General features: G+C 50.7%; 441 protein-coding genes, 1 tRNA gene, 1 other RNA gene, 4 pseudogenes, 2 riboswitches and 5 other annotated features (1 of these 454 cut by a window edge). Of the genes and pseudogenes, 363 read left to right on the forward strand and 84 right to left on the reverse strand.

The features are described 5' to 3' along the window. From ACFSDB_RS13170 to ACFSDB_RS13180, 3 genes are all read left to right on the forward strand, one after another. Positions 1-126, forward strand: partial view of a M1 family metallopeptidase gene (locus tag ACFSDB_RS13170; protein ID WP_204890259.1) — the 3' portion only. 1,263 nt of this gene lie to the left of the window's left edge; 126 of the gene's 1,389 nt are visible here — the last part of the coding sequence; the start codon falls outside the window, past its left edge; it ends in the stop codon at positions 124-126. A 64-nt stretch (positions 127-190) separates the two neighbouring features. Continuing rightward, on the forward strand, positions 191-622 hold the full coding sequence (locus ACFSDB_RS13175; protein ID WP_204890260.1) for a DUF4362 domain-containing protein: 432 nt from the start codon (positions 191-193) through the stop codon (positions 620-622). 250 nt (positions 623-872) lie between these two features. After that, entirely contained in the window at positions 873-2,408 is a 1,536-nt protein-coding gene (locus ACFSDB_RS13180; RefSeq protein ID WP_204890261.1) for a gluzincin family metallopeptidase, read from the forward strand. 58 nt (positions 2,409-2,466) lie between these two features. Here the strand turns inward: ACFSDB_RS13180 and ACFSDB_RS13185 are convergent, their stop codons facing one another. Beyond that, positions 2,467-3,021, reverse strand: coding sequence for a universal stress protein (locus tag ACFSDB_RS13185; protein WP_204890262.1), 555 nt, complete (start codon positions 3,019-3,021; stop codon positions 2,467-2,469). Positions 3,022-3,299: 278 nt separating this feature from the next. On the opposite strand from ACFSDB_RS13185, the gene ald reads away from it, so the two are divergent. Beyond that, positions 3,300-4,415 (forward strand): alanine dehydrogenase, encoded by a 1,116-nt coding sequence (gene ald, locus ACFSDB_RS13190; protein WP_204890263.1) that lies wholly within the window; start codon positions 3,300-3,302, stop codon positions 4,413-4,415. 369 nt (positions 4,416-4,784) lie between these two features. Here the strand turns inward: ald and ACFSDB_RS13195 are convergent, their stop codons facing one another. Further along, the gene (locus ACFSDB_RS13195) at positions 4,785-5,882 is read right to left on the reverse strand and encodes a M24 family metallopeptidase (protein WP_204890264.1); all 1,098 of its coding nucleotides are present in this window, start codon (positions 5,880-5,882) and stop codon (positions 4,785-4,787) included. Between the two features lie 86 nt (positions 5,883-5,968). Between ACFSDB_RS13195 and ACFSDB_RS13200 the strand changes: the two genes are divergently transcribed. Both ACFSDB_RS13200 and ACFSDB_RS13205 read left to right on the forward strand, forming a co-directional pair. Beyond that, positions 5,969-6,649: a metal-dependent hydrolase gene (locus tag ACFSDB_RS13200; protein ID WP_204890265.1), complete on the forward strand. Its 681-nt coding sequence runs from the start codon at positions 5,969-5,971 to the stop codon at positions 6,647-6,649. A gap of 146 nt (positions 6,650-6,795) precedes the next feature. Further along, positions 6,796-8,103 carry a DRTGG domain-containing protein gene (locus ACFSDB_RS13205; protein WP_204890266.1) on the forward strand — a complete coding sequence of 436 codons (1,308 nt, stop codon included), beginning with the start codon at positions 6,796-6,798 and terminating at the stop codon, positions 8,101-8,103. 41 nt (positions 8,104-8,144) lie between these two features. On the opposite strand, the gene ACFSDB_RS13210 is transcribed toward ACFSDB_RS13205, so the two are convergent. Continuing rightward, complete coding sequence (locus tag ACFSDB_RS13210; protein ID WP_204890267.1) at positions 8,145-8,444, reverse strand: YtpI family protein; 300 nt, start codon at positions 8,442-8,444, stop codon at positions 8,145-8,147. Positions 8,445-8,538: 94 nt separating this feature from the next. Between ACFSDB_RS13210 and ACFSDB_RS13215 the strand changes: the two genes are divergently transcribed. The 28 genes from ACFSDB_RS13215 to ACFSDB_RS13350 all read left to right on the forward strand — a co-directional run bounded on the left by ACFSDB_RS13215 (position 8,539) and on the right by ACFSDB_RS13350 (position 40,600). Beyond that, a complete protein-coding gene (locus tag ACFSDB_RS13215) occupies positions 8,539-9,477 on the forward strand; it encodes a DHH family phosphoesterase (protein ID WP_204890268.1) in 939 nt (312 codons plus the stop codon). Between the two features lie 22 nt (positions 9,478-9,499). Further along, positions 9,500-12,559, forward strand: a complete 3,060-nt coding sequence (gene dnaE, locus ACFSDB_RS13220; protein WP_377340524.1) for a DNA polymerase III subunit alpha — start codon at positions 9,500-9,502, stop codon at positions 12,557-12,559. Between the two features lie 114 nt (positions 12,560-12,673). After that, positions 12,674-13,324, forward strand: a complete 651-nt coding sequence (locus ACFSDB_RS13225; protein WP_204890270.1) for a FadR/GntR family transcriptional regulator — start codon at positions 12,674-12,676, stop codon at positions 13,322-13,324. Then, positions 13,308-14,180, forward strand: a complete 873-nt coding sequence (gene accD, locus ACFSDB_RS13230; protein ID WP_204890271.1) for an acetyl-CoA carboxylase, carboxyltransferase subunit beta — start codon at positions 13,308-13,310, stop codon at positions 14,178-14,180. The genes ACFSDB_RS13225 and accD overlap by 17 nt, the downstream gene beginning before the upstream one ends. Further along, complete coding sequence (gene accA / locus ACFSDB_RS13235; RefSeq protein WP_204890272.1) at positions 14,173-15,156, forward strand: acetyl-CoA carboxylase carboxyl transferase subunit alpha; 984 nt, start codon at positions 14,173-14,175, stop codon at positions 15,154-15,156. Before accD ends, accA begins: the two co-directional genes overlap by 8 nt. Before the next feature lie 135 nt (positions 15,157-15,291). Then, complete coding sequence (pfkA, locus tag ACFSDB_RS13240) at positions 15,292-16,251, forward strand: 6-phosphofructokinase (protein ID WP_204890273.1); 960 nt, start codon at positions 15,292-15,294, stop codon at positions 16,249-16,251. Between the two features lie 21 nt (positions 16,252-16,272). Next, complete coding sequence (gene pyk / locus ACFSDB_RS13245) at positions 16,273-18,033, forward strand: pyruvate kinase (protein ID WP_204890274.1); 1,761 nt, start codon at positions 16,273-16,275, stop codon at positions 18,031-18,033. A gap of 26 nt (positions 18,034-18,059) precedes the next feature. Further along, complete coding sequence (locus ACFSDB_RS13250; protein WP_204890275.1) at positions 18,060-18,443, forward strand: FxsA family protein; 384 nt, start codon at positions 18,060-18,062, stop codon at positions 18,441-18,443. 184 nt (positions 18,444-18,627) lie between these two features. Further along, on the forward strand, positions 18,628-19,743 hold the full coding sequence (citZ, locus tag ACFSDB_RS13255) for a citrate synthase (protein WP_204890276.1): 1,116 nt from the start codon (positions 18,628-18,630) through the stop codon (positions 19,741-19,743). 245 nt (positions 19,744-19,988) lie between these two features. Then, positions 19,989-21,257 (forward strand): NADP-dependent isocitrate dehydrogenase, encoded by a 1,269-nt coding sequence (gene icd / locus ACFSDB_RS13260; RefSeq protein WP_204890277.1) that lies wholly within the window; start codon positions 19,989-19,991, stop codon positions 21,255-21,257. Positions 21,258-21,318: 61 nt separating this feature from the next. Then, positions 21,319-22,257, forward strand: a complete 939-nt coding sequence (gene mdh / locus ACFSDB_RS13265; protein ID WP_204890278.1) for a malate dehydrogenase — start codon at positions 21,319-21,321, stop codon at positions 22,255-22,257. Between the two features lie 172 nt (positions 22,258-22,429). Next, positions 22,430-22,906 carry a MaoC/PaaZ C-terminal domain-containing protein gene (locus tag ACFSDB_RS13270; protein WP_204890279.1) on the forward strand — a complete coding sequence of 159 codons (477 nt, stop codon included), beginning with the start codon at positions 22,430-22,432 and terminating at the stop codon, positions 22,904-22,906. Positions 22,907-22,951: 45 nt separating this feature from the next. Beyond that, positions 22,952-23,659 carry a response regulator transcription factor gene (locus tag ACFSDB_RS13275; RefSeq protein WP_204890280.1) on the forward strand — a complete coding sequence of 236 codons (708 nt, stop codon included), beginning with the start codon at positions 22,952-22,954 and terminating at the stop codon, positions 23,657-23,659. Further along, complete coding sequence (gene pnpS / locus ACFSDB_RS13280) at positions 23,656-25,053, forward strand: two-component system histidine kinase PnpS (protein WP_204890281.1); 1,398 nt, start codon at positions 23,656-23,658, stop codon at positions 25,051-25,053. The genes ACFSDB_RS13275 and pnpS overlap by 4 nt, the downstream gene beginning before the upstream one ends. Positions 25,054-25,066: 13 nt before the next feature. After that, positions 25,067-26,281, forward strand: coding sequence for a carboxylate--amine ligase (locus tag ACFSDB_RS13285; protein ID WP_204890282.1), 1,215 nt, complete (start codon positions 25,067-25,069; stop codon positions 26,279-26,281). A gap of 468 nt (positions 26,282-26,749) precedes the next feature. Next, entirely contained in the window at positions 26,750-29,401 is a 2,652-nt protein-coding gene (gene polA / locus ACFSDB_RS13290; RefSeq protein ID WP_204890283.1) for a DNA polymerase I, read from the forward strand. A gap of 15 nt (positions 29,402-29,416) precedes the next feature. Further along, complete coding sequence (gene mutM / locus ACFSDB_RS13295) at positions 29,417-30,286, forward strand: bifunctional DNA-formamidopyrimidine glycosylase/DNA-(apurinic or apyrimidinic site) lyase (protein WP_204890284.1); 870 nt, start codon at positions 29,417-29,419, stop codon at positions 30,284-30,286. A gap of 9 nt (positions 30,287-30,295) precedes the next feature. Continuing rightward, positions 30,296-30,895, forward strand: coding sequence for a dephospho-CoA kinase (gene coaE, locus ACFSDB_RS13300; RefSeq protein WP_204890285.1), 600 nt, complete (start codon positions 30,296-30,298; stop codon positions 30,893-30,895). Positions 30,896-31,001: 106 nt separating this feature from the next. Beyond that, positions 31,002-32,015 carry a glyceraldehyde-3-phosphate dehydrogenase gene (locus ACFSDB_RS13305; protein ID WP_204890286.1) on the forward strand — a complete coding sequence of 338 codons (1,014 nt, stop codon included), beginning with the start codon at positions 31,002-31,004 and terminating at the stop codon, positions 32,013-32,015. A gap of 315 nt (positions 32,016-32,330) precedes the next feature. Continuing rightward, the gene (gene speD, locus ACFSDB_RS13310) at positions 32,331-32,714 is read left to right on the forward strand and encodes an adenosylmethionine decarboxylase (RefSeq protein WP_135500321.1); all 384 of its coding nucleotides are present in this window, start codon (positions 32,331-32,333) and stop codon (positions 32,712-32,714) included. Positions 32,715-32,934: 220 nt separating this feature from the next. Then, on the forward strand, positions 32,935-33,411 hold the full coding sequence (gene nrdR / locus ACFSDB_RS13315; protein ID WP_204890287.1) for a transcriptional regulator NrdR: 477 nt from the start codon (positions 32,935-32,937) through the stop codon (positions 33,409-33,411). An 11-nt stretch (positions 33,412-33,422) separates the two neighbouring features. Next, a complete protein-coding gene (locus ACFSDB_RS13320) occupies positions 33,423-34,790 on the forward strand; it encodes a replication initiation and membrane attachment family protein (protein ID WP_204890288.1) in 1,368 nt (455 codons plus the stop codon). Next, positions 34,791-35,726 (forward strand): primosomal protein DnaI, encoded by a 936-nt coding sequence (gene dnaI / locus ACFSDB_RS13325; RefSeq protein WP_204890289.1) that lies wholly within the window; start codon positions 34,791-34,793, stop codon positions 35,724-35,726. Between the two features lie 398 nt (positions 35,727-36,124). Further along, a complete protein-coding gene (gene thrS, locus ACFSDB_RS13330; protein ID WP_204890290.1) occupies positions 36,125-38,053 on the forward strand; it encodes a threonine--tRNA ligase in 1,929 nt (642 codons plus the stop codon). A 725-nt stretch (positions 38,054-38,778) separates the two neighbouring features. Next, positions 38,779-38,917: a sequence feature (ribosomal protein L20 leader region), on the forward strand. A gap of 84 nt (positions 38,918-39,001) precedes the next feature. Beyond that, entirely contained in the window at positions 39,002-39,508 is a 507-nt protein-coding gene (gene infC / locus ACFSDB_RS13335) for a translation initiation factor IF-3 (RefSeq protein ID WP_040852855.1), read from the forward strand. A 28-nt stretch (positions 39,509-39,536) separates the two neighbouring features. Then, positions 39,537-39,737, forward strand: coding sequence for a 50S ribosomal protein L35 (rpmI, locus tag ACFSDB_RS13340; protein ID WP_204890291.1), 201 nt, complete (start codon positions 39,537-39,539; stop codon positions 39,735-39,737). Between the two features lie 171 nt (positions 39,738-39,908). After that, entirely contained in the window at positions 39,909-40,268 is a 360-nt protein-coding gene (rplT, locus tag ACFSDB_RS13345; protein ID WP_204890292.1) for a 50S ribosomal protein L20, read from the forward strand. A 59-nt stretch (positions 40,269-40,327) separates the two neighbouring features. After that, a complete protein-coding gene (locus ACFSDB_RS13350; RefSeq protein ID WP_204890293.1) occupies positions 40,328-40,600 on the forward strand; it encodes a DUF1294 domain-containing protein in 273 nt (90 codons plus the stop codon). 14 nt (positions 40,601-40,614) lie between these two features. Here ACFSDB_RS13350 and ACFSDB_RS13355 read toward each other — a convergent pair whose 3' ends face one another. Continuing rightward, on the reverse strand, positions 40,615-41,001 hold the full coding sequence (locus ACFSDB_RS13355; RefSeq protein ID WP_204890294.1) for a sigma-w pathway protein ysdB: 387 nt from the start codon (positions 40,999-41,001) through the stop codon (positions 40,615-40,617). A 91-nt stretch (positions 41,002-41,092) separates the two neighbouring features. Between ACFSDB_RS13355 and ACFSDB_RS13360 the strand changes: the two genes are divergently transcribed. The 9 genes from ACFSDB_RS13360 (at position 41,093) to pheT (ending at position 50,144) form a co-directional block, all read left to right on the forward strand. Continuing rightward, the gene (locus tag ACFSDB_RS13360; RefSeq protein ID WP_204890295.1) at positions 41,093-41,578 is read left to right on the forward strand and encodes a dUTP diphosphatase; all 486 of its coding nucleotides are present in this window, start codon (positions 41,093-41,095) and stop codon (positions 41,576-41,578) included. Positions 41,579-41,646: 68 nt separating this feature from the next. Then, complete coding sequence (locus ACFSDB_RS13365) at positions 41,647-42,735, forward strand: M42 family metallopeptidase (protein ID WP_204890296.1); 1,089 nt, start codon at positions 41,647-41,649, stop codon at positions 42,733-42,735. A gap of 343 nt (positions 42,736-43,078) precedes the next feature. Continuing rightward, entirely contained in the window at positions 43,079-44,044 is a 966-nt protein-coding gene (locus tag ACFSDB_RS13370) for a nuclease-related domain-containing protein (RefSeq protein WP_204890297.1), read from the forward strand. Between the two features lie 368 nt (positions 44,045-44,412). Beyond that, a complete protein-coding gene (locus ACFSDB_RS13375; RefSeq protein ID WP_204890298.1) occupies positions 44,413-44,628 on the forward strand; it encodes a helix-turn-helix transcriptional regulator in 216 nt (71 codons plus the stop codon). Continuing rightward, on the forward strand, positions 44,618-45,118 hold the full coding sequence (locus ACFSDB_RS13380) for a hypothetical protein (RefSeq protein ID WP_204890299.1): 501 nt from the start codon (positions 44,618-44,620) through the stop codon (positions 45,116-45,118). The genes ACFSDB_RS13375 and ACFSDB_RS13380 overlap by 11 nt, the downstream gene beginning before the upstream one ends. Continuing rightward, positions 45,118-45,558 carry a small multi-drug export protein gene (locus ACFSDB_RS13385; RefSeq protein WP_204890677.1) on the forward strand — a complete coding sequence of 147 codons (441 nt, stop codon included), beginning with the start codon at positions 45,118-45,120 and terminating at the stop codon, positions 45,556-45,558. Before ACFSDB_RS13380 ends, ACFSDB_RS13385 begins: the two co-directional genes overlap by 1 nt. A 53-nt stretch (positions 45,559-45,611) precedes the next feature. Next, entirely contained in the window at positions 45,612-46,379 is a 768-nt protein-coding gene (locus tag ACFSDB_RS13390; protein WP_204890300.1) for a TrmH family RNA methyltransferase, read from the forward strand. A gap of 45 nt (positions 46,380-46,424) precedes the next feature. Then, positions 46,425-46,653 (forward strand) — a binding site (T-box leader). 39 nt (positions 46,654-46,692) lie between these two features. After that, complete coding sequence (gene pheS, locus ACFSDB_RS13395) at positions 46,693-47,730, forward strand: phenylalanine--tRNA ligase subunit alpha (protein WP_204890301.1); 1,038 nt, start codon at positions 46,693-46,695, stop codon at positions 47,728-47,730. Positions 47,731-47,744: 14 nt separating this feature from the next. Continuing rightward, entirely contained in the window at positions 47,745-50,144 is a 2,400-nt protein-coding gene (pheT, locus tag ACFSDB_RS13400; protein ID WP_204890302.1) for a phenylalanine--tRNA ligase subunit beta, read from the forward strand. 156 nt (positions 50,145-50,300) lie between these two features. Here the strand turns inward: pheT and rnhC are convergent, their stop codons facing one another. Continuing rightward, entirely contained in the window at positions 50,301-51,233 is a 933-nt protein-coding gene (rnhC, locus tag ACFSDB_RS13405; RefSeq protein WP_204890303.1) for a ribonuclease HIII, read from the reverse strand. Positions 51,234-51,317: 84 nt separating this feature from the next. Here rnhC and zapA point away from each other — a divergent pair, with 84 nt between their 5' ends. The 13 genes from zapA to ACFSDB_RS13470 all read left to right on the forward strand — a co-directional run bounded on the left by zapA (position 51,318) and on the right by ACFSDB_RS13470 (position 66,542). Continuing rightward, the gene (gene zapA, locus ACFSDB_RS13410) at positions 51,318-51,578 is read left to right on the forward strand and encodes a cell division protein ZapA (RefSeq protein WP_204890304.1); all 261 of its coding nucleotides are present in this window, start codon (positions 51,318-51,320) and stop codon (positions 51,576-51,578) included. A 5-nt stretch (positions 51,579-51,583) separates the two neighbouring features. Further along, positions 51,584-52,120, forward strand: a complete 537-nt coding sequence (locus ACFSDB_RS13415) for a CvpA family protein (RefSeq protein WP_204890305.1) — start codon at positions 51,584-51,586, stop codon at positions 52,118-52,120. 60 nt (positions 52,121-52,180) lie between these two features. Then, a complete protein-coding gene (polX, locus tag ACFSDB_RS13420; protein WP_204890306.1) occupies positions 52,181-53,884 on the forward strand; it encodes a DNA polymerase/3'-5' exonuclease PolX in 1,704 nt (567 codons plus the stop codon). Positions 53,885-53,896: 12 nt separating this feature from the next. Beyond that, complete coding sequence (locus tag ACFSDB_RS13425; RefSeq protein WP_204890307.1) at positions 53,897-56,257, forward strand: endonuclease MutS2; 2,361 nt, start codon at positions 53,897-53,899, stop codon at positions 56,255-56,257. Between the two features lie 23 nt (positions 56,258-56,280). Then, positions 56,281-56,694 carry a DUF350 domain-containing protein gene (locus ACFSDB_RS13430; RefSeq protein ID WP_204890678.1) on the forward strand — a complete coding sequence of 138 codons (414 nt, stop codon included), beginning with the start codon at positions 56,281-56,283 and terminating at the stop codon, positions 56,692-56,694. Between the two features lie 621 nt (positions 56,695-57,315). Beyond that, positions 57,316-59,007, forward strand: a complete 1,692-nt coding sequence (locus ACFSDB_RS13435; protein ID WP_204890308.1) for a long-chain-fatty-acid--CoA ligase — start codon at positions 57,316-57,318, stop codon at positions 59,005-59,007. A gap of 64 nt (positions 59,008-59,071) precedes the next feature. Further along, a complete protein-coding gene (locus ACFSDB_RS13440; protein ID WP_204890309.1) occupies positions 59,072-59,701 on the forward strand; it encodes a TetR/AcrR family transcriptional regulator in 630 nt (209 codons plus the stop codon). A 16-nt stretch (positions 59,702-59,717) separates the two neighbouring features. Next, positions 59,718-60,491 carry an enoyl-CoA hydratase gene (locus ACFSDB_RS13445; protein ID WP_204890310.1) on the forward strand — a complete coding sequence of 258 codons (774 nt, stop codon included), beginning with the start codon at positions 59,718-59,720 and terminating at the stop codon, positions 60,489-60,491. 20 nt (positions 60,492-60,511) lie between these two features. Beyond that, positions 60,512-61,285 carry an electron transfer flavoprotein subunit beta/FixA family protein gene (locus ACFSDB_RS13450; protein ID WP_204890311.1) on the forward strand — a complete coding sequence of 258 codons (774 nt, stop codon included), beginning with the start codon at positions 60,512-60,514 and terminating at the stop codon, positions 61,283-61,285. 112 nt (positions 61,286-61,397) lie between these two features. Continuing rightward, complete coding sequence (locus ACFSDB_RS13455; protein WP_204890312.1) at positions 61,398-62,363, forward strand: electron transfer flavoprotein subunit alpha/FixB family protein; 966 nt, start codon at positions 61,398-61,400, stop codon at positions 62,361-62,363. Positions 62,364-62,814: 451 nt separating this feature from the next. Next, positions 62,815-63,129: a thioredoxin gene (gene trxA / locus ACFSDB_RS13460; RefSeq protein ID WP_204890313.1), complete on the forward strand. Its 315-nt coding sequence runs from the start codon at positions 62,815-62,817 to the stop codon at positions 63,127-63,129. A gap of 50 nt (positions 63,130-63,179) precedes the next feature. Beyond that, on the forward strand, positions 63,180-64,976 hold the full coding sequence (uvrC, locus tag ACFSDB_RS13465; RefSeq protein WP_204890314.1) for an excinuclease ABC subunit UvrC: 1,797 nt from the start codon (positions 63,180-63,182) through the stop codon (positions 64,974-64,976). Between the two features lie 37 nt (positions 64,977-65,013). After that, positions 65,014-65,188, forward strand: a riboswitch (Lysine riboswitch). 139 nt (positions 65,189-65,327) lie between these two features. Beyond that, positions 65,328-66,542 (forward strand): aspartate kinase, encoded by a 1,215-nt coding sequence (locus tag ACFSDB_RS13470; protein WP_204890315.1) that lies wholly within the window; start codon positions 65,328-65,330, stop codon positions 66,540-66,542. Positions 66,543-66,588: 46 nt separating this feature from the next. Here the strand turns inward: ACFSDB_RS13470 and ACFSDB_RS13475 are convergent, their stop codons facing one another. Together ACFSDB_RS13475 and ACFSDB_RS13480 are read right to left on the reverse strand one after the other, a co-directional pair. After that, on the reverse strand, positions 66,589-67,581 hold the full coding sequence (locus ACFSDB_RS13475; protein ID WP_204890316.1) for a glycosyltransferase family 2 protein: 993 nt from the start codon (positions 67,579-67,581) through the stop codon (positions 66,589-66,591). Positions 67,582-67,757: 176 nt separating this feature from the next. Then, positions 67,758-68,159, reverse strand: a complete 402-nt coding sequence (locus ACFSDB_RS13480) for a YslB family protein (RefSeq protein WP_204890317.1) — start codon at positions 68,157-68,159, stop codon at positions 67,758-67,760. 197 nt (positions 68,160-68,356) lie between these two features. Here ACFSDB_RS13480 and ACFSDB_RS13485 point away from each other — a divergent pair, with 197 nt between their 5' ends. From ACFSDB_RS13485 to ACFSDB_RS13620, 28 genes are all read left to right on the forward strand, one after another. Continuing rightward, complete coding sequence (locus ACFSDB_RS13485; RefSeq protein ID WP_377340527.1) at positions 68,357-68,971, forward strand: succinate dehydrogenase cytochrome b558 subunit; 615 nt, start codon at positions 68,357-68,359, stop codon at positions 68,969-68,971. Between the two features lie 45 nt (positions 68,972-69,016). Further along, on the forward strand, positions 69,017-70,765 hold the full coding sequence (gene sdhA / locus ACFSDB_RS13490) for a succinate dehydrogenase flavoprotein subunit (RefSeq protein ID WP_204890319.1): 1,749 nt from the start codon (positions 69,017-69,019) through the stop codon (positions 70,763-70,765). Positions 70,766-70,789: 24 nt separating this feature from the next. Beyond that, positions 70,790-71,560 carry a succinate dehydrogenase iron-sulfur subunit gene (gene sdhB / locus ACFSDB_RS13495; RefSeq protein WP_204890320.1) on the forward strand — a complete coding sequence of 257 codons (771 nt, stop codon included), beginning with the start codon at positions 70,790-70,792 and terminating at the stop codon, positions 71,558-71,560. 118 nt (positions 71,561-71,678) lie between these two features. After that, the gene (locus ACFSDB_RS13500) at positions 71,679-72,146 is read left to right on the forward strand and encodes an acyl-CoA thioesterase (RefSeq protein ID WP_204890321.1); all 468 of its coding nucleotides are present in this window, start codon (positions 71,679-71,681) and stop codon (positions 72,144-72,146) included. A 74-nt stretch (positions 72,147-72,220) separates the two neighbouring features. Next, positions 72,221-72,673 (forward strand): MarR family winged helix-turn-helix transcriptional regulator, encoded by a 453-nt coding sequence (locus tag ACFSDB_RS13505; RefSeq protein WP_204890322.1) that lies wholly within the window; start codon positions 72,221-72,223, stop codon positions 72,671-72,673. Between the two features lie 17 nt (positions 72,674-72,690). Beyond that, positions 72,691-73,494: a glutamate racemase gene (gene racE / locus ACFSDB_RS13510; protein ID WP_377340337.1), complete on the forward strand. Its 804-nt coding sequence runs from the start codon at positions 72,691-72,693 to the stop codon at positions 73,492-73,494. Between the two features lie 77 nt (positions 73,495-73,571). Then, the gene (gene rph / locus ACFSDB_RS13515; protein WP_204890324.1) at positions 73,572-74,321 is read left to right on the forward strand and encodes a ribonuclease PH; all 750 of its coding nucleotides are present in this window, start codon (positions 73,572-73,574) and stop codon (positions 74,319-74,321) included. Continuing rightward, a complete protein-coding gene (locus ACFSDB_RS13520) occupies positions 74,318-74,923 on the forward strand; it encodes an XTP/dITP diphosphatase (protein WP_204890325.1) in 606 nt (201 codons plus the stop codon). Before rph ends, ACFSDB_RS13520 begins: the two co-directional genes overlap by 4 nt. Before the next feature lie 116 nt (positions 74,924-75,039). After that, positions 75,040-75,113: transfer RNA gene (locus ACFSDB_RS13525), tRNA-Arg, on the forward strand. 161 nt (positions 75,114-75,274) lie between these two features. After that, positions 75,275-75,712, forward strand: a complete 438-nt coding sequence (locus ACFSDB_RS13530) for an OsmC family protein (protein ID WP_204890326.1) — start codon at positions 75,275-75,277, stop codon at positions 75,710-75,712. A 109-nt stretch (positions 75,713-75,821) separates the two neighbouring features. Then, entirely contained in the window at positions 75,822-76,475 is a 654-nt protein-coding gene (locus tag ACFSDB_RS13535) for a TetR/AcrR family transcriptional regulator (RefSeq protein ID WP_204890327.1), read from the forward strand. Between the two features lie 5 nt (positions 76,476-76,480). Continuing rightward, positions 76,481-76,873: a transcriptional regulator Spx gene (spx, locus tag ACFSDB_RS13540; protein WP_204890328.1), complete on the forward strand. Its 393-nt coding sequence runs from the start codon at positions 76,481-76,483 to the stop codon at positions 76,871-76,873. A 104-nt stretch (positions 76,874-76,977) separates the two neighbouring features. Then, positions 76,978-77,958, forward strand: a complete 981-nt coding sequence (locus tag ACFSDB_RS13545; RefSeq protein WP_204890329.1) for a tetratricopeptide repeat protein — start codon at positions 76,978-76,980, stop codon at positions 77,956-77,958. A 101-nt stretch (positions 77,959-78,059) separates the two neighbouring features. Beyond that, positions 78,060-79,373 carry a trigger factor gene (tig, locus tag ACFSDB_RS13550; RefSeq protein ID WP_204890330.1) on the forward strand — a complete coding sequence of 438 codons (1,314 nt, stop codon included), beginning with the start codon at positions 78,060-78,062 and terminating at the stop codon, positions 79,371-79,373. Between the two features lie 576 nt (positions 79,374-79,949). Then, positions 79,950-81,221 (forward strand): ATP-dependent protease ATP-binding subunit ClpX, encoded by a 1,272-nt coding sequence (clpX, locus tag ACFSDB_RS13555; RefSeq protein WP_204890331.1) that lies wholly within the window; start codon positions 79,950-79,952, stop codon positions 81,219-81,221. A 215-nt stretch (positions 81,222-81,436) separates the two neighbouring features. Further along, on the forward strand, positions 81,437-83,764 hold the full coding sequence (lon, locus tag ACFSDB_RS13560) for an endopeptidase La (RefSeq protein WP_204890332.1): 2,328 nt from the start codon (positions 81,437-81,439) through the stop codon (positions 83,762-83,764). Continuing rightward, positions 83,761-84,342 carry a ribosome biogenesis GTP-binding protein YihA/YsxC gene (gene yihA / locus ACFSDB_RS13565; RefSeq protein WP_204890333.1) on the forward strand — a complete coding sequence of 194 codons (582 nt, stop codon included), beginning with the start codon at positions 83,761-83,763 and terminating at the stop codon, positions 84,340-84,342. Before lon ends, yihA begins: the two co-directional genes overlap by 4 nt. Before the next feature lie 787 nt (positions 84,343-85,129). Next, positions 85,130-86,500 (forward strand): glutamyl-tRNA reductase, encoded by a 1,371-nt coding sequence (gene hemA, locus ACFSDB_RS13570; protein WP_204890334.1) that lies wholly within the window; start codon positions 85,130-85,132, stop codon positions 86,498-86,500. A 75-nt stretch (positions 86,501-86,575) separates the two neighbouring features. After that, positions 86,576-87,406 (forward strand): cytochrome c biogenesis protein CcsA, encoded by an 831-nt coding sequence (gene ccsA, locus ACFSDB_RS13575; protein ID WP_204890335.1) that lies wholly within the window; start codon positions 86,576-86,578, stop codon positions 87,404-87,406. A 17-nt stretch (positions 87,407-87,423) separates the two neighbouring features. Further along, complete coding sequence (gene hemC / locus ACFSDB_RS13580; RefSeq protein WP_204890336.1) at positions 87,424-88,353, forward strand: hydroxymethylbilane synthase; 930 nt, start codon at positions 87,424-87,426, stop codon at positions 88,351-88,353. Then, positions 88,346-89,047, forward strand: a complete 702-nt coding sequence (locus tag ACFSDB_RS13585; protein WP_204890337.1) for a uroporphyrinogen-III synthase — start codon at positions 88,346-88,348, stop codon at positions 89,045-89,047. The genes hemC and ACFSDB_RS13585 overlap by 8 nt, the downstream gene beginning before the upstream one ends. Next, positions 89,040-90,020: a porphobilinogen synthase gene (hemB, locus tag ACFSDB_RS13590; protein WP_204890338.1), complete on the forward strand. Its 981-nt coding sequence runs from the start codon at positions 89,040-89,042 to the stop codon at positions 90,018-90,020. Before ACFSDB_RS13585 ends, hemB begins: the two co-directional genes overlap by 8 nt. Further along, positions 90,021-91,307, forward strand: a complete 1,287-nt coding sequence (hemL, locus tag ACFSDB_RS13595) for a glutamate-1-semialdehyde 2,1-aminomutase (RefSeq protein ID WP_204890339.1) — start codon at positions 90,021-90,023, stop codon at positions 91,305-91,307. It abuts the gene before it with no gap. A gap of 668 nt (positions 91,308-91,975) precedes the next feature. Then, positions 91,976-93,025 carry an AbrB family transcriptional regulator gene (locus ACFSDB_RS13600; RefSeq protein ID WP_204890340.1) on the forward strand — a complete coding sequence of 350 codons (1,050 nt, stop codon included), beginning with the start codon at positions 91,976-91,978 and terminating at the stop codon, positions 93,023-93,025. 22 nt (positions 93,026-93,047) lie between these two features. Next, positions 93,048-93,268 (forward strand) — a binding site (T-box leader). A 69-nt stretch (positions 93,269-93,337) separates the two neighbouring features. Then, positions 93,338-95,968, forward strand: a complete 2,631-nt coding sequence (locus ACFSDB_RS13605; protein WP_377340344.1) for a valine--tRNA ligase — start codon at positions 93,338-93,340, stop codon at positions 95,966-95,968. Positions 95,969-96,476: 508 nt separating this feature from the next. Beyond that, positions 96,477-97,085, forward strand: a complete 609-nt coding sequence (locus ACFSDB_RS13610) for a TetR/AcrR family transcriptional regulator (RefSeq protein WP_204890341.1) — start codon at positions 96,477-96,479, stop codon at positions 97,083-97,085. Next, on the forward strand, positions 97,082-97,423 hold the full coding sequence (locus ACFSDB_RS13615) for a DMT family transporter (RefSeq protein WP_204890342.1): 342 nt from the start codon (positions 97,082-97,084) through the stop codon (positions 97,421-97,423). Before ACFSDB_RS13610 ends, ACFSDB_RS13615 begins: the two co-directional genes overlap by 4 nt. 1 nt (position 97,424) lies before the next feature. Continuing rightward, on the forward strand, positions 97,425-97,739 hold the full coding sequence (locus ACFSDB_RS13620; RefSeq protein WP_204890343.1) for a DMT family transporter: 315 nt from the start codon (positions 97,425-97,427) through the stop codon (positions 97,737-97,739). Between the two features lie 46 nt (positions 97,740-97,785). On the opposite strand, the gene ACFSDB_RS13625 is transcribed toward ACFSDB_RS13620, so the two are convergent. The 3 genes from ACFSDB_RS13625 to ACFSDB_RS13635 all read right to left on the reverse strand — a co-directional run bounded on the left by ACFSDB_RS13625 (position 97,786) and on the right by ACFSDB_RS13635 (position 101,051). After that, positions 97,786-98,874 (reverse strand): NAD(P)-dependent alcohol dehydrogenase, encoded by a 1,089-nt coding sequence (locus tag ACFSDB_RS13625; protein WP_204890344.1) that lies wholly within the window; start codon positions 98,872-98,874, stop codon positions 97,786-97,788. Positions 98,875-99,402: 528 nt separating this feature from the next. Continuing rightward, positions 99,403-100,191: an ATP-grasp domain-containing protein gene (locus tag ACFSDB_RS13630; protein ID WP_204890345.1), complete on the reverse strand. Its 789-nt coding sequence runs from the start codon at positions 100,189-100,191 to the stop codon at positions 99,403-99,405. Beyond that, positions 100,188-101,051, reverse strand: coding sequence for an ATP-grasp domain-containing protein (locus tag ACFSDB_RS13635; protein WP_204890346.1), 864 nt, complete (start codon positions 101,049-101,051; stop codon positions 100,188-100,190). The genes ACFSDB_RS13630 and ACFSDB_RS13635 overlap by 4 nt, the downstream gene beginning before the upstream one ends. A 72-nt stretch (positions 101,052-101,123) precedes the next feature. Between ACFSDB_RS13635 and ACFSDB_RS13640 the strand changes: the two genes are divergently transcribed. The 29 genes from ACFSDB_RS13640 to pheA all read left to right on the forward strand — a co-directional run bounded on the left by ACFSDB_RS13640 (position 101,124) and on the right by pheA (position 127,899). Next, complete coding sequence (locus tag ACFSDB_RS13640; protein WP_204890347.1) at positions 101,124-102,317, forward strand: bifunctional folylpolyglutamate synthase/dihydrofolate synthase; 1,194 nt, start codon at positions 101,124-101,126, stop codon at positions 102,315-102,317. Positions 102,318-102,360: 43 nt separating this feature from the next. Beyond that, the gene (locus ACFSDB_RS13645) at positions 102,361-104,064 is read left to right on the forward strand and encodes a sensor domain-containing diguanylate cyclase (RefSeq protein ID WP_204890348.1); all 1,704 of its coding nucleotides are present in this window, start codon (positions 102,361-102,363) and stop codon (positions 104,062-104,064) included. Between the two features lie 222 nt (positions 104,065-104,286). After that, a complete protein-coding gene (locus ACFSDB_RS13650; protein WP_204890349.1) occupies positions 104,287-104,862 on the forward strand; it encodes a type IV pilus modification PilV family protein in 576 nt (191 codons plus the stop codon). After that, positions 104,852-105,352, forward strand: coding sequence for a prepilin-type N-terminal cleavage/methylation domain-containing protein (locus ACFSDB_RS13655; protein WP_204890350.1), 501 nt, complete (start codon positions 104,852-104,854; stop codon positions 105,350-105,352). Before ACFSDB_RS13650 ends, ACFSDB_RS13655 begins: the two co-directional genes overlap by 11 nt. Positions 105,353-105,371: 19 nt before the next feature. Then, on the forward strand, positions 105,372-106,889 hold the full coding sequence (locus ACFSDB_RS13660; protein WP_204890351.1) for a hypothetical protein: 1,518 nt from the start codon (positions 105,372-105,374) through the stop codon (positions 106,887-106,889). Positions 106,890-106,932: 43 nt separating this feature from the next. Further along, a complete protein-coding gene (locus ACFSDB_RS13665; RefSeq protein WP_204890352.1) occupies positions 106,933-107,514 on the forward strand; it encodes a hypothetical protein in 582 nt (193 codons plus the stop codon). Position 107,515: 1 nt separating this feature from the next. Further along, positions 107,516-109,027, forward strand: coding sequence for a VanW family protein (locus ACFSDB_RS13670; RefSeq protein WP_204890353.1), 1,512 nt, complete (start codon positions 107,516-107,518; stop codon positions 109,025-109,027). Positions 109,028-109,049: 22 nt separating this feature from the next. After that, complete coding sequence (locus ACFSDB_RS13675) at positions 109,050-110,705, forward strand: GspE/PulE family protein (RefSeq protein WP_204890354.1); 1,656 nt, start codon at positions 109,050-109,052, stop codon at positions 110,703-110,705. A 3-nt stretch (positions 110,706-110,708) separates the two neighbouring features. Further along, positions 110,709-111,749: a type IV pilus twitching motility protein PilT gene (locus ACFSDB_RS13680; protein WP_204890355.1), complete on the forward strand. Its 1,041-nt coding sequence runs from the start codon at positions 110,709-110,711 to the stop codon at positions 111,747-111,749. A gap of 1 nt (position 111,750) precedes the next feature. Next, complete coding sequence (locus tag ACFSDB_RS13685; RefSeq protein ID WP_204890356.1) at positions 111,751-112,962, forward strand: type II secretion system F family protein; 1,212 nt, start codon at positions 111,751-111,753, stop codon at positions 112,960-112,962. Between the two features lie 128 nt (positions 112,963-113,090). Continuing rightward, positions 113,091-113,573: a prepilin-type N-terminal cleavage/methylation domain-containing protein gene (locus ACFSDB_RS13690; protein WP_377340350.1), complete on the forward strand. Its 483-nt coding sequence runs from the start codon at positions 113,091-113,093 to the stop codon at positions 113,571-113,573. A gap of 24 nt (positions 113,574-113,597) precedes the next feature. Beyond that, positions 113,598-114,536 carry a type IV pilus biogenesis protein PilM gene (gene pilM, locus ACFSDB_RS13695; RefSeq protein WP_204890357.1) on the forward strand — a complete coding sequence of 313 codons (939 nt, stop codon included), beginning with the start codon at positions 113,598-113,600 and terminating at the stop codon, positions 114,534-114,536. 3 nt (positions 114,537-114,539) lie between these two features. Then, positions 114,540-115,340: a PilN domain-containing protein gene (locus ACFSDB_RS13700; protein ID WP_204890358.1), complete on the forward strand. Its 801-nt coding sequence runs from the start codon at positions 114,540-114,542 to the stop codon at positions 115,338-115,340. Next, positions 115,337-116,296, forward strand: a complete 960-nt coding sequence (locus ACFSDB_RS13705; protein WP_204890359.1) for a LysM peptidoglycan-binding domain-containing protein — start codon at positions 115,337-115,339, stop codon at positions 116,294-116,296. Before ACFSDB_RS13700 ends, ACFSDB_RS13705 begins: the two co-directional genes overlap by 4 nt. A 64-nt stretch (positions 116,297-116,360) precedes the next feature. Continuing rightward, positions 116,361-117,116: a prepilin peptidase gene (locus ACFSDB_RS13710; protein WP_204890360.1), complete on the forward strand. Its 756-nt coding sequence runs from the start codon at positions 116,361-116,363 to the stop codon at positions 117,114-117,116. Between the two features lie 376 nt (positions 117,117-117,492). Then, complete coding sequence (locus tag ACFSDB_RS13715; RefSeq protein ID WP_204890361.1) at positions 117,493-118,101, forward strand: Maf family protein; 609 nt, start codon at positions 117,493-117,495, stop codon at positions 118,099-118,101. Next, entirely contained in the window at positions 118,095-118,787 is a 693-nt protein-coding gene (radC, locus tag ACFSDB_RS13720) for a RadC family protein (RefSeq protein ID WP_204890362.1), read from the forward strand. Before ACFSDB_RS13715 ends, radC begins: the two co-directional genes overlap by 7 nt. Positions 118,788-118,876: 89 nt before the next feature. Next, entirely contained in the window at positions 118,877-119,905 is a 1,029-nt protein-coding gene (locus tag ACFSDB_RS13725; RefSeq protein ID WP_377340354.1) for a rod shape-determining protein, read from the forward strand. Positions 119,906-119,919: 14 nt separating this feature from the next. Next, positions 119,920-120,807 (forward strand): rod shape-determining protein MreC, encoded by an 888-nt coding sequence (mreC, locus tag ACFSDB_RS13730; protein ID WP_204890364.1) that lies wholly within the window; start codon positions 119,920-119,922, stop codon positions 120,805-120,807. Then, complete coding sequence (mreD, locus tag ACFSDB_RS13735; RefSeq protein ID WP_204890365.1) at positions 120,804-121,334, forward strand: rod shape-determining protein MreD; 531 nt, start codon at positions 120,804-120,806, stop codon at positions 121,332-121,334. Before mreC ends, mreD begins: the two co-directional genes overlap by 4 nt. Before the next feature lie 21 nt (positions 121,335-121,355). After that, positions 121,356-122,021: a septum site-determining protein MinC gene (gene minC, locus ACFSDB_RS13740; protein ID WP_204890366.1), complete on the forward strand. Its 666-nt coding sequence runs from the start codon at positions 121,356-121,358 to the stop codon at positions 122,019-122,021. A gap of 1 nt (position 122,022) precedes the next feature. Then, the gene (gene minD / locus ACFSDB_RS13745) at positions 122,023-122,823 is read left to right on the forward strand and encodes a septum site-determining protein MinD (RefSeq protein ID WP_204890367.1); all 801 of its coding nucleotides are present in this window, start codon (positions 122,023-122,025) and stop codon (positions 122,821-122,823) included. Between the two features lie 734 nt (positions 122,824-123,557). Further along, positions 123,558-123,637 (forward strand) — a sequence feature (ribosomal protein L21 leader region). A 14-nt stretch (positions 123,638-123,651) separates the two neighbouring features. Further along, on the forward strand, positions 123,652-123,960 hold the full coding sequence (gene rplU, locus ACFSDB_RS13750) for a 50S ribosomal protein L21 (RefSeq protein ID WP_204890368.1): 309 nt from the start codon (positions 123,652-123,654) through the stop codon (positions 123,958-123,960). Between the two features lie 2 nt (positions 123,961-123,962). Then, positions 123,963-124,292, forward strand: a complete 330-nt coding sequence (locus tag ACFSDB_RS13755) for a ribosomal-processing cysteine protease Prp (RefSeq protein WP_204890369.1) — start codon at positions 123,963-123,965, stop codon at positions 124,290-124,292. A 13-nt stretch (positions 124,293-124,305) separates the two neighbouring features. After that, entirely contained in the window at positions 124,306-124,596 is a 291-nt protein-coding gene (gene rpmA / locus ACFSDB_RS13760; protein WP_204890370.1) for a 50S ribosomal protein L27, read from the forward strand. Between the two features lie 143 nt (positions 124,597-124,739). Further along, a complete protein-coding gene (locus ACFSDB_RS13765) occupies positions 124,740-125,255 on the forward strand; it encodes a Spo0B domain-containing protein (protein ID WP_204890371.1) in 516 nt (171 codons plus the stop codon). 1 nt (position 125,256) lies between these two features. Then, a complete protein-coding gene (obgE, locus tag ACFSDB_RS13770) occupies positions 125,257-126,546 on the forward strand; it encodes a GTPase ObgE (RefSeq protein WP_204890372.1) in 1,290 nt (429 codons plus the stop codon). A 15-nt stretch (positions 126,547-126,561) separates the two neighbouring features. Then, the gene (locus tag ACFSDB_RS13775; RefSeq protein ID WP_204890373.1) at positions 126,562-127,014 is read left to right on the forward strand and encodes an ACT domain-containing protein; all 453 of its coding nucleotides are present in this window, start codon (positions 126,562-126,564) and stop codon (positions 127,012-127,014) included. A gap of 15 nt (positions 127,015-127,029) precedes the next feature. Next, complete coding sequence (gene pheA, locus ACFSDB_RS13780) at positions 127,030-127,899, forward strand: prephenate dehydratase (protein WP_204890374.1); 870 nt, start codon at positions 127,030-127,032, stop codon at positions 127,897-127,899. A 517-nt stretch (positions 127,900-128,416) separates the two neighbouring features. On the opposite strand, the gene ACFSDB_RS13785 is transcribed toward pheA, so the two are convergent. Beyond that, positions 128,417-128,950, reverse strand: coding sequence for a transcription repressor NadR (locus tag ACFSDB_RS13785; protein ID WP_204890375.1), 534 nt, complete (start codon positions 128,948-128,950; stop codon positions 128,417-128,419). A 127-nt stretch (positions 128,951-129,077) separates the two neighbouring features. On the opposite strand from ACFSDB_RS13785, the gene ruvA reads away from it, so the two are divergent. From ruvA to dtd, 14 genes are all read left to right on the forward strand, one after another. Further along, the gene (ruvA, locus tag ACFSDB_RS13790; RefSeq protein ID WP_204890376.1) at positions 129,078-129,674 is read left to right on the forward strand and encodes a Holliday junction branch migration protein RuvA; all 597 of its coding nucleotides are present in this window, start codon (positions 129,078-129,080) and stop codon (positions 129,672-129,674) included. A 19-nt stretch (positions 129,675-129,693) separates the two neighbouring features. After that, a complete protein-coding gene (ruvB, locus tag ACFSDB_RS13795; protein WP_204890377.1) occupies positions 129,694-130,698 on the forward strand; it encodes a Holliday junction branch migration DNA helicase RuvB in 1,005 nt (334 codons plus the stop codon). Positions 130,699-130,711: 13 nt separating this feature from the next. Continuing rightward, positions 130,712-131,764 carry a tRNA preQ1(34) S-adenosylmethionine ribosyltransferase-isomerase QueA gene (gene queA / locus ACFSDB_RS13800; protein ID WP_204890378.1) on the forward strand — a complete coding sequence of 351 codons (1,053 nt, stop codon included), beginning with the start codon at positions 130,712-130,714 and terminating at the stop codon, positions 131,762-131,764. Continuing rightward, on the forward strand, positions 131,761-132,903 hold the full coding sequence (tgt, locus tag ACFSDB_RS13805; protein WP_204890379.1) for a tRNA guanosine(34) transglycosylase Tgt: 1,143 nt from the start codon (positions 131,761-131,763) through the stop codon (positions 132,901-132,903). The genes queA and tgt overlap by 4 nt, the downstream gene beginning before the upstream one ends. Positions 132,904-132,940: 37 nt before the next feature. Further along, positions 132,941-133,216 (forward strand): preprotein translocase subunit YajC, encoded by a 276-nt coding sequence (gene yajC, locus ACFSDB_RS13810; RefSeq protein ID WP_204890380.1) that lies wholly within the window; start codon positions 132,941-132,943, stop codon positions 133,214-133,216. A 638-nt stretch (positions 133,217-133,854) separates the two neighbouring features. Then, positions 133,855-134,175, forward strand: coding sequence for a post-transcriptional regulator (locus ACFSDB_RS13815; protein WP_204890381.1), 321 nt, complete (start codon positions 133,855-133,857; stop codon positions 134,173-134,175). 66 nt (positions 134,176-134,241) lie between these two features. Further along, positions 134,242-136,518: a protein translocase subunit SecDF gene (gene secDF, locus ACFSDB_RS13820; protein ID WP_204890382.1), complete on the forward strand. Its 2,277-nt coding sequence runs from the start codon at positions 134,242-134,244 to the stop codon at positions 136,516-136,518. 82 nt (positions 136,519-136,600) lie between these two features. Beyond that, on the forward strand, positions 136,601-136,957 hold the full coding sequence (locus ACFSDB_RS13825) for a LapA family protein (protein WP_204890383.1): 357 nt from the start codon (positions 136,601-136,603) through the stop codon (positions 136,955-136,957). Between the two features lie 110 nt (positions 136,958-137,067). Next, on the forward strand, positions 137,068-139,410 hold the full coding sequence (recJ, locus tag ACFSDB_RS13830; protein WP_204890384.1) for a single-stranded-DNA-specific exonuclease RecJ: 2,343 nt from the start codon (positions 137,068-137,070) through the stop codon (positions 139,408-139,410). After that, positions 139,401-139,913 (forward strand): adenine phosphoribosyltransferase, encoded by a 513-nt coding sequence (locus ACFSDB_RS13835; protein ID WP_204890385.1) that lies wholly within the window; start codon positions 139,401-139,403, stop codon positions 139,911-139,913. The genes recJ and ACFSDB_RS13835 overlap by 10 nt, the downstream gene beginning before the upstream one ends. 340 nt (positions 139,914-140,253) lie before the next feature. Next, a complete protein-coding gene (locus tag ACFSDB_RS13840; protein ID WP_204890386.1) occupies positions 140,254-141,789 on the forward strand; it encodes a glycosyl hydrolase family 28-related protein in 1,536 nt (511 codons plus the stop codon). Positions 141,790-141,834: 45 nt separating this feature from the next. Continuing rightward, entirely contained in the window at positions 141,835-142,359 is a 525-nt protein-coding gene (locus tag ACFSDB_RS13845) for a type 1 glutamine amidotransferase domain-containing protein (RefSeq protein WP_204890387.1), read from the forward strand. Between the two features lie 81 nt (positions 142,360-142,440). Then, entirely contained in the window at positions 142,441-144,633 is a 2,193-nt protein-coding gene (locus ACFSDB_RS13850; protein ID WP_204890388.1) for a RelA/SpoT family protein, read from the forward strand. 9 nt (positions 144,634-144,642) lie between these two features. Next, a complete protein-coding gene (dtd, locus tag ACFSDB_RS13855; RefSeq protein WP_204890389.1) occupies positions 144,643-145,083 on the forward strand; it encodes a D-aminoacyl-tRNA deacylase in 441 nt (146 codons plus the stop codon). A gap of 283 nt (positions 145,084-145,366) precedes the next feature. On the opposite strand, the gene ACFSDB_RS13860 is transcribed toward dtd, so the two are convergent. Together ACFSDB_RS13860 and ACFSDB_RS13865 are read right to left on the reverse strand one after the other, a co-directional pair. Further along, positions 145,367-146,227, reverse strand: a complete 861-nt coding sequence (locus tag ACFSDB_RS13860; protein ID WP_204890390.1) for an alpha/beta fold hydrolase — start codon at positions 146,225-146,227, stop codon at positions 145,367-145,369. 231 nt (positions 146,228-146,458) lie between these two features. Beyond that, positions 146,459-148,003: an SH3 domain-containing protein gene (locus ACFSDB_RS13865; RefSeq protein ID WP_204890391.1), complete on the reverse strand. Its 1,545-nt coding sequence runs from the start codon at positions 148,001-148,003 to the stop codon at positions 146,459-146,461. Positions 148,004-148,117: 114 nt separating this feature from the next. Next, positions 148,118-148,366 (forward strand) — a binding site (T-box leader). 52 nt (positions 148,367-148,418) lie between these two features. On the opposite strand from ACFSDB_RS13865, the gene hisS reads away from it, so the two are divergent. The 4 genes from hisS to ACFSDB_RS13885 all read left to right on the forward strand — a co-directional run bounded on the left by hisS (position 148,419) and on the right by ACFSDB_RS13885 (position 152,584). After that, positions 148,419-149,705: a histidine--tRNA ligase gene (gene hisS / locus ACFSDB_RS13870; RefSeq protein ID WP_204890392.1), complete on the forward strand. Its 1,287-nt coding sequence runs from the start codon at positions 148,419-148,421 to the stop codon at positions 149,703-149,705. 2 nt (positions 149,706-149,707) lie between these two features. After that, positions 149,708-151,492 carry an aspartate--tRNA ligase gene (gene aspS / locus ACFSDB_RS13875; RefSeq protein WP_204890393.1) on the forward strand — a complete coding sequence of 595 codons (1,785 nt, stop codon included), beginning with the start codon at positions 149,708-149,710 and terminating at the stop codon, positions 151,490-151,492. 45 nt (positions 151,493-151,537) lie between these two features. Beyond that, positions 151,538-151,722: non-coding RNA, 6S RNA (ssrS, locus tag ACFSDB_RS13880), on the forward strand. 97 nt (positions 151,723-151,819) lie between these two features. Then, positions 151,820-152,584, forward strand: a complete 765-nt coding sequence (locus ACFSDB_RS13885) for a tRNA threonylcarbamoyladenosine dehydratase (RefSeq protein WP_204890394.1) — start codon at positions 151,820-151,822, stop codon at positions 152,582-152,584. Positions 152,585-153,006: 422 nt separating this feature from the next. On the opposite strand, the gene ACFSDB_RS13890 is transcribed toward ACFSDB_RS13885, so the two are convergent. After that, positions 153,007-154,290 (reverse strand): replication-associated recombination protein A, encoded by a 1,284-nt coding sequence (locus ACFSDB_RS13890; RefSeq protein ID WP_204890395.1) that lies wholly within the window; start codon positions 154,288-154,290, stop codon positions 153,007-153,009. Between the two features lie 137 nt (positions 154,291-154,427). On the opposite strand from ACFSDB_RS13890, the gene cymR reads away from it, so the two are divergent. The 15 genes from cymR to mtnN all read left to right on the forward strand — a co-directional run bounded on the left by cymR (position 154,428) and on the right by mtnN (position 170,002). Further along, on the forward strand, positions 154,428-154,844 hold the full coding sequence (gene cymR / locus ACFSDB_RS13895; RefSeq protein ID WP_204890396.1) for a cysteine metabolism transcriptional regulator CymR: 417 nt from the start codon (positions 154,428-154,430) through the stop codon (positions 154,842-154,844). Between the two features lie 13 nt (positions 154,845-154,857). Then, the gene (locus ACFSDB_RS13900) at positions 154,858-155,985 is read left to right on the forward strand and encodes a cysteine desulfurase family protein (protein ID WP_204890397.1); all 1,128 of its coding nucleotides are present in this window, start codon (positions 154,858-154,860) and stop codon (positions 155,983-155,985) included. A gap of 20 nt (positions 155,986-156,005) precedes the next feature. Then, a complete protein-coding gene (gene mnmA / locus ACFSDB_RS13905) occupies positions 156,006-157,124 on the forward strand; it encodes a tRNA 2-thiouridine(34) synthase MnmA (RefSeq protein WP_204890398.1) in 1,119 nt (372 codons plus the stop codon). 14 nt (positions 157,125-157,138) lie between these two features. After that, positions 157,139-157,810: a tetratricopeptide repeat protein gene (locus tag ACFSDB_RS13910; protein WP_204890399.1), complete on the forward strand. Its 672-nt coding sequence runs from the start codon at positions 157,139-157,141 to the stop codon at positions 157,808-157,810. A 345-nt stretch (positions 157,811-158,155) separates the two neighbouring features. Next, positions 158,156-160,624: an SF1B family DNA helicase RecD2 gene (gene recD2, locus ACFSDB_RS13915; protein ID WP_204890400.1), complete on the forward strand. Its 2,469-nt coding sequence runs from the start codon at positions 158,156-158,158 to the stop codon at positions 160,622-160,624. Positions 160,625-161,129: 505 nt separating this feature from the next. Then, on the forward strand, positions 161,130-163,754 hold the full coding sequence (gene alaS / locus ACFSDB_RS13920; protein ID WP_204890401.1) for an alanine--tRNA ligase: 2,625 nt from the start codon (positions 161,130-161,132) through the stop codon (positions 163,752-163,754). An 89-nt stretch (positions 163,755-163,843) separates the two neighbouring features. Beyond that, positions 163,844-164,113 (forward strand): IreB family regulatory phosphoprotein, encoded by a 270-nt coding sequence (locus ACFSDB_RS13925; protein ID WP_204890402.1) that lies wholly within the window; start codon positions 163,844-163,846, stop codon positions 164,111-164,113. Continuing rightward, the gene (gene ruvX / locus ACFSDB_RS13930) at positions 164,113-164,532 is read left to right on the forward strand and encodes a Holliday junction resolvase RuvX (RefSeq protein WP_204890403.1); all 420 of its coding nucleotides are present in this window, start codon (positions 164,113-164,115) and stop codon (positions 164,530-164,532) included. Before ACFSDB_RS13925 ends, ruvX begins: the two co-directional genes overlap by 1 nt. Positions 164,533-164,542: 10 nt before the next feature. After that, a complete protein-coding gene (locus ACFSDB_RS13935) occupies positions 164,543-164,851 on the forward strand; it encodes a DUF1292 domain-containing protein (protein ID WP_204890404.1) in 309 nt (102 codons plus the stop codon). A gap of 98 nt (positions 164,852-164,949) precedes the next feature. After that, positions 164,950-166,074, forward strand: a complete 1,125-nt coding sequence (mltG, locus tag ACFSDB_RS13940; RefSeq protein WP_204890405.1) for an endolytic transglycosylase MltG — start codon at positions 164,950-164,952, stop codon at positions 166,072-166,074. Between the two features lie 98 nt (positions 166,075-166,172). Further along, positions 166,173-166,790, forward strand: a complete 618-nt coding sequence (locus ACFSDB_RS13945; protein WP_204890406.1) for an O-methyltransferase — start codon at positions 166,173-166,175, stop codon at positions 166,788-166,790. A gap of 25 nt (positions 166,791-166,815) precedes the next feature. After that, positions 166,816-167,439 (forward strand): uridine kinase, encoded by a 624-nt coding sequence (gene udk / locus ACFSDB_RS13950; protein ID WP_204890407.1) that lies wholly within the window; start codon positions 166,816-166,818, stop codon positions 167,437-167,439. Between the two features lie 79 nt (positions 167,440-167,518). After that, positions 167,519-167,995: a transcription elongation factor GreA gene (gene greA, locus ACFSDB_RS13955; protein WP_204890408.1), complete on the forward strand. Its 477-nt coding sequence runs from the start codon at positions 167,519-167,521 to the stop codon at positions 167,993-167,995. 133 nt (positions 167,996-168,128) lie between these two features. Next, on the forward strand, positions 168,129-168,824 hold the full coding sequence (locus tag ACFSDB_RS13960; protein ID WP_204890409.1) for a YrrS family protein: 696 nt from the start codon (positions 168,129-168,131) through the stop codon (positions 168,822-168,824). 476 nt (positions 168,825-169,300) lie between these two features. Continuing rightward, positions 169,301-170,002: a 5'-methylthioadenosine/S-adenosylhomocysteine nucleosidase gene (gene mtnN / locus ACFSDB_RS13965; protein ID WP_204890410.1), complete on the forward strand. Its 702-nt coding sequence runs from the start codon at positions 169,301-169,303 to the stop codon at positions 170,000-170,002. A gap of 40 nt (positions 170,003-170,042) precedes the next feature. Here mtnN and pssA read toward each other — a convergent pair whose 3' ends face one another. Beyond that, on the reverse strand, positions 170,043-170,582 hold the full coding sequence (pssA, locus tag ACFSDB_RS13970; RefSeq protein ID WP_204890681.1) for a CDP-diacylglycerol--serine O-phosphatidyltransferase: 540 nt from the start codon (positions 170,580-170,582) through the stop codon (positions 170,043-170,045). Between the two features lie 93 nt (positions 170,583-170,675). On the opposite strand from pssA, the gene ACFSDB_RS13975 reads away from it, so the two are divergent. The 13 genes from ACFSDB_RS13975 to ACFSDB_RS14035 all read left to right on the forward strand — a co-directional run bounded on the left by ACFSDB_RS13975 (position 170,676) and on the right by ACFSDB_RS14035 (position 181,874). Beyond that, positions 170,676-171,449, forward strand: a complete 774-nt coding sequence (locus tag ACFSDB_RS13975; protein WP_204890411.1) for a phosphatidylserine decarboxylase — start codon at positions 170,676-170,678, stop codon at positions 171,447-171,449. Positions 171,450-171,489: 40 nt separating this feature from the next. After that, positions 171,490-172,011: a YqeG family HAD IIIA-type phosphatase gene (locus ACFSDB_RS13980; protein ID WP_204890412.1), complete on the forward strand. Its 522-nt coding sequence runs from the start codon at positions 171,490-171,492 to the stop codon at positions 172,009-172,011. Continuing rightward, positions 172,008-173,111 (forward strand): ribosome biogenesis GTPase YqeH, encoded by a 1,104-nt coding sequence (gene yqeH / locus ACFSDB_RS13985; protein WP_204890413.1) that lies wholly within the window; start codon positions 172,008-172,010, stop codon positions 173,109-173,111. The genes ACFSDB_RS13980 and yqeH overlap by 4 nt, the downstream gene beginning before the upstream one ends. Before the next feature lie 10 nt (positions 173,112-173,121). Continuing rightward, the gene (aroE, locus tag ACFSDB_RS13990) at positions 173,122-173,949 is read left to right on the forward strand and encodes a shikimate dehydrogenase (protein WP_204890414.1); all 828 of its coding nucleotides are present in this window, start codon (positions 173,122-173,124) and stop codon (positions 173,947-173,949) included. Then, a complete protein-coding gene (yhbY, locus tag ACFSDB_RS13995; RefSeq protein WP_204890415.1) occupies positions 173,936-174,235 on the forward strand; it encodes a ribosome assembly RNA-binding protein YhbY in 300 nt (99 codons plus the stop codon). Before aroE ends, yhbY begins: the two co-directional genes overlap by 14 nt. Beyond that, positions 174,232-174,834, forward strand: a complete 603-nt coding sequence (locus ACFSDB_RS14000) for a nicotinate-nucleotide adenylyltransferase (RefSeq protein ID WP_204890416.1) — start codon at positions 174,232-174,234, stop codon at positions 174,832-174,834. Before yhbY ends, ACFSDB_RS14000 begins: the two co-directional genes overlap by 4 nt. After that, positions 174,788-175,363, forward strand: a complete 576-nt coding sequence (gene yqeK / locus ACFSDB_RS14005; RefSeq protein WP_204890417.1) for a bis(5'-nucleosyl)-tetraphosphatase (symmetrical) YqeK — start codon at positions 174,788-174,790, stop codon at positions 175,361-175,363. The genes ACFSDB_RS14000 and yqeK overlap by 47 nt, the downstream gene beginning before the upstream one ends. Then, positions 175,360-175,698, forward strand: coding sequence for a ribosome silencing factor (gene rsfS, locus ACFSDB_RS14010; protein ID WP_204890418.1), 339 nt, complete (start codon positions 175,360-175,362; stop codon positions 175,696-175,698). Before yqeK ends, rsfS begins: the two co-directional genes overlap by 4 nt. Continuing rightward, positions 175,695-176,417, forward strand: coding sequence for a class I SAM-dependent DNA methyltransferase (locus ACFSDB_RS14015; protein ID WP_204890419.1), 723 nt, complete (start codon positions 175,695-175,697; stop codon positions 176,415-176,417). Before rsfS ends, ACFSDB_RS14015 begins: the two co-directional genes overlap by 4 nt. 217 nt (positions 176,418-176,634) lie before the next feature. Further along, a complete protein-coding gene (locus ACFSDB_RS14020; RefSeq protein ID WP_377340374.1) occupies positions 176,635-177,210 on the forward strand; it encodes a helix-hairpin-helix domain-containing protein in 576 nt (191 codons plus the stop codon). An 84-nt stretch (positions 177,211-177,294) separates the two neighbouring features. Continuing rightward, positions 177,295-177,867 (forward strand): ComE operon protein 2, encoded by a 573-nt coding sequence (locus ACFSDB_RS14025; RefSeq protein WP_204890420.1) that lies wholly within the window; start codon positions 177,295-177,297, stop codon positions 177,865-177,867. Positions 177,868-177,878: 11 nt separating this feature from the next. Beyond that, positions 177,879-180,140, forward strand: coding sequence for a DNA internalization-related competence protein ComEC/Rec2 (locus tag ACFSDB_RS14030; RefSeq protein ID WP_377340377.1), 2,262 nt, complete (start codon positions 177,879-177,881; stop codon positions 180,138-180,140). 327 nt (positions 180,141-180,467) lie between these two features. Beyond that, positions 180,468-181,874, forward strand: coding sequence for an LVIVD repeat-containing protein (locus tag ACFSDB_RS14035; protein WP_204890421.1), 1,407 nt, complete (start codon positions 180,468-180,470; stop codon positions 181,872-181,874). 418 nt (positions 181,875-182,292) lie between these two features. Here ACFSDB_RS14035 and ACFSDB_RS14040 read toward each other — a convergent pair whose 3' ends face one another. Beyond that, positions 182,293-182,427: a YqzM family protein gene (locus tag ACFSDB_RS14040; protein WP_204890422.1), complete on the reverse strand. Its 135-nt coding sequence runs from the start codon at positions 182,425-182,427 to the stop codon at positions 182,293-182,295. A 156-nt stretch (positions 182,428-182,583) separates the two neighbouring features. Here ACFSDB_RS14040 and holA point away from each other — a divergent pair, with 156 nt between their 5' ends. Next, entirely contained in the window at positions 182,584-183,618 is a 1,035-nt protein-coding gene (holA, locus tag ACFSDB_RS14045; RefSeq protein ID WP_204890423.1) for a DNA polymerase III subunit delta, read from the forward strand. A gap of 47 nt (positions 183,619-183,665) precedes the next feature. Here the strand turns inward: holA and rpsT are convergent, their stop codons facing one another. Beyond that, complete coding sequence (gene rpsT, locus ACFSDB_RS14050) at positions 183,666-183,914, reverse strand: 30S ribosomal protein S20 (protein ID WP_204890424.1); 249 nt, start codon at positions 183,912-183,914, stop codon at positions 183,666-183,668. Between the two features lie 217 nt (positions 183,915-184,131). On the opposite strand from rpsT, the gene lepA reads away from it, so the two are divergent. From lepA to recO, 21 genes are all read left to right on the forward strand, one after another. After that, on the forward strand, positions 184,132-185,961 hold the full coding sequence (gene lepA / locus ACFSDB_RS14055; RefSeq protein ID WP_204890425.1) for a translation elongation factor 4: 1,830 nt from the start codon (positions 184,132-184,134) through the stop codon (positions 185,959-185,961). Between the two features lie 60 nt (positions 185,962-186,021). Next, positions 186,022-187,164, forward strand: coding sequence for a radical SAM family heme chaperone HemW (hemW, locus tag ACFSDB_RS14060; protein ID WP_204890426.1), 1,143 nt, complete (start codon positions 186,022-186,024; stop codon positions 187,162-187,164). A gap of 490 nt (positions 187,165-187,654) precedes the next feature. Beyond that, positions 187,655-188,686: a heat-inducible transcriptional repressor HrcA gene (gene hrcA, locus ACFSDB_RS14065; protein WP_204890427.1), complete on the forward strand. Its 1,032-nt coding sequence runs from the start codon at positions 187,655-187,657 to the stop codon at positions 188,684-188,686. A gap of 19 nt (positions 188,687-188,705) precedes the next feature. Continuing rightward, the gene (gene grpE / locus ACFSDB_RS14070; protein ID WP_204890428.1) at positions 188,706-189,314 is read left to right on the forward strand and encodes a nucleotide exchange factor GrpE; all 609 of its coding nucleotides are present in this window, start codon (positions 188,706-188,708) and stop codon (positions 189,312-189,314) included. A gap of 22 nt (positions 189,315-189,336) precedes the next feature. After that, positions 189,337-191,169: a molecular chaperone DnaK gene (gene dnaK, locus ACFSDB_RS14075; RefSeq protein ID WP_204890429.1), complete on the forward strand. Its 1,833-nt coding sequence runs from the start codon at positions 189,337-189,339 to the stop codon at positions 191,167-191,169. Between the two features lie 328 nt (positions 191,170-191,497). Next, positions 191,498-192,616, forward strand: a complete 1,119-nt coding sequence (gene dnaJ, locus ACFSDB_RS14080; RefSeq protein ID WP_204890430.1) for a molecular chaperone DnaJ — start codon at positions 191,498-191,500, stop codon at positions 192,614-192,616. A gap of 15 nt (positions 192,617-192,631) precedes the next feature. Continuing rightward, the gene (prmA, locus tag ACFSDB_RS14085) at positions 192,632-193,573 is read left to right on the forward strand and encodes a 50S ribosomal protein L11 methyltransferase (protein WP_204890431.1); all 942 of its coding nucleotides are present in this window, start codon (positions 192,632-192,634) and stop codon (positions 193,571-193,573) included. 12 nt (positions 193,574-193,585) lie between these two features. Next, entirely contained in the window at positions 193,586-194,323 is a 738-nt protein-coding gene (locus ACFSDB_RS14090; protein WP_204890432.1) for a 16S rRNA (uracil(1498)-N(3))-methyltransferase, read from the forward strand. A 14-nt stretch (positions 194,324-194,337) separates the two neighbouring features. Beyond that, the gene (gene mtaB, locus ACFSDB_RS14095; RefSeq protein WP_204890433.1) at positions 194,338-195,675 is read left to right on the forward strand and encodes a tRNA (N(6)-L-threonylcarbamoyladenosine(37)-C(2))-methylthiotransferase MtaB; all 1,338 of its coding nucleotides are present in this window, start codon (positions 194,338-194,340) and stop codon (positions 195,673-195,675) included. A gap of 34 nt (positions 195,676-195,709) precedes the next feature. Continuing rightward, positions 195,710-196,378 (forward strand): deoxyribose-phosphate aldolase, encoded by a 669-nt coding sequence (gene deoC, locus ACFSDB_RS14100; RefSeq protein WP_204890434.1) that lies wholly within the window; start codon positions 195,710-195,712, stop codon positions 196,376-196,378. A 95-nt stretch (positions 196,379-196,473) separates the two neighbouring features. Next, positions 196,474-196,647, forward strand: a complete 174-nt coding sequence (gene rpsU, locus ACFSDB_RS14105; protein WP_008431605.1) for a 30S ribosomal protein S21 — start codon at positions 196,474-196,476, stop codon at positions 196,645-196,647. 211 nt (positions 196,648-196,858) lie between these two features. Further along, the gene (locus ACFSDB_RS14110) at positions 196,859-197,677 is read left to right on the forward strand and encodes an NfeD family protein (RefSeq protein WP_377340389.1); all 819 of its coding nucleotides are present in this window, start codon (positions 196,859-196,861) and stop codon (positions 197,675-197,677) included. Positions 197,678-197,682: 5 nt separating this feature from the next. Continuing rightward, complete coding sequence (gene floA, locus ACFSDB_RS14115) at positions 197,683-198,669, forward strand: flotillin-like protein FloA (protein WP_204890435.1); 987 nt, start codon at positions 197,683-197,685, stop codon at positions 198,667-198,669. A 30-nt stretch (positions 198,670-198,699) separates the two neighbouring features. After that, the gene (locus ACFSDB_RS14120) at positions 198,700-199,215 is read left to right on the forward strand and encodes a hypothetical protein (protein ID WP_204890436.1); all 516 of its coding nucleotides are present in this window, start codon (positions 198,700-198,702) and stop codon (positions 199,213-199,215) included. A gap of 143 nt (positions 199,216-199,358) precedes the next feature. Continuing rightward, positions 199,359-200,321 carry a PhoH family protein gene (locus ACFSDB_RS14125; RefSeq protein ID WP_204890437.1) on the forward strand — a complete coding sequence of 321 codons (963 nt, stop codon included), beginning with the start codon at positions 199,359-199,361 and terminating at the stop codon, positions 200,319-200,321. 110 nt (positions 200,322-200,431) lie between these two features. Then, positions 200,432-202,546: an HD family phosphohydrolase gene (locus ACFSDB_RS14130; protein ID WP_204890438.1), complete on the forward strand. Its 2,115-nt coding sequence runs from the start codon at positions 200,432-200,434 to the stop codon at positions 202,544-202,546. A 15-nt stretch (positions 202,547-202,561) separates the two neighbouring features. Then, entirely contained in the window at positions 202,562-203,044 is a 483-nt protein-coding gene (gene ybeY, locus ACFSDB_RS14135; RefSeq protein ID WP_204890439.1) for an rRNA maturation RNase YbeY, read from the forward strand. Further along, positions 203,031-203,384 carry a diacylglycerol kinase family protein gene (locus tag ACFSDB_RS14140; RefSeq protein WP_204890440.1) on the forward strand — a complete coding sequence of 118 codons (354 nt, stop codon included), beginning with the start codon at positions 203,031-203,033 and terminating at the stop codon, positions 203,382-203,384. The genes ybeY and ACFSDB_RS14140 overlap by 14 nt, the downstream gene beginning before the upstream one ends. Positions 203,385-203,403: 19 nt before the next feature. Then, the gene (locus tag ACFSDB_RS14145; protein ID WP_204890441.1) at positions 203,404-203,814 is read left to right on the forward strand and encodes a cytidine deaminase; all 411 of its coding nucleotides are present in this window, start codon (positions 203,404-203,406) and stop codon (positions 203,812-203,814) included. Continuing rightward, positions 203,798-204,715: a GTPase Era gene (era, locus tag ACFSDB_RS14150; protein ID WP_204890442.1), complete on the forward strand. Its 918-nt coding sequence runs from the start codon at positions 203,798-203,800 to the stop codon at positions 204,713-204,715. Before ACFSDB_RS14145 ends, era begins: the two co-directional genes overlap by 17 nt. A 12-nt stretch (positions 204,716-204,727) precedes the next feature. Then, positions 204,728-205,525 (forward strand): DNA repair protein RecO, encoded by a 798-nt coding sequence (gene recO / locus ACFSDB_RS14155; RefSeq protein ID WP_204890443.1) that lies wholly within the window; start codon positions 204,728-204,730, stop codon positions 205,523-205,525. 223 nt (positions 205,526-205,748) lie between these two features. Here recO and ACFSDB_RS14160 read toward each other — a convergent pair whose 3' ends face one another. Beyond that, entirely contained in the window at positions 205,749-207,125 is a 1,377-nt protein-coding gene (locus tag ACFSDB_RS14160; protein WP_204890444.1) for a glycine--tRNA ligase, read from the reverse strand. 313 nt (positions 207,126-207,438) lie between these two features. Here ACFSDB_RS14160 and ACFSDB_RS14165 point away from each other — a divergent pair, with 313 nt between their 5' ends. From ACFSDB_RS14165 to ACFSDB_RS14200, 8 genes are all read left to right on the forward strand, one after another. Then, positions 207,439-208,077, forward strand: a complete 639-nt coding sequence (locus ACFSDB_RS14165; protein ID WP_204890445.1) for a helix-turn-helix transcriptional regulator — start codon at positions 207,439-207,441, stop codon at positions 208,075-208,077. A gap of 10 nt (positions 208,078-208,087) precedes the next feature. Beyond that, a complete protein-coding gene (locus tag ACFSDB_RS14170) occupies positions 208,088-208,891 on the forward strand; it encodes a pyruvate, water dikinase regulatory protein (protein ID WP_204890446.1) in 804 nt (267 codons plus the stop codon). A 214-nt stretch (positions 208,892-209,105) separates the two neighbouring features. Next, positions 209,106-210,920: a DNA primase gene (gene dnaG / locus ACFSDB_RS14175; protein ID WP_204890447.1), complete on the forward strand. Its 1,815-nt coding sequence runs from the start codon at positions 209,106-209,108 to the stop codon at positions 210,918-210,920. Positions 210,921-210,953: 33 nt separating this feature from the next. Next, positions 210,954-212,108 (forward strand): RNA polymerase sigma factor RpoD, encoded by a 1,155-nt coding sequence (gene rpoD, locus ACFSDB_RS14180; RefSeq protein ID WP_204890448.1) that lies wholly within the window; start codon positions 210,954-210,956, stop codon positions 212,106-212,108. Positions 212,109-212,304: 196 nt separating this feature from the next. Then, positions 212,305-213,444, forward strand: coding sequence for an acyl-CoA dehydrogenase family protein (locus ACFSDB_RS14185; RefSeq protein ID WP_204890449.1), 1,140 nt, complete (start codon positions 212,305-212,307; stop codon positions 213,442-213,444). A gap of 129 nt (positions 213,445-213,573) precedes the next feature. Then, the gene (gene cccA, locus ACFSDB_RS14190; RefSeq protein ID WP_204890450.1) at positions 213,574-213,969 is read left to right on the forward strand and encodes a cytochrome c550; all 396 of its coding nucleotides are present in this window, start codon (positions 213,574-213,576) and stop codon (positions 213,967-213,969) included. A gap of 102 nt (positions 213,970-214,071) precedes the next feature. Then, the gene (locus ACFSDB_RS14195; RefSeq protein ID WP_204890451.1) at positions 214,072-214,785 is read left to right on the forward strand and encodes a tRNA (adenine(22)-N(1))-methyltransferase; all 714 of its coding nucleotides are present in this window, start codon (positions 214,072-214,074) and stop codon (positions 214,783-214,785) included. Then, positions 214,772-215,881, forward strand: a complete 1,110-nt coding sequence (locus ACFSDB_RS14200; RefSeq protein ID WP_204890685.1) for a Nif3-like dinuclear metal center hexameric protein — start codon at positions 214,772-214,774, stop codon at positions 215,879-215,881. Before ACFSDB_RS14195 ends, ACFSDB_RS14200 begins: the two co-directional genes overlap by 14 nt. Before the next feature lie 382 nt (positions 215,882-216,263). Here ACFSDB_RS14200 and ACFSDB_RS14205 read toward each other — a convergent pair whose 3' ends face one another. Continuing rightward, on the reverse strand, positions 216,264-217,244 hold the full coding sequence (locus ACFSDB_RS14205) for a 4-hydroxy-3-methylbut-2-enyl diphosphate reductase (RefSeq protein ID WP_204890452.1): 981 nt from the start codon (positions 217,242-217,244) through the stop codon (positions 216,264-216,266). A 125-nt stretch (positions 217,245-217,369) separates the two neighbouring features. On the opposite strand from ACFSDB_RS14205, the gene ACFSDB_RS14210 reads away from it, so the two are divergent. The 5 genes from ACFSDB_RS14210 (at position 217,370) to ACFSDB_RS14230 (ending at position 222,133) form a co-directional block, all read left to right on the forward strand. Further along, entirely contained in the window at positions 217,370-218,665 is a 1,296-nt protein-coding gene (locus tag ACFSDB_RS14210; RefSeq protein WP_204890453.1) for a DEAD/DEAH box helicase, read from the forward strand. 12 nt (positions 218,666-218,677) lie between these two features. Beyond that, positions 218,678-219,574, forward strand: coding sequence for a deoxyribonuclease IV (locus tag ACFSDB_RS14215; RefSeq protein WP_204890454.1), 897 nt, complete (start codon positions 218,678-218,680; stop codon positions 219,572-219,574). A gap of 530 nt (positions 219,575-220,104) precedes the next feature. Then, positions 220,105-220,869 (forward strand): metal ABC transporter ATP-binding protein, encoded by a 765-nt coding sequence (locus ACFSDB_RS14220; RefSeq protein WP_204890455.1) that lies wholly within the window; start codon positions 220,105-220,107, stop codon positions 220,867-220,869. Between the two features lie 2 nt (positions 220,870-220,871). Next, positions 220,872-221,726: a metal ABC transporter permease gene (locus ACFSDB_RS14225; RefSeq protein WP_204890456.1), complete on the forward strand. Its 855-nt coding sequence runs from the start codon at positions 220,872-220,874 to the stop codon at positions 221,724-221,726. After that, the gene (locus tag ACFSDB_RS14230) at positions 221,723-222,133 is read left to right on the forward strand and encodes a Fur family transcriptional regulator (protein ID WP_204890457.1); all 411 of its coding nucleotides are present in this window, start codon (positions 221,723-221,725) and stop codon (positions 222,131-222,133) included. Before ACFSDB_RS14225 ends, ACFSDB_RS14230 begins: the two co-directional genes overlap by 4 nt. A gap of 237 nt (positions 222,134-222,370) precedes the next feature. Here ACFSDB_RS14230 and ACFSDB_RS14235 read toward each other — a convergent pair whose 3' ends face one another. The 3 genes from ACFSDB_RS14235 to ACFSDB_RS14245 all read right to left on the reverse strand — a co-directional run bounded on the left by ACFSDB_RS14235 (position 222,371) and on the right by ACFSDB_RS14245 (position 224,719). After that, on the reverse strand, positions 222,371-222,961 hold the full coding sequence (locus ACFSDB_RS14235) for a hypothetical protein (protein WP_204890458.1): 591 nt from the start codon (positions 222,959-222,961) through the stop codon (positions 222,371-222,373). Between the two features lie 12 nt (positions 222,962-222,973). Beyond that, positions 222,974-224,101: a flavodoxin-dependent (E)-4-hydroxy-3-methylbut-2-enyl-diphosphate synthase gene (gene ispG, locus ACFSDB_RS14240; protein ID WP_204890459.1), complete on the reverse strand. Its 1,128-nt coding sequence runs from the start codon at positions 224,099-224,101 to the stop codon at positions 222,974-222,976. Positions 224,102-224,236: 135 nt separating this feature from the next. Next, positions 224,237-224,719 carry a DUF1189 family protein gene (locus tag ACFSDB_RS14245; protein ID WP_377340402.1) on the reverse strand — a complete coding sequence of 161 codons (483 nt, stop codon included), beginning with the start codon at positions 224,717-224,719 and terminating at the stop codon, positions 224,237-224,239. A gap of 204 nt (positions 224,720-224,923) precedes the next feature. Between ACFSDB_RS14245 and ACFSDB_RS14250 the strand changes: the two genes are divergently transcribed. The 13 genes from ACFSDB_RS14250 (at position 224,924) to ACFSDB_RS14310 (ending at position 238,110) form a co-directional block, all read left to right on the forward strand. Continuing rightward, positions 224,924-226,555 (forward strand): Na/Pi cotransporter family protein, encoded by a 1,632-nt coding sequence (locus ACFSDB_RS14250; protein ID WP_204890686.1) that lies wholly within the window; start codon positions 224,924-224,926, stop codon positions 226,553-226,555. Positions 226,556-226,739: 184 nt separating this feature from the next. After that, positions 226,740-227,219: a DUF456 domain-containing protein gene (locus ACFSDB_RS14255; RefSeq protein ID WP_204890461.1), complete on the forward strand. Its 480-nt coding sequence runs from the start codon at positions 226,740-226,742 to the stop codon at positions 227,217-227,219. Positions 227,220-227,329: 110 nt separating this feature from the next. Beyond that, positions 227,330-227,938, forward strand: a complete 609-nt coding sequence (locus tag ACFSDB_RS14260; protein WP_377340404.1) for a superoxide dismutase — start codon at positions 227,330-227,332, stop codon at positions 227,936-227,938. A 113-nt stretch (positions 227,939-228,051) separates the two neighbouring features. After that, on the forward strand, positions 228,052-230,256 hold the full coding sequence (locus ACFSDB_RS14265) for a peptidoglycan D,D-transpeptidase FtsI family protein (RefSeq protein ID WP_204890462.1): 2,205 nt from the start codon (positions 228,052-228,054) through the stop codon (positions 230,254-230,256). Positions 230,257-230,403: 147 nt separating this feature from the next. Then, positions 230,404-231,366, forward strand: coding sequence for a PstS family phosphate ABC transporter substrate-binding protein (locus ACFSDB_RS14270; protein ID WP_204890463.1), 963 nt, complete (start codon positions 230,404-230,406; stop codon positions 231,364-231,366). A gap of 71 nt (positions 231,367-231,437) precedes the next feature. Continuing rightward, complete coding sequence (gene pstC, locus ACFSDB_RS14275) at positions 231,438-232,364, forward strand: phosphate ABC transporter permease subunit PstC (RefSeq protein WP_204890464.1); 927 nt, start codon at positions 231,438-231,440, stop codon at positions 232,362-232,364. A 1-nt stretch (position 232,365) separates the two neighbouring features. Beyond that, positions 232,366-233,244: a phosphate ABC transporter permease PstA gene (pstA, locus tag ACFSDB_RS14280; RefSeq protein WP_204890465.1), complete on the forward strand. Its 879-nt coding sequence runs from the start codon at positions 232,366-232,368 to the stop codon at positions 233,242-233,244. 27 nt (positions 233,245-233,271) lie between these two features. After that, entirely contained in the window at positions 233,272-234,081 is an 810-nt protein-coding gene (gene pstB, locus ACFSDB_RS14285; RefSeq protein WP_204890466.1) for a phosphate ABC transporter ATP-binding protein PstB, read from the forward strand. Between the two features lie 17 nt (positions 234,082-234,098). Next, a complete protein-coding gene (gene phoU / locus ACFSDB_RS14290) occupies positions 234,099-234,758 on the forward strand; it encodes a phosphate signaling complex protein PhoU (protein WP_204890467.1) in 660 nt (219 codons plus the stop codon). A gap of 161 nt (positions 234,759-234,919) precedes the next feature. Further along, positions 234,920-235,069 carry a 50S ribosomal protein L33 gene (gene rpmG / locus ACFSDB_RS14295; protein WP_036809376.1) on the forward strand — a complete coding sequence of 50 codons (150 nt, stop codon included), beginning with the start codon at positions 234,920-234,922 and terminating at the stop codon, positions 235,067-235,069. A gap of 171 nt (positions 235,070-235,240) precedes the next feature. Then, complete coding sequence (locus ACFSDB_RS14300) at positions 235,241-235,816, forward strand: 5-formyltetrahydrofolate cyclo-ligase (RefSeq protein ID WP_204890468.1); 576 nt, start codon at positions 235,241-235,243, stop codon at positions 235,814-235,816. Next, positions 235,813-236,007, forward strand: a complete 195-nt coding sequence (locus ACFSDB_RS14305) for a YqgQ family protein (RefSeq protein ID WP_204890469.1) — start codon at positions 235,813-235,815, stop codon at positions 236,005-236,007. Before ACFSDB_RS14300 ends, ACFSDB_RS14305 begins: the two co-directional genes overlap by 4 nt. A gap of 159 nt (positions 236,008-236,166) precedes the next feature. Continuing rightward, positions 236,167-238,110 carry an LTA synthase family protein gene (locus ACFSDB_RS14310; RefSeq protein WP_204890470.1) on the forward strand — a complete coding sequence of 648 codons (1,944 nt, stop codon included), beginning with the start codon at positions 236,167-236,169 and terminating at the stop codon, positions 238,108-238,110. A 76-nt stretch (positions 238,111-238,186) separates the two neighbouring features. On the opposite strand, the gene ACFSDB_RS14315 is transcribed toward ACFSDB_RS14310, so the two are convergent. Continuing rightward, complete coding sequence (locus ACFSDB_RS14315) at positions 238,187-238,366, reverse strand: DUF2759 domain-containing protein (RefSeq protein WP_204890471.1); 180 nt, start codon at positions 238,364-238,366, stop codon at positions 238,187-238,189. Positions 238,367-238,506: 140 nt separating this feature from the next. On the opposite strand from ACFSDB_RS14315, the gene ACFSDB_RS14320 reads away from it, so the two are divergent. Further along, the gene (locus ACFSDB_RS14320; protein WP_204890472.1) at positions 238,507-239,145 is read left to right on the forward strand and encodes an MBL fold metallo-hydrolase; all 639 of its coding nucleotides are present in this window, start codon (positions 238,507-238,509) and stop codon (positions 239,143-239,145) included. Positions 239,146-239,567: 422 nt separating this feature from the next. On the opposite strand, the gene ACFSDB_RS14325 is transcribed toward ACFSDB_RS14320, so the two are convergent. Continuing rightward, the gene (locus tag ACFSDB_RS14325) at positions 239,568-239,810 is read right to left on the reverse strand and encodes a DUF2626 domain-containing protein (protein ID WP_135501257.1); all 243 of its coding nucleotides are present in this window, start codon (positions 239,808-239,810) and stop codon (positions 239,568-239,570) included. Positions 239,811-240,095: 285 nt separating this feature from the next. Here ACFSDB_RS14325 and comGA point away from each other — a divergent pair, with 285 nt between their 5' ends. The 10 genes from comGA to gcvPB all read left to right on the forward strand — a co-directional run bounded on the left by comGA (position 240,096) and on the right by gcvPB (position 248,651). Beyond that, positions 240,096-241,139, forward strand: a complete 1,044-nt coding sequence (gene comGA, locus ACFSDB_RS14330) for a competence type IV pilus ATPase ComGA (RefSeq protein ID WP_204890473.1) — start codon at positions 240,096-240,098, stop codon at positions 241,137-241,139. Further along, complete coding sequence (comGB, locus tag ACFSDB_RS14335) at positions 241,093-242,136, forward strand: competence type IV pilus assembly protein ComGB (protein WP_204890474.1); 1,044 nt, start codon at positions 241,093-241,095, stop codon at positions 242,134-242,136. The genes comGA and comGB overlap by 47 nt, the downstream gene beginning before the upstream one ends. 11 nt (positions 242,137-242,147) lie before the next feature. Beyond that, complete coding sequence (gene comGC / locus ACFSDB_RS14340) at positions 242,148-242,465, forward strand: competence type IV pilus major pilin ComGC (RefSeq protein WP_204890475.1); 318 nt, start codon at positions 242,148-242,150, stop codon at positions 242,463-242,465. A 26-nt stretch (positions 242,466-242,491) separates the two neighbouring features. Continuing rightward, the gene (locus tag ACFSDB_RS14345) at positions 242,492-242,890 is read left to right on the forward strand and encodes a competence protein ComG (RefSeq protein ID WP_377340531.1); all 399 of its coding nucleotides are present in this window, start codon (positions 242,492-242,494) and stop codon (positions 242,888-242,890) included. Between the two features lie 40 nt (positions 242,891-242,930). Beyond that, positions 242,931-243,179 (forward strand): hypothetical protein, encoded by a 249-nt coding sequence (locus tag ACFSDB_RS14350; RefSeq protein WP_204890476.1) that lies wholly within the window; start codon positions 242,931-242,933, stop codon positions 243,177-243,179. Then, the gene (gene comGF, locus ACFSDB_RS14355; RefSeq protein WP_377340419.1) at positions 243,176-243,613 is read left to right on the forward strand and encodes a competence type IV pilus minor pilin ComGF; all 438 of its coding nucleotides are present in this window, start codon (positions 243,176-243,178) and stop codon (positions 243,611-243,613) included. The genes ACFSDB_RS14350 and comGF overlap by 4 nt, the downstream gene beginning before the upstream one ends. Positions 243,614-243,809: 196 nt before the next feature. After that, on the forward strand, positions 243,810-244,322 hold the full coding sequence (locus ACFSDB_RS14360) for a shikimate kinase (RefSeq protein ID WP_204890478.1): 513 nt from the start codon (positions 243,810-243,812) through the stop codon (positions 244,320-244,322). Positions 244,323-244,463: 141 nt separating this feature from the next. Further along, positions 244,464-244,556, forward strand: a riboswitch (glycine riboswitch). A 143-nt stretch (positions 244,557-244,699) separates the two neighbouring features. Continuing rightward, on the forward strand, positions 244,700-245,800 hold the full coding sequence (gene gcvT, locus ACFSDB_RS14365; RefSeq protein WP_204890479.1) for a glycine cleavage system aminomethyltransferase GcvT: 1,101 nt from the start codon (positions 244,700-244,702) through the stop codon (positions 245,798-245,800). Positions 245,801-245,827: 27 nt separating this feature from the next. Next, positions 245,828-247,195, forward strand: a complete 1,368-nt coding sequence (gcvPA, locus tag ACFSDB_RS14370; protein WP_204890480.1) for an aminomethyl-transferring glycine dehydrogenase subunit GcvPA — start codon at positions 245,828-245,830, stop codon at positions 247,193-247,195. After that, positions 247,188-248,651: an aminomethyl-transferring glycine dehydrogenase subunit GcvPB gene (gene gcvPB, locus ACFSDB_RS14375; RefSeq protein ID WP_204890481.1), complete on the forward strand. Its 1,464-nt coding sequence runs from the start codon at positions 247,188-247,190 to the stop codon at positions 248,649-248,651. Before gcvPA ends, gcvPB begins: the two co-directional genes overlap by 8 nt. Positions 248,652-248,718: 67 nt before the next feature. Here gcvPB and ACFSDB_RS14380 read toward each other — a convergent pair whose 3' ends face one another. After that, positions 248,719-249,993, reverse strand: a complete 1,275-nt coding sequence (locus ACFSDB_RS14380; protein WP_204890482.1) for an AAA family ATPase — start codon at positions 249,991-249,993, stop codon at positions 248,719-248,721. A 73-nt stretch (positions 249,994-250,066) separates the two neighbouring features. Next, positions 250,067-250,447 (reverse strand): rhodanese-like domain-containing protein, encoded by a 381-nt coding sequence (locus tag ACFSDB_RS14385; protein ID WP_204890483.1) that lies wholly within the window; start codon positions 250,445-250,447, stop codon positions 250,067-250,069. A gap of 156 nt (positions 250,448-250,603) precedes the next feature. Here ACFSDB_RS14385 and ACFSDB_RS14390 point away from each other — a divergent pair, with 156 nt between their 5' ends. From ACFSDB_RS14390 to ACFSDB_RS14485, 20 genes are all read left to right on the forward strand, one after another. Next, positions 250,604-251,383 (forward strand): lipoate--protein ligase family protein, encoded by a 780-nt coding sequence (locus ACFSDB_RS14390; RefSeq protein WP_204890689.1) that lies wholly within the window; start codon positions 250,604-250,606, stop codon positions 251,381-251,383. A 189-nt stretch (positions 251,384-251,572) separates the two neighbouring features. Continuing rightward, on the forward strand, positions 251,573-254,131 hold the full coding sequence (locus ACFSDB_RS14395; protein ID WP_204890484.1) for a vitamin B12-dependent ribonucleotide reductase: 2,559 nt from the start codon (positions 251,573-251,575) through the stop codon (positions 254,129-254,131). Positions 254,132-254,572: 441 nt separating this feature from the next. After that, positions 254,573-255,013, forward strand: a complete 441-nt coding sequence (aroQ, locus tag ACFSDB_RS14400) for a type II 3-dehydroquinate dehydratase (protein ID WP_204890485.1) — start codon at positions 254,573-254,575, stop codon at positions 255,011-255,013. After that, entirely contained in the window at positions 255,010-256,098 is a 1,089-nt protein-coding gene (locus tag ACFSDB_RS14405) for a M24 family metallopeptidase (RefSeq protein WP_377340425.1), read from the forward strand. The genes aroQ and ACFSDB_RS14405 overlap by 4 nt, the downstream gene beginning before the upstream one ends. After that, complete coding sequence (gene efp, locus ACFSDB_RS14410) at positions 256,095-256,655, forward strand: elongation factor P (protein ID WP_204890487.1); 561 nt, start codon at positions 256,095-256,097, stop codon at positions 256,653-256,655. The genes ACFSDB_RS14405 and efp overlap by 4 nt, the downstream gene beginning before the upstream one ends. A gap of 121 nt (positions 256,656-256,776) precedes the next feature. Further along, positions 256,777-257,277 carry an acetyl-CoA carboxylase biotin carboxyl carrier protein gene (accB, locus tag ACFSDB_RS14415; RefSeq protein WP_204890488.1) on the forward strand — a complete coding sequence of 167 codons (501 nt, stop codon included), beginning with the start codon at positions 256,777-256,779 and terminating at the stop codon, positions 257,275-257,277. Positions 257,278-257,290: 13 nt separating this feature from the next. Then, positions 257,291-258,640 (forward strand): acetyl-CoA carboxylase biotin carboxylase subunit, encoded by a 1,350-nt coding sequence (accC, locus tag ACFSDB_RS14420; RefSeq protein ID WP_204890489.1) that lies wholly within the window; start codon positions 257,291-257,293, stop codon positions 258,638-258,640. Positions 258,641-258,655: 15 nt separating this feature from the next. After that, complete coding sequence (locus ACFSDB_RS14425; protein WP_204890490.1) at positions 258,656-259,054, forward strand: Asp23/Gls24 family envelope stress response protein; 399 nt, start codon at positions 258,656-258,658, stop codon at positions 259,052-259,054. Positions 259,055-259,407: 353 nt separating this feature from the next. Then, on the forward strand, positions 259,408-259,797 hold the full coding sequence (gene nusB, locus ACFSDB_RS14430; RefSeq protein WP_204890491.1) for a transcription antitermination factor NusB: 390 nt from the start codon (positions 259,408-259,410) through the stop codon (positions 259,795-259,797). 40 nt (positions 259,798-259,837) lie between these two features. Further along, entirely contained in the window at positions 259,838-260,713 is an 876-nt protein-coding gene (gene folD / locus ACFSDB_RS14435) for a bifunctional methylenetetrahydrofolate dehydrogenase/methenyltetrahydrofolate cyclohydrolase FolD (protein ID WP_204890492.1), read from the forward strand. A 70-nt stretch (positions 260,714-260,783) separates the two neighbouring features. Further along, the gene (xseA, locus tag ACFSDB_RS14440) at positions 260,784-262,148 is read left to right on the forward strand and encodes an exodeoxyribonuclease VII large subunit (protein ID WP_204890493.1); all 1,365 of its coding nucleotides are present in this window, start codon (positions 260,784-260,786) and stop codon (positions 262,146-262,148) included. Then, entirely contained in the window at positions 262,138-262,371 is a 234-nt protein-coding gene (gene xseB / locus ACFSDB_RS14445; RefSeq protein WP_204890494.1) for an exodeoxyribonuclease VII small subunit, read from the forward strand. The genes xseA and xseB overlap by 11 nt, the downstream gene beginning before the upstream one ends. Continuing rightward, entirely contained in the window at positions 262,368-263,246 is an 879-nt protein-coding gene (locus tag ACFSDB_RS14450) for a polyprenyl synthetase family protein (protein ID WP_204890495.1), read from the forward strand. Before xseB ends, ACFSDB_RS14450 begins: the two co-directional genes overlap by 4 nt. A gap of 93 nt (positions 263,247-263,339) precedes the next feature. Further along, the gene (dxs, locus tag ACFSDB_RS14455; RefSeq protein WP_204890690.1) at positions 263,340-265,241 is read left to right on the forward strand and encodes a 1-deoxy-D-xylulose-5-phosphate synthase; all 1,902 of its coding nucleotides are present in this window, start codon (positions 263,340-263,342) and stop codon (positions 265,239-265,241) included. Then, positions 265,241-266,059, forward strand: a complete 819-nt coding sequence (locus ACFSDB_RS14460; RefSeq protein ID WP_204890691.1) for a TlyA family RNA methyltransferase — start codon at positions 265,241-265,243, stop codon at positions 266,057-266,059. The genes dxs and ACFSDB_RS14460 overlap by 1 nt, the downstream gene beginning before the upstream one ends. 163 nt (positions 266,060-266,222) lie before the next feature. Continuing rightward, positions 266,223-266,672 (forward strand): transcriptional regulator AhrC/ArgR, encoded by a 450-nt coding sequence (gene ahrC, locus ACFSDB_RS14465; protein ID WP_135501202.1) that lies wholly within the window; start codon positions 266,223-266,225, stop codon positions 266,670-266,672. A 17-nt stretch (positions 266,673-266,689) separates the two neighbouring features. Beyond that, complete coding sequence (recN, locus tag ACFSDB_RS14470) at positions 266,690-268,387, forward strand: DNA repair protein RecN (RefSeq protein WP_204890496.1); 1,698 nt, start codon at positions 266,690-266,692, stop codon at positions 268,385-268,387. Between the two features lie 34 nt (positions 268,388-268,421). Further along, positions 268,422-269,180 carry a sporulation transcription factor Spo0A gene (gene spo0A, locus ACFSDB_RS14475; RefSeq protein WP_204890497.1) on the forward strand — a complete coding sequence of 253 codons (759 nt, stop codon included), beginning with the start codon at positions 268,422-268,424 and terminating at the stop codon, positions 269,178-269,180. A gap of 280 nt (positions 269,181-269,460) precedes the next feature. Beyond that, entirely contained in the window at positions 269,461-269,835 is a 375-nt protein-coding gene (locus ACFSDB_RS14480; protein ID WP_204890498.1) for a plastocyanin/azurin family copper-binding protein, read from the forward strand. 61 nt (positions 269,836-269,896) lie between these two features. After that, the gene (locus ACFSDB_RS14485) at positions 269,897-270,622 is read left to right on the forward strand and encodes a glycerophosphodiester phosphodiesterase (protein WP_204890499.1); all 726 of its coding nucleotides are present in this window, start codon (positions 269,897-269,899) and stop codon (positions 270,620-270,622) included. A gap of 10 nt (positions 270,623-270,632) precedes the next feature. On the opposite strand, the gene ACFSDB_RS14490 is transcribed toward ACFSDB_RS14485, so the two are convergent. Further along, positions 270,633-270,866 (reverse strand): DUF2627 domain-containing protein, encoded by a 234-nt coding sequence (locus tag ACFSDB_RS14490; RefSeq protein WP_204890500.1) that lies wholly within the window; start codon positions 270,864-270,866, stop codon positions 270,633-270,635. A 124-nt stretch (positions 270,867-270,990) separates the two neighbouring features. Between ACFSDB_RS14490 and ACFSDB_RS14495 the strand changes: the two genes are divergently transcribed. The 13 genes from ACFSDB_RS14495 (at position 270,991) to ACFSDB_RS14555 (ending at position 287,818) form a co-directional block, all read left to right on the forward strand. Beyond that, entirely contained in the window at positions 270,991-273,033 is a 2,043-nt protein-coding gene (locus ACFSDB_RS14495; RefSeq protein ID WP_204890501.1) for a sigma 54-interacting transcriptional regulator, read from the forward strand. A gap of 131 nt (positions 273,034-273,164) precedes the next feature. Continuing rightward, entirely contained in the window at positions 273,165-274,085 is a 921-nt protein-coding gene (gene yqiS, locus ACFSDB_RS14500; RefSeq protein WP_204890502.1) for a phosphate butyryltransferase, read from the forward strand. Between the two features lie 12 nt (positions 274,086-274,097). Then, positions 274,098-275,192: a Leu/Phe/Val dehydrogenase gene (locus ACFSDB_RS14505; RefSeq protein WP_204890503.1), complete on the forward strand. Its 1,095-nt coding sequence runs from the start codon at positions 274,098-274,100 to the stop codon at positions 275,190-275,192. A 148-nt stretch (positions 275,193-275,340) separates the two neighbouring features. Further along, positions 275,341-276,429 carry a butyrate kinase gene (gene buk, locus ACFSDB_RS14510; protein WP_204890504.1) on the forward strand — a complete coding sequence of 363 codons (1,089 nt, stop codon included), beginning with the start codon at positions 275,341-275,343 and terminating at the stop codon, positions 276,427-276,429. 22 nt (positions 276,430-276,451) lie between these two features. Further along, positions 276,452-277,879: a dihydrolipoyl dehydrogenase gene (gene lpdA / locus ACFSDB_RS14515; protein ID WP_204890505.1), complete on the forward strand. Its 1,428-nt coding sequence runs from the start codon at positions 276,452-276,454 to the stop codon at positions 277,877-277,879. A gap of 13 nt (positions 277,880-277,892) precedes the next feature. Further along, positions 277,893-278,897 (forward strand): thiamine pyrophosphate-dependent dehydrogenase E1 component subunit alpha, encoded by a 1,005-nt coding sequence (locus ACFSDB_RS14520; RefSeq protein ID WP_204890506.1) that lies wholly within the window; start codon positions 277,893-277,895, stop codon positions 278,895-278,897. Next, positions 278,897-279,880: an alpha-ketoacid dehydrogenase subunit beta gene (locus ACFSDB_RS14525; protein ID WP_204890507.1), complete on the forward strand. Its 984-nt coding sequence runs from the start codon at positions 278,897-278,899 to the stop codon at positions 279,878-279,880. Before ACFSDB_RS14520 ends, ACFSDB_RS14525 begins: the two co-directional genes overlap by 1 nt. Positions 279,881-279,907: 27 nt before the next feature. After that, positions 279,908-281,257 (forward strand): dihydrolipoamide acetyltransferase family protein, encoded by a 1,350-nt coding sequence (locus ACFSDB_RS14530; RefSeq protein WP_204890508.1) that lies wholly within the window; start codon positions 279,908-279,910, stop codon positions 281,255-281,257. A gap of 100 nt (positions 281,258-281,357) precedes the next feature. Then, positions 281,358-283,052, forward strand: a complete 1,695-nt coding sequence (locus ACFSDB_RS14535; protein ID WP_204890509.1) for a methylmalonyl-CoA mutase family protein — start codon at positions 281,358-281,360, stop codon at positions 283,050-283,052. Between the two features lie 2 nt (positions 283,053-283,054). Further along, a complete protein-coding gene (gene scpA, locus ACFSDB_RS14540; protein WP_204890510.1) occupies positions 283,055-285,202 on the forward strand; it encodes a methylmalonyl-CoA mutase in 2,148 nt (715 codons plus the stop codon). Next, entirely contained in the window at positions 285,202-286,269 is a 1,068-nt protein-coding gene (gene meaB, locus ACFSDB_RS14545) for a methylmalonyl Co-A mutase-associated GTPase MeaB (RefSeq protein ID WP_204890511.1), read from the forward strand. The genes scpA and meaB overlap by 1 nt, the downstream gene beginning before the upstream one ends. 68 nt (positions 286,270-286,337) lie before the next feature. Further along, the gene (locus tag ACFSDB_RS14550; protein ID WP_204890512.1) at positions 286,338-286,778 is read left to right on the forward strand and encodes a BrxA/BrxB family bacilliredoxin; all 441 of its coding nucleotides are present in this window, start codon (positions 286,338-286,340) and stop codon (positions 286,776-286,778) included. Between the two features lie 56 nt (positions 286,779-286,834). Then, the gene (locus ACFSDB_RS14555; protein ID WP_204890513.1) at positions 286,835-287,818 is read left to right on the forward strand and encodes an aromatic acid exporter family protein; all 984 of its coding nucleotides are present in this window, start codon (positions 286,835-286,837) and stop codon (positions 287,816-287,818) included. Positions 287,819-288,098: 280 nt separating this feature from the next. Here the strand turns inward: ACFSDB_RS14555 and prli42 are convergent, their stop codons facing one another. After that, positions 288,099-288,194 (reverse strand): stressosome-associated protein Prli42, encoded by a 96-nt coding sequence (gene prli42 / locus ACFSDB_RS14560; protein WP_204890514.1) that lies wholly within the window; start codon positions 288,192-288,194, stop codon positions 288,099-288,101. A gap of 165 nt (positions 288,195-288,359) precedes the next feature. Between prli42 and mce the strand changes: the two genes are divergently transcribed. The 5 genes from mce to rnz all read left to right on the forward strand — a co-directional run bounded on the left by mce (position 288,360) and on the right by rnz (position 294,059). Continuing rightward, positions 288,360-288,758, forward strand: coding sequence for a methylmalonyl-CoA epimerase (mce, locus tag ACFSDB_RS14565; protein ID WP_204890515.1), 399 nt, complete (start codon positions 288,360-288,362; stop codon positions 288,756-288,758). A gap of 15 nt (positions 288,759-288,773) precedes the next feature. Then, positions 288,774-290,315 (forward strand): acyl-CoA carboxylase subunit beta, encoded by a 1,542-nt coding sequence (locus ACFSDB_RS14570; RefSeq protein WP_204890516.1) that lies wholly within the window; start codon positions 288,774-288,776, stop codon positions 290,313-290,315. A 20-nt stretch (positions 290,316-290,335) separates the two neighbouring features. Further along, entirely contained in the window at positions 290,336-291,454 is a 1,119-nt protein-coding gene (locus tag ACFSDB_RS14575) for a M20/M25/M40 family metallo-hydrolase (RefSeq protein ID WP_204890517.1), read from the forward strand. Between the two features lie 411 nt (positions 291,455-291,865). Next, positions 291,866-293,107, forward strand: coding sequence for a DNA polymerase IV (locus ACFSDB_RS14580; RefSeq protein ID WP_204890692.1), 1,242 nt, complete (start codon positions 291,866-291,868; stop codon positions 293,105-293,107). A gap of 7 nt (positions 293,108-293,114) precedes the next feature. Continuing rightward, positions 293,115-294,059, forward strand: coding sequence for a ribonuclease Z (gene rnz, locus ACFSDB_RS14585; protein ID WP_204890518.1), 945 nt, complete (start codon positions 293,115-293,117; stop codon positions 294,057-294,059). Positions 294,060-294,472: 413 nt separating this feature from the next. On the opposite strand, the gene namA is transcribed toward rnz, so the two are convergent. Both namA and proC read right to left on the reverse strand, forming a co-directional pair. Next, the gene (namA, locus tag ACFSDB_RS14590; RefSeq protein WP_204890519.1) at positions 294,473-295,489 is read right to left on the reverse strand and encodes an NADPH dehydrogenase NamA; all 1,017 of its coding nucleotides are present in this window, start codon (positions 295,487-295,489) and stop codon (positions 294,473-294,475) included. 54 nt (positions 295,490-295,543) lie between these two features. Beyond that, positions 295,544-296,347, reverse strand: a complete 804-nt coding sequence (gene proC / locus ACFSDB_RS14595) for a pyrroline-5-carboxylate reductase (RefSeq protein ID WP_204890520.1) — start codon at positions 296,345-296,347, stop codon at positions 295,544-295,546. Positions 296,348-296,755: 408 nt separating this feature from the next. Here proC and ACFSDB_RS14600 point away from each other — a divergent pair, with 408 nt between their 5' ends. The 5 genes from ACFSDB_RS14600 to ACFSDB_RS14620 all read left to right on the forward strand — a co-directional run bounded on the left by ACFSDB_RS14600 (position 296,756) and on the right by ACFSDB_RS14620 (position 301,745). Beyond that, positions 296,756-297,703, forward strand: a complete 948-nt coding sequence (locus ACFSDB_RS14600) for an MBL fold metallo-hydrolase (protein ID WP_204890521.1) — start codon at positions 296,756-296,758, stop codon at positions 297,701-297,703. A 105-nt stretch (positions 297,704-297,808) separates the two neighbouring features. Next, positions 297,809-298,372, forward strand: a complete 564-nt coding sequence (locus ACFSDB_RS14605; protein ID WP_204890522.1) for a hypothetical protein — start codon at positions 297,809-297,811, stop codon at positions 298,370-298,372. Between the two features lie 124 nt (positions 298,373-298,496). Then, positions 298,497-299,732, forward strand: coding sequence for an argininosuccinate synthase (locus ACFSDB_RS14610; protein ID WP_204890693.1), 1,236 nt, complete (start codon positions 298,497-298,499; stop codon positions 299,730-299,732). Then, on the forward strand, positions 299,729-301,102 hold the full coding sequence (argH, locus tag ACFSDB_RS14615; protein WP_204890523.1) for an argininosuccinate lyase: 1,374 nt from the start codon (positions 299,729-299,731) through the stop codon (positions 301,100-301,102). Before ACFSDB_RS14610 ends, argH begins: the two co-directional genes overlap by 4 nt. A gap of 172 nt (positions 301,103-301,274) precedes the next feature. Continuing rightward, entirely contained in the window at positions 301,275-301,745 is a 471-nt protein-coding gene (locus ACFSDB_RS14620) for an immunoglobulin-like domain-containing protein (protein ID WP_204890524.1), read from the forward strand. Positions 301,746-301,814: 69 nt separating this feature from the next. Here the strand turns inward: ACFSDB_RS14620 and ACFSDB_RS14625 are convergent, their stop codons facing one another. The 3 genes from ACFSDB_RS14625 to ACFSDB_RS14635 are packed head-to-tail and all read right to left on the reverse strand — an operon-like array spanning position 301,815 to position 302,865. After that, entirely contained in the window at positions 301,815-302,174 is a 360-nt protein-coding gene (locus ACFSDB_RS14625; protein WP_204890525.1) for a hypothetical protein, read from the reverse strand. Next, positions 302,171-302,362 carry a hypothetical protein gene (locus ACFSDB_RS14630; RefSeq protein ID WP_204890526.1) on the reverse strand — a complete coding sequence of 64 codons (192 nt, stop codon included), beginning with the start codon at positions 302,360-302,362 and terminating at the stop codon, positions 302,171-302,173. Before ACFSDB_RS14630 ends, ACFSDB_RS14625 begins: the two co-directional genes overlap by 4 nt. Before the next feature lie 20 nt (positions 302,363-302,382). Beyond that, positions 302,383-302,865, reverse strand: a complete 483-nt coding sequence (locus tag ACFSDB_RS14635) for a flavodoxin domain-containing protein (protein ID WP_204890527.1) — start codon at positions 302,863-302,865, stop codon at positions 302,383-302,385. 341 nt (positions 302,866-303,206) lie between these two features. On the opposite strand from ACFSDB_RS14635, the gene sdhB (ACFSDB_RS14640) reads away from it, so the two are divergent. Both sdhB (ACFSDB_RS14640) and ACFSDB_RS14645 read left to right on the forward strand, forming a co-directional pair. Then, positions 303,207-303,977, forward strand: coding sequence for a succinate dehydrogenase iron-sulfur subunit (sdhB, locus tag ACFSDB_RS14640; protein ID WP_204890528.1), 771 nt, complete (start codon positions 303,207-303,209; stop codon positions 303,975-303,977). Between the two features lie 65 nt (positions 303,978-304,042). Next, on the forward strand, positions 304,043-304,285 hold the full coding sequence (locus ACFSDB_RS14645) for a hypothetical protein (protein ID WP_204890529.1): 243 nt from the start codon (positions 304,043-304,045) through the stop codon (positions 304,283-304,285). A gap of 81 nt (positions 304,286-304,366) precedes the next feature. On the opposite strand, the gene ACFSDB_RS14650 is transcribed toward ACFSDB_RS14645, so the two are convergent. Both ACFSDB_RS14650 and ACFSDB_RS14655 read right to left on the reverse strand, forming a co-directional pair. Next, positions 304,367-306,232 (reverse strand): SEC-C metal-binding domain-containing protein, encoded by a 1,866-nt coding sequence (locus ACFSDB_RS14650; RefSeq protein ID WP_204890530.1) that lies wholly within the window; start codon positions 306,230-306,232, stop codon positions 304,367-304,369. Next, complete coding sequence (locus ACFSDB_RS14655; protein ID WP_204890531.1) at positions 306,229-306,654, reverse strand: hemerythrin domain-containing protein; 426 nt, start codon at positions 306,652-306,654, stop codon at positions 306,229-306,231. The genes ACFSDB_RS14650 and ACFSDB_RS14655 overlap by 4 nt, the downstream gene beginning before the upstream one ends. 267 nt (positions 306,655-306,921) lie before the next feature. Between ACFSDB_RS14655 and modA the strand changes: the two genes are divergently transcribed. From modA to ACFSDB_RS14725, 14 genes are all read left to right on the forward strand, one after another. Then, a complete protein-coding gene (gene modA / locus ACFSDB_RS14660; protein WP_204890532.1) occupies positions 306,922-307,686 on the forward strand; it encodes a molybdate ABC transporter substrate-binding protein in 765 nt (254 codons plus the stop codon). Beyond that, the gene (gene modB / locus ACFSDB_RS14665) at positions 307,686-308,366 is read left to right on the forward strand and encodes a molybdate ABC transporter permease subunit (RefSeq protein ID WP_204890533.1); all 681 of its coding nucleotides are present in this window, start codon (positions 307,686-307,688) and stop codon (positions 308,364-308,366) included. Before modA ends, modB begins: the two co-directional genes overlap by 1 nt. Before the next feature lie 5 nt (positions 308,367-308,371). Beyond that, complete coding sequence (locus tag ACFSDB_RS14670; protein ID WP_204890534.1) at positions 308,372-309,028, forward strand: ATP-binding cassette domain-containing protein; 657 nt, start codon at positions 308,372-308,374, stop codon at positions 309,026-309,028. 711 nt (positions 309,029-309,739) lie between these two features. Beyond that, positions 309,740-313,414 (forward strand): nitrate reductase subunit alpha, encoded by a 3,675-nt coding sequence (locus tag ACFSDB_RS14675; RefSeq protein WP_204890535.1) that lies wholly within the window; start codon positions 309,740-309,742, stop codon positions 313,412-313,414. Beyond that, complete coding sequence (narH, locus tag ACFSDB_RS14680; protein ID WP_204890536.1) at positions 313,404-314,990, forward strand: nitrate reductase subunit beta; 1,587 nt, start codon at positions 313,404-313,406, stop codon at positions 314,988-314,990. The genes ACFSDB_RS14675 and narH overlap by 11 nt, the downstream gene beginning before the upstream one ends. Further along, positions 314,983-315,558 (forward strand): nitrate reductase molybdenum cofactor assembly chaperone, encoded by a 576-nt coding sequence (narJ, locus tag ACFSDB_RS14685; protein ID WP_204890537.1) that lies wholly within the window; start codon positions 314,983-314,985, stop codon positions 315,556-315,558. The genes narH and narJ overlap by 8 nt, the downstream gene beginning before the upstream one ends. Continuing rightward, positions 315,545-316,234, forward strand: a complete 690-nt coding sequence (gene narI / locus ACFSDB_RS14690; RefSeq protein ID WP_204890538.1) for a respiratory nitrate reductase subunit gamma — start codon at positions 315,545-315,547, stop codon at positions 316,232-316,234. Before narJ ends, narI begins: the two co-directional genes overlap by 14 nt. 45 nt (positions 316,235-316,279) lie before the next feature. After that, the gene (locus ACFSDB_RS14695) at positions 316,280-316,738 is read left to right on the forward strand and encodes a GAF domain-containing protein (protein ID WP_204890539.1); all 459 of its coding nucleotides are present in this window, start codon (positions 316,280-316,282) and stop codon (positions 316,736-316,738) included. Beyond that, entirely contained in the window at positions 316,735-317,781 is a 1,047-nt protein-coding gene (locus tag ACFSDB_RS14700) for a PAS domain-containing sensor histidine kinase (protein WP_377340450.1), read from the forward strand. The genes ACFSDB_RS14695 and ACFSDB_RS14700 overlap by 4 nt, the downstream gene beginning before the upstream one ends. Before the next feature lie 16 nt (positions 317,782-317,797). Continuing rightward, positions 317,798-318,445, forward strand: a complete 648-nt coding sequence (locus tag ACFSDB_RS14705; protein WP_204890540.1) for a response regulator transcription factor — start codon at positions 317,798-317,800, stop codon at positions 318,443-318,445. Between the two features lie 19 nt (positions 318,446-318,464). Further along, the gene (locus tag ACFSDB_RS14710; protein ID WP_204890541.1) at positions 318,465-318,992 is read left to right on the forward strand and encodes a hemerythrin domain-containing protein; all 528 of its coding nucleotides are present in this window, start codon (positions 318,465-318,467) and stop codon (positions 318,990-318,992) included. Between the two features lie 252 nt (positions 318,993-319,244). Continuing rightward, the gene (locus ACFSDB_RS14715) at positions 319,245-320,774 is read left to right on the forward strand and encodes a nitrate/nitrite transporter (RefSeq protein ID WP_204890542.1); all 1,530 of its coding nucleotides are present in this window, start codon (positions 319,245-319,247) and stop codon (positions 320,772-320,774) included. Between the two features lie 20 nt (positions 320,775-320,794). Then, on the forward strand, positions 320,795-321,814 hold the full coding sequence (locus ACFSDB_RS14720; RefSeq protein ID WP_204890543.1) for a ThiF family adenylyltransferase: 1,020 nt from the start codon (positions 320,795-320,797) through the stop codon (positions 321,812-321,814). Positions 321,815-321,832: 18 nt separating this feature from the next. Beyond that, complete coding sequence (locus ACFSDB_RS14725; protein ID WP_204890544.1) at positions 321,833-322,348, forward strand: MogA/MoaB family molybdenum cofactor biosynthesis protein; 516 nt, start codon at positions 321,833-321,835, stop codon at positions 322,346-322,348. Here ACFSDB_RS14725 and moaC read toward each other — a convergent pair. Beyond that, the gene (gene moaC / locus ACFSDB_RS14730) at positions 322,333-322,821 is read right to left on the reverse strand and encodes a cyclic pyranopterin monophosphate synthase MoaC (protein ID WP_204890545.1); all 489 of its coding nucleotides are present in this window, start codon (positions 322,819-322,821) and stop codon (positions 322,333-322,335) included. The two genes, ACFSDB_RS14725 and moaC, sit on opposite strands and share 16 nt — an antisense overlap. A 63-nt stretch (positions 322,822-322,884) precedes the next feature. Between moaC and ACFSDB_RS14735 the strand changes: the two genes are divergently transcribed. The 12 genes and pseudogenes from ACFSDB_RS14735 (at position 322,885) to ACFSDB_RS14790 (ending at position 332,249) form a co-directional block, all read left to right on the forward strand. Further along, positions 322,885-324,129: a molybdopterin molybdotransferase MoeA gene (locus ACFSDB_RS14735; protein ID WP_204890546.1), complete on the forward strand. Its 1,245-nt coding sequence runs from the start codon at positions 322,885-322,887 to the stop codon at positions 324,127-324,129. Beyond that, positions 324,117-324,638 carry a molybdopterin-guanine dinucleotide biosynthesis protein B gene (gene mobB, locus ACFSDB_RS14740; protein WP_204890547.1) on the forward strand — a complete coding sequence of 174 codons (522 nt, stop codon included), beginning with the start codon at positions 324,117-324,119 and terminating at the stop codon, positions 324,636-324,638. Before ACFSDB_RS14735 ends, mobB begins: the two co-directional genes overlap by 13 nt. Continuing rightward, the gene (locus ACFSDB_RS14745; protein WP_204890548.1) at positions 324,625-325,065 is read left to right on the forward strand and encodes a molybdenum cofactor biosynthesis protein MoaE; all 441 of its coding nucleotides are present in this window, start codon (positions 324,625-324,627) and stop codon (positions 325,063-325,065) included. Before mobB ends, ACFSDB_RS14745 begins: the two co-directional genes overlap by 14 nt. Then, the gene (gene moaD, locus ACFSDB_RS14750) at positions 325,062-325,295 is read left to right on the forward strand and encodes a molybdopterin converting factor subunit 1 (protein ID WP_204890549.1); all 234 of its coding nucleotides are present in this window, start codon (positions 325,062-325,064) and stop codon (positions 325,293-325,295) included. Before ACFSDB_RS14745 ends, moaD begins: the two co-directional genes overlap by 4 nt. Further along, positions 325,292-325,855, forward strand: coding sequence for a molybdenum cofactor guanylyltransferase (gene mobA / locus ACFSDB_RS14755; protein WP_204890550.1), 564 nt, complete (start codon positions 325,292-325,294; stop codon positions 325,853-325,855). The genes moaD and mobA overlap by 4 nt, the downstream gene beginning before the upstream one ends. Before the next feature lie 17 nt (positions 325,856-325,872). Next, on the forward strand, positions 325,873-326,889 hold the full coding sequence (gene moaA, locus ACFSDB_RS14760) for a GTP 3',8-cyclase MoaA (RefSeq protein ID WP_204890551.1): 1,017 nt from the start codon (positions 325,873-325,875) through the stop codon (positions 326,887-326,889). A 179-nt stretch (positions 326,890-327,068) separates the two neighbouring features. Next, the gene (locus ACFSDB_RS14765) at positions 327,069-328,985 is read left to right on the forward strand and encodes a heavy metal translocating P-type ATPase (protein WP_204890552.1); all 1,917 of its coding nucleotides are present in this window, start codon (positions 327,069-327,071) and stop codon (positions 328,983-328,985) included. A gap of 68 nt (positions 328,986-329,053) precedes the next feature. Further along, positions 329,054-329,275 (forward strand): heavy-metal-associated domain-containing protein, encoded by a 222-nt coding sequence (locus ACFSDB_RS14770; protein WP_204890553.1) that lies wholly within the window; start codon positions 329,054-329,056, stop codon positions 329,273-329,275. A gap of 144 nt (positions 329,276-329,419) precedes the next feature. Next, positions 329,420-330,127 carry a Crp/Fnr family transcriptional regulator gene (locus ACFSDB_RS14775; protein ID WP_204890554.1) on the forward strand — a complete coding sequence of 236 codons (708 nt, stop codon included), beginning with the start codon at positions 329,420-329,422 and terminating at the stop codon, positions 330,125-330,127. A 104-nt stretch (positions 330,128-330,231) separates the two neighbouring features. Beyond that, positions 330,232-330,657 carry a group-specific protein gene (locus ACFSDB_RS14780; protein ID WP_204890555.1) on the forward strand — a complete coding sequence of 142 codons (426 nt, stop codon included), beginning with the start codon at positions 330,232-330,234 and terminating at the stop codon, positions 330,655-330,657. A gap of 102 nt (positions 330,658-330,759) precedes the next feature. Next, positions 330,760-331,164: pseudogene (tnpA, locus tag ACFSDB_RS14785) on the forward strand (IS200/IS605 family transposase). A gap of 8 nt (positions 331,165-331,172) precedes the next feature. After that, positions 331,173-332,249 (forward strand): RNA-guided endonuclease TnpB family protein, encoded by a 1,077-nt coding sequence (locus ACFSDB_RS14790; protein ID WP_204890556.1) that lies wholly within the window; start codon positions 331,173-331,175, stop codon positions 332,247-332,249. Between the two features lie 230 nt (positions 332,250-332,479). Here ACFSDB_RS14790 and ACFSDB_RS14795 read toward each other — a convergent pair whose 3' ends face one another. Continuing rightward, a complete protein-coding gene (locus ACFSDB_RS14795) occupies positions 332,480-332,650 on the reverse strand; it encodes a hypothetical protein (RefSeq protein ID WP_204890557.1) in 171 nt (56 codons plus the stop codon). Positions 332,651-332,997: 347 nt separating this feature from the next. Between ACFSDB_RS14795 and ACFSDB_RS14800 the strand changes: the two are divergent. The 6 genes and pseudogenes from ACFSDB_RS14800 (at position 332,998) to ACFSDB_RS14825 (ending at position 339,893) form a co-directional block, all read left to right on the forward strand. Then, a pseudogene (locus tag ACFSDB_RS14800) lies at positions 332,998-334,277 on the forward strand (Y-family DNA polymerase). 96 nt (positions 334,278-334,373) lie between these two features. After that, positions 334,374-336,128: an ABC transporter ATP-binding protein gene (locus ACFSDB_RS14805; protein WP_204890558.1), complete on the forward strand. Its 1,755-nt coding sequence runs from the start codon at positions 334,374-334,376 to the stop codon at positions 336,126-336,128. Next, positions 336,128-337,906 (forward strand): ABC transporter ATP-binding protein, encoded by a 1,779-nt coding sequence (locus ACFSDB_RS14810; RefSeq protein WP_204890695.1) that lies wholly within the window; start codon positions 336,128-336,130, stop codon positions 337,904-337,906. Before ACFSDB_RS14805 ends, ACFSDB_RS14810 begins: the two co-directional genes overlap by 1 nt. Positions 337,907-337,971: 65 nt before the next feature. Beyond that, entirely contained in the window at positions 337,972-338,283 is a 312-nt protein-coding gene (locus tag ACFSDB_RS14815) for a hypothetical protein (RefSeq protein ID WP_204890559.1), read from the forward strand. 313 nt (positions 338,284-338,596) lie between these two features. Further along, entirely contained in the window at positions 338,597-339,307 is a 711-nt protein-coding gene (locus ACFSDB_RS14820) for a cytochrome c biogenesis CcdA family protein (RefSeq protein WP_204890560.1), read from the forward strand. Between the two features lie 85 nt (positions 339,308-339,392). Further along, on the forward strand, positions 339,393-339,893 hold the full coding sequence (locus tag ACFSDB_RS14825) for a CcdC family protein (protein WP_204890561.1): 501 nt from the start codon (positions 339,393-339,395) through the stop codon (positions 339,891-339,893). Between the two features lie 14 nt (positions 339,894-339,907). Here ACFSDB_RS14825 and ACFSDB_RS14830 read toward each other — a convergent pair whose 3' ends face one another. Further along, a complete protein-coding gene (locus ACFSDB_RS14830; RefSeq protein ID WP_377340535.1) occupies positions 339,908-340,342 on the reverse strand; it encodes a DUF2621 family protein in 435 nt (144 codons plus the stop codon). Positions 340,343-340,464: 122 nt separating this feature from the next. Here ACFSDB_RS14830 and ACFSDB_RS14835 point away from each other — a divergent pair, with 122 nt between their 5' ends. From ACFSDB_RS14835 to ACFSDB_RS14865, 7 genes are all read left to right on the forward strand, one after another. Then, the gene (locus ACFSDB_RS14835) at positions 340,465-340,683 is read left to right on the forward strand and encodes a DUF1659 domain-containing protein (protein WP_204890563.1); all 219 of its coding nucleotides are present in this window, start codon (positions 340,465-340,467) and stop codon (positions 340,681-340,683) included. A gap of 24 nt (positions 340,684-340,707) precedes the next feature. Next, the gene (locus tag ACFSDB_RS14840; protein WP_204890564.1) at positions 340,708-340,923 is read left to right on the forward strand and encodes a DUF2922 domain-containing protein; all 216 of its coding nucleotides are present in this window, start codon (positions 340,708-340,710) and stop codon (positions 340,921-340,923) included. A 63-nt stretch (positions 340,924-340,986) separates the two neighbouring features. After that, a complete protein-coding gene (locus ACFSDB_RS14845; RefSeq protein ID WP_204890565.1) occupies positions 340,987-341,115 on the forward strand; it encodes a YvrJ family protein in 129 nt (42 codons plus the stop codon). A gap of 386 nt (positions 341,116-341,501) precedes the next feature. Continuing rightward, the gene (locus ACFSDB_RS14850; RefSeq protein WP_204890566.1) at positions 341,502-341,960 is read left to right on the forward strand and encodes an SRPBCC family protein; all 459 of its coding nucleotides are present in this window, start codon (positions 341,502-341,504) and stop codon (positions 341,958-341,960) included. Positions 341,961-342,147: 187 nt separating this feature from the next. Beyond that, positions 342,148-342,987, forward strand: a complete 840-nt coding sequence (locus ACFSDB_RS14855; RefSeq protein ID WP_204890567.1) for a TetR family transcriptional regulator — start codon at positions 342,148-342,150, stop codon at positions 342,985-342,987. 489 nt (positions 342,988-343,476) lie between these two features. Continuing rightward, positions 343,477-344,145 (forward strand): DUF3885 domain-containing protein, encoded by a 669-nt coding sequence (locus ACFSDB_RS14860; RefSeq protein WP_204890696.1) that lies wholly within the window; start codon positions 343,477-343,479, stop codon positions 344,143-344,145. A 296-nt stretch (positions 344,146-344,441) separates the two neighbouring features. Continuing rightward, complete coding sequence (locus ACFSDB_RS14865; protein ID WP_204890568.1) at positions 344,442-344,777, forward strand: ribonuclease E inhibitor RraB; 336 nt, start codon at positions 344,442-344,444, stop codon at positions 344,775-344,777. A 186-nt stretch (positions 344,778-344,963) separates the two neighbouring features. On the opposite strand, the gene ACFSDB_RS14870 is transcribed toward ACFSDB_RS14865, so the two are convergent. Beyond that, positions 344,964-345,827 (reverse strand): RCC1 domain-containing protein, encoded by an 864-nt coding sequence (locus ACFSDB_RS14870; RefSeq protein WP_204890569.1) that lies wholly within the window; start codon positions 345,825-345,827, stop codon positions 344,964-344,966. Between the two features lie 1,178 nt (positions 345,828-347,005). Between ACFSDB_RS14870 and ACFSDB_RS14875 the strand changes: the two genes are divergently transcribed. The 4 genes from ACFSDB_RS14875 (at position 347,006) to ACFSDB_RS14890 (ending at position 350,563) form a co-directional block, all read left to right on the forward strand. Continuing rightward, positions 347,006-347,449: a hypothetical protein gene (locus ACFSDB_RS14875; protein WP_204890570.1), complete on the forward strand. Its 444-nt coding sequence runs from the start codon at positions 347,006-347,008 to the stop codon at positions 347,447-347,449. Positions 347,450-347,584: 135 nt separating this feature from the next. Continuing rightward, the gene (locus ACFSDB_RS14880; RefSeq protein ID WP_204890571.1) at positions 347,585-348,547 is read left to right on the forward strand and encodes a helix-turn-helix transcriptional regulator; all 963 of its coding nucleotides are present in this window, start codon (positions 347,585-347,587) and stop codon (positions 348,545-348,547) included. Positions 348,548-348,621: 74 nt separating this feature from the next. Beyond that, the gene (locus ACFSDB_RS14885; protein ID WP_204890572.1) at positions 348,622-349,254 is read left to right on the forward strand and encodes a type 1 glutamine amidotransferase family protein; all 633 of its coding nucleotides are present in this window, start codon (positions 348,622-348,624) and stop codon (positions 349,252-349,254) included. Between the two features lie 514 nt (positions 349,255-349,768). Next, positions 349,769-350,563 carry a phosphotransferase gene (locus ACFSDB_RS14890; RefSeq protein ID WP_204890573.1) on the forward strand — a complete coding sequence of 265 codons (795 nt, stop codon included), beginning with the start codon at positions 349,769-349,771 and terminating at the stop codon, positions 350,561-350,563. Positions 350,564-350,642: 79 nt separating this feature from the next. On the opposite strand, the gene ACFSDB_RS14895 is transcribed toward ACFSDB_RS14890, so the two are convergent. After that, the gene (locus tag ACFSDB_RS14895; protein WP_204890574.1) at positions 350,643-350,894 is read right to left on the reverse strand and encodes a hypothetical protein; all 252 of its coding nucleotides are present in this window, start codon (positions 350,892-350,894) and stop codon (positions 350,643-350,645) included. Between the two features lie 129 nt (positions 350,895-351,023). Between ACFSDB_RS14895 and ACFSDB_RS14900 the strand changes: the two genes are divergently transcribed. The 16 genes from ACFSDB_RS14900 to nhaC all read left to right on the forward strand — a co-directional run bounded on the left by ACFSDB_RS14900 (position 351,024) and on the right by nhaC (position 366,614). Then, on the forward strand, positions 351,024-351,593 hold the full coding sequence (locus tag ACFSDB_RS14900; protein WP_204890575.1) for a hypothetical protein: 570 nt from the start codon (positions 351,024-351,026) through the stop codon (positions 351,591-351,593). Between the two features lie 435 nt (positions 351,594-352,028). Then, entirely contained in the window at positions 352,029-353,168 is a 1,140-nt protein-coding gene (locus ACFSDB_RS14905; RefSeq protein ID WP_204890576.1) for a PstS family phosphate ABC transporter substrate-binding protein, read from the forward strand. Between the two features lie 156 nt (positions 353,169-353,324). After that, entirely contained in the window at positions 353,325-354,314 is a 990-nt protein-coding gene (locus ACFSDB_RS14910) for a LacI family DNA-binding transcriptional regulator (protein ID WP_204890577.1), read from the forward strand. Between the two features lie 256 nt (positions 354,315-354,570). Beyond that, entirely contained in the window at positions 354,571-356,040 is a 1,470-nt protein-coding gene (locus ACFSDB_RS14915) for a glycoside hydrolase family 32 protein (RefSeq protein WP_204890578.1), read from the forward strand. Between the two features lie 33 nt (positions 356,041-356,073). After that, positions 356,074-357,042 carry a carbohydrate kinase family protein gene (locus tag ACFSDB_RS14920; RefSeq protein ID WP_204890579.1) on the forward strand — a complete coding sequence of 323 codons (969 nt, stop codon included), beginning with the start codon at positions 356,074-356,076 and terminating at the stop codon, positions 357,040-357,042. Between the two features lie 557 nt (positions 357,043-357,599). Beyond that, complete coding sequence (locus ACFSDB_RS14925; RefSeq protein ID WP_204890580.1) at positions 357,600-357,968, forward strand: hypothetical protein; 369 nt, start codon at positions 357,600-357,602, stop codon at positions 357,966-357,968. 171 nt (positions 357,969-358,139) lie between these two features. Next, positions 358,140-358,625 carry a hypothetical protein gene (locus tag ACFSDB_RS14930; protein ID WP_204890581.1) on the forward strand — a complete coding sequence of 162 codons (486 nt, stop codon included), beginning with the start codon at positions 358,140-358,142 and terminating at the stop codon, positions 358,623-358,625. A 117-nt stretch (positions 358,626-358,742) separates the two neighbouring features. Then, positions 358,743-359,372, forward strand: a complete 630-nt coding sequence (locus ACFSDB_RS14935) for a hypothetical protein (RefSeq protein WP_204890582.1) — start codon at positions 358,743-358,745, stop codon at positions 359,370-359,372. Positions 359,373-359,425: 53 nt separating this feature from the next. Continuing rightward, on the forward strand, positions 359,426-359,917 hold the full coding sequence (locus tag ACFSDB_RS14940) for a WapI family immunity protein (RefSeq protein WP_204890583.1): 492 nt from the start codon (positions 359,426-359,428) through the stop codon (positions 359,915-359,917). A 259-nt stretch (positions 359,918-360,176) separates the two neighbouring features. Beyond that, a complete protein-coding gene (locus ACFSDB_RS14945; protein WP_204890584.1) occupies positions 360,177-360,524 on the forward strand; it encodes a hypothetical protein in 348 nt (115 codons plus the stop codon). A gap of 236 nt (positions 360,525-360,760) precedes the next feature. After that, positions 360,761-361,138 carry a hypothetical protein gene (locus ACFSDB_RS14950; RefSeq protein WP_377340468.1) on the forward strand — a complete coding sequence of 126 codons (378 nt, stop codon included), beginning with the start codon at positions 360,761-360,763 and terminating at the stop codon, positions 361,136-361,138. Between the two features lie 694 nt (positions 361,139-361,832). Then, entirely contained in the window at positions 361,833-362,507 is a 675-nt protein-coding gene (locus ACFSDB_RS14955) for a hypothetical protein (protein ID WP_204890585.1), read from the forward strand. Between the two features lie 79 nt (positions 362,508-362,586). Next, positions 362,587-363,816, forward strand: a complete 1,230-nt coding sequence (locus ACFSDB_RS14960; protein ID WP_204890586.1) for a DUF3221 domain-containing protein — start codon at positions 362,587-362,589, stop codon at positions 363,814-363,816. A 95-nt stretch (positions 363,817-363,911) separates the two neighbouring features. Next, positions 363,912-364,550, forward strand: a complete 639-nt coding sequence (locus ACFSDB_RS14965; RefSeq protein ID WP_204890587.1) for a pyridoxamine 5'-phosphate oxidase family protein — start codon at positions 363,912-363,914, stop codon at positions 364,548-364,550. Between the two features lie 50 nt (positions 364,551-364,600). Next, positions 364,601-364,888: a hypothetical protein gene (locus ACFSDB_RS14970; protein ID WP_204890588.1), complete on the forward strand. Its 288-nt coding sequence runs from the start codon at positions 364,601-364,603 to the stop codon at positions 364,886-364,888. A gap of 340 nt (positions 364,889-365,228) precedes the next feature. Further along, a complete protein-coding gene (nhaC, locus tag ACFSDB_RS14975) occupies positions 365,229-366,614 on the forward strand; it encodes a Na+/H+ antiporter NhaC (RefSeq protein ID WP_204890589.1) in 1,386 nt (461 codons plus the stop codon). Positions 366,615-366,639: 25 nt separating this feature from the next. Here nhaC and ACFSDB_RS14980 read toward each other — a convergent pair whose 3' ends face one another. Both ACFSDB_RS14980 and ACFSDB_RS14985 read right to left on the reverse strand, forming a co-directional pair. After that, positions 366,640-367,389, reverse strand: coding sequence for an alpha/beta fold hydrolase (locus ACFSDB_RS14980; protein ID WP_204890590.1), 750 nt, complete (start codon positions 367,387-367,389; stop codon positions 366,640-366,642). Between the two features lie 71 nt (positions 367,390-367,460). After that, positions 367,461-368,252: a putative hydro-lyase gene (locus ACFSDB_RS14985; protein WP_204890591.1), complete on the reverse strand. Its 792-nt coding sequence runs from the start codon at positions 368,250-368,252 to the stop codon at positions 367,461-367,463. 392 nt (positions 368,253-368,644) lie between these two features. Between ACFSDB_RS14985 and ACFSDB_RS14990 the strand changes: the two genes are divergently transcribed. The 10 genes from ACFSDB_RS14990 to ACFSDB_RS15035 all read left to right on the forward strand — a co-directional run bounded on the left by ACFSDB_RS14990 (position 368,645) and on the right by ACFSDB_RS15035 (position 378,598). Beyond that, on the forward strand, positions 368,645-369,190 hold the full coding sequence (locus ACFSDB_RS14990; RefSeq protein WP_204890592.1) for an RNA polymerase sigma factor SigX: 546 nt from the start codon (positions 368,645-368,647) through the stop codon (positions 369,188-369,190). After that, on the forward strand, positions 369,187-370,320 hold the full coding sequence (locus tag ACFSDB_RS14995) for an anti-sigma factor family protein (protein ID WP_204890593.1): 1,134 nt from the start codon (positions 369,187-369,189) through the stop codon (positions 370,318-370,320). Before ACFSDB_RS14990 ends, ACFSDB_RS14995 begins: the two co-directional genes overlap by 4 nt. Before the next feature lie 173 nt (positions 370,321-370,493). Beyond that, positions 370,494-371,429, forward strand: a complete 936-nt coding sequence (locus ACFSDB_RS15000; protein WP_204890594.1) for an ABC transporter ATP-binding protein — start codon at positions 370,494-370,496, stop codon at positions 371,427-371,429. Further along, positions 371,413-372,285, forward strand: a complete 873-nt coding sequence (locus tag ACFSDB_RS15005; protein WP_204890595.1) for an ABC transporter permease subunit — start codon at positions 371,413-371,415, stop codon at positions 372,283-372,285. Before ACFSDB_RS15000 ends, ACFSDB_RS15005 begins: the two co-directional genes overlap by 17 nt. Positions 372,286-372,549: 264 nt before the next feature. Next, on the forward strand, positions 372,550-373,596 hold the full coding sequence (locus ACFSDB_RS15010; protein ID WP_204890596.1) for a tetratricopeptide repeat protein: 1,047 nt from the start codon (positions 372,550-372,552) through the stop codon (positions 373,594-373,596). A 76-nt stretch (positions 373,597-373,672) separates the two neighbouring features. Then, positions 373,673-374,467, forward strand: a complete 795-nt coding sequence (locus ACFSDB_RS15015; protein ID WP_204890597.1) for a phosphotransferase — start codon at positions 373,673-373,675, stop codon at positions 374,465-374,467. Positions 374,468-374,858: 391 nt separating this feature from the next. Further along, a complete protein-coding gene (locus tag ACFSDB_RS15020) occupies positions 374,859-375,182 on the forward strand; it encodes an ArsR/SmtB family transcription factor (RefSeq protein ID WP_204890598.1) in 324 nt (107 codons plus the stop codon). 136 nt (positions 375,183-375,318) lie between these two features. Beyond that, entirely contained in the window at positions 375,319-376,551 is a 1,233-nt protein-coding gene (locus tag ACFSDB_RS15025; RefSeq protein ID WP_204890599.1) for an MFS transporter, read from the forward strand. Positions 376,552-376,941: 390 nt separating this feature from the next. Continuing rightward, positions 376,942-377,370, forward strand: a complete 429-nt coding sequence (locus tag ACFSDB_RS15030; protein WP_204890698.1) for a DUF4279 domain-containing protein — start codon at positions 376,942-376,944, stop codon at positions 377,368-377,370. A 511-nt stretch (positions 377,371-377,881) separates the two neighbouring features. Further along, positions 377,882-378,598 (forward strand): class I SAM-dependent methyltransferase, encoded by a 717-nt coding sequence (locus ACFSDB_RS15035; protein WP_204890600.1) that lies wholly within the window; start codon positions 377,882-377,884, stop codon positions 378,596-378,598. A gap of 130 nt (positions 378,599-378,728) precedes the next feature. Here the strand turns inward: ACFSDB_RS15035 and ACFSDB_RS15040 are convergent, their stop codons facing one another. Beyond that, positions 378,729-379,130, reverse strand: a complete 402-nt coding sequence (locus ACFSDB_RS15040; RefSeq protein ID WP_204890601.1) for a YhfM domain-containing protein — start codon at positions 379,128-379,130, stop codon at positions 378,729-378,731. A gap of 265 nt (positions 379,131-379,395) precedes the next feature. Beyond that, positions 379,396-379,779, reverse strand: a complete 384-nt coding sequence (gene mscL / locus ACFSDB_RS15045; RefSeq protein WP_204890602.1) for a large conductance mechanosensitive channel protein MscL — start codon at positions 379,777-379,779, stop codon at positions 379,396-379,398. Positions 379,780-379,935: 156 nt separating this feature from the next. Here mscL and ACFSDB_RS15050 point away from each other — a divergent pair, with 156 nt between their 5' ends. After that, positions 379,936-380,583: a lytic transglycosylase domain-containing protein gene (locus ACFSDB_RS15050; protein ID WP_204890603.1), complete on the forward strand. Its 648-nt coding sequence runs from the start codon at positions 379,936-379,938 to the stop codon at positions 380,581-380,583. 36 nt (positions 380,584-380,619) lie between these two features. On the opposite strand, the gene ACFSDB_RS15055 is transcribed toward ACFSDB_RS15050, so the two are convergent. The 3 genes from ACFSDB_RS15055 to ACFSDB_RS15065 all read right to left on the reverse strand — a co-directional run bounded on the left by ACFSDB_RS15055 (position 380,620) and on the right by ACFSDB_RS15065 (position 382,662). After that, positions 380,620-380,883 (reverse strand): GlsB/YeaQ/YmgE family stress response membrane protein, encoded by a 264-nt coding sequence (locus ACFSDB_RS15055; RefSeq protein WP_204890604.1) that lies wholly within the window; start codon positions 380,881-380,883, stop codon positions 380,620-380,622. An 87-nt stretch (positions 380,884-380,970) separates the two neighbouring features. After that, positions 380,971-381,513 (reverse strand): cysteine hydrolase family protein, encoded by a 543-nt coding sequence (locus ACFSDB_RS15060; RefSeq protein WP_204890605.1) that lies wholly within the window; start codon positions 381,511-381,513, stop codon positions 380,971-380,973. A 294-nt stretch (positions 381,514-381,807) separates the two neighbouring features. Next, positions 381,808-382,662 carry a site-specific integrase gene (locus tag ACFSDB_RS15065; protein ID WP_204890606.1) on the reverse strand — a complete coding sequence of 285 codons (855 nt, stop codon included), beginning with the start codon at positions 382,660-382,662 and terminating at the stop codon, positions 381,808-381,810. A gap of 293 nt (positions 382,663-382,955) precedes the next feature. On the opposite strand from ACFSDB_RS15065, the gene ACFSDB_RS15070 reads away from it, so the two are divergent. From ACFSDB_RS15070 to ACFSDB_RS15085, 4 genes are all read left to right on the forward strand, one after another. Beyond that, on the forward strand, positions 382,956-383,447 hold the full coding sequence (locus tag ACFSDB_RS15070) for a DinB family protein (protein ID WP_204890607.1): 492 nt from the start codon (positions 382,956-382,958) through the stop codon (positions 383,445-383,447). A gap of 142 nt (positions 383,448-383,589) precedes the next feature. Then, a complete protein-coding gene (acnA, locus tag ACFSDB_RS15075; protein WP_377340482.1) occupies positions 383,590-386,301 on the forward strand; it encodes an aconitate hydratase AcnA in 2,712 nt (903 codons plus the stop codon). A 92-nt stretch (positions 386,302-386,393) separates the two neighbouring features. Beyond that, positions 386,394-386,834 (forward strand): acyl-CoA thioesterase, encoded by a 441-nt coding sequence (locus ACFSDB_RS15080; protein WP_204890609.1) that lies wholly within the window; start codon positions 386,394-386,396, stop codon positions 386,832-386,834. Beyond that, on the forward strand, positions 386,818-387,126 hold the full coding sequence (locus tag ACFSDB_RS15085; protein ID WP_204890610.1) for a hypothetical protein: 309 nt from the start codon (positions 386,818-386,820) through the stop codon (positions 387,124-387,126). Before ACFSDB_RS15080 ends, ACFSDB_RS15085 begins: the two co-directional genes overlap by 17 nt. A gap of 2 nt (positions 387,127-387,128) precedes the next feature. Here the strand turns inward: ACFSDB_RS15085 and ACFSDB_RS15090 are convergent, their stop codons facing one another. Further along, on the reverse strand, positions 387,129-387,428 hold the full coding sequence (locus tag ACFSDB_RS15090; protein WP_204890611.1) for a HesB/YadR/YfhF family protein: 300 nt from the start codon (positions 387,426-387,428) through the stop codon (positions 387,129-387,131). Between the two features lie 25 nt (positions 387,429-387,453). After that, positions 387,454-388,044 (reverse strand): glycerol-3-phosphate 1-O-acyltransferase PlsY, encoded by a 591-nt coding sequence (plsY, locus tag ACFSDB_RS15095; RefSeq protein ID WP_204890612.1) that lies wholly within the window; start codon positions 388,042-388,044, stop codon positions 387,454-387,456. Positions 388,045-388,179: 135 nt separating this feature from the next. Between plsY and ACFSDB_RS15100 the strand changes: the two genes are divergently transcribed. The 5 genes from ACFSDB_RS15100 (at position 388,180) to ACFSDB_RS15120 (ending at position 396,372) form a co-directional block, all read left to right on the forward strand. Further along, the gene (locus ACFSDB_RS15100; RefSeq protein WP_204890613.1) at positions 388,180-388,587 is read left to right on the forward strand and encodes a CoA-binding protein; all 408 of its coding nucleotides are present in this window, start codon (positions 388,180-388,182) and stop codon (positions 388,585-388,587) included. Positions 388,588-388,711: 124 nt separating this feature from the next. Further along, complete coding sequence (gene parE / locus ACFSDB_RS15105; RefSeq protein WP_204890614.1) at positions 388,712-390,682, forward strand: DNA topoisomerase IV subunit B; 1,971 nt, start codon at positions 388,712-388,714, stop codon at positions 390,680-390,682. After that, the gene (parC, locus tag ACFSDB_RS15110; RefSeq protein WP_204890615.1) at positions 390,679-393,120 is read left to right on the forward strand and encodes a DNA topoisomerase IV subunit A; all 2,442 of its coding nucleotides are present in this window, start codon (positions 390,679-390,681) and stop codon (positions 393,118-393,120) included. Before parE ends, parC begins: the two co-directional genes overlap by 4 nt. Before the next feature lie 322 nt (positions 393,121-393,442). Continuing rightward, positions 393,443-395,038, forward strand: coding sequence for a long-chain-fatty-acid--CoA ligase (locus tag ACFSDB_RS15115; RefSeq protein ID WP_204890616.1), 1,596 nt, complete (start codon positions 393,443-393,445; stop codon positions 395,036-395,038). A gap of 350 nt (positions 395,039-395,388) precedes the next feature. Beyond that, positions 395,389-396,372 (forward strand): S-layer homology domain-containing protein, encoded by a 984-nt coding sequence (locus tag ACFSDB_RS15120; protein ID WP_204890617.1) that lies wholly within the window; start codon positions 395,389-395,391, stop codon positions 396,370-396,372. Positions 396,373-396,496: 124 nt separating this feature from the next. Here ACFSDB_RS15120 and ACFSDB_RS15125 read toward each other — a convergent pair whose 3' ends face one another. After that, the gene (locus ACFSDB_RS15125; RefSeq protein WP_204890618.1) at positions 396,497-397,189 is read right to left on the reverse strand and encodes a Na-translocating system protein MpsC family protein; all 693 of its coding nucleotides are present in this window, start codon (positions 397,187-397,189) and stop codon (positions 396,497-396,499) included. A 211-nt stretch (positions 397,190-397,400) separates the two neighbouring features. Between ACFSDB_RS15125 and ACFSDB_RS15130 the strand changes: the two genes are divergently transcribed. The 5 genes from ACFSDB_RS15130 to ACFSDB_RS15150 all read left to right on the forward strand — a co-directional run bounded on the left by ACFSDB_RS15130 (position 397,401) and on the right by ACFSDB_RS15150 (position 399,745). After that, a complete protein-coding gene (locus ACFSDB_RS15130; RefSeq protein WP_204890619.1) occupies positions 397,401-397,811 on the forward strand; it encodes a hypothetical protein in 411 nt (136 codons plus the stop codon). Positions 397,812-397,894: 83 nt separating this feature from the next. After that, positions 397,895-398,023: a hypothetical protein gene (locus ACFSDB_RS15135; RefSeq protein WP_377340490.1), complete on the forward strand. Its 129-nt coding sequence runs from the start codon at positions 397,895-397,897 to the stop codon at positions 398,021-398,023. A 9-nt stretch (positions 398,024-398,032) separates the two neighbouring features. Next, positions 398,033-398,494, forward strand: a complete 462-nt coding sequence (locus tag ACFSDB_RS15140) for an NUDIX hydrolase (RefSeq protein WP_204890620.1) — start codon at positions 398,033-398,035, stop codon at positions 398,492-398,494. Positions 398,495-398,508: 14 nt separating this feature from the next. Beyond that, a complete protein-coding gene (locus tag ACFSDB_RS15145) occupies positions 398,509-399,057 on the forward strand; it encodes an NUDIX hydrolase (protein WP_204890621.1) in 549 nt (182 codons plus the stop codon). A 250-nt stretch (positions 399,058-399,307) separates the two neighbouring features. Next, positions 399,308-399,745 carry a VOC family protein gene (locus ACFSDB_RS15150; RefSeq protein ID WP_204890622.1) on the forward strand — a complete coding sequence of 146 codons (438 nt, stop codon included), beginning with the start codon at positions 399,308-399,310 and terminating at the stop codon, positions 399,743-399,745. Between the two features lie 69 nt (positions 399,746-399,814). Here ACFSDB_RS15150 and ACFSDB_RS15155 read toward each other — a convergent pair whose 3' ends face one another. Both ACFSDB_RS15155 and ACFSDB_RS15160 read right to left on the reverse strand, forming a co-directional pair. Further along, positions 399,815-399,997, reverse strand: a complete 183-nt coding sequence (locus ACFSDB_RS15155) for a hypothetical protein (protein ID WP_204890623.1) — start codon at positions 399,995-399,997, stop codon at positions 399,815-399,817. A gap of 55 nt (positions 399,998-400,052) precedes the next feature. Beyond that, positions 400,053-400,967, reverse strand: a complete 915-nt coding sequence (locus ACFSDB_RS15160) for a hypothetical protein (protein ID WP_204890624.1) — start codon at positions 400,965-400,967, stop codon at positions 400,053-400,055. Positions 400,968-401,315: 348 nt separating this feature from the next. Here ACFSDB_RS15160 and ACFSDB_RS15165 point away from each other — a divergent pair, with 348 nt between their 5' ends. Beyond that, the gene (locus ACFSDB_RS15165; RefSeq protein ID WP_204890625.1) at positions 401,316-401,510 is read left to right on the forward strand and encodes a hypothetical protein; all 195 of its coding nucleotides are present in this window, start codon (positions 401,316-401,318) and stop codon (positions 401,508-401,510) included. Positions 401,511-401,653: 143 nt separating this feature from the next. Here the strand turns inward: ACFSDB_RS15165 and ACFSDB_RS15170 are convergent, their stop codons facing one another. Continuing rightward, positions 401,654-402,412, reverse strand: a complete 759-nt coding sequence (locus ACFSDB_RS15170; RefSeq protein ID WP_204890626.1) for an SDR family oxidoreductase — start codon at positions 402,410-402,412, stop codon at positions 401,654-401,656. 144 nt (positions 402,413-402,556) lie between these two features. Between ACFSDB_RS15170 and ACFSDB_RS15175 the strand changes: the two genes are divergently transcribed. Continuing rightward, a complete protein-coding gene (locus ACFSDB_RS15175) occupies positions 402,557-403,123 on the forward strand; it encodes a TetR/AcrR family transcriptional regulator (RefSeq protein WP_204890627.1) in 567 nt (188 codons plus the stop codon). 65 nt (positions 403,124-403,188) lie between these two features. Here ACFSDB_RS15175 and ACFSDB_RS15180 read toward each other — a convergent pair whose 3' ends face one another. Continuing rightward, positions 403,189-403,995: an AraC family transcriptional regulator gene (locus tag ACFSDB_RS15180; RefSeq protein ID WP_204890628.1), complete on the reverse strand. Its 807-nt coding sequence runs from the start codon at positions 403,993-403,995 to the stop codon at positions 403,189-403,191. 278 nt (positions 403,996-404,273) lie between these two features. On the opposite strand from ACFSDB_RS15180, the gene ACFSDB_RS15185 reads away from it, so the two are divergent. Then, positions 404,274-404,663 carry a VOC family protein gene (locus tag ACFSDB_RS15185; RefSeq protein ID WP_204890629.1) on the forward strand — a complete coding sequence of 130 codons (390 nt, stop codon included), beginning with the start codon at positions 404,274-404,276 and terminating at the stop codon, positions 404,661-404,663. Positions 404,664-405,027: 364 nt separating this feature from the next. On the opposite strand, the gene ACFSDB_RS15190 is transcribed toward ACFSDB_RS15185, so the two are convergent. The 15 genes and pseudogenes from ACFSDB_RS15190 to ACFSDB_RS15260 all read right to left on the reverse strand — a co-directional run bounded on the left by ACFSDB_RS15190 (position 405,028) and on the right by ACFSDB_RS15260 (position 419,662). Then, positions 405,028-405,441 (reverse strand): GNAT family N-acetyltransferase, encoded by a 414-nt coding sequence (locus tag ACFSDB_RS15190; protein ID WP_204890630.1) that lies wholly within the window; start codon positions 405,439-405,441, stop codon positions 405,028-405,030. Next, positions 405,434-406,372: a bifunctional helix-turn-helix transcriptional regulator/GNAT family N-acetyltransferase gene (locus ACFSDB_RS15195; RefSeq protein WP_204890631.1), complete on the reverse strand. Its 939-nt coding sequence runs from the start codon at positions 406,370-406,372 to the stop codon at positions 405,434-405,436. The genes ACFSDB_RS15190 and ACFSDB_RS15195 overlap by 8 nt, the downstream gene beginning before the upstream one ends. Positions 406,373-406,487: 115 nt before the next feature. Beyond that, the gene (locus ACFSDB_RS15200; protein WP_204890632.1) at positions 406,488-408,491 is read right to left on the reverse strand and encodes an ABC1 kinase family protein; all 2,004 of its coding nucleotides are present in this window, start codon (positions 408,489-408,491) and stop codon (positions 406,488-406,490) included. A gap of 121 nt (positions 408,492-408,612) precedes the next feature. Beyond that, positions 408,613-409,116: a GNAT family N-acetyltransferase gene (locus ACFSDB_RS15205; protein WP_204890633.1), complete on the reverse strand. Its 504-nt coding sequence runs from the start codon at positions 409,114-409,116 to the stop codon at positions 408,613-408,615. Further along, on the reverse strand, positions 409,113-409,922 hold the full coding sequence (locus tag ACFSDB_RS15210) for an MBL fold metallo-hydrolase (protein WP_204890634.1): 810 nt from the start codon (positions 409,920-409,922) through the stop codon (positions 409,113-409,115). The genes ACFSDB_RS15205 and ACFSDB_RS15210 overlap by 4 nt, the downstream gene beginning before the upstream one ends. Before the next feature lie 49 nt (positions 409,923-409,971). After that, a pseudogene (locus tag ACFSDB_RS15215) lies at positions 409,972-410,430 on the reverse strand (NUDIX hydrolase); the annotation flags it as partial. A gap of 240 nt (positions 410,431-410,670) precedes the next feature. Further along, positions 410,671-411,339 carry a YIP1 family protein gene (locus ACFSDB_RS15220; RefSeq protein WP_204890636.1) on the reverse strand — a complete coding sequence of 223 codons (669 nt, stop codon included), beginning with the start codon at positions 411,337-411,339 and terminating at the stop codon, positions 410,671-410,673. 67 nt (positions 411,340-411,406) lie between these two features. Then, a complete protein-coding gene (locus ACFSDB_RS15225) occupies positions 411,407-412,366 on the reverse strand; it encodes a phosphotransferase family protein (protein ID WP_204890637.1) in 960 nt (319 codons plus the stop codon). An 86-nt stretch (positions 412,367-412,452) separates the two neighbouring features. After that, positions 412,453-412,917, reverse strand: a complete 465-nt coding sequence (locus tag ACFSDB_RS15230; RefSeq protein ID WP_204890638.1) for an SRPBCC family protein — start codon at positions 412,915-412,917, stop codon at positions 412,453-412,455. Beyond that, a complete protein-coding gene (locus ACFSDB_RS15235) occupies positions 412,901-413,413 on the reverse strand; it encodes an SRPBCC family protein (protein WP_204890639.1) in 513 nt (170 codons plus the stop codon). Before ACFSDB_RS15235 ends, ACFSDB_RS15230 begins: the two co-directional genes overlap by 17 nt. 74 nt (positions 413,414-413,487) lie before the next feature. Beyond that, positions 413,488-414,210, reverse strand: a complete 723-nt coding sequence (locus ACFSDB_RS15240) for a 3-ketoacyl-ACP reductase (RefSeq protein WP_204890640.1) — start codon at positions 414,208-414,210, stop codon at positions 413,488-413,490. A 438-nt stretch (positions 414,211-414,648) separates the two neighbouring features. Beyond that, the gene (locus tag ACFSDB_RS15245; protein ID WP_204890641.1) at positions 414,649-415,881 is read right to left on the reverse strand and encodes an AI-2E family transporter; all 1,233 of its coding nucleotides are present in this window, start codon (positions 415,879-415,881) and stop codon (positions 414,649-414,651) included. A 186-nt stretch (positions 415,882-416,067) separates the two neighbouring features. Next, the gene (locus tag ACFSDB_RS15250; RefSeq protein WP_204890642.1) at positions 416,068-417,984 is read right to left on the reverse strand and encodes a PTS fructose transporter subunit IIABC; all 1,917 of its coding nucleotides are present in this window, start codon (positions 417,982-417,984) and stop codon (positions 416,068-416,070) included. Continuing rightward, a complete protein-coding gene (gene pfkB / locus ACFSDB_RS15255) occupies positions 417,981-418,913 on the reverse strand; it encodes a 1-phosphofructokinase (protein ID WP_204890643.1) in 933 nt (310 codons plus the stop codon). Before pfkB ends, ACFSDB_RS15250 begins: the two co-directional genes overlap by 4 nt. Continuing rightward, a complete protein-coding gene (locus ACFSDB_RS15260) occupies positions 418,910-419,662 on the reverse strand; it encodes a DeoR/GlpR family DNA-binding transcription regulator (protein ID WP_204890644.1) in 753 nt (250 codons plus the stop codon). The genes pfkB and ACFSDB_RS15260 overlap by 4 nt, the downstream gene beginning before the upstream one ends. Before the next feature lie 179 nt (positions 419,663-419,841). Here ACFSDB_RS15260 and ACFSDB_RS15265 point away from each other — a divergent pair, with 179 nt between their 5' ends. Together ACFSDB_RS15265 and ptsP are read left to right on the forward strand one after the other, a co-directional pair. Next, positions 419,842-420,111 (forward strand): phosphocarrier protein HPr, encoded by a 270-nt coding sequence (locus ACFSDB_RS15265; protein ID WP_204890645.1) that lies wholly within the window; start codon positions 419,842-419,844, stop codon positions 420,109-420,111. Then, positions 420,108-421,820, forward strand: a complete 1,713-nt coding sequence (ptsP, locus tag ACFSDB_RS15270; protein WP_204890646.1) for a phosphoenolpyruvate--protein phosphotransferase — start codon at positions 420,108-420,110, stop codon at positions 421,818-421,820. The genes ACFSDB_RS15265 and ptsP overlap by 4 nt, the downstream gene beginning before the upstream one ends. Positions 421,821-421,891: 71 nt before the next feature. Here the strand turns inward: ptsP and ACFSDB_RS15275 are convergent, their stop codons facing one another. Both ACFSDB_RS15275 and ACFSDB_RS15280 read right to left on the reverse strand, forming a co-directional pair. Next, on the reverse strand, positions 421,892-422,257 hold the full coding sequence (locus ACFSDB_RS15275) for a nuclear transport factor 2 family protein (protein WP_204890647.1): 366 nt from the start codon (positions 422,255-422,257) through the stop codon (positions 421,892-421,894). A gap of 214 nt (positions 422,258-422,471) precedes the next feature. Continuing rightward, positions 422,472-423,401 (reverse strand): MBL fold metallo-hydrolase, encoded by a 930-nt coding sequence (locus ACFSDB_RS15280; RefSeq protein ID WP_204890648.1) that lies wholly within the window; start codon positions 423,399-423,401, stop codon positions 422,472-422,474. 96 nt (positions 423,402-423,497) lie between these two features. On the opposite strand from ACFSDB_RS15280, the gene ACFSDB_RS15285 reads away from it, so the two are divergent. After that, entirely contained in the window at positions 423,498-424,349 is an 852-nt protein-coding gene (locus ACFSDB_RS15285; protein ID WP_204890649.1) for an NAD(P)H-hydrate dehydratase, read from the forward strand. Between the two features lie 107 nt (positions 424,350-424,456). Then, positions 424,457-425,158, forward strand: coding sequence for a Na-translocating system protein MpsC family protein (locus ACFSDB_RS15290; RefSeq protein WP_204890650.1), 702 nt, complete (start codon positions 424,457-424,459; stop codon positions 425,156-425,158). A 37-nt stretch (positions 425,159-425,195) separates the two neighbouring features. Here the strand turns inward: ACFSDB_RS15290 and ACFSDB_RS15295 are convergent, their stop codons facing one another. The 3 genes from ACFSDB_RS15295 to ACFSDB_RS15305 form a co-directional block, all read right to left on the reverse strand. Further along, a complete protein-coding gene (locus ACFSDB_RS15295) occupies positions 425,196-426,158 on the reverse strand; it encodes a TRM11 family SAM-dependent methyltransferase (RefSeq protein WP_377340509.1) in 963 nt (320 codons plus the stop codon). Between the two features lie 140 nt (positions 426,159-426,298). Beyond that, on the reverse strand, positions 426,299-427,291 hold the full coding sequence (locus tag ACFSDB_RS15300) for a bile acid:sodium symporter family protein (protein ID WP_204890651.1): 993 nt from the start codon (positions 427,289-427,291) through the stop codon (positions 426,299-426,301). Continuing rightward, on the reverse strand, positions 427,288-428,691 hold the full coding sequence (locus ACFSDB_RS15305) for an FAD-binding oxidoreductase (protein ID WP_204890652.1): 1,404 nt from the start codon (positions 428,689-428,691) through the stop codon (positions 427,288-427,290). The genes ACFSDB_RS15300 and ACFSDB_RS15305 overlap by 4 nt, the downstream gene beginning before the upstream one ends. A 175-nt stretch (positions 428,692-428,866) precedes the next feature. Here ACFSDB_RS15305 and ACFSDB_RS15310 point away from each other — a divergent pair, with 175 nt between their 5' ends. Beyond that, entirely contained in the window at positions 428,867-429,598 is a 732-nt protein-coding gene (locus ACFSDB_RS15310; protein WP_204890653.1) for a FadR/GntR family transcriptional regulator, read from the forward strand. 13 nt (positions 429,599-429,611) lie between these two features. On the opposite strand, the gene ACFSDB_RS15315 is transcribed toward ACFSDB_RS15310, so the two are convergent. After that, positions 429,612-431,045, reverse strand: coding sequence for a carbon starvation CstA family protein (locus ACFSDB_RS15315; RefSeq protein WP_204890654.1), 1,434 nt, complete (start codon positions 431,043-431,045; stop codon positions 429,612-429,614). 213 nt (positions 431,046-431,258) lie between these two features. Next, on the reverse strand, positions 431,259-431,966 hold the full coding sequence (locus tag ACFSDB_RS15320) for a GDSL-type esterase/lipase family protein (protein WP_204890655.1): 708 nt from the start codon (positions 431,964-431,966) through the stop codon (positions 431,259-431,261). Between the two features lie 156 nt (positions 431,967-432,122). Here ACFSDB_RS15320 and ACFSDB_RS15325 point away from each other — a divergent pair, with 156 nt between their 5' ends. Continuing rightward, a complete protein-coding gene (locus tag ACFSDB_RS15325; RefSeq protein ID WP_204890656.1) occupies positions 432,123-433,103 on the forward strand; it encodes a two pore domain potassium channel family protein in 981 nt (326 codons plus the stop codon). Between the two features lie 437 nt (positions 433,104-433,540). Here the strand turns inward: ACFSDB_RS15325 and ACFSDB_RS15330 are convergent. Next, a pseudogene (locus ACFSDB_RS15330) lies at positions 433,541-434,983 on the reverse strand (aldehyde dehydrogenase family protein). A 171-nt stretch (positions 434,984-435,154) separates the two neighbouring features. On the opposite strand from ACFSDB_RS15330, the gene ACFSDB_RS15335 reads away from it, so the two are divergent. Together ACFSDB_RS15335 and ACFSDB_RS15340 are read left to right on the forward strand one after the other, a co-directional pair. Continuing rightward, on the forward strand, positions 435,155-435,667 hold the full coding sequence (locus ACFSDB_RS15335; RefSeq protein ID WP_204890657.1) for a GNAT family N-acetyltransferase: 513 nt from the start codon (positions 435,155-435,157) through the stop codon (positions 435,665-435,667). A 34-nt stretch (positions 435,668-435,701) separates the two neighbouring features. After that, positions 435,702-436,280 (forward strand): TVP38/TMEM64 family protein, encoded by a 579-nt coding sequence (locus ACFSDB_RS15340; protein ID WP_204890658.1) that lies wholly within the window; start codon positions 435,702-435,704, stop codon positions 436,278-436,280. A 69-nt stretch (positions 436,281-436,349) separates the two neighbouring features. Here ACFSDB_RS15340 and ACFSDB_RS15345 read toward each other — a convergent pair whose 3' ends face one another. Beyond that, complete coding sequence (locus ACFSDB_RS15345; RefSeq protein ID WP_204890659.1) at positions 436,350-436,913, reverse strand: divergent PAP2 family protein; 564 nt, start codon at positions 436,911-436,913, stop codon at positions 436,350-436,352. A 255-nt stretch (positions 436,914-437,168) separates the two neighbouring features. On the opposite strand from ACFSDB_RS15345, the gene ACFSDB_RS15350 reads away from it, so the two are divergent. Both ACFSDB_RS15350 and ACFSDB_RS15355 read left to right on the forward strand, forming a co-directional pair. Further along, the gene (locus tag ACFSDB_RS15350) at positions 437,169-438,104 is read left to right on the forward strand and encodes an acetamidase/formamidase family protein (protein ID WP_204890660.1); all 936 of its coding nucleotides are present in this window, start codon (positions 437,169-437,171) and stop codon (positions 438,102-438,104) included. Positions 438,105-438,188: 84 nt separating this feature from the next. Continuing rightward, positions 438,189-438,941: an arylamine N-acetyltransferase family protein gene (locus tag ACFSDB_RS15355; RefSeq protein ID WP_377340516.1), complete on the forward strand. Its 753-nt coding sequence runs from the start codon at positions 438,189-438,191 to the stop codon at positions 438,939-438,941. Between the two features lie 56 nt (positions 438,942-438,997). Here ACFSDB_RS15355 and ACFSDB_RS15360 read toward each other — a convergent pair whose 3' ends face one another. Next, a complete protein-coding gene (locus ACFSDB_RS15360; RefSeq protein ID WP_204890661.1) occupies positions 438,998-441,028 on the reverse strand; it encodes a Na+/H+ antiporter in 2,031 nt (676 codons plus the stop codon). Between the two features lie 113 nt (positions 441,029-441,141). On the opposite strand from ACFSDB_RS15360, the gene ACFSDB_RS15365 reads away from it, so the two are divergent. Further along, a complete protein-coding gene (locus ACFSDB_RS15365; protein WP_204890662.1) occupies positions 441,142-441,414 on the forward strand; it encodes a hypothetical protein in 273 nt (90 codons plus the stop codon). A gap of 102 nt (positions 441,415-441,516) precedes the next feature. On the opposite strand, the gene ACFSDB_RS15370 is transcribed toward ACFSDB_RS15365, so the two are convergent. The 3 genes from ACFSDB_RS15370 to ACFSDB_RS15380 form a co-directional block, all read right to left on the reverse strand. After that, positions 441,517-441,867: a hypothetical protein gene (locus ACFSDB_RS15370; RefSeq protein WP_204890663.1), complete on the reverse strand. Its 351-nt coding sequence runs from the start codon at positions 441,865-441,867 to the stop codon at positions 441,517-441,519. 82 nt (positions 441,868-441,949) lie between these two features. Next, on the reverse strand, positions 441,950-442,354 hold the full coding sequence (locus ACFSDB_RS15375; protein WP_204890664.1) for a hypothetical protein: 405 nt from the start codon (positions 442,352-442,354) through the stop codon (positions 441,950-441,952). Between the two features lie 512 nt (positions 442,355-442,866). Further along, entirely contained in the window at positions 442,867-444,141 is a 1,275-nt protein-coding gene (locus ACFSDB_RS15380; RefSeq protein ID WP_204890665.1) for a mechanosensitive ion channel, read from the reverse strand. A gap of 197 nt (positions 444,142-444,338) precedes the next feature. Between ACFSDB_RS15380 and ACFSDB_RS15385 the strand changes: the two genes are divergently transcribed. Then, positions 444,339-444,752 carry a DUF2892 domain-containing protein gene (locus ACFSDB_RS15385; protein WP_204890666.1) on the forward strand — a complete coding sequence of 138 codons (414 nt, stop codon included), beginning with the start codon at positions 444,339-444,341 and terminating at the stop codon, positions 444,750-444,752. A gap of 208 nt (positions 444,753-444,960) precedes the next feature. Further along, entirely contained in the window at positions 444,961-445,158 is a 198-nt protein-coding gene (locus ACFSDB_RS15390) for a hypothetical protein (RefSeq protein ID WP_204890701.1), read from the forward strand. A gap of 320 nt (positions 445,159-445,478) precedes the next feature. Here the strand turns inward: ACFSDB_RS15390 and ACFSDB_RS15395 are convergent, their stop codons facing one another. Both ACFSDB_RS15395 and ACFSDB_RS15400 read right to left on the reverse strand, forming a co-directional pair. After that, positions 445,479-446,084, reverse strand: coding sequence for a TetR/AcrR family transcriptional regulator (locus tag ACFSDB_RS15395; RefSeq protein ID WP_204890667.1), 606 nt, complete (start codon positions 446,082-446,084; stop codon positions 445,479-445,481). Between the two features lie 4 nt (positions 446,085-446,088). Continuing rightward, the coding region (locus tag ACFSDB_RS15400; protein WP_377340521.1) for a hypothetical protein at positions 446,089-446,445 on the reverse strand (357 nt) is incomplete at its 5' end.

The raw sequence follows: 446,445 nt of genomic DNA on the forward strand, positions 1-446,445 counted from the left end.
CAATTCCTGTCTGCGTATTACAGGGAATTTCAATTCGACTACGTGAATACGGATAAATTCAAGCAGTTTTTCGAAGCGTATTTTGAAGGCGACCAAAGCGGATTTTTGGACAGCTGGCTTAAATAATCACGATGGCTTCTGTAATTTTTTTCAGTTGTTCCCGTCTAATGAGTAAAGGAAGGTGATCGGCATGCGGAAACAGAATGCAGTTGCTCTTCTCCTTTTCCTGCTGCTCGCCGGCTGTGGGAAAGAAGAACCCGGCACGATAGCCGGCAACGGAAGCGGCGAGCCGGATGTGGAGCAAGTGGTCAATACGCATGGCACCGTGGAGAATGCCGGCAGACTGGATGAATTCGTCTCTTCTGTGGAGCAGCGGAAAAACGATGCGGTGCAGGTAGTGAATTTTACGACAGAAGGCGATCCCATCTACCAGACGCTCGAGTTTGACGGCGAGGTGATCAAATTCACCCATGACAGTTCGAGGGACCAATTCGGCTCTGGCAGCATCACCGCAATGAATTGCGGGTCAATCTCCAAAAAGGAAACAGCCAGCACCGTGGACTATGTGCTGACAGGATGTGAACAAGGTGAGGCCTTCAATGTATTGGCCATCGAAAAATAGAGCCCGTTGAAGGAATGGAAAAAAGCTGCAGAAACCTGGCAATGCCAGGCGTTTCTGCAGCTTTTTCGTTTGATCGAAGTGTCCCTTTATAGGAAAGCTGGATTCAGGAAGGCGGAACAGAAACATTTGTGCAAATTTTTCTATATTCTTCCTGGTTATGCTGTTAATATATAGAAAAGATTAGAGAGAAAAGTTTAAGAACTACAGTATAAAGAACCTTTATCAATCAAATACTTTACTCGGAGGCATCATGAAAAGCATACGAAAATTTTTGATTTTATTCGTCGTTCTGGTTGCGCTTTCCATCATGAGTTTTTTGCTGATTTTCAATCAAGGCCTGATCGGTGGACTGATGCTCGCAGCAATGGCCGCTCTGTTCAGTGCGTTCTTGTTCGCTGCAGGCATTGCCGGCGTCCTGAAAGGGAAGCTGGATTTCTTCAGAATCCGGAATACATGGGAAGCGGTCGGCACCATTCTTTTCGCCGTCATTTTCTTCACGGTGATCAGTGTGGTGACCGTCGCCAATTCCTTTGTAGAATTCACCACAGGGGAAACCAACTTGGCGCATAATGAAAAGATGCGCTTGTTTGCGAGTACCATCTTCCAAGTGCCAGCCCAAAAAGAGCTGGTTTCCGAAGAGAAAAATGGCGTCACGTATTACGTGTTGGAAGAAAACAAACACGAAATCGAAAAGATGGAAGGGCTGCTCGCAGAACAGCGGGAAGAGCTGAACGCCTTTTTCGGAACGAAGGATTCCGGCGGGCTTGCAATCGAGTTCCATGAGGATTATGAGTCAATGGAGGAGTTGGCAGGCATCGAGGATGTATCCGCATTTTACAACACGCTCAATCGCACCATCCATCTGGTGCCGGATGATGCAGAATGGGAAACGATCTTAGTGCACGAGTATACCCATTACCAAAGCCATCTTTATGCCTTAGAAAACGGTTTGCCGATTTCGCATCTTCCCCATTGGTTTGAAGAAGGCATTGCCGAGTATTTTGCAGAAGCGGGCAGTTTTTGGTACGACCTGGAAACGATCAGGCTAGCCGATTTCCGCTCAATGGACGATCTGGAGGATTTTGATGCCTCAGGCACAGCGGAATTCGATCCTTACGCCCAGGCTTATCTTGCGGTAAAAGCGCTGGTGGATGACTACGGCGAAGAAGTGATTTTAGAGCTCATGGAATCTGAATCGGTACGGGCATTCTATGCGGCGTTCGAGGAGAAGACCGGCCAAAGCATTGAAGAGTTCCAAGAGACCTTCCTGGAAGAAATGATCGCCGAACAGAGAGAAATGAAGAAAACGTTCGACAGCCTTTATGCCGCTCTGGAAGCCAAGCAGGACACAGTTGCCGAAGGGCATTTACAGGCGATAGTAAACACAGGGGATGCGTATGACATTGACGAAGCGTACTGGATCATGGCGGATTTTTATCTGGAGCAGGAGCTTTATGGCAAAGCCGCGGAGCTGATGGATGCCAAAATCGCAAAAGGGGACGATCGTTTCCTCATCGATGATTTGCTGCTGTTGGCAGAAATCCATTTGATGGGCAATCCGAAAAAATCACTTGAACTGGCAGAACGGGCCGAGCAGGAAGCTCTCGCATCAGGGGATATGGACTACTACGATTTCGACAGTTTGATTGCGGCTTATCAAAAAATCAATTCAGCGAATGCAGCAGGCGGCTATAAAATGCTGTTCGAAGAAGAGCTGATCTATAATATTTATGTGATTGAAGATCTGGAAAGTAAACTTAAGAAAGAGTTTCCAGAGCAATTTTAAAATGAAAAAGAGGCCAGCCCGAGTAGGGCTGGCCTCTTTTGACATGCATGAGGTGCTATCAGCGTCGGCCGATATCATCTCCGACAGTTGTATCACCTTGTTGCTGCAATTGCGTCTTATCGCCGACAATCTGTTCGCTGCTTGTATCGGCGGCAGCTAGTTTGTCATCGATTTCATCTGTACGGACGACCAGGACGTCACATTTCGCTGACCGGACAATGTGTTCTGAGACACTGCCGATTAGGAAACGTTCCACTGCATTTAAACCGGTGGCGCCGCAGATGATCAGGTCTGCGTGGATGCGCTCAGCCAATTCACGGGAAATCAACGTTTTTGGAGAACCGTAATCGACGATGATATTCACTTTCTGTACGCCGCCGGCTTCCGCTTCCCGTTTATAGCCGCCGAGAAGGTCTTCAGCAAATTTCTGGGCACGATCCGCAATGGAACGGTCGTAAGCTTCGATTGCCGCAAAAGAGCGCGTATCGATGATATTGACCAGGTTCAATGTTGCATTGTTCCGTTCAGCAATCCCTACCGATTTTTTGAAAGCATATTCCGCTTCTTTTGATCCGTCTACTGCTACAAGAATTTGTGAATACTTCAACGTCATTTTACATTCCTCCTAAAGTCTTATGTATAAACCTTTCTTGAAACAAGATGCGAAATCCTTCTTTTCGGAACAATTATATTTTCAATTAACATGAAAATCCCTAAAATTTGAAACAACTTGGACATATCTGAAGAACAATATGGAAAGCGCAGAAGAAAGAAAATTCCGCATTCCCTGGAAAAAGCCGGAAAAAGGAAAAAGTCGAGCAGGAAATGGAGATATCTGATAGAATGGATTTGCTTTGAACATTTACATAACTTTAATTGGAGGGTTTTGCAATGCGTATTGGAGTACCGACGGAAGTCAAGAACAATGAAAACCGGGTAGCGATGACACCGGCTGGCGTAGTGAACCTATCACTTTATGGCCACGAAGTATTCATGCAAGCCGGAGCCGGCCTCGGATCCGGTTTCACAGATGAAGATTACAAAGCTGCAGGAGCTCAAATTGTCGAAACGGCAGAAGAAGCTTGGGCACAGGAAATGATCATGAAAGTGAAAGAACCGACTCCTGCTGAGTACGGCTATTTCCGTGAAGGCATGATCCTGTTCACGTATCTTCATTTGGCTCCGGAAGCTGAATTGACAAAAGCGCTGCTTGATTCAAAAGTGATCGGAATCGCATATGAAACGGTTCAACTTCCAAATAACACATTGCCTTTATTGACGCCGATGAGCGAAGTTGCAGGCAAGATGTCTACACAGATCGGCGCACAATTCCTTGAGAAAATTTACGGCGGCGGAGGCATTCTGCTCGGCGGAATTCCTGGCGTTTCCCGCGGTAAAGTAACAGTCATCGGCGGCGGTGTTGCCGGTACCAATGCTGCAAAAGTGGCAGTCGGAATGGGCGCATCTGTGACCATCCTCGACTTGAATCCGGATCGCCTGCGCCAGCTTGATGACCTGTTCGGATCAGACGTCCAAACTTTGATCTCCAACCCTCTTCATATTGCTGAATCAGTAAAAGAAGCGGATTTGGTAGTTGGTGCGGTCTTGATCCCGGGTGCTAAAGCTCCAAAACTCGTAACTGAAGACATGATCAAATCGATGAAACCGGGCTCTGTGGTTGTGGATATCGCAATCGACCAAGGCGGCATTTTTGAAACTAGCGACCGCATCACAACGCATGACAACCCGACTTACATCAAACATGACGTTGTGCATTATGCTGTTGCGAATATGCCTGGAGCTGTTCCGCGCACATCGACGATGGGCCTTACAAATGTAACGGTTCCATACGCAGTACAAATTGCAAACAAAGGATTTGAAAAAGCGATCCGTGAAAACGAAGCGCTGAAAAAAGGCGTCAACACGTTCCAAGGGCATGTCACGTACAAAGCCGTTGCGGACGACCAAGGACTCGAATACAAATCAGTCGACGAATTGTTGGCATAAGCAAAAAAGAAGGCAGCTACGGAATTTTTCCGGAGCTGCCTTTCGACTTGTTAAGTAAGAAATTGATTTTGTTTTTTGAAAATGGTAAACCGATAGATTCGCAGCTGTTTTGCTTCATATCTAAGAGAAGCTATTGAACCAAGAAGATTTTAGGTATCTCTCTCTTCTAAAAAGCCTTTCCAGCGCCGGCGCGTCGGTGGGCTAGGCGAAGATAGGAGACGAGTGGCCTTCTCGGCTCCTGGCGGGAGCCATGCCCAAAGCGGCCGAAGCGGTGTGAAAAAATCATTTCTATTTTGAACTCATCTCATAGAAAGTTTTTAGACAGCCTGAAAAGGGCAGCTCCAAAATCCGGAGCTGCCCCTTTTTTCTTTAATTATGGATGATCTGAAGTTCTTTCGGGTATTTCGTCAATACTTCTACGCCGTTTTCCGTCACCGCGACATCGTCTTCGATGCGCACGCCGACTTTGCCGGGTACATAAATGCCAGGTTCGATCGTAAACACCATGCCGGCTTCCATGGCCATATTGTTTGCCCCGTGAAGGGATGGGTATTCATGGACCGAAATGCCGAGTCCGTGGCCGAGGCGGTGGGTGAAGTACTCGCCGTATCCAGCGTCTTCAATCACACTCCGGCTTGCTGCATCGAGTTCTGCGGCAGTGACGCCGGGGCGTACAGCATTGACAGCGGCAAGTTCCGCTTCGAGCACGGTATTGTAAACCGCTTTTTGTTCTTCATTCGGCTCGCCGAACGCGAGCGTCCGGGTGATGTCGGAACAATAGCCTTTGTGGACGACGCCGAGATCGAACAGCACCAAATCGCCTTTCTGGATTTTCCGGTCGCCGGTTTTTCCGTGCGGCGAAGCGGCTTTGGGTCCGCTTAGCACAGTGGTGTCGAATGACATATGGGTGACCCCGCGCTTTTTCAAGGCCAGCTCGATTTCCGTCATCACTTCGATTTCCGTAATGCCTTCTTTCAATGTTCTGGCACCGACTTCAATGGCGTAATCCGCAAGTTCGGCAGCTTCCCGCAGGATTTGAAGTTCGTCTTCATCTTTGGTCACGCGCATCGCATTGATTTTATTATCCAGTGCGATAAACTCCGACGTGCTGAAAAGTCCCGACAGCGCCTCGAAGCGGTCGACTGTCATATGGGATTTTTCGATAGCCATCTTGCCGGATTTGCCCATGCGAGCCGACGCCGTGCGGTAAAGCATCTCCATCGAATCTTCTGTGTCAGCGTGGCCGACGATATCGCCTGCCCAACCGGCGCTCTTGGCATCCGGCATTTCCATTTTAGGACAGATGAGGAACGGCTCCGCTTCTTTGAAGACCATGACCCCTAGCAGCCGTTCATGTGGATTGCTTTTGAAACCGCTGACATAGAACACGTTATCCGGATTGGTGATGAACGCTGCTTCGATGTCGAATTCGTTTAAATAATTTTTCAATTGGGTGATTTTATTCATATGTATTCCTCCTCATATGTGTAGTCTAACAAATTTCGGGGTATAATACTGCTTGAAAACATTGCCAACAAACTTGGAGGGATTTCATGCAACTTTCATATCACGGACACTCAGTCGTCAAAATTCAGACAAACGGAAAAACAATTTTAATCGATCCGTTCATCACCGGCAACAGCTTGACCGATTTGATTGCAGAAGATGAAAAACCGGATGCCATCCTCTTGACGCACGCCCATAATGACCATGTCGGCGATACGGTGGAATTGGCGAAGAAGAAGAATGCCAAAGTCGTTGCTCCTGTTGAACTGGCCAATTACTTGGGAAGCCAGGGAGTCGATGCGGTCGGGATGAATATCGGAGGATCGTTCGACTTCGAGTTCGGTACAGTGAAGTATACGAAAGCATTTCATAGCTCGTCGTATACGACAGTCGGCGGCGATATCATCTACGGCGGCATGCCGACGGGGATCCTTTTTAAAGCGGAAGGTAAGACTGTCTACCATGCAGGTGATACTGGATTGTTCGGCGACATGGAGATAATCGGCAAACGGAATGACATCGATGTAGCGTTTGTGCCGATTGGCGACTTTTTCACGATGGGGCCGGAAGATGCTGCTTATGCGGTGGATCTGCTGAAACCGAAAACAGTAGTGCCGATCCATTATGATACGTTCCCTCCGATCAAGCAGGATCCGGAGAAATTCAAAAGCATGGTGAAGAGCGCGGACGTGAAGATTCTGAAACCAGGTGAATTGATCGAGTTATAAGAATGGAATCCAGTGAGCCCTGCTCTCTGGATTTTTTTATGGGCGAATCCCCTGGGATGCTATTGCTGAAGCCTGATTGCTGGTCCGTTTTTCTAGGGAATATGATACACTGAAGGGAAGAGCAAGCAGAAGGAAAAGGTGAGGGAATGGCAACAAAACACGAACAGATTCTGGATTATATCGAGACATTGCCGGTGGGCGAGAAAATTTCGGTCAGGCGCATTGCCAAAGAACTGCAGGTCAGTGAAGGCACTGCCTACCGCGCCATCAAGGAAGCGGAAACGCAGCGCCTGGTGTCAACCATCGAACGGGTCGGCACGATCCGCATCGAACGGAAGACCAAAGAAAACATCGAACGGCTGACGTATGCCGAAATCGTCAATATTGTTGACGGGCAAGTTCTTGGCGGACGTGCGGGCCTGCATAAATCACTGACGAAATTCGTCATCGGCGCGATGCAGCTTGATGACATGATGCGCTATACGGAAGCAGGCAATCTGCTCATCGTCGGCAACCGCAGCAAAGCGCATGAATATGCGCTGAAAGCGGGGGCTGCGGTATTGATCACGGGCGGCTTTGAAGCGTCGGACATCGTCAAGCGGCTGGCGGATGAAAACGAGCTGCCGGTCATTTCCACCAGCTACGACACGTTCACAGTGGCGACCATGATCAACCGGGCAATCTACGACCAGCTGATCAAGAAAGAGATCCTGCTGATTGAAGACATCCTGATCCCGCTTGAAGAGACACATCTTTTGCACGAAAAAGATCCGATCAGCCGCTACCACGAGAAAAATGCGGAAACCACCCATGGCGGGTTTCCAGTTGTTGATGAAAACGGGAAATTGACCGGCATCATCACATCGCGGGATGTCATCGGCCATGCACCGGGCGATTTGGTGGAAAAAGCGATGACGAAAGATCCCATCACGGTGACTAAACAGACAAGTGTTGCCGCTGCCGGACACCGGATGATCTGGGAAGGCATTGATTTGCTCCCGGTCACTGATGACGGCAACCGGCTGCGCGGCGTGATTAGCCGCCAGGACGTCCTGAAAGCGATCCAGACGGCGCAGCGCCAGCCGCAGCAAGGGGAAACAATCGACGACATCATCAAAAGCCAACTCCGCATGCCGTCAGCTGACAAGCTGTCGCTAGAGTTCCGGGTGACGCCTCAGATGACGAATGCTTATGGATCGATGTCGTACGGGGCTTATTCGACCATTTTGATTGAAGCGGCTATGGCCGCCCTAAAGACCAAGAACCGGAAAGACAGCGCCCTCGAAAATATTACGGTCTACTTCCTGAACCCTGTCCAGCTGGATTCGCTGGTCCACATCAAACCGGTGATCCTCGACATCAGCCGGAAATCGGCGAAAGTGGACGTGGAAGTTTCTCTCGACAACGAAATCGTCGGAAAGGCGCTTTTGACCTTCCAGCTTTTGGACCGATAAAGCCGGCAGGGAAATAAAAAAATCCCTCCATACGGAGAGATTTACTGGTTGATCCGAGTTTCTTCAGCGACAAACTGGTGGTAATGCTTCGCCGCTTTGTAGTTGGTGATCATCATGGCCAGGCCAAGGACGATAAAGATGCCGGCGATGATATAAGTGACGGCAGTCTGGAAGACGAACAATTGATTGATCCCGAAAAACAGGATGAATGCGCCGAGTGAGAATGAAGCGGTGGCGCCGTACCATTTTTTCCGGATCGGCAGCGTCGCACGGAATTGCTTTGTTTTATAATAAAAATAAAAAACAAATGATACAATGATCAATAATACGAAAACTAACATGAGGGACCTCCTGTTTTGCATAATTCCTTTCTATTGTACTGAGAATCGGGTGAAATTGCGAATGGATTTCCTTTGAACTGGGGGAACTTGAACATTGAACAGTCAAATCATCGACACAATTAAACAATTCGATACGATCATCATCCACCGCCATGTACGGCCCGATCCGGATGCCTACGGTTCACAGCTCGGCCTGAAATACCTCATCGAACAGAACTACCCGGAAAAGCGCGTCCTTGCTGCCGGCGAACATGATTTCACGCTGGATTTTCTGGGCTTTCCGGATACTGTCGAAGACAGTGATTTCGAAGGGGCGCTCGTCATTGTGACCGATACGGCGAATACGGAACGGATCGATGACCAGCGCTATATGAAGGGTGCGAAATTGATGAAAATCGATCATCACCCGAATGATGATGCGTACGGGGAAGTTTCCCTGGTCGATACTGCTGCAAGTTCCACTTCTGAGTTGATCTACGAATTGTTTGCATACGGGAAAAGCGAAGAAAGCTGGGAGCTTCCTGCAAAAGCGGCACGCCAGCTGTATGCCGGCATTATCGCAGATACCGGACGTTTCTTGTTTCCGAGCACCACGGAAAGAACATTCGACGCTGCCGGAGAACTGATCAAATACGATTTTGACCGCAATGCGCTGCACAACGGCCTTTACGAGATGGACCGCAGCCTTTTGCATCTTCAAGGATTCATTTACCAGAATTTCGTCATGGATGAAAGTGGCGCAGCCCATGTGAAAATTTCGATGGACATCCTGAAAGAGTTCGGCGTGACGGCAACGGAAACGTCGCTGCTGGTCGGATCGCTTGGCAATGTCAAAGGATTGAAGGCATGGGTCATATTCATCGAAGAAGAAACGGAAATCCGCGTCCGCCTCCGCTCAAAAGGGCCGGTCATCAATGGCCTGGCCAAGGAGTTCGGCGGCGGGGGCCATCCGATGGCCTCTGGCGCTACCGCTTATTCTTGGGAAGAGGCGGATAAAGTGATTGAACGGTTGAAAGAAATTTGTTCATCGTAAAAAAGGAGGAAATGTCTTGTCAATGGTCTATCCGCATATAAGCACATCGGCTGATCTGCTGAAAAGCACCGTGCGCCTTGACGAGCTTTTCCCTTACCTGCTCGAGCAAGGGACGGTGGCAGCAGCTATCGTCAATTCAAAATTATACGGCGTCCTTCCTTTTTGGGAAGCGTGCAAACGGGCCGGCATCCATGGGGTGCTCGGCCTTTCGGTGTCCCTGGAATTCCAAGGGCGATCTTATCCGGCTGTTTTGTATGCCCGGTCGAATGCCGGATATAAAAATCTGCTGAAAATCACCAGTGCCCTTTCCACAAGGGAAAAAGAAGCGATTCCGGAACAATGGCTGAAAGCGTATCGCCAAGGCTTGGCCTGTGCGATTTTAAACCGGTTCGACGCTGAGATCGATGAACACAAAGGGTTGTTCAGCTTTGTCCAAAGCCTTTTCCCCGATGCCTGTTACGGCAGTGTAGAGCGGCCGGGAGGCGAGCGCCATGAGCAGGAAGATGCCTTTACTGCTGCGTGCAAAGCGACAGGGCTAAAGATCATCGCGAGTCAGGAAAGCCGGTACGTGCACGAAAGCGACGCATTCGCTTATGAAGTGGCTTCTGCCATCGGGCAAGGACTGAAGCTGAACGATCCGGAACGGCAAAAGCCGGATCACACGAAGGCTTATGTGCCGGCTGCTGCGGAATTTGCGGTGTGGTTTGAAGACCGCCCGGAGTGGCGGGCTGAAGCGGAGCGTCTGATGCTGGATTGCCAGGTGACGATTGCCCTCAATCAGCAGCTCCTGCCGGTCTTTACGCTTCCGGAAGGCACCGACCGCCATCGGTACATCGTCGAGTTATGCGAAAAAGGACTCGCAGAAAGGCTGCCGAATTATTCCAAGGCCTACACCGAACGTTTGATGTACGAACTGTCCATCATCGGGCAGATGGGCTTTATCGATTATTTCTTGATTGTCGCTGATTTCATGAAATTCGCCCGGGAACAAGAAATCCTGACGGGTCCGGGACGCGGTTCATCAGCCAGTTCATTGGTGGCATTTTCGCTCCGGATTACGGACGTCGATCCGCTGGAACACGGCTTGCTGTTCGAGCGTTTCCTAAATCCGGAGCGGGTCACGCTTCCGGATATCGATATCGATTTTGCAGATCATCGGCGCCATGAGGTCGTGGAGTATGTCGCCCGCAAATACGGGGAAGCGAAGACGGCCCAGATCATTACATTTGGAACGCTTTCGGCAAAAGCGGTCGCACGCGATACCGCCCGTGTCTTCGGATTCGAAGCTGAGGAATTGGATGCCATCTCGAAAATGATCCCCAACCGGCCTGGCACCACGCTCAGATCAGCGCTGAAAGACTCGCCGGCGCTCAATGAGTGGATCATTGCTGAGGACACGCGGAAGACGTGGTTCAAAACTGCATTGAAACTGGAAGGCTTGCCGCGCCATGCATCAACCCATGCCGCCGGCGTCATCTTGAGCCCAACGTCCCTCGTCGACCATGTGCCAATTGAAAAAGGAAGCGAAGGGATCTTCATTACCCAATGGCCGATGGGCGAGCTTGAAGCGATCGGGTTGTTGAAGATGGACTTTCTCGGACTGCGCAATCTGACGATTCTCGAGCAGATTCGCCGGCTTGTCCACCGGGATACCGGAAAGTGGATCGATTACCGGAAGATACCGCTTGAAGACGATGCCACGTATGCGCTATTGGCAAAAGGGGATACAACGGGCATTTTCCAGTTGGAATCGGACGGCATGCGCCGGGCGCTCCAGCAGATCAAGCCGACGGCGTTCGGCGACATTGTCGCGGTCAACGCCTTGTTCCGGCCGGGCCCGATGGAGTTTATTCCATTATACGCGCGGCGCAAACACAAACAGGAGCGGGTCGACTATGTCCATCCGGTGCTGGAACCGATTCTCAGCGAAACCTATGGCGTCATCGTCTACCAGGAACAGATCATGCAGATTGCATCGCGCATGGCCGGCTTTTCGCTCGGAGAAGCGGATTTGCTGCGCCGGGCAGTCAGCAAGAAAAAGCGTGAGATCCTCGATGAAGAGCGCATCCACTTCACTAAAGGAGCGGCTTCGAAAGGATTCACCGAGGAAGCGGCGACTGAAGTCTATAACCTGATTGTCCGTTTTGCGGATTACGGCTTCCCGAAAAGCCATGCAGTCGCCTACAGCATGATTTCCTACCAGCTCAGCTTTATGAAAACGCATTATGCCGTTCCTTTCTATGCAGCCATGCTGGCCAATAGTGCCGGAAATGCAGAAAAGACGCAGCAATTGCTGCAGGAGGCAAAAGAGCACGGCATTGCGCTGCTGCCGCCTTCTGTCCAGAAAAGCTTCCATTCGTTCTCCGTAGAAGACGGCAAGCTCCGTGTCGGCCTGAATGCCGTAAAGGGCGTCCCGGGAACTGCCGTGCGGGCATTGATGCAGGCACGAAAAGAAGGAGGCGCGTTCAGCAGCATGTTTGATATCGCGGAACGCATTTCAGCCATCCATTTCACGCGGAAAGCGTTTGAACCGTTGGTCAAGGCAGGTGCGCTTGACGATTTCGGTTTGGACCGCGGGGTGCTGCTTGCATCGCTCGACAGTGCGGTGAAGCACGCGGAGCTCGTAAAGCCGAATGAAGAACCGGGGCTATTTGATGACCTTGGATCAAGTTTCATGAAGCCGAAATACGCAAAAGCATCTCCAATTCCTGAAAACTTGAAGCTGGACTATGAGAAAGACGTGCTCGGGTTTTATTTGTCGACGCATCCGATTGCCCGTGAGAAAGAAACACGTGGAAAATCATTTGCCGATTTGAACGGCTTGAAAAACAGGAAAGACCGGGATCAGGTAACGGTGCTCGGGGTGGTGGAGGAAATCAAGCGGATCCGTACGAAAAAAGGGGACGCGATGGCCTTCGTAAACCTTCAGGACGATACCGGTTCGGCGTCGCTGACGCTCTTCCCGGCCGAATACGCCAAATACAACGCGGCTCTCGAACCGCATGCCGTCCTGGAAATTCAGGGCACCATCGAAAACCGCAACCATAAAACCGCCATCATATGCAAGACCATTTCCACTTGACTGCCTTTCTATCAAAGAAAGGCAGTTTTTTCTTTACGTGGGGCGAAAAGTTTTGTATTCTAGACAATATGAGTGGCCAGACCACTTTCAAATTAATGGAAATTAGGGGCGATCATGAAACAGTCAAAGCGATATTTAGACATTGTCAAAGAAGTGCGCGACATGATCAGGCAGGAGAAAATCCGGCCGGGAGACCGCATTCCATCTGAAAGGGAACTCGCTGAAAAGCTTCAAGTCGGCCGGTCGACACTGCGGGAAGCTTTGCGCAGCCTTGAATTGCTCGGACTGATTGAAACGCGCAGAGGCGAGGGCACATTTCTATCGGACCATCGGAACCACCAATTAGTGGAGGTATTATCCACATTCATATTGCAGGACAACCAATCCCAGAAAGATGTCTGGGAAACCAGGCTCCTGCACGAAACAGGCGCAATCCAGGCGATCTGTTCAAACAGTTCACTCAAAGGGCTGAAGCTCTGGGACAGTTTCAGGAAGAAGTTCGAAGATGAGGGGTTTCAGCGGGATGATTTTGTCCGGGAATTGATGGTGCTGTCAGGCAACCGCCTTTCGCTTAAAATCTGGTTCCTGCTTCATCAATACAGCGGCAATCCTTATTCCGAAGCGGTGCTAGAACCTGAAAAAGAATTGCTGCTGCCGGTTCTGGAGGCATTGGAACGGCAAGAGACAGAACAGGCCATCCAATCTTTCAAAACCTGGAGCGGTTGGATACAGAAGAGGAGAATGCAAAATGGCGATGATTCGTGAAATATTCAAACGCAATAGAGACAATAAGGAAACAACCATACCAAGCAAAAAATCCAAAGATGTCCCTGAAGGGCTGATGACTAAATGCCCTTCTTGCAAACATATAACCTTGACCAAGGAGTTAACCAAGCTGCTCAAAGTCTGCCCGAAATGCGACCATCATTTCAAAATGACTGCGTTCGAGCGTGTGGAATCGCTTTTGGATGAAGGGACTTTCCAGTCCATGGATGATCATCTGAAATCGGAAAATCCGCTCGGGTTTCCAGGGTATTCTGAAAAAGTGGCATCGGACAGCGAAAAGACCGGTTTGAATGAAGCGGTCTTGACAGGAACCGGAAAAATCAGCGGCCACGAAGTTGTCGTCGCTATCATGGATTCACATTTCCGGATGGGGTCGATGGGCTCTGTAGTCGGCGAAAAAATCACACGGGCAATCGAAGCGGCGACTGACAAAGGACTGCCGGTCCTGATCTTCACAGCGAGCGGCGGCGCCCGCATGCAAGAAGGCGTTCTGTCCTTGATGCAGATGGCCAAAACAAGTGTCGCGTTAAAGCGCCACAGCAATGAAGGGCTCTTGTTCGTATCCATCCTGACCCACCCGACAACAGGCGGCGTTTCTGCCAGCTTCGCATCTGTCGGCGACATCAATATCGCCGAGCCGAAAGCATTGATCGGGTTCGCAGGACGGCGGGTGATCGAGCAGACGGTCCGTGAAAAACTGCCGGAAGATTTCCAGACTGCCGAGTTCCTGTTGGAGCACGGCCAATTGGATGCCGTGGTGCACCGGTCGGATATGAAAGAAATACTATCAGCCATCGTACGGCTGCACACGAAAGGAGCTGGGCAGCATGTCTAAGCACAAGGCGCCATCAAAAACGGCTCCAAAATCCATGGGTTTTGAAGAACCGCTCATTCAATTGCGCAAAAAGATCGACGAGCTGAAGGAATACACCGCAACGGCCGAAGTGGACCTGAGCGCCGAAATACAAAGCCTCGAAGAACGGCTGGCCAAGCTGGAAAATGAAATCTATGAAAACATGAAGCCATGGGACCGGGTGCAGGTTGCCCGCCACCCGGAGCGTCCGACCACGCTCGATTACATCCCGTTGGTGTTCGAGTATTTCATCGAACTTCACGGCGACCGGCTTTACGGGGATGACGAGGCGATCGTCGGCGGGATTGCGATGTTTGAAGGCACGCCCGTTACAGTGATCGGCCATCAAAGAGGCAAAGGCACAAAAGAAAACATCCGCCGGAATTTCGGCATGCCGCATCCGGAAGGTTACCGGAAAGCACTCCGCCTGATGAAACAAGCGGAGAAATTCAATCGGCCGATCATCTGCCTGATTGATACAAAGGGCGCATATCCCGGAAAAGCTGCTGAAGAACGCGGACAAAGCGAGGCCATCGCCCGCAACCTGGTCGAGATGGCCGGCCTGGAAGTTCCAGTCCTGTCGATCGTCATCGGGGAAGGCGGAAGCGGAGGCGCGCTCGCGCTTGGCGTCGGGAACCAGATTCTGATGCTCGAAAACTCCACGTTTTCTGTCATATCGCCGGAAGGTGCCGCATCGATTCTCTGGAAAGATTCCGCATTGGCGAAGACGGCAGCGGAAGCGATGAAAATCACAGCGCCGGATTTGCTTGAAATGGGCATCATCGAGCACATGATTCCGGAAGTGCGCGGAGGCGCGCATAACGATTACAAGCAGCAGGCACGGAAAATCGCCGGAGCGATCAAAATTTCACTGGAGCAGCTGTCGGGGCTCACCCCCAAGGAACTCGTCAGCCAGCGCTATGACAAATTCAAATCAATCGGGATTTTTAGTGAGTAAGAAACCGCCGCGGCGGTTTTTTTCATTTCCGACGGACAACACAAAAACTTAATAAAACTAGAGGGTATTCAAGACTGACAGTGGCGGGCGTGCGTGGTAAGGTGAAAAGAGTAAATGGTTCATAGGAGGTATGGCATGAAACGAATTGGCGTATTGACCAGCGGCGGAGATTCCCCTGGCATGAATGCCGCTGTACGTGCAGTGGTGCGAAAAGGAATTTATGAGGGAATCGAGGTGGCCGGTGTATACCATGGCTACCAGGGATTGATTGACGGAAACATCTCCGTTCTTGAAGCCGGCGATGTCGGCGATATTATCCAGCGCGGCGGCACGGCGCTGTATTCAGCCCGGTGCCCGGAATTCATCACGGATGAAGGACAGGAAAAAGCGATTACGCAAATGAAAAAACACGGTCTTGAAGGGCTGGTTGTCATCGGGGGCGACGGATCCTACCGCGGCGCTATGGCATTGACGAAAAAAGGCTTCCCTGCTGTCGGCGTCCCTGGGACAATCGACAACGATATCCCGGGAACGGATTACACGATCGGATTCGATACGGCGCTCAATACGGTGATCGAAGCGATTGACAAAATCCGGGACACCGCGACCAGCCACGAACGCACATTCATTATTGAAGTAATGGGAAGAGATGCGGGCGATTTGGCTTTATGGGCCGGACTTGCTGGGGGAGCGGAAACCATTCTGATTCCGGAACAGGATTTTGACATCAATGATATGATTGAAAGGCTGGAAAAAGGGAAAAAGCGTGGTAAGAAGCACAGTATCATCATCGTCGCTGAAGGAGTCATGAGTGCGCAGGAGTTGGCGGGCCTGCTGGCAGAAAAATCAGATGCGGAAACTCGCATTTCCGTGCTTGGCCACATTCAGCGCGGCGGCACGCCGACCGCGCGGGACCGGGTGCTCGGCAGCTTGTTCGGTGCACGGGCCGTAGAAGTGCTCCTTGCCGGCGATGGCGGAAAGGCTGTCGGCATGGTGAACAATAAAGTCGTGGATTACGATATGACTGAAGCATTCACTGCTGAACACGATGCGGATATGAGCTTATATGAATTATCAAAAGAACTATCAATTTAAAAGTCAATTGGAGTGAGCACATTGAGAAAAACAAAAATCGTTTGTACAATCGGGCCGGCTAGCGAATCGCCGGAAACACTGGAAGCTTTGATCCAGGCGGGGATGAACGTCGCCCGCCTGAACTTTTCGCACGGAGACCACGCAGAACATGCATTGCGCATTGAACGCATCCGCGAAGCTGCCAAGAAAACCGGAAAGATCGTCGGCATCCTGCTGGACACCAAGGGGCCTGAAATTCGCACCCATAAAATGGAAAACGATGCAATCGACTTGGAGACTGGGCAAGAAATCGCCATTTCCATGAAAGAAGTGCTCGGAACCGAAGAAATGTTCTCCATCACTTATGAACAACTGATCGACGATGTGCACGAGGGATCTGTCATCTTGCTTGATGACGGACTGATCGAACTTCACGTAAAACGCATCGATAAAGCACAAGGCCTGATTCACACAGTCGTGGAAAATGCCGGAACGCTGAAGACGAAAAAAGGCGTCAATGTCCCAGGTGTCTCTGTCCAATTGCCAGGCATTACGGATAAAGATGCACAAGACATCCTGTTCGGCATCGAACAAGGCATCGATTTCGTTGCAGCCTCATTTGTCCGCAGAGCGTCGGATGTCATGGAAATCCGCGGACTGCTGGAGAAGAACGACGGCTCCCATATCCAGATCATCCCGAAAATTGAAAACCAGGAAGGCGTCGACAATATCGATGAAATCATCACCGTATCCGACGGTTTGATGGTGGCGCGCGGCGACCTTGGCGTCGAGATTCCGGCCGAAGAAGTGCCGCTTGTTCAGAAACGATTGATCGAGAAATGCAATAGTGCCGGCAAACCGGTCATCACGGCCACGCAGATGCTCGATTCGATGCAGCGCAATCCGCGTCCGACGCGCGCGGAAGCAAGCGACGTCGCCAACGCGATTTTTGACGGAACAGATGCCATCATGCTATCCGGTGAAACGGCAGCAGGGCTTTATCCGGTGGAATCGGTTGAAACGATGCACCGCATCGCGATGACGACAGAAGATGCGTTGAACTACAAGCAGATCGTCGACAACCGCCGCAAGGAAAAAGAGACGAATATGACAGAAGCGATCGGTCAGGCCGTTTCCTATACTGCTTTGAACTTGAAAGTGAAAGCCATCATCGCTCCGACGGAAAGCGGGCATACGGCGAAGATGATTTCCAAATACCGTGCCGGCGTGCCAATCATCGCCGTGACTTCGACAGACCGTCCATCCCGCAAGCTGACGCTTGTTTGGGGCGTCCAGCCGATTGTCAGCAAGGCCGTGACATCAACGGATGAAGTGTTGGAGAACGCAGTGGAAGAAAGCTTGCGCCACCATTTTGTGAAGCATGGCGATTTGGTCGTCATCACTGCAGGCGTGCCTGTCGGACAAGCAGGAACAACGAACTTGATGAAAGTGCATTTGATCGGCGACAGCATTGCGAACGGGCAGGGCATCGGCAGATCGAGCGCTTACGGCAAGACGCTTGTAGTGAAGAACTCGGAAGAGCTTTCGGCATTTGATGCGACGGGCAAAATCATCGTCACGATCGGAACCGACCGTGATATGATGCCGGCCATCCGCAATTGCGCAGGGATCATCACTGAAGAAGGCGGTTTGACGAGCCACGCTGCAGTGGTCGGGCTTAGCTTGGGCATTCCCGTCATTGTCGGCGTGAACGGAGCGACATCTTTGATCAAGAATGACTACGATGTAACGATTGATGCAGAAACAGGCATCGTCTACGACGGCCATGCCAGTGTTTTATAAGGCAATATAAGAAAGTAGGGCTTGATATGAAATGGCTGTTTTTGGCGCTGATCGTTGTGCCGTCGCTGGAGCTTGCCCTCTTGTTCTGGGCGAGCGACGCCATCGGCATTTTTCCGACACTTGCGCTTATCATCGCGACCGGATTCATCGGGGCATTCCTTGCGAAAAAGCAGGGGATGAAAGCGGTGCGGGACATTCAGGACAGCTTCGGGCGCTTTCAACCGCCCGGCGACCACCTTATCAATGCAGCATTTGTCTTGGTAGGCGGTGTCCTGCTGCTGACGCCGGGATTTATTTCCGATGCTCTCGGGCTATCGCTGCTGTTCCGGCCGACTCAGAAATTATACCGGCCGCTGGTGTATAAAATGATCCAGAAAAAGATGAAAAACACTCGGGTTATCGTCCGATAATCTCGAGTGTGCTTATCTTTATTTCGGGTAATGAATAAAAAAACAAGCGTTTTCATTCACAAATTCTACAATATTGATTATAATGGCTAGGTAAGGAATTATATCCAAGCTTCAAAAAAGGGATGACCCACCATTCTGGGCTTTTTTTTTGGAATGGTGAACTACAGTAGAAGGAGCGATTATTATGACAACGTCAAAAGGGTTAGAAGGTGTTGTAGCAACCCAGTCCGCCATCAGTTCAATTATTGATGACACTCTTACATACGTTGGCTACGATATCGATGATTTGGCAATCAATGCAAGTTTTGAAGAAGTGGTTTATTTACTTTGGCATCAGCGTTTGCCGAAAGCTGATGAACTGGCGGAACTCAAACAGCAATTGGCTGACAATATGTCAGTGCCTCAGGCAGTGCTGGATCATTTTAAAACATACGACATTAAAAAAGTTCATCCGATGGCCGCTCTCCGCACAGCCGTTTCTATGATCGGCTTGTTCGACGAAGAAGCAGAAGAAATGAACCCGGAAGCGAACTACCGTAAAGCGATCCGCATCCAAGCGAAAATCGCAACATTGGTAACAGCTTTCGCACGCATCCGTAAAGGCCAGGAGCCGATTGCACCGAAAAGCGACTTGAGCTTTGCGGCAAACTTCCTTTACATGCTGTCCGGCGAAAATCCAGCTGACATCGAAGAAGAAGCATTCAACAAAGCGTTGGTTCTGCATGCAGACCACGAATTGAACGCATCTACATTCACCGCACGCGTTGCAGTCGCGACTCTTTCTGATGTGTACTCAGGCGTAACAGCTGCGATTGGTGCCCTTAAAGGCCCATTGCACGGTGGAGCGAACGAGCAGGTCATGAAGATGCTGACTGAAATCGGTTCAGTGGACAACGTTGACTCTTATATCAACGAAAAGCTTGAGAACAAAGAAAAAATCATGGGCTTTGGCCACCGCGTCTACCGTAAAGGAGACCCGCGCGCGAAGCACCTTCGTGAAATGTCACAGAAATTGACGAAAATCCGCGGCGAAGAAAAATGGTACGAAATGTCGATCAAAATCGACGAAATCGTTTCCGGCCAGAAGAACCTTCCGCCGAACGTGGATTTCTACTCAGCTTCTGTCTATCATTCATTGAACATCGAGCATGACTTGTTCACGCCGATCTTCGCCGTATCACGTGCTTCAGGCTGGCTTGCACATATTCTTGAGCAATATGCCGACAACCGCTTGATCCGCCCACGCGCTGAATACATCGGACCTGGCATGCAGAAATACGTGCCAATCAACGAGCGATAATAAGAAAAGCGAAGGCGGCCGTCTAGCCCCGAAAGGCATAAGACGGACCAGCGAAGTGGCGGTTTATGCCGCGCAGCTGGGATGGCTTATGACCCGAGGGGCTGGCCGCCGGAGTCTGGACAATAAGAAAAGCGAATGCGGTCGATTCGGTCGTCCCCAGCTTGGCAACATAACAAATGACAAAAAAAGAATGGGGCTCGCACCTTGCGAAGCCCTATGACTTTGACTACAGGAGGCAATTATAAATGGCTAACGGTGAAAAAATCACAGTAGAAAATGGCGTTTTGAACGTACCTAACAATGCAGTAATTCCTTTCATTATCGGTGACGGTACTGGACCGGATATCTGGAACGCAGCTTCACGCGTCCTTGAGCAATCTGTGACAAAAGCATACAACGGCGAAAAATCAATCGTTTGGAAAGAAGTCCTTGCTGGACAGAAAGCGTTCGACGAAACTGGCGAATGGCTTCCAGAAGAAACATTGGACGTTATCCGTGAATACCTGATCGCAATCAAAGGACCTCTTACGACGCCAATCGGCGGCGGGATCCGTTCATTGAACGTTGCGCTTCGCCAGGAATTGGACCTTTACACTTGCTTGCGCCCTGTACGCTACTTCGAAGGCGTGCCTTCACCGGTTAAACGCCCTGAAGACACGGATATGGTCATCTTCCGCGAAAATACAGAAGATATCTATGCGGGTATCGAGTATGCTAACGGTTCTGACGAAGTCAAGAAATTGATCGCTTTCCTTACTGATGAAATGGGCGTTAAAAACATCCGCTTCCCTGAGTCTTCAGGCATCGGCATCAAACCGATTTCAGAAGAAGGAACAAAACGCCTAGTTCGCGCTGCCATCAACTATGCAATCACTGAAGGCCGCGAATCGGTAACACTAGTCCATAAAGGGAACATCATGAAGTTCACTGAAGGAGCTTTTAAAAACTGGGGCTACGAAGTGGCTGAGCAGGAATTTGGCGACAAGGTCTTCACTTGGAACCAATACGATGCAATCAAAGACGAGCAAGGAACTGATGCTGCAAACAAAGCACAGGAAGAAGCTCTTGCTTCAGGAAAAATCCTTGTTAAGGATTCAATCGCTGATATCTTCCTTCAGCAGATCCTTACACGCCCAAGCGAGTTCGACGTTGTTGCAACAATGAACTTGAACGGCGATTACATCTCTGACGCTTTGGCAGCACAAGTAGGCGGAATCGGGATCGCTCCTGGCGCGAACATCAACTACTTGACTGGCCACGCGATCTTTGAAGCTACACACGGTACAGCACCGAAATATGCTGGCCAAGATAAAGTAAACCCTTCATCAGTCATCTTGTCAGGCGTTTTGATGCTTGAACACTTGGGCTGGACTGAAGCGGCTAAATTGATCATGTCGTCAATGGAGAAAACAATCGCTTCTAAAGTGGTGACTTATGACTTTGCCCGCCTGATGGACGGCGCTACAGAAGTGAAATGCTCTGAGTTCGCTGACGAATTAATTAAAAACATGTAAGATAAGAGGGGGAAACCCCTCTTTTATTATTACCCAAATCCTAATTCAAAGGAGAGTTTTTATGACATTCAAACGTAAAAAGATTTCTGTAATCGGTTCTGGCTTCACTGGAGCGACAGCTGCTTTTCTTTTGGCGCAAAAAGAATTGGGTGACGTCGTTCTGGTCGATATTCCGCAAATGGAAAATCCGGCCAAAGGCAAAGCGTTGGATATGGCAGAAGCAGGGCCTGTACAAGGATTTGATGCTCGGGTAACAGGGACGGCGAATTATGAAGATACAAAAGACTCTGATTTGGTGATCATCACGGCCGGCATCGCGCGCAAACCCGGCATGAGCCGCGACGATCTTGTCCAGACCAATCAGAAAGTCATGAAGGCTGTTACGGCGGATATCGTAAAATACTCTCCTGATTCAACAATCATCGTGCTGACCAATCCGGTGGATGCGATGACCTATACGGTTTTCAAGGAATCCGGATTTCCGAAAGAGCGCGTCATCGGCCAGTCAGGCGTGCTGGATTCCGCGCGCTTCCGCACATTTGTTGCAGAAGAGCTGAATGTCTCTGTCAAAGATGTCACGGGCTTCGTCCTTGGCGGGCACGGCGATGACATGGTGCCGCTCGTGCGCTATTCGTATGCAGGTGGCATACCGCTCGAAACACTGATCGCTAAGGAACGCTTGGATGAAATCGTCGCGCGTACGCGAAAAGGCGGAGCGGAAATCGTCAACTTGCTCGGCAACGGATCCGCTTATTATGCACCGGCGGCTTCGCTGGTGGAAATGGCGGAAGCCATCATCAAAGACCAGCGGCGCATCCTGCCGTCGATTGCATTTCTAGAAGGCGAATACGGCATGGACGGCATCTATATGGGTGTCCCGACAATTCTTGGAGCAGGCGGCATCGAGAAAATCCTTGAAATCGACTTGAACGATGAAGAAAAAGAATTGCTTGAAAAATCTGCAGCATCCGTCAAAGCAGTGATGGAAGTGCTCGCTTAAGTACAGAAACGCCGGACAGGAAACTCCTGTCCGGCGTTTTTTCTATAGAGTGCGCAGATGGTTCGGACGGGCAGTACCGACAGAGATAAGCAGTCCGGTTGTCACATGCGCTTGCGCTTTTGTGTACTAACTTGATACTATTAAAGAAGCAAGACAATAGGAGGGGAATTTATTGTTGCTTGGAAAGAAACGCAAGTTAGGACGTAAAATCGAGGACATGAATGTCGGTGAAAAATTGAAGCTGACTGAAAAGATCGAGGACAAGGATTTGCTGCTTTATCTCGGTTTGACGAATGATGGAAATCCGCTGTATATCCAGCATGATTTCGCTTCACAGACGGCTTTTGAGAAACCGGTCGTGCCGAATATCATGCTGACCGGAATCATCACATCCGCCATTTCCAAATACTTGCCAGGCCCAGGTTCTTACATCAAAGAACAGCACCTGAAATTTCTCCAGCCCGTCTATCATTATTCGACAATCGAGTTTCTGCTCGAGGTCGTAGAAGTCGACGCCAAAAACAATGAAGTAAGCATCCGGATCGAAGCGACCGTCGAAGACGGAAGCCCGGCTGTCGAAGGCTTGGTGCAAGTCAATCCGCCGCAATTGCTTCAACAGCTCACCACACACGCAATGGATAACTTCTGAACCGGTTTGAGATGGGGGTTTCAAACTGAATGTGGAGGGTGTTAAATGCAGAATAAAATATTGATCATTGAAGATGAACATTCGATTGCGACGCTTTTATCCTATAATCTGGTCCAGGCAGGATTTGAAACGGTCATCGCAAATGACGGCAGGGAAGGGTACGAGTTGGTGCTGTCGGAAAAACCGGCGCTTATCGTGCTGGATTTGATGCTGCCGTCAATGGATGGCGTTGATGTCTGCAAAGCGCTGCGCCAGGAAAAAGTCAATATTCCGATCATCATGCTGACTGCAAAAGACGATGAATTCGATAAAGTGCTCGGCCTGGAGCTGGGTGCAGATGATTATATGACCAAGCCGTTCAGCCCGCGTGAAGTCGTAGCGCGCATCAAGGCCGTGCTGCGCCGGAGCGCGACGGCTCCAAGCACTGCTTCGGACGGTTCTTTGCCGATCACTCTCGGCGATTTGAAGGTCTTTCCGGACCGGTTCGAAGTGTATTTGGGAGACCGCCAGCTTGAATTCACGCCGAAAGAATTCGAACTGCTTGTCTATTTGATGGAAAACAAGAACCGGGTGCTGACGCGCGATCAATTGCTCAGTGCCGTGTGGAAATACGATTTCGCCGGCGACACCCGTATCGTGGATGTACATATCAGCCATCTGCGGGACAAAATCGAAGTGAACAGCCGGAAACCGGTATTCATCAAGACGATCCGGGGGCTGGGGTATAAGCTTGAGGAGCCGAAAGCGGGATGAAATCATTCCAGCAACGGCTGTTGACGACCATTTTAATATGGCTCGGGATTTTATTAGCTGGCATGCTGATTTTAATCGGCCAGCTTTTTCCCGTTTATGAGCAGATGGAAAATAAATTGCAGATTTGGTCATTTTTGGCGCTGATCTTTATCGTAGCGATGTTGTTTTCTGCGGTGATTGGCTATCGGATCATCAAAGTCCAGGCGTTGCCGATTGAAAATGTCACAGAAACCGCTTTGGAGCTCGCCAAAGGCAATTACCGGGCCCGGGCGTATGAATTCAGCAATATCGGCACGGTGGAATTGAGTTCCGCAATCAATGTACTGGCTAGAAACCTGCAGGAAATCACTGCAGTCCGTGAAATGGAGCAGGAACGCCTGAAAACCTTGATCGAAAACATGGGAAGCGCATTGATCATGATCGACCGGCAAGGCAGCGTGACGCTTTTCAACAAAGCCTTCACTTATGAATTTGCATTGAAAGACAAGGAACTTTCCGATAAATTCTACAAGGAAATCGAGATTCCCGCTGAGCTGGAAGCGTTTATCGAACATGTTTTCATGCTGGAGCAGCCGGCGCGGGAACAACTGAAATTCACACAAGGGATGAACACCCGCCACATCGATGTTTACGGAGCGCCTGTAATAGGGAAACATGAACAATGGCACGGCATTGTCATTGTCGCGCACGACATCACTGAACTGAAGCGGCTTGAAGGGATCCGGCGCGATTTTGTTGCCAACGTGTCGCATGAATTGCGCACACCGGTAACTTCGATCAAAGGATTTTCCGAAACGCTTCTGGACGGCGCGTATGTCGATCAATCTGCATTATTATCATTTTTAGAAATCATCCATAAAGAAAGCAACCGGCTGGAAATGCTGATCCAAGATCTGCTTGAATTGTCGCGGATTGAAAGAGAAGGCTTCCAAGTGGATGCACAGCCGACCGAAATGGATGCGCTTATCGAAACCGCAGCCGAACGGATCCAGGGAAGGCTTGAAGAAAAGAATATAAGCTTGAAGCTCGAGCTCCAACCGGTCCTTGTGCAAGGCGATGCCAACCGCCTGATCCAAGTGATGATCAATCTGCTGATCAACGCCATTACCTATTCAGGAGCTGGCACTGCTATCACCGTCCGCTTGTTTGAAAAGGACGGCGAGGCGGTTACAGAAGTCGAAGATCAGGGAATCGGCATCGCGGCATCGGAACTGCCGCGCTTGTTCGAGCGTTTTTACCGGGTGGACCGGGCCCGCAGCCGGAACCAAGGCGGCACCGGGCTTGGCCTGTCCATCGTCAAACATTTAATAGAAGCGCATCATGGCAAAGTGGAAGTCCGCAGCGAAGTGGGCAAAGGCACCACTTTTACGATCTATCTGCCGTTAGCAAGATAATTAGGAGGAACATATGGAAACACTACCTTTTTTGCCGATTATTGTAGGGACGGATATGAACGCCTACAATATGGCCATCTCTTTTCATGAAGCTTATGGCATCAAGCCGGTCTTAGTCGGCAAAGAGCCATTGTCGTTCACGGCAATGAGCACGATCACGGATACAATCGAATTGCGTACCGGCCTTGCCGATTCATCGCAGTTCGCTTCGATCCTGACAAGCATCGCCCAGAAATACCGGACACCGGGGAAAACATTGCTTCTCGTCGGGACAAACGATTTGTACGTACGGCTCATTATCGAGAATGCTTCTATACTAAGAGAGCATTTCGTCTTCAATTACATCACGGAAAACCTGATGAACCAGCTGCAGGTCAAATCCAATTTCTATAAACTTTGCAAAGAGCACGGCATCGACACGCCGACGACATTCTTCTACGACTGCCGTTCCGGTGAGCCGTTCGACGAAGGGATGATGTACCCGGTCATCGTGAAACCGAGCAACGGCATTGCCTATAACCTCAATAAATTCGAGGGCCAGCAAAAAGTCTATAAAGTTGAAAATCCGCGGGAATTGCAGGAAGTCATCCAGAAAATCACCTCAAGCGGCTATGACGACGAACTGATCATCCAGGATTTCATTCCGGGAGACGATACGTATATGTGGGATTCCGTCATCTATGCAAGCTCAAAAGGCAAGACTCAGCTGGTGACGTTCGCCCAAGTGGTTCTTCAGGAACACACCGTAACGGCCATTGGAAACTACACCGCGCTGATCACCCGCTTCAACAAAGAAATGATGGTCAAACTCCAGAATTTCCTGGAAGCGGTCAGCTATACCGGATTTGCGAATTTTGATCTGAAATACGATGAGCGAGACGGTAAATTCAAAGTGTTTGAAGTGAATATCCGCCAGGGCCGTTCAAGTTATTATGTGACTGCACTCGGCCATAATATGGCGTCCTACTTAGTGGATGACTTGATCTACCATGTCGAGAAGCCGGTCACGTACTTGAATGAGGATTTCCTCTTCACAGTCGTGCCGAAAATCGTGCTGCGCAAGTTCGTAGCCAATAAAGCGGTCCAGCGCGATATCGACGATCTGTTGAAAAAAGGCAAATACGGCAATCCGTTATTCTATAAAAAAGACAAGCACCTGAAACGCAAACTTTATTTATTCGCAAGACAGGTAAATTATTACAAAAAATATAAAAACAATCAGTGGTAATATTAACACAGGATTAACACTGCCTTCACAAAGGGATGTTAAGGTTTAATAGAACCCCCCTTCAACCGCATGAAGGGAAAAAGAGCCCTCCCCAGGGCTCTTTTTCTAATTCTAAAAGATTTTAGTATGTGTATTATACTGTGCCGATATTCCACAAAACAGCTTCGTCGCTACGCTGCTCCCGCAGGCGTCTGCGCTGTTTTGCTCCATATCTTAGAAAGTACTACTAAAACATTGAGTCATCAGCTTTTAAGGAACTAAACCAGCACCGGCGCGCACACGGGCTGGGCGAAGCAAGAAGACTGGCGTTCTTTGCCTGGCTTCTAGCGAAAGCCATGCTCTAAGCGCCGAAGCGGTTTATAAAAAGAAAGATTCTTTAGTAAAACCAAATAAATGGATAACTTACAACAGGAACGTAAAACAGCCCGTCATTTCTCTTCTTTTTGCCGTCATGGTAAAATGTAGGGAATGACGGCTTTTTTATTTGAGAGGGGTAATTTTGTGGCGAAGAAAATTCTTTTATTAGACGGAAACAGTTTGGCATATCGCGCGTTCTTCGCGCTGCCGCTTTTGACCAATGAACAAGGGGTCCATACGAATGCTGTGTATGGGTTTACGATGATGCTGCAGAAAATCTTGGAAGAAGAGCAGCCGACGCATATGATCGTGGCGTTTGACGCCGGGAAAACGACGTTCCGTAATGCGATGTTCGGCGAATACAAGGGAGGGCGCCAAAAGACGCCGCCTGAACTGTCCGAGCAATTTCCATACTTGAGAAAACTGATCGATGCCTACCGCATCAAAACATACGAACTCGAAAATTACGAAGCGGATGACATCATCGGCACATTGAGCCTGGAGGCGGAAAAAGAAGGCGATGAAGTGGTGGTCATTTCCGGAGACAAGGATTTGACGCAGCTGGCATCCCCTTCTACGACGGTTTACATCACGCGCAAAGGGATCACCGATATCGAAAAATATACTGTTGACCATATCCGTGAAAAATACGGCTTGTCGCCGGAGCAGATCATCGATATGAAAGGGCTCATGGGCGATTCCTCTGATAATATTCCGGGCGTTCCGGGCGTTGGCGAGAAGACGGCATTGAAATTGCTGGCTGCCTACGGTTCAGTTGAAGGCGTCTATGAAGCCATCGACGAGCAGAAAGGCAAGCTGAAGGAAAAACTCGCAGCAAACGAAGAGCTTGCCCATATCAGCAAAAAGCTCGCAACGATCGAGCGCGAGGCGCCGATTGAAGTATCCATCAATGACCTGGGCTACTCGGGGCCGGACCAGGATGAACTCATCAAGGTATGGAACGAGCTGGCATTCAAGTCGCTGCTCGAGAAAAGCGAATACACCCAGGAAGAAACGGTGAAAAAAGACCTGGAATTCGAAGTGCTAAGTGAAATCGACGCCTCGATTCTGGAAGACGAGATGGCCATCCATCTGGAGATGTACGATGAACAATACCATACCTGTGATCTCTTAGGGGTATCGTTTGCGACAGCCGACAAGACGTATGTGGCAACGATGGAGACAATCACTTCATCAGAGGCTTTCAGAGCTTGGTTCGAGGATGAATCAAAGAAAAAATTCATGTCCGATTCCAAAGCGGCAACGGCGGCATTTTTGCGCTGCGGACTGGAAGTGAAAGGCGTCGACTTCGATTTGATGCTGGGTGCTTACATCGTCAATCCGTCGCTGACGTATACGGACTTGTCGAACATCGTCCAGGAATATGGCTATACGGAAGTTTCCCAAAACGAACAGATCTACGGAAAAGGTGCGAAGAAATCCGTTCCGGGCGATTTGATCCTGCATGAGCATCTAGCGCGAAAAGCACGGACGATCTGGGAAGTGCGTCCGCTGGTGCTGAAGAAGCTAGAGGAGAACGAACAATTCGGCTTGTACCGCAACCTGGAATTGCCATTGGCAACGATCCTCGGCGCGATGGAATCGTTCGGCGTCAAGGTCGACCGCGAAAGGTTGGCGGAAATGGGCAAAGAATTATCGCATAAGCTCGAGAAGATCGAATTTGAAATCTACGGCCTTGCGGGTGAACGGTTCAACATCAACTCGACCAAACAGCTCGGGACGATCCTGTTCGAAAAGCTGGGCTTGCCGGTCCAGAAAAAAACCAAGACCGGCTATTCGACCGCAGCGGATGTGTTGGAAAAGCTGGAAGGCAAACACGAAATCATTTCGTATATTTTATTGTACCGTCAGCTTGGCAAGATCCTTTCCACTTATATTGAAGGGCTGCTGAAGGAGATACACGAAGACGGCAAAGTCCATACGCGCTTCCAGCAGGCGCTCACGACGACAGGCCGCCTCAGTTCGATCAACCCGAACTTGCAGAACATCCCGGTGCGGCTGGAGGAAGGGCGCAAGATCCGGAAGGCATTTGTGCCGTCGGTGCCTGGATGGCTCATGGTGGCTGCGGATTACTCGCAGATCGAATTGCGGGTGCTTGCGGATATGTCGAAAGATGACAGCCTGATCGATGCCTTCAAGCACGATATGGACATCCATACGAAAACGGCAAGTGATGTGTTCCACGTGCCGGCAGAAGAAGTGACGTCGAATATGCGCCGCGCAGCGAAAGCGGTCAACTTCGGCATCGTCTACGGCATCAGCGATTACGGATTGTCCCAAAGCCTGAACATCACCCGGAAAGAAGCTGCTGAATTCATCGACAGCTACCTGAAGAGCTTCCCGGGCGTCAAGAATTATATGGATACGAGTATCCAGACGGCGAAGAAAAACGGCTTTGTCACCACCATCATGAACCGCCGCCGCTATTTGCCGGATATTAATAGCTCGAACTTCAATCTGCGCAGCTTTGCTGAACGGACGGCGATGAATACACCGATCCAGGGGAGCGCCGCGGACATCATCAAAAAAGCGATGATCGATATGGCGGATGCGCTGGAGCGCGAAGGCATGCAGACGCGCATGCTGCTGCAAGTGCACGATGAATTGATTTTCGAAGCGCCGCCGGAAGAATTGGAGAAACTGAAGACACTGGTTCCTGAAGTCATGGAAAATGCAGTGGAACTGAATGTGCCGCTGAAAGTGGATTTCGCTTACGGCGACACTTGGTACGATACAAAATGATAGGAGTGCTTTTGGATGCCAGAACTTCCTGAAGTGGAAGGCGTCGTCCGCCTGATCCGGCCGGTTGCTGCCGGCAAGGTGATCCGGGATGTTTTCGTGTCGGATACAATCCGCCTTTCAAAAGAAGGGGGCAAGGAGGCCATCATCAAACGGATGGAAGCCGATGCCTTTATCGACAGCCTGATCGGCGCTGAAATTGTGCGGGTGGACCGACGCAGCAAATATATTTATTTTCAGATGAAGAAAGACAATGAGTTTTTATTGGTGAACCACTTGGGGATGTCGGGGGCCTGGTTTTTTGTCGACAGCTTGCTGTCGATCCAGGAGGAGAAGTTCCGCCGGCATGTCCATGTAGTATTGACGCTTGACGATGGAAACCTGCTTGCATATGCGGATATCCGGCGTTTCGGGGAGATGCGGGTGCTGAACGAAGAAGGGGATTTTCCGCCGCTGCTTTTGATGGCGCCGGAACCATTTGACGACGGAGCACTCGAGCATTTCCTGGACATGTCGGAAAGCCCGAAGTATAAGAACAAGCCCATCAAAGAAGTGATTATGGACGGGCGGGTGATTTCCGGCTGCGGCAATATTTACGCGACCGAAGCGCTGTTTCGGATGAAGATTCATCCGAACCGAAAAGCCGGGCGCATCAGCCGTCTGCGGAAAACGCAATTGTTCGAGGCAATTGCTACGATCCTGCTTGAAAGCATTGAAGCGGGAGGAAGCACGATTTCGGATTACCGCAACATAAACGGCGAGTCGGGGCAAATGCAGAACCGGTTCGGCATGTATGGCAAAAAACAGTGCACGGCATGCGGCAGCATGACCAAGTCCCTCCAAATCGGCGGGCGGACTTCGGTATATTGCCCGTCGTGCCAGAAGTGAGGGCTTGGAATGATCATTGGTTTGACGGGCAGCATTGCGAGCGGGAAAAGCACCGTTTCCCAAATGCTGAAAGAGCTCGGGTATCCGATTGTTGATGCCGATCAGGTGGCAAGGCAGGTCGTGGAGCCGGGCAGCGATACATTGAAAAAGATTGAAGAGGCTTTCGGCAGCGAAGTGATTTTGCCGGATGGCGGAATGGACCGGAAAAAGGTGGGCGACATCATCTTCAACGATCCGGCGAGCCGGAAAAAGCTGAATGACATCATCCATCCGGCAATCCGGGCGGAAATGATGCGCCAGCGCGCGGCCTTTCTGGAAGAAGGCCATAAGACCGTCATCATGGATATCCCGCTCCTATTCGAGAGCCGGCTTCAGCATTTCGCCGATAAGATCCTGGTGGTCAGTGTGACGGAAGAGAATCAGTTGGCGCGGCTGATGGAGCGCAACGGGCTGTCTGAAGCAGAAGCCCGAGCGCGCATCGCTTCGCAATTGCCAATGTCGGTAAAAGAAGAAGGGGCCGACGCGGTCATCTACAACAATGGCTCCATCGAAGAAACGAAATGGCAGCTCAACCGGATTTTGGATAGCTGGAATGCAGTGGAATCCTGAAAGAGGCAAAGAATAGAAGTTAAAGGTTCCAGATTACGTAAAATGTGTTATACTATATAACGAATTAAAAATAAAAGTATAACTTAATTTACTGGAGGACTAATAAATGACAGTATCTATTGCGATTAACGGGTTTGGCCGCATCGGCCGCATGGTATTCAGACAAGCCATTTTAATGGATGACATCACGATTTCAGCTGTGAACGCCAGCTATCCTGCTGAAACCTTGGCGCATTTGATTAAGTATGACACAAATCACGGAATCTTCCAGGGCGATGTGTCTCACGAAGAAGATGCGTTGATCGTCAACGGCAAACGGGTGCAGTTGGTGAATGAGCGGGATCCACTCCTTTTACCATGGAAAGAAATGGGCATTGATATTGTTATTGAGGCAACCGGCAAATTTAACGCACGCGAAAAAGCTGCACTTCACTTGGAAGCAGGCGCGCGCAAAGTCATTTTATCGGCACCTGGGAAAAACGCGGATGTCACGATTGTCATGGGCGTCAATGACGACGCTTTGGAAATCGATAAGCATGATGTCATTTCAAATGCGAGCTGCACGACGAACTGCTTGGCTCCGGTCGCGAAAGTGCTGAATGATGCGTTCGGCATCGAAAACGGCTTGATGACGACGGTCCATTCGTATACGAACGACCAGAAAAACCTTGATAACCCGCATAAGGATCTTCGCCGCGCACGTGCATGTGCACAGTCGATCATCCCGACATCTACGGGTGCCGCGAAAGCGCTGTCTTTGGTTTTGCCGGAGCTTGAAGGAAAACTCCACGGCATGGCATTGCGCGTTCCGACACCGAATGTATCGCTTGTCGACCTTGTCGTTGACGTGAAGCAGGACGTAACGGCGGAACAAGTCAACGAGGCGTTTGTTAACGCTTCCGAAAACGGCTTGACCGGCATTTTGACCCTGACGATGGATCCGCTCGTATCGGTCGACTTCAACACGACTGAACAGTCGGCAATCGTGGACGGCCTTTCGACAATGGTCATCGGCAACCGCAAAGTGAAGGTGCTGGCTTGGTACGACAATGAATGGGGCTATTCCGCACGTGTTGTGGATTTAGCAAAGAAAGTCGCAAAATCTATGGTTTATGCATGATAATTGATACGAACCGCATCCCTTGTACAAGAGGGGTGCGGTTTTTTCCTGAAAATAATTTCCTGAAAAAAAGATGTTTTTTCGAGTAATTTTTATTGCATTTCATTTCAATACATCATATACTAACATTCGTAGTCAAAAAACGACTGCGAACTTCTTCGTTACCAGCAGGTTTACGGCAACGGATGGAGCAATCTTTATTCACATGACTGCTTAAAGGGTTAGGACCTCTTTGGACTAACTTTCCCCCGTGGTAGTCAACTTTGAATATTTTGCGCATCAAAACAAAATGATATCAAAGGGGGAAAACGAACCATGGAAACAATGGGACGTCACGTAATTGCAGAACTTTGGCAGTGTGATTTTGACAAATTAAACGATATGGATTTTATCGAACAAACTTTTGTTGATGCAGCACTTAAATCCGGAGCCGAAGTCAGAGAAGTAGCTTTTCACAAATTTGCACCTCAAGGCGTAAGCGGGGTAGTCATCATTTCTGAATCGCATTTAACGATCCACAGCTTCCCGGAACATGGCTATGCAAGTATCGATGTTTATACTTGCGGCGATCTTGATCCAACTGTTGCAGCTAATTATATTGCTGAAGCGTTGAATTCAGGTACGCGTGAATTCGTAGAAATTCCGCGCGGAATGGGTCCAGTCAGTGCTGGCCAATCCAAAGTTTCAGTAAATGCATAATCCGTTAACATGAAACATACTAAGCAGAGGATAAAATCCTCTGCTTTTTCTATTTTACAGAGGAATTTTTGTTATACTATATATATTAGGCTGAAAAAATGATCGTCGAAAATCTGCGGGAGCGGCTTTGCGGCGAAGCTAGCAAAGTCTTCCAAGAGCAGTACGAAAGATGAGATTATTATATAGAAGAAACAGATAGAACGTTTAGGGAGAGGTCCATATGAGATGTCCGGCTTGCCAGCATAACGGGACGCGTGTTGTCGATTCGCGCCCGGTAGATGATAACAAATCAATTCGGAGGCGCAGGGAATGTGAAGCGTGCGGCTACCGTTATACGACCTTCGAGAAAGTGGAAGAAATGCCGCTGATCGTGGTGAAAAAAGACGGTTCGCGCGAAGAGTTCAGCCGCGAGAAAGTGTTGCGCGGTTTGATCCGGGCCTGCGAAAAACGGCCGGTGCCGCTTGAGACACTTGAAAATGTCGTCTTTGACATTGAAAAGGAACTGCGCCGAACTGGCAATGCTGAAGTGAAATCCGAAGAAGTCGGCGAGCTGGTCATGAACCGGCTGGCGGAAATCGACGAAGTGGCGTATGTCCGTTTCGCTTCCGTCTACCGCCAATTCAAAGACATTACTGTATTTATTGATGAACTGAAGGATCTTTTAAAAAAGAATCCGGAAGACAAGAAAACCGAGTAAGGCGGTGAACCATGTCTGCACTTTATAAAGAACTCCAACCCGCGGACTCGTTTAAAATCCGTTTGCCGTACCCTTTTTCAAATTATGACCGCCAGCTGTTGACGCTCCTGTACCAGCCGATGATCGGCGCGGAAGCCACGGCTTTCTACTTGACGCTTTGGGCGGAAGGGGAAGCCGGGGGAGAAGAAGCCACCCATTATTCCTTGATGAATACCTTGGGCGTGCCCATTGCCCGTATTTTCGAATCCCGCATACAGCTCGAGGCGATCGGCCTTATGAAGACGTTCAAAAGGGACGGCGATCACCGGTCGTTCGTCTATGAACTTTGTCCGCCGCTCGACCCCAAGAAATTTTTCCAGGATCCGCTGCTTTCGATGTTCCTGTTCAGCAAGATCGGTGAGACGTCCTACCGGAAAGTGCGGGACCGCTTCCTGAACCAGACCGAAATCCCGGATGGTTTCGAAGAAGTGTCGCGCACATTCACGGACATTTTCCAGCCGGTCCACGCCAAGGCGGGTTATCCGTCAGAGACGAAAGATTTCCATGAACGGACGGAAGGCGGCTATAAGACCGAGGAGGATTTCGATTTTGCGCTGCTCCGGCAAGGATTGTCGGAACAGCTTGTGCCAAAGCGCGTATTGACGGCTTCGGTCAAAGACACCATTGCCAAGCTGGCGTTCCTCTATAGCTGGGGGCCGCTAGATATGCAGAAAGTGGTGCTTTTGGCAATCGATGATGATTCCAAACTGACGCTCGAAGGCCTTAAAAAAGCGGCTTCGGAATATTATAAACTGACTGTGGCGACGACGGCACCGAAACTTGTCCAAGCCCGCAAAAAAGAGCCGGCGGAATCGGCAGAGCCGAAAACCCGGCAGGAAGAGTTGATCCAGTACCTGGAATCCGCCTCGCCTGTCGAAGTGCTCCGTGATATTGCCAACGGCAAAGAACCGTTGCCGGCCGATGTCCAGCTGGCCAACCAATTGGTCATTCAGCATGGCATGGAGCCGGCGGTTGTGAACGTGCTGCTCCAATACGTCCTGCTTCGGACGGATATGAAACTGACAAAAGCGTATGTCGAGAAAATCGCTTCGCATTGGCTCCGCAAAAATGTCACGACAGCCAAGGAAGCGATGGATTTGGCGCGCATCGAACATGAACAATACATGAAATGGAAAGCGGATGGATCGCCTTCTTCCGCCGCCAAATCTGCTACCCGCTCCAACCGCGGCAAGCCGGTGCGGGAAGAGAAGCTGCCGGAATGGTTCTATCAGAAAGATGAGGTGCAGCCGGCCGCTGCCAAGCCGCAGAACACCGATCTGGAAATCGAAAAACAAAAACTCCTCGCTAGACTGGCGATGAAGAAAGGCAAGGGTGATTAAATGGAGCCGATTCGCGAAACATTGAAACGGGTGGTCAATGCCCCCGCTTTCTCGGAGCGCTACAACGATATGCGAAAAGAAGTGCTTGAAAATCACGGCGTCCAGAAGTTCCTGGAAGAGCATTCTTCTGAAATCGATAAAAGCACCGTGGACAGAGGGCTGCATAAATTATACGAGTACATCGACCAGTCCCACGATTGCAATAAATGCCCGAGCTTTGAAGGCTGCATCAACCATCTGAAGGGCTTCGAGCCGAATTTGGTATTGGAGCGCGGGACCATCGGCATTTCCTATACGCCGTGCCGCCTGAAAAATGCCCACGACAATAAACGCCGGGCATCTTCAATGATCCACAGCATGTACATGCCAAAAGAAGTGATGCAGGCGACGCTCAGCGGCTTTGAATTGGATGACAGCCGGATGGAAGCATTCCGTGCCGTCAGCAAGTTTTTGGATGAAACGACCGGCCCGGATAATATGCCGAAGAAAGGCCTGTATTTGTACGGCAAATTCGGCATCGGAAAATCCTATTTGCTGAGTGCCGTGGCCAACGAACTGGCAGAGATGAACATCCGGTCCGTCCTGGTGTTCGTCCCGGAATTCATGCGGGAAATGAAACAGGCGATCGGCGATCAGACACTGCAGGAAAAAGTCGATTACGTCAAAAAAGCCGATGTCCTCATGCTTGATGACATCGGTGCGGAAGCGATGTCGAGCTGGACACGCGACGAAGTGCTCGGTACGATCCTCCATTACCGGATGGCGGAGCGGCTGCCGACGTTCATGACATCGAACTTCAGCTATTCTGAACTCCAGCACCATTTGACGTATTCCCAGCGCGGCGAAAAGGAAGACCTGAAAGCGGCCCGCGTCATGGAACGCATCCGCGCGCTGACGGAACCGGTGAAGCTGGACGGCAGAAACCGCAGGAATTGATTTTAAGGGTGTTGCATTTTGGAGATTTTCGCAGTATAGTAATAACAATCAGAATATGATTTGAAATGCTTTGACAAGGACAAGAGCGGAACTGTACGACTTTCTAGAGAGAGAAGCCACCGGCTGCAAGCTTCTCAAGTACCGGCACAACGCTTACCACCTTCGAGCAGCAGCTGTGAACTTTGGAGTAGCAGCTGACGGTACCGGCCCGTTAGCCGATGCAGAGCTTCGTTTTGGACAGGATCTTTCTGTCCCGAATAGAAGAAGGGTGGAACCACGAACATAGCTTCGTCCCTTTGGGATGAGGCTTTTTTTATTTGTCCGGAAAACGGCAGTCCCTTGGCTGCCGATTGGGTCGGGCAAGGTGTTCAAATCTAAATGAAAAAGGAGAGAGTAATATGTCAGACATGATTCAATTAACATTCCCTGATGGAGCAGTAAAGGAGTTTTCCAAAGGCACGACTACTGAAGAAATTGCTCAATCCATTTCGCCAGGCCTCCGCAAGAAAGCATTGGCCGGAAAAGTCGGCGACCAGCTGGTGGATTTGAAATGGCCGATCTCCCAAGACGGCAGCATCGCAATCATCACACCGGATTCCGATGAAGCGCTGGAAATCCTGCGCCACTCGACTGCGCATCTATTGGCCCAAGCGGTGAAACGCATTTATCCGGATGCCAAACTTGGCGTCGGCCCGGTCATCGAGAACGGATTCTATTACGATATCGATTCCGAAACGGCCATCACTGCAGAAGATTTGCCGGTCATCGAAAAAGAGATGAAGAAAATCATCAACGAAAATATTGAAATTGTCCGCCACGACGTTTCGCGTGCAGAAGCGCAAAAACGCTTCGCAGCAATCGAAGACCCGTACAAATTGGAGCTTCTTGAAGCGATTCCGGAAGACGAGCAAGTGTCGATCTATGAGCAAGGCGACTTTTTCGACCTTTGCCGCGGAATCCACGTGCCGTCGACTGGCAAGCTGAAGGAATTCAAATTGCTGAGTGTGGCCGGCGCGTATTGGAGAGGCGACAGCGACAACAAGATGCTGCAGCGTATCTACGGAACTGCGTTCTTCACAAAAGACGAGCTGAAAGCGCATCTGGCCATGCTTGAAGAAGCGAAAGAGCGCGACCACCGCAAGATCGGAAAAGAACTGAACTTGTTCATGAACTCCCAGAAAGTCGGCCAAGGCTTGCCGATGTGGCTGCCAAAAGGCGCGACTATCCGCCGCATCATCGAGCGCTATATCGTCGACAAGGAAGAAAGCCTGGGCTATGACCATGTCTATACTCCTGTCATGGGAAGCGTCGACCTTTATAAGACAAGCGGCCACTGGGACCATTACCAGGACGATATGTTCCCGGTCATGTCCATGGACAATGAAGACCTTGTGCTCCGGCCGATGAACTGCCCGCACCACATGATGATCTACAAGCAGGGGATCCATTCCTACCGCAACCTGCCGATCCGCATTGCGGAACTTGGGTTGATGCACCGCTACGAAATGTCCGGTGCGCTTTCAGGGCTACAGCGCGTGCGCGGCATGACATTGAACGATGCGCATATCTTCGTGCGCCCCGACCAGATCAAAGAAGAGTTCAAGCGCGTCGTCAACTTGGTGATTGAAGTTTACAAGGACTTCGATATCAAAGATTATTCATTCCGTTTGTCTTACCGTGATCCGCAAGACAAAGAGAAATACTTCGACGACGATGCTATGTGGAACCGCGCCCAGGCGATGCTGAAAGAAGCGATGGACGAATTGGCGCTTCCTTACACTGAAGTGGAAGGGGAAGCAGCATTCTACGGTCCGAAAGTGGACGTCCAAGTGAAAACTGCACTTGGTAAGGAAGAAACGTTGTCTACTGTCCAGCTTGATTTCCTATTGCCGGAGCGCTTCGATTTGAACTATATCGGAGAAGACGGCAAACAGCACCGTCCAGTCGTTATCCACCGCGGCGTTGTTTCAACAATGGAGCGTTTCGTTGCCTTCCTGATCGAAGAGTACAAAGGGGCCTTCCCGACATGGCTCGCACCGGTACAGGTGGAAGTGATTCCGGTTTCGCTTGATGCGCACAGCGAATACGCGAAACAAGTTCAGGACAAGCTTCGCTTGAACCGCCTGCGCGTTGACATCGACGAGCGGGATGAGAAACTCGGCTATAAGATACGTGAAGCCCAGATGCAAAAAGTTCCTTATATGCTCGTAATCGGCGACCAGGAACTCGAGAACGGCTCCGTGAACGTCCGCAAGTACGGCGAACAGAAGTCCGAAAGCATGCCGTTCGACGACTTCCTCAACATGGTCAAGAGCGAACTTCGGTAAGGTTAATTAGCTATAACTATCGATATTCCGCAAAACAGCTTCGCTTGCCTGCGGGCGAGCGCCAAGCCTCCTCAGCCGCGTTGCGGCTTCCGGGGTCTCGGCTTTCTCGCTATCCCGCGGGCGTCTCCGCTGTTTTGCTTCATATCTTAGATAGTACTGCTAATTATGTGAAGCGATCACCTTTTAAAGAACTATACCAGCGCCGGCGCGACTACGAGCTAGGTGATAAAAAGGCCCAAACTACTTTTGGGCCTTTTTATTTGCGACGAAGCTAGCGCGGCGATGATTTTCATACACTATAGCCAGAGTAGCGATGCAGAGATAGAAGCATATGTATTATTATTCATGGACCCTAGAATCTTACTCGGGACTTTCCAACGGGCTCCACTTTCTTGCTCAATATCTTTTAACCAATAATAGAATACAGAAATCATAAGATGACTTTTATACAGCTAAGAAATGTCTAAGCATCGGCGCGACCATGGGCTAGGCGAAGCAAGAAGACAGGCGGTCTTTGCCTGGCTTCTTGTGGGAGCCAAAGAGACACCCAAAGCATTTGGGTGTCTCTTTTGCGACGAGCTTGCGCAGGAGCAATCGTCTTTGCACTGCCCAAAGCGCCGAAGCGGAGTATAATAGCCAACTTCTTAAGTTCAGCTTATATTGATATAGCTGTTGACAAGGGCATGTACGCGTGATATTATAGATAAGGTTATAGAATACTTATATGTGCAAAGCAGGAGCACCCGCTTCTCACCTGATCGACCGATTGTTGGCAGGTATACACGATTGACTACTACACGCATGCTTGCGTATTGTCATATTTGCGGGTGGACCTCTGTGGTTCATCCGCTTTTGTTTTGGATCGGAACCTGTAAGCCGGCAATCGTCGGTTCGAGCATTTAAGCTATTCGCGACACTATCCGGAGGTGGATTAATATTAGCAAAGACATTAATGTAAACGAAGGTATTCGTGCACGTGAACTGCGGGTTATTGATCAGAACGGTGAACAACTCGGCATTAAAACACGTAACGAAGCACTTGAAATTGCGGCACGTGTCAACTTGGATCTTGTACTTGTGGCTCCTCAAGCTAAGCCACCGGTCGCACGCATCATGGACCACGGGAAATTCAAGTTCGAGCAACAGAAAAAAGATCGTGAAATCCGCAAGAATCAGAAAGTCATCGTTGTCAAAGAAGTGCGCCTAAGCCCTTCAATTGACGATCACGATTTCAACACGAAACTTCGCAACGCGATCAAGTTCCTTGAAAAAGGCGACAAAGTAAAAGCTTCAATCCGTTTCAAAGGCCGTGCGATCACGCACAAAGAAATCGGACAGCGCGTCCTTGAACGCTTCGCAGAAGCGTGCAAAGAGGTAGCTACGGTTGAACAGCGCCCGAAAATGGATGGCCGCAGCATGTTCTTGATGCTTGCGCCGGTTAACGAAAAAGAATAATAGTACAATTGTTTAGGAGGAACTCGAAATGCCGAAAATGAAAAGCCATAGCGGTGCGTCAAAACGTTTCAAGAAAACTGGAACTGGTAAAGTAAGACGCAATCGTTCACACACAAGCCATTTATTTGCAAACAAATCGACTAAGCAAAAACGTCACCTTCGCAAAGGGAAACTTGTTTCTGCAGGCGACTTGAAGCGCATCAAATCTTTGATCTACAACATGAAGTAAGACTAGAAAAGCGTAAGCGCCCGTGTAGATTCAACGGGCATAAGATGAATGGGCGAAGCGGCGCTTTTTGCCGCACAGCCACTTCGGCTTATGACCCCGAGAATCTGGGCGCTGCAGTCTAGACAAAAATTAAAAATCGAATTTTCATATTCAAGCAGGAGGTAATGTATTATGCCACGCGTAAAAGGTGGAACAGTGACGCGCCAGCGTCGTAAAAAGGTCATTAAATTAGCAAAAGGTTATTATGGTGCTAAGCACATCCAATATAAAGTAGCAAACCAGCAAGTGATGAAATCTGGTAACTATGCTTACCGTGACCGTCGCAACAAAAAACGTGACTTCCGCAGACTGTGGATCACGCGCATCAACGCGGCTGCTCGCTTGAACGAGATTTCTTACAGCCGTTTGATGAACGGCCTTAAAGTTGCCGGCATCGACATCAACCGCAAAATGCTAGCTGAAATCGCTGTATCTGATGCAGCTGCTTTCACAGCATTGGCTGACCAAGCTAAAAAAGCGTTGAACAAATAAGAATACAAATGAAAAGACTGGCGAAACCTCGCCAGTCTTTTTCTATAGGAGGAAAAGCGATGTTTTTGATTATCCTGGGGTATTTTGCGGTGCTTTCGTTATTGGCATTCGTCATGATGCGCATCGACAAGACGCAGGCACAGCGGCGCGGACAGCGCATCCCTGAAAAGAATCTCTGGTCGGTTGCCATATTCGGCGGCGGCATCGGCGCATATGCGGGCATGATGGCGTTTCGCCACAAAACAAAACACACCAATTTCCGCGTCGGGTTTCTGTTGCTCGCGGCCATTGATGTGGCGTTATTGATATGGAGTTTCAAGGAATTTGGCTGAAGAAGGGTGATCGTTCACCCTTCCTGCATGATCACTTGTTCAATCGGATTTTTCCAGTTGATCTGCGCGTCCGGGTAGTTCTTGCGGATTTCATCCTCCAAGAACCGGAAATCTTCTTTGCCCAGGGCATCCAGTTTGGCGGAATCCTCGGTCCAGACGAATATGGATTCAACCGTGCCGGCATCCTCGCCGGTCCCCATGTATTTTTCACCTGCGAATAAAACCCCTTTAAATACAATATGAAAATTCTTTCTAGGATCTGTACGGTCGTCTTCAAAATAGAAGGTGCCTGACGCTAAGGCCGACTCAATCTTGCGTTTTGGATCCATCATGTACTTGGCCAATCGATACGCGATATAAATAATAAGTGCAATGACAATCAGGCGGATTAAAAAACCCATGGTTTATTCCCCTCACTCCCAGCGTTCTAATGTATAATACGAACGGAAAGTATTATGGTTTCAAGATTTTATTGGAAAAAGGAGTGGTTGCATGAATTTGCAGGAATTGTTTGCGATGCAGGAGGAACTGGACCGGTTTATCCAATCGAACCGCGGGATGGAAGAAGATCTTTTCCGTAAAAAAGGGCTGGCGCTTTTGGTGGAGCTCGCTGAATTGGCGAACGAGACGCGGTGCTTCAAGTTCTGGAGCACCAAAGAAGCATCCGCCCGCGAAGTGATTCTGGAGGAATATGTTGACTCGATCCACTTTTTGCTGTCGCTCGGCATTGAAAAAGATCTGAACATGCTGTCCGAGTGGCCGGACCGCGTTGGGGAGACGGATCTGACCGAATTGTTCATCGCCACACAGCGGCAAATACTGGAGTTCCTTGAAGACTACTCGGTATCGAATTACCAGGACGTCTGGAGCTGGTACGGCGGCATCGCCCACGCGCTCGGCTTCACGTATGACGAGATTTTGGAAGCGTATATCGCCAAAAACAAAACCAATTACGAGCGCCAGAACGAAGGCTATTAAGAATGTTTTGATAATGGAAGAGCTTTCATTTATAATAAAACAGAATGAATATTTAGGAGGTCGAAATAATGGTTAAAATGGACGATACATTAGTGATGCTGAAAGAATTGACGGACGCAAACGGAATTCCCGGCAACGAACGCCAAGCCCGTGAAGTTATGAAAAAATACATAGCGCCGTTTGCAGATTCTGTGGAAACGGACAACTTGGGCGGCTTGATCGCCCGCAAAGAAGGCGCAGCAGACGGCCCGAAAATCATGGTCGCTGGCCACTTGGACGAAATCGGCTTTATGATTACCCAAATCGACGACAAAGGCTTCTTGAAATTCCAGACGGTCGGCGGCTGGTGGTCGCAGGTCATGCTGGCTCAGCGTGTGACGATCACGACTCGCAGCGGCAAGGAAATCACAGGCGTTATCGGCTCTAAACCGCCGCACATCCTGTCTCCGGAAGCACGCAAAAAACCGGTGGAAATCAAAGACATGTTCATAGACATCGGCGCTTCATCCCGCGATGAAGTGAAAGAGTGGGGCATCACGCCAGGGGATATGGTCACGCCGTATTTCGAATTCTCGGTCATGACAAATGAAAAATTGCTCCTTGCTAAAGCTTGGGACAACCGCATCGGTTGTGCGATTGCCATCGACGTGCTCAAAGGATTGAAAGGCGTCGACCACCCGAACATCGTTTACGGAGTAGGCACCATCCAGGAAGAAGTCGGCCTTCGCGGCGCGCGCACAGCGGCAGCGAAAATCCAGCCGGACATCGGTTTTGCAGTAGATGTCGGCATTGCAGGCGACACGCCTGGAATCACGGCACAGGAATCCAACAGCAAAATGGGCGACGGCCCGCAGATCCTGCTTTACGACGCTTCCATGGTATCTCACCGCGGCTTGCGTGAACTTGTCGTGGATACAGCTGAAGAAGCAGGCATCCCGTACCAGTTCGAAACGATTGCAGGCGGCGGAACGGATGCCGGCTCGATCCACTTGACGGCAAACGGCGTCCCATCCCTATCAATCGGTGTAGCTACCCGCTACATCCACTCGCACGCAGGCATCCTGCACCGCGACGATTACGAAAACGCAGTAAAATTGATCATCGAAGTGATCAAGAAATTGGATAAAGACACGGTTGCTCGTATCACGTTCGAGTAATTTGTTCCAGACCTCGCCATTTGGCGAGGTTTTTTTGGTTGGTGCAAGTGAAGGAAGAAATGCTGCAAGTAAAACACGATTTACTGCAAGTAAAATTAATTTGCCGCAAGTAAAACTAAAATACTGCAAGTAATATCCTATTTGCCGCAAGTAAATCTGAAATACTGCAAGTAAGCAATTTTTTACATAAGCTACGGAAAACAAAATTACTCTTAGAAACGCAAAACGGAATAAACAACCGCAAACGTAGCTATTCATTAAAGAAATCGCCTCAAAAATACCCGTTGAGAAATAGTTTGAAATAGCTTATCGAATCGTTTAATTTAGCTATAGGAGGTGTTGAATGGAGAAGAAAAAAGTGGTCATGCTGAGTGAAGCAGAGTCGCTGGAATGCCTGCTTCATCGATTGCCAAAGGAGCATTCATACAGGAAATTTTTCGAAGTGGAGCTACATCGGAGCAAATCGGGTAAGAGAGGCGAAGCCCGGATGAAAAGGAAGTTCAATGAATTTTATTTGCCTGAAGAGCATGACGTCATGTGGAATGTCAGTTTAGCAATCGGTGGCTGGCGGGTGCAGATGGATGGCCTGCTGCTGACGGACCGCTGTGCGGTAATCATCGAATCCAAAAATATAAGCGGGAGAATCCATTTTGATGAAGCGACAGGAGAATTCTACCGATTCAACGATGACGATGAAAAAACAATAATGGAAGATCCGACCATCCAGTTAAACAAGCATATACGCTTTCTCGAAGCGTGGTTTAAAATCCGAAATATCCCTATGCCGATAGACGGCCTCGTAGTGTTCACCCCCAAACAATGCGAATTTATATCGAAGCCGAAAGATAAGTACATTTGCAAGACTTATCAGATGGTGGAGTACCTGCATATCATTCTTCAAAATTATCCTCAAAGAATAGCATCACCCAAATTAGACGACATCAAAAAAGCGATTGAAGACAACCTAGCGCCTTATCAGCGGATTCCGTTGTGTGAACAATATAGGCTGGATTGGCGGGAGTTGAAGAAAGGAGTATGGTGCAAAGGATGCAAGGAATACGCCGTGAGACGAAAACATAAGTCTGGATGCGTTTGCAGCATCTGCAATAAAAGCGATGAAACAGCGGCATTGCACTCCATGCAGGAATATTTTTCACTAATTAGCTCGGAGGTAAGCAATAAACAATTTAGAGATTTTTTGAACGTGGATTCTCCTTTTACAGCTTCAAGAGAGTTGGCACGGTATGATTTGGAAATCCAAGGGACATATAAAAATCGTGTTTATACGCTAAAGCAAGCAGGATATTAAGATAGTGCAAGTAAAATCCGGTTTTCCGCAAGTAAATTGTATTTACTGCAAGTAAAGCACCATTTGCTGCAAGTAAACTCAAAATACTGCAAGTAAATCTGAAATACCGCCAGTAAAGTCGCACTTGCCTCAAGTAACCATTCTTTCATCGCTTTTCGCCCGCGAAAAGCATCCATCATCAGCCTTTGACCTTGCTCTTTAACCCCAACCCCCTAGCCCTTCGCCTCCAGCGAAGGGCTTTTTAAATGCCGGGACCGCCGGCAGCGGTCCGAAAAACCAAAAATATGTAAATAATTCTTTACTTAATGTTAAGTATACTGTACATTATGTTATATAAACCGAACATCATAGTTGAGAGGATGACGCACATGCTCAGGAATCGGGTGAAGGAGCTGCGTGCCCGGCACGGCTTTACGCAGAGTGATTTGGGCAAGCTGGTGGATGTCACCAGGCAGACGATCGCGTTTATTGAGAAGGGGGAATTTTCGCCTTCCATTACGCTGGCATTGAAACTGGCGAAAACGTTAGAAACGAAAGTGGACGATCTATTTTGGCTGGAAGGGGATGGGACACATGAAAAATGATTTTCGTTTGCAGTATCCATTATGGATGATGGGGTTTATTGTCGTACTCGGGCTATTTGCATATGGCATCAGTTCGCCGACTACTGAGGTGATCAACAATGGTACGGAAACCAGGATTACGTATAGTATTGGGGGCGCGATGGGCATGTTCGCAGTCGGTTCAGTGATCGTCTACTTGATCATGCTGCTGATATTCAGTCTCCAATTAAGAAAGCACAATAAAAACAATCCCCAGCAAAAAGTAAAGGCGTTTTCCATCCGGCCGCCCGAATATTTGGAGCAGGATGAAGGGATGACGTTCATCACCCGGAAAGCCGCGCAAAAAGTTTATACTTATATTACTTGGAGCTTGCCGCTGCTTGCGGCATTTGCGATTGTCTTTCCGGTGCCGCGCATTTTCATCATCTGGGGGATCCTCCTCCTGGCGCTCGGCCAATACTGGATCTACTACTGGGAAATCCGGAGCCATTTTAAGGAGGAAGCGGAATGATGTACGAATACTTGATGGTTTTTGTCGGAGCTGCGGTTCCGTGGCTTGAGATTGCGCTGGTCATCCCGCTCGGCATTGTCTGGGGGCTTTCGCCTTTTTGGGTGATTGTTACGGCATTTGTAGGCAATATGCTGACGGTGCTCGCGCTGATCATCGGCTTTGAGAAATTCAGGGTGTGGTATGCGAAACGCCAGGAAGCGAAAGGCAAGGCCCCTTCAAAGAAAAGCGAGCGGGCGAAAAAGATCATGAACAAATATGGTCTTCCCGGACTTGCGCTGCTCGGCCCGATCCTGATCGGCACCCACATTGCGGCATTCATCGGCATGACACTCGGCGCGACCAAGAGAAACACGACGGTATGGCTGACGGCCAGCATCGCGCTCTGGAGCCTTGTCTTCGGCATCGCGACTGCACTTGGCTTCGACTTTTTCACGAGTTAGCCATAAAGCTGTGCTATACTGATTTTATTCTGAAATAAAGGCGTGAACGATATATGAAAAGAATTGAATCGGTACAGAACTCGCTCGTCAAGCATTGGAAAAAGCTTGGGACGACCCGCAAAGAGCGCGACAAGTTTGCGGAATTTCTGGTGGAAGGCTTCCATCTGACAGAAGAGGCATTGAAGAAGAAAGATCTCATCAAGTCATTGATCCTCCGTGAAGGTGTCGACATCCCGGCGGACTGGGACGTGGATGATGTTCCGCAATATTCCATTACTGCCCAAGTGGCAAAAGAGATTTCCGAGACGGAGCATTCGCAGGGGATTTTTGCGCATTGTGCCCAGCCGGAGTTTACGGAAGAGGAGCAGCAGTCGTGGAGCAAGCTCCTGCTGATTGATGCCGTACAGGACCCGGGCAATGTCGGCACGATGATTCGCACGGCATCAGCCAGCGGAATCGACGCGGTCGTGCTCGGCAAAGGAAGCGCTGACCCGTACAACCCGAAAACGGTCCGCTCGGCGCAAGGTGCGAATTTCCAGGTTCCTGTCGTCAGAGGCGATTTGCTGGAATGGGTTGTCGCTTTGCAGAAGCGCAGCATCCCGGTATACGGCACGGCGCTACACAACGCGACGCCGGTGCACGAAGCAGAAAGCCGCGAGCAATTCGCGCTGCTGGTCGGCAATGAGGGCAGCGGAGTGGATCCGATCCTCTTGCAGCAGGCAGACCAGAACCTCGTCGTGCCCCTATACGGCCAAGCAGAGTCGCTGAATGTAGCGGTTGCGACCGGCATTTTGCTTTATAGCCTGGTGCCGAAAAACTAAATTTGATAAAAGCTTCGAACTTTCGTATAATTAATTGGTAAATAAACAAAAGCGTCGACCGGGAAAAGTACGTTGCGCCCATGCATCGAAGGGATTCTGCACCTTGACTGAAAGTGCGGAAATGCATACGCCACAGAAGTTCACCCCGCGAGCTGCCTGACGGGACCAGCAGAGATGCTGTAAAGACGGGCCGGTGAAGAGCCGTTATGCAAATGAGTGATTGCGCTTGGCGCAATAACTAGGGTGGTACCGCGAATAATGCCTCGTCCCTTTTCTGGGACGGGGCTTTTTACTGTTTAAAGGAGGAGAAAAGATGGAAGCACAATTGCAGGCATTGAAAACAGAAGCGCTCGAAAAGATTACAAACGCAGAGAACGTAAAGGTATTGAACGACGTCCGCGTCGCGTATTTAGGCAAGAAAGGGCCAATCACAGATCTTTTGAAAGGCATGGGGAAACTCCCGGCTGAAGAGCGGCCGAAAATGGGGGCGCTTGTCAACGTCGTCCGCGAGGAAGTGACCGTGTCGCTTGAAGAGCGCATGGCGATTTTGGAAGAGCAGGCGATCAATGAAAAATTGCAGAGCGAAACGATCGACATCACGCTTCCTGGCCGTCCAGTCAAAACGGGCAACGCGCATCCGTTGACGCGCGTGGTCGAGGAAATCGAGGACCTGTTCATCTCGATGGGCTATGAAATTGCAGAAGGCCCGGAAGTGGAAAAGGATTATTACAACTTCGAAGCGCTGAACTTGCCGAAAGGGCATCCGGCGCGCGATATGCAGGATTCCTTCTATATAACAGATGATATTTTGCTGCGCACACATACCTCTCCGGTCCAGGCGCGTACAATGGAAGCGAAAGGCGGAGAACCGATTAAGATCATCTGCCCGGGCAAAGTCTATCGCCGCGACAACGACGATGCGACACATTCCCATCAGTTCACCCAAATCGAAGGATTGGTCATCGGCGAAGACATCCGTATGAGCGACCTGAAAGGGACGCTTGAAGTATTTGCGAAGAAAATGTTCGGCGACGACCGCGAAATCCGTCTGCGCCCAAGCTTCTTCCCGTTCACAGAGCCGTCTGTTGAAATGGATATCTCCTGCTTCAAATGCGGCGGATCGGGCTGCAACGTCTGCAAAGGGACCGGCTGGCTTGAAATTCTAGGTGCCGGAATGGTGCACCCGAACGTACTCGAAATGGCAGGCTACGACTCGAAGCGCCTGACAGGATTCGCTTTCGGCATGGGGCCGGAGCGCATTGCCATGCTGAAATACGGCGTTGAAGACATCCGCCATTTCTATACGAACGACGTCCGCTTTTTATCCCAATTCAAACGCACTGAAGTTTAAGGAGGAAATAAAACATGTTAGTATCCATTAAATGGCTGAAAGAGTATGTAGATACACAAGGCTTGGCACCTGCAGATTTGGGCGAGAAAATCACGCGTTCCGGCATCGAAGTGGACGCGGTGATCGACCGTTCCCACGGCATGACGAATGTCGTTGTCGGCTACGTGGAATCATGCACCAAACATCCGGAAGCGGATAAACTGTCGATCTGCCAAGTGAATGTCGGTGAAGAAACGACACAGATCATCTGCGGCGCGCCGAATATCGCGGCAGGGCAGAATGTTATCGTGGCGCGTCCCGGGGCGAAACTGCCGGGCGGCATCAAAATCAAAAAAGCGAAGCTGCGCGGCGAAGAGTCGAACGGCATGATCTGCTCGCTGCAGGAACTGGGCATCGAAGGCAAACTCGTACCAAAAGCGTATGCAGAAGGCATCTACGTATTGCCGGAAGATGCGGAAGTCGGCAGCGACGTCCTGACCAACTTCGACCTCGATGATACGGTCCTTGAGCTCGGCCTGACGCCGAACCGTGCAGATGCAATGAGCATGCTTGGAGTCGCGTATGAAGTAGGGGCGATTTTGTCGGAAGAAGTGAAATTGCCGGAAGCAACTTATACGGAAGCTGCGGAGTCAGCGGAATCCATGCTGACGCTGAACATCGACGCACCGGAAGCGAACCCGCTGTACGTCGCGAAAGTGATCCGCAACATCGAAGTGAAAGAATCGCCGATGTGGCTGCAGCAGCGCTTGATGGCTGCCGGCGTCCGTCCACACAACAACGTTGTCGACGTGACGAATTATGTCTTGATGGAATACGGCCAACCGCTCCATGCGTTTGATTATGATTCACTGAAGACCGGCAATATCACGGTCCGCCATGCAAAAGAAGGCGAGAAAATCACAACGCTTGATGACACGGAACGTACCCTGTCTGCACATAACCTCGTCATCACCAACGGCGAAGAGCCGGTCGCGCTGGCCGGCGTAATGGGCGGCGCGAATTCGGAAGTCAGCGATTCAACCACGACAATCGTCATCGAATCCGCTTATTTCGCATCAGGCTCGATCCGCCAGACGTCGAAAGATCACGGATTGCGCAGCGACGCCAGTTCACGCTATGAAAAAGGGGTCGACCCAAACCGCGTCATCCCGGCTGCAGAACGGGCAGCGAGCCTGATTGCTGAACTTGCCGGCGGGGAAGTGCTGGCTGGCTCGGTCATGTTCGATCAATTGAATAAAGAAGAGAAGATTGTCAAAGTGTCGCCTGACTTCATCAATGCGCGCCTAGGCATGAAGATTTCGTTTGAAGACATGATGCGCATCCTGGAGCGCTTGAAGTTTAACACGGAAGCGGTCAACGGCCAATTGGTGATTTCCGTGCCGACACGCCGGCAGGACATCCAGATCGAAGAGGATGTCGTGGAAGAGATTGCCCGGCTTTACGGGTATGATGAAATTCCTTCAACGCTTCCTGAAACCGAGACAGCGCCTGGCGGATTGACTCCTTATCAGCAAAAGCGCCGCATCGTGCGCAATTACCTGGAAGGCGCCGGTCTCTTGCAAGCTGTGACGTATTCATTGACGTCCGAAGCTTCGGCCCATAAATTCGCATTGACGGAAACTGAAATGACCCGCTTGCTGATGCCGATGAGCGAAGAGCGCAGCACGCTGCGCCAAAGCCTGCTTCCGCATCTTTTGGAATCGGTATCTTACAATACGGCTCGCCGCAGCGATTCGGTCGCTTTGTATGAAATCGGCGCCGTGTTCCTGAAGAACGATGGCGAATTATTGGACGAAGAAGAGCATTTGGCAATCGCCATGACCGGCTTATGGCTCGACAACAGCTGGCAGGGCGAAAAGAAAGCGGTCGATTTCTTCGTGCTGAAAGGCATGGTGGAAGGCCTGGGCGATAAACTCGGAGTGGAATTGGAATTCGAGCGTGGCGAAATGGACGGGCTGCATCCGGGCCGTACAGCCTTCGTCATGTTGAATGGCAATCGTGTCGGCATCCTTGGCCAATTGCACCCGAACGAACAAAAAGCGCGCGATTTGAAAGAGACTTTGGTGCTCGAATTGAATTTGGCCGCATTGCTGAACGAAGAAGTCGCTCCATTGCTTTACACGCCAGTTCCGCGCTACCCGTCGATTTCCCGCGATATCGCATTGGTCTTGTCGAAAATCGTTGAGGCGGGATCGATTGAATCGGTCATCCGCAAGGCAGGCGGCAAATTGCTGAAAGATGTCCGCGTCTTCGACCTTTACGAAGGCGACAAGATGGAAGAAGGCAAGAAATCCGTCGCCTTCTCACTGACGTACTTTGATCCGGAGAAAACATTGACGGATGAAGAAGTAACGCAAGTCCATGAAAAAGTGCGCACTGCCTTGGCACAAGCCGGCGCAGAACTGCGCTCATAAAAATAAAAAAAAGCGAAATCCTCGGATTTCGCTTTTTTTATGGAAATTTTCTGATCCTTAACTCCTAAAACTACTAGTAATCTGAAATCAGTATGTTAATATAAGAATGTTCGGAAAAATTGTTTAATTGAAATCGGCTTCCAATGCGATTGTCAATCATGAGCGCCGTTTTGCTGCCAAGTCTTTCGCTTTTTTAGTATTGGCGAAATGGACCTTGGTCAAAGATTGCAGAAAAGCTTCGCCGTGTTTCAGCAGAATTTTTGCCGCGGCTTCATCGACGATTTTGCCGGCACCTTTCGGCAAAGCCACACCGGCTTTTGCGCTAAGTGCATCCATTTCCTCAAGGAAAGCGACACGGGCAATGATGGAAGCGCAGGCAACCGAAACATGCAGGCCTTCGGCTTTTGTGGAGAACAGCACATTTTCCCGGATGATTTCGGGTTCATTTTTAATATGGTTATAATAGATGCCGCGCTCAGCGAACTGATCGATCAGGATTGCATCAGGCTTTTGCGGCTGGATTTTCTGAAGCACATGCTTCAATGCCTGATTGTGCAGCAGAGCTTTGATCTTGCCTTGCGACCAGCCCTTGCTTTGGACGGCGTTGTATTTATCATTCTTGAGCGTCAAGACGCTGTGGATAAACGCTTCTTTCAAATCTGGAGCAATTTTTCGCATATAGTCATCTGTCAGCAATTTTGAATCCTTGACGCCAAGCTCATGCGCAAGTTCCACTTTGTTTGCCGGCACGAAGCAAGCAGCGACAGTGATGGGCCCGAAAAAGTCACCAGTGCCTGTCTCGTCGGATCCGAGGACAGATTTCTTCGCAAATCCTGGTGGCAGGGTGTCGCCTTTTGCATTCGACGTTTTTGGAGCGTCAGCGGATACGGCCCCCCATTTGGCAGCTTCGCGTTCGGCGCCTGCGCCTTGGAACATGACTTTGCCGGAGGTATAGACCGTCACGACTGCATCGGTGAGTTTAGCGGTAAAGCGGACATACGGCGCTTTGGCCGAGATCTTCTTGCTGCTGTAATATTCAATGACCTGAAGGAGGCTTTCTTCAGGCAGTTTTAGCACGGTGTTTGACATGGATGAGCCGCCTTTCTTATAATTCACATTCTAGTTCGGTTCATGTTATGATTATGTATAGGATTTCTAAGGAGGGGTGGAACATTGTCGGAGCAACATAAAATTCGTACATCAGTCGAAATCTACGGCTATACTTATAAAATCGTCGGCACAGAAACATCCGGCCATATGCGGTTGGTTGCATCGATGGTGGATGAGAAAATGCGTGAATTCCATGCGATGAATCCATCTCTCGACAGTTCTCGGCTTGCTGTCTTGACGGCGATCAATACCGTACATGACTATCTTAAACTGAAAGAGCAAGTAGAACAATTAGAAAATGAATTGAAAAAGTTGAAGGGCTGACGTACATGCTTGATATTATTTTATTGATTTTATTGCTTGGCGGCATCATAGTTGGCGCCAAACGGGGCTTTGTCCTCCAGCTGATCCACATGGTCGGCTTTGTCATCGCTTTTATCGTAGCGTATCTCTACTACAAGCCGCTCGCTGAATATTTCGTCCTGTGGATTCCATATCCGACAGTCGACAGCGATTCGCGCTTCACCATCGCCATCGACCAGCTTGATCTTGACCAGACGTTCTATCAGCTTTTCGCATTTGCACTCATATTCTTCGCGGTGAAGTTCGGACTGCAATTGATTGCGTCGATGTTCGATTTCCTGAAGTACCTGCCCGTGCTTGGTTTTCTCAGCAAAATCCTTGGTGCGGTGTTAGGCTTTATCGAAATCTATCTCTTATTGTTCATTTTCCTGTATGTCTTTGCGCTGTTCCCGATGGACGCGATCCAGACACATCTGGAAAACTCGGGAATCGCCCAGGGCATCCTCGAGAATACACCTTATTTCTCCGAGAAAGTGAAGGAATGGTGGTATATTTATATGTAAGTAAGGACTTCTCTCTTACCGAGGGAAGTTTTTTTAAGTCAAAATGCCGGAGGCCTCCCTATGAATAAAAAAATCATCATCAGAACGCTTGAAAAGATTGCGTTATATATGGAGCTGAAAGGGGAAAACCCGTTTAAAGTCAGCGCGTTCCGAAAAGCTGCACAGGCGCTTGAACTCGACCAGCGCAGCCTGGATGAAATCGAGGATGTCACAAAACTGAAAGGCATCGGAAAGGGCACGGGCGACGTCATCGTGGAATTGATTGAAAAGGGCAAATCCACTGTGCTAGAAGAATTGCAGGCGGAAGTGCCGAGCGGCCTGGTCCCTCTCTTGAAACTCCAGGGGATGGGCGGCAAAAAGCTGGCCAAGCTCTACAAGGAACTCGGCATCGATTCCGCTGAAGCATTGAAGCAGGCGTGCCTTGATCATCAGATCCAGAAACTGCCGGGCTTCGGTCCGAAATCGGAAGACAAGATCCTGAAAGAATTGACCGATTTCGAATCAAAGCCGGGCCGGCATCCGATCTGGAAGACGGAAGAAGCGGTCCGCTTCATCGAAGACGTCCTGGAAAAAATCGAAGGCGTCAGCGAATTTTCTGTCGCGGGCAGCTACCGCCGGACAAAAGAGACGAGCAAGGACCTCGACTTTATCGTGGCAACCGCCGAACCGGCGAAAGTGAAAGAAGAACTGCTTGCGGCCCTTCCCATTCAGGAAACAATCGCTTCAGGCGATACGAAAGTATCGGTGACCGTCGAATTCCAGGACCTGATCGACATCGATTTCCGCCTAGTGGCACCCGAAGAGTTTGTTACGGCGCTGCACCATTTCACCGGTTCAAAAGACCATAATGTGAAGCTGCGCCAGCTGGCAAAATCACAGAACAAGAAAATCAGTGAATACGGCGTTGAACAGGAAGACGGTTCGGTCGCCACCTTCACTTCGGAAACGGATTTTTATGCCCATTTCGGGCTGCCGTTCATTCCGCCGACTGTCCGCGAAGACGGGCGGGAATTTGACCGGTTGGACGATATTCCAAACTTGGTGGCGCTTGAAGATATCCGCGCCGATCTCCATATGCACACCACATGGTCGGACGGCGCACATTCCCTAAAAGAAATGATCGAGGCGAACCGCAGCCGCGGCTATGAATATATGGTCATTACCGACCATTCGCATTACTTAAAAGTGGCGAACGGCTTGACGCCGGAGCGCTTGCTGGCGCAAAACGCGGAAATCCGGGAGCTCAACAAACAATACAGCGACATCGAAGTGCTGTCCGGAACGGAAATGGACATCCTGCCGGACGGATCGCTCGATTTCAACGATGAAGTGCTGAGCCAACTCGACTTCGTCATTGCGAGTATCCATTCAAGCTTCCAGCAACCGCGGGAACAGATCATGGAGCGCATCTTGACAGCGATGAAAAATCCGCATGTCGACATGATCGCCCACCCGACCGGCCGCATCGTCGGCCAGCGCAGCGGCTATGATCCGGATGTGGAGCAGCTCCTCGATTGGGCCAAGGAATACGGCAAAATCGTGGAACTCAATGCAAGCCCGTACCGGCTCGATCTGGCCGTCGAATATTTGGAGATGGCCCAGGAGAAAGGCGTACCGGTTGCGATCAATACCGATGCCCATGCCGTCAATCAGCTCGAAGTTATGGCCATCGGCGTACGGCATGCACAAAAGTCATGGCTGAAAAAAGACCATGTCGTCAATACTTGGCCGCTTGAGCGGCTAAGGGAGTACCTGAAAAATTAGGAGGTGTCCCTCTTGATCGCAGAACGCGCATTAAGAACACTTGAATTTTATAAAATCCGGGATGAAGTGGCGCGCTATACCACTTCGTCGCTCGGAAAAGCACATATAGAAGGCCTTTTGCCTTCCACCGATATCAACGAAGTCAACCGGCTGCTCGAAGAGATGGACGAAGGCGCAAGCGTCCTCCGCGTCAAAGGCAATGTGCCGTTGGGCGGGATTTTCGACATCCGCATGCACGCACGCCGGGCGCAGATCGGCGGTTCTTTAAGCCCGATGGAATTGATGGAAGTTTCATCGACCATCCGGGCTAGCCGCATCCTGCGACAGTTTTTTGAAGGCATCCGGGAAGAAGGCACGATCCAGATCCCGCATTTCCTGGAGAAGAAAGAAGCCATGCCGATCCTGACCCAGCTCGAGCACGACATCAATATGTGCATCGATGACAACGGGGGAGTTTTGGACAGCGCAAGCGCAGCCCTGCGCTCTATCCGGCAACAGCTGCGCGCACAGGAAAGCCGCGTGCGCGAACGGCTCGAGAGCCTGGTGCGCGGGAAAAATGCAGCGAAAATGCTGTCGGACACGATTGTCACGATGCGCAACGACCGGTTCGTCATCCCGGTCAAACAAGAATACCGCAGCCATTACGGCGGCATTGTCCATGACCAGTCCTCATCAGGGCAGACCTTGTTTATTGAACCCGATGCTGTGGTCCAGGCGAACAACGAAGTTCGCCGCCTGAAAATGAAGGAAAAAGAAGAAATCGACCGCATCCTGCAAATGCTTTCGGCACAAGTCCAGGAAGTGGCGCATGAGCTGTTCTTATTGGTCGAAGTGCTTGGCGAACTGGATTTGATTTTTGCGAAAGCGAAATACGGCTCCGCCCATAAATGCACCAAGCCCGACATGAACACGGAGGGCTATATCAACCTGAAAAAAGCGCGTCATCCGCTCATCCCTGCAGATGAAGTGGTGGCGAACGACATCGAATTCGGCCGTGACATTACGGCGATCGTCATCACCGGCCCGAACACGGGCGGGAAGACCGTGACGCTCAAGACCGTGGGCTTGTTCACCCTGATGGCGCAATCGGGCCTTCCGGTCCCGGCGCTCGACGGATCAGAGCTCGCGGTGTTCGACCAGGTTTTCGCCGATATCGGCGATGAACAGTCGATCGAGCAGAGCCTGAGTACGTTTTCGTCCCACATGGTCAATATCGTCGATATCCTGACGAAGTTCGATGAGAACTCGCTCGTGATCTTTGACGAACTCGGCGCAGGAACAGATCCACAGGAAGGGGCCGCTCTTGCGATTTCCCTTCTTGACGAAGTGCATGGCCGGGGAGCGCGCGTCATCGCGACAACCCATTATCCAGAACTGAAGGCGTACGGCTATAACCGTCCAGGCGTCGCCAACGCCAGCGTGGAATTCGACGTGGAGACTTTGAGCCCGACATATCGTTTGCTGATCGGGGTTCCAGGGCGAAGCAATGCATTTGAAATCTCGAAACGCCTCGGCTTGCCGGAGCACATCATAAGCCACGCAAAGAGCTTTACCGGCACCGACCGGCGCGAAGTCGATTCGATGATTGCATCGCTCGAAAAGAGCCGCCGCGAATCCGAGCAGGACGCGGAACGTTCGGCAGAGCTGCTCCAGGAAGCGGAGAACTTGAAGCGCGATCTCGAACAGCAATTGAAGGAATATGAAAACCAGAAAGAACGGTTGGAAGAAAAAGCGAAAGAGAAAGCCCGCAAAATCGTTGACCAAGCAACGCGCGAAGCGGAATCCGTCATGTCCGAACTGCGCAAGATGCAGATGGAAGGGGCATCCGGCATCAAGGAGCACCAGCTGATCGATGCCAGGAAGCGCCTGGAATCCGCCATGCCGGAAAACCGCGTCCTGAAAAGGGCCGCGAAGGCGAATGAGGCGCGCGAGCTGAAAGTGAACGACGAAGTGAAGGTCATTTCATTCGGCCAAAAAGGCACGCTGGTCGAAAAGGTTTCGGACAAGGAATGGATCGTGCAGATCGGCATCTTGAAGATGAAGCTTCCGGAATCCGACCTGTCGTACACGAAACCGGAGAAACAGAAAGAGACGCGGACGATGGCCACGCTCAAAAACCGCGACAGCCATGTCAAACTCGAACTGGACCTCCGCGGCGAGCGGTATGAAGATGCACTGGCGCGTGTTGAAAAATACATCGACGATGCGTTATTATCGAACTATCATCAAGTATCGATCATCCACGGCAAAGGGACAGGTGCGCTGCGCCAAGGTGTCCAGCAGTACTTGAAAAAGCATCCAAGGGTGAAGAGCTACCGTTTCGGCGAAGCAGGCGAAGGCGGCTCTGGCGTCACTGTCGCAGAACTCAAGTAATTCAGGGGTAAGGGAGAATGGACATGTCAGAAACTGGCTTTTGGACCCATCCGCTCGTGGAAACGGCCGGATATTTCAGTGTAGTGGTGTTATGCTTGATCGTCGCCATGGTGATATTCGAAATCGTGACGAAGTACAAAAACTGGGAAGAAATCAAGAAAGGCAATCTGGCAGTGGCTATGGCGACCGGCGGGAAAATCTTCGGCATCACGAACATCTTCCGCTTCTCGATCGACCAGCACAATTCCCTGCCGCAAATGATCGGCTGGGGCCTATACGGGTTCGCCTTATTGATCTTCGCATACCTGTTGTTCGAATTTCTGACTCCGAGATTCAAGGTGGACGAGGAAATCGAAAACGACAACCGGTCGGTCGGCTTTATTTCATTGACCATATCCGTCGGCTTGTCGTTTGTCATCGGCGCGAGTATTTCTTAGGAGTTGTAGAAAATGGAAAACCTCATCAAAATACTTTTTGTCTGCTGCATTCTGTTTGTGCTTGTAGGCGTCATCTTTCTCTTTGTCATCTGATAGGGAGGGAGCGGCTGGTCTTTGGACCGGCCGTTTTTTGTTTGTCGAGAAACCTTCTAGAGATAAGTTGATGAGTGAATCACACTTTCATCTCGCTTCGGCCGCTTGGGGCATGGCTTTCGCCATGAGCCGGGAAGAACACCCGTCTCATAGCTTCGCCAAGCCCGCGGACGCGCCGGCGCTGGATAGGATTTTTAATAGAGTAAATGGTCATGTAATGATTTTAATTAATTAACGTCCTCTTAGATATGCAGCAAAATATTAGAGACGCCAGCGAGGCAGCGTAGTGCACATGAGCATGCAGTATTGCGTAATGCCGGTTTTCAAATAAAAGACAGGCAATAAATATTCTTCTCAACAAGCTGGAAGGATCAGTCTTTGAACCTGTCATTTTATGTGTGTATGTTTTGCGTAGGTTTGAACCCTTAACAAGTGACTAACATTTGTTGTTGAAAGCCCTTTCATTGTGCATTATAATAAAAGTAGGAATATTTTCACTATTCTTTTATTTAAAAGGAGGAAGAAAGAATGACAGAGAAACCGTGGCTTGCACATTACCCGCCTGAAATTCCGCACACGCTGCAGTATCCGCATATGCCGGTCCAAGAATACCTGACTCAGGCTTTTGACCAGTTTCCTGATAAAGTGGCTATCCATTTTCTCGGAAAAGATGTCAGCTACAAAGAGCTTTATGAGTCATCGATGAAGTTTGCGCATTATCTTCAGAAGCTGGGAATCGAAAAAGGCGACCGGGTGGCGATCATGCTGCCGAACAGCCCGCAAGCCGTCATTTCTTTCTATGGGACTCTTTATGCCGGCGGCGTTGTGGTCATGACGAATCCGCTGTACACGGAGCGGGAAATCGCTTATCAGATGAACGATTCCGGCGCGAAAGCGATTGTCGCGCTCGACCTTTTGTATCCACGGGTATCCAAAGTGATGCCGGAAACCAAGCTTGAGAACGTGATTGTCACAGGCATCAAAGACTACCTGCCGTTTCCGAAAAATGTGGTTTACCCGTTCATCCAGAAGCGCCAGTCCGGTGTCAGCGTTAAAGTCGAGCACCGCGGTGTGAATCACCTGTTCACGGAAATCATGAAGACGGCTTCCACGGAAGTCCGCAAACCGCAATTCGATTTTGAAGAAGATCTGGCGCTGCTCCAGTATACGGGCGGTACGACCGGTTCTCCGAAAGGCGTCATGCTGACACACAAGAATCTGATTTCGAATGCGACGATGTGCGGCGCATGGCTGTACAAATCGAAAAAAGGCGAAGATTCGATCATGGGCATCATTCCGCTGTTCCACGTATACGGGTTGACGACCGTGTTGATCCTTTCGGTCATGCAGGGCAATAGAATGATCCTCTTGCCGAAATTCGATGCAGAGACGGCATTAAAGACGATCAACAAGCAAAAACCGACACTCTTCCCGGGTGCGCCGACTTTATATATCGGCTTGATGAACCATCCCGATATCGGCAAATACGATTTGTCATCGATCGAAGCCTGCTTGAGCGGCTCGGCGCCGCTGCCTGCTGAAGTCCAGGAGAAATTCGAGAAAATTACAGGCGGCAAGCTGGTGGAAGGCTACGGACTGACAGAAACTGCACCGGTCACGCATTCGAATCTGGTATGGGGCGAACGCACAAAAGGATCGATCGGATTGCCGTATCCGGATACCGACTCGAAAATCTTCCTGCCGGGCACAACAGACGAAGTGCCGCACGGAGAAATCGGGGAAATTGCGATCAAAGGCCCGCAAGTGATGAAAGGCTACTGGAACCGTCCGGAAGATACAGCAGCGACAATCGTCGACGGTTGGCTCCTGACAGGGGACCTTGGCTATATGGACGATGACGGGCATTTCTTCATTGTCGACCGCAAGAAGGACATGATCATCGCCGGCGGCTTCAATATCTATCCGCGTGAAATCGAGGAAGTTCTATACGAGCACGAAGCCATACAGGAATGTGTCGTGGCCGGCATTCCGGATCCTTACCGCGGTGAAACGGTAAAAGCGTACATTGTCCTGAAAGAAGGGTATACTGTAACAGAAGAAGAACTGGATAAGCATTGCCGGGAGCATCTGGCAGCGTTCAAAGTGCCGCGCATCTATGAGTTCCGCACAGAATTGCCGAAGACGGCTGTCGGAAAGATCTTGCGCCGGTCATTGGTGGATGAAGAGCGGGCGAAACAGAATGAAGCGATTCCTTCCTGAACCCCGTCGCTTAACAGGGAAATGCTTGACACTCTTATAAATAAACTATAATATGAAAATATGAATGAACCGCCATTCATATTTTCATATTTTTTTGGGTGGTGACGAATTGGTAAAAAAGGAAAAACCGAAATACAAGCAAATTGTTGATGCGGCAGTAATCGTGATTGCTGAAAACGGCTATCACCAGGCGCAGGTCTCTAAAATTGCAAAGCAGGCCGGCGTTGCGGATGGCACGATTTATCTGTACTTCAAAAACAAAGAAGACATCCTGATATCCGTGTTCCAGGACAAGATGGGGCTGTTTGTCAGCAAGCTCGAAGAGATTGTCGACAAGGAAGCGTCCGCTTCCGACAAGCTGCAATTGATGATCCAGAGCCATTTTGACCTGCTGGCGAACGATTTGCATTTGTCGATCGTCACCCAGCTCGAGCTCCGGCAGTCCAACCACGAGCTCCGTATGAAAATCAATGGCGTGTTAAGGGAGTATTTATTGCTGATGGACAAAATCCTCGTCAAAGGCATGGAGACAGGCGAATTTGACAAGGACATGGATATCCGTTTAGCAAGGCAGATGGTTTTTGGTACAATGGATGAGACGATCACCACTTGGGTGATGAATGATCATAAATATGATTTGGTCGAATTGGCGCCGAAAGTCCATCGTCTTTTGATGAAAGGGATCCGCGCGTAAGAAAGGGGCTTATCGAATGGAATTCATCAGTTGGAAGAAAGAAGACGGCGTAGCGGTCGCAACGATCAACCGTCCGCCGGCGAATGCATTGTCCCGCTCGCTGATCATGGAAGTGAACAGCTTGCTGGATGAAGTGGAGAACGACGACGAAGTCCGGGTGGTTGTCCTTCACGGAGAAGGCAGGTTCTTCTCTGCAGGGGCAGACATCAAGGAATTCACGCAAGTCACATCTGGCGAGGAATTTTCAAAGCTGTCAGCGAGCGGCCAGGAAGTTTTCGAACGGGTCGAGACGTTCCACAAACCGGTCATCGCGGCGATCCACGGAGCAGCGCTTGGCGGAGGGCTGGAACTGGCGATGAGTTGCCATATGCGATTTGTCACTGAAAATGCTAAACTGGGATTACCGGAATTACAGTTAGGTTTGATTCCCGGTTTTGCAGGCACTCAGCGCCTGCCAAGATATGTCGGTGTAGCCAAAGCGGCCGAAATGCTGCTGACGAGCGATCCGATTTCCGGTACGGAAGCAGCCCAATTGGGGTTGGCGAACCGTGCTTACGCCGAAGAAGACCTGCTTTCGGAAACGCTTACAATTGCGAAGAAGATTGCGAAAAAGAGCCCGGTGTCCGTGAAAGCGGCAATCGAAATGCTCCAATTCGCAAAACCCACTTCGTATCATGAAGGCGTGGAAGCGGAAGCGAAATCCTTTGGTACGGTATTCGTATCGGAAGATGCAAAAGAAGGCATCCAGGCTTTCCTGGAAAAACGCGAAGCACAATTCAAAGGGAAATAATACTTGGGAGGTTTACGTTCATGAACATTTATGTATTGGTTAAACGCACATTCGACACAGAAGAAAAGCTGGTTATCTCCAACGGCCAAATCCAGGAGGACGGAGCGGAATTCATCATCAACCCATACGATGAGTACGCGATCGAAGAAGCAATCACTGTCCGCGATGAGCACGGCGGTGAAGTCACTGTCATCACAATGGGCGGGGAAGATGCTGAGAAGCAGCTTCGCACAGCACTTGCGATGGGCGCTGACAAAGCGGTCTTGATCAACACTGAAGACGATGTGGAAGAAATGGATCAGTTCACTTCAGCATACATATTGGCTGAGTATTTGAAAGACAAAAACCCGGACTTGATCCTTGCAGGAAACGTAGCAATCGATGGCGGTTCCGGCCAAGTCGGGCCGCGCGTTGCTGATCTTCTTGGCATCAACTACGTAACGACGATCACAGAATTGAAAATCGATGGCACAACTGTCACGATCACTCGCGACATCGAAGGGGATGCAGAAGAGCTTGAAACATCATTGCCGCTATTGGTTACAGCGCAGCAAGGATTGAACGAGCCGCGCTACCCGTCGCTTCCAGGCATCATGAAAGCGAAGAAAAAACCGCTTGAAGAACTGGAATTGGACGATCTGGACATCGAAGAAGACGATGTTGAAGCGAAGACGGAAACAATCGAAATCTACTTGCCGCCGAAAAAAGCTGCAGGGCGCATCCTTGAAGGCGACTTGAACAACCAGGTCACGGAATTGGTCGGCTTGCTCCGCAACGAAGCGAAAGTGATCTGATCCTGCCTCGGGCAGAACCGGGTTCTTCCTTTTCGGAAAGGCCGCTGAATCTTACCAATAAAACCGAACGTTCCATAAATTTCTTCACATCTACTTAGGGGGTAAACGGACTATGTCGAAAAAAGTATTAGTGTTGGCTGAGACGCGTGAAGGCGCGCTCCGCAACGTATCATTTGAAGCAATTGCCGCTGCGAAGCAAGTATCAGGCGGTGGGGAAGTTGTTGCCGTGTTGCTTGGCGACGCAGTAAGCGATTTCGGCCAGGAATTGGTCAACTACGGCGCAGACCGCGTGGTTACAGTGGAACACCCGCATTTGAAGCATTACACTTCTGACGGCTACGGCCAGGCGTTCATGGCCGTTGTCGAGCAGGAAAGCCCGGAAGCATTGGTATTCGGACATACGGCAGTCGGCAAAGACTTGTCGCCGAAAATCGCTTCGAAGCTGCAAACCGGCTTGATCTCGGACGTTACGGCAATCGAAGGCGAAGGCGATGATGCAGTATTCGTTCGCCCGATCTATTCCGGAAAAGCGTTTGAAAAAGTGAAAAACAAAGAAGGCATCGTGTTCATCACGGTCCGTCCGAACAACATCGCACCGCTTGCAAAAGAAGAGCGTTCAGGCGAAGTCAGCTCGTTGTCAGTCGATATCACGAACTTGCGCACAATCATCAAGAACGTTGTCCGCAAATCAGCTGAAGGCGTCGATTTGTCAGAAGCGAAAGTAATCGTTGCCGGCGGCCGCGGCGTGAAGAGCGCTGACGGATTCGCTCCGCTTCAGGAACTTGCAAACTTGCTTGGCGGCGCAGTAGGCGCATCCCGCGGAGCTTGCGACGCTGACTATGTCGACTATTCGCTTCAAATCGGACAAACAGGCAAGGTTGTTACGCCTGACCTTTACATCGCTGCAGGCATTTCGGGCGCCATCCAGCATTTGGCGGGCATGTCCAACTCGAAAGTCATCGTAGCGATCAACAAAGATCCGGAAGCGAACATCTTCAAAGTCGCTGACTACGGAATCGTAGGGGACTTGTTCGAAGTCATCCCGATGCTTACAGAAGAATTCAAGAAAGTAATGTAATAAAACCTCGAAGGCCTGCCCAGTGCAGGCCTTTTTTGATGGGTAGAAAAAGGTTATTGATAAGAGAACCCTTCTAAAATTATGCGGATAATAATTATTTTTAATCCAATACCGCTTCGGCGCTTAGGGCATAGCTCCCGCTAAAAGCCAGGCAAAGAACGCCTGTCTTTTAGCTCCGCTTAGCCCATCGGCGCGCCTGCGCTGGAAATTTTTATTATCAAAGACTGCTCTTTTCGACGATTTGATTGATTAATTTTCTCATAGAGATGGAACAAAACAGCGGAGACACTCGCGGCAAGCGAAGCTGTTTTGCGGAATATCTGAAGATCTGTTTGAACGTTTTATCGGACCCTCTCAAGGGTAAACAGGCATTAGGCATATAAATAGCTACGCCAAATGGCACATGGTATAATCAGTTTAGATTTTGTTAAAACATAAGGAGGAATTATTCATGGCAATCGTTAAAGGGACAGATCAAAACTTTTCACAAGAAATTTCTGAAGGCCTAGTACTAGTAGACTTTTGGGCTGCATGGTGCGGACCTTGTAAAATGATCGCTCCAGTTTTAGAAGAATTGGACGCTGACATGAACGGCAAAGTGAAAATTGTAAAAGTGGACGTGGATGAAAACCAAGGAACGGCTAGCCAGTACGGCATCATGTCGATCCCGACTCTTCTTTTGATGAAAGACGGAGAAACTGTAGACAAAGTTGTCGGCTTCCGTCCGAAAGAAGCTTTGGCAGAATTGGTTAACCAACACGCATAATTCTTAACCGGGTCCAGAAATGGTGCCCGGTTTTTTAATAGGGTGAGGATATGGCAAACGAACTGATACAACACAAACTGGCGATCTTGCCGGATCAGCCGGGGTGTTACTTGATGAAAGACCGGCAAGGGACCGTCATCTATGTCGGGAAGGCCAAAGTGCTGAAAAACCGGGTGCGCTCGTATTTCACGGGAAGCCATGATGCGAAGACGCAGCGGCTTGTCGGCGAAATTGAGGATTTCGAGTATATCGTCACGTCTTCGGACGTAGAAGCGCTCATCCTGGAGCTTAACCTGATCAAAAAACACGACCCGAAATACAACATCATGCTGAAGGACGACAAATCGTACCCTTACCTGAAAATTACCGGGGAGCGGCATCCGAAGCTGATCACGACGCGCCAGGTCAAGCGGGACAAAGGCAAGTATTTCGGCCCTTACCCGAACGCCTATGCCGCCAGTGAAACGAAGAAATTGCTCGACCGGCTCTATCCGCTCCGGAAATGCCATACGATGCCGGACCGCGCCTGCCTTTATTACCATATGGGGCAATGTCTCGCGCCGTGCATCAAGCCCGTGGAAAAGGAAACCTATCAGGAAATGATCGACAGCATCACGAAGTTTCTGAATGGCGGTTTCCGCGAGGTGAAGCAGGACCTGATCGAGAAGATGTCGGAAGCGGCCGAAAACCTGGAGTTTGAACGGGCGAAAGAATACCGCGACCAGATTTCCCATATCGAGACCGTCATGGAGAAGCAGAAGATGGCGATGAACGATTTCACCGACCGGGATGTCTTCGGCTACGCGGTCGACAAAGGCTGGATGTGCGTCCAGGTCTTTTTTGTGCGACAAGGCAAATTGATCGAACGCGACGTCTCGCTGTTCCCGCTCTACCGGGATCCGCAAGACGAGTTCCTGACGTTTCTTGGCCAGTTCTATGAACAGCCGCACCACGTGAAACCGAACGAAGTGCTGCTGCCGGAAGGGACGGATGCGGAACTGGTCCGCGACTGGCTCGGCATCCGCGTCCTGGTTCCGCAGCGGGGCAAGAAAAAAGACCTCTTGTCGCTCGCCCGGAAAAACGCCGAAATTGCGATCAAGGAGAAATTCCAGCTGCTTGAGCGACAGGAAGAACGGACAGTCGGCGCTTGCCTCGAACTCGGCGAAGCGATGAACATCCAGACGCCATTGCGCATCGAAGCATTTGACAACTCCCATATCCAGGGAGCAGACGCTGTTTCTGCGATGATCACCTTCATCGACGGCAAACCATCGAAAAAAGACTACCGGAAATACAAGACGCGCAGCGCCGGCCGGCCGGATGATTACGCCGCTATGCGCGAAGTGGTCCGCCGCCGGTATACGCGTGTCTTGAAAGACGGCTTGCCGTTGCCGGACTTGATCGTCATTGACGGAGGCAAAGGGCAGATTTCTTCTGCGCGCGAGGTGCTCGAAGATGAGCTGGGCTTGTCGATCCCGGTCGCCGGGCTTGCGAAAGACGCCAAGCACCAGACTTCGCAGCTGCTTTACGGCGATCCGGTTGAAGTGGTGCCGCTGAAGCGGACGAGCGAAGCGTTTTATATGCTGCAGCGCATCCAGGACGAAGTCCACCGGTTCGTTATTACGTTCCACCGCCAGCAGCGCGGCAAAAATTCGATCCAGTCGGCGCTTGATGAACTTGAAGGCGTAGGGCCGAAGCGCAAGCAGCAGCTGCTGCGGCATTTCGGTTCGGTCAAGCGCATCAAGGAAGCAGGCGTGGAAGAGCTGCGCGAAGCGGGCATGCCGGTAAAGCTGGCAGAACAGATCCGCCAGCATTTTTCACAACAATCGTTGCCAAGCGAACAATAACGTGCTATCGTAAAAACAGAAATGAATCACTTGGAAAAGTGATGATAGAGGTGCGAACGTCAAAAGTAGCCATCCGGAGATTTGCTGAATCTGTGAAGGATGGGGAAAGGGGCGGTCGCCGAAGTGCCCGGGTTCCTGCAACCCCGGGTGCTGGTCCTGCATTTAATAGATGCCGGGCTGTCAGAGTCAATCTCTGGAGGGCTATCTCACATGGACGTTTTTTCGTATTCGTACATGCTAAAGAGGTAGTTTGCCGCAGTCGCGGCGGGCTGCCTTTTTTTATTGTCTGGCCGGGGTGCTTGCACCTTGGCATTCATGTTGAGGGCCACTTACATTATGGGAGTGGATGAGATGAAAACAGTAGTCATGAAATTCGGAGGCACATCAGTTGCAACGCCGGAGAAAATCATCGGTGTTGCGAAGCGGGCAATCCGCGAAAAGGAAAAAGGGCACCGTGTCGTCATCGTCGTCTCTGCCATGGGCAAAACGACGGACACTTTGCTCGGGCTGGCGAATGAAATCTCCGTCGATCCGCCGAAACGTGAAATGGACATGCTGCTTGCGACCGGCGAGCAAGTGACAATTTCGCTCCTGGCCATGGCTTTCAAGGCACTCGGCCACGAAGCGCTTTCTTTCACCGGCTGGCAGGCAGGCATCGAAACTGAATCGGTGCCACGGAATGCGCGCATCGAACAGATTCATACCGAACGCCTCGAGCGCGTGCTTGAAAATGGTTATTTCTGTGTGGTGGCCGGGTTCCAGGGAGTCGATAAAATCGGCAATATCACGACGCTCGGCCGCGGCGGTTCGGATACGACGGCGGTCGCCCTTGCTGCTGCCCTCAACGCAGATGCCTGCGAAATCTATACCGACGTCGACGGCGTCTACACGTCCGATCCGCGGTATGTGACCGGCGCCCGCAAGCTTGATCAGATTTCCTACGATGAAATGCTGGAACTGGCGAATCTGGGAGCAGGCGTCCTGCACCCGCGGGCTGTTGAATTCGCTAAAAACAACCAGGTCCCGTTGTCCGTTCGCGCGAGCTACTCGGATGAACCGGGCACAACTATACAAGAGGTGGTCACTGTGGAAAAAAATCTAATCGTCAGAGGCGTCGCGTTCGAACCGGGAATCGCCCGCGTTACGGTCATTTACAAAGAAGCATTCAACGGATCATTAGCCAATATCTTCACGAAGCTGGCAGAAAACCATATCGATGTCGACATTATTGTCCAAAGCATCACCGACGAATTCCCGCCTTCGGTTTCATTCTCCATCAAAGAGGACAGTTTGGAAGAAACGCGCCGTGTGCTGAACGACAACCAGGAAAGCATCGGTTTCGTGTCAGCGAACTATGAAGTCGGCCTTTCGAAAGTGTCCATCGTCGGTTCGGGCATGGTGTCGAATCCGGGGGTCGCAGCGCAGATGTTTGATATCTTGCGAAAAGAAGGGATTCCGGTGAAAATGGTCTCCACATCCGAAATCAAAGTGTCGGTCGTCGTGCCGGAAACAGAAATGAACAAATCAGCCAATGCGCTCCACAACGCATATGGGTTATCAGAATAAAAAGGCAAGCTCCGCAATAAAGCGGGGCTTGCCTTTTGTTTGCCTATTACCCGGCATCGGGGATGTCGCTTGAGAAAAATGCCAGCACTTGCTGGAGATCATCAGTTTTGGCGCAACTCACATACTGCTGCATGGGAACCGGGAGGAGGCTGATAATTTTATTATTGGACCAGTTGGCCAAGAAGCGGTTCAACTCTCGGAGCCAAGCAGTCTTTTCACGCTGGCCAAGGGCAGATGTGGCGAGTGACACGCTGCGGCCGGTCGTGAATTCTTTCTTCAGGTATTTGGCGATCAGCACGTCCTGATGGACCTGGTTTTTGATATGGCGTTTGATGATGCGGACAGATTGGGCTAGGGTGCCGTAGTAATCGGCAGGGGAGGCTGGCATCACTGAAGCATGTTCTTTGTCGGTATGGTTGACGACGTAATAACAAGGATAGTCGGCAACGATGGAGATGGCGTCGGCGAGTATATAGGCATGGACCATGAAAGGCTGGTCCTCGGCAGTGCAGATGCCGACCGGGAAGCGGATTCCTTTTTCGAGGAGGAATTTGGTGCGGAACATTTTAGTTGGGCCGATTGCATCGAACACATCGGATTGGAGCGCTGTCGTTCTGGGCTGGTTGCGGTGGAACATGGAATGGGCGACGCCGCGGCCGTTGACGCCGACGAATTTGCCGAGCACGATATCGGAACGGTTGTCCGCCGCCATCCGGTGCATGCGCTCCAGTGCTTCTTCCCCCAGGAAGTCATCTGCATCGACGAAGAAGATATACTCGCCGCGAGCTTCAGAAATCACGGTGTTGCGGGGGGCACCGGGACCGCCGGTGTTGGCTTGGTGGATCGCACGGAAATTCGGGTATTCCTTGGCATAGGCATCAAGCACCGCTGCCGTCCGGTCTGTCGAGCCGTCATTGACGGCGATGATTTCAATATGGTGCTGCGGCATCGTTTGATTCAAAATCGAATCGATGCATATTTGGACATGGCGTTCGCCATTGTAGACGGGAATGCCGATAGTGACAAGAACTTTTTCCATTAAATATCTCCCTTCAAAAAATTCATAGTGAATAGTCAATAATGTTTCAATTAGATAAAATATTCTGATTCCATCGTACAATAGAAACGGATTTTCTGAAAGAGTCTAAGTTCGTAGGCAGATAGAAGCACGAGGTGAAAATGAAAAACCTGTGCTCACAAGCACAGGCAGAAGTGTCAGGCTTTGTCGCGAAGATCCCATTTTAAGGTAATGAGGACGCGGTTCTTTTTCGGAAACACTTCCTCGTGGGCTTCTGTCACAAAACCGTCAATTTTTTGTTTTTGCTGAGCCAGGAACCCGGCTTCGAGCTTAAAGCATCGTTGATCCGCTTTCGGCGGAGTGAGTTGAAAGACAATTTCGTCTTTACTGGTGCGGTCTAGAGACAGCTCGCCGAAGTTCGCCTGCCTGAAAAAGTCGGGTGCTTCGTCCAAGGAGAACAGCGGAAACTTGCGGGCTAGCGATTTCCCGGCCCAATAAAGGATGTCCGCTTCGTGCTTGCCAAGGATGTCAGGCATCACGTGGTCCCGTATGATTTCATATCCGAATTGCCCATTGAATTCTGTGTCTGTGACAGTCATGTTGAACCTACTTTCAATATAATAAATACGAACGGTGAAACTCTTAGAAAAAGGCAAGTTGCCTTGACGCTCCCAAAGGGGGGGAGTACAATAAATATGTCATATTATTGTATCATGATGATATATGCAGTCAATGGATGCTCTCGCGATAATTCGACGGCTCTTTTTTCTGCCTATTAACGTCTGAGGGAGGTAAAATTTTGGAAAATCGAGAATTTTTAATGCGCAGGCTGCACTCATTGTTAGGGATCATCCCGATCGGGCTATTCTTGACGCAGCACTTAATCGTCAACCACTTTGCGACTCAAGGTGTTGAAGCGTTCAACACGGCATCTCACTTCATGGCGAACCTTCCATTCGTAATCTTCTTGGAAATCTTCGTTATTTATCTGCCATTGTTGTACCATGCATTCTACGGATTATACATAGCGTTCACTTCGAAGAATAACGTTGGCAAATACAGCTATTTGCGCAACACATTGTTCGTAGCCCAGCGCTATACAGGTGTCTTCCTGGTCATCTTCATCGCGTGGCACGTGTTTGAAACGCGCTTCCAGGTTGCGATCGGCAATGCGGCAGAAGCAGATTTCAACATGATGGAAAACATCTTGAGCAACCCTGCAATGCTGGCTTTCTACATCGTCGGTGTTCTGGCTGCGACGTTCCACTTGGCTAACGGCCTTTGGTCTTTCCTTGTAACATGGGGAATCACACAGTCCGAAAAAGCTCAAAGAGGCGCTACTTATTTCACGCTTCTAGTATTCGTAGTGCTTTCTATTATCGGTATCCGGGCGCTATTCGCGTTCGTTTAAGAACATTTCGATCATTGGTGAACTAAAAGAGGAGTGAATACCGAAATGGCGAAAGGCAAACTTACTATTGTCGGGGGCGGCCTTGCCGGTTTGATGGCAGCTGTCAAAGCAGCTGAAGCAGGCTCTCCCGTTGATTTATTTTCAATCGTCCCAGTAAAAAGATCCCACTCCGTTTGTGCGCAAGGCGGGATTAACGGGGCAGTAAATACAAAAGGTGAAGGAGATTCACCGGATATCCACTTTGATGACACGGTTTACGGCGGGGACTTCCTCGCGAACCAGCGTCCAGTCAAAGCGATGGCGGATGCAGCACCAGCCATCATCCGGCTGTTCGACCGTATGGGCGTTATGTTCAACCGTACGCCGGAAGGCTTGCTCGATTTCCGCCGCTTCGGCGGAACGATGCACCACAGAACAGCTTTCGCAGGCGCTACAACGGGCCAGCAATTGCTTTACGCTCTTGACGAGCAAGTGCGCCGCCACGAAGTGAGCGGGCTTGTTACGAAATACGAAGGCTGGGAATTCCTCGGCCTGGTTCTGGATGACCAAGGCGTCAGCCGCGGGATCACTGCCCAGAACATGTCGACCATGGAAATCAAAGCATTCCCTGCCGATGCTGTCATTATGGCAACCGGCGGACCGGGAATCATCTTCGGGAAATCGACGAACTCTGTCATCAACACAGGTTCTGCGGCTTCCATCGTTTATCAGCAAGGCGCATATTACGCGAACGGCGAATTCATCCAAATCCACCCGACTGCGATTCCAGGAGACGACAAGCTTCGTCTGATGTCTGAATCGGCACGCGGTGAAGGCGGACGGATCTGGACTTATAAAGACGGCAAGCCTTGGTACTTCCTTGAAGAAAAATACCCGGCTTACGGAAACTTGGTTCCGCGCGATATCGCAACGCGCGAAATTTTTGATGTCTGCGTCAACCAGAAGCTCGGCATCAACGGCGAAAACATGGTTTACCTGGATCTTTCACACAAAGACCCGAAAGAATTGGACATCAAGCTTGGCGGAATCATCGAGATCTACGAGAAATTCACAGGCGAAGATCCGCGCAAAGTGCCGATGAAAATCTTCCCGGCTGTCCATTATTCAATGGGCGGATTATGGGTTGATGACCACCAATTCACAAGCATTCCGGGCGTTCTTGCTGCCGGTGAATGCGATTATTCACAGCACGGAGCTAACCGCTTAGGCGCCAACTCGCTTCTTTCCGCTGTTTACGGCGGTATGGTGGCTGGGCCGAATGCGATCGAATACATCAAAGGTTTGGACGTATTGGCTGAAGATCTTCCAACTGACATTTTTGACAGAGCGGTTGCTGAAGAGCAGCGCAAATGGGATGAGATCCTTTCGTTGAACGGCACTGAAAACGCCTACGTTCTCCACAAAGAACTAGGCGAGTGGATGACGGATAACGTAACAGTTGTGCGCTATAACGACCGCCTGCAGAAAACGGATGAGAAGATCCAGGAATTGCTGGAGCGTTTCAACCACATCAACATTACAGATACACAGCTTTGGAGCAACCAAGGCGCCATGTTCACGCGCCAATTGAAAAATATGCTACATTTAGCACGAGTGATCACGATCGGCGCACTTAAACGCAACGAGAGCCGCGGTGCCCATTACAAGCCGGACTTCCCGGAACGTAATGACGAAGAATTCCTGAAGACGACAATGGCGAAATTCAATGGCTATGATGAGCCGATTTTCCATTACGAAGAAGTCGATACTTCATTGATTCCACCACGGAAGCGCGATTACTCAGCGAAAGCATAGTATTAAGGAAGGAGCTAATTTACCATGGGTGAAGCAGCAAAAACGGTAATATTTGAAGTCGAACGCAGAAACTCTACGAATGAAGATTCGTATTGGGAAAAGTTCGAATTAGCATATCGTCCCAACATGAACGTCATTTCCGCCTTGATGGAAATCCGCCGGAACCCGATCAACATGGACGGGAAAAAGACGACTCCTGTCACTTGGGACATGAACTGCCTTGAAGAGGTTTGCGGCGCTTGTTCAATGGTCATCAACGGCAAAGCGCGCCAGTCGTGTACAGCTTTGGTCGACCAATTGGAGCAGCCGATCCGCCTTCAGCCGATGAAGACATTCCCTGTTGTCCGCGATTTGATCGTAGACCGCAGCCGGATGTTCGACTCCCTGAAGAAAGTCAAAGCTTGGGTTCCGATTGACGGAACGCATGACCTTGGCGAAGGGCCGCGCATGCCTGAACGCAAACGCCAGTGGGCTTACGAATTGTCAAAATGTATGACTTGCGGCGTATGCTTGGAAGCTTGCCCGAACGTCAACGATAAATCCGATTTCATCGGACCTGCTCCACTTTCACAAGTACGCTTGATGAATGCCCACCCGACCGGCGCTATGAACCGTGATGAGCGTTTGAACGCTATCATGGGCGAAGGCGGCCTGGGAAGCTGCGGAAACTCGCAGAACTGTGTTGAATCTTGTCCAAAAGGAATTCCTTTGACAGCTTCAATCGCTGCGTTGAACCGCGACACAACCGTCCAAATGTTCCGCAACTTCTTCGGAAGCGACAGAATGGTGGACTAGTATTCATTTAAACCCCGCAGCTGCGGGGTTTTTTTGATGCCTGTACCTGTTGGCAATGCCCATTGCGCACTGAATTTTGTTATACTGAGAAAATAAAGGATACAGGAGGATTTTATAAATGAAAGCGAATTATATCGAGGATTTCGACCAATGGGCAGAAGGGTTCCGTTTTTCCGTGCCCGTCCAAGTCCGCTTTTCTGAGACCGACATGTTCGGCCACGTCAACAACACCGTGCCGATCACGTATTTCGAGTTTGCGCGCATCGAGTTTATGAAAGCAATCGGCCTGATGCAGAGCTGGCTCGAACGCGTCAGCGCATTTTTTCCGGTCGTCGCGGATATCCAAGTAGATTATGCCAAGCAGGTGTATTTCGACGAGATGCTGCAGGTTTTCGTCAAAGTGGCTTCTGTCGGCAATTCGTCGATTGATGTACATTACTGGATCGTCAATGCCGACGGGGAAACGTGCTATACCGGCAGGGGCGCCATGGTGCAGATTTCACGGGAAACCGGAAAAGGGCATCCGTGGACAGAGGCGGAAAGACAACTTTTTGGCGCCAAAAACTTAATTTCCGCAAAAAGTTGAGAGGATTCTTGCCATATCATTAAAAAACCTTCACTATAGAAGGAAGGATTCTGAGCCAAGGAGAGTTGATTTCAATGAGTGAAAATGTTAAAAACCATCCGCACGACCCTGAAAAGGTAGCGTTCATGGAAAAGGAACTGCGCTATATTTCCGGCATCATCAAGCAAAAAGGCCGGGAGATCCTCAATTCCTATACGATTACGCCGCCGCAGTTCGTTGCGCTGCAATGGCTTTTTGAACATGGGGATATGACGATCGGCGATCTTTCGAACAAAATGTATTTGGCATTCAGCACGACGACAGATCTTGTCGACCGCATGGAAAAGAACGAATTGGTCGTCCGCATCCGCGAGGAACAGGACCGCCGTGTGGTACGCATCAAATTATTGCAAGAAGGCGAACGCATCATAGAAGAAGTGATCAAAAAGCGCCAGGATTACCTGGAAAATGTCCTGTCGGATTTCAGCGAAGAAGAAGTCGGACAGCTGTCATTCCTGCTTGAGAAGCTTCATACCAACATGAAATAGAATGGGGCGATTTGTACGTGAATGCGCCAATCGGTGTTATAGATTCAGGAGTCGGCGGCTTGACCGTCGCCAAGGAAATCATGCGGCTTTTGCCCAATGAGCAAATATTCTACATAGGGGACAATGCCCGTTGCCCGTACGGCCCCCGGTCGCTGCAGGAAGTGAAGACCTACACTTGGCAGATGGCGCAGGCGTTGATGAAGAAGAAAATCAAGATGCTCGTGATCGCCTGCAACACGGCGACAGCTGCGGCGCTGGATTCACTTCAAAAGAAACTGCCCATCCCGGTCATCGGCGTCATTTTTCCGGGAGCGCGGGCGGCGGTCAAGTCATCCCCGAGCAAGAACATTGCGGTGCTGGGTACGCTAGGGACGGTGAAGAGCGGCGCTTATGAGAAAGCGGTCAAATCGCTTGTCTCATCCGCCCATGTCGTCCAGCTCGCGTGCCCGTTGTTCGTGCCGCTTGTGGAAAGCGATGAGTATGAAGGTGAATTTGCGCGCAAAATCGTGCGCGAGACCTTGGCCGAAATCGAAGGCGAAAGCTTCGACACGGCAATTCTCGGCTGCACGCATTACCCGCTCCTGCAGGGCTTTATCGAAGAGGCATTCGGCAAAGGGGTCCGTGTGCTTTCTTCCGCCGAAGAGACGGCGAAGGACGTCGAGCGGCATCTGCGCTTCATGGGACAGATGTCGAAGCGGACTCAGCCTCCGGTTCACCATTTCTACACGACCGGCTCCTTGCCGATCTTCCAGTCGATCATCCGGAAGTGGCTGGGAATCGAAGAGCCTTTTATCCATTCGATCCGTTTCCCGAAAACCTGACAGCCTGGCTGCCGGGTTTTTTGTTTTCAGCGGCGCAAATATGGTAATCTTATGAGGAAGATACGAGGAGGATATATATGACTAGAATTGATGGCAGAAAAGCGGACCAGCTGCGTCCGGTACAAATGGATACGGAGTATTTGATCCATCCGGAAGGCTCGGTCCTGATTACGGTCGGCCAGACAAAAGTGATTTGCACCGCGACAATTGAAGAGAAAGTGCCGCCGTTTTTGCGGGGCCAGGGGAAGGGCTGGGTCACGGCTGAGTATTCCATGCTGCCGCGTGCAACCAATTCACGGAACCGCCGCGAGTCGTCCCAAGGGAAAGTCGGCGGGCGCACGATGGAAATTCAGCGCCTGATCGGCCGTGCACTGCGCGCTGTTGTCGATTTGGAGAAACTTGGGGAACGCACCCTCTGGATCGATTGCGACGTCATCCAGGCGGACGGAGGCACACGTACGGCGTCGATTACAGGCGCATTCGTCGCCATGACGATGGCGATCGGCAAACTCGATCTGCCTGTCTTTCCCGTGACCGATTTTCTGGCGGCAACAAGCGTTGGCATGGACAATGACATGGGGGCGATCCTTGACTTGAACTATGTCGAGGACTCGACGGCTGACGTCGACATGAACCTCGTCATGACCGGCTCCGGCCGTTTTGTGGAATTGCAGGGGACCGGCGAAGAAGCGACATTCTCGCGGACCCAACTGAATGAACTTCTGGATCTGGGTGAACTTGGCATCAGCCAATTGATCGCCATGCAAAAACAGACACTTGGAGAGGTTGCGCTCCGGGTAGGGGAAGAGGTGAACTCGAACGTATGAAAAAAGTGATCATTGCGACACAGAACCTCGGCAAGGCCAAAGACTTTGAAGCGCTCCTCCGGCCGTTCGGCTATGAAGTGCTGACTCTCCGCGATGTAGCGGAAGACGTCGATGTCGAAGAGACCGGCACCACATTCGAGGAGAACGCCATTCTGAAAGCGGAAACCATCGCCAATATGCTGAACACGACGGTCATTGCAGACGACAGCGGACTCGAGATCGATGCACTTGGCGGAGAACCGGGCGTCTATTCGGCGCGCTACGCCGGAGGCGAGAAAAGCGATTCCGCCAACATCGACAAAGTCTTGGCAAAACTGGAAGGCATACCGGAAGAAAAGCGCACAGCGCGCTTCCGCTGCGTTTTGGCAATAGCTTCCCCCGGCAAGGAAACGAAAACGTTCCACGGCACATGTGAAGGCTATATCCTCGAAGAGCGCTTCGGAGAAAACGGCTTCGGCTACGACCCGATTTTCTGGGTTCCGACAGAAGGGCGCACCATGGCCGAGATGAAACCGCACGAAAAAGCGGCCATTTCGCACCGTGGAAATGCGCTTCGAAAATTGCAGATCTCCCTTTCGAAAATCCTGGACACGGACGAATAAGGGAGAAGTTAATGTTTTTTCAAAATAGCATTGACTTTTGCTCCAATCATTTCTATAATTAAAATTGTCTTTCGTTGGAACCGGGTACTAGAACCCAGGCAACTTCAGAAAGCCATGTCCCAGTAGCTCAGCTGGATAGAGCAACGCCCTTCTAAGGCGTCGGTCGGGAGTTCGAATCTCTCCTGGGACGTTATGGAAATGACTACATAATGCAATAGAAAAACCCCTTCGGTCTAATACGGACCGGAGGGGTTTTTCTATTGATGCTGAAATATATTTTTTAATGAACGGAATATTCAGAAAAATAATGATAGAATGGATGTAAAATAAGCATAGGAAGGCGGAGAATCTATGGCAGGACCGGTATTGAAAGTGGCCACAAAGTGGCAGAAGGATTTCTTGTTTACAATGAAGACCCCGGGTGGGCATCAGCTGGAAATGGATGCCCATCAAGCGACAGGTGGGGAGGGAAATGGTGTCTTGCCGATGCAGGCGCTCCTGGGGGCGCTGGCCGGTTGCGTTGGAATGGATGTAGTGGCCATCCTGCGAACCCGCATGGACAAAATCGAACGGATTGAGATTGTTACAGAAGGCGCAAAAAACGACAAGCCGCCGAAGGAGTTCACGGCGATTACGGTCACATTCCAGGTAGACGGCGAAGTGGAACCGGAGCGGGTCTGGCATGCCATCCGCACAAGTGAAGACAAATACTGCCCAGTGGCCCATTCCATCTTGCCCCAACTGACCTACCGGTTGGTGCTGAACGGGGAGGAAACGACGGAACTATAGATTAAATGGCGAAATTGTGAAAGCAAGTCAAATAAATGCCGCTCCAAACATGAACCAGAGTTCATGTTTAATTGATCGGCATGGTATTGTTATAACTAGAGGTGAGTATATGGCGCACGAGAACCTTATCGGAGACTTCCCGACGTTTCCGAAACAACAACGATCTATGCAGAAAAGACAGGCGCTGCTTAAAAGCGGACGGATCCTCTTCGGCGAGAAGGGATATGAACACACGACCGCCAAAGAAATTGCCGCGCATGCCAAAGTGGCAACCGGAACTTTCTACCGGTATTTCTCCGACAAACGGCAATTGCTGATGTCTTTGATTGAAGACCATATCGACGACATGATGCCGATTGATCTGGAATGGAAAAGCGGCGATCCCGAGAAACTGCTCGCCGGGCGCCTTGAAATGCATTACCACAAAATCAACGAGAAGAACTTGCGCAGGCTCATGCCTGAGATTTTATTCCGCGACGCTGAACTGGCAGAAGTGGTGCAGGAAGCGAAAACCCGCATGCTGGAAAAAGTTACGGAACATTTGCACCTGCTCCACCGCAAAGGGCTGATGTGGCAGGACATCGAAATCGAAACCCTCGGCTGGTCGCTCCAGTCGCTGATGGAAAAGCTCCAATCGCGCAACGACCAAGGATTGCCGGTCGACTACCAGGCATTCTCCAAGATATTTTGCCGAATGCTGTTTCCGCCTGAAGTGATCCAGAAAATGAGAAATGGCACGCTAAATGAATGGAAAGGACCGTGAAAAGTATGAAAGCGAAATTGTTTACGGCTACGAGCAATACGTCCTGCCGCAAGGCGATTGCATGGATGAACGAATACAACATCCCTTTCGTCGAAAAGAACATATCCACCACCCCCATCACCGTTGAGGAAATCCAGGAAATTCTGTCGCTGACAAATGAAGGCACTGAAGAAATCATCTCGAAGAAGGCGTATGCCATCAAAAAGCTGAAAGTGGATATCGATTCCTTGTCCATGCCCCAACTGTACCAAGTCATCCAAGACAACCCCGGCATCCTCCGCCTTCCGATCATCCATGACGGAAGAAAGCTGCAAGTCGGCTATAACGACGACGAAATCCGTCAATTCCTGCCCCGCTGGTTCCGGACCACCCAATTCCAAAACCTTTTGAGCATGTAGCCTGTTTGTGGAAGGGCGGGAGCGGGAATCGGTTACTAAACCCTTTTTCGTTTTCCCGTAAAATTCCATTATGTTATCATAGACAGTACAAATGGGGTGTAAATATGCGAAAGAAGTACAGTGACCTGAAGCGCAAAGGGAATGTCATCGTTTTCCCCAAGACCGTGGACCGCTTGCTGACGGAAGGCATGAATCTGCTGAAAGACGAGAAGTACGAAGAAGCGCGCGATAAACTGTACCAAGTCTTGGCCTATGAGCCGGAGCACGCCGGTGCGCTCGGCGCTTATTGCTATTGCCTTTTTGAGCTGGGCGAATACGAAGAAGCGCTTGAAGTATGCAAGGAATTGCTGAAAGTCGGGCCGGTCCACTATCTTGAAACGATGGAATTATACATAAGCATTCTGATGCAAGTGAAAGAATTCGAAGAAGCGGAACGGATGATCGAGATCCTGATCGAGGAGAAAGTGCTGCCGGAAGAGCGGCTCGAGCAGTTCCAGCACTTGCGCGATCTGAATGAACGCATCACATCGAACAAAGCCGCTGTCAAAATCGACCCCACGCTTTTTGCGGCTGGGACATTTACGTCGCTGCCGCCGGCCGAGCAGGAAAGATTGATCATGGAGTTGCCGCCCGCATCCTATGAAGTGATGAAAGGCAGCCTGTTGGCGCTTGCTGAACATCCGGAGACGGACCTGCTTGCCAAAACATACATATTGTTCATGCTCCACCAGGAACAGGTGAAAGCCGACGTGCACCTGAAGAAGTTCTCGTTTGAAGGGACCTTCTCCATTGCCGACTTGCCGGATCCGCAGAACCACAGCCGCATCCGTGCCATTAAAGCGCAGATCGAGGAGCGGCTCACCAAAGATCCAAGCGGGCTTGAGATGGTCCGCCAATTGTTTGAACGGCACGTCTTCCTCTTTTATCCGTTCATGTGGGAAGGCCATAGCGAAGCGGAAGTGGCGGAAAGCTATACCGCTTACCTGGATGTCCTGTTTTCCGGTGAGACCGCTTTTTCGGGGGACCGGGAGCTGTTGACGCTCATCATCCATGCCGAGCAATGGTTCGAATTGCGCGATAGGTAGAAATAGTTGAACATGGCGCTATCTATGATATAATATGGTGGTTGTCAAAAATCGAAAAGAACTGATTATGACTTTGTAGAAAATGTTTGGAGGGCTTATAAATGTCAGCAAAATGGGAAAAGCAAGAAGGTAACACAGGAACACTTACAGTCGAAGTGCCTGCGGAGCAAGTAAACGCCGGATTAGACAAAGCATTCAAGAAAGTGGTAAAAGAAATCAACGTGCCAGGTTTCCGCAAAGGGAAAATGCCGCGTCCGATGTTCGAACAGCGTTTCGGCGTTGAATCGCTTTACCAGGACGCGCTTGACTTCATCCTGCCGGATGCATACGCAAACGCAGTGGAAGAAGCCGGAATCAACCCTGTTGACCGCCCGGAAATCGACATCACAACGATGGAGAAGAACAAACCGCTTGTATTCACAGCTAAAGTGACGGTTAAACCGGAAGTTCAGCTTGGCGAATACAAAGGCCTTGAAGTTTCCAAGCAGGACACAAACGTGACTGACGAAGAAATCGAAAGCCAATTGAAAGAGAACCAGGAGCGTTTCGCTGAACTTGCTGTCAAAGAAGACGAAGCGATCGTTGAAGGCGACACAGCTGTCATCGACTTTGAAGGATTTGTTGATGGAGAAGCGTTTGAAGGCGGAAAAGGCGAAGACTATTCCCTTGAAATCGGTTCAAACTCATTCATCCCAGGCTTCGAAGCACAATTGGTCGGCGTAAAAGCTGGCGAAGAAAAAGACGTTGAAGTCACTTTCCCTGAAGAATACCACGCTGCTGAACTTGCAGGAAAAGCTGCAACATTCAAAGTGAAAGTAAACGAAGTGAAATCTAAAGAGCTTCCTGAACTGAACGACGAGTTCGCTAAAGAAATCGACCCTGAAGTTGAAGGCCTTGAAGCACTTCGCACGAAAATGAAAGAAACATTGGCTGCTGACAAGCAAGCCGGTGCAGATGCACAGCTTCGCGACGAGTTGGTCCAAAAAGCTGCTGAAAACGCAACAGTCGAAATCCCGCACGCGATGATCCATTCTGAAATGGACCGCATGATGCAGGACTTCGAACAGCGCTTGACTCAGCAAGGCATGAACCTTGATCTTTACTACCAATTCTCAGGCCAGGACGAAGAAGCTCTTCGTGCACAAATGCACGACGACGCTGAAACTCGCGTACGCGTGTCATTGGTTCTTGAAGCTATTGCTGCTGCTGAGAACATGGAAGTGTCTTCTGAAGACATCGACAAAGAACTTGAAAAAATGTCTAGCCAGTTCAACATGGACATCGAGCAGATCAAAGCCGCTCTTGGCGGAACTGAAATGCTGGAAAACGACATCCGCATGCAGAACACAGTTGAGTTCCTAGTGGAAAACGCGAACATCACAACTGAAGTGGAAAACGCACAAAGCGCTGAATAAGCAAACACATAAGCAATAAAATAAAACAAGGCGCGGCAACGTGCCTTGTTTTTACTCTACATAGAAGAATGAGCTAAGCACGATATTTATAATAAGACATAATTTCTTAACGATATTCCGCAAAACAGCTGCGCTTGCCGCGGGCTCGCGTCTAAGCCTCCTCAGTCGCTAACGCGACTTGCGGGGTCTCAGCCGTCTCGCTTTACCGCTGGCGTCTCCGCTGTTTTGCTCCATATCTCTAAGAGCATTCCAAAGATAGTTAGAGCTGCCTTTTTTAATGAGCTACACTAGCGCCGGCGCGCCAGGGGCTGGGCGAAGCAATAAGACGAGCGGTTTTCTCGGCTTATTGCGTGAGCCATGCCCAAAGCGGCCGAACCGGTATATAATGTTGAAAAGTTAAAATTACCATTTAAATTCATACGTATTTTATGTGCTTGAACAAAGCACTGCAGCACATCAGAATTTATTCCATATGAATAAATGCACATTCAAAAGCTTAGTCTTTGTGGTAAATCTAATTAGTTGCTACAATAAGCATAATCTTGTAAGATAATGGCTTGAATAGGGGTGAATACATTGTTCAAATTCAATGACGAAAAAGACCACTTGAAATGTTCTTTCTGCGGAAAACCGCAAGAACAGGTTCGTAAACTGGTTGCAGGACCAGGTGTATATATTTGCGACGAATGTATTGAGCTTTGCACGGAGATCGTAGAAGAAGAGCTTGGTACAGATGAAGCAGTGGAATTCAAGGAAGTTCCGAAACCGAAAGAGATTCTGGACATCCTGAATGGCTATGTCATCGGACAGGAAAAAGCGAAGAAGTCGCTGGCTGTTGCGGTGTATAACCATTACAAACGCGTCAATTCCAACAGCAAGATCGACGATGTGGAATTGTCGAAATCGAATATCGTTCTGATCGGACCAACAGGGAGCGGGAAAACCTTGCTTGCCCAAACTTTGGCCCGCATCTTGAACGTACCGTTCGCTATCGCAGACGCTACTTCTTTGACAGAAGCCGGCTATGTCGGTGAAGACGTTGAGAATATTCTCTTGAAACTGATCCAAGCAGCGGATTACGACGTGGAACGCGCTGAAAAAGGCATCATCTATATCGATGAAATCGATAAAGTGGCCCGTAAATCAGAGAACCCGTCCATCACGCGCGACGTTTCAGGCGAAGGCGTTCAGCAAGCCCTCCTGAAAATCCTGGAAGGCACGACAGCTAGCGTTCCACCGCAAGGCGGACGCAAGCACCCGCACCAGGAATTCATCCAGATCGACACGACCAATGTCCTGTTTATCGTAGGTGGAGCGTTCGACGGCGTTGAGCAGATCATCAAGCGCCGCCTGGGCAATAAAATCATCGGCTTCGGTGCAGATCCGAACAAGGAAGAAATGGATGACAAGACATTGCTCAGCCAATTGATTCCGGAAGATTTGCTGAAATTCGGCTTGATCCCTGAGTTCATCGGGCGTTTGCCGGTATTGGCAAGCCTTGAACAATTGGACGAGAATGCGTTGGTTCAGATCCTGACGGAACCGAAAAACGCTTTGATCAAGCAGTACCAGAAGATGATGGAACTCGACGGTGTAGAATTGACGTTCGAACCGGACGCATTGGTGGAAATCGCGAAATTGGCGATTGAACGCAAAACAGGCGCCCGAGGACTACGTTCGATCATCGAGAACATCATGCTTGACGTCATGTTCGATCTTCCATCACGCGAAGATATCAAAGAATGTGTCATTACAAAAGAAACAGTTACCGAGAACGCACAGCCAAAACTCATTTTGGAAGATGGCTCTGAATACAAGGCTGACAATAACGAGAAAACATCCGCATAATTGTGGAGCTGCCGTCCTGGGAGGGATCCTTCCAGGTTGCCGGTGGACCAAACGGACTTTAACGGCCTGTTGATCTATCGCGACAGCAGGATCACATGCCCGTTGAAGTTGGGTAGTAAAGGATGATACGGGCTGACTCTGATCGTGCACATCCGCGCGCTCGGGGACAGGCCGTATTTTTTATAGAAGAAAATCAACCGGAGGTGTAACTCCTAATGGCGAAACGTAAAACAACCAAACAAGTGCCTTTATTGCCGCTGCGCGGCCTATTGGTCTTTCCGACAATGGTTTTGCATATCGATGTCGGCCGCGAGCGGTCGGTAGCGGCGCTTGAACAGGCGATGCTCGAAGACAGCATCATCTTTTTGGCAACGCAAAAAGAAATGAGCACGGAGCAGCCTGAAAAAGAGGACCTGTACAAGATCGGAACTCTGGCGAACATCAAGCAGATGCTGAAGCTGCCGAACGGCACCATCCGCGTGCTGGTCGAAGGGCTGGAGCGCGGGCAGTGGAAAAACTACACGGAAGGCGAAACGTTCAATACGGTCGATGTTTCGTCCTATCCTGATGAAGAAGAAAAATCGGCGGAGCAGGATGCATTGATGCGCCTATTGCTCGAGCATTTCGAAAAATACGTGAAGGCGTCGAAGAAAGTGACGACGGAAACATTCAATACCGTTGCGGACATCGAAGAGCCGGGCCGCCTGGCGGACATGATCGCTTCTCACTTGCCTTTGAAACTTTCCGAAAAACAATCCGTGCTGGAGACGTTCGACGTCGACAAGCGCCTGGAAGCGCTCATCATGCGCCTCCACAACGAACAGGAAGTCCTGGACTTGGAGAAGCGCATCAGCCAGCGTGTGAAAAAATCGATGGAGCAGACGCAGAAGGAATTCTATCTGCGCGAGCAGATGAAAGCGATCCAGACCGAACTTGGCGACAAGGACGGCAAATCTGCCGAAGTGGTCGATTTGAAAAAACGCATTGAAGATGCCGGCATGCCGGAATCGACAGAAAAAGCGGCGTTGAAAGAATTGGACCGTTACGAGAAATTGCCAACTGCAGCAGCGGAAAGCGGCATCATCCGCAATTACATCGAATGGCTGGTAACGATTCCGTGGTCGGCATCGACAACGGACCGTCTGGACATCAACTACGCGGAAGAAATCCTTAACCGCGACCACGACGGCCTCGAAACCGTCAAGGAACGGGTGCTTGAGTATTTGGCGGTGCGCCAGATGACGCATTCGCTCCGCGGACCGATCCTGTGCCTCGTTGGGCCTCCGGGCGTCGGGAAAACCTCGCTTGCCAAATCGATCGCCGAATCGCTTGACCGCAAATTCGTCCGCATCTCGCTCGGCGGTGTGCGTGACGAGTCGGAAATCCGCGGCCATCGCCGGACGTATGTCGGCGCGATGCCGGGACGCATCATCCAGGGCATGAAAAAAGCGGCGACAACCAATCCGGTGTTCCTCCTGGATGAAATCGACAAGATGTCGTCCGATTTCCGCGGCGATCCGTCGTCTGCCATGCTCGAAGTTTTGGATCCTGAACAGAACAACACGTTCAGCGATCATTACATCGAAGAAACCTATGACCTTTCGAATGTTTTATTCATCGCGACTGCGAACGACCTGGGATCGATTCCGGGACCGCTCCGCGACCGTATGGAAGTGATTTCGATTGCCGGCTATACTGAAGTGGAGAAGCAGATGATTGCGAAAAACCACTTGGCGCCGAAGCAATTGAAAGAGCACGGCTTGACGGACGAACAGCTGCACTTTACGGATGAAGCGCTCCTGAGCGTTGTCCGCTATTACACACGGGAAGCGGGTGTCCGCGGACTCGAACGCCAGATTGCTTCGATTTGCCGGAAAGTGACGAAAGAAATCGTCTCCGGGGAAAAAGAACGAGTGGAAGTCGACGCTGCATTGGTCGAGGAATACCTGGGCAAACGCATTTTCCGCTACGGCATGGCCGAAACGGAAAACCAGGTCGGCGTGGCAACCGGGCTCGCTTATACAACTGTCGGAGGCGACACTTTGCAGATTGAAGTTTCCTTGTCTCCAGGGAAAGGGAAGCTGCAGCTTACAGGCAAGCTTGGCGATGTCATGAAGGAATCGGCGCAGACGGCTCTGTCGTTTGTCCGCTCGAAAGCCGAGGAACTCGGCATCGATCCGATGTTTTATGAATCGCAGGATATCCATATCCACGTACCAGAAGGCGCTGTGCCGAAGGACGGCCCTTCTGCAGGCATCACGATTGCGACAGCGCTGGTCTCGGCATTGACGAAGCGGCCGATCCGCCGCGAAGTCGGCATGACCGGTGAAATCACATTGCGCGGGCGCGTCCTGCCGATCGGCGGCGTCAAAGAGAAGACTTTGAGCGCACACCGTGCGGGATTGACGACGATCATCCTGCCGGCAGACAACGAACGCGACATCGAAGATATCCCGGAAAGCGTGCGGGAGCAATTGACGTTCAAGCTCGTTTCCCAAGCCGATGAAGCACTTCAAATCGCATTAGAAGGAGCAAACGAATGATTGTCCATAACGTAGAACTAGTAATAAGCGCCGTCCGGCCCGACCAGTATCCGGAGGACGGCTTGCCGGAATTCGCACTTGCCGGCCGCTCGAACGTCGGGAAATCGTCGTTCATCAACAAAATGATCGGCCGCAAAAGCATGGCCCGCATCTCCTCGAAACCGGGGAAGACGCAGACGCTGAACTTCTATAAGATCGAAGAAAAGCTGTTCTACGTCGACGTGCCGGGCTACGGCTATGCGAAGGTTTCCAAGTCCGAGCGCGAAGCGTGGGGCAAGATGATCGAACGCTACATCACCGACCGCGAGCAGCTGAAAGCGGTCATCCAGATCGTCGACTTGCGCCACCCGCCGAGCCGCGACGACATCAACATGTATGACTTTATGAAGCATTACGGTATTCCGTGCATCATCATTGCGACGAAAGCCGACAAGATCCCGAAAGGCAAATGGGACAAGCACAAAAAAATCGTCCGCGAAACACTCGATATGGAAAAAGGCGATCCACTGATCGTCTTCTCCTCCGAGACCGGCCTTGGAAAAGACGCCGCGTGGAAAGAGATCGAAGACCGGATGTAGAAGGAGAGGCGCAGCTTAAGCTGTGTCTTTTTTTGTGGAGAAAAAGTCGGTGGAGCCTTTCTGCAAGTAAAAGTGGATTTACTGCAAGTAAAATCGGAATACTGCAAGTAAAATCGGAATACTGCAAGTAAACTCGGAATACTGCAAGTAAAATCGGAATACTGCAAGTAAACTCGGAATACTGCAAGTAAAGTGAAGGATGCTGCAAGTAAACTCCGATTGCCGCAAGTAAGAGGGCACTTTCGCTTTTCGCTTGCGAAAAGCCGGCATTCTTTAAGGTTTTGGGGTTTGAATAAACCCGGAAATCGGGCTGAACGCAGATAAATCTCGAGAATCGCCGATATAATTCCTGAATCGCCGATAAATCCGGAAAATCGCCGATAAAACAGCTCGCCGCCGGTATACATCGCTTCCTGACACCCTATCCGAAACCCAAATCTCCGAAAGAGTTCTCGCACTATTTCGACTAAGAGCGTAACGCTTGTTAGTCCCTTAGCCCTTTGCTAAACTTACATTATAATTAATATAAATAACTTAAATCTATTCGACTCTGGAACGTTCAGAGATGATAACGAGCAACACAGCTGCAGGAACGATGATTCTTCTGTTCGCCATTTTACTTCTTATTAAATTGTTTCTTACACTGCAAAGCGATTCAACCATGCTAACTTTTTAGTTCAATCTGTTCAGTTTTCATGTGTTGTTCACAAATGAAAAAGATTATGAAACCCATAGAGTGGTATACTTACTTATATGAAATATTGAACGTGAAAGGTGTTTTGTACCCATGCATACTTTAGTGGTCGGGGTGAACTTCCGTACTGCACCGCTCGAGATTCGCGAGAAGCTTTCATTTATCGAAGGCGAATTGCCGAATGCGATGCAGGCGCTGAAAAACCAAAAAAGCATATTGGAGAACGTCATCGTTTCGACGTGCAACCGCACGGAGATCTATGCCGTTGTCGATCAGCTTCACACTGGGCGCTATTATGTGAAGCAATTTCTTGCGGACTATTTCGGGATCGCACCGGAAGAGTTTTCGCAGTATTTGTTCGTCCATGAAAAGGAAGAGGCAGTCGAGCATTTATTCCGCGTGACGGCAGGCATCGATTCGATGGTCCTTGGGGAGACGCAAATCCTCGGACAAGTGAAATCGAGCTTTTTGTCAGGGCAGGAAAACGGCACGACGGGCACGGTCTTCAACCAATTGTTCAAACAGGCAGTGACGCTTGCGAAACGCGCGCATTCGGAAACGGCGATCGGCGAGAACGCTGTATCGGTTTCTTATGCGGCGGTCGAGCTTGGCAAGAAGATTTTCGGCACGCTGAAAAACAAGCATGTCGTCATCCTCGGCGCCGGCAAGATGGGCGAGTTGGCTATCAAGAACTTGCAGGGCAGCGGAGCGGACAAAGTCACGGTCATCAACCGGACATTCGAAAAAGCGGAAGCGTTGGCGGATAAATTCAGCGGCATCGCGAAGCCGATGACACAGCTGCAATGCGCATTGCTGGAAGCGGATATCTTGATTTCGTCTACAGGCGCGACTGATTACGTCATCGATTTTGAATTGATGCAGTTTGTCGACAAATTGCGCAAAGGCAAGCCGCTCTTCATGGTGGACATCGCCGTGCCACGCGACATCGATCCGCGCATTGCGGACCTGCCGAATGTGTTCTTATATGATATCGATGATATGCAGGGCATCGTCGAAGCGAACCTGGCTGAGCGCGAACGCGCAGCAGGCGAGATCATGACGATGATCAACCAGGAAAAAGGCGAGTTCAACGACTGGCTTGCGACGCTCGGCGTCGTTCCTGTGATTTCGGCACTGCGCCAGAAAGCATTGAACATCCAGTCGGAAACGATGGCGAGCATCGAGAACAAGATGCCGGACCTGACCGACCGCGAGAAGAAGATCCTGAACAAACACACCAAATCGATCATCAACCAATTGCTGAAAGATCCGATCCTTCAAGCGAAGGAAATGGCCGGTTCGAAGAATGCGCGCGAACAGCTCGAATTGTTCCAGCAGATCTTCGGGATCGAGGACGATGTGGAGCAGGAAATCCAGAAACAGACACAGGCCAAACGCACACCTGCGGAACAAGGCACAGCAATCAAACAGGAAACTCCCGGATATTCAATGAAAGCTTTCTAAAACAGGCGTTTGCGGATCTATATGTTAAAATGTAGAGACGCAACGCCTTTAATTATGGAAACGAAGGGGAATGGGATGGCTGATATAACAATGGCAAGGCTGCACGAAGCTATGGTTATTCTATATGCTGTCAGCCTTGTTTTTTATTTTATAGATTATTTATATAAAGAGAAAAAAGCCAGCCGGATCGCGATGTCGCTGCTTGGAGTAGTGTGGCTGCTGCAGACGGTCTTCCTGGTGTTGTACATCATCGAGACACAGCGGTTCCCAATACTGACGCTGTTTGAAGGCATTTATTTCTATGCATGGCTCCTCGTCACGTTGTCGATTGTGCTGCGCATATTCTACCGCTTTGATTTTGCGGTATTTTTCATCAACATCATCGGCTTTATCTTTATGACGATCCATACGTTCGCCCCGGTCCAGATCGAACGGTCGCCGGTCGGGGAAGCGCTCGTGTCGGAGCTTTTGCTCATCCATATCACGTTCGCGATCTTGTCGTATGTGGCATTTTCGCTGTCGTTCGTCTTCTCGGCGCTGCACCTCGTGCTGTACCGCTTGTTGAAGAAGAAAAAGTGGACCAAGCAATGGAGCAATCTGCCGTCGCTCGGCCAGACCGAGTCCGGCATGACGATCTCGATCCTCGTCGGGATTTCGCTCTTGTTCGTGTCGCTCGTCCTCGGACTGCAATGGGCGTACATCTCGCTCGATCAGTTTTCGCTGCTCGACATGAAGATCGTCGGTTCGTTCGTCCTGCTCATCGTATACAGCGGCGTGCTCTACAAGCACCGCAAAGGCGACTTGAACGGAGCCGCGTATGCATGGGCGCATCTGTACTCATTTTTGCTGCTGCTGGTCAATTTCTTCCTCGGCAGCCGGTTGTCTGAATTTCATTTTTGGTATTAAGGAAAGGTAGGATTCATTTGAGAAAAATCATCGTAGGTTCAAGAAGAAGCAAGCTCGCACTGACGCAGACGGGCCAGTTTATCGACAAATTGAAAGCGGCCGGTGCGCCGTTCGAATTTGAAATCAAAGAAATCGTGACAAAAGGCGACCGCATCGTCGACGTCACTCTGTCGAAAGTCGGAGGCAAAGGCTTGTTCGTCAAAGAGATCGAGCAGGCGCTCTACGACAAAGAAATCGATTTCGCTGTCCACAGCATGAAGGACATGCCGTCGGTACTGCCGGAAGGCTTAGTTATCGGCTGCATCCCGGAACGCGAAGACCCGCGCGATGCATTCATCGCAAACAACCACGTGAAATTCATGGACCTTCCTGTCGGAGCGGTCGTCGGCACAAGCAGCCTGCGCCGCAGCTCGCAGCTCTTGTTGATGCGTCCGGACCTTGATATCCAGTGGATCCGCGGCAATATCGACACGCGCCTCGAGAAATTGAAGTCTGGCGATTTCGATGCCATCATCCTGGCGGCTGCCGGGTTGAAGCGCATGGGCTGGAAAGACGACATCGTTACGGAATTCCTTGAAGTGGAAGACTGCCTACCGGCGATCGGCCAAGGCGCACTTGCCATCGAATGCCGTGAAGACGACGCGGAACTGCTTGAGGAACTCGTGAAAGTCAACGACGAGCACACAGCGCTTGCGGTCAATGCAGAGCGCCAATTCCTGCGCGACATGGACGGCAGCTGCCAAGTGCCGATTGCAGGTTACGCAACTGTAGAAGCAGGCAACGTGTCATTCACCGGTTTGATTTCCTCTCCGGACGGCGACGTCGTCTACAAGGAATCAGCGGTCCACAGCGATCCGATCGCTGCCGGCCAGGACGTGGCAAAGCGCATCAGCGCGCAAGGCGGCTATGAGCTCATCCAACAGGTTAAAGCAGAAAGCAATGTTTGACGGACTGCCGCTGAAAGGCAAAACCATCGTCTTCACCGGTTCGAAAAAGCCTATGGAATCTTTGGAAATGGTCGAATTATACGGCGGCAAGGCACTTTATCTGCCCCTCATAGAAACATCGGTCCGGCAGTCACAGCTGCCGGATTTCGGCTGTTATGACTGGCTGATCTTCACGAGCGCGACGAGCGCGGATGCGTTCGGCCAGCTCCACGCAGCGACCGCTGCAAAAATCGCCGCGGTCGGGGAGAAGACGGCTGAAAAGCTCGAGCAATACGGCTACACCGTCGACTTTATGCCGACTGTCTACAGCGCCGACTGGTTCGTGGAGGAATTCCCGTCCGTTGCCGGCAACGCCAAATGCCTGTTCATCAAAGGGGCACTCGCCAAAAATACGATTGCGTCGATGCCGATGCAGGTGGATGAATGGATTATTTACGACACGGCGCTTAAAATAGAGAATGCACGGGAATTGGCCGGCATGCACGGAGCGATCGTCATATTCGCGAGCCCTTCCGCCGTCCGGGCCTTTACGGAGGCAGGCGGCGACTGGAAAGCGATCCGAGCAGCGGCCATCGGCCATGTGACCGAGCGCGCCATCACGGAAAGCGGCGGCACGGCTGAATTTATTCCCCAAAAATATACGTACACCGAAGTCATCAATGAAATAATGAAAGGAAGTTGTTTACATGGCTGAGTTGAATTTCCACCGCGGCCGCCGGCTTCGCACTTCTGCGAACCTGCGCGCCATGGTACGTGAAACAAGCGTTCAGAAAGAAGATTTCATCTACCCGATTTTCGTTGTGGAAGGGGAGAACGTCAAAGAGGAGATTTCCTCGATGCCGGGCGTCTACCATTTCTCACTGGATACGTTAGGTGCGGAGCTGGATGAAGTCGTCTCGCTCGGCATTCCGTCGGTCATCCTGTTCGGCGTGCCGAATGAAAAAGACGCGGTCGGCTCGCAAGCCTACCACGACCACGCCATCACGCAGGAAGCAATCCGTTTTGCGAAAAACCGCCATCCGGAATTGGTTGTCATTGCCGATACGTGCCTTTGCCAATACACCGACCACGGCCATTGCGGCGTTATCGAAGAAGGCGTCATCCTGAACGACGAAACTTTGGATCTCTTGGCTCGTACAGCTGTATCGCAGGCGAAAGCCGGCGCTGACATCATCGCACCGTCGAACATGATGGACGGCTTTGTTGCGGCGATCCGCTACGGATTGGACCAGGCCGGATTTGAAAACACGCCGATCATGAGCTACGGCGTGAAATACTCGTCCGCCTACTACGGCCCGTTCCGTGAAGCGGCGCATTCCACACCGCAGTTCGGAGACCGCAAGACCTACCAGATGGACCCGGCGAACCGCCTTGAAGCCTTGCGCGAAGCGGCGGCAGACGTTGAAGAAGGCGCAGACTTCATGATCGTCAAACCGGCGCTTTCGTACCTCGACGTCATCCGCGAAGTGCGCGATAACTTCGATTTGCCGATCGTCGCTTATAACGTCTCCGGCGAATACGCGATGGTCAAAGCAGCCGCATTGAACGGCTGGGTCGACGAAGAGAAAATCGTCCTTGAAACGTTACTAAGCATGAAACGCGCGGGCGCGGACATCATCATGACGTACCACGCCAAAGACGCAGCACGCTGGCTGGAGGGGAAATAAATGGGATACGGAAAATCGATTGCAGCATTCACTGAAGCGAAAAAATTGATGCCGGGCGGCGTAAACTCGCCGGTGCGCGCATTCAAATCGGTCAATATGGACCCGATCTTCATGGCATCCGGAAACGGCGCGACCATCACGGACATCGATGGCAATACATACATCGACTATGTCCTGTCATGGGGCCCGCTGATCCTTGGGCATGCCCATCCGGAAGTCGTGAAAGCGATCCAGAAGACCGCTGAACTCGGCACAAGCTTCGGCGCGCCGACGCTCATGGAAAACGAAATGGCGAAACTCGTCATGGAGCGCGTCCCGTCGATCGAAATGGTCCGCATGGTGTCATCCGGCACCGAAGCCACGATGAGCGCATTGCGCGTCGCACGCGGCTATACCGGACGCAATAAAATCCTGAAGTTCGAAGGCTGCTACCACGGCCACGCCGACAGCCTCTTGATCAAAGCGGGCTCAGGCGTCGCGACACTCGGCTTGCCGGACTCGCCGGGCGTCCCTGATTCCGTAGCGCAAAACACCTTGACGGTGCCGTACAACGACCTGGAAAGCGTCCGTTTGGCGTTCCAGAAATTCGGCGACGAAATCGCCGCGGTCATCGTTGAGCCAGTTGCCGGCAATATGGGCGTCGTGCCGCCGAACGAAGGCTTCCTGCAGGAACTCCGCAACTTGACGACTGAATTCGGCACGATCCTGATCTTTGATGAAGTCATGACCGGATTCCGCGTCGGCTATAACTGTGCACAAGGCCATTACGGCGTCACGCCGGACATGACCTGCCTCGGCAAAGTCATCGGCGGCGGACTGCCAGTCGGCGCTTTCGGCGGCAAGCGCGAAATCATGCAACAAGTCGCACCGAGCGGCTCGATCTACCAGGCCGGTACGCTTTCCGGCAACCCGCTGGCCATGACGGCTGGCTTTGAAACCTTGTCACGTTTGGACGAAAGTTCGTACGACCTTTTCGTTGAACGCGGCGACCAGCTCGAAGCCGGCTTCCGTGCAGCGGCTGAAAAATACAACATCCCGCACACCGTGAACCGTGCGGGCTCGATGATCGGCTTCTTCTTCACGAACGAACCGGTCGTCGACTTCGCATCCGCGAAGACATCCGACACCGACCTGTTTGCGGACTACTACCGCTTGATGGCGGAAGAAGGCATCTTCCTGCCGCCGTCCCAATTCGAAGGCATGTTCCTGTCAACGGCGCATACTGAAGAACACATCGCCAAAACGGTCGATGCGTTCCATACGGTGTTTGCGAAATTAGCAAGATAAATAAGTTTGATTGCCCGGCCGCTTTCCTAGCGGCCGGGTTTTTATGTGCTTGAACAGACTACGGCTTTTTGCGAATAAAACCGGCTTGCTGCAAATAAAGTATTGGATTCTGCAAGTAAATAAAGGATTTTGCAAGTAAAGTGATGATTGCTGCAAGTAAATCTCATTTAGTGCAAGTAAAGTACCCGTTTCCGCAAGTAAATTAGGTTTTCTGCAAGAAAATCGGATTTGCCGCAAGTAAAGTGGCACTTTCGCTTTTCGCCGGGGGCGAAAAGCCGGCATTCGGGTTTTGGGGGAGGGATGAATAAACTTCGCAGGACGATCATAGAAGTCTTTGAAACGATGAAAGAGCTTATAAGAAGTGATGAAAGAAACGTCTGCTTGGATCGACTCTAAACAACGAATAAGTTCGTCCACAAACCTTCCAAAAAACTAGAAACATCGATAGAAAACCTCAAAACGCCGGTAGAAACCTTAGAAACACCGATAGAACTCCAAGAAACGCCGATAGAACCCGTCAAAACCGCCGATAGAAAAAATATCTGCCTCGTACCAAACCCGCAACCCATTTCCCCCAAAGAATTTGCATCCTACAGAAGATTTCACTTCCATTTTCCTGTACGATAGAAAGAGAAAGAATTTCGGAAGGCGAAGGGCAGGGAGAGCGGATGTACATATTCTTACGGACATTGATCATAGCGGTGCTGGCAGGCTGGCTGTTCGAAGTGGTCGGCATGTTCTTGCCGTGGCTGCTCGGCCCAATGCTGGCGCTGCTCCTCGTGAGCCAGTTCACCAAAATGGAACTTTACTGGCCGAAGATCCTGCGCACGGCAGGACTTGTCATGCTCGGCGTGCAGATCGGCTCGTCGTTCACGCGCGATGCGGTGTTCCTGATGTGGTTCGATTTGCCGTATATGGCGTTCATGACGGTGTCGGTCGTCGGCTTGTCGATCATGCTCGGCCTGCTGTTCATGAAAATGGTCGATGAATCACTGGCGACAAGCCTCCTCGGGTCGATTCCGGGCGGGCTCGCACAAATGGTCGTCATCGCGGAAGACGTGAAGTCCGCGAACATCACGGTCGTCACGATGATGCAGACGATCCGCATCTTCATGGTCGTGACGATCGTGCCGTTCTTCACCGTGTTCCTCACCGGCCGGGAAGAAGGGGAGCTCGGCGAGCGCGTCTTCACCTTTGCGCCGCTCGCATTCCTTGCAGCTGTCGCTGTCGGGCTCACGCTATACATAGCCATGAAGCGAATCGGCTTCCCGGCCGCAGAACTGCTCGCGCCGATCCTGACGATGGCGATCGTCCAGACAGTGACGGGCGACCTTCTCGTCGACATGCCGTACTGGTTGATCGCGCTCGCACAGGTGTGCATCGGCGCCGGGCTCGGCCTGCAGATGGAGCATATCGGCGACAAATTGACGTTCCGCTTGGGCGCGGCGATCGTCCTGAACAATGCGCTGCTGATCAGCTTCACGGCATTTATTGCCTATATCCTCGCGAAACTATTGCCGGACTATATCTTCCTTGATTTCTTCCTGAGCGCAGCGCCAGGCGGCATCGCGGAAATGGCGATCACGGCGCTCGCGACCGGCGGCGACGTCGCGCTGATCACGAGCTTCCAATTGTTCCGGCTGTTTTTCATTCTGCTGATCGCCTCGCCGATTGTCACATTGATCGTGAAAAAACTTGACGCTAAAAGCCGAATCTGAGTACAATGGGTGTAATTAGATAATCAATGCGTTGATGAGGATAGTAGAATGTACGCCGATTTCAGAGAGGGAACCGTTTGGTGGGAGGTTCCTATGGCCAGCATTTGAATGTCACCTCGGAGCAGTCCCCGTGAAATTCGAGTAGCGGGGACCGGATGATATCCGTTATCGAGCTTGAGCGCCAGACCCGTTTTTTCGGTCTGGTATAAAGGTGGTACCGCGAACAACTCCTTCGTCCTTTACAGACGAAGGGGTTTTTTTGTTTTCCGGCAAAACCGCTCAGGCGAATAAAACCCATAAGGAGGAATTGCAATGACTGAAATGCCGACGAAGTACGATCCGCAGTCCATTGAAAAAGGACGCTATGAATGGTGGATCAACAACAAATTTTTTGAAGCGAAACCCGAAAGCGGCAAGACCCCGTACACCATCGTGATTCCGCCGCCGAACGTAACCGGCAAACTTCACCTTGGCCACGCTTGGGACACGACATTGCAGGACATCCTGACGCGCATGAAGCGCATGCAGGGCTTTGACGCCCTATGGCTGCCGGGCATGGACCACGCCGGCATCGCGACGCAGGCGAAAGTGGAAGGGAAATTGCGCGAAGAAGGCAAGTCCCGCTACGACCTCGGCCGCGAGAAATTCCTGGAAGAGTCGTGGAAATGGAAAGATGAATACGCTGGACACATCCGCGAGCAATGGTCGAAGCTGGGCCTTGGCCTTGATTACTCACGCGAGCGCTTTACGTTAGATGAAGGCTTGTCGGAAGCGGTTAAGGAAGTATTCGTAAAACTTTACGAAAAGAAACTCATCTACCGCGGGAAATACATCATCAACTGGGATCCGGCGACGAAGACCGCGATTTCCGATATTGAAGTTATCTACAAAGATGTGCAAGGCGGCTTCTACCACATGCGCTATCCGCTCGCAGACGGCTCGGGCCATATCGAAGTTGCGACGACGCGTCCGGAGACGATGCTCGGCGATACGGCCGTAGCGGTTCATCCGAAAGATGAGCGCTACCAGCACTTGATCGGCAAGAAAGTCATCCTGCCGATCGTCGGCCGTGAAATCGAGATCGTTGCTGACGATTACGTCGACATGGAATTCGGAAGCGGCGCCGTGAAAATCACGCCGGCACACGACCCGAACGATTTCGAGATCGGCAACCGCCATAACCTCGAGCGCGTGCTCGTCATGCACGAAGACGGTTCGATGAACGAGAACGCCGGCAAATACGAAGGCATGGACCGCTTCGAATGCCGCAAAGCGATCGTCAAAGATTTGCAGGACATGGATGTTTTATTCAAAATCGAAGAGCATATGCATTCCGTAGGCCATTCCGAGCGCAGTGGCGCCGTTGTCGAGCCGTACCTGTCCACACAATGGTTCGTTGACATGAAGCCGCTCGCACAAAAAGCGATCGACCTGCAGCACGGCGAAGAAGGCGTTAACTTTGTGCCGGAACGCTTCGAGAAGACTTACCTGCAGTGGATGGAAAACATTCGCGACTGGTGCATCTCGCGCCAATTGTGGTGGGGCCATCAAATTCCGGCTTGGTACCATAACGAAACCGGTGAAATCTACGTAGGCATGGACGCGCCGGCAGACGCCGAAAACTGGACGCAGGACGAAGACGTGCTTGATACGTGGTTCTCATCCGCGCTATGGCCGTTCTCGACGCTCGGCTGGCCGGCTGACAGTGATGAATTGAAGCGCTATTACCCGACAGATGCGCTTGTAACAGGCTACGACATCATTTACTTCTGGGTTTCGCGCATGATTTTCCAGGCGCTTGAATTCACGGAAGAAAAGCCGTTCAAAGACGTATTGATCCACGGGCTTGTCCGCGACGCAGAAGGGCGCAAGATGTCGAAATCGCTCGGCAATGGCGTTGACCCGATGGACGTTATCGCGGAATACGGAGCGGATTCGCTGCGCTACTTCCTGGCAACGGCATCAAGCCCAGGGCAGGACCTCCGCTTCTCCATGGAGAAAGTTGAGAGCATCTGGAACTTTGCCAATAAAATCTGGAACGCTTCCCGCTTTGCATTGATGAATATGGAAGGCATGACTTATGAAGAGATCGACCTTTCCGGCAAACGCTCGGTTGCGGATTCATGGATCCTGACCCGTTTGAATGAAACCATCGAGCAAGTGACTTCATTAGCAGAACGCTACGAATTCGGCGAAGTGGGCCGCACGCTCTATAACTTCATCTGGGATGATTTCTGCGACTGGTACATCGAGATGGCGAAGCTGCCATTGTACGGCGAAGACGAAGACGCGAAGAAAATGACGCGTTCGGTTCTGGCGTATGTACTCGACAACACGATGCGCCTCTTGCATCCGTTCATGCCGTTCATCACAGAAGAGATCTGGCAGAACTTGCCGCACGAAGGCGAATCGATTACGGTTGCTGCTTGGCCGACAGTCGACGAGTCGTTGACCGACCAAAGCCAGTCATCAAGCATGAAGCTGTTGATGGACATCATCACAGCTGTCCGCACGATCCGCGCAGAAGTACAGTCGCCGATGAGCAAGAAAGTGCCATTGACGATTTCTGCGAAAGACGCAAACATCCACGCTGTGCTTGAAGCGAACGCCGCCTATATCGAACGTTTCTGCAACCCGGAAACATTGACGATCGGCGAAAACATCGCTGCACCGGAAAAATCGATGTCCGCTGTCGTATCGGGCGCCGAACTGTTCATGCCGCTTGAAGGTCTGCTCGACATCGATGCAGAACTTGCACGTTTGAACAAAGAACTCGAGAAATGGGCGAAAGAAGTGAAACTCGTCCAAGGCAAACTGTCGAACGAACGCTTTGTTTCCAAAGCGCCGGACGCGGTAGTAGCCGAAGAACGCAAAAAAGAAGCCGACTACCTCGAGAAGCACGCGACGGTAGAAAAGCGCATCGAAGAATTGAAGAACCTGTAGTAGAAAGAGGCGACCAAACCCCGCGCGGGTCTGGTCGCCTTTTTTTTGCGTGGAAGAGCTGAATGCCGGCTTTTCGCCGGGCGAAAAGCGAAAAAGAAGTAGGGCGGGAGGGTTCTACCGGCGTTTTGAGGTTTTCTATCGGTGTTGTTCTTTTCGGATTGTAATGGACAAGCTTCTATCATCGTTCCGCGGAGGTTATTCAACGTTCCTCTTCTCCAAAGACAAACCCAAAACCCGAATTCCTGCTTTTCGCCCCGGCGAAAAGCGAAAGGGAGGAAGGGCAGGAGGGTTCTACCGGCGTTAAAAGTTTTTTCTATCGATGGTTTGCGTGGGTCCTATCGATGTTTCAACTGTTTCTACCGGCGTTTCCTAGCTTTCTATCTATGTTTCTCGACCTCATATCTGTGTTTCATGAATTGACCGCAAACCCCAATCTCAATCCTCTTCAATTGACTCCCGCAAAACCATTTGTTATAGTTACCTGACGAACGTTCGGAAGGGTGAAGTTATGACACTGGATCAGTTAAAACTAGCAGCATTGAACCGCTTTGCGGAACACGGCTTTGATGGCACATCGATGGCGCATATCGCAGACGACGTCGGCATCAAAAAGCAGTCCATCTATACCCATTTCAAAGGGAAGGACCAAATGTTCCTGCAGGTCTTTAGCGACGTGGTCGAGAGCGAGATCGAATCGGTCACCGCGTTTATTGAACAAAACAAAGCACGTCCCATCCAGGAGTTCCTGTATGACTTCCTTCTGTACCATAGGGAGCGGAATGATCAAAATGCCGCGACGAAGTTCTGGCTACGCATCTCGTTTTTCCCGCCGGCGCATCTGTACGATGAAGTGATGGGGAAGGTCTATGCCTATCTGGACAAGCTTGAGGAACTGCTCGAACCGCTCATGGAAGCGGCGCAAAAGGAAGGCGAATTGAGCAAGGGAATCGATGCCAAAGAAGCAACGGCGGCTTTCCTCGGCGTCTTGGATGGTGTATTTGTGGAAATGCTTTACGGCGGACCCGACCGGACGCAGCGGCGGCTTGAAGCGTCTTGGCATTTCTACTGGCGCGGAATCGCCAAAGATAGAAAAGAGTTGCGGAGGAATCAAACATGAACAAACATTGGATGCTTGTCATCATAGCAGGCATTATTGAAATACTTTGGGCGATCGGGCTGAAATACGCATCGAGCTGGCTTGCGTGGCTTGCCGTCGCGGCGCTGATCTTTGTTTCATTCGTCGTGCTCTTGAAAGCGCTGGAGAAAGTTCCGGTCGCGACTGCCTATGCGGTGTTCACCGGCATCGGGACTGCCGGGACCGTCATTGTGGAAATGATCGTATTCGGGGAACCGTTCAGCTGGCCGAAAATGTTCTTCATCAGCATGCTGCTGGCCGGCGTCATCGGCTTGAAGCTAGTCACGGCAGATCCCGACAAGAAAGAAGAGGTAATGTGATATGGCTTGGGTCTATCTGATATTGGCCGGCGGGTTTGAAGTGCTGGGGGTCATCGGCATGAACCGTTCCGTCAAATACAAAACAATCAGTTCCTACGTGGTCCTTGTCAGTGGCTTTGCGGTGAGTTTCAGCTTGCTGGGGCTCGCGATGGAAACCTTGCCGATGGGCATGTCGTACGCCGTCTGGACCGGAATCGGCACGGTCGGCGGGACGCTCGTCGGCATGTTCATGTACGGCGAATCAAAAGACTGGAAGCGGATCTTATTTATCGCCATGATCCTCGCCTCCGTCGTCGGCTTGAAACTGACTTCGTAATCAAACACAAAAGCGCTCCCGAAACCCTCGGGAGCGCTTTTTCCGTTTAGCCGATCTTGACGATCGGTTTGATGGTGGAGCCGTTTTTCGAATCCTCGAAGGCATCGTTAATCGCTTCGAAGTCGTACACTTTCACCAGCTTGTCGAACGGGAACAGGCCGCGCTTGTAATAAGCCACGAGCTGGGGGATGAACACTTGCGGGACCGAGTCGCCTTCGATGACGCCCATCACCGTTTTGCCTTCAGCCATGATGTCGTTATGGACATCGAACGTGATCTCCGGCGTCACGCCGACAATCGCACACGACCCGAGCGGACGCAGCGCATGGATGGCCTGCTTCACAACGGGCGGGACGCCCGTCGTCTCCACCGCATAATGGGTGCCGCCGTTCGAGATCTTTTTGATTTCCTCGACGACGTCGACGTTCTTGCCATTCAAGGTATGCGTCGCCCCGAGCTCTTTCGCAAGCTCCAGGCGGTTGTCGTGGATGTCGACCGCGATGATATTGAGGCAGCCCGCAATCTTTGCCGCCATGACCGCTCTCAGACCGACTGCGCCGCTGCCGTAAATGGCAATCGAAGACCCGAATTCCGGTTTGAAGCGGTTGAGCACCGTCCCGGCGCCGGTCTGGATGCCGCAGCCCAGTGGGCCAAGGAGCGCCAAGTCCACTTCGCGGTCGACTTTGACGACGTTGCGTTCGTTGGTCACCGCAAATGTCCCGAACGAAGACTGGCCGAAGAACGTCGAGACATTCTGCCCGTCCTGGTGGATGCGGTGGGTGCCGTCCTGCATCTTGCCGCCGAAATTCAAGTCGTTGAAGTTCAAACAGACGGTCGGATGGCCCGTCAGGCAGTTTTCGCAATGCCCGCAATAAGCGAACGACAGCACGACGTGGTCGCCCGACTCGATCGTCGTCACCGCCGAGCCGACTTTCTGCACGATGCCGGACCCTTCATGGCCAAGCACCGCCGGGAACGGCGACAAGCCCAAATCCCGTGCAACCGCGTCCGTATGGCAGACGCCCGACGCCACAATCTTCACCAGCACCTCATGTGCTTTCGGTTCACCCAATTCTACTTCCTCGAATTTGAACTCTTCTCCAATGCCGTGAGTCACGGCTGCTTGTATTTTCATGAAAACCCTCCTAAGATTTTGATTCTTTTAACCAATTACCCGATTATGCCGGGATTATTCTATAGAAGGAATAAAACCTTTCGAGCCAGCCAGTTTTTCATTGTAGGAACTTCAATTAGATTTCATCAATCCTCTTGGCCCGTTAATCGACACTATCCGAGATTTAATCGACACTTTTAGCATTTTAATCGACACTAATTAAAATTTAATCGACACTATCCAAGATTTAATCGACACTCCGCCAGATGACCTCCCGCACAAAACAAAAAAGCCCGCCACAGGGGCGGACCGGGAAAACAGTGGAGCGGAAAATTAAATGAGTTTGGCAATAATAACCCTTGGATTGCAACGCAGTACCCTCCAAAAGTTCGTTCATGCATCATATCCATTTCTTCAGGCATTTACTTTATTCCTACATGAAAAAAATCAATTTATACATGAATTATTCTGCTCTTAACATGAACTTTTCCCTTTTCTATATGAAGTCCCATGTGCAAAAAAGGCCCGCCCCAAGGCAGACCGATAAACTCACTCTTTCACCCGAAACGGCCGTTCCTTTTCGAGGTCTTTCAAATATTCCACCAAGAGCTCCGCGATGTTTTCGTCGTGCGTCTCGTAGAACGACCGCGCGCCAACCGGATCCTCAATTTCGTTAAACAAGTGCCGTCCGTCCGGCAGAAGCAGGAAATCAACGCCGATGTAATCGCTCTTGAGTGCCCGGGAGATTTCCAGCACGCCCTGTTTTTGCTCTGCATCAAGCTTGAATTTCTCGACCGAGCCGCCGAGCGAGTAGTTCGCTTTGAACGAGCCGACAGGCGTGCGTTTTACAGCGCCGACGACTTCGTTGCCGATGACATACGCGCGTACATCGGCGGTATGCTCGATGACCGGCTGGAAGATGTAGCCCGAAAGGTCTTCCGGCAAATCGTCGGGAGAATTCACCACCGCGACGTCCGAGCCGCCATATCCGTCGACTTTCTTCATGATGCACGGGTAAGCGCTCGGCTGCGTGTACGTCGGGATGACGGGCAGTCCCATGACCGCGAGCAGCTGGAAACTATGCGCTTTGTCGTTGGCAATGCGGTTGACTTCCGCGCGGTTGACGAGGTAGGCGCCGCTGTCTTCCAATAGCCGTGCCGCTTCAGGGCGCCGTACCCGGTACAGCACCATTTTGCCGGAAAGCTGCAAGGCGAGCTCGACTTGGCCGGACTTTGACCAATCGTCCCAAACAAGCAGGTCGAAGTCGCCGAAGCGCTGCAATTCTTCAATAAACCCGGCGTTGCGGATCGAATCTTCCGTTTCATACAATAGGATCATCGTAAGTCCTCCAGTATATATGAGATCATCGCATCTGCGACGTTGATGCCGGTGACGTTCAGGATGTTGCGGATATGGGCGGCGGCGTTCACTTCGCACACGAGCGGCGCTTCGTCCTTATCAAACAGGAGATCGACGCCGGCGAACACCGCGCCGACCGACTCGGCCGCTGCAAGTGCGAGATCTGCCTGCGCATCGGTCAATTCGACCGGGGAAGCGGTGCCGCCGTTGGTGATGTTCGCCCGGAAGTCGGTTTCCGAATAGCGGTACATCGCCGCGACGATCTTGCCGCCGACGATGTTGACGCGGATGTCGCGCCCGCGGCTCGATTCGACGAATTCCTGGAACACGAAATCGATGCCGCGGAGCGACTCCACTTTTTCGTAGAATGCGACTTCATTTTCGATCAGGTACACTTTCATGCCGAACGAGCCGTGGCCTTCCTTGATGATCATCGGGAAGCCGAGTTCGCCAATCACACGCTCGAAATAGCCGGAATCCAGGATCGAGAAGTTCGGGTAGACTTTCGGCGCGACGATTGTCTTCGGCATCGGCAGGCCGGACGCCGCAAGCCGGATGTATTGCGTGGCTTTATTGTCGCACAGGTCGATGATTGCCGGGTCGTTATAGACGGGCACGCCGCGGCTTTTCAGGAAATAGCCGAGGAGGATGTCCTTGTCGAGCAGCACCGCGAAGTCGGGCAGGGCGGCGGCAGCCGACAGGTCCATCATCACGTCGTAATTTTTCAGGATGCGCACGGACACGCCAGCGCGCTCGGCCGCTTCCGCAACGAGGTGCGCCTGGTCCGCGAATTTATCGGAAACCAAGCTGCCGTTATAAATAACCCAACAAGTTGTCATTTCTACTCCACCTTCATGATATAATAAGTCTCAAAAAAGTGTATCACGTTTCACGCAGAAAGAAGGCCTAAAATGATAAACGGACTCGATGAATACAAAAAGAAATGGCAGATCCAGACCGATTCGGCAATCAAACCCGGACTCGAAGCGATCGAATCTGCCTTGGCCGAACTGGACCATCCCGAAACCAAAGGAACATACATACATATCGCCGGCACAAACGGCAAAGGCTCGACGTCCGCATTTCTGGCAAACATCCTGAAAGCGCACGGCCATTCGGTCGGCAACTTCTACTCGCCAGCAATCCTGGACCTGCACGACCAGATCCAGCTCGACGGTATCGCGGCGACACCGCAGCAAATGGACCGCGCAATGGAGCGGCTCGCCCGTGTCCGAACATCGCTCACCGATTTCGAATTGCTGACGGCGGCGGCATTCCTCATCTTCGAAGAAGCGGCACCGGACTTCACGATCATCGAAGCGGGGATGGGCGGGCGCTTTGACAGCACAAATGTCATCGACCCGGAAATCGCCATCATCCCCTCGGTTTCGCTTGAACATACGGTTTTCCTCGGAGATACACTGGAAAAAATTGCTTTCCATAAAGCAGGAATTATAAAAAAGTGGAAACCAATCATCGTCGGGCAGTTGCCGGCGGAAGCGCTCTATATTATAGAAGAAACTGCAAAATCGCTCCATGCCGACCTCATCCAGCCGGCGGAGCCGCTCGCGCTCCCGCTCAAGCAGAAAGGGAAGCACCAGCTATGGAATGCCCGCCTCGCATATGAAGCGGCAAAGGAACTGCTCGGTTTTTCATTCGATCCTGCCAAAGCGGAAATGGCGCTCGTCGAAACGACTGTCCCGTTCCGCTTCCAGGAGCTGTACCCCGACGTCATCCTCGACGGCGCCCATAACGAAGCGAGCATCCGCGCGCTTGTCGATACGGTGAAGAAAACCTACCCGGACCGGGAAATCCATATCGTCATGGGCCTGATGAAAGACAAGGACTACCAGGCGATCCTTCGCCTTTTGGAAGAAATCAGCGAGCATTTTACGTTCGTCGAATTTGGATATGAAAAGGAAATATCTTCTAAAATTTTATTTTCACAAAATAGAAGTAAAATAAAGACAATTAAAACATTATATGATATATTACCTGTACCAAACAAAAAAGAAGTGACAATAGTCACGGGTTCTCTGTATTTCCTGTCCGCTTTGAAGAATCAGGATTTCCACATGCTCCAAAACTTCAAAAACCAACCTTGACCGACACCATTTGAGAAAAACACATAAAGAGGGAGAAGATGGCATGCAACAGATAAATAAGCGAAGCATGGTCCTTTGGTTTCTTTGGGCAGCAATCGTCCCAGCCGGTTTGTATTTGACCTATCAGTTCTACCCGCCTCCCGAGATGGATGCCTGGAACGTCCTGGCCTTCACGGTGCTGGCCATCCTGACTTCGCTGATGCCGCTCAACATCAACGGCACGCCGATGTACCTCGTTCAATGCGTGACGATTGCGCTGTTTCTGAAATACGGCATTTTCGCTGAAGTGCTGCTGTCCCAGCTGACCGTGCTGGTGCTCCTGTTCAGAAGCCGCAGTTCCGCACCGCGCTCGCAGCGCCTGCCGTTCAACTCGCTGATGTTCTTTGTCGTCTCGATCATCGCGGGTGTCACGTACATGAAACTCGGCGGGGAAATCGGCTCGCTCGATTTGGTCCACGTCATCGCATTCGGCATGATTTATGAAATTGTCTCCATCGGGGCCAACCATCTCTTCCTGTACCTGGACGACGCCATCATGGGCAACGACAAATCGTTCTTCTCGCTCGATACCATCTGGGATTTTGCCATCACGCTGCTCGTCTTCCCGTATGCCATCACGCTTTACATCACAGAAGCCTATATTGGCTGGGCCGCGCTGCTCCTGCTCGGCATCCCGTTCCTCATGGTCGCCGGGCTCCTGCAGATGTACAGCAGCTCCGAGAAAGTCAATATCGACCTGAAGAAGGCAGGGGAGATCGGCCATCAATTGGCCGCTCGCCTGTCGACCGACGAAGTGCTCGATCAATTCGTTATCCAAGTATCCGATCTGCTCAAAAGCGATTACGCCTACGTCATCGATTACCGCGACAGCCAGCTGCAGATGCTGCGCATGTATGAAGACAACCGCTTTGTCGACCTGAACGTTCCGGCGGTCCGGTACAATAAAGGCATCGGCGGCAACGTCGTCGTCACCGGCACTTCGGTCATCTACAACAAGAAGAAGGAATGGGCGGACATCGCAAGCGGCTATATCCCGGACGACGCCGAAAGCATCATGTGCACGCCTGTCGCCCGGAACAATAAAATCGAAGGCGTGCTATTGATCGCCTCGCGCAAGAAATATGCCTACGTCGACCACCAGCTCCAGATCCTCGACATCCTGAGCACATATTTCGCCGTATCGCTTGAGAAAGCGGGCTACGTGCAAAAAGCGATTGCGAAAAGCGAGCGCTGCGGCTTGACCGGGCTTTACAATTACCGCTATCTTGACGAACTGCTCGAGAAGACGATGAACCGCGTGAAGCGCGGCGACCTGAAGAACCTGTCACTCGTCATGATGGACATCGACCATTTCAAGAGCATCAACGATACGTACGGCCACCAAAGCGGCAACGACATTCTGATTGAGCTGGCCCGCATTCTCGAAGCCGAAGTCGGCAACGAGGGAACCGTCGCCCGATACGGCGGCGAAGAATTCGTCATCCTCTTCCCGAATTATGGCAAAGACTTGACGATGCTGTTCGCAGAAGCGCTCCGCAAGAAAATCGAGAAGCATGACTTTATGATCAAGAATGATTTAGGCACGGAACGCATGGCCATGGCTGTGCACATCACGCTCAGCATCGGTGTCTCCACCGCGCCGGATGACAGCGACGAGCCGAACGCCCTGATCCGCAACGCCGACCGCGCACTTTACATTGGCGCCAAGCAAGCTGGGCGCAATAAAGTAGCAGCATACGCAAAATAAGACTATGAAACGGGAGCTGTCCCATTTTCATAGTCTTTTTTCCTATTAAAAGTGTTACTATTGTTAAAAATAATAGTAAAAAGAATACATTTTCCTGTAATAAAACAGTGCAAGATTCTAAATATAATGTAATAATAAGCATATGATGAGATTAGAGAGAAAGAATGTTTTAAAAGGAAGAAAACGGTATATATGGGGATGCTGAAGAACGGGAGGATGGGAATGAAATCTCTTAAGAATGAAAAAGGGTTGACGCTTGTGGAAGTACTGGCGGCGCTGGTCATACTTGGCATCGTCTTTGTGGGCATCATGACCATTTTCCCGCAGATGACGCTTTTCAATGCGAAGACGGAAGCGAAACTCGACACCATGAACTTGGCAAGGGAAGAAATGGCCAATATCGTTGCGGCTAACAAATGGCAGAAGGTGCTGGTCCCGAGTGCAGTGACTCCAGATACCGGATTGCCAGATTATTTATCGGAAACGAAAATGAACGATGAAATGGCATTGGTGGGTTATAACCTAGTTTCCCGGACTGCCACAATGGCGACGTACCGAAAAGAAACGGATTACCGCTATGAAGCGGACATCTACCTGAACTGCGAGACATACCTAAATCCCGCAGTTATCGGAACCCCGCCGGCGGCTGGCATGTGCGCGAAGCTAGAACCGATCAAGCTTTACCGGACCCATTTGAAAGTCTTTAAAGAAAACGATATTTCGCCTGGGACTTATCAGCTCAGCAGCGAAACTTTTTCATTCCTTTCATACGAGGCGGTTGAACCAATTGGACCTTAAAAACTGGAACTTTAAATCAGTTATCAATCAAAAAGGTATTTCGCTTGTAGAAGTGCTTGCTGCTCTTGCTCTCGTAGCAACGATTGCCGCTCTCGCCTGGTCGGCTTTGTCTATCGGATTCAAGCACACCGCTGTGGAAACCGAGAAGACCAAACTCCAGCAAAGTGCGAACTTGATCATGTCGACCTTGACAAACGAACACCGCAGAAGCGAAAAATATTCCCTTCTATTTGAAGGGAATCAACTGAAAATAAACTCTTGCGATAAAACAGGAGCGTGCTCGGTAACAACGATCGATCAGACCTATGATTATACGGGAACAGTCGTCAATACCACGGTCGTTGACTCGCACGACAGTGTAGTTGATGAAGTGCTGGACCTGAAGCCGAAAGCTGCGCATACAAAAATCACCTTGGTTCTTACAGACTTAAACAATCCTAATAATAAAGTTACCCTTGATACAAAATTAACCAGGATTATAACTCAGTAGAATCGGAGGAGATTATGAGATGAAGCAGCTAAAAAACCAGCAAGGCTATGCGCTATTAATAGTATTGTTAATTATTGTGCTCTTTTTAAGCATATCAGCTACTTTTATGGCAGGCTCACTAAGCAACGCAAAGCAGGAAAAAACGGTCGATACCACAAACCAGTCGGTAGCATCGGCGGAAATGGGTGTCCGTTATTATACAGCCGATTTCAAACGTGAATTAGAACTGATCAAATTGGATGTGTCAGCAGAAACTCAATTGCGTATCAATGACCTGATTGCTTGCATCCAGCCGCCTCGCGAAACACGTTGCGACAGCGATGCGAAAATTGATATTATCGAAGATCAAATTGATGAAGACATGCGTGCGCTCTATATCCAAAAGATTTTAGCTAAAGTGAATGAGCTTAACGCACTCGCTGCAGGAACGCCTGTCCAGCCATTCACGGCAGAACAAATTTCCTACGCCGTCTCCTCAGCAGCTGGAGCGACGGTCGATTCGACTGGAACCGTAACTACCGATCCGGATGCTGTCAAGAAAATCAAAGTCGATTTAGTAACTGCCGGAACTTCTGAGGCGATTTCAAAAGAACTTAAGGCGCTGTTCAATATCCAAGTACCGGATACGTTCCTAAATCCGAGTGAAGCACTCACAATCGAAACTGTCATCAATACAACTAAACCTAATGTGACTTATACCGATATCTTTGATGCTGCAGAACCGACCATTTCTTGTACTGCATTGCTCGCAGATTTAACTAAAGAATTGAAAGAGGGAGAAAAGCGCCCGTCTCCAATTTATGAATGCAAGTTAGCAGAAGGAGAAACACTGACTGCTATTATTAGTTTGCTTAAAAGCAAAGGTTTTTCCCCAACTGACTTTAAAGTATTTACAGATGACTTCGCAAAAAATGTTTGTCCAAAATCTTGTAATATTTTAGATTTGGAAGGTATTAATTTATCGGTAGATACAATAGATGAAAATGCTTTTAACAATATGAATAATCTTATAAACGCAAATATCATTGTAAATGGCGTTCTGGCTTCTGGAAATAATTTAATTAACTTAGGAAAAAATGATTCTAGACAGATAATTATTGTTAAGGAATTGGACGTTGGAAGTAATATCCAAAATTTGTACTACACGAATCTTTTGGTCTTAGGAGATTCTGATGCAACCGAAAAAGACTCTAAATTGCAGTGGGGTTCAAATTTTGAAGTGGATAACTACTCAAAATTATGTATCGATATAGACCAAATTCTACCTGAAGACCTTAAACGCCTTTCAGAAGAGATAAAATTCACAAATAGTGGTTCTCTTATTTATTATTCTAGATACGCACCAGATTTCTTTTTAAAAGATAATAAAGGGTTTAATGATACAGCTCGTACAACTCAATTCGTAAAAAGGTCGCCAGATTACACGACTTTTTTAGCTGCTTGTGATGTGAAATTGTCCCAGACAATTATCGATACAACTGAAGTGGCAGTGCCGAACGTACTCGAACCGGATTTTGATTTTGAAGTGGAGTACTAAGCAATAAGAAATTCGGTTACACCAACATATTGGAGGTTACGTTTTGATACGTTTTCTATTTTTACTCATCATAGCTGCAATTGTCCTGGCGCTCGCATTCTTCCAGTTTAAAAGCATACCGTTGGGGAAAAAGATGACCGTCGCAGGAGGGGGTTTGGCCGCTGCTGCTGTCGGCATCACGCTGCAAAGCGGATTCGCCTGGTATTTGACGATTCTCGCAATTGTCGCAGTGTCGCTCGCAGCCGCCATGGTTTACATGAAGTTTGACGAGCGGGAAGAACTTGAGAAAAAACGCGAGGCAGAGGAACGGAAAGAACGCCGCCAAGCGGAAGTGAAGAAATTGGCTCAAAAAGCTGAACCGCAGAAAATCGCGACAACTGCGTCAACAGAGAATAAAATCGATATTGAAAAAGCTCCACCAATGGAGCCTGAACGAATTGCGGAACCGGAAACGATTTCTGTCCGTGAGACCGTCGAGGAACGGGAAACCGTTCCGGCCAGCCGGACAACTATGCAACCTGAAAAAATCCAAGTAAGAGAAACGATCAAAGTGCCTGACGATGAAGAAATGCCGAAAGAGCCTTACGGCATGCAATCGATTCAGCCTGTCGGTAAGGAGCGGTAAGATGGACAACAAAGCATTCGGAATTACGTTTTCTTCTATATTAGCGTCAGGCGTGGTGTTCTTCGGAGCGGCCAACGCGGGCGCTTTTGCCGTAGACACGTGGCTGTTCCCGACCGAAGAATTCGGGGACAACACGTATATCGGCACGACGGACGTCTCGAACATGGAACTCGCAGATGCGAAGCTCTTGTTTGGAGGCCAGGTCGAATCATGGCGCCAAGGGGCAGAACTTATGGTTACCTATCAGGACGTCACTGCGCCGTATCCATTGGACTCGGCCCAGATCCTGCTTGATGAAACAGTGGCGAGCGCAGAAGATGGCACACAGAATCAATTCGTCTACGATTTGCCCACAGCTACAACAGCGAAATTCCTAGCGGAGCAATTTCCGGTTGCGGCATTTTCGGATGCCGATGTGGAGACTATCAACACAAAACTGGAAGCAGCTTTGGCTTCAGGCCAGAAGCAGTCCCGGGTGACAATCAGCGATGATACACTTGCCCTCCAGCAAGAAACAGTTTCAGAAGCAGCATTCACGCACAGCATCGAAAGCAAGGATGCGTTCGTCATTGCCGAAGCGTTGAACGGTTTTGTGTTGGAGCCGGGCGCTACCTTCTCGTTCCTGGATTTCCTTGCAAATGTAGAACTGTCCAATATAACGGATGCTGAACTATCGCAGATGGCGTCTGCTATTTACTCAGCTGTCCTAAAGACGAATCTTCTAGTGGATGAACGCAGCATCGGTGCAACAGCGCCGACTTCCATTCCAATCGGACACGAAGCGGCGATCAACCGCCAGCTTGGCGTCGATTTTGTCTTCACAAACCCGAACGCTAGCTCGTTCACGCTAGGTATGTCGCTCGACAGCTCAACGATCGGCGCTGCCCTGAACGGCTATCCGCTCGTCTATGATTACCAAATTACGACGGGCAAGGAAGATAAAGTGAAACCGCGTTTAATCAAACAATACAGCGCGTTTGTGACATCCGGCAAAGTGGTCGAAGAGACCGGACGCAATGGCCTCCGATTGAATGTTATCCGAACGATCACAGCTGACGGGCAGGAAATGGAAGTCGAAACAGTTTCGACCGACTTTTATCCGCCGGTCCATATTGTTGAAGTGTACCCGCTGACTGTTAAAGCAGAAGCGCCGGCAACCGGAACAGCACCGAAACCGGGAGAACCCGGTTTTGTGGATGCGAACGGCGACGGAGTTCATGATGATACGTCAGACGGTACAACGACAACGCCACAGCCAGGACAGCCTGGATTCATCGACCAAAACGGCGACGGCGTCCATGACGGTACTCCGGTGACGCCGCAGCCAGGGCAACCTGGATTTATCGATTTGGACGGTGACGGACAGCATGACGGCACGACGACAACGCCGCAGCCAGGCTGGCCGGGCTATACCGATATCGATGGTGACGGCGTGCACGATGGAAATACGGATGAGGACGATGAAGAAAAAGATCCGGCTTATGATAAAGGCGGCAACAGCATCAATCCTTAACCGGTTTTGAGGGGGGAAAGTTTTGGCAAGAACTCGGAAAAGACTAGGTGACATTTTAATAGAGATGGGTCTCATCACTGAAGCAGACCTGCAGGGCACGCTTGACGCGAAGCAGTCCGACCAGAAATTGGGAGACGCGCTGCTTCAGCGCGGGCTCATTACCGAACAGCAATTGATCGAAACACTTGAAGTCCAGCTGGGCATCCCGCATGTCTCGCTGTTTCGCTATCCATTTGACCCGAAATTGTTCAATGTGGTGCCGAAAGATTTCGCGAAACGGAAATCTCTCGTGCCGCTGAAAACGGAAGGCGACAAGCTATTCATCGCGATGACCGATCCGACGGACTTTTTCACAATCGATGATCTTCGTTTGACGACGGGTTTCCAAATAGAACCGGCGATTGCGTCAAAAGAAGACATCATGAAGACAATCGCGAAATACTATGAAGAAGAATCGTACGATGAAATGATGGAAGATTTGCCGCAGATGGACGAGCAGCAGGAAGACCTGAACGACCTTGACGCGCCGATCGTGCGCCTCGTCAATCAGATTCTCTCCACTGCCGTAAGCCTGAAAGCGAGCGATGTGCATTTCGATCCGCAGGAGAATAAAATCTTGGTGCGCTACCGCATCGACGGTACGCTTCGTACGGAGCGCACGCTGCCGAAGAACATGCAGCAAATGGTCACCGCGCGCATCAAGATCTTGGCGAACCTTGACATCACCGAGAACCGGGTACCACAGGATGGGCGTATAAAGACGAACGTCGACTTCCGGGCGATTGACCTCCGGGTATCGTCACTGCCGACAGTATTCGGCGAAAAAATCGTTATGCGGATTCTCGACTTAAGCAATAACTTGACCGATATTTCAAAACTTGGCTTCAACGAAACGAACATGGAACGGTTCATGCAGGAAATCGACAAGCCGAACGGCATCGTCCTGATTTCCGGCCCGACCGGATCGGGTAAGTCGTCGACGCTTTACGCGGCACTCAATAAACTCAATAGCGAAGAAGTCAATATCATCACAGTTGAAGACCCGGTCGAGTACCAACTCGAAGGCATCAATCAGATCCAAGTGAACTCGAACGTCGGCTTGACGTTCGCCGCCGGTCTGCGTTCCATCCTTCGCCAGGATCCGGATATCGTCATGGTGGGGGAGATCCGCGACAAAGAAACCGCGGAAATCTCGATTCGCGCTTCACTCACTGGCCACTTGGTGTTGAGCACGATCCACACGAACGATTCGATCGCTTCCATAACCCGCTTAATGGATATGGGCATCGAGCCATTCTTGGTGACGGCATCGCTAAACGCGGTTGTTGCCCAGCGTTTGATCCGCCGGGTCTGCCGTGACTGCCGCGAACTCCAGCCGGCAAGCTCGCGTGAAAAACACATCTTTGAAAAACGCGGCATCACAGTCGACTTTGTGGCGCGCGGCAAAGGCTGCTCTCAATGCAATATGACCGGCTACCGCGGCCGGATGGCGATCCACGAAGTTCTGGTAGTCGATGAACCGATGAAAGACATCATCAATCGCGGTGGAACCGCAGCGGAAATCCGCGAAATCGCCATCAAGAACAAAACCATCTTTTTGATCGATGACGGCTTATTAAAAGTGAAGGAGGGCATGACAACGACAGAAGAAGTACTGCGCGTTGCCATGATAGATTAGCCTATGCCTACAGCTTATATTGATAAAGTACTTACTGCTGCTAAAGAATTAGGGGTTTCGGACATCCATTTGACCGTCGGCGTGCCACCGGTCTTCCGGATGCACGGAACATTAAAGCAATATGGTGAAGAAAAAATCATGCCGGATCTGACAAAAGAAATCGCCCGCGTCCTCATGCCGGAAGTGCTCTGGGAAAAATTCTTGGAAAAAGGCGAGATGGATTATTCCTACTCCATCCAAGGCGTTGCTCGTTTCCGTGTGAACTCTTTCCATCAGCGAGGGTCGATTTCTCACGCTTTCCGGATGATCCCGACAAAAGTTCCGAGCGTCGATGATCTGAATATGCCGGATACCTTGAAAAAACTATCGGAGACGCATCAAGGGTTGATTCTTGTGACTGGCCCGACCGGTTCAGGGAAATCAACGACGCTTGCTGCGATGATCCGCCATATGAACGAAACAATGACGAAACATATTATTACCTTAGAAGATCCGATCGAGTATATGCATAAGCACGGTACGTCCGTCATCGACCAGCGCGAAGTCGGTTTCGATACGCAGTCATTCGCAGATGGTCTCCGCGCAGCGCTACGTCAGGATCCCGATGTTATTCTTGTCGGTGAGATGCGAGACTTGGAGACAATTACAACTGCGATTACCGCAGCCGAAACCGGCCACTTGGTTCTCGGCACGCTCCATACATCGAGTGCCGCTTCGACCATCGAGCGGATCATCGACGTCTTCCCGCCAATCCAACAATCGCAGGTGCGCACGCAGCTCGGCGGCATCCTAAAAGCCGTCATTGCCCAGCGTCTCTTGCCGACGGTTGACGGCAAAGGACGCGTAGCCGCTACCGAAATTATGATCAACAACACCGCCATCGCCAACTTGATCCGGACGGAAAAAGTGCACCAGATTCCGAACGTCATCCTAACGAACCGGGCAGCCGGCATGCACATGATGTCGACATCCGTCCATGAATTCCTGAAAAAAGGAAAGATCTCCCGCCAAATCGCCCAGCCTTATTTAGAGGGGGAGGAATAATTTGGCCCGTTTTAAATACGAAGGACGCGACCGGAAGAAGATCCGGTCCGGCATCATGGTGGCAGGGAACCGGAGAGAAGCGATTGAAAAATTGCGAGATGAAGGTGTTCGCGTCATTGATATTCGTGAGATTCCTGCAACCGCTCTCCAAAAGGACATCACACTCGGAAATCCAGTTAAACGTGATCAGTTCATAATGTTCTTGCGTCAATTCTCAACGCTTATGCGTGCAGGAGTGACGATTGTCGACTCGGTCAAAATTTTGTCCCAGCAATCCGAATCGAAAGCATTGCGGAAGACTTTAGTTGAGATTGATGAAGAATTACGAAAAGGGAATTCGCTTTCCAATTCGCTAGCAAAGTATCCGAAGATTTTTGAACCGTTGACAATCAACTTGATTAAAGCCGGCGAGCTTTCCGGGAATATTGATGAATCACTTGATCGCTTAGCGACACATTACGACAAAGCCTATCAGACACGGCAGAAAGTCATATCGGCTATGTCCTATCCAGCAGTTGTCGGCGTCATTGCAATCGGGGTAGTCATATTCCTTTTAGCCTCGATTGTGCCGATGTTTGCGGATATGTTTGCGGGCTTTGGCGGCGAACTGCCACTAGTGACCCAATTTGTCATGGCGGCCAGTGATTTTGTGAAAGTCTATTGGTACCTTTTAGTTTTGATTGCACTTATTTTTGCCGGAGTTATATGGGTGATGCGACGAAATGAACGTGGAAAATTCATATTAGATACCTTTCTCCTGCGTATGCCAATTTTCGGGAAAATATTTAAAAAATCGGCGTTGGCGCGCTTGACCCGTACACTGAGTTCGTTGTTCTCCAGCTCGGTTCCGATACTCCAGGCGATGACGATGACTGAAAAAGTGGTCGGCAACGCCGTAATGTCGAAAGTGATTATCGCCTCCCGAGATTCACTTGAGCGGGGTGGTTCACTGACGGAGCCAATGAAAAAGCACTGGGCATTTCCACCGTTGATTCCGCATATGATATCTATTGGAGAACAAACCGGTTCACTGGATCATATGTTGTCGAAAGTTGCTGAGTTCTATGAAAAAGAAGTGGAAGCTGAAACGGACCGATTGAAAGCGTTAATAGAACCATTGATGATTGTTGTTTTAGCCGCGCTAGTAGGGACCATTATCCTAGCGATAATGATGCCGATGTTTGAAATGTTCCAAAATGTAGATAAGTTGTAGGTATAAATGATAAAAAATAAAGAAATTTTTTCAAAAATAATTGAAAAAGAGTATTGTTTAATTCAAGACTATTGCTATAATAAAGTTGTACTCAGCGTAGTACAATATAAATGAATAAGAGGGGGAAAATGGAAATGAAAAAATTCTTACAGAAGAAGTTGAAAAACGAAAAAGGGATGACGTTGATCGAGCTATTGGCAGTAATTGTTATCATTGCGATCATTGCAGCAATTGCTATTCCGGCGATTGGAAATATCATTAATAATAGTAGAGTTGGAGCCATTAAGTCTGATGCTCAAATGATAATCTCTGCTGCAGAACTATATTACACTGATAACCCTACTCAACCGGCTATCACAACTTTAACCCCGTTATTAGATGGTGGTTACCTTGACAATGCAGGTTCTTTTGAAAATTCTGGAGCTACATTCACAGGTGTTAGTAAGCCGGCAGGTGCTACAAAAGCTGCTATTTCTGGTAAGGGCGTAGTTGGAGATGTTGATATTACATTTGCAGCGGCAACACGAGCTCATATCGAAGGTTTAAGCAACAGTGCGGCAGACGGTGCTACATCTGGCGGTACTCCGGCGACAGTTACATTGAACCGTTAATATTATTTTTTAGGAGCTGAAAAAATGGCCTTATCGTTTTTATCGAAGAAAGCGCGAGTCGCGACAATTACTATAGAAGAAGACGCGATCCGTCATGTCGACTTGAAATCCGTTTCCCCAATCGAATTGAGCTGTGCGGAAGAGATCCTTTTTCCGCCCGGCATCATCGAGGACGGGAAAGTGGTCGATATGGAAGCGCTGGAATCGATGCTCGATAAGGCTGTCAATCAGTGGGGTCTCTCCAAGAAGTCAGTCCGATTCCTCGCCCCTGACGAATTTGTTATTATCCGCAAAGTACCTTACCCCGAAGATGTTGAAGCCGATGAATTAAAAGGCCATTTCTTCATTGAAATCGGTTCAACGCTTTACTTGCCATTCGAAGATCCAGTCTTTGATGTGGTGCCTTACCATACCGATACGGAAACTCCGGAAGTAATTATTATCGCTTCAAAAGAATCCGTCATCAACGATTACGAAACAGCGTTGGACCGTTCGAAAATGAAAGCGGTCGTCGCTGATATCACTCCACTTGCACTATATAGATTGGCTTATCTCCAACATGACTTCTCGGAAGAGGAGCACATTATGATGATCGACATCCAGTCGAAGAAGATGACGGTGTCGATTTTCCATGAACATTTCCCACTCTTCATGCGGCCGGTCGAGTTCGATGTCGATAATTCGATTACGGAAGATCCTGCATCGGTTATGGAAATCGTTGAAGAAGAAGCGGAGAAGCTAGCGAATTTTTACCGCTATAATATGAATGAAGGCGAATTCGGCATCACGAGAGTGATTTGCAACGGTGAATACAATGACTGGCCGAAGTTCCAAGCACGCTTGGAAGAACGTTTCTTATTGCCGGTCGCTCCGATTGTCATCGAAGATATTCCTTCTGACAGCGAGAAAAGTGTTCCGGGCCGTTTCAATCGCGCCATTGGCCTAGCGCTGAAAGAGGTGTAGCACATGCTTGTCGATATTAACTTATTGCCGCAAAAGGAGCGGGACCGTCCCGCCTCTGTCATTGCGGCCCTTTCGATTTTATTGCTCGGCGTAATAGTTTGGGGCGTTTTTGTGTTTCTTGCAAACGGCCTTGAGAAGGAACAGGCTGCACTCGCTGCTGAATCGGCACAAGTCGCTTCAGAGCAAGCACTTCTACGTGAACAGCTGGAAGCGACACAAGGCTTGAACGAAGAACAGCAGCTGAAAGTGACGGTTGACTGGGCGGAGAGCTATCAATTCGATACAGTTCCGCTGCTGGATGAGTTGGTGTCGAAATTGCCGCAGCGCGGATTTTTCGATAGCTTTGCTTATACCGGGATGGATCAAGCGACTTTAGCGGTTCAATTTGATACTGCCCGTGAATCAGCTTATTACCTTGCGCAGCTGAAAGCTTCCGAGATGCTTGAATCAGCTACACTTGATTCAGTGACCCAAGAAGAAGTTCAAATCGAAACGGTTGAAGGAGAGACGGTGATTGTCGATGAAGACGCACCGCTCCAGAACCCTCGTTATATCGCAACTTATACATTGATTTTTGTAGACGGACGAGTCCCGGCATTGACGCCGGAAGGCGAAGTGATTGCGGAACCGGTCGATCCGGCTGCCCCTCCAGCAGAAGCACCGGCTGAAGAGGTCGATGTGAATGTTGACGTGAATGAAGAAGCGCCTGCGACACCTACAACACCAGAGACGCCGGCTGCTCCTGCACCAACTGAAACACCGGCAGCGACAACTCCTGAAGGAACGGAGGGGTCAGGCCAATGAGCAGCATGACAAAACGCCAAAAAGAACGTGCACTTATATTTCTAGCGATTCTCTTTTTACTTGCAATAGCGGCGTATTCCTACTTTATGATGTATGGGCCGGCACGAGACGCTAAACTCCAGGCGGAGCAATTATTGACTTCGGAACGGGAAGTTTTGATGGCTTTAGAGGCTCAGCTGAAGGAAGTGCCGGAAGGTGAGAAAATCAGTACGAGCGAACTGCAGCAGAAAGTCGCAGTCGAACCTCTTTCTGAATTGATTGTCCTGCAGATTGAACAGGCGGAATTGATGGCCGGCGCTTTGGTGACGGATATCGCGATTGCCGAAGAAGCGGTGACGCTTCCGGTGCCTGTCGAAGGGCTTGAGAACCTCCAGCAAGTCAACACGTCCGTGACGATCGAAGTGCCGGATTACAAAGCGATCACGACGTTTATCGATGAAATCGAATCGATGAAGCGCATCATGATTGTCGAGAACATCGACTTCAGCGCGGGTGAAGAAGTGACAGCAGCGGATCAGGAAGATGAACTGCTGGATGTGACGCTCAGCTTCAGCGCTTATTACCGCCCGGACCTGATCGCGCTCGCAGACACGCTTCCGAAAGTAGACGCTCCGGCTCCAGCGGGCAAACTGAATCCACTGCCGCAAAATGACGGCACGGATTTAGCGGACGAAGAAGAAGTGGAACCGGCAGTCGGCGATGCAGATGTCGAAGTGGACGTTGAAGTGAACGTGGACGATGATTCGGTGGGCGTGGCGACGCAATCGCCGAATCCGAACGTCGCCGGTTCACATACAGCGACGACACATAAAGTGCAAAAAGGCGAAACGCTTTATACAATTGCGATCCGCTATTTCAACAACAACGAAGGCATGGAACGGATCAAAGAAGCGAACGGCTTGGAATCGGAAGTGATCCAGGTTGGCCAGACATTGGTCATTCCAGCACGGCCTTAAAAGGAGAAATCACTCAGATTTCTCCTTTTTCATTTAATAATCCATTCAAAGAGGAGAGAAGCCCATGGCACTCACATATACTGTTTTCTTTTCCATCTTCGGGCTCGTCTTCGGCTCGTTCTATAACGTCGTCGGCCTCCGTGTGCCGAAAAACGAGTCGATCGCCTATCCGCCGTCGCATTGCACGAAATGCGACCGCCGGCTGACTGCGCTCGACCTCGTCCCTGTGTTTTCGTTCCTATTCCTGAAAGGGAAATGCCGCACATGCGGCGAAAAGATTCACTGGGTTTACCCGCTCATGGAGTTCATCACCGCCGGGCTCTTCGCTCTGTCGTTCTGGAAGTTCGGCTTCACGCCGGAACTCATCGTCGCGATCCTTTTCGTGTCGCTCCTCGTCATCATCACCGTGTCGGACATCGCGTATATGCTGATTCCGGACAAGGTATTGCTGCCGATGGGAATCGTCCTTCTTGCGCTTCGCCTGTTCATCCCGCTTGACCCGTGGTGGGATGCCATCGCCGGTGCGCTCATCGGGTTCGGGCTGCTCTTGCTGATCGCCATCGTCTCCAAAGGCGGCATGGGCGGCGGCGACATCAAGCTGTTCTTCGTCATCGGACTCGTGCTCGGCGTGTCTGGCACGCTCCTGACGCTGTTCCTCGCGTCGCTCATCGGCGCCATCGCCGGCCTCTTCATGCTCCGCAAATCGGAGCAGGGCCGAAAGACGCCGGTCCCGTTCGGCCCGTCCATCGCACTCGGCGCCGTCATCACCTATTTCTGGGGAGCCGAACTGCTCGCCTGGTATATGGGGTTCTGGGGATAAATCAATAATTTAGAAACAGCTGCTTACTGCCTCCAACACTTGAGGCGGATGGCAGCTTTTTATTTTTATATAAATAGCTCTCTCACAGAAGCAGTACATGAGCGCCGCCGCGTCAGTGGGCTAGGCGGAGCTAAAAGACAGGCGGTCTCTGCCTGGCTTTTGGCGGAAGCCATGCCACAAGCGGCAAAGCGGTTATAGTAAGCAATTCTTCATTTACTCAAAATAGTTTTTCAAACCGCGCAGCGGATCGCTTTCTGCTTAACAACCGGCTCAAATCTCATTTTTTATTCCCTGAAACGCAGCCAAAAATCATTTTTGTGCATTTTTCAAGCGCAAGAAAATTGGGTATGATGCTAGAAAAGGGAGGAATCCAACCATGAAATTTACAGCTAAAGGACCGGTCGTCCTGGCATCCGCTTCGCCGCGCCGGTCTGAATTATTAGCGATGCTCGGCATCGAGTTCACCGTCAATCCAAGTTTGAAAGACGAACCGAACCCGGCGGATTACCAGACGGCGATGGGCTACGTTATTGAATGCGCACGCCTGAAAGCGAAAGACATCGCCAAGCACCATCCGGAATCGGTCGTCATCGGCTCCGATACGGTCGTCGTGCTCGACGGCGAAATCCTGCTGAAACCGAAGAGCCGGGAAGAGGCGGTTGATTTCTTGACGCGCTTGTCCGGCAGGACGCACGACGTCATCACCGCTGTATCAATCATCAAAAGCGCGAGCGAAGAGTCGTTCCACGAACTCACGCAAGTAACGTTCTACGATTTGCCGGAAGCGTGGATCAATGCGTACGTCGATACGGAAGACCCGTACGACAAAGCAGGCGCCTACGGCATCCAAACCGTTTCCGGCTTGTTTGTCGAAAAAATCAACGGCGATTACAACGCGGTCGTCGGCTTGCCGATTGCGAAACTTGTCCAGAAGCTGAGCTTGTCCGGCTATATCCGCATCGAAGGGAGCCGTGTGGAATGCTGACAGAAGGAGCGCTGATGATGCGCGAAGTCCATGCCGCCGACCGCCCGCGCGAGCGGCTCATCAACCAGGGGGCGACGAGCTTATCGAACCAGGAGCTGATTGCGATCCTGCTCCGCACGGGCACGAAACAAGAGTCGGTGCTGCACCTGGCGAACAGGACCTTGCTTTATTTTGAACACCTCCACCATTTGAAAGACGCGACGATCGAAGAAATCACATCTATCAAAGGCATCGGCCAGGCGAAAGCGGTGCAGCTCCTTGCTGCCATCGAGCTCGGCCGCCGCCTTTCTTCCAAGCAGACCGACCAGAAATTCACCATCCGGTCCCCCAAAGATGCCGCCAATTACCTGATGGCGGACATGACTTCACTCAAACAGGAGCATTTCGTCGTCCTGTTCCTCAACATCAAAAACCAAGTGATGCACAAACAGACGATCTTTGTCGGCAGCCTGAACGCGAGCATCGTCCACCCGCGCGAGATTTTCCGGGAGGCCGTGCGGCGCTCGTCGGCGACGATTGTCTGCGCCCATAACCACCCGTCCGGCAACCCGGCGCCGTCGCCGGAAGATATTGCGGTGACAAAGCGTTTGATGGAAGCCGGAAGCATCATCGGCATCGAACTATTGGACCATATCATCATAGGGGACCATCAGTTCATCTCTTTGAATGAAAAGGGGTTCATGTAGGACTGTTGTTTTCTTTCTTTATCGTCTATAATGAGTAGTATTGTGTTCACTCTATGGCAATTTGGCATATAAAGAAGGGAAGATTTGACGTGTTTGGAATTGGCTCAAAGGATGTAGGAATTGATTTAGGAACCGCGAATACACTGGTATTCATTAAGAATAAAGGGATTGTGCTGCGCGAACCATCAGTTGTGGCAAAAAATACCAAGACAGACGAAATCGTCGCAGTCGGCAACGATGCGCGCAATATGATCGGGCGGACGCCTGGGTCTATCGTCGCGATCCGTCCGATGAAAGACGGAGTAATTGCGGATTTCGATACGACGACAGCAATGATACAGTATTACTTGAAAGGTGCGCTGAAAGCGGCGGGCGGCTCGATGTCGAAGCCGAACGTCATGATCTGCGTCCCTTCAGGCATCACTTCTGTCGAAAAACGTGCCATAATTGATGCAGCGCGCCAAGCAGGCGCACGCGAAGCGTTCACGATCGAAGAGCCGTTCGCAGCTGCGATCGGCGCGAACTTACCGGTATGGGAACCTACCGGAAGCCTTGTCGTCGATATTGGTGGCGGCACGACGGAAGTCGCTGTCATCTCGCTTGGGGGCATCGTCACAAGCGAATCTGTCCGGGTAGCCGGAGATGCGCTTGACGTAGCCATCACGCAGTACATCCGCAAAACGTACAACCTGACCATCGGGGAGCGGACTGCGGAAGCGATCAAGATGGAAATCGGTTCGGCTCGCACGATCACCGAAGCCGACAAGAACATGAAAATGGATATCCGCGGCCGCGATCTTTTGACGGGACTGCCGAAGACGATCGAAATTTCGGCGCCGGAGATTGCGGAAGCGTTGAAAGAATCGGTCATGGCCATCATCGACGGCGTGCGCCGCACGCTGGAGAAGACGCCGCCGGAACTGTCAGCGGACGTCATGGAGCGCGGCATCGTGCTGACGGGCGGGGGCGCTTTGTTGAAGAACCTAGACAAAGTGATCGCCGACCAGACAGATATGCCTGTTTTCATTGCGGATGATCCGCTTGATTGCGTAGCGATCGGCACCGGCAAAGCACTCGACAACATCGACCAGATCCGACGCCTGCAATCACATAAATAAGGAGGATTGCCGTAATGTTCCATTTTTTGTCAAACAAGCGGCTTATTTTGCTGCTGTTGGGCGTCATCCTTCTGGTAGGGCTGATTTCGTTCTCGCTCCGCGACCGCGACAACGTGTCGCTGCCGGAGCAGCTTATCAAGGATGGCGTCGGTGCGGGGCAAATGGTCTTTTCCGGCCCCGCCCATTTTGTTACTGGAATTTTTGATAATGTGGATTCTCTTTTGAATACATATCAGGAAAACAAGTACCTGAAATCCCGGCTTGAGGAATTCGCCGGCGTCAAAGCGGAAGTCACGGATCTCCGTTCCGAGAACGCCGAACTGAAGGAATTGGTCGGCAAGAAGGAAGACCTCCGCGATTTCAACCCGATCCAAGGGACGGTCATTGCCCGCAACCCGGATCAATGGGAAGAAAAAGTCATCATCAATAAAGGATCCAAAAGCGGCGTCTCCGAGAACATGGCGGTCATGACCGCACAAGGGTTGATCGGCAAAGTCACGCTGACAACGCCGTTCACGTCGACCGTTGAACTCGTGTCAACGCAGGATCCGAATTACCGGGTGTCTGCACTCGTGCTCGGCGGCAAGAAGGAAGTCTTCGGACTGATCGAAGGCTATGACTCCGAACGCCGCGAACTGCTCCTGAAGCGGATCGATGCGGACATCGAACTGAAAGAAGGCCAGCAGGTGGTATCAAGCGGCCTTGGCGGCATCTTTCCAAAAGGCATCGTCATCGGCGAGATCACGGAAGTTGCGATTGACGAGTTCGGGCTGACAAAGCTTGCGTATGTCAAGCCGGCAGCCGACTTCTCGCTCTTGAACCATGTGGTCATCGCTGACCGCGTCGTGCCGGAAGTGGACGGAGAAGACAACGGCGAAACGGCGAAGGAAGAAGAATCATGATGAAATACTTGATCCTCGTATTCGGGCTCGTGCTGTTTTTCCTCGAGCCCGTCTTCGGCCTGTTTTCACCGCTGCAGATTGAAGGGGAATTTTATTATATCGTCCCACGCTTTTTGATCATGTTCCTGATTTTCGTGTCCGTTTATTACGACACGAAGCACGCGATGTTTTACGGTTTATTTTTCGGGCTCTTGTACGATGTCTTTTTCATTGATATTATTGGATTATATTCTTTTTTGTATCCGGCGCTTTGTGTGATCGCCGGCTATACGGTAAAGACCGTCCACCGGAATTTATTCGTCGCGACGCTTTTGACACTGGTGCTCACAGCTCTTTTCGAGTTTGTGCTGTACCTGTTTTTCTCATTGATCTCGCTGACGGACGTGGCGCTTGACGCCTTTTTGGCGACGCGCCTATGGCCGACGATGATCGCGAACTCCTTGTTCCTGGTCATCCTCGGTTGGGCGTTCCGTTCCGTGATGGTGGGCAAATTGATCGAGCGGGAAAAGAACCCGAGTTTATACTAAGGAAGCGCAGGTGACACATTTTTGAAGAATCTTGTCAATATCAAGGGGACGAAACAAGGGCTCGTGCTGCAACTCGATGACCAGTGTTCTTACACCGATCTGCTGGCTGAATTGCAGGCAAAGGTGTCGGATCCTGCGCTTGACGGCAGTGCGGAAGTACAGCTTCAGCTGGGCCACCGGTATTGCACCGAAGCCCAAGTGAAGGAAATCATCGCGACGATCCAGCGCAATGAAAACTTGCGCGTTTCGCGCGTACGAAGCGACGTCATCACCGTAGAAGAAAGCAATAAACGCATCCACGAACGCCAATCCGAGACATACGTCGGCATCGTGCGCTCTGGGCAGGTTGTCAAAGCGGAAGGCGACCTCGTCGTCGTCGGCGACGTCAACCCGAACGGACGCATTGTCGCCGGCGGCAACATCTACGTGCTCGGTAGACTCAAAGGCATCGCGCACGCAGGAGCGAACGGCAACCGCGAAGCGGTCATCGCCGCCTCGTGGCTCGAAGCGACGCATCTGCAGATTGACGACGAGCTCGAGACAATGACCGACGAACTGACGGTGCTCTCGGAACAGCCGGAAATGGAATGCGCTTATCTTCATAAAAATGGCAGCATCATCATCGACCGTTTGCAGGAACTCAGATTCTTACGGCCGGAAATTTCAACGTTTAAAGGAGGAAGCTAGTGTGGGAGAAGCTATTGTAATTACATCAGGCAAGGGAGGCGTCGGTAAGACGACGACAACCGCCAATCTCGGCACTGCATTGGCCCTTCAGGGTAAGAAAGTATGCTTGATCGATACGGATATCGGCCTGCGCAATCTCGACGTCATCCTCGGCCTTGAGAACCGCATCATCTACGATTTGATCGATGTGCTCGAAGGGCGCTGCAAAGTGCACCAGGCGCTCGTCAAGGACAAGCGTTTCGACGACATGCTGTATCTATTGCCGGCTGCACAGACAGCCGACAAGAACGACGTCAACCCGGACCAGATGCGGGAACTCGTGACGGAACTCAAGAAAGATTACGATTTCGTCATCATCGACTGCCCGGCTGGCATCGAGCAAGGCTATAAGAACGCCGTTGCCGGTGCGGACAAGGCGATTGTCGTGACCACCCCTGAAATCTCAGCGGTGCGCGATGCCGACCGCATCATCGGTTTGCTGGAGATGGAAGAAAACATCGAACCGCCGAAATTGATCATCAACCGCATCCGCCAGCATTTGATGAATGCCGGTGAAGCGCTGGATGTCAATGAAATCACGACGCACCTGTCGATCGATTTGCTCGGCATCGTTGCGGACGACGAGAGCGTCATCACGAGCTCGAACCGCGGGGAGCCTGTGGTCATGAACCCGGACAACCCGGCCGCACTCGGCTACCGCAACATCGCGCGCCGCCTGCTTGGCGAATCGGTGCCGCTCATGACAATGGGCAAGAAAAACCAAGGCTTCTTCTCGAAGATCAAAGCGGTTTTCTCTAAATAGAATTGGAACAGCCTTCGCATATTTGTGCGGAGGTTTTTTTGTGGAGCGGGAGTCGATGAACTTCTTCGTTTGATGGCATTTCGCCGGCGGCGAAATGCGTTTTTGTTTTTAAAGGAGACCTTCGCTTCGGCGAAGGTCTTTTCAAATCAGGGGTTAAGGTTTGGTGGAGAGGCGGGAAAAGCGCTTTTCGCAGATATATTTTCAAAACCGTAGATAAATTTCTAGAATCGCGGATAAAACTTCAGAATCGTAGATAAAACTTCAGAATCGCAGATAAAACTCTAAAATCGCAGATAAATCTTCATCAAAGCGGATATCAGTCGGCGATGCTTTGCTGCAAGTAAAAGTCTATATACTGCAAGTAAAGTGGGGGATACCGCAAGTAAATTTCATTTACTGCAAGTAAAACCCAGTTTGTCGCAAGTAAACCCCTGTTTGCTGCAAGTAAACTAAATATGCCGCAAGTATCCCTCATACGCTAGCCACCGAAAGCATCCACTCTCCAAACCCAAAACAAAAAGAGTTTTAACCCCGAACCAAACTGGGAAAAAGAACAGAAGGGAACCTTCCCGCCGTGCCGGAGGCAGGCGGATTCCGCCCGCTGGTTTTTCGCCGCTGCTTGCCCGTAAGCAGAAATCTCCCGATAGGGTTCCTTCCACCGGCGCCGACTTTTGAATAAGGGTTGACGCGGGTTGTCTGGCGTGGTATTATTCTAATGTTATGTTTGTAGCGCACCTGTGCTACAACCGCTCGAATCAGGTCCAAGAACCGGCAGCGATGCAGGTCACCTGAATAGGCGAGTCTTAGTCTAAGAGGAGGTGCAAGGATATGTACGCAATTATTGAAACTGGTGGAAAACAGATCAAAGTTGAAGCGGGCCAGGAGATCTACGTTGAGAAATTGAACGGAGAAGCTGGTGACGTGATCACATTTGACAAAGTTCTATTTGTAGGTGGAGATGACGCTAAAGTGGGTGTTCCTTTTGTTGAAGGAGCTACTGTTACTGCTAAAGTTGAAAAACACGGCAAACAGAAAAAAATCACTGTCTTCAAATACAAAGCGAAAAAGAACTACCGTAAAAAACAAGGTCATCGTCAGCCATACACGAAATTGACTGTCGACGCGATCAACCTGTAAGTATGATACGTGTAAACGTGAAAGAAACAGCCAACCGCATTTTGTCTTTTGAAATGTCGGGGCATGCGGACTTTGCCGAACACGGGCAAGACCTCGTCTGCGCTGGCGCATCTGCTGTCTCTTTTGGGGCGGTGAATGCCATTATGGAGCTGACCGGGATCGAACCCGAGATCGAGCAGGCGAGCAGCGGCTTTTTGAAAGTCGTGTTCCCACTGGATCTGGACGAAAAAACGGACGGGCAGGTTCAACTGCTTGTACGCGCGATGCTTGTTTCCTTAAAAACGATCGAACAAGATTACGGGCAATATATCAAAATAACCTTCACAGCTTAGGAGGTGGGACAGAATGTTAAGATTAGATCTTCAGTTTTTCGCATCCAAAAAAGGTGTAGGTTCAACGAGAAACGGACGTGACTCAGAATCAAAACGCCTTGGCGCTAAACGTGCAGACGGACAGCTAGTATCAGGTGGTTCAATTTTATACCGTCAACGCGGTACGAAAATTTATCCAGGTGAGAACGTTGGACGCGGTGGAGACGATACACTTTTTGCTAAAGTTGACGGAATCGTACGTTTCGAACGTTACGGACGCGACCGCAAAAAAGTTAGCGTATACCCAGTAGCACAAGAAGCTTAATACAAGATGAAAAGGGCTGCTTTAGCAGCCCTTTTCTTTTTTTGATAAAAGCACCGGGCCATCGGGGCGACCCGGCTCAAATTCAGGATTTTACAGCTGAAAATTGGTATACTGATAAAAGAGGCTGAAACGGGAAGTGACTTATGGACATGACAAAATCGGTGGCACAATCGCTTCGCCATGCGCGGCATGATTTTCTGAATGAATTGCAGTTGATCAGCATGTACCTGGATCTGGAGAAACCCGAAAAGGCACAGGCGATTATTCGTGCGCATGCCGAAGCGGCTGTGCAGTTGAGCCATCTGTCGGCGCTCCATATGCCGCAGATGGAGGAATGGCTGCTGGTTTCGAAGTGGCGGTTCCCGGAGATCCGGTTTGTGCTGGAGGTTTCAGCGCGCACGGGAAATCCGGAACTGGACGGGGCGTTCGCCCGGACGCTGGAGGCGTTCTTCCAGTCGGTCCGCGCAGAGTTGGATCCGTACGTTGAATATGTTTGTACGATAAGCATCTTCGGTGAAGGCCCGTCGCTTGCGGCGGAGGTTTCATTGAACGGGGACTGGGCAAGTCTCGAGTTCCCCGTAGAATCAGCAATAAATGCAACAAAAGCGTGCGAAGGCGATCGGTCGAAATGGACCATCCGCGCACAGATGGAGGGATAATATGTTTGTCGATCACGTAAAAGTTTATGTTAGAGGTGGCGACGGCGGGGACGGTATGGTTGCGTTCCGCCGCGAAAAATATGTACCAAACGGCGGGCCAGCAGGCGGCGACGGCGGCAAAGGCGGCAATGTCGTGTTTGTGGTCGAAGAAGGTTTGCGCACGCTGATGGATTTCCGCTACAAGCGGATCTTTAAAGCGGACCGCGGAACACACGGAATGAGCAAAAACCAGCACGGCGCGAAAGCACCGGATACGTTTATCAAAGTTCCGCCGGGCACGGTCGTAAAAGACGCTGATACGGGCGAAACGATCGCGGATTTGGTCGAGCATGGCCAATCAGCGGTCATCGCACGCGGCGGGCGCGGCGGACGCGGGAACTCCCGTTTCGCTACACCAGCGAACCCGGCACCGGAACTTTCGGAAAAAGGGGAACCGGGCTTCGAGCGCAACGTTGTGCTTGAATTGAAAGTATTGGCGGATGCCGGCCTTGTCGGCTTCCCGAGCGTCGGAAAATCGACGCTTCTGTCGGTTGTCTCGGCAGCAAAACCGAAAATTGCGGAATACCACTTCACGACGATCGTGCCGAACCTCGGCATGGTGGAAACGGAAGACCACCGCAGCTTCGTCATGGCGGATCTTCCAGGTCTTATCGAAGGCGCGCATGAAGGCGTCGGCCTGGGGCATCAGTTCCTGCGCCACATCGAACGCACGCGCGTCATCATCCACGTCATCGACATGTCCGGCATGGAAGGCCGCGACCCGTACGAAGACTATATGACGATTACAGAAGAATTGAAACAATACAATATGCGCCTGACGGAACGCCCGGAATTGATCGTGGCAAACAAGATGGACATGCCGGATGCCGAAGAGAACTTGAAGAAGTTCCGCGAGAAGATGCCGGAAGATGCACAGATTTTCCCGATCTCCGCACTCAGCCGCCAGGGCTTGTCGAATCTTTTATTCGCCATTGCGGACCTGATCGAAGTCACGCCGGAATTCCCGCTGATCGACGAAGCGGCCGACGAGTCGGAAAGCACGGTTCTTTACAAGCACGAATCGGAAGCGGATGGTTTCCACATCACGCGCGATCCGGACGGTGCATACGTCTTGAGCGGCTACGCCATCGAGCGTTTGTTCAAGATGACCGATTTCTCGCGGGAAGATTCGATCCGCCGCTTTGCGCGCCAGATGCGCGGCATGGGCATCGATGACGCTCTCCGCGAGCGCGGCGCCGAAAACGGCGACACAGTCCGCCTGCTTGAGTTCGAATTCGAATTTATGGATTAAGTTGGAGGTAGTTGGATGAAGGATGTATCGGAACAACGGTATTATTTGGTGCGGGAGGACGTCCTGACCGAAGCGATGCAGAAGACGCTCGAAGTCAAGCGCCTCCTGCAGCGCGACCGCATGTCCATCATGGACGCGGTCAACCAGACCGGCCTTTCGCGCAGCGCATTCTATAAATATCGGGATGCGGTATTTCCATTCCATTCAATCGTCAAGGAACGGATCCTCACTGTGTTTCTGCAGCTTGAGGACCGTTCCGGGACGCTTGCGACCCTACTCCAGTCGGTTGCGGAAGCCGGGTGCAATATTTTGACCATCCACCAGACCATCCCGATCCAAGGGCGTGCGAACGTTACCTTGTCGCTGGATGTGACGGCGATGGAGTTGGAATTGGACGCATTTTTGCAGCAGCTGAAAAAGCTCGACTTTGTCGAGTCGGCTGATGTGGTATCAAGCGGATCATCATAAGTGAGGAGCGGTAAAATGGCAGAAAAACATGTGAAAAACGGGATTTCTTATTTGGGGCCCGAAGCCTCATTCACCCATTTGGCGGCAGCCCGGGTGTTTCCGGAAGGGGCGCTCGTGCCATTTCCCACGATTCCCGAATGCATCGAAGCAGTGGCGGAAGGCCGCGTCGAGTACGCGGTTGTGCCGCTTGAAAATGCACTTGAAGGATCCGTGTCATTGACCGTCGATTATTTATTCCACGAAGCGCAATTGTACGTGACCGCGGAAGTGCTTTCGCCGATCGGCCAGCATTTCCTGGTGCATCCGGAAAACGCCGATGCCGAGTCCTTCGAAGCGATCTATTCGCATCCGCAGGCGCTCGCGCAGAGCCACAAATTCCTGTTTTACACTTATCGCAACACGCCGCTCGAGCAGTACAGCTCGACGTCGGCGGCGGCGAAGATGGTGTCGGAGCTTCCGGAGCGCCCCATTGCGGCGATCGGCAATGAATTCTCGGCCGAAAAATACGGCTTGACGATCCTGCACCGGGACATCCACGATTTCCATTTCAACCACACGCGCTTTTTCGTGTTGTCGAAAACGGACCACAAACTGGAGATTCCGGGGCACGAAGACCAGATCAAGACGACGCTCATGATCTCGCCGCCGAAAGACGACCGGTCGGGTGTGCTGCACCAGATCCTGTCCGTCTTCGCGTGGCGCCAGCTCAACTTGAGCAAAATTGAGTCGCGCCCGCTGAAAACCGGGCTCGGCGACTATTTCTTCATCGTCGATGTGCTCGAAGACGAAAGCGCGACGATGATGCGCGGCGCCCTTGAGGAACTCGCAGCGATCGGCTGCGAAGTCAAGACGCTCGGCTCGTATTATGTCTATAAGAATTCGTAAGATCTGTCCCGCAGCCTGGGTGCTGCGGGATTTTTTTTGTGGGCGGGGGATGGAATAAAGGAGGGTGCCGCATATTGGGTGTGGCACAAGTAAAAGGAGGAATGTTTCAAGTTAATTTTAAATACTGCAAGTAAATATGGAATACTGCAAGTAAATTAGAAATACTGCAAGTAAATATGAAATACTGCAAGTAAATATGAAATACTGCAAGTAAATATGGGATACTGCAAGTAAATATGGGATACTGCAAGTAAATTTAAAATACTGCAAGTAAAGTTGCATTTTCGCTTTTCGCTTGCGAAAAGCCGGCATTCGGAGGGATTAAGGTTTTGGAGAAAGCCGCGGAAAAGGGCGAATCGCCTATAAATCCGAAATATCGCCGATAAATCGTGAGAATCGCCGATAAAATTATAAAACCGCAGATAAATCCCTAATATCGCAGATAAACCGCACCCAAAAAATCCCCCAACAAAAAAAGCGCAGAATCCATAAAGATTCCGCGCTCCTTCTATAAACCCTATTCCGTATCCTCCAGCAAAAACCCGTGTTTCCGCATCGCGTCGACTGCCGCGTCGAGCACGGATTCAGTCGGCCCGGTGATGGTGTGGAGGTGCGTTCCGTCCGTCAGTTCGAGCAGGTAGCTCGCCCCGGTGGCGCGCACGCGTTCCATGAACACGCCGACTTCCGCAGCATTCGAGACGTGGATGCCCGCCGTCAGTTCGCCGTACACTGGGTGCTCGACCGAGACGTCCTTGACCGTTGCGCCCGCGCCGACGAGGATCAGCAGTTCCTCTTCGGTCTCGTCCGGCAGGTGGCGGCAGGCGATCTGGCGGCTCGCTCCGGTGGCCGCTCCTTGGTCCATGTATAGATAGCCTTGGCTCGTCGCGAGGATCGGTTCGCTGCGCGCTTTCAGAAGCGTCATGTCGCTGACGATGACCTGGCGCGAAACGCCCGCAAATGTTGCGAGTTCGCCGCCGGTCAGGGGAGCTCCTGCCGTCTTTAATTTCTCCAATAAAATCTGGCGGCGCTGTTCGCCGTAAAGTTTTTTCATAAAGAAATCCCAGCTTTCTCAATATAATAATCTTATCTTACCACGGACAAATTCCGAACGGGTTTATTTCGTATAAGGCGAACAAATATGCTATAATCAATAGGTTAAATTGAAGGAGCGAACGTCCATGTATGATTACATAAAAGGGGTCGTCACACGCGTGACGCCTGAATATTTGGTAGTGGAACAGCAAGGGGTCGGCTGGCAGATCTTCGCCCCGAACCCGTACTCGTTCGGCACCGAGGAATTGCAGGTGTTCCTGCACCACCATGTGCGGGAAGATGCGCATCTCCTGTTCGGCTTCCCGACGCTCGAGCAGCGGGAATTGTTCCGCAAGCTCATCTCGGTGTCGGGCATCGGACCGAAAGGGGCACTCGCCATCCTAGCGAGCGGCGAGCCGCAGCACGTCATCGAAGCGATTGAACGGGAAGACGAGTCGTACCTCGTGAAATTCCCGGGCGTCGGCAAAAAGACCGCGCGGCAGATGATCCTCGATTTGAAAGGCAAGCTGGCAGAGTTTTTCGATGCGCCGTTCCTTTCGAACGATGCGCCGGGCTTGCTGTCGGATGACGACATCGAACTCGAAGAAGCGATGCTCGCCCTTGGCGCCCTCGGCTACTCGGAACGCGAAATCGCAAAAGTGAAACCGAAACTGAAAGACCTGGACTTGAATACGGAAGGCTATATGAAGAAGGCCTTGCAATTATTATTGAAACAATCTTGATGAAAGGGAGGCGAACGGCATGGAAGAACGTGTAATCGGCGGCGAAATATCGGAATTTGACGAGCGCTTTGAACAGTCGCTGCGCCCGCAATTCCTATCCCAATATATCGGCCAGCAAAAAGTAAAGCACAACCTCGAGATTTTCATCGAAGCGGCGAAGATGCGCCAGGAAAGCCTGGACCACGTCCTGTTGTACGGGCCTCCCGGACTCGGGAAGACGACGCTTGCTGCGGTTATCGCGAACGAGATGGAAGTCGGCGTGAAAATGACGAGCGGTCCGGCGATCGAACGCCCGGGCGACCTGGCGGCGATCGTCTCGTCGCTTGAACCCGGAGACGTGTTGTTCATCGACGAGATCCATCGCCTGAACCGCTCGATCGAAGAAGTGCTGTACCCGGCGATGGAGGATTTCTGCCTCGACATCGTCGTCGGCAAAGGCCCGACCGCGCGCTCGGTGCGGCTGGATCTCCCGCCGTTCACCTTGATCGGTGCGACGACGCGCGCAGGCGCCCTGTCTGCGCCGCTGCGCGACCGTTTCGGCGTGCACGCGCGGCTCGACTATTACGACACGGAATCACTGACGGACATCGTCGAACGGAGCTCGAAATTGTTCGAGGCGGACATCGCCCCGAACGCAGCGGTTGAAATCGCACGTCGAAGCCGGGGGACCCCGCGAATCGCGAACCGCCTCTTGAAGCGCGTGCGCGATTTTGCGCAGGTGCGCGGCAACGGCACGATCACCGAAACCATCGCCGAACAAGCGCTTGAGATGCTGCAGGTCGACCCGCTCGGCCTCGACCACATCGACCACAAGCTGATGATGGGCATGATCACGCGGTTCCGCGGCGGCCCGGTCGGCCTTGATACGATTGCTGCGAGCATTGGCGAGGAATCGACGACGATCGAAGACGTCTACGAACCGTATCTCCTGCAGATCGGTTTTATTCAGCGGACCCCGAGAGGCCGCGTTGTCACCCATACCGCCTATGAGCATTTCAATATGGAAATGCCTGAATCTAAATAAAGGAAGTTTTAACATGAACGTAAATGATTTTGATTTCGAATTGCCGGAAGACCTGATTGCCCAGACGCCGCTGCTTGACCGTACGTCGAGCCGCCTTTTAGTTATGGACAAGGAATCCGGCGAAGTCACACACCGCCATTTCCGCGACATCATCGAACACCTCCACGCAGGCGACACGCTGGTGTTGAACGATACGCGCGTCTTGCCGGCGCGCCTAATGGGCACGAAAGAAGACACCGGCGCGAACATCGAATTGCTGCTCTTGAAGCAAATCGAGGAAGACGTCTGGGAAACGCTGGTGAAACCGGCGAAGAAAGTGAAAGTCGGCACAGTGATTTCATTCGGCGAAGGCTTGTTGAAAGCGGAATGCGTCGGTCTCTTGGACCACGGCGGACGCCATTTCAAGATGATCTACGACGGCATCTTCTACGAGATCCTCGACCAGCTCGGTGAAATGCCATTGCCTCCGTATATCCGCGAGAAACTGGAAGACCAGGACCGCTACCAGACGGTGTTTGCGAAAGAGCGGGGGAGCGCTGCAGCGCCGACTGCCGGCCTTCATTTCACGGAGAGCCTGCTGGACGAAATCCGCGCGAAAGGCGTCAACATCGCCTTCATCACGCTTCACGTTGGTCTTGGCACGTTCCGTCCAGTTTCGGTCGATTCGATAGAAGACCACGAAATGCACGCCGAATTCTACCGCATCAACCAGGACACGGCAGACCTCATCAACAATACGAAAAAGAACGGCGGACGCGTCATCTCAGTCGGCACGACGTCGACCCGGACGCTTGAATCCGTGGCGAATCGTTTCGGCGGCGAGCTGCAGGAAGACAGCGGCTGGACCGATATTTTCATTTTCCCGGGCTACGAGTTTAAAGCGATCGACGGCTTGATCACCAATTTCCACTTGCCGAAATCGACGCTTGTCATGCTCGTCAGCGCGCTGTCAAACCGCGACGCTATTTTGAACGCCTATAACGAAGCCGTCCAAGAACGCTACCGCTTCTTCTCGTTTGGAGACGCGATGTTTATTGAACCGAAGAAAAAGGAGACTCACCAATGACTCAAGCAGTATGGTACGAACACATCAAAACTTGCAAACAGACCGGCGCGCGCCTCGGGATCGTCCACACGCCGCACGGCTCATTCGAAACGCCGGCATTCATGCCGGTCGGCACGCAGGCGACCGTCAAGACGATGTCGCCGGAAGAACTGAAAGCGATGGGAGCGGGCATTATCCTCAGCAATACGTACCACTTGTGGCTGCGTCCCGGCAATGACGTCGTCAAAGAAGCGGGCGGCCTCCACAAATTCATGAACTGGGACCGTCCGATCTTGACCGATTCCGGCGGCTTTCAGGTGTTCTCGCTGAGCGAATTCCGCAACATCAAAGAAGAAGGCGTCCATTTCCGCAACCACATGAACGGCGACAAGCTGTTCCTGAGCCCGGAAAAAGCGATGCAGATCCAGAACGATTTGGGTTCGGACATCATGATGGCATTCGACGAGTGCCCACCGTACCCGGCAACGCATGAGTACATGAAATCAAGCGTCGAGCGGACGTCCCGCTGGGCGGAGCGCTGCATCGAAGCGCATGCGCGCAAAGAGGACCAGGGCTTGTTCGGTATTATTCAGGGCGGCGAATTCGAAGACCTGCGCAAACAAAGCGCACAGGACCTCGTGTCGCTAGACTTCCCGGGCTATGCGATTGGCGGACTTTCCGTCGGCGAACCGAAAGACGTCATGAACCGCGTATTGGAATTCACGACGCCGCACATGCCGGCTGATAAACCGCGCTACCTGATGGGCGTTGGATCGCCCGACTCTCTGATCGACGGCTCGATCCGCGGCGTCGATATGTTCGACTGCGTCCTGCCGACCCGCATCGCGCGCAACGGCACCTTGATGACAAGCGAAGGCCGCCTGAACATCAAGAACGCCAAATTCAAGCATGATTTCAAGCCGCTTGATGAGAAATGCGATTGCTACACATGCACGAATTATTCCCGCGCCTACGTCCATCACCTGCTGCGTGCAGACGAAACGTTCGGCCTTCGACTTACTAGTTATCATAATCTTCATTTTCTGTTAAACTTAATGGAGCAGGTCCGTCAAGCAATCCGCGAAGACCGCCTGGGAGATTTCCGCGAAGAATTTTTTGAAGCCTACGGTTTCAATAAGCCAAACGCTAAGAATTTCTGATTTAGAAAAAGAGACAGCGAAGGGGGGAAATTGAAAAATGGATACAATTATTGCGTTATCACCTTTATTGTTAATGTTCCTATTAATGTGGCTTTTCATTATCCGTCCTGCACAAAAACGCCAGAAAGCGACGGCGAACATGCAGTCGGAATTGCGCCGCGGCGACCGCATCGTCACAATCGGAGGCCTTCACGGCACCGTCGATGCAGTTGACGACACGACCATCTACATCACAGTAGCTGACGGAACTCGCATGCAGTTCGAGCGCCAAGCAATCGCACGCGTGGTGGACACAGCTAAAACGACCGTCTAAGAAAAGTTCGCCTTCCTTGCAGAAGGCGATTTTTTTTGAATAAAACCATGAATATAGAAGATAGATTTATATTTGTTCTTAAAAACTGCTGATGTCCATTGCGGTGGACGCTTTCCGCGGGCTCGTGCCGAGACGCTTCGTCGCTGCGCGACTGCAGGGTCTCGGCACCTTCGCTGTCCCGCTGGAGTCGCCACCTCCATTACCATCAGCGGATAATTTATAGTACTTGCTGTTTTCTCGGACCTCTTCAGCGCCGGCGCGTCCGTGGGCTAGGCGAAGCGAAGAGACGGGTGTCTTTCCCGGCTCATCGCAGGAGCCAGGCCCCAAGCGGCCGGAGCGGTATAAAAAGCAATCACTTTTAAGAATCCGGATTCATGAGTGCTATCCAGCGCCGGCGCGTCAGTGGGCTAGGCGAAGCGAAGAGACGGGCGTTCTTCCCGGCTCATCGCGAGAGCCAGGCCCCAAGCGGCCGGAGCGGTATTAAAGAAGCATCATATATTAGCATCGCACGCTCAACAATCTCTAAGCAATAGAAAAACTTAGCGATGCCAAAAAAGAAGGAAATTTTAACAAACCAATGTTCAAAATGTTTCCGCAATCGGCTACAATGGAAAAGAACGGATGGAAGGAGACAAGAAATGTTAAAATTTACCGATCAATACGATGCGGTATTGCCAGCGCTTGAAAGCAAAGTGGCTGAATTCCATTATTTTCAGTACGATACATTCACAACTGAAGACCTTTGGCAGTATTGCTTAAAGAAAAAATGGAAGAAAAAAGATATCGGTGAAATGCGCATCCACGAGATGGTCAACGACATCATGGACATCCGGGCTTCGGACTTTGTCGCCTATAACCAAGTCGAAGGCCTGAAGAGCGGAAGCTGGTTCACCGAAGGCAATATGGCCGACCTCGAAGAGCTGCTGCGGCCATCCCATAAAAAGCCAAAATCAATTTGACACCCATCAACGCCTGTTTCATAATGAAAGTGCTGTGTGTTTCACATCGAGGAGGAATAGTTACATATGAAAGCAAGAGGTCGCATCATAGCCTTTTTCTTACTGGTCATCGTACTGGCAGGATTGATTGGCACCACGAGTTTACCCATCGCTAAAGACATTAAATTAGGGCTCGACCTGCAGGGCGGATTTGAAGTCCTGTATGAAGTACAACCGCTTGAAGAAGGGCAGGAGATCACACAGGATGTCCTGTCCGATACGACTGACGCATTGATGAGCCGGATCAACGTGCTCGGCGTCAGCGAACCGGTCATCACAATTGAAGGGGACGACCGCATCCGCGTGCAGCTGGCTGGCGTGGAAGACCAGGCGCAAGCCCGGGAACTCCTTTCGACTGAAGCCAATTTGACATTCCGCAACTTCGAAGATGAAGTCATGCTGGATGGAAGCGACTTGAAGCAAGGCGGCGCGACGGCGACATTTGGACAGGATGGCCAGCCGATCGTTACGCTGGAATTGAACGACCCGGGCAAATTCGCTGAAATCACCGGCGAAATTGCGCAATTGCCACCGCCAAGCAATGTGTTGGTGATTTGGCTTGATTTCGAAGAAGGCGTTGATTCATACGCAGCTGAACTCGGGAAACCGGATCCGAAATTCGTATCCGATCCGCGCGTTTCGCAGCGCATCAACTCACCGTCTGTTGAAATCTCCGGCGCGTTCACTGTAGAAGAGACCCAGAACCTTGCGGGCATCCTGAACGCCGGTGCATTGCCGGTGGCGCTCGAAGAAATCTATTCGACATCCGTCGGTGCACAGTTCGGTGCACAGGCACTTGATCAGACCGTATTCGCTGCGGCAATCGGTATTGCGCTTGTCCTGCTGTTCATGGTGATTTTCTACCGTATACCTGGACTGATCGCAGTCGTGACGCTTTCCGTTTACGTCTACCTGATCCTTTTGGTATTCGAATTGATCGGCGGCGTTCTGACGCTGCCGGGTATCGCGGCGATTGTTCTCGGCGTCGGGATGGCAGTCGATGCCAACATCATCACGTATGAACGGATCCGTGAGGAACTCCGTGTCGGCCGTTCGGTGCGGGAATCATTCAAGGCGGGGGCATCTTCCTCGTTCTCGGCGATTCTGGATGCCAACGTAACGACAATGATCGCAGCGGGCGTCTTGTTCTGGTTCGGAACAAGTTCCGTTAAAGGATTTGCGACACTGTTGATCATCTCGATCCTTGTCAGCTTCCTGACGGCTGTCTGGGGCTCGCGCCTATTGCTCGGCCTTCTGGTCGGCAGCGGCGTAATGGATGCCAAACCGGGATTGTTCGGATTGCGGAAATCGCAGATCCACGATAAGAGCGAGAACTTGGAAATCCTCGACTTGTCGACGCGTTTCGACCGGTTTGATTTTGCCGGCAACCGTAATAAATTCTTTGCGATTTCGCTTGTCTTGATTATCGCAGGGATGGCTGTCATCGGAATTTTCCGCTTGAACCTAGGTATTGATTTCACTGAAGGGACACGCGTGGAAATCGCAGCAGAATCAGCTATTACAAAAGCTCAGGTGGAAGGCTTCCTTGAAGAAGCCGGTTTCCCATCGGATGATATCGTCATCTCGGGAGATGACTCGAACCTGGGCGTAACCCGCTACACAGAAGAATTCAGCCAGGGAGAGATTGAAGAGCTGAAAAATGCAGCCGTTGAAGAGTTCGGCGTTGAGCCGAATGTCTCGACCGTCTCGCCGACTGTCGGACAGGAATTGGCGAAAAATGCGCTTTATGCACTTGCGATTGCTGCCATCGGCATCATCATCTATGCGACCCTGCGCTTTGAATGGCGTATGGCTTTCGCGTCGGTTGTCGCGCTGATCCACGACGCGTTCTTCATCATTGCAGTGTTCAGCCTCTTGCGGCTTGAAGTGGACGTCACGTTCATCGCAGCGGTGCTGACAATCGTCGGTTATTCAATCAACGATACCATCGTTACGTTTGACCGGATCCGCGAGAACATGCGCCACATCAAAAAGATCGATTCCGAGGAACAGCTCGAGATCATCGTCAACAAATCGCTTCGCCAGACGCTTGGCCGTTCGGTAAACACCGTATTGACCGTAGTGCTGGTGGTTGTTGCCCTGTTGATCTTCGGTGCACCGTCGATCCTGAACTTCTCAATTGCGTTATTGATCGGGTTGATCGCCGGAACGTATTCTTCGATTTTCATCGCTGCCCAATTGTGGCTCGTCTTGAAAAAGCGCGAGTTCCGCAAAAAAGGCCCGATCGATATCGAGAAATTGGAAGAGAAAAACAAATGGGGTTCTGACGAGCCTGTCGTATAAGTTTATAAAGGAAAAGGAACAGGGTATGGATTCATAACACCCTGTTCTTTTTTTTATTCTCACACGGAAGGAGTTGTAGGATATGAAATTTCAATGGCTTATTTTGCTCGGACTGGTATTCGCCGTCATCATCGCGATTTTCGCCGTGGTCAATGTCGACGATGTGCCGGTGAATTATGTCTTCGGTGAAGCGCAGTGGCCGCTTATTCTTGTCATACTTGTATCAGCACTACTTGGCGTTCTGTTGAGCGCAACGGTCTCTATCATCCGGACGTACGCTTTAAAACGGAAGGTCAAATCGCTGCAAAAAGAGATTGCCGTCAAGGAATCGCTGATTGCAACGCAGCAGAACGAGATTGCCGAATATCAGAAAGCCGGTGTCACGCCGGAAGCGATGGTTGTCACAAGTGAAGAAAGACCGGCGGCAGACCGGGAATAAGATGCACTGTTGCATCGCCATTCTCCGCTGGAAGCTGTAAAGGGATTGCCCAAAGTACTTTTGGGCAATCCCTTTTTGCGGTATAATGTACCGGTGAGGAAGTGAAGAGCATGATTGAATCCAAAAAAAGATGGCGCTTGACCACTCCCGACGCGGGCATGGTGCAGGCAATCCAACAGGAATTATCGATTTCATCCGTTTTAGCGAAAATATTAGTGACGCGAGGCATTACCACTGCCGAGGAAGCACGCGCATTCATGGATATGGGAATAGAAGGCATACATAATCCGTACTTGATGAAGGACATGGATATTGCTGTCCATCGGATTCAGCGCGCGATTGAGCAGCAGGAAAAGATCGTCGTCTACGGCGATTACGACGCGGACGGCGTGACGAGCACGTCGGTCATGATGACCGTGCTCCAAGACCTTGGAGCGGACGTCTCCTTTAAAATACCGAACCGCTTCAAGCACGGCTACGGCCCGAATAAAGAATTGTTCCAGCAGGCATTTGATGAAGGCGCGAAGCTGATCGTCACCGTCGATAACGGGATCTCCGGCATCGACGAAGTCGAGTTTGCGAACAGCCTCGGCCTTGACGTCATCATCAGCGACCACCACGATATCGGGGAGACGATGCCGAACGCGTTGGCGATCGTCCACCCGCGTCATCCGGAAGGTAAATATCCGTTTGGCGAACTCGCCGGTGTAGGTGTCGCGTTCAAGATGGCGCAAGCGCTGTACGAAGAAGTGCCGGACCATCTCTTTGAACTGGTCGCCATCGGCACGATCGCCGATTTGGTGCCGCTTCATGACGAGAACCGCATCATGGTCAAGATGGGGCTTGAGGCGCTCCGCAATACGCCGCGCCCGGCAATCGAAGCCCTGTCGGAAGTGTCCGGCGTCAAGCAGCGGGAAATCACCGAGGAGACGATCGGCTTTATGTTCGGCCCGCGCGTCAATGCCATCGGCCGTCTGCAGGATGCGGACCCGGCCGTCCGGCTGTTCATGACGGACGACCCATCGGAAGCCCGGAGCCTTGCCGGCGGACTGGATGTTTTGAATAAAGAACGCCAGGCAATCGTCAAGCAAATTGCTGACGAAGCTACGGCGCAGGTCGAAGCACGCTATCCGGACGGCGCGCCGCACGTTATCGTGGTCGCGCAGGAAGGATGGAATCCCGGCGTCGTCGGGATTGTTGCGTCGAAACTGGTGGAGAAATACTACCGCCCGACGATCGTCCTGTCGCTCAACCCGGAGACGGGCAAAGCGAAAGGGTCGGCCCGCAGCATCGAAGGGTTCCATTTGTATAACGAACTGGCGAAAAACCGCGACATCCTTCCGCATTTCGGCGGACACCCGATGGCTGCTGGCATGACGCTCAAGATGGAACATGTCGACGAACTCCGCGACCGCTTGAACGATCAGGCGGCCGTCTCGTTGACCGAAGAGGACCTGGTGCCGGTCGTGGAAATCGACATCCCGGTCCGGCTCGACGAAATCGATATCAAAACAATTGAATCAATGCGCTTTTTGGCGCCGTTCGGCATGGGCTTTGCCAAGCCGAAATTTTTCCTGGACGATGTGACGGTCGCCTCGATCCGCAAAATCGGCGCAGCGCAGAACCATTTGAAAATGGAACTTGCGCAAAATGACGCGAAGATCGATGCAGTCGGCTTCGGCATCGGCTCTGTCGGCGATGAGCTGACGCCGGACGTCAAGATCGACGTCATCGGCGACTTGCAGATCAATGAATGGAACGGCAGCAAAAAGCCGCAATTGATGATCGAGGATGTCCGGACCGACCAGTGGCAATTGTTCGATATCCGCGGCATCCGCCAAGTAGCCCGCTGGTCGAAACTGATCCCGGACAAAGGGCAAGTGTTCGTGGCTTTCCATCCTGAAACAGTCGCCGTCTTCCAGACGCTCATCGGGCAGCCTATCTTCACGCCTGAGACGCTGTCGGAATGCGAAACGGCGAAGCAGCACCTGGTGCTGCTCGATCTGCCGGATTCGGAAGAACAGCTTGCGGAACTCCTGGCATCAACACAACCACAGCGCATCTATGCCCATTTCTATGCGAAAGAATCGCAGTACTTCGAACAGATCCCGACGCGCGAACAATTCGCGTGGCTGTTTTCATTCATCAAAAAACGCGGTTCGTTCGACTTCAAAAAGCATTGCGACGAGCTGGCGAAACATAAAGGCTGGACGCGCGAGACATTATTTTTCATGCTGCAGGTGTTTTTTGAACTTGAGTTTGTTACACTTAACAATGGACTTACAGAGATTGCTAAAGCTCCGAGCAAACGGGATTTGACTGAAGCGCCGATCTACAAGAAGCGGCAGCAGCAAATTGCGTTGGAACAGAAGCTGCTGTATGCATCTTATAAAGACTTAAAACAGTGGTTTGACGCGAAGGTGTCTGCCAAGGAGGAAGAAATATGGATTTAAAGCAGTACGTAACAATTGTTGAAGATTGGCCGCAGCCCGGCATCCGTTTCAAAGACATCACAACAATCATGGATAACGGCCCTGCCTATAAATACGCAACAGATCAGATGGTGGAATACGCCAAGACGGTCGGTGCGGAAGTCATTGTCGGCCCGGAAGCCCGCGGATTCATCATAGGATGCCCGGTCGCTTATGCGCTTGAAATCGGTTTTGCCCCTGTCCGCAAAGAAGGCAAATTGCCGCGCGAAGTGATTCGCGCCGAATACGGCCTGGAATACGGCAAAGACGTTTTGACGATGCACAAAGATGCCATCAAACCCGGTCAAAAAGTATTGATCACAGACGATCTGCTTGCAACTGGCGGCACGATCGAAGCGTCGATCAACCTGGTTGAACAGCTTGGCGGCGTTGTTGTCGGCTGTGCATTCCTGATCGAACTGACATACTTGGATGGCCGCGATAAATTAGAAGGCTACGAAGTCATGACATTGATCCAATATTGATCGAGATGAATCTCTCCGCAATGTGCGGAGGGATTTTTTATATTGGCGTGAAAAATGGCTGAACGCTCATAACTCTTGGCTGAACGCTCATAACTCCAAGCTGAACGCTCATACCGAGGCTTCGAACGCTCATAACTTCTGACTGAACGCTCATACCGAGGCTTCGAACGCTCATAACTTCTGACTGAACGCTCATAACAAGGCACCGAACGCTCATATCCCCAAAAACCACCGCATTCCCCTAATATCCATCCCGGAACGAAAACGGTATCATGAAAGAAAACCCGAAACCCTACATAGTCATTCCCAAAAAGGGTATGGAACATTGAGGTGATGAGTGATGCATTTAAGTGAATACCACGATCCAAGGAAAAACCGCGAATTGCTCGGGGCGATCCTAAAAGACGATATTACGCTCGCGGACATGACAGCAGAAACCCGCAGCCTGTTCGATGAGATCCGGGCCAAAGAACCGGGAATGCCGGGGCGGCGGAAGCATTCCTGGGATGAACGGATTTGGGCGCCGCTCGCTACCCTGAACGATCTGTTCGATCCGGACGGCTATACGGAACGGATCGAAGGGGAGGACGTCGTTCCGGAATGGAAGCCGCATTTGGACGCTGAATATGAAAAATTGGAACAGGGCATGACGCGCTGTGTGAACGTCGAAGATTTTGGCGCGGTCGGCGACGGCGTGACGGATTGCACGGATGCGTTCCGGCGCGCCATTGGCAAGGGGCGGGTGGATGTGTTTGTGCCGAAGGGCATTTTCGTTGTCCGCCATATCAAACTTCCCTCATTGACGCGGCTGCGCGGATCGGGCAAAGGCGCAACGATTTTAAGGCTCCACGATGCTGCGCCGAAGCGCCAACGCCTGGTGATGAACGCCAATCCGTTCCGCGGCAACCACCATGTCGCTGTCGAGAACATTGGCCTTGATTGGAATGTGGAGCGGCTCGGCGACGTGCAAAATACAAGCGCGGGCAATAATTTCTCCAGCTGCCTGACATTCGCGAAGCTTACATACGGCTGGGCGAAGGACGTCGCCGCCAAAAATCCTGGCCTCCATTGTTTCGATGTCTCCTCGACGCTTTACAATTACGGCGGCGACGGACGGCGTGCACGGGGCGGCAGCCGCTTTGTATGGATCGACGGCTGCAGCGGCCACGGCTTCGGTGACGACGGCGTGACGACGCACCACAGCGATTATATTTTCATCTCCAATTCGCATTTCAGCGACCCGTCCGGCCGTTCCCATAAGGAGGGTTTCTCCAATTCGAACGGCATCGAAATCGACGATGGCTCGCGTTTTGTCTGGCTGCTCAACAACTCGACGGCCCGCTGCTTCGGCGGCGTCGAGATCAAAGCGCACGCGACAAGTTCTGCTGCAACCGGCGTCTTTATCTCGGGGCACCTGTCGGTCAACGACAACCGGTCCTTCAACTTCCGGCACATCGGCCACCACAGCGCGGACGACCCGGATTCGGTGACGGCATTCAACATCCTCGCCCAGCGGCTCGTATCGGTCGCGCCAATCCACACGGACATGTATGCGGGGTCCGCTCCGCGCGCGCTCGTCGTTTCCGGCTACCGCAACGTCGCCGTCAACCGCTTCCTGTTCATCGGGGACCCGGAGACGGACTACGCCGGCAATCCGGCAGTGGCGATCCAGTACAAGTCGGGCCATGCGGCGCTTGCGAACGGCCGGATCCTCGGGTTCAAGAACGCCAAGTCGGCTGTCTACGTTGCTGGCGGCAGACAGCCCGCAACCGACATCACGCTGCGCAATCTCCGCTGCAATGCGACCGGTAGTAAAGCGGTCAGTGTCGGCAAAGGCAATAAAACCGTCGTACAGGAAGACATCCACTTCTGCTAAGGTTTACAGATAGCAACGAATAAACTATTTCAAGGAGGAGTCCATATGCGTTTGAAAGATAAGAAAATACTCAGTTTTGTCCACCACGAATTCGAGGACCTGGAATTATGGTACCCGATCCTGCGGCTCCGGGAAGAAGGGGCGGAAGTCCACCTCGCCGGGGAAGAAGCAGGCAAGAAATACATCGGCAAGTACGGCGTGCCGGCGGAATCCGATTTTGCCTATGGCGACATCACACCGAGCGATTACGATGGGATCCTCGTTCCGGGCGGCTGGGCGCCGGATAAGATTCGCCGGTTCCCGGAAGTGCTGAATATTGTCCAATATATGGACAAGAACGAAAAGCCGATCGGCCAGATCTGCCATGCCGGCTGGGTGCTCATTTCGGCGGACGTCTTGAAGGGGCGCAAAGTGACCAGCACGCCCGGCATCAAGGACGATATGGTGAATGCCGGCGCCGAATGGTTCGACGAAGCGGTGGTGGTCGACGGCCATCTTGTATCGAGCCGCCGTCCGCCGGATCTGCCGGATTATCTCCGGGAATTTATTAAAGTCATCGAGCAGCAGTGACAAAGCTTTACTTTTAGCCCATTTGTTTTTTATAATAGTAAGATATACTCTGGGGAAATATTAAAAGCAAGGTGGGCAATTATGGCGAAGGATCAAGTTAGGACACCAGAAGACGTTTTCGAAATGGTAGCGTCTTATATGAATGCCGATCATGTGGAAAAAATAAAACATGCCTACGAAGTAGCGCTGCATGCCCACGAGGGACAATTCCGGAAATCCGGGGAGCCTTATATTGTCCATCCGGTGCAGGTCGCCGGAATTCTGGCAGAGCTGCAGATGGACCCGGCAACGGTCGCTGCAGGGTTTCTTCACGATGTCGTTGAAGACACCGAAGTGACGCGGGAAGACATCGTACGGGACTTTGACGAAGAAGTCGCGATGCTCGTAGATGGCGTGACCAAACTCAGCAAGATCAAATACATGTCGAAAGAGGAGCAGCAGGCGGAGAACCACCGCAAGATGTTCGTCGCGATGGCGCAGGACATCCGCGTCATCCTGATCAAGCTGGCGGACCGGCTGCACAACCTCCGGACGCTGAAATACCAGTCGGTCGAAAAGCAGCGCATGAAAGCGAACGAGACGCTCGAGATTTTCGCGCCGATTGCACACCGCCTCGGGATCAATACAATCAAATGGGAGCTCGAAGACACCGCCCTCCGTTATTTGAACCCGCAACAATACTACCGCATCGTCAATCTCATGAAAAAGAAGCGCACCGAGCGGGAAGAATACTTGAATAATGTCATGAATGAAATTCGCACGCAGCTCGACGAAGTCGACATCAAGGCGGATCTTTTTGGCCGTCCAAAACATATTTACAGCATCTACCGCAAGATGGCGCTGCAGAACAAGCAGTTCAATGAAATCTACGATCTGCTGGCCGTGCGCATCACGGTCGAAAGCATCAAGGATTGCTACGCGGTGCTCGGCATTATCCATTCCACCTGGAAACCGATGCCCGGCCGCTTCAAGGATTATATTGCGATGCCGAAACAGAACCTGTACCAGTCGCTCCATACGACCGTCATCGGCCCGCAAGGCGATCCCTTGGAAGTGCAGATCCGCACTGAGGAAATGCACCGCATCGCCGAATACGGGGTGGCGGCGCACTGGGCCTATAAAGAAGGCCGGAAAGTCGACATGCCGAAAAACACCGTCGATTCTCGCCTGACGTGGTTCCGGGAAATCCTTGATTTCCAGAACGAATCGGACAACGCCGAGGAATTCATGGAATCGCTTAAATACGATTTGTTCTCGGATATGGTTTATGTGTTCTCGCCAAAAGGCGACGTCATCGAGATGCCGGCCGGGTCCGTGCCGATCGATTTCGCATATCGCGTCCACTCGGAAATCGGCAACAAGACCATCGGCGCCAAAGTGAACGGCAAGATGGTCCCGCTTGATACCGAACTGAAGACCGGCGACATCGTCGAGATCCTGACGTCGAAACAGTCGTTCGGCCCGAGCCGCGACTGGCTGAAGATCGCCAAGTCCACGCAGACGAAAAACAAGATCAAGCAATTCTTCAAAAAGCAATTGCGCGCGGACAATGTCCTCAAAGGCAAGGAATTGATCGAGAAGGAAATCCGTGCCCAGGAATTCCCGGTCAAGGAAGTGCTGACGAACGAAAACATCAAACGCGTCTGCGAGAAATTCAATTTCGCCGGCGAAGACGATATGTATGCAGCTGTCGGATTCCAGGGCATCACCGCCCAGCAAGTGGTGAACCGCCTGGCGGAAAAACAGCGCAAAAAGCGCGAACAGGAAGAAGCCATCGAAAAAATTACGGTGGAAATGAAATCGAACACACCGCGCAAACAAACCGAATCTGGCGTAATCGTCCGGGGCATCGACAATATGATGATCCGGCTGTCTCGTTGCTGCAACCCGGTTCCGGGCGACAGCATCATCGGGTTTATTACGAAAGGCCGCGGCGTTTCCGTGCACCGCGCCGATTGTCCGAACGTCCAGGCGGACGAAACCGACCGGCTCATCCCGGTCGAGTGGGAGAACGCCGGTTCGCCGGACAAGAAAGACTACCAGATCGATATCGAAGTGCAGGCCTACGACCGCACCGGTTTAATCAACGAAGTCATGCACATGGTCAGCGAAGCGAAGACGACCATCACGGCGGTCAGCGGCAAAGCCGATTCCAATAAAATCGCGACGATCAATATGACCATCATGATTCCGCATATCTCGCAATTGAATCGCGTCGTGGAAAAGATCAAGCAGATCCCGGATGTCTATTCGGTCGTGCGCGTGACAAATTAAGGAGGCATTATGCGGGTCATTTTACAGCGTTCCAAAAGAGCGTCGGTGACGGTAGCGGGGAAAGTGACCGGAGCGATCGCTTCCGGCTATGTCCTGCTTGTCGGCATCACGCATGAAGATACAGTAGAAGATGCAAAATACGTCGCGAAGAAAGTCGCCGAAATGCGGCTTTTCGAAGACGAAGAAGGCAAGATGAACCGTTCAATCTCTGAAGCGGGCGGCGACATCCTGTCGATCTCGCAGTTCACGCTTTACGGCGATGTTAAAAAAGGGCGCCGGCCGAGCTTTATCGCAGCGGCGCGCCCGGAAACCGCCGAGCCGCTTTGGCAGGCGTTCAACGACGCGCTCCGCGGCCACGGGCTGAAAGTCGAGACCGGCGTGTTCGGCGCCATGATGGACGTCGAGCTCATCAACGACGGCCCGGTGACGATGATCGTCGAATCGAAATAAACGAAAAAAGAGCTGGAGATTGTTCTCCGACTCTTTTTTTGTTTGTTGAAAAGTTCCTAGGGATAAGTGGAAAAAAGGAATAATCTAATTACACCGCGCCGGACGCTTTGGGCAAGGCTCCCGCCATGAGCTGGGAAGAACACCCATCTCCTGGCTTCGCCCAGCCCGTGGACGCGCCGGCGCTGGATAGGCTCTCTATAAGAGAATATAAATTAATTATTCCTCAAAAAACTGTAACAAGCTGGAGAGAAGTCTTCAGCTTGTTTTCACTTGTATTCCAGCCTTATTTCGTTAAAAACCGGTGCAGCGCTTCGTAAGTTTCGTCCGGCGCTTCTTCCGGCAGGTAATGGCCGCAGTCGATGCCGCGGCCGTCCACGTCGTCGGCCCAGTCCCGCCATACAGCCAAGACATCGTACCATTCGGGGAGGAAGTTCTTCATGCCCCAAAGCGCGAGCACCGGGCAGCCGATTTTCTTACGGCGCCGGTCCGCTTCGTCCAGTTCGTAATCGATCGTAGCGCCGGCCCGGTAATCTTCGCACATGGCATGGATCGTGCCCGGCTGGCGGATGCAGCGCAGGTAATCGGCCAGCGCTTCCGGATGGAATAGGTCGCGGTTGTCCCGGAAATAATAATTGTCGGGGTTTTCACCGATCATTTTCTCCGGCAAGTCATACGGCTGGGCGAGGAAAAACCAGTGCCAATAGCCAAGGCCGAAGTCGCGGTTCGCCCGCCGGAATGTTTCACCGGTCGGGATGATGTCGAGCACGGCCAGTTTGGTGACGGCTTCCGGGAAATCGAGTGCGAGGCGGTAAGCGACTCGTCCGCCGCGGTCATGGCCGACGACCGAGAACTTGTCGAACCCGAATTCTTTCATCAAAGCGACCTGGTCGCCGGCCATCGCCCGTTTGGAGTAGGGAAAATGGTCGTCCGTTGTCTTCGGCTTCGAACTGTCGCCGTATCCCCGGAGGTCCGGCATGATGACGGTGAAATCTTTTGCCAGAAGCGGCGCAATGCGGTGCCACATCATGTGCGTCTGCGGGTGGCCGTGGAGGAGCAAGAGCGGAGGGCCATCGCCGCCGTGGCGCAGGCGAATTTTCACATCCCCGAGGTCAATTGTCTTCAGATGGAACTCTTCCATGATCATCAACAATTCCTCCTTTAGCAGCGGTCTTTATTTTAAAAACTACCCTTAACCAATTTTATCTAATCGTAAATCCGCTTCTTGTTAAGAGAATGGGCAGTACTCCAATTTTAGTTTTGAACAGGGGGAGGGGATCTATTTCAAACAGGTCGTTTGCGGAATCGGCAGTACGCGTTAAATTGCGGCAATAAAAAAAGCAGCGCAGGAAAATTTCCTGTACTGCATTCAATATGGTCAGTCCAATTTTGCATCGAAATAATTGACGATTCCGTTATACAGGCCGAGTGCAGCCTGTTCCTGGAACTGGCCGGAAGTGACAATGCGTTCGTCGTTGAAATTGCTCAGGTAGCCAAGTTCGACGAGGATGGCCGCTTGCCGGTTTTCGCGCAATACCAGGTAGTTGCCGGCACGCACGCCGCGGTTGCGAAGGTCGACTTTGCGGCCGAGCGCTTCGTTCACCGATTCAGCTAGCGCCTGCTGGTAATCGAGCTGGTAATACGTCGTGAAGCCGGAGACGCTGCTGTTTTCCGCCGCATCGTAATGGAGGCTGAGAAACGCATCGGCAGCTACTTGATGGCCGGCAGACACCCGCTTCCGGAGGTCGACGTACGTATCGGACTGGCGCGTCAGGATGACTTCGGCGCCGGCCGAGCGCAGGTGATGCGACAGCGTTTCGGCGGTTTCGAGCGTCAGGTCTTTTTCCTTCGTGTCGCGGGCGCCGACCGTGCCGCCGTCATTGCCGCCATGGCCAGGGTCGAGTACGATCGTCAACCCGTTCAGCGTGCCTTCTTTGCGTAGTTCTTTTTTCTCGGCATTGCTTGAAGCTGTTTTCGTTTCATCGCTGGTCACAACCCATTCAGCAATGAACGCCTGTTGGCCGTCCGGTAGGGCAACTTGATACCAGTCGCCGCTTTTAGTGACGACTCCCAATTGGTCGCCTGCATTCGCCCGGGCAACCACGCCGGAAGACGTGGAGGCTTCGGCCCGGAGGTTCGTGCCGTCGGTCAATACGGTGACCGTATCTTCTTTCGGGCTCGCTGCCTTTTTCACGGTCTGGTTGGACAGGTGGCCGTGGAAGGCATAGACCCAGCCTGTGGTCTCTTCAGAAAGCCGGATCTCCACCCAATTGCCTTCCATCGATTCGACCGGGAACACTTCGCCGTTTTTCACAGTCGTTTCAATGGATGAGCTGAGGTCGGGCTTGCTGCGGACATTCAGGGCGTCCACCGCAATCTGGAACGAAGAGACGTCGCCTTTGGCAGGGGCAGGGTCCGCTTTTGTCGGTTCGGACGTGCTTATGTATTGTTTAGACACAAACCCCCGAGTGTTCCGGAATTCCACTTCGAGCCAGCCGTTGGATTCCCCGATGACGTTGGCGCCATCGCCGGCATTCATCTGTGCAAGCACCGATGCGGAAAGGTCCGGTTCGCTGCGGACGTTCAACCGGTCGACGGTAGAGACGGCGTTTTTGCCGTTGGCGCTTTTCTGCTCGCCGCCGGAAGCTTTGGCAGTCAGCCAGGAAGCGATCCAGCCCGTGCCGCCGCCTGACTCGATTTCGAACCAGTCGCCGCTTTGGGAAACGATTGTGACTTTATCCCCTTTTTTCAACGCATCTAGAACGCTGTAAGAAAGGCCGGGGCCGGAACGGACATTGACCGTCGAACCGGTGATGAGGGCATCGCCAGCCCTTGCCAGTGTTGGCTCCGCTTCAAGGAGCGGGACATTGCCGGCAATCAGTAAAATAAATAAAATAAGACCAATAGACCACTTGCGGAACATTTAGCACCTCCTATAGATTCCATCTACTTGTATTATGAAAAAAAAACGGCCGTTTGTCAAAAAAGGTTGACAACGAATAGGGGAGTCCTTAAGATTAAATTTATTATCCTTATATATTTGCTGATGACGAAGAAAGTAATTGCAAGATTGGCTGACAAGAGAGGGGAAGTCCTGGGCTGAAAACTTCCTTACAGGGATCTGCGATGAAAAACACTTACGAGGCTCCTTTCTGAAAGGCGGCAAGTCCGCTTATTAGGACGGGACGGAACCGGCCGTTATCCGGAATGAGAGGATGCCGTCAACTTATTTTGGCATCAACTAGGGTGGAACCGCGGAAGCTAATACAGAGCTCTCGTCCCTTGCGCAAGCAAGGGGCGGGGGCTTTTTTGTATGGAAAAATGAAGGAGTGAAGAAAATGGGCAATAATATTCAAGCGCCGCGCGGCACATACGATGTGCTGCCCGACCAGTCCGCCAAATGGCAGGAAATCGAAGCGAAGATCATTGAGCTGTGCCGCCTTTACCAATACAAGGAAATCCGCACGCCGATCTTCGAGCACACGGAATTGTTCCAGCGCGGCGTCGGCGACACGACCGACATCGTCACAAAAGAGATGTACACATTCAAGGACCGCGGGGACCGCAGCTTGACGCTGCGCCCGGAAGGAACGGCTTCGGTCGTCCGGTCATTTGTGGAAAATAAATTATTCGGCCTTCCGGACCAGCCGGTGAAATTGTTCTACACAGGTCCGATGTTCCGCTACGAACGCCCGCAGGCCGGCCGCATGCGCCAGTTTGTGCAGTTCGGCGTTGAAGCGATCGGCTCGAAAGATCCGGCAATCGATGCGGAAGTCATTTCGCTCGCGATGGAATTGTACGCATCACTCGGGCTCAAGCGACTGCGCCTGGTCATCAATTCGCTCGGCGACACGGAAAGCCGCATCGCGCACAAAGAAGCGCTCGTTGCGCATTTCGCGCCGCGCATCAACGAGTTCTGCAACGACTGCCAGACGCGCCTTGAGAAAAATCCATTGCGCATACTCGATTGCAAGGTCGACCGCGACCACCCGTTGATGGCGACTGCGCCGTCGCTTGCGGATTACCTGAACGAAGAATCACAAGCTTACTTCACCGAAGTGAAAGGCTACATTGAAGAGCTGGGCATCGACTACGTCGTCGACCCGAACTTGGTGCGGGGATTGGATTACTACAACCACACCGCTTTTGAAATCATGAGCGACGCGGAAGGCTTCGGCGCCATCACGACGCTGTGCGGCGGCGGACGCTATAACGGCCTTGTCGAGGATCTCGGCGGACCGGAAGCACCGGGCATCGGATTCGCGATGAGCATTGAGCGCCTGCTGCTTGCCTTGCAGATGGAAGAAGTTGAGATCGGCAGTTCGGATGCCCTCGGCGTCTACGTCATCGCAATGGACGAGTCGGCGAAAAAACAGGCGTTCCGCATCGTCAAGGACCTCCGTGCCAACGGAATCTCCGCGGACATGGACTACACGGGACGCAAGCTGAAAGCGCAGATGAAATCGGCCGACCGCAAAGGCGCCGAATACGTCATCGTCATCGGCGAGACGGAACTCGCGAACGGCAAAGCAGCATTGAAAGAAATGGCAACCGGCGGACAGCAAGAGGTTTTATTCGCTGATATCGCCGCTGAGATCAAGAATAAGAAATCATTGGAGGAATAAATATGTCGAGAACGCATTATTGTGGGGAAGTCAGTGAAGCAGCCATTGGGCAGCGCGTGTCATTAAAAGGGTGGGTGCAGAAGCGCCGCGACCTGGGCGGATTGATCTTTGTCGATGTCCGCGACCGCAGCGGCATCGTCCAAGTCGTCTTCAATCCGGAAATTTCGGAACCGGCGGCCCAAATCGGCGAGAAATTGCGCAACGAGTTTGTCGTGCACATCGACGGGCTCGTCGTTGCACGTGCGGAAGGCCAGATCAATGCCGCGATGAAGACCGGGAAAATCGAAGTGCAGGTTGACCATGCGTCGATCATCAACGCAGCGAAAAACCCGCCGTTTGCGATCGAGGACAATACCGATGTCAATGAAGACCTCCGCTTGAAATACCGCTACTTGGATCTCCGCCGTCCGGCGATGTACGAGACATTCAAGATGCGTTCAGACGTGACGAAATCGATCCGCCGTTTCCTGGACGAAGAAGGCTTCCTTGAAGTGGAAACGCCGATTTTGACCAAATCGACACCGGAAGGCGCGCGCGACTATCTTGTGCCAAGCCGCGTGCACGACGGCGAATTCTATGCGCTTCCGCAGTCGCCTCAATTGTTCAAGCAGATGCTGATGGTATCCGGATTCGATAAATACTACCAGATCGCCCGCTGTTTCCGAGATGAGGATCTGCGTGCAGACCGCCAGCCGGAATTCACGCAAGTCGATATGGAAATGAGCTTCAAAACGATGGAAGAAATCATCGAGATGAACGAGCGCTTGATGGTGCAGATGATGAAAGATGTCAAGGGCGTCGACATCGAGGCGAAATTCCAGCGCATGAAATACACGGAAGCGATGGACCGTTTCGGTTCGGACAAGCCGGATGTGCGTTTCGGGCTTGAGCTTGTGAACGTCTCCGATTTGGTGAAGGACAGTTCCTTTAAAGTCTTCTCCGGCGCTGTCGCAAACGGCGGCCAGGTGAAATTGATCAATGTCAAAGGCGTAGCCGCCAACTATTCGCGCAAAGACATCGACGCGCTCGGCGAGTTTGCCGCGGTGTACGGCGCGAAAGGGCTGGCTTGGCTGAAAGTGGAAGCGGATGGCGTCAAAGGCCCGATTGCGAAATTCTTCGAAGGCGAAGCGGCCTCTGCTCTCACAGAGCGCGCTGAAGCCGAAGCGGGGGACCTTCTTTTATTCGTAGCGGATTCCGCTTCGGTCGTGGCAGATGCACTCGGTGCTTTGCGCTTGAAATTCGGCAAGGAGCTCGGCTTGATCGACAACTCGGTCTATAAATTCCTGTGGATCACGGACTGGCCTTTGTTTGAATACGATGAGAAGGACGGCCGCTACTACGCCGCCCACCATCCGTTCACGATGCCGTTCGAAGAAGATATTGAGAAATTGGACTCGGAGCCGCAAAACGTGCGTGCCCAGGCTTATGACTTGGTATTGAACGGCTACGAGCTTGGCGGAGGATCGCTCCGCATCTATCGCCGCGATATCCAGGAAAAAATGTTCAAGACGCTCGGCTTCTCGGACGAGGAAGCGCGCGCGCAGTTCGGCTTTTTGATGGACGCGTTCGAATACGGCACGCCTCCGCACGGCGGGATTGCATTCGGCTTGGACCGCCTGGTGATGCTGCTTGCAGGGCGCACGAACCTGCGCGACACCATCGCCTTCCCGAAAACGGCGAGCGCCAGCGATTTGCTGATGGACGCACCAAGTCCAGTTTCCGGAGCACAGCTTGAAGAATTAAGCCTATCTCTGAATGTTCAGAATACTGAGAAAGAACCAGAGTAAAAGAGTTGTCACAGCAAAAAAGGTGTGCTAACATACAAGTAGTAGAGAATCCTGATGTGTTCGTTACGAGCTATTCAGTTTTGACCCAACATTTTGTCGTCGGGAGACCAGATTTCATCATGGCTAACATGCCCTAACCGGAAGTTATAAGTGATGACGAGGTCACCCACCTGCTAGAAGCGGGTTCAAAAACGATGCGCACCAAAACGGACGGCACGATTGGGATTCTCCGTTATTTCAACTTTTCGCCTCCCGGCAATTTGTCGGGGGGTTTTTATTTGTGTATAATCCCTAGTAGAACAATCAACTTTGAAGGGCAGGCAGATTATGTTACATCAATTTTCCCGGAACGAACTTGCAATAGGCAAAGAAGGCCTCGATATGGTCAAAGGCACGACCGTCGCCATCCTGGGCGTCGGAGGCGTCGGTTCATTCGCCGCTGAGGCGTGTGCACGGAGCGGCGTCGGCCGCATCATCCTCGTCGACAAGGACATTGTCGACATCACGAACATCAACCGCCAGCTGGTCGCGAACTTGTCGACCGTCGGGCGGTCCAAAGCGGAAGTGATGAAGGAGCGCATCGCCGACATCAACACGGAATGCGAAGTCATTTCCCTGCACATGTTCTATACAGAAGAAACTTATGAGGAATTTTTCAGCTACAAACCGGATTACGTCATCGATGCATCTGACACGATGATCTACAAGGTCCACTTGATGCAGGAATGCTACAAACGCGGCATCAAGATCATCTCGAGCATGGGCGCCGCGAACAAGACGGACCCGACGCGCTTCCGCATCGTCGACATCTCGAAGACGCATACCGATCCGCTCGCGAAAGTGATACGCAAAAAGCTGCGGGCAGCAGGCATCTATAAAGGGATTCCGGTCGTGTTCTCGGACGAAAGCCCGATCATCGTCCGCGAAGACGTCGTCGGCACCGTCGGCAAGCCAGATGCGGAGATCCGCAAAGCCCAGATGCCGCCGAGCTCGAACGCTTTCACGCCGTCTGCGGTCGGCTTGATCTGTGCGAGCTGGGTCATCAACGACATCACCCGTTCGATTCCCTTGAATCGCGTGCGCAATAATTGATTCCGAGCCGGCCCGGTTTTTGGGCCGGCTTTTGCGTTGGGTTTTATTGGTGGTAGAGTGCTGAACGATCATAAAACTTTTTGAACGATCATAACGGGCCGCTGAGCGATCATAACAGGCCGCTGAACGATCATAAAATTTTCTAAACGGGATAAGTTCCAGTAGAAAGGCATGAAAGATGGATGCCAAGGGAAAGGGCGCTTTTCGCGTTGCGAAAAGCCATAAACCTTGGAGATGGAGTCGGTTTTATTTGTCCAAATTTGTTGAACGCAAATAACCGGGGCGCGAACGCAAATAAAACGTTCTGAACGCAAATAAAGTCTGCTGAACGCAAATAAAACTTTTTAAACGCAAATAAATCGCCACGAACGCAAATAAAACAAAAAAAGCCATTTCCCAAAAAGGAAATGGCCGGAGACTCTTCATTTTTTTCGGAACGATTTGAGTTTTTCGTAGATGCCGGCAAATTTCTTTTCGGCGCCGGCGACGACGGGCTTGTAGAATTCCGCTTTTTTCACTTCTTTCGGCAGGTAGTCCTGGTCGACCCAGCCGCCGAACGAGCCAAGCGGCGTGTCATGCGGATATTTATAGCCGCCGTGGCCGAGTTCAGCGCTGCCGGCGTAATGCGTATCGCGGAGGTGCATCGGGATGTCTCCGACTTCGCCTTTGTTGATCGAGGCGATGGCGGCGTCGATCGCTTTGTAGGCGGAATTCGATTTCTCCGACAAGCACATTTCGGCGACGGCCTGTGCGAGCGGGATGCGCGCTTCCGGCAAGCCGAGGCGGTCCGCTGCCTGGCACGCGGCAAGGACGTGCGGGCCGACTTCGGGGCTTGCGAGGCCAATGTCTTCGTAAGCCATGACGAGCAAACGGCGCGTCACGGCCGTCAAGTCGCCGTTTTCAAGCAGGTGCGCCAAGTAATACATGGCGGCATTTACGTCGCTGCCGCGCACGGATTTCTGCAGCGCGCTCAGGAGATTGAAATAATGTGAGCCTTTCTTATCGCCGAAGACGCCGACGCGCTTGATCATCTGTTCGACCATCTGGTCTTCCACAATGTATTTGCCGTCGCGTTCATCCGACGCTACGATGATCGATTCGAGCATCGTCAAAGCTTTTCGGGCATCGCCGTTCGTGCCGTCTGCGATGCGGTTGACCTGCGCTTCGGAAATTTCGATCTGGTAATTGCCGAGTCCGCGCTTCGGATCCGTCAGCGCGGAATTCAGAAGCTGGACGATATCGTCATGCGTCAGGCGCTTCAGCTGTTTGATCTCGCCGCAGCGGGAACGGATCGCGGGATTGACGTCGTGGAACGGATTCTCCGTCGTCGCGCCGATCAGGACGATGGCGCCGCTTTCGACATGCGGCAGGAGCGCATCCTGCTGGAGTTTATTGAACCGGTGGATCTCGTCGAGGAACAGCAGCACTTTGCCGGTCAGCCGCGCTTCGGCGACGACCGTTTCAACGTCTTTTTTGCCGGACGTCGTCGCGTTCAATGCGATGAACGGCAGCTTCGAAGTGCCGGCGATGGCATGGGCGATCGACGTCTTGCCGATTCCCGGTTCGCCGTAGAGGAGCATGGACGGCACGTGGCCGTTGTGGATCATTTTATATAAAGCCGTATGCGGGCCGATGACGTCTTTTTGGCCAATGACTTCGTCGATGGTCCGCGGACGCATGCGGAACGCCAATGGTTCGTTCTGCAAACAAAAAACCCCTTCCGTACATTCGTTCTATTCTTTAGTATATCGTTTCGGTAAATAAAAGTCATTGCAAGTCCATTCCGCTTTGATATGCTATACTTTTAGGGAGAATATCCGGAAACTGACTTAGAGGTGTAACGATGAGAATTTCAACCAAGGGCCGCTACGGCCTGACAATCATGATCGCATTAGGGAAACATTACGGCGAAGGGCCGATGCCGCTGCGTAAGATTGCAGAGGATTACGAGCTGTCGGAAGCCTACCTGGAGCAATTGGTGGGCCCGCTGCGCAACTCGGGGCTCGTCAAGAGCGTCCGGGGCGCATACGGCGGCTATATGCTGACGCGCAGCCCGAAAGAAATATCCGCGGGCGATGTGATCCGCGTCTTGGAAGGGCCGATCCAGCCGGTCGAAGGCATCGAAGACGAAGCCCAGCCGCAGCGCGAGTTGTGGGTGCGCATCCGCGACGCGGTCAAAAACGTGCTTGATACAACGACGATCGACGATCTGGCGAACCAGAACGAAACGGAAAACGATAATTATATGTTCTATATATAAGGAGTTAATCACAATGAAACGAATTTATTTGGACCATGCAGCCACTTCTCCGATGCATCCGGAAGTGGCTGATGTATTTACAGAGGCGCTCGGCACGCTGTACGGCAACCCGTCGAGCATCCACGGCACCGGCCGCGAAGCGCGCAAGGCGCTCGATGATGCGCGACGCGTTTTTGCGAAAAGCATCGGAGCGAACGACCCGGAAATCATTTTCACCAGCGGCGGGACCGAAGCGGACAATTTCGCGATCTTCGGCATAGCGGCGAAAAAGGACGGCAAGCACATCATCACATCGGCCATCGAGCACCACGCGGTTTTGCATGCGTGCGAAAAGCTGGAGCACGAAGGCTATGACGTGACGTACCTGCCGGTTGACGAAAACGGGCTCGTGCGAGCAGAAGACGTGAAAAATGCGCTGCGGGACGATACAATTCTAGTGACCATCATGCTTGGCAATAATGAAGTCGGGACGGTCCAGCCGGTCGCAGAAATCGGGGAGCTCCTAAAAGGGACCGATGTGACGTTCCATACTGACGCTGTCCAGGCATACGGCATCCTGCCGATCGACGTGGAAAGCCTGGGCGTGGATCTTTTGTCTGTTTCTGCGCACAAGCTGAACGGACCGAAAGGCATCGGCTTCCTGTACCAGAAAAAAGGCACCGCGCTCGCGCCGCTCCTATACGGCGGCGAGCAGGAACGCAAGCGCCGCGCAGGGACGGAAAACGTGCCGGCGATCACGGCATTCGCCAAAGCGGTGGAAATCTCCGCAAACGAACGCGAAGAAAAAGCGGAAGCTTACGAAAGCTACAAGCGGATTTTCCGGGACATCCTTGAAAAAGAAGGTGTACCATTCAAAGAAAACGGCACGAACCCGCTGCCGCATGTCTTGAATATCAGCCTGCCCGGCATCGAGATCGAATCATTCCTTGTGAACCTCGACTTGGCCGGCATCTCGGCTTCAAGCGGCTCGGCGTGTACGGCAGGGTCGATCGATCCGTCGCACGTCCTCGTCGCCATGTACGGAGCCGATGCCGAAGAGCTGCGGAATTCAATCCGCTTCAGTTTCGGCCTCGGCTTGACGGAAGAAGCAGTGGCAGAAGCCTCCCAAAAAACAGCGCAGATCTATAAACGACTGGCGTAAAAATGAAAAGGTGAGAAAAAATGACCGTAAAAGCACCACAAGATACACGCGTTGTCGTCGGCATGTCCGGAGGGGTCGACTCTTCGGTGGCCGCGTATTTATTGAAAGAACAGGGCTATGACGTTATCGGCATCTTCATGAAAAACTGGGATGATACCGACGAAAACGGCGTATGCACCGCAACGGAAGATTACGAAGATGTTATCCGCGTCTGCAACCAGATCGGCATCCCGTATTACGCCGTCAATTTCGAAAAGCAGTATTGGGACAAAGTGTTCACGTACTTCCTCGAAGAATACAAAGCAGGCCGCACGCCGAACCCGGATGTTATGTGCAATAAAGAAATCAAGTTCAAGGCATTTCTTGAGCACGCATTGAGCCTTGGCGCGGATTACCTCGCGACCGGCCATTATGCGCAAGTTGAACATGCTGAAAACGGCGAAACGAAAATGCTGCGCGGCAAAGACAATAATAAAGACCAGACCTATTTCCTGAACCAGCTGAACCAGGAGCAATTGTCGAAAGTCATGTTCCCGATCGGCCATATGGAAAAGAAGAAAGTGCGCGAAATCGCACTTGAAGCAGGCCTTGCCACAGCGACGAAAAAAGATTCGACCGGCATCTGCTTTATCGGCGAACGCAATTTCAAGGAATTCCTCGGCCAATACCTGCCGGCACAGCCCGGTGATATGGTAACGATGGACGGCAAGAAAATGGGCACGCACGACGGCTTGATGTACTACACGATCGGCCAGCGCCAAGGGCTTGGCATCGGCGGCGCAGGCGACCCATGGTTCGTCATCGGCAAGGACCTCCAAAAGAATGTTTTATTCGTCGGCCAGAACATCCAGCACGAAGCGTTGTTCTCTGACAGCTTGTCTGCGGTGAACTTGAGCTTTACGTCTGACACGCCGCCGGCCGGCACATTCACGTGCACGGCTAAATTCCGCTACCGCCAAGCTGACGTCGGCGTCACCGTGGAAATGAAAGACGGCGAAGCGCTCGTGACATTCGATGAGCCGGTACGTGCAATCACGCCAGGCCAGGCTGTCGTCTTCTACGACGGCGAAGAATGCCTCGGCGGCGGGACGATCGACCGGGTCTTCAAGAACGGCGCACGATTGGAGTATGTCGGCTGATGGGGGAGAATGCGATGAATTTCAATGAAACCGGCATCCAGGCACTGCAGGAAGGCGATACGGAAGCGGCAGTCGAGGCCTTCACGAAAGCGATCGAGGAAGAGCCGGACAATCCGCTGGGCTATATCAATTTCGGCCACGTCCTGATGTCGATGGACGATGCGGAGCGCGCCGAGCGCTTTTTCCAAAAAGCGATCACGCTGGATGAAACATCGGCAACTGCCTATTACGGCCTTGCCAACCTTTATTTCAATGCCGAGCGCTATGCGGAAGCATTGAAGCTGTACGAAAAAGCCGTCCAATACGGATTGGAAGGCGCGGACGCGCATTTCATGATCGGCAAATGCCTCGAGAAGATGGACCAGCCGAAACTGGCGCTGCCTTATCTTCAGCGTGCAGTTGAACTCGACGGGGAAGACGTACAGGCGCGCCTCAGCTTCGGCATTGCGCTCGCTTCGCTCGAGCTTTTCGAGCTTGCAGAGCCGCAGTTTGTTGAAGTGCTGATGCAGCAGCCGGACCATGCGGATGCGCATTACAACCTCGGCGTCCTGTATGCCGTGTCAACGAACCGCGTCGAAGACGCCATGTTCCACCTGAAGCAGGCGTACACGCTCGACGAAACGAACGAAATGGCGCGCTATGCGTATGATATGATTGTTGAAGGACGCAATAAAACGAATATGTAGTGAAGTAATATAAAAAAGTGTTTTGTTGAACACCGCTTCGGCGCTTTGGGCATGGCTCTCATAATGAGCCGGGAAGAACACCCGTCTCATTATTCCGCCTAGCCCGTAGGCGCGCCAGCGCTGGATAAGCTCTTTAAAAGTAAGAGCGGAATAGTTACAACCTATATTTTGATACGAAGCAAACCTGCGGAGACGCCTGCGGGAAAGCGAGAAAGCCGAGACCCCACAAGGAGCGAAGCGACTGAGGAGGCTCGGCGCTCGCCCGCGGCAAGCGCAGCAGTTTTGCGAAGTATCAACTTTAGAAAAATAAGAACCCATTAAACATTGTGAAAGGAGGCGGCTCGTGTGACCGGACAAATCGATTTATTCCAAGAAGAAGTGCAATTCGTGCTGGGCCGGCCGGTCGTCTCGATTTTTCACAATCCCCAAAACCTTTTCTCCATTGCGAAAGTGAAGATCCAAGAAACGAATACCTCGTACACCGAAAAAGAAATCATCGTCTCGGGCTATTTTCCGAAACTGTCGCTCGAGGAGCAATACCGCTTCACGGGCGCGGTGAAGAACCACCCGCGCTACGGCGTCCAGTTCCAGGTGGAGACGTTCACGAAGGAAGTGCCGGAGACGGAGCAGGGGATCGTCCATTATTTGTCGAGCGATATGTTCGACGGCATCGGCAGGAAGACGGCCGAGAACATCGTCAAAAAGCTCGGGAAGGATGCCATCAAAAAGATCCTGGAAGACCCGGAAGCGCTCGATGCCGTTCCGCGGCTGTCGGATGACAAGAAAGACACCATCCGCTCGACGCTGCAGCTGAACCTTGGCCTAGAGCGCGTCATGATCCAGCTCAATGACTGGGGCTTCGGCCCGCAGATCGGCATGCGGATCTACCAGGCATACCGGGAAGAGACAATCGACATCCTCACGAAAAATCCGTTCCGCCTGATCGAGGAGATCGAAGGAATCGGGTTTCAACGTGCGGACGAACTCGGCTCGAAGCTCGGCATCACCGGCAGCCATCCCGACCGCATCAAGGCGTCGGTTCTTCATTTATTGAACCAGGCGTCCTTGTCCGAAGGGCATGTCTACGTCGATGCGAAGACGCTCATCCCGATGGTCAAAGGAATGCTTGAAGCAAGCCAGCGCGAGGACATCCCGGTCGAAGCGATTTCGAAGGCGATGATCGAACTGAATGAAGAAGGCAAAGTGGCGGGGGAAGAAACCCGGCTTTATTTGCCGTCGCTGTATTATTCCGAAGTCGGCATCGCGTCGAAGCTGGAGACGATGCTCGAATCCCAGGCGAACCGCGACCGCTTCCCGGCGTCCGAAGTCCGCAAAGCGCTCGGCGAAGCGGAAGAGCGGCTCGGCGTCAATTATGCGGAGACGCAAGTGGACGCCATCGAGCAGAGCATCAATTCCTCGGTCATGATCCTGACTGGAGGCCCGGGAACCGGCAAGACGACGGTTGTCCGCGGGCTCGTCGAAGTGTACGCCGAACTCCACGGCTTGTCGCTCGACCCGAAAGATTATGCCAAGAAAAAAGAGCCGTTCCCGATCATTCTCGCTGCACCGACGGGACGCGCGGCGAAGCGCCTGAGCGAATCGACGGAGCTGCCGGCGATGACGATCCACCGCTTGCTCGGCTTTAACGGCCAGGAAAAAGAAGAGGAAACCGAAAAAGACATCGAGGGCCGCCTGATCATCATCGATGAAATGTCGATGGTCGATACGTGGCTCGCGCATCAATTATTGAAAGCCGTCCCGGAAGATGCCCAGATCATCTTCGTCGGCGATCAGGACCAGCTGCCGCCGGTTGGGCCGGGGCAGGTGCTCCGCGACCTGTTGGAATCAAAACGCATTCCGACGGTCGAGCTGACCGACATTTACCGCCAGTCGTCGGGTTCGTCGATCATCGAGCTCGCACACCAGATGAAGAACGGGCAGCTGCCGGCGGACATTACCGCAAAAACCGCGGACCGGTCGTTCATCAAAGCCGGTCCCGACCAGATTGCATCGGTCGTCGAGAAAGTCGTGAAAAGCGCGCTGGCCAAAGGCCATTCGATCAAAGATATCCAAGTGCTGGCCCCGATGTACAAAGGGCCGGCCGGGATCGATGCGCTGAACCGCATGATCCAGGAGATGGTCAACCCGAATGCGGATGGCAAACGCAAAGAATTGGTATTCGGCGACATCACGTACCGCATCGGCGACAAAGTGCTGCAGCTCGTCAATCAGCCCGAGAGCAACGTCTTCAACGGCGATATGGGCGAAGTCATTGCCATCATGAAAGCGAAAGAGACGGTCGAAAAGCAGGACATGCTTGTCGCGTCGTTCGACGGCATCGAAGTGACCTACGAGCGCAGCGACTTGAACCAGCTGACGCTCGCCTATTGCTGCTCGATCCATAAGGCGCAGGGGTCGGAATTCCCGACGGTCATCATGCCGGTCGTCCGCGGCTATATGAAGATGCTGCGGCGCAACCTGCTCTACACCGGCATCACCCGCAGCAAGGACTTCCTGATCCTCTGCGGCGATCCGCAGGTGTTCCGCTACGGCGTTGAACGCACCGACGACACGCAGCGCATGACGACGCTGAAAAGCCGGCTGAGGCAATCCGAAGCGGAACCAGTGGAAAAGGTTCTAGAAGAGAGCAGCGGTCCATCAGCGCCATCGCAGCAGGCTGCGGCGTCCGGCGAGCCGGCAAAGCAGCCGGCGAAACCATCCGGTCCCGCCAGCCTGACTGCAGAAAACGTCCACGCCATCCATCCGCTCATCGGCATGGAAGGCATTAGACCGAAAGATTTCATCGAAAGCTGAGGAGCGCCCAAGGGTGCTCCTTTTTTGCATGGGGAGGGGATCAGGTTTTATTGCCGTCTGGTCCGGCAGAATCGTATTTTAACATTCGTTGAGCGTATTTTTTCGGTCGTCGTGCGTATTTTAACCTTTGCTGAGCATATTTTAACCTTCGCTGTGCGTATTCGCCGTTTGTCATGGAAAACCCCAAGTCGCCTGACTATTGACACAGCCGAACCCTTTTCTATATAATTCAAGTTAGTTTAATAAACCAACACCCAGATGGAGAAAGTATAAGACCGCAAGCGTCCAGAAAGAGGTTCCCCGGCTGAAAGGACCTTCGCCCCGCTGTTTTAGAAAGCTACTCCGGAGTGCAGCTAATCCCTGCCGTTCTAGCCGCGTTAAGGCGCAATGAGAGACACGGAGCAGTTTGTCCGTGTAATTAGGGTGGTACCGCGAATAAAGCCTTCGTCCCTTGCGCACGCGCAAGAGATGAGGGCTTTTTATTATGCTGAGGAGGAGAAAAAAGATGAAAAACATGAAAGCTGCAGACATCAGAAGACTGTACATTGAATTCTTTAAGGAAAAAGGCCACGATCAGGAGCCGAGCGCACCGCTTGTGCCGTTCGAGGATCCGTCGCTATTGTGGATCAACAGCGGCGTGGCAACGCTCAAGAAATATTTCGACGGGCGCGTCATTCCGGAAAACCCACGCATCGTCAACGCGCAGAAGTCGATCCGCACAAACGACATCGAAAACGTCGGGAAAACAGCCCGCCACCATACGTTTTTTGAAATGCTCGGCAACTTCTCGATCGGCGAGTACTTCAAAAAAGAAGCGATTCACTGGGCTTGGGAATTTTTGACCGACCCGAAATGGATGGGCTTCGATCCGGAACTGCTGTCCGTGACGATCCACCCGGAAGACGAGGAAGCCTACAGCATCTGGCTCAACGAAGTCGGTGTGCCGGCTGAACGCATCATTCGACTGGAAGGCAACTTCTGGGACATCGGCGAGGGCCCGTCAGGACCGAACTCGGAGATTTTCTACGACCGCGGTGAATCCTACGGAAATGATCCAAGCGATCCGGAAATGTACCCGGGCGGCGAGAACGAGCGCTACCTTGAAATCTGGAACCTGGTGTTCTCTCAGTTCAACCACAATCCGGACAACACGTACACGCCGCTTCCGAAGCAGAACATTGATACAGGCATGGGCCTCGAGCGCATGGCTTCGGTTGTGCAGGACGTGCCGACCAACTACGATACGGACCTGTTCGTGCCGATCATCCAGAAGACCGAAGAGATCTCCGGCGTGAAATACGGCGAAAACCAGGAAACCGATATGGCGTTCAAAGTCATTGCTGACCATGTCCGCACAGTCGCGTTTGCGATCGGCGACGGCGCATTGCCGTCGAACGAAGGCCGCGGCTATGTATTGAGACGCTTGCTGCGCCGCGCTGTCCGCTATGCGAAAAAACTCGGCATCGAGAAGCCGTTCATGTACGAGCTTGTGCCGGTTGTCGGCAGCATCATGCAGGACTTCTATCCGGAAGTCACCGAAAAGCAGGATTTCATCATCCGCGTCATGAAGCTCGAAGAAGAGCGCTTCCATGAAACGCTCCACGACGGACTGACGATTTTGTCCGAAGTGATAAAAGCGCAAAAAGCGGCTGGCAGCAATGAAATCCCGGGCGAAGATGCATTCCGCCTGTATGACACATACGGCTTCCCGGTCGAACTGACGGAAGAGTATGCGGAAGAAGAAGGCATGGCGATCGACCAGGAAGGCTTTGAAGCGGCTATGCAAGCGCAGCGCGACCGTGCACGGAAAGCGCGCCAAAACGTCAACTCGATGCAGACACAATCCGAAGTGCTCGGCAATATCAAAGAGCCAAGCGAATTTATCGGCTATAATCTGACGCTATCGGACGCAAATGTCCTCGTCATCGTCAAAGACGGCGAAATCGTCGACAGCGCACAGGAAGGCGACGAAGTCCAGGTGATCCTCGACAAGACGCCGTTCTACGCTGAAAGCGGCGGGCAGATCGCTGACCGCGGCACGCTCAGCAACGATTTGGTGCAAGCGTCCGTGCTTGATGTGAAAAAAGCGCCGAACGGCCAGAACCTCCATTCGGTCCGCGTCGATTCAGGCGAACTTACATGTGCGAAAGTGCTCGCGGAAGTCGATTCTTCGCTGCGCCGCCATACGGTGAAAAACCATACAGCTACGCACCTGCTTCACCAGGCGCTGAAAGATGTGCTCGGGGAGCATGTCAACCAGGCAGGCTCGTACGTCGGCCCTGACCGCCTGCGTTTCGACTTCTCGCATTTCGGCGGCGTCACGAAAGAGGAACTGGAGCGCATCGAAACAATCGTCAATGAGAAGATCTGGAGCGGCATCGGCGTTGAAACCGGCTACCACAACCTCCAGGAAGCGAAAAAGATGGGCGCAATGGCGCTGTTCGGCGAGAAATACGGGGACGTTGTCCGCGTAGTGGAAATCGGCGGCTATTCGCTGGAATTGTGCGGCGGCGTCCACGTCGTCAACACGTCTGAGATCGGCGTCTTCAAGATCGTGTCGGAAAGCGGCATCGGCGCCGGCATCCGCCGCATCGAAGCGGTCACCGGCAAAGGTGCGTACGACAGCTTGAAAGAGAGCGAACGCACGCTTGAGGAAGCAGCAGGCTTGATGAAAGCTTCCCCGAAAGACCTGATCCAAAAAGTCCAGGCGTTCCAAGCGGAAATGAAAGGGCTGCAGCGCGAGAACGAATCGCTGATGGCGAAAATCTCGAATGCGCAGTCTTCTGAAATCCTGTCCGCTGCCCGCGAAGTCGGCGGCATCACGGTCCTGTCGGCACGCGTAGAGGCGAAAGACAACAACCAGCTGCGCCAGATGATGGACGAGCTGAAACAGAAGTTCGAAAAAGCCGTCATCGTCCTCGGTGCGGCTGACGGCGAAAAAGTCATGCTGGTAGCCGGCGTGACAAAAGATTTGGTCGGCGGGAACTATCATGCCGGACAAATCGTCAAACATGTTGCAGAGCAGTGCGGCGGCAAAGGCGGCGGGCGCCCGGACATGGCGATGGCCGGTGCAAAAGAACCTGGCAAATTGGATGCAGCTCTCGAATCTGTCTACGACTTGCTCAAATAAGTTTAATAAATGCTCCATATCGTTTATAATGTAAATCAGGCAGCGAGAGCGAGATTCTCCTATCTAAATCCGAAAGCGAGGTGCTTGTCGTGAGTTCATTTGATCAAACAATGAAATTCAATCCGTCTGATGAATCGATGGAGCAGGAAGTGAAGCAAGTGATGCTTCAGGTTCATACTGCACTTGAAGAAAAAGGATACAACCCGATTAATCAGATCGTCGGATATTTATTATCAGGTGATCCGGCTTATATTCCTCGCCATCAGGATGCACGCAATTTGATCCGCAAACTCGAGCGGGATGAAATCCTGGAAGAGCTTGTGAAATTCTATATCAAAAAGAATAATGAGGAAAAATAATGAGAATTATGGGATTGGACGTCGGTTCTAAGACAATCGGGGTCGCCATCAGCGATGCACTGGGCTGGACGGCGCAGGGCATCGAGACGGTCAAGATCAACGAGGCGCAGGACGATTTCGGCCTGGCGCGCCTCGGTGAATTGATCAAGCAGTATGAAGTGACCCAAGCGGTCGTGGGATTTCCGAAAAACATGAACAACACCATCGGCCCGAGAGCGGAAGCATCGCAGAAGTTTGCAGCTTTGCTCGAAGAAGCGTATGATATACCGGTGGTACTTTGGGACGAGCGCCTGACGACAATGGCTGCGGAGAAGATGTTGATTTCCGCGGATGTCAGCCGCAAGAACCGCAAGAAAGTGATCGACAAGATGGCCGCAGTCATGATTTTGCAAGGCTATCTTGATTTTAAAAAAATATGAGGTGACGCAGATGGAACACGGACAGGAACACATCACAGTCGTTGATGAAAACGGCAACGAACAATTATTTGAAGTATTGTTCACATTCGAAAGCGAAGAATTCGGCAAGTCTTACGTCTTGTACTACCCGGTAGGCGCGGAAGAAGATGACGAAGGCGAAATCGAGATCCAGGCTTCTTCATTCACGGAAAACGCGGATGTTGACGGGAAAATCGCAGGCGGCGAATTGCGCCCGGTTGAAACCGACGAAGAATGGGACATGATCGAAGAAATGCTGAACACGTTCCTTGACGAAGAAGAAGAGAACGAAGAACTTTAAGTTCATCACGCAAAGGGGCGGAATTGATTGTCGATTCCGCCTTTTTCTTTTGCCGGAATTTCTGTATACTGGTAATGTTAAGTTAAGGGGGGGAACCCGTGGACAAGCAATCGAAAAAAGAGATCATGTACGAACGGATGAGAGAAAAGAAGAAAGAAGTGAGAGTCGTGCGCCGCATTGTAGCCATCATCGCGCTGGTCCTCCTGGTCATCGTCGGCATCGCCGGCTTCCAGATGTACAACTTCGTGACGGATGCCTTGAAGCCGGTTGATCCGGAATCCGAGGAAGTCATCAACCTGGAAGTGCCGATCGGCTCCAACCTGGATTCGATCGCCGCGCTATTGGAAGAGAACGGTTTGATCGAAGACGCACGCGTCTATAAATACTACGTCAAATTCAATAACGAGTCGGAGTTCCAGGCAGGGACATACGGCTTGACGAAATCGATGACGCTTGACGAAATCACGCAATCCTTGAAGACCGGGAAAGTCTACCGCGAGCCGCTGTTTACAATCACGGTGCCGGAAGGCCTGACGCTTGAGGAGATCGGCACGAACGTCATTGCGAAGAAAACCGATTTCACGGCCGAGGAATTCATGGCAAAAGTGCAAGATGAAGCCTATATCGAAGAGTTGATGGTGAAATACCCGACGCTGTTGACGGATGAGATCAAAGGCGAGAATGTCAAGTTTGCCCTTGAAGGGTATTTATTCCCGGCTACGTATCCATTCTACGAAGAAGACCCGTCGTTGAACCTGATCATCGAACAGATGCTCAACGCGACGCAGTCGAACGTATCGCAATACCAGGCAGTGCTTGACGAAATGGGCAAGACGCCGCACTGGCTGTTGACGTTCGCTTCGCTGCTCGAGGAAGAAGCGACCGCGCAAAGCGACCGGCAGACGATTGCCAGCGTGTTCTATAACCGCTTGGAGCAAGACATGAAGCTTCAGACCGACCCGACCGTCCTCTATGCAAAAGGCGAGCACAAAGCGCGCTTGTTCAACAAGGACTATGAATTCGAGCATCCGTACAGCACCTACACGAACAACGGCCTGCCGCCGGGTCCGATCGCTTCAGCCGGGCTGAGCTCGATCCAGGCGGTGCTCGATCCAGCAGATACCGATTATGTTTATTTCCTGGCGGATTCCACCGGGAAGAACCATTTTGCGATTACGTATGAAGAACATCTGCAAAACCGCGACAAATATATCGGCCAATAAAATGTCATAAACCGGACAAGAAGGAAGCGACCTCGCATTCCTTCTTGTTTTATGTTAGTATAGGAGTAATTTTTGCAAAGGCGAAAAGGAGCTGTACGATGGACCAAGAAAGATTACGTGAAACGCTCGGAGCGATCCGGAGCTATGCCGTTGAGCACCACGTCCCGATCATGGAAGAACAGGGCATCCGCGAGCTGGTGCACCTTCTTGAAGAGCAGCAGCCAAAAAAGATCCTTGAAATCGGGGCGGCCATCGGGTTTTCGGCCATCAAGATGGCGGAAGGCCTGCCGGACAGCCGGATCGATACGATCGAACGGGACGACAGCCGCTTCCAAAAAGCCGTGGAGTTCGTCCGGTCATCCGGCATGTCGGATCGGATCTGCATCTTCCACGGCGACGCGCTGGAGTTCGACCTGGCCCAATTGGCGCCGGCGTATGACGCCATTTTCATCGACGCCGCAAAAGGGCAGTATGAGCGCTTTTTCGAAAAGTACGAAGGGCTGCTTGAAGAAGGCGGCATCATCTACTGTGATAATATGTACATGCACGGCATGGCTGAAGGGCCGCTATCGGACATCCCCCGCAGAAAACGGACGATGATCCGCAACCTGAAGGCGTTCAGGGAACATATGCTGGACCACCCCGCTTACGAGACGGCGCTCTTGCCGGTCGGGGACGGAATCATGGTCTGCAGGAAGAAAAGCCAAAAAAAATAATGAAGTTTGCAAGGAGCTTGAAATAATGTCGAAAAACCGCCCAGTCGTAATCGGGATAGCAGGAGGTTCGGGCTCAGGCAAGACGAGCGTAACGAATTCCATTTATGAAGTATTCAAGGAGCACTCTGTAGTGGTCATCGAACAGGACTACTACTACAAAGACCAAAGCCATCTGGCGTTTGAAGAACGGCTGGAGACGAACTATGACCATCCGCTGGCATTCGACACCGACCTTTTGATCGGCCACGTCAACAAGCTGTTGCAGCGGGAAGCAATCGAAAAGCCGGTCTATAATTACGCGGTCCATACGCGTGCGGAAGAGACCATCCACATCGAACCGAAGGACGTCATCATTCTTGAAGGCATCCTGGTGCTTGAAGACCAGCGCCTGCGCGAATTGATGGACATCAAATTGTTCGTCGACACCGATGCGGACCTGCGGATCATCCGCCGGCTGCTGCGCGACATCAACGAACGCGGACGCACAATCGACTCTGTCATCGAGCAGTACTTGTCCGTTGTCCGCCCGATGCACAATCAATTCATCGAGCCGACCAAACGCTATGCAGACGTCATCATTCCCGAAGGCGGACAGAACGAAGTAGCAATAGATTTGATGGTTACAAAAATTAAAACAATTCTTGAATAGATTGACAGTTTATAATATGATGATACGAGACTGACGGATGCTGGGCATCTAGAGTCAGCAGTTGAAGGAGTGGGGAAAAATGGCTAACGAAAAACAATTTCCGATGACAGCTGCAGGAAAGCAGAAGTTGGAGGATGAACTGGACTTCCTGAAAACGATCAAACGCAAAGAAGTGGTTGAACGGATCAAGATCGCCCGCGATTTCGGAGACCTTTCCGAGAACGCTGAATACGATTCGGCGAAAGAAGACCAGGCATTTGTAGAAGGACGCATCTCAACATTGGAATCGATGATTCGCAATGCAGTTATTATAAATGAAAACGAATTGAATAAAGACATCGTCCGTTTGGGTACGACTGTGACTTTCGTTGAAGTTCCGGACGGCGACGAAGAAGCATACACAATCGTCGGCTCGGCAGAAGCGGATCCGCTGGAAGGCCGCATTTCCAACGACTCGCCTATCGCGAAAAGCATGATCGGCCGTACGGTCGGCGAAATCGTCAAAGTATTGACGCCAGGCGGCGAAATGGAAATCAAAATCGTTTCAATCAATTAAGAAGGTCGGCCATTCAGAGTCTGAATGGCCGTTTTTCAAAAAAACTTGCGCTCTTTTGAAACATTCCTATCTAAAATACGTCAAAGTTGTTATGTTCATTGGACCTAAATAATTAGAAGAGGAGGGCGAAAGAATGGCAAATGAAGAAAAAAGATATCCTTCTCGCTTGAAGAATAAAAAGAACCGTTCCAATTCCATTCTTAATATGATGATCGGCTTGGTGTTCACGCTGATCCTGATCACCGCAGGATTCATTTTCCTCGACAGCGGTGAAGAAAGCGTCCAGGAGCCGGAATCCGTGAAAATCGCCTCAGAATCGGAAGAGCAGCTGCCTGCTGAAGAACCGGAAGGCGGCGAAGAAGCCCCGGCTGAAGACGGTAAGGATGAAACCGAAGAAGCAGACAAGAACGAAGAAGCTCCGGCCGATAAAGAAGAAAAGCCAGCTGAAGAAACAAAAGAAGGCACTGTGACAGTCGGCGGAACGATCACCCGTGAAGATTCAAGCGATCCGATCGTGGAAGAGACCGTCATCAACACAAGCTGGGAGCCGGTTGGGACCACCCAAACAGGCGAACACGTTTCGGTCTATCAAAAAGGGTCACCCGACTGGAATGAAAAAATCAAAGCGATTTCGTATGCAACCGGATTGTCGGAAGACAATATGTACATCATGATGGTGAAAAACGGCGGCGGTCCACAGAAGTCGATCGGCGTTGTGCAATCCAAGGATGAATCCCAGAAATACCGCGTCCATTTGGAATGGATTGACGGAAAAGGCTGGGCACCGGTCAAAATGGATGTCTTGAAAACGCTGAAAGGCGCCTATTAAAGGGGCGTCTTTTTTTACGGCTAGTTGAGATTGAACATTAATTGAATTAGGTATATGTAGTGTAAATAATTTCAGCAATCGATATTCCGCAAAGCAGCTGCGCTTGCCGCGGGCTCGCGTCTAAGCCTCCTCAGTCGCTGCGCTCCCTGCGGGGTCTCAGCCGTCTCGCTGTCCCGCAGGCGTCTCCGCTGTTTTGCTTCATATCTTGGATAGTACTCCTAACTAGGTGAAGTTATCGGCTTTCAAAGAACTATACCAGCGCCGGCGCGCTAACGGGCTGGGCGAAGCAATGAGACGGATGTTCTACCCGGCTCATTGCGGGAGCCAAAGAGGTGCGCAAAGCATTTGGGCACCTCTTTTGCGACGAGCTTGCGCAGGAGCAATCGTCTTTGCCCTTCCCAAAGCGCCGAAGCGCCTAAACAACAAGGAATAAACTTAATTTACATAATACTATTATCTGAAAGGAAGTTGAAAAGATGAAAATCGGAGTTATTGGGGCAATGGAAGAAGAAGTGGAATTGCTGCGCGGCAGCCTGGAAAATGTAGTGACTGAAGAAATCGCGAATTGCGAATTCACGTCCGGCACTTATAAGGGGCAGGACGTTGTCTTGCTGAAAAGCGGCATCGGGAAAGTGAATGCGGCTATGTCGACGACGCTGCTGCTTCAGAAATACCAGCCGGATGTCGTCATCAATACGGGTTCGGCCGGCGGCTTCGACCAGAACCTGGAAGTCGGCGCCATCGTCATTTCCGATGAAGTCCGCCACCACGATGTGGATGTAACGGCGTTCGGATATGAAATGGGGCAGGTTCCGCAGATGCCGGCAGCGTTCCGCTCGGATGCCGCGCTGATGGAACTGGCTGAAAAAGCGGTGGAAGAAGTCGGAGAACACGCGTACGCAGTCGGCCTCATCGCAACCGGCGATTCGTTCATGAACGATCCGGTCCGCGTGGAGACAGTACGCGGCCATTTCCCGGACATGAAGGCGGCGGAGATGGAAGCGGCGGCAGTCGCGCAGGTGTGCCACCAATTCGGCGTGCCGTTCGTTGTCATCCGTGCCCTTTCGGATATTGCCGGCAAGGAGTCGGACATTTCATTCGACGAATTCCTTCCGGTTGCCGCCAAGCACTCGACCGACATTGTCCTCAATGTCATTGAGCGCCTCAGCGCTAAATAAGACGACAAAAAAAGCTGGTGGCGGAAATCGCCTCCAGCTTTTATACTTTTCTGAGTGTGAATGTGCTGACCATCATGAGCGAGCACAAGAGGAACAGGAACATGTAAAGGACCGGCGGGAACACGGACAGGCCGAAGTAGGACAGCGTCACGACAGTTCCGGCAGCAGTGATCGGCAAGCCGGTGAAATAGCCGTTGGATTCCGAGATGTTGAAGCGCGCCAAACGGAACGCGCCGCTTGCAATGTAGATGACGGTGAAGGCCATGCCGGCGATGCCGAAATCCACCAGCACCAATTCATACATCAGGATGGCAGGAGCGACGCCGAACGAGATGATGTCCGCCATCGAGTCAAGCTGTTTGCCAAGCTCGGATTCCTGATTGAACTTTCGGGCGATCATGCCGTCGAATCGGTCAAGAAATGCTGCGATGAAGATGAAGAGGACGCTAAAGCTATAATAACCGCCGATGGCCGCCATCAACGATGCGCCGCCAAAAGCCAGATTTCCGATTGTGATCATGTTTGCAGTCTGGGATCTCATTTTTTTGATTGTATGGTCCATACGGTCTATGAGTAGCAGTGGAAAACACTCCTTTTTCATAAAGTTATTCAGTTCATTATACTGCCTTTGGCCAAAAAATGGTAGACTATTTTAAGCGACGGAGGTGTCTGTGTGAAGAAAAAGTTTTACCAGCGCTCGATCGAACTGACAAATGGACCGCTCACTTCAGGCATGATCCGGCAATTTGCGCAGTCCCGCTTGAGCCGCTGGATGATTCCGAGTTATATTCGAACCTATAAAATTGATACAGCAGATGTCGGACAGCCGCTTGGCTCGTTCGGGACGCTGCATGATTTTTTTATTCGCCGGCTGAAAGCGGAAAGCCGCCCGGTCGCCGAAGAACCAGTTGTGTCCCCGGTTGATGGAAAGATCGAAATCGCCGGGAAACTCCACGAGGGCATCTCATTCCTGGTCAAAGGCCAGCAATATTTCCTGGGCGACCTGCTCGGCAGCGACGAACTGGCGCGTGTGTACCAAAACGGCGACTACATCGTCCTTTATTTGTCGCCTGCGGATTACCACCGCATCCATAGCCCGGCTGACGGCTCGCTTCGCAAGCAATATGTGCTCGGGAAGAAATCCTATCCGGTCAACCAGGCCGGCTTGTCCTACGGGAAAGCACCGATCAGCGGCAATTACCGGCTGATCACCGAATTGGAGACCGAATTCGGCCCGATGCTGGTCGTCAAAGTGGGAGCCATGTTCGTCAATTCGATTGAGCTGACGAAAACGGGCGCCGAGTGGAATAAAGGCGAAGAAGTGGCTTATTTCAGCTTCGGGTCGACCGTCGTCCTATTTTTCAAGGAAGGCGAAATCGCATTCACGGAAAATGTCCAGAATGGAAAACGGGTCAAGGTGGGAGAAGCCCTGGCTCGTATGTTATAATCAGATGAATTAAGTCCGGATAAAACAGGAGTTGTTGACAATGTACCATAAATTCGTGCCAAGCCAATATGTGAAAAAAGTGTTCGATATCACGCCCGAATCGCTTCTGGAAAGAGGGATCCAAGGCATCATCACCGACCTTGACAACACATTGGTGGAATGGGACCGGCCGGATGCGACGCCGATGCTGATCGACTGGCTGAAGTCGATGAAGGACGCAGGGATCCAAGTGGTCATCGTATCCAATAATAACGAGCTGCGCGTGAAATCATTCGCAGACCCGCTCGGCATCCCGTTCATTTACCAAGCGAGAAAGCCGATGGGACGCGCATTCCGCAAAGCGCTGAAGCTCTTGAATGCCCCGCGCGAAAAGGTCGTCGTCATCGGCGACCAGATGCTGACGGATATTTTCGGCGGCAACTTGAACAAACTGCACACGATCCTAGTGCTGCCTGTTGCCCAGTCTGACGGATTCTTCACGCGCTTCAACCGCCTGGTGGAGCGCCGGATCATGAAACGCTTGAAAGAAAAAGGACAAATTATGTGGGAGGAAGAAAATTGAACGAAACACCAACGTGCATCGGTTGCGGTGCACCCATCCAGACAGAACGGCCTGGAGAGCTGGGTTATGCCCCTGCATCTTCATTGAATAAAGAAGAGATCATCTGCCAGCGCTGCTTCCGGCTGAAAAACTACAACGAATTGCAGCCGGTCTCGCTGACGGACGATGATTTCCTGAAAATCCTGAACGCCCTGGGCGAACGCAAAGGGCTGATCGTGAAAATCGTCGATATTTTCGATTTCAACGGCAGCTGGCTTCCGGGCCTCCACCGCTTTGTCGGCGGCAACGACATCTTGTTGATTGCCAATAAATCCGATTTGCTGCCGAAATCCGTGAAACAGCAGAAGCTTATCAATTGGATGAAGCAGGAAGCGAAGAAACTGGGCTTGAAGCCGGTTGACGTTTTGACCGTCAGCGCCCATAAAGGCACAGGCATCCAGGAAGCGATGGAAGCGATCGACCATTATCGCAAAGGCGAAGACGTCTTTGTGGTCGGCAGCACGAATGTCGGAAAGTCGACGTTCATCAACCGAATCATCAAGCAGGCGACCGGCCAGTCGGATATCATCACGACGTCCCATTTCCCGGGCACGACGCTTGATATGATCGAAATCCCGCTCGATGACGAGAAATCGCTTTTCGATACCCCGGGGATCATCAACCACCATCAATTGGCGCACCATCTTCATACGCAGGACTTGAAGATGATTATGCCTAAAAAAGAAATCAAACCGCGTGTGTTCCAGTTGAATGCCGAACAGACGCTTTATATTGCAGGGCTTGCCCGTTTCGATTTCATCAAAGGCGACCGTTCTTCGTTCACGGTCCATGTGGCGAACGATTTGCCGATCCACCGGACCAAGCTGGAAAACGCCGATGCGCTTTACGAACAGCATCTTGGCGGCATGCTTGCACCGCCGTCTGCGGAATTCAAGGACGACTTCCCGGAGCTTGTCCGCCATGAATTCCGTGTCAAGGACGCCAAAACCGATATCGTCTTTTCGGGCCTTGGCTGGATCACGGTGCAGCACCCGAATGTCATTGTGGCAGCCCATGCTCCAAAGGGAGTCGAAGTGCTGCTGCGCCCATCACTGATCTAGGGGGATTCACATGAAGAAATGGTATGCCGTTATAGGCGACCCGATTGCCCACTCCATGTCGCCGTTCATGCACGATTTATGGTTCAAGGAGCACGGCATCAACGCCACCTATATCCCGATCCATGCTGAACCCGCCAAGCTCGAAAAGGCATTCCAGGCGATGAAGACGCTCGGGATCTGCGGACTGAATGTCACGCTGCCGCATAAGAGTTCGATCATTCCGTTCCTCGACCGATTGGATGAAACAGCGGTCAAGATGAATGCTGTGAATACGGTGACGTTTGAAGGCGGGAAATCGGTGGGCTGGAACACGGACGGCGACGGCTTTGTCCGTTCACTGGCCGCCAATCCGCTGCCGGAAAACCCGAAAATACTCGTTATCGGAGCAGGCGGGGCGGCAAGGGGCATCGTATTTGCCTTGAAGCGCGCCGGCTTTTCCGATGTCTCCGTCGCGAACCGGACATACCGCCGCGCCGAGGAATTGGCGCACGCTGCAGGATGTACGGCCGTGACCATGAAAGAAGCAGAACTTGCTTTAGGGCAATACAATATACTCATCCAGACGACCTCGGTCGGCCTGGCGAAAGATGAAGGGCTGCCGCTGTCTATGGAACATGCGGCAGCCGGTTCACTTGCAGCGGATATCATCTACAATCCGCTCGAGACGCCGTTTCTGAAAGCGGCGAAAGAAAAAGGCTGCACGGCTCTTAACGGAGTCGGCATGTTCGTCTACCAAGGTGCAATCGCCTTTGAAAAATGGACGGGCGTGGAGCCGGATACCGAAAAAATGATCGGAATCATCACGGAAAAATTAGGAGGCAATTATGTTAACAGGTAAACAAAAGCGTTTTTTGCGCAGCGAAGCGCATCATTTAGATCCGATTTTCCAAGTCGGGAAAGGCGGCGTCAGCGGCACGATGCTGCGCCAGATCGAGGAAGCGCTTGAAGCGCGTGAACTGGTTAAAATCAGCATCCTCCAAAACAACGAAGACGACAAAAACGACGTCGCGAACCAATTGGCTGAAGGAACAGCTGCGGAATTGGTGCAATTGATCGGGCACACCGTGATCCTCTACAAGCAGTCCGTCAACAATAAACGCATCGAGCTGCCGAGAAAAGGATGAGGAAAGTCGGGATTTTGGGCGGGACATTCAATCCTCCTCATCTCGGCCATCTGATCATGGCGAATGAAGCTTTTCATTCCATTGGCTTGGATGAAGTCCGCTTTATGCCGAACTTCATCGCTCCGCACAAAGAAGTGGACGGGGCAGGCGCGGAGCAGCGGCTGGAAATGGCCCGGCTAGCCATCGCAGGCTATCCGATCTTCCGGCTGGAGGATTTCGAGATCCGCCAGGGCGGCGTGTCGTTTACGTACGATACGATGGTCAAGCTGATTGAGCGGGAGCCGGAGACCGAGTTCTATTTCATCATCGGCGGCGACAGCGTCGAAGGCTTGCCGACGTGGCACCGGATCGATGAATTGGCGGAGCTGGTGCGGTTTGTGGGCATCAGCCGCCCCGGATTCAAGAACGAAACGCCTTACCCGGTGCTGATGATCGATTCGCCGGAAATCCTGCTGTCATCGACGATGCTGCGGGAACGGGTGGCTGCCGGACGGACGATTTCATTTTTAGTGCCGAAGAAAGTCGAAGCTTTTATTCGAAAGGAGCAATTGTATGGACCAAAGCACGATGCTTCAGAGAGTGAAGAAACGCCTTCCTGAGAAACGCTATATCCATGTCATCGGCGTCATGGGCACCGCAACGGAGCTTGCAAGGCGCTTCGGCGTGCCGGAACCCAAGGCGCAAGTGGCGGCGATTCTTCACGACGTCGCCAAATTTGCGGACCGGGACTGGATGAAGTCAATCATCATCAAAGAAAACATGGATCCGCTGCTTCTCGATTACCATGCCGAACTTTGGCATGCGCCGGTCGGGGCTTATGTGGCCAGCTATGAATTCGGCGTGCAGGACGAAGATATCCTGAATGCCATCCGCTACCATACGACGGGCCGTGCCGGCATGTCGGACCTTGAGAAGATCATCTATATCGCCGATCTTGTCGAACCGAACCGCAAGTTTGCAGGAGTCGATGAATTGCGACAATTAAAAGAACAGGGATTGGATGTTATGATGGAAGCCAGCATCAAACATACGATTGAATTCCTGGTGTCCAAAAATCAACCGGTTTATCCGGATTCACTGAAGTGCTTGAATGACTTCACAAAACAGAAAGGGAAAGTGAACGAATGACTAAACAAACATTACTACAAATGGCGTATAACGCTGCTGAAGATAAAAAGGCCGAGGATATCGTCGTATTGAACATGGAGGGAATCTCGCTTTTGGCAGATTACTTCATCATCTGTACGGGGAACTCGGACCGCCAAGTGCAGGCGATTGCGCGCGAAGTGATCGAGCAGTCGAACGAAGCGGGCAACGAAGTGAAAAGCGTCGAAGGCTTTGACGCAGCACGCTGGATCCTTGTCGACCTGGGCGATGTGGTTGTCCACGTCTTCCATAAAGACGAGCGGTCTTATTACAACCTCGAGCGGCTGTGGAGAGAAGCGCCGACGATGGAAATATGAAATACGGGAAATTCGCCTCGGTTTACGATGAACTGATGGCTGACATTCCGTATGAAAGCTATGTCGAATGGGTCGGGGGCCATGTCCGGTCCGGGAAGCTCCTGGATTTGGCATGCGGCACCGGCACCCTTTCGCAGCTGTTCAGCGAAGTGGGCTTTGACGTCACGGCCAGCGATTTGTCGGAAGACATGCTGACCGTGGCGAATCAGCGCTTCCAGGAAGCGGGGCTGGATATTCCGGTTCTGCAATTGTCGATGGACAATCTGGAAGGGCTGGAGGGATTCGATGCGGTGACAATCGCCATCGATTCGCTCAATTACCTGGAAACGGAAGAGCAGGTGCGGGAGACGTTCCGCCAAATTTACGCGGCCCTCAATGAAGGCGGGCATTTTTTCTTTGATGTCCATTCCGTCTTCAAAGTGGATGTAATTTACATGGATAGCCCGTTCGTCATGGACGGGGAGGATGTGGCTTATATCTGGCACACCGAGCCGGGTGACCATCCGCATAGCGTGGTCCACGACATCACGTTTTTCATGCGGCAAGGCGAGCGGTTCGAGCGGTTTGAAGAAACCCATGAACAGCGCACCTATCCGGTGGAGACGTATGTCCAGTGGCTGAAGGATGCCGGCTTCACAGTTGGTTCGGTAACAGCGGATTTCACCGCTGAAGAGCCCGGACCAGAAAGTGAACGGATCTTTTTCCACGCTGTAAAATAAAACCGGATATTTTTCAAACCTGTATGGAATTTCGATTCTGTGCGGGTTTTTTGTTTTTCAAAAAGCATAGAAAAAAAGGCGTCAGGTCCTCTCCAACAGCTATGGACAAATTCCGGGAGTTCGTATACAATTCAGACAGCTTTATCGGATTGCCTCCTGAAGAAATGAGGGATGACGGCTGAAACTATCCGAACTTCGCGACAAAGCCGGCTGGCTGGTGATTCCAGCCGCGGCAGCGATCGCATTGGCAATCTATTTTTTCATTCCCCGTGAAGAACCGGACCCCGTTCCGGGCACATCTTTAGAACTGATCCAGGCTGATCTCTCTCAGCAGACGGAAACCCCCACCCAAAAAGAAGAACTCCCTGAAAACGTCATGGTCGACATCAAAGGCCACGTTGCCAAACCCGGCGTCTATGAATTGCCGAACGGCGCGCGTGCGCAGGAAGCCATCGCCGCGGCCGGCGGCTTTTTGCCGGAAGCCGATTCGCGCGCAATCAATCTGGCGATGAAAGTGGCTGATGAAATGGTGCTGTATGTGCCGAAAACAGGCGAAGAAGCGGTGCTGCCGCCGCAAGCGGTTGCGCCGTCCGGCGAGGCGCTGGTCGACCTGAATTCGGCGACTGAAGCCCAGTTGATGGAACTTCCGGGCATCGGCCCTTCGAAAGCCGCAGCCATCATCGCGTACCGGACCGAGAACGGCAAGTTCGCGAAAATCGAAGACCTGACCAATGTCACCGGCATCGGCGACAAAACATTCGAGCAATTGAAAGACGGCATCACGGCCAAGTGAACGGCAGATGAGCCGATCGGCCGGTTGACGAAAATCCCCCCTCTGCTACACTTATTTTAAACAATGAAGCAGGAGGCATTCACGATGAAGCGAATAACTTGGGATCAATTTTTCATGGCGCAAAGCCATTTGCTGGCACTCAGAAGCACATGTACACGGCTGGCGGTCGGGGCGACCATCGTCCGGGACCGGCGCATCATGGCCGGCGGCTATAACGGCTCCATTTCGGGCGGCGACCATTGCATCGACAAAGGCTGCTATGTGGTCGACAACCATTGCGTACGGACCATCCATGCCGAAATGAACGCCTTGCTGCAATGCGCCAAATACGGCGTCAGCGTCAACGGGGCTGACATGTATGTCAGCCATTTCCCGTGCCTGCAGTGTTCGAAATCGATCATCCAGGCGGGCATCGGGCGCCTGTATTATGCGGCGGATTACAAAAACCATTCCTACGCCATCGAATTGTTCGAGCAGGCCGGCGTGGAAGTGGTCCAGGTGATGTTCGACGAACGGAAAATCGATTTCCTCAGTGCCGAAAAGTCGGTCCTGTACATGGAATTGCTCGAAAAGCTGCGCGAAAAAGGCGGCACTGAAGAAGAAATTGCCCATTACACTGAACGGGTGAGCGAATTATTCGGAGAAATCGAAGTGTAAACGGAAACGGATTGATTTACTTGGCGGCAGCTGCTGCCATTGCCAGTCTGGCAGCGCATGAAACACCGGTTGTTCTCGGGTTCTTAGCGCTGCTTTTTTGCTGGATGGCCTGGAAAAAGGAGCCCTTCAGGAGATGTCTCCGGATCGGCGCCTTCGCAGCCCTGGTTTTCATCGTGCAAGATTTGCGCGCCGAAGAAACTGCGGCTTTGCCGGCTTCCTATAGCGGGAAAGTTGCGTTTCAAGGCGGTTACACGATCGATGGCGGCAGTATGCGGGGATTTGCGGAACTGGACGGCGGACGGGTCTCCTATGTGCGCTACCGGTTCGTTTCGGCCGAGGAGAAGAAGACGGTTGAGGAAGCATTGCCGCGTGTCGTCCTTTTCGCGACGGGGCAATTCGAATTGCCACCGCCTGCTGCACACCGGTTCTCATTCGATATGGCGCGCTATTTGAAGAACAACGGGGCGTCTGCCATATTGGAAATCCGGAAGCTCGAGCGTATGGAACCTCTTGATACCATCGGGGCGCGGCTTGCTTTCCAGCGGAAAAAATTGCAGCGCCATATCCGCGGAACATTCCCGGAAAGTCTGGCCACAGAAGCCGAAGCGCTTTTGATCGGCGAGCAGGGGAATATGGGTCCGGAGGAGCGGCAGGTCTACCAGACGCTCGGCATCACGCACCTTTTCGCCATCTCGGGGCTCCATGTCGCGATCCTTTCGGGCTTGCTTTATTTTCTGCTCATCCGCCTGCATGTCCGGAAAGAAGCGGCACTCATTCTGCTTCTTTTCGCTTTGCCGATCTATGCGGTGCTGGCAGGCGCCGCACCGTCCGTGCTCCGTTCGGTAGCCATGGTCTGCATCGTGCTTTTTGGCAGGTTGATGAAGATCAACGTGGCGATTGCGGATGTGCTGCTTTCAACCTTTATATTATTCATCTTGTGGGATCCTTATATGATGTACAATATCGGCTTCCAATTGTCCTACGGTGCAACTTTCGCCATCATCTATTCAGCGAAGTTCCTGGGCGGGGCTGATTCATCCATTGCCCAGGGATTGCTGATCACCTGCATTTCCCAGCTCACGCTGTTTCCCTTGCTGCTCTATCATTTTTTTGAAGTGTCGTTGTCGGCATTTGTTGTGAACAGCTTGTTTGTGCCGCTCTATACGGTGGTGATCCTGCCCGTGAACCTGGTGCTGCTCGGTTTGACGCTGATCCAGCTCTCGGCTGCAGAAGGCCTGTTCGCCCTTTATGTGCCGGTTAGGGGATGGGTCGGTGATTTCATGGAGGTACTGGCAGCAGTTCCGCATCAGATGTGGAATCCGGGGAAACCGCCGCTTTGGCTGGTCCTGCTTTTTTTTGCATGCCTAATTATTTTCTACAGTTTGGCGGAAAAGGGATTCCGCTGGCGGCAAATGGCATTCATACTGGTCCCGGCAGCAGCGTTTACAGCGGCACCTTACCTGGATCCGGCGCTGAAAGTGGCATTTCTGGATGTCGGGCAAGGGGACAGCGCCGTTATCGAATTGCCTTACCGCAAGGGTGTTTATGTCATCGACACGGGCGGCGTTTTGCGTTTTCAGACAGAGAGTTTCCAGGAAACGGACCGCCCGTATGAGGTAGGACGGCAAGTCGTGGTGCCTTATTTGAAAGGATCCGGAATTTCAACTGTGGATCTCTTGGTCCTAAGCCACGCCGACGCCGACCATGTGGAAGGTGCGGATGAATTGTTCAAGCTTCTGGAGATCGAAAAGCTTCATCTTTCGCCCGGGTCGGAAAAAGAGGGCATTATGCAGGAGCTTGCCCCATTTGCGGGAGAAGCGGCGGTTGAAGGGCCGCTTCGTGGTACGTCTTGGCAAGAGGCAGGCGTCCGTTTCACTTACCTGTTGCCCGGGGACCGTGAATATGGCGGCAATGACGACTCACTCGTTCTGCTTCTCGAAAGCGGGGAATTCAAGCTGCTGTTTACCGGCGACCTGGAAGCCGGTGGGGAACAGGAGCTTCTGTCGTCAAGCGGCGCAAGAATTGCAGGCCTCGATATCCTGAAAGTCGCCCACCACGGCAGCAAAACGTCGAGCACGAAGGAATTCCTGGCAGCGGCCGCGCCGACCCTGTCGATTTTTTCTACGGGGAAAGACAACCGCTATGGCCACCCCGCACCGGAAGTCGTGGAGCGGTTTCGGACACTTGGGCTCGCAACGCTAAATACCGCTGAAAATGGGACAATCGAGGTAAAAGTGGAAGGCGGCCGGGCGGAAATCTTGCCGGTGCGCTGAACAAAAGGCACAATTCGTGATATGGCCTTGAAGGGGGATTAAAGGCTATTAGGGAGTTGTCGGTAAATTCAAAGGAAAGGCTTCTGCAATTCGGAAGCTTTTTTGTTTGCCCGCGGCAACGCCTAGTGGTTCTATTTTCTAATTGGTCCGAAAAATAAAAGAGGATGCTTCGCTACGCTAAGCAATATGGAATAAAACGGAATAAGCCAAATTGTTTATTTTTTAAATATTGGAACAATTAATCTGAAATACCATTGCGTTTTTTAACTTCAAATGAATATACTATATTTGGTAAAAATAAAATTATATCCATTAGGAGGAATTCATTTGGTCATTAAGAAACCGTTTTTGAATGTTTCACTTGCTGCTCTCTTGCTTCTGTCGGCGGCGCCTGGCGTCCTCGCACACGATGCGCTCGATGGCAGCGATTTGTCGAAAGGGCAGCGCAGTGTTTTCTCCAATGAACAAATCATGAACTTGAGCGATCCGAGCATCAGCGGATCTAAGAACCTGTCGTTCCTGAACGAAGGCGCAGCCGCACAGCTTAAGGAAATCAACGGCGTGCAGAACAACACGGCAGATGTCTATGCCCATAAAGGCTATGCCTACCTCGGTACCCATACAGCCAACGGCGGAAACGGGGGCGTCCGTGTCTTCGATTTGAAGGATCCTTCCAATCCTGAAGAGGTAGCTGTTTTCGGACACGATGACGTGCCCGGCACTTGGCAGGAAAAAGTCATCGTCAAGAGCATCAATACGCCTCATTTCAAAGGCGACTTGGCAGTGGTCAGCGTCCAGCAGCTCAACCGGAACAATCCCGACACGGCGGGCGGATTCCTGCTGTATGACGTAACGGACCCGACGGATCCGAAAAAGCTCGGCTACTGGGAAACGTATGCTTCTACACGCGGCACACATGAACTGTATTTGACGATGCAAGGCGACCGCGCGTTAGTGTTTGCATCAAATCCGTATGCCGATTATTACAGCCACGGCGAGCAGAAGGATTTCCAGATTGTCGATGTTTCGGACCCGGCAAATCCGGAAACGCTTTGGCAGTTTGATCCGCGGTCCCTTCCGGAAGTGCCGGACTCGTTCAACGGCTATAACTGGAACGCACCGGACGGCAAAACGAGAGCGGTATTCAACCACAGCGTCATCACCGACCATAATGCGCAATTCGCTTATGTCTCCATGTGGGATTTAGGGACGGTCATCTTCGACATCAAAGACCCTGAAAATCCGGTCTACGTCGGACGCACAGATTTCTCTTCTGAACAGCAAGGAGCGGCGCATTCCGCGGCGATTGCCAAAGGCGGAAATGTGCTGATCGAAACGCGCGAAGTTTCGAGTCCGGTAAGACCCGGCTATGAGAAATCATACGGCTATACGCGGATCTTCGACATCAAAGACAAGGCGAACCCGAAACTATTGAGCGAGTTCAAAACGGACTTGACCGAAAAAGTGGAAGACGGACCGACATTCGCGAACACCGTCCATGACCCGAAAGTGCAGGGCAACACATTGTATCTGAGCCATTATGCAGGCGGCGTTTATGCGGTCGACATCACGGATCCGAGCAAGCCTGTACAGATCGGCCAATACACGCCGGACCAGGCAGACGTCTGGGGCGTCTTCGTGGACCGCAACTATGTGCTCGCATCGGATATGGGCCAAGGCCTGAAAGTGCTGTTGAAGAACAATGCACCTCAAAATGTGGCCGAAACGGAATAAAACCCACTGAGCGGGCACCTGATGGCAGAAAGAAAAGGCGGAATCCAGTTCCACAACTGGATTCCGCCTTTTAGCTCGTTGAGATAGATATAAAATATTTGTCTCTTAATCGATATTCCGCAAAGCAGCTTCGCTTGCCGTAGGCGTCTCCGTTGTTTTGCTTCATATCTCAGAAAGCTCTACTAAAACGGATAAGGTAACAAGCTATAAAGAGCGAAACCAGCGCCGGCGCGTCAGGGGCTGGGCGAAGCTATGAGACGAGTGTCCTTCTCGGCTCATGGCGAAAGCCTTGCCCAAAGCGGCCGGAGCGGTGTAATTAATTTGTTGCGTTCATTTATATTCATAAGAATTTAGCCGCACCGAATCAAGCTTCGGAAAATAAAAAAGGCCTCTGCAGGAGCAGAAGCCTTTTTTCTATTTAGCGTGCTACGAATTCTACGACAGCCGCAATGATAAAGACAAGTGCAAAGAAACCGAATGAAACAACAAACCCCATTCCAGCGTCTATCGCATCGTTTCGCTTCGACTGTACATTCTGTTCAAATTCATTCATTGCTACCCCTCCTAATTCCCTCTAATTATAAGTGAAGCAAAGGGAAAAATCTAGAATGAACTGAATATAAATGGATGAAAATAGCTGCTGACACAGAAATGTCAAATTACCAAAGCGGCCCGAAATCCGATATAGTAGAAGGAGGGGGTGCAATTCATGATCACTTCAGTATGGAAAGCCATCCGGAACGGACAAATAGACCCGGTCTATGTCATTGCCGGGACCGAAAGCTATTTCATTGAAAAAACCTTGAATTTATTGAAAGAGAAAATGACCGAAGGCGAGCCGGAATTCATCAACTTCGACCTTGACGAAGTGCCGGTCGACCACGTCATCGACGAAGCGGACACGATTCCGTTTTTCAGCGACCGCAAATTGATCATCGCGAAAAATGCTTCGTTCCTGCGGGCGGCAGAGCGCGGCAAAGAGAAGATCAACCACGACATGAAAGCGCTCGAAGCGTGGCTCTTGAATCCGCCGTCCAGTTCGGTGACAATTTTTGTCGCGCCGTATGAAAAACTGGACGAGCGGAAAAAGGTCACCAAGCTGATGAAGCAGCATGCGGTGATGATCGAAGCGAAGGCGCTGCAGGCGAACGACCTCGAAGTGTGGGTGGAGCACGAAGCGAAGAGTTTCGGCAAGCACATCGACCGCCGTTCGGCGCAGAAGCTCATCGAGATGGCCGGCACGAACCTGACGCTCCTGTCCTCTGAAATCGAGAAGATGTCGCTGTACCTCGGCGCAGAAGAAGAAATCACAGCGCCGCTGATCGAAGGGATGACAGCGCGGACGCTGGAGCAGGATGCATTCAAGATGCTGCAGGCCTATCTCGACGGCAACATCTCGGAAGCGCTCAGTGTCTATTACGACCTGATCCGCCAAAAAGAGGAGCCGGTCGCGCTGACCGCGTTGCTGGCGTCCCAGATCCGCTTTATGGTGCATGTGTTTTACCTGCAGAAAAAAGGCTATCATGCCCAAGCCATCTCCAAGCAGCTGAAAGCCCATCCGTACCGCGTCAAACTTCTGGTGGAGCGCAGGCAGCAAATTTCCGAGCAGCGCCTCCTGGAAGTCCTGAACGACCTGGCGGACATCGATCTGCAGCTGAAGACGCAAAGCGGGAATCGCGAGCGGATCCTGGAATTTTTCCTGATGAAGCGGAAACAGGCAAAAAAAGCGCCGCAGGTTCAATAAACAAAGCAAAAAGGCCGGTCCCCCGAAAGGGACCGGCCTTTTGTGTTTTACGCTTGTTTCATCAAGCGAGATTTTCTACGAGCTGCAGTGTTCTTGTGGATAAGGCCTTTAGAAGCCGCTTTTTCCACTTGTTTGATTGCCGCTTTGATAGAGTCGCTAGCGTTTTCATCCTTGTTAAGAATCGCTTGCTCAGCTTTTTTAACAGTTGAACGCATAGTCGATCTCTGGTGAGCGTTTTGAGCATTTTTCGTTTCATTCGTGCGTACACGTTTGATAGCAGATTTAATGTTTGGCATGTATTTCACCTCCTAGACAAATAGGAACAGAGACAAAGTGTCTCAACTCTTTTATGTCTCTATACAACATGAGTTATTTTATCAAATACCGGAAAGGAATGCAATAGATACGTGCAAAGAAGTTTCCCTTGACACGGAAGCGTTCCGAACAGGCTATCATTGCTCAATAGAGGCGGTACTGTTATAATTCAGAGTAGTTTATATAGGAGTGAAGAGAATGAATCATGAGGAACGTTTAGTACGGCAAAGCAAGATCCGTAACTTTTCCATCATCGCGCACATTGACCATGGGAAATCTACGCTTGCTGACCGCATATTGGAAAAAACGGAAGCGTTGACTTCCCGCGAAATGAAAGCACAATCACTGGATTCGATGGACTTGGAGCGCGAACGCGGAATCACCATCAAATTGAATGCCGTGCAGCTGCATTATAAAGCGAAAGACGGAGAAACGTACATCATGCATTTGATCGACACTCCGGGGCACGTCGACTTTACCTATGAAGTTTCCCGAAGCCTGGCTGCCTGTGAAGGCGCCGTGCTTGTGGTGGATGCCGCGCAGGGGATTGAAGCCCAGACGCTTGCAAACGTCTATTTGGCGCTTGACAACGAACTGGAAATCCTGCCGGTCATCAATAAAATCGATCTGCCTGCTGCCGACCCTGAACGCGTCCGCGGCGAAATCGAGGACGTCATCGGCCTGGACGCTTCTGAAGCGGTCCTTGCATCAGCGAAAGCTGGTATTGGCATCGAGGAGATCCTTGAACAGATCGTCGAGAAAGTCCCAGCACCGACAGGCGATCCAAGTGCACCGCTGAAAGCGCTGATCTTCGATTCATTGTATGATCCGTACCGCGGCGTCGTCGCGTATATCCGGATTGTCGAAGGGACCGTCAAACCAGGCGACCGCATCAAGATGATGGCTTCCGGAAAAGAATTCGACGTCATCGAAACGGGCGTTTTCACACCGCATACCGCACTTCAGGAAGAATTGACGGTCGGCGATGTCGGGTTTATCACAGCAGCAATCAAAAATGTTGGGGACTCTACAGTCGGTGATACAATCACACTTGCAAAAAATCCGGCGAAAGAAGCCTTGCCGGGCTACCGCCGTTTGAACCCTATGGTTTATTGCGGACTGTATCCGATTGATACATCAAAATACAACGACCTTCGCGATGCCTTGGAAAAGCTGGAGCTGAACGATGCAGCACTTCAATTTGAACCTGAATCGTCACAAGCGCTCGGCTTCGGCTACCGCTGCGGATTCCTTGGACTTCTCCACATGGAGATCATCCAGGAACGCATCGAACGCGAATTCAATATCGACTTGATCACGACAGCGCCAAGCGTTATCTATGATGTCCACATGACATCCGGCGAAGTCATCAAAGTCGACAACCCGGCGATGATGCCGGATGCACAGAAAATCTCGAAAGTCGAAGAGCCTTATGTCAAAGCGACGGTCATGGTGCCGAACGATTACGTCGGCGCGGTCATGGAAATCTGCCAGAAGAAACGCGGCAACTTCCTGACGATGGACTACATCGATGCGACACGGGTCAGCATCGTCTACGAATTGCCGCTTGCGGAAATCGTCTACGATTTCTTCGACCAGCTGAAATCCGGCACGAAAGGCTATGCATCATTCGATTACGAGCTCATCGGCTATAAAGAGTCGAAGCTTGTGAAGATGGATATCCTCTTGAACAGTGAACAAGTCGATGCACTGAGCTTTATCGTCCACAAAGACTTTGCGTATGAACGCGGCAAAGTCATCGTCGACAAATTGAAAGGCCTTATTCCGCGCCAGCAGTTCGAAGTGCCGATCCAAGCAGCGATCGGACAGAAGATCGTGGCGCGCCAAACCATCAGCGCGATGCGCAAAAACGTCCTGGCGAAATGCTACGGAGGGGACATTTCCCGTAAGCGGAAATTGCTCGACAAGCAAAAAGAAGGCAAAAAGCGCATGAAACAGGTAGGATCAGTAGAAGTGCCGCAAGAGGCATTCATGGCGATCCTGAAAATGGACGACCAATCAAAATAAACAAAAGGAGGAGGCCGATTTTGAGCCTCCTTTTCCTATTAGAAAGAAGGACGAACTAACATGGTAAAGGGATTGTACATCCACATACCGTTCTGCCACCAAATCTGCCATTACTGCGACTTCAATAAAGTCTTTTTCAAAGACCAGCCGGTGGATGCGTATATCGATTCGCTCGGCAAAGAGCTGGCGCTTTGGAAAGCGGAAGGCGCGCTCGACAAGCCGCTCGAGACGATTTTCCTCGGTGGCGGGACGCCGACATCATTGACGCCTGAACAACTCAAGACGCTGTTAGGCTATATCCATCAATACGTGCCGATGGCGGAAAACCTCGAATGGACGTCAGAAGCCAATCCCGATGAATTGACGCGCGAAAAGATGCAGGTGTTGTTTGACGGCGGCGTCAACCGCTTGAGCATGGGCGTGCAGTCATTTGATGCGGATCTTCTGAAACGGCTCGGCCGCACCCACAGCAATAACGATGTCGCGGATGCCGTCCAAGCGGCGCGCGAAGTCGGCTTCACGAACATCTCCTTCGATTTGATGTACGGGCTGCCGGGGCAGACGATGGCGGAATGGGAAGATACGCTGAAGCAGGCGTTTGCATTCGGCCTGCCGCATTTTTCCGCATATTCCTTAATCATCGAGCCGAAGACCGTCTTCTATAATTTGATGACAAAAGGCAAATTGAACACAGTCACGGAAGATCTGGAAGCTGACATGTACGACAAACTGATGAATGAAATGGAAGCGCACGGGCTGAAGCAATACGAAATCTCCAATTTCGGCCTTCCCGGGCATGAATCCCGCCATAATCTCTTGTATTGGGACAATGCCGAATATATCGGCGTCGGCGCAGGTGCCCACGGCTATGTCAACGGCATCCGCTATTCGAATGCCGGCCCGTTGAAAAAATACATGGGGCCGCTTGATGAAGGCGTCCGCCCGGTGCTCAGCACGCACGAAGTGCCAGTACATGAAGCGATGGAAGAGGAGATGTTCCTCGGGCTCCGCAAAACTGCCGGTGTATCCGTCAGCGGCTTCACCGCCAAATTCGGGGAATCGCTTGAGCAGGTCTACGGCAAGATCCTGGAAGCGGAGATTGCCAAAGGAAATCTCGCACTTGAAGACGGCTGCCTGAAACTGACCCGCAAAGGCCGTTTTGTCGGCAACGAAGTATTCGAACAATTTTTACTCGGTGACTAGAAAAGCGGAAATGGCCGTTTAGGTTCGACAGGCATAAGACGATTCGGCAAAGCGGCATGGTTTCAGCCGCACAGCCTCGAAAAGCGGAAGTGCCCGGTTAGCTCTGGCAGGCATAAGGTGAACCAGCGGAGTGGCGTACTGTGCCACAAAGCTGGTTTGACTTATGACCAGAAGAGCTGGGCACTGGAGACTAGGTGCTGGAGCTGGAAAAAGAAAAGCGGAGGCGCCTGGCAAGGCCCGACAAGCGCTGGAGGGCTTGTCGGGAATGGCGCTTTTTGCCATTCGTGTCAAGACCGAAGCGTCTCGAGGGCCTAGGCGCTGGAGCTGGACAAAAAGAAAAGCGGAAGTGCCATTCAATACTCAAAGGGTAAGGGCTAAATTAAGCTGTAAGAAATTCAGAAGCTTCTGCGTTGACAAGGCAAATGGAATTTGTTAATTTTAATGTAGTATTAGCACTCGACCTCATAGAGTGCTAACAGAGGTGATGATCATGTTAACAGAACGGCAGTTGCTCATTCTCAAAGTGACGGTAGATGATTATATTCAATCTGCTCAGCCGGTCGGATCGAACCAACTATCCAAAAAATCCGAACTTCCATTTAGTCCGGCGACCATCCGCAACGAAATGGCTGACTTGGAGAAAATGGGTTTTCTTGAAAAGACCCATACGTCTTCCGGGAGGATCCCTTCCCAAAAAGGCTACCGCTATTACGTCGACCATTTATTGACGCCGCGGGCGCTTCCGAAGCAGGATATCATGCAGCTCCATTCGATTTTCGACGATAAAATTGCGGAAACGGAAGAAATCATCAAGCGTTCAGCGATGATCCTTTCGGAACTGACCAATTACACGGCGATTCTCTTGGGGCCGGACATCCGGAAGCATACCGTGAAGCGGCTGTCGATCGTCCCTTTAGGGGCGGATACGGCAGTGGCGATCATCGTGACGGACAGCGGCCATGTCGAAAACCGCGTTTTCCCGATTCCGGCAGGGCTTGATCCCTCCGATATCGAGAAGATGGTCAACATCCTCAACGAACGGCTGACAGGCGTTTCGTTGAACGAGCTGCACAAACGGCTCGAGCAGGAGACGTTGACGGTGTTCCGCCAGCATGTCAACCGCTACGCTGAGCTGCTCTCAACTTTCCGCCAGGCGGTGATTGTGCCGCACGAAGACAATGTCTACTACGGCGGGAAGCTGAACATCCTGAAGCAGCCGGATTTCCACGATATCCAGAAAATCCGGGATTTGATGGACGTCATCGAAGAAGCCAAGCATATCCCGATGATCGTGCCGGCCGGAAGCCTTGGCCTGCAGATCCGCATTGGTTCGGAAAATGCGCTCACTGCAATGGAAGATTGCAGCGTCATTACCGTATCTTATGCAATCGGGGAAGAACAGACGGGTTCAGTCGCCATCGTCGGGCCAAAACGCATGGACTATAAACGCGTAGTCACGCTTTTGGATATTTTAAGCGGTGATCTCTCGAAAGAATTGACCCGAATGATCCGGGGCAAGTGAATAAAAGGAGGAACAGGATTTGGCTAAGAAAAAACAACCTCAAACTGAAGAAGAAACAAAGACTGAAGAGCTCTTGGAAGAAGAGAAAGTCGCTTCCGGAGAAACAGTGGTGGAAGCCGGGGAAAGTGAAGCGGCTGAAGCAGAGCCTGCTGAAGGCGAAGCGGACATCCTCCCGGAAGAAGATGAAGCCCAAAAGCTTCGCGAAGAATTGGAAGCCGAGCAAAACAAATACTTGCGGCTGATGGCGGATTTCGATAATTACAAGCGCCGCGCCGTGAAGGACCGGCAGGAAGCGGAGAAATTCCGTTCGCAATCCCTGCTCGCAGACCTGCTGCCGGTGCTCGACAATTTCGAACGGGCATTGGCCGCGGCCGGAACGAGCGAAGAAACCGCTTCGCTTGTGAAGGGTGTGGAAATGATCCAGAAATCCTTGCTCGAAGCAGTGAAACGCGAAGGACTTGAAGAAATCAAAGCGGTCGGCGAACCGTTCGACCCGAATTTCCATCAGGCAGTCATGCAGGAAAAAGACGAGAACGCCGAGCCGGGCTCCGTGTTAATGGAGCTTCAAAAAGGGTATACCCTTAAAGGCAGAGTTCTCCGTCCGGCAATGGTTAAAGTTAACGAATAAACTAGTAATGGAGGAATTTTAAATGAGCAAAATTATCGGTATTGACTTAGGTACAACAAACTCAGCAGTCGCAGTTCTTGAAGGCGGCGAACCAAAAATCATTCCAAACCCTGAAGGCAACCGCACGACTCCTTCAGTTGTAGCATTTAAAAACGGCGAACGCCAAGTCGGCGAAGTAGCAAAACGCCAATCCATCACAAACCCGAACACAATCCAATCTGTCAAACGCTTGATGGGCACGCAGCAGAAAGTGACTGCTGAAGGCAAAGAATATACGCCGCAGGAAGTTTCTGCAATGATCCTTCAATACTTGAAAGGCTATGCTGAAGAATACCTCGGCGAAAAAGTGACACGCGCAGTCATCACTGTACCGGCTTATTTCAACGATGCAGAGCGCCAGGCGACAAAAGACGCCGGCCGCATCGCAGGACTTGAAGTGGAACGCATCATCAACGAGCCGACAGCAGCAGCGCTTGCATACGGCTTGGATAAAATGGAAAAAGATGAAACCATCCTTGTTTATGACCTTGGCGGCGGTACGTTCGACGTTTCGATCCTTGAACTTGGCGATGGCGTATTCGAAGTGAAATCGACTGCCGGCGACAACCGCCTTGGCGGCGATGATTTCGATAAAGTGATCATCGATTACCTTGTGCAGGAATTCAAAAAAGAAAACGGCATCGACCTATCGAAAGACAAAATGGCGACACAGCGCTTGAAAGATGCTGCTGAAAAAGCGAAAAAAGACCTTTCCGGTGTTTCTTCTACGCAGATTTCATTGCCGTTCATCACTGCAGGCGAAGCTGGACCGCTTCACTTGGAAGTGACAATGAGCCGTGCGAAATTCGACGAATTGACTCGTCCATTGGTTGAACGTACGATGGGGCCGACTCGCCAGGCATTGAAAGACGCCGGCATCTCCGCTTCAGAACTTGACCGCGTGATCCTTGTCGGTGGGTCAACTCGTATCCCTGCCGTACAGGAAGCCGTGAAGAAAGAAACTGGCAAAGATCCGCATAAAGGCGTTAACCCGGATGAAGTAGTAGCGATGGGTGCAGCTGTTCAAGGCGGCGTTTTGACTGGTGACGTAAAAGACGTTGTCCTTCTTGACGTAACTCCATTGTCTCTAGGTATTGAAACAATGGGCGGCGTGTTCACAAAGCTGATCGAGCGCAACACGACAATCCCGACTTCAAAATCACAGACATTCTCAACTGCTGCTGACAACCAGCCAGCTGTAGATATCCATGTATTGCAAGGGGAGCGCCCGATGGCAGCAGCCAACAAAACACTTGGCCGTTTCCAATTGGCGGATATTCCACCGGCACCGCGCGGCATTCCGCAAATCGAAGTGACGTTCGATATCGACAAAAACGGTATTGTCAGCGTTAAAGCGAAAGACCTTGGCACACAGAAAGAACAAACAATCACGATCCAGTCGAACACTTCATTGTCTGATGAAGAAATCGACCGCATGATCAAGGAAGCGGAAGAAAACGCGGAAGCGGATGCGAAAGTGAAAGAAGAAGTTGAACTTCGCAACGAAGCTGACCAAGCTGTTTTCCAAACGGACAAGACGATTGCAGACCTTGGTGAAGTGGTGACTGACGAAGAAAAACAACAAGCAGAAGCAGCGCGCGATGAGTTGAAATCGGCTCTTGAAGGCGATGACATCGAAGCGATCCGCGAGAAGAAAGACAAATTGAACGAAATCCTTCAAGGATTGGCGATGAAAGCTTATGAGCAAGCAGCTGCAGCACAACAAGCAGCCGGCGGCCAAGAAGGCGGAGCGCCTGGCAACGACGACATCGTCGATGCAGAATTCGAAGAAGTGAACGACGACAACAAAAAGTAAGGCCTGGAAAAGTCAAAGCAAAGCAACATGCTTTGGCTTTTTCCCGCTTTAAGAAGAATGCCGGTTTGATTCGGCTTCAAAAGCTTTCCATATCGGATCCATGTCTCGGATTCAGCGCCCGGATTCTTTGGTCTATGCCGCTCTGGCGTCCAGTTTCCAGTGCCTAGCCGGCCTGGGCATAAGGAAGACCAGCTGTGCGGCAAGCAACGCCGCTTTGCTGGTTTTCTTTATGGCTGCCTGCCCGGCGGCGGAAGGTCCGGCAAGAGTTTTTGCAAGCCCAATCCAAACCGTGTACAATTACAATTGATTGCAAGAGGGAGAGTGACTTATGAACAAGCGAGATTATTACGAGGTGCTCGGCGTTTCCAAGAGCGCTTCAAAAGAGGAAATCAAAAAAGCCTACCGGAAACTGTCCAAACAGTTCCATCCGGATATCAATAAAGAAGCGGATGCTTCAGAGAAATTCCAGGAAGTCAAAGAAGCGTATGAAGTGCTGAGCGATGACCAGAAACGGGCGCAATACGACCAGTTCGGCCATCAGGATCCGAACCAGGGCTTCGGCGGATTCGGCGGGGGCGCGGACGGATTCGGCTTCGAAGATATTTTCAGTACGTTCTTCGGCGGCGGCTCACGCCGGCGCGATCCGAACGCGCCGCGCAAAGGCGACGATCTGCAGTATTCCATGACAATCGACTTCATGGATGCGGTGTTCGGCAAAGAAAGCGAAATCGAGTTGCCGAAAGATGAAACATGCGGCACTTGCCACGGTTCAGGCGCGAAGCCTGGCACATCACCGAAAACATGCCCGTATTGCGAAGGCTCCGGCCAGCTGAATGTGGCTCAGGATACGCCGTTCGGCCGTATGGTCAACCGACGTGCCTGCCACCACTGCCAAGGCAGCGGGCAGATCATCGAAGAGAAATGTGCAACTTGCCAAGGCGCAGGAACGGTCCGGAAAGTCAAGAAAATCAAAGTCACCATCCCTGCAGGCGTCGACGACGGCCAGCAGCTGCGCGTGAGCGGACAAGGCGGTCCTGGCGTCAACGGCGGTCCGGCCGGCGATTTGTATGTCGTATTCCGCGTCCGGGCGCACAAGCAATTTGAGCGTGAAGGCGATGACATCTACCTTGATTTGCCGATCACGTTCGCTCAGGCGGCGCTCGGTGATGAAATCGAAGTGCCGACCGTCTCCGGCAAAGTGAAATTGAAAATTCCTGCCGGCACACAAAGCGGGGCACGGTTCCGCCTGAAAGGCAAAGGCGTCAAAAATGTCCATGGCTACGGAACCGGCGACCAGCACATCATCGTGCGCGTGAAGACGCCGACGAAACTCAACGAACGCCAGAAGCAGCTGCTCCGTGAATTCGCAGAGATCAGCGGCGATATTCCGGAAGAGCAAGGCAGCTCGCTCTTCGATAAAATCAAACGCACCATCAAAGGTGAATAAAGGAGCCAGTCCGATATGAAATGGTCAGAACTATCGATCCTCACGACGAACGAAGCGGTTGAACCCGTTTCGAATATTTTGCACGAAGCAGGCGCGAGCGGCGTTGTCATCGAAGACTCCGAAGATTTGGGGAAAGAGCGCGCAGACGAGTTCGGGGAGATCTGGGCGCTGGATCCGGATGACTTTCCAAAAGAAGGCGTGGTCGTAAAAGCGTATCTTCCGGTCAATTCCTTTTTGGGGGAGACGGTCGAAGCGATCAAGCTGGCCGTCACCAACCTGGTCACGTACGACATCAACATTGGTGCGAATATCGTGACGATCAGCGAAGTGAACGAAGAGGAATGGGCAACGGCGTGGAAAAAGTATTACCACCCGGTGAAAATTTCGCAGCGCTTTACCATCGTCCCGACATGGGAAACGTACGAACCGGTATCGAGCGATGAATTGATCATCGAGCTGGATCCCGGAATGGCATTCGGTACGGGCACGCACCCGACGACGGTCATGAGCCTGCAAGCGCTCGAGAAGACGGTCAAAAAAGGTGAGCGGGTCATCGACGTCGGCACGGGTTCGGGCGTTCTGGCTATCGGCGCGGCGCTTTTAGGAGCCCGAGAAGTGCATGCGTTGGACCTTGATGAAATTGCGGTGCATGCCGCGAAAATCAATGTCAAGCTAAACAAGGTCCAGGACCGTGTCAATGTCGTCAAGGGCAATCTGCTTGATACAATCGAAGCGCCAGGCGACGTCGTGGTAGCCAATATCTTGGCGGAGATCATCATATCGTTTACTGATGACGCGTTCCAAGTGGTGAAACCGGGCGGGATCTACATCACTTCCGGCATCATTTCCGCGAAGAAGAACGATGTGAAAGACGCGCTTGAAGCGTCCGGCTTTGTTGTAGAAGACGTCATGATGATGGAAGACTGGGTCACGATCATTTCAAAAAAACCGGAATAACGGGGTGCAGAGATGCAAAGATATTTCATTGAAGGCAACGTTCCCGACAACAGAAGGATGACCATAACCGGCGATGATGCGAAGCACATCGCCAAAGTTATGCGCCAAACGGAAGGGGATCGGCTGATTGCCGTAGTCGGGGAAGCGGCTTATGCCGCAACCATCCTTTCGGCGGAATATGATGTGGAAATCGAGATTGGCGAACCGCTCGATGCGGTTGTGGAGATGCCGAAGAAGGCCACCATTGCCTGCGGTCTCCCGAAAGGCGATAAACTGGACCTGATTGTCCAAAAAGCCACGGAGCTCGGCATGCATGCAATGATTCCATTTGCGGCGGAACGGTCCGTCGTCAAATGGGATGCTGCCAAAAGCGAGAAAAAGTCTGCCCGTCTGCAGAAAATCGCCAAGGAAGCGGCGGAACAATCCCATCGCACACATATTCCGCACATACATACGATCCATAGCTTTAAAGAGCTCCTGGCCGCGGCTCGGAAGTTCGATGCAATCGTCGTCGCTTATGAAGAAGAAGCGCGCGACAGCGCCGGAACGCGGTTTGCTGAAACCGTAAAATCATTGTATGATAAAGACTCAATCCTCCTGGTATTCGGTCCCGAAGGCGGCATTTCCGGCAGCGAAGTCGCCCTCCTGAAAGAGGCGGGCGCTTTGTTCACGTCGCTCGGGCCCCGGATACTGCGCACAGAAACCGCTCCATTATATGCATTGTCAGCAATGTCCTATGAATTTGAGTGAAAGAGGTGGCACTTATGTCAACGGTTGCATTCCATACCTTAGGCTGTAAAGTGAATCATTATGAAACCGAAGCGATCTGGCAATTGTTCAAAGAACACGGCTATGAGCGCGGAGACTTCGACCATCATTCAGATGTATACGTCATCAACACATGCACCGTCACGAACACCGGCGATAAGAAAAGCCGGCAGGTCATCCGGCGCGCGGTCCGCACGAATCCGGACGCCGTCATCTGCGTCACGGGCTGCTATGCACAAACGTCTCCTGCAGAGATTATGGCGATCCCGGGAGTCGACATTGTCGTCGGCACTCAAGACCGGTCCAAATTAATCGGCTATATCGAGCGGTTCAAAACCGAACGCCAGCCGATCAATGCCGTCGGCAACATCATGAAAAATCGGGTGTATGAAGAGCTCGATGTTCCGGCTTTTACGGACCGGACGCGCGCTTCGCTGAAAATCCAGGAAGGCTGCAATAATTTCTGCACTTTCTGCATCATCCCCTGGGCAAGAGGGCTTTTGCGCTCGCGTGACCCCGAGGAAGTCGTCCGCCAAGCCCGGCAGCTGGTCGAGGCCGGTTATTTGGAGATTGTCCTGACCGGCATCCATACCGGTGGCTACGGGGAAGACCTGAAAAATTACAATCTGGCGAAGCTCTTGCGCGACCTTGAAAGAGAAGTCCCGGGGCTGAAGCGCCTTCGCATCTCTTCGATCGAAGCAAGCCAATTGACCGATGAAGTGATCGAAGTCCTGCGGGAATCCCCGATCGTCGTGCGCCATCTTCACATTCCGATCCAATCCGGGTCGGATACGGTGCTGAAGCGGATGCGCCGCAAGTACACGATGGACTTTTTTGCTGGCCGGCTCGAAAAGCTTCGCAGCGCGCTGCCGGATCTGGCGATCACCACAGACGTCATCGTCGGTTTCCCGGGCGAGACAGAAGAGGAATTCATGGAAACGTATGATTTCATTCAAGCCCATGGATTTTCCGAACTCCATGTCTTCCCGTATTCGCAGCGCACAGGCACGCCGGCTGCGCGGATGGATGGCCAAATTGACGAAGAAGTGAAAAACGAACGTGTGCACAGGCTGATTGCATTGAACGGCCAGCTTGCCAAAGAGTACGCTTCCAAATTCGAAGGAGGGCTTCTGGAAATCATCCCGGAAGAACGCTTCAAAGAAAATCCCGAAAGCGGACTCCTCGAAGGCTATACCGACAATTACCTGAAAGTTGTCATGCCGGGGGATGATTCGCTCATCGGGAAACTTGTGAAAGTGAAGATTTCCAAGGCAGGCTATCCGTACAACGAAGGCCAGTTCGTGCGAGTCCTGGACGAATTGGCGGTTACTTAAAATCTTGAAGAGAATCAGAATGGAGTTTATTGATATGACAAACATTGCTTCGTACATTGACCACACGCTTTTGAAACCGGAAGCGACAAAAGAACAGATCGTTGAATTATGCAAAGAAGCGGCGCAATATGTATTCGCGTCTGTCTGCGTCAATCCGGCGTGGGTAGCGACGGCTGCTGTCGAGTTGGAAAACAGCCCGGTGAAGGTCTGCACGGTCATCGGTTTCCCGCTGGGCGCTTCGACTTCTGAAACAAAAGCATTCGAAACAACAGATGCCATTTCCAAAGGCGCTGAAGAAATCGATATGGTCATCAATATCGGCGCGTTGAAGAGCGGCGATCTGGAATTGGTGAAAAACGACATCGCAGCGGTTGTCGGTGCGGCAAAAGGCAAAGCGATCGTCAAAGTGATCATCGAAACGAGCCTGTTGACGGACGAAGAAAAAGAAACAGCGTCCCGACTGTCAAAGGAAGCCGGAGCGGATTTCGTTAAAACATCTACCGGATTCTCGACTGGCGGAGCAACGGTGGAAGACGTGAAATTGATGCGCAAAACTGTCGGCCCGGACCTTGGCGTCAAAGCTTCAGGCGGCGTCCGCAGCCTCGAAGATGTCCAAGCGATGATCGAAGCCGGAGCGACACGGATCGGCGCAAGTTCAGGCGTCAAGATCATGCAAGGGTTATCGTCCGATTCGGATTATTAACTATTGACTCACCCTGCAAGTTGCGATATAATTTTTTAGTATATAACACTTGTTGTTGTATGCTTCAACGTGTGTTCGGAGGGAGGGAAAAAGAGATGACAAAAACAACTGTTCGTAAAAACGAATCAATTGAAGATGCTCTTCGCCGCTTCAAACGCACTGTTTCTAAATCCGGAACAATGCAAGAGGTAAGAAAGCGCGAGTATTATGATAAGCCGAGCGTAAAACGCAAATTAAAATCAGAAGCTGCGCGTAAACGTAAATTTTAATTGACATCTAATCGACATTAAAAAATATGAACGACAGCCGAAACCGCCTGCACATTCTTTGTGCAGGCGGTTTTTCTATGGTGCGGTTGTAAGCGCATTCTTTCGTTATTCTCCTGCGTTTCCTCTATAATAATATTAATGGCAGTTTTGAAACCATCGGCGTGCTGGTCCGTATATAAAGTGTACAGTAAAAGTGAAAGGGGCGATCTCTGTGGACGGCTTGAAAGGTTTGCTGGCATCCAGTTTTCTGGTTTTTCCATTTCTGCTGCTTTCCAATGCGCAGTCTGCAATCTCGGGTGCTTCTTCCGCTTTTGCAGCGGAACCTCCGGCTTTTTTGGGGGCATTGGCTGCTCCGGCAGCTGAACCTTCCGCAAACCAGCTGGTGGAGTTTCTGACGCATCCCCTGATCGTGACGCTTCTGCTGACAGCCGCCGCTTTAGGGCTCATGCTGGAATTTTTCACCCCCGGTCTTGGCATTCCCGGGATACTCGGCCTGTCATCGCTGCTCGTATTCTTCTATGGCCATTTTGCAGCAGGATATGCAGGGATCGGCTCGATCATTTTGCTGGTCATCGGCCTCGGCCTGCTGTTCGGCGAATTCTTGATTCCGGGCGGCATTCTGGGAGTGTTGGGCATCACATCCATACTGGTCAGCATCCTGCTGGCTGGCGGTGATCTGGTGTCGACTGCCATTTCAATTTTCATTGCATTAATCGCAGCTACTGCAGGGATGGTGATCATAGTGAAATTTTTTGGCAAAAGGCCTCATTTATTCAAACGGCTGATTCTGACAGACGCCACGGATACCGAAAGCGGCTATGTTTCCGCCGTGAACCGGCCTGAGCTGATCGGGCAGGTGGCCTTGACGGCGACTGCTCTGCGCCCGTCCGGAACGATCGTACTTGGGGAAGAACGGATTGATGCGGTGTCCGAAGGCCGCTTCATCGATCCGAAAAAGCAAGTGAAGATCATTAAAGTGGAAGGCTCCCGGATCGTCGTAAGGGAGCTTGAAAAACAAGAGGAGGAATAACAGTTATGGGCTTTGAACTGATTGGTTTAGGCGCAGCAATAATTGGTATTATTATCGTACTGGCAATATTCTTCACATTTGTACCGATCACCCTATGGATTTCGGCGTTAGCAGCCGGCGTCCGCATCAGCATCTTCACATTGATCGGAATGCGCTTGCGCCGGGTAATCCCATCGCGCATCGTCAATCCGCTGATCAAGGCATCAAAAGCCGGTTTGAATGTCCATATCAACCAGCTGGAGAGCCATTATCTCGCAGGGGGGAACGTAGACCGTGTTGTCAACGCCCTGATCGCTGCACACCGGGCAAACATTGAATTGCCGTTCGAACGCGCAGCGGCCATCGATTTAGCAGGACGCGACGTTTTGGAAGCGGTCCAGATGTCCGTAAACCCGAAAGTAATCGAAACGCCGTTCATCGCGGGTGTTGCCATGGACGGGATCGAAGTGAAGGCGAAAGCCCGCATCACGGTGCGCGCCAACATCGACCGCCTCGTCGGGGGCGCAGGGGAAGAAACCATCGTTGCCCGTGTCGGTGAAGGGATTGTATCAACGCTCGGTTCGAGCACAAGCCACAAAAAAGTGCTGGAAAACCCGGATTTGATTTCCCAGACAGTCCTCAGCAAAGGGCTCGATTCCGGTACAGCATTTGAAATCCTGTCGATCGATATCGCGGACGTGGATATAGGCAAGAACATTGGCGCCGAACTTCAGACGGAGCAAGCGGAAGCCGATAAGAAAATCGCCCAGGCAAAAGCGGAAGAACGCCGGGCAATGGCCGTTGCAAGCGAACAGGAAATGAAAGCGAAAGTCGTCGAAATGAGAGCGAAAGTGGTCGAAGCGGAAGCGGAAGTACCGCTTGCCATGTCGGAAGCGCTCCGCGGCGGCAACATCGGCGTCATGGATTACGTGAACTACAAGAACATCCAAGCGGATACGGGCATGCGCGATTCAATCGCGCGGACCGGAACAGAGAAATCCGACGAAAAATAAAAACTGCCGGCTGTAAGGGAGTGATTTCAGATGGAAGGTCTCATATTCGCCTTGATCATTATGGCTTTAGGAGCATTTTTCAACGGCAAGAAGAAAGAGGACAAGGAATTGCCGGATCCGGTAAAGCGCGCCCAAGGGTCAGCCGCCGAACGCGGCCAGCGGACCTTCAAGCGGGTCGAGGATTACGCCAAAAACGTCTATGGCGAACTGCAGGGGCAGATGAACGAAAACCCGCAGCGCACCAAGCAATTATCCGAAAAAGCGGATAAAATGATGGAACGGATCCCTGCTCGTGAACGGGAGCGGGCAAAGCAGGCGGCAGAGCGGGGCAGGCAGGCGATCGAAAAGATGCCGCGCAAAGAACCGGAACGGCCGCCGCGCGCACAGCCCTATTCGGCCGGCCGCCTGACTGCGCACCAGGAAATCGGTGCGCCGGCCAGAGCAGACGAAACGCCGGCAGACGAAAGCTTTTCGCTCCGTCCGGACGAAATGAAAAAAGCGATCATCCTGGCAGAAATCCTGATGCCGCCAAAATCGAAACGTTGAACCTTGACCGGCCATGTAAATGGCCGGTCTTTTTTTGATTATAATTATATTATGTAAATCCAAATAAAAGTAAATTGTTTTACAACTATTCCTAAAGAATGATACAGTTAATCAATAGAAAATACGTTTCAAGGAGCGACTACATGACAGAAAACCAGTTGTTAGAACTTCATGTGAAGGACCCGAACGAAGCGGTGCTGCTGCTGGGGATATCCGATAACCACATGACACTGATCGAAGAAGCATTTCAAATTCAAATAATTACCCGAGGTGAGGTCATCCGTCTATCAGGTTCGGATGAAGGAAAACAAGTCGGTAAATTATTAATAGAACAATTGTTGAAAGTTATCCGCAAAGGGATCAACATTGACCAGCGCGATATCGTATCAGCAATCGAAATGGCGAAAGCCGGAACCATCGAGTATTTCGCCGAATTGTACGACGAAGAAGTGGCGCGCAGTGCTACAGGCAAACCCATCCGGGCAAAGACGATCGGACAGCGCCGCTATATCCATGCAATCCGGTCGAATGACTTGGTGTTCGCGATCGGGCCGGCCGGCACAGGGAAAACCTATTTGGCGGTCGTCATGGCTGTACAGGCGCTGAAGAATGGCCATGTCAAAAAAATCATCCTGACGCGTCCGGCTGTAGAAGCCGGCGAAAGCCTCGGATTTCTGCCGGGCGACTTGAAAGAGAAAGTCGATCCTTACCTGCGTCCGCTCTATGATGCACTCCATGACGTATTGGGGCTTGAGCAGACCAACCGGTTCATTGAGCGGGGGACGATTGAAGTAGCGCCGCTTGCCTATATGAGAGGGCGTACGCTTGATGAAGCATTCGTCATTCTAGACGAAGCACAGAATACGACAAAAGCGCAGATGAAAATGTTCCTGACGCGCCTTGGATTCGGTTCGAAAATGATTATCACCGGAGACAAGACACAGATTGATTTGCCGCGCGGGGCGGAATCCGGCCTGATTGCCGCAGAGAAGATTTTGCTGGACGTTCCCGGCATCCATATCCAGTACTTGGAGCGCGGCGATGTTGTCCGCCATCCGCTTGTCACTAAAATCATCCATGCATACGAAAGCCAGCCGAGTTCCTAGGGCTGGTTTTTTGCGCGCTGAATTCTGATTAATTTGAAATAAATTGAAATTGTCCGTGATAACCCCTTCTTTAATTGTTATGATTAAAGTACTAAAGGTGGGGTGTTTCTATGCAGACGTGGATTCAGAAAATTTGCCGCAAAGCCGGCTACCGATGGACAGCGGCGGCAATCATCTTGTTGATCGGCATCGCCATGTACAGTTTTCTATTCGGAGCTGTGCGGAGCGACCATTACGACTTGGAGCTTTTCCAGCTTTCGGATGAAACGGTGCGTTCCGCCAAAACGGTAGTGGATCCGGTCAAAACCGAGCAGGAGCGCCAGCGGGTCGCAACGGACTTGGAACCGAGCTATCAATTCAATGACGGCATCGCGGACAACCAGAGCGCGGTCATGGACTCGCTGTTCGGCTATGTCAGCGAAGCGCCGGATGAAATCGGAGGAAAAGAACCGACCCTCCCGCAGATGATTGAAAAGCTCAAGGAAAACCTGCGGCTCATGGAAACCAGCGAAAACGGGCTGCGGCTGACGGACGATATGCTGCGCGAACTGCTTCGCCTGAGCGAGAAGGAACTCGAATCGCTGCAGCAGAACCTGAAATCCATAGTTTCTTCAAGGCTCGAGCAGCCAATCCGGGCGGAAGAAGTGGCGGCTGCCAGAAGTGCAGTCGAACAGGACATCCGGGAAAATGAACGAATTCCGGCTGCCGTTCTACAAGCCGCCATCACGATTGGACGTTTTGCGGTCATCCCGACGGAAACCGTCAATGCGGAGCTGACGTCAATGCAGGTTGAACAGGCCAAAGCGAGCGTGGAGCCGACACGGATCCTCCAGGGCCAGGTGCTGGTCCAGGAAGGCCAAGTAGTGGACCGGGAAATCTACCGGCAGCTGGAGCTTGTCGGCATGACCGAAGAACAGGCCGATTACAAGCCGGCATTCGGCCTTGCGTTGTTTGTGCTGGCCAGTACGGGTCTCCTGTGGATGGTGCTGGAGCGCCGCGGGGCCTCGCAGATGGAGAAAGTCACATCGCTGCTCGTCCTGCTCGCTGTGCTCCTGATTACGCTCGCCTTGATGAAACTGCTCGCAGCTGTCAGCGATAATTTTGATGTCGTTATCGCATTTCTGTTTCCGACGGCGCTCGCAGGCATGCTGCTCCGGCTGTTGCTGAACGAACGCCTCGCGGTCTATGTCACGTTCCTGCTCGGCGCAATCGGCGGCATGATGCTGCAGGAAGGCAGCGCGGTGACGCTGCAAATGGAGATTGCGCTGTATATCGTGTTCGGCGGACTGGCCGGCGTTTACCTGATCGAAAGGGACGCCCGCCGTGCCCGCCTGTTGCAGACAAGCCTCGCTGTCGGCGGCGTCAATGCGCTGTTCATCGGTTTTTACCTGCTTATCGGCCAAAGCCAATACGACTTGACGGAGATCGGCTTTTATTTTGCGGCCGCAATCGTTTCCGGCATCTTATCGGGTGCCATGGCCATCGGCTTGCTGCCGTTTTTCGAATCGGCATTCGGACTCCTGTCGACGATGAAGCTGATTGAATTGTCGAATCCCAACCATCCGCTGATCAAGAAAATCCTGACGGAAACGCCTGGGACTTATCATCACAGCGTCATGGTGGCGAACCTGGCGGACGCATCGTGCGAAGCGATCGGTGCAAACGGCTTGCTCGCCCGCGTCGGCTGCTATTACCACGATGTCGGCAAAACCGTGCGGCCGCAATTTTTCATTGAAAACCAGGTGAACATGAAAAATCCGCATGATTCGCTGCCGCCGGAAACGAGCCGGGATATCATCCTGGCGCATGGTTCAGACGGCGCGGCGATTCTCAAAAAGCATAAGCTGCCGAGGGAAATCGTCGATATCGCAGCGCAGCACCACGGCACAAGCTTGCTGAAATTCTTCTACCACAAGGCGAAAGAAGCAGATCCGGAGATTCCGGAAGCCGATTTCCGCTATAGCGGACCGAAACCGCAGACCAAGGAAATCGCAGTCATTACGATAGCAGACAGCATCGAAGCTGCGGTACGGTCGATGAAAGAGCCAACTTCAGAAAAAATAAAAAAATTGGTCGATGCGATCGTAGAAGATAAACTGAAAGATGGACAATTTGATGAATGTGATCTTACAATGAAGGAATTGAAAACCGTCAAGCACATCATGTGCGAAACGCTGAACGGCATTTTCCATTCGCGGATCGAGTATCCAAAAGAGACGAAATAGAAGGAGTGGACAGCGATGATTTCAATTGACTTGCTGGATGAAACAGCTACGTTGGCTGATAAGGATTTGGAATTTGTGGAGAAGATCCTGCAGCATGCTGCTGCGGCAGAAGCGGTCGGGGAGGCGGAAGTGTCAGTGACATTCGTGACAAACGAAGCCATCCAGGACATCAACAAGGAATACCGCGGCAAGGACGCGCCGACGGATGTGATTTCATTTGCCATGGAGGAGCCGGGGGAAGGCGAACCGGAAATCATCGGTTCTTCCGAGCCGCGCATGCTGGGCGATATCATCATTTCGCTCGACCGGACAAAGGAACAGGCGGCAGATTACGGGCATTCCTTCGAACGGGAGCTCGGATTCCTGGCTGTGCACGGGTTCTTGCATCTGCTAGGCTATGACCACATGACCGAAGAAGACGAGAAAAAGATGTTTTCAAAGCAGGAAGAAATCCTGTCATCACTCGGCATCACACGTGGCGAGCATGGGGCTGAATAGGTTCTTCCGGTCATTTGTCTATGCTGCCCAAGGCATCGTGTCGGCTGTGAAGCGCGAGCAGAACATCCGCTTCCATCTGCTCGCGGGCATCACCGTCTTCACGGCCGGTTTTTTCACCGGCCTGTCCTACACGGAATGGCTCGTTGTTATCGGCCTAGTCGGCGGCATGATTGCGCTCGAACTCGTCAATTCCGCGATTGAACGGGTGGTCGATCTGGCTTCGCCGGACATCCATCCGCTTGCAAAAGAAGCGAAAGACATTGCGGCAGGTGCGGTTTTGGTATTTGCCGCGGCTAGTGCTATAATTGGTTTACTAATCTTTCTACCAAAATGGTTTTAACTTACAGAGGTGATTCGGAATGGAAAAAGAACAATTGATCAACGAAGCAAAAGCAGCAAGAGAACGGGCATACGTGCCGTATTCGAATTTCCAGGTCGGCGCTGCGCTCCTTACAGCAGACGGCAAAGTCTACGGAGGCTGCAACATTGAGAACGCCGGCTACTCCATGACCAACTGCGCTGAGCGCACAGCCATGTTCAAGGCGGTTTCAGAAGGCGACAAATCCTTCGCGGCACTGGCTGTCGTGGCAGACACCAAAGGCCCGGTTTCCCCGTGCGGCGCTTGCCGCCAGGTGTTAGCCGAATTCTGTTCGCCGGATATGCCGGTCTATTTGACAAATCTAAACGGCGACGTCCAGGAAACGACAGTCAGCGAACTGTTGCCTGGGGCGTTTTCAACGGAGGATCTTGATTATGCAGCAAGAAAATAAAGGCTTCAAGTCAGGCTTCATTTCCATCATCGGCCGACCGAACGTCGGCAAATCGACGTTCCTTAACCGCGTCGTGGGGCAGAAGATCGCCATCATGAGCGACAAACCGCAGACGACGCGCAATAAAGTCCAGGGCGTCGTTACCACAAATGACAGCCAGATGGTCTTCATCGACACGCCAGGCATCAACGAACCGCGCCACAAGCTCGGAGACTTTATGCTGCGGGTGGCGAAAAACACGTTCCGGGAGGTCGACGTATTGCTGTTTGTCGCGGCTGCGAATGAACGCATCGGCAAGCAGGACCGTTTCGTGCTCGATATGCTCCGCGGCATCGATGTACCGGTTTTCCTGGTCCTCAACAAAATCGACCAGGTGCACCCGGACGAACTGCCGAAGATCATCGAGTCGTATAAGAAGGAATTCGACTTCGCCGAAGCTGTGCCGATTTCGGCCATCCAGGGCAATAATGTCGACAACCTGCTGGCGAAAATCGCCGAGCGTTTGCCGGAAGGGCCGCAGTATTACCCGGCCGACCAAGTGACGGACCATCCGGAGCGCTTTATCATCTCGGAACTGATCCGGGAGAAAGCCCTTCATCTTACGCGTGAGGAAATCCCGCATTCGATTGCCGTCGTGATCGAGAAGATCGCGCCGGACAGCGAGCACGAAGACATGATCCGCGTCCAGGCGACGATCATGGTCGAACGCGACTCCCAAAAGGGCATCGTCATCGGCAAAAAGGGCGTCCTCTTGAAGGAGATCGGCTCACGCGCCCGCAAGGACATCGAGAACCTGCTCGGTTCACGCGTGTACCTGGAATTGTGGGTCAAAGTACAGAAAGACTGGCGCAACAAAGCGATGCATCTTCGCGACTTCGGTTTCAGAGACGACGAATACTAAGGAGTCGGTGTCATGCTGAATCAAATAGAAGGTATTGTGATCCGCGCCCGTCCATACGGCGAGAACAATAAAATCGTCACGCTGTTCACGCGCGACGCCGGCAAGATCACTTGCATGGCGCGCGGCGCGAAAAAACCGTCGAGCCGCTTGGCCGCGGTGACGCAGCCGTTCACCCATGGCAGCTTTTCGGTCTTCAAAGGGAAAGGCATGGGCACGCTGCAGGGAGGCGACCAGCTCGAATCGCTCCGGCATATCCGGGAAGACATCATGAAAACCGCTTATGCCAGCTATATCGTCGAGTTGATCGACCGGCTGACGGAACAGGACGAGCCGCAGCCGTCCGTATACGACATGCTCTACCAGGCGCTCCATGCCATCGAAGAAGGCTACGACCCGGAAGCGATTTCGCTGTTTGTCGAATGGAAGATGCTGCCGCACGCTGGCTTGACGCCGACGCTCCACGAATGCGCCAATTGCGGTGCAACGGAAGGCGAGTTCGCTTTTTCGTTCCAGGAACTCGGCTTCCTGTGCCACCGCTGCTTCCATATCGACCGCTACATCATCCGCCTAAGTCCGTCGCTCGTGAAATTGGTCCGCACACTGTATTTTGTGCCGATCGACCGGGTCGGCTCGGTGAAGCTGAAAAAAGAGTCGAAATCGCTGTTGAAAGGGATCGTCCGCACGATCTACGAAGAGCAGGCGGGAATCCGGCTGAAATCGAGGAGCTTTCTCGAGCAGCTCGACCGCACGCCGGAATTTTTGCCGAAAAAAGAAGAAGTGCAAGACCCGCAAGAGGACGAATTGTCCTGAGCGGGTCTTTTTTATTGCCAGTATTTTCATTTACTTCTCTTTCGGAGTGGAATACTTTCTGTCCGAGGTGAAATACTTTCTTTTTGCCGTAGAAGGCTGCCTTGTCGGCGGAAAACCTGTCCACGACCATTATAATACTGTGCGGACCCAACAAAGCCGCACAAAACAAGCAAGTTCAATAAAAAGCCCGGAGCATCATGTAGATGCTCCGGGCTAGAAAAAATTAAAATTGGATACGTTCTGCGATATAAGACTGCACGTCGGCAATCGGCATGCGCACTTGTTCCATCGAGTCGCGGTGGCGGACAGTTACTTGGCCGTCTTCCACGGAGTCGAAGTCGTATGTGATGCAGAACGGCGTACCGATTTCGTCCTGGCGGCGGTAGCGTTTACCGATCGATTGGGACTCATCGTAATCCACCATGAAATGCTTGGCAAGGCCGGCGAAAACTTCCGTCGCGCCTTCTGCCAACTTTTTCGATAACGGAAGGACGGCCGCTTTATACGGCGCCAGTGCCGGGTGGAATTTCAAGACGGTGCGTTTGTCGTCGTTTTCCAGCTCTTCTTCATTGTAAGCGTCGACCAGGAACGCAAGGGTCACGCGGTCAGCACCCAATGAAGGCTCGATGCAATACGGCACGTAGCGCTCGTTCGTGATCGGGTCGATGTAGTTGAAGTCTTCGCCGGAATGCTCCATATGGCGCTTCAAGTCAAAGTCGGTGCGGTCTGCGATGCCCCAAAGCTCGCCCCAGCCGAATGGGAATTTGTATTCGATGTCGACTGTCGCGTTGGAGTAATGGGACAATTCGTCTGCATCGTGTTCACGCAAGCGCATATTGTCTTCTGACATGTTCAGGTCAAGCAGCCAGTTTTTGCAGAAATCGCGCCAGTAGGCGTACCATTCCAAATCTTCGCCCGGCTTGCAGAAGAATTCAAGTTCCATCTGTTCGAATTCACGCGTGCGGAACGTAAAGTTCCCCGGCGTGATTTCATTGCGGAAGCTTTTGCCGATCTGGGCGATGCCGAACGGCATTTTCTTGCGCATCGAACGCTGAACGTTTTTATAGTTGACGAAAATCCCTTGCGCCGTTTCCGGGCGCAGGTAGATTTCATTGGTAGAAGCTTCGGTCACGCCCTGGAAAGTCTTGAACATCAAGTTGAACTGGCGGATTTCCGTATAGTCCTGCTTGCCGCATACCGGGCATTTGATTTCGTGTTCCTGGATCAATTCCGCCATCCGCTCGAATGACAATCCGTCGACGACCATCTCGATGCCTTTTGCATCCAGTGCGTCTTCGATCAATTTGTCGGCGCGGTGGCGCGTCTTGCAGCTCTTGCAGTCGATCATCGGGTCGTTGAAGTTGCCGACATGTCCAGAAGCGACCCACGTTTTCGGGTTCATCAGGATCGCAGCGTCCAATCCGACATTATGTACGGATTCCTGGACGAATTTCTTCCACCAGGCTTTTTTGATATTGTTTTTCAATTCGACGCCGAGCGGGCCGTAATCCCATGTATTGGCCAGGCCGCCGTAGATCTCCGAGCCCGGAAATACGAAACCTCTGTGTTTTGCTAACGATACTACATCTTCCATTGACATATAAAAACCTCCATTAAAATAAAAAATCGTACCCGTCCCGGACATAAAGTCCGAGGACGAGTACGTTATGACCCGCGGTTCCACCCCGATTGGCTGCAGCAGCAGCCCTCTTGAAAAAATCCAGCTCCAGAGTGCCTTTTCCTGTTTGGTTGCGGGCTTCCACCATCCCCGCTCGCTGAATGCAACAGTACTTTTTTCTCTTTCATTGCCGGCTATTAAATTCTATAGTATTGTAACATGGCATTCTTTTCTTCGCAATATGCCGCCAATTAGTATATAATAATTAACATTGAGTATAACATATTTTGAGGCGGTGAGTCCGATCGAACTCAATAAGAGACAAGAAGAGATATTGCGCATCGTGAAAGGCAATGGCCCGATTACCGGCGAACAGATCGCCGACCGGCTGCATTTGACGCGTGCGACGCTAAGACCTGATTTGGCCATACTGACGATGGCAGGCTTTTTGGATGCCCGTCCGCGTGTGGGCTATTTTTATTCTGGCAAAAAACCGGGGCACGACATTACCGACACGATGAACAACATGAAAGTAAAGGACTTCCAGTCGATTCCGGTGGTCGTGCGCGAAGACGTCAGCGTCTACGATGCGATCAGCCAGATGTTCCTCGACGATGTCGGCACATTGTTCGTCGTTGACAAAGAGTCGTTCCTGACGGGTGTGCTGTCGCGCAAGGACTTGCTCCGGACCAGCCTCGGCAGCCAGAACCTGAGCGCCATCCCTGTACATATCATCATGACCCGGATGCCGAATATTACGTTTTGCATGAAGAATGATTCGCTGATCCAAGCCGCACACCGGTTGATCAACCAGCAGATTGATGCGCTGCCGGTCGTGGATGAGCAGCCGGGAGGCTATAAAGTAGTAGGCCGCCTGACGAAGACCAACATCACACGGGCATTTTTGTCTTTGTCGGAAAGCCATGAATTGTGAGGTGCAGAAAATGAAACAACTCCGTTTGTTCATCGTCTCCGATTCAGTCGGAGAAACTGGGGAGCTCGTCGCCAAAGCGGCAGTCAGCCAGTTCTTATACGCGGACCAGAATGCGGTCATGAAACGGTTCCCCTATATTGACACAGTCGACCATTTGCAGGACATTATCAAAATGGCCGCTGAACAGAAAGCATTCATCGTCTTTACCCTCGTGTCCAAGGAATTGCGGACATACCTGATTTCAGAAACCGCGAAATACAACGTGCGGGCGGTCGATTTGATGGGCCCATTGATGGATGCGCTCGAGAAGGAGTTCGACTCAGTGCCGCTCCAGGAAGCAGGGCTCGTCCGTAAGCTCGATGACGACTACTTCAAGAAGGTGGAAGCGATCGAATTTGCGGTGAAGTACGACGACGGGCGCGACCCGCGCGGCATCCTGATGGCCGATATCGTCCTCGTCGGCATTTCCCGGACGTCCAAGACGCCGCTGTCCCAATACCTGGCGCACAAGCGGCTGAAAGTGGCGAACGTGCCGCTGGTGCCGGAAGTGGATCCGCCGGAAGAGCTGTACCAAGTCGATCCTGCCAAATGCTTCGGTCTGGTCATCTCTCCTGAGAAGCTGAACCACATCCGCAAAGAACGGCTGATCGCGCTCGGCTTGAACGACGACGCGAATTATGCCCAGATTAACCGCATCCATGAGGAAATCACCCATTTCCGCAAAGTGGTGGACCGCATCGGCTGCGAAGTGCTGGATGTGACCAATCGGGCAGTGGAAGAAACCGCCAACTTGATCATGAATAAAATCAAATAAACACCAAAAAAATAGCAGAAGCGTTGAAACCACCTGAAAAGGCGGTTTTTCTGTTTTAAATGTGGATTATTTCAACAAAACGTTTTATAATGAAGAATTGTGGATAAAAGTATAACGAGACCAATGTTTTGAATGCCATCTTTTTTAAAAAGATGAAGGAATTCACCCCATAATCTCGAATTAAGTATGTTAAGCGAAAAAAGATGGTGATGAGATGTCAACCCGAGTTCCTGAAGAAGTCATCGAGCAAATCCGCACTTCAGCGGATATTGTCGATGTTGTCGGTGAATATGTCCAATTAACAAAACGCGGACGCAACTGGTTCGGGCTGTGCCCGTTCCACGGCGAAAGCACGCCATCCTTTTCCGTGACTTCCGATAAGCAGATTTTCCATTGCTTCGGCTGTGGCGCAGGCGGTAACGTCATCACTTTTCTGATGGATATCGAAAACCTTTCCTTCCAGGAAGCGCTGTCGAAACTTGGCAGCCGGGCCGGAATCGAAGTGGACGTCAATGTTCCGTCCGAGTCCAGCCAGGCGCTGTCGAAAGCGGACAGCCAATTGGTCGCCATGCACGAATTTGCAGCAGAGATGTACCACCATATTCTGCTGAACACAGAAGAAGGCCAGGCGGCGCTGGATTATCTCGAGAACCGCGGGTTCACCCGCGAACTGATCGAAAAATACCGCATCGGCTGGTCGCTGCCTGAATGGAATTACATGGCGACAGCGCTGCAGCGGAAAGGCTACAGCGAAGCGGAGCTGGTCGAAAGCGGACTGGCGATCGAGCGCGAGCAGGGGAATGGCTTTTTCGACCGTTTTCGCGGTAGAATAATGTACCCGATCATGAATGAAAGCGGCAAGACCATTGCCTTTTCGGGCCGCATCCTGGAGAACACGAAACAGGAAGCGAAATACATGAACAGCCCTGAATCGCCGATATTCCAGAAAAGCCAAGTGCTCTACAACGTCCACCAAGCACGGAATACTATCCGGAAAAACCGGAAAATCATTTTGTTCGAAGGATTTATGGACGTCATTGCGGCATCGAAGGCCGGCGTGGAAAACGCCCTGGCAACCATGGGGACATCGCTGACCTCACAGCACATCCGGGCCATGAAGCGCTTTGCGCAAGAAGTGGTCGTCTGCTTTGACGGGGATGACGCCGGATGGGAAGCGGCCAAAAAAGCCGCGATTGCATTGAATGAAGAAAATTTCAAAGTTGAAGTTGCCGTCCTGCCTGGAAAAATGGATCCAGATGATTTTGTCAGAGAGAACGGCGGCGAGGCTTTTAGAGAGCAGATCATCGGCAAGCCGCACGCTTTTATCGCGTTTGCCATGATGCATGCCCGGAGGCATAAGAACTTCCAGTATGAAAACGATCTGCTGCAATATATCCAGGAAGTGCTTCAATTGCTGGCAGGCCGGTCTTCGCCGATCGAGCGGGACCTGTATATCAAGCAATTATCGAAAGAAACCGGATTGTCGGAAGAAGCGATTCTTCAGCAATACCGGAAGCTGGAAAACAAATCGATCGAACGCAGCCGCCCGCAGCACCCGGCAGAAGAAGCGCCGTCTGCAAGGCCGCCAAAGCGCGAGCCGAAGCGGACCTCTTCACTGAACCGGGCGGAGCGCCTATTGTTCGCCCATGCGCTGGCTGAACCGCGGGTCATGGACAAATTGGCGAATGCCGCAGACGGCATGCCGTTTGTCAGTGAAGAATACAAAGCGCTGTATGTCCAGCTGCTCGGTTTTTATGAAGAATGGGACAAAGCGGATTTCCATAAATTCCTGGAAACGCTCCAAGACCCTGAACTCCGCAAATTGGTGATGGAAACAGCGCTGGCCGAACGGGATCCCGACCACGGGGAAGAAGAAATCGAGGATTGCCTCAAGCATCTCGACAAACACCGCATCGAGCAGCAGATCCATCTGAAGATCCAGCAGTCGAAGGAAGCGGAAAAGCAGCACGACATGAAACGCGCGCTGCTGCTGGCGCAGGAAGCGATTGCCTTGCGGAAATCATTGTAAGTCAATTCCGGTTTTTTTAAAGGAGGAAGTTGTATGGCTGAGAAATCAGAACACCAAAACGAAGTTGAAGCAAGCAATGTTTCATTGAGCACGGAAGGCCCTGAAATGACAGTAGAAGAGGCAAAAAAACAACTGATTGAAGTGGGCAAGAAAACCGGAGAACTTAATTATGAGCAGATCGCCGATAAATTAGCCGTTTTTGAAATGGAATCCGACGCTGTCGAAGAATTCATCGATCAGCTGGAAGGCCACGGCATCGAGCTGGAGCGGAAATCCGATGACGAAGAGCATTTGGACCGCCTCATGAAACCGACCGAAGAGAAATTCGATTTGAACGACTTGAGCGTGCCTCCGGGCGTCAAGATCAATGACCCGGTGCGGATGTACTTGAAAGAAATCGGCCGCGTTGACCTTTTAAAAGCGGAAGAAGAAGTCCGTCTGGCTAAATTGATCGAACAAGGCGACGAAGAAGCGAAAAAGCGCTTGGCAGAAGCCAACCTGCGCCTCGTCGTTTCGATCGCGAAACGCTATGTCGGCCGCGGCATGCTGTTCCTGGATTTGATCCAGGAAGGGAACATGGGCTTGATCAAAGCGGTCGAGAAATTCGATTACTCAAAAGGCTTTAAATTCAGTACGTATGCCACTTGGTGGATTCGTCAGGCCATCACCCGTGCGATTGCTGACCAGGCGCGGACCATCCGCATCCCGGTGCATATGGTCGAAACGATCAACAAATTGATCCGCGTCCAGCGCCAATTGCTTCAGGACTTGGGCCGCGAGCCGTCCCCTGAAGAAATTGGGGAAGAAATGGACCTGCTTCCGGAAAAAGTGCGTGAAATCCTGAAGATTGCACAGGAGCCGGTATCGCTTGAAACGCCGATCGGCGAAGAAGACGATTCGCATCTTGGCGATTTCATCGAAGATTCGGACGCGCAGTCTCCATCTGACCACGCCGCCTACGAATTGCTGAAAGAGCAATTGGAAGACGTGCTCGATACGTTGACAGACCGCGAAGAAAACGTGCTTCGCCTGCGGTTCGGCCTTGATGATGGACGCACACGCACACTTGAAGAGGTGGGCAAGGTGTTCGGCGTGACCCGCGAACGGATCCGCCAAATCGAAGCAAAAGCACTCCGCAAGCTTCGCCACCCATCGCGCAGCAAACGCTTGAAAGATTTCCTGGAATAAATAGCTGTTTCCTTCCCCCGGAAGGAGCAGCTTTTTTTATTGGCAAAAACGCTCTGCCTTTCCACCTGTTCGCTGCCGGAAGGCGAAGTTCCGAAAGCTTTTTTCGCTGATTGCCGGTTAATGGTTGAGTTTGTCTAAATTTTTCCTATATAATGAATAATGAAAGCGTATACACAACAAAGGGGATGTAGGACAAATGAATTTCGATTTGACGCAAGAACAACAGATGATCAAAAAGACGATCAAGGAATTCGCAGATAAGGCCGTTGCACCAGGGGCAATTGAACGCGATAAGACGAAGGAGTTCCCGAAAGAGATCTTCAAACAGCTATCCGACATGGGGATGATGGGATTGCCGTTTGGGGAAGAGTACGGCGGAGCAGGAGCGGACACGGTCAGTTTCGCGATTGTAACAGAAGAATTGAGCCGCGCATGCGCTTCGACGGGCATCACGTATTCCGCGCATATTTCACTCGGAGGCGCGCCGCTGAACTTGTTCGGCACAGAAGAGCAAAAACAGAAATACCTGACGCCGATCTGCACAGGCGAATCGTTCGGCGCGTTCGGCTTGACGGAACCGAATGCCGGATCGGATGCAGGCGGCACGGAAACCCGGGCCATCGAAGACGGTGATGACTGGGTCATCAATGGATCGAAAGTCTATATCACAAATGCCAGCCATGCGAAGCATTTGGCGATCACAGCAATCACAGGAATGAAAGATGGCAAAAAGGAAATCAGCGCCATCATCGTTCCGACGGATGCAGAAGGCTTCACGATCATCGACAACTACGAGAAAATGGGCTTGAATGCGTCCAACACGACGGAGCTGGTCCTTGAAAACGTACGTGTGCCGAAAGGGAACCTGCTCGGCAAGCGCGGAGAAGGCTTTAAGCAATTCATGGTGACGTTGGACGGCGGGCGCATCGGCATCGCGGCGATGGCGGTCGGAATCGCACAAGCGGCATTCAACAAAGCCTTGAACTACTCGAAAGAACGCAAGCAGTTCGGAAAAACATTATCCGAATTCCAAGTGACGCAGTTCAAACTGGCGCAGATGGCGCTGAAAATTGAATTGGCGCGCAATATGGTCTACAAAGCGGCTTGGCTGAAAGACGAGGGGCGTCCGTTCACGAAAGAGGCCTCCATGGCAAAACTATTCGCATCGGAAATGGCGATGGAAGTGGCGGACGAAGCCATCCAGATCCACGGAGGCTACGGATATATGAAGGAATACGAAGTCGAGCGCTATATGCGCGACGCCAAACTTCTTGAAATCGGAGAAGGAACTTCCGAAGTCCAGCACATGGTCATCGCCCGCGCAATTGGATGTTAAATTGCTGATTTTGTCACAATCTGCTAAAAGTTATCCGATATCGCTTTTCGTTTTGCAAATAATACAGTACAATAATGAATGATACGATTACTATCATTAATGCAGAACTTGAAGAGGGAGGGGTAACGGATGCAAAAAAATGCAATTGTACCTTATATCTTAATCATGGCGTTCGGTATTGGTCTAATTTTCTTCTTATCATTAGAAGGAGCAGGCAACCAAGAGGAAATCGCTGAAGAACACGCAGCAGGAGAAGAAGGCGCAAACGGCGGTGAAGAAGCACCAGCTGAAGACGGCGAAGATGCCGGCAGCGAATTCGATCCGGAAGCTGTTGCACAAGCACAATGTATTTCTTGCCACGGTTCAAGCTATGAAGGCGGCGTAGGTCCATCTCTAGTAGCGACAGAACTTGACCAGGCAGGAATCGAAGAGATCATTGCTAACGGTAAAGGCGCAATGCCAGGCGGGCTAGTTGAAGAAGAAAACATCCCGGCTATGGCTGAGTGGATTTTAACACTCGAATAGGATGAAAACCCTTAGTTCTTTGAGCTAAGGGTTTTTCTATACGTGTTTGGGGAAATGAAGGACAGAACGGTGTCCCAGTGTTTTTCAAGTCAGGAGGATTTTATGAACGCTCAACAATTATCACATCGGCTCGAACGGGTGGCCCATTTTGTTCCAAAGCATGCCGTCGTGGCAGATATCGGCAGCGACCACGCCTATTTGCCGTGCTACCTGGTCGGCAATGGCCTTGCAGACCGGGCAATTGCCGGTGAAGTGGTCAAAGGCCCGTATGAATCGGCCAAAAAACAAGTGCAGCAAGAAGGGTTGGAAGACCGGATCACAGTCCGGCTGGCAAGCGGCCTTCTTGCAATCGAACCGGCTGACGGCGTTACGGCAGTAGTTATCGCCGGCATGGGCGGTCCGCTGATTGCATCGATCCTCGAAGGGGACAAAAACAGGCTCGAAGGCGTCCAGCGCCTTATTCTGCAGCCGAACGTCCATGCGCGGGCAATCCGGGAATGGGCGGCGGCGAATGGATGGGCCATTGCTGAAGAAGAAATCATCGAAGAGAACCGGAAGATTTACGAAATCGTGGTGCTGGAGCCGGCTGAAAAAGAGATCCGGTTCACGGAAGCTGAGCTGATCCTCGGGCCGAAACTGATGGCAGAACGCACGGATGTCTTCTGCACAAAATGGCAGCGGGAAGCTGCCCAATGGAAGAACATCATTGCATCGATGGAATCCACAGAACAAACGATGGAAATTGTCGAAAAGAAACATGAACTTGTACGGAAAATAAAACTGGTTGAAGAGGTGCTGCATGGTGAAAATTCCTAACGGACAGCAAATCATCGAAGAGCTTGAGAAATGGTCGCCGAAATATCTGGCGATGGAAGGCGATCCGGTCGGCCTGCATGTCGGGACACTCAATAAACGCGTAGAGCGGGTCCTCGTGACGCTTGATGTCAATGAAGCTGTCGCGGATGAAGCGATTGAACGGGGAGCGGGGCTGATCATCGCCCACCATCCGCCGATCTACCGGCCGCTCGGCAACCTGCAGACCGATTTTCCGCAGGGGCGCTTGATGGAAAAACTGATCAAAAATGATATAGCAGTATATGCTGCGCACACCAATCTGGATGTCGCTTGGGGCGGTGTTAATGACATGCTGGCGGAAGCGCTCGGCTTGTCCGATACCAGCGTGCTTGTGACGACCTACGAAGCGGAACTGGTGAAGATTGCCGTGTTCGTGCCCGAAAGCCACGAAGAAGCTGTACGGGAAGCACTCGGCAAAGCCGGTGCAGGCGCAATCGGCGATTACGAGTTCTGCAGCTATACCTTGTCCGGCACCGGACGCTTCCGTCCGACGAAAGATGCAAATCCGTATATCGGGGAAGCGGGCAAGATGGAAAAGACCGAGGAATCGAAAATCGAAGTGGTCATCCGCAAAACCGAAAAAGACCGCGCCATCAAGGCGATGATTGCGGCCCACCCATATGAGGAAGCGGCCTATGACGTCTTTACGCTTGAAAACAAGGAATTGCCAATGGGCCTTGGCCGCGTCGGCCGATTAGACGAGGAAATGACACTCGGCGAATTCACCGCTCTTGTCAAAGAGCGGCTCGGCGTTCCGGCAGCGCGCGTTGTCGGCGATCTGTCCAAACCCGTCAAAAAAGTGGCGGTGCTCGGCGGCGACGGCAATAAATACATCAACGCGGCCAAACGCTCGGGCGCTGACGTCTACGTGACCGGGGACCTTTATTTCCACGTCGCACAAGACGCACAGGCAATGGGCCTGTCAGTTGTCGATCCCGGCCATCATGTTGAGAAAATCATGATCCAAGGCGTTGTCGACTGGATGAAGAAAAACAGCAAACTTGCTTGCGAATTCCTGCCTTCCGAAGTGAATACCGAACCTTTCCGGTTCGAATGAAAAATGGCGCTGTCCGGCGAACGGGCGGCGTCTTCTTTTGACTATGAGTGCAAAAGGTTATATACGGAATACACAATGCTGAACTACTATAACAAAGCTGTAAAAGAGACTTTATTAGTGTTAATGAGCTAAACTAGCGCGGGCGCGTTAAAGGGCTAGGCAATAAACTGGACCAAAGGTAGTTTGGGCCATTTTATTTGCGACGAAGCTAGCGCAGCGATGCAGGAGCAGAAGGTTTTTCGCTAGGAGACGGGTGTTTTTTTCCGGCTCTTTGCGAGGGCCATGCCCAAAGCGCTCAAGCGGCTTAAAGATGATCATTATTTAATCTATTTAGATTAATGGCATAAAAAAACACGCCGGAGGTTCCGGCGTGCCTGAAAAGTTATTCTCCGACCGGATACGGCTCTATGCGTTCCGAGGGTTTCGGGTGTTTGATTTTTGGCAAGATCTTGTTGAGCGGCACGCTGCGCGCCAAATCATGTGTGGACGGGTCTTCCGGATCGTATTTGTCCAAAAACGCCATCACTTCTTTGACGATCGGCGTCGGCGTCGAGGCGCCGGCTGTGATGGCGACCGTTTCGATGCCGTTCAGCCACTCGAGGTTCAGTTCCGACAAATCGGAGATGCGGTATGCCGGTGTGCCGGCGATGTCCTGCGATACTTGTGCCAGGCGGTTCGAGTTGTTGCTCATCGGATCGCCGATGACGATCAAGAGGTCTGCGTCGACGGCTTGTGTTGCGACCGCTTCCTGGCGCACTTGGGTAGCCAGGCAGATTTCCTTGTGGACTTCCGATTGCGGGAACTTCTCTTTGAGTCGTTCCATCAACTCGACAACGTCCCACTGGCTCATTGTCGTCTGGTTGGTGACGATGATCTTATCGGAATCGAGCTCCAGGCTCTCTACGTCTTCAACCGTTTCGACAAGGTGGACCAGGTCAGGAGCGACGCCGATAGCGCCTTCGGGTTCGGGATGGCCGTTTTTGCCGATGTAGATGATGTGGTAGCCTTCAGCGGTCTTTTCACGGATCAGGTCATGAGTGACGGTGACGTCCGGGCACGTGGCATCGATCGATACCAGGCCTTTGCGCTTCGCGAGTTCACGCACTTGCGGCGATACGCCGTGTGCAGTGAAAATGACGGTTCCGGTTTCGACCTTCTCCAAAATTTCCAGGCGGTTTTTGCCGTCCAGCGTGATGATGCCATCCTGTTCGAATGCATCGGTCACGTGTTTATTGTGGACAATCATCCCTAATATATAAATCGGCCGAGGCAGTGTCTCGTCCATTGCTGCATTTTTCGCGATCACCATTGCATCCACGACTCCGTAGCAATAGCCTCTTGGCGATATTTTCATTACTTTCATAACCGCACTCCTTTCAAAATCATAACTTCATTATAACGGAGACGCCGCGGCATTACAAAAGTTGCAATACGGAAAAAGCGAATTCGTGCTATAATGTCAAGAGCATAAGGAGGGGATTCAATCCCATGACAAAATTTAAAGACTATGACTTGAAGCCGTTTATACTTGAAGCGGTAGAAAAATTAGGGTTCCAAGAACCGACACCGATCCAAAAAGAAATCATGCCCCATATATTGAAAGGCTCGAGCGCGATCGGACAGTCCCATACAGGTACCGGGAAAACGCACAGTTTTATCATCCCGATCGCAGAACGCATCGACACAAGCCGCCAGGAAGTGCAGGCGGTCATTTGTGCACCGACACGTGAGCTGGGTACGCAGATCTACGCTGAAATGATGAAACTCGTCGAAGGATCAGATATCGAAGTGAAAAGCTTTATCGGCGGAACCGACAAAAAGCGGTCAATCAACAAACTCAAGACCCAGCCGCATATCGTCATCGGTACGCCTGGACGGTTGAAAGACCTGGTCAACGAAAATGCGCTATTGGTCCACACCGGGAAGATCCTGGTCGTCGACGAAGCGGATCTGGCGTTCGACCTCGGCTTTATCGAAGAGATCGACCAAGTGGCCGGCAAGATGCGGGATGACCTGGAGATGTATGTATTCTCCGCGACCATTCCGGAAAAATTGAAGCCGTTCCTGAAAAAATACATGGAATCGCCGGTGCATATCAATATCGGGGACAAGAAACCGACTGCAGAAGGATTGGACTTCTACCTGGTGCCGTCGCGCAGCAAGCGCAAAGTCGAGCGCCTGAAGGAAATCATGGAAATCATCAATCCGTATCTCTGCATCATCTTCGTCAACACCAAGACCAATGCCGACTACGTCGCCGGAGAACTTGGCAAAGCCGGCATCCGTGTCGGCCGCGTCCACGGCGATCTGGCGCCGCGCGAGCGCGTCAAGATGATGAAACAGATCCGCGACCTGGAATACCAGTATATCGTTGCAACAGACTTGGCAGCGCGCGGCATTGACATCCAAGGCGTCAGCCACGTTATCAACTATGAATTGCCGGAAGACCTGGAATTCTTCATTCACCGCGTTGGCCGTACAGCTCGTGCAGGCATGAAGGGCCTAGCCATCACGATCTTCAATCCGGAAGAGGAAGATGCCATTGTCCGCGTCGAGAAAATGGGCATTCCATTCCAGCAGAAAGATATCGTCAAAGGCGAATTTGTCGACCTGAAGAGCCGCCACAGCCGGAAGACGCGTGTCAGAGTACAAAATGAAGCGGATGCAAAAGCGAAGACGATGGTCCATAAGCCGAAAGCCGTGAAACCGGGCTATAAAAAGAAAATGAAATGGCAAATGGATGAAATCAAGAAAATCGAACGGCGCAAAAACCGTAAAAAGTAAGGAGTTTTTAAAATGCTATTAGGTTCCCACGTATCGATGGGCGGCAAGAAAATGCTGATCGGTGCAAGCGAAGAAGCCCTCTCATACGGGGCCACAACGTTCATGATCTATACCGGTGCGCCGCAGAACACGCGCCGTAAGCCGATAGAGGAGTTGAACATCGAGGCAGGGCAGGCGCATATGGCAGCGAACAATCTGTCGAATATTGTCGTCCATGCCCCGTATATCATCAATATCGCCAACAGCCTGAAGCCGGACACATTCGCACATGGCGTCGAATTCCTGCAAAAGGAAATCGAGCGCACTGCAGCGCTTGGTGCCAAACAGATCGTCCTTCATCCCGGTGCCCATGTCGGCGGCGGAGTGGAAGTGGGGACGGCGAAGATCATCGAAGGCCTCAACGAAGTGCTGTCCCAGGACTATCCGGTGAACATCGCGCTTGAGACGATGGCCGGAAAAGGTACGGAAATTGGCCGCAGTTTCGAGGAGATCGCCGCGATCATCAACGGCGTCACCCATAACGAACGCTTGTCGGTGTGCTTCGACACGTGCCACACGCATGATGCCGGATATGACATCAAGCATGATTTCAACGGCGTGCTCGAAGAATTCGACCGCGTCGTCGGCAAGGACCGGCTGCAGGTCCTCCACATCAACGACAGCAAGAACGTCCGCGGAGCGGGCAAGGACCGCCACGAAAACATCGGATTCGGTGAAATCGGCTTTGAAGCACTGAACGGCATCGTCCACCATCCGGACTTGATGCATGTGCCGAAAATCCTGGAAACCCCGTATGTCGGGGCGGATGCCAAAAATAAAAAAGCGCCTTACGCATTTGAAATCGAAATGTTCAAAAACGGCATCTTCACGCCGGGCGTCATAGAAGACATGAAAACCCCTCTTGCTTAAGAGGGGTTTTTTAAGTTGTTAAGAAGGATAAAGATTAAATTTTTTTGTAATGGTAAGCCGGAATTCCGCAAAACAGCTGCGCTTACCAAAACCTGTGCTCCTGCGACGAAGCACGTAGTGCTGCAACGTTTTTTCATGTTTCGAAGCTAGCGAAGCGATGCAGAAACAGTACGGTTTTCTCCACCGTTTTGCTTAATATCTAAGGAAAGTTTAATGAACGAGCTTGATGTTAACTATATTTCTCTTATAAAGAGCCTATTTAGCGCCGGCGCGTCCGAGGGCTGGGCGGAGCTATGAGACGAGTGCCTTTCTCGGCTCATGGCGGGAGCCATGCCCCAAGCGACCGAAGCGGCATATTAAGTTCATTGCTTTTATGAACTCGTTTTATAGAAAGTTTCTACACCATCAGAAAACCCCTCTTGCTTAAGAAGGTTTTTTGAGCTTTTATGGTTTACATTGACCGGCTGCTGTTCTATACTTTTCTAATGACCCAAATCGTAATCATTATGAATTAGAAAAGAGGCTGTGTTATGAACGCGCCATTGATCAATATCAAGGACATCAGTTTTGACTATGAACAGACAAAAGCGCTCGACCATATTTCCTTGAAAGTGGAGGAAGGCGACTTTTTGGCGATTCTCGGCCCGAACGGCTCAGGCAAATCGACGCTGCTGAAAATCATGCTCGGTTTGATCAAGCCGACGCGGGGAAGCATCGAGTTGTTCGGCCAGGACGCTAAGGATTTCAAGCATCGTGAATGGATCGGCTATGTCTCGCAAAAGTCGAATTCGTTCAATTCCGGTTTTCCGGCGACAGTGGAAGAGGTCGTCGCCGGCGGACTGGCGAAAAAATCGGGCTTGTTCCACCGTTTTCCGAAAGATTACAAAGAATCGGTCGGCGAAGCGCTGGAGGCGGTCGGCATGGAAAGCTTCCGCGACCGCAGCGTCAGTGAACTTTCCGGCGGGCAGCAGCAGCGGGTATTCATTGCCCGGGCGCTGGTCGCCAAACCGAAAGTGCTGATCCTCGACGAACCGACGGTCGGCATCGACCACCAGAACGTTCAATCGTTCTATGATATGCTGGCGTCGCTGAACCGGGAAAAAGGCATCACCCTTGTCCTTGTCACGCACGACGTCGATACGGTGACTGACAAGATCACCCATGTGGCATGCCTGAACCAGACCATCCACTTCCATGGCTATAAGAATCAGCTTGATTCCATGAGCGATGCGCAGCGGAAAGCCTGGTACGGCCATTCCGTCCGGAAAATCCATCATGCAGGGAGTGCCCACTGAACATGATTGATGCCATATTTTCTTATGAATTCCTCCAAAACGCATTTGCGTCGGGCTTGATCATCGGCGTCATCGCGCCGCTTCTCGGCGTGTTCATCGTCGTTCGCCGCCTGTCGCTGATTGCGGATGCACTGAGCCATGTAACGCTCGCCGGCATTGCAGGAAGCCTGTATTTGAGCCAGAGCGTGGCAGCCTTTGCTCTCTTGAACCCGCTGTTCCTCGGAATTGCGGCATCGGTCGGCGGATCGATTCTCATCGAGCGCCTGCGTTCGTTGTACAAGCATTACGAAGAGCTGGCCATCCCGATCATTTTGTCTGCCGGCATCGGCTTCGGCGCTATTTTCATTTCGCTTGCGGAAGGCTTTTCAAGCGACCTGTTCGGCTATTTGTTCGGCTCGGTCTCGGCAGTGAGCCGGGAGGACCTATACATCGTCCTGGCCATCGCTTTCGTGGTGCTGCTGTTCATCGGCCTGTTCTTCAAGGAGTTGTTCGTCCTGTCATTCGATGACGAGTATGCCAAAGCATCCGGCTTGCCGGCAAAATGGATCCATTTCCTCTTCATGATCGTCACAGCGCTCGTCATCGCCGGCTCGATGCGCATTGTCGGCATTCTCTTAGTTTCTTCGCTCATGACGATTCCGGTGGCGGCCGCCATGCGCCTTGCGAAAAGCTTCAAGCACACCATCTGGCTGTCGATTGCGTTCGGGGAGATTTCGGTCATCGCCGGCCTGGTCATGGCGTTCTATTTCAACTTGGCACCTGGCGGTACGATCGTTGTCACATCGGTCGGGCTGCTGCTGGCTGCCATCGGCTTTAAAAAAGTTTCGGTTTCTATGAAAAAGGGGGCGACCGCATGAACATCACGAAAGCATGGGACATCTTGAAGGAAAACGGCTATAAGGAAACCTCTAAACGCACGCAGATCTTGGAAATGTTCTCACAAGACGACCGCTACTTGACGGCGCGCGATTTGCTCGACGTCATGCAAAAAGATTACCCGAGCATGAGCTTCGATACCGTCTACCGCAACCTGGCGACATTCGTCTCGCTCGGCATCCTTGAAGAGACGGAATTGTCCGGCGAGCGCCATTTCCGTATGCAATGCGAAAGCGATCACCACCATCACCATTTCATCTGCATGGACTGTGGCAAGATCAAGGAAATTCCCGTTTGTCCGATGGAAATGGCAGGAGCCGCACTGCCTGCGTATGAAATTGCGAACCACAAGTTTGAAATCTACGGGAAATGCCCGGAGTGCAAATAAACGGAACGCAAGCAGAACTCCATCTGCTTGCGTTTTTTATTGTCGAAAAATGGGGAACGCAAATAAAACTTAAGGAACGCAAATAAGCCGGTCGCGAACGCAAATAAAATTGCAGAAGCGCAAACAAATTCATCTGAAAGCAAAAAACCAATCGTTTCCTTTAGAGGATGAAACCTCGCTTAACTGAATCCACAAAAAAAGCCATCCGCACAATATGTGCAGATGGCTTTCCTGGTTTTATTTGGAGCTTAAGCTCTTTTGGAGTGCAAATTCTTTTTCGACCCATCGCTCGGCTTCGAGCCAATTGGAGACGCGGACGACGTTCTTCGGAACCGGGTCACGGTTATAAGGAGTGTCAAACAGCAAAACCGGGATGTCGAGTTCTTCTGAAATCTCCACCGCGTTATCGTGTTTGTCCTCGAAAAAGAGGTGGACGTTGAAATGCTTCGCCGTCTCGATTTTCTTATGCGTGCCGATCAATTCAATGTGGTCGTAATGGATTGCGTGTTCCGCAAACCAATCGTGCGTGATATCTCGCACGTTCTCGCCGCGTGCGGAGATGTAGAAAAGTTCATATTGCTCTTTCCATTTGTCGAGTATCGCTTTTGCGTTTTCCGAAACAGGAGAGGCGGCGTAGATTTTCGCTTCCGCGCCTCTGAACCAGTCGTAGAATTCGCCTCTCGGCAAATGGGGAAGTGCCGCAGTCAGATCATATTCACGGATGTCATCAAGCGTTAATGTGCTGTTGAAAGCTTCGTTGATGTGCGGGATGAGCGACGTCGGCGAGGTCACCGTCCCGTCAATGTCAATGCCAAAACGGTATCTCATGTTGTCACAACCTTATACTTGTTGTTCAAGCGCTTCTTTTTCTGCTTTTTCTGCAGCTTGTTTGTCGAAGTATTCCTGGGCGATCTTGTCGATTTCGACTTTCAATTCCTCGACCATCGTCTCTTCCGGAACTTTGCGGACGGTCTTGCCTTTCATGAACAGGAGGCCTTCGCCGCGTGCACCAGCAATGCCGATATCGGCTTCGCGCGCTTCTCCCGGGCCGTTTACTGCACAACCGAGAACCGCGACTTTGATCGGCGCTTTGATGTGGGAGATGTATTCTTCCACTTCATTGGCGATTGTGATCAAGTCGATTTCGATGCGGCCGCAAGTCGGGCAGGAGATCAATGTCGCTGCGTTTGAAGACAAACCGAATACTTTTAAGAGTTCGCGTGCCACTTTCACTTCTTCTACCGGGTCTGCACTAAGCGAGATGCGGAGTGTGTTTCCGATGCCTTTAGAAAGCAGCGCGCCGAGGCCGGCAGCACTTTTTACGGTTCCGGAGAACAACGTGCCGGATTCGGTAATTCCTAAATGAAGCGGGTAATCAAAGGCTTTCGATGCTTTTTCGTAAGCTTCGATCGCCAGAGAGACGTCCGATGCTTTCATCGACACGATGATGTCGTGGAAATCCAGGTCTTCAAGAATTTTAATGTGGTGGAGGGCACTTTCGACCATGCCGTCAGCTGTTGGATAGCCGTATTTCTCGAGGATTTTGCGTTCCAGTGAACCGGCGTTGACGCCGATGCGGATCGGGATGCCTTTTGCTTTACACGCATTCACGACCGCTTCCACTTTTTCGCGGCGGCCGATGTTGCCCGGATTGATGCGGATTTTGTCGGCGCCTTGTTCGATGGCGATCAACGCCAATTTATAATCGAAATGGATGTCAACAACAAGCGGGATATTGATGCGTGACTTGATCTCGCCGATTGAATACGCTGCACGTTCATCCGGGCAAGCGACGCGGACGATCTGGCAGCCCGCTTCTTCCAAGCGCAAAATTTCAGCAACCGTCGCTTCCACATCGTGGGTTTTTGTTGTTGCCATGCTCTGAATGAATAATTCATTGCTTCCGCCAACCGTCAGGTCTCCGACTTTTACGGGGCGTGTTTTTGTACGGTGAATAACTTCACTCATTAAAAATCTCTCCTTTTAGGGATGACTGGAACCATTCGTCCAGCCCCACATTTCTGCAACTAGAAAGATGACTAGTTTATTCCATTGCCTATAGACATTTTAGCAGTCTGCCTCTACAAAATACAAGGAAGACGGCTAGGCCGGCTTCTTAGCAGGCGGCATTTTCGGGTAATAATTCGTGGCCAGGTGGAGATAAAGGAGCGTAAGCCCGCTTGAAGCGGCTGAAACCCATAAACCGGACACGAAAAAACTCGCCGCAAACGAGATTAATGTCGGAATTGTGACCGCGAGTGCCGTGGTCCGCCACAGGTGGCGGTATTCGCCTTTCTTGTTTTTCAGGCGCACCAGTGCCAATCCGGCGAGCGCAAACAAACTGATTTTCACGAAATGGTAAAGCGTCGTCGAGACGAAGAGGAAAATCAGGGCGAACGGATAAAGCAGCCACTCGATCTCTTCGACAAACTGGAGCAGCCCTTCGACGCCGCTCGCCGTTTCGCCAAGTCCCGCAGCCAAGCCGGCAAAGCTGACGATCGTCATCAGTGCAATCACCATGAACACGAACTGCATGATTTTTCCGATTCCCATAATACGGACGGCTGCCTGTTTTTTTGGTTCCATCAAACTTGCTTTCATTAATTGAAATAAATTCAAAGCCATCTTCCTTTCGTTCTATTAAAGAGTATCGTACCATGTGAAGGGCCCCAAAATATTCTGCTTTGTTACGGCATTGTAAATTTTCGATAAAGGTATTTACAAAGAAGTAGCGAACTCTTCATAATAGACAGGGTGTGAAATCACAAATATAGGAGTTGAATGAAAATCGTGGAGACGAACTGGCAAGAAATTCTCTTTTCCTTTCTAGGAGGTTTGGGGATATTCCTTTTTTCAATTAAGTATATGGGAGACGCCTTGCAGAAAGCTGCAGGCGACAAATTGCGTTCGATACTCGACCGCTTCACCACCAATCCATTCATGGGTGTGCTTGTCGGTATACTGGTGACGATCCTGATCCAATCGAGTTCAGGGACGACCGTTATCGTAGTCGGCCTAGTAAGCGCCGGATTCATGACATTGAGACAAGCGATCGGTGTCATCATGGGAGCGAACATCGGTACGACGGTTACGGCGTTCATCATCGGTTTGGACGTTGGCGCTTATGCATTGCCGATCATGGCAGTCGGTGCTTTCCTGATCTTCTTCTTTAGGAAAAACCAGATTCAAAACATAGGGCAAGTCATTTTCGGTTTCGGTGGATTGTTCTTCGGAATGGAAACGATGAGCGGCGCAATGAAGCCGCTGCGCGAGCTTCCGGCGTTCATCGATATGACAATCAGCCTGAGCGAGCAGCCGATCCTTGGCGTGTTGGCCGGTACAGTTTTCACATTCATCGTCCAAAGCTCGAGCGGGACGATTGCAATCTTGCAGGCATTGTATGACGAAGGCATCCTGAACCTGGATGCGTCATTGCCGGTCCTCTTCGGGGATAATATCGGAACGACCATCACAGCGGTGCTCGCAGCACTCGGAACGTCGATTGCTGCGCGCCGTGCTGCAGCGGTCCATGTCCTGTTCAATATCGTCGGGACGATCATTTTCATGATTCTGCTTGTGCCATTCACGGCTTATGTGGAATGGATTGCAGGGGTGCTGGCATTGGAAGCGAAAATGCAGATTGCATTCGCCCACGGTACATTCAACGTTGTTAATACATTGATCCAGTTCCCGTTGATCGGGGCTTGGGCATACCTCGTGACGAAAGTCATCCCGGGGGAAGAAGTGCTGATCGAATTCAAACCGAAACATTTGGATAACAGCTTTATTGAAGCTTCTCCATCGATAGCACTTGGACAGGCGAAAGAAGAAATCCTGCGTATGGGCAATTACGCCGTTCAGGGATTGGAAGAGTCTTATGCGTATCTTCTTTCGAAAAGCAAGAAGAATGCAGAGATGGGCTATCAGCTTGAAGACGCAATCAACAACCTCGACGGAAAGATTACGGATTACTTGATCCTGATCTCCGCCGAGTCGCTGTCTGCGACCGATTCAACGCGCCACACGGTATTGCTTGAAACGGTGCGCGACATCGAACGGATCGGCGATCACTTTGAAAACATCATCGAATTGGTAGACTACCAGGAAAACAACCGCGTCATCATTTCGGGCGACGCGCTGGAAGACTTGAAGGAAATGTTCACCTTGACGATTGCGACAGTCAAAAAATCCTTGGTCGCTTTGGATACTTCCGACCACGAATTGGCACGTGAAGTGGCCGAGCAGGAAGACTTGATCGACAAGATGGAACGCAAATTCCGCAAAAAGCACATTATGCGCTTGAACGAAGGGCAATGTTCGGCCCAGGCCGGCATCGTCTTCGTCGACATCATCAGCAACCTGGAACGGATCGGCGACCACTCCGTGAACATTGCAGAAGCGATTCTCGGCAACCGCGCTTAATAGCATTCAGCTAAACAAAGATTGGCAAAAAAACGAATCTGCCTCTGTGGGAACGGCTTTCAGCTGGTTCTCCAGCCGGCCGGTTCAAACCAATATTCAATAGGAAAGCACTCTGTCATCGCTTTACATTTTCCGGAATGTGGGGCACGATGAATAGAGTGCTTTTATTATAGGAGGCGGAAAGATGGAAATGATCGGCTGGGTTATTATAATATTATTTTTCGCAATCGGATTTGTCGGGCTCGTTTACCCGATCATCCCAGCGGTGTTGTTCATTTTCGGCGGATTCCTGATGTACGGGCTGTTATTCAGTTTCGGCGACTTGCCGTGGTGGTTCTGGGCGATCCAATCGCTGTTTGTCGTATTGCTTTTCGGAGCGGATCTGCTTGCCAATGCGTTTGGCGTGAAAAAGTTCGGCGGATCGAAGGCGGGGCTATGGGGGAGCACGATCGGCCTGCTTGTCGGGCCGTTCGTCATCCCGATCGTCGGCATCCTGATCGGCCCTTTTATCGGAGCGGTGCTGGCGGAACTGACGTTCAACCGGTCCTCATTCAAGCAGTCGGTGCGGTCGGGCGTCGGGTCTGTCGTCGGTTTTATCACTTCTGTGGTGACCAAGGGCACGATCCAGGCAATTATGGTGCTATTGTTTTTTGTCCTGGTCTAGCTCAGCCGAAAGTCTGATTAAACGGAAGAGCCGTGCATTTTAATTGTAACGCTCCGCAAACTTTGATAACCTAAGAAAGTAGACAATTAGACTCAAGGAGGAATTAGATCATGGCTTATCAATTACCTGAACTACCTTACGCGTACGACGCTCTTGAACCACACATCGACAAAGAGACGATGAACATTCACCACACGAAACACCACAACACGTATGTGACGAATGTAAACGCGGCATTAGAAGGCCACGAAGATCTTGCTTCAAAATCAATCGAAGAATTGATCGCAAACTTGGACGCAGTTCCTGAATCGATCCGCACAGCAGTGCGCAACAACGGCGGCGGACACGCGAACCACTCGCTGTTCTGGCAGCTCTTGTCTCCAAACGGCGGCGGCAATCCGTCAGGCGCTCTTGCAGAAGCGATCGACAGCAAGTTCGGCAGCTTTGAAGAATTCAAGACGCAATTCGAGAACGCAGGCAAAACACGCTTCGGTTCTGGCTGGGCTTGGCTGGTCGTTTCAAACGGCGAGCTTGAAGTGACTTCTACTCCGAACCAGGATTCACCGGTCATGGAAGGCAAAACGCCGATCCTTGGCGTGGATGTATGGGAGCACGCTTACTACTTGAAATACCAGAATCGCCGTCCGGACTATCTTGCAGCATTCTGGAACGTAGTGAACTGGGAAGAAGTTTCAAAACGCTTCGAATCTGCAAAATAATTGTCAAATAATGAAACATCGCACACACTTTTTCGTCTGAAAAGGTGTGTGTTTTTTTGTTTTGGTGATATACTAACAAGTGCATTATTGGTGGAAGGAGTGCGCGCTAAATTATGAATGCCCCACAGAAAAGACGAGTTTCGCTGGCAAAGGCGAAGTTGAAGTCCCATACCGTCTTTCGGATGAATGTCCTCTTTTTCTCCATCTTCCTGCTCTTTTCCGTTTTGATTTTGCGGTTAGGTTATCTGCAGATTGTCAAAGGCGAGGATTTTACGAGGGCGTTGGCAAGGACTGAAGAAGTTCCGGTAAACACGAGCGTGCCGAGAGGCCGCATTTTTGACAATGAAGGGCGCGTCCTGGTGGATAATAATCCCGTAAACGCGATCACGTATACAGCCATGCAGACGACGAAGCGGGAAGAAATGCTTGAAGTCGCAACAGAGCTGGCCAAATTGATTGAGAAAGAACCGAAGCGCGTAACGCTCCGCGACAAGCAGGATTTCTACATCATGCTGAACCGCGAAGAAGCGCTTGCTAAAGTGACGGATGAAGAACGAAAAGCGATTGAGAATGAAGATATCCAGGAAAAAGAAAAAACCCGGAAAATCGACAAACTGGTCCGCGACAAGATCACTGACAAAGAATTGAATAGTTTGACAGCGGAACAGCTGGAAGTCCTGGCCATATTCCGCGAAATGACGTCCGGTTACGCGCTTGCACCCCAAATCATCAAAAACGAAGGGGTGACGGACGAGGAGTTCGCCCGGGTTTCCGAGCGCCTCACCGATCCAAAACTGAAAGGCGTCAATACCGTAACCGACTGGAAGCGCGTCAAGACGAGCGACCTGTCGATTCTCGGCAGTACGACAACGCCCGAGCAGGGAATCCCGGCGAACAAGCTGGATTATTTCCTCGCGCGCGACTATTCCCGCAACGACCGCGTCGGCGTCAGCTTTATCGAGCAATATTATGAAGAAGTGCTGCAAGGCCAAAAATCGGTCGTCAAGAACATCACCGACGGCAAAGGCCGCGTAGTGGACACGATGCCGGTTGATGAAGGCAAGCCCGGAAAAGATCTGATACTTACAATCGATTCCGAAATGCAATCGGCGATGGAAGACATCGTCGAGAAGCACTTGCTTGAACTGAAAGCCGGGCCGAATTCCCAATTGGTGAAGGACGCCTATCTTGTCATGATGGACCCGAGATCAGGGGACATCCTGTCGATGGTCGGCAAGACGCTCGACCAGGATGAAAACGGCAAGCGGATCGTGCGCGATTACTCGTTCGGCGCCATCACGGCCGCTTATCCCAGCGGATCGGTCGTCAAAGGGGCGACGCTCCTGACCGGCTATCAGCAAGATGCGATCGAACTCAACCAAGTGATGATCGACGAACCGCTGCAATTGCCCGGCGGTTTGATGAAAGGTTCCATCTTCAACCGGATTCCGTTCAACCGGATTCCGATGAGCGACCTGAAAGCGCTCGAGCGTTCCTCGAACGTCTATATGTTCAAGGTGGCGCTGGCGCTCTCCGGCAATACTTATGAATACAAGCGCGGTTTCAGCGTTAAACCGGAACACTGGCAGACCATGCGGAATTCATTTGCCCAGTTCGGGCTTGGCGTTAAGACAGGCATCGATCTGCCAAACGAAGGGAACGGCTTCCAGGGAGACTTCACCAAAGTCCAGCCCGGCACGTTCCTCGATTTGGCGATCGGCCAGTATGATACGTATACGCCGCTTCAATTGGTGCAATACATCTCGACCATCGCCAATGACGGCTACCGCATGCAGCCGCATGTGGTCAAGGAAATCCGCCAGCCTTCGGAAGACGGCGTGACACTCGGGCAGGTCGAGTCGGTCGTGGAACCGAAGGTCCTGAACCGCATCAACAACACACAGGCGGAAATTGACCAGGTCAAAAAAGGGATGCGCCTTGTCTACACCGGGAGCCAAGGTTCCGCAAGGTCGTTTTTCGGCGATGCGGACTATACGGCAGCCGGCAAGACCGGTACTGCGCAGATCCAGTATTACGACGATAAAGAAAGCCCGTGGTATACAAAGCCATCGGTCAACACCGCCCATGTCGGCTTTGCGCCGTATGAAAATCCGGAAGTTGCCTATGCGGTCCTGATCCCGTACATCACAACCGATCCGGGACGTGTGCCGGTGACGACTCATTTGATCGCCCGCGAAGCGGTGGACAAATACTTCGAATTGAAAAACAAAGCGGCGGCCCAGCCGACTTCCGTCATCAAAGACCCTTACACAAACAAGGTGATCGAAGAAGGGCAGGAAGAGGCGCCAGCCCAATAACCCGTAAGCTCCTGCAAGCATTCCTGAAATGCTTGCAGGGGCTTTTTTGTCTTTACAATTTCTTAACATTGCCTCCACACAGCATCAATAATCAGCCGTTATAGTAAGGATTGTAAAGCAAACATAAACCTTAGGAGGAAATGAGCAATGAGAATCTGGAAATATGCAATGGCATCAACAATCCTTGGATCGGCTTTAGTACTGGGAGCTTGCGGCGGCGGAAACGCGACGCAGCCGGGTGAGACGGCAACGACAGAACAAGGCACGGAAGCGGAGCAAGCTGAAGGGTCAGTTTCTGGTGACGGTTCATCCACTGTTGCGCCGATCATGGAAGGCATTGTAGAAGAATATGCTGCTGAAGAACCTGGCGTCCAGGTAACTGTCGGTGTTTCCGGTACAGGCGGCGGATTTGAAAAATTCATCCAGGGAGAAACAGATTTCTCGAACGCTTCACGACCGATTAAAGATGAAGAAAAAGCCAGCTTGGAAGAAGCAGGCATCGATTACACGGAATTCCTTTTGGCCTATGACGGCTTGACAGTTGTTGTGAGCAAGGACAACGACTGGGTGGAAGATCTGACAGTCGAAGACTTGAAGAAAATGTGGATCGAAGACGGAACGACAAAAAAATGGTCTGACATCAATCCTGAATGGCCGGACGAAGAAATCGTCTTCTACTCGCCAGGAACGGACTCTGGAACATACGACTACTTCAACGAAGTCATTCTTGAAGAAGAAGACCTTGTAAGCAATGCGACTTTGTCGGAAGATGACAACGTCTTGGTGCAGGGGATCCAAGCGGACCCGAATGCGATCGGATTCTTCGGCTATGCTTACTACCTGGCGAACCAGGATACGTTGAAAGCTGTAAAAATCGGCGGAGTTGAACCGAACAACGAAACGATTGAAACCGGCGAATATGCGCCGCTGTCCCGTCCATTGTTCACTTACGCCAGCAACAAAGCGTTGGCTGAGAACGAAGCAGCTTATAATTTCATGAAGTACACGCTTGAAAATGCAGGAGAGATGGCTGAATCGGTCGGCTATGTAGCGCTTCCTGAAGAAGAGTACGAAAAAGGCCTGGCTGATCTTGAAGCCTTGAAAAAATAAATAACCTATAAAGTTTTAGTAAGAGGGTGAGCAGCCACTGCTCGCCCTTTGCGGTTGAAAGGGGATTCGTTATGCGGACATCTGTGCAGGAAATGATCGCGCAGTCGAAAGGCAAGAAAAACAAGAAGTTTATTGAAAAATTCATTCCTTGGATTTTATTGCTGATTGCTTCTGTCTCAGTATTGACAACAATCGGCATCGTATTGACATTGATCATCGAAACCATCACGTTCTTCCAGCGCGTTTCGGTTTTTGACTTTGTATTCGGCACCACTTGGCTGCCATTTTCCAATAAAGAAGAATTGTACGGCATCCTGCCGTTGATCGTCGGGACCTTGAAAGTCACGTTGATCGCTGTGATCGTGGCGGTGCCAATCGGCATCTCGGCCGCCATCTACTTGAGCGAATACGCCAGCGAAACCGTGCGCCGCATCGTCAAGCCGGTGCTTGAAGTGCTGGCCGGCATTCCGACTATCGTCTACGGCTTTTTCGCCCTGACGTTCGTGACGCCGCTGTTGCAGAGCGTCTTTCCGGAAATCAAAATCTTCAACGCCATTTCGCCGGGGATTGTTGTCGGCATTATGATCATCCCGATGATCGCTTCGCTTTCGGAAGACGCCATGTCTTCTGTACCGAGATCGATCCGCGACGGCGCCTTGGCAATGGGCTCAACGAAATTCGAGGTGGCATGGAAAGTCATCGTGCCGGCAGCCTTGTCGGGGATCATCGCATCGGTTGTGCTTGCAGTATCGCGCGCCATCGGGGAAACGATGATCGTATCGCTTGCGGGCGGTTCGACGCCGAAGTTCGACGGCGATTTTGCAGGCTCGATCCAGACGATGACCGCTTATATCGTCCAGGTTTCAAAAGGGGACGCAGGATACGGAACAACGATCTATTATTCCATCTACGCAGTAGGGTTCACGCTTTTCCTGTTCACCATGCTGATGAACATCCTCGCCCAATACGTCTCAAAACGTTTCAGGGAGGAATATTGATATGAGATACATCGAACAGGAAAAAGTCGTCAAACGCATGAACGGCCGCCTGGTCGTCAACATGATTTTCAAAGGGCTTTTCATGGCAGCAACACTTCTGGCGCTGTTGGCGCTGGTCATCTTGCTGTACCGAATCGTCACGCAGGGGGCGAGCCACTTGTCGCTCGACTTCCTGACCAATTTCGCTTCGCGCTTTCCGGAGAAAGCCGGCATTAAAGCCGCGCTGATCGGATCGCTTTGGCTGATGGCAGTCGTTGCGCCGACTTCGATCATCCTTGGCGTCGGCTCGGCTATCTATTTGGAAGAGTATGCAAAGCAAAACCGGTTAACTACCTTTATTCGCTTGAACATCTCGAATTTGGCAGGTGTGCCATCCGTCGTCTTCGGACTTCTCGGCTTGACGATTTTCGTCCGGGCATTTGCACTTGGCAACAGCATCCTGGCTGCCGGGTTTACGATGAGTCTCTTGATTCTGCCGGTCATCATCGTCGCTTCACAAGAAGCAATCCGTTCAGTCCCGAAAGAATTGCGTGACGCGTCGCTAGGCATGGGCGCCACCAAATGGCAGACAGTGGTCAACATCATCTTGCCTGCAGCCATCCCGGGAATCCTGACAGGAAGCATCTTGGCTTTATCGCGCGCCATCGGGGAAACGGCGCCGCTCATCGTCATCGGCATCCCGGTCATCATCCAGTTCCTGCCGCGCGGGGTCTTTGACACCTTCACGGCACTGCCAATCCAGATCTTCGATTGGGCAAGCCGTCCGCAGCAGGAATTTCAGGTAGTGGCAGCAGCAGGGATCATCGTCCTGATGATCTTCTTGCTCATCATGAATTCCATTGCGGTAATCATCCGAAACAAATTCCAAAAACGCTATTAAAGTACTTTATGCGGAAGGGGTTCCATCATGACAACGATCAAAACAGCAAAAACAAAAACAGCGCCTGCGATTCAGCAGGATAAAAAATCGGTCTACTATACAAAACAGCTGAACCTTTGGTACGGCGACAATCACGCGCTTAAAAACATCGACCTCGACATCAAGGAAAATGAAGTCACGGCGATCATCGGGCCATCCGGCTGCGGCAAATCGACCTATATCAAAACATTGAACCGCATGGTCGAGCTTGTGCCATCGGTCAAGACTTCCGGCCAGATCCTTTACCGCGACCGCAATATCTTCGATAAGGACTACGGCGTGGAAGAACTGCGCACACGGGTGGGCATGGTGTTCCAGAAGCCGAATCCGTTCCCGAAATCGATCTATGACAATATCGCTTACGGGCCGCGGATCCACGGCATCAAGAACAAGAAGATCCTGAACGAAATCGTCGAGAAGAGCCTTCGCGGCGCGGCGATCTGGGACGAAGTGAAAGACCGCCTCGATGAGAACGCCTATAGCCTTTCAGGCGGCCAGCAGCAGCGGATCTGCATCGCCCGTGCATTGGCCATCGAACCGGACGTCATCTTGATGGATGAGCCGACTTCGGCGCTCGATCCGATCTCTACATTGAAGATTGAGGAACTGGTACAGGAATTGAAAAAAGACTACAGCATCATCATCGTTACGCACAACATGCAGCAAGCGGCCCGGATCTCAGACAAAACAGCGTTCTTTTTGAATGGAGAAGTAATCGAATACGACGACACTGATACGATTTTCTCCAATCCGGCAGACAAGCGCACGGAAGACTATATTTCAGGCCGGTTCGGCTGAGGAAGCGGGGAATTACAATGTCAGTACGCGAAAAATTTGATTATGAATTGAACTCGGCGCAGGAGCAATTGGTCCTGCTCAGCAATATGGCGGTGGATGCCTTGACGAAAGCCGTAGGGGCGCTCGCCAACCACGACATCGACGCGGCACTTGAAGTGATCGAGGACGACGCCGACATCAACCAGCTCGAAGAAGAAATCAACGACCGGGTGATCTTGCTGATTGCCAAGCAGTCGCCGGTCGCCACTGACCTCAGAAGGCTCATCGTCATCATCAAAGTGGCAACAGATATGGAGCGCGTCGGGGACTACGCCGTGAATATCGCGAAAGAGACTATCCGCATCGGCAAGGAGGATCTGCTGTCGCCGATCCATGAAATCCAGCAGATGCATGCATTGGCTACCGCGATGCTCCGCCAGGTCATCGAGGCGTTCGTAGAAGAGGATGTCGTCAAAGCCAAGGAGATTGCAGAGCTTGACGACCAGGTGGACAACCTTTACGGCGAAGTGATCTCGAAATTGATGAAATCGGGTGCCGAACATCCGGACAAGCTCAGCCAGATCACCCAGCTGGCATTTGTCTGCCGCTACATGGAGCGGTCGGCCGACCATGCCACGAACATCGCGGAGCAGCTGTTCTACCTTGTCCGGGGCCGCCACTACGACCTCAACAAATAAGCCCTTTCCCCGGCATGGAAGATGCCGGGGAATCTTTTTATTTTTCCAACTAAAACATAGGTTTTGGGAGTAGACTTTGCCGCTGGATATGCTATAATAGTTAAGTCGTATAGATCACGCTTATTTACAAACGATCTTTGAAAGAATTAGGAGGGATACCGATGCGTGTTAACATCACTTTAGCTTGTACAGAATGTAGCGAACGTAACTACAGCACTGTTAAAAATAAGCGCAACAACCCTGAGCGTCTTGAAATGAAAAAATATTGCTCACGTGAAAAGAAAATGACTCTACACCGTGAAACGAAGTAATTGATTGACTGCCAAAACCTCCAGGGGTTTTGGCTTTTTTCTTTATCTATACATAAGCTTTGCCGGTTTTCTTCACGCTGCTGTCAGCCAGAACCGGATCACTTACCGATACCATTGCGCCAATCGGGATGGATGTGCCCGGCAGGCGCCGAGTTTTGAGGAGGAATGGACATGGAGAAAGTTGCCCACCGAAAAAAGGTCCTGGAAGAACTGGCGAAGATGTCGCCGGAAGAGCATCACGAAAAATCAAGGCGCATCATCAGCAATTTAATGAACGATCCTGCATTCATCGCTGCAGACATCATCGGCTTGACCATTTCGTCGTTCCCGGAAGTGGATACGAAAGAACTGATCCGTTCTATCTGGGCGTCCGGCAAAAAGGCAGCGGTTCCAAAATGCCTGCCGAAAAGCCGCGGCATGGATTTCTACATCATCGAAGACTGGAACCAGCTGGAAGTCGTCTATATGCATCTGCAGGAACCGAAAACCGATGAGGCGCAATTTGTACCGCCTCACGGGATCGGCCTGATGGTAGTGCCGGGTGTGGTCTTCTCAAAAGACGGTTACCGGATCGGCTTCGGCGGCGGCTATTACGACCGTTATCTCGCCGGCTACACAGGTGAGACCCGGTCGCTGGCGTTCGATGTCCAGCTGGCTGAGGCGATTGCGGAAGAACCGCATGACGTGCCGGTAGGGGGCATCTACACCGAGAGCGGATTTATCGATACGAAAGGGGCAGACAGATGAAGACGCTGTATGACGTCATGCAATTGCTGAAAGGCTATGGAACGATCATCTATACAGGTGATCCGCAGGCGGACTTGGAACTGATGGAAGAGGAGATCCGGGAACTTTACCGGCTTCAATTCATCACCCCGAAAGAGTATGCAGCGGCGGTCCTCATATTGCGCCAAAAACAGTCCGGAAAAAAGAAATAATTTTCCGTTCTTGAAACCCCTCCAGCGTTTCAGCAGTCCAGTAACGGGGAACTTATAAGTTGGATAATTCCTCATTATAACAGGGGAGTGTTAAGTGGACATGGAAGCTGTTTTACGGTAGTGTAAAGTATGATTTAGTTAAAAAGGAGGATATGCCGGATGTTGAAAAAAGAATGGCCCAAACATTCCATCCTGGCAATCGCCATCGTAGCTACTTGGCTCAAAACTTATGTAACGTATAAAACGAGTTTTTCCATTACGATTGATAATGCGCTCCAAGAGTTCATTCTATTCATCAATCCGTTGAGCCTGTTGCTGTTTGCGTATGGAATTTCGCTGTTCTTCAAAACGGAGAAAGCGAAAAACCGGTCAATCATGGCGGTCGCTGTCATTGCCTCAATCATTTTGTATGCCAACGTGGCATTCTACCGGTTCTTCAGTGATTTCATCACGCTGCCGGTCCTGTTCCAAACCAATAATTTCGGCGACCTCGGCTCCAGTGCGGCCGAAAGCATCTATGCCACCGACGTTTTGTTCTTCCTTGATGTCATCGTCATTTTCCTGGCGATCAAATTCCTGAAAGTCAAACCGTCATCGATGAACACGGCATCGGTCCAGCGGAAATCTTACATGATTTTGACGGCAGCGGTGCTGTTCTTCAACCTCGGGCTGGCGGAAGCGGAGCGCCCGCAGCTTTTGACGCGCAGCTTCGACCGTGAAATGCTCGTCAAAAACATCGGGATGTACAATTACCACATCTACGACATCTATATCCAATCCAAATCCCAGGCGCAGCGGGCATTGGCGGACGGCTCCGAACTGGTGGAAGTGAACAACTATGTCCGCTCCAACCAGCCGGAACCTTCACCCGAAATGTTTGCAGCTGCGGAAGGGCGCAATTTGATCGTAGTCACCTTGGAATCGATGCAGTCGTTCCTGATCAATAACGAAATGAACGGCGAAGAAATCACGCCTTTCCTGAATGGCTTGACCCAGGACAAAGACACGGTCTATTTCCCGAACTTCTACCACCAGACAGGGCTTGGGAAAACATCGGACTCCGAGTTCCTTCTCGAAAATTCGCTTTATCCATTGAGCGGCGGGGCCGTGTTCTTCACACACAGCGGAAACACATTCAATTCGATGGCGGAGCGTTTAGGGGAAAACGGCTATTACACGGCTGTCCAGCACGCCAATACGAAAAGTTTCTGGAACCGCGACATGATGTACCAATCGTTCAACATCGAGAAATTCCATGATATTGAAAGTTATACGATTGGCGAAGGGGAGGCGGTCAACTGGGGCATGAAGGATATTCCGTTCATGGAGCAATCCGTGGACCAGATGGCTGAAATGCCGCAGCCGTTCTATAGCCGCCTTTTGACGCTGACCAACCACCATCCGTTCTATCTGGATGAAGAGGACAAGCTGATCGAAGAGTTCGATTCGGATTCCGGCACGCTCAACCGTTATTTCCAGACAGCGCGCTATTTGGATGAATCCGTTGAAGCGCTGTTTGAAGACCTGAAAGAACAAGGGCTTTATGAGAATTCGGTCATCGTGATGTACGGGGACCATTACGGCATCTCAGAAAACCACAACGAAGCAATGGCCCAGTACCTTGGCAAGGAAGTCACGCCGTATGAATCGGCCCAGCTTCAGAAAGTTCCTTTCTTCGTCCATATCCCGGGCTCCGGCAAAGGGTATGTCGAAGAGGAAATCGGCGGGCAGATCGATATGCGGCCGACAATCATGCATCTGATGGGAATTGAAACAGAAAAAGATCTCCAGTTCGGCGGTGACCTGTTCTCCGATGAACATGAAGAATTCGTCATCTTCCGCGACGGCCGCTTCATTACCGATGAAAATGTCTATGCCGGCAATGTCTGTTATGACATCGATACCGGGGAAGAAACGGATATCGCTGAATGCGAACCGCATATCGAGCGGGCCCAACAAGAGCTGGATTACTCAGAGTCGATCATCAACGGCGACCTGTTAAGGTTCTATGACCAGGAGAACGGACAGCTGATTCTTACCAAAGAAGAACAAGAAAAGCTTGAGAAAGAACAGCTGGAAGAAAACCCGAATAATAAGGAATGAACAGGAGCCCGGTGCTCCTGTTTTTTTATGCACAAAATAAAAAAAGCCGATGCGGGAAGCATCAGCTTTTCGGGAATTAGTGCAGGCTTGGCGGATAGCCTTGTGTGATGATTGTCGCTACTGTAAAAGCACCGAAAATCACAAACGTACCGAAGTTAAAAAGAAAGCCTAAAATTTGTTTGTTTTTTAAGGTTTGCACAGAACCTATTGCAGCAAGAATCGCAATAAGGCCAAAAATAACCATAAGCAAGTTCATCTATGACACTCCCTTCAACTTTAACAGCCAGTGCCGTCTTGTTCTCTTATATTGTAAAGAAATTCAGGTTGTTTGTCGAGGGATAATATTGTCGGTCCGTTGAACACTTGGGATGCTATACTGAAAGTGAGGTGAAGAAAATGCTGAAAATAAATCACATGGAGCTGGGACCGATCCAGACCAATTGCTATATCGTTTCAAACGATGCAAAACAATGCCTGATATTCGATCCGGGCGAAGAAGCTGAAAAAGTCATCGGCTTTTTGCAGAAGAAAGGGTTGGCGCCTCTCGCCATCCTGTTGACGCACGCACATTTCGACCATATCGGGGCCGTGGATGATCTGCGGGAAGAATTCAAGATTCCGGTTTACTTGCACCGTTTGGAGAAAGACTGGCTCGGGCGCCCGAATTTGAACGGCTCCGGTAAATACCCGATGGTGCCGGACTACCGCATCGGGGAAGCCGATGTGCTGCTCGATGGGGAGAAGCAACTCCAAATCGGCGATTTCCGAATGGAGCTTCTCCATACGCCGGGGCATTCGCCTGGAAGCATTTCCTATTCATTCGGAACTGAAGGGTTTGCCATCGTTGGCGACACGCTATTCCGCGGCAGCATCGGGCGGACAGACCTGATCGACGGCTCGGAGAAAAAGCTGCTGGCATCCATCCGAGTTTCTTTGATGACGCTCCCGGATCACATGGTCCTGTTCCCGGGCCACGGACCGGAAACCACGCCGGAACAGGAAGCGGCAAGCAATCCATTCCTGAACGGGTTCTAAAGAAGCCGCCGACTTTAGACAAAGTCTACTCATGATGTATAAAGATATATAAGTCCGACCGGTCTGGCCACTTCGCTGCTCCCTCAGGAGTCTCGCGGCCAGACCGGTCGGGAGCATCACCTGAAATCACAGCGACGCGCTATTAGCATGCTATTTCTAATTTAACCTCAATTAGGAGAAGTCACTGACCAGGAGCTGCAACAGAAGACGGCGACTCCTGCGAGCCCGCGGAAAGCGTCCGTCTGGAGTGAAGACTCCGGTTTTCTTGCTAATTATTGTATTATTCTTTTGCCTATAAGCTCGAACGGCATCTAAAGAAGCCGCTCTTTTTCTTGAAGCAGCCCGCGTTTTACAAAAGGAAGAAAACCAGGACAAATAAAAAAGCGGCCGCATTGGCCGCTTTTTGCTTTTGGTTTCGTTAATTAATGTCCAGCACCGGGAATATGGATGAACGTTGTGTAATAAGTGAAGCCTACGAAGAATACAGTTAAGTAAGCTGCGAAAATGTACATGTACATGCGTTCAGAAATATTTAAGAATCCTAGAAGTACAAAAAATCCGGTATTAGCGACCATTAACAATGACACTTCCACCATATCGCCTACATAAAACAGAACTGCAAATATGCCAGTCCACCATCCCATTAATTTGAACATCTTATCCATGGGTAATCCCTCCTTTGCCACAACACAATAATCTCTTATTTATTATATAGGAAACGGAGTGATTGTGTAAACAGCGAGATGCCGATTCTTTGTGACAAACCGGTGGATGAAAACTGGTCCATGTTCACAGGAAGGTTAAAAAGAGGTGCCAAAAACAGGATTTGCCGCGATATGCAGGGTCAAATATTTATTTTGCAGGAAACTATTCCCTTCTATAAATCACGCAGTTATACTATGGGGGAACAAAGATGCGGCCTTTGTTCAAGTCCAAAACAGGAGGTGGCCATGCAAGAAATCATTGAACGCCGTTGCTCCAGCCTGCTTGAGAAAGCGGTTGAAAGCGGCACGACCGATATCCACGTCAAACCCGAACCGACATGCTACAGCGTCTCTTTCCGCTCGTTCCACGCGCTGCGGCAAGTGATGAAAATCCCTCTTGATCTTGGCGATCGCATGATTGCCTATTTCAAATATCTTTCCCTTTTAGACATGAGCGAAAAACGCAAACCCCAAACTGGATCCTTTCATCTCCCAATTCAAAATCATCCATATTATTTTAGAATATCAACGCTGCCTTCTGTTTTGACCAAAGAAAGCATAGTCATCCGGGTCATGGCCGAAGAGGCGGCGCAATCGGTGCATGAGCTCGCGGCGTTCCGCGATTCTGCCCGGCTGCTTGAAAAACTGGTCGAAGCGAAGCAGGGCCTCATCCTGCTCACTGGGCCGACGGGCTGCGGCAAATCGACGACGCTGTATTCGCTGCTCAAGCACTGCAACGAGAAGCTGAACCGCAATATCATTACGCTCGAAGACCCCGTAGAGCGTAAAAACCAGGCGATTCTCCAGATACAGGTGAACAAAAAGGCGGGTCTCGGCTATGCGGCAGGCCTCAAGGCGATCCTGCGGCACGACCCCGACATCATCATGATCGGGGAAATCCGGGATGCCGACACGGCAGGCATTGCTGTCCGTGCAGCGCTGACCGGCCACCTGGTATTTTCGACCATCCATGCCCGCCATTCGGTCGGTTGCCTGCACCGGCTGCATGACCTCGGAATCTCGTACGAGGACATGCGGCAGACGTTGATCGCCATTTCCGCACAGCGCATTATTCCCGTATATCCGGATATGTCGGAGCCGGAGCCGGCCTACCGGGCCCTATACGAAATTCTCCACGGCGAACGGCTCGATGAAGCGCTTTCGTCTGCAAGGGAGCAGCGGAATTACAGCTTGCCGGAGCACCTGACGTTCGGCGGGCAAATCCGGGAAGGGGTGAAAATCGGTGCGATTGCCGATACGGTACAAGCAAAAGCGGATTCCGATTCGTGACCGGGCGCAGTTTCTCAGCAGGCTGTCGGTGCTTTTGAACGAAGGCTATCTGCTGCCGACAGCATTGGCGCTGCTTTTGCCGATGCATACCTCCAAATTGGATGAGGCGCTGTCTGGCATTACGTCGATCTTGAAAGGCGGAGGCAATGCAGCTGAGATCCTGAAGCTTCTCGGCTTCAAAGATCCGGTGCTGTTCCCGGTCGAAATCGCCGAACATCACGGGCGTTTGGCCGACTCCATTGAAAGCATCTCAAAGAGCTTCGCCCGCACGGAAGGGGTGCAGAAAAAACTGAAGGGCATCCTGGTCTACCCGTTGTCCCTGCTGTTCTTCACATCGGGCTTGTTCCTGTTTTTCCGGACGAATTATGTGCCGAATCTGACTGCGCTGATGGAGTCGCTTCGGGGTGACGGGGAAGCCGGCGGGGTGCCGGCATACCTGCTCAGTTTGCCGGACATCTTCATCGGGGCATTTGCGCTGGCCGGAGCCTTAGGCGCTTTGTTTTGGCGGCTCCTTTTGAGAAGGCAGCCGAACGAAAGGATCATCTGGCTGCTCCGCGTCCCGCTTCTCCGGAAATACATGCGGCTTTATTGGTCGCATCTTTTAGCCCGTGAGCTCGGCACGCTTCTCCACAGCGGCATCTCGCTTCAGGAATCGCTTCATCTGCTCCAGAACCAGACCTATCACACCATCATCCGGCATATGGCGAAGACTTGCCACGAGGAAGTGGTCACGGGGCATCCGCTGTCGTCCGCGCTGTCCCACCACGCCTTCACAGCCGAAGATATGCCGGCATTTGTCGCGCACGGGGAAATGGCGGGCTTTCTCGGGAAAGAGCTGATCCTTTACAGCGAAGTCCTGATGGAGCGGATCGAACAGCAGACCCAGAAGCTGCTGCGCGTCATTCAGCCGGCTTTCTTTGTCATCATCGCCATCTGCATCATCGGAGCTTATTTAGCCATCCTTTTGCCAATGTACAATCTAATCCATACCATTTGAGGAGGAAAAACATGCAAATTATGAAAAGCCAAAAAGGGTTCACATTGATTGAAATGCTGATTGTCATGCTCATCATTACGGTTTTGATTGCCATTGCGCTGCCGAACGTCACCAAACAGACGGCTTCTGTCGACGACAAGGGATGCAAGGCGTTCGTCCATATGGTCCAGGGGCAGGTCGAATCTTTCCGGATGGACAAGAAATCGGTCCCGACCGTCGAGAATCTGGTAACAGACGGGTATTTGAAAGCGAATGAAACAAGCTGCCCGAATGGGGACCAGATCGCGATTTCGGTGGATGGAGTGGTTTCGTCATCGGCTACGCCTTAAACGAACAAGGCTTCACCTTGACCGAGATGCTCCTAGTGCTGATGGCCGTAATGGTCCTTACCGGCATCGGAGTCCCTTCCTATCGTACGCTCGCCGCGGACCGGGAGGAAGCGCGGTTTTTCGAAATGCTGCTGCACGACATTTATTTCGCGCAAAGCGAGACGTATCGGACGCAGGCTTCGGCCATGGTCGTATTCCGGGAATCCGGTGGAACATATGAAGTGGTCCAGAACTTCCAGGCTCTCATGCCGCCGCGGAAGCTGCCGGAAACTGTGCGGCTCAAAAAGACCAGCAATCTGAACGGCGTGTACTTCACAGCAAACGGATCGGTGACATCTGCGGGCACGCTGCGTTTTGAAACGAGCCGGGGCGAAAAGGTGCTTGTCGTCCATCTGGGAAAAGGGAGGGTGGTGCTTTCTGAATGAACAGGGATTTTCCTGGGCTGAAACAATACTGGGGCTGGCAATGCTTTTCATGTTGTTCGGGACGCTCCTGCCGGTGATGCAGCAGCTCCAGCAATCGCTGCACCTGAAAAGGGAGCGGATGGTTGCGTACGAAACGATGCACGAAGCAGCAAAAGAAATGGCGGCCACAGAAAACCGGCACGGTGCACGCACAGTCAACGGCCGGGTCTACAGCTGGGAGATGCTGGATCGCCTGTGTGTGGAATACGATGATTACCGGGACCGCCGCCAGCGTGTATGTGTCGAATGAAGTGCCTTGGCGAAGGAGGCTTCACACTGTTGAATGCGCTGCTTGAGCTCCTGGTGCTGATGATATTTTTGCCGCTCATCGTGCTGTTCTTCGGCTTCATGATCCGTTTTTCCGCAGAAGCCGATGCCCAGACAGCCGAGTGGCATTTGTTCGCTGTGGATTTGCAAAGCTATCTGAAAGGAATCGAATCGATCGAAGTCATCAATAACGGAGGAGGCGTGCGCATCGTCCGCGAAGCGGAAGAATACGATATCGAACTGTATGACCGGTTTCTCCGGAAGCAGAAATTCCGGCAGGGCCACGAAGTCATGCTGACGGATATCCGGGACTGCCGGTTCACCATCAACGGCAACAAGCTGGCGCTGCGCGCAGAAATGGCCAATGGCACAGTCGAACAGGCGGAATATGTTTTTACACAGCCTAAAGGGCAATAAAGGATCCGTTTATCCGGTCTCTGTAATTTTTTTCTTGTCAGCCCTTCTCCTGCTGTTCCACGGGACAGCCGTCTATTCGGTCCAATACCGAACATATGATGGATTGGAAAATATGCATAGACATGCTACGATACAACTACTAAGTGAAATTGAACAACATAAAATACCTGAGTAGCAGGGTGCATTGGGTGGTAAGATGAAAAGAATATATTTGGTCGGATTTATGGGCTGCGGCAAAAGCGCAGTCGGCAGGAGGCTCAGCTTTGCTTTGAAGCTGCCTTTCTATGATATGGATAAAGAAATCGTCCGGCAGACCGGCATGCCGATCCCGGAAATCTTCAAACTGTATGGAGAAGAGTATTTCCGCGATTTGGAAACCGAATTTTTGCAAAATTTCAACCACGATAATTGCATCATATCGACGGGCGGCGGCGTGGCCATGCGCGAAGTGAACCGCAGGATCATGCGGGACACGGGGCTGGTCCTGTTTCTCGATGCCCCTTTCCGGGAAATCTGGCGGCGGATCCACAAAGACCCGAACCGGCCGATCGTCCAGCAATCGACGCGGGAAGAAATTGAAGCGATGTTCAAAAAACGCTACCGGAATTATAAAGCGGCAGCACATATTACGATCCGCACGGAATTCCGGACGCTGCGGCAGATCACCCAATACGCGGCTTTTCAAGTTAATCGGCTAAAAAGCGGATGAAAAAGCCGCTTATCATGTTTAATGTTCGTGTTTTAACGGCACGATGAAAAAAGATTGCGCTTCCCTCAGAACAATGTTAGGATATAGACGAAGTTATACTATTCTGTATAACGGTTTGGACCAAACATTAGATTTGGGCGGATGAGTGTACGGGGAGAGAACGCGCAAGCGTCGCCGAAGGAGCAAATGGCAAAATGCCATGAATCTCTCAGGCAAAAAGACTCGTACAGGACGCATCTCTGGAGAACGCTGCTTTTGGCAGCTACCAAAGAGGAAAGCCGTAAAGGTAAACTTTCAGGTTCCAGGACAGAGATTTCCCTATTGCAGGGGAATCTCTGTCTTTTTTTGCGGAATTTGATTATCGAGGAGGAAGATGAATGGCAGAATTGAAACGCACCCCACTTTTTGAGGCGTATTCGAAACACGGTGGAAAGACCATCGATTTCGGAGGGTGGGAACTACCAGTCCAATTTTCAAGCATTAAAGAAGAGCATGAAGCGGTCAGAACCAAAGCGGGCTTGTTCGATGTCTCCCATATGGGCGAAATCTTTGTCACGGGCCCCAATAGCTTGCCTTACCTGCAACAATTGGTCACAAACGATGTGTCCAAGATCAAAGACGGGCAAGCCCAGTATACGGCCATGTGCTACGCTGACGGCGGTACTGTCGATGATTTGCTGGTCTATAAGATCGAAGACGGCAATTATCTGCTGGTCGTCAACGCATCGAATATCGAAAAGGATTTCGAATGGATGCAGAAGTCTTTAACCGATGGCGTCTCGCTTGATAATCAATCTGAAAATTACGGTTTATTGGCATTCCAAGGGCCGCTCGCTATGGAGATCCTCCAGCGGTTGACGGAACAGGACTTGTCTGAAATCAAACCGTTCCGCTTTAAAATGGATGTGCCGGTTGCCGGCCATGAAGTCATCGTTTCCCGAACCGGTTATACAGGAGAAGACGGATTTGAAATTTACGCAAACCCGGAAGCGGTCGTCGCCCTCTGGGACCGTATCCTTGAAGAAGGGAAAGCGGACGGAGCAGTGCCGGCAGGACTTGGTGCACGCGATACGCTTCGTTTTGAAGCTTGCCTCGCGCTTTACGGGCAGGAATTGTCGAAGGACATCACGCCGCTTGAAGCCGGCCTGAATTTTGTTGTGAAGCTGAACAAAGAAGAAGATTTTTCGGGCAAAGAAGCGCTGGCCTCCCAAAAAGAGAACGGCGTGCCCCGCAAACTCGTGGGAATTGAAATGATCGATAAGGGCATTCCGCGCCACGGCTATCCGGTTTACGCAAACGGGGAGCTGGTCGGGGAAGTCACGACGGGCACCCAGTCGCCGACTTTGAAAAAGAACATCGGACTGGCTTTGGTGAAAAGTGAATTTGCAGAGCTCGGTACGGAACTCCAAGTGGAGATCCGCAACAAGCGCCTGAAAGCGAAAACAGCTGAAACGCCATTTTACAAGCGTTCAAAATAATCTCAATTGAAAAGGGGACAGCTACCGATGAAACATCGTTATCTACCAATGACGTCTCAAGACGAAAAAGAAATGCTGGAAGCGATCGGCATAGGGTCAATCGATGAGCTTTTTGCAGATATCCCGGAAAAAGTGCGTTTCAAAGGCGAATACAACATCAAAGCGGCAAAATCCGAGAGTTCATTGACAAAGGAATTGGCGCAATTGGCCGCAAAAAATGCGGACACGAACCGCTATGCTTCATTCCTCGGTGCAGGCGTCTATGACCATTACAAGCCGATCATCGTCGACCACGTGATTTCGCGTTCTGAGTTCTATACAGCTTACACGCCGTACCAGCCGGAAATCTCGCAAGGGGAGCTGCAGGCCATCTTCGAATTCCAGACAATGATCAGCGAATTGACAGGCATGGACCTGGCCAACTCCTCGATGTACGACGGAGGAACTGCGCTTGCCGAAGCCGGCATGCTGGCAGCCGGCCACACGCGCCGCAAAAAGATTTTGGTATCCCGCGCCGTACATCCGGAAACGCGAGATGTCGTGCGCACTTATGCGCTTGGCCAATCGATCGCCGTGGAGGAAGTGCCATTGAAAGACGGCCATACGGATATCGAAGCTTTGAAATCGATGATTGACGGCGACACGGCTGCAGTCATGGTGCAATACCCGAACTTCTTCGGCCAAGTGGAAGATTTGAAAGCCCTTGAACCGGTCATCCATGAAGCGGGCGCTTTGTTCGCAGTTTCTGCAAACCCGTTGGCGCTCGGCGCATTGACGCCGCCCGGCAAGCTCGGAGCGGACATCACAGTCGGCGATGCTCAACCGTTCGGCATCTCTGAGGCATTCGGCGGACCGCATTGCGGCTATTTCGCAGTCACCAAACAATTGATGCGCAAAGTCCCTGGGCGTTTGGTCGGCGAAACAGTCGATGAAGACGGACGCCGCGGATTCGTTTTGACGCTGCAAGCGCGCGAACAGCATATCCGCCGCGACAAAGCGACATCGAATATCTGCTCGAACCAAGCGCTGAATGCCCTTGCGGCTTCCGTGGCGATGACGGCGCTCGGCAAAAACGGCACTAGACAGATTGCCGTGCAGAACATCACGAAAACGCATTACATGAAACAGCAATTGCAAGGGGCCGGCTTTGACGTGGTATTCGGCGGCGCACATTTCAACGAAATCGTCGTGAAAACGAAAGCTCCGTCCAAAGAATTGAACGCCCGCCTGCTCCAAAAAGGCATGATCGGCGGCTATGACCTAGGGCGCAGCTATCCGGAACTCCAAGGCCATACACTTGTTGCTGTGACCGAACAGCGCACCAAAGAAGAGATCGATGCATTCGTGCAGGAACTTGCTGCTGCAGTGCAGGAAATGGGGGCTACTCATGCATAAAGACAACCAACCGCTCATTTTTGAATTGACAAAAGAAGGCCGCGTCGGCTATAGCCTGCCGGACCTAGATGTGCCGGAAATCGATTTGGCCGATGTCTTGCCGGAAGGTTTGATCCGCGATGAAGCGGCTGATCTGCCGGAAGTGTCTGAACTGGATATCATGCGCCATTACACAGCGCTTTCCAAGCGCAACCATGGTGTCGATTCTGGGTTCTATCCGTTAGGATCGTGCACGATGAAGTACAACCCGAAAATCAACGAATCCGTAGCACGCTACCCTGGGTTCGCGAATATCCATCCGCTTCAGGACGAGTCTACCGTTCAAGGTGCGATGGAATTGATGTTCGACCTTCAAGAGCATCTGAAGGAAATCACCGGCATGGACGAAGTGACGCTCCAGCCGGCTGCCGGCGCACATGGCGAGTGGACAGGGCTGATGATGATCCGCGCTTACCACGAGTCAAGAGGCGACATGAACCGCACCAAAGTCATCGTTCCGGATTCTGCACACGGCACCAACCCGGCATCGGCAACAGTAGCCGGTTTTGAAACCGTAACAGTGAAATCGAACGAACACGGCCTGGTCGATCTTGAGGACTTGAAGCGCGTTGTCGGTCCTGATACTGCTGCTTTGATGCTGACCAACCCGAACACACTCGGCTTGTTTGAAGAACAGATTCTGGAAATGGCTGCCATCATCCACGAAGTCGGCGGCAAATTGTACTATGACGGCGCCAACTTGAACGCCGTTATGTCGAAAGCACGCCCTGGCGACATGGGCTTTGATGTGGTCCACTTGAACCTGCATAAGACGTTCACCGGCCCTCACGGCGGCGGCGGCCCTGGTTCAGGCCCTGTCGGTGTCCAAAAGGACCTGATTCCGTATCTGCCAAGCCCGGTGCTGGTGAAATCAGGCGACAGCTTTACGTTCGACTACAACCGCCCGGAATCGATCGGCCGCGTCAAGCCGTTCTACGGCAACTTCGGCATCAACGTCCGTGCTTATACGTATATCCGCACCATGGGACCGGACGGCCTGAAAGCCGTGACGGAATATGCCGTCTTGAACGCCAACTACATGATGCGCAAATTACAGCCGCATTTCGATTTGCCATATGACCGCCACTGCAAGCATGAATTCGTCTTGAGCGGACGCCGCCAGAAGAAACTAGGCGTACGGACGCTTGATATGGCGAAGCGCTTGCTGGACTTCGGCTACCATCCGCCAACGATTTACTTCCCATTGAACGTGGAAGAAGGCATGATGATCGAGCCGACCGAAACAGAATCGAAAGAAACGCTTGACGCCTTCATTGATGCGATGATCCAGATTGCAAAAGAAGTGGAAGACAATCCGGAAATCGTCCAGAATGCACCGCACACGACTGTCATTAAACGCTTGGATGAAACACAGGCGGCCCGCAAGCCGGTCCTGCGCTATACCAAAGCTGAATAGAACAAACGAAGAGCCCGCCTGCAGATTTCCGCAGGCGGGCTCTTTTGCTGTCCATTATACCGGTTCTTCATCCGAATCCGATGGGCGAATCGGCTTCTTCCCAATCATTCTTTGCAGCGCGGCGGCTCTGCTTTTGGAGTTCCTGGATGCGTTCGCCGTATTTCGTCTCCCCTTCGTAATGCCAGTTCAGGGCAGTGGACATGTACAGTTCATTGAGCTGGGAAATCGACAGGCCTTTTGAAAGTTTGGCCATGTCATCCAGCTGTTCGGGAGTGAAGATCGATTTGACGTCGAGTTTTTGCAGGTATTGCTTGCGCAGTTTTTTGTCAGGCGAAGGGATCTCGTATGCCCGGTCAAACCGGCCAGCCCGGTTGATGAGTGCGGGATCGATCCGCTCGGGGTAATTCGTTGTCCCGATGATAAAAAGGCCTTCACGGGACTGCGTGCCGTCAAGCGTGTTCAGGAAGACCGAACGGGTGAACTCAGGCATCGAATCGATATCTTCTATGACCAGAATCGCAGGGGCAAGCCTCGACACGGTCCCGAATACTTCCTGGACGGTATAGCTGGATGTGAATTCGGTGATCTGCCAGTAGACGACCGGCGCTTCAGTGGAGCCGGTGATTGACTTGACGAGTGTCGTTTTGCCGTTGCCGGGGGCTCCGTAAAGCAGGATGCCGCGTTTGTACGGGACGCCGTACTCTTTGAAGAACACGCCGTCTTCTAGGAAGAATTCATCAATCGAGCGGAAAATGTCCTTTTTGATGCCTGCTTCCAAAATGACATCATCGCGGTTGACGATGGCCATTTCCCCGTAATTCCGGCGTTTTACGCCTTCGTCGGTGTCCACAAGGAACGTAATGCTGTTCATCAGTTCGATGCGCAGCAGCTCGTTCATAGCTTCCAGGAAAGCGAGGGCAGCAGGTTCCGATTTAGCGAAAAATTGGAATTCCGGCCATGCGTTCTCCGCAGCCGTGAAGAGCTGGTATTGTGAAAGGGCGACATCGTAGTCCGGGAAAAAGACCAGTCGGTTTTCAAAGCTCTGCCGCACCCGCAGGCTGCCGCTCTGATCGTCTTCTTCTGCGCTTGCAATTTTGCCGAGCGGGCGGGCCTGATACAAAAAGCACAGGGTTTCAAACTTCAGGAGCCCCTTTTCCATCAGGTCGAGCAGATGGGTATGCAGCCGCGAAATCGTTTCTTCGATATCGACGTGGAACCATTCTCCTTGTGAGCGTTCATCGAGTGCAGCCAATGCTTTTTCGGAAACAGCTGCGACTTCTGCATAATGGGGCAGCGTTTCCCTAAGAGTTTCCCCGTGGGGAAAAAGAATTTTGGGCAACATGATTTTCCTCCAGTCCGGATCGTTTCGTTAAAACGAAAAGAGCCCTTCCACACCTGGGAAAGGCTCTAGATGATTATTTGGCTTTGACCTTGCCGGTCCATTGCTTGAAGCCGCCTTGCAATTGATACAATTGGTCATATCCTTTTTTCTTAAGGAACAACGCCACCCGGCCGCTGCGTGCGCCGTTCTGGTCGTAGATGTAAACCGGTTTGTCAGCGCGGATCTCGCGGTAGCGCTGGTTCAGTTGGGTCTGCGGGATGTTGCGCGCGCCCAGGATGTGGCCGTTCGCAAAATCTTTCGGTTCCCGCACATCAATTAGTTGTGCTTTGCGGTATCCTTCGATAAACTGCTCTTGCGTCAAAGTGGTGACGGCCTTCTTGATGCGGAAATACGAAATTGCTGCAAAGATCAGCAATGCGGCTACTACGCCTAAAGTAATATAAAGAAACTCCACTGTTCTTGCCCCTTTCTAATCTCACTCCATTATAAAAGATGGAGTGACTCATGTTCAATGGCAATGTTACACTAATTAAAGAAATTAGGGGGCGATCTTGTGAATTTTCCGGAATGGTTGTTTATTGATTCAGGCAAAGGGACACCGTCATTCAATATGGCGCTCGACGAAGCGCTGCTGAACTGGCACAGCGAAGGGGCCATCCCGCCGGTGATCCGGTTTTACCGCTGGGAGCCTGCAGCGCTTTCAATCGGGTATTTTCAGAAAGTGGAAAAAGAAATCGATATGGAGCAAGTGGAGCGCCTCGGGCTCGGCTTTGTGCGCCGGCCGACTGGCGGGAGGGGGGTCCTCCACGAACACGAGCTGACATACAGCATCATTGTCAGCGAGGATTACCCGGACATGCCGGAAACGGTGACCGAAGCCTACCGGGTGCTGAGCGGTGGACTGCTGGAGGGATTCCGGAACCTCGGACTCGATGCGTCCTTTTCCGTTCCGCTGACCGATAGCCAGAAAGCGGATTTGAAAAAGCCGAAAAGCGCCGTATGCTTTGATGCACCAAGCTGGTACGAGATGGTGGTCGAAGGGCGCAAAATTGCCGGAAGCGCGCAGACGCGCCAAAAAGGGGTCATCCTGCAGCACGGTGCCATCCTGCTCGACTTGGATGCTGAGAAATTATTATCGGTCTTCAAGTTTCCGGACGAAGAAGCAAAAGAGCGCATGCGCAGGAAAATACCCCAAAAAGCGGCGGCAATCAATGAGCTGCGGCAGGAGAACGCCACTCATGAAGAATGCGCAAGCGCGTTCAAAGCCGGGTTCGAAGCGGCTCTCGGCATCCGGCTGAAGCCGTTTTCGCTCTCAGCGGAACAGCGTCTGGAAGTTCAGAAGATTGAAGAAATGCGCTATGCCAATCCGGCTTGGAATCTGCGGGTCTGAGGAGTCTAAAGACTCATTTTACATAGGCAAAAACGGTGGAAACCTTTGTGGATTCAGCTTTGAGACGGCACGTGAAACTGGAAGCAAAATTTTGTTATTGCTTCGATGTTTCAACATATAGTACGATGGGAAATGTAATAATACTATATATAGTGTCTACTCCATATAATATGAAGGAGGAATTGTCAAATGGTTTCTGCCACTCAAAAAGAATATTCTCTAAATCCGGTGAGTTTGAACAGCGACATCGAAGCGTTCCCGCAAGTTTTTGCGATCACCCCGGACATGAAAACAACACATAAAGGGGTATCGCGCCTCGTCATGATCGACCGCTATTCATACAAGGATACGGAAAAGAAGACGCTGAAAGCGGGCGACTTTGTCGTGCTGACAGTCAAGGAGGATCCGAAATTCCCGGCACGCGGCTTGGGGTATATCGTATCGGTCGACAGAACGTCGAACACAGCAAAAGTCTGGATCGAAGAAGACTACCGCAGCGCGATCGACAAACCTGAAGAAGCGGAGGCGGGAATCGTCAACCGTTCGCTTGATGTCATCGAAAAACCGCTGGAAGTCTATTACGAGCAGATTGCCAAACGCAACGCTGCAGGACTTGCTTCTGTTGAAACGACGCCGGAAAAACGCGAAGAATGGTTCGGGAAGTTCTATGAACAGCTGGTCAACCTGAAATTTATCCCTGCAGGCCGCGTCCTATACGGAGCCGGCGCAGGCACGGACGTCACGTATTTCAACTGCTACGTGATGCCATTCGTGGCAGATTCGCGTGAAGGCATTTCAGACCACCGCAAACAAGTGATGGAAATCATGTCCCGGGGCGGCGGCGTCGGCACGAACGGCTCTACACTGCGCCCGAGAAACACGCTTGCGCGCGGGGTCAACGGAAAATCATCGGGATCGGTTTCCTGGCTCGACGACATCGCAAAATTGACGCACCTGGTCGAACAAGGCGGATCCCGCCGCGGCGCCCAAATGATCATGCTGGCTGATTGGCATCCGGATATCGCGGAATTCATCATTTCAAAAATGCAGAACCCGCGCATCCTCCGCTACTTGATCGAGAATACGGAAGACGAAATGATCAAAAAGCTGGCAAATGAGAAATTGAAGTTCAAGCCGCTCCTCGAACAGGAGGAGGCCATGTACCAAGGGATCCTGAACTACCGGGCGATTCCGGGAATGGGCGGATTCAACGAGAAGATCATGCGCGATGCTGAAACGAAGCTGCGCGACGGCGGAACCTACTCGGTCCATAACGAAGAATTCCTGACAGGCGCGAACATTTCCGTGACCCTGACAGACGATTTCATGAAAGCGGTCGAAGAAGATGCGGATTACGACCTGCGCTTCCCGGCGGTCGAATCGTATTCGCCTGAAGAAATGGCCATCTATAACGAACAGTGGCAGGAAATCGGTGATGTGCGCGAATGGGAGCGCATGGGCCACGGCGTACGCGTCTACCGCACGATCAAAGCCCGCGAACTGTGGAATTTGATCAACGTCTGTGCAACGTATTCAGCTGAGCCGGGCATTTTCTTCATCGACAATGCCAACGCCAAGACGAACGCTACAGCTTACGGCCAAAAAGTGGTAGCAACGAACCCTTGCGGCGAACAGCCGCTGGCGCCTTACTCGGTCTGCAACCTGGCTGCCGTCAACTTGGCACGCTTTGCAGATCCGCAGACAAAGCAAGTGGACTTCGAAGCCTTGAAGGAAACCGTCAAAGTCGGCGTCCGCATGCAGGACAACGTCATCGACGCAACACCGTACTTCCTGGAAGAGAACCGCGTCCAGGCGCTTGGCGAACGCCGTGTGGGCTTAGGCGTCATGGGGCTTGCCGACCTGCTGATTTATTGTGACAAGGAATACGGCTCGCCGGAAGGCAACGAGCTGGTTGATGAAATCTTCAAGACGATTGCTGTAGCGGCGTACGAAGAATCAACGCTTCTTGCAAAAGAGCGCGGAAGCTTCCCGTTCCTGATCGGCAACACAGACGAAGAAACGGCTTCACTCCGGAAAGCGTTCAGCGAAACCGGCTTTATGCAAGGCATGCCGGAAGAAATCCGCCAGGGCATCCTGGACAACGGTATACGCAACTCGCATCTGCTGACGGTTGCACCGACCGGTTCTACAGGCACAATGGTCGGCGTATCTACAGGGCTTGAGCCATATTATTCATTCACATACTACCGCAGCGGACGCCTCGGCAAGTTCATCGAAGTGAAAGCGGACATCGTCCGTGAATACTTGAAGAACAACCCGGAAGCGGACGAAGAAAACCTGCCGAAAGCATTCGTTACGTCAATGGACTTGGCTCCGGAAGCGCATGCGGATGTGCAGTGCATCATCCAGCGCTGGATCGATTCATCGATCTCGAAGACAGTCAACGCACCTCGCGGCTACACAGTCGAGCAGGTCGAAGGCGTCTACGAGCGCTTGTACAAAGGCGGCGCAAAAGGCGGTACGGTCTACGTCGACGGAAGCCGCGACTCGCAGGTGCTGACGCTGAAAGCGGAAGAGAACACATTCGAGGAGCCGCATCAGGAAGACGTCAAAGGCAAACGCCCGATCGTCCTGATCGACACGATCCAGGATCTCCGTTCAACGAACGTCACCATCGGCTCTGAAATCGGCAACACATGCCCGGTCTGCCGCAAAGGGACAGTTGAAGAGATGGGCGGCTGCAATACCTGCACGAACTGCAACGCGCAGCTGAAATGCGGGCTGTAAGCATAAAATCTTTAAAAACAGCCGCTTGAGAATAAATTCCGGCAGCATCTTATCAGATTCATCCAAAACCATCTTTCCTCTGCAGAGGGAAGATGGTTTTTTTATGGCTTTTGGATCGTCCGGTTTTGCGAATCTGAAGCAACGGTGCTCCAACCGCTTTTATTGAACCGTTTCCAAAAATAGCTAAAACGGGCTGGCACCAGAAAAAGACCATGAAAAACCGGTCCAATAGGAAAATCGCATAAAAGTGCTGAAATAAAATATAAATGTACTAAACTACATAAGGTTTATTGTTCAAAAACCAAAAACGCAATAAGAAACAAAAGCCAGGTCGGGAAAAACTTTGAGATAGAACCGCCGCGGCATTATTCAGGAAATATTTGCTCTGGCATTCCCTTATGATAAAATAATGAAGACTGTGACAGATGGGAGTTGGGAGAAATGAAGGTGTTGTGTTTGAACGGGCCGAATTTGAACCGCCTCGGCAAACGCGAGAAAAAAGCGTACGGTACATTTACTTTGGAGGAATTGGAAAATGAATTGATGGATTTTGCCGGCAGCAACGGGATCAACCTGATGTGCATGCAGTCGAACCATGAAGGGGAATTGGTCGACTGGATCCACTTGGCAGCTGACGACGGCACGGATGCCATTGTGCTGAATGCTGGGGCGTATACACACACCAGCGTCGCCATCCGGGATGCCATTGCCTCCATCCAAATCCCTGTGGTTGAAGTACATATCTCAAACGTTTATAAGCGGGAGGAGTTCCGCCATCATTCCTATATCGCGCCGGTTGCGGCCGGACAAATTACGGGCTTTGGCCAGGACGTTTATAAATTGGCGCTGCACGCGCTGCTCCTACAACAATCGAGAGGATGAACCCATTGAAACTTCAAAAATTACGCAATGAAATGGAACAACAGCAAATCGAGGCTCTTTTGATCACCAGCCAATACAACCTGCGCTACATCACCGAATTCACCGGGACAGCGGGGCTGGCGCTTTTGACACCGGAAAAAGCGTTTTTTATCACCGATTTCCGTTATACCGAACAGGCCGGCGTCCAAGTCAAGGAATTCGAAGTGGTCCAGGCAAAGACGAATTTACTGGAAGAAGTCGCTGAAATTGTTCAATCACTTACTTTGAAGACAGTTTCATTCGAACAGGATTACATGACGTACGCTCTTTACAGCCAGTACAAAGAGAAAATGAATGCAGAAATGAAACCTGTCAGCGGGTTGATTGAAAAAATCCGGATGTTCAAGACGCCGGAAGAAATCGAAGTGCTAAAAGCCGCTGCAAAAATTGCCGATGCTGCCTACGAGCATATCTGCACATTCATCCGCCCCGGACAAACAGAGCTGGAGATTTCAAATGAACTTGAATTCTTCATGCGCAGCCAAGGCGCAACCTCGTCGTCGTTCGATATCATTGTTGCGTCCGGCACCCGTTCCGCATTGCCGCACGGGGTGGCGACGGACAAGCGGATCGAGGCGGGCGACATGATTACGCTCGATTTCGGAGCGCTCTACAATGGCTACATTTCGGATATCACACGCACACTGGCTGTCGGTGAACCGTCTGACAAACTGAAAGAAATCTATCAGGTCGTCCTGGATGCTCAAGTGCTCGCGCTCGAAAACATCAAACCGGGAATGACGGGCATTGAAGCCGACGCGATTGCACGCGATTACATCAAATCAAAAGGCTACGGCGAAGCATTCGGCCATTCAACCGGCCATGGCATCGGGCTTGAAGTCCATGAAGCTCCCGGGTTATCATCTAAATCGCAGACAGTTCTTGAACCGGGCATGGCCGTGACGGTAGAGCCGGGCATTTATCTGCCGGGAATTGGCGGAGTGCGCATAGAAGATGATATAATGATTACCGAGTCTGGCAATGAGCGATTAACTCATTCGACGAAAGAGCTGCGTATTTTACAAGTAACGGAGGAAATTAAATGATTTCAGTAAACGATTTTAAAACAGGCGTGACAATCGAAGTGGATAACGCCATCTGGCGTGTAATGGAATTCCAGCACGTAAAACCGGGCAAAGGTGCGGCATTCGTCCGTACGAAATTGCGCAACTTGCGCACAGGCAGCGTAACGGAAAAAACGTTCCGTGCCGGTGAGAAAGTGGCGAAAGCACAGATCGACAACCGCAAAATGCAATATCTGTATGCGAGCGGCGATGTCCATGCGTTCATGGACATGGAAACTTATGATCAGATCGAGCTTCCTGAAAAGAGCATCGAATATGAATTGAAGTTCCTTCAGGAAAACATGGAAGTCCAAGTGATCCAATTCCAGGGCGAAGTGCTTGGCGTAGAATTGCCGAACTCGGTCGTTCTTGAAGTGGCTGAAACAGATCCGGGCATCAAAGGCGATACAGCAAGCGGCGGCACGAAACCGGCTAAACTGACGACCGGCCTTGTCATCCAGGTGCCTTTCTTCATCAACGAAGGCGACAAGCTGATCATCAACACGACGGATTCTTCTTACGTTTCACGCGCACAATAATGAAAATCGGCCTCTTCTGAAGAGGCCTTTTTTTAAAGAAAAGCTCGCTGTTCCAAAATGGGCTGAAAAAGTCTAAAATAGTACAGGTAGGCACAACCATACATAAAGGGAGTTGGATAATTTGAAAATCCAGGAAATTCGCGAAATCATCAAACTAGTGGATGGCTCGTCAATCGATGAATTCACTTACGAATCCGAAGGCACGAAAGTGAAATTGAAGAAAAACGGCGGGGCGGTTTCAGCACCTGCAGCACAGGCGCCAGCGGCACCGGCTCCAAAAATGGAAGAAGCGCCGAAAGCGGCTGCGCCAGCTCCTGCAGCAAAAGCGGAAGAGCTGATTTCTGAAGAAGCGCCTGAAGTGGCGGTCCAAAACGACGAAAACCTTCACCAAATCCTTTCGCCGATGGTCGGGACATTCTATCAGTCGCCATCACCGGAAGAACCAGCATATGTACAGCCAGGAACGAAAGTTTCAGCTGACCAGGTGGTCTGCATCGTCGAAGCGATGAAATTGTTCAATGAAATCGAAGCGGAAGTAGATGGGGAAATTGCTGAAATTCTTGTAAAAGATGGCCAGCTAGTAGAATACGGCCAGCCTCTATTCCTCGTTAAAACCAACTGAGGAGGGGTCGCTTATGAAAAAGGTATTGATCGCTAACCGCGGAGAAATTGCAGTCCGCATTATCCGTGCGTGCAAAGAGATGGACATTGAAACGGTCGCTGTGTATTCTGAGGCCGACAAAGAGGCGCTCCATGTGGAATTGGCCGATGAAGCTTATTGCATCGGGCCGAAAGCGTCCAAAGACAGCTATTTGAATTTCTCGAACATCATTTCTGTAGCGAAATTGACAAATTGTGACGGCATTCATCCGGGATATGGTTTCCTGGCTGAAAATGCGAGCTTTGCCGAATTGTGCGAAGCTTGCGATATCATGTTCATCGGTCCGACTTCGGATGCGATTTCGAAGATGGGGACGAAGGATGTTGCGCGTGAAACGATGCGCAAAGCTGGCGTTCCGGTCGTTCCGGGTTCAACCGGCATTGTTGGAAGCGAAAAAGAAGGCTTGGAAATTGCTGAAGAAATAGGTTTCCCTGTCATCATCAAAGCGACAGCAGGAGGCGGCGGAAAAGGAATCCGCGTCGCCCGCGATCGCGAAGATTTCATTACCGGACTTCGTATGACCCAAAAAGAAGCAGCCGCAGCGTTCGGCAATCCGGGCGTTTACATCGAAAAATTCATCGAGGATTTCCGCCACGTGGAAATCCAGGTGTTGGCCGATTCCCATGGCAATGCAATCCATCTGGGCGAGCGCGATTGCTCGATCCAGCGCCGCATGCAAAAACTAGTGGAAGAAGCACCTTCACCGGCACTAAGCCCGGAACTTCGCGCTGAAATGGGCGAAGCGGCAGTTAAAGCTGCGCTTGCTGTGAATTACCGGGGAGCGGGAACGGTCGAATTCATTTTCGATGCCGTGAACCAGAAGTTCTATTTCATGGAAATGAATACCCGCATCCAGGTCGAACACCCGGTGACGGAAATGATCACCGGAATCGACTTGATCCAGCAGCAGCTGCGCGTGGCATCAGGCGAAACGCTTGCCTACACGCAAGAAGATGTGACGTTCAAAGGCTGGTCGATCGAATGCCGCATCAACGCGGAAAACCCGGCGAAGAATTTCATGCCTTCGGCAGGCAAAGTGACCATGTACCTGGCGCCAGGCGGGCTCGGCGTCCGTGTGGATTCGGCCATGTACCCGGGCTACAGCATTCCGCCTTATTATGATTCTATGGTGGCTAAGCTGATTACATTTGCGGACACCCGTGAAGAAGCGATTGCGAAAATGAAGCGTGCCCTCGATGAATTTGTCGTCGAAGGGGTCCATACGACCATCCCGTTCCATTTGAAGCTAATGGATCACGAAGTGTTCAAATCCGGCGATTTCAACACGAAATTCCTTGAAAAGTACGATGTTCTAGAATCCTAAAAGGAGCGTTGCCCTATGGCTGAAAAAGCGGCACCATATTTGCGCATGAAATCCCATGGCGCACAAGATCTAGGCAATATCGAAGTGGCACCGGAAGTGCTTGAAATCATTGCGAGCATTGCGGCTTCGGACATTGAAGGCATTGCGAGCATGCGCGGAAACTTCGCGTCCGGCGTTGTCGAACGCTTGGGCAAGAAAGTCCATGGCAAAGGAGTCAAAACGGAGCTGTCTGAAAACGGGCTGATGATCGACGTCTATTGTGTCGTGAACTACGGCGTGTCGATTCCGAAGACCGCGTTGAAAGTACAGGAACATGTCCGCCAGACGCTTGAAAACATGACGAGCCTGCAGACGCAGGAAGTCAATGTCCACATCACCGGTGTGCAATTTGAAACCGGGGAAGAGCATCATTGATCTCATCAAACTGAAATGAAAGAGGTGCCGGCCCAGCCGGCGCCTTTTTTGTTTGGTGCCAAAAGGTGGTATATAGCAAAACGTTTCTGCCTGTCTAGACACCGCTGCGTTAGCTTCTGCGCAAATCCATTTGTTTATAAAAAGCGACGGTAGTAAAATTTATTTCTTTCTAGCTGATTAATAGTACAATCTTTGCTTCTGCATCGTTCGCTTCGCTCACTAGCTTCGAAGCAAAACCTAGGTTCCGCCGCAGGGCGGAGCCTAGGTTTGTCAGAACATTTCAAACTTGGAACTTCAAACAGATTACCTGTATAATGAGGGGTAATTAGGGTGTAAAGGAGACCGGAAAACTTATGAAACGACACGAGGCACGAGAAAAGGCGCTTCAGACATTGTTCCAGCTGGACGGCACAGAGCTGACTGTCAACGAGGCAGCCGAACATGTCATGGGCATGGAGAAAGACAATTTTTACGATCTGCTGGTCCAGGGGACGCATGCCAATATGGCGGCGATCGATGAAAAACTGAAAGGCCATTTGGAGAAATGGTCGCTTGAGCGGCTTCCGAAAGTCGAGCGCACGATTCTCCGCATGGCGGTCTTTGAACTAGCGTTCATGGAAGATGCGCCTTCGAGCGTGGTCATGAACGAAGCGATCGAACTCAGCAAAACGTTCGGCGATGACAAATCGAGCCGCTTTGTAAACGGCGTTTTGTCGAAGTTCACTGACGAATTGGCAAACTAAGGCACGAACAGGCAAGCAAACTGAATTGGAGGGTTTTTTTGTGACGGCGACAATCATCGACGGAAAAGCAGTAAGCCAGAAGATTAAAGAGCAAGTGAAAGTGCGCGTTGAAAAATTGAAAAGCCAAGGAGTGACCCCGGGACTAGCGGTGGTGCTGGTGGGAGATAACTCCGCTTCCCTTACATACGTAAAAAACAAGCAGCGGACGTGCGAAGCGCTCGGCATGCGTTCAGATCTCCATGAATTTCCGGAGTCGCTGAGCGAAGCGGAGCTGCTGTCAAAAATCGACGAACTGAATAATGACCCAGGCATCCATGGAATTTTGGTGCAGCTGCCGCTGCCGAAGCATATCGATGAGTTTAAGGTGATCAACGCGATTTCGCCAACGAAGGATGTTGACGGTTTCCATCCGATTTCGGTCGGCAACATGATGATCGGAAAAGAGGCGTTTTTGCCTTGCACGCCGCATGGCATCATGAAGCTTCTGGAACATTACGGCATCGATCCTGCCGGGAAACATGCAGTCGTCATCGGGCGCAGCAACATTGTCGGCAAACCGGTCGGGCAGTTGCTGCTGCAAAAAGATGCAACGGTTACCTATTGCCATTCCAAAACAAAAGATTTACCCTCGTTCACCAGGCAGGCGGACATTCTGGTTGCGGCGATCGGGAGAGCGAAATTCATCGATCACACGCACATCAAACCGGGGGCGGTCATCATCGACGTCGGCATGAACCGGGATGAATCCGGCAAGCTCTGCGGGGACGTCGACTATGCGGATATCCTTGAGACCGCTTCATTCGCGACGCCGGTTCCTGGCGGCGTCGGACCAATGACCATTGCCATGCTCATGGAGAACACCTTGCAATCCGCCGAAAACGGGCTGTCGAAAGACAAAACCGGCCAAACCATGTAAAATAAATAGAAACAGAGCTGTTTTTCGAGAGAAAGACAGCTTTTTAATTTCGATGATTGGGGTTGTAATTTTGGCGGCAGACCCGTATTTATCTGTAAAAGCATTGACCAAATACATAAAAAAGAAATTCGACGTCGATCCCCATCTGCGTGATGTCTACGTCAAAGGGGAATTGTCGAACGTCAAAATCCATACGAGCGGCCATATTTATTTCACGTTGAAAGACAATGTGTCCCGCTTGCCGGCGGTCATGTTCTCTGCCAATGCGAAAGCGGTGAAGTTCCGGCCTGAAAGCGGCATGACTGTATTGATCCGAGGGGATGTAACCGTTTACGAAGCATCCGGGCAATACCAGCTTTATGCACAGTCGATGCAGGCCGATGGGGTCGGCGATTATTACCTGGCCTTTGAACAGCTGAAAGAGCAGCTGTCAAAAGAGGGCTTGTTCAATCCTGCCCATAAAAAGGTGTTCCCGCGTTTTCCGGAACGGATTGCCGTGGTGACAGCTCCGACGGGTGCTGCAGTACGCGACATCGTCATCACCCTTAACCGGCGCTACCCGCTGGCGAAAGTGGTCATCTACCCGACGCTCGTGCAAGGGGCTCAGGCGACCCAATCGATCGTCCAGTCCATCCAAGCTGCCAACCAGCACGAGTTCGACGTCATGATTGTCGGGCGCGGCGGCGGCTCGATCGAGGATTTATGGGCGTTCAATGAAGAAGCGGTTGCACGCGCGATCTACCAGTCCCGCATTCCGATCATCAGCGCTGTCGGGCATGAGACGGATACGACCATTGCCGATTTTGTGGCAGATATGCGTGCCCCGACACCGACAGCAGCGGCCGAATTGGCTGTTCCAAGCAAAACGGAACTTTTGGACCGGCTGCTCCGCTACCGGAGCGGCATGTACCGGCAAGCAGCGAACGTCATTGCAAAAGACAAAGCGTCGCTGGGCCGGCTGACGTCTTCCTACCCGCTCGCTTATCCGGACCGGCTGTACCGGCCGTTCATTGAACGAATCGAACGTGCGACCGATTCCCTGCAGCGCGAAACGTTCCAGCAAATGAACTATGCGCGCGAGCGGTACAGCAACCTCTCGAACCAGTTGGCTTCACGGAGCCCGGAGAACCGGATCCGCCAAGCGATGCTCGAAGTGGACGGCCTTGAACGCCGGCTCGGCCAATTGGCCAATCTTGCGGTCAAGGACCGGACCCACCAATTGTCATCGGCCATGCGGACGCTTGATGCCTTAAGCCCATTGAAAATCATGGACCGCGGCTACTCGATCTCCTATAAAGGCGATGAAGTGGTCAAAAGCGTGGAACAAGTGGAACCTGGCGACGAACTGACCGTCGCGATGAAGGACGGTACATTGAAAGCGGTAGTAAACGAACGCATTCTAGCGAACAAAGGAGACCGGAAAGATGGCAGATAAAGAAATCAAATTCAATCAAGCGATGGAACAACTCGAAGAAATCGTGCGTCAATTGGAGCAAGGGGACGTGCCGCTCGAAGAAGCACTGACACTGTATCAAAAAGGCATGGAACTGTCGAAAGTCTGCCACGATAAATTGCAGAGCGCTGAAAAGCAATTGGTCACGATGATGCAAGAAGGCAAAGAAGTACCGGCGGATATCGAAGGCGGGAATGCAAAATGAACCTGTCCGATTTCAGAACCCATTACGAACCGTTGATCCAGCAGGAACTGGCTGATTTGATCCAAAGCCTGTCAATCCCTGCTTCATTAAAGGACTCTATGCATTACTCGCTGCAGGCTGGGGGCAAGCGCATCCGCCCGATCCTTCTTTTGGCGGTGCTGCATGAGCTCGGGGACGGGCATCCGGATGCATTGAAAGTCGCAGCGGCGATCGAAATGATCCATACCTATTCCTTGATCCACGATGATCTGCCGAGCATGGACAATGACGACCTGCGCCGCGGCATGCCGACAAACCATAAAGTGTTCGGCGAAGCGGTGGCAATTCTTGCGGGCGACGCCTTGCTGACGTACAGCTTTGGGGTCGTGGCAAGGCTCCAGCATGTCGACAGCGAAGACAAAGTGCGCCTGATCGATCTGATGAGCGTTTCTGCAGGAGCGGAAGGGATGGTCGGCGGGCAAGTGCTCGACATCGAAGGGGAAGAGAAGAAGCTCGGCCTTGAAGAGCTTGAGCAAGTCCACCGGCTTAAGACCGGTGCCTTGTTGACCTACAGCATTCTGGCAGGCGCCATCCTTGCGAAAGCTACGGATGAGGAAATCGTGGCACTCAGCAGGTTCGGACAGCATCTTGGTTTGGCTTTCCAGATCCAGGATGATATCCTGGATGTCACCGGTACTTCCGAAGAACTTGGAAAAACCGCCGGCAAGGACGAATCGAGCGAGAAAAGCACGTATCCGGGCTTGCTGACGCTTCCGAAAGCGAAAGAAAAACTGGATTACCACGCTGGCGAAGCGCTTAAGGCGATCGCGGAGCTGGGCGGAACGAAACCGCTGCTAGAGGAATTGACGGCGTTGATTGTAAAAAGAAAAAGCTGAACCGATGCACTCTGATTTGTACATTGGGCATAGATTGTTATAATAAGGACAGACTAATTAGCGGCAAAATTTTTTAGAAGGTGTGTGATGGCAATGGATCTGCATACGATTACCAGTCCATCTTTCTTAAAAGAGCTGAACAACGAGCAGCTCGTAGAATTAAGTGAAGATATCCGACGATTTTTAATTGAAAACCTCTCGAAAACGGGCGGCCACATCGGCCCCAATTTAGGCGTGGTCGAATTGACCTTGGCGCTGCATAAAGTATTTGACAGCCCTGATGATAAATTGATTTGGGATGTAGGGCACCAGTCTTATGTCCACAAGATCCTTACTGGGCGGGCAAGCCAATTTGATACACTCCGCCAATTCAAAGGCCTTTGCGGATTCCCGAAGCGCAATGAAAGCGATCATGACGTCTGGGAGACGGGCCACAGTTCCACGTCCCTTTCCGCAGCCATGGGCATGGCGGCTGCGCGCGATATCAAAAAAGCGAAAAACCACGTCATCCCGATCATCGGCGACGGCGCCTTGACAGGCGGCATGGCTTTTGAAGCATTGAACCATATCGGTCATGAAGGGACCGACATGATCGTCATCCTTAACGACAACGAGATGTCCATCGCCCCGAACGTCGGCGCGATGCATAGCGTCCTCGGTCGGATGCGCACTGCCGGCAAGTACAACAAAGTCAAAGACGACCTGGAATATCTGATCAAGAAAGTTCCGGCGGTCGGCGGCAAATTGGCTTCCACGGCAGAACGCGTCAAAGACAGCCTGAAATACCTTCTGGTATCCGGCATGTTCTTTGAAGAACTGGGCTTCACTTACCTCGGGCCGATCGACGGCCATGACCTCGAAGATCTGGAAGAAAACCTGAAATATGCCAAGAAAACCAAAGGCCCCGTGCTCCTTCATGTGGTCACGAAAAAAGGCAAAGGCTTCCTGCCGGCTGAGACCGATACTGTCGGCACTTGGCACGGAACCGGACCTTATAAAATGGAGACCGGCGATTTGGTTAAATCTTCTTCGACGGCGCCATCGTGGAGCGGTTTGATCGCTGAAACGGTGCGCAAGCTCGCTCGTGAAGACGAACGCATTGTCGCAATCACACCGGCTATGCCGGTCGGCTCGAAACTGGTCGGGTTCGCCTCCGAATTCCCTGACCGCTTCTATGATGTCGGCATTGCGGAACAGCATGCGATGACGATGGCAGCCGGCCTTGCAACACAGGATATGAAACCGTTCCTGGCCATCTACTCGACATTCCTTCAGCGCGCATATGACCAGGTCATCCATGATGTCTGCCGCCAGAACTTGAATGTATTCATCGGCATCGACCGTGCCGGACTTGTCGGCGCAGACGGCGAAACGCATCAAGGCGTCTTTGATGTCGCGTTCCTCCGCAACTTGCCGAATATGGTCGTCATGATGCCGAAAGATGAAAATGAAGGACAGCATATGGTGAAGACAGCGATCGAATACAACGATGGCCCGATTGCCCTGCGCTACCCGCGCGGCAACGGCCTCGGCGTCCCGATGGACAGCAGCTTGAAAACCTTGCCGATCGGTTCCTGGGAAGTGCTCCAACGCGGAACGGATGCAGTCATCCTGACATTCGGGACGACCATCCCGATGGCGCTCCATGCGGCGGAAGAATTGCGTGCAGGCGGCATCAATGCAGAAGTCGTCAATGCCCGCTTCATCAAGCCGATGGATACGGAAATGCTCCATAGCATCTTCGGACGCAAAGTTCCGGTCATCACGCTTGAAGAAGCTGTGCTGCAAGGCGGTTTTGGCAGCGGCGTACTTGAGTTTGCAGAAGAAAACGAATATACGGGCGCAATCGTCCACCGCCTCGGCATCCCTGACCAGTTCATCGAACACGGCGATGTCGCCGAACTGATGGACGAAATCCATCTGAACAGCGATGAAGTGGTGCGCGTAGCCAAGAAATTGGTGTCTGCCCAGAAGGCGGAATCGAACGTTCTATGATCAAACCGAAAAAAGAGCGTGTCGATGTCCTGCTTGTGGAACGCGGCATCTGCGAAACGCGGGAAAAAGCGAAAAGGGCCATCATGGCCGGAATCATCTATTCAAATGAAGAACGCATGGACCGGCCCGGCGAGAAGATTGCGGCGGATGCACCGCTGCAGATGAAGGGCAATGACCTGAAATATGTCAGCCGCGGCGGCCTGAAACTCGAGAAAGCTTTGGCGGAATTCGACTTGTCGGTAGAAGGCAAATTGATGCTCGATATCGGTTCGTCGACGGGCGGCTTTACAGATTGTGCACTGCAAAACGGTGCGAAGCACGCGTACGCCTTGGATGTCGGGTACAACCAATTGGCTTGGAAAATCCGCCAGGACGAGCGGGTCACGGTGATGGAACGGACGAATTTCCGCCACTCCAAGCCGGAAGACTTTGCCGAAGGGCTGCCTGAATTTGCAACGATCGACGTCAGCTTCATTTCCTTGAAGCACATCCTGCCCGTATTAAAGCAGGTGCTGGTTCCAGGCGGCGACGTCATTGCGCTTGTCAAACCGCAGTTTGAAGCGGGGCGCGAAGCAGTCGGCAAAAAAGGCATCGTCCGGGATCCGAAAACCCATCGCGATGTACTGATGAAAGTCGGGGCATTTGCGACAGATGCCGGCTTCCATATAAAAAACATGTCCTTTTCCCCGATAACCGGTGGAGAAGGCAATATCGAATTCCTGTTCCATCTGCAGTCTGCTGCAGAAGGCGATGAAATCGCCCCTGTAAAGGAAGAGCAAGCGGCAAAAACAGTTGCGATGGCCCACGAAAATTTATAAACACATTCCATAAGGGATGTGTTTTCTTTTTCGGCTCAGAAAGAACGGAACGGCTCCGGCACGGCAACGTTCCATCCAATTTACCGGCTTGCTTGTCTTTCGTGCTGTTTAAAGGTACGATATAAGATATATAGAATAATTATTCATTCTAGGAGGAGCCATCGTGAACAAAGGCCAACGCCATATCAAAATTCGGGATTTAATTTCAAACAGGGAAATAGAGACACAGGACGAACTCGTGGATCTGCTGAAGTCTGCCGGCTATGAAGTGACACAAGCGACCGTTTCACGTGATATTAAGGAATTGCATCTGGTGAAAGTGCCGCTGCAGGACGGCCGCTACAAATACAGTTTGCCGGCGGACCAGCGTTTCAACCCGATGCAGAAGCTGCACCGTGCGTTGACGGACGCTTTTGTCAGCATCGACGGAGCGAGCCATTTCCTGATCATGAAGACCTTGCCGGGCAATGCCCATGCAATCGGGTCGCTGATCGACCATCTGGACTGGGAAGAAATCCTCGGGACGATTTGCGGGGACGATACGTGCCTGATCATTTGCCGGGACACGGACCAACGGGAAGTATTAAGACAGCGTTTAATTGAAATGCTTTAAAAAAGAGGTGGATGGGTATGCTGCGGGAGTTGGATATACGCAATTTTGCCATTATCGAGGCGCTTACAGTCAGCTTTACGGACGGATTGACCGTCTTGACCGGTGAAACGGGCGCCGGGAAATCAATTATCATCGATGCGGTCCACCTGCTTGCAGGCGGACGGGGAAGCCAGGAGTTCATCCGGCACGGCGCTAAAAAAGCGGAAATCGAAGGCTTGTTTTCGATCGACGAAGAAAAGCATCCGGTATTCACGAAATTGGCGGAGTTCGGCATCGATTCAGTTGATGGCGATATTTTGCTGCGCCGTGAACTGAACGACAAAGGGAAGAATGTCTGCCGGGTCAATGGAAAATTGGTAACTATTTCCATTTTGCGTGAAGTGGGCGCTGCCTTGATCGACATCCATGGCCAGCATGAGACGCAGGAGCTGATGGACGAGAAGCAGCACTTGCATCTACTTGACCAGTTTGCCGGCGGGACATTGTCAAAAGCTAAGGAAAGCTATTCCCATACGTACGATAAATATATGAAGCTGAAACGCGAATTTGCGAGCTACAATGAAAACGAGCAGCAGATTGCGCAGCGCATCGACTTGCTGACGTTCCAGCTGCGCGAACTCGAAGCGGCGGAACTGGTGGCGGGCGAAGAAGAGGAACTCCTGCAGGAGCGGAAGAAACTGCATAACTTCAACAAGATCTATGAGTCGGTCTCGGCGGCCCATGAAGCGATCCAAGGGGAATCGAAGGGGCTCGACTGGGTCGGTTCGGCGATGTCGGAACTCGAACACGCCGCTTCGGTTGATGAACAGTTCGGAAGCCACTCCGAATTGGTTTCGGGTGCGTTCTATCAATTGCAGGACGTGGCATCGGAGATCAAGCGGCTTGTCGACCAGATGGAATTCGACCCGTCCCGCTTGAATGAAATCGAACAGCGGCTTGCGCTTTTGCAATCTCTGAAGCGGAAATACGGCGCTTCAGTCGAGGACATGCTGTTGTATTACGAAACGCAGAGCGACGAACTCGATAAATTGGTCAACCGCGACCAGCGACTGCAGCTGGATCAGGCGAAACTGAAGGAATTGACGGACGACCTTCGCGTCGAAGCGGAAGAATTAACGATCCTCCGCAAAAAGGCCGCTGGGAAATTGGGCAAGGCGATCATGGAGCAATTGCGTGAACTGCATATGGGCAAAGCTTCCTTTGAAGTCCATTTCAGCGCATTGCCGAATGGCCGTTTTGACCGCCACGGCGGCGATGTGGTGTCGTTCTACATATCGACCAACTTGGGTGAGCCGTTAAAACCATTGACCAAAGTGGCTTCCGGCGGTGAATTGTCGCGGATGATGCTGGCGCTGAAGACGATCTTCTCCCGCCACCAAGGCATCACATCGATTATTTTCGACGAAGTCGACACCGGCGTCAGCGGACGGGTGGCGCAAGCGATTGCAGAGAAAATCGCAGCCATCTCCGTCCATTCCCAAGTGCTCTGCATCTCCCATCTGCCGCAAGTGGCAGCGATGGCGGACCAGCATTTATTTATCGAGAAAAAAGTGGAAAAACAACGGACTACAACGGCTGTCCACGAGCTGGACGGCCATGAGCGGACAGAAGAAATGAGCCGGATGCTGTCCGGAGCGGAAATTACCGACTTGACGCTCCAGCACGCTGAAGAGCTGCTGACGCTCGCAAAGGACAGAAAGCTTGCAATGAGATAGGGTTGCAAGTGCAGCCAACAGGAGGAGTAAGTGGATGGACATGATAAAGATTGCGATCGCAGATGATAATAGCGAATTGGTTTCCCTGATGAGCGATTATTTGAGCAACCAGCCAAATATGGAAGTTGTTGCAGCTGCCTATAATGGCAAGACGTGCATTGAAATGCTTAAAAAGCATACGATCGATATTTTGGTGCTCGACATCATCATGCCTTATTTGGATGGCATTGCCGTTTTGGATGCCATCAAAGAGGACGATGACCTGCGCGGAATTGAGGTTATCATGCTGTCCGCCTTCGGCCAGGAATCCATCATGAGCCAGGCTGCCCAGTACGGAGCTTCCTATTTCATCATGAAGCCGTTCGAAAATGAACGCCTCGCGGTGCAGATTAACCATATCATGCAAAATCGGACCGTTGCCGTCGACCCTAAGAAGACAGCAGCGGCTAAGCATGAAAAGATTGTAAACTTGATGAAGGAAATCGGCATTCCGCCGCATGTACAGGGCTACCATTACCTGAAAGAGGCGGTTTCGCAAGTGATGGAAAACCCGGCGCTCTTGAACCGGGTGACCAAAGAGTTGTATCCGAGCGTCGCTGAACGGCTCGGGTCGACGCCATCGAGAGTCGAGCGATCCATCCGCCATGCCATTGAACTTCTTTGGAACGATAAGGACATCGGACAAATCGCCGAAATCTTCGGCTATAGCGAAGAGCATCTCGAGACCAAGCCGACCAACTCGAAATTCATTGCAATGTTTGTCAATAGCGCCCAGTGGGATGATCGCCAATAGCAGAATGTATTCCCATCAACACCTTGTTTCTCGGCGATAGAGCCCGGAAGCGGGGTGTTTTATTGTTGGTGAAGCGCGCATTATCTTTGGATAGAGGCTATTAAAATGAATAGAAAAGTAATATAATATTGTATGTAAATAAGAAAAAAATGATTTTTTTATTTGAGCAATAGTGAAATATCAAGCCCATTAACTGAAGGCGTTCTCTTCTGCTGCAGCTTTCCATATCCATCATTCTTCAGCCCTTGTACATAATTCGTTATGAAAGGAAGGGATTGTTGTGGGAAGAACCTGGTGGATTTTATTGCTTAGTGTCCTATTGGCGCTGAGCGCTTGCGGGGAAGAGGAAGGCGGGGGAGCAGAAGCGCCGGCTGGGGTTCCGGAAGCTCAAGAAGGGGAAGTTTCTGAAATTTTCCCGCCGGGGGAAGAAGTAGCATTTTTCTTCGGCGAACCCGGGCGTTTTGATGTTTATTGCCCGATCCATCCGGCGATGGAAATGACGGTCATGGTGAAAAAAGGGGCGGACATTAGCGGAGAGACCACGATTGCAATGAAAGACTTGGCCTTTTCCGAACGTTCTGTGACCGTCGCGCCGGGAACGACAGTTACATGGGTTAATGAAGACACACTGGACCATAATGTGGGATTCAAATGACTTCGCTGGCGGAAATGTCCAGCAAGTGCCTGAACATACATGAGAAAGAAGTTGATATCTTTTGCCAGAACTTGAAGTTTACGCACATCGTGGGGCATCGGGTTATACGCTGGAAAACACTTGGAATGCTTTTTACAAGGCCTGCGAATTTGGTGTAGGAATCGAACTGGATGTCCAGATCACCAAAGACGGGGTGGTCGTCGTCTACCATGACGACAATTTAAAACGGCTGAGCGGCCAGAACCGGAAAATCGAAGAATCGGAGTACCGGTTCTTGAAGGATTTGAAAATCGGCAAGAAGATTCGCCGCCGCATCTGGAACCACCAGATTCCGTTGGCGTATGAAGTGTTCCACTGGGCGAAAGAAAAGCGGGTGCCGCTGAACATCGAGCTTAAAAGTTCGTTTGGCGCACATCCGGACGGGCCGAGAATCCTGGCGGCGATGCTTGAAGGGATGGAGAATTTCCATTTGTCTTCATTCCATCCCCATTTGCTGAAAAGTATGAAGGAACTTTTGCCGGAAGTGGAAACCGCGTTGATCCTGAAGAAAAAACTTCCGCTCGAAGCATTGGCGGCGATGGATTGGATCGACAGTCTGCATCTGCACAAACGGATTTATACACCGGCGTTACTGGCAGCCCTCCATGGGATGGAGAAAACTGTGAGGGTTTACGGCATGCGCGGGACCGAGCCGGCAATGAAGAAACTCATGCCGGAACTGAAAGGCATCATCACCGATTACCCAGACCGGGTAACAAAAAAATTGCGTCTAGCCTCTGAGAGGTAGACGCAATTTTTTATTTCTGGAATCTTTTCGATACGGTCCCTTTTTTGCGGTCCCGGTTCAGCAGGAAGCCGGCAAAAAAACCGATGCCGAGTACGACGAAGATGGTGCCGAGCGTGAATTGTAGCCAAAGGGCCGGGTAAGGCTCGAGCAATTTATTGAACAGCGTATCACGCATCAATTTGATGCCGTAAGCAGCCATGATGCCAGGGATGAGCAATACGATAAAAGCGATCAGACGTCCCATGTTTCCACTCCTTCTCCATCTATTGTTTCCAATTCGCCCAAAGTTGTCAAGAAAACCATCCTGCGTTACGCTTAAGGGAGCAGTGCAAGAATTTGCGCATCCGTGCGGAAAGGTATGAAGCCCATTGCAAAATGTAGTCATTATCGGAGGAGGCGCAGGAGGATCTGCGATTCTCCAGATTTTATTGGAATCGGAGTATCTCCAAGTGTTTGGCGTAGCCGACATCAATCGGGATGCACCGGCCATGAAAGCGGCCGAGGAAATCGGTATCCGGGCGGCGGAGGATTACCGGGAATTTCCGGTCGAAGAAGTTGATATCGTTTTTAATGTCTCAGGAGATGAAGCGGTCCACCGCGACTTGCCCGATCACTTTTCGGGGAACACAGTCATCATCCCCGGCAGCATCGCGAACGTTCTCGTACAGCTCGTAACTGAAAAAGAACATTTCATTTCGCGCTTGAGCGAAGAAAGCCATAAACAGAACATCATCTTCAATTCCATTGAAGAAGGCATGATTGGCATCGACCATAAGAGCCGCATCAATTTCATCAATAAAAGTGCCGCCAGGATGATTGATGTCGATGCCGCTTCGGCGATCGGGCGCCCGATCAGCGAACTGATACCGCTAAGCGAGCTGCCCCGCATCTATGAGACGGGGCGGACGGAATTGAACCGCGAACTCGCCTTGACGAACGGCATGAAAATCGTCACATCCCGTTTTCCGATGATCGGAGAATCGGGCGAAGCGATTGGCGCGTTCGCCGTTTTCAAGGACATTTCCGAAGTGGTCAGCCTTGCTGAACAGATCACGGATCTGAACGAAGTGCAGACGATGCTGCAGGCGATCATCCAGTCCAGCGATGACGCCATTTCAGTGGTGGATGAGCGCGGCAACGGCATTCTCGTGAATCCAGCGTACACGCGGATCACGGGGCTCCAAGTGGAGGACGTGATCGGCAAACCGGCTTCCGCGGATATCACCGAAGGGGAAAGCATGCATTTGAAAGTGCTGCAGACCCGTAAACCTTACCGGGGCGTCAACTTGAAGGTCGGCCCGGCGAACCGGGAAGTCATCGTCAACGTGGCGCCGATCATCGTCGACAACAAGCTGAAAGGCAGCGTCGGTGTCATCCACGATACGACGGAAATCCGGTCGCTCATGAAAGAGCTCGACCGGGCGCGCAGCATCATCCGCACACTTGAGTCAAAATATACTTTCGACGACATCATCGGCCTTTCGCCGGAAATGCAGCTAAGCCTCCAACAGGCCAAGCTCGCTGCCCAGACGCTTGTGACGGTGCTGCTGCGCGGCGAATCGGGGACGGGCAAGGAATTATTCGCCCACGCCATCCACAGCGCAAGCGAGCGGAAATTCAATAAATTCGTCCGGGTCAATTGCGCCGCCCTTTCCGAGGAATTACTCGACAGCGAACTGTTCGGCTACGAAGAAGGGGCGGTTCCCGGCAAAAGCGGCGAGAAGCGCGGCTTGTTCGAAGAAGCCAATAACGGCAGCATCTTCCTCGATGAGATCGGCGAACTGTCGCCGATGGTCCAAAGCAAATTGCTCCGTGTGCTGCAGGAGCATGAAACGCTGCGGATCGGCGGCACGAAGCCGATTCCGGTCAATGTGCGCGTCATCGCCTCGACCAATGCCAATATGGAAAAAGCGCTCCTTGACGGGACGTTCCGGGAAGACCTCTATTACCGGCTCAACCGAATGCCGATCCTCATTCCGCCGCTTCGCAGCCGGAAGCAGGACATCCCGCGGATTGTCGACCGCCTGCTGCTGAAACTGAACCAGGAATACGGGCGCAACGTCGAGACGGTCACCGATAAAGCGCTGCAGCTCTTGCGCGTTTACGACTGGCCGGGCAATGTCCGCGAATTGGAGAACATCATCAGCCGCTCCATGATTTTCATGCAGATCAACGATAAAGTGTTGACCGAAGAACACATTCCCCGCAATATGCTCCGTGCGGCTGAGGCGAAAAATGAAGTGACCATTGAAGCGTCCGTGCCGCTTCAGGAGCAGCTGGATGCGGTGGAGCGGGGGATTCTCCACCACGCATTGACACAGTTCAAGGGAAACAAATCCAAGACCGCCAAGCAGTTGGAGATTTCCTTGCGCACGTTGTATTACAAACTTGAAAAATACGGGCTTTCGTAGCTTTTGCAGGTTCTTGCATACTTTTGCAAGAATTTGCAAAGGATTTCGCCCTAAAACTGAAATAAAGCGCTTACAAGCCTTATATATCAATGTTTTATCTGTTTTAATTAAGAAGGAATGGGGTGACCGACATGACCACATTGACGCAGATCATGGAAGAAATTACGGTTGATAAGAACAATGCCGTCGCAGTCGCTGCGGCAGCGGATACGGAAGTTTTGGAAGCTGTGTCCATGGCACTCGAACGGAAGCTTGCGAGTTTCCGGCTGTATGATGATGAAGCGAAATTGAAAAGGATGATCCAAAAGGAATTTCCCTTATTGGATGGACACCCGGATGTCTCGATCCATCACGCAGGAACGAATGCCCTGGCCGCTAAAGAAGCTGTTAAATCAGTCTACATGAACGATTCCAATGTTTTGATGAAGGGGCATATCCCCACTGCCATGTTGATGAAAGCGGTTTTAAGCCCGGAATACGGGCTGCGGACCGGAAGCATTCTCTCGCATGTGGCAGCATTTGAAATCGAAGGGTTCGAGCGCCTGATTTTTGTCACGGACGCCGGGATGAATATCAATCCCGACCTTCAACAGAAAGCACAGATCATACAGAACGCCGTTCATATCGCGCGCTCGACCGGTGTAGAGATGCCTGTCGTCGCGCCGCTCGCTGCAGTCGAGGTAGTCAACCCTGCCATGCAGGCCACTTTGGACGCTGCAGCATTGACCGCTATGAACCGGCGCGGCCAGATTACGGATTGCATTGTGGATGGCCCTTTGGCACTCGACAACGCAATTTCGATTGCAGCCGCACAACATAAAGGACTTTCGGGCGATACTGCCGGCAAAGCCGACATCCTGCTCGTTCCTTCAATTGAATCCGGCAATATCCTGTACAAATCATTGGTGTATTTTGCCCGGGCGAAAGTCGGCGGCGTCATCGCGGGTGCGAAAGCGCCGATCGTGCTGACTTCCCGCGCAGACAGCGCCGAAACAAAATTGTTTTCACTCGTACTTGCGCTTCGCTCAGCTAAAAGCAACGAAACATACTAGGAGGAATTGACAATGGAAATCTTCAAAAGAATGGAACACCACGACTACGAACAACTGGTTTTTTGCCAAGATAAAACTTCAGGCTTGAAAGCGATCATCTGCATCCACGACACGACTTTAGGGCCGGCTTTAGGCGGCACGCGCATGTGGAATTATGCAACTGAAGAAGAAGCGATCGAAGATGCGATCCGCCTTGGCCGCGGAATGACATACAAGAACGCTGCAGCCGGCCTGAACCTTGGTGGCGGTAAAACTGTCATCATCGGCGATCCGTTGAAAGACAAGAACGAAGAAATGTTCCGCGCGTTCGGCCGCTTCATCCAAGGCTTGAACGGCCGCTACATAACTGCTGAAGATGTGGGCACAACAGTGGCGGACATGGACTTGATCCACGAAGAAACCGATTTCGTCACAGGCATTTCGCCGGCATTCGGCTCTTCAGGCAACCCGTCACCGGTTACAGCTTACGGCTGCTATATCGGGATGAAAGCGGCGGCTCTTGAAGCATACGGCGACGATTCATTGGAAGGCAAAACTGTCACAGTCCAAGGTGTCGGGAACGTTGCCTACACACTTTGCGAATACCTCCACAAAGAAGGCGCGAAATTGATCGTAACGGACATTAACCAGGAAGCGGTCGACCGTGCGGTTGAAGCTTTCGGGGCAGTCGCAGTGGCGCCGAACGATATCTACTCGCAAGATGCGGACATCTTTGCGCCATGTGCTATGGGTGCGATCATCAATGATGACACGATTCCTCAATTGAAAGTGAAAGTGGTTGCCGGATCGGCAAACAATCAGTTGAAAGAAGAACGCCACGGCGATGAACTCGAAGCACGCGGCATCGTATATGCACCTGACTTCGTGATCAACTCGGGCGGCGTGATCAACGTAGCCGATGAGTTGTATGGCTACAACAACGAACGCGCGATGAAGCGCGTTGAAACAATCTACGACAGCATCACTAAAATCTTTGCAATCGCAAAACGCGACGGCATCCCGAGCTATCAGGCGGCTGACCGCATGGCAGAAGAGCGCATCGAACGCGTGCGCAACTCAAGAAGCCAATTCCTGCGCAACGAACACAATATCTTAAGCAGACGATAAGAAGAAAAGTGGAAACGGCCGTTCAGGCTCGCCAAATGAAAGATCCAAAAATCGATACGCTTCAGCCCCGCCATGAGTGACGGGGCTGAAGCGTTATCGAGAAGCATTAATCCCAAATTTATACATCATTCGAAACGGAGGGGTCGCTGTGCAAAAACAGCAGCATCGGATCTTGGTCTTAAACCCAGGTTCGACATCAACCAAGATCGGTGTTTTTGACAACGATATCCTGATTATGGAAAAAACAATTCGGCATTCAACGGAGGAGCTTGAAAAGTTCCCTGCCATCATCGACCAGTTCGCCTTCCGCAAACAGACCATTTTGGAAGCGCTTGATGAAGAAGGCATGAATGTCTCGAATTTGAGTGCGGTGTGCGGGCGCGGCGGTTTGCTGCGGCCGATCGAAGGCGGAACCTATGCAGTAAATGAAGCCATGCTCAACGATCTGAGAAAAGGTGTATCCGGCCAGCATGCCTCGAATTTAGGCGGCATCATCGCTTTTGAAATTGCTGACGGATTGAATATCCCATCATTCATTGTCGACCCGGTGGTGGTGGATGAACTGGACCCGATCGCCCGGATTTCCGGCTTTCATTTGATTGAACGGAAATCGATTTTCCACGCACTCAACCAGAAGGCGGTCGCCCGCCGGTTCGCAAAAGAACAAGGGCGCGCGTATAGCGACCTTCGCCTGATTGTCGTGCACATGGGCGGCGGAATTACGGTCGGCGCGCATAAAGGCGGCCGGGTTGTCGATGTCAACAACGGCTTGCATGGCGACGGGCCGTTCAGCCCCGAGCGCGCAGGGACGGTACCGGCAGGCGATTTGGTCGAATTGTGCTTTTCCGGCCAGTATTACCGCCAGGAAATCATGCGGATGCTCGTCGGCCAAGGCGGGCTTGTCGGCTACCTGGGCACGAACGACGCTGTGCGGGTCGAAAAGAGGATTCAAAAAGGCGACGAGGAAGCAAAGCTTGTCTACGATGCCATGGCGTATCAGGTCGCCAGAGAAATCGGATCTGCGAGCGCCGTGCTTGAAGGGCAAGTGGACGCCATCATCCTGACCGGCGGCCTGGCTTACGGCAAAGGGTTCGTGGAAGCGATTACCAAGCGCATCAGTTGGATTGCCGACGTGGTGGTCCAGCCAGGCGAAAATGAACTTCAGGCGCTTGCCGAAGGAGCTTCCCGTGTCCTCCACGGAGAAGAAGACGCGAAAATTTATCCAGCAGCACAATAATTAAAGGAGGTTGGCTTCACATATGGTACAAAATTATGACGTGGTCATCCTGGGAGGCGGAACCGGCGGCTATGTCGCAGCAATCCGCTCTGCCCAGCTTGGTTTGAAAACAGCAATCGTCGAAAAAGGGAATCTAGGTGGAACTTGCCTTCATAAAGGCTGCATTCCGAGCAAAGCATTGCTCCGCAGCGCAGAAGTCTATGCAACGACGAAAAACCATGCCGCGGATTTCGGTGTGACAACAGGCGAAGTATCTTTGGATTTTTCGCGTGTGCAGCAGCGCAAACAAGGCATTGTCGACCAATTGCACAATGGCGTCAAGGGTTTGATGAAAAAAGGCAAGATCGACGTCTATGAAGGCATCGGCCGGATTCTTGGACCATCGATCTTTTCGCCGAATGCCGGTACGGTTTCAGTGGAAATGACAAACGGCGAAGAGAACGAAATGCTCATTCCGCATAACGTCATCATCGCAACAGGCTCTCGTCCGCGGACGCTCCCTGGTTTGACGATCGACGGGGAATTTGTCATGAGCTCCGATGAAGCGCTTGAAATGGAAGAGCTTCCGAAATCCATCCTGATTGTCGGCGGCGGCGTCATCGGCATCGAGTGGGCTTCAATGCTCAACGATTTCGGTGTGGACGTAACGGTCATCGAATACGCAGACCGCATTGTTCCGACAGAAGACAAGGACGTTTCAAAAGAAATGCAGAAACTGCTAGCGAAAAAAGGCGTCAAGTTTGCAACAAGTGCAAAAGTGCTCGCGGATACCCTCCAAACCGGTGAAAACGGCGTGACGATCCAAGCCGAACTAAAAGGCGGCAATGAAACCTTCACCGCTGAAAAAATGCTGGTATCGGTCGGCCGCCAAGCCAATGTCGAGAACATCGGGCTGGAAAACACGGACATCCAGGTGGAGAACGGCTTTATCAAAGTCAAACCGTCATTCCAGACCAAGGAATCGCATATCTACGCAATCGGCGATGTGATCGGCGGCCTTCAATTGGCCCATGTCGCATCTCACGAAGGCATCACAGCAATCGAGCATATTAAAGGTAATAATCCCCATGCCATCAATTACGATCTGGTGTCCCGCTGCATTTATTCCAATCCGGAAGCTGCAAGCGTCGGCATCACTGAAGAGCAGGCGAAAGAAAAAGGGCACGAAGTCAAAGTCGGCAAATTCTCCTTCAAAGCGATCGGCAAAGCGCTGGTTTACGGAGAATCGGACGGATTTGTCAAAATCGTTGCCGATAAAGCGACAAATGACATTCTAGGTGTCCACATGATCGGGCCGCACGTAACCGATATGATTTCAGAAGCTGGCCTGGCCATGGTTCTGGATGCAACACCGTGGGAAATCGCCGATACGATCCATCCGCACCCGACGCTTTCCGAAGTGATGGGCGAAGCGGCATTGGCTGTAGACGGCAAAGCGATTCATAGCTAAGGGAGGAATTTAAATGGCTTCAAGACATGAAGAGGTAGGCTTATCAAACGATGATTTGCTGAAAATGTATGAAACAATGCTTACGGCGCGCCGCGTCGATGAGCGCATGTGGCTGTTGAACCGGGCGGGCAAAATCCCGTTCGTCATTTCATGCCAGGGGCAGGAAGCGGCCCAGGTCGGAGCGGCATACGCACTGGACAACACAAAAGACTATATCGCACCTTATTACCGCGATCTTGGCGTCGTGCTGCATTTCGGCATGACTCCGAAAGAATTGATGCTTTCGGCCTTCGCAAAAGCGGAAGATCCGAACTCAGGCGGACGCCAGATGCCGGGCCATTTCGGGCAGAAGAAAAACCGCATCCTGACGGGTTCTTCTCCAGTAACGACGCAATTGCCGCACGCAGTCGGTGTGGCGCTTGCCGGAAAAATGAAGAAAAAAGATTTCATCACATTCACGACGCTTGGTGAAGGCTCGTCCAACCAAGGGGATTTCCATGAAGGCTTGAACTTTGCCGGTGTCCATAAATTGCCGGTCATCACGATGGTCGAAAACAATAAATACGCGATTTCCGTTCCTTATGACCGCCAAGTGGCGAGCAAGAACGTTTCGGACCGCGCTGCCGGATACGGCATGCCGGGCGTGACGATCGACGGAAACGACCCGATCGAAGTCTATAAGCACGTAAAAGAAGCGGCAGACCGCGCACGCCGCGGCGAAGGCCCGAGCTTGATCGAAACCGTCTCTGAGCGGATGACGGCGCACTCTTCGGATGATGACCACCGCCAATACCGTTCAGCCGATGAACTGGCTGCACAAAAAGAAAAAGATCCGATTCTTTTATTCGGCGCTTATTTGAAAGAAAATGGCATCATGGATGATGCGCTGGAAGCGGATGTCAACAAACGCATCATGGCGATCGTCAACGAAGCAACCGATTATGCTGAAAATGCACCATACGCAGAACCGGAACATGCCATGAAATACGTTTACGCAGAACAAGGGGGTAACGAATAATGGCAGTTATGAATTATATCGACGCCATCACGCTTGCCATGAAAGAAGAAATGGAACGCGACGAAAACGTCTTTGTCATCGGGGAAGATGTCGGCAAAAAAGGCGGCGTTTTCAAAGCGACGCAGGGCTTGTACGACCAGTTCGGCGAAGACCGCGTAGTGGATGCTCCGCTTGCGGAATCCGCTATCGCGGGCGTAGCCATCGGTGCTGCCATGTACGGCATGCGTCCGATTGCAGAATTCCAGTTCGCGGATTTCATCATGCCGGCAGTCAACCAGATCATCTCGGAAGCTTCGCGCATCCGTTACCGTTCAAACAACGACTGGTCCTGCCCGATCGTTTTCCGTGCGCCATTCGGCGGCGGCGTCCATGGCGCCTTGTACCATTCGCAATCCGTGGAAGCGGTTTTTGCCAACCAACCGGGACTTAAAATCGTCATCCCTTCAACACCGTATGACGCGAAAGGTTTGCTGAAAGCAGCAATCCGCGATGAAGATCCGGTCATGTTCTTCGAGCACAAGCGCGCTTACCGTTTGATCAAAGGCGAAGTGCCGGAAGAAGACTATACGATCGAAATCGGCAAAGCTGATGTGAAGCGTGAAGGCGAAGACATCACCGTCATCACTTACGGCCTGGCGGTCCACTTTGCCCTTCAAGCGGCAGAGCGCCTGGCAGAAGACGGCATCTCCGCGCACATCCTTGACCTGCGTACGATTTATCCATTGGATAAAGAAGCGATCATCGAAGCAGCGAAGAAAACCGGCAAAGTTTTGCTAGTCACAGAAGACAATAAAGAAGGAAGCATCATCGGGGAAGTGGCAGCAATCATCGCTGAAAACTGCCTGTTCGACCTGGATGCTCCGATCAAGCGCTTGGCCGGCCCGGACATTCCGGCAATGCCGTATGCGCCGACGATGGAGAAATTCTTCATGATCAACCCGGACAAAGTTGAAAAAGCGATGCGGGAACTAGCAGAATTTTAATTGAAATGCAGAAAAGGAGGAATCCCTTTGGCTATTGAAAATATCAAAATGCCCCAGCTTGGCGAAAGCGTCACGGAAGGCACCATTGAGAAATGGCTCGTCCAACCGGGCGACCACGTCAATAAATACGATCCGTTGGCGGAAGTCAACACAGATAAGGTGACAGCGGAAGTGCCTTCTTCATTCACAGGGACCATCAAGGAACTGGTTGCTGCTGAAGGAGAAACACTCGCAGTCGGCGAAATCGTCTGTACCATCGAAACAGAAGGCGGCGATTCAGCCCCTGCTGAAGAAGCGACGCCGCAGCCTGCCAATGCAGGAAAAGAAAACGTCATGCCGGCAGCGGACACAGAGGTTACAAAAGGCTTGACCGGCGAAAAAGGCTCTTCCCAACCGGTTCGGCCGGAAGGATCAAAAGCCCGCTACTCGCCGGCGGTTCTCCGCCTGGCGCAAGATAACGACATCGATTTGTCGCAAGTACAGGGGTCCGGCAATGAAGGGCGCATCACGCGCAAAGATTTGCTAAGCTTGATCGAAAGCGGCAATATCCCGAAAGCGGGCGATGCACCGGCTGCAGCGCCTGCCCAACCGGAAGCGCCGGCTCCACAAACGGCAGCACCGCAAGCGCAGCCGTCTGCACCTGCCGCCAAATCCGCTCCGATCCAAAGCGCTCCGGGAGATGTGGAAATTCCGGTTACCGGCGTCCGCCGCGCAATTGCTGCCAATATGCTGAAGAGCAAGCACGAAGCGCCTCACGCATGGATGATGATCGAAGTGGACGTTACGGACCTTGTCGCATACCGCGATTCGATCAAAGGCGAATTCAAGAAAAAAGAAGGGTTCAACATTACGTACTTCGCGTTCTTCGTGAAAGCCGTTTCCCAAGCTTTGAAAGAATTCCCGATGATGAACTCGATGTGGGCAGGCGACAAGATCATCCAGAAGAAAGACATCAACATCTCGATTGCTGTCGCTTCTGACAACGCACTTTTCGTGCCGGTCATCCGCAATTCAGATGAGAAATCGGTAAAAGGCATCGGCCGCGACATCAACGATCTTGCGCTCAAGGCGCGAGGCGGCAAACTCGGTTCTGCAGACATGCAGGGCGGAACATTCACCGTCAACAATACCGGTTCGTTTGGTTCGGTCCAGTCGATGGGCATCATCAATCATCCACAGGCAGCCATCCTGCAAGTGGAATCGATTGTCAAACGCCCAATGATCATGGGCAATGGCATGATCGCCGCCCGCGACATGGTCAACCTCTGCCTTTCTCTTGACCACCGCGTCCTTGACGGACTTGTCTGCGGACAATTCCTCGGCCGCGTAAAAGAGATCCTGGAGAACATGAACAAAGAAAATACATCTGTCTATTAAGTGCAAAGCCTGAAGTCCACCGACTTCGGGCTTTTTTTTGCTTTAATGTCTTGCAGCACTCAGGTAAAATGAAAGAGAGATCCTGTAGGGAGGGAAAAGCTTGACTATCGAATCGATGAAAAAGACTCAATTTTCGGAACGTACATACCAAGAATGGAAAGAAGCGGCCCAAAAGGCGCTGAAAGGCAAGCCTTTTGACGACATATTAAAAACGCCGACCATTGAAGAGATCACCCTCGAACCTTTATATACCAAAGAAATGCTTGAACGCATCCTCCATTCGGCAGAAAACCAGGCGGCCGCCGTCCAGAATGGCAAGCGCTTGCCGGGCTGGTTTATCGCACAGGAAACGGCTGCAGAAACAGCAGGCGAGTTTTTAAAAGCTGCCAAAGAAGACATCTCCAAAGGAAATGAAATGATCGTCTATACGAGCCATAAAAACCTGGTCTGGTCGGACGCTGAACTGGAGGAGCTTGCAGCATTGATCGTCCGCTACCCGCTTTATTTCAAGCTGGTCAAAGAAGACAACGGAATCCTGCGCGTCTTCGACTTTATCGCCGAAGAAGGGTCCGATCATGTGCAAGGCGTCATTTTCTCGGAACACCCAGTAGAAGCGCCGAAGAATGTACGGACTAGGATGGTCGATACGATCCCTGTCCACCAGGCAGGCGGCACGATTGTCCACGAACTCGGGGTGGCACTCAGCATTCTAGCCGAATCGGTTACAAAAGAGAATTTCCAGGAAGAGGCATCGAAACTGTGGGTCCGTTTTGCAGTGGATACGCAATTTTTCCAGGAAATAGCGAAACTGCGCGCTTTCCGGGTGCTGTGGAACGCTTTTTGTGAAGCCTACGGCCAAGAAGCACCGCCGATTCCGGTCTTCACCGAGAGTTCGGTGCGTTCTTATTCCAAATTGGATTCTTATGTGAACCTGCTCCGGGCGGGCAATTCCGCCTTTTCGGCGGTGCTCGGCGGTTCAAACGCCCATACGGTCCATCCGCATGATTTCCTGACGGGGCCCGACGGCAAAAGCCGCCGCATTGCGCGAAATGTCCAATTGGTCCTAAAAGAAGAAACGCATGTGACCCATGTGCTCGACGCTTCTGCCGGTTCTTATTTTATCGAGACACTGACAAAAGAGTACGTTGATGCGGCATGGAGCTATTTCCTCCAAATCGAAGGGGCCGGAGGCTATGCCGAAGTGATGCAGTCCGGCTGGCTTGCAGATGACTTCCAGGCGAAGTGGCTGGAGCGCAAAGAACAAGTGGCCACACGGAAGGCCTCTCTGATCGGCACGAATGTCTACGCCGATCCGCAGGAAGTGGTAAAAGAAGGGGCAATCGATGACAGCCACCTTGAGTACATCACAGCAAAACGCCTGGCATCGCCTTTCGAAAAGTTACGCTCACAAAACAAAGAGAAAATTTTGAAGACGGCAATCCTTCACCTTGGCCCGTTAAAGGCCGTCAAAGCGCAGTCCGATTTTGTGCAGGGCTTCCTGGCAGTCGGCGGCATCGAACCGGCAATCAGTCCGGAACTACCGACAGCCGAAGAAGCCAACCGCTATTTGGCTGAACATGGCATTGATTATGCGGTCCTTTGCGGATCGAAAGAAGAGATCGGGGAGCTATTGCCGGGGTTGCACACAGCGGCTAACGTCGATATAGCCGGCAGAATTCCGGCAGACAAAGCGGAAGAATGGAAATCCTTTGGCGTACAAGACGCCATCTATTCCGGACGGCATATCACATCCAAGCTCGAACAAATCCTCAGTCTCGGAAAGGAGGCCTTGTAAACATGCCGAAACCTGATTTTTCCAAAGTGGACTTAGCGCAATTGAGAATCAAGCAAAATGAAGCCATCCAGCAGGAGCCTTTTGAAACGAATGAAGGGATTGCGGTCAAACCGGTCTACACGGCGGAAGACACGGCAGCCCTTAAGGACAGCATGCCGGGCTTTGCACCGAACGTCCGTGGGCCGTACCCGACGATGTACGTCTCTCGCCCGTGGACTGTCCGCCAGTATGCAGGCTTCTCGACTGCTGAAGAAAGCAATGCATTTTACCGCCGGAACTTAGCGATGGGGCAGAAGGGCCTTTCCGTCGCTTTTGACTTGGCAACCCATCGCGGATATGATTCCGATCATCCGCGCGTCGTCGGCGATGTCGGCAAGGCGGGAGTTGCGATTGACAGCGTCGAAGATATGAAAATTCTGTTTGACGGCATTCCACTGGACCAGATGTCGGTCTCCATGACCATGAATGGGGCCGTTGTGCCGATCATGGCATTTTTCATCGTCGCCGCGGAAGAACAAGGCGTCTCGCCGGAACATTTGGCGGGAACGATCCAAAACGACATTCTGAAAGAGTATATGGTCCGCAACACATACATCTATCCGCCTGCGATGTCGATGAAGATCATCGCAGATATTTTTAAATACACATCTGAGCATATGCCGAAGTTCAACTCGATTTCCATCTCGGGCTACCATATCCAGGAAGCAGGGGCGACAGCTGACATTGAACTGGCTTATACGCTGGCTGACGGACTGGAATACGTGCGTACCGGGCTCGCTGCTGGGATCGGCATCGATTCATTCGCACCGCGACTGTCGTTTTTCTGGGGCATCGGCATGAATTATTTCATGGAGATTGCGAAAATGCGTGCCGGCCGGGAAATCTGGGCGAAGATGATGAAATCGTTCGATCCGAAAAACGATAAATCGCTGGCACTCCGGACGCACTCTCAGACTTCGGGCTGGAGTCTGACCGAACAAGACCCATTCAACAACGTCACGCGTACGTTGATTGAAGCGAACGCGGCTGCGATGGGCCATACGCAATCCCTTCACACGAATGCACTTGATGAAGCGATTGCGCTTCCGACCGATTTCTCTGCGCGGATTGCGCGCAATACGCAGTTGTTCCTGCAGGAAGAAACCGGCATGACCAAAGTCATCGATCCATGGGGCGGCTCGCATTATGTTGAGGCGCTGACCAAGGAATTGACGGAGAAAGCATGGGCATTGATCGAGGAAGTCGAAGAGCTCGGCGGCATGGCAAAAGCGATTGAAACCGGCTTGCCGAAGATGCGGATCGAAGAAGCGGCTGCCAAAAAGCAGGCGCAAATCGATTCGAATGAAGAAGTTATCATCGGTGTCAACCGCTACCGGCTGGACCAGGAAGACCCGATCGATATCCTGAACATCGACAACACCATGGTCCGCAAAAAGCAGATTGAGCGGCTGGACCGCATGAAAGCGGAACGGGACGAGGAAAAGGTCCAAAATGCCCTTGATGCATTAGCGCATGCTGCCGAAAGCGGCGAAGCCAATATTTTGGCATGTGCCATCGATGCGGCGCGCCACCGCGCATCGCTCGGGGAAATTTCGGATGCCATCGAAAAAGCGTCTGGCAGACATAAGGCGGTGATCCGTTCAGTGAGCGGCGTATACAGCTCCAATTTCTCCAACCAGGAAGAAATGAAGATCGTCAAAGAAATGACCGAAGATTTTATTGAAAATGAAGGTCGCCGTCCTCGTATCCTGATTGCGAAGATGGGGCAGGATGGACATGACCGCGGCGCGAAAGTCATCGCGACGGCGTTTGCCGATCTTGGCTTTGATGTGGATATCGGACCGCTCTTTCAGACACCTGCAGAAACCGCACAGCAGGCAGCTGAGAATGATGTACATGTCATCGGGGTCAGTTCCCTGGCTGCCGGCCATATGACACTTGTGCCGGATTTGGCAGCGGAATTGAAAAAAGTCGGGCGCGAGGACATCTTGATTGTCGTCGGCGGGGTCATTCCGGCACAGGATTATGCATTCCTCCGCGAAAACGGCGCAAGCGCCATTTTCGGTCCGGGAACCGTCATTCCGGTAGCGGCCCAAAAAGTCATTGAAGAAATCTACCAGCGGCTCGGATATGAGGAAGTGGCCGACTGATGGACCGCGAACAAGGGTCGCGCCGGGTCATGGAAGGGGTCAATGAATCCCATGACGGCATGAAATCGGCGCCCCGCAAAAAGTTCAAAAAACCTCCGGCAAGGAATTTCGATCTGGAAGAACTGGCCAACGGAGTCCAGAGCGGATCTCGTTTGCATTTAGGAAAGGCGATTACGCTTCTGGAAAGCGCCAATCCGGACGACAAGAAATTCGGGCAGGAGCTATTGAACCGGCTGCTGCCTGAAACCGGGAACAGCATCCGGATCGGCATCACCGGCGTTCCGGGGGCCGGAAAAAGCACATTTATCGAGACATTCGGCGAGCTGCTGACTTCGCTTGGGCACCGTGTGGCGGTCCTCGCCATCGACCCGAGTTCGTCGGTCACTGGCGGCAGTATCCTCGGCGACAAGACCCGGATGGAAAGCTTGGCAAAAAATCCGAAAGCGTTCATACGGCCTTCACCGACAGCTGGCACACTGGGCGGCGTCCACAAAAAGACGCGCGAGACGATGCTGCTGTGCGAAGCGGCAGGCTATAACATCATTTTGGTGGAAACGGTCGGCGTCGGACAAAGCGAGACGCTGGTGCGCGGCATGGTCGACATGTTTCTGCTGCTCGTTTTGACCGGTGCCGGGGATGAGCTGCAAGGCATGAAAAAGGGCATCCTCGAGCTTGCGGATGCCATCATCGTCCACAAGGCGGACGGGCCGAACGCGGAGCTCGCGAAAAAGACCGTCCGCGAATACAAAAGCATTCTGCATTTCCTGCAGCAGGCGACGGAAGGCTGGAAAACGCAAGCTCTGCCAGCCTCTTCGTTTGAAGAGTCCGGCATCCGGGAAGTCTGGGACATGGTACAGGAATTCGAAACGGCTGCAAAAGCGAACGGCATCTTCAAGAGCCGCCGCCAGAAACAGACAAAAGACTGGTTCCGTTCGATGCTCACCGACGAGCTGCTCAGCCGCTTTTTCGATGACCGCAATCGCCGTGAGCAAGTAAAAGAACTGGAACAAAAAGTGATGGAGGAACAGGTGACCGTCACCCGCGCCATCGAGACCCTTTTTGAGTAAGCTCTTTTGCAAGTCTATTCAAAGCCTGCTATGATTAATGAAGGAAAATTTAAAGGAGTGATGAACGAATGGCTATGGATTTCAACTTTTTGATGAACGATATCGTCAAACAAGCGCGTCAGGAATTGGTTGACGGCGGATATACACAATTAGAGACAGCTGAAGAAGTGAATGATGTGTTTGCACAGCCAGGCACTAGCCTCGTCATGATCAACTCGGTTTGCGGATGCGCCGGCGGCATTGCACGCCCTGCTGCATTGCATTCCGTGCATTACGACAAGCGCCCGGACCGTTTGCTGACGGTATTTGCAGGCCAGGACAAGGAAGCGACAGCACAGGCCCGCGCCATTTTCGGCGATGACCACCTGCCGTCTTCTCCTTCATTCGTCTTGCTGAAAGACGGCAAGATGGTGGACGAAATCGGCCGCCACGAAATCGAAGGGCATGACCCAATGTCCGTCATTTCGCACATCCAGGAAATGTTCGAAGAGCACTGCAACGAAATTTAAGTTTTTAGATGCCCTTGAAAAAGGGCATCTTTTTTAACGTGAAAAAGGAGAGGGCTATGAAACTGAAACGATTCTCCATCGGCTACCGGACGATGAAAACGGCGGCAGGCGCCGCGGCCGCGATCTACGTGGCGCAGCTTTTACAATTGGATTATTATGTTTCAGCCGGCATCCTGGCGATCCTGTGCATCCAGCCGACCAAGAAGCGTTCGATACGGGCTGCGTTTTCCCGTTTTGTCGCGAGCTTGATCGGTGTGGGCTATGCCTTTGTCTTCTTCGAAGGGATCGCTTATCATCCGGCGATATTCGGGCTGATGATTCTGTTGTTCATCCCCGTGCTTGTTTCGCTCGGATTCTCGGACGGCTTTGTCTCCAGCGCCGTCATCCTGCTGCATATTTACGATTCCAAGAATTTGACGCTTGATCTGTTTTTAAATGAATTATCACTGATGGCCGTCGGTTTCGGAACGGCGCTTGCAGTCAATATGTACATGCCGAGCATCGAGAAAAAGCTCGACGCATACCGGTATGACATCGAGACCCTGTATTCTACCATCTTCAAGGAAACCGCACATTATCTGCGCCAAGGCGATTCCGACTGGACCGGCAAAGAATTGATGGAGAGCGAAGCACTCCTGCGGAAAGCCAAAGCACTGGCCTACCAGGACGTAGAAAATCATGTCACGAGGCTCGAAAACAAGTACTACCGCTATTTCGACATGCGCGAACAGCAGCTCGAAATCATCGAGCGCATTCTTCCGAAGATTACAGCGCTGCCGGTGACCATCGGCCAATCCAGCATGGTGGCGGAATTCATGGAAGATCTGGCAGCCCACGTGCATTCGGGCAATACCGCGTCCCATTATCTGGCGAAGCTGGAGTCTTTGAAAACTAAATTCGCCGAGATGCCGCTCCCGGACAACCACCAGAAATTCCTGGCGATGGCAGCTCTTCACCATGTCATTGAAGAAATGGAAGATTATTTGGAAATCAAATCTTCCTATAAAGGGTTCACAAACAAAAAAACATCGGATGCCTAAATCCAGGGATAGCCTGCTCAGCTTCAAGGATGGCTATCCTTTTTTTAAATGGGTCGGAAGCGAACGGCGAGATGAGATCGGCTCTCCATAACGGATTTACGTATGAAGGACTTTTAAATAGCCTGCGGATAGCATGTTTCCGCTCTCCGACTATACGGACTTTCCATCACGGCACCCGTATTTTCGCCGGGCAGGATGCTTCAAAGTTTATTGCCAGCACCTTTAAATAGCATCAAACTAAAAACAGCAGAAGCCCGGAGGCTTCTGCTGTTTTTGAAGATTAAATGATGAAGCTAAGGCCCATCATCAGTGACGACAATAGCATCAATGTGATCATGGCATAGATAACAAATTTGCGGAAAGATTGGTTTCTCATTCAATTATTGCTCCTTTGTCTCTTGATTGCTTAGAAAAATGATAACATAAATGGGGAGCGATTTGTAGAGTGAGGGTTTACTGTACCCAATATTCTGCGAACAACTAGAGTTTTAAGGCTTGAATAGGTACAATAAAAGAGAACTTACAAAAGGAAGTGAAAAAGATGAAGAAAGTCGACCATATCGGCATCGCAGTGCGCAATTTGGAAGAAGTCATTCCGTATTACACGGAGACGCTCGGCTGTCCTTTATTGAAAATCGAGGAAGTGGCTTCGCAGAAAGTCCGGGTGGCGTTCATCGATGCCGGCAACATCAAACTGGAACTGCTGGAGCCCATGGATGAGTCAAGCCCGATAGCCAAGTTCATGGAAAAGCGGGGCGAAGGCATCCACCACATCGCGTTCGGCGTGGAGGATATCGATACGCGTATGGCGGATCTGCGTGAAAAAGGGGTGCAGCTCTTAAGCGAGGAAGCAAAACCGGGAGCCGGCGGGGCGATGGTGGCCTTTTTGCATCCGAAATCTTCAAATGGGGTATTATACGAACTTTGTGAAAAGCAATGATTGAGGAGTGGGGAAATGGACATTTACGAAAGAATCAATGAATTGTACGACCGCAAGCGGGAAATCGAGCTTGGGGGCGGGGAAGACCGCATCAGCAAGCAGCACGAAAAGGGGAAGCTGACAGCGCGCGAACGGATCGAATTATTGGTCGATGAAGGCTCATTCGTGGAACTCAGCCCGTTTATGGAGCACCGCACGACTGATTTCGGCATGGCAAAAGGCCCAGGCGAAGGCGTAGTAACAGGTTACGGAAAAGTCAATGGACGCCCGATCTACCTGTTTTCACAGGATTTCACGGTCTTCGGCGGCGCCCTTGGCGAAATGCATGCGAAGAAAATTGCCAATGTCATGGACCTGGCGGCGAAAAACGGCGCGCCATTCATCGGCTTGAACGATTCAGGCGGCGCCCGCATCCAGGAAGGCGTCTTGTCGCTCGATGGATACGGCCATATTTTCTACCGCAATTCGATCTATTCAGGGGTCATTCCCCAGATCTCGGTCATTATGGGGCCATCTGCCGGCGGCGCGGTGTATTCGCCGGCAATCACGGATTTTGTTTTCATGGTCGATAAAACGAGCCAGATGTTCATCACAGGCCCGAAAGTCATCGAAACGGTGACCGGCGAGAAGATATCTTCCGAAGACCTTGGTGGATCGAGAGTACATACAGCAATCAGCGGAAATGCGCATTTCCGTTCGGATTCCGAAGAGGAAGTCTTGAAGATGGTGCGCCGTCTCATCAGTTACTTGCCGCAGAACAACCAGGAGCTGCCGCCGCGCCTAGCCCTCGATGAAGAGGACGATTACCGTCCGGATCTTGCCGATGTGGTTCCGTATGAAGCCATCCGGCCTTACGATGTCCGGAAAGTCGTGGAGCAGGTCGTAGATACGGACAGCTTTATGGAAGTGCAGCCCGAGTTTGCCCGCAATATCGTCATCGGCCTTGCTCGGATCAAAGGCGAAACCGTCGGATTGGTCTGCAATCAGCCGAAAGTGATGGCAGGCGGCCTGGACATCGATTCGTCCGATAAAGCTGCGCGGTTTATCCGCTTCTGCGATTCGTTCAACATCCCGTTGATCACATTCGAAGATGTCACCGGCTTTTTCCCGGGCATTAAACAGGAACACGGCGGAATCATTCGCCACGGCGCGAAGATTCTCTATGCCTATTCAGAAGCAACGGTGCCGAAAATGACAGTCATCTTGCGCAAGGCATATGGCGGCGCTTATGTTGCCCTGAACTCGAAATCGATCGGTGCGGATCTGGTTTATTCATGGCCGAATGCGGAAATCGCTGTCATGGGACCGAACGGCGCTGCAAACATCATCTTTGCACGTGAAATCGCTGCAAGCGACAACCCGGAAGAGATGCGCGCCCAGAAAATTGAAGAATACCGCGAAAAATTCGCAAATCCGTATGTCGCAGCAGCGCAAGGGATGGTGGATGACGTCATTGATCCGAGGGAAACCCGCATCAAACTGATCCAGGCGCTTGAAATGATGCGCCACAAGAAAGATTCCCGCCCTGCCAAAAAGCACGGCAATATGCCATTATAATAGAAAAAGAGGTACCAATAATGAAGAAAGACAGATTGCTCAATGAATTTCTCGAGTTGGTACAAATTGACTCAGAAACAAAAGACGAAGCGAAAATCGCAAAAGTTCTGAAAGAAAAAATGGAAGCGCTCGGCTTTTACGTCAAAGAAGACAATTCAGCGTTCCATAACGGCCACGGTGCCGGTAACCTGATTGCTACGCTTCGCGGAGCAGCGCCGGACGTGCCGGCGATTTATTTCACTTCCCATATGGACACAGTCGTTCCGGGGAAGAACATCAATCCGGAAATCCGCGATGGCTATGTCTATTCCGATGGAACGACGATTCTCGGGGCTGACGACAAGGCAGGCATCGCGGCCATGTTCGAAATGATCCGCGTGATCCAGGAGCAGGAAATCGAGCATGGCGATATCCAGTTCGTCATCACCGCCGGAGAAGAAAGCGGCCTCGTGGGTGCAAAAGAGCTGGACGCGTCGCTCTTGTTCGCCAAATACGGCTACGCCGTGGACAGCGACGGCAAAGTGGGCGGCATTGTCACAGCCGCGCCTTACCAGGCAAAATTGTGGACCACCATCTATGGCAAAACGGCGCATGCCGGTGTAGCTCCTGAAAAAGGCATCTCTGCCATCACGCTGGCTGCAAAAGCGATATCCAAGATGACGCTTGGCCGCATCGATTCCGAGACGACCGCAAACATCGGCCGTTTCGAAGGCGGCAAAGCGACGAACATCGTCTGCGACGAAGTGCATATTTTGTCGGAAGCCCGTTCAATCAAAGAAGACAAGCTGGCCGCTCAGACCGCCCATATGGAATCTGTCTTCGAAGAAGTGGCGGAAAGCTTCGGGGGCCGTGCGGTCACAGAAGTCAAGCTGATGTACCCCGGATTTTCGTTCGAAGAAGATGCACCGGTGGTGGAAATCGCCAAACGGGCGGCTGCCAACATCGGACGCCCCTCTCCGATCCTCACAAGCGGCGGGGGAAGCGACGCTAATATCTTCAATGGTTTCGGAATTCCGACGGTGAACTTGTGTGTCGGATATGAAGAAATCCATACTAAAAAAGAGCGCATGCCGATCGAAGAACTCGAGAAGCTTACGGAGCTTCTCGTCGAAATCGTCAGAGAGTCCGTGAAAAAATAATGTGCCATCGAAACAGAGAGGACCTGGCCGGTTCTCTCTGTTTTATTATGTAGATAAGCAATTAGGGAAAAATGGTAATTGGCATCAATTAGAGAAACAATAATAGTGGGCAGGAATCCTCAGAATCGTATTTTAACCTTTGCTGAGCGTATTTTAACCTTTGTCGTGCGTATTTTAACCTTTGCTGAGCGTATTTATTTTCCTAGCCATAATAATGAATGTTCCCGTAGAAGCATTCTCCGCCAACTGCAGGAGAAACATTCGTTTTCCAGGAATAAAAACAAAGAGTTCTCATGTTTTAATTCAGCCCAAGCATAGCATGGGCTGAACTCCAGATGCGCGGCAAGTAAGGCGGACGTGCTTTTTTATGGTAAAATGGAAGAATACAATGAAGAAAGCGAAGCGATCCATATGGCAGGGCGAGTGATTTTTCACATCGATATGAATAGTTTTTATGCATCGGTCGAACAGTCGCATGACCCGAGCCTGAAAGGGAAAGCGCTCGCGATTGCCGGAAACCCGAAAGAGCGGCGGGGCATCATCGTGACATGCTCCTATGAAGCGCGTGCACATGGCATCTATACGACGATGCAAGTGCACGAAGCAAAGCGCAAATTTCCAGAGCTCATCCTCCTGCCGCCGAATTTCGAGCGGTACCGGGCAGCTTCCAAGGCGATGTTCGCAATTTTGCGCTCCTACACCGACCTGGTCGAGCCGGTGTCGATCGATGAAGGCTATGTCGATGTTACCGACTTAGCTATGGAACGGGATGCCGTCGAATTGGCGAAGGAAATCCAACAGCGCATGCTGTCGGAGCTGGATTTGCCGTGTTCGCTCGGCATCGCCCCGAACAAGTTTCTGGCGAAGACCGCTTCCGACATGAAAAAGCCGCTTGGCATCACCATTCTGCGCAAACGGGATATCCAGGAAAAACTTTGGCATTTGCCGGTGATCGAGATGCATGGCATCGGCGAAAGCACAGCGGAGAAATTGAAGCGGCTGTCGATTTTGACGATCGGCGACCTGGCGACAGCAAATGAAGGCCTCATGAAAGAGAAGATGGGAAAAAACGGCATCCGGCTCCAAATGCGCGCGAACGGCATCGATGACCGGATTGTGGATCCCGATTCCATCTACGATACAAAAAGCGTCGGCACATCGACGACGCTTCCCATTGATGAAACCGATGAAGCAGAGCTGAAAGCGATTTTCCGCAAACTGTCAGACAAAGTGGCGAACCGGCTCGAAGCGAAAGAGCTTGCCGGCCCGACCGTCAGCATCCAGACGCGGAGCTCCGATTGGCAGAACCGCACCCGTAGCATCACGTTGAAAAACACGGTGTGGAAAGCAGATGATATATTCCGGAACGCCTGGGAGCTCTTCACCAGGCATTGGAACGGCGAACCGCTGCGCCTGGTCGGAGTCACCATATCGAATGTTGCGGACAAAGGCGAAATGACCGAGCAGCTGAGCTTGTTCAATTACCAGGAGCATGCCAAAGAAGAGCCGCTGCTCGAACTGATCAGCAAACTCGAAGCGAAGTTCGGCAAAAACGTCCTGATCAAAGGCGCCAAATACAAAAAGACCTCGTATGATTCCAAGACCAGCTTCAGCAAGGATTTTCTGGATGACCACGACCACGAAAGAAAGTAGGGGAATTATGCAGCTATTATTTCTAGGCACAGGTGCGGGCATGCCATCCAAAATGCGCCATACCAGCTCGCTTGCCTTGAAACTGCTTGAGGAGCGCGGCACCGTCTGGCTGTTTGATTGCGGCGAAGCCGCTCAGCACCAGATTTTGCACACCTCAGTGAAATTACGCAAAATCGAGAAGATCTTTATCACGCATATGCACGGCGACCATATTTTCGGACTGCCCGGATTGCTGGGATCCCGCTCGTTTCTGGGGGGCGACGAAGCCATCGATCTTTACGGGCCGCCGGGGCTTCAGGAATATGTCGAAACGGTCCTGCGCCTGAGCCGGACCCACCTGACATACCGCATCAATTATTTTGAGCAACGCGAAGGCATCCTGTGCGAAGACGAAGGGATGACAGTGGAAACGGCCGAACTCGACCACGCCATTCCGTGCTGGGGCTACCGCATCCAGCAGAAACCCCTTCCGCCGAAGCTTTTGATCGAGAAAGCCACCGCACTCGGCGTGCCGAAAGGGCCGCTTCTTGCAAAGCTGAAAAATGGGGAAGACGTAAGGCTCAGCGACGGAACCGTGGTGAAAAGTTCCGAAGTGACGGAAAAAGGGGAACCGGGTTTCACGGTAGCCATCTTAGGCGACACAAGGTTTTCGGAAGCCGCCATCCGGCTCAGCCGCGATGCGGACGTCATTGTCCACGAAGCGACGTTCGATGCAGAGACGCAGAAACTGGCGACCGACTATGGGCATTCGACGTTCCTCGACGCAGCACGCACCGCCAGCCTTGCCGGCGCAAAAAACGTGATCTTCAACCATATCAGCGCACGGTTTTTGCCGGAAGATGAAAAACGGTTGCTGGGCCAAGTGAAAGAAGTCCATTCGTCTGCGTTTATCGCCCGGGACTTGATGGAATTTGAATGGCATCACCAGACACGCGAAATCAAGAAGAAATAAGAAGAAATTGGAAAGCCATCTGAAGAGATGGCTTTTTTTAGGTAATATTTTAAATTCTTTATATAAATAATAGAACATATGTTCGATATATGCTAAAATAAAGGTACAGCTGCATGAGGACGGTTTGGCCATTCCCGGGAAAGGGGGTGGTGATATGACAATTGCAGAATCATTCGGACTCGTCTTTACGAGCATCGGGGTTACCATCAGCGCCTTGACGCTGGTCGTTTCCATGATCTTGATCGTCAATAAAAAAAAATAACCGTCCCTTGTGGTGAGGAATGACGGTTATTTCAAAAGCCAAGATTCCAGCCAACCGCTCTTGCGCGGCATGCAGCTGGCCGAATGCGCCTGCATTCGGTTTTTTTTACGTTACTTTAAGTATACTAAATTCCGGACGTTTTGCAACTGACTTATACCCATCCGCGTGTATACGGCTCCGGCACATCGATAGATACGCCGAGTTCCCGGGATGCTGTATAAGCCCAGTAAGGGTCGCGGAGCAGCTCACGTGCCAGGAAGATCATGTCTGCGCGGTTGTTCTGCAGGATTTCTTCTGCATGGAGCGGGCTCGTGATCAAGCCGACTGCTCCAGTTGCGATCGGGGTGCGGTGCTTGATGGTTTCGGCGAACGGCACCTGATAGCCCGGGAATACGGGAATCTGGGCAGGCACTACGGCGCCCGAGCTGACATCGACCAAGTCGACGCCTTGCTCTTTCATCCATTGCGCCATTTCCACGTATTGTTCCGGATCCATGCCGCCTTCAGCATAGTCATGTGCGGAAATGCGCACAAAGAGCGGTCCGTCCCATACTTCATTGACCGCATCGATCACTTCCCGGAGGAGGCGGTAGCGGTTTTCCGAAGAGCCGCCGTATTCGTCGCTCCGCTTGTTCGTCAGTGGGGAAAGGAATTGGTTGATCAGGTAGCCATGGGCTGCATGCAGTTCAATGACGTCAAAGCCCGCTTTTTTGGCGCGGACGGCGCCATCTTTGAATGCCTGGACGGTTTCTTTGATTTCTTCCTTGCTCATCTCGACCGGGGTCTGGTACTTGTCGTTGAACGCGATCGCGCTCGGTGCCTGGATCGGTCCTTCGACCGTTGCTTTGCGGCCGGCATGTGCCAATTGGATGCCGGTTTTCGCCCCGTGCTGCTTCATCAAGCGGACGATGTCGGCCAACCCTTCGATGTGGGCATCGTCCCAGATGCCGAGGTCCTGTGCGGAAATGCGGCCGGCGGGCTGGACGGCTGTCGCTTCGATGATGATCAACCCGACCTGGCCGACTGCACGCGTCGGATAATGGACCCGGTGCCAGTCGCGGACGTGTCCGTCTTCCAGGTCGCTTTGGTACATGCACATCGGTGCCATCACGATGCGGTTCTTGAAGGTAATATCTTTGATTGTGTACGGTTCAAATAATTTTGCCACTCCAAATGCCTCCTCTGAATGTTGAATCACCAGGTTTTAGTATAGCAGAAGGGATTATTTGAATTCCCGTCCCAAGGCTTGCGAGCGGGAAGCGGCATCTTTCACACATTCGCCGATGATGCCTTTGAAATCGTTGCGCTCAAGCGCAGCAATTCCCGCTGCAGTCGTCCCGTTCGGGCTCGTCACTTTTTTGCGCAGCACCGCAAAATCCTCGTGCTGCAGCATGTCGGAGGCGCCTGCAAACGTCTGGCGCACCAGCCGCTTGGCATCCGCCGGGGAAAGCCCGTTGGCGACGGCCGCTTCGGTCATCGCTTCTGCGAAATAATAGATATACGCCGGGCCGCTGCCGGCGACGGCAGTGACCGCGTCCAATTGCGATTCATCGACGACCGTCACGCTGCCGATCGAGGATAGGAGGTTCCGCAGGTCGTGCTGCTGCTCAAGCGTCACCCATTTGCTCCAGGCAACGCCGGTCGCCGATTTCCCGACTTTCGCCGAAGTGTTCGGCATGGCGCGCGCGACCGGCAGGTTTCCGACGTGGCGCTGGATTGTTTCAATGGATACGCCGGCGACAACCGACAAAATCACCGCATTGCCGGACAGGTTGTCTTTGATGTCCGTCAGCGCCGCTTCAACATCTTTCGGTTTCATCGCGAGAAGGATGAAATCAGCATCGCGCAATTCGACGCGCTCTTTCTGGACAATATTGACCCCGTATTCGTCCTTCAGGTTTTCGAGCCGTTCAAGGTCCGATTTGTTCATTACCGCAATATTCTCCGCTTTCATGATGCGTTTGTTGATCCAGCCGTGGATCATCGATTCCGCCATGGATCCTGCTCCTACACATACAATATTCATCTTCAGCACTTCCTTTTCTTCTATAGAATGGCTTTTTTCAATGATTCGAATTCCAATAAAAAAAGCGCATTCGTCCCTGCATTGCAAGGACGAAAACGCTCCGTTTCCGCGGTACCACCTAAGTTTGCCGTTGCCGGCACTTCTCGATTTCCATAACGCGGAAAAACGGCCGTGTTTTGCACGGCAGCTCAAAAGCAGGTTCGAGAAGGGAGCGGGGATGCGCATTTCAGCAGGAGCGCATTCTCTGGGCACCATCACCTTCTGTACTGGCCTTTATCGCAGCTTGTTCATATGTACATGCATTATAGGCGGTTTTCGACGCCTTTGTCAAATGGTGCAGGAGGTGACGGGCTGGCCGTTTCAATGTATGATAGATGAATAGTCATTCAGTTTAGAGGAGATGGTAACATGGGTTTACATAAAATTATTATTCCGACACCGTTTGCGGTGGGCGATGTCAATTCGTATTTGATCAAAGGTGATGCATTGACGCTGATCGATGCGGGGCCGAAAACACCGGAAGCATGGCTGGCGCTGAAAGCCGGTTTGAAGGAAGCGAACGTCACGCCGGAAGATATCGAACAAGTCGTGCTGACCCATCACCACCCCGACCATGCAGGATGGGTGGACGGCTTTGAGAATGCCAAGCTTTATGGCCATCCCTATAATGACCTGTGGCTGCGCCGCGACCAGGCATTCTTCGATTACCATGACGCTTTTTATCTCGAGCGCCTACAAGAGGAAGGCGTACCCGAAGAACTGTGGTTCTGGGTCAAAAAGATGAAACGGCCGTTGAACCTCCTCGGAGACCGTCCTTTGGACATGACCATCAATGAAGGTGACGTGCTTCCCGGCCATCCGGAATGGGGCGTGATGGAAACGCTCGGCCACGCCCAAAGTCATCTGTCCTTCTGGAATGAGGAAAGCCGGGAAATGATCGGGGGCGACCATGTCATCGCCAAAGTCAGCTCGAATCCGCTGATCGAGCCGCCGTTCGATCCGGCAGAAGGCCGGCCGAAATCCCTGCTCCAATACAATGCCTCGCTGGGCCGGCTGCTCAAGATGCCAATCGATGTCATCTACAGCGGGCACGGCGAAGAAGTGCGCAATGTCCATGAACTGATTACGCAGCGGCTCGAAAAGCAGCACCTGCGCGCGATGAAAGTGCTCGATCTATTGGACGGCCGGGAAGGGACGGTCTACGATTTGACCAAGCAGCTGTTCCCGCATGCCTACGAGAAAGAGCTGGGGCTGACGCTGTCGGAAACCATCGGTCAAATCGACTACCTGCTTGAAGACGGGCTGATCCTGGAGCGCCTGTCGGACAACGGAGTCTTCTATTATACGAAAGCATGACCTTCAGCTATTGCATGATGCAGCCGGAGCGGTTAAAATGAACTCGTTGGACTTTTCTAAAAACGCCGACAAAACTCTGATCACGATGAAAAGGAATGAATACTTTTGAAGAAATTTGGATTGATGTTAGCAAGCCTGCTCCTTTTGGCAGCATGTTCCGATGATAAAGAAGCAAAGCCAGCGGCAGAAGAGCCTGCAAAAGAACCGGAGCAGGAAGTGGCTGCGGAACAGCAGCAGGAAATGACCGAAGAAGGATTCATCACACAAGTGACCACCGATAAGATTCTTGTGAACAATATCTATTTCGCCATACCGGAAGACTTGAAGATCAACTTTGACAATGGCACTGAACAAACGGACGCCGTCATCGGCGACATCCGGACCGGCATGAAAGTGAATGTCGATTACATGGGGCCGCTTGAGCAGAGCTTCCCGATGGAAGCGGAAGCGGAGTCGCTCTCCATTCTGACAGACGCAGAATCGAAATCGCAGTCGGACGCCCTTCTTTCATTCATCAACAAAGAACAATTGTCCCGTTTGTTGATGCTCGGCCAGCCGATCGTGCGCGACAATAAAATCGGATTCCTGTTCTCGAATATGGAAAACGGTAAGATGTCTGAAGTGAAAATCGATCTTGATACACATGAATATACAATAGGCAAAGAGTAAAGCAGCTGCGGCTGCTTTTTTTTATTGCAATTTTAGAGGCATATTCACTTGCACTTATAAATATTCCATGCTATTATATGAATATTCATATCAGATAATGCATAAAAATACATTGGAGGTTTTCATATTGAATAAAAAAATCGTACTGGCTTACTCTGGGGGACTTGATACATCGGTGGCAATTCCATGGCTGAAAGCGGAAGGCTATGACGTCGTGGCGGTATGCCTCGACATCGGCGAAGGAAAAGACTTGGAGTTCATCAAGCAAAAAGCACTTCAAGTGGGCGCCGTTGAAAGTTACATGATCGATGCGAGAGATGAATTTGCGGAAGAATATGCACTTATTTCATTACAAGCCCATACATTATATGAAGGGAAATACCCGTTGGTGTCCGCGCTGTCGCGTCCGTTAATTTCGAAAAAACTGGTTGAAATTGCCGAAGAAACCGGCTCGACTGCTGTTGCGCATGGTTGTACAGGAAAAGGGAATGACCAGGTGCGTTTTGAAGTTTCCATCAAGTCACTGAACCCGGCGCTTGAAGTTGTGGCACCGGTTCGCCAGTGGGGCTGGTCGCGCGACGAGGAAATTGCATATGCCAAAGAGCACAATGTTCCGATTCCGGTCAATCTCGACAGCCCGTTCTCGATCGACATGAACCTTTGGGGACGTGCGAACGAATGCGGCATTCTGGAGAATCCTTGGGCAACGCCGCCGGCGGACGCTTATGAGCTGACGTCAGCGCTTGAAAATACGCCGGATACACCGGACATCGTCGAAATCGAATTCGTCAAAGGGGTGCCGGTCGCATTGAACGGCGTGCCGTACAAGTTGACGCAATTGATCTTTGAATTGAACCACATCGCCGGCAAGCACGGCGTCGGAAGAATCGACCATGTCGAGAACCGTTTGGTCGGCATCAAATCACGTGAAATTTATGAAGCGCCTGCTGCGATGACATTGATTGCAGCGCATAAAGAGCTTGAAGACATCACATTGGTCAAAGAAATGGCCCATTTCAAACCGGTCATCGAGAAGAAAATGACGGAAATCATCTATGAAGGCCTGTGGTTCTCACCGCTGCGTGTCGCGCTAGAGGCATTCCTGAAAGAAACGCAGGAATTCGTCAATGGTACGGTCCGTGTGAAACTGTTCAAAGGGCATGCCATCACAGAAGGGCGTAAATCGCCGAATTCGCTGTACAGCGAGCAGTTGGCGACGTATTCGACAGACGACACATTCAACCACGAATCCGCTGTCGGTTTCATTGAACTATGGGGCCTTCCGACAGTCGTCAATGCGATGGTGAACAAGAAAGAAGTCGCCGTCACGGAACAAGTGAAAGAGAAGGTGAAAGCATGACCAAACTGTGGGGCGGCCGTTTCCAGAAATCGGCCGAACAGTGGGTCGATGAATTCGGCGCTTCGATATCGTTTGACCAAAAGCTCGTCATGGAAGATCTTGAAGGCAGCACGGCACATGTCAAAATGCTCGCTGCCTGTGAAATCATTTCCCAGGACGATGCCGAACTGATCCTCTCCGGCCTGGAGACGCTGAAGGTGAAAGCGCAGGCGGGGGATCTGGAATTCAGTGTTTCGAATGAAGACATCCACTTGAACTTGGAAAAGCATTTAATCGATGAAATCGGACCGGTCGGCGGCAAACTGCACACAGCAAGAAGCCGGAATGACCAAGTTGCGACAGATATGCATTTATATTTGAAAAACCGGGTAAATGAAATCATAGAAGCAGTGTCCGCTTTCCAGTCGGCAATTGTCGATCAAGCGGAAGCCCATATTGAAACTGTGGTGCCGGGTTATACCCATCTGCAAAGAGCCCAGCCGATTTCATTCGGCCATCATTTGCTGACGTATTTCTGGATGCTCCAGCGCGACAAAGAGCGCCTTTCGGAATCGCTGAAACGGATCGACCTCTCGCCGCTTGGTGCAGGAGCGATGTCCGGGACTACGTTTCCGATCGACCGCGAGCTGTCGGCTGAGTTCCTTGGGTTTTCAGGGGTCTACCAAAACAGCCTGGATGCTGTCAGCGACCGGGATTTCATCATTGAATTCCTTAGCAACGCTTCGATGCTCATGATGCATTTGTCGCGTTTTGCTGAAGAAATCATTTTGTGGTCGAGCGAAGAGTTCCGTTTCATCGAACTCGACGATACGTTCTCGACCGGCTCGAGCATCATGCCGCAAAAGAAAAATCCCGATATGGCGGAATTGATCCGCGGCAAGACGGGCCGCGTCTACGGCAACCTCTTCGGGTTGCTGACAACGCTCAAAGGCCTGCCGCTTGCTTATAACAAAGACATGCAGGAAGACAAGGAAGGCATGTTTGATACGGTCCACACCTTGATGGGATCGTTGCCGATCTTTGAAGGGATGGTCCGTACGATGACGGTCCGCACAGATTCCATGGAAAAAGCGGTGCATTCCGACTTTTCCAATGCCACGGAACTTGCCGATTACCTGGCTGCCAAAGGCATGCCGTTCCGCGAAGCGCACGATGTGACGGGCAAGTTGGTGTTCACCTGCATCCAGCGCGGCTATTACCTGAAGGACCTGCCGCTTTCGGACCTACAGGACGCCAGTCCGCTGATCGGTGAAGACATTTACGAAACCTTGAAGCCGAAAACTGCCGTGAAACGCAGAAATTCGCTCGGGGGCACTGGATTTGATCAAGTACATCACCAACTGGGACTTGCCAAGCAACTCATCGGGTGAACAAGTCCATCTATAAAGCCGAAGCGCTTGGTACCCGCTTTCGGCGACCCCTTTGACCGGTATTCCTATCCCCCTTAGGTATACCGGTTTTTTTTGCTGCAATTTTCATTCATTGATGGCGGTCAAGGCGCGCTTCCCCTATTCGGCTTACGCTAGGGGGAGAGGTGATATTATGATTCGGATAGGGACGGTTTTTCTGCTTCTGATTCTCGCCGGCTGCAGCAATGCCGGCCCTGCGGCACTTGACCATCCATCACCCGACCAAAAGCTGTTCCAGGCGAGAGATGGACTGTCCATCGATTTGGCCGAGGACGTGTTCGAACATCCGCCGGACCGCTTGGAGATCTTGATGGAAAACAAGAGCCCCAAAAACGTGGGATACGGGGAATATGTCTATATCGAAGTGAAGCAAGAAGGCGAATGGTTCGCTTTGATCCATTCGGATGCGGTGTTTTTGAAGGATCCCTCGATGAAGGATTTTGGAATGGAATTGGAATCCTTCGAACAAACCGTGCAGCATTTCTCTATTGCAGCTCTTGGAATCACACTGCCACCGGGAGAGTACCGGCTTGTGAAAACATTCCTGTCGCTTGAAGAGCCGGTGCAGGAGACTTCGCTGGCAGTTTCGTTCAGGGTTGAGTGACCCAACAAATTCCGTCGAACAAATAAAGCCCCTTCGCAGAGTTTCGCGAAGGGGCTTATGCCGTGCGGCTCAGTACAGCAGGCGGTGGGTGCCGGCATTTCCGCCGAGCGTGATGTCACGCGGTCTTTTCAAGGTTTTCTCGCATTGCCGGTAATACGTGATGTCCACTTCGTTTTTGACTTTCCAAAGGACCCACAGAGCCAATGCGGCCTGCAAAACTGCAAGCAGGACATAAAGCGGATTGCTGAACACTTCGATGCTCGCAAATAAAAGCAAGAGCAGGAATAGTTGGACGGCCGCTATTTTAAAAGAACGCAGCAGGATGGAAATGAACAGGACCACGATCCCCGCTATCAAGAGAAGATTATGTTCGTGCAAGAGCTGTGTAAAGCTGAAATCGAGGAACGGAATGGATTGGATGGCATTCATGTCAAATCTCCTCCTTTTTCCGGCTCTTGTTCTTCCGCTGCCAGAGCTGTCGGCAACGCTTCTTTAGCTTTTATTTTTTCATGCGTTTCCGCATATTTCGGGTTGACCGTGCCGTTGCCGAGCCCTTCATTTACCATGCGGTCCGTTTCTTCACGAAAATCATACGGTTTATTCGCTTTTGCTTTCATGGGAATCTCTCCTTTTTCATTTATGGTCCATTTTCTTCAACTGCGGCAGCAACCGACAACGCGTGCTGGATCTCCCTGCTGAGTTTTTGGATGGCAGCAAAATCTTCCGGTTCATACGGATCAAGGTCGATTTTCACAGAAGTTTCCAAGACTTCTGCATGGGCATGCGCGAAAACCGTCTTCATGGTGTCCACCGCTTGGCAAAACAGTGAATACGCCGTATCGCCGGAACCGAAAAGCCCCACGACCTTGCCGCTCAAATCTACTGCAGCCAAATTGTCGCAGAAGATGTCCGTTTCAAAAGGCAGATCGCCGTCATCGTACGTATATGTGCCAAATAGGATGCCGTCGTACTGCGTGAGCTGAGTTGCATCAACTTCTTCCATTTCCAGGTTCTTAAGCACCACCTCGAAGGTTTCGCGGTCAATCGATTTGTCCAGCAGGCTGGCGATCTCTTCTGTGTTTCCAGTAGAACTGGCGTAGAGGATCAAAATCCGCTTCATGGCTGTCCCTCCCATCACTATGCAATGCAATCAGCCGTCCGGAATGGTCTCCTTATGTACAGACTACGGGTTCTGCATCCACAAATCCTTGACACGCATCAAGTACTGAAGAAAAGCGGAAGAAACATGCTTTTCGGAAGTTTGTCCTCAGTCGAAATAAAGGAGTGTTTTTTGAAAATACTGACAATGATTGGTATACTTAAAGAGGAAATAAAGATATTCCCTTTTCACAGGCATGTTTCGGGAATAATGGAATGCTTGGCATGGTTTCATGACGGCCTTCAGGAGCGGCAGCCAGTCTACAAGAAGAAACTAAAGTATGCAGGAGAGGGGAAGAGGATATGGGGGAAGCGGCAAAAACGGTGATTTTTGAAATTGAGCGGCGTGACAAACCGGAGGATAAGCCATACTGGGAAAAGTTCGAATTGCCGTACCGCACAAATATGAATGTGATTTCTGCATTGATGGAAATCCGGCGCAACCCGATCAACGCCGAAGGGGGAAAGACCACGCCGGTCGTGTGGGACATGAACTGCCTTGAAGAAGTATGCGGTGCGTGTTCGATGGTCATCAACGGCAAAGCCCGGCAGTCGTGCACAGCGCTCGTGGACCAGCTCGAGCAGCCCATCCGGCTGCAGCCGATGAAAACCTTTCCGGTTGTCCGGGACCTCATTGTGGACCGCAGCCAGATGTTCGATACTTTGAAAAAATTGAAAGCCTGGATTCCGATTGACGGGACGCATGATCTGGGGGAGGGACCGCGCATGCCCGAGCGCAAACGGCAGTGGGCTTATGAGTTGTCCAAATGCATGACCTGCGGCGTCTGTCTGGAAGCTTGTCCGAACGTCAATGACAAAACCGACTTTATCGGCGCGGCTCCCATTTCACAAGTGCGGCTCATGAACGCCCATCCGACCGGCGCGATGAACAAGGACGAACGGTTGACCTTGTTGATGGGGCCAGGGGGCATCCAGGAATGCGGGATGGCACAGAATTGCGTGGAATCCTGTCCAAAAGGAATTCCGCTGACAACTTCGATTTCTGCGATGAACCGGGATACGACAGTCCAGATGTTCCGCAATTTCTTCGGCAGCGACAATATGGTCAGGTAGCGTTCGGTTTGATGGATTGCGTTCCCGGGAAATGTTAAGCAAGAAACCAAAAGGAGGTAAAGCCCATGGCAACCGAAAACAAACCGGAAGACCGCTACACGAGCCGACAGGAACGCGAAGCAATCGGCCGGCAGACAAATGCAGGCTTTGCGAGAGTGGAACGGGTGGAAATGGAAGAAGGGGCAAGTGATATTCCGACCGGCGGCATCGCCGAAAAATTAACGGAAGAGGAAATCCGCCGCCGTGTAGGCGAAGGCAATTTTGAAACGGCGAAAGATGACCGCCAGACCAATTCCATTAACAGCTGAACCGAAACCATAAAAGCAGGGCCAAACCGGATAAACGGTTTGGCCCTGCTTTTTGGAGCTTCTGGCATTCGAATAAGTGTATCAGTGCATCAACGCAGGCGCCAAAAGTGACCAGATCAACCGGGCTTCCTCAGGCGAGCGCGGGGAGATGATCTCTTTTTTCGGATAAGGCAATGGTGAACGCCGCTGTTCAACGTGTTTTTTGACATACGGATTCCCTTCGGCCGCTTTCACGTAAAGTTCCTGGGTCGCGGCCCCGTGGATGCTGCGGCTTCGTGCAATCAGCCATTTGAACCAGGAATAAAACGCATTATCCGAATAATCTTCCTCGTAATGGGCGATGAGGCTTTCCGCTTCTTCGAGGCGGCCGAGGCCGATCAACGATGAAACGGCCAGATATCGGGCGCCTTGATGGTCGCCGGGATTGACCTGCAGCAAGTTCCTGAATTCGCTGAAGGCTTCTTCAAGATTCCGCTGCTCCCAATAGTGGACGCCGAGGAGAAAGACAGCCCGGAGATAAGGGCGGTTCGGAATATAGAGCCAAGGGATTTCCATGTCCGGTTCAAACTGGATCCTGCTGCTGCTGACAGCTTTCTTCAGCAAGGTCTCTTTTTGCCGCGGTTCCTTTTCTGCCGCTGCCGCCAGGAGAAAACCGTCTGCCAGCTGCGGATCGAGCTGCTGCACTTCATGCAGCCCTTCAGCCATTTCGGCCGCGTGAGCTTCTGCATACAGCCGATAAGCCAGCAGCTGGGCTTTTTCCGAATCGGACTTCGGTTCGTACGGCTTGTCATGATAATATTCCATATGGCGCTTCAACGCCGCCTCGCTGCTGATTGCAGTGTGCTTTAGATGCATGAAAAGCTGCCAGTTGTGCAGCTCTTTCGCTTTGGGCTGCGTGCCGACTTCAAATGCGTATTCCGCTTCTTTTTCCTGATGGGCGATGGTTTCTTCATAAAAAACCTGCAAGCCCTCAGCAAAAACTTTCACTTCGCCCCGGTCCACACCAAAAACTTCCGCCGACTTGCCGGGCGGCCAACCAAGATCCAGCAAGCCTTGGCTCATGCCGAACTCGGCGGCGCCGGCGATTGCAGCTTCAGGCACAGATGAGAGCGGCTCCAGGTAATGAAACAAGGTTTCAATCAAAAGATCGCTCTTCAGATCCTGCTCAATCAGGAATTCTTCAAGCCCCTGCACAGCTTTCAGCACTTCTTCTGAAACTTCATGGGTGCTGCGGAGCCCGCTGCTGAACATCTGGTAAATCGTGACAAGGTTCGCTCTATAGAATGCTTGGGCAGTAGCAGCTACTGAAGTACGATACATTTCTTTCAGCTTTTCAACCGTTTCCGGCGACACATCGACCGCAGCCGTGATGCTGTTGAGCGCCATCAGGAAATCTTCACCGCGCCGCTTGTCGGGCAAATAAAACCCGAGCGCGATGTTCCCGGCTTCAACCGGGAAGGATTCGTTGACGTCGATCGTGTAATGCCGGCCAGACAGCACATCGCGCATTTCTGCGCAGTAGTTTGAGATGGAAAGGATTTCGGCCGCCAAAAAAGGCGGGTCGATCCACGTTTGGAGCACTTGGAGGATCTGCGGCCGGAGTTCGCGCTGAATTTTTTGTTCGATGAACCCGTTCCAGATATCCACCCGTTCCGAGAAGAAAAAGGCGTCGCCGATGATGCCGCCGGATTTATCCTCGCCATAAAGAGGTACGAGCAAGTCCTCCGTTTTGTCTTTCCACGCTAGCAAATTCTTCTGATGCGTTGGGCGCGGGTGGTTTTCGAAAAACTCCTGCAGCAGGGAATGAAGAACCTGGTTCTGCTCCTGCAAGAGATTGTTTTCTGTTTCGCCGACGCCGCAGCACTTTTTATACTTCTTTCCGCTGCCGCATGGGCAAGGTTCATTTCTTCCGGCTGCGGTATTTTTTTCGCCGATGAGCCGGTTCATAACGACGCATCCTCGAGCAGAAGACGTTCCTCATCTCGGCTATGTATGGCGTTGATGACCAAAAGTGCATGGAATTGCTGCATCACTTCATACGTGATGCCGTCCTTTTTCAGCATTTCCTTGATATCGCTGGCGATGATCCGCAGCAAGTCATGGTCGCGCGTCAATTTTGAAACGGCATCTTCGAGTTTCGGATCGGCTTCGAGCATTTCAAGGTAAAACCCTTCTTCTTCTGCATCGGCATGGCTGATGACACGGGTCTCCCAATAATCAACGAGGTGGTCTGCAGCCTGGAGAGCGACTTCATATTCCTTTGCCCGCAGCAGATCCTCCAATTCTTCCGTTTTGGTGATCGCACCGGACAATCCGCCTTGATGGATGGCATGGTGGGCATGTAATTGGCGCAAAGAAGGTCCTGACATTTCGCTTCATCCTCTCTTTTTTCTCAGTATAGCACGACCGATTTGGTTAATATTGCTAGCTAGGGACATTCCCTTATCGAAAAAGGGAAGTCCCTGATAGGGTTTGTACTATAGCCGCTTTTGCGGCAGGGAAAACCATATTTTTTGCAGCGATTTTGCCAGGAATGCGGGTTTTCTGCTGCCCTTTCAGGTACACTAAAAGTAAAAAGCGGTCCGCTGGAAACGAATGTGTCCGGCAGTCCGACAAGCGAAGAGCGAGGGGATATTATGAAGAAATTGGCGATGCTGACGGCGGCTTTGCTGTTATCTGCCTGCGGACAAACTTCAGCCGGCGGCAAGACCGAGCTGTTCGTCTCCTCCGCCTCAAGTTTGACGGAAGTCATGAAAGCTGCAGAGCAGCAATTTGCTGAAACCCATCCCGAGACAGAGCTGGTCTTCAATTTCAGTTCCTCCAGCAAGCTCAGCAACCAGATCAAGCAAGGGGCGCCGGTCGACCTGTTCCTGTCGGCAAGCGAAAAAGACATGGAAATGGTCCTCGATCAAGGTCTCGTACATAAGAACAGCATCACCCCTTTTGCGGGAAATGAGCTGGTGCTCGCTTCTGCTGAAAAACTGCCGGAAACGGATGCAAAAGCGCTGTTGAATGCAGCGGAAGGGCTGATTGCTGTCGGTGAACCGGAAAGCGTGCCGCTCGGCATTTATTCGAAAAAGGCATTGAGCCGGCTTGGGTTATGGGAAGCGCTTGATGGCCGCATGATCTATGCAAAAGACGCACGGCAGGTCTTGAGTTATGTGGAAAGCGGCAATGCGGATATCGGAATCGTCTATGCCTCGGACGCCGGGGTTTCCAAATCGATCAAGACGGCTGTCCCGTTGAAGGCGGAAGGGCTGGAAATCATTTATCCAGCGGCTGTGTTGGAGGATTCCGAAAACAAAGCGGCAGCGGAAGCGTTTCTGGCATTTCTGGCCGGTCCCGACGGGCAGAGGCTATTGAAGGAATACGGGTTCTTGTCGATTGAGGAGGCTCCCTGATGCCATTCGATTTATCGCCATTGATGTTATCGGCACGCGTTGCCGTCATTTCAACCGTTTTCGTCTTTATCGTGAGCCTGCTGCTCGTGCGGTTCATGGGGCAGAAAGAGTTTTACGGAAAAAGCCTGGTGGAGGCGCTGATCTTGCTGCCGCTTGTTCTGCCGCCGACCGTCATCGGCTTCGGGCTGATCTATCTTTTTGGCTTGAATGGCCCGATCGGCTCCGTGCTGGATGAATGGTTCGGCATCCGCCTCGTATTCACATGGGTAGGCGCAGCCATTGCATCGTTCGTCGTATCGCTACCGTTGATGTACCAAAGCGCCCTTGCCGCATTTGAGAAAGTCGACCCCCGTTGGGAGAACGTGGCCCGCACAATGGGAGTTTCTGAATGGAGGATCTTCCGGACGATTTCTTTTCCGCTCGCGTGGCCAGGAATTTTCGCCGGCCTGATTCTGTCATTTGCACGGGGCATTGGAGAATTCGGCGCTACGTTGATGGTCGCGGGCTATATCCCCGGCCAAACTGAAACGGTGCCGCTTGCTATTTACTTTGCCTATGAGGCTGGCGAAATGGAAAAAGCGGCCTTTTGGGTGATCATCATTTCCACAATCGGATTTACAGTTATCGCTTGGCTGAATTTTTGGCGGAAAAAGAACGAAGTCCGCCTCGGGAAGGAGTGAAAAGGATGCTGAAAGCGCATTTCACAAAAAGGCTAGAGAATTTCGATCTGCATATCGATTTCGAACTTGACAATGAAATCTTGGCAGTGATCGGATCGTCCGGTTCAGGCAAGACCACTTTCCTGAATTGCATTGCAGGCATCGTCCAGCCGGATAAAGGGGAGATTTCCCTGAACGGAAAAACCTTCTTTAAGGGAGGCGAAAAGCCCTTAAAGATCCAACAGCGGAAAGTCGGCTATTTGTTTCAGGATTACGCCCTTTTCCCTCATTTCTCAGCCGAGAAAAACATACTTTATAGTTTGCCCCAAGGAGCGGGAACAAGCGACGTCGACGATTTGGTGGACATTCTCGGCATTCGAGGAATCCTGAAGAAATACCCTCATCAGATTTCAGGGGGCGAGAAGCAGCGGGTGGCGCTCGCCCGGGCATTGGCCGCGAAGCCCGATATCCTGCTTCTGGACGAACCGTTCTCGGCACTGGATGACGATACGCGGAACCGCTGCCACGAAGAGCTCATCCGCATCCATCAATTATGGAAGATTCCGGTGATCATCGTGACCCACCGGAAAGCGGATGCGGAAAAACTGGCTCACCGCACCATCCGCATCGAAAAAGGGGAAATGGTAGAACAAACGCCGCTCGTGCACACTACTATCCAATAGATGTGTGTCAGCCTGTAGACAAAGTCTAATTATGATGAATAGAGATGTAAAAGCCCGACCGGGCTGGCCACTTCGCTTTCTGTGGGCTCGGCTTCAGTCTCCTCGTCACTGAAAAACCATGCTCCTGCATCGCTGCGCTAGCTTCGTCGCAAAGACTTGGCAGGCCAAGTCTTTCCTGCGGGGCCTTCAGCTCGAGTCGCTCAGTCGCTTCGCTCCTTCACTGCTCCCACAGGAGTCTCGTGGCCAGCCCGCTAGGGAGCGTCACTTGTATCTAATTGAAGAGGCAGGAGAAATAGATTCAATTTTAATTCGCTAAGTACAAGCCGCTGGCTTCAGGATCCAGAACGGAAGGTGGCGACTCCTGCGGGAAAGCGAAGTGCCGAAATCCACTCGGACGCCAGTCCGAGTTAGTTCGGCGCAAGCCCGCGGAAAGCGTCCCCCTGAAGTGAAGGATCCGGTATTCCTTTCATTTCATGCATATTTATAAAATTTAAAATTTGTTTATTCTTTTGTGTACATACTCCCACACTTCTATCCCCTAGAAGTGTGTTTTTTTTATTGCGAATTTTTGCAACAAGGGTTTTCCAGCACTTGTATAGGACTTTCCCTAATGGGAACGGTCTGGAAAGAATTTCATAATAAGATTATACGAATGAGACGTGATCCTTTCCATTCAATGTCTTTCATTCTGAAAAGGAGTGGTTATAAGCAATGAAAAAAAGATACGGGTTCAACTTTTTCAAACCAATCGAAAGTTATTCCGGCAGCTGGTCAATCCTTGAAGAGAAAAGCAGGGATTGGGAGAACATGTACCGCCAGCGCTGGTCGCACGACAAAGTGGTGCGCACCACGCACGGCGTCAACTGTACGGGATCGTGCAGCTGGAAAGTATTCGTCAAGAACGGCATCATCACATGGGAAAACCAGCAGATCGATTATCCATCGTGCGGTCCGGATATGCCCGAGTTCGAACCACGGGGCTGTCCGCGCGGCGCGACTTTCTCATGGTATGAATACAGCCCGCTTCGGGTGAAATATCCGTATATGCGCGGACGCCTCTGGCGCTTGTGGAAAGCGGCGCGCGAAGCGCATGCGAATCCGGTGGATGCCTGGGCGAGCATCGTCGAAGATCCGGAGAAAGCGCAATTCTATAAATCCGCGCGCGGCAAAGGCGGGCATATCCGGGTCAATTGGGAAGATGCACTGGAGCTAATTGCTGCACAACTGATCTATACGATCCAGAAATACGGCCCCGACCGGATTGCGGGATTCACTCCGATTCCGGCGATGTCGATGATCAGCTATGCATCAGGCGCCCGTTTTATTTCATTATTAGGCGGCCAGATGCTGAGCTTCTACGACTGGTACGCGGACCTTCCGCCGGCATCGCCGCAAATCTGGGGCGAGCAGACGGATGTCCCGGAATCTTCGGATTGGTACAACGCCGGCTATTTGATGATGTGGGGCTCGAACGTGCCGTTGACACGGACGCCGGATGCGCATTTCATGACGGAAGTCCGCTATAAAGGGACAAAAGTCGTTTCGGTCGCACCGGATTTCGCGGAAAACGTCAAGTTTGCCGACAACTGGCTGGCTCCGCATCCCGGAACTGATGCTGCGCTAGCGCAAGCGATGACGCATGTCATCCTGGATGAATTCTATCAGCAGCGACAGGAGCCGATGTTCATCAATTACGCAAAGCAATTCACCGACATGCCGTTCATGATTTTGCTCGATCAGCATGAAGACAGCCTGAAAGGCGGGCGCTTCCTCCGTGCGAGCGATCTGGGAGATGCATCCCAGCATGCCGACTGGAAGCCGGTCATATTTGATGAAGCGATTAATGGCTTGAAGGTGCCGAACGGCACGATGGGCCAGCGGTGGGAAGAAGACAAGAAATGGAATTTGATTCTTGAAAATGAAGACGGCAGCAAAGTGGAGCCGGCGCTGTCGGTCGAGGGGCATAACGAAGAATGGGTCGAAATTGTCTTCCCTTATTTTGATAATGCCGGAAATGGCGTATTCAAGCGGGTCATCCCGGCCATGAAAGTGACATTGGCGGATGGCACGGAACGGTATGCGGCGACGGTCTATGATTTGATGATGAGCCAGTACGGAGTGGCACGGACCGACAGCCCTTACAATGCCAAAGACTATTATGATGAATCGTCGCATTATACCCCTGCCTGGCAGGAAAAGGTGACATCGGTGAAAGCGTCGATCGTCATCCAGATTGCCCGTGAATTCGCACAGAACTCCATTGATACCGGCGGACGCTCGATGATCATCATGGGAGCAGGCATCAATCACTGGTTCAACAGCGATACGATCTACCGGGCGATCTTGAACCTCGTGGTCCTGACCGCTTCGCAAGGCGTCAACGGCGGCGGATGGGCGCATTATGTCGGTCAGGAAAAATGCCGTCCGATCGAGGGCTGGTCGACCATCGCTTTCGCCAAAGACTGGCAAGGGCCTGCGCGGCTGCAGAACGCCACGTCGTTCTTCTATTTCGCAACCGAGCAATGGCGCTATGAAGAAGGAGGTACGGACAGCTTGAAATCTCCGCTCAGCGGGGAAGTCGCCTATCAGCATCCGGCAGACTATAATGTCCTGGCTGCACGCCTAGGCTGGCTGCCGTCTTATCCGCAATTCGATAAAAACAGCCTGCTGTTTGCAGAAGAAGCGGCAAGAGAAGGCAAGAAAACGAACAAAGAAATCATCGACCATGCAGTGGAGCAAGTCACATCCCGCAGCACGAAGTTTGCAATCGAAGATCCGGGGGCGCCGGAGAATTTCCCGCGCACGCTGTTCATTTGGCGGTCCAACCTGATTTCAAGTTCTGCCAAAGGGCAGGAATATTTCATGAAGCATTTGCTGGGAACGTCGAACGGCTTGTTGGCAGAACCGAATACGGATGCGAAACCGGAAGAGATTGTTTGGCGCGACGATGTGGAAGGCAAACTGGATCTGATGGTCGCGCTTGATTTCCGGATGACGTCGACACCGCTTTATGCAGATATCGTGCTTCCGGCGGCGACCTGGTATGAGAAGACGGACTTGTCGTCGACCGACATGCACCCGTTCGTCCATCCATTCAACCCGGCGGTCAATCCGCTGTGGGAGTCACGGTCCGACTGGGACATTTACAGCAAGCTGGCGGAGCGCTTCTCGGACATGGCCAAAACGCATTTGCCAGGCGTCTATAAAGACGTGGTCATTACGCCGCTCGCACATGATACGGTCAGTGAGATTTCACAGCCGATGGGCCTCGTCAAAGATTGGACCAAAGGCGATATCCCGGCACAGCCAGGGAAAACGATGCCGAACTTCAGCATTGTTGAGCGCGATTATACGAAAATCCACGACAAATACATTTCGCTCGGACCGAATCTGGTGGTCGGCAAAACCGGCGCACACGGCGTCAGCTTCTCGGTAGCCGATGAATACGAAGAACTCAAGCACATCAACGGCACATTCTTCGATGATTCGATCAAGAACGGCTTGCCGAAAATCCAGACAGCCCGCCAAGTGGCAGATGCCATGCTCAATCTGTCGTCGGCAACGAACGGACGGGTCTCGCAGAAAGCTTATGCGGAAGCGGAAAAAGACACCGGGGTAACGCTGAAAGATATTTCAGCCGACCGGGCCGCAGAGAAGATTACGTTCCAAAGCATCACGGTCCAGCCGCGGGAAGTCATCCCGACGCCGGTATTCTCAGGATCCAATAAGATGGGCCGGCGCTACTCGCCGTTCACGACGAATATTGAGCGCCTAGTCCCGTTCCGCACGTTGACGGGCCGTCAGCATTTCTACATCGATCATGAGATTTTCCAGCAATTCGGCGAAGCGCTGCCGATCTACAAGCCGACCTTGCCGCCGATGGTGTTCGGAGTTAACGACAAGAAAATCAAAGGCGGCGTTGATTCGCTGGTGCTGCGCTACCTAACGCCACACGGCAAGTGGAACATCCACTCGACCTATCAGGACAACCAGCACATGCTGACGCTGTTCCGTGGGGGCCCGACGGTGTGGATCAACAACGACGACGCGGCCGCGCATAATATCGACGACAACGACTGGCTAGAAGTTTATAACCGCAACGGGGTCGTGACGGCCCGCGCCGTCGTCAGCCACCGGATGCCGCGGGGAACGATGTTCATGTACCATGCACAGGACAAGCACATCCAAGTGCCGGGTTCTGAAATCACCGATACGCGCGGCGGCAGCCATAACGCACCGACGCGGATCCATATGAAACCGACCCAGATGGTCGGCGGTTATGCGCAATTGAGCTACGGCTTCAATTATTATGGCCCGATCGGCAACCAGCGCGATGAATATGTGGCTGTACGGAAAATGAAGGAGGTTGACTGGCTTGAAAATTAAAGCACAAGTAGCAATGGTCATGAACCTGGACAAATGCATCGGCTGCCATACGTGCAGCGTCACCTGCAAAACAACCTGGACCAACCGGAAAGGCGCGGAGTACATGTGGTTCAACAACGTGGAAACGAAACCGGGCATCGGCTATCCGAAACGCTGGGAAGACCAGGAGCTCTACAAAGGCGGCTGGCAGCTGCGGAAAGGCAAGCTGGAGCTGAAATCGGGCAACAAGCTGTCGAAAGTGGCGCTCGGCAAAATCTTCTACAACCCGGACATGCCGGAAATGAAGGATTATTACGAGCCGTGGACCTATAATTATGAACACTTGACCAATGCGGGCGAATCCGAACATTCGCCGGTCGCCCGTGCCCATTCGGCCATCACCGGAGAAAAAATGAACCTCGAATGGGGACCGAACTGGGAGGACGATTTGGCGGGTGCGCACATCACCGGCCCGCTCGACCCGAATATCCAGAAAATCGAAGAGGAAATCAAATTCAACTTCGAGAAATCGTTCATGATTTATTTGCCTAGGCTCTGCGAACACTGCCTGAATCCGAGCTGCGTGGCTTCCTGCCCGGCAGGGGCGATCTACAAGCGCGAAGAGGACGGCATCGTCCTGGTCGACCAGGAAGCCTGCCGCGGCTGGCGCTATTGCATGACCGGCTGCCCGTACAAGAAGGTCTATTTCAACTGGCAGACCAATAAAGCCGAAAAATGCACGTTCTGCTTCCCGCGGATCGAATCCGGCTTGCCGACGGTCTGTTCGGAAACATGCACCGGACGGATCCGCTACCTCGGCGTTCTCCTTTATGACGCTGACCGGGTATTGGAAGTCGCTTCCACGCCAGATGAAAAAGACCTGTACAAAGCCCAATGCGACTTGTTCATCAATCCGTTCGACCCTGAGATGATCGCGCAGGCGAAAAAGGACGGCATCTCCGAAGACTGGATCGAAGCGGCTCAGAATTCGCCGGTCTACAAGCTGGCGATCGAGCATCAATTGGCGTTCCCGCTCCATCCGGAATACCGCACGCTGCCGATGGTCTGGTATGTGCCGCCGCTCAGCCCGATCATGAATTATTTTGAAGGCAAGGATTCCATTAAAAATCCGGATATGATCTTCCCGGCCATCGAGGAAATGCGCACGCCGATCCAGTACTTGGCGAATATGCTGACTGCCGGCGACACCGAAACAGTCAAGAAGTCCCTGCAGCGGATGGCGATGATGCGCTCGTATATGCGCGCTTTGTCTTCCGGCAAAGAATTCGACAACAGCCGCCTGGAGCGCGTCGGCATGACGCCGCACCAGACGGAGCAGATGTACCGCCTGCTCGCGATTGCGAAATACGAAGACCGTTTCGTCATCCCGAGCACCCACCGCGAAGGCCGCGTCAATCCATACCGTGCCCAAGGCATGGAAGGCTATGACAGCGGCGGCATGGGCGGCTGGGGAACCGAGTCCGGCGGATCGTGCGACGGCTGCGGACCGGCGAGCCCGAGCCCGACCGGAACAGCGACCAAATCCGGCAAGGAAATTTACGAAGAGAATTTCTACGGGGGGATCTGGCGTGATTAATCTTGAAAAGTTGTACCATTATAAAAATTCGTTCGGATTTTTCGCATATCACTTGACCTATCCGGAAAAGTTGGATTTCCATCCCTTGCTGATCGAAGAATCGTTCACTGTCGATCATCCGGCCTATCCGCATGTCCAGGAATACTGGCGGCTGATGCACAACTTCAGCCTCGACGACATCCAGGAAATGTACACGGATACGTTCGACTTCCAGAAGGACAGCACGCTGTTCATGACGTATTTCAAGTTCGAGGACGCGAAAGAGCGTGGGCAGATGCTCGCCAAACTCAAAGTCCTCTATGAAATGTTCGGCTTGGAAATGCCGGAAACGGAATTGTCGGATTACCTGCCGCTCATGTGCGAATTCCTTTATGCCGCCGAGTGGCTCGGGGATCCGCGCTCTCCGCAAAGTTTCGGCATGCTCATTGCCGTCCTCGAAGACGGCACGTACCATTTGCTGAAAAGTCTCGAAAAGCACGGCAGCCCGTATTTCCATTTGGTGAAGGGGCTCCGGGAGACATTCAAAGCCTGCATCGAACAGGAGGTCCAAGCACATGAACGCAGTTGACCAAGTCCTATGGGTGATTTTTCCGTATATCTGCATCGCGGTATTCATTTTCGGGCATATCTACCGGTACCGCACTGATAAATTCCACTGGACGGCGAAGTCCAGTGAATTTATCGAAAAAAAGCAATTGATGCTTGGCAGTTTGCTGTTTCATCTTGGCATTGTCCCGGTCATCTTTGGCCATATCGGAGGCCTGGCCATCCCGAAATCCTGGATGGAAGCAGTCGGCGTCAATGACCACCTATACCATATCGGAGCGATCTACATCGGCGGCTTCTTCGGTCTTGTCACCTTGATCGGCATGTTCATCCTGACATTCCGCCGCTTCTCGTTAAAGCGGGTGCGCCAGTTGAGCTCGTTTTCCGATCTCGCCGTCAATTCGCTATTGCTGTTCATCGTCTTTATGGGGATGTACGCCACTATCGTCACCAACGCGGTGCAGCCGGATTTTGATTACCGTTCCACCATTTCTGTCTGGTTCCGCGGTTTGTTCTTCCTGAACCCGAACCCGGCGCTGATGGCTGGCGCCCCTTTATCCTTCCAATTGCATATCTTGACCGGTTTTGCCATTTTCGCTTTCTGGCCATTCACCCGATTGGTCCATGTCTGGAGCGTGCCATTGAATTATGTAGGAAGAAGCTATATCCTATATAGAAGACATAAACCGACAAACTGACGGAGGGGGCTGCCCCTCTTTTGGTTTCCATGGGAGACGCAGCATATGAAAAAACACATAGACTACTTGACTGAACTTGAAAACATCCGAACCGCGACAGGCTGTGATTTTGTGGCAATCGTCCTGGTGGAACCGGCAGAGAATCAGCATGTATTGAAATGGAAATACGCTACCGGCAGCATCAGCAGCCGCTTGAAACATGTCACGCTGCAATCCGGGAAAGGGATTGCCGGAATGGTCTTCAAGACCGGAAAACCGCTGATCGTACACGATGTGGCGGATTTCACCGATCGCGAGGACCTGTTCAATTATCCGATCCTGGCCCTGGAAAAACTGAAATCAATGGGCGCATACCCGCTATGGCACGAAGGGCGGGTGGCCGGCGTCCTATTGGGCGGTTTCCGCGAAGCCCATAAAATGACGGAGCAGAACCTGCGGATTTTAAAACAGTCTTCTAAAAAGCGCATTGGAAGTTTGGACGGGAAGGAATTGATGTTCAATTGACGCTTGCAAACAAAGACATCCGGCCTGAGTTGATGATGAAGATGTTCGAAAACAGCACAGAAGCGATATTCTTTTTCAACCGGGAAGGCGAAATGATCGCCCACAATCCCGCTGCGGAGAAGATTGTCGATTTGAATGTGTCCGGCCAGCTCCAGCAGGGGGCGGAAAAGGCGATCTGCACGGCTTGCCGGGGATATACGAGTGAAACCGAATACCGGACGTGCGTGGACTGTTTCCTGACCAGCAAGGACAAGGATGCGTTTACGTCATTCCAAGTCCATCTGGAAACTGCGGAAAAAGGCGTGGTGCCTTACGCGGCCACTTTTCACACCATCGATCCTCAACAGGGAATCCGCGTCTTTATGCTGCGTGATTTGACAAACCAATTCAAGACCCAACAGAAACTGCACCAGAACCTGATGATGAAGCATGTCATCCAAGCCCAGGAAAATGAACGCAAACGGATTTCGCGCGAGCTCCATGACAGCGTGGCCCAGGAGCTGATGAGCGCCGTCATCGAATTGCGTGCATTGAAATACATGACAAACGATACGAATTTACTCGTTAAGACCGACGACACCAAAGCGACGCTGACGCGGCTTCTGGACGATATCCGGAACATGTCGGTGGAGCTTCGGCCGGCGGCGCTCGATGATTTTGGGCTCGAAGCCGCTTTCCGCTCGCACTTCAAACGGATGGAAAACAGTTTTGGCATGGACATCGAGTTCCATTCGGATATCAAGAAAAAGCGCTACGGCGGCGAATTGGAAACCGTCTTCTACCGGGTCGGCCAGGAGGCCGTCCTGAACGCAATGAAATATGCCGGAGTGGACAAGCTGCAGGTGTATTTGTTCGAAAAGGGCGGGGCGCTCCAATTGATCGTCAAAGACGACGGCGAAGGTTTCTCGCCTGGAGGCCTTCCGGAAGGGACGGGCCTCGGCTTGTTCGGGATGAACGAACGCGCGGAATTGGTGTACGGAAATGTTCAGATCCAGTCGGCTCCGGGCAAAGGGACTACGGTGCACTTGCGGGTGCCGATGTGAAAGCGGGGGAATGAAGATGAAGATTGTGATCGCCGACGATCATGCAATCGTGCGCAGCGGCTTTTCGATGATCCTGAATTTCCAGGAGGACATGGAAGTGATTGCGCTTGCCGCAGATGGAATCGAAGCCTATCAGATGGTGGCCAAACACCAGCCGGATATTCTCCTGCTGGACTTGAGCATGCCGCCCGGCGAAAGCGGCTTGGTCACGACCGGCAAAGTGAAAGAAGATTTTCCGGATACGAAAATCCTGATCCTGACGATGCACGACGATGAAGAGTATTTGTTCCATGTGCTGAAAAACGGCGCCTCCGGCTATATGCTGAAAAACGCGCCGGACGAAGAGCTGCTTCTGGCGATCCGGACGATCCACAGCGGCGGAACCTATATCCATCCGAAGATGGCCACGTCGCTCGTCCGGGAATTCATCAACAAAGACGCCAGTTCAAAAGGGACAGATCCGTTCGAATGCTTGTCGAAGCGCGAAGTGGAAGTGCTGCCGTTGATCGCGAAGGGCTATGGCAATAAAGAAATCGCCCAGAAGCTGTTCATTTCAGTGAAGACAGTCGAAGCGCACAAAGCCAAGATCATGGAAAAGCTGAATTTGAAAAGCAGGCCGGAACTGGTCGAATATGCATTGAAGAAAAAATTACTGAACTTTTAATGGTGCAGGAGGAATCCGAATGGCAACCAATAACAATCTCCGGTTTACCGAACCCGGCATGCGGCTGCTTGAAAACGAACACCGCTATTTGTCGTATCTGATGGACGATTGGCACAGCCTCGTGCTCGATTTCGAACGGCAAGAAATGAGCCTCGAGGAAGGGCGCGAGAAGCTGAAATTGCTGCGCCAGAAGCTTTACGAATTCATTGAACCGTTCAAGAACCATACCGAAAAAGAGGAAGAGCATTTTTTCCCGGTCCTGGGAACGTATATCGGCTTTGAACAAGGGCCGCTGGTCGGCATCCAGGAAGAGCACCAGGAAATCGACGGCTATATCGGTCACTTTTTCCACCACACGCGCGACAATATCGACGCGATGACGCTCGAAGATCTGAAGACTGTCGCAAAAGATGCCGGTGAAGCCTTCGAAGTGCTGACGATCCATTTTGTAAAAGAAGAGACTGTGCTGTTCCCGATGGCGGAGAAATTGATGAAAGCTGTCGACCAGGACGAACTGTATAAGAAAATGAATACGTTGATCACATAAACCAAAAGACTCGGCAGAAGCCGACGGAGAAAAAGCATCGCTTTTCCCCGCCGGCTTTTTTGCGTTTTCATTTTCGGAAGCGGGACTAGGGGTGAGTGTCGCCGATGCAGGCGGGGAGGCGATTTTTAAGGGTTTCCCCTTCGAAGGCGAGGGGACTCCCTTATTAAAAAGAAGGAGGGTGAGCAGTACAATGGGAGTAGGGAATCAATAACAGAAATTGTAAATAAAAAAATTTGGAAAAAGGTGATTTTTATGATCAAGAAAATGCAATTGCCGCTTCAAACAATGAATTTGGTCGTCGGATTTATGGTATGGGTTATCATCTCCTCGCTCATCCCGTTCATCAGCGAAGACATTGCCATTCCTCCGGAGCGGTTGGCCATCGTCACCGCAGTGCCGGTCGTGCTCGGATCAATCCTCCGGATTCCGCTCGGGTACTATGCGAACGTCTTCGGCGCCCGCATCATCTTCCTGCTCAGCTTTATCTTGCTGCTGTTTCCAGTGTTCTACTTAAGCGAAGCCTCGTCGTTCAATGATTTGATCATCGGCGGCCTGTTCCTTGGGATCGGCGGAGCCGTCTTTTCTGTCGGGGTCACGTCGCTGCCGAAATACTATCCGAAGGAAAAGCACGGGCTCGTCAACGGCATCTACGGGGCCGGGAATATCGGGACCGCGATCACGACGTTCAGTGCCCCGCTGATCGCCACCCAGATCGGCTGGTCCGCCACCATCAAATTGTACCTGATCCTTCTCTTGGTGTTCGCCGTCCTGAATTTCTTCCTGGGCGACCGCCACGAAACCAAAGTGAAAACTCCTATTTTCGAGCAGATCAAAGGAGTCTATAAAAACGAGAAATTATGGTTTTTCTCACTGTTCTATTTCATTACCTTCGGTTCGTTTGTCGCCTTCACGATTTACCTGCCGAACTTCCTGGTCAACAATTACGGGTTGGAGAAAGTCGATGCCGGCATGCGGACAGCAGGGTTTATTGCGCTCGCGACATTCATGCGGCCGATCGGCGGCTGGCTGGCCGACAAATTGCAGCCGCTGCTGCTCTTGATGGGGACGTTCTTTGTCTACACGATTGCGGCCATCATCCTGGCTTTCTCGCCGTCGATCGGCTTGTACACGGTCGGCAGCCTGGCCATCGCAGTCAGCGCCGGAATCGGCAACGGCGTCATCTTCAAACTGGTGCCGTTCTATTTCAACAAACAGGCCGGGATCGTCAACGGAATCGTCTCCATGATGGGCGGGCTCGGCGGATTTTTCCCGCCGATCATGCTTTCGATCATCTTTTCGGTCACCGGACAGTACTCGATTGGCTTTATGCTCCTGTCGCAGGTAGCATTAGCCAGCCTGGTTTTGGTAGTATGGATGTATTACCAGGATCGTCTGCTATTGGCTGCAGAAGTCTTCAATTCAACTGGCCAGGGAATCCTGGTGACCGATGTCACCGGCAAGATCAAGTCCGTCAATCCCGCGTTCACGAAGCTGACCGGTTTTGACGAAGGCGATGTCATCGGCCAGAATCCGAACATCATGAAATCCGGCAAGCAATCTCCGGATTTCTACCAAAAGATGTGGGAGGAAATCAAAGAACAGGGCATGTGGCAAGGCGAAATTTGGAACAAAAAGAAAAATGGCGAAGAATACCTGCAATGGCTCAACATCAGCGCCGTGAAAGACGATACCGGGGAAGTGGTGCGGTATGTCGGCACGTTCAGCGACATCACCTCGGAATACAATAAAAACCATCCCGCACCCGAATTATCATTGAATTAGACAGAAAGGTGGATTTGCCAATGGATGACCGCTATTCCCGGCAACTACTATTCAAGCCGGTGGGGCTGAAAGGGCAGCAGAATATGGCGGATGCGTCCGTCGCCATCATCGGCTGCGGGGCGCTCGGCTCGGCGATTGCTGAGACCTTGACCCGGGCCGGCGTCGGCGAAATCCATCTGGTCGACCGCGATTATGTGGAATGGTCCAACCTCCAGCGCCAGCAGCTGTTTACGGAAGAAGATGCCAAAGAGATGGTGCCGAAAGTCGTAGCTGCTGAAAAAAGATTGAAAGCGATCCGCAGCGATCTCCGTTTGTCGGTTTACCTGGAGCACCTGGATGCGGGGCTGATGGAGAAATTGGCGGGCCGCTGTTCACTCATCATGGACGCGACCGACAATTTCGAAACCCGTCTGCTGATCAACGACGCGTCCGCTAAATTCGCGGTGCCTTGGATCTACGGGGCGTGCGTCGGAAGCACCGGCGCCGTCTTTCCGTTCATCCCCGGCGAATCGTCTTGTTTCCGCTGCCTCCTGCCGGTGCTCCCGACCGTGAATCAGACATGCGATACGGCTGGCATCATCCCGCCGGCTGTCCAAGTGACGGCCGCCATCCAGTGCACCGAAGCATTGAAATGGCTCAGCGGCAACCGCAGTGCGATGCGGAAAAGGGTGCATCATTTCGATCTTTGGGAGAATATCCAGCACGACATCGGAGTATCACGCATCCGCAATCCCGAATGCGCAACTTGCGGAAACGCACCTGCCTATCCGTCGCTGAACGGGGCGGGTCAAGGCGCGTACGCCGTTCTTTGCGGAAGGGAAGCGGTCCAGGTCCTGCCCGGTCCGGACCGCATCATTTCACTGGCGGATGCAGAAACGATCGGGCGTAGAATGGGCGGCAAGGTGAAACGCACGCCTTATTTTGTCGAACTCCAGGTGTTCGGGAAGCGCGCCGTGCTGTTCGCAGACGGCCGCCTTCTGATCCATGGCATCCGGAATGTGCCGGAAGGCCGGAATTTTTACCACCAATTATTCGGTTGATGAGAAAGGAAGAAAGGGATGTCCGAGTCTTTCGAGTTGAACAGAAAAATCCGCGTTGCCGTAATGACAGTCAGCGATACGCGCAATTTTGAGACCGATGCCGGCGGTGGGCTGGTGAAACGTCTGGCGGAAGCAAAAGGGATTGAGGTGGCCGATTACCGGATCGCCAAGGACGACCGGGCAGAAATCGAAGCCGTGATGACGGAATGGCTGGTCCGCGGGGACCTGGATGCCATCGTTTCGACAGGCGGTACGGGGATTGCAAAGAGGGATGTTTCCATTGAAGCGATGGAACCGTTTTACGAAAAAACGATTCCAGGCTTCGGCGAACTTTTCCGGTTCCTGAGCTTTACGGAAGACATCGGCACGAAAGCGCTTCTCAGCCGCGCATCGGCCGGTGTTTCGCATGATAAAGCGATCTTTGTGCTGCCGGGTTCGCGCGGAGCGGTGAAGCTCGCCATGGAGCGGCTCATCCTCCCGGAACTCGCGCACATCACCTTTGAACTCGGCAAGCATCGTCAGGAACGGCTGTAGTCGCCCGACTTGCCGCCGGTCTTCTGCAGCAGCAGGGTCGGCCCGATGACCATTTCCTTGCCGGCCGCTTTGCACATATCGTAGATGGTGAGCGCTGCAGCAGCGGCTGCCGTCAAAGCTTCCATCTCGACGCCGGTCGGCCCTTTGGTCTTGACCGTCGCAAAAATCAGCACTTCATAATGGGACTCGGCTTCGTCCACATTCCACTCAAAGCCGATATCGACGCCACTCAACGCGAGCGGGTGGCACATCGGAATGATCTGGGCGGTGTTTTTCGCCGCCATGATGCCGGCGACCTGCGCAACAGCCAAAACATCCCCTTTTTTATTGGTGCCTTCCTTGATCTGGTCGTAGACGGCTTTGTTCAATAAAACAGCGGATTGCGCCTGCGCGGTCCGGACCGAATCGTTTTTTTCCGAGACGTCGACCATCTTGGCCCGTCCCTGTTCATTGAAGTGTGTCAGTTCTGACATAGAAATCATCCTTTCCGGTTCATATAAACAAGTATATCAGGAATAATCGAGGAGTAGATACCCATGGTGGAACACCGCAAACCGATCCCGGTTTCAGAAGCTGTACAAAAAGTGATCCAACAGGCGCGCATGATGGGCACCGAAACGGTCCCGCTCGAACGGAGCTATAACCGCATCCTGGCAGAGCCGGTCATCGCAGGGCATCCGGTGCCGCCTTTTGACCGGTCGCCGTATGACGGATTTGCAATCATTTCGGCCCAGTCAGAAGGCGCTTCTGGAGACCGGCGCATCCGGTTCGACATCGTCGACCATATCGGCGCCGGCGAAGTTTCAGGAAAAACGCTTTCAGGCCGTCAAGCCGTCAGAATCATGACCGGTGCACCGCTTCCTGAAGGGGCCGATGCCGTGGTCATGTTTGAACAGGCGGCGGAAGCGGAAGGTTCGTTCACGATCCGTAAACCGTTTGCGCCGCTCGAGAACGTTTCGCTCGAAGGGGAAGACGTGAAAGCGGGCGAAGAAGTCATCCCCCGCGGGAGCCTGATCCATCCGGGGACGATTGCGCTGCTCGCAACGTTCGGCTATGCCGAAGTGCAAGTGGCAAAGCAGCCGGTCGTCGGCATCCTGTCGACGGGCACGGAACTGCTCGATGTATCGGAGCCGCTGGTGCCAGGGAAAATCCGCAATAGCAACGGACCAATGATCAGCGCCCAACTTGCCCGTATGGGGATCGCCAGCAAAACGTACGGCATGTCCGTGGACAATCTGGACGAAAGCTTCGGAATCGTCAAAAAAGCTGCCGCGGAAACCGACTGCCTGATCACCACGGGCGGCGTATCGGTCGGGGATTTCGATTTTCTTCCGGCAATCTACGAGCGGCTCGGCGCTGAAGTGCTGTTCAACAAAGTCGCCATGCGGCCGGGCAGCGTCACAACGGTCGCCGTGGCCGACGGAAAATACCTCTTCGGCTTATCGGGCAACCCTTCCGCCTGCTTTACGGGCTTCGAGCTGTTCGTCCGCCCGGCTCTGCTCCGGATGATGGGAGCGGACAAGCTGTTCCTGCCGCACACGACAGCGCTGCTGTCGGAAGACTTTGCCAAGGCCAATCCGTTCACACGCTTCATACGGGCGGTGTACGACGGCCACAGCATCAAACCGGCCGGCTTCAACAAATCGAATGCTGTGGCATCCATTGCCAAAGGCAATGCCCTGATCGTGCTGCCGGGCGGTTCAAGAGGATTCACGAGCGGCGACCGGGTGGACGTGCTGCTGCTCGGCGTCGAAGAAGGCAGTGCGGAATGGAAAATATGAAGATCCTGCAAGTGGTGGGCTATAAAAACAGCGGCAAAACGACGCTGATGAACCGCCTCATCGCTTTGGCACAAGAAACAGGGAAAAAAGTTTCGGCGATCAAGCACCACGGCCACGGGGGCAAGCCGGACCTTCCGCCTGCCGGCACAGACAGCACGCAATTTCTGGCGAACGGCGCAGCAAGCTCGCTCGTCTACGGCGGCGGGCTGGTCCAACTGCATCTTGAGAGGCAAGAGGCGGATCTTGAGAAGTTCATCGGGTTCTCGAAGCTCATAGATCCGGATTTTATTCTCATCGAAGGCTTTAAAGACGCGCCATATCCGAAAGCGGTGCTGGTCCGCAGCGGAGAAGACTGGGACACGTTGAAGGGCCTTTCAGATATCCGGGCGGTTTTCGTGCACCAGGGCGTCGAGCTGGAAGGGGTCCAGACTTTGGAATTGGATAAACATGCGGCAAGCGGCCGTTTTTTTAGGGAGTGGATGGGAAGTGGAAAAGATGAAAGCATTTAGTATCGTGACCGAACCGATCGATCCCCAAGTATACGCGGACCTTGTTCTGCGGCCGGAAGCCGGAGCAGTGACGCTGTTCACCGGGCACGTCCGAGAGTGGACAAAGGGCGTGCAGACCGTATACTTGGCGTATGAGGCCTATGTGCCGATGGCGGAAAAGAAGCTTGCACAGATCGGCCAGGAAATCGAAGAACGATGGGATGGCGCCCGTGTGGCCATCGCCCACCGCATCGGCGAATTAGGGATCAGCGATATTGCCGTCGTGATTGCGGTGTCTTCGCCGCACCGGAAAGCCGCCTATGAAGCGAATGAATACGCTATCGAACGCATCAAGGAAATTGTCCCGATCTGGAAAAAAGAAATCTGGAACGGCGGCGAGGAATGGATTGGGGACCAGAAGAAAAAGCCGGAAGGAGAAACGATATGATTACAGTCCATTATTTTGCGGGCGTCCGCGAGCTGACGGGGACCGCTCAGGAAATTGTGCCCTATACGGGCCAGACGGTCGAAGAGCTTCAACTGCAGCTGCTGGAAAAATATCCGGAAATGCAGGGAAGCGCTGTGCAATTTGCGGTGAATGAAGAATACGCGCTGCCGGGCGACGCCTTGGCAGCAGGCGATGTCATAGCGGTGATTCCGCCGGTCAGCGGCGGATGAACCGGACGGTCGGGATCCTGCTCGCGGGCGGCCTCTCGCGGCGCTTCGGGTCTCCCAAAGCGTTTGCTCCAATCGGAGGCGAGCTTTTCTACGAACGCGTTTACCGGGCGCTGGAGGCGGCGTGCGAAGACGTCGTCATCGTTTCGCGCGCAGAGTTTCTGGCGCTTTTTCCCGCCGGGTTGGACGTCATCACCGATTTGCCGGAAGTGGCCGGTAAAGGCCCGCTTGCCGGAATCGCTTCCGCGATGGCGCTGCGCCCGGCTGACCGCTATTTGGTGCTTGCCTGCGACATGCCTTTTGTAGGGGAAGCGGAATCACAGGCGCTCGTCCGCTTGGCGCCTGAGGCCAGCGACGTTGCGGCGGTCCGGACCAGCGAGGAGAGGATTCCCTTGTTCAGCGTCTGGAATGGCAACCGGGCAAAGGAATTGATGGGATCTGTGGAAAACGGAAACTTGGGTGTATTCGATTTTCTCGGAACGTTGAACACCGCCTGGATCGATTCCGATCTGCTCAACGAAGACCGCAGGGTTTTCAGGAACATCAACACAAATACCGACTAGAAAGGGAGGGCGTTCGAATGGAGAGGCACCCACTGAAAGACCGGCTGGGGCGGCCGATACGGGATCTGAGGATTTCCGTCACGGACCGCTGCAATTTCCGGTGTTCGTATTGCATGCCGAAGGAAGTGTTCGGCGATGATTACGCATTTTTGCCTAAACAGGAACTGCTGTCTTTTGAGGAGATCCACCGGCTCACCAGGATCTTCGTATCGATGGGCGTCAAGAAAATCCGGTTGACGGGCGGGGAACCCTTGCTCCGCCGGGGCTTGCCGGAACTGGTCGAGAAAATCTTCTCCGTGGAAGGCGTCGAAGACGTCGGGCTGACCACGAACGGGCTGCTCTTGAAACAGCATGGCCCCGCGTTGTACAGTGCCGGGCTCCGCCGGCTGAACATCAGCCTGGATGCGCTGGAGCCGGATCTTTTCGGGAAGCTGAACGGCCGCGGTGTTTCTTCATCCCTGATTCTGCAAAACATCGACTTTGCAAAAGAACTGGGCTTTGAGATCAAGGTCAACATGGTCGTCCAAAAAGGCGTCAATGAAGCGGAGATCCTTCCGATGGCTGCGTATTTCAAGGAACGCGGCATTACGCTCCGCTTTATCGAATTCATGGACGTCGGCAACGACAACGGCTGGAGTTTCCAAAAAGTCGTCACCAAAAAAGAAATCCTGGAAAAACTGCAGTCGGCGTTCGAACTGGAGCCTGTTGACCAGGACTATTTCGGGGAAGTGGCGAAGCGCTATCGGTACCAAGGGAGCGACTCGCAAGTCGGCTTTATCACGTCGGTATCCGAATCCTTCTGCTCGTCCTGCACACGCGCCCGCCTGTCTTCTGACGGGAAATTCTATACGTGCCTGTTTGCGGTGGAAGGGTTCGACATCCGCGGGCTGCTGCGCAGCGGCTCCGATGATGCTGAATTGCTCCAGGCCGTGTCGGCCGTGTGGGAGCGCCGAAGCGACCGCTATTCCGACGAACGGACAGAACAGACCGCGAAAAGCCGGAAGAAGATCGGCATGTCGTATATCGGCGGCTGACGTTCAGAACATGATTTTCATGAGGCATGGAACTGCCCCTCAATTGCTGGATTTTCCAGAGATTGAGGGGCAGTTTTTTTGATGCGGAAATATGTTTTCTTGATGCCGGTCAATTTGTTTTTTCCGCCGTCCGGTTACCATTTAACTATAAAGAATATGAAAAAAGGGGTCGGGTTTCCATGAATGGATTTATACAAAAACACAAAAAACACATCACGTTCGGGGCAGGATTTTTGCTTGTGCTGGCGCTGCTGCTGAATATCGCCGGCTTTCAAGATCTTCGGCAGCTGACGTTGATCGCTGCCACACTAGTAGCCATCATTCCGATAGCGCTGAAAGCGTTCCAGGCAGTGCGGATGAAAGCCTTCAGCATCGAACTGCTCGTGTCGATCGCAGTGGTCGGTGCACTGGCGATCGGCGAGTATACGGAATCGGCAGTCGTGACGTTTTTGTTCCTGTTCGGAGATTACCTGGAGGCCCGGACGCTCGAGAGAACGCGGGCTTCGTTGAAAAGTTTAGTGGACATGACTCCCCAGGAAGCCGTGGTCTTGCGGAGCGGGCAACCCATCACGGTGCCGGCGGATAGAGTGGCAAAAGGCGACCGGGTCATTATCCGGACCGGCGGAAAAGTGCCGGTCGACGGGGAAATCGTCAGCGGCCAGGCTTTCTTGAACGAAGCGGCGATTACCGGGGAATCGGTGCCCGCTTCAAAACGGGCGGGCGATAAAGTGTTCAGCAGCACCGTCATCGACAACGGCTATATTGAAATAATCGCTGAGAAGGTCGGCGACGACACCACGTTCGCAAAAATTATCGAACTGGTGGAAGAGGCCCAGGAATCAAAATCAGCAACCGAAAAATTCCTTAACAAGTTCGCCAATATTTATACGCCAGCGGTTGTGGCCTTAGCACTTGTGGTCTTTGCCTGGACGCAGAACTTCCACCTGGCGATCACGTTCCTGGTCATTGCCTGCCCGGGTGCGCTGGTGATCGGTGCACCGGTGTCCACGGTTGCAGGAATCGGCAATGGCGCCAAGAACGGCGTCCTGATCAAAGGCGGAGAAGTGATGGACCGGTTTGCGAAAGTCGATACGCTGATTTTCGATAAAACGGGCACATTGACGAAAGGCAAGCCGCAAGTGACGGACATTAAAGGATTTGGCCTCTACGAGGAGAACGAATTGCTCCGGCTGGTGGCGATTGCGGAAACGGTTTCGGAACATCACCTCGGCCAGACCTTGGTCAAAGAAGCGAAAGCGCGCAACATAACGTTTGGCAGACCCGACAAATCCAAAGTGAAAAGAGGCAGCGGGTTGATGGCCTCCGTGGAAGGAAAATGCATGGCGATCGGCAACCGGAAACTCATGAAAAGCAAAGGCATCTATATTCCCGAAGAAGTGGAAACTTACGCGGCCGCGCGTGAAGCAGCCGGCAATACAGCCGTTTTCGCAGCCGTTGAGGATGAGATTGCCGGGGTTTTCTCCATCGCCGATGAGATCAGGGAAGATGCAGCCCTCGCCCTTGCAGAGATGCGTAGACATGGAGTGAAAAAGATTATCATGCTGACAGGGGATAACCGCCACACCGCAGAACGGGTCGCAGCGGCATTAGGGATCGACGAGTTCCACGCCGAACTGCTGCCGGCTGACAAAGTGGCATTTGTGAATGGGTTGAAAGAACAGGGGCATGTCGTGGCAATGGCAGGCGACGGGGTGAATGATGCTCCGGCAATCGCTGCAGCGGATATCGGAGCTGCGATGGGAGAAGGCGGAACGGACATTTCCATGGAAACCGCGGATGTCGTGCTCATGGCCGACAAACTAATGCAGTTCTCTCATGCATATGCACTGTCCAAAGCGACGATCCGCAATATGAAGGAAAATACATTCTTTGCTGTGGGTATTGTGGCGCACTTGCTGATTGGGGTCCTGATGGGGTCGGTCCATCTGGCGTCTGGCATGTTCATCCACGAAGCCAGCGTTCTGCTTGTCATCTTGAACGCCATGCGGCTGCTCCGCTTCAACCGCAGAAAACCTGCCGGCCCAAAACCTTGGAAATACCAAATGCCCGGTGGAAAGGTCGAAGGCTATTCCTGATTCAAAGCAAATTGGTCAAGCCATATCAAGCAGGTCAATCAGCATAAAGCGAATTGGAGGAGAATCAGATGAATAAAATAGTGTTCCAGATGGAGCCTTTGACGTGTCCGTCCTGCATTAAAAAAATCGAGCATGCATTAGGGAAACAGCCTGGGGTCGTATCGGCAACCGTCCTGTTCCATGCCGGCAAAGTGCGGGTGGAATACGATGCAACAGAAATTGACGGCCAGCAGATCCAGCACATCATCGAAAACCTCGGGTATCCGGTCCTGTCGAAGAAATCGGCATGATCCGGACGCGGCGCAATCAATCAGCGGAAGATTCCCGGCCGCTGATTTTTTCATGTGGAAACGGACTAAAAAAGCCGGTCCATGTTACTATGAAAGTATAGAATTCTCTGAATACATCGCAGTAATGAAAGGAGAGAGGTTCGCATGAACCAGAGGGAAACATGCAGCCATGGCCATTCGGAAGAAAAGGGACCGCAAACGTTCTGTGTCTCCATCGTGCCGATTTTCAACCATCTTGAAAAGGCGGAAATGGCCAAAATCACGCGTACCATCCGGCCGGTCAATCTGAAAAAAGGCGAAGTCCTTTACCGGTCCGGCGACACTTCCAATGCCCTTTACATCGTCCACAAAGGCAAAGTGAAGGTCTACCGGCTATCGGAAAATGGCAAAGAGCAGGTGATCCGGATCCTGGAATCCGGAGAATTTACCGGAGAGCTGGCATTGTTTACAGAATCCGTGCACGATGCCTATGCAGAAGCGATGGAGAAAACTGAAATCTGCTCGATCCACCGGACGGACCTTCAGGAACTTTTGAGCGAGCATCCGGTGATTTCCCTGAAAATCCTAGGCGAATTTTCAAAACGGCTTGGCAGTGCAGAACAGCAACTGACTAGTTTTGCGACAGAAGATGCCGAGACACGGATTGCCCTGTACCTGGCACATCAGGCAGAAGAAAGCCGTTCGATGGCCATCCGGCTGCCGATGTCGCGGAAAGACCTGGCTTCCTATCTGGGCACCACGCCGGAGACGATCAGCCGGAAACTGACCAAGTTCGAAGATGCTGGCTGGATTCGCCAGGAAGAACAGAGGGGAATCCACATTCTTGATCTGGATGCGCTGCTGCTCCTATAAGCGGCAGGCATCCCTTTTTCGAATAGAAGGGCTGTTGTCCGAATAAAATCGGGAAGAGCAAACGGCTGCAGCCCCAAAAATTTTGAGTCGATGGAGTGGGGAAGATGAAATACTATATCGCATCAAGTTTCAAGAACATAGAAAAAGTGAGAAGCGTCAGCCGGGAATTGACGGGCAACGGGTTTTTCCATACATACGATTGGACAATGAATGGCCGCGCAGCCGATTTGGCCGATCTGGAACGGATCGGTCTTCTGGAGAAGCGCGCGGTGATGGATTCGGATATTGTCATCATTCTGCTGCCGGCAGGAAAAGGAAGCCATATCGAAATGGGAATGGCCCTCGCGGCCGGCAAAAAAATTTTCCTCCATTCGCCGGATGACTCCATCTACGATATTGAGCTGACAAGCACGTTCTATCATCTGCCCGAAGTGGAAATCGTAGCCGGGAGTTTGGAGAGATTGGTCGATGCAGTTTTCAAAGCAGCTGAAGTTTACAGATTTTCCGAGCGAGAAAGCCCACGGTTTTAATCGAGGGATGATAGCTCGGTCGGATACGGAGTCATCGCAGAAGGCTTCAAGTATCCGATATTCTTTCGTGTTGCAGTGTACAAAATGAACTAATACAATATAATTATGAACCAGTATAGAAGAACAAAAACAACCGTCTCCCTGATCAACTATCATTTTCTTTTTTGCCCTGGGTCAGAAGAAAAATATTCTTGGATTCAACGGTGAAAAAGCGATTTAAAGAGATAGTTGATGAAGTATGCCAAGAGTTAAACATTCAGATTGTCGCACTTGAATGCGTCAAAGACCACACTCACTCACTTATTTCTTAATGCACCGCCAACATTAAGCCCTGCGGATATTATGGCAAAAATAAAAGGAGTGACATCAAGGAGATTGCGTGAAGAATTTCCGTATCTTAGCCATTTGCCAAGCCTATGGACACGCTCATATTTTGTTTCTACCGCAGGAAATGTATCCAGCGAAACCCTCAAAAGGTATGTCGAGCAACAAAAAACAAGGGGGTGAATCAAACGATGCAGACAATAACGGTTAAAATCAAACTGCTTCCAACAAGAGAACAGGCAATTATATTGAGTCAAATGAGCAAAGAATATATCTCTCTTATAAACCAACTCGTAGGAGAAATGACGGTTGAAAAGAAAAGCACAAAGAAAACAACAAAAGATGTTTTCTCCAACCTTCCGAGTGCTGTCAAGAACCAAGCGATCAAAGATGCGAAAAGCATTTTCTCTACGAAAGTCAAAAAGACGAAATTCACTACGGTCCCTGTGCTTAAAAAACCTGTCTGTGTCTGGAATAATCAAAATTATTCATTTGATTTCACTCATATCCACTTCCCCCTTATGATTAATGGAAAAGTAAAGAAGATGCCAGTCCGTGCTTTGTTGGTGGATAAAGACAATCGCAACTTCGACTTGTTGAAACATAAGTTGGGAACCCTTCGAATCACAAAGAAAGCAAATAAATGGATTGCTCAAATTGCCGTCACAATTCAGACGGATATGAAAACAGGAACGAAACTCATGGGTGTCGATTTAGGTTTGAAAATTCCTGCTGTTGCCGTGACGGATGATGGAAAGGTTCGCTTTTTTGGCAACGGCAGGCGGAATAAGTTCAAGAAACGAAAATTCCGTGCGAATAGAAAAAAGCTCGGACATAGCAACAAGCTAAGTGCAATTCGAAACCTTGATGATAAAGAACAGCGATGGATGAGAGACCAAGACCATAAGGTGAGTCGTGCAATTATAGGTTTTGCAAAACAACAGAAAATTTCTGTCATTCGCTTGGAAAAGCTGGCGAACATCCGACAGACGGCAAGAACAAGCCGTAAAAACGAAAAGAACCTGCACACATGGTCATTCTACCGTCTCGCCCAATTCATCGAATATAAAGCAAGTTTAGAAGGTATTGAGGTCGAATATGTGAATCCTGCCTATACAAGTCAAACATGTCCATCGTGTTCCGAAAGGAACACGGCACAAGACCGCAAATACACATGTAAATGTGGATTCGAGAAACACCGAGATGTAGTGGGTGCAATGAATATCAGGTACGCACCTGTGATTGATGGTAATAGTCAATCAGCCTAAGATGCTAAATGCACTGTCTTAGGAGGGGTAATGAGATACCCTCATCTTGAAAGCTGTCCAAAACAGAAATGGATTGAGGACGTTTAGTTATTCAAGAATCCCACCCGTCACACCGTAAGGTGTAGGGCTTTGCGGCTTTAGCCGTGGGAGTCTCAAATACATGATGAAAACGATGACCGGAGCAGGCTTTCTGTCTGGTAGAATTTATTTTTGCGGATTTGCTCTTACCGTCACTCACCGCCTCCATAGGAATCGCCGCCGGACTCAAAACTCGAAGAGTTCGCAGCATGGCTATCGGGATGGGTGGATTGCAGGAGATGGTTGTTGATTTTCTTCCGTTTGCGGTCAATTGAAGCGGCGAAACCGATAAGTGCGATTACAGGAACTAGAAACCAGAACATAAACATCTCTCCTTTGTAGTTGGATGGCCGTTCTTCTTAAGTTTACCAATAACCATGAATGAGACACAGGGTTTTATGAAAAATTTGGAAGTCCACCGGATTTTTTAGCATTTTCAAACGTAGGTTAAATCGTTCTGTTATAAATTTTAGGAGCATTTCAATAAAATCTTTTTAATTGCCGATTCTCCTCTTTTATAGAGGCAGAACCGGCTTTTTTATTAGTAATTTGAGGTCATGGTAAATACCGTGCGGTGTTTGGGATTTCGCCAAAACGGTTATTGATATAGAACAAGTGTTCGTATATGCTGAAGAAGAAACCAGCAGACGGCAAGAAAAGAGGGAGTCCCATGTATGAAGGATTGGAACAGCGGCCGATCATCTGCCTTGATATGCGCAGCTTCTACGCGAGCTGTGCCGCAATCGACCTCGGCCTTGACCCGATGGAAGCCTGCATCGCGGTTATCGGCAATCAGGAGCGCCGGGGAAGCGTCGTGCTCGCGGCCTCGCCGCGGCTGAAAAAGGAGTTCGGCGTGCGCACGGGCACCCGGCTGTTTGAAATTCCGGACGATCCGCGCATCCAGAAAATCGAACCGAAGATGGCGTTCTTCCTGAAGGTGTCGATGGAAATCACCCGGCTTTTGGAAGAATACGTTCCGATGGAAGCGATCCATGTCTACAGCGTCGATGAAAGTTTCGTCGACCTCAGCGGCACGGAGAAGTTGTGGGGGACGACAGAAGAGCTTATTGCCCGCATCCAGGACGACATCGCCCGGCAGTTCTGTTTGCCGTCGGCCATCGGCATGGGCCCGAATATGCTGATGGCGAAGCTTGCGCTCGACTTAGACGCGAAAGGGACCGGTTTTGCGAAATGGACATTCGGCGACGTTCCAAAGAAATTATGGCCCGTTGCGCCGCTCAGTAAAATGTGGGGCATCGGCACGCGCATCGAGAACACGTTGAACGGCATGGGCATCTTCTCCGTCGGCGACTTGGCGCAGGCCGAGCTCTCGCGACTCGAGGAAGTGTTCGGGATCGTCGGCAACCAGCTCTACCACCACGCCTGGGGCATTGATCTGTCGGAACTCGGAGCGCCGCTTGTCGAAGGCCAGGTGAGCTACGGCAAAGGGCAGATCCTGTACAGCGATTACACGACCGTCGAAGACATCTCGGCGGTGCTGCTCGAAATGGCGGAAGACGTCGCCATGCGCGCCCGCACGGCCGGCAAGGCGGGGCGGACAGTGACGCTAGCAGTCGGCTACAGCAAGCACGCGTTCGGCGGCGGCTTCAACCGGGCGCGGACGATGGACGAAGCTACCAATGAAACCTTGAAGCTGTATGCGGTGTGCCGCGAACTGCTCGCGGAGTTCTACGACGGCCGGCCGGCGCGCCGGCTATCAATCACGCTGTCGAACCTCGAGGACGAAACGTCGATGCAGCTGAGCTTGTTTGAACAGCGGAAATGGGAGACGCGCCGCCTCGATGCAGCGATGGACAAGCTACATCAGAAATATGGGCCGACTACGTGCTGCGCGCCGTCTCCTATTCCGAAGCGGGCACGGCCGTCGAACGCGCCATCCCTTTCGGCGGCCATAAAGCGGATGTCAGCCCGTTTCCGGCAAAAGACTGATTTATTTCACAAGTCGAATTATTTTTCCCATTTGCTTCCTGATATTTGCTAGAATAAAAAAGGTTACCTACATACGAACAGCAAGGGGAAAAGACAATGCGAGTATTTATAGAACTGGGATGGTTTTTCAACGAACGGAAAAAGCAATACGCCCTCGGGATTTTCATGCTGCTGATCGTGGCATTCCTCGGCATCCTGCCGCCGCGCATCATCGGCTTTGTCGTCGACGAGATCAGCCGCGGCACACTGACTGCAGGCTATCTCATCAAATGGCTTGCAGTGCTCGCAGGAGCGGCGCTGCTCATGTACGTGCTGCGCTATGCATGGCGGCTGATGATCTTCGGTTCATCGATCCTGTTGGCGCGGAACCTGCGCGAGCAGCTGTTCCGCCATTTCACCCAGATGTCGCCGGCGTTCTACCAGAAACGCCGCGTCGGGGACCTTATGGCGCACGCCACAAACGACCTGCAGGCGGTCCAGCAGACGGCAGGGGCGGGCGTCTTAACGCTTGTCGACTCGATTGCGACTGGCGGTTTCGTCATTGCGGCGATGGCGATCACGGTCAACTGGAAACTGACGCTGATCGTGCTGCTGCCGCTGCCGCTGATGGCGTACATGACAAATTACTACGGCAAACTGCTGCACAAACGCTTCCACGGTGCACAAGAAGCATTCTCGGGACTGAATGACAAGACCCAGGAAAGCATCTCGGGCATGAAAGTCATCAAGACGTTCGGCCAGGAAAAGGAGGACGTCGAAGATTTCAAGCGCTTGTCCGAAAAAGTAGTGGCTGAAAACATCCAGGTCGCGAAAGTGGATTCGCTGTTCGACCCGACCATTTCCGCCATCATCGGCGTCTGCTACATGCTCGCAATCGGCTTCGGTTCCTATTTCGTCGTCAGCGGCGAGATGACGATCGGCGACTTGGTGGCGTTCACCGCTTATCTCGGTCTGCTCGTCTGGCCGATGCTGGCGTTCGGCTGGCTCTTCAATATCGTCGAGCGGGGGCGCGCATCCTACGACCGCATCCGCGGGCTGCTTGCGGTGGAGCCGGAAATCGAGGACCGCTTAGGCGCACTTGACCGGCGCCCGTCCGGCGACATTTCGTTCTCGTTGGAGAAATTCCAGTTTACCGGTGACGAACGGGCCGCGCTCCGCGATATCCATTTCACGATCAAACGGGGCGAGACGCTTGGCATCGCTGGCAAGACCGGGTCCGGCAAGTCCGCCATCCTGCGGCTCTTGCTGCGGGAATTCGATAATTACGAAGGCACCATCACGTATGACGGCATTTCCATCAACGATTATAAAAAGCAGCGGCTGCGCGAAGCGATCGGCTATGTGCCGCAGGACCATTTCCTGTTCTCGGCGACCGTCGCCGGCAATATCGCCTTCGCGCGCCCGGAGGCGTCCATGGACGAAATCCACCAGGCCGCGAAGCTTGCCCATATCCATGAAGACATCCTCCAATTCAGCGACGGCTACGACACGGTCGTCGGCGAGCGCGGCGTTTCGCTGTCGGGCGGCCAGAAACAGCGGATCTCGATCGCGCGGGCACTCATGATGCAGCCGGAGCTTCTGATCCTCGACGATTCATTGTCTGCGGTCGATGCCAAAACGGAAGAAGCGATCCTTGATTCGCTGAAGAAGATGCGCACCGGCGAGACGACAATCATCACATCGCACCGCTTGAGTGCGATCCAGCATGCGCACCAGATCCTGGTCATGGAAAATGGGACGGTCGCGGAAATCGGCACGCACGAAGAATTGATGCGGAAAAAAGGGCGTTATTACGAAATGTATGAACTGCAGAAACTCGAGGAACTGGTCGAGAAAGGAGGCGAGGCATGATGGAAAAACAGCCGGAACTTACAGGCAAAGACCAATGGCTCGTCTTCAAGCGGCTGCTCGGCTACCTCGCCCCGCACAAAAAAATGCTGGCATTTGCGGTATTTTTGCTAGTGCTCACCGTACTCGGCGATGTGCTCGGGCCCTTGCTTATCAAGACGTTCATCGATGACTATTTGACGCCGGGCGAATTTCCGCGCGGCCCGGTCATCGGCCTGGCGCTCGGCTATGCGTTCATCCAGCTGTCGAACGTCATCATCAGCTATTTTCAATTGTTGAAGTTCCAGGAAGCGGCGCTGATCATCATCCAGCAGCTGCGTATCGACGTGTTCACGAAAGTGCAAAACCTCGGCATGCGCTATTTCGACCGCACGCCGGCAGGCAGCATGGTGTCGCGCGTCACGAATGATACCGAAGCGATCAAGGAGATGTTCGTCAGCGTGCTCATCGGTTTTTTGCAGAGCGCGTTCCTGATCGTCGGCGTCTATATCGCGATGTTCTTCTTGAACGCCAAGCTGGCATTGATCACGGTGTTCCTTTTGCCGATCCTCGTGTGGATCATGTACCTGTACCGCAAATACAGTTCCATCTTCTACCAGGACCTGCGCGAACGGCTCGGCCAGCTCAATGGCAAAATTTCCGAATCGGTCCAGGGCATGGGCATGATCCAGGCATTCGGCCAGGAAGCGAGGCTGCAGGATGAGTTCAACACCATCAACGACAAGCATTGGCAGGCGGGCAAGCGCAACATCAAAATCGACGGCCTGCTGCTCCGCCCGGCAATCGACTTGGTCTATGCACTTGCGCTGATCATGCTCCTCAGCTACTTCGGCATCACATCTTTTTCGAACACGGTCGAAGTCGGCGTCATCTATGCGTTCGTCACCTACATCGACCGGTTTTTCGAACCGATCAACCAGGTCATGCAGCGGCTGTCGATTTTCCAGCAGGCAATTGTCGCTGCATCTCGCGTCTTCGCGCTGCTTGACGAAAAAGACATGGCGCCGCACCAGAATAACACGGCAGGCGAGATCCGCGAAGGCGAAATCGAGTTCCGCAACGTGACGTTCTCGTATGACGGCAAGACGGACGTCCTGAAGAACATCTCGTTTACGGCGCTTCCAGGCCAGACCGTGGCGCTCGTCGGCCATACCGGCAGCGGAAAAAGCTCGATCATCAACCTCTTGATGCGCTTTTATGAATTTGCCGAAGGCGACATCCTGATTGACGGGGAATCGGTGAAGGATTACGCGACTGAAGAACTGCGCAATAAAATCGGGCTGGTGCTCCAGGATCCGTTCCTGTTCTACGGCACCATCGAAAGCAATATCCGCCTCCACAACCAAAAGATGACGGACCAGGAAGTGCGCGAAGCCGCAGAGTTCGTGCAGGCGGATAAATTCATCAATGCCTTGCCGGACGGCTACCAGCAAGTCGTCACCGAACGCGGCTCGACGTTCTCGAGCGGGCAGCGCCAATTGGTCGCATTCGCCCGTACGATGGCCACCGACCCGAAAATTCTGGTGCTGGACGAAGCGACGGCGAACATCGATACGGAAACGGAAGTGGCGATCCAGCAAGGGCTGGAACATATGTGCCAAGGCCGCACAACAATCGCCATCGCCCACCGCCTCAGCACGATCCAAGACGCCGATCTGATCATGGTGCTCCACCACGGCGAAATCGTCGAACGGGGAACTCACCAGCAGCTCTTGATGCAGCGCGGGCTCTACCACAAGATGTACCTGCTCCAAAACGGCATTGTCGAAACAGCAAAATGAATGAAGGAGAGGCGGCCTCGGCCGCCTTTTTATATAGCTGAAGGAAAGGGAGAGGGAAGAGGCCGATGACCAAAACATTCATTCTATTAAATTCCCTGCTCATCCCGTACCATGCGGGCGTCGTCTTTGCGATGGCGATGAGCATGGCGCAGGCCCACACCAACCAGGAAATTATCGATAACCTTTACTGGATCATACCGGTGAATCTGGTGTTTGCATCGCTTCCGAACCTGTTGATCGTTCTCCTCCACATCCTGCAGAAGAAAACGACAGGGCTCATGAAGAGCTTCCTGTTGGCTGAAGGCTATGTGATCTTGCTCCAAGCTGTGCTGCACGCCGCGCTGATCCTTTTCAGCCTCTACGGGCCGAATATCTGAGCCGGATACTTTGGGCAGTAAAAAAATGCTCCGGTGACGTGAAATGGACATGCGGAAGCGAAGATCTATGGAGAAAATACATGTAGAAAACTACATAAGGTTTTATTAAAAAAAGACAAAACCGTAACAAGAAAACAGCAAAGAGCGCGTCAGAAAATGAAAGGGAGCGTTGAAACATGTCTCACGAGACGGCTTAGATGGCCTGAGAAACGTAACGGCTCGTCTTTGTCCACAAAGATGTCACAGGCAGAGGGGCGGTGTTGGGCTGGGATATTTGGTAAGATAGGGGGAGTAAAGTAAGGGAGTGACTAGTGTGGGCACTGATATCAATTTATTTCTGGCATTCGGTGCGGGGTTTTTGAGTTTCATCTCCCCGTGTACGCTGCCATTATATCCAGCGTTCTTGTCGTATATCACCGGGATGACGATCGACGAAATCCAGAACGACAAGAAAGTCATGCGGCGGCGCGGCATGTACCATACGCTATTTTTCCTTCTGGGCTTTTCATCGATTTTCATCGCCCTCGGATTCAGCACTTCATTTTTCTATGAATGGTTCTTGCGCTACGACGATTTGATCCGCCAGCTTGGCGCGATTTTCATCGTGATCTTCGGTTTGATCGTCATCGGCGTCTTTACCCCGAAGTTCCTGATGCAGGACCGGAAGTTCTCGTTCAAAAACCGGCCGTCAGGGTTCCTGGGTACGTTCATCATCGGGGTGGCCTTCGCAGCCGGCTGGACGCCGTGCACCGGTCCGATCACAGCAGCCATCTATGCGCTCGCTGCGACCAATCCGGGTTCGGGCATCTGGTATATGCTCGCGTACGTGCTTGGCTTCGGCATCCCGTTCTTCGTGCTATCGTTCTTCGTCGCACAGACGGGCTGGCTCCGCCGCAACAGCCAGAAGATCATGAAAGCCGGTGGCTATGTCATGATCGGGGTCGGCATCTTGCTTTTCTTCGACGGAATGACGTATATTATACGTATCTTAAGCCCGTTTTTCGGAGACTTCCAAGGATTTTAACTAATTAGAGCAGGTGGAGAAATGAAAGAAAGATTAATAATAGAAGAAACAACGCCATTTGCCCTATGCAGCAAGGAGGGAGCCCATGTTTGAAATGATTCCGCCTGAGCTGATGCTGATTGCGACGACGGTCGGAGCGCTCGGCATGGGGATTCTCGCCATTTTCGTCCGTTCGAAGTCGGCGAAAAAGCCCGCATCGGCCAAGAAGATCATCTTGCCGCCGCTGTTCATGTCGACGGGTGCCTTGATGTTCATCTTCCCGTTTTTCCGGGTGGCCCCGCTGCAGATCGTAGAAGCGTTGGCAGTCGGCATGCTGTTTTCGTCCGTGTTGATCTGGACATCGAAATTCGAAGTCCGGGACGGCGACATTTACTTGAAACGATCGAAAGCATTCGTCTTCATCCTGATCGGCTTGCTTTTGATCCGACTGGTCGGCAAAGTGGTGCTGAGCGACACGATCGATGTCGGCGAACTGGGCGGCATGTTCTGGCTGCTCGCGTTCGGCATGATCGTGCCTTGGCGCCTCGCCATGTTCATGCAGTACCGCAAATTGCAACAAAAACTAGAAAACGCTGTTCCTCAATGAGGAGCAGCGTTTTTTTAGTGACCGAAATACTGTTCATATGGCTGGACGTCAATCTGCATTTCCGCGAGCTTTTTGCGCAGGAATTTATGGTCGCGCTTTGGCGTCGCTTCGATATAGCCGCGGATAATGTGTTCGAGCTTGATCGATTTCGCTTTTTCTGCCAAAAGAATCTGGCCGATCTTCCCGGCGATCTTCTGCTTCGCCACCGGGCGGAACAGATCCGGAACCGGCTGCACCAATTCGTTCAATAGGGCTTTTTCTTCCGTTCCCCACAGATGGATGGTTTTATCGACATAGTATTCTTCCCAGTTCAAATCCGACAATCCGTCTTTTTTCGGCATGGACTTGAGGAATTTCCGGAACATGAAAAAGCCGCCAATGGCAAACAGTCCGACCAGTACCACGACCCAGAAAAGGATAAAATATAAAAACCAGCCTTCAAGTGCCACGTTGTTCACCTCATTTATTCGTACCTCCATCTATTATAAAAGCAATTCTTTAAAAATTCATCAAAAAAGGTATCCTCTTTCCGCATTTGTGTCTATATAGCGAATGAAAGGAGGTGATCGACATGGCAGTAGCAGAATTCAAAAGCGCAAGCATCCGCTGTACCTTCGACAATGGCCTTGACGAAGATGGCAAGACGAAGAAAAAATTGAAATCGTACCACAACGTGGCTGAACTGGCAGGCGCTGATGCAATCGTTGCAACAGTGAACGTTCTGGCAGGGTTTGGCACAAAGCCGCTGATGTTCCTTGAGAAGCAATCAGGGCAGAACATTTACGCGTAACCATTAAAAAAGGGGGAATAAGGAATGGCTAAAACATTGGAACTGATTTTCGAGACAGCGGCAGGCAAGGAAGCGACGCTGTCGGTGGAGGATCCAAGAGAGGATCTGACGCCGCTTGAACTCCAAACCGGCATGCAGTCGATCATCGCTCAAAACGTCTTCGTCGTAGAAAGCTCAGCATTCACCGTCGCGAAAGCGGCCCGCATCGTCGAACGCAACGTCGTCGATTACATCATCTAAACAAAGTGGCTTGAAGCTCTCCTTGCAAGGGGGAGCTTTTTCTAGTAGAAAGGAGTGGACAGGATGGATGAGTGGATGCGGTTGATCCAGGAAGTGGGATTCCCGATCTTTGTGTCATTTTACTTGATGCACCGGGTGGAATCGAAACTTGAAGCGATCCACGATGCGCTGGTCGCCATTAAAGTTTCCTAACAAAAATTGAAATCTATGCAAGGAAGCTGCCCGATTCGAATGCGATTCGGGCAGCTTTTTTTAGTTGCAGCTATTTTTGGAAGGGGAAAACCGTTCGTAAAAGTATCGAGAATCTAGTGAACGTTCGTAAAGGGGCTAGGGACCTTTACGAACGTTCTTTTTTGCACTATTTACTCCCATATGGGTGTTCGTAAATGTGTACTTTTACGAACGCTTTATTGGAGGGGCTATATAGTGTAGTTTATTTCGTTGAGTAAAAATGAATGTTAATATAGTAGTCAATCTATACAATAAATCAAAGCCCACGGAATTTAATAATTTAGTCCAAAAACCTTTGAGTTGAGAGACTTTAAAGATAAAGAAGATAGTTAGGAGGAATTTCACTTATGCCGATTATTATGCATGAAATTTATATCCAAGCTCCAATCAGAGTTTGTTTCGATCTTGCCAGAAATGTTGATATACATACCGAAACTACTGCTAAGACAAAGGAACGAGCTATTGCAGGAGTAACAACAGGGTTAATGGAAGAAGGAGACAGCGTAACTTGGGAAGCTATTCATTTTGGTGTGAAGCAAAAGCTCACTGCTAGAATTATCGAAATGGAGAAACCCTATCGATTCACAGATGAGATGGTGAAAGGGGCATTCCATTCTTTTACCCATACGCATGAATTTATCGAAAAAGACTGCGGAACAATCATGAAAGACAGATTTGTTTATCGTTCACCTCTAGGCCTTTTCGGGAAAATAGCGGACAAGTTATTTTTAGAAAAATATATGAGACAATTTATTGTGGACCGGGCAATTGAACTAAAGAAAATAGCGGAATATAAGAAGAAGTAGAGTATACATATCAAAACTTATAGCAAGGAAAAGAACTCTTCCTAAAGTTACTTCTTATTTAGTTCTCAGAAGGGTTCTTTTGCGAACGATGCTCTATCCAGTATTATCTGGATTTCATTACGCAGCGTTAATATATGAGGGAATAGATGCATGAACGCATCGCGTATAAGAGTTAGGAGGAGTTTTATTGAACCACAAATTGGCAAAAGAAATCATTTATTCGACCTGTTCTCATGGAAGAGAATTTACAGAAATCATTGATGCGGATTGGAAAGAATCGTATGGGTTTGCCGTCATAATCAGAGAAAGTAAAAAATCCATAATTCAGTTGAATGGTGTGGAGGTGGATATTCCCTTTACCCCATACAGCTTATCACGTATCAGATGGATTGATCGCCAGACATTTTTAGTTTCTACATTCGAAAATGAAGAAGACGAAAGTAATCTCTTTATTGTCGATTTAAACGAAGGACTGATGCATGCATTTCAAGGAGGAGAGGGCATCCAAGATATAGTTGTGGGGAAGGAAGGCATTTGGATCAGTTATTTTGACGAAGGGGTTTTTGGAAGTGGAATTTCCACTGAAGGACTCGTCCTTTTTGATGTTACCGGAAAAGTCCTCTTCAGGTACCTTTCCGATTTAAAGGATAGACCCGATATATCCGATTGTTATGCGCTCTGTAAAGGAAATGGGGCGACGATCTGGTTATTCCCTTATACTGATTTCCCACTGGTTCAAGCAAACCCAGAGACACGGACTGCCCGTTCCTTTCCTATTCCTGAAATCCTGCATGGCTCTAACGCCCTTAGTGTTAGAGGGAATGATGCTTACTTTTTTGACCCGTATCATTCAAATCAAAAATTGTACCATTTGGAATTAGATACACAGAAACCGTTGCTTCTAGGGACGCTTCCCGGAAGATTGAGAGGGCTGGACCCATCAGGAAAGTATCACTTCATCTCCATTACGGAACAGGAAGTATTACTTTATCGAGTAATAGATAAGGACAAGTATCATTGTTTATAAATTGTCATTCTGTTTGTAGTTGAATGTAATAAAAGTGCAGTTAAGTTACATTTAGAAAGCTATGGAGATAGAAGGTTGAATCTACAAGGATGGTATGAGGTTATAAATAATGCTATATGAAATATTATTATCTGCATTTCTTTTATTTATAGGGATTTCTGGTCTTGTCTCTGCTTACAAAATGAATAGGAAAAGCCAAGAAAAAGCGAGAAAAGATCCTTATTCGGCAATTTTTTCGTTACTTCCGCTAGTGTTTGCAAAACTTCTTCTCTTTATTCTAAGTTTACTACCAATAGCTATTGTAATTGGCATGTGGTTGCAAAAGTATAATGTGATTAAATAGGTTTACTAATCAAACTAAATTAGCTTAAAGAAAATTCAAGAACTTTTAAGCCTAGTTGAATTATCAGTAGTTCCGAATGTAACTTATTGTGAATTAAGTTACATTCAGTTTTAAGAAATTTTTTCAAAAGAGGAGCATATAAATTGGTGAAGCTACAAGAATATTTGCATACTACTTTTCCTGGACTGGTTCTAAAACCAAGCCTTTATCTTCAATGGAAAACAGGCATTCATTTCGAACTGGGACTAGGAATTTATCAGTTTGAAGAAGGGGATAAACTGAATCTGCAACGGTTTGAAAATGCATACAAGCAAACCTTGGCAATCTTTAATGACCTTTTTTCTGAAGAGGATGAATTGGTTTTAGTAACGAATGTCTACCACCTAAAAAATTCCAACAGAAGAACAAAGCCGTTCAAGGTATATAAAAAAGGCGTCAAAAATAAAAATTTGACCTTACAACTAAAGCTGAACACACTGCCCTATGTTTTTGATGAGGAAGAAGAAGCAGACGACTATTATACTGCGCAATATCATTTGAAATGCAGGAAACATGATTTACGTTACCATCAGCTGATCCAGGCTGCCTGTAACGAAGATTTCCCCTTGAAGCCTAAATTCAGAAGAGAAAAGGGGATGTATTATCCTGATACTTTTTTCATCAACCTCACCAAGAATGTGATTTTCTTTATTTACGATGATCGAGGCTGTGAAGTGATTGCAGCTGATAAAGAGACATTGCGCCCGTTGTATGAAAAATACTCTGAGTGGCTCTATGAATATAACCGTGAAGATATGAAACAGTTGTTTGCATAACCAGTTAGGTTCAGGAAAATAATACGCTATTACTTTTATCTGAATGTAACTTATGTCTAATTAAGTTACATTCAGTTCCCTGATTCTACTGACTTCACTAGAAAATCATTACGAACTATTTTCATTAGAAAAAATGATACATTCAGAATGCGGTTCTGTAAGGTTTTGAAGCTTGAATCATAAATGATCTAGGGTTAGATACCCGAACTTTATGAAATTATGTAAGATTAGGGGGAGGTTCGAAAGTTAGGTAGAGATGAAGAACAACTCTATATTAAAACAAGGAGGAGAAAAATTTGAATTTGTTCTCGGAAAAATTTCCAAATGATGAAGATGGACAAGCGTTAAAAATGCTTTATAAAGAAGGTATTGATTTTAAAACGCCTCAACATGTTGAGTTTTTTGTGGCTGTTCCCAACAAAAAGAATGGCGAGTCCATTCTGAAAACATTAAGAAGCAGCGGATTTAATTGCGAAATCGAGCAAGATGAAGAATCTGAAGAATGGACTTGTTATTGCATAGTAGAGATGCTTCTAATTCATGAAGATATTATTAAAATACAGAAACAACTGAATGAGGTATGCAAACCTTATAACGGGTATTTAGACGGCTGGGGTGTAATGAGCAATTGATCTATTATTTTCTTCGCTATAAAAAGTTGAATTTAAATTGAAGAAATTAAAATGAAGTTTTTTCAAGTTTACATATCATGAATTTATAGGAAGGGAAGAAGTATTAGGTTTTGGCTTCTTTCCTTCCTTTTGTTTAAATATCCCTTAAATTTGTATATAAAAGAAATGGGCGCTGCCACCCTTAGTTCATTGGTTGTCGAGAAGCTTAATTTTGTGCCAATCGCTAACATTACATTGGCCATACCTATTGTCCCCTGCAGCAACGACCGTACCGTCTGATTTAAGTCCGATGGTATGGCTACAGCCTGCAGCTATGGCGACTATATCGGACCATTCAGCAACATTGCACTGACCATATTCATTCCAACCAGTCGCAACTACCTTCCCATTAGATTGAAGACCAACGGTGTGTCTACTGCCTGCTGCTATCGCTAGTACATCTTGCCAATCGCTGACCTTACATTGCGCAAGTTTATTATCACCCACAGCTGTCACTGTACTATCTGCTGCTAGACTAACGGTGTGAAGATAACCTGCATCTATCGCTATAACGTTACGCCATCCACTTACATCACATTGACCTTTGCTATTATTCCCGGCAGCTATTACTGTCCCGTCCGATTTAAGACCGATGGTGTGCCAATCTCCCGCAGCTACCGACTTAATATCATACCAGTCAATAACATTGCATTGACCTTCATTATTTCGTCCAACAGTAACCAACGTGCCATCCGATTTAAGCCCAATAGTAAAACGCCAACCTGCAGCTACCGCTACAATACTTCGCCAGTCATTTACCTCACATTGACCATTATCATTCCATCCCACTGCTGTTGCGGTGCCATCCGATCGTAGCCCTACTGTATGGGCATTTCCCGTGTTTATTGCCATATGAACACTGCCGGCAGTGACTGCCACGATATTGTGCCAGTCATTGACATCACATTGACCATATTTATTATCACCTACAGCTATCACGGTGCCACCTGATCGAAGTCCGACAGTATGACGGCGACCCGCCGATATTGAATCTTTCTGTTGCCGTTTCATTTTAATCCTCTTCTCTTCAAAATATAGTTATCTGTAGTTTTTGATGGCAAGAGTCGTTTAGTCTAGGCTGTTAAATTGCTTAAGTAATATATATTTTTAACTATATTCTTGTATCCATATTAATACTTGTCAGGATTAGTGGTTAGCCTCATAGCAAAAAAACAGGAAAAACTGAGCTAATCATTACGGGCGTTTCTTCCTTCGTCAATATAAATGTACTTTTACGAATGCATTAGTATTATTTTTTATAAATATTGAACTAGTTTTAAAGTGTATTTGAAGGTCATAGAGAAATAAAAAAGAAGCAGTAGAGTCAAAAAAGTTTTATTGCCATATAAAATGGAGTGTCGAAAAAGATAGGTTGCTAGATGTTACAAAAAAGATGTTTAAATTATATAAAAGGGGGTTATCTAAATCTAGTTTATATATGAGGGACCATTAGAAGCTGTCAGAATACAGAGGGAGAGAAGAGGCGAATATTATCCATCTTCTCTTCCTTTTAGTTTGTATAAGTATACTTTGACGAATGGATTTATTCCCAAAATTATCTAGCAACTATATTAAGTTCAAAGTATATTTAGAGTAAGAGTTTCAATTCTATTCAGGAGATTTAAAAAGAATAAAGTCTCTGCAAAGTTCAAGTGGAAATTGTGGGCCAAAGACTGTGAAGCGAATGTTACTTAAGTACAGTTAAGTTTCATTCAAGACTAGGAAACATTACTTTATGCAGAAGGAGGAATTTAAATGGATTTCTTTACTATGTTGTTTGGCTTTTTGCCAATATTAATTCTCACATTTATACTTAGGTGGATTCGCCAATTGAAAATTAACAGTGAAACTCAAATCGAGCAGAATAAAGAAATAATTTCACTTCTTCAAAAAAACAAAGTCTAAGTTCATATTTAAAAATTCATTTGTTTTTATTTAGTTAAGAGCATCATGAATTTTAAGTATAAAGGTAAGTTAATGATAATTAAGTTACATAAAGATTACTGATAATTTTGAGTTGCTCAGAAATACGGAAATGCCAAGATACCTAGAATAAGATCCATGTAATTCCTTGATTTTACTGGTTTCGCCTTTTCCTTTGCCGCACTCGGTTTACTTTAAGCAAGCATTCTTTAGTGATTTATTCTTGACGAATTTCGTTCATGCCAACAGAACCAGGAGGTAACTTGTTGAAAAAATATGGTGTTGGGCTGTTCTTATCCCTCGTTGTTTTGCTTCTTCTCTTTATTGTAAATGCGCAAATTTACCTCAATGTGATGCTCTTGAATACGCCGATTATCCTCTTAAGCCTCCATGTCATCGTCTATAAACACCTTATGCCGGAAAAGCGGTATGGCGCTTATTTCTTTTTTGTGCTGGTAGTGGGAGCGTCGATTTTCTTTTCGTTGCCAGAATTCACTCATCAGCAAGCCCAAGAGGAGATCTTGGACGCCTATGGCCAAGACCTGAAGTTGACCGAACAAGACAACTTGCCTCTCGATCGGGAAGATTCCTGGAACCCCTTCGCGCCAAGATGGGGCTATGCTTTTGTGGGAACCGTGCCATCAAGCCAGGAGCACATCTCCTTTCTCTTTATTCCGGACACTGGAAGGATCCTCGAAATTGCCCCTTGAGAAATTTTTCATCCATGCTAAGTAGTTTCGTAAAGATAGATTAAAAGAAGTCATATTTAAAAGAAGTAGACTCTTCTACAGATCAATTGAATTTAGTACATAAACAAAAAGAATTACATATAAAGGTGGAATCATATGCCAAAGATCGACAATATGCTGGCGATCCTCTGGATGCTTCGTTCAGGTGAAAAAATTACGGCGAAGCAAATTTCAGAAAAGCTGGAGATGAATATTAGGACGGTATATCGGTACATCGATACAATTTCAACAAGTGGCGTCCCCATCGTTTCAGAACCGGGCCATAATGGGGGTTACACGTTATTGAACAATTTTATAAAGGCTCCTCTTTTTTTTGATTTCGAAGAGCAGACTTCCCTTTTTCACGCGGCTGTATTTGCAGAAGAAGCGGGATATTATGGAGGGGAAGCCCTAAATAGGGCCATTTCAAAATTAAGCAATCACGCCAATCAGGAGCAGAAAACAAAGGTCAACCAACATGTCACGAACCTTGAAGTAATCAGCCGGAGCGGTTCGATTTCTGCAGAACCGTTTTTGAAGGAATTGGAGCAAGCTTTAGTTGCCGGGCACACCATAAGAGTTGTTTACCAAAAAAGCGGCGAAACCCATTCAGTTGATCGATTGATCAATCCGTACAGAATACTTTATTGGAATCAGAAATGGTATATGATCGGATTTTGCCATTTGAGGAACGATATCCGCAGCTTTAGGGTGGATCGGATTGAAAGTCTGCTGCTGACTGAGAACAATTTTATCCGGCCAGAAAATTTTTCGGCACGCGACTTTTTCATAAAAAATCTTCTGCCGACGATGGAAGAGCAAGCAGGGGTTATTCCGTTGGTTCTTAGCGGGAGTAAAAACGTATTGGATGATGTGTGCCGACATTGGTTTTTAGGACATTATCTCGAAGAACGGACTCCAACTCAAGCCGTCTTTCTTCTTGAAGAAGATGTGATCCATACGTATGTCCCTTATTTGCTTTTGCCGTACAATAAATCCGTTAAAGTGATTGAGCCAATCAGTCTTAAGAATAGAATTGTCGAAGTTCTAGTAGATTTAATTAAATTTCATGAAGTATGATGACTTCCCTGACACTAGTTGTCAGGGAAGTCATTTTATAATTGCTTTATTAAATGTGATTGGAGTGTCAATGGATGCAAACAAAAAAAGTGTATCTTTATGTATTTAATACCATGTCGGATTGGGAATATGGTCATTTAATTGCTGAACTAAACTCAGGAAGATATTTCAAAAAAGGGGCAGCCCCTATAAAGGTCATTACCGTAGGAGCGAACCAAGAGATGATTACGACGATGGGAGGGCTGCACTTAAAACCGGATTTTTCACTCAACGAATGCATGCTTGAGAGGAATGATCTTTTGATTTTGCCTGGAGGAACTACTTGGAATGAAAAGATTCATCAACCTGTCTTGGAACGGGTGGGCGAAGCTTTAAAGCATGGCGTCATTGTTGCTGCCATTTGCGGTGCAATTGAGGCTCTTGCGAATAGGGGATACTTAGATACTAGAAGGCATACAAGCAATAACTTGGAGTATACCAAAATGGTCTGCCCTGACTATAAAGGGGAAGGTTTTTATGAGTTGAAATCTGCGGTATCGGATGGGAATCTAATTACGGCATCCGGAATAGCGCCGCTGGAATTTGCGGTGGAAGTATTGAGGGAATTGGATCTAGTTTCACCAGATGCATTGAATTCATGGTATAGCTTAAATAAGACACATGAACCCGAATACTTCTTCCAGTTAATGAATTCACTAAACAAATGAAGGAGCTGAAAAGCCCAATTTCTCTATTTTGATTTACAGAGAAGCTGGGCTTTTTAATTTGAGAATTTTCTACGGCTGCATTTTTCTGAAGCGGCCTCAGGACCGGCAAAGATAAAAAGGGATTCTCCCTGTACTTAGACGAACGGTTTTCGTTTTCACAAACTGTGAACCATTTATGGAGATTATTGCTATTATGAAGTTAGAAAAAGAAACGGAATTTATTAGGGAAGGAGAACTCCAATGCGTGAACAGAGCAGAATCAATAAAAGTGCTTGGGAACATCGTGCATATGAATTTTGGAATAAGCGGGACGGTTCGCCGGAAGAAAAGGCAAAAGAAATCATAAATAATCCGAGGGCGAATTAAAAAAGCATCAAACCTATTTAGAAGAACTAGACGGGATGAAGGTGGCAAATGTTTGCGGATCGAATGGAAGAAAAGCTGTTTCGTTGTCTTTATTGGATACCGAGGTAACGGTTTTCGATATTTCAGGAGAATAAGGAGGGAAAACAGGATGTCCGATCATAAAGATGAAGAAAAATTGCCAGGTGGAAATGTTTCGAATGTCTTTCGCAGAGGAAACACTGTACGCCGTGACTTAAAGACGGACAGTTATAAAATTCATGGGTTGTTGAAGCATTTGGAAACCAAAGGTTTTACTCAGGCACCCCAATTTCTAGGGATAGATGAAGACGGAAGAGAAATTTTAACGTACATAGAAGGGGAAGCCGGTAATTATCCGGTTAAAGAATATATGTGGTCAAACGACGCTTTGAAAGAAATAGCGAAAATACTTCGCCAATACCACGATGCAGTAAGCGATTTTTCATTTAATGACACCTGGCCATCGTTAGATAATACGCCATCGAACCATGAAGTGTTATGCCATAATGATTTTGCCATCTACAACCTTATATTTAAAGATAAGACACCAATAGCTATCATTGATTTCGATCATGCGGGTCCCGGTCCTAGGCTATGGGATATAGCATACGCCCTATACACATGTATTCCCTTAAGTAGATATAATCTGTCGACATCAGCCGAGGAAGTAGTTTGCTATGACGCTGCCCAAGATGCGGACCGAATAAAAGAGCGGATTAATATATTCTTTGAGGCTTATGGCAAAGAAGTTGAAGAAGATTTTCTGGAGATGGTCGTGCTTCGACTGGAAGGGTTGTGCAAGACGATCGTAAGAAAAGCGCAGGAAGGGGAGCCGGCTTTCCAAAAAATGCTGGAGAAAGGACACGTGGACCATTATCAAAATGAAATGAAATTCATTCTTGAAAATGGCCATGATTGGATTTAGGGAGCATTGAAAAGGTCATTTTTATCCTTTTAGATGTGTTCCTCCTCCATTGGATAGGAGGTGCCGCGCACTATTCGTATTACGGAACTTTTTTAAGCTTTTTGATCAACCAATCAATGGCGCAGCCATAAGCGAACGCCAGCAGAAAATGAAGAGGCAAGAGAAAAAACAGCGAGTCCATAGCCGCCGGCAATAAGGAACGGATCAATCCGAATAAAGGATCTATCGCTGTATATACAAGCGACTTCGCTGGCTGTGCATACAGTTCAAAAAATATCAGCAAAAAACTGAAAAACGGCAGCAAAAAAGCGAATTTGGAAAAGAGCTTCATGCTCAACCTCCTTTAACGTATTGTTAATGGAATAAGAAATAGAGCTTCTATAGTGCATTAAAAAATGCTATCTATAAAGTAATTATAAGCTTTTGAAATTCATACTACATTTAAAAAGGAGAGAATAACTTGAAGCTACAGTCAATTTTCAATCAGCTGCTCGGAATGAAGAGGAACATGGGTGATGAAATTCGGCAATTGATCTATGACAGGGATAACTTCGCTAAATTAATTACAGATGCAAAATTATCGAAGCTATCAATCGATCTTTTCGAAATCGAGGATGAGCACATGTTGTCATTCATTGTGTTTGCTGAAAAAAGTCAATTCAACAACTGGGTAGAAGCTTATTCTGCCTTATTTAAAAGATATTTGTATGCAATGGAAGATTGGGACATTTGGATAGAAGCGCGTGAAACAGATGAAGAATGGACAGCAGCAATGAAAAATATATGGATTCATGAATACTTCTTCAAGTGGCACCGACTAGTCTTCGAACCAGCTCATATTGAGCGGCTGGTTTCAAGTGTCAAAGGGGAATTTATCGCTTTGAACAAACCAAGCCCAAAGATTGAACAGTTTACACGAAGCTTAACCAATGTTGAAGCCATATTGATTAGAAAAGGATCCGTATACGACCATTTCTTCGGGGAATCGGATGGTCATTATTTCATCTATGACTGGGGAATCTACGATTAATTTTTTCAAAAACTATGGATGTGAAAATTATTTATGCTGGTTTTTACGAAGGGGAGAAGCGGTTGAAAATCGCTTCCCTCCTTTTTCATTATTTACATGCCTTTCTTGAAACATCTCTAAGAATGAAAAGTTTTCGAATACAAATTCGACAATTATACAGAGATGATTTTCTCCCGATAAATACAAATATTTAAATCCTTTTTATTTCCTTCCAGTGCTACTATAGATTAGACGGTCTTTTAGAGGAATAAATTAACGGAGTGAAGAAGACTTATTATTCATTAACTTAATCTTTATTCCTGAAATGTAGGTTGTTACGACACGCTCCTTAGTTGGCAGAGCAGACGAATGTAAGTTTTATAAGAAGAACTAATTATGAAAACTGAAAATGAAAGATTACGGTACCTTATAAGAAGTACTAATGGAGGATATAAGATGAATGGGTTCGATAAAGTAATAGCTGTTTTTCTAATAATCGCTGGAATGATTTTTGTGTTTTTTGGCGGAGCATTACATATCTTAAATACGGGCAATACGCACTTAATGGGCCTCTTTGGGGCAATCATCCTTTCACTGATCATCCTCTTGGTTTTTATCGTCGGAAACGGAAACGGGAAAAAAACGATTGTTTGGATCTCGTTGGTATTGGCAGGAGGAGCAGCCTTTGCCGTACCCCATTACTACAAGGAAAGTTTCGAGAAAGTGAGCGATTCGGAAGTGGATCTCTTTGCTTATGAGCCATTCAAGGAAAGCGAGAAACTGGCTAGGCTGGATGGGGAGGCTTCTTTCCGAATCGAAGGAGAGTTGCCGATTCTGGATGGCGCAACGGCTCTATATCCATTATTCTCGGCATTCGCCGAAGCCACCTATCCGGAAGGGGTCTACGAACCATATAGCGGCCCGGTTGCCACCACGACGACGCCTTCTGCCTATAGCCGGCTCATTAAAGGAAACGCCGATATAATTTTTGCAGCAGAGCCTTCCAGCGGCCAAATGGCTGCGGCAAAGGCAGCTGGCGTTGAACTCCAGTTAACGCCGATCGGACGAGAAGCATTCGTGTTTTTCGTCAATTCCCGAAATCCGATAAATGATTTATCCAGTGAGGAGATCCGGGGAATCTATTCAGGACAGTTTGGAAATTGGCAGGATCTCGGCGGAAAAGACGATGAAATCCGAGCCTTCCAACGCCCTGAAGACAGCGGCAGCCAGACCATGTTCATTAAATTCATGGGCGATACAGAAATCCAACAACCTGAAACGGAAGAAGTGGCGGAAGGCATGGGCGGCATCATCGAGGAAGTGGCAAGCTATCGGAACTACAAGAATGCCATCGGCTATACGTTCCGTTTCTATTCCACCGAGATGGTCCGCAACGACAAGATCAAGTTGCTGTCCATTGACGGCATTGAACCAAGCATCGAAAATATCCGTTCTGGTGAATACCCGCTGACTTCAGAGTTTTACGCTATCACCGCCGGGACGGATAACCCGAATGTGCAACCGTTCATCGATTGGATCCTTTCAGAAGAAGGGCAGAAGTTAGTGGAAGAAACAGGCTTTGTGCCGGTGCAGTAGAAAAGTGAGCTTTTAGAATAACCGATTCCGAAGCAATACATGTATTCAGATAAACTAATTAAAAGATTTTCCGAACAAGTCAAGATTTAAAAACGCGCTGTTCGCTACTTCTTGTATATACTGAAGACAAATAAGTATCTATATGGAGCTGGTGAAATGAATACAATTGAGGATATAGCCCGGTTGGCAGGTGTAGCAAAAAGTACGGTTTCTCGCTATCTTAACGGCGGGTCGATCAGTGAATCCACTAGAAAGAAAATCGAGCGGATTATCAATGAAACAGGGTACGCCCCCAATAGCTTTGCTCAAAGCCTGAAGGCGAAGAAACCGAACATTATCGGGACGATTGTTCCCCGCCTCGATTCTTTTGCTACATCGCAGATTTTGATGGGGATTGACGAGCAGTTGAGGGAGCAAAATTACCAAATGCTGATTTCGAATACCAGCCAAGTTGTAGAGCGCGAAGTTGAAAGTGTTTATAGTTTATCCAATCAAAAAGTGGCAGGAATCCTATTATTGGCGACTGAAATTACAAATGCACATCTAAAGGCGTTCTCGGAAACGGAATTGCCTGTCATCCTGATTGGGCAGCAACATGAAAAAGTCTATAGTTATGTCCATAACGACGATGCTGCTGCTTTTGAGCTGGGAAAATATGTATTGGCACATGGACATCGGAAAATTGCCTATTTGGGGGTTACGGAGAAAGATATCGCTGTCGGAGTAAAGCGGAAGGAAGGGTTCAAACGGGCGATCCGTGCTCAGGGAGACTGTGAAGTCAGGTTTTACGAAACAACATTTCAAATGGAAGATGCAATTGAAATCACTTCCACAATCATCGACAGCTTTAATCCTTCCATCATCGTATGTGCAACAGATAATATTGCGATGGGTGCGTTAAAGGCAGCACACCTAAAAGGGATCCCTGTTCCTTCCGGGTTGTCGATTACCGGATTTGGCGGATATGCAATGACCAATATCGTGCATCCGGGGATGACTACAGTTAAATTCGAGTATGAAGAAGCGGGGCGACAAGCAGCTGAGGGCTTGATAACGTTATTGAACGGCGGCGAAATCCCCCTTAAAAACATTTCAGACTACCGGATTATTGAAAGGGGCACCGTTGACAATAAAATGACAAAGTAATATAATTAAAGTATGAAAGCGGATACATTTTCAGTAAAATGGAACCGGTTTCATAGGTAATTAGAATCAATTTATTATACAGGAAATGCTTAACGATTGGAGTTACGTTTTAGCATTAATCACATATGCGTCGAAAATAAGAAGGGGGAGTTCTAAAGCAAATTATGGAACCGGTTCCGGAACGGAATGGCGAGGGGAAACTGTGTTCATCCAAAGGTGGGAAATTTTGCTTTTCTTAAAAGGAGCATAATTTGAAATGGAATTACTACGGGAGAAAAAATACATCCGTATCGACCAAGTCAGCCAGAAAGACATAGATATGCTGATTTTAAAGGTCAATAGCTGTTCTTGGCGGCAAACGTTTCATATTCAACCGGTTTCCGGGCTGCTGAATGATCCGAATGGCTTTTGCTTTTACAACGGGGAATACCATCTGTTTTATCAATGGCATCCGCTGGGTCCAGTCCATGGCTTGAAATACTGGTACCACACCAAATCCACAGATTTGGTGAACTGGGAGAATGTCGGAATCGCCATTCAACCGGACGATTATTTTGATAGCCATGGCGCCTATTCAGGAAGTGCTGTTGAGCATGACGGGAAAATCTATTTGCTTTACACCGGAAATACACGGGACGAGAATTTCGAGAGACATCCACACCAATGTATCGCCATTATGGATGCCCAGGAAAAAATCACGAAACTGGAAAAATCAGTCCTTGATAATGTTCCGGCTGGTTATACCGAGCATTTCCGCGATCCGAAAGTATGGAAAGAGGGAGACCGTTTTTACGCGGTAATCGGCGCACAAAGAACGGATAAAACCGGAGGCGTTTGTTTGTTAAGCTCACCCAACTTATTGGATTGGAAATTTGAAGGAGAACTAGACACGGAGTTGGATTCCTTCGGGTTTATGTGGGAATGCCCGGATTATTTCGAAATCGAAAATCAAGGAGTCTTGGTTTTCTCTCCACAAGGGTTGGAACCTGAAGGAGATCTTTATCAAAATATTTACCAAGCAGGTTATGTGATGGGCAAGAAAATCGATCTGCAGCGAAAAGAATTGGTGCATGGAAATTTCATCGAACTTGACAGAGGCTTCGACTTTTATGCTCCCCATACAATGGTGGATCCGACCGGCAGACGACTTATGGTCGGCTGGATGGGCTTGCCTGAAATCGAGTATCCGAGCGATATCAATGGATGGGCGCATTGTTTGACTCTCCCACGTGAATTGTCGGTCAAGGATGGAAAACTGAACCAAAAACCTGTTCCCGAACTTCAGGCGCTCCGGAAAGAGAAAGGCGAAGTGGCGGATCGCATTAAAGATGAAAAGAAATTGTACGATGGATTTGCCGGCGTCACTTACGAACTTGAGTGTGAGTTTGAACCAGGCGATGCCTTGGAGTACGGAATTGAGTTCCGGGCCGGCGAAGATGAAAAAACGGTCATCAAGTATGATGCCGTGCAAGGGAAGATCATCTTGGACCGCACGCTATCGGGTGAAATGATCGGAAGCGCATATGGAACAGAAAGAAAATGCCGAATCGAAGGGAATGTCTACAAACTCCATATGTTCGTCGATTCTTCATCTGTAGAGATTTTTGTGAACGATGGCGAAGAAGTATTCACTTCCCGGATTTTCCCGGATCGAAAAAGCAACGAAATCCGCTTTTTTGCAACAGGCGGTTCAGTGGCGTTTAAAGCGGTGAAGTGGGACTATTAAAAAGAGAAATGTTCCGAGAGGGAGATGGGCTTATTGGGTAGTTTAATTTCTATCGGCGAACTATTAATAGACTTTATTCCGCACCAAAAAGGAATCGCATTGAAAGACGTCGTTTCCTTTACGCGCGTCGCTGGCGGCGCTCCTGCAAATGTTGCTGCGGCAGTTGCGAAATTTGGCGGAGGGGCTTCACTGATCACTAAATTAGGGGAAGATGCTTTTGGTGATTTTCTTTTGGAGCAGCTTGAAAAGTCCGGCGTAGGGACAGACAAGGTCTTACGGACAAAAGAGGCAAAGACCGGCCTTGCGTTTGTTTCCTTGCGTGAAGATGGGGAACGCGACTTTTCTTTCTACCGCAATCCTTCTGCCGATCTCTTGCTTGAAGATACTGAAATAGACGCCGACTGGTTCAAACAGGGGGACATCTTGCATTTTTGTTCGGTGGATCTGGTTGAAAGCCCGATGAAAAAAGCCCATGTGAAAGCGATCCAGGCAGCCAAAATGCGCGGCGGGATCATCAGCTTTGATCCGAATGTGCGCCTGCCGCTTTGGGATGATCCGCAGGAATGCCGGAAGGCGATACTGGAATTTATTCCGATGGCGCATCTTGTTAAAGTCTCCGATGAAGAACTGGAGTTTATTACCGGGATTGCGGAAGTGCAAAAAGCAATCGCGTCTTTATTTGTTGGTGACGTCAAGATTGTGGTGCTGACAAAAGGCGCAAGCGGTGCTGAGCTCTACGTCGAGAATAGTAAATATTCATCCAGGGGATATGCTGTGAAAGTGGAGAATACAACGGGTGCAGGCGATGCGTTCATCGGGGCTTTCTTGTATCAGCTATTGGATAAGGGTGCTGATCAAGATAATTTAGCGGCATTGGCAAGCGAGCATCAGCAAGAAATGCTGGCATTTGCAAACGCTACGGGAGCGCTGACTACTACTGGGCAAGGGGCGATTTCTTCTCTTCCGACGAAAGAACAGGTTTTGCAGTTGATGAGGGAATAAAATTTTTCTGCAGGTTTTAAATTTAGGAGTGCTTGTCGAAAAACTACTTTTGAAAGAGTAGGAACCAAATAGGTGTAAGAAGGTCCTGTCCAATAGGGCTGCTGTCCATTGCGGCGGACGCTTTCCGCGAGCTTGCGCCGAACTAACAAAGAACTTGTGCTCCTGCGCAAGCTCGTCGCAAATGCTTGCCCTCGCGAGCTTCGGTCAAGCATTGACTCGCGTCCGAGTGGATTTCGGCACTTCGTCGCTACGCTGCCCCGCTGGAGTCGCCGCCTCCATTCCCATCAGCCGATATAGAATAAGAAAAAGGCCAGAGGAGAAAAAGCATTGCTTTTTCTCCTCTGGCCTTTCGTATTGGGCTTTTTAGCCAGCCCCTTTTTCCTATAGGAACACTTTCTGAATAAACTTCATTTCCAAATTTAACTAGCTATCCGACCCATCTCTGAGTATATTAAGAAGACAAGTAGCAAGAATTAATTTGGTAAGGCTAGAGAAAAAGAAAAGTTGAATTATATACATTTCACTGAAGAAACCGTCTGAAGAGGAGGGGGAAGTTAGTGGGATTAAGCGGACGAAAAATTGAAGAACAACTGTTGGCAACAGGTTACATTGATTCAGAACTAAAGGAATTGCATTACGATCATAGCAAACACTTAGTAACAATGAAATATTGGGGCAAAAGCGACGAAGAGGCAGAAGAAAGGGAATACACAATTTTTTTCAAGGAATGTTTCTTGGCGAACTTCAATACGTGGTTGAAAGGTGTTGAAGGAGCGATCCCCAATTCTCCCAGCGAACAAGCATTTTTCATTCAGGACATATCAATCGGGGAAATCGAAGTGAATGGCGTCCAATTATACGAATGCAAAATGATTATTCCAATGATGGATTGCCAAATCACCTGTAAATCGATTGCAATAAATTAATAGACAGTGAATCTACTCTTTACGAACAAAATACAAGTTGACTTCACCCAATAAATGTTGAAGTGATAGGATGATTTAGCAGTCATATAATTTTTTTGTAATTAGAAGAACTTAACCTATTATTGGTCTGTTTTCACGAAATAAAAACCGAATCTGGAGTGAATATAAAGAATGAACTCTGTACGGATAACAAAATATGATCCCCAAAACAGGGATGCAAATGGGCACTATACCTTAGTTGATGAATGGACCAGCATATCCGATGTCGGAAAGTCATTTCAAGGAAAGATTTTAACGATGGAACAATACCTGGCTATAGAAGGAAAGTACATTCAAGCTGTGGAAATGCTCCTGCAAAAAAACGGGAGCAGCGATATTGCTATTGTGGATTTAGAAAATCATACAGATGAAACAGCAATGGACTTGTCAGAAGGAAAAACGATTTCCCATAACTTGGTGTCGGATTTGGTCAAACTGATCCTCAGGGAAAAGGTTTGGGGGAGACTCGTTGCCAACAATCAGTTTGAAATACATTTTGGTTATGATTACTATATGTATTTTGTTGGAGAAAGCTTGACGGATGACATCATAGAAGAACTTCGAATAATCAACGGCTTGTATGTAGAAGAAGTACGTTCTCCGTATCTTGAAGAATGAGATGAGGGAACTTTGGCGGAGTTAGGGTAATACTGCGTTAACAAACTTGCAGCCCTTCTATTAGTGGGAAAGTGCAGTTAATCCCTACAGGAATTAATGCAATGGAGATGAACATAAATGGATTATGATTTTTACACCAACCCGGAAAATTGGACGGATGGATTCTATGAACTTTCAATTGAATATCACCCTTTTGGTAATGACCAAAGGGTGAACGAGGCACTCTTTGCTTTGGAGAAGAGTCGGTTCTTCAGCGGGTTTTGGGAAGAGAAAAAGGATTACCAGAAGCGTTCTATTTCGCTGCCGATACATATTGAAGAAGAAAGTGTTAAGTCATATTACGGCACCCTAATTCTTTTCGAATCAACGAATGAGGAGCTCCCTTGTATGATTTCGGTCATTAGGATAGAAGGTGAGTCGGACTGGTTAGACATTTCAATTCCACAAGCTGCCTTTGAAAAAGTGTTTTCTTGCCGCTATCCACTGACAACTGAGCTAAATCCTTGGTTAGAGGAAATTAATGATGTATTTGCACGACTTGCAGAGGCCATCTACCTTAAATCCCCTTTTGATTTTGCGATGGTCGGCGATGAAATTTCAGGCGAAGCCAATCAAGAAGAACTTACTCTTGAGTTAATGAAAAATAAAATCTATATGACCTGTATACTACCGACTCCATTGCTGAACCGGCTAGGACTCAATGGAAAAGGAACAGCACTGTCAAACGAACTTAGGAAGTTTGGGTAAGTTTTTTAACGACATCAAAGCCTGAAAAGAAACGATAGGAATGAGCGAAGAGAATGGCGAAACTGTATATTTTAGGCACAGACACGAAAATTGAAATTGAAGTATTGGAAAGATGCTTTCCTGAAGCCATCGGATCATGGGAAGGGGATTGGGTGAAGACCGCAATTAGGGTCCAAATTCCCGGTTTTTCTGCTGATTTTCATGCAGATTTAAGAACAGATGAATTTAGAGAGTTTCGTAATCAATTAGTTTACATGAATAAAAACTTAGAGGGAACAGCCACATTGGTTTCAATCGAGAATGTAATCCAAGCCAATGCAATGATGAATCCGCAAGGAGGAATTTTTTGGAACGTGACCACTCGTTATCCAGTTAGTAGCGGAGCTGTCCTTGATTTTGAATTTGGTTCAGATCAGAGTTATCTTCATCAATTAATCAAGGAGCTGGAAGAGGTACTGGTTGAGTTCCCTGTTCTTGAACGCCAGGCTGATATTAGAAGCCAATTGAATAGTGTTTATCGAAAAATACGTGGTTCTGAAAAATAATAAAGAGTATAGAAGATGGAAATTCATGCTCTCTAACTTCGCATTGGAATAAATGTCCGACGGGAATAATTCAACATTAAAAAGTCACAGCAATTAAAAGCGCAAAATATCGCGAAAGTTCGACAGCAGCAAAGAGAACAGTATATCAATAAGGAGAGAGGAAGAAATGTCGAAAAAGAATAAGAAAAAAAGAAGAAAATGAAGAAGGGAAAAAAGGTATATGAAGATTTTGATCCGCATTTTTTAAAAAAATGCAAAAATGGAAATCAAAGTTAATAGAGACGGAGTTTCATTTGTCGGAAATGCGGAAGTGTACTTGTCACTCTCCAGGTTCTTCACCTACCTGGCAGAGGTTCATACGTCAATTAGAGAGGAGTCTCCACAACCGGAAGAAACAAATACTGTACGAGGATATGGAGCTTACCATTTCAAGGACTACGTGACTGAAGAAAAAATTCAGCAAGGGGATTACATCTTCAGGTCCGAACCCAGTAGCAATTTAGAATCCGAAGATCATGAACAAGACGTGTTATTTTGGTTATCAGATGTAACGGGTCCTGATTTTTGGCTGGAAGATGAAGCCGCCGAGGAAAAAGAAAAGAAATAGAATATAAACGTTAAGTTTGAACGGAAAGACAATCACTTCAAGAGCTGCCACTTCCGCTACTCAAGTATTTCTATTCAAAGATGTCGCTCTTTTTTAATTTGAATTTTAGTATTATGGTCCGCTGAAGACGAATACCTTCAGACAAAACACTGAATTTTGATCGATCTCATTTTTTCAAAATAGAATAGAAGATTAAATTCAGGTTTAATGTGGTTAGCATATATGAAGCTATAAAGGTGGAAGGTGACGATATGAGGCGTTTAAAAAAGTTTTTCCATAAAAAGTTCTTTGAAAAATACAATCAATTTGCAGAGCAATTGGGTTACCCGGATTGGAACATTGCTTTTGATAATACTTTTGGTATTTTTGAAATGGAAGGGGATACTTGGTACTCCGCGACGCAGCTTCCTGATAAGAAATGGGCGGTATGGAATGACGACGAGGCAGAACCTCCTTATGCATTTGAAGTATTTACGTCTTGGGAGGATGCCATTGAAAAACTTCGGGAATTGTTTGAGGAAAGTGGATTACCGGAAGAACATTGGCGGCCAGAAGGATTTGATGAAGGAGAAGATTCTTTTCGGAATGACCCTGATAGAGCGAAAATGCTGTAGTTCATAAAAAATGAATGTAGCTTGCTAGTAATTAAATTGCGTTCTAATCAAAGGGAAAAATAGAAAAAGGTGAATAATAATGTTAATAGATATTGGTACATAGGGTACCTGGGAGATTTTGAAGTCAATGCTTTGGAGAATAAGATATAGTTTTCTTTCGAAAGATCAGAAAATCGAATTTAATTTAAGCCAACTTCAAAAAAAGTATTGGTTTGAACAACTTGTTTCAGAGTATCCATCAGTTGTTAAACTAATTAAGAATGATAGCGAACTAAAAGTATATTTAACTTCTACAAGGAAACTGAAAAAAGTGTTAATAATTCAGAAGAACGTAAAAAATTTAAGGAAATGATCAATCAAAAATTATAATAAGTATTAATGATCAGTCGAAAAAAGAACTTGTCTATGCGATTTTATAGCTGGGAACTTTAAAGAAACAAGTTTATAAAAGATGGCTTTTTAATAGTTGATTGAATTAAAAGAGAGTGAAGATGCTGCACCAAGCGCATCTTCACTCTCTTTTTACAGGAAACTATTCTCTTATAACCTAAAACCTATATATTAATTTCTTAGCCATTTAACTTTGGATTTAACACAGTTTTCTATAGAGGAATATTCAAACAATTTATGTTTTAACTGGTTTTATTTGGTATATTGAGTATGAGGTGTATAGGCGAGTTTATGGGGGTTAATCATGAAAAATATAATTAAAGGGTTATGCATAGTTGTCTTAATAGGTGGGTTAGCAGCATGCAGAAACATTCCGGCAGATCCGATGAATCCGGTTGCGAAGAACCAGGCACAGAATGAAGATTCAGCAGAGCAAGCACTGGGCGGCAAAAAAGAAAATAGCGAGAATGAAACAACCAAATCTGCAGAAAATGTTGCAGGCGGGATAGCGCTTGAGATTCCAGGGAGAGAAGATTTGAAAACCCTTGTGTCTGAAACGGAATTTATTCTCGTAGTGGATATGGCAAGCGATTTCGAAGTTGTCAGAACGCCGATTTCCGGCGAGAAGTCGGTTTATATGATAGATCACGAATACCAAGTAACGATACAAGAAATACCCAAAAGCCCGGATCACATGCAGCTTCAAGCGGGAGATACGATTAGCTTGTTTGTGCCCGTTGGGATGCAGCAGCGATTAAAGGGAGAGGAAGCGGGCGAAATCATTCCGCTATTCGATGCCTTGCCGGAATTCAACGAAGGAGAATACCTTCTCTTTTTGGCGCAATTTCCAAACGATTCTCCACATGTCAAAAAGTTCGCACCCAGCAATATGAACCATATCTACAGAGGAGTTGGCGATGAATATCGGAACATCGTCTCTGATTCCATTCCAGTGATCAAAAAAGATGCTTCTTTTTAACGCTGAGAATGTCAAATGAGTTATAGGGCTGCTCGTATAGGAGCGGGTAGAAATCGAATTATAAAAGGTGGCGCTAATGATGAAAAAGATCCTTATAGTACCCGGCATGCTGTTCTTGTTGGCTGCATGCGGTACGGAAGATCTTCCAGCCTCGAATGAACAGGTCGAAGGGCCGGCAGCAAGCAGCGAGAAAGACGAAAAAGCGGCAAACGGCCGGGAGATTCTCATCACGCTCGAGCAGACCGCAGACCCAGTAAAGCGGAACGAAGCGGCTGCAGCTGTGAAGGAATCGCGCGACTTTAAAGAAGGGGTTATGGGCGAACCGACGGAAGAGCTTGCAGAGGACATGGCGGTTCAAGGGATTGAGGCCCCGGCAGTTTATAGCGCAATAGAAACGGTCTACGGTGGCGATGCTGAATTTGAGAAAATCGGCGAAATCTTTTTCGAGAACAAGTCGACGGGTGATAGCCGATCCGGCATCTGGGTGGGAATTAAGGACCCGGATGAGCGAGTTGATGAACTCGCTGGCATTTTGCAGAAGCAGATCGACGCCGGTGAGATATTGGCAGAACCGATTCATATATTCAGGATCGCCCATACGCGTACCGATTTAAATGACTTGATGTATCAGGCGGCCAAGAAAGTGAAACCGATGGCTGAAGCTCACTCGAACCCCGACGCTGTTTCGTATTCCATTTCGGCGGATACCATTACGGGCGCAATTGAAATCGGCCATAACTTCCTGACCGAAAGCCAAATTGAAGAACTGAAAAAGGCGTTTCCAGATAGGGATGTGATCATCGAACAGGAAGGAAAGATGGTTCCGGTTGAAGGCGAACCGACCGTCAAATATCCTGACTCTCTTGTGACATCAAAACCTTCTAAAGAAGGCTCTTATATTGTAAGCCTGCAAGAGGAACGCTTTCTTGCGGTTGAAGCTGAACCTAAAGACTTTGGTGGCAGCGGTGGGCAACATGAATACTATTCAGCAATCCATTTTGCATTCAAAGATGCCAAGAAGCTGCTGGAAGTCGGCCAGCGAGTTGAAATAGAGGCGGCTGGCAGTATTCAAGAGTCTTATCCGGGCCAAGGGCGGGCTGTATTCGTGGAAATTCTGCCGGCGTATCAGCCGGAAGGCGCAGATTTGACGGAAGCGGAAGCAGTGAAGCTGGCACTTGAAGGCCTTGATTCCAAACAGTTTAACTTTCCAGCTATCCGATCCGTCACTTATAATGGCGAACAGGATAGATGGACTGTGGAGATTGTAGCAGATGATCAGGAAACCGAAAAAACAGTCGAAGACAAATAAAGGTGACGTGAATGATTTTTTTCGATACAGGAAATGTTAAAGTAAAAACAAACAACAGCACGACAAGAAAAAAGAAATGAGAGGGATGTGGTGCAGTGATAACCGAACCAACTTTTCCGAATACGATTCAAACCATCGAGGAGCTGCTGGAATTCACGGGGAAGCCGAGTGAACTTGTGAATAATAAAGTCATTTCCTACTTGGATGAACATTGCAGAGCCTTTATCGTAAAATCACCGTTTTTGATGATATCGACTTCTGATGCCTCGGGGTTTTGCGACGTCTCGCCACGGGGCGATGCGGCCGGTTTTGTCCATGTGATGAACGATCGCCAGTTGATCATACCTGAACGGCCCGGCAATAAGCGGATGGATTCCCTGCAGAATATCCTTTCAAATCCGAATATCGGATTGCTGTTTCTGATTCCAGGGCTTGGGGAAACATTGCGCATCAACGGCAAAGCCAGCGTGGTGCGCGACCTGGAATTGTTGGAGAAGATGGCTGTGAACGGCAAACGCCCGCTCCTTGGCATCGGCGTGGATGTGGAGGAATGCTTCATTCATTGCGCAAAGGCGTTCCGGCGGTCGGAACTGTGGAATCCGGAGACGTGGATGGACCAGGAGGAACTGCCAAAAGGGGCGAAAATCTTGGCGGCACATGCGAAGCTGCCGAATGTGGATGAAGCCGCAGTCGGAAAACTCCTGGAGAAGAGCTACCGGGAAAAACTGTATTAAGCGCGTGTGTTACGATATCCATAAAAAGATTCAGAAAGGGAATGACATAAATGCAGGAAATCACTCGTAAGGAAGAAAGCGAGCTGCCAGTATTCCGGAGCCACGAAGAAGCAATCCGCTTCTTTGAAGAGAAATACGGAGAGAAATTCGTCTTTGAAGAGTCTTCCGATGGAGAGGAAGGAATCCGCTTCTATTACCGGTTGATCATCGATGAGGATGCCTACATAAAAGGTTCAGCGGATTTGAATTCTACCGGTTATATAGGGCTGGAATTCAAGAAAAGCTATCAGCCGATTCAAATCAAAGAGGATGGCAGTGTACTTATCGACCATTCTTAAGATTTTGCAACTGGATGCTAAACGTGCTTGACATGCCTCCAGAACATGCTAAGATAAAAAACAATTACATAAGCAACAAAAGAAAAGTTGAATGATGATCGAGTAGGCTCATTGCGCGCAGCAAGCAGAGACTGGATGTTAGGTGGAAGTCCAGGCAGCAATCGAGGTGAATTACACCATCTGTATTTTCGACGGTCAATGAAGTGGAGATTCCTGCGGATAGCGGAATGTCAAATTGGGTGGTAACGCGGAGAAAACCTTCGTCCCTTTGTTAAGGGATGCTTGGTTTTCTTTTTTTTTGCGTTTATTTATAGATAGAAGAATGTAGGAGGAATCGGGAATGTTTGGAATAAAAGCAGTAATTACACCAAGTTTTAAAGAAGCAGTGGCATTGGTCGCAATTGTGGTTGCGGTCATCAGTGTCAGCATCATCAGGTTTGAAGCCCCTCCGCATTTGCCGATTTTGGTATCGATCTTATTATTGATTTGCTACGGGCTAGTGAAGAAAGTGACGTACCGCGAACTTGAACGCGGTTTGGTCGAAGGTGCAGGAGCGGGGATGAGTGCGGTTTTCCTGTTCTTCTTCATTGGCATTCTAATCAGCAGCTGGATGATGAGCGGAACCATTCCGACATTGATCTACGCAGGTTTTACGCTAGTCACGCCGTTATTCTTTTACGCCATCGTCTTTATCATCACCTCAATCATCGGGATTTCCATCGGCAGTTCGCTGACAACGGTTGCGACCGTCGGAGTGGCGTTCATCGGCATTGCCGGCGCACTGGATCTTTCTTTAGCAGTAACGGCAGGCGCAATTGTCTCCGGCGCATTTTTCGGGGACAAAATGTCGCCGCTATCGGACACGACCAATCTGGCTTCTTCGATCGTGGGCGTCGATTTGTTTGAACACATCCGCAACATGGGCTGGACGACCGTACCGGCATTCATTTTGACATTGATTTTCTTCGGGTTTATGTCGCCTTCCATTACGCTGGAAAATACCTCGGATATTGCGGTCTTTAAAGAAGGGATGCTCGAAACCGGATCCATCCATTGGTACACCATGATCCCATTGATCGTCTTGATCGTTTTGACGCTTGTGAAGACGCCAGCATTAATGACACTTGCGGCAAGTTCAATTGCTGCCATACTCTTATCTTTATTGCACCAAAGCTATAGCGTAACCGAAGTGCTCAGCATTCTGTTCGGCGGCTATGTTTCATCGACCGGCATTGCGGAAATCGATGCGCTTCTTTCAAGAGGCGGCATGGAAAGCATGTTCTTTACGATCGGTTTGGTGCTGTTGGCTCTCAGCATGGGCGGTTTGCTGTTCAAGCTGGGAATCGTCCAATGCCTGCTCATGAAAATCGAGAGCTTGTTGAAAAAGGCCTCTTCTTTGATTGCCGCTTCTGCTTTGACAGCGATCGGCATCAACATCCTGATCGGGGAACAGTACTTGTCGATCCTGCTGACAGGACAAGCTTTTCAAGGGCAGTACGAAAAGTTGGGGCTGCACGGAAAGAATTTGAGCCGCGTCATGGAAGATGCCGGAACGGTGGTCAATCCGCTGGTTCCATGGAGCGTCTGCGGCATCTTTATCACCTCGGTATTGGGCGTATCCACTTTGGAATACTTGCCTTTCGCTTTCTTCTGTTTATTGTCGCCACTGCTAACAGTCATATTCGGCATGAGCGGGAAAACGTTGACCTACGTAAACAAAGCTTAACGGCTTGGCATGGGAGCGGCGTGGATCAGCTCTTTAGCCGGTATTGATCCAGCCACTCTTTCAGAAGTGAATTAAAGAGCTGCGCATTCTGCACCGGCCAATCGTGCTGCGCGCCAGGTATGATCTTTCCAGCAGCATTCGGTAGGATCTGCGGCACAACTTCCACCGATTCCCGGATGCGGGCCGATTCCTTTTCGCCTGCTACAATAAAACAGGGCGCTGTGATCACCTTATAAGAAGCATCCAGATGAAACCGCATTATTTCGTTCCAGATAGCTTCATAGGTCTCAGGAGTAAGCAGCTGATAATTCGAGATGAAATCTGCGGTTTTATGCCGGGGCAACCGGAAATGCCTTTCAGCTAAGTCTTCGAGGTACCGTTCATTGCGGAGCCCCCGCTGAACCCATCGGGACTGGAGCTTTAGCAAAAAACGATACGGGATGGGTTTGACAGTGATGCCGGTAATCCATATGCTGAGGATGTTTTCAGGGTAGTGCTTTGCCAGTTCCAAGGCGACATGGCCGCCCAATGAGATTCCTACGACATGGACCCTGCGGCCATGGATCACGTGCCGGGCAATCCCTTTGGCGGTATCCGCTAAGCTAACCCATAGGGTCGAAACACTTTCCCCGTGCCCCGGGAGGTCCACCAGGATTGCTTGATGATCCTGAAAGGCCGCTTCCTGTTGCCACCACATCCAGCGGCTTGCCCCCAACCCGTGGATGAAGAGAATCGGCTCGCTTCCTCTGATCTCGGTTTCCTGGAAATCGATCATGCAAAGCCCTCCCATTGAATTTACATCCGTTGCAAAAAGCACTGATTCCCGATCGGGAACCAGTGCTTTTTCTAAATCACGCCAACTTCTTCCGTCTTGAGGTCGGTGACAAACATATGGCCCGGCGCATGGGTGATCATTAGCGGCGGTTTGACATGGGCTGCGACTGCTTGCGGAGTAACGCCGCATGCCCAGAAAACAGGAACTTCGCCTTCTTTGACTGTTACGCTGTCGCCGTAATCCGGCTGGTCGAGGTCGGCAATGCCGATACCGGCGGGGTGTCCGATATGGAGCGGCGCACCGTGGACCGTCGGAAAGCGGCTCGTCACCTGGACCGCACGCACGACATCCTTCTCAGCTACCGGACGCATGCTGACAACCGTCGGACCTTCAAAGCGGCCGGCTTTCACAGCCGGAATCGAGGTCTTGTACATCGGTACGTTGCGGCCTTCCTCGTTATGGCGCATCGGAATGCCGTTTTTCACGAGGGCCTCTTCAAACGTGAAGCTGCAGCCGATCAGAAACGCGACCATGTCGTCATCCCAGAATTCGGTGATATCAGTCGGTGTCTCCGTCAATTCACCATGGCGGTATACGTGGTAGCGGGGTAGATCGCTGCGAAGATCTGCTGAAGGCGCAGATTGCACCGGAGTGAATGAGCCGGGATCCGTGACATCAATCAGCGGACAGGATTTCGGGTTGCGCTGGCAGAATAGCAGAAAATCAAACGCCATGTCCTTTGGGAGGATGACAAGGTTCGCTTGCAGAAAGCCATTTGCCAAGCTGGATGTCGGTTTGTCCCATACCCCTTCGCGGATTGCCTGCCGGATTTTGCTCGGGGTTGAATTGGCCAAATCGTTCATTGCACTCATCTCCTATTGTAAAGGTTTCCGAAAAAGGGCAGCGAATGAATCTGATTGATTTGAGTATTAACTTTAAGGTTTTTTTACAGAATATACTGATATTTTATCATTTCCACTAGATAACGCAAGGCAAGCTCCTTTTAGGAAGTTTTGGAAAACTGGCCATGTGAAACTTTATATTGGAACTTTTTATCAGATTCAGGTGTCTGAATATAACAAATACTTCGTGTGATTCAACTGTTTATATGGTAGATTCAAATTGAATTACAATCGGCAGATTGGAAGCCAAAACCAAGATGTTTTGGGAAATTGAAAATAACAAGCGAATCCGTCATGAAAACAAGAATTCCGGTGTCTTTATTAGGAAGGGCTTTTGAAAGGAGGATGGAGCGATGGAGGTGAATGCGGGGTTGTCTGAGAACAACAACAATTCGTCAAATGAAGAATCGTTTCAGCTTTTATTTCAGCAACATTATCCGCTTGTCGTCCGAAAAATTCTGGTCATCGTGAAAGAACAATCCATCGCAGAAGACATTGCGCAGGAAGTGTTCGTCAAATTATTCCGGACGGACCGGAATGCGATAATCAATTTGCCGGCCTGGCTGACAAAAGTGGCGGTCACTACCGCCTATAATCACATCCGGACCGAAAAGCGCCATTGTGCCCGTAAAGACAAACAGAAAATGTTCGGCAACAAGGCCGCAAGTTCTGTCGAAGACAAGTATATGGAACATGAAGACATCGATGAAGTCCAGAAAAGCTTGATGAAACTTTCGGAACGGGACCGCGAACTTCTCATCATGAAGTTTTCAGGATATAGCTATGAAGAAATCGGCCGCCAAATCGGGATCGAAATAGGATCCGTCGGCACGCTATTAGCCCGGGCGAAACAACGGTTCAAGCAATCATATATGGAAGGAAGGGGCGAGGACCAATGACCTGCCAGGATAAAGGGACGCTGCAAGCATATTTGGACGGGGAGGTCAGCCGTGAACAGAAAAAAGGGATCATGAAGCATCTGGAGAGCTGCCCATCCTGCCGGGAAAGCATTGAAGAATTGAAAAACCTGCAGTCTTTCTGTGAAGGCGTTTTAGAAGCGAAGGATGCATCTGTTGACACAGAAGCGGCATGGGTGCAATTCAGCAAAAAGCTGCAAATGAGTGGAACAAGAATCCCATCAAGGGATGAAGAACTGAGAACAACGAAGGGGTGGAGAATATTGAAGACGAAAACCAAACGGCTCCTTTTGTCTGCTGCAGCAGCAGCCGCTTTGATCAGTACACTTGCCTTCCCGCAAGTCCGAGGAGAAGCGGAACAATTCCTTTCTTTATTCCGCGTCAACGAATTTGAAGTGGTAACATTGACGCAGAATGACCTGCGGGCAATCGAAGACTGGGTGAATGAAAATGGAGACGGCTCGTTGGACCTAAAAGGGATCGGTAAGATGGACATGTCAAAGGCTGCTGAAGAAGCCGCGCACTTTGGCACTGCCCAAAGTGCAGCAGCTGCAGGATACAGCGTGCCTGATTTCGGAGCGTATGGAGTTGAAGGGGTAGAGGTAGTTCCCGCCTCCACCATGACGTTTACGCTGGATGTTGAAAAAGCGAATCAGATGCTGAACCAGCTAGGTTCTGACCAGCAATTTGAATCCCTTCTTGACGGAAAGCCGTTTGCCGTATCGACATTTGAAGCCGTCCGCACGGACTACAGCATGGACGGGCAACACGTCGCCTATATGCACACGAAATCTCCGGAAATCAACGTTCCTGACGGCGTGTCGATCGAGCAATTGAGAGCCACGCTGCTGTCGCTTCCGTTTTTGCCTGAGAACGTGAAAACGCAGCTTGCCGGCATTGAAAATATCGAATCGACGTTACCGATTCCTTATGCGGCGACAGAAGATTCCGAGATGACTGAAGTCATGGTAGGCGGAGCTGAAGGCTTTGCAGTGGAAAGCAACGAACATTCCTATCTTGTCTGGCAGGAAAACGGCGAAATCCACACGATTTTCGCTGAAGGCAAAATGGCTACAGACGCGCTGCTTGATCTAGGAGAACGCGTTCAATAAATGGGATAAATAAATTAGACTAATATTCAGGAGCTTATCCAGCGATAGCCATGCTCAAAGCGGCTGAAGCGGTATTTCAAGTAATATATTCGATTCAACCCATAAATACAAAAAGTTCAGAGTGGTCCATTTGCACTCTGAACTTTTCTTAATCCCTATGGAGGAGGAAGAGGATGGACGTTATCCAGACCCGTTCGCTGACGAAAACGTACGATGGAAAGGGCGGCATTTCAGATGTGACGTTGTCTATCGGAGAAGGCATTGTTTATGGCTTCTTAGGGCCGAATGGCTCTGGAAAAAGCACATTTGTCCGGACGCTTCTCGGCCTACTGCAGCCGACAAGCGGAGAAGGCTTTATCCTCGGTGAGCCGATCGGAACAGTGAAGTCCCGGGAACAGGTCGGCTATCTTCCGGAGCTGTTCCGCTATCCGGATTGGCTGACCGGCAGGCAGCTGCTCGAAAGCCATGCCGAATTATGCAGAATCCCGGTCCGGCAACGAACCAAACGGATCGATGAAGTGATCGAGCTTGTCGGCATGACAGGAAGAGAAAGGGGCCGGATCAGCGGGTTTTCCAAAGGGATGGCGCAGCGGATCGGCCTTGCTTGTGCAATTTTGAATGACCCGAAAGTGATTTTCCTGGATGAACCCACTTCCGCGTTGGACCCGATTGGCCGCAAAGATGTCCGGGATCTCATGGCCTATCTGCGGGATCAGGGGAAAACCATTTTTTTGAACAGTCATTTATTGCATGAAGTGGAGTCTCTTTGCGACGAAGTGTCCATCGTCCATCAAGGAGAGATAATGGTCCAAGGCCCATGGCGTGATTTGATGAGGGCGGATCCACAGGTGGAGATTGTGCTAGAGGGTTCGAATGCTGCGCCGTTTCCTCCATATGTCATCCAGTATCAAAAAATCAAACTGGAAGGCGTGCGGACACGGTGGCTGGTTCAGCTCGAGGACGAAAAGGATATTCCGAGAATTGTCCATTTCCTTTCTTCCAAACAAATCGGCGTCCATGAAGTCAAACCGGTCACTCCGCATCTCGAGGATGTTTTTATGCATTGGGTGAACCAGAAAAAGGAGAGCGCTTATGTGGACAATCAGTAAACTGACCGTCAAGGAAGTCATTTCAAAGCGTATTTTCCTGATTACAATCATAATGACGCTCATTTTTCTGGCGCTATATGCTACGGCGATCTACTTCGCCGGAAGGGAAGGCGCAGAAGAATTAGAGGATATCGGCCAAGGCACACAAGCCTTTATGATGCAGCAGTTTGTTGCATCACAGCTTTTGGGAGTCGGCCTTTATTTTTCGTCTTTTATCACGGCTTTGCTTGCGATTATGTCCAGCGTCAGTGCGATTTCAGGAGAAGTAGCCAGCCATCAAATCGATACATGGCTGATGCGGCCGATTTCTAGGACCCAATTTGTGCTGGGCAAGTTTTTCGGATTGGCTTTTCTCATGATTGCCTATGCAGCCGGTTTGTTTTTCAGCATTGTCCTGCTCCACCAAGGCATCGGAGCCGATTGGATGGATCTGGACATCCAGCCCCTGCAGCTGATTGGGGCGGTCAGTGTGTTTGCCATCCAGCCATTTGTCTTGGTCGCATTCGGCATCTTGCTGAGCACCCGGATGACCACATTGAATGCAGGAATTGTGGCCATTATCTTATACGGGGCGGCGTTTATCGGAGGCTTTATCGAACAATTCGGCGCGTTAGTCGAAAAAGCGAGCCTCGTTAATATCGGGATCGTCATGAGCCTTGTTTTCCCCATCGACTCCATGTACCGGAAAATGACGGTGCTATTATTTGATACGTCAGATGATCCCCTCTCTTTTGCGCAAGGCGGCATGTTCACAAGTGTCTCCACACCTGGAAATGTGATGGTTTGGTATGCGGTGCTCTACGGTGTAGCGGCAGTGATTTTGGCTATCTACAGTTTTGCAAAACGGGATGTATGAATTTTAAGAAGTGGACTACTGTTTTATAACTTGGGTTATGTTCCTTTAAAATTTAATATCAGAATTGAGCAATCTAAAACCGGCCACAGCATATATTTACGGCCGGTTTTAGCAATTCATTAACAATTTCCCATGAAATCCTTTTGTATCTGAACTGGGAATTCGGAAATGGATATTCATGTTAATATAGGCAAAAGATCAGGTACAAGCTAAAGTGTGGGAAATACAGGAGATTTTGAGTTGCACGCAAAAGGAGGGAGTATAATGAAAGAAACACTTGAAACCGCTTTGGAGCTTCGGCGCACCGGTGAATTACGTGAGTCAAACCGGCTTCTCGCAGAGCTTGTTGATGAACATCCGGACCAAGCGGTGCTGAATTATGAATGTGCCTGGAGCTACGACATTTTGGCAGAAGAAAAGGAAGCCATCCGCTTTTACGAGAAAGCCATCGGTCTCGGCTTGCCCGATTCAAAAGCCATTAATGCCTATGCTCAACTCGGATTGTTGCACCGGCTTAATGGCCGACTGACAGAATCCGAGGAAGTTTTAATGACAGGCATGCGGAAGTATTGGGATGCTGGCCTTCTTAAAGTGTTCTATTCATTTACTTTATACGATATGGGGAAACCAGGAGAAGCTATGCGCTGGCTGAAAGATGCTCTTCTCGATTCCACGGTGAATCTGGAAATCTGGCTAAATCATAAAGCCATTAATTATCTTGGAAGCAATCTGGACTTTGATCAAACTCTAATTGGAGAGGCATTAGCAAATAACAGACATAGACAAAGCACAGTCGATGAGAAGTCTCTAGTTGAAAAAGTGGCAGCGGTGCTGGAAGTTTTCACACCCACATACTTCCATGGGGGCTGGTCATTCGAGTTTGATCACTATGAATGCCATTTTAGTGATCCTGACGAAAACATTCGGCGGGCAGCAGTAGCCGCCTTCGCAATTATGGCCGGCACTTGGGAGACTGGAAGTGCGCACCCGTTCACGCCGCAGCACGAACGGAAGTTTGACGGCGAGTTCGACCCGTATTACCCCTGCTTTGAACTGAATAACTTTGTTCAAGCTTTTTATGCAGAGTTTCATTCCATTCAGCTAGAGTTTCCTATAATGACGGCCTATATTATCCATTCGATTGATGCTATTGATGAGCGGAGCAAAATCAGGTTGGAACAAAAGTTTCCGGAAATGGATTCTTCTCTATTCAGGCAATTCCGGGAAGAAATCCTTTTGCCGTACCGGCAATCGAAGAAGAGACTTCCTCCGCTTGAGGATTTCCTTGAAGAAATCAGATGGGAGTTTTAATAAAGGTTATCATTGTTAGAACGATAGTTATGGTCGCATACTATGTAAGAGTTCAGATTGTAGAGGTGAATTTAGGTTGGCGGAACATACAAACAAAGAGAAGCTAACGGGGGGCAACGTTTCTGATGTATACCGTATAGGAGATACAGTCCGTCGGGAAGTAAAACCCGAGAGTCCCCAAATCCACAGGCTGCTGAAACATCTGGAGGATAAGAATTTTCGGTATGCTCCTAGGTTTTTAGGGATTGATGAAAATGGAAGGGAGGTGCTATCTTTCATCGAAGGCGATGCTGGTAATTACCCGATTAAAAAACACATGTGGTCAAATGGGGCTTTAAAAGGTATAGCGAAAATGCTCCGCCTTTATCATGACGCGGCAAGTGATTTTTCATTCGACGAAAGTTGGAAGCCGCTCGATAATACGCCTCAACCCTTGGAGGTACTTTGCCATAATGATTTTGCAATCTATAACATTATTTTTGAAGGGGAAATGCCAACGGGAATTATTGATTTTGATCATACCGCGCCCGGTCCGCGGCTCTGGGATATCGCCTATACATTATACACCTGTGTCCCTTTGAGCAGATTCAATCTTCCGGAATCAGTGGAGGAAGAAGTTTATTACAATTCTTCAAAAGATGCAGACCGAATAAAACAACGGGTAAAACTGTTTTTTGATTCTTATGGAATGGAAATAGATGAACAAATTATAGAAATGGTGTTGCTTCGATTGGAAGGGTTATGCAAAACGATAGCAAGAAAAGCCGATGAAGGGGACCTGGCTTTTCAGAAAATGATCAGTGAAGGGCATACTGAACATTATCAGAATGAGATGAAATTTATACGTGAACACGGAAAAGAGTGGATATGAGTGTAGGTTTTCGGCTTCCAAGTGCAATTTTATCTTGACTTAAAAGTTCTCATAAAAATGTTCTCAAGTAAGGAAGTCTCTTGGGGGCACTGGAGAGTCTAAATATTTTTCGTTAATGAAAATATGAATTGAAGATTTCTAAAGTCGTAGTGTCCAGCATGCAACAGACGGAGAAGCTATTGCCGTCTTCGGTAGTGAACACCTGATTGATCTAAATGGTATTGATTTCGCATACAGTTTCAAGGCTGACCGTTAGCTGTTATATTTCATTAGAAGAATCTCCTTTCTTATTATGGAAAGAGGCTAAGGAAATATAGTCCATATGAATTTCAAAGGAGCCCATAAAGCACATGCATTGACATATCGAATTAAATCGATATAAGATAGGGCCATGGAAAATATAAATGTATTAGATGTTTTCAAAGCATTGTCAAATGAAACCCGCTTGAATATTTTGAAATGGCTCAGAGAACCAGAGAAGAATTTCCCAGCGCAGCAAGCGCATTTGCCCAAGGAGGTAAGCATTGAAGGCGGCGTATGTGTCGGGGATATTCAAGAAAAGGTGAACCTTTCCCAGTCCACCGTTTCCCATTACTTGTCGCTCATGCAAAAAGCAGGCTTGCTCGAAGCGGTGCGGTACGGGCAATGGACGTATTACAGGCGGAATGAAGAGACATTGGCAAAAATCGCGCAGTTTATCAATGAAGAAATTTGAGGCAGTCCTCTGCCTTTTTTTAATTTCTCATATCGATATTTTTAGATATATCTATATTCAAAATGCTAGCTTGAGATAGGGATGGAAGAATTCATTCGTATGTACAAGGCAATTCAAATTAGGAGTGAATTTTTTCATGGATAAAGTTTTCGAAAAAGATGCATTAACCAACAAACAGAAAGTATTGGCTTTTACACTGACGCTTTTGACATTTGTAATGGGGACGAGTGAATTCGTGATCGTCGGCCTGTTGACCGAAGTTTCGGCCGATTTGAACATCAGTCTTGCTGTTGCAGGCACACTGGTATCCGGCTTTGCCATCGCTTATGCCATCGGGACGCCGGCATTGACGGCGTATGTCAGCCGGTTCCCCAAATACCCTTTGATGCTGGCGTTGATATCCATATTCATCGTCGGCAATATCATCAGTGCCTTATCCGGCTCTTATGAGCTGTTGATCTTTTCTAGAGTCATTACAGCGGTGGTCAGCGGCGTGTTGGTTGCGTTGTCGATGAGCATTGCCAGCGACATTATGCCGGAAAGCAAGAAGGGGCCGATTATTGCGTTGATTTTCGCCGGCTTCACGATTTCAAATGTCATAGGTGTTCCTATAGGGACACTCATCGGGCAGCTCGGCAACTGGCAGCTGACATTCTGGTTCACCACGTTATTAGGGATAATCAGTTTAGTGATGAGCATCTTTATCCTGCCGAGAAAATTGAAGGTGCAAAAAGCGTCGGCCAAGGAACAGCTCCAATTGCTGGCAAATCCACGGATGATTCTGGCGTTCTTTATCCCGACATTTTCGATTGCCGGAACTTATACGGTTTATACGTACATCACCCCGATATTAGAGGACGGGCTCGGAATCCCGACTAGCTACGTGAGTGCCATACTGCTAGCCTACGGCGCGTTCTCCATCCTGAGCAATGTCTTGGCAGGAAAAATCGCCAGCCGCAACGGTGTCAGCAAGCTGCGCTATGTATTTATTGTCCAGGCTGTAATTTTAGGGTCGCTGTATTTCACAATGGAATCCACTTTGGCGGGACTGGCCAGCCTGATGTTGATGGCTGTGATGATCTATGCCATGAACGCGACAATTCAATTGTATTTGATGAACTTGGCGACTGTGTACTTCCCGGCTGCCAAGGATTTCGCTTCTTCCTTAACGCCGGTTGCAGTCAATATCGGCATTGCGCTGGGTGCAACGCTTGGAGGCTATGTGGTTGCCCATGGAGGATACGAACATCTCTCATGGGTTGGCGGCATCAGCGCGTTGATCGCCTCTGGACTGGCCTTCATCAGTTACCGGATGGATGCTGCAGAAAACTTGACGGATTCCGAAGCAAGCAGCGGAGTAAAGGCATAATTCCAGCAGACACCTTGCACTGTGCAAGGTGTTTTTTATGTTTACCAATAAATTAAAAAGGTTATGATTTGATTGCTTGAGCAAAATTAAAAGGAATAAAATAAAACGAGGAATTTATTATATGTAGGAATAAGCTATCCAGAAAGCTGCCTATATTTTTAATGCATATCGAAATAGGAGAGCTTCTTAGGAAGCATCTTCTCTTTTTTAGTTCTCTAAAACTCGTTAACGAGTACCTAGCATACAAAATTAGCTAGCGTTCTTTTGGATTGCTAAGTATATTGAAAGAATAGAAGATTACACTGGTTTTATTCAACAAACTAAAAGTGCAGTTCAATTAAGCTTCGGGCTATATAAAAGGGAGGAATTTGAATGGGTGGCACAAAAGTGATGGCCTGCTTTAGCATAGTTGGCGATGCGTTTCCGCTTGAACGGATTACGGAAGAACTTGGGCTTGAACCTACAGAAACCTTTGTCAAAGGCGACCTCATCGGAAAAAGCGGACCCGCTTCCTCCAAGACCAGAAAGAGAATGGAAACGGATTGGACATTAAGTACAGGTTTTCAAGAATCTGATGATATCAACGATCAGCTTACGCCGCTGCTCAACTCTTTAGCAGGTAAAGAAACATGTTTGATCCAACTGAAAAAGGAATTCGGATTGACGTATCTTTTTATCATTGTAATCGATGTCGAAAATATCGGAACCCCGGTTATGGTGCTTGAGAAAAACATCATCGATTTTGCCAGCGCCATCGAAGCGGAAATCCATTTTGATCTTTATGTTAATAACGAAGGGGATTTGGCTGATGCTGATTGACTGGCACTGACCTCTAATCGAGCGGTTAGAGATTTGTATGCATGGTTGATATAGGTTTCAGCTTGATTTTTTTCTAGTGGAATCAAAATAAACGACAAGATTGACCACCTACAATTCAATAACTGATAGCTGCCGCTTCTCCTAAGCCAATTTTGGTTTAGAGGGGAGCGGCCTTTGTCTATTTTAAACCCTTAGCTCAAAATCCTCTCAACGTGCCTATGTAATGCTGTCGTAACAAAAGTAACATTTATGGATTTGTAAAAAAAGCCGACATTGTGAGACGGCTACAGAAAATATTCAAGCACTGGGAAAGGGAGGTAAGGTGTAGAGTCTCAAAAGGCTAAAAGGGACGGTTTAAAGGCTGTCAGAGGCATTAAACGCCTCGAAATCGATGGAGCAGCTACAGGTGGATACGAGTGAATTAATGCAAATGTAACCTTCCAGTAACTAATGGGAATGGAATTATTAGTATCATTGAGTAGGAAGACGACCAAGGGGAGAAGGGGATTAAATGAAAGAGGAAATCAGGAGCCAAGAAGACATTTTGAACATGTTGGACTCATTATTGCGTGATCCGGCCGGGTTCTGGAATGAATTCTATTCCGACCGAGGAAAAGGCGTTCCGTTCTTTGCCAATAAACCGGACGAGAATCTCGCAGGTTATTTCAAAGAGGGTTTGCTGCAGCCTGGAAAAGTATTGGAATTAGGGAGCGGACCAGGGAGAAATGCCATTTATCTCGCGGAAAAGGGTTGCGCGGTGGATGCAGTAGACCTGTCGGATGAGTCGATCAGGTGGGCAAAAGAAAGAGCAAACGATCAAGGGGTTGAAGTGAACTTTATCCACAGCAACATCTTCGAACTTAGGATCGACGAAGGTACATATGATATTGTCTATGACTCCGGCTGCTTTCACCATATCGCCCCTCATCGGAGAAGCAATTACCTTGATCTTGTCATGAAAGCGTTGAAGCCAGGCGGCCATTTTGCCATCACTTGTTTTGTCGAAGGGGGAGAATTAGGCGGTTCGGATATCTCGGATTGGGAAGTTTACAGACAAAGAAGCCTCCATGGAGGATTAGGATTTACCGAAGAAAAGCTTAGCGCCATATTTGATGAATTAGAAAGAATTGAAATCCGGAAAATGAAGAGTGCCGGAGAATTGGAAACAGTTTTCGGCGTCTCGGGGTTGTGGACGGCGCTTTTTAGAAAGAGCGGCCTGCTTATATAGTTTTAAAATGTGACAACGGATCCGTTTTTTTGATTATGTAAGAAATTATTTTACAAATCCCTCCGTTGAAGGTAATCAGTATTAATCAAAACCTGCAATGTATTATGCTTAGCAATAAAGATTTTCCGGCTTAATCAGAATCATTGCCGGCCCCTATCATTTCTTTAATTTTGCTCACAGCAAAAACTGTATAGATCGTATGCGTATCAGTGGCATCCATCAGCGTCGCCGTGTTGTTCTCATTGAACCAAAGAAAATAGCTGTCACTGCTGTGCAAGATTTTCGCGTGGGGAGTAGACATGTTTACAGTGCCTTCAATTTTAACAGCACCATCAAGCGCTTTTTGGAACGATTCGAAGTGTTCCTTATCTATTACTTCAAAGACGGGAGTAGCTTTTACTTTGCCGTATATGTCGGTTTCCGCTGCTTCCGCAATTTCAGTTCCTATAGAGTCGGCCTGCTTTTCCTCACCGATGCAAGCAGCAAATAGTAAAGAACCAAAAATGATAGGCTGGATCAAAAGTTTTTTCATCTGAATTCACCTCCATATGGAGTCAGACGGTTCAGAGCTCCGTAAGTTACATATCGCATATAGCGTTGCTAATTATGTTTTCAATTTTATACTTACGTTATGCCTAAAGAACTGCGTTTATTGTTGATGGTTTTTCGTTTCGCTATTATCTTAGGCTACTTCTAGCATGAACGGACCTATCCAGCAAATTAAAAACATCCCCATGGAGAACTTGTACAAGTTCTCCATGGGGATGTTTTTTAAACTGGGTTGGGCTTTTAAAACTTTAGAGCTTCTCTTTTGAAAGCAGGTCGCGGATTTCCGTAAGCAGCTCTTCTTTTTTGTCGAGCACTTCCGGTTCAGCTTCGGCCGGCACATCGTCTTTTCGTTTGAATTTGGTGAACAGACGGATGACCAGAAAGATGGAGAATGCGATGATCAGAAAGTCGATGATTGACTGTGCAAATGCCCCGTAGCGCAAATCAGCTCCATTGAATGTATAAGTCCAGTCGGCTACGCTGAATCCCCCAAGGAGAATGCCAACAGCCGGCATGATGATGTCTTCGACAAGCGAAGTGACAATCTTACCGAACGCTGTCCCGATGACCACGGCAATGGCCAAATCCAATACATTCCCCTTTAATGCAAATTTTTTGAAATCTTCCCACATAAAATTCACCTCCGAATCAAGTATACTTCTCATGCAATAGAAAAGGAAGAAAGAAAAGCAGCGCCTAATTTATTCCTTTTTCAAAAATTATTCTTGAAAGAATATATAAACCAAACTATGGTACACTGAAAGAAATCCCAAAATAGGTGTGGAACTATGAAAACCAAGAAAAAAACGAAACGCGGAAACCGCTTGAAGATGTGGTTTCTGATCGTCTTGTTTCCTGCAGCTGTCGTTCTGACCACGATGTTGATCCTCGTGTTTTATTTATTCAATCCGGCAACTGTCATAAATTCGATTAAAGATACACCCAGAAATCTGTTTGAAGTGGAGTTGCCTGAGGAAAACATCCCGCTTTATCAGGAAGCGGCCGATGAATATGGTGTTCCTTGGACGCTGCTCGCTGCGCATCACCGTATAGAAACGAAATTTTCGTCAATGGATCCGCTCTTGTCGCCTGTTGGTGCAGAGGGCCATATGCAATTCATGCCGTGCACGTTCGTCGGATGGAGCCATCCTTCCTGCTCAGGATTGGGGGAAGGGGATATCCCAGACCAAGAAAAAACAGACCCGGCGGTCATCGCCCAATACGGTGGCTACGGGGTTGACGGCGACCAAGACGGCATTGCTGATCCTTACAGCCTGCCGGATGCCGTGTATAGCGCCGCCAATTACCTTTCGAAAAACGGAGCGGCCAAAGGGGAGCTGGAACGTGCAATCTTCCAGTACAACCATAGCAACCAGTACGTCGAGGACGTACTCCATTATTACCATCTCTATGAAAAAGAATACGCAGCACAATAAAAAAGAGGACCCGAGGGTCCTCTTTTTGCATTTCAATTATGCTCTTCTGCGGCCTTTTCTCATTGAACCAAGAATTAGGCTTAAGACGAATACTAGAACCAAAGCACCAATCAATGCAGGGATGATGTATACGCCCCAGATTTCAGGTCCCCAGTTTCCTAGCAGCAAGCTGCCGAGCCAAGCTCCAACGATACCTGCGATAATGTTCCCGATAATGCCTCCAGGAATGTCTTTGCCTAGGATCATACCAGCTAGCCAACCGATGATACCACCCATGATTAAGAATAGAATAATGCTCATGTTTTCCATCTCCTTCTTAGTTATGAATAATTGCTACACTTAAGATATAACCTTATTCATGACATTTGAAACATAAAGGAGGAAAAATTATTTGACCTTAGCCCCAAGGCTGCCGGAGAAGTGCCGGAGCGCCCATTCGTGGCCTTGCGGATCGAAGCTGGCAACGGCGTCTTTATAGACCGTGATATCGAATCCTTTATTATACGCATCGACTGCCGTATGCAGTACGCAGATGTCCGTACACACACCTGTAAGGTGCAGGTCCGTGATGCCGCGCTCAGTAAGCATCAGTTCCAGAGCTGTTCCGGCAAATGAACTGTATCGGGTTTTATCCATCCAGACGATGCGCTCTTTGTTCGCTTCATAAACGTCTGCTAAACGGCCATACAAATTGCGGCCGGCTGTTCCCCGGATGTTGTGCGGCGGGAAAAGTTTTGCTTCCGGATGATACGCGTCGTCCTGCTCGTGCAGATCGACAGGGAACACCACCAGCTCGCCGTCTTGAAGGAATTGCTCAACCAGTTCGCATATCCGCTCCTCAATGGCCTGGCCAGGTTCGCCGCATGTCAAAGCCCCGTCGTCTGCCACAAAATCCACCGTGTAATCCACAACCAATAAAGCTTTCTTCATTCCATTTCCTCCTCGTAGTTTTAGCGAAATCTTCTATTATCAGTTTACCTGAATCCTGCTGGAAGATGGAAATTAAAAATGCTTGCCTTTGTTCGGAATTTTCAGTATAATTTCAAAAAGAGATAAGGGGATGGTCAATATGCAATATGAAAACGTAGAAAAACTCAACCGGCAAGGCATGTGGTTTGTTGTCATCCATACGTTGGTTCTCCTGAATTTCGTCATCGACTTCGAGTTCTTTTTCTAGAAATTTAAAAGGCCGGCTTCCTAACTTGGAAGCCGGCCTTTCTGCTTTTATCCTCGCTTCAAGCGGGTGAGGGCTTCCTTCAGCATGCGGGAAGCTGAATCGAGCGAGACGCCGAGCGTTTCCTGAATCTCTTCCAAATTCTTGTGTTCAACGGAATACAAATGATAGACGTAGGCGAACCGGATATCGCCAGAGCGCACCGGCACGCCGAGAAATTCCGACAAGGCGTCCGTATAATCAGACAGCGATCCCATCTTGAACATGGAATAGCCGTCTTTCACTTTGGAAGACAGAAGGTAAGGGGTGTTCCGGAAAACGGCACGTTCAATCCCTTCCTGGAGGACCGGAATTTCCGAGCCGGAAAATTCGAGCTGGCACGCATAGCCATCCTTTTTCTCCAATAACAGCGTGAGTTTGTCGCCGCGGTTCTCGAAATCATCCACTTCAATAGTCGCCATATCCCGAAGCCGCAGGCCCCGCATATAAAAAATGAACAGGATTTTGGCGTTCAGTGTCAGCTTATCCGAAGCCAGGAGGCTGTCTTTTTTCTCCAACAGCACCTGGTAATCGATTTCGATGTCGGCAGGCGTCAAATCCAGTTTCTGATTGAGCTTGAATTTCGGCATGAAGTCGACCGGGATCCGGCCGATTTGCCACATATAATCGAACCACTGGCGTATGTAGATCAACTTTCGGTTCAATGTGCTGTCCTTAATGCCGGTTTCGTGCTGTTCCTGCAAAAACTTCTGTATATCAGACGGGCGGATCTCATGGGGTTCGACCGTTTTTTTATAGGTTTTCCGAAGAAAGGCGAATAGCGAACGGATCAATTGGACTTCATGGACGACCGTGTTCGGGCTGATGCCGTTCTTCAACCGGTATTTCTCGTAGCCGTATGGCATAGTGCAGCACCCTTTCTTTTTTGAATTATCTTAATTATACCAGTTACGGGCCGAAAGGGAACGTACTTTCCCTTCAGAAACCCAGTAAAGACGGGCTTTATCCAGAAAAGCGTCGGCTTTTGATAAATAAATACAATTCTACATAAGGGAACTGCAACTAAAAAACCAAAAACAGCCACCAAGCCGCTAAAACCTCGATAAAATGAAGAAAAGAAGAAGGAAATACGTACTATTGTTAGAATAATAGGGTATGCCTTATATGAAGGGTCTTATATAGAAGGAAGAGGTGGATAATGTATAAAGAAGCTAATGAAAAGGTGAGGGAGCAAGTCCTCGCTGCCGCAGAAGGTCTCCCGGATGATTTGCTGAACCGGAAGCCGGCGGCTGATGAATGGTCTCCGATGGAAGTGCTCGAGCATTTGCACTTGATGGAGGCGTATATCGCCAAAAATCTCTCGAAACAAATTGCGCGGGAGGAAAGTGAAAAAGCATCCAAGAAACCCATTCAATTGACTGTCAGCCGCATGGTAAAAGTGGATGCCCCGGCACCTCTTGTTCCAACCGGTGAATTTTTTACGCTCGAAGAGATGAAAGCGCGGCTTGCCGAGTCCCGTATGTTTTTGGACAGTGTCTATGATGCTACCACGGAAGACGTACTTGAAAGTAAATCTATGCCGCATCCGGTCTTTGGAAAAGTGCCGCTGATCCAATGGTTTCCGTTTATCGGTCTCCATGAAAAGCGCCATTTGAAGCAATTGGAAAAAACCATCGGAAAACTCAAATGATTTCCAAAAGAGTAATTCAAAAAACTTATCACATTCTATAATTTTAATGTAATTTACTTATGCTTTTATTTTCGTTATGATGGTAGAGGAGAAAAGACGCTATAACTAGCCTTTTCAGAAGATTTAAAGGAGGAACATGATCATGGCAAAAAGCAGTTTGCATAATAGCCGTACTTCTTTTGAGCTGAATGGCAAAACGTATAACTATTATCGTTTAGCCGCTCTGGAAGAAGCAGGAATCGCGAAAGTATCACGACTTCCTTACTCAATTAAAGTGCTATTGGAATCCGTGTTGCGCCAGCACGACGGATACGTCATCAAAGACGAGCATGTTGAAGAATTAGCAAAATGGGGCAAGAACGCCAACAAAGAAGCCGAAGTGCCATTCAAGCCTTCACGCGTAATCCTTCAGGATTTCACAGGCGTACCGGTTGTCGTCGATTTGGCTGCACTCCGTTCTGCTATGGCAGAAATGGGTGGAGACCCGAACAAGATCAACCCGGATGTTCCAGTTGACCTCGTTGTCGACCACTCTGTACAAGTAGACAGCTACGGCACGAACGAAGCATTGAAGATCAACACGAAATTGGAGTTCGAACGCAACGCGGAGCGCTACCAGTTCCTTAGCTGGGCTCAAAAAGCGTACGACAACTACCGTGCGGTTCCACCGGAAACAGGCATCGTCCACCAAGTAAACCTTGAGTACTTGGCGAACGTCGTCCATGCCATCGCAAATGAAGACGGCACGTTCGAAGCGTATCCGGATACATTAGTCGGAACTGATTCCCATACGACGATGATCAACGGACTTGGCGTACTCGGATGGGGCGTCGGCGGCATCGAGGCGGAAGCCGGTATGCTTGGACAGCCATCATTCTTCCCGATTCCGGAAGTTATCGGTGTGAAATTGGTGAATGCGTTGCCAAACGGCGCGACAGCAACTGACTTGGCGCTGAAAATTACACAAGTGCTCCGCCAAAAAGGCGTAGTTGGGAAATTCGTTGAATTCTACGGCGCGGGTGTTACGACATTGCCGCTTGCTGACCGGTCAACAATTGCCAACATGGCACCAGAATACGGCGCAACTTGCGGTTTCTTCCCGGTTGACGAAGAAGCGTTGGATTACCTCCGCTTGACGGGCCGCGAAGAAGAGCATATCGCTGTCGTAAAAGCTTATTTGCAGGCGAACGACATGTTCTTCGATGCAGACAAAGATCCGGTTTACACGGATACGATCGAAGTGGACCTTTCAGCGATCGAACCGAACCTTTCCGGACCGAAACGCCCGCAGGATTTGATTCCGCTTTCTCAAATGAAAACAGAATTCAACAAAGCGGTCACTGCTCCAGAAGGACCTCATGGTTTTGCGCTTAGCGACCAGGAAATCAACAAAACAGCAACTGTAAACTTCAAAGATGGCTCTACTGCTGTCATGAAGACAGGCGCGATCGGCATTGCGGCGATCACTTCTTGTACAAACACTTCCAACCCGTACGTTATGCTCGGTGCTGGACTTGTTGCGAAAAAAGCAGTTGAAAAAGGCTTAATGCCGCCAGCTTACGTAAAAACTTCATTGGCTCCAGGGTCGAAAGTTGTTACAGGCTACCTGAAGCAGGCTGGACTCTTGGATTACCTTGAGCAAATCCGCTTCAACTTGGTCGGCTACGGCTGTACAACATGTATCGGTAACTCAGGCCCAATGCTTCCTGAAATCGAAGATGCGATTTTGGACAACGATCTATTGGTGACTTCTGTGCTTTCCGGTAACCGTAACTTTGAAGGCCGCATCCACCCGCTAGTTAAAGCGAACTATTTGGCTTCACCGCCATTGGTTGTTGCTTATGCACTTGCTGGAACAGTGGACATCGATCTTCAGAACGACCCGATCGGACAAGACAAAGATGGAAACAATGTCTTCTTGAGCGATATCTGGCCGACAACTGAAGAAGTGAATGAAGTTGTCAAGAGCACAGTTACGCCTGAATTGTTCCGCAAAGAATATGCTCGCGTATTCGATGAAAACGAAACATGGAATGCGATTGAAACGAACGACGATTCGCTTTATAACTTCGATGAGAATTCGACGTATATCCAGAACCCACCGTTCTTCCAAGGACTTTCAAGAGAACCGCAGCCGATCCAGACACTTGCCGGCTTGCGCGTTGTTGCGAAATTCGCAGATTCCATCACGACAGACCATATTTCACCAGCTGGAGCGATCGGCAAAGATACTCCTGCAGGCAAGTACTTGCGTGAAAACGGCGTAGAACCGCGTAATTTCAACTCTTACGGATCACGCCGCGGAAACCACGAAGTCATGATGCGCGGAACATTCGCGAACATCCGGATCCGCAACCAAGTGGCTCCTGGAACAACTGGCGGCTATACAACATTCTGGCCGACAGGCGAAACGATGCCGATCTATGATGCAGCGATGAAGTACCAAGACCTAGGCACTGGCCTGGTTGTACTTGCTGGAAAAGATTACGGCATGGGCTCTTCGCGTGACTGGGCTGCCAAAGGGACATTCCTATTGGGCATCAAAACAGTCATCGCGGAAAGCTATGAGCGGATCCACCGTTCGAACCTTGTAATGATGGGCGTTCTGCCGCTTCAGTTCCTGAACGGACAAAACGCGGATTCACTTGGTTTGACAGGCCGCGAAACCATTTCTGTCAACTTGACTGATGACGTGAAACCGCGCGACATCATGAAAGTCACTGCGACTGCAGAAGACGGCACTGTAACGGAATTCGAAGCGCTAGTTCGTTTCGACTCTGAAGTTGAAGTCGACTACTACCGTCACGGCGGCATCCTGCAAATGGTATTGAGAAGAAAATTAGTGGAAGCGTAAGCTGACGCTGATAAGATAAGGCCGCCCCGGGCGGCCTTATTTTTTATTTCCCGGAAGAAATTCGGTATACTTACCTAGAGGTGAAAGAGGAAATGCACATAAGCGAAAAAGAAATCGAAATCCGCTACGCGGAAACCGATCAAATGGGCGTGGTGTACCACGCAAACTATATCATCTGGCTGGAGATCGGCCGGACGAAACTGATTGAAGACGTCGGCTTCACCTATGCGGCAATGGAAAGCCAAGGCTACTTGTCGCCAGTGACCGATATTTCCATCCAATACAAGGCAGCGCTCCGGTACGGCCAAAAAGCGATCGTCCGCACATGGGTGGAAGAGCATGGCCGCCTGCGTACGACCTATGGCTATGAAATCCTCCATGAAGACGGCACGCTCGCAGCGACGGCAACGTCCGAGCATGTGGTCGTGAAAAAAGAGTCATTCCGTCCGGTTTCCTTGAAGAAAATCTATCCGGAATGGCATGAAAAATACGAAGAAATCAAAAAGCAGGCACCCGATGGCGTTCGGAATTAAGCGGGAAGAGCTCTTGATCTGGAAGCAGCAAGTCGCCGAAGGGGAAATCGCTTTTTTGACGCATTACTGGGTCGACGTCCGGTTTCCGGGCTGTTCAACCGTCACGAAGGTCGGCTGCAGCGATCTCGAAAAGCTGGAGAGTTGGGGGAGGCAGTACGGGTTGAAGCCGGAATGGATGGACCTGCGCAACAACTACCCGCATTTCGACTTGTTCGGCGAGCACCAGCTGCGCATCATGGAAGCGGAAGACATGCTCCATCAATTGCACCGATTCAAAAAGGAAGAAGCGTGAATTCACGCTTCTTCCTTTTTGTAATCGTAATTCAATTCTTTGAGATCGTCATTGACGTTGACAAAAAGATCGTGACCGTCAAAATACCAAGCATCGGTCGCTTCGATGTAATACGTCACGTCGCCTTGTTCCACTTTTGCAGCGGCTTCTGCCGGGACATCCTTGGTGACACCCAGTGAAAAGCCGGGCTGCAGCTTGCTCGAGCCGCCGTAGCGGACAAAGAAGCGGACCGTATCTCCCGGTTCTACTTCCATTTCGTTCTGAAACCATTCGAATGCGTCGTTGCTGATGTTGATTTTCATCGTCACACGCCCTTTCAGCGGCTGTTCACCACTTGATTTTCGGTTCTGTGCCGGCTTTGATCCGGGCAATGTTCGCCCGGTGCCGGTAAATGATAAACCCGGCAAGAATCAAAATAACAATCAAAAATGGATAATCTTGTGAATAAAAAGTGTAAATGACTGTATAAATAACCGCAACTACTGCTAAAATAATAGAAGAAAGCGATACCATCTTCGTGATTTTCAGCGCGATCAGCAAAACTGCAACTGCGACCAGGAACAACGGCCATTGATAGCCGAGCAGGATGCCGCCGGAAGTTGCCACCGCTTTGCCGCCCTTGAATTTCGCAAAAACCGGAAACATATGGCCAATGACCGCAAGCACGCCGAAGACGAGCGGGTGGATGTCGGTAGCGATGAAAAGAGGGATCATGGTAGCTGCAGTGCCTTTTAGGATATCCATCACGGTTACGGCGATGCCGGCTTTTGCGCCGAGCGTCCGAAATGTATTGGTCGCGCCGAGGTTGCCGCTCCCTTTCGTGCGGATATCGGTTCTGTAGAAAATCTTCCCGATCCAGAGCGCAGATGGAATCGAGCCAAGCAAATAAGCGAGAATAAGTGGAAAAATAATGTCCATGGAAAACTCCTTTGAGCCATATGTATTTATGTTTTCAGTTTAACATGAAGCCGGATCAATGGACAATATTCGCTTGATTATTCAACAACGCAACGCAAATCATGTATGATAGAATGAAAAGGACAGGTGATCAGCATGCAAAATCCAAGCCGAGAAGAAATCAAAAAAGTGCTCGATGAGTCGAAGACCATTGCGGTCGTCGGTTTGAGCCCGAACCCGAGCCGGACTTCCTATATGGTGTCGGAAGCGATGCAAAAAGCGGGCTACCGGATCATCCCGGTCAATCCACAGGCGGACGAAGTGCTCGGCGAAAAGAGCTATGCGTCCCTTGCGGAAGTTCCTGAACCGGTGGACATCGTCAATGTTTTCCGCCGCAGCGAATTCCTGCCGGAGTTGGCAGAAGCATATCTGGAAACGGACGCACCGGTCTTTTGGACACAGTTGAATGTCGTCGACGAAGAGGTCTTCAAGAAGTTGACCGAAGCCGGACGCACTGTTATCATGGACCGCTGCATCAAAGTGGAACACGCCATCTTAAAATAAGGTGATTTTAGGTAATAAGGGCGCCTAGCGCTCTTTTTCTATGATTATTGACAGATGGGCGCGTTCCCGATACGATTAATAGATAAGAGAAATACGAACAGATGTTTTGTTGGAGGGAAAATCAATGGCCAAATCTAAAAATACGGCATACAACGAAGAAGCAATCCAAGTACTCGAAGGCCTAGATGCCGTTAGAAAACGCCCGGGTATGTATATCGGTTCGACTGATGCCAGAGGTCTTCACCATTTGGTTTATGAAATCGTCGACAACTCGGTCGATGAAGCGCTTGCAGGATTCGGCGACCGCATCAATGTCACGATCCACGAAGACAATAGCTTGAGCGTCCGCGACTATGGGCGCGGAATGCCGACCGGCATGCACCGCAGCGGCAAACCGACGCCGGAAGTCATCTTGACCGTGCTCCATGCAGGCGGCAAGTTCGGCCAGGGCGGCTATAAGACAAGCGGCGGCCTGCACGGCGTCGGAGCTTCGGTCGTCAACGCATTGTCGAAATTCCTGGAAGTGACCATCCACCGCGACGGCAAGAAATACCGCCAGCGGTTTGAAAATGGCGGAAAACCCGTCACGACACTTGAAGAAATCGGCAAGACGAAAGAAACCGGAACAGAAATCCATTTCCTGCCGGATGAGACAATTTTCTCTTCGACCAAGTACAATTACGAGACCTTGAGCGAACGGCTGCGCGAGTCGGCGTTCCTGCTGAAAGGCCTCAAAATTGAGCTGACCGACAAACGCACGGATACACACGATTCGTTCTTTTTTGAAACGGGCATTGAAGCATTCGTCGCTTATTTGAACGAAGAGAAAGACGTGCTGCACCCTGTCGCCTATATGGAAGGGCAGCAGGACGAACTTGAAGTGGAATTTTCATTCCAATTCAATGACGGCTATTCCGAGACCATCCTGTCGTTTGTCAACAACGTCCGGACACGGGACGGCGGAACGCACGAGACCGGTGCGAAAGCGGCGATGACGCGTGTGTTCAATGACTATGCACGTAAAATCAACCTGCTGAAAGACAAAGATAAAAACCTTGAAGGCTCCGATATCCGCGAAGGGCTTGCGGCGATCGTTTCCGTCCGTATTCCGGAAGCGCTCCTGCAGTTCGAGGGGCAGACGAAAAGCAAGCTCGGCACGAGTGAAGCACGGAGCATCGTTGATGCGGTCGTTTCGCAGCAGCTGATGTATTATCTGGAAGAAAATGCAGAATTGAGTGCCTCGCTTGTCCGTAAGGCCATCCGGGCGTCACAAGCGCGCCTGGCTGCCCGCAAAGCGCGGGAGGATGCGCGCAACGGCAAAAAGCGCAAGAAATCCGATGCATTATTGTCCGGCAAATTGACGCCGGCGCAATCACGCAACGCCTCGAAAAACGAATTGTACCTCGTCGAGGGCGACTCGGCCGGCGGTTCCGCGAAGCAAGGCCGCGACCGGACATTCCAGGCAATCTTGCCGCTCCGCGGGAAAGTCGTCAATACTGAAAAAGCGAAGCTTGAAGACATCATGAAAAACGAAGAGATTTCCACGATTATCCATGCAATCGGCGGCGGCGTGGCTTCGGACTTTTCTGTCGAAGACATCGCCTACAACAAAGTCATCATCATGACCGATGCCGATACGGACGGAGCACACATCCAAGTGCTGCTTCTCACGTTCTTCTACCGCTACATGAAGCCGCTGATCGAAGCAGGCAAAGTGTTCATCGCCCTGCCGCCGCTCTACAAAGTGTCAAAAGGCGTAGGCAAGAAAGAAGTCATCGATTACGCATGGACCGAATCCGACCTTGAAGCGGCTACGAAAAAAGTGGGCAAGGGCTATATGCTGCAGCGCTACAAAGGTCTAGGCGAGATGAACGCCGATCAGCTGTGGGAAACGACAATGAATCCGGAAAGCCGCACGCTGATCCGCGTCACAATTGAGGACGGAGCACGTGCCGAACGCCGGATCACCACACTCATGGGCGACAAGGTTGAACCGCGCCGCCTATGGATTGAGAACAACGTCGACTTCGGTATGGAGGAAGACGGAAACATTCTAGAAAATGATTTGATTCATGCTGAGGAGGAAGTTGTATGACACAGACCGAACGTTTTCAAGATCTGCCATTAGAAGAAGTCATCGGCGATCGGTTTGGGCGTTACAGTAAATACATCATCCAGGACCGTGCACTTCCGGATGCACGGGACGGGTTGAAGCCTGTTCAGCGCCGGATTTTGTATGCGATGTTCAAAGAAGGCAATACCAACGACAAAGCGTTCCGGAAATCGGCCAAGACGGTCGGGAACGTTATCGGCAACTATCACCCGCACGGCGACACGTCCGTGTACGAGGCGATGGTGCGCCTCAGCCAGGACTGGAAGGTGCGCCATATGCTCGTTGAAATGCACGGGAACAACGGATCGATGGACGGGGATTCCCCGGCTGCGATGCGTTACACGGAAGCGCGTTTGTCATCGATTGCCGGCGAATTGCTGCGCGACATCGACAAACGCACAGTAGAGTTCATCCCGAACTTTGACGATTCGGATATGGAGCCGACTGTGTTGCCGGCCCGTTTTCCGAACCTCTTGGTCAATGGCTCGACCGGTATTTCTGCCGGTTATGCAACGGACATCCCGCCGCATGCGTTAAGCGAAGTGCTCGATGCAGTATTGATGCGCATGGACAACCCGAATGCAACCATCGAGGAATTGATGACGGTCATCAAAGGGCCGGATTTCCCGACAGGCGGCATCATCCAGGGCGTCGACGGCATCAAGAAAGCTTACGAGACAGGCAAAGGGAAGATCATTGTCCGCGCCAAAGCTGAAATCGAACCGCTCAAAGGCGGAAAAGAACAGATCGTTATCACGGAGATCCCGTTTGAAGTCAACAAAGCGAACATGATCAAGAAAATCGATGACCAGCGATTTGACCGGAAACTCGAAGGCATTTCGGAAGTCCGCGATGAAACCGACCGCACTGGGCTGCGGATCGTCATCGAATTGAAAAAAGAAGTGGATGCGAACGGCATTTTGAATTATTTATTCAAAAACACCGATCTGCAGGTCAGCTACAATTTCAATATGGTCGCGATCCACAAGCGCCGGCCGATGATGATGACGCTGCATACCTTGCTGGATGCCTATATCACGCACCAAAAAGAAATCGTTACGAAACGTGCAGAATACGACTTGCAAAAAGCCAATGACCGCATGCATATTGTGGAAGGTTTGATGAAGGCGCTGTCGATTTTGGACGAAGTCATCAAGACCATCCGTGCGTCGAAAGACAAGCGCGATGCGAAGAACAATTTGATCGATTCGTTTGCGTTTTCAGAAGCTCAGGCAGAAGCGATTGTCAGCTTGCAGCTTTACCGGTTGACGAACACCGACATCACCGACCTTCGAAACGAAGCGGAAAGCCTGAAGAAATGGATTGCGGAATTGACCGGCATCCTGACCAGCGCTACCAAACTGAAGAACGTCATCAAGAAGGAACTCGCCGGCATCCGCAAGCAATTTGCCGAACCGCGCCGTTCCGTCATTGAAGAAAAGATCCAGGAAATCACGATTACCCGTGAATTGATGATTCCGAGTGAAGACGTCGTGGTGACCGTCACGAAGGAAGGCTATGTGAAACGGACAAGCACGCGTTCCCACGCCGCTTCGAACGGCAAGGACTTTGCGATGAAGGATTCGGATCATCTGCTGTTCGAACGCGTTTTGAACACACAGCATACCGTCCTCATCTTCACGTCCAACGGCAATTTCGTCTATCAGCCGATCAATGAATTGCCGGACATCAAGTGGAAAGACCTCGGCCAGCATTTGTCGAGCATCGTCCAATTGGAGCCGAATGAATCGATTCTTGCTGTGTATCCATTCGAGAATTTCGAAGCTGATGCGAGCATCCTCACCGTCTCGAAAAATGGCATGGTCAAACGGTCGGCTCTGAAGGACTACCATGTCCAGCGCTACTCCCGAGCCATCAAGACGATGAATCTGAAAAAAGGCGATACGATGGTTTTTGCCGGATTGGTCACGAAAGAAACGGAATTGTTCATTGCGACCAATCAAGCTTATGGCGTGCGGTTCCCGATGGACGAAGTGCCATTGACCGGACTTCGGACAGCAGGCGTCAAAGGCGTGAATTTGAAAGACGGCGATTCGGTCGTCTCTGCCATCATGATCCACCCGGAACGGAGCCAGGATCTTCTCTTGGTTACGCACCGCGGGGCAGCGAAGAAGATGAAGCTCCAGGAATTTGAAACAGGTAGCCGGGCGAAGCGAGGCGTCGTCATGCTGCGCGAATTGAAATCCAACCCGCACCGCATCGTGGCAGTCGTACCAGTTGAAGGGGCAGAGGAAGTGCTGATCGAAACGGCCAAAGGTGCCGAACTTTCAATCACGGCCACAAAACTGAAAACGGTTGACCGCTATTCCAACGGGTCGTTCATCGCTGATGAAGCAGCTGACGGTAAAGTCACTGCAGTCTACAAAAAAGAACTGCCTGCTCCAAAAGAGCAGGGTTGAACCGAATACAACAAAAAAAGCTGATCCCTTCAGGGTCAGCTTTTTTTGTATTTAACCGGCAAAGTAGGTTAAGGACAAGGTTTCAAACACATAATAATTTGCTTATATTATAAATAAATCATTTATGTAAACTTATTTTCTTAATGAAATGTCGTTCTGTATAAGTATATGATTATGTAATAAATAAAATAATTATGTAACCTTTATATGGATTTCTTCAAATGTCGTTCTATTCTGACAGCTTCGTTGACACTGCCTGAGAAGGTTTCTATACTTGATATATAACAGTTTCAAATAAGCTGCAGTGAAAGGAGAAATGTTCATGTTTGCACCACTTACACCATTGGATTGGAAACGCCGCGCCATCAAGTATTACCCGGAGAAAGTGGCGGTGGTTGATGAAGAAAAAACATTTACATACAAAGAGTTCGGCAAGCGGACGGACCAGCTGGCATACGCACTGCACAATGCCGGCATCTTGAAAGGTGACCATGTCGCGGTCATGCTGCCGAATACCCACTATATGCTCGAGAGCTTCTATGGCATCTGCCAACTGGGTGCCGTGATGGTGCCGCTCAATTACCGGCTGACTGCCAAGGACCTCGAATACATCATCCGCCACAGCGACGCGAAAATGCTCATTGTAGACGCTGAGTTCGGCAAATTGATCGAGGACATCCAGGAGACGTTGCCTCTCCAGAAATACATCGTCGTCGACGTGCCGGGATGCGAGTCGAAGATCAACGGCGTATCCTATGAAGAATTCATTAGCGAAATGCCGGAGGACGGTGCGCTACCGCAAGTCGATATTGATGAGAACCAGATGTTGACGCTGAACTATACTAGCGGCACCACCTCGAACCCGAAAGGCGTCATGCTGACGCACCGCAGCAATTACTTGAACGCCGCCAATTTCCTTTATCATTTGAATGTGGCCCATGATGACGTCTATCTGCACACGCTGCCGATGTTTCATGCCAATGGCTGGGGCGGCGTATGGGCACTGACAGCGGCAGGCGGGACGCATATCTGCCTGCGCAAAGTCGATCCCCCGCGCATTCTTGAACTGTTTGAGCAGCACCAGGTGACGCTGTTATGCGGCGCGCCGACCGTCGTCAATATGCTCGTCAACGAACCGAAAGCAAAAGAAATCAAGTTAAAAACCAAATTGCGTATGGCGACAGCGGGTGCGCCGCCTGCCGCTGCGCTGATCGCAAAAGCCCAATCGGTCTTCGGTTTGAATATGATGCACGTATATGGGCTGACCGAAACGTCGCCGTTCATCCTGTATTGCGAATGGCATCAGGAGTTTGATAGCCTGTCAGCTGACGAACAGGCCTCCATCAAAGCGCGACAAGGGATTGAGCTCGCGTTCAACGGGGAAACGAAAGTCGTCAACCAGGAGGACGGAAGGGAAGTCGCGTGGAACGGCAAAGAACTGGGTGAAATCGTCACGCGCGGCAACGTCGTCATGAGCGGCTACTATAAGGATCCCGAAAAGACGGCTGAAGCGATCAAGGATGGGTGGTTCTACACAGGGGATCTCGCGGTCACCTATCCCGACGGCTATATTGAGATCCAGGACCGCATCAAAGACATGATCATCTCCGGCGGCGAAAACATTTCCTCGACCGAAATCGAAGGGGTGCTCTATAAGCACCCGGACGTCATGGAAGTGGCCGTCATCGCCGTTCCGGACGAGAAATGGGGCGAAGTGCCGAAAGCGATCATCGTGCTCCAGCCGGGCGCTGCATGCACGGAAGCGGACATCATCGCGTATACCCGCGACAATATGGCGCATTTCAAAGCCCCGAAGTCGATCGATTTTGTCGATGCGCTGCCGAAGACGGCCACCGGCAAACTGCAGAAATTCCGCTTGCGCGAAATGTACTGGAACAGCCCGAAAAAAGTGAACTGACGAAAAGAACCGGAATCCATCGATTCCGGTTCTTTTTGTTTTCCTTTAGAGATAATAAATTTTTGTCCGCTGGGGAACATGGGGGCCCGCTTTTTTGGAAATTCAACGCTTGATTACCTGAAAGACGAATGCTTCATATTAGCAGGTTTAAAGGCTTGGACCGGCAATTTTATGTACGGGTAGAAAATAAAAGTTAAAACTTTAAAAACTATCCTCAAAAAAGTATTGTTTTTCTAATTTTACCAGTTATAATATTTCTGTACCGCTCATTGTGAACAACGGATAGGATAGGCAACTGTACAGACCGGACCAGCGTAGCGAGAAAACATAGAGAATAGGGGATTACCGAATTGAACAACCACAAACTTTTCTTGGCAGCAAGCACTGCCATCGTCGCAGTAGCGGCTGTAGCAACACCCGTACATGCAGAAGAAGCAAGCCATCCTTTCACCGATGTCGGTGAGCGCTATACAGAAGCAGTGAGCTTTCTGTATGAATACGAAATCATCAAAGGTAAAACGGCAACACAGTTCGGCACTTCGCAGCAATTGACGCGTGGAGATGCAGCAGTCATTTTGGCAAATGCCATCGGTGCGGATACTGAAACAGCACCGGATGCCGGCTTTACTGATTTGAACACCCGTGTCAAAGGTGCAGTCAACGGCCTGGCGGAACTCGGAATCGTTTCGGGTGTAACGGCTACACAATACAAACCGAACGACATCCTGACGCGCGGCGCGATGGCGAAGTTTTTGGTCACAGCGTTCGAATTGCAGGAATTTGAAGAAGAAACGCCATTCACCGACGTAGGCGGCGTCTTTGCTCCGTATATCGGTGCCCTTTATGGCACGGAAATCACGACGGGGAAAACCGCTACTTCGTACGGAACTTACAGCAACATCACACGCGGAGAGTTTGCGAACCTCCTTTACAATACTTTTATGTTCATGTTTGAATCATTCTATTATCCGGAAGTCCTGAAAGCCGAAATGGTCAACAGCAAATCGTTTAAAGTGACGCTGACCGAAGCTGTACCGTCTGAATTCAAAGCGCAGGACATTGCAGATTCGTTCTACTACTCAATCCGTTTCGACAACGGCGATGAAACGGAATTCGTGCCGACGACTGCTTCGTTTTCAGCAGACCGCACAACTGTAACATTCAATATCGGCAGCATGGACCTGACCGGCAAATCCGGCCATATCATCGTTGACGATTGGGAAAAAGAGCTGATCATCCCGTTCAGTTACCTGCCGGAGGAACCGCCGGTCGTTGAAGAACCGGCAACTACAGCGCCGGTTGCGCCAACTGAAACCCCTGTCACTGCTCAATAAATGCCAAGCCGCTTGTGGATCCTTCCACCGGCTGGATCTACGAAACGGAAAAGAGAGCCCAACGGCTCTCTTTTTTTGTGGTTCTTTTCGGATTTCCGGGTGCAGCTCTGGAATCGTGAGGAGGTCAGGCCGCTGCAAGAACAACAACGATATAGCTGATGTCTTTGCCGAAGTCCCAATCGACAAAGATTTCCTGCACCTCGCGCGTTAGAACATCGCTGAGACCGGCGTTATAGAGAAGTGACCGCTCCAGTGGCCGCTTCGACAGCCTGAGGGTTTCCGTATGTCCGTTTGCGATCAACGCCTTTTCGATGCCGACCAGGATTTTGCGCCGCTCAATAAGTAAAGTACGGTCACTGAGCCAGAAACTATTGACTTGCCCTGGCTTTTTTTCGGCGGTTTCACTTGCCTCCACCACTTTGTTTTCCACTTCTTCGCGGTTTACCCCGTCTGGCCATTCGAAATCCGCTTCTTCCGGTTCTTCATCCAGCACACCGACAAACATGCCGGACTCATGCTCCAAGTTCCAATCCGCAAAGAAATCCAAGATATCAAAGCCCGCCATGCGGCGAAGCTCCTCCATGATCTCTTCCTTCATATCATCCAGGATCAGGTCCCGCGTCTTTAGGACCCGCTCCCATTCTCCTTGCCGGAGGAGCAGCTTCTCCATCGGGGAATTCAAACCGCGGCAATGGATCGTAATGAACGGAGCTTTCATGGTCACGTAGACGGAAGCCGGCCCTTTTCCGAAATGGCTCCGCAAGACGTTCGAGATATAGGCGCTGATTTCTGTTTCACTGGTTCTTTCTTCTGTCATGGGTATTCCTCATTTCTTTTCTGTATATCCCCTGTTCCGAGTGCAGCGGGAAACAGCAGTCCGCTATGCATGGTTTCCCCAAAGTATAGACTTCTGTCCGCCGTTTGGCTACCCAAGGCGGTCCGCTAACCCTGCAACGAAATGGAAAAGGAAAAAGATGGATGGCGTCGAATACATATAAAATAAAGAAACCAGGAAATGAGGAAATCGGATGAAAAAGCGGCGTTTTGCTTTGATTGGGTTGATGGGTGCGGGGCTTCTGGCAGCGGCGTCCATCTTCGCTGATACAGGAGATCAACTAACTCGGGTGGACATCTTTACGGAAGGCGAAGCAGAGGAACAGATCATTGCGGATGAGGAAGCATTGACCGTCTACCGCGACGTACTGGCGGAGATCGATTGGGAGACAGACACCGCAAAAGAAGTCATTGATGCGGACTACACCGCGGTTTTATTTTACGAATTGGAGAAGAACATGCCGGAGCGGCTTTTTGAGCACCGGATCGCTTTTGCTGAGGACGGCACGGCCGAGATTGAAAGCAATAATGAAGAAGAAGGATACGGAGTGCTGGATGCAGCGTCCGCTGAAACCCTGCACACGCTCTTTCGCGCGCAAAACTGAAGCAAAAAGCCAAAAAGCCGCTCCTTTCGTGTAGAATCAGAGATAAGATGATTCACGAATGAATGTTCAAAGGAGGATATACGATGCAGGTAGCTTCAACTATTCAAATCGGCGAAGTCATTGCGGCAGTCACGGTGTTCGGCCTGATGGTCAGCGTACCGTTGATCCTGGTATTCGCATTCTACAAATTCAGCAAGCGCAGCGGCAAATAGGAGGCAAAAATGGATTACATACAAACGATGCGCCGGTTGATCGGCAATGAATTGCTGATGACGGTCGGCTGCGGCATCATTATAGAACAGGACGGGCACATCCTACTCCAGCACCGGAAAGACCGGGACGTATGGGGGATTCCGGGCGGCGTCATGGAACCGGGAGAGACTTTCCTCGAGACTGCCAAGCGGGAAACCTTCGAAGAGACGGGCCTGATGGTCGGGGACTTGACGCTGTTCGGGCTTTATTCCGGTGCTGAAGGCTTTGCCGAATACCAAAACGGCGACCAGGTCTTCAGCGTCCAGCTCGTTTTCCACACCGTCCAGTTCTCGGGCCGTTTGCTCCAAGACGCTGAAGAAAGCCATGCCCACCACTTTTTTTCGAAGCATGACCTCCCGGCGCTCAATGTGCACCAGGCGCGCTTTATCGATGATTGGGTGAATGGGTCGGCGCGGCCGATTATCAAATGACTTGGGGGCAAAGGATGCAGAAATGGAAGACGCGCCACAGTGAATACCTATATGAAACGCCGTTTGGCAATTTGCGCAAAGAAGCGTGCGAGCTGCCGGACGGCCAGTTGATCGCCCCCGTCTATATCAACGAGTTTGAAGATTGGGTTAATGCGGTTGTGCTGACGAAAGACCAAGAACTCGTTTTGGTCGAACAATACCGCCACGGCGGCGGGGAGTTCTATTTGGAGGTCCCCGCAGGGAAGCTTGAAGCAGAGGAAACCGGTGAAGTAGGCATACTCCGGGAAGTGCTGGAAGAGACCGGCTATACATCCCTTGCGCCGCCGGTCCTGCTTGGCGACTTCATGGTCAATCCGGCAGTCCAGACCAATAAAATCAAGACCTATTTGCTGGTGGATGCATTCAAGGCGCAAGACCCCGTATTGGATGCTACCGAAGAGCTTAAAACGGTCCTTTTCGGGTTCGCCGGCTTCGGCAGCCAGCTGCAAAGCGGAGAAGTGAAGACGCAGCTGTTCACAGCTGCTGCTTATTATATGGCGAAAGATTATCTCCAGGAAAACTGAGGCTACTTGTCGCCTCGAAATAGACTTAATCGCTCATTTTCCCTTCATATAAACGAACCGGCCCTAAAAAAGGCGGTTCGTTTTTTCATTTCGTGTGAGGTTTCCGGGAGCAGCTTAAAGAGCCGGCGGCTGGAGAGAAATCTTTTGCGTTGGGATCTTGTTCTTGGAAGGAAATCATCTGTCCGCCCCGAATAATATAGGCAAATGCCTAAATATGGATAGAAGTTAAAAAACGAGAGGGGTGAGAAAAATGGATATTCAACGAATTGACCACGTGAGCGTCAATGTAGCGGATTTAAAAGCGGCAAAAGCGTTTTTTCTCGAATTCGGGCTGAACGTGATCGGCGAATGGGAGATGGACGGTGAACTTTTGGAAAATATCACAGCGCTCCCGAACGCCAAAGTGGCATGTGCCGCGTTGGGCACAAGAGACGGTGAAGTATGGATCGAACTCGTTCATTACCAAACACCGGAAGATGAACGCGGCATTCGGGAAACGTTTGCCAATACGCTTGGCATCGGGCACATCGCTTTTGCGGTGGATGATATCGAAGCGGTGTTGGCAAGACTGAACATGAGCGGAGTGGAAGTGCTCAGCGAGATCCAAAATTACAAAGGCCAATACAAGCTGGTCTATTTGAAAGGGCCGGAAGGAATCCTCCTTGAGTTGGCGGAGAAATTCAGATGAAGGGCCACAGCGCTACAACCCTCAAAAACCGGCAGCGGACATGAAGTCCGCTGCCGGTTTTTGGAAGTTTCATCTTTGGTCAAAAGCTGATATCCGATCCGCCAGCTTAATAAATTCCTCGATATCCTGGAGGCAGAGCGACATGCCTTTTTCCCAAAACGCTGGCATTGTGATGTCTTCCCCCAGATGCTTCAAGACCAATTCTTCTGCAGGCATCTTCCCGGAATCGCGCAGTAATGCCAGGTAGCGCATTTCAAAATCCGGCCCTTCCTCACGTGCCCGGGCATACAAATTGACGGCAAAGGCGCTAGGCTTGGTCCTGCTGCATGGCGAATGGCTGCTTTCCGTCCGACAAGGTGAAGACGGTTTTTCCGAGATGCCCCCAGACACCGTTCAATTCCTGCTCATCGACGATTTTCCACGGATTGAAGAACGTCTGTCCGTTCTTGTTGAAGTACAGGCCGGCTCCGAGGCAGAAGGAGGCATGCTGCACCACACCTTTTTTATTGCACCAGACGGCAATATCCCCGCGGTCCGGCGCTTTGTTGCTTTGGATAAATCCCAGCCGCTGCAAGCTATTCCAGAACGTTTCGGGGTGCACCCATTCGCCGGCAATCCAGTCTTGCCCGGAGGCGGCGAATAACGTGGCAGACAGGCAGTTGCCGCCGTGGCTGCTGCTGTAGCGATTGGCGAACGCTTCGAGGTGCCGGGGTACGTCTTCAGGGAGTGCAAAACTTTCAGGACGATCCCACAGCAACAGGTATTCCTTCAATAAGCGTTCTTTTGCTCCGGTGCTCAAGCGCTGCCACATTGCATGCTGCACGACGGCAAAAGAGAGGCCGTCCACTTCCACGGTATGCTCAGCCGGAGCGTCCGGCAGCATTTCCAACGGGAAGACCAACCCTCTGTCTACGCGTACTTGCCGTTCTAGGAGGCGCTGTTTTTTTGCCGGGTCCAAGCGTTCGATCCAATCCGGCGTCGCGACAATGACGTGGCTCACTCCGCTTGCGATATTCCAGTACAAGTAGCTGTTGGCGAACTGCAGGCGCTTGTATTCGCCGTGGGCCATAAACTCTTTGATCGGCACGACAAGCACAGCTGTCAGCTCGCTTTTGTAGAGAGCCAATTCGTTTTCTTCTATAAAAAACAGGTCAAGTCCGGGTACGAATGTTTCCATCCACGTTCTCAGTTGCTGTTCGGTTGGCGCAATGGTTAGTTTCACAGGTCATCTGCTCCTAAATGCGTAGTGTGGATGGACTTTTCATCCCTGTATAAAGTAAATGATATCCAAATAGATTCCAGATTACAAACGAATCCGGCAGTTTCTTTTAGTTGCCGGGGAGAAGAAGGTAGGTGTATGAAAAAAATATCCTTTATTCGCCACCGCCGTATTCCTGCTGCTGGTAATCGGAGCGGGTTTCCTCAGAGGCGGGCAAGGACATTCCACGGAAACCGTGGCCATGCGCGGCGCCGCCTTTTCCGAAACAGGAGAGACGTTCACTGTTGAGCGGGAAGAAGACGTCGCGCTGATCGTCTGGGCATTCGAACACGTGGGCGGATGGAAGGCCCGGTGAAGGCCATCGGCAACAACCTGACGTTCACCTTCCACCAGGAGAATGGTAGAACGATCGAGTACCCGGTATGGAAAGGCAGCGTGAGTTTCCAGGATCCCGCGCAAAAGACCGAGACCAAACAGGGAAACGTCCGTTATGCCATAGCGGAAGAAGAATGGGAGCGGGTGCCCCGGTTGCTTGAAGCGCGATAATAAACGATCAGGAGGGAAGGCAGAAAGAAAAGCGGATGCGGCATTGTTGCGTTCATGGCTCTAAATGCATTCGCTATGAAAATGCAGAAAAAACCAGCCGAAGAAAAACGGCTGGTTCTCAACTATCTATTCTTGTGGATATTTTAATAAGCGGTCCAGCCGCCATCTGCTGTCACGACTTGGCCGTTAACGAAGCTGGCATCGTCCGATCCGAGGAAAATTGCCAATTTCGCAATTTCTTCCGGCTGCCCGACGCGCGGGTTGATCGCCATGCCGAGCTGCTGGCGGTTCATGCCCGCTTCACTGATATTGCTCATCGTGCTGCCGATGTTCGTCATGACAGCGCCCGGGGCAATGCCGTTGCAGCGGATGTTCTTATCGGCATACATGAATGCTGTGTTTTTCGTCAAGCCGACCACCGCGTGCTTCGACGCCGTATAGGCCGCACCGGCACGGGCACCGTAAAGCCCGCCTGCTGAGATGTTATTGATGATGACGCCATGGCCCTGTTCAAGGAAAAGGGCAGTCGCGATGCGCATCGTCCGCATGACAGCAGTCGTATTCACCGCAAACACCTTGTCCCAGCGCTCATCGGAAATCTCGCCGACCGGCTCCATGCCGTCCATAATGCCTGCGTTGTTGATCAAGACATCAAGCTTGCCGTATGCCTGTTTAGTTTCTTCGAATAAACGCTCCAAATCCTCGGTAGACGTGACATTCGTCTGCACTGCAATTGCTTCGCCGCCATTTGTTTTGATGCCGTCAGCAACCGCTTTGGCGCCTTCTAGGTTCATATCTGACACGACAACTTTCGCACCTTCTTGTGCATAGCCTTCAGCAATGGCCTTGCCCATGCCTGATGCCGCCCCTGTAACGATCGCTACTTTCCCTTCGAATTTCATCAATGAAAACCTCCTGTAAGTTATTGAACAACTGTATAATAAAATTATAATCTGGTTCGGCAAGCGCTTACAACCGACAAAAAAATCCGTTTTGTTCATTACTCGACAGTTTCTGAGTATTTGTTCAATAAGAGGAGGCAAAAGATGAAAACCGACCTGCGCATCCTGAAAACCAAAGAAGCCCTGCACGAAAGCTTGATCTTCTTGCTGAAGGAGCGGCCGCTCGACTCCATATCCATCACCGAGCTTTGCCAGACAGCGAAGATCAACCGGGGCACGTTCTACCAGCATTACGGGAAAGTCGAGGACCTGTTCGAAGAATATTACAAGGAAATCATGAAAGACCTGGAGGAATCCTATCAGGAGCCGTACCGGCATACGAGCCGCCTTGAAGCCAACCGGCTCAATCCGGCGACGATCCGCATTTTCCATCACATCGAGAAATACAAGAAGTTCTACTTGATCGTGTTTTCGAAAAACGTGCCGCTCGCGTATTATTACTTATTGTACGAAGAAATCAACGGGCTTATGAAGCGGGATTTCACGACACAAGGCATGGACAGCGGAGCGGACATCGACATGCTGAGTGCATACCAGTCAAATGCGATCCTCGGCATGGTGATCCAGTGGCACCGGGAAGCGTTCCGAAAAAGCGCCGCTGACATGAACGAGCAGCTGGTGAAGATCTTGAACATCCGGCTGGGCAAATGACGGGTTAAAGTCATTGCTATAAAGGACAAAGAACCCCCTTATGACACGTTCATAAGGGGGTTCTATTAAGGAGTCGATGCGGCGCAAGTCCGGCGGTAAACTCCGGGCGTTGTGCCTTCAGCTTTCTTAAACGCCTGTTGAAAATGCGTGCCGCTCTTGTAACCGGTATGTTGTGCGATCTCAGCTACCGGCAATGCCGTGTTTTCGAGCAGCCGCTTCGCTATATGGAGGCGGCACTGGATGGCGTACTGGATCGGGCTTAGGCCAATATGTTCTTTGAACTGGCGCGCCAGGAAGTATTTGCTCAAGCCGATTTCCGCCGACAGCTGTTCAAGCGTCAGTTCCCGGTGGCAGTTTTCTTCGATGAAATGCCGTGCCATCCGAATGTGCTGCGCCGCATCCGGAGCGGATTGGAGACTTGGACGCAAATTGCGGCCGAGCACTTCCAGAAACAGCGTCAAATAGAGCCGGACCGTTGCTTCTTTATTCGGGTGGCTGCTGCTGTTTTCAGCAAGGAGGTCGTCTAGAATGGCGAGGTGTTTCGGGAATTCCTGCAGCTTTTGCACCGGTGCGACTGCGGCAGGCCGGACGTGGCCAATCGGCAATGCGTCTATCAGCGCGCCGCTGCAGCACAGCGACACGGCGGAAAAAGGGGGAGCGGCGGTTTCCTCGTGCCAGTCGCCGGCATTGTAAAGGACAATCATGCCGGGGCCGGCCGTATAGGTTTTGCGGTTGACGGTAAACCGGCCGCTCCCTTCGGTGATCAGCAGCAATTCCGCTGTTTCAAGGTGCTGGTGGAGCGGTTTTCGGTAGGTTTCCCCGTATGGGATATGCAGGAATTTGGCAGAATGAAAAAGGGGATAGATGTCCATGGCGTCGTCTCATTTCTGGTTCGGATAATCCTTATTATAGCAACAATCCATAGTTTTTCCGGTAAAAATCCGTATTATGCCACAATATTTTTGATTTGCGAGCAAGAATTAATAAGTGTTGATGGTATAGGATTGGCGAAATTAAGAAATTATTGCCCGATAGGTTTTCTTGGAGAGGGAGCGGAGGAGAGGGAAACTCTTGTGGTGTCTTTTTCCAATAAGCTTTATAATGACGTAAAATGCGGACAACACCATCAGATACCGAAAGGATGTAGATTATGGCTAAAGAATGCTGGATCAATCTGCCGGTCAAGGATATTTCGAAATCAAAGGAATTTTTCAAAGCATTGGGGTTCAGGCTCAACGAACGGTTTGCGGACAGCGATACAGTAGCTGGCGTCGTGATTGGCGGCCACAATTCGATGATTATGCTGTTTCCAGTGGAAACATTCGAAGGATTCATCAATGCGAAAATCGCCGATACGCAAGCGGGCACAGAGATGTTGATTTCGATTTCTGTAGAAGATCGGGACGAAGTCCAGGAATTGATCCATAAAGCGGCAAACGCAGGCGGAATCGTGTATGCAGAGCCTGGTGAACGAAATGGCATGTACGGAGCCGGATTTTGCGATTTGGATGGACATCGCTGGAATTTGCTGGTGATGTAGGATTCACAGCAAGTTGAATCATAGTATGAGACAACATAAACGTCAGCTGCAGGATTCATCGTCAATGAACGCTAAGAACGTTTCAGTGAGACAAAAAAGTTTGCCTGCTCAGCGAATGATTTCAGCGGGATAATATCATTAGTAGCTAAAGATGGGTTAAAACGCTGTAAAACACAGCAAAACCGCTGAATAGCAAAAAGAACGAAAAACTGCGAAAATAGCCGGAAAAATCCGTTTTGTCTCACTGTCTTAAGTATACTTATTAAATGAAACGCAACTTCCGATAATTTATATTATGTTAACTAAAATATATTTTGAATAAAAGAGGCCTATACTTATTGGGCCTCTTCTTCTGTCTTCAGGCTTAACCCTTGCGTCGCCTGGACATGCCAATGGCAAACTTTCGGAATCCGAATGGCTCGTAATACGCTTCTAGGCTTTCCGTGCACATCAGTTGCGCGATGACCCGGTGTGCGTCGCATTTTGCAAGCAGCCGTTCCATCAGTCCGGTGCCGATGCGCAAGTTCTGATAGTCCGGATCGACGCCCAGTCCGCAGATGACGCCTGTAACGACGCCGTCTGATACAATCCGGCCTGTTCCGATCAATCGATCGTTCTGGTACGCATATACCACATGCCAGCTTTGCCGGCACATCGCTTCCAGCTGTTTTGCTGTCAGCTCGAGCGAATTCCAGCCCAGCGCCTCGTACAAAACGAATAGCCCTTCAAAGTCGTCCGGATGCTTGTCTGTATACCGTATAGCGGCTCTCTCAGGCATTTGCATGCTCCACAGCCAAATCGGCGTCCCAGCGCTCCTCGAGCACTTCAGACGGCGTCCAGTCGCTGTTCGGTTTTTGCTCCGTTACGCGGAATCCGTAATTGCTGTATAGATAGCGCGCAGTTTCCAGAATGTTGACGGTCCACAGGAATACATGCCGGTATTGCTGTTCCTTGCAGAACGCCATCGCGGTGTCCATCAGCCGTTTGCCGATGCCCAGCCCCTGGAACCGTTCAGCGAGGATAAACCAGCGCAATTGAGCCGTATCATCATCTGATTTGGCGATGGCGATCGATCCTGCGATTTCGCCGTCCACTTCCGCAATCCACAATTCACCGCCTTCGTGATTGGCCATAAATTCCGTCAAGCCTTTCAGCACATAATATTCGAAGAGTTCGCTGAATTGATAGGATTCGGCGTACAGCGTTCCGTGCAGGTGCGCGATGAATCCGAGATCACCGGGTCCATATGGCCGGATGGTTACGGGTGCGGATTTCTGCTTGCTGTTTGACAGCAATTGCTGGATCTTTGTCATCGCAGCTGTCAACTCGTTTAGTCTAGGCGGTTCTAGCGGATCGACGAGTTTGCTGACGCCTTTCGTGGCTTTTTGGACCAATTCGTTGTGGACGGTTTGGCCGTCCGGCGTCAATAGGAGCCCGTATTGGCGTTTGTCTTTGACCGATTGCTGTCTCACAATCAAGTGGTCTTCTTCGAACTTCTGAACGATTCGGCTCATATGTCCACGGTCAATGCCGAGTTTTTCCCGTATTTCAGTGGCTGTGGCACCTTTTTGCGCTTCAATCTCCGACAGGACGCGCGCTTCGGTCAATGGAAATGCCGGGCTGTAGATTTCCTGGTCAATTTTTCCGAGCAAATTGGCATAGAACCGGTTGAATTTGCGGATCCCTTCGATTTGGTTCTGTTCCTGCATATGTATCCCCCCTTAATTATCAGAACTTTCCTTTAATGAGACCATATAATAACTAGTTGACAGAGTCAACTAGTAAACGAATAAAACCACTCCGCTAAAGCAGTTTTATTCGTAGTCAGGACAAGTCGCCGTCCTTGATGTCGCGTACGGCCTGTATGGCCAGACGCACCAGCAAGATGACACACAGGAACAGCCCGGTATAGGCCGCAATGTTCAAGTAGACGGCGTACACTGTATCGATGAATTGGGCGATGGCGAGCAATGCGGAAGAAATGATGCCGAACGTGATGCCTGTCATCAGCAAAATGAACCGTGAAAACAGCAAAGTGACGTAGCGGGCATTCGCTTTGTCTGAGAATATGTCGTGGTGCAGCACCACCCGCCCGCCTTCGATCCGTCGCACAAGATGTTCGACGCGCCTCGGAATTTTCTTCAGTTCCGGCAGGAGCAGTGCCACTTCCTCTTCGAGGCGTTCTTTGGTGGCGCGCGGTTCGCGGAACGGGCGTGTCAGTGAATCCCGTTTGAATTTCTTTGCAAATTGTTTCGCATCGGTGAACATGTCGAATGTCGGATCGATCGTCCGGAGCGTGCCGTCAAGTGTGATCAGCGACCGGAGCGCAGTCCCGACAGCCGGGTAGAACGACAGCCCGAAATCGCGCACGACATCAAACAACGCGTGGATCAATTCGTCTGTCGGGATGCGGTCGACATATGATACCTTCAGGAGGATCTGACCGATGGCCTGCTGCATTTTCGGCCGGTCGATGTCTTTCGTATCTTCGATCAAGCTCGTAATGGCGTCAAAGATCATCTCCGGATCGTTTTGCTGGACCCCGATGACAAATTGCGAGAGCGCTTCCTGTTGGGGTTGTGCCAACCGGCCGACCGCCCCGAAATCAAGCAGCACCGGCACCCCGTCCTGACCGTCGATAAAGACATTGCCCGGATGCGGGTCGGCATGGAAGATGCCGCTGAAGAGCATTTGCTCCAGTAGGGAAAAAAGCACCGTTTTTGCAAACTCCTTCGGATCCACGCCGAACTGCTCGAAAATCTCCGGCCCTTTGGAAACGCTTTTCCCTTGGAAAAACTCCAAGACAATCAGGTTCTTGTTGCTGTATTCCCGGTAAACACGCGGCACCTTCACCTCGTATGGACTTTTTTCCAAGATGTTCGCGATTTGGATTGTATTGCGGATCTCGATGTCGAAATCGATTTCCTCCCGCAGGCCGTTTGCAAAGCCGATGGCCAGCTGGCGGAAGCCGATGCTTGCTGCCCATGTCGATTTTTCCGTGACCCACTCAGCAAATTGGACGAGGATGTCCAGGTCGTCGCGCATGATCGTCGTGATGTCCGGCCGGAGCAATTTCACAACGACTTCAGCGCCGTTTTTGCGGAGGACAGCCCGGTGCACCTGGCCGATGGAACCGGCAGCAAGCGGCTCGATGTTGAAGGAAGAAAAGGCTTCTTCAAATGAACCTGGCAGTGATTTGCTCAGCACCAACTGCACTTGTTCCCGCGAGAGCGGTTCGACATTCTGCTGCAGCTTCCCGAGTTCTTCGATAAATGCAGGATGCAGAAGATCGGCGCGCGTGGAGAGCGCCTGGCCGAACTTGATGAAAATTCCGCCGCTTTGTTCAAGCGTCCGGCGCAACGCGATAGCGAGGTCGCGCTCGTTCTCCCGATGGCGGGCATAGTGGATTGTCGTCGAGATGCCGTTTTTCATGGCGATTTCGAGCACGTGGCTGAGGCGTTTCTGCCGCCGGAAATTATGACGCAGCCGGAGGAAAATGGATTTATGCGCGCTTTTTTGCCGCCGCGTTGCAAACGTCTGGGTATCGAACAGTTCCAGGAACAAAAAGAACAGCATGGAAATCATCAGCATGCTGCCGATCCAGATGACGGTGCTCGCATCGGTCACGGCCGACAGGAACCCTTCGTTGAAATAATCGGTAAAGCGCAAATACGAGTACCAGTAGACGAGCGTCGTCAAGCCAACCCCGAAAATGACCGAGAACAGCCGCTTTAGGACATGGATCCGGTTGCCGATCAACCGGCCGCTGACATAAAAGATGAAAATTGCTATGACGAACATCTCCAAGAAAATGCGGAGGTAAATCATAAGCCCACTTCCTTTTAGCCAAAATAATTAAAGTTTGAATAATCTTTCTACTTTCAGTATAGCAAAGTTGTTCCTGCTGCAACGCTCAGAAAAGAAAAAGCCTTTTGCGGGCGCAAAAGGTTCAAACGGGAAGCTCGTAATACGGTTCGTGCTGCTGGGTATCGTCGAACCATTTCATGCCCTTATAGCAAAACCCTGTCTTCTCCAGGATGCGGAGCGACCCCTGATTCGCCGGATCGGCTGATGCATGGACCAAATCGGTGCCCCGGTGCTGCCGTGCAAGTTCGATGCACGCACCGACAGCTTCGGTGGCATAGCCCTTGCCCCAGCTGTTCCGGGAAAAATGATAGATCAATTCTGCACGGCCGTCGCTTTCTGTGAGGTTGAATCCGGCAGCACCGATCACTTCCCCAGTGCTTTTTTCTACGACGGCGTAAACTGACAGCCCTTTTTCCAGCTGGCATTTCCGGTATCCGGCAAGTACTTGCGGCAAAGCAGAATGGGGTGTTGCGCCACCTGACGCTTTCATCACTTCTTCATCTCCCCAAAATTCGCGCGCCGCCTGGACATCAGCAAGCGTAAAATCACGCAATGCCAGACGCTCTGTTTCCGCTAAATTGTTCATGCTCGTCCCCCCTGATTAAATTGGCTGTCCTGCAAAATCGATTCGATGACATGCAGCGAATCCCATTCCCTTTCTGAAAAAGCGATGATTGGATAAGCCCCGGGCAGAAGGCGGTCCCTGATTTCCAGGGCGGAAAATCCTTTTTGCGCGAGATCAATCGTTGCCTCGGCCAAACTTTCGAGGTTTTTAAGTTTGGCTTGGAGCATATCGCGTCCATTCGGGAAATAACCGGCATGGCTGCAATAAAGCGAACGGAAATCCGTGGCCAGAAGTTTCTTCAGCGAATCCATGATCATAGGCACGGATTCGGTCGCCATCATGACTTTGGTTTTCGGGGAAACAAATAGATCCCCGGAAAACAGCTGACCGGTCGCTTCATTGTAAAACGCAGTGTGGTCGCTGGCATGCCCGGGCGTATAGATCACCTTCCAGGTCTGGTGCCGGGAATGGACAATTTCCGGGAGCGGGAGCGGTGAGAAGGCTTTGCGGCCGCCCCAGGTCTGTTGCCGGTACCTGGGGTAATCCCCGGGCAGCCGGCAAAGCGCCACGCCGTTCGGGTGGACGAAAATCGTTTTTTGCAGATGTTCTTCGATCCAGGCGGCCGTTCCGGTGTGGTCTTCATGGTTATGGGTCAATACGACCCGGTCGAATCCATACTTTTTGTAGAAAGGAATCAAGCTTTCCTGCATTTTTTCCGCCCCCGTATCGATGAGCATGCCATCGACCCAGTAAACAAATACTTTGCGCCCTTGGCCGAGCGTGCCTTCTGCGAAAATCACTCCTTCGCGTTCATAGAGATTCAGCATTAAATTCTCTCCTTCTCAGAGCCGCTGCTGATTGCTGCGGGTTTTCGGCAAGCCGACCAATCCGGTGATAGGGATCCGTTTCCCATGTTTCGTATGGAATGAACCCTTGCGCTTCCTGGGCATCGAGTGTCCGCGATTGCATGTGCGGCCGGGTGATCCAGGTGGCGATGGTTTCCGGATCCACTTTGGCAAACACCGCTTCTTTGATTTCCTCCGGCTGGGGTTTGAGCGTTCCGCTTATGTATTGCGCTTTGAAAACGACAGAAAGAATATGCAGGCTGGCATTGTAATAAACGCCTGTGATGCCAAGCGGCCGAATCCGAATACCGGTTTCTTCAAACACTTCCCGTTCGACCGATTGGTCCAGAGCTTCCCCTTCCTCGACTTGGCCGCCCGGCAATTCAAAAGTATCCGGCCTGAAATGTGTTTTAACAAGCAGAACCTGGCCTTTTTCATTTTCAATATACGCTGAAGTGGCAACGATGTGTTTCGGATGCTGATTTTCCACGGACGATTCCCCCTATACTTAAATCCATCTTACTAATCTCTGCCGGACTTGTCATCGGGTATAAAAAGAACCGGAAGAACTTATCAAATGAAGGATTTTTATCATTCTCTCCCTCGGTTATCTTTGATAAAATGCTCTTTGGCTGTTCTTTTCTTGTTACGGTTTGGTTTTTTAACGTTTATCCTTAAGTAGTTTTCTACATGTATTTTTGAAATTAAAAAAGAAGGCCGAAGCCTTCCCTTAACCTCCGTATATAGTGGCTCCTGCAATCAGGACGATGAACAGCAGCACAATGCCAAAAATGACGAGCCCGAAAATGACGGCTGGAATCATCAGGGTGAAAAACCCTTTCCAGGCTGAAAACCGGTGTGCTTCCCCGATTGCTTTGCTGTGGATGATGATGCTCCAGATCGCAATGATCATTGCGATCACTCCATACAGGACGGCTCCCACAATCGCTCCCCCACCCGGTTGAGCAACTGCGAACGGATCCGCAAAATAGGTATCAGGGGAAACCAAGATCCACAGGATCAGCAGCGGTGCGAGCCAAATATAAGGGATCATGGCAGCCCCCGTCGTTTTGAACAAGTCCATATATGTGCCGGTGCCTTTAAATAATTTGCCCACCACCAGATAAAGTGCTGCAATGACGGCAGCGCTCGCCAGGCTGATCACCGGAAACAGCAGCAATGCCCCGAGCAAGATTATCCACGTCGGGATCGAATCGTTCAGACCTGAGCTTTGCATCCCCATCAAGCCGCTGCCTATGCCTGCAAGAAGGATCAACGCGATTGCGTATCCGGCCGATTTTGCATCAATTACATATCGCACGGCTTTTCTCGTCTGCAGCCAAATCGCTGTAAACGGATTGACCTTTTCGGCCATGTGTTTTTCTCTGATTTCTGTCATTTCATTTCCCTCTCTTTCTTTCTAATATGGTATACGGAACCGTGACGGAATGGTTTCGTCCATTCTTTTATTTTTTCAAATAATGGAATTTACGCAGCGCATTTTCCCAGTCTTGCGTGCTTCCCAACTCCATAGCATGGAGCAGTTCATGGAAGACCGGCTGGAGGCCGTAAAATTGCCGGACTCTGTTGAAAAGTTCCGTTTGCTGTGTGCCACCATAAAAGCGCAGGACCTGCCGAGTGAAACGGGGACCGCACGCCCAGTAAATTCCAGCGAAATCAAAAGCCGGATCCCCGATATGGGCATCGGTGAAATCGATGATGCCGATGACTTCCCCTCCCTGGCAGATAATGTTTGAAGCAGTCAGGTCGCCGTGGAGAAGGCATTGTCCATCTTCATTGTTGTAAGAGGCGAGAAATTCCGAAAAAACCGACTGCACAGCAAGTTGGTCCGGCGCGGACAACTTTGGCAGCAATTTGTCTTCAACCCTTACGCGGAATTCTTCCCAGTATGCCTTGTTTCGATGTCCGGCCAAACCGGCTGGCGCTTCGATGCGATGTAATTGCCGGAGAAAGAGCCCCAGTTTCCGTGCATTTTCTTCTGACTGTTCTTGGATATTCCCACTGAATGTCCTCCCCTCAATAAATTCATAGCTGACACATACGAGGTTTCCATCTGAACCGTACCACGGCTGGTAAGCCGGAACTTTCAAGACAGGTTCCCCTGATTTTTTCAGGCCTTCCAGAACGCCGATTTCAGCCGCCACATGCTTTTGGACTTCACTATTTTTTGGAAAACGAAATGCCCAGCGGCCGTCGGCGATATACACATCATTGTCCCATCCGCCGGTTTCCCGTTGAATAGCGGGATTTCGTGAGGCGATCCTTGTTCGCCGAATAAAGTCAATGTGCTTTTCCATCGCGCTTCCTTTCTTGTTACTGGTTTTAATTTTTGGTATTAATACCTTATGTAATAACATACATTTATTATAGGAGGCCGTGCCGGCCTCTTTATCGAGCACTTCCACCAAAAGCCGCTCCGGTTTGGCGTCCTTTTCGAAGTAGGGTTTCCAGATGGCCTGCTGTTTTCTCCGCCCCCGGAACCTGCGCTGGCCTACCGGCCGCTTGAGCCTATCATTGCTTCTTTCTCTACCAGGTCCATGAATTCCCCTACGGTTGCCTGGTTGCTTTTCGGTCCCGCCATCTTCAGCATGGATTTGCCGATGAAATTGATGCCTTCATTCGACCCGCGGTAAATGAACCGCGTCTGCCCTTCGCTTAGTTTCAGCAGCGTGAACGATAGGTGGACGTCAAACATTTTTGCCAGCACGAAATGCAGGCGCTTGTGTTTCCGGTCACCCGCATCTTCATAGGCCAAGGTCTCGACAATGTAGGTTTCCAGGCGCTTGCCTTCCCGGTACGTCTGCTCGTGTTTCGCCCCCACTTCGTCCTGCCGTTTTTCGATCAGCACGTGCTTTTCCAATTTCGGCATGATCCGCCGGATCTCTTCGTCCTTGAACAAGTTCCAGACGGTCTCGATGTCTGCATCGATCACCCGCTGTTCATTCCATTCGATCATTTCTTGGTTCCCCCTTTACGCTAATCGACCCTTCGCCTTTCTCTTGCAGCTTCATGGCTTCTTTGCTAACCCGCTCCATGAATCCGCGGATGGTCTCCTGCCGCACTTTTTTGCTTCCGGCAAGCAGCATCATCTTCGCTGAGGCGGTCACGCCTTTATTCGACCCTGCATAGATGAAGCGGGTTTTACCCCCTTCCAGTTTTTCCAGCGTAAACGAGTAAACGACGGAAATCGAGCCGTTCATCAAAAAGCTGGTGGTACGCTGCTTCCGCTCCGGTGTGTCTTCAAAAGCGAGCGTTTCGACAACATAGGTCATCAGCTGGCTGCCTTGCAGGAAACTTTGGGCGTGCTTTGCGCCCGCTTCGTCGTCCTTCCCTTCAACCAGCACATGGTCCTCGAGTTTCGGGAAGATTTTTTTCATATTGCGGTCAAGGAATAGTGCCCAGACCGTTTTAATCTCTGCGTTGATGGCCGTTTCCTCTCGCCATTTCACCATTTTTCCCACTCCTTTCTTCCGGCTTTCCGATTAATGAACGTTTTTCTGAGGCGTTTCGATTTGCCCGCACTCTTTTAGAACGGGTTTGTCGCCCACTGGCTCGATGTCGGAATGAAGATCCGCGGATGCAGTTTGAGCTGCGCAACGATGTACTCAGCAATGTCTTCCGGCTGCATGAATTTCTCTTCGCTCGCGTCCGGTTTTTCGGAAGTTCCGCCAAACTCCGTGATCACCCGGCTCGGCGTCAGTGCGAATACCCGGATATTGTGCTTGCGCACTTCCTGCGACAGCGATTCGGTCAGCCCCAAGACCCCGAATTTCGATGCACTATAAGCGCTTGAGCCCGCCGTCGCTTTCACTCCGGACATCGAGGAGATGTTGACGATATCGCCGCCGTTTTTTCCGATCAATTGCGGCAGCACGGTGCGTGTGACATAAAACATGCCCATCAAATTGACATCGATGACGTTTTTCCAGTCGGCCGGATCGATTTCCAGCAGCGGCCCGAATTTGCCGATGCCGGCGTTGTTGATGAGGATATCAGCCTGCCCGAGCTGTTCCGTCAGGGATGAAATGGCCTTTTCCACCTGTGCCAGGTCCGAAACATCGGCTGCGGCGTAAGCGGTCTTGATGCCGAGCGCTGATGCTTGTTCAGCGACCTGTTTCAGATCTTTTTCCGTCCGGGCGATGAGCCCGATGTGGACGCCTTCTTTCGCGAGTCCGAGTGCGACTGCCCGTCCGATGCCTTTTCCGGCTCCTGTGATAAAAGCGATTTTACCTGCCAATGATTGTGCCATTGTTTTTCCACCTTTCGTCATGTCGTTGTCTTATATTTTGACCGAAGCCCAGCAGAAACGCAAAGTTGCCGCTGTCTGGTTGAATTTTGGGTTTCAAGGGTATATAGTAACTAATAAGAATAAAAAAACCGCCGGTGCGTGAACACCGGACGGCAAGCAATCAATAGGTCCTCCCCAAGGGAGATCAGCCTCAAGGTTTCTTCATAAGGATAACCCGCAGAGCTACCAACTCAAGGGCGGGTTATTTTTTTGGTTTGATGACGTTACGGCGAGCACCAGGCTTGCAAATGTTACTGCAAACATCAATGCCTCGAACACTGTCATCCGCACCACCCCCTTTCATTCGGGGATGGCCGACCACCCTTGAGTACCCTTTTCAATTGCCTTTCATTATCTTACCATATCTTTAGACCTTCAACTTCCTTTATTGCCATTTTCCTACTTCAATTTCCGGCGGAACTCCAACTGCTTTTTCTTCTTCTTTTTCGACACGACCGGCTTCGGCGCCGGGTTGTAATGATCGGCATACAGCCCCGTATACGATTGGTACCAGACGAATGCATGCACCAAAAAGACCTTCAATACGGCATAGGCCGGAATGCCGAGGATGACCCCCGGAATGCCGAAAAGGTTCCCGGCAGTGAGCAGTACCGCGATGATGGTCACCGGATGAATGTTCAGGTTGCTGCCGAGAATCAACGGCTGAATGACCCGTCCTTCAAGCGTCTGTTCAATCGTAAAGACGATGAGCACTTTCACCAGCATGATCGGCGAATGAACGACAATCGCAACGATGATGATCGGAAAAAAGGCGATGAACGTCCCAAGGAACGGGATCAAGTTCAGCACGCCGGCCATGATGCCCAAAATGAGCGCGTATTCCATGCCGATGATCAGAAAGCCCAGCCAGAACATGACGCCGACCGCGAACGCCACCAGGAGCTGGCCGCGGATATACTGGCTGATCTGGAGGTTGGTCTCGCGAAGCAGCACATAGGTTTTCTCCCGCATTTTCGACGGCACCATGTTCATGATGTGGTACGGCAGGTTATGGCCGTCCTTCAGCAAATAGAATAGGATGAACGGCGTTGTGATGACAGCTAGCACGATTGACGTCAATGTGCCGAAGATGCTGCCAATATTGCTGATGGCCGTATCGATCATCCCTTCGGCCTGTGTGGAGATCGTTTCTGCAAGCGTACCGGTGTCCCCCAGCAATTGTTCCTGGATCCGCGTCAAAAGATCGCTCCGGAGGAACATATTGAGCTGAGTGATGAACGTTGACAAATAATCCGGAAAATTGAGCAGCAGGCTCAGGACCTGCTCCCGGAGGATCGGAATGAGGCTGACAATGCCCCAGACGATCAGGCCTGCGAGCAGCAGAAAGACGATCAGGATGCCCGAAATGCGGGGCACCCCTTTTTTCTCGAGCCCGTCGATCAGCGGATTCAGCAGGTAGTACAAAATGCCGGACATGACGATCGGCAACCCCATAGCGGATGCGAAGCCCTTGAGCGGCTCCAGCAGATACAGGACTTTCGTTAGCAGGAAAAGATTCAGCAGCACCAATAGCGAAACCAGTAAGATGGCCACCACTTTATTGTTCAAGACCCAGCGCCAAAACCAAGTGGCGACCGCTTTTGCCGTCAGCCGTTCTTTTTCCGGTTCCATCGCTTACCACCTCTCCATGCACATGGCATTCTCTTCACATTACGGAATAAGGCCCCTCTGTGCTTTTGTTTATACTTCTTAATTCGATGTGGCAGCAGCTTCTTCCTTTATCCGGCAGCATACATAAAATTTTTCACAAAAAAAGCCTGCATCCGCCATATGGGGATGCAGGCTTTTCCGTTCCAATCAAGCCGCGACAGCGACTTTCTTTTTCAGCAATCCGGCGACAACAGCGGTCACAGCCGCTCCGGCAAGAATTGCCAGGATATACAGGAGGATGTTCATTGCCGCTCCGTCGACAAGTCCGATGACGAAGATGCCGCCGTGTGGTGCACGCAAGCCGATATCAAACAGCATGACGAGCGCACCGGTGACAGCGGCCCCGGCAACTGAAGCCGGAATGACGCGTGCCGGGTCGGCCGCGGCGAACGGGATGACGCCTTCAGTGATAAAGCAGGCGCCGAGCACGTAAGCGGTCTTGCCGGCTTCCCGCTCGGGTTTCGAGAATTTGTTCTTAAAGAAGGTCGTCGCAAGCGCCATGCCAAGCGGCGGAACCATGCCCGCTGCCATGACTGCAGCCATGAAGACGAAGTTCTCAGCGTCCAGCATGGCGATGCCGAACGTGTAGGCCGCTTTGTTGATCGGTCCGCCCATGTCGATCGCCATCATGCCGCCGAGCAGCAATCCGACCAGAACAAGATTCGTTCCGCCAAGGCTTTCAAGGAAAGCGGCAATAGCGGTATAGACTTTCGTTAATTGTGGATTGACAAGCATCATGATGATGCCGGTGATGGCAATCGCGAACACGGGATAGAACAGCACCGGCTTCAAGCCTTCAAGCGAATTCGGCAAGCCGGCAAACGCGCGTTTGACGAAAAGCGTAACATAACCGGCCAGGAAGCCGGCGATCAAGCCGCCAAGGAAACCGGAACCACCGCTCGCTTCTTCCACGCCGGTGACGGTAGTGGCAATCAAACCGCCGATCATACCCGGCGCAAAACCAGGGCGTTCAGCGATGCTCATCGCGATAAAGCCGGCCAGTACAGGAACCATCAAGTAGAACGCTTTGCCGCCGCCGATCGTGCTGAGCATGGCGGCGAACGCATTGTATTCAGGGCTGTTCGGATCCGCTGCGTTGATGCCCCAGAAGAACGACAGCGCAATAAGGATCCCGCCGCCGACTACGAACGGCAGCATGTTGGAAACGCCATTCATCAGGTGCTTGTAGAAACCGCCTTTGCCATCTGAATCCGATGCTTCGTCTTTCGACTTATCGTGCTTGTAAAGCGGCGCATCGCCTTCAAGTGCACGGTCAAGGAGGTTGTCCGTTTCATAGATCGCTTTGCCGACTGCCGTCTGGATGACGGGTTTTCCGGCAAAACGCGCCATTTCCACTTTCGTGTCTGCGGCTACGATGATGGCATCTGCTGCCGCGATGTCGGCATCGGTCAGGCGGTTCTTGACGCCGCTCGAGCCGTTGGTTTCAACTTTGATGTCGATGCCGCGCTCCTTGGCGCGGTCGTTGAGTTTTTCCGCTGCCATATACGTATGGGCGATGCCGGTCGGGCAAGCTGTAACCGCAAGGATCCGTTTGCCGGTTCCGGCTGGTGCAGTGTGTTCTTCTTCGGGCGCTGCCGGGCCCTCAGTTTCATGTTCCTTATCGGTGACCGCCTGCAGGACTTCCGCTTTTGAACCTGCTGCCAGGATCCGGCTGCGGAACGCTTCGTCCATGAGGAATGTCGCGAGCCGGGACAATGCTTCCAAGTGGTCGTCATTCGCCCCTTCACTGGCGGCGATCATGAAGAACAGATGGGCGGGCTGCCCGTCAAGCGAATCGTAGTCAAGCCCTTCCACCGAACGGCCGAAAGCGATTGCCGGGGATTTCACCGCTGCGGATTTGGCATGCGGAATGGCGATGCCTTCTCCGATGCCAGTCGTGCTCTGATCTTCCCGCGCCTGGATGTCGCGCGCAAACGCTGCAGGATCATTCAGTTTGCCGGCTCGGTCCAGTTGGCCGATCAATTCCGCCAGCACATCGCTTTTGGAACGGGCCTGGACATCAAGGACGATTGTTTCTTCAGTCAGCAATTGTGTGATTTTCATTTTGCCACATCCTTCTCTTGTATTGGGGTAATCTTGACTTTTCCGAGCAAGTCCTCCACTGCCTCTTTTGTGCAGAGGTCTGTGCTGAACGCCGTGGCGCTGCCGCTTGCAACGCCGTAGCGGAACGCCCGCTCCGCATCTTCATGGAGCGCATAGGAAGCGATAAAACCGGACACGAGCGAGTCGCCTGCGCCTACGGTGTTGACCGCTTTCCCTTGCGGCGCCTCTGCCAGCAGGGCCAGGCCGTCTGCAACAAGCAGCGCTCCTTGGCCACCCATCGAAACCACGACATGCCCGATGCCCATGCGGTTGAGCTCCCGTGCATAGGACAACGCGTCATCCGGCCCTGCAATGGTTTGGCCGAACAACTCGCCGAGCTCTTCCAAATTCGGCTTGATCAAAAACGGAGATGACCGGATCAGATCTTTGAGTGCCGGGCCGGATGTGTCAACGACGAAGCGGACATGCTGCTTTTGGCACAACGCCGCCAGTTCGGCGAAGTAATCCGGCGCAATCGAGCCGGTCAAGCTCCCTGCTAGGACCAGCCAATCCCCCTGTTGCATCGCTTCCACTTTTTTCTTTAATTGCATCAATTGCTGTGCGTCCAATTCCGGACCCGGCCCGTTCAGTTCGGTTTCAACGCCGGTTTTGATCTTGACATTGATGCGCGTGATGCCGTCCGTTTTGATAAAGTCGGTTTCAATGCCTTCCTCTTTTAAAAAGTCTTCTATATACTGTCCTGTAAAGCCGCCGGTGAATCCGAGCGCTTTGCTTCCTGTGCCTAGGCGCGCCAACACGCGGGAGACGTTTATCCCTTTACCGCCAGGGTAATAATAAACATCGGACGCACGGTTCAAGGAGCCGACTTCAAAGCCGTCCAAATAAGTGGTGTAATCCAGGGAAGGTGATATTGTACACGTATAGATCATCGGGTTCCCACCTTTACAATTGTTTTCTTTTCAAGTGCATCCAGAAGCCCGGGCGGCAAGCCGTCGACGACGAGGAATGCCTCATCAAGCTCCATGATTTTGGCGAAACTCACTTTGTTCGCTTTGGAATGGTCGGCCAGCACATAAGTTTCCCTGGACAGTGTACTTGCTTCCCGTTTGACAGCCGCTTCTTCCGGATCCGGCGTCGTAAAGCCGAGATCCTGGTGGAAGCCGTTGACCCCAAGGAAGCAAAGGTTGAAACGGTAGTTTTTCAGTGACTGGATGGTTTGTGCGCCCACCAGTGCACCGGTGCTCGGTTTCATCCTTCCGCCGGTCAAGTACGTCGTGATCCCGTGCGCATCAAGTGCATCGACAAGCGTCAGCCCGTTGGTGACGACAACAACATCTTTCCCTTTTAAAAACGGGATCATCTGGAAAGTGGTCGTGCCGGCATCAAGGAAAATACTGTCCCCGTCCTGGACGAACGAAGCAGCGATTCTTGCAATCTGGATTTTTTCCGCCTGGTTGCGGTCCGATTTGTCCTCGATTGAAGGCTCGGTCAAATTCCGTCCCGGAAGAACTGCCCCGCCGAAAACGCGCTCCAGTTTGTTCTGGCTTTCAAGTTCCGTCAAATCCCTTCGGATGGTGGATTCAGAAGCGGAGGTCTGGTCGACAATGTCCTGGATTTTAATGGTCCCTTTTTCTTCGAGCAAGTTCAAAATAAATTCATGCCGCTCATTCGTTAACATTGGCTGCACCTTCTTTTTATTTTTGTTAAATCGATATTACTTGAAATCGCTTCCAAAATCAATCATAATCATTCATAAGCAGTCAAATTCATTCAAAAGGTTTTATTTTTCATCCAAAAGCCGTCGTGAACGAATTAAGACTCATCCAATATCAATCAAAACACTAGGAGGAAATTGACATGACAGAAAAACAATTCACTATCACGGACGAAGCAGGCATCCACGCACGTCCGGCATCCGCACTCGTAGGCGCGCTTGGCAAGTTCAAATCGGACATTACGATGGAGTTTAACGGCAAAACCGTCAATCTGAAATCGATCCTTGGCGTCATGTCACTCGGAGTGTCTTCCGGTTCGACAGTAACCATTGCCGCAAATGGTGAAGACGAAGAACAGGCAATCGAAACCATCACTGAAGTTATGGCAGCTCAGGGGCTCTCCAACCAATGACGTCTACCCTATCCGGGATTGCGGCATCAGATGGAATAGCGATTGCCAGAGCGTTCAGACTAGAAACACCCGTGTTGGACACCGCTAAAAAGACCGTTGGCAATGCCGGCAAGGAAATCGAACGTTTCGCTGCTGCGCGCGCGGAGGCCGTCTCTGAACTCGAGGCAATCCAAAAAGCCACTGCACAAGGGATCAGCGATAAAGAAGCAGCGATTTTCGGAGCACATCTTCTGGTCCTGAATGATCCGGAACTTGTTGGACCGGTCAACGAAAAAATCGAATCGGAACTCGTCAATGCCGAATACGCCCTGAAAGAAACGGCGGACGGGTTCATCGCCATGTTCGAAGCGATGGAAAACGATTATATGAAAGAACGCGCGGCGGATATCCGCGATGTGACCAAGCGCGTGACTGCCCACCTGCTTGGCGTCTCCATTCCGGACCCGAGCTTTATCCGGGAAGAAGTCGTCATTATCGCAGAAGATTTGACGCCTTCCGATACGGTTCAATTGAATCCGCAATATGTTAAAGGTTTTATCACGGATATCGGCGGACGTACGTCGCATTCAGCCATTTTGGCGCGGACGCTTGAAATTCCGGCTGTCGTCGGCACGAAAAAAGCGATGGAAAGTGTTGCAAACGGTTCATTGATCATCGTGGATGGGCTCGAAGGTTCGGTCATCATTGAACCGGATGACGAAACGGTAAAGCGGTATGAGGCGAAACAAGCGGCTTTCCGAACGCAAAAAGAAATATGGGCCAAATTGAAAAATGAACCGACCGTCACTTCCGACGGGATTTCTGTCGAACTGGCTGCAAATATCGGATCGCCGAAAGACGCTGCCGGTGCAGTCGAAAATGGCGCAGAAGCCGTTGGATTGTACCGTACAGAATTCCTTTATATGGGAAGCGATGATTTTCCGACAGAACAGGAACAGACTGAAGCCTATTCGGCTGTCCTGAAGGCGATGGGCGGCAAACCCACGGTCGTGCGGACGCTCGACATCGGCGGGGACAAGGAACTTTCCTATCTGGACCTGCCGAAAGAGCAGAATCCGTTCCTTGGCCTTCGCGCCATCCGGTTGTGCCTGGAACGGCCCGACATGTTCCGCACCCAATTGCGGGCACTCCTCCGTGCAAGCGTCCACGGCAATCTGAAGATCATGTTCCCGATGATTGCTACGCTTGAAGAGTTCCGGGAGGCCAAAGCGCTGTTCCTTGAAGAACAGACAAAGCTGGCTGAAGAAGGGATTCCTTTCAGTCCCACTATTGAAATCGGCATCATGGTGGAAATTCCCTCCACCGCGGTAATGGCTGACCAATTTGCAAAAGAAGTCGACTTCTTCTCCATCGGGACAAATGATTTGATCCAATATACGCTGGCTGCAGACCGGATGAATGAAAATGTCTCTTATCTGTACCAGCCGTATAATCCGGCAATCCTGCGCCTGGTCAAGATGGTCATCGATGCTGCCCACAAAGAAGGCAAATGGGCCGGCATGTGCGGCGAAATGGCGGGCGATGAAATCGCCATCCCTGTCCTGCTTGGCCTAGGGCTGGATGAATTTTCAATGAGTGCTTCGTCCATCCTGAAAGCGCGCGAGCAGATCAGCCAGTTGTCCAAGATCGAAATGGCCGCCCATAGCGAAGCCATCCTGTCTTTGGCAACCGCTGATGAAGTGAAAGCTTACGTGGAAAAGCTTCTATAGCATCATCAAGATAGCAAAAAAGCGCTCAAGGGCTATCCTTGAGCGCTTTTCTTTCGGCTAAATCGGTGCTGTCATGAAAGTTCCTTCATTTCAGAAACCAGTTTTTTGATCACCCGGTCGTTTCCTGGGTCCACTTGGTAGACATCCCGGTATGCGTACTGTTCTGCATTTCCGCCATTGTGCTTAACAATCATTTTTCCGGAAACTGCCGACTCCGATCCATTAATATCGATTTCATCGATGGTCATTTCTACATCGTCCTTGACGTCCATTTCTTCGACATGTGCCAGGAATGCCTGTTTCCCTTCGATTGTATCTCTTCCTTCACGGTCCCAAACGACATCCTCAGCAAGGTGGCGCGACAGGAAATCAACGTCCCCGATCACGAAAGCAACGTTCATTTCACGGAAAAACTTCTCGGCGCTTTTATCTGCCATTGTTTGTTTCCTCCTTTGGAAATGCTTATTGAACTAAATACCCGATTCGGAAAACTTCAATCCCCATTAAAAATAAATGTCCTTTCAGCGCCTCACAAGCTTTCACAGAGCATATTCAATCCACCCCGCACCTATTTTAATGGGATACCACAAAGCAAAACCGGCAACAGGAGGGTACTGTTGCCGGTTTGATATATCCGTACTGCTGCACCCTTTACCGTCCTGCTAGGTAATCGAACAAGCCCATTGCGCTCACTTCCGTGTCGAGCTTGATCATGTTGTAGACTTCATGGCTGTCCGGCACGCCTTTTGTACGCAAATAATCACGGACCTGCTCCTGCAATCGCAGGGCCAGCCCTGACGGCCCTTGGCTTTTTTTGAAGGCTTCTTCCGCTTCTTCCACGAATATCACCAGCCATTCCGCAACTTGCCGAAGCGCTTCTTTGGGTTCTTTCTCCATGCTGTAATGCCCGTAATAGATGGCATCAAAATTGGCTGCCTGAAAACGGTCGATCGCCTGCTGCATCGCTTGCGGATCAAACTGGTTCGGAGACGTCGAAGGCAAGAAAAAAGGTATGCCCTCCGCTATCAGTTGAGGATAGCGGATGCCGACAGTATCACCGGCAAACATGCCGTTGCTGACAGGGTCGTAAATACCGAAATGATGCTTCGCGTGGCCTGGTGTGTCCCAGAATTCCAAAGTGCATTCCGAGCCGATTTCCAATGTGTCGCCTTCTCCTTTAACAAGGATGCGTTCATTCGGAATCGGCACAATCGGATCGAACAAGTCAGCGAATTTATCACCGTAGATCGCCTTAGCACCCGCAATCAGCCGGCTAGGGTCTGCAAGATGCCGCGCACCCTTCGGATGGACGACCACTTTGGCGTTCGGGCACTCCCGGAGCAACAAGCCCGTCCCGCCTGCATGGTCCAAATGGATATGCGTCACGATGATGTTTTTCACCTGTTCAAGCGAATACCCCAGCTCGCTTAGTCCTTTCTTGATGTGCGGGACAGACGGGCTAGCTCCCGTATCGATCAGCGTCAGTTCCTTTTCATCAATGACATATGTCCCCGTGCGTTCTGCAATGCCTAAATCGAAACCGTCAATAATGAAGATGCGTCCGTTCAACTGCTCAACCATTCACCAAACCCCTTTATTATGTAATAATGAATAATAAGAATATTCTACCATTCATTGCCGCCGAGGCAAATGAATAGACGAATTGGAGGGATGGCCATGAGTGCGAGGAACGCTGAAATTCCATTCTGGACCAGGGATCATGTCAAAGCCACCCTACCCATCCGGCAAGAGGACGGCCATAAAGGAACGTTCGGAACTGGCCTGCTTCTCGCCGGCACACGCGACATGCCAGGAGCGGCACTGCTTGCGGCGCTGGCAGCCATGCGTTCCGGTATAGGCAAATTGGAAATCGCTACGGCTCCGGAAGTGGCAGCCACTATTGTCGCGCTTCTCCCGGAAGCCACCTATATCCGCGACGGAGTCCAAAAAACCGCCGCACACTCTCTTGACCTTAATCCTTACCGCGCTTGCGCAGCAGGCCCCGGCCTACCGCCGAATGAAACGACGGAAAAAGCAGTCGCGGCATTGCTGGCATCCGGCCATTCGGTCGTGCTCGATGCCGGTGCGCTGTCCAAACGGGGGTATCCAAGACGCGCTTCTCCGACGATCCTGACGCCGCACCTGCGTGAATTCGCCCGGATCACCGGTGTATCCAAAGAAGAACTTGCTGAAAACCGCATCCCGTTGCTACAGGCGTCGGCCCGGGAATGGGGCACTGCAATCGTTTTGAAAGATCATGAAACGCTGATCGCCTTTCCGGACGGCGAGATATGGAAAAATCCGACGGGCAACTCTGCGCTTGGAAAAGGCGGAACCGGCGATACGCTGACCGGCATGCTGCTCGGCATGCTATGCTGCCATGACGACTGGCACCATGCTGTATTGAATGCCGTTTACCTCCACGGCGCCTGCGCCGATGAATGGGTCCGCACCCGCTCTGCTCATACGATGCTCGCCCATGAGATAACCGGCATGCTGCCTGAAGTCTGGAAGCAGCATGAACGGTAAGGAGGGCTTTATTTAACCTGGCAGCTTATGGGTTTCACTATGCTTGTTGCTATGTATATAATTGATAGAAATCAAAATTACATATTGCTACCCAAGGAGGGCTTTATTTGCCGCAAGAAAAGACGTTGCATTCAGAAATCAGCAGCTATGTTTCAACGCTGCTCCGATCGAACTTCGGAAAAGGGCCGACTTCGGTCTATGTCAGCATCAAGCGCCCTTATATTACCATCCACTTCCGCGGTTTCCTCGCACCCATGGAAGCCATTCTCGTGAAGCAAAAGGAATTTCAGCGCGTTCTGCAGACACGGGATTTGATGATGAACGACCTGCGTTCCGAAATCATTCTCGCATTTTGGAAGATTGCCGAACTGGAGGTCAAAGAAATCTATGCCGACTGGGATCTGGAAAATAAAACCGGCATGATCATCGCCGTTTTGAATGAAGAACCTGCAGCGGACACATTGAAATGGCCAAAGGAAGTCGATCAGAAGGCATTTGAAGAAACGATCGATGCGGCAAGCTTCAAAGCGGAAAAGACCCCCGGCAAAACAGAATCGTTCTGGTTGAATGACCGGACCATCCTCGTCAAACGTTCGGAAATTTTAGTGCGCATTGAAAAGGAATTGATCCAGAACGGTTTTGTGGAAGAGTTGAAACTTGCCAAACGGCCGCTTGAACACAAAGTGATGAGCGAAGTGCCGATTGAGACGGTATTAGGGCGTAATGTAGCCGAAATGTTCGTGGATTGGAATTTCGATGAAGACATCAGCTATTCAGTTTTTCTGCTGAGCCCTGTAGAAACAAAATAAAAAAAGAGGCGCATCAGCGCCTCTTTTTAATTCGGATTTATTGTGCCCTATGGCAGACGACGACTTCCCGTGAAAATCCGGCTTTTTTAGCGATGCATCGGTCCGTTATGGCATATCCTGCCTCTGCGATCATGCTATCCAGGTTATCCAGTGTGACGACGATCAGTTTTTCAGCGATCCGGTGCGCATGCGACAAAATCGACAGCTGGTCTGCAGGCGTTGCACTGGTGTAAAGATTATAAGGCATATCGATGATCGCGACATCAAATTGGCCGGTTGCTTCAGCGATCGGCCCATGCACCACTTCTCCCGACAATCCGAAATGTGCAATATTCTCCCTTGAACCGACGACGACGAGCGGGTTCACATCCCTGCCGACTATGTCGATCCCCATTGACAAACCTTCCACCAAAACCGTACCGATGCCGCAGCATGGATCGATTGCCCGAACGCCTTCAATTTCTGGTGCGGCGATATTGGCCACTACCCTTGCAACCCGCGTGCTTAAAGCGGTGGAATATTGCTTGGGTTTTTTCTGATGCCTGAACCACACCGGCTCCGCCAGCTGGTAACGTCCGAAATACCAGCGTCCCTCGTACGGGAGCAAGCCGAATACGATGTCGGGTTTCTGCATGTCGGCTTTCCCTTGGATCACCTTGCCGATCCGGGATTCCACAGCCCGTTTCTCATCATATAAGGTCTTTTCCGCTTCCGGTTCGCCGTTGATTTTGACGAAGATGACTTTGAACGTCTGCCCTTCCATCGAGATAGCAGACGCCCGGTCAACAATCTCTTCCAGCCCTTCTTCCTCGAAAAGGATATCGATCCGCTCTTTCATGAAGGGGCTTCGGTCCGGATCGACCGCTGTCTTGCTTTTTATGATTTTGCCGGTATGGCCGGCTCCGAAAAACGACCGCGTCTCCAAGCCGCAAAGTTCTTTCTCATCTTCTGTATAGGCATATGTGTAAAGATATTCGCCTCTTGGCATCAATCGGTTCAAAAAATTCCCGTCCTTCTCGCTTTTATTGTAAAGTCGCTTAGCTTTACCAGTATAGCGCGAACTGCCGCAGCTGCACAGAAAAGCCTGCACGGTGTGCAGACACCATGCAGGCTTTCTTGTCATATTCGGCGAATCAAACGTCACTTTCCGGCTTTGATGCCCGCAGGCACAGAGCCAGTCCGCGCAGTGTGCACCGCTTGCGTCCCGGTTGTCGGCTTTTTCGACCAAACCGTCGCAAGAATCGGCCCTGAGATATTGTGCCAGATTGCCCCCCATACGCTCGGCAATGCTGCGAGCGGGCTGAAGTGGGCTGTTGCCAAGGCGACGCCGAGGCCGGAGTTCTGCATGCCGACTTCCAGTGAAATGGCCCGTCGGTCGTTTTCGGAAAGGCCCATCGCCATTGCAGTCAAATAGCCGAGCAGCAAACCGAATCCATTATGCAGGAACACAGCCAAGAAGACGATGAATCCAGAACTGATAACGTTTTGCGCATTCGCAGCCGTCACGGCCGAAACGATGATCAGGATGGCTGCTACAGAAATCAGCGGCACAATCGTGATGCCTTTTTTGACCACTCCAGGGAAAAAGCGCTGTACGAGGAAACCGAGCGCAATCGGAATGATGATGACTTGGATGATTGACTGGAACATGGCCAACGGATCGACCGGCAGCCATTGCCCAGCCAACAGGAGCAGCAACAAAGGCGTCATGATCGGGGCCATCAGTGTCGACAGTGACGTCATGGCAACTGAAAGTGCCAGATTCCCTTTTGCCAAATAGACCATAACATTCGAAGCGGTTCCGCCCGGCACGCAGCCAAGGAGTACGAGACCTGCCGCCAATTCAGGCGGAAGTTTCAACAGATAAGCGATGGCGAATGCCGCAAAAGGCATAATCAAAAACTGTGCGGCAACGCCGATGACGACCGGCAGCGGCCGGGTCAGCACAATTTTAAAATCAACAGGCTTCAGCGTCAGCCCCATGCCGAACATAACGACTCCGAGCAGAATTGTGATGTAGCTGCCGAAACCGAGAAACGCTTCCGGGATAAAAAACGCAAGCAATGCAATCAAGATGACCCAAACTGCGAAATACTTTCCTGCAAATAAACTTAATGATTCGAGCATCTTCATTCTATTGCCTCCTTCGCTTCTGTTTTGATGTTTTTATGCGGATTCAATAAATTGTCGGGATCCAGCGCCCGCTTGATTTTCTCCATGACTGCCAACGCTGCGCCGTGCTCCCGCTCCTGGTATTTCTGCTTGCCGAGGCCGACCCCGTGTTCGCCGGTGCATGTTCCGCCGCGTTCTAGCGCATACAGCACAATACGTTCATTGAATTCCTGCGCTTTTGCCACTTCGACTGGATCGTTCATATCCATCATGATGAGGGCATGGAAATTGCCGTCCCCGACATGGCCGACGATGCCGCCGGGCAAGCCGAGCGCCAAGAGATTGTCCCTGGCATGCCCGACAGCCCCGGCAAGCTCTGAGATCGGCAGACAGACATCAGTTACCATCATTTTTTTGCCCGGATATCCGTGGATATAAGCATAGGCCAAGTTGTGCCGCGCTTCCCACAGCCGATTGCGGCCTGCGGTATCCGTTTCAAAAGCCAATTCTTCACAGCCATGGCCTTGGACGATTTCCTGCATGAATTCGACATCCTGCTTCAATCCGGCTTCATTGCCATGGAATTCCATAAACAGCGTCGGCTTTTCAAGATAGGCCGTGTCGCTGAACAGATTGGCCTGGCGCACCGACTGTTCGTCCACGAGCTCCACACGGGCAATCGGAATGCCTGCCTGGAGGATGGACACGACCGCTTCGACGGCATCCTTGACTGACGGAAACGATGCACGGGCTGCTGTGATATGCTCGGGAATGCCATAGACGCGCAGCGTCATTTCAGTGAAACACCCGAGCGTCCCTTCCGAACCGGTGAAAAGGCCGTTCAAATGGAGGCCGGATGAGGATTTGGCCGCCATGCTGCCGGTATGGATAATGGTGCCGTCTGCGAGGACGACTTCAAGGTCCCTCACTTGATCTCGCATGACGCCGTACTTGACGGAAGTGGTTCCGCTGGCATTGGTTGCAACCATGCCGCCGAGTGTGGCATCCGCTCCCGGGTCGACCGTGAAGAACAAACCGTATTTCTTCAATTCCTTATTCAGCTGCGTACGCGTGACGCCCGGCTGCACCTTGACCAGGAAATCCTCTTCATTAACGGCCAGGACCTTGTTCATCAATGAAAAATCGATGGTAATCCCCCCGCTTTGAGGAATCACATGCCCTTCCAGGCTCGAACCGAGGCCGAACGGCACGACAGGCATTTGGAACTGCTTCGATACTTTCATCACAGCAGCCACTTGAGCCGCAGTCTCCGGGAAAACGACGATGTCCGGCAATTTCATCGAATGGTACGATTCATCGCGGCCGTGCAGTTCCCGCACCGTTTCGTTGACGGAAATTTGATCTTCTTTCAGGTGTTCGCGCAAAGCTTGGTGAATGGTTTCCAGATTGTCGACTGCCATGTTTGTTCGCTCCATTCTCGTTAGGGAATCATTATTGACATTTAAATTGGTCCAACCAATAGAGTTCATTATACATAATAATCTGAAACTTTCAATGCAAAATTTTCAGACATTGCTTATTTTTTTTAGAATTGGTATGGTGAAAGCAAAGTTCCTGGCAGCTAGGAGAGATTGCATGGAGAATCCGAAGAAAAAAACGTATGAACTTGTCGTGGAACAGATCGAAGTATACTTGCTCGAAAACCGCTTGCAGCCGGGCGACCGCCTGCCTGCTGAACGGGATCTGGCAGCGCTGTTCGGCGTCAGCCGCACTTCCGTCCGCGAAGCGTTGAAAGTTATGGAAATGAACGGCGCAATCGAAATACGGCGAGGAGGCGGAAGTTTTATCGCCGCGTCAGAACATGCGAAACTGAGCCGTGTGCTGTCCTCCTACTTCGATGATGCCGAAACACTTTTCATTCATGAGATGCTCGAACTGCGCAGGGCCTTCGAAGTTGAAGCCGCTTCGCTGGCAGCGCAGCGGGCGACCCCTGAAAATTTAGAAGCGATCCAGGGAGCGCTTGACCGGATGCCAGAGGCTTTTGACGATCCTGAAGCCGGAGTGCTTGCAGATCTCGATTTCCACCTTCAAGTAGCGCGCGCTGCGAAGAACCGCTTGTTGATCGACATGATGGGCACACTTGCCAAGCGCATGGAAGACAACATCCGTGCGACGCGGCGCCACCGGTTTGTCGACACCAACCGCCATAAGGATACGTACGAAGAACACCAGGAGATCTTCCTGGCCATCGCCTCAGGCAATGCCGGCCTTGCAGCACGGCTGATGGAAAAGCACATTTCCCGCATCCGGCTGGAGTTGAACCGTTCCGTAATACATCCAGCCAAAACAAAAAGCGGACTCGAGTGAGTCCGCTTTTTTCTTATTGCTCTACGGCGACGACGGTTTCCACATCGTCTGCACGGTTCTTGTGCGCTTTGGCGAAGAACATCCCGACAAGGATGACCGTCAAGATCAAACCGATGATAAATGACACATCAAGATCGAGGTTGAAGCCAATCTTCTGGTTAAGGATGTAGACGAAAACCATATACGTGATGAAGATAGCCGGCGCCAAGGACACCAGGTAATTTTTGCCTTGGATGTACAGGTACATCGTAGCGATCCAAAGAGCGATTGCTGCGGTTGCCTGGTTAGCCCAAGAGAAATATCTCCACAGCAAATTGAAATCGATTTGGGTCAGCACCAGGGACACAGCGAACAAAGGAACAGCGATCAACAGGCGTTTTGCGACCTTTTGCTGATCCATTTTGATGTAATCCGCGATGATGGATCGCGCAGCACGGAAGGCGGTATCGCCGGACGTGATCGGCAAAACGATGGCGCCAAGTACCGCGATGGTACCGCCCACAGCACCAAGGAGCGTCATGGACACTTCGTTGACGACAGCAGAAGGCGTTCCGGAATTGATGATGGTGCTCAATGTCTGGCCATCAAAAATGCTCATGGCTGCTGCTGCCCAGATCATCGCGATGATCCCTTCAGCAATCATCATGCCATAGAAGATGTAGCGGCCTTGTGATTCGTTCTGGGTAGTCCGCGAAATGATCGGCGATTGCGTCGCATGGAACCCGGACAATGCCCCGCAAGTAATGGTGAAGAACAGCATCGGGAAGATCGGCAGATTCGCCGGGTGCATATTCACCAGATTCAATTCGGGAATTTTATATTCGGAGAACAACAATGCGCCACCGACCCCGATCGTTCCGATCAGCAGAACGGCTCCGAAATACGGATAAAGGCGGCCGATAATTTTATCGATCGGCAAGATCGTCGACAAGAAGTAATAAACGAAAATAACAGCGATCAAAATGCCCACAGCCACTTTTCCGTCAAGCAGGATCGCAAGGAGCGACGCCGGCGTCGTTACGAAGACGGTACCGACAAGCAGCAACAGCAACAATGCAAAGAAGTTGACGACGTGCTTCGAAGCCGCGCCAAGAAACTTGCCGGCAAGCTCCGGAATATGAGCGCCCTTGTTGCGGATTGAAATCATGCCCGTCAGGTAATCGTGCACTGCCCCTGCAAAGATACAGCCGATGACGATCCATAAAAATGCGACCGGGCCGTAAAGCGCTCCCATGATCGGCCCGAAAATCGGTCCGGTGCCGGCAATGTTCAGCAATTGGATCAACGAGTTTTTATGTTTGTTCATCGGCACAAAATCAATGCCGTCCTGATTGGCGTAGGCCGGCGTTTTCCGGTCAGCCATCGGGCCGAATAATTTTTCGATATACTTGCCGTATGTAAAATAAGCAGCAACCAATAATGCAATGGAAACTAAAAATGTAATCATTTTTCTACCCCTATTCTTTTTTTGTAAACGCTTGCTGCATTGGCCGTATGGCGGCCGGTTCTCTCCCCCTTTTCCACCCTTGTCCTGAAAAACCACACGCTTTCCAATTTGGGCTGATTATAAGATTATTACAGTCCAATTCATTAGTCAATTTGAATTTTGCCAAAATAAAAACAGCCGGGGGCAGTGCCCGGCTGTAAGTATGTGCCCGTTTCAGTGTTCCGCCTGCGCCGGCCCTTCATGCACTTTGACGCGGAGCCCGGTCCCTTCCAAGGTCTGCATCAGCAGTTCGTGCATAAGTTTATAGCCTTCTTCGTTCGGGTGGATGTCGTCCAGCCAGATCCCTTCTTTCTTGTTCATCGGATCCGTCCGTGAAATGATGACGCCTTCTTCTCCGATGGCCCGGTTCCAGGTACGGAGCAGCAGGTCCGTGAAACCGAAGTACTGGACGTTTTTTTTCATAGAATTGTAGAGGTTGTTCTGGACGATGATGGCCTCTTCGTTCAGTTCCCGGATATGGCGGTAAATCGCCAATAAATTTTTCCGGTAAATCCGTTTCATGACCGCAAATTGGCGGATTAGCCCTTTAGCGCCATGTGTGCGGAATCCGCGCAAAAGATCGTTCCCGCCAATATTCAGAAGGACCATGTCCGCTGACCGGAGCACGGAATCCCACCGGTTTTCCTGCAGCCGACCGATCAGTCCGTGGCTTGTCAATCCATTGATCCCCAGATTGGTGACCGTGGTGCCGGGGAACGCCTCTTTCAAATGTTTGGCAATGCCACCGCGGGTTCCGTAACCGTAAGCGACAGAATCCCCTAAAATGACGATATGTTTTATGAATAATTCACGTTCTTCTTTTTTCGATGGCAAAAATGGCAACCCTTTTAAAAGGGCGCCTGAGCGTGCAATTTTGTCCAAGTTGCAACACGTCCCTTTCAATTTATCTCTCCTTATTTTAACATAAAAAACAGATTCCCACGATTTTGGTGCCCGTCGCAAACGCCTGCCCTTTTACATTTACCTTCCATTTCTGTACCATAAAAGCCAACATCTTTAGAACGGAGGAACCGGAAAATGAATACGTTCTTTTTAATCATCGGCATCGTGCTGGTGATAGCAGCCATCGCGGATTTCATCTGGACAACATTGTGGGTCGACGGCGGAGCCGGGCCGTTGACCGACCGCTTATCGAGCGCCCTCTGGGCATTCATGCGCAAATGGAGCCGCGACCATCCGAAAATCCTCAGTTTAGCCGGACCGATCATCCTGTCGGCGACATTGCTGATGTGGATTTTTCTGCTGTGGGCAGGATGGACGCTCGTGTTTTCAGGAAACGAAAGCGCCATAGTCAACTCAACGGACAGCACCCCCGCGACATGGGTCGAGCGGCTGTACTATGCCGGCTACTTGATTTTCACACTCGGCAACGGGGATTACGCACCGACTACCGGTGTCTGGCAAATTGCTACGGTAATCGCAACGGGCACCGGCATGATGTTCATCACGCTCGGCGTCACCTACCTCTTGTCGGTTCTCGGGGCCGTCACGCTGAAAAGGGCTTTTGCAGAAAGCGTTTTGTCCATCGGGAGCAGCGCCGAAGAAATTGTCACCGATTCCTGGGACGGAAACGACTTTCATAATGTCAATCTGCTGCTAAGCAGCTTCTCCTCCCAGCTCAGCACCATCACGTCCCAGCACAGCGCATATCCGATCCTGCATTATTATTACGCTGAAAAGCACCAGGAATCGGTTCCGGTCGCTGTCATCGTTCTTGATGAGGCATTAACGGTATTCCGGTTCGGCATCCCTGAAGAACACCGTCCGAACGGCTTGCTCATTAAAGAAATGCGCCGCACTACACAGAGCTACCTGGAAACCATGGATATCAGCGCCGGAACACTGCCGCCGCCTCCGGATCTTGTTAAACTGCACGCTGCGGGATTGCCAACCGTCTCCGCCGGGGAATTCAGCGACGCTCTCGGCCAACTGGCTGAGCGACGGAAGCAGCTGACCGGATTGGCCCATGCAAGTGCAGTCGAAGCCCCGTGGAAATAAATAAAAAAAGCCGCTTTATCAAAAAGCGGCTCAGACTGTAGACAAAGGCTAATTTGAATGAATAAAGATGTATAAGCCCGACCGGGCTGGCCACTTCGCTTTCCGTGGGCTCGGCTTCAGCCGCTTCCCTCGCTTCGCTCAGTCCAGGGTCTTCAGCTCGAGTCGCTTCGCTGCTCCCACAGGAGTCTCCGTGGCCAGCACGGTCGGGAGCGTCATCTGTAACTAAAAGATGAGATTAAGACTCTAATTTTGCTTGGACCTACTAGGAACAAGCCGCTGGCTTCAGGATCCGCAACGGAAGGCGGCGACTCCTGCGGGATAGCGGCCGCCTGAAGTGGAGGATCCAACACAGCTTTCGCTAGTTTTATTCATCTACATGAAAAATTATTCTTTTGTCTACAAGCTCAGCCGCTTTATAAAAAGCGGCTTTTTGGCGTTTATGAGAATGGATATTGGCGTTTTTCTTCTTGTATAGAAATCCACTTGAATGTGGTGAATTCATCCAGCGACCATTCGCCGCCGAACCGGCCGAGCCCAGAAGCTTTTTCGCAGCCGAAAGCGACAAGCGGTTCATCATTGACGCTCTGGTCGTTGATATGCACCATTCCGGTCTCCATGCGTTCTGCAAATCCCATCGCCTTTTCAAGATCTTGCGAATGGACCGACCCGCTCAATCCGAATTCGGTATCGTTCGCTACCCTCAATGCCTCTTCCTCATCGGCAACCGGGATGATCGTCACGACCGGACCGAACATTTCGTTTTTCGCCGTTGAGGTCTCATTTGTTCCTTTCAGGATGTAAGGCGTCATGACGTTGCCGTCGACTGATCCTTCAAGCAGAATTTCCGCCCCTTCCGCTTTCGCCTTCTCCACTTCCCCGAGCAAGCGCTTGACCGCTTTCTGGTTGATCAGGGGACCGATCAGTGTTTTCTCGTCATGTGGATCCCCTACTTTGATTTTCTGGGCCAATTCAATGTACTTTTTCGTGAATTCTTCATAGATATCCTGGTGTACTAGGATGCGGTTGACAGCCATGCAAATTTACCCGCTGTGCATGTATTTGCCGAAGACCGCACCTTTAACTGCCCGCTCGATGTCGGCATCTTCCAGGACAACGAATGCATTGTTGCCGCCCAGCTCAAGGACAACTTTCTTAATATTCCGGCCGCATAGTTCGCCGATATGGCGGCCGACGCCGGTTGAACCGGTAAATGAGATCATACGCGGAATCGTATGCTCGACAAAGGCATCGCCGATTTCGCTGATGTCCGGGACCACCACGCTGAGCACTCCGGGCAAAACGCCTGCTTCTTCAAAGATTTTAGCGATGAGCGTCCCTCTGGGAATCAGGTTTAAGGACGACGCTATTCCCTACCGCCAAAGCCGACGCTACCGAACGCATCGCCAAATACATCGAAAAATTGAACGGCCCGATTCCCCCTACGACGCCAAGCGGCTTGCGCAGCACATTGTTCTGTTTCCCCGGTACAATTGAAGGCGTAATGGAGCCTTCGGCATGGAACGGGAACGATGCCGCATGCCGGGTTATGGCGATGCAGAAATCGACTTCAACATTCGCTTTGATGAATGTCGAACCGGCGTCTTCTATAAGCACTTTGACGATTTCGCTCCGCCGCTCCTCCATGATGCTTGCCGCTTTTTCGATTATGCGGTTCCGTTCGAATGCGCTTACAGCCGCCCATTCTATCTGAACCCTTTTCGCTGAGTATAGGCTTCATCGATATCGGAGGTGCCGGCGGATTTATAAGAGGCAATTTGCTCTTGGGTATACGGATTCACCACTTCAATTTACTTTGAACCCTTCCCTTCGCGCCATACGCCCCCGATAAATTGCTTGTCAAGATCTGTGTATGCAGACATATGTAAAACCCCTTTCTAAAATTCAATCAACAATTTTTTTGTTCCCGTTATTGTCTGATAAAAACATCATTCCGATTTCATTCGCACCTCCGGCAGACGCGAAAGGAGCATTATGCAAGTGCATATAGTAGAATTTAGAAAAGAAAGAAGAGCGAACCGGAGAGATGCCCGATGAAATTCAGAAAGCTGAAAAAGTCTGATAAGGAAAACGCTTCAGCGCTTTTCGAAGCCTGTCTGGCAGATCTGATCCGCCGCGAAGGCATTGATGAGCCGGGGCTCTTTGAAAATGAAATGGAACGTTTGAACGGGGTGGCGGTTGCAAGTTTGCAATATGCGGGCCCCTGCATGTACATCGCCGAAAACGGCGGCATCCTGCTTGGAACTATAGCCGTTCTGCCGCCTGGACCCATGGCTGTTTTGCATGCAAACGCAGCCGAACCGGATATTGAAATCGGCTGTGTTTACATCCACCCCGACCACCAGCGTCAAGGCGTTGGGCATTTCCTGATCCGTTCGGCAATTGCGAAGGCCAAAGAGAGCCCGGCCGGCCGATTTTTCCTTGACGCCGGTTTTTCCAGCTCGCGCGCATATTGGACAAAACAGCTGGGCAATCCAACTATCACCTTAGAAGATTACTGGGGGACCGGACAGCCGCATGCAATCTGGGTTAAAGACCTGGAATGAGCAAGGCTTGCCCCTAAAAGACTGGAGAATCGATATGGAGAATTTCCTTTTGGATGTAGAAATGTTCATTATTAGCATGGGATGGCTTGCACCGCCGCTTTTCATCCTATTGCATATCCTGCGCCCGGTTTTTTTCCTGCCGGTGATCGTTGTCTGTATTGCAGGCGGGGTGCTGTTCGGCTTTTGGCAAGGTGCACTTTATAATTTCATCGGCCTGGGTTCGATGAACTTGATTTTTTATCTCATCATTCGGCACATGCCGAAATTCGAAGCAAAGATGAACAAGTTGAAGAATAAATTATTGCCGGACCGGAACCTGTCGATTGCGCAAGTGATGATCTTGCGGATCATGCCATTCGTCCATTTCCACCTTCTTTCCTTCTACCTGATGGAAATGACCAAAAACTTCAAGGAATATATGTACTATGCTTTGCTTGGAGTGCTTTTGCCGTCAATCCTCTATACGGGATTCGGTGATGTAATCACCAATCTCCCTTGGTATTTGACACTCCTGATGTTTGCCGTGCTTGCATTGCTCTACTCCCTGTTGAACAAAATTCATCAGGTGCGGCTGCCATTCGGAGAACAGAACAAACATAATCATTCCCCTTGACGAAAAATTCCCATTCAAAAACCAGTGCAGGATAATCTGCACTGGTTTTTTTCATTTCTGCGTTGAGTTTTAATTTAGTGTGCGTTGTTTTCGTTGGAGCCTTTTCGGCTGTTCCAATCGGTAAGGTGTGCCGTTCAGTTTGCGCGCTTTTCGTTTTTGACGCCGTTCATCGTTCTCAATCTTCGCAGAGATTAACCCTAGGGCCGTTCCGAAAATCGCTCCTCCGAGGACTTCAATTGGCTGGTGGCCCAGAAGCTCTTTCAATTCTTTGTCGCGCTTCTCAAACTCCAGGCTTGGGAAATCACCGGACAGGGAGACAAAACTGTCTTCGAGGTCGTTCACCAAATGTGCAATTTCACCGGTATGCCGGCGGATTCCCTGCGCGTCGTACATCACAATCGTGCCGAATATTACAGCGAGCGCCGTCTCCGTATGGCCTGTCCCTTTGTTGGCTGCCACATAGGAAGCGAGTGCGGACACGCCCGCCGAGTGGGAGCTCGGCATGCCGCCAGTTGTAAACGCCTGCTTCAGATCCCAGTTTCCGGTCAATTTTTTATGTGTAACAATTTTTAGCGCTTGGGCAACCCCAATCGCCGATAATGATGTGATGATTCCTCTGTTCATTCTTTGCATATTCTTCGTCCTCCACTCTGCATCAAAGTCATTTTCTTTTCTTGCTATATTTTTTTATACCCTAACTTTAAGAAGTTAAGCAGGTCTGCCCAAGAAAAGTGCAGAGGACCGGCGCCGCAGAAAGCCGCCCCCACATTCCGGTTATACGGGATTTGAAAAATCAAGTACCCGGGCGAAGCCGCTTGGAGATTGATATAATGAGAATCGGGTACTACTTAAATAGTCCGCCACCATAGACCGGAAGGAGTAAATTGCATGATACATAAAATAGCGTTAAAAGACCAAAACCTGCACTCTTCTTTCAGCAAGGGTTACAAACCGATCCTAACCATCCGGTCCGGCGACACGCTACATTTGACCACGCCAGACATCCAATGGGGCTATTCAGCACAGAAGGGCGAACCGAAAACCGTGTTCGCTTCCCGGGAAAAAGAACCTGAAAAAGTCCATCCGATGATTGGCCCGATCGCGGTCGAAGGGGCAAAAGCGGGCATGGTGCTTGAAATCAGGACCAATCAAGTTGTTCCGGGATGGTACGGAACCAATTGGGCCGGCAAACTGCCCAGCTGGCAAAATGAAAAACTGGGTCTACTCGAAAGCGAACGGGTCCAGCTAGACTGGATGCTTGACGCGGACAAAATGAGTGGCAGCTGCACAATCGGCGACACAGAATTCCGCGTCGGCCTCTCTCCGTTTCTCGGGCTCATCGGCTTGGCTCCCGAAGAAGCAGGTCCTCATTCAACACGGCCTCCCCGCCGCACCGGAGGCAATATCGACTGCAAGGAGCTGGTAAGAGGCAGCAGTTTGTTCCTTCCCATCGAAGTCGATGGTGCGCTGCTGTCGATTGGTGACGGCCATGCACTTCAAGGGGACGGCGAAAGCTCGGGTACCGCCATCGAATGTCCCATGGACCTTGCCGATGTGACTGTCATCCTGCATGAGGATTGGCATCTTTCCATGCCGCGCGCCCATACGCCAGCCGGCTGGGTCACATTCGGCTTCCATGAAGACTTGAACGAAGCGGCAGCTGTCGCATTGGAGGACATGGTCCAACTGATTCAGCACTCTTACGGCATCAGCAAAACAGAAGCGGCCGCACTGTCGAGTGTGGCCGCCGACCTCCACATCACTCAAGTGGTGAATGGCGTCAAAGGGGTCCATGCCATCCTGCCGCACGGCGCCCTCCGCTAAACTTACGTGATGCCGAAAAAAGCTTTTTCACATCACCATGGTAGTATGGAAACAGCAGCACTTGATTGAAAGGAATGAATTTTGATGATGGACACAACTGCTTATTTAAAGCGTTTCAATGCATATCCGGTAGAAGAGCTTTTTCTTCAGGACCTGGCACATCTGCAATCGCTGCATATGCAGCATGTTCCGTTTGAAAACCTGGACGTAATCCGGAAAGTACCCATCTACCTGAATCTCGAGACGATTTATGAAAAAATCGTCAACCATCACCGCGGCGGCTATTGTTACGAGCTCAACGGCTTGTTCCACTGGCTGTTGCAAGAACTCGGCTTTGACGCCAAACTGATTTCAGCAACCGTCATGAAGCCGGATGGCACTGCTGCGAAGGCGGATACCCACGCCGCCATTCTTGTAGAACTAGATGCCCCCTACCTCATGGATGTCGGTTTCGGCGATTCAACCATCAGCCCGATCCCGCTTGGCGGAGAACGCCATACCGACCATAGCGGCACTTATAAAATCGAGCCGCATGATGAGATATTTTATGATTTGATCCGGGAAGAAGACGGCAAGGAGCGTATCTTGTACCGGTTCAGCACCGCAGAAAAACAGCTGGCCGACTTTCATGAAGGGTGCGTCTTCAATCAGGTGTCGGAGAAATCAACGTTTACCCATGACGACCTGGTTACCCGCGCGACTGAAAACGGCCGCATCACCTTATCCGGCCATCAGCTCACCCGCTCTGAAAACGGCAAGAAAGAGAAAACCGAGTTGACGGATGAAGAAAAGATCCACGTTCTAAAAACCGAATTCGGCATCGAGCTGAATGAATAAAAAAGAAGCATCCGGAATTACCGGATGCTTCTTTTTGTCTATGAAATTTATGCCTTCTACTCTTCCCTCTCATAAAGAGTAACGCTTTCAATGTGGTTTACATATCTCCGCAATTCCTTTGCCTGTTCCCTGTTGATGTCGCCAGCTTCATACATCTTATAGATCTCTGAACGTCCCTTATCCATGACAATGAGGCGAAGCTCTTCTTTCTCCAATTCGAATTCCTCATTAAAATGTAATTCAGGGCGCTGCACGCCGCTGATCATCTGTTTGTAATCAGTAATGACGGCTTGGACATAATCTTTGCGTTCTTTGTCCGCTGCAATGTCTTCGAGCTTTTCCAGTGCCGCTTTCAGCGCGCCGATCTGGATTTCCTGGGCTTCCTCCAGTTGGACGAGGCGGGTTTCCTCGTCCTTGATATACTGGCCTCTCATCCGTTTGTACGCCCGGATCAGCTTCCCTTGCATATAGACCATCATCGAGCGGATGCTCCGGGAAACCGCTTCTTCCCTCCGGTCCAGCGATTTTTCGAACGCTTCGTAAACTTCCTGGGTCATGCCAGGCGATTCATTCACCCGGTTCAAGTATGCCCGCTCTTCATCCAGTGCAATCAGCCGGATTTCCCGCAGCTTGTCCTGCAATGTCTTGGTTCCCTTTTTCAACTGCTGTGTGTGGGGTTCGATCTGCTGCAGCCGGACCGTATATTCATCGATGAGTTCATAAGCGGCGACTTCGTTATCTTCGCTCATCTTTTGTTTTAAAGTAGAAATTGATTTCAGCAAAATTTTTCTTCTCGCATCTTCGGTCGTTAATTTCCCAGTGCCGGGTTCCGGCATTTCTCCTTTGCTGAGGATCGGCAGCAGAACGGTAGCCAGAATCAAAGTGAAGAGAATTGTGCCCGCTGCAAGAAACAGCAATAACGAACGGTTCGGAAAGGCATCTCCGTTCTCCAACAAATAAGGAAGGGATAAAATACCGACCATCGTCACCGTCCCTCTGACACCGGTCAGGCTGACCATCAAAGCCGTGCGCAAATCCGGTTTTTCCTCGCTGGCCATATGCCCGGAATGGTATTCATACGCCGAAAACAGATAAGCCCATACAAAGCGGATGCCAAGGATGACCAGCCCGATGGCAAGGACAAACGAGAACAGCACCCCTTCATTGATCGACCGGTTTTCAAGCACCCCGCTGATGGAAGAAGGAATGCTTAAACCCAGGAGCAGAAAGACAATGCCGTTCAGGATGAACAGGATAATCGTCCAGATATTTTCAGTCAACACCTGCTCTTCGGCAACCAATGTTTCTGTCCGTTCACGCACCAACGAATGGATGATGCCGGCAACCACGACAGCAATGACGCCTGACGCATGGAGCAGCTCTTCCGTGATGATAAAAATGATGAATGGCGTCAAAACCGAAAGGAGGGCTTGGAAGCTGACATCGCTGATGCCTTGCCTGCGCAGGACAAAACGGATGCCTATGACCAACAAGCCCAGAACCAGTCCAAGTATGGCGCCGGCTGCAAATTTGAACGAAAAATCAAGAGCAGCTTCCTGCCAGGAAAAGTAGCCGGTCACCACCGCAGCTACGGCGTAGTTGAATGCAACCAGTCCGGAAGCATCATTGATCAGCGACTCCCCTCTTACAAGGTTCAGGACTTTTTGGGGCAGGTGGATCCGCTTGGCGATGCCATTGACCGCCACCGGATCGGTAGGCGAAAGGATAGCTGCCAGCGCAAAAGCGGCTGCCAGCGGGATATCCTCGATGAGCCAGTGGATAAAATAACCGCCGGCTACTGTTGTAATCAGCACCAGGATGACCGCATTCCCAAGAATCGGCCAGCGCATGCGCCACAATTCCTCCCTCGGGAAATTCCTGCCGTCATTATACAAAAGCGGAGCGATGAACAGCAGCAAGAACCATTCTGTCTCAATATCAAGTGAAATATCATCAAACAAAAAAGCCGCCAGTACCCCTAGCGCAACCTGGATTAAAGCCGTCGGGATAAACGGCGTATAATGGCTCACGATATTGGAAATGAGCAATATTAAAAGAAGCAATAAAATCGTCATCAATAAATCCATACATGCTCTCCCATCTTCATCATTAACTATAAATGTTGTATACCCAATTACAGCCCCAAGCGAAGCCACAACCATAAAAAAGCAAAAAAAAAGACCACTTAAAGTGGCGGAAAATGAGCCATGCGGCTGAAACAAGCAGAGAGATCTACGAATTAAGGAGTTTTGATGACCAAATTGATGAGGATCAAATACAATCCCAGATTCATAGTATTCATAACGATCAAATAAAGTTTGCAATCTCCCGTTTTCCCCAGGCAGCCGCAAAAGATACCCAGTCCACCCAGGATGCACGGGAAATAAGGATTAACCTCCAAAAACGCAAAAAGCGGCTGGTTGTTCCAGTGAAGAGAGGCCAATGCCAAGGGAATGGCGCCCATCAAAAATAAGAAAATTGAAGCCATTGTAAAGAAAATTCTCATCGTTCAAGCACCACCTTTTTTATGAAGGGCACTTCCCTTTTCCGTTCGCTCCATCTTATTCAATTTGCCCTACTTCATCCCGTTTCGATCATGCATCGGCGTTACGAAATACAATTCCTTCGGACATTGTTTCGAAGCTTCCACCAATTCCTCAAACACCTTCTCTTGTACAGTGAAAGTCTGAATGGTATTGGGCAGTTCTTTTACCTTTGCAGGAGCATCCTCAGATGCCACTTCATCAATATCGACCCAGACCGACTGGCGTTGGCTGTAAACATGGTCCTGACTGTAAAACGTGAATTCACGCGTAAGGCGGGCAAATAACGTGATGAACTCTTTTCCATCTTCCTCATGGACATCTTTCGACCTTAAAAAGTAATAGTTCACCGAGCCTTCATTCAAGCATTGTTTTTCCTGCATCTACTAATCCCCCCTTAGTTTTTGTCTATAAGCATGTGCTTACTTTCTAAAATCCGGAAGTCTGTTGAAGGCGCACCAGCATTCAATGATCTATTGCTTTCAAAGCGGCAGCCAACCGTTCGGCGAAATGTCCGGGCGGTTCGAATGACTCGAAATTCAAACAATAAATGTTGAAATCGGTAGTCAAACGCTGCGTGTAATGGATGGGAAGCGGAAGTGCGTGCCCCATAATCGTCCGGATAAACAGATCATATTCCTCCGGCATCAAGCAGATAGCTGCTTGATTGAGCGAAACCCCGTCTTGCCGATAGGCACTGAAACTGACTTCAAAATCCCCTTTACAGTTCCGTACCTCTCCGTGGTCGAGCACTTTGAATCTCCTAGGGCGCTTAACGATGCATTTCCCAGAAACCGAATCGACTTCCGCATCGAGAAATGCTGCAACTTGTAAAGCCGCTTCTTTAAATGCATCTATGTTGAAAACCATGAAATCCATTCCTTCCTGAAATCCAAGGTTCAGCAGCTTGGAGAGAAACAGCCTATAGCAGCAACGGGCGTGGAAATTCCCTGGTTGGCGATCTGGCAGCTCTGCTCTTTTTTTGCCTAACATTGAAAAGCAAAATGTATTGTGGAACCATATTAATCAGTTAAACTTCGAATAATAATGTTCCTGATTCAAAATGACTATACCATGATATAATTGGCGAAAATATATCATTTACACCTACTTATAGGCTACTCCAAGTGCTACAAAAAGTAAATAAATAATAAAAAAAATAAATTTCTAATCATTTCATATCATCAATATTATTATGTAAGAATATCTTTTTTGCTTTTGCATGCCCTTTGACCCCGAGCGTATGTTTCCCACTTCCAAGGGTCGGGAGGTGAACAGTGATTCATTTCCAATTAAGAACATTATTGTAATAATTGAAGAGAAAGGGCAAAAAAAATAGATCCTGCAGGTATTTCCTGCAGGATCCATGACCGGTCAGCTTTTTAGAAATTTCCTTCCGTCGGATCGGAAGGCTTCTTCTCTTCGGCTTCTGCTTTTGCTTCAAACTTTTCCAATTGGCGTTTGGCTACATCGCGTCCGCCGATACCGAATGCAATCGCGAATGCTACTGCCAAGCCGGCAACGATGAACAAGAATGCTAGATTGACGATGCTTGTAGCAAAATTGAGCTGGTCGAGCGTCATGAACACAGCCAAGATGATAATGGCATATTTCACGATGCCGCTCAACATGCGGTTACCAGTGGAACGCAGCAGGTAATTTCCGAGCATATTCGCACCGATAATCCCTAGCCCCAAGATGATCAATCCACTGAGGACAAGCGGCAGATAGCTGATAACTGCTGAGCCGATACTGTTCAGCACTTCAAGATTCAATACATTGAGCGCTTCTACCGTGAAGAAAACGATAATCAGAACTTGTACAGTTTTGCCGATGATTTTCGCTAGGTCAAATCTCGGCATATTCGGGCGTTGGCCCGAATTAAGCGCACTTGAAATATTGTCGAGGCCGGTCCCTTTCAACAGGCTGACCAGAAGGTCCCCGATGAATTTTGCAATCATGACGCCTACAATAATCAAGATGATCGCTACGAAAATATTCGGGATCATGTTCAACACTTGGTTCAACATTGAAGTAATCGGGCGTGAAATCGAATCAATATTCAATGTTTCGAGCGCCACTGTGACGATTGGAATCAGAACAAGCACAAATGCAACATTCGCCAAAACATTAGCAAGTGTGTTCTTATCTGATGCTGACATCGTCTTCGTGGTTCCGGTGCGGTTTGTCAGTTTATTGAACCAACGGTCGATATCAAGCGTGCTCAATAATGTAGCGACCAGGTTCTTGACAAATTTTGCGACAAAATAACCCAAAACCAGAATGATGGCTGCCATAAAGAGATTCGGCAGGAATGCCAGCAGCTTGTCCATCATATTCGAAATCGGTCTGGCTACCGCTCCCATGTTCAGCTGTTCGAAGACACTCGGCAGAAACAGGATGAAAATTAGATAATAGAAGATTTTCCCTATCGCATCCAGTTTATTGTCCGCGTCCTCCACTGTCTTCGCCATATGGGCTTTCACCATGCCGCGGTCTGCTCCAGCTTTCTTCAAAACTTTCTGGAACAGCAGCCTTACAAGCGTAGCGACGACCCATGCTACCAGCAGCAGCAAAAGTGCGCCAAGGATGTTCGGAATAAAGTTCACGACGCTGTACCACATATCCCTGAACGCCAAAGTCACATCATTGTTCATATACCATTCTCCTTTCAAATTTTTTGCAGCAAAAATAATGATTGCTAGTAGAATATTCCCTTTATCTTCAAAACATAAACAGCTATTGTTCAATATTTCTGATAGTTGTGGCGAATTCTGATTTCTGTCCATCATGTTTATCTTTCCATGTATGCGGAATACTATGGAAGGAACCAAAACGAAAGCGAGGAAATTACATGTCCGAACTGAAAAACATCTTGCCAGAAGAGAGCTCTTCCGCACTCGTTAATTCACCTGATGAAATCAACCAGCGCATTGAACGCCAAATCGAAGCGAATGTCGGTTATTTTAAACAACAGGATCAAGAGGCGATCCGAGAACGCATTGAACGCCTCGAAAAAGAATGGGATATTGAAAAAACGCTGAAAACTGGCCTTACAACCCTGGCTGCGGCTTCAGCTTTCCTTTCAGCCAAGTCTGATAAAAAATGGGGCTTAGCTGCGGGGATGGCCGGCGTCTTTATGGCCCAACAATCAGCTTTCGGATGGTCCCCAGCTTTCGCAGCCCTCCGGAGGCTCGACTTCCGTACTGCCGAGGAAATTGAATTGGAAAGACGCGCTATGATGGATTTGCTCGAGCAATCCCAATAACAGTATGAACACCAGGTTCTCTCCCGGTTTTTTATTGCGATTATCTTCATAAACGAACTTTTAAAATTTTTTTGACGCGTACGGTTTTCTTTAAGCTATTTACGTTTAAAAAAGAGCCAATTCAGGAATAAAGCTGTAAACATAATAATTGCTAGAACAAGCTATAATTTTATATAATTAAAATACAACTTCGAAGGAGATGACGAATATGAATATGGAAACGATCAAAGGCTCGAGCATGGTGATCAAGATGACACGCACGCTTATGGAAGAAGGCTGGGCATTTATCTCAAACGAGTCTGACGTTGTAGTTAGAGCAGAACATCCTGCTACCGGTGAAGCCATCTCCTTCAATTCAGTCGGAAATCTCAAGCGCTGGTTATATGAAAAAGCATTAAGCTATTGATCTTACAGAAACCGTTGTTCCTATGAAGGAACAACGGTTTTTTTTTGCAAAAATCTTCGCTTCCTTCCACTCCGGTTTGCTTCTTGCTTCCAGTCGTCTACAGAAACTTTAAATAAGGAATTAAAATATAATTTTATTATGTACACTAAAGTAATAATGAATATTTATGCATTTGCTGCAAATTAAAAAAGAAGCGCTTTTTCAAAAGAAAAAGCGCTTCTTTTTCTATGTCTTCCTGTCTTTTCGAGAACAATATTCATATAAAAATTTGCGGAAAACGGTTCCTGCCTTTCTCCATATTTGATATGATGGAGAAGTGTTTATTCGACTTCACCAAATTTTTCGATACATATGGAATTCAAATGATACATAACTAGGTTTTCCGTTTTCTTTTCTTCCGTCGTTTCGGGATGAAGCAATAAATCGACCGCCAATCCGTTAATGAGCGAATACAAACGTTCCGTCTCGAGGGCTAGATCCGCTTCTTTTTCAAGAAGGTTCAAGAGGGCCAGATAAGATACGATATTTTTTGCAGCTGAAAAGGCTGCATCCTGGACGGCAGCAGCTGAACCGGCTTGTTTTACTGTTGCAAATTTCATGCTTACCCTGACTTTTGCTTCCATTCCCTGCTCTCCTCCTGCAGGAAGCAGGCAAAGCAACACTTTAGAGATTTTGGTTTTCGGCTGTAGATCGTCCTGAAAAATTTCATCGATTTTTTCTGCTAGCCTGGCATGGACCAGCCGGTCAGCGTAATCCAACAAATCGTCCTGAGAATCAAAATAATACCTTAATGCACCTAAAGATAATCCGGCCTCCTTTGCAATATTTCTGGCTGATGTTTTTTGCACTCCTTTCTCAAGAATGACTCTCCAAGCAGCTTCTGCAATTAATTGTTTCTGTTTAGGTCGATCGGTAAGTTTCGGCATAAATTCATTGTATCAGAATAATAGTAATTTTCAATTTATTTAGTACAGTTGTATTAAATAAATTTTTCCGTTCGTTTTTATTTAATACAACTGTATTGCAAAAACACACCCCTTTTTCCACTGCTGTGGATAAAGCCTTTCTCCTGTGGGTTTCTCCCCAATTACCCCCATCTTTCATCTTAATCGGCGAAATGGCAACTTGTAACGAATTTCCCGGCAGCTCAGAATTGCTCTCGCCGAATCCAGCAGGCTTCGCGATATAAAAACCTCCCCTCCCCTTGAACTGAACCCCAAATGGTAGACACTTTATAAAAGTGACCCCATTTGGGGTTTTTTCTATTTTCACACCCCGGTATACTGA

The organism is Planococcus chinensis, from assembly GCF_042681545.1.
GTDB classification, from domain to species: domain Bacteria; phylum Bacillota; class Bacilli; order Bacillales_A; family Planococcaceae; genus Planococcus; species Planococcus chinensis.

Coding starts and splice junctions, on each gene's coding strand:
- ACFSDB_RS13445 (WP_204890310.1), top strand. CDS start 59,718: ATGGAATTCATCAGTTGGAAGAAAGAAGACGGCGTAGCGGTCGCAACG.
- ACFSDB_RS13755 (WP_204890369.1), top strand. CDS start 123,963: ATGATACGTGTAAACGTGAAAGAAACAGCCAACCGCATTTTGTCTTTT.
- ACFSDB_RS15065 (WP_204890606.1), bottom strand. CDS start 382,662: ATGCCATACGGCTACGAGAAATACCGGTTGAAGAACGGCATCAGCCCG.
- ACFSDB_RS15130 (WP_204890619.1), top strand. CDS start 397,401: ATGAAAAAGCGGCGTTTTGCTTTGATTGGGTTGATGGGTGCGGGGCTT.
- ACFSDB_RS14130 (WP_204890438.1), top strand. CDS start 200,432: ATGCAGACGTGGATTCAGAAAATTTGCCGCAAAGCCGGCTACCGATGG.
- ACFSDB_RS15080 (WP_204890609.1), top strand. CDS start 386,394: ATGCACATAAGCGAAAAAGAAATCGAAATCCGCTACGCGGAAACCGAT.
- pnpS (WP_204890281.1), top strand. CDS start 23,656: ATGAAATCATTCCAGCAACGGCTGTTGACGACCATTTTAATATGGCTC.
- dnaE (WP_377340524.1), top strand. CDS start 9,500: ATGGTCTATCCGCATATAAGCACATCGGCTGATCTGCTGAAAAGCACC.
- parE (WP_204890614.1), top strand. CDS start 388,712: ATGGCCAAATCTAAAAATACGGCATACAACGAAGAAGCAATCCAAGTA.
- ACFSDB_RS14145 (WP_204890441.1), top strand. CDS start 203,404: ATGGAAAAAGAACAATTGATCAACGAAGCAAAAGCAGCAAGAGAACGG.
- ACFSDB_RS14770 (WP_204890553.1), top strand. CDS start 329,054: ATGAATAAAATAGTGTTCCAGATGGAGCCTTTGACGTGTCCGTCCTGC.
- ACFSDB_RS15305 (WP_204890652.1), bottom strand. CDS start 428,691: ATGGCAGTCGACAATCTGGAAACCATTCACCAAGCTTTGCGCGAACAC.
- ACFSDB_RS15260 (WP_204890644.1), bottom strand. CDS start 419,662: ATGTTAACGAATGAGCGGCATGAATTTATTTTGAACTTGCTCGAAGAA.
- ACFSDB_RS15370 (WP_204890663.1), bottom strand. CDS start 441,867: ATGCAGGAAAAACAATGCTTGAATGAAGGCTCGGTGAACTATTACTTT.
- ACFSDB_RS14960 (WP_204890586.1), top strand. CDS start 362,587: ATGAAAAAGATCCTTATAGTACCCGGCATGCTGTTCTTGTTGGCTGCA.
- ACFSDB_RS14795 (WP_204890557.1), bottom strand. CDS start 332,650: ATGTTCTGGTTTCTAGTTCCTGTAATCGCACTTATCGGTTTCGCCGCT.
- ACFSDB_RS13835 (WP_204890385.1), top strand. CDS start 139,401: ATGGATTTAAAGCAGTACGTAACAATTGTTGAAGATTGGCCGCAGCCC.
- hemW (WP_204890426.1), top strand. CDS start 186,022: ATGGTAAAGGGATTGTACATCCACATACCGTTCTGCCACCAAATCTGC.
- alaS (WP_204890401.1), top strand. CDS start 161,130: ATGAAAAACATGAAAGCTGCAGACATCAGAAGACTGTACATTGAATTC.
- ACFSDB_RS14840 (WP_204890564.1), top strand. CDS start 340,708: ATGGCTAAAACATTGGAACTGATTTTCGAGACAGCGGCAGGCAAGGAA.
- aroE (WP_204890414.1), top strand. CDS start 173,122: ATGAAGAAATGGTATGCCGTTATAGGCGACCCGATTGCCCACTCCATG.
- ACFSDB_RS13210 (WP_204890267.1), bottom strand. CDS start 8,444: ATGTTAGTTTTCGTATTATTGATCATTGTATCATTTGTTTTTTATTTT.
- ACFSDB_RS15360 (WP_204890661.1), bottom strand. CDS start 441,028: ATGGATTTATTGATGACGATTTTATTGCTTCTTTTAATATTGCTCATT.
- ACFSDB_RS14520 (WP_204890506.1), top strand. CDS start 277,893: ATGGCTTCAAGACATGAAGAGGTAGGCTTATCAAACGATGATTTGCTG.
- ACFSDB_RS14320 (WP_204890472.1), top strand. CDS start 238,507: ATGCTGAAAATAAATCACATGGAGCTGGGACCGATCCAGACCAATTGC.
- ccsA (WP_204890335.1), top strand. CDS start 86,576: ATGGCTGATATAACAATGGCAAGGCTGCACGAAGCTATGGTTATTCTA.
- dxs (WP_204890690.1), top strand. CDS start 263,340: ATGGATCTGCATACGATTACCAGTCCATCTTTCTTAAAAGAGCTGAAC.
- ACFSDB_RS13250 (WP_204890275.1), top strand. CDS start 18,060: ATGAAATGGCTGTTTTTGGCGCTGATCGTTGTGCCGTCGCTGGAGCTT.
- ACFSDB_RS14000 (WP_204890416.1), top strand. CDS start 174,232: ATGAGGAAAGTCGGGATTTTGGGCGGGACATTCAATCCTCCTCATCTC.
- ACFSDB_RS15210 (WP_204890634.1), bottom strand. CDS start 409,922: ATGCTGAATCTCTATGAACGCGAAGGAGTGATTTTCGCAGAAGGCACG.
- rpmI (WP_204890291.1), top strand. CDS start 39,537: ATGCCGAAAATGAAAAGCCATAGCGGTGCGTCAAAACGTTTCAAGAAA.
- ACFSDB_RS15365 (WP_204890662.1), top strand. CDS start 441,142: ATGAGCCATGCGGCTGAAACAAGCAGAGAGATCTACGAATTAAGGAGT.
- ptsP (WP_204890646.1), top strand. CDS start 420,108: ATGACGTCTACCCTATCCGGGATTGCGGCATCAGATGGAATAGCGATT.
- ACFSDB_RS13840 (WP_204890386.1), top strand. CDS start 140,254: ATGCATTTAAGTGAATACCACGATCCAAGGAAAAACCGCGAATTGCTC.
- rpmA (WP_204890370.1), top strand. CDS start 124,306: ATGTTAAGATTAGATCTTCAGTTTTTCGCATCCAAAAAAGGTGTAGGT.
- ACFSDB_RS14310 (WP_204890470.1), top strand. CDS start 236,167: ATGTTGAAAAAAGAATGGCCCAAACATTCCATCCTGGCAATCGCCATC.
- ACFSDB_RS15265 (WP_204890645.1), top strand. CDS start 419,842: ATGACAGAAAAACAATTCACTATCACGGACGAAGCAGGCATCCACGCA.
- ACFSDB_RS13945 (WP_204890406.1), top strand. CDS start 166,173: ATGGACCAAGAAAGATTACGTGAAACGCTCGGAGCGATCCGGAGCTAT.
- ACFSDB_RS15250 (WP_204890642.1), bottom strand. CDS start 417,984: ATGAAAATCACACAATTGCTGACTGAAGAAACAATCGTCCTTGATGTC.
- ACFSDB_RS13370 (WP_204890297.1), top strand. CDS start 43,079: ATGGAGAAGAAAAAAGTGGTCATGCTGAGTGAAGCAGAGTCGCTGGAA.
- gcvPB (WP_204890481.1), top strand. CDS start 247,188: ATGCATAAAGACAACCAACCGCTCATTTTTGAATTGACAAAAGAAGGC.
- ACFSDB_RS13645 (WP_204890348.1), top strand. CDS start 102,361: ATGCAACAGATAAATAAGCGAAGCATGGTCCTTTGGTTTCTTTGGGCA.
- spx (WP_204890328.1), top strand. CDS start 76,481: ATGAAAGCGAAATTGTTTACGGCTACGAGCAATACGTCCTGCCGCAAG.
- ACFSDB_RS14990 (WP_204890592.1), top strand. CDS start 368,645: ATGGAGGTGAATGCGGGGTTGTCTGAGAACAACAACAATTCGTCAAAT.
- ACFSDB_RS15300 (WP_204890651.1), bottom strand. CDS start 427,291: ATGAAGATGCTCGAATCATTAAGTTTATTTGCAGGAAAGTATTTCGCA.
- ACFSDB_RS15355 (WP_377340516.1), top strand. CDS start 438,189: ATGATGGACACAACTGCTTATTTAAAGCGTTTCAATGCATATCCGGTA.
- ACFSDB_RS14620 (WP_204890524.1), top strand. CDS start 301,275: ATGATTCGGATAGGGACGGTTTTTCTGCTTCTGATTCTCGCCGGCTGC.
- ACFSDB_RS13815 (WP_204890381.1), top strand. CDS start 133,855: ATGTTAAAATTTACCGATCAATACGATGCGGTATTGCCAGCGCTTGAA.
- lon (WP_204890332.1), top strand. CDS start 81,437: ATGGCGAAACGTAAAACAACCAAACAAGTGCCTTTATTGCCGCTGCGC.
- ACFSDB_RS14185 (WP_204890449.1), top strand. CDS start 212,305: ATGAATTTCGATTTGACGCAAGAACAACAGATGATCAAAAAGACGATC.
- ACFSDB_RS14815 (WP_204890559.1), top strand. CDS start 337,972: ATGACCAAAACATTCATTCTATTAAATTCCCTGCTCATCCCGTACCAT.
- ACFSDB_RS13935 (WP_204890404.1), top strand. CDS start 164,543: ATGGAACACGGACAGGAACACATCACAGTCGTTGATGAAAACGGCAAC.
- mtnN (WP_204890410.1), top strand. CDS start 169,301: ATGAAAATCGGAGTTATTGGGGCAATGGAAGAAGAAGTGGAATTGCTG.
- ybeY (WP_204890439.1), top strand. CDS start 202,562: ATGATTTCAATTGACTTGCTGGATGAAACAGCTACGTTGGCTGATAAG.
- ACFSDB_RS14940 (WP_204890583.1), top strand. CDS start 359,426: ATGGCGAAACTGTATATTTTAGGCACAGACACGAAAATTGAAATTGAA.
- deoC (WP_204890434.1), top strand. CDS start 195,710: ATGACAAACATTGCTTCGTACATTGACCACACGCTTTTGAAACCGGAA.
- ACFSDB_RS14645 (WP_204890529.1), top strand. CDS start 304,043: ATGGCAACCGAAAACAAACCGGAAGACCGCTACACGAGCCGACAGGAA.
- gcvT (WP_204890479.1), top strand. CDS start 244,700: ATGGCAGAATTGAAACGCACCCCACTTTTTGAGGCGTATTCGAAACAC.
- ACFSDB_RS15060 (WP_204890605.1), bottom strand. CDS start 381,513: ATGAAGAAAGCTTTATTGGTTGTGGATTACACGGTGGATTTTGTGGCA.
- trxA (WP_204890313.1), top strand. CDS start 62,815: ATGGCAATCGTTAAAGGGACAGATCAAAACTTTTCACAAGAAATTTCT.
- ACFSDB_RS13200 (WP_204890265.1), top strand. CDS start 5,969: ATGCAACTTTCATATCACGGACACTCAGTCGTCAAAATTCAGACAAAC.
- ACFSDB_RS14775 (WP_204890554.1), top strand. CDS start 329,420: ATGAACCAGAGGGAAACATGCAGCCATGGCCATTCGGAAGAAAAGGGA.
- ACFSDB_RS14140 (WP_204890440.1), top strand. CDS start 203,031: ATGGGGCTGAATAGGTTCTTCCGGTCATTTGTCTATGCTGCCCAAGGC.
- hemB (WP_204890338.1), top strand. CDS start 89,040: ATGGCTGAGTTGAATTTCCACCGCGGCCGCCGGCTTCGCACTTCTGCG.
- coaE (WP_204890285.1), top strand. CDS start 30,296: ATGATCATTGGTTTGACGGGCAGCATTGCGAGCGGGAAAAGCACCGTT.
- ACFSDB_RS14850 (WP_204890566.1), top strand. CDS start 341,502: ATGCCGATTATTATGCATGAAATTTATATCCAAGCTCCAATCAGAGTT.
- tgt (WP_204890379.1), top strand. CDS start 131,761: ATGACTCAAGCAGTATGGTACGAACACATCAAAACTTGCAAACAGACC.
- rsfS (WP_204890418.1), top strand. CDS start 175,360: ATGACTAAACAAACATTACTACAAATGGCGTATAACGCTGCTGAAGAT.
- ACFSDB_RS15275 (WP_204890647.1), bottom strand. CDS start 422,257: ATGGCAGATAAAAGCGCCGAGAAGTTTTTCCGTGAAATGAACGTTGCT.
- ACFSDB_RS13865 (WP_204890391.1), bottom strand. CDS start 148,003: ATGTTCCGCAAGTGGTCTATTGGTCTTATTTTATTTATTTTACTGATT.
- modA (WP_204890532.1), top strand. CDS start 306,922: ATGAAGAAATTGGCGATGCTGACGGCGGCTTTGCTGTTATCTGCCTGC.
- proC (WP_204890520.1), bottom strand. CDS start 296,347: ATGAATATTGTATGTGTAGGAGCAGGATCCATGGCGGAATCGATGATC.
- ACFSDB_RS14315 (WP_204890471.1), bottom strand. CDS start 238,366: ATGAACTTGCTTATGGTTATTTTTGGCCTTATTGCGATTCTTGCTGCA.
- ACFSDB_RS13355 (WP_204890294.1), bottom strand. CDS start 41,001: ATGGGTTTTTTAATCCGCCTGATTGTCATTGCACTTATTATTTATATC.
- ruvA (WP_204890376.1), top strand. CDS start 129,078: ATGTATGATTACATAAAAGGGGTCGTCACACGCGTGACGCCTGAATAT.
- efp (WP_204890487.1), top strand. CDS start 256,095: ATGATTTCAGTAAACGATTTTAAAACAGGCGTGACAATCGAAGTGGAT.
- ACFSDB_RS14915 (WP_204890578.1), top strand. CDS start 354,571: ATGGAATTACTACGGGAGAAAAAATACATCCGTATCGACCAAGTCAGC.
- ACFSDB_RS14425 (WP_204890490.1), top strand. CDS start 258,656: ATGGCTGAAAAAGCGGCACCATATTTGCGCATGAAATCCCATGGCGCA.
- ACFSDB_RS14715 (WP_204890542.1), top strand. CDS start 319,245: ATGATCAAGAAAATGCAATTGCCGCTTCAAACAATGAATTTGGTCGTC.
- ACFSDB_RS13480 (WP_204890317.1), bottom strand. CDS start 68,159: ATGACTGTCACAGACACAGAATTCAATGGGCAATTCGGATATGAAATC.
- ACFSDB_RS14405 (WP_377340425.1), top strand. CDS start 255,010: ATGAACCCATTGAAACTTCAAAAATTACGCAATGAAATGGAACAACAG.
- ACFSDB_RS15125 (WP_204890618.1), bottom strand. CDS start 397,189: ATGACAGAAGAAAGAACCAGTGAAACAGAAATCAGCGCCTATATCTCG.
- ACFSDB_RS13195 (WP_204890264.1), bottom strand. CDS start 5,882: ATGAATAAAATCACCCAATTGAAAAATTATTTAAACGAATTCGACATC.
- ACFSDB_RS15070 (WP_204890607.1), top strand. CDS start 382,956: ATGTATAAAGAAGCTAATGAAAAGGTGAGGGAGCAAGTCCTCGCTGCC.
- obgE (WP_204890372.1), top strand. CDS start 125,257: ATGTTTGTCGATCACGTAAAAGTTTATGTTAGAGGTGGCGACGGCGGG.
- ACFSDB_RS14985 (WP_204890591.1), bottom strand. CDS start 368,252: ATGAACGATTTGGCCAATTCAACCCCGAGCAAAATCCGGCAGGCAATC.
- ACFSDB_RS15315 (WP_204890654.1), bottom strand. CDS start 431,045: ATGATTACATTTTTAGTTTCCATTGCATTATTGGTTGCTGCTTATTTT.
- comGF (WP_377340419.1), top strand. CDS start 243,176: ATGAAGTGCCTTGGCGAAGGAGGCTTCACACTGTTGAATGCGCTGCTT.
- mutM (WP_204890284.1), top strand. CDS start 29,417: ATGCCAGAACTTCCTGAAGTGGAAGGCGTCGTCCGCCTGATCCGGCCG.
- ACFSDB_RS15035 (WP_204890600.1), top strand. CDS start 377,882: ATGAAAGAGGAAATCAGGAGCCAAGAAGACATTTTGAACATGTTGGAC.
- ACFSDB_RS13545 (WP_204890329.1), top strand. CDS start 76,978: ATGCGAAAGAAGTACAGTGACCTGAAGCGCAAAGGGAATGTCATCGTT.
- mobA (WP_204890550.1), top strand. CDS start 325,292: ATGAACCGGACGGTCGGGATCCTGCTCGCGGGCGGCCTCTCGCGGCGC.
- ACFSDB_RS14270 (WP_204890463.1), top strand. CDS start 230,404: ATGAGAATCTGGAAATATGCAATGGCATCAACAATCCTTGGATCGGCT.
- ACFSDB_RS15390 (WP_204890701.1), top strand. CDS start 444,961: ATGAATATGGAAACGATCAAAGGCTCGAGCATGGTGATCAAGATGACA.
- ACFSDB_RS13625 (WP_204890344.1), bottom strand. CDS start 98,874: ATGAAAATACAAGCAGCCGTGACTCACGGCATTGGAGAAGAGTTCAAA.
- recO (WP_204890443.1), top strand. CDS start 204,728: ATGCTGAATCAAATAGAAGGTATTGTGATCCGCGCCCGTCCATACGGC.
- ACFSDB_RS14835 (WP_204890563.1), top strand. CDS start 340,465: ATGGCAGTAGCAGAATTCAAAAGCGCAAGCATCCGCTGTACCTTCGAC.
- ACFSDB_RS15285 (WP_204890649.1), top strand. CDS start 423,498: ATGAGTGCGAGGAACGCTGAAATTCCATTCTGGACCAGGGATCATGTC.
- ACFSDB_RS15200 (WP_204890632.1), bottom strand. CDS start 408,491: ATGATTTACCTCCGCATTTTCTTGGAGATGTTCGTCATAGCAATTTTC.
- ACFSDB_RS13175 (WP_204890260.1), top strand. CDS start 191: ATGCGGAAACAGAATGCAGTTGCTCTTCTCCTTTTCCTGCTGCTCGCC.
- ACFSDB_RS14220 (WP_204890455.1), top strand. CDS start 220,105: ATGAACGCGCCATTGATCAATATCAAGGACATCAGTTTTGACTATGAA.
- ACFSDB_RS15030 (WP_204890698.1), top strand. CDS start 376,942: ATGGCCTGCTTTAGCATAGTTGGCGATGCGTTTCCGCTTGAACGGATT.
- ruvB (WP_204890377.1), top strand. CDS start 129,694: ATGGAAGAACGTGTAATCGGCGGCGAAATATCGGAATTTGACGAGCGC.
- ACFSDB_RS13475 (WP_204890316.1), bottom strand. CDS start 67,581: ATGGAAAAAGTTCTTGTCACTATCGGCATTCCCGTCTACAATGGCGAA.
- ACFSDB_RS14955 (WP_204890585.1), top strand. CDS start 361,833: ATGAAAAATATAATTAAAGGGTTATGCATAGTTGTCTTAATAGGTGGG.
- ACFSDB_RS14905 (WP_204890576.1), top strand. CDS start 352,029: ATGAATGGGTTCGATAAAGTAATAGCTGTTTTTCTAATAATCGCTGGA.
- ACFSDB_RS13900 (WP_204890397.1), top strand. CDS start 154,858: ATGAAACGAATTTATTTGGACCATGCAGCCACTTCTCCGATGCATCCG.
- ACFSDB_RS14635 (WP_204890527.1), bottom strand. CDS start 302,865: ATGAAGCGGATTTTGATCCTCTACGCCAGTTCTACTGGAAACACAGAA.
- ACFSDB_RS14245 (WP_377340402.1), bottom strand. CDS start 224,719: ATGGAACCAAAAAAACAGGCAGCCGTCCGTATTATGGGAATCGGAAAA.
- ACFSDB_RS13450 (WP_204890311.1), top strand. CDS start 60,512: ATGAACATTTATGTATTGGTTAAACGCACATTCGACACAGAAGAAAAG.
- accC (WP_204890489.1), top strand. CDS start 257,291: ATGAAAAAGGTATTGATCGCTAACCGCGGAGAAATTGCAGTCCGCATT.
- ACFSDB_RS14670 (WP_204890534.1), top strand. CDS start 308,372: ATGCTGAAAGCGCATTTCACAAAAAGGCTAGAGAATTTCGATCTGCAT.
- rph (WP_204890324.1), top strand. CDS start 73,572: ATGACTAGAATTGATGGCAGAAAAGCGGACCAGCTGCGTCCGGTACAA.
- secDF (WP_204890382.1), top strand. CDS start 134,242: ATGAAAGCAAGAGGTCGCATCATAGCCTTTTTCTTACTGGTCATCGTA.
- ACFSDB_RS13680 (WP_204890355.1), top strand. CDS start 110,709: ATGCCTACAGCTTATATTGATAAAGTACTTACTGCTGCTAAAGAATTA.
- ACFSDB_RS15150 (WP_204890622.1), top strand. CDS start 399,308: ATGGATATTCAACGAATTGACCACGTGAGCGTCAATGTAGCGGATTTA.
- dnaG (WP_204890447.1), top strand. CDS start 209,106: ATGTCAACCCGAGTTCCTGAAGAAGTCATCGAGCAAATCCGCACTTCA.
- ACFSDB_RS14890 (WP_204890573.1), top strand. CDS start 349,769: ATGTCCGATCATAAAGATGAAGAAAAATTGCCAGGTGGAAATGTTTCG.
- ACFSDB_RS15240 (WP_204890640.1), bottom strand. CDS start 414,210: ATGGCACAATCATTGGCAGGTAAAATCGCTTTTATCACAGGAGCCGGA.
- ACFSDB_RS14945 (WP_204890584.1), top strand. CDS start 360,177: ATGGAAATCAAAGTTAATAGAGACGGAGTTTCATTTGTCGGAAATGCG.
- ACFSDB_RS14390 (WP_204890689.1), top strand. CDS start 250,604: ATGGCGCTCGACGAAGCGCTGCTGAACTGGCACAGCGAAGGGGCCATC.
- ACFSDB_RS14305 (WP_204890469.1), top strand. CDS start 235,813: ATGAAGACGCTGTATGACGTCATGCAATTGCTGAAAGGCTATGGAACG.
- ACFSDB_RS13845 (WP_204890387.1), top strand. CDS start 141,835: ATGCGTTTGAAAGATAAGAAAATACTCAGTTTTGTCCACCACGAATTC.
- meaB (WP_204890511.1), top strand. CDS start 285,202: ATGGACCGCGAACAAGGGTCGCGCCGGGTCATGGAAGGGGTCAATGAA.
- ACFSDB_RS15325 (WP_204890656.1), top strand. CDS start 432,123: ATGAATACGTTCTTTTTAATCATCGGCATCGTGCTGGTGATAGCAGCC.
- ACFSDB_RS13960 (WP_204890409.1), top strand. CDS start 168,129: ATGGCAAATGAAGAAAAAAGATATCCTTCTCGCTTGAAGAATAAAAAG.
- ACFSDB_RS14805 (WP_204890558.1), top strand. CDS start 334,374: ATGCGAGTATTTATAGAACTGGGATGGTTTTTCAACGAACGGAAAAAG.
- ACFSDB_RS14630 (WP_204890526.1), bottom strand. CDS start 302,362: ATGAAAGCAAAAGCGAATAAACCGTATGATTTTCGTGAAGAAACGGAC.
- yajC (WP_204890380.1), top strand. CDS start 132,941: ATGGATACAATTATTGCGTTATCACCTTTATTGTTAATGTTCCTATTA.
- ACFSDB_RS15190 (WP_204890630.1), bottom strand. CDS start 405,441: ATGCCTGAGAGAGCCGCTATACGGTATACAGACAAGCATCCGGACGAC.
- ACFSDB_RS14845 (WP_204890565.1), top strand. CDS start 340,987: ATGGATGAGTGGATGCGGTTGATCCAGGAAGTGGGATTCCCGATCTTT.
- recJ (WP_204890384.1), top strand. CDS start 137,068: ATGATTGAATCCAAAAAAAGATGGCGCTTGACCACTCCCGACGCGGGC.
- ACFSDB_RS14525 (WP_204890507.1), top strand. CDS start 278,897: ATGGCAGTTATGAATTATATCGACGCCATCACGCTTGCCATGAAAGAA.
- ACFSDB_RS13205 (WP_204890266.1), top strand. CDS start 6,796: ATGGCAACAAAACACGAACAGATTCTGGATTATATCGAGACATTGCCG.
- ACFSDB_RS14895 (WP_204890574.1), bottom strand. CDS start 350,894: ATGAAGCTCTTTTCCAAATTCGCTTTTTTGCTGCCGTTTTTCAGTTTT.
- ACFSDB_RS14765 (WP_204890552.1), top strand. CDS start 327,069: ATGAATGGATTTATACAAAAACACAAAAAACACATCACGTTCGGGGCA.
- hemA (WP_204890334.1), top strand. CDS start 85,130: ATGCATACTTTAGTGGTCGGGGTGAACTTCCGTACTGCACCGCTCGAG.
- ACFSDB_RS14395 (WP_204890484.1), top strand. CDS start 251,573: ATGGTTTCTGCCACTCAAAAAGAATATTCTCTAAATCCGGTGAGTTTG.
- ACFSDB_RS13225 (WP_204890270.1), top strand. CDS start 12,674: ATGAAACAGTCAAAGCGATATTTAGACATTGTCAAAGAAGTGCGCGAC.
- ACFSDB_RS13505 (WP_204890322.1), top strand. CDS start 72,221: ATGAGTGAAAATGTTAAAAACCATCCGCACGACCCTGAAAAGGTAGCG.
- ACFSDB_RS13350 (WP_204890293.1), top strand. CDS start 40,328: ATGTTTTTGATTATCCTGGGGTATTTTGCGGTGCTTTCGTTATTGGCA.
- ACFSDB_RS14125 (WP_204890437.1), top strand. CDS start 199,359: ATGACAGAAAACCAGTTGTTAGAACTTCATGTGAAGGACCCGAACGAA.
- ACFSDB_RS14015 (WP_204890419.1), top strand. CDS start 175,695: ATGAAATACGGGAAATTCGCCTCGGTTTACGATGAACTGATGGCTGAC.
- lpdA (WP_204890505.1), top strand. CDS start 276,452: ATGGTACAAAATTATGACGTGGTCATCCTGGGAGGCGGAACCGGCGGC.
- ACFSDB_RS13705 (WP_204890359.1), top strand. CDS start 115,337: ATGAGCAGCATGACAAAACGCCAAAAAGAACGTGCACTTATATTTCTA.
- ACFSDB_RS13660 (WP_204890351.1), top strand. CDS start 105,372: ATGAAGCAGCTAAAAAACCAGCAAGGCTATGCGCTATTAATAGTATTG.
- scpA (WP_204890510.1), top strand. CDS start 283,055: ATGCCGAAACCTGATTTTTCCAAAGTGGACTTAGCGCAATTGAGAATC.
- ACFSDB_RS14160 (WP_204890444.1), bottom strand. CDS start 207,125: ATGTCAATGGAAGATGTAGTATCGTTAGCAAAACACAGAGGTTTCGTA.
- floA (WP_204890435.1), top strand. CDS start 197,683: ATGGGCTTTGAACTGATTGGTTTAGGCGCAGCAATAATTGGTATTATT.
- ACFSDB_RS15335 (WP_204890657.1), top strand. CDS start 435,155: ATGAAATTCAGAAAGCTGAAAAAGTCTGATAAGGAAAACGCTTCAGCG.
- ACFSDB_RS13305 (WP_204890286.1), top strand. CDS start 31,002: ATGACAGTATCTATTGCGATTAACGGGTTTGGCCGCATCGGCCGCATG.
- ACFSDB_RS15010 (WP_204890596.1), top strand. CDS start 372,550: ATGAAAGAAACACTTGAAACCGCTTTGGAGCTTCGGCGCACCGGTGAA.
- ACFSDB_RS15185 (WP_204890629.1), top strand. CDS start 404,274: ATGGCTAAAGAATGCTGGATCAATCTGCCGGTCAAGGATATTTCGAAA.
- ACFSDB_RS13785 (WP_204890375.1), bottom strand. CDS start 128,950: ATGAAAAAACTTTACGGCGAACAGCGCCGCCAGATTTTATTGGAGAAA.
- ACFSDB_RS15040 (WP_204890601.1), bottom strand. CDS start 379,130: ATGAAAAAACTTTTGATCCAGCCTATCATTTTTGGTTCTTTACTATTT.
- ACFSDB_RS15205 (WP_204890633.1), bottom strand. CDS start 409,116: ATGAACAATTTAGCGGAAACAGAGCGTCTGGCATTGCGTGATTTTACG.
- radC (WP_204890362.1), top strand. CDS start 118,095: ATGCTGACAGAAGGAGCGCTGATGATGCGCGAAGTCCATGCCGCCGAC.
- ACFSDB_RS14325 (WP_135501257.1), bottom strand. CDS start 239,810: ATGGATAAGATGTTCAAATTAATGGGATGGTGGACTGGCATATTTGCA.
- ACFSDB_RS13380 (WP_204890299.1), top strand. CDS start 44,618: ATGAAAAATGATTTTCGTTTGCAGTATCCATTATGGATGATGGGGTTT.
- ACFSDB_RS15020 (WP_204890598.1), top strand. CDS start 374,859: ATGGAAAATATAAATGTATTAGATGTTTTCAAAGCATTGTCAAATGAA.
- phoU (WP_204890467.1), top strand. CDS start 234,099: ATGTCAGTACGCGAAAAATTTGATTATGAATTGAACTCGGCGCAGGAG.
- plsY (WP_204890612.1), bottom strand. CDS start 388,044: ATGGACATTATTTTTCCACTTATTCTCGCTTATTTGCTTGGCTCGATT.
- ACFSDB_RS14935 (WP_204890582.1), top strand. CDS start 358,743: ATGGATTATGATTTTTACACCAACCCGGAAAATTGGACGGATGGATTC.
- yqeK (WP_204890417.1), top strand. CDS start 174,788: ATGGACCAAAGCACGATGCTTCAGAGAGTGAAGAAACGCCTTCCTGAG.
- ACFSDB_RS15000 (WP_204890594.1), top strand. CDS start 370,494: ATGGACGTTATCCAGACCCGTTCGCTGACGAAAACGTACGATGGAAAG.
- ACFSDB_RS13185 (WP_204890262.1), bottom strand. CDS start 3,021: ATGACGTTGAAGTATTCACAAATTCTTGTAGCAGTAGACGGATCAAAA.
- ACFSDB_RS15175 (WP_204890627.1), top strand. CDS start 402,557: ATGAAAACCGACCTGCGCATCCTGAAAACCAAAGAAGCCCTGCACGAA.
- ACFSDB_RS14970 (WP_204890588.1), top strand. CDS start 364,601: ATGCAGGAAATCACTCGTAAGGAAGAAAGCGAGCTGCCAGTATTCCGG.
- ACFSDB_RS14225 (WP_204890456.1), top strand. CDS start 220,872: ATGATTGATGCCATATTTTCTTATGAATTCCTCCAAAACGCATTTGCG.
- acnA (WP_377340482.1), top strand. CDS start 383,590: ATGGCAAAAAGCAGTTTGCATAATAGCCGTACTTCTTTTGAGCTGAAT.
- rnz (WP_204890518.1), top strand. CDS start 293,115: ATGCAGCTATTATTTCTAGGCACAGGTGCGGGCATGCCATCCAAAATG.
- polX (WP_204890306.1), top strand. CDS start 52,181: ATGAATAAAAAAATCATCATCAGAACGCTTGAAAAGATTGCGTTATAT.
- ACFSDB_RS14195 (WP_204890451.1), top strand. CDS start 214,072: ATGAACGCTCAACAATTATCACATCGGCTCGAACGGGTGGCCCATTTT.
- ACFSDB_RS15230 (WP_204890638.1), bottom strand. CDS start 412,917: ATGATCGAATGGAATGAACAGCGGGTGATCGATGCAGACATCGAGACC.
- mreC (WP_204890364.1), top strand. CDS start 119,920: ATGTTCCATTTTTTGTCAAACAAGCGGCTTATTTTGCTGCTGTTGGGC.
- ACFSDB_RS13535 (WP_204890327.1), top strand. CDS start 75,822: ATGGCGCACGAGAACCTTATCGGAGACTTCCCGACGTTTCCGAAACAA.
- ACFSDB_RS13390 (WP_204890300.1), top strand. CDS start 45,612: ATGAAAAGAATTGAATCGGTACAGAACTCGCTCGTCAAGCATTGGAAA.
- ACFSDB_RS15345 (WP_204890659.1), bottom strand. CDS start 436,913: ATGCAAAGAATGAACAGAGGAATCATCACATCATTATCGGCGATTGGG.
- ACFSDB_RS13910 (WP_204890399.1), top strand. CDS start 157,139: ATGAATTTCAATGAAACCGGCATCCAGGCACTGCAGGAAGGCGATACG.
- ACFSDB_RS13520 (WP_204890325.1), top strand. CDS start 74,318: ATGAAAAAAGTGATCATTGCGACACAGAACCTCGGCAAGGCCAAAGAC.
- ACFSDB_RS14380 (WP_204890482.1), bottom strand. CDS start 249,993: ATGTTGCCCAAAATTCTTTTTCCCCACGGGGAAACTCTTAGGGAAACG.
- ACFSDB_RS13825 (WP_204890383.1), top strand. CDS start 136,601: ATGAAATTTCAATGGCTTATTTTGCTCGGACTGGTATTCGCCGTCATC.
- ACFSDB_RS14350 (WP_204890476.1), top strand. CDS start 242,931: ATGCTTTTCATGTTGTTCGGGACGCTCCTGCCGGTGATGCAGCAGCTC.
- ACFSDB_RS13690 (WP_377340350.1), top strand. CDS start 113,091: ATGGAAATGAAAAAATTCTTACAGAAGAAGTTGAAAAACGAAAAAGGG.
- ACFSDB_RS14550 (WP_204890512.1), top strand. CDS start 286,338: ATGGCTATGGATTTCAACTTTTTGATGAACGATATCGTCAAACAAGCG.
- ACFSDB_RS14580 (WP_204890692.1), top strand. CDS start 291,866: ATGGCAGGGCGAGTGATTTTTCACATCGATATGAATAGTTTTTATGCA.
- icd (WP_204890277.1), top strand. CDS start 19,989: ATGGCTAACGGTGAAAAAATCACAGTAGAAAATGGCGTTTTGAACGTA.
- ACFSDB_RS15280 (WP_204890648.1), bottom strand. CDS start 423,401: ATGGTTGAGCAGTTGAACGGACGCATCTTCATTATTGACGGTTTCGAT.
- ACFSDB_RS15025 (WP_204890599.1), top strand. CDS start 375,319: ATGGATAAAGTTTTCGAAAAAGATGCATTAACCAACAAACAGAAAGTA.
- modB (WP_204890533.1), top strand. CDS start 307,686: ATGCCATTCGATTTATCGCCATTGATGTTATCGGCACGCGTTGCCGTC.
- pilM (WP_204890357.1), top strand. CDS start 113,598: ATGGCCTTATCGTTTTTATCGAAGAAAGCGCGAGTCGCGACAATTACT.
- ACFSDB_RS15050 (WP_204890603.1), top strand. CDS start 379,936: ATGAAAACCAAGAAAAAAACGAAACGCGGAAACCGCTTGAAGATGTGG.
- ACFSDB_RS14735 (WP_204890546.1), top strand. CDS start 322,885: ATGGTGGAACACCGCAAACCGATCCCGGTTTCAGAAGCTGTACAAAAA.
- udk (WP_204890407.1), top strand. CDS start 166,816: ATGTCGAAAAACCGCCCAGTCGTAATCGGGATAGCAGGAGGTTCGGGC.
- greA (WP_204890408.1), top strand. CDS start 167,519: ATGGCTAACGAAAAACAATTTCCGATGACAGCTGCAGGAAAGCAGAAG.
- spo0A (WP_204890497.1), top strand. CDS start 268,422: ATGGACATGATAAAGATTGCGATCGCAGATGATAATAGCGAATTGGTT.
- ACFSDB_RS15220 (WP_204890636.1), bottom strand. CDS start 411,339: ATGACAGAAATCAGAGAAAAACACATGGCCGAAAAGGTCAATCCGTTT.
- ACFSDB_RS15350 (WP_204890660.1), top strand. CDS start 437,169: ATGATACATAAAATAGCGTTAAAAGACCAAAACCTGCACTCTTCTTTC.
- ACFSDB_RS15380 (WP_204890665.1), bottom strand. CDS start 444,141: ATGAACAATGATGTGACTTTGGCGTTCAGGGATATGTGGTACAGCGTC.
- prmA (WP_204890431.1), top strand. CDS start 192,632: ATGAAATGGTCAGAACTATCGATCCTCACGACGAACGAAGCGGTTGAA.
- ACFSDB_RS14230 (WP_204890457.1), top strand. CDS start 221,723: ATGAACATCACGAAAGCATGGGACATCTTGAAGGAAAACGGCTATAAG.
- ACFSDB_RS15375 (WP_204890664.1), bottom strand. CDS start 442,354: ATGGTTTTCAACATAGATGCATTTAAAGAAGCGGCTTTACAAGTTGCA.
- ACFSDB_RS14255 (WP_204890461.1), top strand. CDS start 226,740: ATGGAAATGATCGGCTGGGTTATTATAATATTATTTTTCGCAATCGGA.
- ACFSDB_RS13455 (WP_204890312.1), top strand. CDS start 61,398: ATGTCGAAAAAAGTATTAGTGTTGGCTGAGACGCGTGAAGGCGCGCTC.
- ACFSDB_RS14720 (WP_204890543.1), top strand. CDS start 320,795: ATGGATGACCGCTATTCCCGGCAACTACTATTCAAGCCGGTGGGGCTG.
- pheT (WP_204890302.1), top strand. CDS start 47,745: ATGTTAGTATCCATTAAATGGCTGAAAGAGTATGTAGATACACAAGGC.
- cymR (WP_204890396.1), top strand. CDS start 154,428: ATGAGAATTTCAACCAAGGGCCGCTACGGCCTGACAATCATGATCGCA.
- mreD (WP_204890365.1), top strand. CDS start 120,804: ATGATGAAATACTTGATCCTCGTATTCGGGCTCGTGCTGTTTTTCCTC.
- ACFSDB_RS14505 (WP_204890503.1), top strand. CDS start 274,098: ATGGAAATCTTCAAAAGAATGGAACACCACGACTACGAACAACTGGTT.
- ACFSDB_RS14235 (WP_204890458.1), bottom strand. CDS start 222,961: ATGAGATACCGTTTTGGCATTGACATTGACGGGACGGTGACCTCGCCG.
- rpoD (WP_204890448.1), top strand. CDS start 210,954: ATGGCTGAGAAATCAGAACACCAAAACGAAGTTGAAGCAAGCAATGTT.
- aspS (WP_204890393.1), top strand. CDS start 149,708: ATGTCGAGAACGCATTATTGTGGGGAAGTCAGTGAAGCAGCCATTGGG.
- ACFSDB_RS14885 (WP_204890572.1), top strand. CDS start 348,622: ATGCAAACAAAAAAAGTGTATCTTTATGTATTTAATACCATGTCGGAT.
- ACFSDB_RS13430 (WP_204890678.1), top strand. CDS start 56,281: ATGTCAGAAACTGGCTTTTGGACCCATCCGCTCGTGGAAACGGCCGGA.
- thrS (WP_204890290.1), top strand. CDS start 36,125: ATGTCAGACATGATTCAATTAACATTCCCTGATGGAGCAGTAAAGGAG.
- ACFSDB_RS15055 (WP_204890604.1), bottom strand. CDS start 380,883: ATGAGCATTATTCTATTCTTAATCATGGGTGGTATCATCGGTTGGCTA.
- holA (WP_204890423.1), top strand. CDS start 182,584: ATGATCACTTCAGTATGGAAAGCCATCCGGAACGGACAAATAGACCCG.
- rplT (WP_204890292.1), top strand. CDS start 39,909: ATGCCACGCGTAAAAGGTGGAACAGTGACGCGCCAGCGTCGTAAAAAG.
- ACFSDB_RS13180 (WP_204890261.1), top strand. CDS start 873: ATGAAAAGCATACGAAAATTTTTGATTTTATTCGTCGTTCTGGTTGCG.
- ACFSDB_RS14655 (WP_204890531.1), bottom strand. CDS start 306,654: ATGTCAGGACCTTCTTTGCGCCAATTACATGCCCACCATGCCATCCAT.
- pstA (WP_204890465.1), top strand. CDS start 232,366: ATGAGATACATCGAACAGGAAAAAGTCGTCAAACGCATGAACGGCCGC.
- ACFSDB_RS13640 (WP_204890347.1), top strand. CDS start 101,124: ATGATAAACGGACTCGATGAATACAAAAAGAAATGGCAGATCCAGACC.
- ACFSDB_RS14650 (WP_204890530.1), bottom strand. CDS start 306,232: ATGAACCGGCTCATCGGCGAAAAAAATACCGCAGCCGGAAGAAATGAA.
- ACFSDB_RS14980 (WP_204890590.1), bottom strand. CDS start 367,389: ATGATCGATTTCCAGGAAACCGAGATCAGAGGAAGCGAGCCGATTCTC.
- mce (WP_204890515.1), top strand. CDS start 288,360: ATGAAGAAAGTCGACCATATCGGCATCGCAGTGCGCAATTTGGAAGAA.
- accA (WP_204890272.1), top strand. CDS start 14,173: ATGTCTAAGCACAAGGCGCCATCAAAAACGGCTCCAAAATCCATGGGT.
- ACFSDB_RS13530 (WP_204890326.1), top strand. CDS start 75,275: ATGGCAGGACCGGTATTGAAAGTGGCCACAAAGTGGCAGAAGGATTTC.
- sdhB (WP_204890320.1), top strand. CDS start 70,790: ATGGGTGAAGCAGCAAAAACGGTAATATTTGAAGTCGAACGCAGAAAC.
- moaD (WP_204890549.1), top strand. CDS start 325,062: ATGATTACAGTCCATTATTTTGCGGGCGTCCGCGAGCTGACGGGGACC.
- polA (WP_204890283.1), top strand. CDS start 26,750: ATGACGGCTTTTTTATTTGAGAGGGGTAATTTTGTGGCGAAGAAAATT.
- ACFSDB_RS13415 (WP_204890305.1), top strand. CDS start 51,584: ATGCTTGATATTATTTTATTGATTTTATTGCTTGGCGGCATCATAGTT.
- uvrC (WP_204890314.1), top strand. CDS start 63,180: ATGGCAAACGAACTGATACAACACAAACTGGCGATCTTGCCGGATCAG.
- ACFSDB_RS14450 (WP_204890495.1), top strand. CDS start 262,368: ATGAACCTGTCCGATTTCAGAACCCATTACGAACCGTTGATCCAGCAG.
- ACFSDB_RS13650 (WP_204890349.1), top strand. CDS start 104,287: ATGAAATCTCTTAAGAATGAAAAAGGGTTGACGCTTGTGGAAGTACTG.
- ACFSDB_RS14675 (WP_204890535.1), top strand. CDS start 309,740: ATGAAAAAAAGATACGGGTTCAACTTTTTCAAACCAATCGAAAGTTAT.
- speD (WP_135500321.1), top strand. CDS start 32,331: ATGGAAACAATGGGACGTCACGTAATTGCAGAACTTTGGCAGTGTGAT.
- ACFSDB_RS14995 (WP_204890593.1), top strand. CDS start 369,187: ATGACCTGCCAGGATAAAGGGACGCTGCAAGCATATTTGGACGGGGAG.
- ACFSDB_RS13775 (WP_204890373.1), top strand. CDS start 126,562: ATGAAGGATGTATCGGAACAACGGTATTATTTGGTGCGGGAGGACGTC.
- aroQ (WP_204890485.1), top strand. CDS start 254,573: ATGAAGGTGTTGTGTTTGAACGGGCCGAATTTGAACCGCCTCGGCAAA.
- dnaJ (WP_204890430.1), top strand. CDS start 191,498: ATGAACAAGCGAGATTATTACGAGGTGCTCGGCGTTTCCAAGAGCGCT.
- ACFSDB_RS14360 (WP_204890478.1), top strand. CDS start 243,810: ATGAAAAGAATATATTTGGTCGGATTTATGGGCTGCGGCAAAAGCGCA.
- ACFSDB_RS14555 (WP_204890513.1), top strand. CDS start 286,835: ATGAAACTGAAACGATTCTCCATCGGCTACCGGACGATGAAAACGGCG.
- mscL (WP_204890602.1), bottom strand. CDS start 379,779: ATGTGGGAAGATTTCAAAAAATTTGCATTAAAGGGGAATGTATTGGAT.
- ACFSDB_RS14600 (WP_204890521.1), top strand. CDS start 296,756: ATGGGTTTACATAAAATTATTATTCCGACACCGTTTGCGGTGGGCGAT.
- ACFSDB_RS14120 (WP_204890436.1), top strand. CDS start 198,700: ATGGAAGGTCTCATATTCGCCTTGATCATTATGGCTTTAGGAGCATTT.
- ACFSDB_RS15115 (WP_204890616.1), top strand. CDS start 393,443: ATGTTTGCACCACTTACACCATTGGATTGGAAACGCCGCGCCATCAAG.
- ACFSDB_RS14040 (WP_204890422.1), bottom strand. CDS start 182,427: ATGAATGAATTTGAACAGAATGTACAGTCGAAGCGAAACGATGCGATA.
- nrdR (WP_204890287.1), top strand. CDS start 32,935: ATGAGATGTCCGGCTTGCCAGCATAACGGGACGCGTGTTGTCGATTCG.
- hemL (WP_204890339.1), top strand. CDS start 90,021: ATGGGATACGGAAAATCGATTGCAGCATTCACTGAAGCGAAAAAATTG.
- ACFSDB_RS14300 (WP_204890468.1), top strand. CDS start 235,241: ATGGAGAAAGTTGCCCACCGAAAAAAGGTCCTGGAAGAACTGGCGAAG.
- ACFSDB_RS15235 (WP_204890639.1), bottom strand. CDS start 413,413: ATGGTGAAATGGCGAGAGGAAACGGCCATCAACGCAGAGATTAAAACG.
- ACFSDB_RS15090 (WP_204890611.1), bottom strand. CDS start 387,428: ATGAAAATCAACATCAGCAACGACGCATTCGAATGGTTTCAGAACGAA.
- mobB (WP_204890547.1), top strand. CDS start 324,117: ATGGAAAATATGAAGATCCTGCAAGTGGTGGGCTATAAAAACAGCGGC.
- ACFSDB_RS14345 (WP_377340531.1), top strand. CDS start 242,492: ATGCTCCTAGTGCTGATGGCCGTAATGGTCCTTACCGGCATCGGAGTC.
- ACFSDB_RS14880 (WP_204890571.1), top strand. CDS start 347,585: ATGCCAAAGATCGACAATATGCTGGCGATCCTCTGGATGCTTCGTTCA.
- ACFSDB_RS13615 (WP_204890342.1), top strand. CDS start 97,082: ATGAACAAACATTGGATGCTTGTCATCATAGCAGGCATTATTGAAATA.
- ACFSDB_RS14790 (WP_204890556.1), top strand. CDS start 331,173: ATGCAGACAATAACGGTTAAAATCAAACTGCTTCCAACAAGAGAACAG.
- ACFSDB_RS13670 (WP_204890353.1), top strand. CDS start 107,516: ATGGACAACAAAGCATTCGGAATTACGTTTTCTTCTATATTAGCGTCA.
- ACFSDB_RS13710 (WP_204890360.1), top strand. CDS start 116,361: ATGGCACTCACATATACTGTTTTCTTTTCCATCTTCGGGCTCGTCTTC.
- mtaB (WP_204890433.1), top strand. CDS start 194,338: ATGTCAACGGTTGCATTCCATACCTTAGGCTGTAAAGTGAATCATTAT.
- lepA (WP_204890425.1), top strand. CDS start 184,132: ATGAATCATGAGGAACGTTTAGTACGGCAAAGCAAGATCCGTAACTTT.
- ACFSDB_RS14625 (WP_204890525.1), bottom strand. CDS start 302,174: ATGAATGCCATCCAATCCATTCCGTTCCTCGATTTCAGCTTTACACAG.
- ACFSDB_RS13470 (WP_204890315.1), top strand. CDS start 65,328: ATGAAAACAGTAGTCATGAAATTCGGAGGCACATCAGTTGCAACGCCG.
- pfkB (WP_204890643.1), bottom strand. CDS start 418,913: ATGATCTATACGTGTACAATATCACCTTCCCTGGATTACACCACTTAT.
- ACFSDB_RS15395 (WP_204890667.1), bottom strand. CDS start 446,084: ATGCCGAAACTTACCGATCGACCTAAACAGAAACAATTAATTGCAGAA.
- comGA (WP_204890473.1), top strand. CDS start 240,096: ATGCAAGAAATCATTGAACGCCGTTGCTCCAGCCTGCTTGAGAAAGCG.
- yihA (WP_204890333.1), top strand. CDS start 83,761: ATGATTGTCCATAACGTAGAACTAGTAATAAGCGCCGTCCGGCCCGAC.
- ACFSDB_RS13700 (WP_204890358.1), top strand. CDS start 114,540: ATGCTTGTCGATATTAACTTATTGCCGCAAAAGGAGCGGGACCGTCCC.
- ACFSDB_RS14260 (WP_377340404.1), top strand. CDS start 227,330: ATGGCTTATCAATTACCTGAACTACCTTACGCGTACGACGCTCTTGAA.
- ACFSDB_RS13285 (WP_204890282.1), top strand. CDS start 25,067: ATGGAAACACTACCTTTTTTGCCGATTATTGTAGGGACGGATATGAAC.
- prli42 (WP_204890514.1), bottom strand. CDS start 288,194: ATGAGAAACCAATCTTTCCGCAAATTTGTTATCTATGCCATGATCACA.
- ACFSDB_RS14265 (WP_204890462.1), top strand. CDS start 228,052: ATGAATGCCCCACAGAAAAGACGAGTTTCGCTGGCAAAGGCGAAGTTG.
- ald (WP_204890263.1), top strand. CDS start 3,300: ATGCGTATTGGAGTACCGACGGAAGTCAAGAACAATGAAAACCGGGTA.
- ACFSDB_RS14210 (WP_204890453.1), top strand. CDS start 217,370: ATGACAAAATTTAAAGACTATGACTTGAAGCCGTTTATACTTGAAGCG.
- ACFSDB_RS13435 (WP_204890308.1), top strand. CDS start 57,316: ATGACAGAGAAACCGTGGCTTGCACATTACCCGCCTGAAATTCCGCAC.
- pstB (WP_204890466.1), top strand. CDS start 233,272: ATGACAACGATCAAAACAGCAAAAACAAAAACAGCGCCTGCGATTCAG.
- citZ (WP_204890276.1), top strand. CDS start 18,628: ATGACAACGTCAAAAGGGTTAGAAGGTGTTGTAGCAACCCAGTCCGCC.
- pstC (WP_204890464.1), top strand. CDS start 231,438: ATGCGGACATCTGTGCAGGAAATGATCGCGCAGTCGAAAGGCAAGAAA.
- rpsU (WP_008431605.1), top strand. CDS start 196,474: ATGACAAAAACAACTGTTCGTAAAAACGAATCAATTGAAGATGCTCTT.
- ACFSDB_RS14910 (WP_204890577.1), top strand. CDS start 353,325: ATGAATACAATTGAGGATATAGCCCGGTTGGCAGGTGTAGCAAAAAGT.
- rplU (WP_204890368.1), top strand. CDS start 123,652: ATGTACGCAATTATTGAAACTGGTGGAAAACAGATCAAAGTTGAAGCG.
- ACFSDB_RS14215 (WP_204890454.1), top strand. CDS start 218,678: ATGCTATTAGGTTCCCACGTATCGATGGGCGGCAAGAAAATGCTGATC.
- ACFSDB_RS15145 (WP_204890621.1), top strand. CDS start 398,509: ATGCAGAAATGGAAGACGCGCCACAGTGAATACCTATATGAAACGCCG.
- queA (WP_204890378.1), top strand. CDS start 130,712: ATGAACGTAAATGATTTTGATTTCGAATTGCCGGAAGACCTGATTGCC.
- ACFSDB_RS13610 (WP_204890341.1), top strand. CDS start 96,477: ATGACACTGGATCAGTTAAAACTAGCAGCATTGAACCGCTTTGCGGAA.
- ruvX (WP_204890403.1), top strand. CDS start 164,113: ATGAGAATTATGGGATTGGACGTCGGTTCTAAGACAATCGGGGTCGCC.
- yqiS (WP_204890502.1), top strand. CDS start 273,165: ATGACCACATTGACGCAGATCATGGAAGAAATTACGGTTGATAAGAAC.
- ACFSDB_RS14725 (WP_204890544.1), top strand. CDS start 321,833: ATGTCCGAGTCTTTCGAGTTGAACAGAAAAATCCGCGTTGCCGTAATG.
- ACFSDB_RS13365 (WP_204890296.1), top strand. CDS start 41,647: ATGGTTAAAATGGACGATACATTAGTGATGCTGAAAGAATTGACGGAC.
- comGC (WP_204890475.1), top strand. CDS start 242,148: ATGCAAATTATGAAAAGCCAAAAAGGGTTCACATTGATTGAAATGCTG.
- moaA (WP_204890551.1), top strand. CDS start 325,873: ATGGAGAGGCACCCACTGAAAGACCGGCTGGGGCGGCCGATACGGGAT.
- ACFSDB_RS14170 (WP_204890446.1), top strand. CDS start 208,088: ATGAAACAACTCCGTTTGTTCATCGTCTCCGATTCAGTCGGAGAAACT.
- ACFSDB_RS15155 (WP_204890623.1), bottom strand. CDS start 399,997: ATGCGCTACCTGGCATTACTGCGCGATTCCGGGAAGATGCCTGCAGAA.
- argH (WP_204890523.1), top strand. CDS start 299,729: ATGACCAAACTGTGGGGCGGCCGTTTCCAGAAATCGGCCGAACAGTGG.
- ACFSDB_RS15180 (WP_204890628.1), bottom strand. CDS start 403,995: ATGGACATCTATCCCCTTTTTCATTCTGCCAAATTCCTGCATATCCCA.
- ACFSDB_RS15135 (WP_377340490.1), top strand. CDS start 397,895: ATGCAGGTAGCTTCAACTATTCAAATCGGCGAAGTCATTGCGGCAGTC.
- ACFSDB_RS14705 (WP_204890540.1), top strand. CDS start 317,798: ATGAAGATTGTGATCGCCGACGATCATGCAATCGTGCGCAGCGGCTTT.
- ACFSDB_RS15140 (WP_204890620.1), top strand. CDS start 398,033: ATGGATTACATACAAACGATGCGCCGGTTGATCGGCAATGAATTGCTG.
- accD (WP_204890271.1), top strand. CDS start 13,308: ATGGCGATGATTCGTGAAATATTCAAACGCAATAGAGACAATAAGGAA.
- ACFSDB_RS14930 (WP_204890581.1), top strand. CDS start 358,140: ATGAACTCTGTACGGATAACAAAATATGATCCCCAAAACAGGGATGCA.
- ACFSDB_RS13585 (WP_204890337.1), top strand. CDS start 88,346: ATGTTTGACGGACTGCCGCTGAAAGGCAAAACCATCGTCTTCACCGGT.
- ACFSDB_RS13375 (WP_204890298.1), top strand. CDS start 44,413: ATGCTCAGGAATCGGGTGAAGGAGCTGCGTGCCCGGCACGGCTTTACG.
- dnaI (WP_204890289.1), top strand. CDS start 34,791: ATGGAGCCGATTCGCGAAACATTGAAACGGGTGGTCAATGCCCCCGCT.
- ACFSDB_RS15385 (WP_204890666.1), top strand. CDS start 444,339: ATGTCCGAACTGAAAAACATCTTGCCAGAAGAGAGCTCTTCCGCACTC.
- ACFSDB_RS13320 (WP_204890288.1), top strand. CDS start 33,423: ATGTCTGCACTTTATAAAGAACTCCAACCCGCGGACTCGTTTAAAATC.
- ACFSDB_RS14695 (WP_204890539.1), top strand. CDS start 316,280: ATGAAAAAACACATAGACTACTTGACTGAACTTGAAAACATCCGAACC.
- ACFSDB_RS14575 (WP_204890517.1), top strand. CDS start 290,336: ATGAAGAAAGACAGATTGCTCAATGAATTTCTCGAGTTGGTACAAATT.
- sdhA (WP_204890319.1), top strand. CDS start 69,017: ATGGCGAAAGGCAAACTTACTATTGTCGGGGGCGGCCTTGCCGGTTTG.
- ACFSDB_RS13620 (WP_204890343.1), top strand. CDS start 97,425: ATGGCTTGGGTCTATCTGATATTGGCCGGCGGGTTTGAAGTGCTGGGG.
- ACFSDB_RS15195 (WP_204890631.1), bottom strand. CDS start 406,372: ATGCAGGAACAGAACCAAATCGAAGGGATCCGCAAATTCAACCGGTTC.
- ACFSDB_RS13605 (WP_377340344.1), top strand. CDS start 93,338: ATGACTGAAATGCCGACGAAGTACGATCCGCAGTCCATTGAAAAAGGA.
- ACFSDB_RS14205 (WP_204890452.1), bottom strand. CDS start 217,244: ATGAAAGTAATGAAAATATCGCCAAGAGGCTATTGCTACGGAGTCGTG.
- ACFSDB_RS14780 (WP_204890555.1), top strand. CDS start 330,232: ATGAAATACTATATCGCATCAAGTTTCAAGAACATAGAAAAAGTGAGA.
- ACFSDB_RS13385 (WP_204890677.1), top strand. CDS start 45,118: ATGTACGAATACTTGATGGTTTTTGTCGGAGCTGCGGTTCCGTGGCTT.
- xseB (WP_204890494.1), top strand. CDS start 262,138: ATGGCAGATAAAGAAATCAAATTCAATCAAGCGATGGAACAACTCGAA.
- dtd (WP_204890389.1), top strand. CDS start 144,643: ATGCGGGTCATTTTACAGCGTTCCAAAAGAGCGTCGGTGACGGTAGCG.
- ACFSDB_RS13635 (WP_204890346.1), bottom strand. CDS start 101,051: ATGACAACTTGTTGGGTTATTTATAACGGCAGCTTGGTTTCCGATAAA.
- pfkA (WP_204890273.1), top strand. CDS start 15,292: ATGAAACGAATTGGCGTATTGACCAGCGGCGGAGATTCCCCTGGCATG.
- ACFSDB_RS15100 (WP_204890613.1), top strand. CDS start 388,180: ATGCAAAATCCAAGCCGAGAAGAAATCAAAAAAGTGCTCGATGAGTCG.
- ACFSDB_RS14025 (WP_204890420.1), top strand. CDS start 177,295: ATGAAGCGAATAACTTGGGATCAATTTTTCATGGCGCAAAGCCATTTG.
- ispG (WP_204890459.1), bottom strand. CDS start 224,101: ATGAGTGAAGTTATTCACCGTACAAAAACACGCCCCGTAAAAGTCGGA.
- ACFSDB_RS14810 (WP_204890695.1), top strand. CDS start 336,128: ATGGAAAAACAGCCGGAACTTACAGGCAAAGACCAATGGCTCGTCTTC.
- yhbY (WP_204890415.1), top strand. CDS start 173,936: ATGTTAACAGGTAAACAAAAGCGTTTTTTGCGCAGCGAAGCGCATCAT.
- ACFSDB_RS14745 (WP_204890548.1), top strand. CDS start 324,625: ATGAAAGCATTTAGTATCGTGACCGAACCGATCGATCCCCAAGTATAC.
- ACFSDB_RS14490 (WP_204890500.1), bottom strand. CDS start 270,866: ATGGGACGTCTGATCGCTTTTATCGTATTGCTCATCCCTGGCATCATG.
- dnaK (WP_204890429.1), top strand. CDS start 189,337: ATGAGCAAAATTATCGGTATTGACTTAGGTACAACAAACTCAGCAGTC.
- hisS (WP_204890392.1), top strand. CDS start 148,419: ATGGGCAATAATATTCAAGCGCCGCGCGGCACATACGATGTGCTGCCC.
- era (WP_204890442.1), top strand. CDS start 203,798: ATGCAGCAAGAAAATAAAGGCTTCAAGTCAGGCTTCATTTCCATCATC.
- recN (WP_204890496.1), top strand. CDS start 266,690: ATGCTGCGGGAGTTGGATATACGCAATTTTGCCATTATCGAGGCGCTT.
- ACFSDB_RS14710 (WP_204890541.1), top strand. CDS start 318,465: ATGGCAACCAATAACAATCTCCGGTTTACCGAACCCGGCATGCGGCTG.
- ACFSDB_RS14570 (WP_204890516.1), top strand. CDS start 288,774: ATGGACATTTACGAAAGAATCAATGAATTGTACGACCGCAAGCGGGAA.
- ACFSDB_RS13630 (WP_204890345.1), bottom strand. CDS start 100,191: ATGATCCTATTGTATGAAACGGAAGATTCGATCCGCAACGCCGGGTTT.
- gcvPA (WP_204890480.1), top strand. CDS start 245,828: ATGAAACATCGTTATCTACCAATGACGTCTCAAGACGAAAAAGAAATG.
- rpmG (WP_036809376.1), top strand. CDS start 234,920: ATGCGTGTTAACATCACTTTAGCTTGTACAGAATGTAGCGAACGTAAC.
- ACFSDB_RS13860 (WP_204890390.1), bottom strand. CDS start 146,227: ATGATCATGGAAGAGTTCCATCTGAAGACAATTGACCTCGGGGATGTG.
- pheA (WP_204890374.1), top strand. CDS start 127,030: ATGGCAGAAAAACATGTGAAAAACGGGATTTCTTATTTGGGGCCCGAA.
- ACFSDB_RS15310 (WP_204890653.1), top strand. CDS start 428,867: ATGGAGAATCCGAAGAAAAAAACGTATGAACTTGTCGTGGAACAGATC.
- mdh (WP_204890278.1), top strand. CDS start 21,319: ATGACATTCAAACGTAAAAAGATTTCTGTAATCGGTTCTGGCTTCACT.
- ACFSDB_RS13765 (WP_204890371.1), top strand. CDS start 124,740: ATGGACATGACAAAATCGGTGGCACAATCGCTTCGCCATGCGCGGCAT.
- rpsT (WP_204890424.1), bottom strand. CDS start 183,914: ATGCCAAACATTAAATCTGCTATCAAACGTGTACGCACGAATGAAACG.
- cccA (WP_204890450.1), top strand. CDS start 213,574: ATGCAAAAAAATGCAATTGTACCTTATATCTTAATCATGGCGTTCGGT.
- ACFSDB_RS14870 (WP_204890569.1), bottom strand. CDS start 345,827: ATGAAACGGCAACAGAAAGATTCAATATCGGCGGGTCGCCGTCATACT.
- mnmA (WP_204890398.1), top strand. CDS start 156,006: ATGACCGTAAAAGCACCACAAGATACACGCGTTGTCGTCGGCATGTCC.
- ACFSDB_RS13600 (WP_204890340.1), top strand. CDS start 91,976: ATGTACATATTCTTACGGACATTGATCATAGCGGTGCTGGCAGGCTGG.
- ACFSDB_RS13360 (WP_204890295.1), top strand. CDS start 41,093: ATGAATTTGCAGGAATTGTTTGCGATGCAGGAGGAACTGGACCGGTTT.
- ACFSDB_RS15340 (WP_204890658.1), top strand. CDS start 435,702: ATGGAGAATTTCCTTTTGGATGTAGAAATGTTCATTATTAGCATGGGA.
- ACFSDB_RS15245 (WP_204890641.1), bottom strand. CDS start 415,881: ATGGAACCGGAAAAAGAACGGCTGACGGCAAAAGCGGTCGCCACTTGG.
- pheS (WP_204890301.1), top strand. CDS start 46,693: ATGGAAGCACAATTGCAGGCATTGAAAACAGAAGCGCTCGAAAAGATT.
- nusB (WP_204890491.1), top strand. CDS start 259,408: ATGAAACGACACGAGGCACGAGAAAAGGCGCTTCAGACATTGTTCCAG.
- ACFSDB_RS13980 (WP_204890412.1), top strand. CDS start 171,490: ATGTACCATAAATTCGTGCCAAGCCAATATGTGAAAAAAGTGTTCGAT.
- tig (WP_204890330.1), top strand. CDS start 78,060: ATGTCAGCAAAATGGGAAAAGCAAGAAGGTAACACAGGAACACTTACA.
- ACFSDB_RS14825 (WP_204890561.1), top strand. CDS start 339,393: ATGTTTGAAATGATTCCGCCTGAGCTGATGCTGATTGCGACGACGGTC.
- sdhB (WP_204890528.1), top strand. CDS start 303,207: ATGGGGGAAGCGGCAAAAACGGTGATTTTTGAAATTGAGCGGCGTGAC.
- narI (WP_204890538.1), top strand. CDS start 315,545: ATGAACGCAGTTGACCAAGTCCTATGGGTGATTTTTCCGTATATCTGC.
- ACFSDB_RS14090 (WP_204890432.1), top strand. CDS start 193,586: ATGCAAAGATATTTCATTGAAGGCAACGTTCCCGACAACAGAAGGATG.
- ACFSDB_RS13500 (WP_204890321.1), top strand. CDS start 71,679: ATGAAAGCGAATTATATCGAGGATTTCGACCAATGGGCAGAAGGGTTC.
- ACFSDB_RS13715 (WP_204890361.1), top strand. CDS start 117,493: ATGAAATTTACAGCTAAAGGACCGGTCGTCCTGGCATCCGCTTCGCCG.
- ACFSDB_RS13275 (WP_204890280.1), top strand. CDS start 22,952: ATGCAGAATAAAATATTGATCATTGAAGATGAACATTCGATTGCGACG.
- hrcA (WP_204890427.1), top strand. CDS start 187,655: ATGTTAACAGAACGGCAGTTGCTCATTCTCAAAGTGACGGTAGATGAT.
- rnhC (WP_204890303.1), bottom strand. CDS start 51,233: ATGTCAAACACCGTGCTAAAACTGCCTGAAGAAAGCCTCCTTCAGGTC.
- ACFSDB_RS13850 (WP_204890388.1), top strand. CDS start 142,441: ATGGCGAAGGATCAAGTTAGGACACCAGAAGACGTTTTCGAAATGGTA.
- ACFSDB_RS13885 (WP_204890394.1), top strand. CDS start 151,820: ATGTTACATCAATTTTCCCGGAACGAACTTGCAATAGGCAAAGAAGGC.
- parC (WP_204890615.1), top strand. CDS start 390,679: ATGACACAGACCGAACGTTTTCAAGATCTGCCATTAGAAGAAGTCATC.
- ACFSDB_RS13440 (WP_204890309.1), top strand. CDS start 59,072: ATGAACCGCCATTCATATTTTCATATTTTTTTGGGTGGTGACGAATTG.
- nhaC (WP_204890589.1), top strand. CDS start 365,229: ATGTTTGGAATAAAAGCAGTAATTACACCAAGTTTTAAAGAAGCAGTG.
- ACFSDB_RS15005 (WP_204890595.1), top strand. CDS start 371,413: ATGTGGACAATCAGTAAACTGACCGTCAAGGAAGTCATTTCAAAGCGT.
- moaC (WP_204890545.1), bottom strand. CDS start 322,821: ATGTCAGAACTGACACACTTCAATGAACAGGGACGGGCCAAGATGGTC.
- ACFSDB_RS15170 (WP_204890626.1), bottom strand. CDS start 402,412: ATGAAATTCGAAGGGAAAGTAGCGATCGTTACAGGGGCGGCATCAGGC.
- ACFSDB_RS15085 (WP_204890610.1), top strand. CDS start 386,818: ATGGCGTTCGGAATTAAGCGGGAAGAGCTCTTGATCTGGAAGCAGCAA.